The organism is Marinobacter sp. SS13-12 (genome assembly GCF_030227115.1).
GTDB lineage: Bacteria > Pseudomonadota > Gammaproteobacteria > Pseudomonadales > Oleiphilaceae > Marinobacter.
This window is the reverse complement of the sequence record NZ_JASSUA010000001.1, coordinates 632,677-1,094,049: the sequence shown is the minus strand read 5'-3', so window position 1 is coordinate 1,094,049 and position 461,373 is coordinate 632,677. Positions and strand designations below refer to the sequence as shown.

Genomic DNA, 461,373 nt, shown 5'->3' with positions numbered 1-461,373 from the left:
CCACCAAGATGGGCAATGTCATCGGTACTCATTACGACATGAACCACGTGGACGCCATTAACCATCTGTTTGGTGCCCGTTCCTGGTGGACCAATCCGGTATCTCTTTATCGCAGCCACGCCAATCGACTGAAGAATCGCGGGTTATAACCGGCCAGCGTTTCTCCTTGAGCTGAAACGTCACCGGACCGGCTTTGCCGGCTCCGGTGACCCCTGTATTAGCGTCGGCCGGATACCTGATATGCCCCGTCACAGATCATTCAACAAACGAACCTTTATTCCCGTCATCACGGTCATACCCGTGGTTGTGTTCAGCATCTGGATACTGACTGAGCAACCTGAGCGCAAAGCGGAATACACAAACGCCGCGGCCACCGAAACCGCTGCCGTCCCGGCGCCGGAAACAGATCCACCGGCCAGTAAAACTGACATTGCAGACGATAAAGTGCCTGATCGCTATCGCACTCCGTCCAGTCTCGGCGACAAACCCTTCGCCAGCTCTCTTGCCGGCACCCACATTGACGGCAGCCTCCAGGCCGACAGCAGCGGCAATCTGGTGGTAAACCTGGAAACCAGGGACTTTTTCGATTACTTCCTCAACACCGTTGGCGAAGTCTCCCCCGAGAGGTCTCTCGCTGAAATCGAGAGGCTGGCCCGGGAAAACCTTCCCCCTAAGGCGGCCGAGCAGGCGCTCGCCCTGCTTGATCAGTATCTGACCTACAAGGAAAGCGCCCTGGCCCTTGGAAGCCAGAACCTTGATCCCAGCCGACAGCACGACCCCCAGTATCAGCTACAAATGCTCAAAGGCGCGCTCACCGACCTGAAACAACTGCGGCGGAACTCCTTCGACGCCAACACCCGTGACGCCTTTTTCGGACTGGAGGAAGCCTACGGTGACTACACCCTGGCCAGCATGGACATCCAGCAACGAGACGATCTTTCCCCGCAAGCGAAAGCGACACTGCAGGAGTGGCATCGCCAGCAGCTTCCTGACGTCATTCGTCGTACAGAAACCCGCATGATGGCTGACGGGGAGCGCTACCGGCAGCGTCAGGAAGTTCTCGCCAACGCCAGCTCTCCGGAAGAGGCGGGCAAACAACTCAAGGCACTGGGTGTGGAACCGGCGCAGACTGAAGAGGTAGTGACCTACCTGGAAGAAAGGCAGCAGTTTGACCAGCGGTTTGAGCAGTATCGCCAGGAACTTGCCAGCCTGAACCAGTCCGGGGTTGCCGAAGAGGATCTGGCAACCATGGAAGCCCGCCTGCTTGAACAGCATTTCGAGGACGAACAGTCCCGGACATGGGCGAAGCTGCGCGCTCTTGAAACACAATCGCCGTAATGTGCTCTACTGCCATTCCTGATGACCCGGCGGCGTTAAACTGAAGAAAACCATAAAAACACCGCCGGACAGTTGGCCATGAACATTGATCAGTTGCGGGCGCAGCGATCCTCCGGATTCCGGAGATTGCGCTTCGAGCCCGATCTGGAGCGCTGCTACCGCAACATCCGGAACGAAGGCATTCGTGAACGAGCACGCCCCGTTTCTGCGGCTGCCCTGCTTCTGTTCCTGGTTTATGCCCTCCTCGACGCCCTGATACTGCCGCCCTCCATTGCCGGGGAAACCATGGCGGTCAGGTTGTTGATCACCTGCCCGGTGATTGCCGGCGTGTGGTGGCTCTCCTGGCGCAACATCAGTCCCGGCACCTTCGTCGCGCTCTATGGCGTTGCCTACCTGATTGGTGGCCTGAGCGTGGTCGCCATCATTGGTATTGCGCGGCTTGCTGACCACCCTCTGCCCTACGAGGGCATATTGTTGATGCTGATGTTCGGCTACTTCGTGATGGGTATCCCGTTCCGGACTGTATCGATTCTTTCCATGCTGGTGATCGCAGCCTATCTGGCGGTTGAAGCGGCAACCGGAATGAGCCTGCGCCAGATTCTGGTCAATGGTTTTTTCATGATCACTGCCAATATAATCGGCATGGTAGGTTCGTGGCTCAGTGAGCACCGGCAACGCGCCCACTTCCTCGATCGCCAGTTGCTGGAAACCTCCAGGCACCAGGCAGAACTGGAGAGCCAGCGCAAGACACACCTGATCACCGTTGCCAGCCATGACCTCCGCCAGCCACTGAACATCATCAGCCTGGTGCTGGAAAATCTCACGGCCAACGGCCTGCCAGAACATCAGGCAAGGCTGGTGTCGCGCCTCAAACACTCGGTCACCCACTTCAACAATCTGTTGGCTTCGGTGCTTGATGTATCGCGCCTTCAGGAGGGCATGATCATTCCTGAGCCCAAAGAACTGTCGCCCCTGGAAGTCATGCAACAAATCGCGGCAACCTGCTCTGAACAGGCTCAGCGCCAGGGTGTTGAACTCACTACTGAAACAACGGGACAGGCTGTCGGGGTTACCGCCGACCCCGAACTGCTGCACCGGGTACTACAGAATCTGGTGGTCAATGCGCTGGATCACAGCAATGCCACCAGGGTCTCGCTTGGTTCAACACGCGTTGGCGAGCAATTGGTCTTTGAAGTAAGCGACAACGGCAAGGGTATGGACGGGGCGACACTCGACCAGATCTTCGCCCCCTTTTATCGCAACAGCAGGCATAACGATCCGGGGCTTGGCCTGGGATTGGCCATTGTTCGCGAGCTGACCGGGCTGATGGGGGGCGCCTGTGAAGTGACATCCCGACCGGGGCACGGCACCTGCTTCCGGGTCAGCCTGCCAGCCGCCAAAGCGCCGGCAACAGCCACGATGCAACACGCTGGAAACACGGGCCACAGCAACCGGGATCATTGTCTGGTGGTGGTTGAAGATCACCATGAGGCAAGGCACTGGGTCTGCCAGACGCTCACAGCCTGGGGTTACCGGGTCCAGGGGTTCGCGACAGCCGAGCAGGCTGTTGATCAGTGGCCGGATCTGCCAGACACCCTTCTTGTCAGCGACATCCACTTGCCTGGCATGTCCGGACACGGGCTTTTTGATGTTTTACAGCATAGGCATTCCGTTGCCGGTGGCATACTGATGACCGCCAATACCGCCCACCCTCAGGGCTACGACCCCGCCCTGCGGCTCTGGATCCTGCACAAGCCGCTGATACCGATGCGCCTGCGGGCAGCCATTATGCACCTGACCCGCTCCGAAAACTGACAATGGCGCGTTTGTCAGATCAGCCCGAGTGCTCGCGCCTGGGCAACGCATTCCGTCCTGTTGTGGGCATCAAGATGGGCAAAGATGGCCTTGAGGTGAGTTTTCACCGTGTGCTCTGTCAGGTTCAGCACCTGACAGATTCGCTTGTTGGGCAGACCTTCCGCCAGCAGAACCAGTACCTCCAGCTGTCGCGGAGTCAGCGATTCGGGCATATGCGCAGGCATCTGCAACGACGGATAGAAAAGCTGTCCACTGCAGACCCGGCGCATCATCCGGACCAGCGAGTGGCGGTCGGCGGATTTGGGGAGAAACCCGACTGCTCCTGCCGACCTGGCGGCACGCACCGAGGTCTCGTCTTCACGGCTGGAAATCACCACCACCGGCACAGGAACCCCGAGCCCTCCCAACTCTGCAAAAAGTGACAGCCCTGCCTCCCCCTGAAGAGTCAGGTCCAGCAGGACAAGAGACGTTTGTGGGTGCTGGCGCAGGTCCTCGACCGCGTCAGCAACCGAGGCTACACAAACAACATCTTCAACCAGATTTTCCTGTTCGAGAATAGCGGTAAGCCCGAACAGAAAGAACGGGTGATCGTCCACAATAAGAACCCGGGACAACAGCGGATTGCTCCCGGATGAAGATGCTACGCAAGCGGCCTTTTCAGCCATTCGGGTATCCATTGGTATCTCCGCACGATTACTGTTTTTGTTACTGCGGCCAGCAACACTATACGAAGAAAACTGGCAACCGACCGTTTGCTGCTTAACAGTTTCTGACAGTATTATGGCTATTATCGAAAGCCGGATCGCTTTTTCAGCTCGTGCAGGGAGTGCGACGGGCCGCTATACTTGTTGCCTGAAACCCTTTGCACTGCCGCGGATTCAAACGCTGATGTTATTTCGTTTACCTGTCTTGCTGTTATCAGTGTTGCTGCCAGCGCTCACCCTTGCGGACACGCATATCCTGAGGGTTGTCACCTCCGAATACCCGCCCTACGAATACCTGGACGATGGTGTAGTCAGAGGCACCCACACCGATACCGTTCGCCAGGTGCTTTCTGCCATGGGCTATTTACCCGACATCCGTATACTGCCGTGGGCCCGCGCAGAAGCGAGCACCCGGGCTGGCACCTCGGACATGATCTATTCCCTGACGTACTCCCGGGACCGGAATCGCTACTACCACTTCACAGACCCCATCAGCCAGGCCCGCGATGTTTTTTTCGCACTGAAAGGTCGCGACCTTGAGTGGCAGGAACTGGACGACCTGGCCGGTCTGCGGATAGGACTGTCAGCCGCCTACAGCTACGCCCCCGAATTCATGAAGTGGCTGGCGGCGGGCAACGCCCGGGTGACTCAGATCAGCCAGGTGTCTCCTGAACTGACCGGGCTCAGAATGATTGCCTTTGGCCGTATCGACCTCTTTATCTGCGAGGAAACGGTTTGCCACCATCTTATTGAAGAGCACCTTTCGGAGTACCCGGAATTGTCCGACATTACCGCCCTGTCCGGAACGGTGGGAGCCAAACGGGGTTTCCGTGCCGCATTTTCCCGCCAACATCCCCGCGGAGCAGCCTTACGGGATGAATTCAACCAGGCGCTGAACAACCTCCGGTCCACCGATTCAGACTAGGGTTCCGTCGCTCCTGCGGCAATCACCTATCAGACAATGCACACAGATTCCCAGAGGTTTCCTATACTGCGGCTTATACCACCCAACCAGACAACAGACCGGAACCATGGATATCCAGACAGACCATCGCTACGCCATCAATCTCAACGTTCGGGGCATACAACCCTCCGCCACCCTGCGTATCAATGAACTCAGCAACCAGCTCCGCTCCGAGGGCCGTGATATCGTCAAGCTGGGGCTTGGCCAGTCGCCGTTTCCGGTACCGGAACGGGTAGTCGCCGCTCTGCGCGAACACGCCCACGAGAAAGACTACCTGCCTGTAAAGGGGTTGAAGTCCCTGCGGGAAGCGATTGCCGGTTACATTAATCGCCGTGAACGCATGCGCTGCAATTGGGAAGACGTACTGATCGGCCCCGGCTCCAAGGAACTGCTGTTCATGCTGCAGCTGGCCTATTACGGCGACCTGCTGATTCCGCGACCGAGCTGGGTTTCCTACGCCCCCCAGGCGCGGATCATCGGCCGCTCGGTTCACTGGTTGCCCACCCATGCGGAGAACAACTGGCAACTGACAGCGGAAGAGCTGGACATCGTTTGTCGTGACGACCCGTCCCGCCCGCGCATACTGATCCTGAACTACCCGTCCAACCCCACCGGCTGCACCTACACTGAAGATCAGTTGCTGGCCATTGCCAACGTGGCCAGAAAGTACAAGCTGATTTTGTTGTCGGACGAGATTTACGGCGAGGTGCACTTTGAGGGCAAGCATAAGTCGATTGCCCGCTACTATCCCGAAGGCACCATCATCAGTACCGGGCTGAGCAAATGGGCGGGTGCCGGTGGCTGGCGCCTGGGCACCTTTATCTTCCCACCGGAGCTGCGGCCGCTACAGAACGCCATGGCGATCATCGCCAGCGAAACCTACACCGCCACCAGCGCACCCATCCAGCACGCTGCCATTGCTGCCTTTACCGGTGGGGATGACCTGGACGAATACCTGAAGCAGTCACGCCGGATATTGAAAGTAGTCGGTGAGTACCTCCATCGCAGGCTCACCGCGATGGGGGCGGTGGTCCAGAAACCCGAGGGGGCGTTCTATCTGTTCCCGGATTTCTCCGGTTTCCGCGAGGCTCTGGCGCGGCGCGATATCAAGACCAGCCAGGCACTGTGCCAGTCCCTGCTGGAAGATACCGGTGTCGCCATTCTTCCAGCCAGTGATTTCGGCTTTGTTCCGGACCACCTGGCAGCACGCCTGGCGTTTGTCGATTTCGACGGTGCCGAGGCTCTGAAACTGGCAGGCGAGGATTACGCCGACCAGGAACTGGAGGACGACTTCGTCAACCAGGCCTGCCCGCGGCTGGTTAAAGCCATGGACAAGATGGAACAGTGGCTCACCAGCCTGTAACCGGATCATGTTAGACTGGCGCCCTCATTTGTTGATCGGAGGGCGCAACCTTGTCTGACCCGGAGACCATTGCCACCATTGCGAGTTTCGCCGAAGAGCTGGCCCTGAAGGCCGGCGAACTGGTCAAACGAGAGCGTGACGAAAACACCCTGCGCACGAACTACAAGCAACAGACGGAACTGGTCACCCACGCCGACGTGATGGCGGACGAGATGATCACCGGCGCCATTCGCGAGCGCTTCCCCGATCACCGCATTCTTTCCGAAGAAACCATGCCCGACCTGAGCCAGGCTGAGGAGCTGGACACTCCGTTGTGGATTATCGACCCCATCGACGGCACTGTGAATTACGCCTATGGTCATCCCCAGGTCGCGGTTTCTATTGCTTACGCCGAAAAAGGCCGGGTTCAGGTGGGCGTGGTGCATGCGCTGTTTGCCGGTGAAACCTTCCGCGCCGTTCGCGGCAGTGGCGCCACGCTGAATGGCAGCCCGATACAACACAGCGCAGCCACCGTGCCCAGGGATTCCCTGTTCGCTACCGGCTTCCCCTACACCAAGGACAGCCTGGAACCACTGCTACGCCGCCTGGACGCCATGATTCACCAGTGCCGCGACCTTCGCCGCATCGGTTCAGCCGCACTGGACATCTGCTGGGTGGCCTGTGGCCGGCTGGACATCTACTACGAAAACGTCAGCCCCTGGGATTTCGCCGCCGCACGGCTGATAGCCCTGGAAGCAGGTGCAACGGCGGGGCATTTCAGTGAAGTGCCGGATGGTTACCCGGCTGACCTGTGGGGACGGGATATCCTGATTTCGGCACCGGCGGTCTGGGAACCGGTGCGGGAGATTCTGCGTAAGGCCTCTGGCTACGAATAAGCTGCTCGGAATTGTAGAATGTAGGTCGGATTAGCGCAGCGTAATCCGACAAACCGAGTCAGAGCCGACACCTGATTGTCGGATTACGGCTTCGCCTAATCCGACCTACGTGTTACCGCGGGTCAGGGGTTGCCACCCCAGACAGCCTCGGCAACCAGCCCCCAGGCCTCCTCGAAATCATTGGAAGGCAACCGGGAAAACGAAGACCGGATAAACCGCTGCACCCTGCCCTCAACAAACACCAGCACAAAATCCGCACCGCGGGCCGAACTGGTCCTTGGCCGCAGGCCCTGGCGAATCTCACCCTCCTTCAGTGCCTGCCGCACCTGGGTTTCCAGCCGCTCGAAAAACTGAGAGGCGCGCTTGCGCAGGGCGTCATTCTCACCCATCAGGGCGTCCCCGGTCAGTACTGTGCACAATCCGGGATTACGCTCGGCAAACACCAGCACCAGGTGAACCAGTTGCTGAAGACGGACCCGTACCTCTTCCTGTTCCTGAAGGATCACCTGGCATCGGGAAAACACAGCTTCTTCAGCAAACTCGATAAGAGCCTCGAACATTTTCCGTTTACTGGGGAAATGGCGGTACAGGGCCGCCTCGGTCACCCCTACGGATTTGGCTAAGCCAGCGGTAGTAATACGAGCTCCGGGATCTTTTTCCAGGAGTTCAACTAGGGCATGGAGAATCGCTTCTCGACGACTTGGTTTTTGTTCTGTCATAACAGGACTGCAACGCTCTGGTTAACTCAGAAGTATGGATACAGGCGGGCGCGTCCATTCAGGACCGTAAAAAACAGGGACGTTTTTTACGAGCCTACAGGGACGTATTCACGGCGTGTCCTGAATGGACGCGCCCGCCTGTATTGGCACCTTAAGTCGAGATTGTGCCCCAGATCAGAAGAAGGTGCCATCGATGGGGGAGGACGCGCTGGCGTAGAGCTTCTTCGGCATCCGACCCGCCAGGTAAGCATCGCGGCCGGACTCTATCGCCAGACGCATGGCTTTGGCCATGCGGATCGGGTCCTGGGCCAGGGCAATGGCAGTGTTCATCAGTACGCCATCACAGCCCAGCTCCATGGCCAGTGTCGCATCCGAAGCCGTTCCAACGCCGGCATCCACCAACACCGGTACATTGGCGTTTTCGGCGATCAGGCGGATGTTGTAGCGGTTCTGGATACCCAGGCCGGAGCCGATGGGTGCGCCCAGGGGCATGATGGCGATACAGCCCATCTCTTCCAGGCGCTTGGCCAACAAGGGGTCGTCGGAGCAATACACCATCACCCTGAAACCGTCCCGGATCAGCTCTTCCGCCGCCACCAGGGTTTCTGTCATGTTCGGGTAGAGCGTCTTTTCTTCGCCCAGCACTTCCAGCTTGACCAGATCATGGCCGTCCAGCAGTTCACGGGCCAGCTTGCAGGTTCGTACGGCATCCCTGGCGGTGTAGCATCCGGCCGTGTTCGGCAGCATGGTGTACCGGTCGGGTGAGACCACATCCAGCAGATTGGGCTCATCCGGGTTCTGGCCAAGGTTGGTTCGACGTACGGCAAAGGTCACGATCTCGGCACCACTGGCTTCAATGGCGTGGCCGGTTTCCATCATGTCGCGGTACTTACCGGTGCCCACCAGCAGGCGGGACTGGTAGACCCGGCCGGCAATTTCCAGTGGCTTGTCTTCGGGAAGTGGTCTTTCGGAACTTTCACTCATGCTGAACACCTGAACCTGTCATTGAAATCGGGAATAAAAAAACAACCAGCCTCAGCCGCCGCCAATGGCGTGAACGACCTCAACCCTGTCGCCTTCGCTGAGCCTGAACTCGGTGTGCTGGCTGCGCGGAACAATGTCTTCGTTCACCTCCACCGCCAGGCGCTTGCCAGCCAGTACCAACCGCTCAATCAACACTGCCACCGTAGCTTCGTCGGGAAGCTCCATGGGATCACCATTTACCTGAACCTGCATAGCCCTTACCTGCATAACGTCTGTTTTTTAGCGCCTGAATCCCGAGATAACCACCAGTATCCAGCCCACCATAAAGCTGGCACCGCCAATCGGTGTCACCGGCCCGACCCAGCGAATGTCGGTGAGCACCAGAAGGTACAGGCTCCCGCTGAACAGCAGGATGCCGGCGAGAAAGAACCCGGCAGCAATACCGAGCAGGCGCCGTGACAACCCCGCCATCGGGAGTATCGAAACCAGAATCAGTGCCAGTGAGTGGTATACCTGATATGTGACGGCAGTCTGGAAAACTTCAAGGCCGCGATCGCCAAGTACACCCCGCAGACCATGGGCGCCGAACGCACCGGCCATTACCGCCAGCAGGGCAAACAGGGCACCGCAGACCAGCGCGATCCGCAGGGGTTCTACGTGTCTAGCAGTCACAATGGATCTTTTCCCCGGTATCCAGGTTCATCAACGTGAGAACACCACCCCAGACACAGCCGGTATCCAGCCCGATAAACCGGTTACTGTCGGTCTGACCTTCCAGGGCCGCCCAGTGGCCGAACACCACACGCACAGCATCCGGGCGCGGAAAGCGAAACCATGGGGCGAAGCCATCCGGTGCCGATGCCGCGGATTCCTTGGCTGCGAGCTCAAGCGTGCCGTCTTCGGCAATAAAGCGCATGCGGGTGAAATAATTGGTGATAATGCGCCAGCGATCCATGCCGGTGAGTTGCGGGTCCCAGCGTTCAGGCTGGTTGCCGTACATCTGCGCAAAATAGGTTTTTGCCTCCGGCCCGCGAATAACCTCTTCAACTTCCCGACTGTAACGGACCGCTTCGTCAACCGACCAGATATGGGGCAATCCGGCATGAACCATCACGAAGTTACGGTCGGCGTCGTGGATACACAGGTTCTGCTGCCGCAACCAGTCGAAAAGGTGTTCATGATCTGGCGCGTCAAGAATATCCGAGAGGGTGTCCTTGTTCTTGAGAGCATGGCCACCCAGCGCCACAGCCAGCAGGTGCAGGTCGTGGTTGCCGAGCACCACCACCGCGGAACTGCCCAGGCCTTCAATGTAACGCAGGGTTTCCAGGGACGACGGGCCACGGTTGATCAGGTCACCCGCGACCCAGAGCCGGTCCCGGGAGGGGGAAAAATCCACCTTGGCCAGGACATCCAGAAGGCGCTCGTAGCAGCCCTGGATGTCGCCAATGGCGTAGTCAGTCATGGCTTACCTCGTCGGCACTGTGGCTTTCGGGTTTAGTGTCCGCCAGCAGGTCGGCAATCGCAACATACTCCGCCAGGCCCAGGTTTTCCGGGCGCAGGCCATCGTCAATGCCAATGCTGTTGAGCTGCTCCACCGTCACCATGCCGGCCAGCGCCTTGCGCAGGGTCTTGCGGCGGGCGCTGAAGGCAGTACGCACGACCGCCTGCAACAGTTTGTAGTCCTTGGCAGGGTGCGGCAATGTCTTGTGGGGCACCAGGCGGACAATGGCGGAATCCACTTTCGGCGCCGGGCGGAAGGCCCCCGGACCCACCTCGAACAGAGGCTGCACGCGGCAGAAATACTGGGCCATGATACCCAGCCGGCCGTAATTGTTGTCCCCGGGAACGGCCGCCAGCCGCTGTACCACTTCTTTCTGCAGCATGAAGTGCATATCCTGCACCACGCCCGAATGGCCCAGCAGGTGGAAGATCAGTGGCGTGGAAATATTGTACGGCAGATTGCCGATGATTCTCAGAGGCTTGTCGGCCACAAGCTCACCAAAATCAAACTTGAGAGCATCCGCCTGGTGGATCCGTAAATTGGGGTAGTTGAAGAATTTGGTTCTGAGTACGGGGATCAGGTCACGATCCAGCTCGACCACCTGGAGGTCGGGATTCACCGCGAGCATTTCTTCAGTGAGGGCGCCAAGGCCGGGGCCGATCTCCACCAGGGCATCGTCCGGCTTGGGGTTGATGGCGCGGATGATGCGCTCGATCACGCCAGGATCGTGGAGGAAATTCTGGCCGAAGCGTTTTCTGGCCTGATGGCCGTGTTTGTTGCTCACTCGAAGGTTTCTCTTTTTGCGGATTTTGCCATTTTCTCACCCACTCTGATCGCGGTTTTCAGGCTACCTGCGTCCGCCTTGCCAGTGCCAGCCAGGTCGAGAGCGGTGCCGTGATCAACGGAGGTGCGAACGATGGGCAGGCCGAGGGTTATGTTAACGGCCCGGCCGAAGCCCTGGAACTTGAGTACCGGCAGGCCCTGGTCATGGTACATGGCCAGTACCGCATCGGCGTTGTCCAGCCAATGGGGCGTAAAAAGGGTATCGGCCGGCAACGGGCCGGTCAGGGTGATATCTTCCTGGCGGAGTTTTTCCAGGGTAGGTTCGATAACATCGATTTCTTCCCTGCCCAGGTGGCCGCCTTCGCCGGCGTGAGGGTTGAGGCCGGCAACCAGGATTACCGGGTGTTCGATGCCGAAGTATTTGCGCAGGTCAGCGTCAAGGATACGGGTGACCTGGGTCAGACGCTCGGGAGTGATAGCCGCGGAGACGTCTTTCAGGGGCAGGTGAGTGGTGACCAGTGCAACCCGAAGCTCGTCGGTGGCCAGCATCATCACCACCCGCTCAACGCCACAGAGTTCCTGCAGAAATTCGGTGTGGCCGCTGAATGCGATGCCGGCATCGTTGATAACGCCCTTGTGGACCGGCGCTGTCACCATGCCATCGAACACGCCGTCGAGACAGCCCCGGGCAGCGGTTCGCAGCGTTTCCACGACATAGGCACTATTGGCCGGGTCAAGCTTGCCGGCAGCGGTGGAGGCCAGGCCGTCGACATGCATGACAGAAAGCCGGCCCGGCTCGGTGGCTGCCCGGCTTCCGGGTTTCCAGTCTTCCAGCTCCACAGCCAGCCCGAGCAACTGTGCCCGGGCTTGCAGCAGGTGTTTACAGGCCACCACGACCATCCCCGGCTGACGTTCCTCCAGGGCCAGTTGCAGGCACAGTTCCGGGCCGATGCCCGCCGGCTCGCCTGCTGTCAGTGCAAGGGTGACCGGTTGCTTCATGACTCGCTGGTGTCTCCGGAATAGCCGTTCTTGAACTCAATAAAGGCTTCGTCGCGGATCTCCCGCAGCCAGTTCTGAAGCTCGGTATCAAACTTGCGGCGATAGATCGCCTGCCGCGCCTCGGATTCCCGGATATCACCACTGATGTCCTGCTGACGGCGCTCCTGCACTTCCAGAATATGCCAGCCGAACTGTGACCTGAAGGGCCCTTTCAGTTCGCCGACATCGGCCGCCATCATCGCCTGCTCAAACTCCGGCACCATCTGTCCCGGGCTGACCCAGCCAAGGTTGCCGCCGTCGGAGCCGGACACCGGGTCGTCGGAGTACTCCCGGGCAAGCGCACCGAAATCAGCGCCGTTCTCCAGTTGTTGATAGAGTTCCCGGATCGTGTCTTCCGCCTGGCTCTCGGACACCGTTTCCGAGGTGCGCACAAGAATATGGCGAACCCTGGACTGCTCGATCACCTGGGCCTGATCACCACCACGACGATCCATAACCATGACCAGGTGAAAACCACTGTTGTTCTTCAGAACCGGCGAAACCGTCCCCGGTTCCAGGTCTGGCACCACGTCAGCAATCAGTGACGGCAGCCGATTCTCCGCTCGCCAGCCCATATTGCCGCCGTCGAGGGCATTGTTGGCGTCGGATTCGGCAACGGCAACCTCGCGAAAGTCCCTGCCGGAAGATATGTCTTCACGCAGCGCTTCTACTTTCTCGCGGGCAGCGCTGACTTCTTCCTCGTCATTAAAATCGTCCACCTCGATGAGGATGTGCGCAAGCTCGTATTCCGCGTTACTGCGGCCCTGGCCCGCCATTGCGTCAAGATAATTCTGTACTTCCCGGTCCGTTACCCGCACACGATTGCCAACCTGACGCTGCTGGACCCGGCTGGTGATCATTTCATTGCGGATCTGCTCACGGGCTTCGCGGTAGGTGACCCCTTCCTGGCTCAGCTGTTGCTCAAATTGCGCCAGCGTCATGTCGTTGCGCCGGGCAATGGCCGCCATGGTCTCGTTGAGCTCGTTATCGCTGATGCGCATACCGGCCCTGTCGGCCATCTGCAGCTGGATCGACTCGGTAATCAGCTGTTCAAGCACCCGCTCTTCAAGAATGTCACGGGGTGGCAGGCCGGTGCCCTGGGCACTCAGTCGGCCCACAATGGTGTTGATCCGGGCTTCCAGCTCGGACTGCAGAATGACATCGTCATTGACCACCGCAACCACCTGATCAAGCAGCTTGCGTTCGGCCTGCACCGTTGCAGACAGGGCCACAACCATCAGTACCAGTAGTATTCGTGCACAATGGCGAAGGTTCGCCTTCATAGTCACCTCTGTATGGAAAAATACTGCCTCTCGCCGGACACACCGTACCCGGACTTATCAACACTCAGCGACCGCCGAACCGGCGACGTTCCCTTTCATCAAAGCCGTATATGGCTTCGGATATTTCGTCGGACGATCCGCCGCTGCCACCCAACCCCTTGAGCTGGATCTGGAACAGCATGCGGCTTTCAAGTTCCTGATCGTCCGTCAGATAGTTCTGATGCACCAGCTGGACACTCCAGCAACAATTGTTGTATTCCAGCCCGGCCAGTGAGCCGACCGTACGATCAAGCTGCGAATCGTAGACCCAGCGGCCGATCAGACTAACACGGTCTGTGACAGGAACAACGCCCCCGATATCCGACTGTTCGAATTCATTTCGCCGATAGCTGTGACCCACACTGGCCAGATAGCGATAGTCAGGTGAGTGAAATATCAGCTGGCTGCGGCCTTCCTCGGTTTTTTGGGTATCCGGCTCCCACAACCCGGCGGTCCGGATTTCCAGCCCATCGACCGGCCGCAGAATCATCTCACCGGCCAGTGGTGAATCGCTGGCGTCGGAACCACCCTGTCCGGCCAGGGTCACTTCCCGGTCATCATAATAGTGCACCTGCCCGATGCTGAACCGCGCCCGCTCGGCGCCTGTCAACAGATCATTGAAGCGGCTGGTCAGTGCCACGGTAAGCTGGTTGGTGTCACCAACACGGTCACCACCGCTGAAACGGTTGCGCTGGAACAGTTGATCAAAGCTGAATGAACGGATGGTGGTATCGAAATCCGGGATAAACGTCTGGTCCGCGTCTGCATCCGCCCAGGCGTAATAGAGGCGGGGCTCCAGGGTCTGGTTATAGGGAATATCAAACAGGCTGGACTGTCGGTCAAAGTACAGACCGGAGTCCCATTCCGCCACCGGTACGGTGCGGTCAAACCCCGGCTCCCTCAGGTTGTAATCTTCCAGTTCGTAACGGGTATAGTCCACGCTGATCGATGGCCGCGCGTAGCCCCAGAGCGCCCGCACCGGAAGCGCCACCTCCGGGATGGCCCTGACGCGTTGGCCGTTGGCACGATCCAGACCGGTCAGGTCGGCATTATCACGGTAAAAGTAGGTGTACTGGCTTTCCAGTGACAGTTCTGCAGGGCCGGCATCGAAGGCGGCACCGTATATAACTTCCGGCAATTGCGAATAGGGAATGTTTTCATCAGCAATGAAATCACTGATGGTCTGGTAACCGCTGAGATAGGTCTCGAAATACTGTGAAGAATCCCGGTAGCGCACACCACCACGTCGGAGCAGGTGGGTCGCGCGGTTGATCTCAAGAGTGCGGTTCAGGTCACTCAGATAGTCGTCATCACTGACCACGGAATAGTCACCGTAGCCATTCCAGCCGCCCCCAAAGGCGGCCCGGGTGCTGAAATCCAGGCCCCAGCGTTCACCATCTTCACCGGGGAATTCACGCTCAAACTCGGAATCGTTACCGGCATAGCCCACCTGCAGCACAGACTCCCCCAGGCTGCTCAGATAACGCCCTTCGGCCTCGGTAAACAGACCGCGCCCATGGATATACTGGGGTGTCAGGGTCGCATCGTAATGGGGCGCCAGATTCAGATAGTAAGGCACGGAGAGAAAGGCGCCGCTGCCAGTATTGGAGGTACCGAAAGAGGGATAAAGGAAGCCGGTCTTGCGGCGGTCATCGATAGGAAAACTGGCGTAAGGCCAGTAAAACACCGGAATATCGCTGATTTCCAGGCGCACATGCTTCGCTGTACCTACCCCCTCGGCCTGGTCCAGTTGAATGTCAGAGGCCACAATGGCCCAGTCATTGCTGTCAGGGGCGCACGTGGTCAGCGAGCCCTGGCGTATTTGCACCTGGTCTTCCGCTGTACGGGACAGCTGACCGGCAGAGCCTCGCATTTCCGGGCCGTGCAAAAGGAAGGTGGCCGTGTTGATGTCCACCCTGCCGCTGTTTACATCGTAGTTCGCGCGTTCACCGGTCAGCAGAAACCCTTCACCACGACTGGTCAGCGGCCCCTCAATAGCGACAGAGCCCGCAGCCTGGTTGTAACGCGCCTCTGACCCGGTGACCCTGAAGCCTGCCTGTTGCAGACGAACATCCCCACGAAGATAGAGCTCGTTGTCAATCTCGTACCTGGCGTTGAGGCCACTGGCCCGCAGAGGGGCCTGCCTGCTGTCAGCCACTGCCTCTGCGTTCGCACCCGTCGGCGCAATCGAAGGCACAACCGAAGGCAGGTAGCCTCCTTCACAGAAATCCGGCAGGGAGCGGCGAACCTCCTCAGGCAACTCCGATCTGGGCCGCCAGTCGATCTCTGCCGCAGACGGCGATGACTGAGCCACTACCGCTGGTGAAAGCGCCAACGCCAAACAGCCCGCCACAAAAACAGTCACACACCCTGACCAGTGCCACATTCGGTGCGTCTTTGTTCGCAGCTTCCTTGGTAGGGCTGGCACGATGAGAAGGTTCCTGTCGTGAATGGGTTTGCAGATGTCAGAGACAATTCAACAGCGGCCTAGTTTACACGCCACCCTTTGCCTTGTTAACGGAAACCGGCCGAAACCAGCCATTGCTGCAAAACCGTTTTACCGTCTCTATACTGATCTGCTAACTTTCCGCAATGAACCGGAAGGTTCATACGTCACTCATTTCTGAGCCAGGAAACCAGCCAACCCATGGATACCCGCCTGACAATGCTCACCCAGTGGGTCAGAAGCCTTCCCGGTTTTGACCAGGCAACACCCCAGCCGGTATCCGGGGATGCGAGCTTCCGGCGTTATTTCAGGGTCAGCGGCGACCCCCATGGCACCGGATCACAACATTACATTGTGATGGACGCCCCCCCTGAACATGAGGACTGCAAACCCTTTGTCGCCATTGCCCATCACTGGCGCAGCCTGGACATAGCGGTGCCGGACGTGGTTTATGAGGACCTGACCCGTGGTTTCCTGCTGCTGGAGGATTTCGGTGACCAACTGATGCTCAGCGCGCTGAATACCGACAATGCCGACCGGCTTTACGGGGCTGCGATGGAGGAGCTGGTTCGCATCCAGAGCGCCGGCGACACACCGGATTATCCGTTGCCAGCCTACGACACCGCTCTGCTGGAGCGCGAGATGAACCTGTTCCCGGACTGGCTGCTGACCCGACAGCTGGGGCTGACACTTGGCAACGGAGAGCGGGCCCTGTTAGAGACCACCTTTGCTTTCCTGCGTGAAAGCGCCCTGGCCCAGCCGGAAGTGGCCGTGCACAGGGACTATCATTCCCGCAACCTGCTGGTCCGTACGGGTACCGACAGACCCGGCGTGATCGACTTCCAGGATGCTGTGCGCGGCCCGGTCACCTATGACCTGGTATCACTGCTGAAAGACTGCTACATCCGCTGGCCGGAGGAGCGCATCCGCCAATGGACAGAACAGTTTCGACTGCTCAGTAAGGATGCCGGCCTGCACAAGGCCGATCAGGCGAGCTTCCGCCAATGGCTGGAGCTCATGGGAATGCAGCGCCATCTCAAAGCCGCCGGCATCTTCGCCAGGCTGGCAATCCGTGATGGCAAGACCGGATTCCTGAAGGACGTTCCCCGTACCGTAGGCTACCTGGTGGAGGCCAGCAGCAGGCAGGCCGCCCTGCGCCACTTCCATGAGTGGCTGACCGACACCGTGGTGCCCGCCATCGAACAACAGATCGGCCCAGTGGAGACATCCGGCCAGTGAAAGCCATGATCCTCGCGGCCGGCAAGGGCGAGCGCATGCGGCCGCTGACTCTGACAACACCCAAGCCGCTCCTTCCCGCCGGTGACAAGCCGCTGATCGTGCATCACCTGGAACGACTGAAAACGGCGGGCTTCCGGCAACTGGTGATCAACCACGCCTGGCTGGGCATGCAGATTGAGGACGAACTGGGCAATGGCGACGCGCTGGGCGTGTCCATCGAGTATTCAAGGGAACGCGAACCGCTGGAAACCGCCGGCGGCATCATCCAGGCCCTGCCCTTGCTGACCAGCGCCGGGGATGAATGGTTCGCGGTGATCAATGGCGACATCTGGTGCGACTTCGACCTCGCGCAGCTCACTCCGCCCGAAAATGCCGAGGCCCTGCTGGTGATGACCAACAACCCGGATCACAACCCGGCCGGGGATTTCTGCCTGCACCAGGACGGTACAGTTACCGAAAACGGGCCAGAGATGCTGACCTTTACCGGCATCAGTCTGCTTAATCGCCGACTGTTCGAAGGGCTTCTGCCCGGCGCCCGGAAGCTTGCTCCCCTATTGCGAAACGCCATGGCGCGAAAACAGGTCAGGGGCCTGCACCACACCGGACAGTGGATGGATATCGGCACGCCGGAACGGCTCCGCGAGCTGGACCGCAAACTCAAAGGAAGCGAGAGCTGAGCCATGACCTCCGACTCCAGGGATAGCAGCCTTCCGGCACGCATGGAAGCCGAGTTCAGCGAACTGCTCGGGGAGCTGGCAGCCTGCGGCCATCAGGCCAACGAGCTGCTGATCAGAACGCAATTGCCGCGCTGGTGTCGCCGCAGCCTGTTCTTTTTCCTCGGCTACATCGCCAAGTCGCAAGGCCGGGTGACAGAGAAAGACGTCGGCTTTGCCGAAGCGCTGATGAAAGCCCTGAAACTGTCCCCACGCCAGCGCCGAAAGGCGATTGGCCATTTTCGCAAAGGTAAGACAGCCGAACGCATCCCCGCCATGAAAGCCCTTGGCCTCAAGCTGACCCACTGGATCTGGCCGTCTCCCGCGCTGCGTGTCGCCATCTGCCTGTGCCATGCGGCACAACTGCAGGGGCGGCCTGAGAAATCCAGGCGCTATCGCTGCGAGGACGCCATCGACCAGATCGGATTGCCCATCCGGGTCAGTGACGACATCCTGGAGAGCTACGCCTGCAAGGTCTGGATCACCGAACCGGAAGCCCAGCCACGCCCTTCTACCTTTGAGCAGGCGTGCCAGCTTCTGGGGGTTACCCGCCGGGATTCGCGTGAGATCATCAAACGGGCCTACCGCAAAAAAGTATCGGAGTGCCATCCGGACAAGCTGGCGCAGCAGGATCTCAGCCCTGCGGAACTCGCCAAAGCCAAGGACCGGTTGTTGAGATACCAGCAGGCGTGGGAGCTGATCAGTAAGCGTCTGTCGGTTTGAGCTCTGGGTTTTGAATTCAAAGCCAGGCTTGCTAGACTTCCGCCGTTGAACGTATATCCAGAACGGGCCCACGGAACAGCGGCCTGAGTGACCCATCGAAAAGGAGCATTCCCATGGGCAAGAAACTCGTCCTCCTCGGAGACATCGGAACCGACCACAACGGCTTCCCTCCCACCCCGGTCATTACCGGCAGCGCCACTGTCCTGATTGACGGCAAGCCCGTCGCGCGTCTTGGTGACCAGCTCGCCATGCACTCCAAGCCCAAACACCCCCCGCACCCCCGTGCGATTGCGGCCGGCAGCCCGACGGTGATGATTGAAGGCAAACCTGCGGCTTTGACCGGTGATGGCATCAGTTGTGGCGGGGTGGTTATCGGGTCGTCCAGTGCCGTGGGTGGCTGACCACCTTTATCGGTCTGACGCCAGCCAGGCGGATATCCGGTTGGCCAGCGCGGGTGCATCCCGGGGCTCCGGGCGCTCCGCCATCGCAACCGGTTGCCGGGTATAGGTAGCAATTCCTTCCCGCCGGAATGCTGCCTCACGCTGCTTCGGCGACCTGAACCCCGCGCCCGCCATTGTCTTCGGTGCACGGGAATTGTGAAGCTCCAGCACCCTGATCTGCCCGCCACCCGAAAGCCATTCCGTCAGGGTAGCCGAATCGTTGTGGTCAAACACCGGCGCAATCCAGATCAGCTCGGACACATCACCACCCTCGGTGCCTGTCATCCGCGCAACATGGCCCGCTGCCAGGCCAATGCCGGCGACAGCCACCCGCTCATAGCCGCGGTCCTCAAGGTGTCCTACCGACATTGCCAGGGCTTTCTGGATCCGGGTTCGGTACTGATCTTCCAGCTCTTCCACGTCGACACTGTCCATCACGTCAATCATGACCGACCCGACGTCGTCGCCTTCCTGCGATTGCTCAGGGGCGGCTGCCGCTTGCTGCCTGTGCGCCTGCTGAAGCGCAAAAGGCGGTGGCTCCAGCCCCAGCGTCATTACCGCCCAGCCAGCTCGCGCCATGGGCTGGCGCAGGGCCCCCGCCAGCCCGGAGGCTGCCGACTGGCCCTCATCGGCAAGAATCACCAGGGCGCCCTGCGCGGGGGTGTCTGCTTCCGGCGCAAACAGTGCCAGCACCCGCTCTTCTTCCGGTAGCCCCAGCCAGACGGCAGCGTCCGGCCACTTTGCCGCGATTGTGTCTGAGTCCAGCCCCGATGAGATCATCGCCCTTTCGCGGTTGGCAGCAGAGGCTTCCGCCTCTTCGCCCTGCGGTTCCCCATCGTCCTGAGCCACCACTGCCGGTGCACCAGCGATAAAAATGCTGGCAAGGATTATCAAAGGAGGAATAACCACTCTTTCAAACCATTTGCTCACAGGCTGTCACTCATTCCGTGCGAAAAATCACCATCGAACTGATAGACTAGCACGCTCTGAAGCAGGGACCGCTGCACACGCCATCATCGATATTTTTATCAATAGTTCGAGAGAGCCGTCATGAACCCTTACCAGATTGCCCCGTCCATCCTGTCAGCCGATTTTGCCCGACTGGGCGAGGAAGTCGATAACGTACTGGCCGCCGGTGCCGATATTGTCCATTTCGATGTCATGGACAACCACTATGTGCCCAACCTGACCATCGGCCCCATGGTCTGTGAAGCCCTGCGCAAGCATGGCGTGACCGCACCCATCGATGTTCACCTGATGGTGTCCCCGGTGGACGACCTGATCCGCATGTTTATCGATGCTGGTGCCAGCTACATCACCTTCCATCCGGAAGCATCGAACCACATTGACCGCTCGCTGCAGCTGATTCGCGAGGGCGGCTGCAAGGCAGGCCTGGTGTTCAACCCGGCCACGCCGCTGCACTACACTGACCACGTCATGGACAAGCTGGACATGATCCTGCTGATGTCCGTGAACCCCGGCTTTGGTGGCCAGAAATTCATTCCCGGCACCCTCGACAAGCTGCGGGAAGCCCGCAAGCGCATTGACGCCAGTGGTCGCAATATCCGCCTGGAAATCGACGGTGGCGTGAAAACCGACAACATCCGCGAGATCGCCGAGGCGGGTGCCGATACTTTTGTCGCCGGCTCTGCCATCTTCAATACCGACGACTACAAAGCCACCATCGACAGAATGCGGGCGGAACTGGAACTGGCCAAACTGGGCTCGAACCAATGAGCCTCGCAGGACTGTTCAGCCAGCGCTGGCCAGGGGTTGCACTGTTCGATCTGGACGGCACGCTGGTGGACAGCGCCCCCGATCTGGCGGCCGCCATTGATTCCATGCTGGAACAGCTAGGTCGCCGCAAAGTCGGCATCGACAACGTTCGCCAGTGGGTCGGCAATGGCGCCGGTGTTCTGGTACGCCGCTCCCTTGCCGGACGGGCGGACTGGGAACCGGCCACTGAAAAGGACGATGCGCTGTTCAACGATGCACTGGCCATGTTCTACCACGCCTACGGAAACCTGAACGGCCAGCATTCCGTGCTCTACGACGGTGTGGAAGAATGCCTGACCAGGCTGGCTGACTACGGTTGCCGCATGGGCATTGTTACCAACAAGCCGGAACAGTTCGTGGCGCCGTTGCTTGAGCAGATGGGCATTGAGCACTGGTTCGACATCAGCATTGGCGGTGACACCCTGCCGGTGCGCAAGCCGGACCCACAGCCACTGATCCACGCCATGACCGAACTCGGCGGCACCCGGGGCACCACGGTTATGGTCGGGGACTCGGTCACCGACATCAGCGCCGCCCTGGCGGCGGGCATACCCTCTGTAGCGGTACGTTATGGTTACAATTACGGGGCACCGGTGGATTCACTGGGGGCGGACGCAGTTGTTGATTCCCTGGCGCAGCTTTTGTAATCTCACAGGATATTGATTTTGAAACCTTCAATTCGGGAGATTCCTGCCGTGCAGGGACTGAGTCTGATGACAGCGCGAGGCATACTGACAACCCGCGCAACACGATGGTGGCGATGGCGTACCGGCTGAATGCCGCCCGAAAAACCACCATACAGATCAGATTTCAGGAATCGTTACCATGACACCCGAGCATTTTGCCGAGCTCGCCGAGGCCGGCTTTAACCGTATCCCTGTATACCGCGAAGTCCTCGCTGACCTGGACACGCCCCTTAGCACCTATTTCAAACTGGCCAGCGGCCCGTACTCCTACCTGTTCGAGTCCGTGCAGGGTGGCGAGAAGTGGGGCCGCTACTCCATCATCGGCTTGCCCAGTCGCGAAATCCTCAAGGTCTTTGACCACGACATCACCATTACCCGCGACGGCAAGGTAGTGGAGGAGACGACGGCGGACGATCCACTCGCCTTCGTGGAAGACTACCAGGCCCGCTTCAACGCGCCGGACCTGGACGAGTTGCCGCGCTTCAATGGCGGTCTGGTGGGCTACTTCGGCTACGACACCGTGCGCTATATTGAAAAGCGACTGCGCAAGACCTGCCCTCCGGACAAGATCGGTACGCCCGATATCCTGCTGATGGTATCCGACGAGGTGGTCGTGTTCGACAACCTGCGCGGCAAGCTGCATCTGATCGTCCATGCCGACCCCAGCCAGGAAGGCGCCTATAAACAGGCCATGCAACGCATTGATGAACTGGAATCGCGACTGCACCGCCAGACTGCCAACGCACCTCGCACCCCGGAGCACCTGCGCGGCAAGACGGTGGACGAGAGCGACTTCATCTCCGGCTTCAACCAGGAGAAGTTCGAAGCGGCTGTCGGCAAGATCAAGGAATACGTGCTGGACGGCGATGTGATGCAGACCGTCATCTCCCAGCGCATGTCGATTCCGTTCGAGGCGCCACCGCTGAACCTTTATCGCTCACTGCGGGTGCTGAACCCTTCTCCCTACATGTATTTCCTGGACCTGGAGGACTTCCACATCGTCGGCTCCTCGCCGGAAATCCTGGCCCGGGTGGAAGACGAGGAAGTCACCGTGCGCCCCATCGCCGGCACCCGCAAGCGCGGCGCCACCGATGCCGAGGACAAGGCCCTGGAAGCCGAGTTGCTGGCCGACCCCAAGGAAATTGCCGAGCACCTGATGTTGATCGACCTGGGCCGCAACGACGCGGGCCGAGTATCGGAAACCGGCACCGTGAAACTGACCGACAAGATGATCGTGGAGCGTTACTCCCACGTGATGCACATTGTCTCCAACGTCACCGGCCGCTTGAAAGAGAACACCAGCTGCCTGGATGTCCTGCGGGCCACCCTGCCCGCCGGCACCCTGAGTGGCGCACCGAAAATCCGCGCCATGGAAATCATAGATGAATTGGAGCCGGTCAAGCGTGGCGTGTACGGCGGTGCCGTGGGCTACCTGTCGTTCAACGGCAACATGGATACCGCCATTGCCATCCGCACCGCCGTGATCAAGGATAACACCCTGCATATCCAGGCCGGCGCTGGCGTGGTGGCCGATTCGGTGCCCCGCCTCGAGTGGAAGGAAACCATGAACAAGGGCCGCGCGATCTTCCGCGCGGTGGCCATGACCTACAACGATTTCGACCACTGAGGCGGAGGAACAGATTATGTTGCTGATGATCGATAACTACGATTCCTTCACCTACAACGTGGTGCAATACCTGGCCGAGCTGGGTGCGGATGTTCAGGTGTACCGCAATGATGAAATCACGGTAGAGGAAATCGAAGCCCTGAAGCCGGAGCGCCTGGTGATCTCCCCGGGGCCCTGCACGCCCAACGAGGCGGGCATCTCCATGGCGGCCATCCGCCACTTTGCCGGCAAGCTGCCGATCCTGGGCGTGTGCCTGGGCCACCAGGCCATTGGCCAGGTTTACGGTGGCGATGTGATCCGCGCCGGGCGGGTGATGCACGGCAAGGTGTCACCGGTGTATCACAAGGACCAGGGCGTGTTCCGTGGCCTGAGCAACCCGCTGCAGGCGACCCGCTATCACAGCCTGGTGATCGACAAGGAAACCTTGCCAGATTGCCTGGAAGTGACAGCCTGGACCCGGAATGATGACGGCTCTGTTGAGGAAATCATGGGCATTCGGCACAAGACGTTGCCCATTGAGGGTGTGCAGTTTCACCCTGAGTCTATTATGACTGAGCAGGGGCATGAGTTGTTGCGGAATTTCCTTAGAAGCTAGTTTTGTTTTGGTGGCCTCTGGAGCGTGGTTCTGACTCCGGACGTTGATGGGGAGAGGGTTCCCCAAACACGCCTCAGGACGTCCCTGTTCGGCTCGGGCTCCGCCATCCATGGCTCCGCACGGTTTGGAGAACCCTCTCCCCATCAACGCCCTCTTGGCGGGTTGTTCGAGTGCGTTCGCCACTCATACTGGGACAACTGGAGTTTAAGGGAACTGAGCAGTGCATAAGCCCTCACCCAGGCTCAAAGGGGAAATGGCTGGGGTGGCCACTTCACAAAACGTGCGGAGCCATGGATGGCGGAGCTCGAGCCGCACAGGGATGTCTTGAGGCGCTTTTGGGAAGTGGCCACCCCGGCCATCGACCAAACTCCCAGCCAGAGAGTTAGCCCAACAACAGGTCCTACACCACAAAGGAAATTGCTAAGCTAGACCCAAACACAGAAGACAATAAGCAGATTGACCCAAGGGGCCCAAGAATGGACATGAAAGAAGCACTCAACCGCATTGCCTCGAACCTGGACCTGTCCACCGAGGAAATGAAGGACGTTATGCGCATCGTCATGAAAGGCGAAGCCTCCGATGCGCAGATCGGAGCTTTTCTGATGGGCCTGCGCCTGAAGAGTGAAACCATCGACGAAATTACCGGTGCCACCGAAGTCATGCGCGAGCTGGCAACCAGAGTGACCGTCAACGCCGAGCCACTGGTGGACATTGTCGGTACCGGTGGTGACGGAGCCAACCTGTTCAACGTTTCCACTGCCGCTTCTTTCGTGGTGGCTGCCGCTGGCGGGTTTGTGGCCAAGCATGGTAATCGTGCGGTCTCTTCCAAGAGCGGCAGCGCGGATCTGCTGGAGAATCTCGGCATCAACCTGCAGATGAAACCCGAAGAAGTCGCACGCTGTGTGGAAGAGATCGGCGTCGGCTTCATGTTCGCCCCGGCTCACCACGGCGCGATGAAACACGCCATCGGCCCGCGCAAGGAGCTGGGTTGCCGTACCATTTTCAATATCCTCGGCCCCATGACCAACCCGGCCAGCGTCAAGCGCCAGTTGATCGGTGTGTTCACCAAAGAGCTGTGCCGCCCCATGGCAGAGGTTCTGCAGCGCCTGGGTGCCGAACACATCATGGTTGTGCACTCGAAAGACGGCCTGGACGAAATCAGCCTGGCCAGTTCCACGCACGTGGCGGAGCTTAAAAACGGCGAGATCACCGAGTACGAAATCACCCCGGAAGATCTTGGTATCAAGAGCCAGGCTCTTGTCGGCCTGACCGTGGATACGGCCGAGGATTCACTGAAACTGATCCGGGCCGCCTTCGGCCGTGGTCACGATGAAATGGCCGAAAAGGCCCGCGACCTGATCGCCCTGAATGCTGGCGCGGCCATCTACGTTGCCGGGTTGGCCAGAACTCCCCGGGAAGGCGTGGAGATGGCCCTGGATGCCATGGGCTCCGGCCTGGCTGCCGGCAAGATGTCCGAGCTTGCTGACTTTTCCCAGTGTTTCTGAAACGGGCCTGATATGACTGACAGACATTTGGATAAGACTCCCACCATCCTGCGGAAAATCGTTGACCGGAAATGGGAGGAAATTGACGAGCGCAAGCGCACGGTTTCGATTGGCGACCTGAAAGCCATGGCCGGTGATCAACCGCCGGCAAGAGGCTTTGCTAACGCCCTTCGCGCCCGCATTGAACAGCGTACGCCCGCGGTCATTGCCGAAATCAAGAAAGCCTCACCCAGCAAAGGCATTCTCAGGGACCCGTTCGTTCCTGAAGCTATCGCCGAAAGCTACGAAAAGGGCGGCGCGGCCTGCCTGTCCGTGCTCACTGACAAAGACTTCTTTCAGGGCCACGAAGACTATCTGAAAGCCGCGCGCGCTGCCTGCAGCCTGCCGGTAATCCGCAAGGACTTCATGGTGGCGCCGTATCAGGTCTACGAAAGCCGGGCCATTGGTGCCGACTGTATCCTGCTGATCGCCGCCTGCCTGACCAGAGACCAGATGCAGGAACTTGAGGGAATTGCCCATGAAATCGGTCTGGACGTGTTGGTGGAGGTTCACGACGGTGAGGAACTGGACGATGCCCTGACCCTCTCCACGCCGTTGGTGGGTATCAATAACCGTAACCTGCACACCTTCGACGTATCGCTCGACACCACGTTTGACCTGCACGAGCGGATTTCCACAGATCGCCTGACCATCACCGAAAGCGGCATCATGACCCGTGACGATGTCACTGCCATGACTGATCGCGGTATCTACGGCTTCCTGGTGGGCGAGTCCTTCATGCGTGCCGAAGAGCCTGGTAACAAACTGCAAGAGCTGTTTTTTTAAGGAGGGCTTACCGCAAAGCTCAAACATGTCAGCGGGCATGGGTTGAGTACAGCTTAATCTTCAGCCAACGCCTCCTGCAGCAGTTCCAGCAAGTGAGCCGGCATCCCGCTGGCCAGCTTCAGCGCCGCCTCATGCCCTCGCGGGGACATCTTGGCCCAGGTCCGGCGGACAATACGGAGCCACTTTTCCCGGTCATAATCGGCTTTCTGTTCGTAGAAATCCGCAAAATAACGTTCGAGGAACACCATGCACGCCACGTCTTCCAGCAACTGGGTGTCTGCATCCCTACGCAACTCCCGTTTGGTGAGAATGGTTTCTACCCGCTCACACTCCGGTTTCGGGTATCCGCACTCCGCCATGATCTCCGCAGCCCGGCGGCCGTGCATCCGGCCACAGGCCTGGCGCCATTCATAGTAGGCCTTGCGCCCTTCCGGGAAGTCGCTGCGAGGCATGGTCCAGCGCTCGATATGCTGGGCACGGCAGGCGATCTGCATGCGTTCGGAGGGCTCCGGCTCAAGCTCATGCAACCATCGGGTCATATGCAGGCTGTAGGCGTACTCTTTCGGGAGCAGATCGTTACCAACCTGCTCCTGGTTAGGGTCTGCCTGGTTGGCCTGGTCGATTGCCTCCAGGGCGCACTGTAATGGCGAGAGCTGTGTCATGGGCCAGTAACCTGTTCCTTAAGCGTGAATTGCCGGGGTTGTTGAAAAGACGGGCTTCATTCTAGCGTGCCGGAGACACCCTCTCTACCACCGATGATCCTCCTCCGGTTTATTACCCTACTCAATGTAGGTACACCCTTTACGTCATTGCTTTATGCAACCACTTCCTTAAAGATCTCTGTAAAGAACAATCAAGAATCGAAAGAGTCGTTCCAATATGAAACTTTCAGGGCCAGCGATACCGGAGAAGTGGCAACCTGCCTACGAAGCTCACCTGCAGGCCCTGGAAAGTAAAGTTGCCGTGGTGGCCGCCTGGCTGCTCCTGATCACCGTGTTCATTTACCAGTTTTCCCATCCTCTGCGTAACATCCACAGCTCCGATTTACTGGGTTTCGAATTCCTTTTCCGGTCCCCCGTTATTCTGGCATCGATAGTAACCCTGCTCGGGCATTATTCTGGCAGTTTCCGGTGGCCAAGCCGGTATTTTTTGCGAGCAATGGGGCTGTCAGTTATGGCAATGATTCTGTCGATGCTGATGCTATACCTGACATCCAATTCCGCAGGGCTATATCAGATCAGCAATGGCCTGGTGATCAGTTTCTTTGGCGTTTCAGTACTGGCCGTGCGGGGACTCAGGGAGTGGATCCTGCTGTTCCTGCTTCCCCTGGGGCTGTTTGCCATTGCAGCCGTATCTCTGGGCATAGCCTTCACGGATGTCCTGCCATTGTTCTTCGATCCACTGGTGATGATGGTGATCGGCATTATCGTGATGGAAGCCCTGCGCAGAGTGCTTACCAGTGAATTCGAAGCCCGTCAGACGCTTGGCGAAATGGCAGCAACAGACCAGTTAACCGGGCTACTGAACCGGCGGGCGATATGGCCACTGCTGAACCACGAGCTGCAACATGCACAGCGGGCCGGCACACCGTTCAGCCTGATACTCGGTGACCTTGATCTGTTCAAAAAGGTGAATGATACCTATGGGCATGATGCCGGGGACCTGGTGCTCCAGGAGACCGCAAGAAGACTTGAAGGTGCGCTAAGACGGCAGGATGCACTCTGCCGCTGGGGCGGAGAGGAACTGCTGATATTGTTGCCGGATACCGATAGCACTGGCGCCCTGGAAGCTGCGGAAAAGCTCCGGGCGTCCATGGCGGATTCAGCCATTACAGCAGGCGACCACCGTATTCATCAGACCATCAGCCTGGGGGTCGCCAGTTTTCAGCATGGCGATGACATCGACGCCGTTGTCAGCCGGGCTGATGAAGCCCTTTACCGTGCCAAGCATAAAGGGCGAAACCGGGTCGAAGTCGCCGGATCGGGTAATGCAATGCCTCCTGTCAGTTATTAAACTTGGGCGGAAGGGCGCTGCTTGATGCGATCGTACCAGGCCTGGAGATTGGTCTGCTCAGGCTTGATGCGGATATCCACCACGCGGGCAAAAGCCACCGAGGTAAAGGCATTGATGTCGGCGGCGGTGAATCGGTCGCAACAGATGTATTCCCTGCCGTCCAGCTGCTTATCAAGGAAGTGCAGGAACTTTTCCACACTGGTTCGGCACTCCTCACCCCATTCCTTGATGGGGTTCATACGGTCCTTGAAATAACCGGTGGTGTGCTGGAAACACATACCCGTAGGCATGGAGAGGGAGAACTCGATCCAGCGCAGCCACTGTTCCACCAACGCTTTTTCCAATGGCGTATCACCCAGCAGGCTCGGCGTGTCCGGATAACTTTCCTCAAAGTAACGGCAGATGGCCATGGTTTCGGAGATACAGGTACCGTCATCCAGCTCCAATACCGGTACTTTCTTCATCGGGTTCCTGGCCGCGTACTCCGGTGTCAGGTTCTCGCCTTTCAGGAGATCGATCTCAACGAAGTCCGCCTTGTCCAGCAATCCCTTTTCAGACATGAACATACGTACCCTGCGCGGGTTCGGGGCGGTTTTGGTCTCAAGAATTTTCATTGTTCCGGGCTCCATACATCATCATGGGTAAACAGCGATAAATCGTATAGGAGAGTGACGCGGAAGAACAGTTGCGTCAAGCAACCGTAATTATCGCGGCAACCAGCTTTTCATCTGGCGAATGATCCATTCCGGGTCATCCAGGGGCAGGTCATGGCCGGCTGTGGGATGCACTTTCAGGGTCCACTGCCAGCGCTGCTCGAGCGCTTCACTGCATTTCCAGTGAACAACGCGATCACCCTTGCTGGCCAGCAACAAAGCGTCTGGCAGGGGCCGTTCCGGTTGCAGCCTGAACCGGGCGGCGGCTTTCAGTTGGGCCCAGGCAGTGCGGAAACTGACCGGGCGCTGGCGTTGTATGCTGTACCAGTGCTTCATGGTGTCCAGGCCGACTGGCCGGTTGCAGCTCAGCCGCAGGATATCCGCCTCGCGATCAAACAGTTCACGCCGGCACAGCAATCGCGCAATGCGGGGCCATGCCCCCGGCCTCATCCTGTGCCAGGGCCTGCTGAACCCGGAGCTGGTGTTGATCAATACCAGGTTCTGGATTTCTCCCGCCGATACATGCTGGGCCCAGTCCAGCGCGACCATTCCGCCCATGGAAAGTGCCAGCAAGCTGTAGGGGCCAGGAATATGTTCGACACTGTGTCGGATTTTCTCACGAATGGCCGCGATGCTCTCCGGACAGGGGTCATTGAAGTGCACGCCAGTACCGGGAAGGTCCACCAGATGAAACTGCTGTCCCGGAAAAGCATCTGCAAGTAGCCGTGGAAACGCTCCCCAGTGTGACTGCTCCCGGGTGAGTCCACGCAACAGAATCCAGTGCATTGTCAGTAATGGTCCCTGTACCAGTGTGCGATAGCGGCTTCCCTAAGCATGGACTCGGCTTCTCCCTGCGGCAACCAGTTTTCGTGATTGGCTGCGGCACTGAGGAGGAAATCGATAAAGGTCAGGTGACTTCTCAATACCTGGCGATGCCGGTGAGGAACCAGGGGATTGAAGAATCCGTCCAGGCGCAGTAACTGTCTCGGACGTTTCTTGATCCAGCGCCAGGAGCCCAACTCGAGAGTCAGGGGAATAAACGCCCCTTCGCCGCTGCGGTTTATCTTTTTATAGAAGTAATCCCATAGATCACCGTGGGTCAGGTAGTGACGGGACTGTGGCTCGAAGCGATAGTTGTGTTCCGGCCACGCCTGTTCCCAGATCAACTTCAGGGCCATCACCGATGCAAGCCGTCGCATGGGCCGCCGGCGATAGGCATAGGGAAACCAGATCTGATCCTGCCAGCCGAAGCCTGAGTGGCAGTCCAGTGCAACACTGAAGGGACGGCCAGGCAGGAGTTCCGAGATCACGGATTCCAGTGCCTGGTTTTCTGCTTCCATGCCCTGCTCGGGGTCCCCGATGAACCATGGCAGGCGCGGTGAAAACCGCTGTCCGCCCAACAGGAAGGCGCTGCGATCCTGGGCCGTGATGGGCGCGTTGCGCATCAGGTCGACCCCATTGGGATTGCTGCGCTGGTTCAGGTACATGCCACCCGGGTTCAGTATCGGTAGCAGAGTGACCCGGACTTTCTGCAGCAAAGCCTGAAGGTGGCTGTCCCAGGAAATCCGCGCGAGCAGGTTACGCAGCCAGGCCATCACCACTTCACTCCCGATACGCTCGAGGCCGTGCACGCCCCCAACCAGCAAGACCACCGGCGCGGCTGGCGAATCACTGCCGAGATCAACCCGGTAGATCGGCAGGTCGAGCTCTTTCAGGCCAACTCGCGCGAGCGTGCTCACTGAAACCCCACCCGGCGCCTCTGCCAGTATACGTTCCAGGCGAACCATCTCCGGCAGAAAGGTTCTCAGCAGGTGTCGCTGGCGGCTATTGCGGCGGGACTGTTCAGTGGGAACCGCAGAATGGGGGGTCAATTCGCGCAATTCAGTCATGGGGCTCTCCGATCTCGGACAACCTTTCAAGCTACTGCAGAATTGCTTCAGTTCGTTGACAGAGCGGCCGGAAAACCTGACGGCGTGTTCAACTTGAGGCGACATTTTACATGAATGCCTTGTAACTCACGCTCAGGGCGTTACTCTTACATATACGTAGTAACCGAGGTCATAGCACTTGTCTTGTCCTTTGAAAGCGCTGTATCAATCAGGCGTCTTCACTTCTCGAGAGGTCATCCGGACCACTCAAGCGGGAGTTTTTCCGCGTATTTTTAAAATCAACAAGGAGAACCAATCATGCGAAAGCTAACGCCAGTCGCGCTGCTTTGCGCGATGTCCGTTCCTGCACTTGCCCAGGCCGATTGCGGTGAAGTATCGATCACCGAGATGGGCTGGGCGTCGAACGCCGTTGTGACCGGTGTTGCCAAATTCATCATGGAGCAGGGTTACGGTTGCGATGTAACGGTGGTTCCTTCTGATACCGTTCCGGCCGTTACCTCAGTTGCGGAAAATGGAGAGCCGGACATTGTTACCGAACTATGGCTCAACTCCGCCGGTGAAGCCTATCTGGAACTGGAAGAACAGGGCAAAATCGAGCGCGTAGCCGAAGTACTGGACCCGGGTGGTGTTGAAGGCTGGTGGATTCCTGCCTATCTGGCCGAGAAGCACCCGGAACTGACCACCATAGAAGGGGTCATGGAAAATCCGGAGCTGGTGGGCAACCGCTTTAACAACTGCCCGACCGGCTGGGGCTGCCGCGTGGTCAGTGACAACCTGATCAGAGCACTCGATCTGGAAAGCTCCGGCATTGAGGTGTTCAACCACGGTTCCGGCGAGACCCTGGCTTCATCCATGGCATCGGCGGTTCAGTCGGAAGAGCCCTGGTTTGGCTATTACTGGGGGCCCACCGTACCTCTCGGCAAGTACGATATGACTCGGGTTGAGCTCGGTGAGTACAAGCCCGAGGTCCACACCCGCAATCAGACCCAGAACGCGGAGAATCCAGGCGTATCTGAGTTCCCTGCGGCAACGATCCTCACCTCCATCACCACCGACTTCAAGGAGCGAGAGCCGGAAGTGGCGGAAATGCTCAGCCACATGACCTTCAAGACGTCCACCATGAGCTCTCTGTTGGCCTGGATGGATTCCAACAATGCCTCTGCTGAAGAAGCAGCCGTCTATTACCTGAGTAACAACAGCGATGAGTGGTCATCCTGGCTGAACGATTCAGCGAGGGAACGCCTTGCTTCGGTGATGGGAGAGTAATCTCCTGCCTACCCTGACAGGGCCGGTCCTTCCGGCCCTGTCAACTCCGATACCGGGGAACTCGAAACGAGCCTTACCAATTGACTGTGACGGGGAACTGACCGCCAATGGCTACCTACGATTTTATATTTTCATCACTGGGACTGGAGGAGTGGTGTTCCGAAGGCCAGAGTGATGCCCCCATGTCGATGGCCGCGTTACTGCAGAAAACCAAGGGAACAACCGGCGAACCCGAGTCTCTCTGGGACACCCCCTTTCCGTCCATGGACGCGCTTAACGAATCCTGCGCGGCTTTTCCGCAGTCCCGTGATCTCACAAAGGGTCTTGAAGAGGGCTTTCTGTCCATAAAGGACAATCTGAGCGTTGTTCTGGATCCTTTAACCCAGCCCCTCAGCTGGGCTCTCGACGGCACACTCTACGGCATGCTGAACACACCCTGGTGGATCGTCATACCGTTGTTGCTCGCGGTGGTCTTCTTTGTTACCAAGTCCTGGAAACTGGTCGGCTTTGTAGCAGGGAGCCTGTTCCTGCTGGCCTTTATCGACTACTACCGATACGCCATGGAAACGCTGTCGATCATCTTTGTCTGCGCTCTTATCTGCGTGCTGTTCGGTGTGCCCATCGGGATAGCCATGTCCCGCAGCAACATGATGCAGCGCCTGACGGTACCGGTGCTGGACATGCTGCAGACATTGCCACCGTTTGTGTACCTGATCCCGCTGATCTTCCTGTTCAGCGTGACCGAATCCAAACTCTATGGCATCGCCATTATTCTCTACGCCATTGTGCCGGTCATCCGCCTTACCAATCTGGGCATACGGCTGGTGGACAAGGACGTGATCGAAGCCGCTGACGCCTTTGGCATGACCAGCCAGCAAAAACTGTTCAAGGTGCAGATTCCGCTGGCATTGCCAAACATCATGGCGGGCGTGAACCAGACCATCATGATGAGCCTGGCCATGGTTGTTATCGCTTCCCTGGTGTCGGCACCCGGCCTCGGGGTTCTCGTACTCCAGGGTATCCGCAACCTTGAGCTGGGCGTTGGCCTGGTTGCCGGCCTCGGCATCGTGATCCTGGCGGTCATCCTCGACCGGGTTACCAAGGCCTCGCTGGCGCGTATTAACGCCTCACAAAAACAGTAAGGGAGCGAATTGTGGACCGGAATATCAAGATTTCCATCCGGAACCTGTACAAGATCTTCGGCCCGGACTCTGTAGGTGCTCTGGAGCATGTACGCGGCGGCATGGGCAAAGCCGAACTGCTGGAAAAACACAACCATGTGCTTGGCCTCCAGGACATCAATGTGGACATGCATGAGGGCGAAATTACCGTCATTATGGGGCTCTCCGGTTCCGGAAAGTCCACCTTGATACGTCATCTCAACCGGCTCATCGAGCCCACCGCCGGTGAGGTCCAGGTGGATGGTGAGGACGTCCTGCGATTCAACGAGGATCAGCTGAGGAAACTCCGCCGCGAACGGATGTCGATGGTGTTCCAGAAGTTTGCGCTGCTGCCCCACAAAACGGTGCTGGAAAATGCCGGCATGGCGCTGTTGGTAAGGGGTTATTCCGTGGAGGAATTCGAAGCCGACGCGAAAAAGTGGCTGGCTCGTGTAGGCCTGGAAGGCAATGAGTACCAGTACCCACACCAGCTCTCCGGTGGTATGCAGCAAAGGGTGGGTATTGCCCGGGCACTGGCATCGAACTCACCCATTATGCTGATGGACGAGGCCTTCTCGGCTCTCGACCCGCTGATTCGTTCCGATATGCAGGACCTGTTGCTGGAGTTGCAGGACGAGTTGCAGAAAACCGTGGTATTCATCACCCACGATCTGGACGAGTCCCTGAAGCTGGCGGACCACCTGGTTATCCTCAAGGACGGACACGTTGTTCAGCAGGGAGAGCCCCAGGAAATCCTGATGTCGCCCAACGACCCTTACATCACCGACTTCATCAGTGACATCAACCGGGCCCGGGTGCTGCGGGTGCGCTCGATCATGAAGAAAACCACGGAAGCACCGGAAGACTGTGCCGGCGATATCTCCGACCGCGATAATCTGGAGTCGGTCATCGCCCGATCGGATGGCAATACCGATCTCACCTATCGTGTGGTGAAAAGAGGCAGACAGGTTGGCATTCTCGATATGAAGGAACTCGTCAAGGCACTGGTGCCCACCGAAGCCTCTGAAGGCGACGCCAGGAGCCGTTACTGACGCTGTGCGTGGCCCCGCACAGGCAGATGACAGGTTGATGATCCGGGCGCTATGATGGGGTATTGCCGCAGCTTCGCGGCGCCCTGGACAATGATCATGTCCCGACTTGTCGTCTTGGCGTTTTTGTTCATCCTTTTCATGGGCTGTTCGCCTCAGGATAACGACATTTCCGAAGCGGTTGCGAAAACCGGCACGGAAACCGCCGCCCGCAAAGCACCTGCTTCCGGCATTACCGAAAACCAGGGCCAGCCCGACACCATTGTCATTGCTGCAGACCCCTGGTGCCCCCACAATTGCGAGGCGGGAAGTGATCACGAAGGTTACATGGTCGACCTTGCCCGCGACATCCTTGGTGAGGCCGGTTACACCGTGGATTACGTCAACCTCAGTTGGGCAAGAGCGCTACAGATGACCCGGGAAGGCCAACTGGACGCGGTGGTCGGCGCCTTCATTACCGATGCCCCGGACTTTGTTTTCCCCGATACCCCCCAGGGCCATTCATCCATTGCACTGTTCACCCACCCGGACAACACCTGGCATTACGGCGGCATTGAATCCCTGCATGACCAGCAACTGCTGGTGATCAACGGTTACTCCTATACCGAAACGCTGGATCGCTACATCGAAGAGCATCAGGCCGACCAGGAAAAGGTCTGGGTGATCTCCGGCCCCTCCCCCCTGAACCGGGCCATCGGTCTGCTGGAGCAGAATCGTACGGACATTTTTGTTGAAGACGAGTACGTCATGGCCTGGTGGGCCAAGAGCACCGGAAAGGCCGCCAACCAGCCCCGTGATTCGGGGCTGGTTGGGGTGACCGACGCCTTTGTAGCATTCTCCCCGGTGAGGGAAGACGCAAAGGAGCTGGCACAACTGCTTTCGGAGGGCACCCGCCAGCGTATCGCTGATGGCCGCGCCCAGCAGATCCTCGACAAATACGGGCTCACTCTGTGGACGGAAGCGCCGTGATCACCCGGCCATCCGATGATATCAGCAACAGTTCGCCATGCCGGCCGATATCAAACCGGGTAATGTCCGACAGCAATGACAGGAAGCGGCTTTCCTGATTCATCAACGCGGGCGAGCAGGCCTTCCTGGTAGAGGCCATCCGATTAAGCCCGAGCCCTTCGCCGGTCAGTTTCCAGCCACCAGTGAAGTTGTTGCAGGAGGCGCTCCCCGACACCCGGTTCTCCGCCATGAAGTTTATCGTTACCCGTGAACTGTCGATGATGCCGGCACCGGCGATATCTTCGACCAGCCATTCGGTACTCTGCAGCAACCGATCCGGCTCTCCGCCACAACCACGAAATGCTTCACCGTTGATGTCCAGGCGAACCTGATTGGGATAGGGCATGCCGGTCATAGAGTCACGGCACAGCTGATGGGCGGCAACCAGAGTTATCCGGATACCTTCTCCTTCAGCACGAAAAGTACGGCTGGTGGCGCTGCTGTGGGTGGTTTCGTATCGCAGCTCGACCGGGCTTTCGCCCATCCGCTCGAGTACCAGCTGACCCGGCTCCACGATGGCGCGCCAGAAGGGCTCATTGCCCCTGGCGGTAAAGGGCAGCTCAACGGCTCCGGAAGCCGGGCCATTGACCTGGGAGGGATGACTGTTTTCGGGTGTGGACGAGCAACCTGCCACCAGGGCGAGCGTAGCCATTGCAGGCGCTATACAGCGAGTGAATCCATTCATTGTCGGTTTCCTGTTCCTTTGGGGGTGTTGCCATCACGGCAGCTTATGTCGAACACTGCCGATTTTAATGCACAGCGGTTACCATTTCCCGCCTCAAAGCATTACGCTTAAGCCATTTATAACGCTGGAGAACACTGCACCATGGCCATCAGACTTTACCAGTTTGCGATATCCCATTACTGCGAAAAGGTTCGCTGGGCGCTGGATTACAAGGGGCTTAGCTACGAGGCGATCAGCCTGCTACCCGGCCAGCACGTCAAAACCATCCGCAAACTCACCGGCAAGGATTCATCAGTGCCGGTACTGGACCATGATGGCCACCGGGTTCAGGGCTCAAAGGAAATCATCGACTACCTGGATGAGGCCTTCCCCGAGAACCCGTTAACACCAGCCGACCCGCAGGCCCGCGAGGAAGCACTGGCCTGGGAGCGGCGGCTGGATGAGGAAGCAGGTCCAGCAGTGCGCTGCTACTCCTACCACCACTTCCTGCAGCGCCCCAAAGTGGTGGTTCCCCTGTTGGCGGCGGGCACACCCTTTTACAATCGAATTCTGCTGAAGCTGGCTTTCAGCCGGGTCGATGAGATCATGCGCAAATGGATGAAAATCAATGAGAAAACGGCGGAGCAGTCAAGGGAAACCATGGAAGCCTACCTGACGGAACTGGCCGAGGCGTACCAGAAGAAACCTTATCTGGCCGGTGACAGCTTCTCCCGCGCCGACCTCGCCGCCGCCGCGCTGTTCGCGCCCATGTTCCAGCCCGAGCAATACCCGGTGCCCTGGCCCAAACCGGCAAAAATCCCCAAGGATATCAAGGTCTGGCTGGACCAGTGGCAACCGCAAATCCAGCCCCTGGAGAGGGTCTACGCGGCTAATCGCTGAGCTGGTGCGGGCGCGCCTTGCCCGGGGAATTGCCGGTCCAGCGGCGGTAGGCGCGGGTAAACGCACTCTGCTCGGAGAAGCCCAGCAAGAGAGCGATGTCCGTCAGAGTCAGCGACGGGTCCGCCAGATACTGCCGGGCCAGTTGCTCGCGGCTACGGTCCAGCCATTGTTGCCAACTCAGCTGGTGCCGGGCCAGCCGCCGCTGCAGGGTGCGCGGTGCCATGTGCATGGCACTCGCTGCTCGCGCAAGGGTGGGCTCGCCGTCGGAAAGCAGCTTGAGCAGCACCTGCTGTAACTGGCGGTCGGTGCTGGAGCTGCCCCCGGAGTCTTCCGGCAGTGCCCGCACCAACGCCCTCGCCTGCCGGTCCAGCAACTCCCGCAAGGTAGGGTCACGCCGGGGCATGGGCAAACTCAGGTAATGCAGCGGAAACCGCACCCGCACATGACTGTCATTCCAGGTCACCGGGCAATCAAAGAACGATTCGTAAGCCCTGGCCGTTTCGCCATCGACGCTCTCAAGGAAACTCACGGTGGAGGGTGGAGGTGGCTGGTCAATCTGGCGACGCATGAATGTCACCAACGCCGCAATGGCTGCGCCATCTGCCTGCTGGCCCAGTTCGTTCTCCGACGGTGGCCACCGCATCTCGGCCTGGTCACCGACCACCTCTATCTCTGCAAGGCTGGCGCCGTAGAACAGGGTTTCATAGCGCTGATAGGCCAGCATGGCTTCCCCCAGCGTATCCGAGGCCAGCACCAGGTAACCCAGAACGCCGACATGGCCGGGAAGCACGCAGGCGCCCACCCCCAGCTCCGGCGCAATGCGGCCAGGCACCAATGCCAGCCCCTGCGACAGCAGATCGCGCCACACCGGTACCGGCACATTGTCACGTGATGCCCACCGGGCCAGTGCCATCCGCAACGGGCCGGCATCCAGCCCCTCCTGGTCCAGCCAGTCAGAAAGCAGTCCGGTCCAGGCACCGGTTACCCGGATTACCCTGGCCACTGTTCATTCTCCATCATACCGACAGCCTCCACTGCATTGGCGTCGATGATCAATTTTGTGTCGTGGATTGTCAATTTTTACAAAAGCGATCGGCGCAGAATAAATTCATACCAACAAATAAAATACGGATAGAGCATGGCTTTGATGGACATGATGGTGTCAGTACTGGAAGGCAGCGGGCTGCTGCCACTCTGGAACACTCTCACCCCCTGGCTGGCACTGGATGAACGCCAACTGATCTTTGTGGTGGCCACACCGGTGTTTATAGCCGTCACCCTCTGGGAATACCTGCGCATTCGCCATGACCCTGCACGGATGGATGTGCCGGAAGCCCTCCGCAACTTTGCCCTGGGTGCCGGCTACCAGGTCACAGAACTGTTATTCGCCGGCCTGATCGCTTTTCCCGTTTACGCCTTTCTCTATCACCACCGGATTCTGGACCTGGAACTGAGCTGGACGACAGGGTTCCTGACCTTTGTGGGTGTGGACTTCTGCTTCTACTGGATGCATCGCTCCAGCCATCGCATACGCTGGTTCTGGGCCGCGCACGTGGTGCATCATTCCTCGGAGCGAATGAATTTCTCCACCGCCATGCGCCAGAATGCCACCAACATCTTCAACGGCATGTGGATCTTCTACCTGCCTCTGGCGCTTATCGGTTTCAATCCGGTGTGGATCGGCACTGCCTACGCCCTGTCACTGGTTTACCAGTTTTTCGTCCACACCACCCTGGTCGGCAAACTGCCACTCTGGGTGGAACTGGTGTTCAACACCCCCAGCCATCACCGGGTTCACCACGGTCGCAACCCGGGCTATATTGATCGTAACTACGGTGGCACGCTGATCCTCTGGGACCGGCTGTTCGGCACTTTTGTGGCCGAAGATGAGCAGGCACCGCCGGAATACGGCATTACCCGCCCGGTACACTCCAACAACCTGCTGGTGTTGTGGACCCATGAATATGTTGACCTGTTCCGGGCCATGGCCCGGCCCGGCGGCAGCCTGCTTTTGCGGCTGAAGCACCTGTGGAAACCTCCGGAATGGGAAAGGGACGTGGAATAAGAGCGCAAACCACGGATTTTAAGCACCTGTCTCAATTTCAGACGCGTTTTACCGCTAGACTCCGGTTTACGCCAACAACAAGCCCGGATTCAGCTGACATGGACCTGCAGGAAAGTTTTATCAACAGTCCGGATCACCACCGGATTCCGTTGCTGTCGTGGGTACCGGAGAACCCCACTGCAGTGATGGTCATTGCCCACGGCATGGCCGAACATGCCGCCCGTTACCAGCCACTGGCCCAATGGCTCAACCGGCAAGGGGTGGCTGTAATGGCTGTCCAGCACCGGGGCCATGGGCCACACTGCCCTGATACCGAACTTGGCCACTACGCCGACAACCGGGGCTGGCAGAAGGTGGTGGATGACCTGCAGCAGGTGGTGGTCCATGCCCGAAAGCAGTTTCCCGACCTTCCGCTGACCCTGTTCGGGCACAGCATGGGCTCGTTCATCGCCCAGGCGTTCACCCAGCAGTACGGTGACCAGATCGACAACCTGATCCTCTGCGCCACCAATCGCATCGACAAACCGAAACTCCTGATCTCCCTGGCACTGGTAAGACTGATCAGGGCGCTGCGGGGGAAACGGCATCACAGCCCACTGGTCGACAACATGACGTTCGGTGCCTTCAACAAGGCTTTTGCCCCCAATCGCACCAGCCATGACTGGCTCAGCCGCGACCCACAGCAGGTCGACCGCTACCTGAAAGACCCGTTATGCGGCTTTTCCTGTACCGTAGGCCTGTGGTCAGACTTTATTGGCGGCATGCTGGACATCAACCCGGCTGCCTGGCGCAAAGACCTTCCAGTGCATCTGATGGCGGGAGACCGCGACCCGGTGGGAGAAATGGGGAGGGGTTTCGGCCGGCACGTGGCCAACCTGAAGGCAGCGGGGCTGAACGTCGCGTCCGAGCGGCTGTTTGCGGGAGCCCGGCACGAGCTGGTCAACGAAACCAATGCCGACGAGCTCCGGGAGCATCTACTCGGCTGTATTCCCCGGCAGACTGATTCCGACAACTGAGGCATGACGCTACCCGCTCAGGGAAGGTATGATCACGACCAACTGTTGAATCACCGGAGTAGCCCCTTCATGACGGCCACCATCCGTTTATTGCTGACCCTGAGTCTGCTAATGGCAACCGGAGCTGCGCTGGCAGGAGAGGTCAGGCTGGCCGTTGCCACCAATTTTCACGAAGCTTCCGAGCGCCTTGCTGCGCAGTTTACAGAGGCAACAGGCCACAGCAGCCGAATCAGTTACGGCTCCACCGGTAAGCTTTACGCCCAGATTCGTCACGGTGCGCCGTTTGATGTATTTCTTGCCGCTGACCAGGAGCGACCACACCTGATGGAGCAGAACGGTTCCGCAGTACCCGGCACCCGTTTCACCTATGCAGTGGGTAAGCTGGTGCTCTGGAGCCCCGACCCGGAAGCGTTCACGGATCCAGTGGCGTTCCTGCGCGAGGGTAACTTTCGCCGCCTTGCTATCGCCAACCCCAAAACAGCACCCTACGGACTGGCTGCCCGGCAAACCCTGGAAAACCTCGGCCTCCGGGCAGCTCTGGAAGGCAAGCTGGTCAGGGGAGAATCCATTGCCCAGACCTTCCAGTTCGTGGCCACCGGCAATGCAAGCGCGGGATTTGTGGCACTGGCCCAGCTCCGTGACGCCCGGGGCGGCGGGGCCAGCTGGGAAGTGCCCGACACCTACCACGACCCCATCGCACAGCAGGCCATCCTGCTGGAGCGAGGCCGGGACAATGAGGCCGCCAGGGCATGGCTGGAGTTCCTCGCCAGCCGTGAAGCACAGGACATTATTCGCCAATACGGCTACGATATCCCGCAATCGGCCGAATAACCCATGGAGTATCAATGAGCCCGGAATGGCAGACCGTCTGGCTGACCCTGAAACTTGCCGGCATCACCACCGCCCTGTTGATGGTTATCGGAACCCCCATTGCCTGGTGGCTCGCCCGCAGTAACCATTGGCTCCGGCAACCCGTCGCCGCGATTGTGGCGCTGCCACTGGTACTCCCACCTACCGTACTGGGTTTTTACCTGCTGTTACTGATGGGCCCGGAGGGCATAGTAGGCACGCTGACGAAGACCCTCGGGCTTGGCACCCTGCCCTTCACCTTTGCCGGGCTGGTGATTGCCTCTGTGATCTATTCCCTGCCCTTCACGGTGCAGCCATTGCAGAATGTGTTTTCCACCGTCAACGAACGGATGCTGGAGGTTGCAGCCACACTGCGGGCATCGCCGCTGGATCGGTTCTTCTCAGTGGTGATTCCTCTGGCCCGCCCCGGGTTCCTCACCGCAGCGGTGCTGACTTTCGCCCACACCCTGGGTGAATTCGGCGTGGTATTGATGATCGGCGGCAATATTCCCGGCGAAACCCGGGTGCTGTCTGTGGCTATCTACGACCATGTGGAAACCCTTGAATACGCCAAAGCCCACCTGCTGGCCGGGGGCATGCTGGTGTTTTCATTCCTCGTGTTGCTGACTCTCTACCTGATCAACGGGCGCCTGAATAACGGGAACCTGAAATCATGAATGAGCCCGGAATCCTTGCCCGCGTCGCAATTGGTTTTGACCGTTTCCGGCTGGATGTCGACCTGCAACTGCCGGGCAACGGTGTGACTGCCCTGTTCGGCCATTCCGGCTGCGGCAAAACCACGCTGCTACGATGCATTGCCGGTCTGCAGGAATGCGCTGGCCACCTGTCCGTCAACGGAGATGTGTGGCAGGACGGCACCAGCTGCCTGCCAGTCCATCAACGCCCGCTGGCCTACGTATTTCAGGAAACCAGCCTGTTCCCCCATCTGTCGGTCAACGGCAATCTGAATTTTGGCTACCGCCGAACTCCGGCAGCACAGCGCCGGATTCATCCACAGCAGGTTATTGACTGGCTGGGGCTCTCGCATTTACTGGACCGACGGCCGGAACGGCTCTCCGGCGGCGAACGCCAGCGCGTGGCTATCGCCCGTGCCCTGCTGACCAGCCCCCGACTGTTGCTGATGGACGAACCCCTGTCGGCACTGGACCAGGCCAGCAAGCGGGACATCCTGCCCTACCTGGAAACCCTGCGGGACAGCCTGGACATCCCGATCATCTATGTATCCCACTCAGCCGCAGAGGTAGCCAGGCTTGCGGATAACATTGTGATGATGGATCAGGGCCGGGTGGTCGCCGAAGGTGGACTGCAAGAGACACTGGCCCGCCCTGACCAGCCATTTGCTCTTGAGCACGATGCCGCCGTGATCGTTCCTGCGATCATCCGGGAGCGGGACCTGCAGTGGCACCTCTGTCGCGCCGAATTCGAGGGGGGCAGCCTGTGGCTGCGGGATGACCGCCAGTCCGAAACCGGCACCCGGGTCAGACTGCAGATACTGGCGCGTGACGTGAGCATCGCCCTGGCCGCCAATCACGACCAGAGCATCCAGAACCTGCTTCCGGCCAGGGTGATGGATATGGCTGCGGAACATCGCCCCGGCATGACAACGGTGCGACTCCAGGCGGGCAAGACCTCGTTCCTGTCCCGGATCACCAGCCGCTCGGCGCATCAGCTGGGGCTCAGCCCCGGCATGGATGTCTGCCTGCAGATCAAGAGCGTGGCCATTGTTGAGTAATACAAGGCCCGCCTAGCGGGTTCCGTAAACCACCATGGTCTTGCCCTTGACGCGGACCAGGCCCTGGTCTTCCAGAGTTTTGAGTACTCGGCCAACCATCTCGCGGGAACAGCCCACAATACGGCCGATCTCCTGGCGGGTGATCTTGATCTGCATGCCATCCGGGTGGGTCATGGCATCCGGTTCCTTGCACAGGTCCAGCAGGGTACGGGCAACACGGCCGGTCACGTCCAGGAAGGCCAGGTCGCCCACCTTGCGCGTGGTCTGGCGCAGGCGCGAGGCCATCTGCTCACCAATGAAATACAGCACCCTGGGGTCCTGCTGGGCGATTTCGCGGAACTTGGTGTAACTGATTTCGGCAACTTCACACTCGGTCTTGGCCTTTACCCAGGCACTGCGGGAGTCCATGTTGTCGAACAGCCCCATCTCACCGAAGAAGTCCCCGGCGTTCAGGTAAGCCATGATCATCTCGCGGCCATCGTCATCCTCGATAATGACGGTAACGGACCCTTTGACGATATAGAACAGGGAATCGCTTTTATCCCCCGCATAGATGATGGTGCTCTTGGCAGGGTAACGCCGGCGATGGCATTGCGAAAGAAAATAGTCGAGGTGTTTGGTTTTCTGCTCAACCGGCTTGACGATAGTGGCCATAGTGCGAGTCATGCCTCCTGATTACTGGCGGGATCCCAATGTTTTTATTCACCCTGCTTTCCGTGCGGGTTTATTCATTATGAACGCAACTTATAACAAGAAGGCACCCTTTCGGCAACCTGAAACAGTATAGACCACATCAGTGGCACTGCCTTTTACGAGGCTGCCGGGCCAACCCGGATATGCTAGCATCCCTGCCAATTGTACGTTATATCCCATCCGGAGCACGAAAACAGATGAAAGCAACCATTGACTGGACCGGCGATGCCAGCTTCAGGGCAACCAGTGGCAGCGGCCACGCGATACAGATGGACGGGCCTCCTGACCATGGCGGTAAGGATCTGGGGCCAAGGCCGATGGAGATGATGCTGATGGGGCTGGGCGGTTGCTCCTCCTTTGACGTCATGAGCATCCTGCAGAAAAGCCGTCAGGATGTGACTGCCTGCCACGCCGAACTGGAAGCAGAACGCGCTGACGCGGTGCCAGCCGTGTTCACCCGCATTCATCTGCACTTTGTGGTCACCGGGCGCAAGCTGAAGGAAAACCTGGTGAAAAGAGCGGTCAGCCTTTCTGCGGAAAAGTACTGTTCCGCTTCCATCATGCTGGAAAAAGCCGGAGTGGAAATCACCCACAGCCACGAGATCCGCGAGGCGTCCTGAATCGGGACAAATTCGGGTGCTACAATATTGCCCCGAACTCTACCAAAATCGAGGGTCGGTGTGCATAATACGCACCCTCTCCGCCGGTCTGCGCAAAAGGTAAACAACCCGGTCAGTTATCGGTGGCGGACTTGGTGGCATTCTTGTAACAGGCAGGCATGACCACTGACACTCATCTCCAGTCACTTGGGGGGGCAGAACATGGAAACCAAACTACAGCTGCATGGTTTCAACAACCTGACCAAATCGTTGAGCTTCAACATCTACGACATCTGTTTTGCGCAGACCGAAGAGCAAACTGAAGCCTATATTGACTACATCGACGAGATGTACAATGCCGAGCGTCTGACCCAGATCCTCACGGATGTGGTCAAGATTATCGGGGCCAATGTGCTCAATATTGCACGCCAGGACTACGAGCCTCACGGCGCCTCGGTGACCATGCTGATTGCCGAGCACGAGCTCAGCAACGGCGAGCCGGATAACGAAGAGTCTCCAGGCCCGCTGCCGGATGCCATCGTGGCACACCTGGACAAGAGCCATGTGACGGTACATACCTATCCCGAGAGCCACCCCCACGACGGCGTGAGCACTTTCCGCGCCGACATCGACGTATCCACCTGCGGCCTGATTTCGCCGCTGAAGGTGCTGAACTACCTGATCCACAGCTTTGATTCCGACGTGGTCACCGTGGACTACCGTGTGCGGGGCTTTACCCGCGACGTGGACGGCACCAAGCACTATATTGATCACGACATCAACTCGATCCAGAACTACCTGACTGAAGACACCCAGAATGCCTACCAGATAATTGACGTCAACGTGTACCAGGAGAACATGTTCCACACCAAGATGATGCTCAAGAACTTCAAACTGGATAACTACGTGTTCGGAGTCAATGCCAGCGATCTGGACCCACAGGAAGCGCAGTCCATTGAAGACCGCCTGAGGCGGGAGATGCTGGAGATTTTCTACTCCCGCAACGTGGAATAGCCTCATCTGGTGCCGGTGATGGCCTGCCATCACCGGATCTTCAGTTTTTTTGATGTCTCCTTCCAGAATTCTCCGGTTTATTCCTCTGCCTTCGAGGGCGTCTAATAGACGCTATACCCCTTGAGGAGGAGCAAACCATGTCCCTGCGAGCTGTAAAACAAACCATCCCTGCCCTGGAAACCTCTGACGGTGCCGGTGTGCGCATCAAGCGCTCCATCGGACAACATCAGAACATCCGTCTTGACCCCTTCCTGATGCTGGATGAATTCGGTTCCGACCAGCCCCAGGACTACATTGCCGGCTTCCCGTCCCACCCTCACCGAGGGTTTGAGACGGTTACCTACATGATCGAGGGCCACATGCTCCACGAAGATCATCTGGGCAACCGTGGCAATCTCAAAAACGGAGGCGTGCAGTGGATGACCGCCGGGCGCGGCATTGTGCACTCGGAAATGCCCCAGCAGGAATCCGGACAGATGCGCGGCTTCCAGCTGTGGCTCAATTTGCCGGCTGCAGAAAAGATGAAACCAGCGGGTTACCGAGATATCCAGCCTGAGGACATACCGGCCATTACCGTTGACGGCGGCCTGGTAAAACTGATTGCCGGCACGGTAACCGTTGACGGGCAAGAGCATCAGGGAGCTGTCAGCGGAGGCAGTACCCGCCCCCTGTATGCGGATATTCACCTGGCCCCGGGGAAAGAAGCTCTGCTGCCGGTCAACCCGGAGCTGGATGGCATGCTGTATCTCTACGCCGGTGACGCGTCACTGGTATCGGACAAGGGCACGCAGGCTCTACAGGCCTCGGCCGCCAGCGTCCTGTCGGCGGGTGACAGCATCCGGATCGGCGCCGGTGAGAACGGCGCGCGTCTGCTGCTGATCGCCGGAAAACCGATTGGCGAACCCGTGGTTCAGTACGGCCCGTTCGTTATGAACAGCCGGGAAGAGATTGAGCAGACGCTGCGGGATTATCGTGACGGACGCCTGACCGCCTGATCACGCGAAGGGTTTGCGGGCCATCAACTCTGACACCAGCGGCCGCATGATCAGATCCATGGCCAGGGACAGCTTGGTCCCGGGAATGACCAGCGTGTCGTGACGGGACAGGCTGCTGCCGGCAATCATCTGCAGCAGATAGGGAAAGTCCACATCCGTCGGGTCACGGAAATGAATAACGATCAGGCTCTCATCTTCGGTGGGAACATCCCGGACAACAAAGGGGTTGGACGTATCCACCAGGGGGATGCGCTGGAAGTTCACATGGGTGTGGGTAAATTGTGGGACAATATCATGCACATAATCGTCCATGCGGTTGATGATGGTTTCCACCACCGCATCCTGTGAATACCCGCGCTTGTTGGTGTCGCGATGGATCTTCTGGATCCACTCCAGATTGACGATAGGCACCACGCCTACCAGCAGGTCCACATATTGGGCAATGTTATAGGCCTCGCTGACCACCCCGCCATGGAGTCCCTCGTAGAAGAGTAAATCCGTTTCCGGTGCAAGTGGCCCCCACGGTGTGAACGTACCCGCCTTGTGGCCCGCCTCGATCAGCTTCCTGTCTTCGTCGTGAACGTACTGACGGAACTGGCCGCTGCCGGTGTGGCCATAGTCGTAGAACAGAGCTTCCAGCTTGTCGATATGGTTTGCGGCCAGTGCAAAATGGTTGCGCTCACCAAACTGGCCCTTGGCGGCAAGACGAGCCATTTGCTCACGATTGTAGCGGTGAAAGCTGTCGCCACTGACCATGGCGGCCCGAAGCCCTTCGCTGGAAAACAGCCGGCTGAAGATCTCGCCCGTGGTGGTGGTTCCGGCACCTGAGGAGCCGGTAACCGCGATAATCGGATGGCGCTTTGACATAACAGGGGGTCCGGAAAGTCAGTCCAGGCTGGTGAGCAGCCGCGGCTTTTCGATGATGAAACCCTGAGCATAATCCACACCCAGACTGGCCAGCATATCGAGAACCCCGCGGGTTTCAACCTGTGAGGCAATGACTTCCCGTTTCATGTAGTGAGCCATGTCGACCATCGACTTCACCATGGCCTGATCCGTTTCACTGGTATCCAGTTGATTGGTGAAGGCTCTGTCCAGCTTGATAAAGTCCACAGGAAGGCTGCGCATGAACTGGAACGACGTTGGCCCGCTACCGAAATCGCCCAGACAGAACCGGCATCCAAGCTCCTTCATTTCCTCGATGAACTCGGAAATGCCCTGAAGATCGTTGATGGCCGAGGCTTCGGTAATCTCGAACCAGATTCTTTCAATGGGGGCGTCTTTCTGGCTCAGCTTGTCGTAGATGAACTCCATCAACAGCTGATCGTTCAGCGAATGCCCGGACAGGTTTATGCAAATTCCACCCATGTGCTCCGGATCGGGTGCCTTGTCCCGCAGCCAGTCCAGCATCTGGCCCACCACCCAGCGATCAACTGCCTGCATACGGTCATAGCGCTCCGCCATACGGACAAAATCCTTGCCGGTAATCAGGTTGCCGGTGTCGTCATACATGCTGATAAGAATCTCATACTGTGGCGACATCGTGGTGTGTGGGTGAAGTGGAATAATCTTCTGGCATCGCAGCAGCATGCGTTCTTCATTCAGATCCCCCAGGTTGGCCACCTTGGCGGCAATCTGCTCCTGGCGTGCGTGGTCGTGGGCGTCCAGGGAATATTCCATCACCTTGCCATGGCCCCGTTTCTTGGCCGCTTTCATGGCTTCTTCTGATGCCTTCAGCCAGCGTTCGGCATTGGCCAGTGCAGGCATTTCCTGCGCCAGCCCGGCACTGGCTGAAAGGTGATAACTGCCACTGTCAAAACGGAATTCCATGGCCTCGATGGCCGCCACGATCCCCCGGGAAGCCTCCAGGGCAGTTTCCGCCGGCAGCATCAGTGCAAATTCGTTACCGGACAGCCGTGCCAGTGGCATGCCATCCCCCACATGGCTGCGAAGCACATCGGCGACCATGCGCAAGGCTTCATCCCCGGCCTGATAGCCGGCGGTATCGTTGAGAAGGCGAAACTGGCGCAGATCAAGCCGGACCAGTGCGCGCTCATCCTCACGCCGGGCCAGCTGCTGCTCCAGCATACGCTCAAACTCACGGCGCCCCAGCAGGCCGGTCAGCTCATCGTGGGTGGACGCCCAGGACAGCTGGTCATAGACCTTGCGCACCATCCGGTCGATGCTTTCATCCACCAGTGGACGCTCGTACTGACTGTCGGGAACGATAATCCCTTTGCGCATATGCTGGGCCAGTGCCTCCAGCTCCAGCTCCACTACCCGCATACCCTGGTGGTTAACAAACACAAAGCGGCTGAACCCCCTGGCCACCCACACCAGGCGAATGTACTGGGGCTCGTCCGGCTTCTCCTGATCCTTGAGCCAGTCCCCGGTGCGCAATTGCTGGGCACGGTTGACCCAGCGCTGCAGGCTGCGCTGCTCGCGCTCGGAGAGGGCCTGTTTCTTGTCGTCTTCACTCTTCGCCGGCGGGATTTCCACCATGTCGGGCGGGCTGCCAGGACGGCGCACCAGGAACTGCTTGAGCTCGTCACGAATCTGGGAAGACGGCATATGGTTACTGGAGATTGAGGCCAGGCCGTCCTGGATTACCCGCAATAACTCCGGCAGGTTGATGGTATTCTCGGGGTCATCCGCAAAGGTCATCAGTGAATCAATGACCGAAAGATAGTCCTGCCACAGGGGGCTGTCCTGTCCCTGGCGAATCCAGGTCAGCGATAGCAGATCGCGCCAGCCACCGTCCAACAGGCTGACCACCGCCTTCGGTACTTTCCGGCCCGCCAGTTTCTGTTCCAGCACGGCCGCCACTGCCTTCTTGGATTCGGACACCTTCTGGGCGCCCTCGGCGGCGGCCGTTACGCGCTCCACGTTGCGTCGATACACCAGATTCTGGCGATCTATCAGGCCATCCAGTTCCTGTACCGCGCTCTCGAAGACTCCGGTGTCCTGCTCAAAATCAGTGGCAATACGCTGAATCAGTTCATCAATCCGCCGCTGCACTACCGGATTGATGCGGCCGCCCTTCACACCCAGTTGCGCCAGCCGGTTCATTACACCGCGTACCGGGCTGTCCTGATCGTCAAAAAACTCCGGATCCCGCATGACCACTTTCAGCACCGGCACTTCCAGCTGGCGCATCCGTGACTGGGCATATTCACTGAGTTTGGGGCTTTCCACCACACTGCTGAAGAATCGGTCTACCACGTCCAGGGTGCTTTGCTCCTCTTCCCCCAGTGCGTGCTCTCCACTCTCCCTGACCCGTTCCACAACACGTTCGCGAAGGGACGGCTGTTCAGGACTGGCGTTCGCTGCCTGCAACTGAAGCTCCTGCAGCTGCTTCTGCAATTCGCCGGCGGAAAGCTCTCTGGCCCCGGGGGAAAACTCCACCGGTGCCATATCGCCCCGGGCCAGGCGGCTGGCCGTCAGAGTACCAAGCAGATTCTTCACAGTTGCAAAGGCCGTCTGGGCGGCCGATGCATAACCACGGAATTCAGAGGACGCTTTCCGGCCCGGAAAGCGGGTCATTTTGCGCTCGGGGGTCGGCGTCTCGCTGGCGGTCGCGGTCGTCTCCTGCGCCGGCACCTCCGGTCTGGGCGGGACCGGCGACTTCTTTTTGCTATCCACGCTCTCCGCGGGTGCCTGTTCGCTCAGATACTTGCTCAGGTCCAGATCCGGTAACACGCCATGACGCACCAGAATATTATTCAACTCCCGGTAGAGGGGGCCAAGATGCATCAGTACAGACTTTTCAAACGCCTTGAGACAGACCTTCTCCACCTCCCGGCCGGCCTTGAGCAGGTTCAGGCCGGAATGGAAGGATTCGCAGATCAAAGACGGGCCCAGCGGGTTGTGGTGTCCGGTGGAATTGGCGATGCCAAGCTTGTCGAGGCGGAGCTTCAGCTGCAGCAGATCACCTCGATACTGGGTGTCCGCCTTGGTAACCATCACGCGGATCGTCAGCCAGTCTTCAAACTCGCCTTTGTCCACCACCGACAGTTCAGCCCCGGGAGCACCCCTGGGTGCCGGTTTGAGGGGCGATTCCAGGCTCCGCGCCATCTGGTGCCAGATAACCCGTTGGCGCGCCTGAAGCTGGCCGGAAGCATCCATGAATTCATTCGCCTGCTGATCATTGCCCGCCTTATGGGCCGCTTCACGCAGGGCGGCAACCATCTGCACAAAACACGCATCCATCAGCGGCTCGATGTACTGGATAACCGCCTTTGCTGATTGGTGCAGGACGAACTGGACCTTGTCACTGGGCGCCCGTAACGAGGCCCGGTCCTGATGACGATTGCCGCCACACTGTTCCAGCATGGCATTGACAGCCTCCGGATTCGAACGTGTAAACCCCACGCCCATGGCGCCTTCAATTCGGCGCATGACATTGACATACAATTCGTGACGTTTACGGCCGTCAGGGCTGCGAAAACGGACCACCAGTTCCGGTGCGCCCCGCGCAAGCACCTGATCCAGTTTTCTGGACGTCTCCCCGGAATACCGCACAAACAGGCCCTCAGCGCAGAAATCCGCGATCTGACAGGGCAGATTTTCACCACTGCCAACGTCCAGCTGTGCTGCGAGTTTGATCGGTTGGCGGGGACTAGAACGACGATCTTTCGGATCCATGAACTACCTGATATCTGGCGAAGCCTGGTGAACCGGTTATGCAAACTGTTCCGATCACCGGCCGGTATCCCTGAAAGGCAGCGACAGCCGCCTGCTACTTGGGGGAACATAGCTGTAATATAACCCCTGACCCACTCGCCAGCCAGCAACAAAATAACAGCCTGAACCATGACACAGCTTAGTCAGATATATCTTGTTATGCTACTGATAACGACACTTTCCGGGTGTACGACATTAGGCTATTACAGCCAGGCAGTCAGTGGCCACCTGTCACTGATGATGTCCACGCAACCGGTGTCGCAATTGCTCGACGCGCCATCAACGCCGACAGCTCTGCAGCAGAAACTCAGCGTGGCACACGAGGCTCGCAGATTTGCCGCAAACCGGCTTGCACTGCCGGTCGGCGATGCCTTTTCCAGCTATGCCGAACTTGGACGCCCGTGGGTTGTCGTCAACCTGGTGGCGGCGCCGGAATTTTCCCTCGAGGCCCATCGCTGGTGCTATCCGGTCGTTGGCTGCCAGGCCTACCGGGGGTATTACCAGTTGGAGAAGGCGAAAAAGGAGGAACAGTCATTCCTTGCCAGGGGCTACGATACCTTTATCGGTGGTGTCACTGCCTACTCTACCCTGGGCTGGTTTGATGACCCTCTGCATACCGGCTTCACCTCTCTACCCGACAACCGCATGGTCGCCCTCATGTTCCACGAACTGGCCCACCGCGTGGTTTACATCAACGACGATACGGCCTTCAATGAGAGCTTTGCAACTGCAGTGGAACTGGAAGGCCTGCGATTGTGGCTGGATCAGCAGGGTGACGACCAGGGCTTCCAGCGAGCCCTGGCGCGCCTGCGCCAACGCAACCAGACGCTCACCCTGGTTGAGACCGCTTCCGGGCAACTGGAGGCACTCTACAGGCAGCAGGACACACTGACCACCGCCAGGCTTCGACAGCAAAAGGCGCGGATATTCCAGACACTCGGGGACAACTATCGGGCATTGTCAGCCGACTGGGATCAACCCGGCCCCTTCGGAGAGGATCCGGCGGAGCTGAACAACGCCAACCTCGCCCTGTTCAGCCAGTACAACCAGCATGTGCCCGCCTTCCGGCAACTACTGCGGGAGCAGGATGGTGATTTCAGAGCCTTCTATGCGGCGGTGGAGCGCCTCTCCGAACAGCCACAGGACGAGCGCCTGAAAATCCTCGCCCAGCTACGCCAGCACTTTCACGAAAACCTTTGAATTACGCTGGGCATTGTATGACGCCAGCTTGAGCCCGGGCAGCTCACGCACGGTCGATGGCTGAAAACCGCGCTCCCGGAACCAGTGCTCGGTCTGGGTGGTGAGTGCGAACAGCCGCTGGATACCCTGCCCCTTCGCCAGCTTCTCGATCATCGCCAGAATCTCGTCTCCGCGACCTGCCCGGCGATAGGCCTGGTCCACCGCGAAACAGGACAGCTCACCGGCGCTTTCATCCGGGTAGTGATAAAGCGCCGCACACCCCACAATCGTGCCGTCCCGCTCGGCCACCACAAAGCTGCCAATTTCCGTCTCCAGCATTTCCCGTGAGCGACGAACCAGGATGCCCTGTTCCTCAAGCGGCTGGATCAGCTCCAGGATACCGCCGATATCCTCCACCCGGGCCTGGCGGATCTGCTCATAGTTGTCACTGCTGACCAGGGTGCCGGAGCCATCACGGGTGAACAGCTCTTCCAGCAATGCACCATCATCGGCATAGCTGATGATATGGGCCCTGCGCACGCCCCTCACACAGGCATCACAGGCCGCCCGCAACAGATCGCCGTCGTGTCCATGGACCATGCCGGCCGCCAGCCGGTCGGAGGCCTGCCGGGCAGACAGTTCCCGCATCAGCTGGCCGTCATCATCCAGCAACCCCTGATTCTCGGTATACATGATCAGCTTCTCGGCCTGCAATGCAGCGGCGACCTGGCCCCCGACATCTTCGTAGGACAGGTTGAACGCATCCCCCGTAGGCGAATAACCGAGCGGCGGCAACAGCACAATATGCCCGAGCTCCAGCAGCTTCTCGATGCCGGCCACATCCACCCGACGCACCCGGCCTGTATGACCAAAATCAATGCCATCCAGCACTCCCACAGGCCTGGCAGTAACGTAATTACCACTACTTACCCGTATCCGGGCATTATGCATGGGCGAATTCACCAGCCCCATGGAGAGCCGGCTTTCCAGAAACGCCCGCAAACCACCGATTGCCTCCAGCACCAGCGGTAATTGCTGCTCTGGCGTTACCCGCAACCCACGGTGAAAGTTGGATTCCTCACTGGCGTCATCCAATCGCGTTTGAATCTGTGGCCTGGCACCAAAAGCTACCACCAGCTTGATACCTAAGCTACTGAGCAATGCTATGTCATGAATGATATTGATCAGGTTGCCATGAGCAATCGCATCGCCCCCAATGGTCAACACCACTGTGCGACCACGGTGAGCGTTTATATAAGGCGATGAGTGGCGGAATCCATGCAACCATTCGTTCGATTTCAAACTCTTCTCCTGCGAGCGTTAAAGGCAGAATTCTTTGATGAGTCCCTTGAGGATTCTTACAGCCGGGTCCAGTTGTGACAGCTCCAGAAACTCGTCCGGTTGGTGGGCCTGGTCGATATAGCCGGGGCCCATGACCAGGGTTTCCAATCCCAGTTTCTGTAACCAGGGGGCTTCAGTGGCAAAAGCTACCGCCTCTGCCGTGTGGCCTGTGAGTTTTTCGCAGGCCCGGACCAGTTGGGCGTCGGCCGGGGTTTCGAAGGGTGGTACGCCGTCAAACAATGGCTCGAACTCCATCGAGAGCTCACGCTTTTTCGCCAGCGGCTGCAGCTTGTGGAGAATCTCCTGGCGCAATGCATTCATGTCCATGCCCGGCAACGGCCGCAGGTCAAAGTGCAACTCGCAACGGCCACAAATGCGGTTGGGGTTGTCGCCGCCGTGAATGCAGCCCAGGTTCATGGTGGGCACCTGCACCTTGAAATTGGGGTTGCTGTACTGTGCCTGCCAACCCGAACGCAGGGCCAGCAGTTCGCCGAGTGCCTCGTGCATGCCTTCCATGGCATTGCGGCCCAGGGAGGGGTCTGAGGAGTGGCCGGATTGGCCTTCGAATACCAGCCGCTCCATCATGATGCCCTTGTGCATGCGCACGGGTTTGAGGCCGGTAGGCTCGCCAATAACGGCATAGCGGGCCTTGGGGCGGCCGGCTTCGGCGAGCGCGCGGGCGCCGTTCATGGAGCTTTCTTCGTCGGCAGTGGCAAGGATGATCAGCGGCTGCTTCAGTTCCTCATCCACAAAGGCCCGCGCCGCTTCGATGGCCAGCGGGAAAAAACCTTTCATGTCACAGGTGCCCAGACCGTACCAGCGGTCGTCCCGCTCGGTCAGGGTAAACGGGTCACTCTGCCAGCGTTTGTCGTCATAGGGCACGGTATCCGTGTGACCGGAGAGCACCAGGCCACCGGGGCCGCTGCCGAGGGTGGCGATCATGTTGTATTTGCCGGGCATACCCGGAACTTCAAGCAGCTCGACGTTAAAGCCCATGGGCTCCAGCCATTCGGCCAGGGTGCGCACCACCGGCTCGTTGCTCTGGTCCCATTCTGCAGAGGCACTGCTGATTGAGGGCTGAGAGATCAGCTTCGTCAGCATCTCGCGAACGCCAGGCAAATGTTGTGTGGATCCGGACATAGATAAATCTCCGCCCCGTCTCCGGGCTAGCGGGTCTGGCCGCGACGCCAGACCTCAAAAGTTGCAATCAGTCGAATGGCAAGGGGATAGGCAACCTCGCCACCATCGGTCAGCCGCGCGATTTCCATCCGCGAGTCGCCGACACTCACCAGGCGGCCTTCTACAACGTTACCATTCTCCAGGGTGACTCTCACCGTCTGTCCGATCCAGGATTCAGCATCGTCTTTGTCCCTGACGTTCCAACCGGCGACAATGTCGGCGCTGCCATCCATACCCCCATCGGTGACTACCGGCTCCAGCATGGCGTCCGGCCGCTCCGGCAATTCCGGTTCCACGCTGGTCAGATAGACGTCCGGCACTTGCGAGCGGTTATAGCGGACATCCAGACTGGCGCCTTCCGCTTCCCCGCCGCCCCTCACGGGCACACCCCACACCGGGGCCGACGGATCCACATCCAGGGTCAGCTCACCACCTTCGGTCAGCCACTGTCGATACAGTGCCAGCAGCTGGTCACTGGCACTGAAACCACGGGCCCTGAGCGCTTCGCTGAAGGCATCCATAACAATGCTGGTCCATTCGCCGGTCTCTACTCCGGATTCCCGGGAACAATAGGCTGCCACCCGGCGCATCAGGCCGCCGTCACGCAGCGTCACCGTCATTGCCGAGGTGGTGGACTCCGCAATGCCGGGCAGGTCCAGCGGATTGAGCCTTGCCCCTGGCCAGTCCACGTCTACGCTGCCGGCATTGACAGTTGTCAGTTCACCGTAAACACCGTCCACACGCTGGATAACCAGCGCTTCACCAGACACCCCGGAGATCCCCAGCCGAAGCAGGTCACCGCTCCCCAGGTGCTGACGATGGTCGGGACCGCAAACCGGAGAAAACAGCGCCGGAGTCACCTCACTGCCGGCAGTCACCCAGTTGCGGAACATGTTGGTATCCAGTTTCAGGCGCAGATTTTCCGCTTGCAGGGACCAGTGTCCTGGAAGATCTGCCGGATCCAGCAACGCGCTTAGCAGCGCCAGTGGGGAGCCGGCGTCAAACATCAAACGGTCAAACTCAACGGGTTGGGTCAGGCGGAAGTGCTGATAACCGCCGTTACCCAGCACCAGCCGACCCTCAATACCGGAACGGATCTCACCCCGGTCAATCACACCGGCGTCTTCCACTGCCTTGCGGGCCTCGGCAAGCCGCTGATCCGCCAGCCACCAGACCGCACCTTTGAATGACAGGTAGCCGATCAGGGCCAGGACAACCAGAAAGGTGAACAGGCGCTTCATGAATCGTTCCTCTCGGGCGTCATCAGTTACGGGATATCAGCGTACCCACACCTTCATCCGTGAAGATCTCCAGCAACGTGGCATGGGCCACACGGCCATCAATGATATGGGAGGTACGAACGCCGTTCTCCACCGCACTCAGGGCGCAGCGAATCTTCGGCAGCATGCCACCGTGGATGGTGCCGTCTTCGATCAGTTCGTTGACCTGTTTCGCTGTCAATCCGGTCAGTACCTTGCCGTCCTTGCTCTTGAGGCCCGAGACGTTGGTCAGCAGGATCAGCTTTTCAGCCTTCATGGCTTCAGCCACCTTACCCGCCACCAGATCTGCGTTGATGTTGTAAGACGCGCCGTCGGGGCCAACACCAATAGGTGCAATCACCGGAATCACATTGCTGCGGGTGAGCATTTCAATAACGTCGACGTTGACGCTGTCCACTTCGCCCACATGGCCAATATCGATGATTTCCGGGCGCTCGAGTTCGGGAGAGCGGTTCATGACTTCCAGCTTGCGGGCGCGGATCAGATTCGCATCCTTGCCCGTCAGGCCCACGGCGGTGCCGCCGTGTGAATTGATCAGGGAAACAATCTGCTTGTTCACCTGGCCGCCCAGCACCATTTCCACCACGTCCATGGTCTGGCTGTCGGTGACCCGCATGCCGTTCACGAAGTTGGACTTGATGTTGAGGCGCTCCAGCAACTCGCCTATCTGTGGCCCGCCGCCGTGGACCACAATGGGATTGATCCCCACGAGCTTCATCAGCACTACATCCCGGGCGAAGCTGCTTTTCAGCTCCTCGTTTTCCATGGCGTTGCCGCCGTATTTGATCACGACTGTTTTGCCGGTAAACCGCTGAATATAGGGCAGGCCCTTACTCAGTACTGCCGACACCTGCATTGCTGTTTCACGATCCAGAGCCATTCACATTGCCTTGTTGGTCAGAAATCTCATCATGGGTTTTGCGATTATTCCAGAGCCGTCAGAAATCCGCGACAAGATCCGGCGCCACTTTCTGTAGCTGTTCCCGGAAAACGGCCTTGATGCGCTCCAGAGCTTGCTCCGTCTCTGCCTCAAAACGAAGGACCAGCGCCGGTGTGGTATTGGAAGCACGGCACAGGCCCCAGCCATCGGTATATTCCACACGAATACCGTCAATCGTGCTGATGTTCGCCTCACCAAAGTTGCCTTCCTTGCCCAGGCGCTCCATTAACGCGAACTTGGTGTCTTCCGATACAGCCACATTCAGCTCCGGCGTACTGATGTCCTCGGGAAAATCCTCAAAGACCTCATCACAATGACGGTCCTCGATACCCAGGATTTCCAGCAGCCTGGCAGCCGAGTACAGGCCATCGTCAAAGCCATACCAGCGCTCACCGAAGAAGATATGGCCACTCATCTCGCCGGCCAACAGGGCTCCCGTTTCCTTCATCTTCGCTTTCATCAGGGAGTGGCCGGATTTCCACATGATCGGCCGTCCACCCGCCTCGGAAATCACCCCGGCCAGACGGCGGCTGCATTTCACGTCGTAAAGCACGTCGGCACCCGGATTACGTGATACCACATCCCGGGCAAAGAGCATCAGCAGCCGGTCGGGCCAGATGATCTTGCCGGTGTTGGTCACCACACCCAGGCGGTCGCCATCGCCGTCGAAGGCAAGGCCGATGTCTGCGCCTTCGGCCTTCACACGCTCGATCAGATCTACCAGGTTTTCGGGCTTGCCCGGGTCGGGATGATGATTGGGGAAGTTGCCATCCACGTCGCAGTGAAGTGGAATTACCTCACAGCCCAGCTCTTCGATCAGCAGCGGCCCGAGTTCACCGGCAATGCCATTGCCGGCATCCAGCACCACCTTGAGGGGAGCGGCCACCGCAATATCACCAACGATGCGATCCAGGTACGCACGGCGCACATCTTCCGAAGACTGGCTGCCATGACCGCTGGCGAAATCACCGGTACGGATTCGCTGCAACAGTTTCTGGATGGCGTCACCGGACAGGGTTTCGCCCCCCAGCATGATTTTAAGGCCGTTGTAGTTGGCCGGGTTGTGGCTGCCGGTGACCATGACGCCGGAACCGGTACCCAGTTCATGGGTGGCAAAATAGAGCACGGGGGTTGGCACCGCGCCTACGTGAACGACATTGCATCCGGTCGCCATGACCCCCCTGGCCAGGGCGTCGGCCAGTTCGGGGCTGGAATGACGGCCATCGTAGCCGATACACAGGCTGTCCATGCCGCGCGCTATGGCCTCACTGCCTATGGCGCGCCCGATGACCGTTACGATATCGGGCGTCAGGGTTTCATCAACAATGCCGCGGATGTCGTAAGCCCGGAATATGGTGTCGGAAACCTCTGCTTCCGGTAATTGCACCTCTTCTACGTCCGGCGTGTCTTCCGCGCCACCGGAACCACCAAACCCCAGTACGTCGTCGTCACCGTCCAGCATATCGATATCGAGCATATCCTTGTCCTGGAACAGTGGCTCGTCGGCGGCGGGCTTTGTCGCCTGCCCGCCACTGCCCGGCTTCGGACGCGCCGATTCGCCGGCCTTGGCCACACGTTTTTCCACCACCTGGGAAAGCCGGTGAAGCACTTCAGCGGTCGACGCCACCATGTCCCACTTCAGCGTGGGTGGTTTTATCCTTTCGCCACCAAATACCTTGTGGGCCCACTGGATCAGCACGGTAACATCCTGCCGCAGCCCTCTCTGGGCACTACCCAGGAGCAGCCAGACCACAATCGCTGCAATCACCGCAGGAACCAGCGCAAGGATTATCGCCAGCGTGCTGTTGAACAGCGGAGCCGGGGCTGAGGCGGGCCGGTACTGGAGCTCCCAGTCCGGGTTGGTGAGCTCACGGGTCTGGACCGGACCATTGCCGCTACCCTGACTCACAATGGTGCGGTTCGAACCGTTAACGGACTGTATCAGCGAGAACTGCCCGCCCAGTTCCTGGTTGATGCCCGTCATCAGTGGTTGCAACTGCGCGGTACTGAAAACCACCAGCACACTGCCGACAACAGCACGGCTCTGGGGGTTGCGAACCGGGGCGGCCATCTGCAGGTACCATTGCCCGTCCCGCGGGAAGGCATCCGGATAGAGCCTCTGGCCGGTTTCCGCCCGCCGGGCAAGATCCAGGCCGGCAAAACCCAGGGTAGGTTCGCTGGCACTGCGGGGAATCTCCCCATAAGCAAACAGGTACACCGCCTCGATCGCCGGCAAGGTCCCGACAAGATCCGCAGCCGTCTCTTCAGTGGATGCCTCACCACGCAGTGCAGCCCGCACATGATCCTGGGCGGCTATGCCCTCCACCGCAGACTGAAGCAGCGAAAGCTGTTGGTTAATCCTGACCGCAGCCGTGTCGGCCTCCAGGGCGGCCTGCATGTCATAGCGACGGGCCTCGGAAGGAGCGGCAAACAGAAAATAAAGCAGGGCAGCCGATATCGCCCCCGCTAAGACAACAACCAGAGCCTGGCTGACAGAAACAGAACTTAGCCGTTTATGACGCGGGCCATTTGCCGATTTCTTGTCTTTGCTCTGTTTTTTTGCCGATTTCCTGTCTGGATTCTTGTCAGGTGCAGCCTCGTCAGAGTTCTTCTTTTTGCCAAGCTTCATAGTCCATCCTGAAGGTATTTTTTCGCCCGGATTCTTCATTTATCAGGGAAGTATAGACCCTGAACACGGTTCTGCGCCTGCAGCCTCAGCGCGTACCTGTTGAGCCGAACCCACCGTCACCGCGCAGGCTGGCATCAAACGAAGACACCACCTCAAAGTCTGCCTGTACCACGGGCACCAGAACCAGTTGGGCAATGCGCTCACCCACCTCAACGGTGAATTCGGTTTGCCCGCGATTCCAGCAGGACACCATCAGCTCGCCCTGGTAATCCGAGTCAATCAGGCCCACCAGGTTGCCCAGGACAATGCCATGCTTGTGCCCCAGTCCGCTGCGGGGAAGAATCATTGCCGCCAGCGACGGGTCGGCGATATGTATTGAGAGGCCGGTTTTGATCAGTTCAGTCTGGCCCGGCTTCAGGGTAAGAGGCGAATCAAGGCAGGCACGCAGATCCAGGCCGGCTGAGCCTTCGGTGGCGTAGTGGGGGAAAGGCACCGTATTGCCAATCCGGTCATCCAGAATGCGTACCTGAAAAGTTTTGCGGGTCATCGATATTCCTTGTCAGAAAGCGCCGGTCGGGCCAGCCTTTTCAGTGAGTTGGTCTGCAATCAGGGCAATCAGCCGCTGTGCAAGGACAGCCTTCGGGCCGGGGCCAATCGCCTCACGCCCCTGGGGCCAGAAGACGGTAACGGCATTGTTGTCACTATTGAATCCGATCCCCGGCGCCGAGACGTCGTTCGCCACGATCATATTGAGCTTTTTCCGTGTCAGTTTGTCGAGGGCGTAGTGCTCAACGTCGCGAGTTTCTGCCGCGAAGCCAACGGTAAACGGGGCATCGCCCCGGGCAGCTATGGTTGCGAGGGTATCAGGGTTGCGCACCAGTGACAGGCTCATATTTTCGTTCGATTTCTTGATCTTGTCACCGGCGCAGGTGTCCGGCCGATAGTCGGCTACCGCCGCGGTGGCAATAAACAGATCACAGCCTTCGTCGACTGCCCTGCCGGCCTCGTCCAGCATATCCTGTGCGGTCACCGCGCCGCGAACCTCCACACCGGCAGGTGCGACCAAGGACACCGGGCCACTGACCAGAATCACCTCTGCACCGGCTGCCCGGGCAGCGGCAGCGAGGGCATAACCCATTTTGCCGGAACTGTGATTGCTGATGTAACGCACCGGATCGATGGGCTCACGGGTGGGCCCCGCGGTAATGACCACACGCTTCCCGGTCAGCACGCCGAAGGCGGTGCCGGCAACCAGGTCATGCAGTGCCGAAGGTTCCAGCATTCTGCCCGGGCCTGTATCACCACAGGCCTGCGCGCCCTGATCCGGGCCCCAGAGGCTGACCTGCGGGTCCGATTCCAGCAAAGCAATATTGCGCTGGGTGCGGCCATTACTCCACATTGCCTGGTTCATTGCCGGGGCCACGGCAATCGGTGCTTCAGTGGCGCAACACAGGGTGGTCAGCAAATCATCCGCCATACCCTGGGCCAGGCGGGCGATGAAATCGGCAGAAGCAGGTGCAATCACAACCTGATCCGCCCATTTCGCCAGCTCTATGTGCCCCATGCCGGACTCCGCTTCCGGATCCAGCAGAGACGTCCGGACCGGCTCGCCGCTGAGCGCCTGGAAGGTCAGCGGTGTGACAAAGGCCTCGGCACCCCGGGTCATTACCACCCGTACCTCATGGCCGGATTTTTTCAACAGCCGGACCAGCTCCGCACTCTTATAGGCAGCAATACCACCGGTCACACCCAACAGGATTCGTTTAGCGGCCATAACGGCTCCGTATCCATCACAAAATGAAAGGCTTATAAGATACCATGCCAGAGCGCTGCCGGCAGCCTGTCCGGCGTGGTAGAATTCTCCTGCACGTGCAAGCGCAGGAAGCGCAAACAACCATGGAAAGGACTCAACTCATGCCCAATATCGACTGGCCATGCGACGAACGCCCACGGGAACGACTGATGGCCCACGGTGCCGGAAGCCTGTCCGATGCCGAACTGCTGGCGATTTTTCTACGCACCGGCACTCCCGGCATGCCGGTTATGGCACTGGCCCGTCATTTAACAGAGAATTTCGGCGGCCTGCGGGGTCTGATGACGGCCTCCAGGCGGCAATTCTGCGACGTGAAAGGGCTGGGTACGGCAAAATACGCCCAGGTACAGGCGGCCATGGAAATGGCCCGCCGGGTGATGGATGAGCCTCTGCGCCAGGGTGACCCGTTACGCTCGCCGGAGGACACCCGCCGCTTTCTGTGCAGCCGGCTTGGCACTTACCCCCATGAGGTATTCTCGGGGCTCTTCCTCGACAATCGTCACCGGGTGATTCAATACCGGGAACTGTTCCGGGGCACCATAGACGGCGCTGCGGTCTATCCCAGGGAGGTGGTCAGGCAGGCCCTGGAGTTCAATGCGGCGGCAGTCATATTCGCCCATAATCATCCCTCCGGCGTGGCAGAACCCAGCCAGGCCGATATTTCCCTGACCAGACGGCTGAAGGAAGCGTTGGGCCTGGTGGATATCAGGGTTCTTGACCATATGGTTGTCGGCCATGGTGAGGTAATATCTCTGGCTGAACGGGGGCTGATGTAAGGCGGCCCGGATTCCACCGGAAAACTGGCCAAATTCCCAACAATTTTTTGCGTTGGGGCAGCAGTTCTGGTATAAAAGCGTCCCTTTACTGGCGGCGTCTGGCGGGCAGCGTGCAATTTTGCGGCGCAGGTAGCGACCAGAGACGCAATTAAACGAATCAAATACGCATTTTCAGGACCAAAGCTCAGGTCGGAGGCAAGTATGTCCAGAGTCTGTCAGGTTACCGGTAAGCGGCCGGTCACCGGTAACAACGTTTCTCACGCGATGAACCACTCACGTCGTCGTTTTCTGCCCAACCTGCAGAACCATCGCTTCTGGGTTGAATCAGAGAAGCGCTTCGTAAAGCTGCGCGTATCCACCAAGGGTATGCGTGTTATCGACAAAAAAGGCATTGACGCTGTGCTGGCCGATCTTCGTGCCCGCGGCGAGAAATTTTAAGGAGCCGCATCATGCGCGAGAAAATCAAGCTGGTTTCATCAGCAGGTACTGGTCACTTCTACACGACCAACAAGAACAAGCGTAACACCCCGGAAAAAATCGAGATCAAAAAGTACGATCCGGTTGTCCGCAAGCACGTTGCGTATAAGGAAGCCAAGATCAAGTAAGATCATGGCGACCACAAAAAACCCGGCCACGGCCGGGTTTTTTTATGCCTGTCGCCAGGACAAAAAATGCTAGAAGGTTTCCAGGTAGCCCTTTGGCAGCCTGATGTCCATAGCGATCGGCAGGTGATCCGACACCGGGTAACTGACAACCTCAGCGCGCCGTATCTCCAGGCTCGGGCTCACCAGGATATGATCCAGCGCCCGCTCCGGGCGCCAGCTCGGGAAGCTGTGAGCAGTATTCGGCAGAGGGACCAGATTGGAGTGCTTCAACGGGGTATTGTTGAGCAGCTCTTCCGCGTGATTGTTGAGATCACCCATCAGAACCACGTGCTGGTACTCGGAAATCAACTCCTGAATGTAGGCCAGTTGACGCTGCTGGGCCGCCTTGCTCAGGGACAGATGCATCATCACCAGCACCAGCGGATCTTCCTTCACCCCGTAGCGGGCAACGATAGCCCCCCGCCCCGGAATCAGCCCCGGCAACCGGTGCTCGGTAACATCCAGAGGCCGAAAACGACTGAGCAGGCCATTACTGTGCTGAGCCAGCTGCCCCAGGTTGCGATTGAGCTGTTGATGCCAGTAGGGGATGCCCGACGCCTCGGCCAGGTACTGCACCTGATTGATATAACCACTGCGCAGGCTGCCGCCGTCGCATTCCTGCAGCGCGATCACATCGTAGTTGCTGAGCAGCGTGGCAATGCGATCCAGATTCTGGTTTCGCTTGCTATGGGGGAGAAAGTGCTGCCAGCTGCGGGTAAGGTAGTGACGGTAAGAGGAGGTATTGATGCCGACCTGGATATTAAACGTCAGCAGCCGGATATGGCGATGGGCCTCAAATTCAGGAACGTGCGCATCACCAGAACAGGTCCCGCGGGGACCATTCGTTGTCTTGAGAATACCATTCAGCTGCTTGCGAATACGGTTATACATTGTGATGGCAGCTCTGAATCAGGGCACGGCCCGGTTAAAAGTAATAACCGGGCCCGGGCATTTACTGGTCCTGGCCTTCGCGTTCCTTTTCAACCAGGTAATCAACAACCTCCAGTACCGCTTCATGGCCACCGGCCATTGAGGCGGTGATCCGATACTTACCATTAACTATCATAGTCGGTGTACCGGTCACTCGCGCACCGCGAATTTTGGCCTGAGCCTGCTGCATTTTGGCATTCACGCCAAAGCTGTTGTAATTCTTGAGGAATTCTTCGCCATCGACACCGTGATCAGCCACGAAGTCTGCCAGGGCTTCACCTGAGTTGAGCGGGCGACGCTCCCCCGCCAATGCCTCAAACAGGGCATCATGCACCTTGTCCAGCTCGCCCATCGTCTGCAAGGCGTAAAATGCCTTGGCATGGGGCTCCCAGGATTTACCCAGGGCAGCGGGTATGTTCACGTAATTGACGTATTCAGGGCTGTTCTCAACCCAGCTTTCAATCAGGGGCTTGAAGGTATAGCAATGAGGGCAGCCATACCAGAACACTTCAGCCACCTCGATACCACTGTCACTGGCCGTTCTGACCGGGTTATCCAGTTCCTGGTAATGCTTGCCCTCTTCCCAGGTGGCAGCGCTGGCCTGAACCACGAAGGACATGGCCAGAATGGACAATGCGGCGTTCCGGACTATTGTGATCATTCATTATCTCCGGTTATCAAGTTGAACGATTCAAGAGGATTATGACCCAGCAGACCTGAAAAGTTCCACCGGGCAGGGATTAAAGAGTGGCAACCAATAAAAAACCCCGCCAGAGCGGGGTTTCGGAATAACCGGAACCGATCAGTTAAGGCCGGAAACGTAACTGGCCACTGCTTCGATCTCGGCGTCGGTCAATTTGGCTGCAACGTCCATCATGATTGTGGCGTTACGGCCGCCATCGCGATCGCCGTCACGGTAGGCCTTGAGCTGCTTGCCAACATATTCGGCAGTCTGACCGCTGAGCCTGGGGTAGCCCGCCGGTTCGTTACCAATGCCCCGGGGGCTGTGGCATCCGGCGCAGGCCGGAACACCAGAGGCCATGTTGCCGCCGCGGTAGAGCGCCTGCCCTTCATCCACCAGATCAGGGTTGGCCTGGGCAATACCAATGTCCTGCTCATTGAAGTACGCGGCAAGGTCCTGCAAGTCCTGATCGGACATGCTATCCAGCAGACCCGTCATCTCCGGAATTTCGCGCTCCTTGTCCTTGATCAGCACCAGCTGCTGGTAAAGGTATTTTTCTCCAATGCCCGAAAGCTTCGGGTACACAGCCATCACCGGCTTTGCTCCGCCTTCGCCATGACACCCGGCACACACCGCTGCATTTGCTTCGCCTGCTTCAGGATCTCCTGCCCCGTGAGCCATCGCTGTGAGGCCAACACCGAGAACAACTCCTGCGATCAGTTTTTTCATGCTCGCTCCGCTTCTCTCATCCAAAAGTATTCTTCGTTATGCAGCCGGCAGGCACTGGCCAGAAAGGCACAAACCGGGGCTGATCAGCAGCAACGCGCAGCGTGCTGCCCGGATTTGGTGTAGCATTATACATTAATCCCTGACAACTGAAATCCAATAGGAATATCAACACCCGTGTCATCTGACCTGACTCAAAAAAGCATCTCTTTTAACAGCGCCCGCTTCCTGACCAGCGCCTCGCGCCTGGAGGAATGCCCTCCCGACCATGGCGCTGAAGTCGCCTTTGCCGGCCGCTCGAACGCGGGCAAGTCCAGCGCCATCAATTGCATTACCACCAATGGCAAACTGGCCCGAACCAGCAAAACCCCCGGGCGCACCCGCCTGATCAACTTCTTTTCCCTCAACCGGGAAAACTGCCGGCTGGTGGACTTGCCCGGTTATGGCTATGCCAAGGTCTCACGGGACATGAAAGACGACTGGCAGAAGCACCTCGGCCACTACCTGAACGACCGCCGCTGCCTGCGGGGGCTGATTCTGGTCATGGATATCCGGCACCCGCTGACCGATTTCGACCAAATGATGGTGGAATGGTGCGAACATAACAAGCTTCCATTGATGATTCTGGCCACCAAGGCCGACAAACTGAAATTCGGGCAGGCCAAGACGGCCATGATGGGCATCGCCAAAAAGCTGGAAGCGTTTCAATGCCTGGAACACCTGGTCATGTTCTCGGCAACGTCAAAGCGGGGAGTTGAGGAGTGTCGTGAGGCGCTGACGGCCTGGCTGGAAACCGACGGCTAATGGCTAAAGGGTGCCTCCACGCTCTATCCGGTAACCCAGGTCGATACGCTGCTGGCTGATGCCGGCACCACCCAGGCGAGCAAGCAACTCTTCGGCGGCTCGCTGCCCCACCGCTTCCCGTGGCGTGATCACGCTTGCCAGTGGCGGCACCATGACGCGGCCAACGTCATGACCATGAAAGCCGGCAATCGCGATCCGCTCCGGCACCGGGATACCCCGGCGCTGGCATTCGAAAAACGCACCGATGGCAACGTCGTCGTTGGTGCAGAAGATGCCGTCGGTGTCGGGGTTCTCCTCCAGTATTCTCGCCATCAGGGTGGCGCCGACACTGAAAGAGGAACGCTGTTCGCTGCGCAGGGTTACCGGTGTCAGCCCTTCCTCATCCATGGCCTGACTGTACCCTTCCTGGCGCTGCAGAGTACGGGCATCCAGCCGCACCGCAAGATAGACCACCCGCCTTCGCCCGAGCCGGATCATTTCCCGCACCATGTCCCGGGCGGCGCTGACGTTGTCAAACCCGACAGCCTGCTCGAACGGCGCCGAATGCGTGTCCATGATTTCCACCGTTGGCACCCCGGCGGTCTGCAGCATCCGCAGCGTACGCTCGGTGTGCTGGCTTTCGGAGAGAATCACACCGTCCACGTTGTACGACAACAGGGAAGACAGGCTGCGTTCCTCGATCTCGGGGCTGTACCCGTAGTGGGACAGCATCAGGTGATAACCGGCAGGCTCGGTGACCGATTCCACGCCCTTGATGACATCCGCAAACACCTGGTTGGTCAGGGACGGAAGCAGGACACCGATGGCATGGCTGGTGGACCTGGAAAGCAGGTCCGGCGCGCGGTTGGGGATGTACCCCAGCACTTCCGCCTCGGCAAAGATTCGCTCCCGCATGGGCTCGGAGACATTGTCGGCGCCACGCAGACAACGACTGACCGTCATCTTGGTGGCACCAACCCGGTCTGCAATATCCTGCAACGTGGGGCGTTTATTCTTTACCATCTACTGCTCCAAAATGGTCAAAGGTGTCTATCATACCCGAGCCGGGCCAGGCAGTGGCCGATCACCTGTTCCGGCGTGCCGGATACATCGACGACAACGGCATTTTCATCCGCCCCTGGCTCTTCCAATAGCTGAAACTGGCTCTCCAGCATCGCGCGGCCATTGAAGTAATGGTCCGTGCGCCTGGAATGCCGCGCCCAAATGGTTTCAAAATCCCCCTTGAGATAGACAAAGCAAGCTTGTGGGTTGCCATTCCGCAAGCGCTCGCGGTAGGCACGTTTAAGGGCCGAACAGGCCAGAACCAGCCCGCCCTCCTCCCTTCGCATCAGCTTCGCCAGGTCATCCAGCCAGCCGAGGCGGTCCGCATCGGTCAGCGGAATACCAGCCGCCATTTTTTCAACGTTGGCGCGACTGTGATAATCGTCCGCATCGTAGAACGGAACCCCCAACTCGCTCGCCAGCAGGGTTCCGGTGACGCTCTTGCCGCACCCGGACACACCCATTACAACGACTTTGGGCACCTTTGTTCCCCTCGTCTCACGCACATTGTTTACGTCACTCATGTCACTGCCACCATAGAGCCAACTGGGGGAAGGCGATCAGCAGACCCAGAGCCACCACCTGGAGCGCGATAAACGGCAACAGGGCATGGAAAATCTCGCCCAGGGAAATGTCTTTCGGCGTCACGGTCTTGAGATAGAAGGCGGCAGGGCCAAATGGAGGCGACAGGAAGGACACCTGCATGTTCATGCAGAACACCACCCCGAACCAGATCGGACTGTAGCCCAGCTCTGTCACAATCGGTACGAAGATGGGCATGGTCAGCAGCGCAACACCAACCCAGTCCAGGAACATGCCCAGGATCAGCAGTATCAACATCATGAACAGGATCGTGGTCAGTCCATGGCCACCACTGACAGCGAAGACCATGTCGCGGACGAAATCGATACCGCCCATAAGGTTGTAGACGCCGACCAGCGCCGTTGCACCGATACCGATCCAGATGATCATGCCGCACACCCGCAGTGTGCTGATGGTCGCCTTACGTACCATGGCAAGGGACAGCTCACCGCGAATCCAGGTACTGATGGCAATCCCCATCACACCCAGGGCGGAGGCTTCCGTTACCGACGCCACGCCACCATAGATACTGCCCAGTACCACAACCACCGACAACAGGGGAAACAGCAGCGCCTTGAAGAAGTTCGGCATCGGCGTTTCGGGCGCATCCTGATCCGAAGGGAGCGGTGCCATCTTCGGGTTCAGCCAGACCCGGATCAATACATACCCCATATAGAGCAGCGCCAGGATCAGCGCAGGCAGGAAGGCACCCTTGAACAGGTCACCAATGGATACGTTGGCGGTCAACCCGTAAATAATCAGCACGATACTGGGTGGCAGCATGGTGCCAAGTGCGCCGCCAGCACAGGTGGTGCCAATAGCCAGTTTACGGTCGTACCCCAGGCGCAGCATCTGCGGCAGTGCCAGGATGCCCAGCAACACCGTTTCGCCGCCAATGACACCGGACATGGAAGCCAGGATCACGGCTACAACCAGCGTCTGGACGGCTACGCCACCGCGAAGTTTGCGCCCCAGGCGAGCCATGGCATCGAACAGGTCTTTGGCAATACCGGAATGGTCCAGCAGCGACGCCATTAATACGAACATGGGCACGGCCAGGAACACATAGTTGCCGATAAAGCTGTAAAGGCGACTGCTGACAATAGGCAAGGCATCCGGGCCGAACCAGCCCAGTGCGAAAACAAGAGCAACCAGGCCGGTGGCAAATGCCAGCTGCATACCGGTCAGCAACAGGACAATCAGCATGACCAGCATCAACAGGCTGCCGTAACCAATACCCATGGAGGCAAGTTCAAACATTAGTTATCTCCCTTGCCACGAAGATCGCGGATAAGGTGCAACACAAACTGGAGCGTCATGGTGGCCACTGCAACGAGGATGATCACCTTGAGCAGCGCGGGGAACGGCGGATTCCAGGCCGAGCCGGAGGTTTCCAGGCGAATGTCACCCCAGGGGGCCAGAACCGCGCCCTTGGTCATCGACCAACTGGCAAACAGCAGCATGGCGGAAAAAGCGAGGCCCAGCAGATGATGTACCACCCGCAGCCAGCGCTGGACACGGGGCGAAACCGCATCGTAAATCAGCACGATGCGAACGTGCCGATCAGTCGCCAGCGCATAAAGCCCGCCAATCACGAACAGCGTGGCTCCCGCAAAGGTGACGGTTTCGTGCACCCAGAGTGTTGGAGCATCGAATACGTAGCGCCGGATGATCTCGTAGAAAGACACCAGCACGATCAACGCAAATACCAGGCTCAGTTTCTTGCCCAGCCAGACGATAGCCCGGTCCAGCCAGGTAAAGCCCACGTCTTCGTCCTTGTCAGGCAGGACAACCCCACCCTCGGGGCCAGCGCCCTGACCGGATGTATTTTCTTCAACAGACATAACGAACTCCTCGCTCCGGGTACCGGACAGGTACCCGAAGGCTGATATCGAGGGAAGCGGCTACTTGTTTAAAGGAGGCCCTGGGACTCGAGGTAGCCGGTCACCGACTGGTAAACCTTCCCGGCGTTGGGCGACTGTTCGGCGTAAGCTTTCCACTGGTCGCGGGCAATGGCACGGAACTTACGACGTTCCTCGGCGGACCAGTCGTGAATGGTGATGTCCGGATTGGCACGTGCTTCATTCACCGCTTCCCTGTCCGCCATTGCCAGTTGCGTGCTGATGTCCTGGGCGAAGTCCCTGGCAGAAACTGTCATGATGGACTGGATGTCCTCTGGCAGCTTCTCCCATTCCTTGAGGTCCATGGCAATTTCGATGAGTGGCAGGGAATGGAACCCCGGATAGACCGGGTGGGCGGCAATGTCGTTGAGACCTGCTTCGTGGTTGGTGGAGAAGACCGTGTAATCAGCCGCATCAATCACGCCCTTGCTCAGCGCGGTGTAAACCTCGGAACCCGGCAGGTTCACCGGTGAGGCGCCAGCAGCCGCAAATACCGACTGCACCAGCCCCTCCGGCGCACGCATTTTCAGCCCTTCAAGATCCTCCACGCCATCCAGCGGCTTCTTCGACACGAAGGATTCAAGTCCGGTGCCACCGCCGCCGACAAACTTAACGCCGTACGGCTGATACAGCTCATTCATCAGCTCATAGCCACCGCCGTAATTGATGTAATCAATAAGCTGATCAGGACTGGACCAGGCACCGACCGTGTTGCCGATCAGTCCGAATGCCGGGTCTTTGCCGGAAAAATACCCGGTCACCGAGATATGACCGTCCAGAACGCCCATTTTCATGGCACCGAGGGTTTCGGTATGACTGACCACACTGCCCACGGGCAACAGGTCAATTTCAACGCGGCCACCGGTCATCGCTTCCACGCGATCGGCCCAGGCCTGTTGGATCTCGAAGTTCTTGACACCGGAAGGGTCTGAAGACTGAAGCTTGAAGTTGAAATCAGCAGCAAAAGCATTGAAAGCCAGGGAGGCTGACAGCAAACCGGTTGCGAGCCTTGTCGGGAACATATTGGTATCTCCTGATTGTTTTTGTGCCGGCATATGTTACCGGTAACATATACAAGTCTAGGGGAATTAAAATGCGTTGACAAGGATGCCATGTAGAGCTTTTTTCGAGGGATAAAGGCAATAAAAAAACCGGCCTGCATGACAGGCCGGTGAAACGTCAGGGTTTGCGACGTGCTAAAACCTGAGAACTCACTCAGGCGACACCGTGAATGTCCGAATTCCCGATGTCGTAATTAGTGACACGCCAGTTGATCAAAAGTTCCGCAATCTCCGACGCTATCGAGAAGTGTCACCTCAAGCGTCGGCCGACTCTGGCAGACAGGGGCGATATTTTTCCCGCAACGCCATCACCTGGTCCCGATAATCCGCGGTCAGATAAGGGATTTCCAGCGTCAACACCTGATAGATACCCTGCTTCAACTCCGTCAGGGTCAGGCTGGTGGACTCCTCAAGGGCATGGGCAGTTTTCAGGAACGCCATCCAGTTGGTGATGACCAGCCATACGTTCAGTGACATCGCCGAACGCAGCTCTTCAGGCTGGGGCTGGATAATCCCGGCGTCTGCCAGCTTCTCGAAAATCCGGCTGATCGCTACCAGGCAACGATTGGTGAATTCGCGGTAGTCCTGCCGCAGGCGACGGTCACTGTCGAGCAGGTATTCCAGGTCGCGGTGAAAGAAGCGGTAGCTCCAGAGCCCGTCAAACACCGACTCAAGATAGAACGTCAGGTCTTCCAGGGTGATAGGCCGGTCTTCCGGGATATCCAGGTAGAAGTCCACCAACTTTTCATACTCGAGAAAAATCTCGTAGATGATGTCGGACTTGTTGCGAAAGTGGTAATAGAGGTTGCCTGGCGAGATCGCCAGGTGAGCGGCAATGTGATTGGTGGTGATATTGCGCTCTCCCCTTTCGTTAAAAAGCTCCAGGCTCGAAAGAAGAATCTTGTCTCGGGTTTTCATAGGCTCTGCAATGCGTTGTTGTATGTGGGATGGCCCGATTCGCCATCCGGTCGCCTTGACTCACTAGAGTATATACTCTAATAATAGCCCCAAGCGCAAACTGAATACTTTTTCGCCAATGCTATTTCCGGCCCGACCAACAGGGCCGTTGACAATGAACAAGACGGCCCGGCCACGAGCCCGGCGTCGCGAGGAGAGAGCGATATGGTTGCCACCGTTGTCCAGCTGACCGAAAGCAAGAAACAGATCCAGCATACCCACCGGGTGTTCGACGATCAGAAGAAGGCATTCCGCAACAACCCGATGCCGTCGTTGACCGAGCGCAAGGAGAATCTGAAACGGCTAAAGCGTGTGTTGATGACCAACCAGGACAAATTGCTGGACGCCATTGATCGGGATTTCAGCTGTCGCTCAAAGGATGAATCCCTGATTGCCGAGGTAATGCCATCGATTCAGGGCATCAACTACGCCCTGAAAAATCTTGAAGGCTGGATGAAGCCGTCCAAGCGGCATGTGTCGGTGTTGTTCCAACCGGCCAGCAATCGTGTGCACTACCAGCCCAAGGGCGTTGTGGGGGTGATCGTGCCCTGGAACTACCCGCTGTATCTGGCGGTCGGCCCGCTGGTGGCGTCATTGGCGGCAGGCAACCGCACCATGATCAAGATGTCCGAATACACCCCCCATACCTCTGCCCTGTTCCGGGAGATCATCGAGTCGGCGTTCCCGGAGGACCTGGTCAGTGTGATTAACGGTGAGGCCGACGTGGCGGCCGACTTCTCCAGCCGGCCCTTTGACCACCTGCTGTTTACCGGTTCCACGTCGGTGGGCAAGCTGGTGATGCGCGCGGCGGCGGAAAATCTGACACCGGTCACCCTGGAACTGGGCGGCAAGTCACCGGCCATCGTTTCCCCGGATGTGCCCATGGAGGATGCCGCCCAGCGCATTGCCTTCGGCAAGGCCTTGAATGCGGGCCAGACCTGTGTGGCACCGGACTATGTGCTGTGCCCGGCGGACCGTGTGCAGGCGTTTGTGGATGAGTACCGTAACCAGTTTGCCAAAATGTACCCGAGCCTGCGGGACAATGACGATTACACAGCGATTATCAATGAGCGCCAATACGCACGGCTGCAAGGGTATCTTGACGATGCACGGGAGAAGGGCGCAGAGCTGGTTGAGATCAATCCGGCCAGTGAGAACATGAAGGATGGCACTCGCAAGATGCCGATTACACTGGCACTGAATACCACGCCGGACATGAAGATCATGCAGGATGAGATTTTCGGGCCGATTCTGCCGGTGGTCAGTTATGGCAAGCTCGATGAGGCCATTCATTACATCAATGACCGTCCGCGCCCGCTGGCGTTGTATTTCTTCGGTTATGACAAGTCGATGCAGGAGCATGTGGTCGACAATACCCATTCCGGTGGCATGTGTATCAATGATGCGCTGATGCATGTTGCCCAGGACGATTTGCCATTTGGTGGCGTGGGCGATTCCGGTATGGGCCATTATCACGGCAAGGAGGGTTTCCTGACCTTCTCCCATCATCGGGCAATATTCAGCAAGCAGAAGTTCAATAGTGGCAAGTTTGTGTATGCGCCTCACGGTACGGCGGCGCACAAGATGGTATATAAACTGTTTATTCGGTAATTTCTCCCAACGCCTGATAGCTTGGGTGCTGGGAACCGGAGAGAACGACCGTCCGGGACACGTCGTGAATACGTCCATGTAGGCTCCTAAAAAACATCCTTGTTTTTTAGGGTCCCGGACGGTCGTTCCCTCCGGTTCCTGCTAGCTTCGAGCTGCCTGGCAAGAAAGAAAAGACAATAAAAACAAGAGAGTGGTTATGTCTGATGTGATTCCTCATTCCGTGCAAACGGAATCCCCCACTGCTGCCATGGACCGCCGGAGTTTTCTTCGGACGGGGCTTGGTGGTGCGATGTTTCTGGGCACGGTGAGTGTAACGGCCGGTTTGTCCGGGTGTGCGACCGCGCCGGCGGGGCGGGACTATCCGATGCCGGGGGCGATGGACCAGAGCTATGAGTTCCGGTTCCTGACCCGTGACGACATTGTGCTGTTCGAGGCCCTGTTGCCGGCCATGGTCGGGCCGGGGCTGCCCGAGGAGCCGGTTGTGCGGCGGCAGCAGATTCAGGCCACCATTGAGCGTATCGATGCCGGCATTCACCAGTTTGGTCCGGCCAATCAGAAGGAACTTCGCGGTCTGTTTGATCTGCTCAACTTCGGGCTGACGCGGGTAACGGTGGCGCGGGTCTGGTCCAGTTGGGAGAACGTCAGCAGGGAAAGCGCCCATGCCTTCCTCGAGCGCTGGCGTACCAGTGGCATTGGCCTGTTCAACAACGGCTATATTGCGCTGACCAAGGTCAGCAATGTGGCGTTTTATGGCCATCCGGACCATTGGCATCTTTCCGGGTATCCCGGGCCTCCCACATTTGCTGTGGACGCCCTGCCCCAGTTCAAGAACAACGCCTGAACGACCCACCTGCGTATCGGAGTATTGCAATGTCATTAACGGATCGTATCGCCCGTGGGCTCGAAGCTGGCTGGAAGGTCACCGACGGCGCCACTCTGTCACAGAACCAGACCCAGGAAGCGGATGTGGTGATCATCGGCACCGGTGCCGGTGGTGGCACCACGGCGGAGATACTGGCCAGGGCCGGGTTGTCGGTGATTCTTGTTGAGGAAGGCCGGCTTTATTACCAGAAAGATTTCAAGATGAATGAGCTGGACGCCTATGCCTCCCTTTATCAGGAAGGTATGAGCCGGGTTACCAGTGACGGTGCCATTGCCATTCTGCAGGGCCGCTGTGTGGGGGGCTCCACCACGGTGAACTGGACCTCGAGCTTCCGCACGCCGGAGCCGACCCTCAACCATTGGGCCAGCCGGTTCGGGCTGGATGATCTCAGCCCTGCGGCCATGAGACCCTGGTTCGATAGCCGCGAGCAGCGGCACAATATCGAACCCTGGGTAACCGACCCCAACGTCAATAACGACATCCTGCGCCAGGGCTGTGAGGCCCTGGGCTGGTCCTGGGAAGTGATTCCACGCAACGTCAAAGGCTGCTGGAACCTGGGCTATTGTGGCGTGGGCTGCCCCACCAACGCCAAGCAGGGGGCGCTGACCACCACTATCCCCGGTGCCCTGGACAATAACGCACACCTGTTCCATGGCCTGAGGGCTGACAAGCTGGTGATGAAACAGGACCGGATCGACCACTTGCAGGCCTCTGCCATGGCTGCGGACGGTGTAACGCCTTCCGGCATCACCGTGACACTGAAAGCGAAGCATTTCGTCGTCGCCGCCAGCGCCATCGGCTCCCCCGGCCTGCTGTTACGCTCCGATATCCCCGACCCCCACGACCGCATCGGCAAACGCACCTTTCTGCACCCGGTTAACGCCACAGTGGCAGAAATGCCGCACACCGTCGAGCCCTACTATGGTGCGCCCCAGTCGATCTACTCGGATGAATTCAATTTCTCCCAGGGGGTCGAAGGCCCCGCCGGGTTCAAGCTGGAAGTGCCACCCCTGCACCCGGCCATGTCCGCCGGCGTGGTCCCCGGCCATGGCAAACAGCAGGTCAATGATCTCTCGAAACTGCCCCGCATGAACTCCGTCATCGCCCTGCTGCGGGACGGCTTTCATCCCGACAGCCCCGGCGGCACTGTCAGTCTTCGCGACGATGGCAGCCCGACACTGGACTACCCCGTTACCGACTACCTCTGGCAGGGCCTGAAAGACGCCTTCTACAAAATGGCCGAAATCCAGTTCGCTGCCGGCGCCCGCAAAGTCCGCCTCATGCACCTGGACTCCCCCTGGTACAGCTCCTGGGCCGACGCCAAAGTCGGCATCGACAGGCTTCCCATGGAACCTCACCGCGTCCGCCTGTTCACCGCCCACCAGATGGGCGGCTGCGGCATGGGCAGCAACCCGGAAGAATCCGTGGTCAACGGCTTCGGTGAGCACCACCAGGTGCCCAACCTGAGCATCCACGACGCCTCGATCTTCCCCACCAGCATCGGGGCGAATCCGCAGTTGTCGGTGTATGCACTGGCGGCGAGGAACAGCACAAGGCTGGCCCACAGGTTGAGTTCATCATAGGCGGGAAGGCTGCTATCCTGTCCGCTTGTGGTGAAAAGGAGCTACGAATGCCAAAAGTCATCTACCCGGGTACATTTGACCCGATCACCAACGGCCACACCGACCTCATCGAACGTGCCGGCCGCCTCTTCGATGAAGTCGTCGTTGCCATCGCCTACAACCCCAAGAAGTCACCGCTGCTGACCCTCCAGGAGCGCTGCGACCTGGTCGCCCAGGCCACCGCCCACCTGCCCAATGTCAGCGTCACCGGCTTCAGCAACCTGCTGGCAGACTTCGTACGGGAACAGGGCGCCACCGTTATCCTTCGTGGCCTGAGAGCCGTCTCCGACTTCGAATACGAGTTCCAGCTTGCCGACATGAACCGCCGCCTGGCACCGGAAGTGGAGAGCGTGTTCCTGACACCGGCCAACCACCTGTCCTATATCTCCTCCACCCTTATCCGGGAAATCGCCTCCCTGGGCGGAGATGTATCGGAATTTGTCGATCCGGCTGTGGAAGCGGCACTGAAAGAGAAGTTTGGCAAAGACTGAAGAAGAGGCGGGGGAGACTGCTGCCTGCAGGCAGCAGTCCACAGCAAGATCAGAACAGCGGCGGCAACGGAATCAGATTTCCATTGATATCCAGGGCAAGGTCTTCCAGTTTGCCCTGAACCCGCACACGATCCCCCTCCTGCACCACCATTCCCTGCTTGATCAGCGGTGCTACCTGCATCCCCAGCTCGGGGTACTGCTCCACCAGCGCCAGTGGCATGCTCAGGTCCAGGTTGCCGGTCAACCGCTGCATCACCATCATCATCTGATCCTTCTCCTCATCCGACAGCGACGGGTGTTGCACCATGATCTCACCATCAATCGGGCCATATGGCGTGGCAAAGGAAAGCTCCGGAAAACCGAATGAGAACCCTTCACCCGCCAGACCCAACAGGGCCTGATTGATCCGGTTCATGGATTCCATCTGTTGCTGCATTACCGCACGGGAGTCGCCACCGGGGGCCGTCAGGGCAGCCGTCTGCATCTCCGTCAGTGCCTCAGTGAGGTTATTCCAGTTCTGCACATCCAGGCCGCTGAATACGAATTCCATGCGATGCGGCCCAAAGCTCTCGTCGTCTGCGGTCACTGTCTCCAGGGTCATGAGGGTCTCTGAGCCAAGGCTCTCGCCATCATCCTCAGTGAAGGTCTCGCTGCGGATCGCCAGATCGTCAAACCGGAGCGAGGGCTCGTCGCGGGCAGCCAACTCAAAGCCGCTCAACGACATATCGCCGTCACCCAGCCAGACACCCCCGGTGAGATGCTCCATGGTCTGCTCGAAACGAAAATCTTCGATACTGATGCGAAGATCTGGTGCCCGGATGACAGCCCCTGGCCAGAGCATGACAATATCGGCATGGGAGCCATTGTCACTGATTTCGGCGCGGCTGTAGCTTTCCGACATATCAAAGGATTCGCCGGTTTCCTCGTTGATCACGCTGATCGCCGGAACGGACAGCTCAACGATTGCCGTGCCCCAGAGGCGGGTTTCCAGAGTCAGTTTCGGCTTTTCATCCGGAAAGATTTTGTTAACGTCGGAGCCAAGCTCATCGGGTGGAGAAAAGTCCAGCAAGCTGCCAGTAACACCATGGCTCACCCGGGCCTGGTACTCGAACTCATGCTCTTCGCCGGTATCCGGGTTCTGAACCGAAAGGGTGCCGGTAAAATCAGCACCCAGGTAGCCCCGGTTGTAATCCCGCGTTTCCAGCTGGAACAGTGGCTGAGCCTGATTCACTTCCGTGGTCACGCTCTGCCACTGCTGCTCGGTTACGTAACCCACAGCCCAGGGCGCAACCACACCAACCGCCAGCACTGCCGCACCGGCAACCATCCATTGTTTTTTCAACTGCCTGTTCTCCATTACTGCGCCCGCCCCCTGCACAAAAGCTGCAGGCAGGCACGGGTTATCATTATTTACCGGTCAGGCGTTCCAGCAGAACCAGTTGCGATGCCAGACGGTCTTCGCCTTCTGCCGGCTGATTCTGGATGTAACTGCCGTCCGGCTGCAACACCCAGGACTGGCAATTGTCCGCCAGGTAGGTATCCAGGTCTTCACGCACCCGCGCGATCAGGGCCGGATCTTCCAGAGGAAAAGCGGTTTCCACGCGGCTCAGCAGGTTGCGTTCCATACCGTCGGCACTGGAGCCATAGACTTCCGGCCGGCCATTATTGCCGAAGTAGTAAACCCGGGTATGCTCCAGGAACCGCCCGATGATGGATCGCACCCGGATGTTGTCCGACAGCCCCGGCACTTCCGGGCGCAGGCAACAGATGCCGCGGATGATCAGGTCTATTTTCACCCCTGCGCGGGACGCCCGGTACAGCGCCTTGATCAGTTCACGCTCGGTCAGGGCATTGAATTTGAGGATGATGCGGCCTTTCTCACCCAGTTCCGCCTCCCGGTCTACCAGCCCCAGCAAACGGCTGTGCAGGGTAAACGGAGAATGGAAGAGCTTCTTGATCTTCAGTGCCTTGCCCATGCCGGTAAGCTGCTGGAACAGCTTGTTGACGTCGTCACCTATGGACTCGTCACAGGTCATGAAGCTGTAATCGGTGTACAGGCGAGCGTTCCCGGCGTGGTAGTTACCGGTGCCCAGATGAACATAGCGCCGCAGCTTTCCTTCCTCCCGCCGCACAATCAGGATCATCTTGGCGTGGGTCTTGTAACCCACTACACCATACACCACGATGACTCCGGCCTCCTGCAAGCGACTCGCCAGCTCCAGGTTTTCCGCTTCGCTGAAGCGGGCACGCAGTTCGATAATGGCAGTCACTTCCTTGCCACGACGGGCCGCGTCCATCAGTGCTTCCACAATTTCCGAATCGGCGCCGGTGCGGTACAGGGTCTGACGAATGGCCAGCACCTGGGGATCCTTGGCGGCCTGTCGCAACAGATCAACCACCGGGCTGAAGTTTTCAAACGGATGCAACAGCAACAGCGGACGCTTGCGGATGGCATCGAACATGGTCTCTTTGCTGCGGATCTGGCGTGGAATCGATGGCGAAAAGCCTGAGTAGGTCAGGTCCTGGCGGTCTACCAGTCCACCCACAGCCATCAGGCGGGTAAGGTTAACCGGCCCGTGTACCTGGTACAGGTCCCGATCCGTAAGACCAAACTCCCGCAGCAGGAAATGGACCAGTTCTTCCGGGCAATTGTCCGCCACTTCCAGCCGCACACCATCACCAAAGCGACGACTGAGCAGCTCGCCACGCAGGGCGGAAGCCAGGTCTTCAAGGTCATCCTCCAGCTCAAGGTCGGCGTTGCGGGTCAGGCGGAACTGGTAACAGCCTTTCACTTCCATCCCCGGGAACAGCTCATCGGCGTGGGCGTGAATCATTGACGACAGGAACACCAGGTTATCGCCGCCACTACAGACGTCGTCCGGCAGTCGCACCAGACGCGGTAGCGATCGCGGTGCCGGCACGATGGCCATACCGGTTTCCCGACCAAAGGCGTCCTTGCCGTCGAGCTCGACGATAAAGTTCAGGCTCTTGTTCACCAGGCGCGGAAACGGGTGTGACGGGTCGAGACCAATCGGGCTGACAACAGGCAGGATTTCCTCATCGAAATACCGGCGCACCCAGTCTGCCTGGGCCTCGGTCCACTCGCGGCGGCGAACAAAATGGATATTTTCCTGCTCCATCTCGGGAATCAGCACGTTATTGATGATGTCGTACTGTTCCCGGATGTATTCGTGTGCCACGCGGCTGATTTCGCCCAGTACCTGTTCCGGCATCATGCCATCGGAGCCCAGGGTTTCGCGGCCATACTTGATCTGCTGGCGCAGGCCGGCAACACGAATCTCGAAAAACTCGTCCATGTTGCTGCTGAAAATACAGCAGAACATCAGCCGGTTGATCAGCGGATGGGTCGTATCCAGGGCCTGCTTGAGCACACGGTAGTTGAACTGGAGCTGGCTCAGTTCACGGTTGAAGTAGTTTTCCTGGGCGGCCACGTCAACGTCGGTGCCCGGGGCCGGCACTTCCACCGGAGCCGGAACATTCGTGGCATCAACAGCCTTCAGGTTTTTTGCAGATTCGGTACTCATTGCTGACTGCTTCCATTGTCAGGGTGCCGGTACAGCACCCTGATTGTGACTGTGGCCTGTCAGGTACGGCTGCTGCGCATCAGCCGGGCCGCCCTGACGGCAAAATAGGTGAGGATGGCATCGGCACCCGCACGGCGCATGGCCATCAGGCTTTCCATCATCACGGCATCGCCATCGAGCCAGCCGTTTTCCGCGGCGGCCATATGCATGGCATATTCACCACTGACCTGGTAAACGAACGTTGGCACCTGCAGCTCGTGCTTGACCCGGTGGACGATATCCAGATACGGCATACCCGGCTTTATCATCACCATGTCCGCACCCTCGGCAATATCCATGGCCACTTCGTGCAGCGCTTCATCACTGTTGGCCGGGTCCATCTGATAGGTGGCCTTGTTGCCCTTGCCCAGATTGCCGGCCGAGCCGACGGCATCCCGGAAAGGCCCGTAGTAGCTGGAGGCATACTTTGCAGAATAGGCCAGAATCCTGGTGTTCACATAGCCGGCAGACTCCAGGGCCTCCCGGATGGCGGCAACCCGACCATCCATCATGTCAGACGGCGCCACAATATCGGCACCGGCATCCGCATGGGATAACGCCTGGTTCACCAGCGCCTCCACGGTCACATCATTCAGCACGTAACCATCGTTATCGATGATGCCGTCCTGGCCGTGTGTGGTGAACGGGTCCAGCGCTACGTCGGTAATGACACCCAGCTCTGGCCGGGCTTTTTTCAGTGCTCGCACGGCACGCTGGGCCAGGCCATCGGAATCCCAGGCACCGGAGCCGGATAGATTCTTGTGCTCGGCCGGCACAACCGGAAACAGCGCTACCGCCGGAATACCCAGGTCAACCAGTTCCGCCGCCTGCTCTACCAGCAAATCAATGCTCAGGCGCTCGACACCGGGCATGGAAGGCACGGCTTCACGCTGGCCCTCACCCTCCAGCACAAACACCGGAAAAATCAGGTTATCGGCACTGAGCTGATGCTCCCGCACCAGCCGGCGGGAAAAACTGTCAACCCGATTACGACGCAGACGGGTGGCAGGGAAAACACGGTTGACCGAAGAGCTCACGGAACACCTCCTGTGGAAAATGGCGCAAAACACTGCCCCATCATACACGCCCGCAAGCAGCGGTGGCAGGACCCGCCACGGATCCGCAGGTCAGACTACCAGCACCAGATGAATGGAATGTTACCGGATTGAGTCGAGGGCTTCCGCGCGCAACTTTTCAGCACCTTCAAAATACTCATCCCTGAGGGAATCGACAGCGGCTTCACGCTCAGGGCCGGCAAGCCCCAGGTCATCAAGCCCCCTGAGTGCCGCGCTATACGATTGCCACTTGTTGTCCCAGGCTCGCTGCTCTGCTTCCACCTTTTCCAGTTGCCGGGCGGCCTCGTCACCAAAACGCTCTTCCCTCCAGGCACGCAGCGCCTCCGGGTCGTCCGCAAATTGCGAACGGGCCTTCTGGTAATCGGTGAACTTCCGGGTTTCCCGGCGGGCTTCGCGTATAGGCGCCGGCAGTGCCTGTTCGGCCCGCTCCAGTGCCTGCTCACGCTCCTCGTCGGAAAGGGATTCGTCAGTCCGTATGCGCAATTGTTCTATCTGGAACTGATCCACGGCTTCGTCGCTCGCAAAAAAAGCCTCGGCGGTCTGCGCATCCATCCAGGTGCGCCGTAAGGCGCGGATTTCTGCCATACGCTGCTGCATTTCATTGGCATCCAGGGACGTGGCATTGCCATAGGTGACTTCGAGATCCCCTAACGCCAGCTTGTAGTCCAGGTAATTCCCCAGAGTGGCCATGGCCTCAGAACGGGCCGGCTCCTCCAGCCGTGCAAGCGCCTGCTCTATCCGTGCGACCAACTGGGGCAGGGTCTCCTCCCCCAGCGCGGCGAGGTAATACTCAAACAACTGCCGCAACTGGGGCGTGGGAACCAAAGAACCATTGCTATCGGTTTTGGCCCAGCCGCCAGGGAGGCTGGTTCCTTCCAGCGAGGCTGGCAACCCATCCGGTACCGGGACACGGGCATTTGCGACCAGCTTTGACGGCGCCTCGCTCCCCTGTCCGGGGCTTCCCGTCTGCTCCGCAGAGCTGCCGGCATCAACAGCAACTGCAGTATCGTCAGCGGTTGCCGGCTCATCACTGAGGAATATGACCGTGCCAGCAAAGAGTGCCACCATGACAAGGAGTGCCAAAGTCGCAAAACGAAGGAATTCTCTCATTAATGCGGCCTGTTCAGGGATTAAGAACTATTCTGCTGAAGGCAGCATAGAGGATCGAAGGGCACTGCGGTGAGACCAGCGTCAAAACAACCAAAAAACAACAGAACCGAACAGGCCGCAGCCCCGGAGGCTGCGGCCTGGAAATTCAGAGGGAGCGATTATTAAAACCGACATCCACCTTTCGGGGGGAATCCGAGCGGAACGCCGTATCCACTTCCTGAATTCTGCCACCCTGGTTCAGAAACGATTCAATATCCTGCTGGAGCTGGGCACGAATCCGTGCTCGGCCTGCTATGGAATGTGTATCATCACTGTCATGTGTCCAGCTACCGGATTGCTCCAGATTGCTTTCGTCGAATTCACTCATGATTTTCTCCATCAACGAAAACATCACAACGAGCGTACCAAGCCTGTTCCGGCGGGCCGCCCCGTCTCGACGGATACGCCTTGCGACCCGCCTTGGCGTCTTTATAATCCGCTTTCGGCTGCAACGCTATTTCTTCACAACGGCTTTTTTGTAATTTTTTGTAACCAATTTCAAGACACTGTTTTAGAACAATAATATGTATCAAACTGCGCAAGCTAATTGATTGACACAAAGAATGAATAATGATTCACTACTTATAAGGAACCCGCATGGCATACCGGGAAACGGAGAAAATGCGCAACCGCAAGGCCGAGGCCCGCAAGCGCATCATCGAATGTACCTACGAATGTGTCGCCGGTGGCGGCTTCCGCAGCGCTCAGATCACTCGTATTGCAGCCTGCGCCGGTGTCGCCACAGGAACCATCTACCGGCACTTCGAGTCCAAGGAAGACCTGTTTGCAGAGATATTCAGGATTGCAACACAGCGGGAAGTGGACAAGGTCGCCGAAGCGCTGGCTATAGAAGGCAACGCGATAGCCCGGCTGGAAGCGGCCCTGCGCCAGTTTGCAGAACGTGCCCTGAGAGGTCCGGTGATGGCGTGGTCACTGATCGCCGAACCGGTGGACCCGAAAGTAGAAGAAGAACGCCTGAAGTTTCGCAGGGCCTACGCCGAACTGTTTGAGCAGGCGATAAAAGAAGGTATCGGAGAAAACAGCCTTCCTGACCAGAACGCCAGACAAAGCAGTACCTGCCTTGTAGGCGCCATTGCCGAAAGCCTGGTGGGACCACTTTCACCGGCCCAGACAGGCGGCGCAGACCAGGCCGACAACAACGACCATGATCCGCTGGTCGACTCCATCATTTGCTTTTGCATGCAGGGGTTGACCGGCGCCAGGAGATAAACATGAACGCCCGCCAGCCCCTGCCACAGGACAACACAAGCCCCTCCGGTGACGACCGCTACCTGGCCGTAACCCACGAGGTCGTCAACCAGCCCCCGGCCCTGGAGAACTACAACCTGTTCGAGCAGGACAGGGCCCTGCAGGAAGCCGTGGCCCGGGAAGGCGCGGCGGCAGCCACCAGTGACCTGAAACAGTTCGGCGCCCTGGCCGGCGCGGCGGAAACCATCGAACTGGGATTCCAGGCCAACGAGAACAAACCGGTGTTCAACACCCACGACCGTTTCGGCCACCGGATTGACCAGGTGGACTTCCACCCCGCCTACCACCAGCTCATGACGACCGCCATGGAAAACGGCCTCCACAGCAGCCCCTGGACCAGCCCCGGAGCAGGCGCCCATGTTGCGAGGACAGCCAGGTACTACATGCATTCCCAGGTCGAAGCAGCCCATTGCTGTCCCATTACCATGACCTTTGCCGCCATCCCGTCGATTCGCAAGCAGCCGGAACTGGCCGCTATCTGGGAAAACAAGATCCTCGCCAACAGCTACGACCCCCGCAACCTGCCAGACAGCGAAAAACAGTCCGTCACCATCGGCATGGCGATGACCGAAAAACAGGGCGGCAGTGATGTCAGGGCCAACTCCACACGTGCCTACGCCGTCGGCGCCGAAGGCCCCGGCCAGGCCTATGAACTGGTCGGCCACAAATGGTTCGTGTCGGCCCCCATGTGCGACGCCTTCCTGGTATTGGCCCAGACCAAAAGCGGGCTGTCCTGCTTCCTGATGCCACGCTGGCGCCCCGATGGCAGCAAGAACCCCTGGCAGGTCCAGCAGCTGAAAAACAAGATGGGTAACATCGCCAATGCTTCCAGTGAAGCCGAGCTTCGCGGCGCCCTGGCCTGGATGGTCGGTGAAGAAGGCCGAGGCGTTCCTACCATTATCGAAATGGTCGCCATGACCCGCTTCGACTGCATGATCGGCAGCTCCGCCGGCATGCGCCAGGCCCTCGCCCAGGCCAGCCACCACTGCCATCACCGCAGCGCCTTCGGCAACCGCCTCAGCGACCAGCCCCTGATGCAGAATGTACTGGCCGACCTGGCCCTGGAAAGCGAAGCTGCGCTGGCCTACACCATGCGCATCGCCCGCTCACTGGACAACCAGCACCTGGAACACGAACGCCTGCTGGCCCGACTGGCCACGCCCGTTGGCAAATACTGGATCTGCAAACGCACCCCCAACCACGCCTACGAGGCCATGGAATGCATCGGCGGCAGCGGCGTCATGGAAGACTGCATCATGCCCCGCCTGCTACGCGAATCCCCGGTCAACGCCATCTGGGAAGGCAGTGGTAACGTCCAGTGCCTGGACACCCTCCGCGCCCTGCAGAAAGAACTGGACACCCTCGACGCCTTCTTCAGCGAAGCCGCCGAAGCCCGCGGCAGCGACGCCCGTTTCGACCGCTTCCTGGCGCAACTGCAGAACGACTTCGCCGACATCAGCGACTTCGAATACCGCGCCCGCAACCTGGTGGACCGCCTGGCCCTGCTGATGCAGGCGTCCCTGCTGATCAGAAACTCAGATCCGGCGGTAGCCGACGCCTTCTGCGCCTCACGACTGGAACACAACGGCGGCCAGAACTACGGCAACCTGCCCTCCGGCACCGACCCGGTGGCCATTATCAAACGGGCGACGCCTGTAGTAGGCTAATTTGGATCTCCACCAGTCTGTCATGATGGTAGACTTGGTGGACTCCACCTGAATAGCTCGAGAACCGGTGGGGGGAGGACTCTCCAAAACTGTGCGGAGCCATGGATGGCGAAGCTCAAGCGTCACATGGACGTGCCGAAGGAGCGTGTTTTGGAGAGTCCTCCCCCATCGGTTCCCGCACAAAAGCCGGAAGATCTATGTCCGAAGCCCTGAGAAAACTCCTTAACCAAGGCAACCCCCAGCAGCCGGTCATCACGCCCCATGTGGGCATCCTGACCCTGCACTTCCAGCTCTACGCCTGCGAAGACCTGAAAGCCAAACGCAAAGCCTTCACCGCCATGAAAGCGGTGTGGGGCAGAGAACCCGACCTGGCCGTTGCCGAAACCGCCGACCAGGACGCTCTCGACTGCGCCACCTGGACCATCGCCGCACTAGGTGGGTCCTCCCAGCAGATATCCCAGCGCCTGGACCAGATCGAAAAAGCCATACAGGATCGCATAGACGCTGCCATACTGGACGTACACCGGGAGATACTTTGACCCTCCTGGCGAGCAGGGGCCATGCTGTAGCGTATGGTTTCACGACACCGTATACTACGCCCCCTCAGGGAGAACGGAACGCCCGGGACAGGCTTTGCGAATGACCACTGAAAGTGTGTGGCACCTATGACCGGAAAGAAGAAATCCGCCCAGGCCTCGGTAGAGGCAATGTATCGTGTATTCACCGTGCCCGAGGCACCGGAATCCACCCTGAGCCGGATTGACCAGAACATATCCCGTAACCTTGCCGGATTCCTGCAGGAACACATCGTTGCGGTCGAACGGGATCTTTCCGACGTTGAGAAAGATTTCTCGGACTACGCCATTCCCGAAAAACCCATTTTCGTCTCGGAGCAGGCCCAGTTCCTGCTCGACAAGCTGGTGGCCAACTCCGTACACACCGCTTCCCCCAGCTTTATCGGCCATATGACATCGGCGCTGCCCTACTTCATGCTGCCGCTGTCCAAGATCATGATTGCCCTCAACCAGAACCTGGTCAAAACCGAAACCTCCAAGGCCTTCACCCCCATGGAGCGCCAGGTGCTGGGCATGATCCACCGGCTGGTCTACGAACAGGATGGCGCCTTCTACCGCAAGTGGATGCACGATCCCCGTTATGCCCTGGGTGCCATGTGCTCAGGCGGCACTGTCGCCAACCTCACGGCACTCTGGGTGGCACGCAACAACGCCTTCCCCGCCGAAGGCAGCTTCCGTGGCATTCACCAGGAAGGGCTGTTCCGCGCCCTGCGTTATTACGGCTGCGAAGGGGCAGCCATACTGGTCTCCCGCCGTGGCCACTATTCCCTGCGTAAAGCCGCCGATGTACTGGGCCTGGGCCGCGACTTCCTGGTGCCCGTCGACACCGATGACGACAACCGCATCAACACCGACGCCCTGCGGGAAAAATGCCTGGAACTGCACCGCCAGAAAATCCGGGTAATGGCCATTTGCGGTATTGCCGGCACCACCGAAACCGGCAACGTCGACCCCCTGGACGCCATGGCAGACATCGCCCGGGAATTTGGCGCCCACTTCCACGTCGACGCCGCCTGGGGCGGACCAACCCTGTTCTCCCGCACTCACCGGCACCTGATGAGGGGCATCGAAAAGGCGGATTCGGTCACCTTCGACGCCCATAAACAGCTCTACGTGCCCATGGGCGCAGGCCTGGTAGTATTCCGTGACCCGGGCCTGGCAAGCGCCGTTGAGCACCACGCCCAGTACATTATCCGCAAGGGCTCGAGGGATCTGGGCAGCACCACCCTGGAAGGCTCAAGGCCCGGCATGTCCATGCTGATCCAGTCAGGATTAAGAATTCTGGCGCGGGAAGGCTATGAAATCCTTATCGACCAGGGCATCGACAAGGCCAAAACCTTCGCGGAAATGATCAATGCAGAGTCGGATTTCGAACTGATCACCAGGCCGGAACTCAATATCCTGACTTACCGCTATTGCCCGGAGAAGGTACAACAAGCGCTCTCTGTGGCTGACCCCCTGCAGGTCGAACGGCTGAACACGTCCCTGAACCGCATTACCAAGTTCCTGCAGAAAACCCAGCGTGAACGGGGCAAGGCGTTTGTCTCCCGGACCCGCCTGGAACCGTCACGTTACTTCAACTTCCCGTGTATCGTTTTCCGGGTAGTGCTGGCCAATCCGTTAACCACGAAGGAAATCCTGGCAGACATTCTGAAGGAACAACGAGAATTGTCAGCAGATGAGGGAATTCAGGACGAAATAGAAATTCTGGATCAGATGGCGGACGCGGTACTTAAACTGCATGAGACTGGAGCCCAGCAGGCCTGATTTCACCTTGCCTAGTCAGAAACCGCGAGGGTCGGGGGCACTCTTCCAAAACACGCTGTGAATACGTCCCTGTACGCTCGGCTCCGCCATCCATGGCTCCGCACGGTTTTGGAAGAGTGCCCCCGACCCCCGCTCAGTGCAAGCCTAGGCTCAAGACCTAGTAAAGCGCCTCTTCATCATCAAGCACTTCGTCCAGAATCTCTAAAAACATATGGTCCGCGCTGCTCCAATTCTCCGGAATGCGGATGGTGGTGTTGGCGCTTATTTCCCGGGCGATGAGCTCGTTGGCATTGGGCTCATTGCGGTACTTACGCGCAATTTCCACCGATTTTACGGCGATCGTAGGATCACTGAGGACCTTCTTGATAAACACCCTGAGCTCGCCAATGACCTTTGACTGACGGCTTTCTTCTGCTGAACTCATGACTCAATCCCCGGACAGGTTGGCAATAATGGAGGGGGCAAACGCCCCCGTATAAAGAATAGTATGGGCCAAACCGGCAGCTGACAACCAGCGCGGGTGATCCTTACATCAGGAAACCGCGCAGGGTGAAGAACAGAATGGCTGCCAGGCATGCAGACACAGGAACGGTGATGATCCAGGCGGCGATGATCCGGGTCAGGTGAGAACGCTTGACCATCTCCTCGCGGTAGATCTTCTTCAGGCGCTTACGCTCTTTCTTGGACAGGGGGACCTGCTTCTTCTGCTTGGCCTGCTTGAGCAGGTTTTCCATTTCCTCAACCGAGGCATTGCGGAAGTCCTCAAGGAACGGACGCAGACGCTCGCGTTCCTCTTCCTCATGGCTGTCCATGATGTTGTGGAGCTGGGTTGCGTAGTTGGACTTCAGGTATTCCCGGAGGAAGCCCACGCCAAACACGCCACCTACGGCAATGTGGGTTGAACTGACGGGCAGCCCCAGCTGTGAGGCAATGATGACCGTCAGCGCCGCTGACAGGGCAATACAGAAGGCCCGGGTTTTATCCAGCTCGGTAATTTCGCTGCCAACGGTCTTGATCAGCCGCGGCCCGAACAGCATCAGGCCCACCGCCAGACCGACGGCACCCACCAGCATCACCCAGAGAGGAATGGCAGCAGAAGTGACCACTGCTTCGGAAGAAAGCGCATCGTTGATCGCAGCCAGTGGGCCGATGGCGTTGGCCACGTCATTGGCACCGTGGGCAAAGCTGAGCAGTGCCGCAGCAAAAATCATGGGCCAGACAAAAAGCTCGTTCACGCCGGCAGAGCTGTTTTCCATGGTGGCTGCGCGGCGCCCGACCAGAACCCTCATGGCGATGAAAACAACGATCGCCAGTCCAAGTCCCACCAGGGAGGCACCCAGGAAGTCGACGCTGACAATCTTCTTGACCCCTTTGACCATCAGGTAGGTACCGAACGCCCACGCCATGATGGCCACCAGCCAGGGTACGAAGGTTCGGGCGGCTGGTACGACGTCCTGCCGGTAAAGCACGGTCTTCTTGATGGCATACAGGAACAGAGCCGCCAGCACGCCGCCCATCACTGGAGAAATCACCCAGCTCGCGACAATCTTGCTCATCACGGCCCAGTCAGCAATGCCCCAGCCGCCAGCTGCGACACCAGCACCCAGAACGCCACCGACGATGGAATGGGTAGTGGAGACCGGTGCACCCATCCATGTGGCCAGGTTGAGCCAAAGGGCACCGGCCAGCAGTGCCGCTGTCATCAGCCAGACAAAGGTGCTCACATCCTCCAGCCGGTCAGCGGCAATAATGCCACCCTTGATGGTGGAAACCACGTCACCGCCAGCAATAATGGCACCGGCAGCCTCGAACACAGCGGCAATAACAACCGCGCCCCCCAGGGACAGTGCCCCCGAGCCTACAGCGGGCCCGACATTGTTAGCCACGTCGTTGGCGCCAATATTGATGGCCATATAACCGCCAATGACCGCTGCCGCCATCAACAGCATGCTGTTGGGCATACCACTGCTGATCTGGCCTACCGCAAGGAAGACAACGAACAGGAACAGGAAACTGATGCCAACGCGATAGCGCTCAGTGGAGGGGCTGGTCAGGAGATTATCAAGGTATCCGTTTTTGCTCGCCATAACACATCAGGTCTCGCAACAGGGAACACGGGGGCGCTGTGATTCAGCATTTGTACGGCGGCAACTATAAATTTTTTGCCATAAAAATGAAACTAAACCGTCATAATCTCGATTGCTTGACCCAAGTCGCTGTACAGATTGCCACTTTTGACTAATCTGACGCCTAATTGTGCAGATAGCGCACATCACCAAAAACAACAAGAGCGCCATGACCCGACTCCCGGATCCGAGCCAGACGATCGCCGACGAAAGTGAAGAAGAGCGGATTTCCCGCCTGCTGACTGGCCTTTCGGCCATGGCTATCCTGTTCCTGTTGGGGATTGGCGCCAAGGCCTGGTTCGCAACCCATACCACCCACGCCGGTGCTCTGGCTTTTTTTGCATCACTGGTGGCACTGAACATGCTGGTCTTCGCCCGCACCGGCCATCGCCAGCGGCAGAAAGGCGGCATGATATTCATCGTGGGGCTGCTGTTCGGATACCTGATTGTCACGGGTGGAGAGAGCAACACCGGACCGCTCTGGTTCTATGTCTTCCCGCCCTTGCTGTTCTACCTCACCGACCTGAAGACCGGGACTGCGGTGCTGCTGTTCTGCTGCCTGCTGGCGGTGGTGGTATTCCAGTTTCCGCAACTGCCATTGGTCACCGCGGAATACACCACCGACTTCAAGATTCGCTTCTTCGCCACGCTGACGTTCGAATCCATTTTCTGTTATGTGCTGGAAGCCAGCCGGCTGAAGGCCCGCAATGAACTGATGGACCTGGCCCGGGCCCACGCCTACGCTGCCCAAACCGACGAACTGACGGGCTTGTCCAACCGCAGGGAGATGCAACATCGTTTGAACGCGGAATACTCCCGGTATCAGCGCTCAGGCCACCACTTTTCGATCGTCCTTATAGACCTGGACCTGTTCAAACACGTTAACGACGATCACGGCCATGACGCTGGTGACGAGGTCCTTCGCAAATTCTCGGAACTTATGCAGGCTGTTATCCGACAGACTGACGTGGCGGCGCGCTGGGGTGGCGAGGAATTCCTGATCCTGCTGCCCGACACATCTCTACTCCAGGCTCTGACCCTCGCCGAGCGTTTACGTTTCGAAGTAGCCAACACCGAGTTCACTTTTGCCGGAAAGCGCCTTCCTATTACCATCAGTGCCGGTATCTGCTCCATTGCCAAGGCCGGCTCCGTGAACGAACTACTGAAACAGGCCGACATCCATCTATACAACGCCAAGGAAGACGGCCGCAACCGCATTGCCCCGCGGGTACGCACCACCTCCAACGGGCAGACTCCACCCGGCGCCCGTGCTTGAGGCACAGGCACGCACTCGCTATGATCGTGCCGCAATTCAACGAACAGGACGAGTTATGGCATCAATCCGGATTCTGGTTGGCAGCGTCTACGGTGGCGCATTACTGACCGCGCGCGCACTGAAAAAAGACCTGGAACAGCAAGGGCACCAGATTACTGTCCTGGAAGATCCGCAGCTGGAGGATATATCCGGAAACACCGATCCAGTGTTGATCTGTACATCCACCACGGGACAGGGCGAGGTTCCGCCAAACCTGCTGCCATTCTACCTGAGGCTCCGCGAGGAGCTGCCCCAGCAGCCGGGGCGTCCTTTCGGTCTCATCGTACTGGGTGACAGCTCGTACGGGGATACGTTCTGCGGTGCCGGCGAGCTGATGGAAGAAGCCTTTTACGAAACCTCGGCGCGAAAAGTCGGTGACACGCTGCGGATCGACGCCCTGGAAACCACGGAACCGGAAGTGGAAGCGGGGCCCTGGGCACGACAGTGGGTGGAAAACCTGGAAAGTACGTTGTGCGGGAACTGAAAAACCCGTTGTTTCTCCCTTGAGCACACCAGTGGTTGAAGCCATACTGACCTGGACAATCACAACACGATTGGAACTACGTGCGCCATATTGCTCAGATTTTCGCCCTTGTGGGCGCATTGATCATCATGGCTTTCGGAACCCAGGCGACCCCCCCGGAATCCGGGTTTGCAGAGCCGGATATGGACTACATCCGGGTGACTCCTTCAGAAGAGTTGGATCTCAGGGAAGCACTTGCTTCCGATAGCTGGCAGTCACTGGAAGGCGAAAGTCCGAACTTCGGCTACATCCGCGATACCGTGTGGCTCCGTATTCCTGTACCGGCAATGCCGACTCAACTTGGCAGCCGGCAGCTGCTTGAAATACGCTACCCGCAACTGGACCAGATTACCTTCTACCTCCTCGAAAACGGCGTTATCCGCCAGCGCATTCTGACCGGCGATCATTACCCGTTTGACCAGCGCCCGATAAAGCACCGCAACTTCCTGTTTGCATTCGACGTCGATCCGGACAGCGACTACCAGATACTTCTGAGGGTGCGAACCCAGGGGGCGATGCAGATACCTGTACGGCTATGGAATCCCGCCGCTTTTTTTGAGGCGGCTTCGGTCGAGGATCAGATGCACGCGATTTATTACGGCATCCTGATCATGGTGATCTTCTTCAACCTGTTCATCTTCCTGGCCCTCCGCGAGCGCATGTATTTGCTGTATGTGCTTTCCACCCTGGGGTATCTGTTGCTGGTCGGTAGCCTGAACGGCAGCACCTACCAGTTACTCTGGCCAGGGCTGCCCTGGCTTCACAACCAGGCGATGATGCTGACGGTACCGGTTGCCCTGATCTTCACCCTGCTGTTCTCCCGTGCGTTTCTTGACCTCAAGTCCACCAGCCCGAAAATGGACAAGCTGGTCTGGTATACCGTGATCATCAATCTGGCGGTTGCCGTGGTCACCTTCATTACCGACTACAGCATTGCCAGCCGACTCACCGTGGCCCTGGCCATTCCCAGCTGTCTTCTGTTGACCGTGATTGGCCCGCTGCAATGGATCCGGGGAAACCCCCAGGCCAGCTATTACACCATTGCATGGGTACTGCTGACGGTGGGCAGCGCAATGACCGCAGCCAATAAGTACGGGCTTATACCCACCAATTTTGTAACGGTTTACGGCATGGAAATCGGCTCGGCCCTGGAAGCCATCCTGTTGACCATTGCCCTCGCCGCCAGGCTTTACCAGGAGCGGGAAGACAAGGTACGGGCACGGGAAGCGGAAATTGCAGCCATGGCGGCAAGGCGGTCGGCAGAATTGCGGCTGATCGATCAGGCGTTGCACAACCCACTGACCGGATTGCCCAATCGCGCCTGCCTGGAAATGATAATCAATGAGCTGATAACCCGTGAAGCGGGCAAACGGTTTTCCATATCGGTGATCCATCTCACCAATCTTCCGTCCATCACCAAAACCCTGGGACACCGCAATACCGATCGCCTGATCGAGCTGGCCGCCCGACGTTTCAACAGCATCGTGGCAGAACTGCCCGGCATCTGCCCGGTGGAGACCACAGAACAACAGTCGTTCTATCTCGCCTCGCTGGAATCGTCCACCTTTGGTTTTGTGGTAGAGACCGACCTGTTGGCAGAGGTTCCACGGGCCGTGGCCCATGCCCTGCAGGAACTCCGCGAACCGCTGGATTACCTGGGCATGCAACTGCCCCTGGACCCGCGCACCGGCACAGCCATCTGCCCTGATCACGCCACAGATGCCAACACATTGATCCGTCGGGCCTTCATTGCCCAGGGTTCGGAAGATGCCAGAGACCGGGGCCTGGCCTTTTACCACCCAGCGAGGGATTCCTACAGTGCCGACCGCCTGACACTGGCTTCTGACCTGAGGCACGCCCTGAAGAACGACAGGCTTGCACTCTATCTGCAGCCAAAGCTGTTACTGAAAACCGGGGAGGTGGTCGGGCTTGAGGCACTGATTCGTTGGCCGGATCATAAAAATCCGGTTCCCGCAGATGAAATCATTGCCCTGGCGGAACAGACAGGACTGATCAAACCGCTGACGCGCTGGGTGCTGGAAGAATCGCTGGCGGTGAGAAGCCGGCTGCTTGAACAGGGCTACACGCTCGGCCTGTCGGTAAACATCTCGCCCAACAACCTGAGGGAAAAAGACTTTCCGCTGTTTGTGCAACGCTTGATGAGCAGTTACCACTCCCACCATGGCGCCATTACCCTGGAGGTTACGGAAACCTCCATGATGCAGGACCCGGTCAACTCCCTGGCGGCACTCAAATCATTGCACGCCACCGGCATTCCCCTGTCCATTGACGACTTCGGCTCCGGTTACTCGTCGCTGTCCTATATCAAGCAGTTGCCTGCCAGCGAAATCAAGATCGACCGGTCCCTGGTCACTGATCTGGCCACTGAAGCCGGTGACCGTGTCATTGTCAAAACCACCATCGAAATGTGTCACAGCCTTGGCTACAGCGTGGTTGCCGAAGGTGTGGAAAAGCAGGAAACACTGGAACTGCTGGAGCAAATCGGCTGCGATATGATTCAGGGTTACTTCCTGACTCCGCCGCTGCCATTCGACGACATGACCGCATGGCTGGATGAACGGGCCCGCCAGGGCAAAAGCCGCAAGATCGGCTAGCCCCGGTGGCGAATCAACGCTTCCTGTGTTGTTGACGCCACCAGCCTTCCCTGCTGGTCAAAGAAATTGCCACGATTGAAGCCGCGCCCGCCGGACGCACTGGGGCTGTCCTTGTCGTACAGCAGCCAATCGTCCATGCGGAACTCACGATGGAACCAGATGGAATGGTCCAGGCTGGCTATCTGCATCTTCTTGCTCATGAAAGTCACACCATGGGGATTCAGTGCGGTTCCCAGGAACGAGAAGTCCGAGGCGTAGGTCAGCAGGCACCGGTGCAGTACCGGGTCGTCTGGCAGATGCCCCTGGGTGCGGAACCAGCTTTGTTTATAGGGAGGGCGGGGCTCCGGCTTTAACGGGTTGACCGGATCCACCGGCCGGATTTCGATGGGGCGATCCCGGACCAGGGTATCTCGCAGGTGCTCCGGCACGTGGGGCGCAAGCATCTTGCCATAGTCCTGTTCTGACTTGAGGCTGTCAGGATCCGGGGCAGACGGCATGTCCAACTGATGCTCGAAACCCTCCTCGGCGACCTGAAACGACATGGAACCGGTCAGGATCTCCTTGCCATCCTGGCGCGCAATCACCCGGCGGACGGAAAAACTGCCGCCGTCACGAACCCGCTGGACTTCATAGTCGATGGGCATGCTGTGATTGCCCGGCCGCAGGAAGTAGGCATGCAGGGAATGGGGCAGACGCCCTTCCACAGTGCGGCTGGCGGCCATCAGTGCCTGGCCCAGGACCTGGCCACCAAACACATTGGGAAAGCCAAGATCTTCGCTGTCACCCTGGAAGTGGTCGTCACCCATCGGGGAAAGATCCAGCAGATCCACCAGTTTTCTGGTTACTTCCAGCATGCCCGCTCCTGTCAATTTAGTTAGCTCACGAATCACTTTCTACCGCAAGCCGGCGATTTTCGCAATCCCGATGCCATTGATCAATTGTGGATTGGTGGCACTTCTTTTGACAGGGCCTGTTTCTCCATGGCGTAACGGCCAGTGACGGCAAACCCGAGGACTTCGCCGGAATCACTCTTGAACAGGGCCCGGACATCCTGGCCGTCTGCATCCACATCCCAGTTGCCCGAGGCATCGGGTGGTGGCGGACAGACCGCTGTCGGGCAACAGGGTGTCTTGATCATCACCGGCATGGTGCCGTACTTCACTTCGGTTCTTTCACCCGCCAGGGTTTTCGCCAGCGCACGGGCACAGGCCATCAACGGCATCACATAGAGCAACACGTGGCCGTCCACCTCCGCGCAGTCACCCAGGGCATAGATATCCGCTGCGGATGTTTCCAGGGCACGGTTCACCATAATTCCCCGGTTGGTGTCCAGGCCGGCTGCAGCAGCAAGCTCTGTACGGGGCCTCAGCCCTACGGCGGAAATCACCAGATCCGCATCCAGCGTTTCGCCATTGGCCAGCGTCAGGTTCACGCCATTACCCCTGGCAGCAATATGTTCCACCACCGTTTCCAGGTGAAACCGGACACCGAGCTTTTCAAGACTGCTGCGCACCGCTTCTGCGGCGGGCAGTGGCAACAGCCCCGGCATTACGGTATCGGAGGGGGCGATCACGTCCACCTCGTAGTCACCATTGCGCAGGTCATTGGCGAACTCACAGCCGATCAGGCCGGCACCCATGATGGCTACCCGTTTTTTACCCTGCAGGGCATTGCGAAAGGCGCGGTAGTCCACCAGATCGTTAATCGAGTACACGTGTTCCTGGCCATCGCCAGCAATGGACAGACGAATCACATCAGCACCCCAGGCCAGCACCAGCTTGCTGTAAACCAGCCGTTCATCCCCCAGCACCAGTTCATGGGCGTGCGGATCAATACCGGTAACAGTCGTGTAGGTGCGTAGCTCCAGGTTCAGTTGCTCGACCATGGCGTCGGCGGATGCCTGGGCCAGCTCATCGGCCTCCTTGCCCTTGGTAAAGCCGGTAGAGAGCATGGGCTTGGAATAACTGAAGCCGTCATCCGCCGTGACCATGACGATGGGTGTACTTTCGTCCTGTTTACGGATCTCCTTTGCCAGGGTGTAACCCGACAGCCCGGTTCCCACAATCACGATGGGTGCATCTGTGCTCATTACCTGCTCTCCGACTCTGTTTTCCGTACCGGCATCATCAGCCGATTTCGATCATCTCAAAATCTTCCTTACCCACACCGCAGTCAGGGCATTCCCAGTCCTCGGGCACATCTTCCCAGGCGGTTCCGGGCGCGATACCGTCGTCCGGCCAGCCTTCCGCTTCATCGTAAATAAAACCGCACACAACGCATTGCCACTTCTTCATGCCATTCCTCCGAAACTCATCAGGGCGCGATAATAATTGTCAGACAATCATGCACGCAAGTCTTTCTTGTGCCTTTCTGACACTATTCAAACGGTCAACCATCATACCCACCGCTGCCGCATTGACCAATGCCGGTGCCGACGGGCGTTTAACCGCTTTTGTGCCAATAGCCACAAATACCGACCTGCCGCAACCCAAAGGCCCCCTCCCTTCGACGCCCCTCCTCCGGTATAATCCCCCGTTTTACGACAGGACCCGACCTTTATGACCGATACCGTCGCCGAACTTAACCAGGTAATGGCCGAAGCCGACTGCCTGGTAAGCGAGCAGCAGGTTCAGGCTGCCGTTCAGTCCCTCGCGGACACTATTACCGGGCGCCTGAAAGACACCAACCCGCTGCTGTTCTGCGTCATGAACGGCGGCCTGATTCTTACCGGCCAGCTGTTACCGCGGCTGAAGTTTCCGGTACAGGCGGAATACCTCCACGCCACCCGCTACCGTCAGGAAACCACCGGCGGCATACTGGAATGGAAACTGCGGCCCGATGCCGACATGAATGGCCGCACGGTACTGATTGTCGACGATATCCTCGACGAAGGTACGACCCTCTGTGCCATTGCAGATTACTGCCTCGCCCACGGTGCCAAAGAAGTTCTGACGGCGGTGCTGGTGGATAAACAGCACGACCGCAAGGCAAGGCCGGATCTGAAGGCCGATTTCACCGGGCTGGAGGTGGAAGACCGCTTCCTGTTTGGCTACGGAATGGATTATAAAGGCTACTGGCGCAACGCCCCGGGAATTTATGCCGTCAAGGGACTGTAACCCTGTTCGCATTCCCCCAACGGACTGGTACCGCTCGTTTTCGGCTGCCGGGTTGAGACACCCGGCGGTTCATGGTCCCCTTGGCCACTGGCTGAAGCTGGAAGGCTCACTGACCCGTGCACTGCAGCTCAAGTGCCGTGAAAGCTTCCGTGTCGACATTCTCCAGGAAGGCTTTGCCCGCCCTACCCTGGAAGAAGCCCGCACCTTGAGCATCCCGGTGCGCCAGAATGCCTGGGTGCGCGAGGTCTGCCTCAAGGGCGATGACACGCCCTGGGTGCTTGCCCGCACCATCATTCCCCTGGCCACTCTGGCAGGGCGTGGCCGGCGCCTGCGCAACCTGGGCCGCAGACCGCTGGGCGCTTACCTGTTCAGCAACCCGGAATGGCAAAGGGGGCCGTTCGAGACAGGTCTTTGCCACCGCAGCTGCAACGCCCAGCCTTTGGCAGCACGCCGGTCCCGGTTCTTCAGTGGCAGCCACTCACTGCTGGTCGGCGAATACTTCCTGCCCACACTGATCGCCGGTGACCCCGGCACCCCTTAACCCGGGCCCCTTTAATCCAGGCACCACGGCTGGCTATAATCCCCGCTCAGTTCCCCGAACTTCATCCGATACGGACCAAGCCCATGCTGCCCAATGCCGTGCCCGCACATGTTCAGGCCCGCCTGACAGATTACGCCCACCTGTTGCGACTCGATCGCCCGATTGGCAGCCTGCTTCTGCTATGGCCGACCTACTGGGCGCTATGGCTGGCGGCAGACGGCTTTCCCGGCATCGGCAACTTTATCGTGTTCACCCTGGGTGTTTTCCTGATGAGGGCTGCCGGCTGTGCCATCAACGATTTTGCCGACCGCAAGGTGGACCGCCACGTAAAACGCACCAAAGACCGCCCGCTGACCTCCGGCCGGATCCAAGCCTGGGAAGCTGTTGCGCTGTTTACCGGCATTTGCCTGGTGGCCTTCCTGATGGTGCTTCTTTTCACCAACACCTTGACGCTGTACCTCTCCTTCGGCGGCGTGATACTGGCGTTTATTTATCCGTTCATGAAGCGCTACACCCACCTGCCACAGCTGTTTCTCGGTGCCGCCTTCTCCTGGGCCATTCCCATGGCCTGGGCTGCTGAAGCCGGCGAGGTTACCCGCATAGCCTGGCTGCTGTTCACCGCCAACGTGCTCTGGACCGTCGCCTATGACACCCTTTACGCCATGGTCGACCGCGACGACGACAAAAAGATTGGCATCAAGTCCACGGCCATTCTTTTCGGCGAGGCAGACCGGGCGGTTATTGCCATTCTTCAGGCATTGGTGGTGCTGATCCTTATAATGGTAGGCCAGCAGGCCGAGCTGGGTGTTTTCTACTACCTGGGGCTCGTGGCTATGGCCTGCCTATTCGTGTTCCAGCAACACCTTGCCCGTTACCGGGAAAGGGCTGGCTGCTTCAAGGCATTCCTCAACAATAACTGGGCGGGCTTTGCGGTCTTCACTGGCTTACTGCTGGACTTGATCATTCATTAACCCGACAAATTCCGACACAGGCGGATCCTGTCATATACTTGTAACACTACCCGGTTGTAATAAGGCAGCAACAATACAAGGTCTGACACAGGTTAATGCTCATGACTGGAAAAACTGTCCTGATCGTCGATGACGAGGCACCGATCCGCGAGATGATTGCTGTTGCCCTCGAAATGGCCGACTACGACTACCTCGAGGCAGCGGATGCCCGCGAAGCACATGCCCTGATTGTCGATAAACAGCCCGACCTCATCCTGCTGGACTGGATGCTTCCCGGCACCAGCGGTGTTGAACTGGCCCGTCGCCTCAAGAAAGAAGAGGCCACGGCTGAAATCCCCATCATCATGCTCACCGCCAAGGTCGAGGAAGACAACAAGATCCAGGGCCTGGAAGTGGGCGCGGACGATTACATCACCAAGCCTTTCTCGCCCAGGGAGCTGGTAGCCCGGCTCAAGGCAGTGCTGCGCCGTGCTACGCCGCCCGGTGTGGAAACCCCCATTGAAGTGGATGGCCTGACTCTGGACCCGATCGGCCACCGGGTAACAACGGCAACCGCCGAACTGAACATCGGCCCGACTGAATATCGGCTGCTTCAGTTCTTCATGACACACCAGGAACGGGTTTATACTCGCTCCCAACTGTTGGACCAGGTGTGGGGTGGAAACGTCTACGTTGAGGAGCGAACGGTCGATGTGCACATACGCCGCCTGCGCAAAGCCCTAGGCGACCAGTACGATCACCTGATCCAGACAGTACGTGGCACCGGCTACCGGTTCTCTACCAGGGCGGCATAACCACAGCGGCGCCCTCAACCCCGCAAGGGCCCGGAACTGACTCAGGGGCAGCACCAATGCAACATAACTGGTCAAGGTACGTGCGATGGATCATCGCATTCCTGATCGCCTGCACCGCGGTCGGGCTGTTCTTTGGCGAGCCGCTATACGGGCTGACGGTGGGGCTGCTGGCCTACCTCTGGTGGACCCTCGCCCAGGCCAGGCGCCTTTACCACTGGCTCGGCAATCCCGGCGCCAGTGATGAAGCACCGCAGAGCGTTGGCCTCTGGGGCGATATCTTCGACGGCCTCCACAAGCTCCACCAGACTCACCTCCGAACCCAGGACAAACTTCGCGCCCAGATCAACCGGGTCCAGGAATCCACCAACGCCATGCGTGATGGCGTCATCATGACCGACTCGCGGGGCGCCATGGAGTGGTGGAACGGTTCGGCGGAACACCTGCTTGGTTTTCGCCGCAGCTCGGACCAGGGCCAGTTCATCCATAACCTTATCCGCAACCCGGCCTTCAAGGCCTATTTTGATTCCAGGGACTACCGTGAACCTCTGGACCTTAACTCGCCGGCACGGCCCCATATACATTTACAGATACAGATCAGCCTGTTTGGCGAAGACGACCGCCTGATTGTGGCCAAGGACGTTACCCGTCTCTATCAGCTTGAGCAGATGCGGCGTGACTTTGTCGGCAACGTCTCCCACGAAATGCGAACGCCACTGACGGTGATCAGCGGATACCTGGAAACCCTGGTGGACAACGCGGATGATCTGCCGCCCAAATGGCGCCGGGCCATCAATACCATGGCCCAGCAGTCCTCCCGCATGGAAGCACTGATTACCGACCTGATACTGTTGTCAAAGATTGAAACCGGCGAACAGACCATCAGCGATGCAGTGACAGATGTGAAGGGAATGATCAACCAGATCTGCCACGACGCCAGGGCCCTCAGTGGTGAAAAGGGCCACGAGTTCACCGTCAACATCTCGGAACGCCATCTTCTCCGGGGCGACGAAAGCCAGCTGCGAAGCGCCTTCTCCAACCTGATTTTCAATGCGGTAAAATACACCCCGGCGGGTGGACAGATTACCGTTACCTGGAATACGGATCGTGAAGGCGCGCACCTGTCAGTGAAAGATACCGGGATCGGTATTGATCCGGTCCACATCCCGCGGCTCACCGAGCGTTTCTACCGCGCCGACCCGAGCCGGCACAAGGAAACCGGCGGTACAGGCCTGGGACTGGCAATCGTAAAGCATGTTCTGCTGAACCATGACGGCAAGCTGGACATACGCAGCCGTATTGGCGATGGCAGCGAGTTCATCTGCCACTTTCCGCGGGAGCGACTGGCGGAACAGCTCCCTGAAACCGCCTCCTGAGGGCACTAGCCTCCGCTTCGAAAGCGGGCAATAAAACGGGAAAGGTCCTCCAGTTTCTGGGGATCTTCGTCAACGAAGCGAATCGTTACACTGACAAAATCCGTGTCCTGCCGCTTTTCAACGGCCTGCAACTGGTGAACGTAGCCGTTTAACCGTGCCACCTGGTCCTCCGCCACCTCGATATCCACCACTGCCTGATCAAGGATGCCCGGAAACTGCTGGTCCCGCCTGGCGATGACCCGGACTTCGGTGAGAGTAATATCCTTGACCACCGAACGCAGCGTGCTGTCTGCAAAGCGCACCGAAGCCACACTCATCGCTGGCCTGCCTGAAGCAGCTGGCCCGGCGGGTGGTTTGCCCGGAGCAGGCGACGCCGGTGCCGCCGGTTCCCGTTTCTGCGTCAACAGGGTGGCAGACTCCTTGAAGGCATCGGCGGGGCCGCCCATGGACTTGCCACTGCGGTCCATGGCGTCCTTGAGCCGCCGGCCCATAACCTTGATGATCTTGTTGCTCAGCCCTTCGGGGCTGAAGGGTTTGCCCAGGTACTCGGACACCCCGCCCTTGACGGCTTCCACCACATGATCCTTGTCGCCTCGACTGGTAATCATGATAAACGGTACTTTCTCGTACTGGGGCTGCTGGCGCATCCATTGCAACAGCTCCAGGCCCGACATCTCCGGCATCTCCCAGTCACACAGGATCAGGTCGAACACCGTTCTCGACATCAAGGACTGGGCCCTGCGACCGTTCTGGGCGTCGGTGGTTTCGATGACCGGGAAGCGCTGGCGTACTGTCCGCTTGACCAGATCCCTGACAAAACTGGCATCATCCACCACCAGCGCCTTCAGTGCTGCCATGATTCGGACCTTTTCATTCAGAAATTTGTTGGTTATCAGCCCAAACTATAGAACAAGCCGTAACCCGGGAATAGCCGGGCTACAAAAAGACGACACACGGATGGCCGCAGGAAACCCCAGGTTAAAGAATTGTCACCGAAAGCGGCCAACAACGGTATTTAAGGGTAGTGAAAACAGGCTACCATGAGCCTGAAACATCCACTCCAGACCGAGGTTCAGCGTGCCGATCATTTTCACAGGGACTTTTGCAGGCAAACGGACGATTCGCCATCTGTCACTGGCAGGGGCGTTGGCATTGGGAAGCTTGCCCGGCATCGCCTACAGCGATGCTGCAGAAGACTTCCCCCTGTGCATCGAAAGGCTGGAAGGCCAGGCGATTGAGGCTGGTGTGTCATCGCAGACCGCCAAAAACGTGCTGGCCAGTGCCGAGTACCTGGAGCGGGTTATCGAGCTGGACCGGCGCCAGCCGGAATTCACCACCACCTTTGCCGACTACCTGAACCGCCGGGTCAATGACCAGCGCGTCAGCAAGGGGCGGGAGCTGCTTCAGGAGCACCGGGAACTGCTCGACCGTGTCACCCGTGAAACCGGTGTACCTGCCCCCTACCTGGTGTCCTTCTGGGGCCTGGAAACCAACTTTGGTGCTTATTTTGGCAAGATGCCGGTACCCAGTTCCCTGGCCACGCTGGCCTGTGACCCGCGCCGCAGTAATTTCTTTACCGAGCAGTTGATCGCAGCACTGCGTATCATTGACGAGGGCGCGATACCCGCCGAACAGATGGAAGGCTCCTGGGCGGGAGCCATGGGCCACGTCCAGTTCATGCCCACCGTCTTCCTCCGTCACGCCGTGGATGGTGACGGGGATGGCAAGCGGGACCTCTGGAACAGTCTGCCGGATGCCATGATGTCCGCCGGTAACTTCCTGGAAGACCTTGGCTGGAACGGCGACTACCGTTGGGGGCGGGAGGTCTTGCTGCCAGAAAACTTCGATTATGAACTGGCAGATGGCCGCAAACTTGCACTCGAGGAATGGCGAAAACTGGGCGTCACCGACGCTTTCGGCAATGCCCTGGCCAATGAGCCCATCAAGGCCTCTGTGGTCGTTCCCTCCGGCCACCGCGGACCAGCCTTCCTGGCCTACCACAACTTTGGCGTGATCATGGGCTGGAATCGCTCTGAATTCTATGCCATTGCCGTGGGACACCTGGCAGACCGTATTGCCGGTGCCGGAGAACTGCAGAATCCGCCCCCGGAAGATCTGCCGGCCTTGTCCCGGGACAACATTCTGGCTATCCAGGAGGCACTGAATGAAAAGGGCTTCGACACCGGCGAACCGGACGGTATCATGGGCCCTGATACCCGCTCTGCCATTCGAACCTATCAGGCCAAAAATGGCCTTGTGGCCGATGGGTATCCTGGCGATGCGGTTCTGGAATCGCTTGGCGTAGTGCTCTGACAAGGCTTCAATACCGATGGACTCGATAACCCAGGCTGCACTGGGCGCCTCGCTCGCCGGCGCGGTTGCCGGCAAAACCCTTGGCCGCTCGGCACTGCTGATTGGCGCGGCCCTCGGCACCCTGCCGGACCTGGATGTGGTTATCGATTACGGCACCGCCGTGGCCAACTTTACCCAGCACCGGGGCTTCAGCCACTCCCTGTTTATCCTGTTTCCATTGTCGTTTCTTATTGCCTGGGCACTGCACCGCTGGCGCCCGGTTCTCAGTTACAGGCGCTGGCTCGCGGTCACAGCCCTGATATTGCTGACACACCCCTTGCTGGACGCTTTCACCACCTACGGCACCCAGTTGTTCTGGCCCTTCGGCCCGCCGATTGCGATCAGCAGTATCTTTATTATCGACCCCCTCTACACCTTGCCCTTGCTGGCGGGGATCTTGGCGTTCCTGTTCCGTGGGCCGGATACCAGGGCTGTCATGGCAGGGCTGGTGTTATCGACGCTGTATCTTGGCTGGAGCGTCACCGCCCAGCAGATCATTTCAGACCGCGTGCAGCCCGCCCTGGCACAGGAAGGTCTTCAGGATGCGCCGAGAATGGTTCAGCCCATGCCCTTCAACACCGTATTGTGGCGTGTGACCGTCATGGGTGAGGACCGGCGGGTGGAAATCGTCACCGGGTTTCTGGATGGCGACGGACCGGTCACCCTGGAAAGCTTCCCACGCGATCCGCAACTGGCGGAAGTTGCAGCGACGCTGGCCGAGGGCCGGCGCCTGGAGTGGTTTACGAACGGTTTTCTGCATTACGAAAGAGCCAATGGCAGGCTGACAGCCACGGATATACGCCTCGGCATTCCAGGTGCCCATCCGTTCACGTTCATTCTGGCAACGGACAATGGCGACGGCCTGAAGCCCCTGCCCAGTTCCCGTACGGAACGCCCGGCTGTCGCCGGTGAGCTGCTGGGGCTATTATGGAGCCGGATGACCGGCTCGGCCGAAGTTCTGTGCCTTGCCAGCCTGACCTTGCCACCGCCGGGAGAAGGCTGTACCTGAACATGCGTCTGGATTATTTCATAGCCAACGCCACGACCCTGTCGCGCCGGGATACAAAAAAGGCCATCAGCGCTGGCCTGGTGCAGGTGGACGATCAAACCTGCCGCAAAGCCGGCACCCTGGTAACTCCCGAGTCCAGAATCACCCTTGAGGGGCAAACCCTGGCTCTGCCGGGCGAGCGCTACCTCATGCTGCACAAACCCGAAGGAGTCATCAGTGCCACCACTGACAGCCAGCAACCAACCGCCCTTGACCTGCTGCCTGCTGATATAAGGCGGGGACTGCACATCGCCGGACGACTGGATGCGGATACCACCGGGCTGTTACTACTGACCACGGATGGCCAGTGGTCCCACAGGATAACCTCCCCTCGGGTGAGCTGCCCCAAGACCTACCGCGTAACCCTCAGTGAGCGCATCGATCCTACCGCGATCCTGCGGCTGGAACAGGGGGTGACCCTGCGCAACGAACCCACGCCTACCTCCCCCGCCGGGGTCCACAAACTGGATGAGCGGCTGATTGATCTGACCATTTCTGAAGGGCGTTACCACCAGGTCCGGCGAATGCTGGCTGCGGTAGGCAATCATGTGGTCGGGCTGCACCGATGGCGGATTGGAGACATCGTTCTGGACCCCGAACTGGCTCCAGGCCAATACCGCGAGCTTACCGTTGATGAAGTGGGCTGCCTGGCGTGATCAGGTTCGCTCGAAGCGCTGGGCCTTCAGGTTCTTGCGAACGGAGCCCGCTTCGAACACCTCTCCGTTCATGGCGATATAGACACCGTGGGGCAGCAGCTTCACCGCGGCCCAGGCAAAACCAATGTTGAACACAGCATCACTGCGGCGCATGCGGGCAGGCTGCATGGCACCGGTAAGCACGATGGTTTTGTCCCTGACTGACAATAGCGCTCTTGCCGTGTCCGGCATGGTGTCAGTGCCGTGGGTGATCAGAATCCGTTCTGCGGAACAACGGCTGACCGCGGCTCTGACCGCCTCGCGGTCCTCGTCTTTCATCTCCAGGCTATCCTTGCGCATCAGGCCCGTGACCGAGAATCCGTCGCGAATATTGGATTCCGCAAGCAGTTCTGCAACCGGACTGTCCCCGATTTCAAACTCGCTGTTGGCGTCGAAGTACACCTTGTCGATAGTGCCACCGGTGGTGAAGATCTCGATCATTGGCCAAGGATCCTGATAAATTCGACGTCAGTTCACACTGGCAGAGGTGCTGGCAGAGGACGCATAGGCAGCGTTCTTTTTCCGCTCATAGGCCCGTGCCGCTGCGGCTACACTGCCGCCCACTCCGGTGGTCAGCCAGCGCTTGATACGCCCGGCATCGCCCATTGGCGACCGGGTGCCCAGGGAGTCCAGCAGTACGGTAACCACTGGCCTGCCGTCCATCTCGGACAGCATAACCAGGCAGCGCCCTGCCTCGGAGAGATAACCGGTTTTGCTGATACCCACACCCCAGCTCTCACGGTGCACAAGGACATTGGTGTTTCCGTACGCAAGGCGGTAGCGGGGCTGCCGGAAGCGCCCTGTGAAGTAGCGGGTGGTGGAGTATTCCCGGATCTGTGGATACTTGCTGGCGGCCCTGACCAGGCGCACCAGATCTGCCGCAGTCGAACGGTTTTTTACCGACAGCCCGGTCGGGTCCACAAACGTGGTATTGACCATGCCCAGTTCGCTGGCACGGGTATTCATGGCTTTGACAAAGGCGTCATAGCCGCCCGGATGATGACGGGCAAGGGTATAGGCGGCAAAGTTCTCCGACGACATCAATGCAATCCTCAGCACATCAGCACGCCGCAGCTCAGAGCCTTCGCGAATACGGGTATAGGCATTTGCGGGCGCCGGAATATGGCGCTCCCTGAACTCCAGCCATTCCGTCAGTGGTTCCCCGGACTCCATCACTACCAGGGCTGTCATCAGTTTGGTAATGGAAGCAATGGGCACCGGGCGGTGGGCATTCTTGCCATAGACCAGCTCATCTGCATCCGCATAAGCGACCGCTGCGTTGACCGAAGCCAGCTGCAACTCTGCCCTTTCCGCTGCACTGGCAGGAGAAAACGTCACTACCAGCAGCACTGTCAGCGCCAGTAAACCGGCCGATCGGATCATCATTTCAACCCTTCTTGTATTTGCCTGCACACGCCTGCCTTATCTGACAAGGTTACAACTATACCAGCCAAAACGCCCGCTGACTCCGGCCCGGGGCGGTAAAAGCGTTACCAGTTTGTCAGTTCTACCGTTGTCCGCCTCATTAATCCGTCTCGGCCCGGCCCTACCAAAGCGTTTTAAACAGTAAATGCAAAATTTCTTTAAATCCCGTAAAATTACATATAAATCATAATGTTACTTAATGATTCATAAAGTAACCAGACTGTAACAGGCGTGCCGGCAAGCCGGCAGGACACGGACAGAATGGAATCTCCCACAACCTCGTCAGACAGAACTCCAATACGAAAAGATGCCAACCCAGGCGTGGCCGGTGTGTTCTGGCGATGGTTGCCCCTGATCCTGATACTGCTTGCCATCGCCTACGCCGTACTGCTCATTGGCTTATTGCCGCAAGTCCTTCAGGGCCAGGCCCTTGAAGCGAGCCACGAACTGATCCGCAAAGCGTTTATCGGCGGCGTCCTGATGTTCGCACTGCTGCTTCTGGCGGGGGGCAGTTATGTCCTCAGGGCCGTCAGCCGGCAGGAACGCCGTAAACGACTGAGCGCTGACAGGCTGGTTCGCCAGGAACAACAGGTTCGCTCACAGATCGAGCAGGATTATGACCGCCTGCTGAAATCCCACCGGGTCACCGGTAAGCCCAACCGGGCCATACTGGAAGAAACCCTCGACAACATCGACACCGGCCAGATCCCCTACACGCTGTGTATGATCCGGCTCAGCCGGTTCAACGAGATTGAACAGGCATTGGGATACCGTGCTGCCGAGGAGCTACTCAGGAGTTATCTGCGCCAGCTGAACAGTTATCTCAAACGCCTCGCCAGCGCCCGGCTGGTGATCATCAATGGTTATGGGCTGGCGACGATAGACACCATCAACCACGCCTTCGCACTGTACCGCGAGGACCATACTGATCAGGTTCAGGATCTGCTCTTCGAGATACGGGACTGGCTGGCCGACAACTTCCGCGAGGGCCGGTTCTCCTTCTCCTGGGGCCCTTCACTGGGCATCGCCCATGCACCGGAGCACGGGGCCGATGCAGCCGGAATCCTTTCTTCAGCCGGTCTGGCGTCACTGAATGCCGGGCAGCTACTTACCGTCTATGATCCGGCCATTGCCGAGTGGCAGTATCGCCAGCAGGTTCTGATGCTGGACGTGGAAGATGGATTGGCCAGCAACGCCATGTGGCTGGAATACCAGCCCAAGGTAAGCATTCGCGACTCGAAAGTTCGCTCTGTGGAGGCCCTGATCCGTTGGCGTCATCCGGAGTTCGGCATCGTTGCGCCTGACCAGTGGATACCGCTGGCCGAACAGGTAGGGGTGATCCATCCGGTAACACTCTGGGTCATCGAGCGGGCTTGCAGTGAATACCGTCATCTGGTCTCCCGCTATGGCCCAGGCCTGTCCGTGGCCGTCAATATTTCCGCCGTCGACCTGATTCACGCCGGTTTCGAAGACGAGATTGCCGACATCGTTACCCGCCACGGCATGAAGACCGGGGATCTGATCCTGGAAATTACCGAAACCGCTATGATGACCGACCCGGAAGATTCCGGAAAAATCATCCATGCCCTCAGCCGCAAAGGATTCAGGATCGCAATGGATGACTTCGGTACTGGCCATTCCTCACTGGGAACGCTGGCAAGTTTTGATCTGGACGAGCTCAAGATCGACCGCAGCTTCCTCAAGGATATCCTCGCCCATCCGACCCGCCAACGTATCTTTCGCGCCGCCCTGGAACTGGGCGAGGCACTGGACCTGGATGTGGTGGTCGAGGGCGTGGAGGACGAGGCCGTGGTCTGCTGGTTACAGCAATTCCCCGGCCTCTTCGGACAGGGCTATTTCTGGGGCCGGCCGGAACCGGCCTGCCCCTGAAACGGTCAGGGTTTGTCCGTCACCGCGCCTTCCGAGGCCGAACCTACCGTTCGCGCATACTTGGCCAGCACCCCGCGGGTAAACCTCGGGGCCGGCTCTGACCAGGCCTTACGGCGGCGCTCCATCTCCTCGTCGGAAATATCCAGCTCGATACGGTTGGCGACAGCGTCAATGGTGATGGTATCGCCGTTCTCGACCAGTGCAAGCGGCCCGCCCTCGGCGGCTTCCGGCGTGATATGGCCCACCACAAAGCCGTGGCTGCCACCGGAGAAGCGCCCATCGGTAATCAGCGCCACATCGCTGCCCAGGCCCTTACCCATGATGGCCGAGGTGGGTGTCAGCATCTCCCGCATGCCCGGGCCACCTTTCGGCCCCTCATAACGGATCACCAGAACATCCCCGGCTACCACGGTGCCATCCATGATCCGCTCCTGGGCTTCTTCCTCGGAGTGGAACACCCGGGCCTGGCCCGTGAAGTGGGTACCCTCCTTGCCGGTAATCTTGGCCACTGCTCCGGTAGGTGCGAGGTTGCCGTAGAGAATGCGCAGGTGACTGTCCGCCTTGATGGGATTGTCAAAGGCATGAATGATGTCCTGGCTTTCCGGATAGGGCGCCACATCCCTCAGGTTTTCGGCCAGAGTCTGCCCCGTTACGGTCATGCAGTCCCCGTGCAGCATGCCCTTGTCCAGCAGCATTTTCATCAGTGGCTGGATACCACCAATGGCCACCAGCTCCGACATCATGTAATGGCCGCTGGGACGCAGGTCCGCAAGCACAGGTACCCGCTTGCCGATGTCCACGAAATCATCCAGAGACAGTTCGACCCCGACGGTACTGGCCATGGCCAGCAAATGAAGTACCGCATTGGTGGAGCCACCCAGGGCAATGACCACTGTAATGGCGTTTTCAAAGGCTTCCCGGGTCATGATATCGGAAGGCTTGATGTCCCTGTCCAGCAGATTGAGCACAGCCGCACCTGCGGCCCGACAGTCCGCGGCCTTGGTATCGGAAATGGCATTCTGGGCCGAGCTGCCCGGCAGGCTCATGCCCATGGCCTCAATGGCCGAGGCCATGGTGTTGGCGGTGTACATGCCACCACAGGACCCGGGGCCGGGGATGGCGGTCTCCTCGATCTGCTTCACCTGGATCAGGTCGAGATCGCCACGGGCATGGGCTCCCACCGCCTCGAATACCGAGATAATATCGGTATGATTTTCACCAGGCATGATGGTGCCGCCGTAGACAAACACCGAGGGCCGGTTCAACCGCGCAAGGCCCATCATGCAGCCGGGCATGTTCTTGTCGCAGCCGCCAATGGCCACCAGGCCGTCAAACCCTTCGCAACCGGCCACGGTTTCAATGGAGTCGGCAATCACTTCCCGCGAGACCAGCGAGTACTTCATGCCCTCGGTACCATTGGCGATGCCATCGGACACGGTAATGGTATTGAACGTCAGGCTCTTGCCACCGGCTTCATCGGCTCCCGCAGCGGATTCTTCCGCAAGCTGGTTGATGTGCATGTTGCAGGGCGTCAGGTTGCTCCAGGTGGAGGCAATACCGATCTGGGGCTTGCGGAAATCCTCATCGGTAAAGCCCACGGCCCGCAACATGGCGCGGCTTGCCGATTTACCCAGACCATCCACAACCGGGGATGAGTAGCGGCGGCGCTTGTCTTCTGTCATCGCATTGTTCTCCTGTTAACCACCGGTATTTCCGGCCTTGTTCCTGTTTTGACCCCGAGATTGGCAGAAACACCCCCTGACAGCAACACACCCAGGCCCCCAGGGCACGCCGGGCCTGGCTCGGAACCCGGCGGAATGATACTGTACGCGCTCCTGTATCTGGTGAGGCCCTGCACCGGCCCACCCCTTTATTAACCGGAGCCTTACCCCGTCCATGAGACTTATCATCCGTTATTTTTTCCGCACCCTTCGCCTGATTCTGACACCATTTATGTTGATCAGCGAAAAGCTCAGCACCCCGAAGAGCGTCGAGCGGTCTCCCGAAGAGCAGGGCCGCGTGGATAACGCCTGCGAAAACCTGGCGCTTTACCAGTTCAGTGCCTGCCCGTTCTGCATCAAGGTCCGCAAGGAAATGGCTCGCCTGGGGCTGAACATCGAAACCCGGGATGCCCAGCATGACGACAGTCATCGTGCGGCCCTTGCTGCCGGTGGTGGGCGCGTGAAGGTACCCTGCCTGTTAATTCGGGAGGATGATGGCAACGAGCAATGGCTGTACGAGTCTGACGACATCAGGTCATGGCTGCAGCAACGGTTTGAACCGGCCGGCATCTGACCTCCCTTGAGCAGTCAGGTGAACAAACGGTAGAACAAGATGCAGGTCCGAATGATCTGCATCAACGGTTTTTCAGGTTCTGGCTTCTATAATCGCTCCATACCTTGAAGCCATGGAGGCCCGTCATGTCATCCCCTGAAAACCCGGAGTTCGTCGAGCGCGCCGTTTCTGATTACCAGCGCTGGCGGCGGGGCTATGGCGTCATCCAGCACTCCGAAACCACCTGCAACCAGGCCCGGCAAATGGCCAGCGATCTGGTTGCTGAAGGGCTTCAACCCGACACCGACTCCGTCTATCGCAAGCTGGCCAGCCTGGATCGTCTGGCCAGTGCCGGCCTCTGGCTGGTGGCGCACATGACCTACACCAGACGGGTAGACACCAGCGGCAAGCCCCTGCAGCCCAATGACTTCAAAACCAACCCCGAGGGCCATACGGGTGGGGCGTTGAACATGGTTCCTGCCTATGCCGGCTACCTGGCGCTGAACAACCTGACCGGCCAGACCAGAAGCTGGCTGATGGGCCAGGGGCATTGCGTCGCCGCGATTGACGCGCTGAACGTGCTGACGGGAAACCTGCACCCGGAACAGCAGGACCGCTACCAGGGCAAGGACGGGCTCTCCCGCCTGGTTTCCGATTTCTACAGCTACCGCCAAAGGCCGGACGGTGGCATGGAGGCCCCCCTGGGCAGTCACGTCAGCCCCCACACAGCCGGCGGTGTCATCGAAGGTGGCTATCTCGGTTTCGCAGAACTCCAGTACGCCCACATGCCACTACCGGATGAGTCACTGGTAGCCTTCCTGTCTGATGGCGCCGCAGAAGAACAGCGCGGCAGTGACTGGGTGCCACGCTGGTGGCGGGCAGAAGATTGCGGCTCGGTACTGCCCGTCATGATTGCCAATGGCCGACGGATAGAGCAACGCACGGAACTGGGAACCCGCGCGGGCCTGGAACGATTTGGCGAACACCTGGCGCATTGCGGTTTCGAGCCGCTGCGTTTTGATGGCCGTGATCCGGCCGCCTTCGTTTGCGCCCTGTTCAATATGGAGCGAAAACTGGATGACTATCGTCAGCAGGCGATGAACGGAGAACGGCCCTACCCGGTCCCGATTCCCTACGGTATCGCCGAAACCTCCAAGGGATACGGATTTTATGGCGCCGGCAGCAATTCCGCCCATAACCTGCCACTGCCCGGGAACCCCAAAATCGACACCAGGGCCAGGGAGCTGTTCCATCATCATGCCGGTTTGCTATGGGTTCCACCCGAACAACTGGCCAGTGCGGTCAGCGAACTCAACCAGCACTGGCAGCAGCAGCGTCCTCTGGAACGGGACCACGCGCTGGCGACACGCAATCCGCCAGATCCTGTCATACCGATACTGCCTCCCTCCCATGATTCGGGCTCACCGATGCTGGCAGTGGACGATTTTTTCAAGGCGCTGGTCGAGGCAAACCCGGAATTAAGGGCGCGCGTGGGCAACCCGGATGAACTGGCCAGTAATCGTCTGGAGGGTGTACTCAATGCCCTCAAGCACCGGGTAAATGACCCGGAAAGCGAACAGGAGTCTGTGCACGGGAAGATCATCACCGCGCTCAACGAGGAAGCCGTAGTGTCGGCCTGTCTGGCCAACAAGGCAGGGCTGAACCTGGTGGCCAGCTACGAGGCATTCTGCGTGAAAATGCTGGGGGCAATCCGCCAGGCGCTGATCTTTGCCCGCCAGCAGAAGGAAGTCGGCAGGCCCGCCCGCTGGCTCGGTTTCCCGGTCATTGCCACCTCCCACACCTGGGAAAATGGCAAGAACCAGCAGTCCCATCAGGACACCACCTTTTGCGAAAGCCTGTTAGGGGAAATGAGCGATGTCAGCCGTGTGCTCTTTCCTGCCGACTACAACAGCACTCTGGCGGCGCTGCCCGGTGTCTACCTGGGGCGGGGACAACTGACCTGCATGGTGATACCGAAGCGTGATCGACCGGTGGTGTTCAATCGGGATGAGGCACAGGCGCTGGCAAAAACCGGCGCCCTGGTGGTGGATGAGGACACCTCCCCCGGCGAACCTGTCATGCTGATCGCCAATGGCGCGTACCAGCTTTCCGAAATGATCCGTGCCAGCGAGCGGCTGCGGGAAACCGGCACCCCCTTCCGGCTGGTGTATGTGCAGGAGCCCGGCCGTTTCCGCGAACCCAGGGATACCCTGGAAGCGGCGCAGTGTATTCGTGATCTGGAACAGGAGCGCCTGTTCCCCAGGAGGATGATACGTCGAGTCGCCCTCACCCACATGCGCCCTGAAGTATTCCGCGGCCATCTTTCGCCGCTGTTCCCGGAGCCGTCGAAATCCCGGGTCCTGGGGTACATCAACCGCGGTGGCACTCTGAACGAGGCAGGCATGCTGTTTACAAACCGCAGCTCCTGGGCTCATGCCCTGGCCGCCTGCGCAGATATCCTGGAACGGCCGCCCGGGGAGTGGCTCTCCAGTGCGGAACTGGCTGCGGTCGAGGGACGAGGCGATGCCGCCATCGTCACCCGGAGCCAGAACTGAGGGCGCCCCCGGCGCCCTTGCCCCATCGACGCCTGAGCCAGGTTTCCAGCTCCAGCACCACCAGCACGATCACCCCGGCACTGGCCGCAAAGACCAGCGCCCCAAGGGTAAGCGGAGCACTGGCAAAGGTCTGGTGAAACAATGGTAAATAGGTGAATAGCAATTGCAGCAGAATTACCGCGCCCACCGCCATCAATACAATGGGGGTGCCCAGAACCCCCCTCAGGGTTATGGACGCGCTGTCCAGGTAGCGCACGGCGAACAGGTAAAAAACCTCCATCGCCACAAGGGTGTTCACCGCCAGCGTACGGGCAACCGATTCATCGTCAAACCGGTACATGGCCCAGTACCAGGCGGCGAAGATGCCGATCAGGAACAACAGCGACACAAAAGCGACCCGCCAGACCACAAACCCTGCCAGCAGTGACTCGTCTCTTGGCCGAGGAGGCCGCTTCATGACATCTGGTTCGGTGGGCTCGAACGCCAGGGTCATTGCCAGGATTACCGAGCTGACCAGGTTGACCCAGAGAATCTGCAGCGCCGAAATCGGCAGCGCCAGCCCCAGCAACAGCGCCGTGATCAGGCTGACGGACTCGCCACCATTAATTGGCAGCATAAAGGCAATGCCCTTCTTGAGATTGGTATAGACCGTGCGCCCCTCCCGCACGGCAGCGGCAATACTGGCAAAGTTATCATCCAACAGCACCACCGAAGCTGCCTCCCGGGCGGCCTCGGAGCCTTTTACTCCCATGGCGATGCCAACATCGGCACGCTTGAGGGCGGGTGCATCGTTCACGCCGTCACCGGTCATGGCCACTACGCCATGCAACGCCTGCAATGCCTCTACCAGTCGCAACTTGTGTTCAGGACTGGTACGGGCAAAGATATCCACTTCTCCAGCAACCTGCTTCAGCTCCTCCTCATTCAGTTGGTCAAGCTCCCTGCCAGTGATCACCGGGGCCGTATTCTGCAATCCCAGCCGTGCACCAATGGCACTGGCGGTCATGGCATGGTCGCCAGTGATCATCTTTACCCGGATACCGGCGTCATGGCAGTCCTGAATGGCCTGGATAGCCTCCTGCCGCGGCGGGTCCAGAAGACCCACGAGGCCCAGCAGTTCCAGCCCGTCCTCAACGTCCTCCACGGCCAGGGTATTTTGCGACGCCTCGGCCGGCCTGCGTGCCAGGGCCAGCACCCGCAGCCCTTCGGAGGCCAGTTCGGAAACCGCATTGCTCCATTCCTCCCGGTCCAGTGACGCGGTTTCGCCATTGTCGGTCACCATGCTGGCGCACATTTCCAGGATCCGTTCAGGGGCCCCCTTTACGTAGACCACGCCATGGCGATGATGATCATGGTTGAGTGTCGCCATGAAGCGGTATTCAGCGTCAAAGGGCACTTCATCCGTCCGTGGCCACTGTCGGCCATCTGTCTCCGGATGAAACCCCGCTTTCTGGGCGAAAACCTTCAGGGCTCCCTCCATGGGGTCACCGGCGATCCGGATTGTTCCCTCATGCCGCTCCAGGTGGGCGTCGTTGCACAGCGCGGCGGCTCTCGCCAATTCATCCAGCAGCGGACTGTCGGAGACCACATCACTGCCGTGACGAATATCCCCCTCCGGCTCGTAACCTTCGCCCTCGATTTCCAGACGCTTCCCGGCCACCACCGCGGCAGTCACCATCATTTCATTGCGGGTCAGGGTTCCGGTTTTGTCGGAGCAGATCACTGATACCGCACCCAGGGTTTCAATCACCGGCATTCTGCGCACAACCGCGTGACGGGTTGCCATCCGTCGAACACCAATGGCCAGGGTTATGGTGAGGATCGCCGGCAGCCCCTCGGGAATAGCCGCCACGGTCAGGCCCACAACCGCCATGAACAGCTCACGAACCGGTAGACCGCTCAGCGCGAGGCCACCACCGAATATCGCGATACCGGCAACAATAATGATCACTGACAGGTAACGGGCAAAGCGGTCAATCTGCTCAAGCAGGGGCGTTTTCAGGGTAGTGGTTTCCTGCAACAAGCCGGAAATCCGGCCGATTTCAGTGCTTTCTCCTGTCCTGACGACCACCCCACGGCCGGTACCTGTTGCCACCATGGTGCCCGAAAACGCCATATTGAGCTGATCACCGAGGACTGCATCTGCTGGCTGCACATCGGTTGTTTTGTCGACCGGTTCGGATTCTCCGGTCAGCACCGCCTCTTCGATTTTCAGGTTATGGCAACGTTCCAGCCGGAGATCGGCTGGCACCCGATCACCGGGTTCCAGGACTACCGTATCACCGGGCACCAGGTCGGCGGCGTCGATCTTCTGCTGCCCTCCTTCGCGAACCACAACGGCCTTGGGTGCCAGCATGTGCCGAATTGCCGAGAGTGCCTGTTCGGCCTTGCCTTCCTGTATAAACCCAACCAGGGTCTGGATAACCACCACTGCCATAATTACCGTGGTGTCCACCCAATGGCCCAGCAGGGCGGTAATTACCGCGGCGGTAATCAGAACGTAGATCAGGAAGTTTTTAAGCTGGTTGCCAAGGCGGGCAAGAGGGCCACGGCGACGTGCTTCCGGCAGCCGATTGTGACCATATTCAGTCAGTCTCTCGGCCACCTCCTGTGCCGACAATGGCCCGGTAACAGACAGCTCCGAACGGGCTTTATCGATTTCCATGGCCTGCCAGTGCACACCATGGAGACCTGCAGATTGACCCGCTTTCGATAGGGTGGATTCAGAAGATGACATTGCCGGACTCCCTGGCCATATACCTGCCGCTATTGAAACCGGAGGCAGGCTCCGAAGGGTTGCTTCAGGTCAAGAGTAGCCCGGAAAGGCCGGGATCGCCGGCCTTTGATTCGCCTTTTCAGCAACCATTCGCGCTCTAGCCTTGCACAAACACCGGGCCAAAACCGTAGTTCCAGAGGATAACGGAGCCTACACGGGTGGAGACCAGAATCACCAGCGCCACCGTCAGCAGTGCACCGACATACATAACCGCCTGATCTTTGGGGATGCCCATGACAATGGGCAGGCCTTCGTACATCAGCCAGGCGCCATAGCCGGCCGCTGCCAGAAAGACGAGAGCATTGAACCAGGGTACCGGATACAGCAGAGCGAACCCGGCCAGGAACAGCGGCGTGCAGGAGTACGCTGCCAGTGCAAGGGCGTTGGAAGGAACCGGCTCCTCATCGGCACCGTAAGTCCTGGCCATCCAGTTGATTGCATATCCCAGGGCAAACACACCCACCAGCATGGCCAGGTAGGTGAGCAGACTCATCTGGAACGCGCTTATTTCTGTCAGTTTGATCAGTCGGTCACTGCCGACGGTCCAGCCAAAGTGCGCCGTGGAGATGTACGCACAGATCGGCGCTATGGCTGCAAGAACCAGTACGTAGGCAACATAGAGTCTTCTGGGGGGCGCATGTTCCTTGCGGATTTCTGCCCACTCACTATCAGGACGGGTAAACAGACCAAACGCATGACTCAGAAGCATAGCTCGATCCCCTTGGGTTGAAATTGTTGTTGGCTCGGATAATTACGTTCTGGGGGTTTCAACAGATCAGACCCTGCCTGTTTCCGGCACGAGATCCTGCAAACGGTCAATCGTTGGCAAAGCATCAAATGCACCGTAGTGCATGGCCGTGTAGGCGCCGCAACGAGCGGCAAATGCCAGTGCCGCCTCGAGGTTTCCCGGCACTGCCAGCCAGTCACCGAAGGCTGCGCTTCCAATGGCTTGCGTACCAAGCCCATACAGCAGGCCGGCAACAAAGGAATCACCGGCGGCGGTGGTATCTTTCGCCTCCACCTGTGGCGGTTGCAGGGTCAGTGTCTGCCCCGGGCAACAGGCCTGCAACGGGTTTGCGCCGTCTGATATCAGCACGAGCTGCACCGCCTCGGCCAGCAAATCATCGGCCAGCCCGGCGCTTTTCCCGAACAGCGCCTCCAGCTCCTCGCGGCTGAACTTGACGATGTCCGCCATACCGGCCGCTTTCAGGATATGAGGTGCCGGCCCTTCATCGGCTGGCCAGAGCGGTTGCCGATAGTTCACGTCAAAGCTGACCAGGCAGTCATGCTCTCTGGCGCGCCGCATCATTGTAAAGGTAGTCTCCCGGATAGCCGGCGCCGTCAGGGTGTTGGAGCAGAAATGGACAATACGTGCCCGCTTCAGTGCTTCATCCGGGCACATTCGGGACTCGTAGAGCAGATCGGCGGTTCCGGTGCGGTAAAAGGCAAAACTGCGCTCACCATCCTGGTCGAGGGTGACGAATGCCAGCGCCGTCATGGCTTGGGAGGTCCGGCGGGTGAGCGAGACGTCCACACCGTATTCCACCAGCGCGCTTACTATGTCGCTGCCAAAAACATCCGCGCCGACCTGGCCGATGAATCCGGAGCGGCCGCCGAGCCTGGCGACCCCCACCGCCACGTTGGCAGGCGCGCCGCCAGGCTGCGGGATATAGACCTGCCGGCCTGATACCGCTTCACCGCGCATATCAATCAGGGCCTCGCCAAAACACAGTACATCGGTCATGGACAGCTCTCCCGCACCAGCAAACAAGTAGGCAACAATACGTTGCGATCCTCCTTCTCGCCGAGAAAGATCCGCGCGGCGGTGCGTCCTTTCTCCGCACTCTGCTGGTAAACCGTGGTCAGCGACGGGTGCAGGTTGGCCCCCTCCGGAATGCCGTCAAAGCCGACGATGCGAACGTCTTCCGGCACCCTCAGACCCATTTGCAACGCTGCCTGAATAGCCGCCAGGGCAATCCGGTCACTCATACACAGCATCAGATCCGGGCGCGGGTTGCTGGTGAGCGCCTCGCGGGCGGCCTGGTAGGCGTCCTGATGGGTGTTGGTGGGGGTGGACCAGATCCTGTCGGAGGAAACATGATGGCCGGCAGCCTCCAGCGCATCCAGGTAGCCCCGCAGCCGGCGCACGGAAATGGCCCGTGATTCGCTGAACAGCTCATGGTCACGGATGCGGCAGACCCGATCGGTATCCACCAGCCGCAAGCCCATGATGGCGACGTTGGTGGGCGGCGTTTTCAGGGCATGTTCGGCGCTGCACCGCGCCCCTTCATAGTTGTCGATGTTGACCCAGGTACAGCCCTCCAGATCAAAATCCACGGCAACCATCTGCTTGCCATGCTGCAACAGCCGGTCGTAAGTGCGGCCCTTCTTCAGCCAGCCATACACGATGAAGCCATCCACCATCGCTTCCTGCACCCGGCTTCGATGCTCGTCGTCTTCCTTGCTGGACAGCAACAGCATGTTCATCTGCTTCTGATCGAACACTTCCGCCAGGCCGTGGAGAAACTCGCTGGCCACCGGGTCGGTCAGACTGTAGGCCAGGTTGTCTGCCAGCATCACCCCGACATTCCCCGTTCTCCCGGTGCGAAGGCTGCGTGCAGCGGCATTGGGGCCCAGGTAACCATGGCGCTTGCATTCCTCCAGGATCCACCGGCGACGCGCCTCCGAGAGTTGATCCGGGCGGTTGAACGCATTCGAGATGGTCGCTGTGGAGACATTGAGCTTCTCTGCCATCAGCTTGACGGTCAATCGTTTTGGCCGGTTTTCCGGGGTTGATGTTTCCATGCGTACTGGCCCGTATGTCAGTTAGTTGCGGCTTGCTGAACCGAATCTTCCCTGGTGCGCGGGTCCACGCGTGGCAGACTGTGGCCGTCGGCGTCGAAAACATGGAGGCGCTCCGGCTCGGCGTCCAGGGCAACCCTCTGGCCTGGCCGAATCTGACAGGGAACAGATTCACGAACCACTACCAGATCGTCCATCCCGGGCATTTCCAGGTACACATAAGCCTCATTGCCCAGGTACTCCACGTTCACCACTTCCAGCCCGGAATCCGGCCCCGAAAGCGAAAGCCGGATGTGTTCGGGCCTCAGCCCGACGGTCATCGCGGCACCATCTGCCATGTGCGAAGCATCCCGCTCCACGGTCACCGTTCCCATGCCACACACGTCAACATCAACAGACCGCCCCGGGCTTGTAGCCTTGATGGCGGAAGGCATCAGGTTCATTTTCGGGGAGCCGATAAACCCCGCCACGAACAGGCTGGCGGGCGTTTCATAAAGCTCATAGGGCGTACCTACCTGCTCGATATGGCCACCGTTAAGCACCACGATCTTGTCCGCCAGGGTCATGGCCTCCACCTGATCATGGGTGACATAGATCATGGTGGACTGCAGCCGGTCGTGCAGCTTCGCAATTTCGGTACGCATTTGCACACGCAGGCTGGCGTCCAGGTTGGACAGGGGCTCATCGAACAGCATGATCTGCGGTTCCCGGGCCATGGAGCGACCAATGGCCACCCGCTGGCGCTGGCCGCCAGACAATTCACGGGGCTTGCGTTGTAGCAGGCTGGTGAGCTGGAGTATCTCTGCGGTTTTCTCCACCCACTCCCGGACCTTGCCCCTGTTGGCCTTGTCCAGTTTCAGCCCGAAGGCAATGTTCTCGTACACCGACATATGCGGGTATAGCGCGTAGGACTGAAACACCATGCCCACGCCACGCTCCTTCGGGGACAGGTCAGTGACCACCTCGCCGGCGATCTCGATATCTCCCGCCGTGGGCTCCTCCAGTCCGGCGATAAGACGTAGCAGCGTGGACTTGCCGCAGCCCGAGGGTCCGACGAATACCACGAACTCACCGTCTTCAACCCGCAGGTCCACACACTGAATAATTTCTATGTTGCCAAAGGTTTTGTTGATTTTTTTCAGTTCCACACAAGCCATGGTGGAGACTCCTCTGTTGGACCCGGCTCAAGGGCCGGGCCCGGATGTTTTACGTTTCTGCGAAAAATGCCTGGTATGGCGGCAGCACAAGTTCGTTACCGTCCAGATAGCCATGGAAGCCATGGCCCTCAAGCAGCCCGGATATCGTGCAGGGTAACGCCAACCGCAGTTCCTCACCGGTCAGGTTCAGTGCCACCAGCAAGGACTGCTCGCTGGCTTCGCGGATCCAGCACAAGGCATCACCGGTGTTATCAAGCACCCTCATATCACCCCGAACCAGCGCAGGCTGCTGCTGGCGCCAGTGGATCAGCTTGCGCACCGCATTAAGCGTGGAGCCCGGGTCAGCTTCCTGTTGGCTGACGGCGAACTCCAGGTGATCACGGTCCACCGGCAACCAGGGTTTTCCGGAGGTAAATCCGCCCTTTGGTACCGGCTCCCACACGATCGGCGTGCGGCACCCGTCACGACCCCGGAATTCCGGCCAGAAGCTGATTCCGTATGGGTCCTGTAGCTCCTCGTAGGGCACCGACGCTTCCGGAAGGCCAAGTTCCTCGCCCTGGTACATGGACACACTGCCCCGCAAAGAGAGTAGTAGCGCCATCAACACCCGCGGATACAGCCGCAGATCCTCACCGCCATCAGCCCAGCGCGACACCACGCGCACCACGTCATGGTTGCTCAGGGCCCAGCAGGGCCAGCCGTCCCCCAGCCCTTCCTGGTAGCGGCGCACCACATCACGCACATACTCCGGGCCATGCCGGTCAGACAACAAATCAAAAGAATAGGCCATATGCAGGCGGTCATTGCCGGCAGTATATTCGGCCATTCGCTCCAGAGGCTTGTCGTCACCAATCTCACCCACCAGGGTGGTTTCCGGGTACTCATCCATCAGCGCTCTCAGGTCGTTGAGGAACCCGATGTTTTCCGGCTGGCTCAGGTCGTTTACATGGCGCTGGTAGGTATAGGGGTTCATGCCCTGGGCCACAAAGGTCTTGTTCTCCCCTGCCGGCACCGCCGGGTTATCCGCCAGGCTCTGGTTGTGGAAATAGAAGTTGACCGTATCCAGCCGGAAACCGTCCGCTCCCAGATCCAGCCAGAAGCGCATGTTATCCAGCTGAGCCTGGCGCACCTCCGGATTATGGAAATTGAGATCCGGCTGACTCGCCAGGAAATTGTGCAGGTAATACTGCCCCCGCCGGGTATCCCAGGCCCAGGCGCTGCCGCCGAAGATGGACAACCAGTTGTTGGGTGGCGTGCCATCCGGCTTGGGATCAGCCCAGACAAACCAGTCCGCTTTGGGGTTGTCGCGGCTGCGGCGGCTTTCCTCGAACCAGGGATGGGCATCGGAGGTGTGGCTGATCACCTGGTCAATGATGACTTTCAGATTCAGCCGGTGAGCCTCGCTGACCAGAGCCCGGAAATCCGCCATGGTGCCAAAAAGAGGATCAACGCCCCGGTAATCGGACACATCGTAGCCAAAGTCCTTCATCGGCGAGGTAAAGAAGGGCGACAGCCAGATGGCGTCTACACCCAGTGATGCCACATAGGGCAGCTTTTCGGTTGCCCCCTTGAGGTCACCAATGCCGTCCCCGTTGCTGTCCATGAAACTGCGGGGATAGATCTGGTAGATAATGCCACCCTTCCACCAGGGCTGTGACTGGCTCATACACATAACTCCTCAGTTAACCTTTGACCGCGCCTGCCGTCAGGCCGGACACGATTCGACGTTGAAAAATCAGTACCAGGACTACCAGTGGCACGGTGACAACTACCGATGCCGCCATCAGGTGACCCCAGGGCAGTTCGTGCTGGGATCCGCCGGTAATCAGGGCGATGGCCACCGGAACCGTGCGCTGGTCGTCTGTCAGCGTGAAGGTCAGCGCAAACAGGAATTCGTTCCAGGCGGCAATAAACGCCAACAGCCCGGTGGTGGCCATGGCCGGCCCCATCAACGGTATAAACACCTTGAACAAGGTGACCAGTGGCGAAGCGCCATCCACAATGGCGGCTTCTTCCAGTTCTTTTGGTAGCTGCCGCATGAAGGTGGTCAACACCCAGACGGTGAATGGCAATGTGAAAATGGTGTAGGAGAACACCAGGGACAGCGGATCGTTATACAGATTGAACGCCCGGATTACCTCGAAAAGGCCCGACAGAACCGCCACCTGGGGAAACATGGAAACCCCCAGCACAATCATCAGCACCGTTCCCCGCCCACGGAAATGCACCCGCCCAAGGGCATAGGCAGCCGTCAGACCAAACACCATGGCAATGGCAACGGCGGAGGTGGCGACCAGAATCGAATTCCAGATGCTGGATACAAACGAACTCTGCCCCAGTACTGCCTGGTAATTCTCAAGATTAAAGCTGGTGATCCAGTAATTGATGTTGAACAGCTCGGAGCCACTCTTGAACGACGTCAGGATCGCGTAATAGAAGGGGAACACCGTGAACAGCATGATCGCCGCCAGAAGCAGACCAAACCCGGTTTTCGCCACTATTTTCCTGAGCAGTTTGCGGTTCATGCATCACCTCCGAACTGTTTGCGCCCCAGGTAGAGATAGGAAATGGTCAGCAGGGCAATGATCAGGAACAGCACGGTGGATGCTGCCGAGCCGTAACCCACATCCTGGAATTCCACCAGCTGCTGGCGGGCATAGACGGACATGGACATGGTGTCCTCGCTGTTGGAGGTGAGCACGTAGATCACGTCGAACACCCGCAACGCATCCAGCACGCGGAAGATGATCGCCACCATAAGCGCCGGATAGATCAAAGGCAGGGTGACGCGGAAAAACACCCGCACCGGGTGGATGCCATCCACCTTTGCGGCCTCGTAGCAGTCCGATGGCAGCATCTGCAGTGCCGCCAGTGTCAGCAGCGCCATAAAAGGCGTGGTTTTCCACACATCCACCATAATCACCGCCCACATGGACAGGTCCGAGTTGGCCGTCCAGTTCAAGGGTTCGGCAATGATGCCCAGGGTCATCAACAGGTCATTGATAATCCCGAACTGGTCATGGAGCATCCAGCCCCACATCTTTGCCGACACAATGGTGGGAATGGCCCAGGGGATCAGGGTCGCTGCCCGGATAAGTCCGCGGCCCCGGAACTGGGCATTCAGGGTCAGGGCGATGATCAGCCCCAACACCGTTTCAGCCCCCACGGAAACCACCGTGAAGAACAGCGTATTCCAGACCGCACGCCACCAGCTCGGGTCCGCCAGCACGCCATACCAGGCACCATTGTCGTACACCAGGTAATTTTCGAACCCGATCATGCTGTAGGTGCTGATATCCGAGAAACTGGCGTCGGTAAAGCTGAACCAGATGGTACGCATCAGGGGCCAGCCGGCTACCGCCGCCAGTACCACCAGCATCGGTATCAGGAACATCCAGGCCGCACGGAGGCGCTGACGATGCACTGTGTTGTGCCGGTGTTTAGGGGGAGCGGGCCGGGCGAGTGACTGCTCGCCCGCGTCCGCGTTTGCTGAGGTGACGGTCGGATCAGCCATGGTCATTACCAGCCGCGACGTCCGAGCCGCTTCAGTTGAGCATCAAGCTCGCTCAGTGCCTGTTCAGGCTCCGCCTTGCCCGCAAGCACCTCGTGGGCGGCATTGAAGAAGGCATTGCTGACACGGTTATACTGGTCGCCGGTCGCCGAGGACGGGCGTGGCACACCATTCTTGAAGGTTTCGAACAGCTCACCGAAGAACGGCACCGCCGAGAGCACTTCCTCATCACGGTACAGATCAGGGATGGTGGGGTTATAACTGCCTTCGATAGCGCGGCGCTTCTGTTCCTCATAACTGGTCAGAAACCTCACCAGATCGGCTGCCTCGTCCACGTTATCCGAGTATTTCGACACGGCCAGTTGCCAGCCACCCAGGGTGCCGGCGTGCCGACCATCGTCGCCACCCCGTGGCAGCGCCGAAACGCCAACCTTGTTCCTGACCGGACTGTCCTCATTCTGGGCCAGGCTCCAGGCGTAAGGCCAGTTGCGCATGAACAGGGCATTGCCGGACTGGAACACACCCCTGGCTTCTTCCTCGGTGTAATTCAATACGCTGCGGGGAGAGATGCCATCAATCCAGGTGCTGGCCAGTGACAGAGCCTCGGCCGCCTGTTCATTATTGATGGTCACGTCACCGTTTGCATCAACGATGGTGCCTCCGTTAAAGCTGGCAACCCATTCCAGGGCGTTACAGGTCAGGCCCTCGTATGCCCGGCCCTGCCAGACGTAACCCCAGAAACGGTCATTGCCGGCTTCCCGCTCTTCCGCCATCACGGTTGTGGCGGTATCGGTCAGCTGCTGCCAGGTTTCCGGTACCTCCATGTCGTACTTTTCCAGCAAGTCCTTGCGGTAGTACAGAACACCGGCGTCAGTAAACCAGGGCATGGCAACCAGGCTGCCATCCACGGTGTTGTTTTTTACCAGTGCTTCAAAGTGCGCGCTTTCCGCGCCGTCGGTGTACTCCGTCAGGTCCACCAGGTGACTGGCCAGCATGCCGGGCCAGACCACGTCGATCTGGAACACGTCCACATCGCCGGAACGGGCGGCGAACAGCTGCTGGTAGAGCGACAGGCGCTCGGTGGCCGAATTCGGCGTGGACACCACCTTGACCTCATGGCCGGATTTCTCCGACCACGCCCGGGTGCCCTCCTCACAAAGCTGCTTCTCTGCTCCGACGGCACCACAGGAGATGGTGATGGTCTTGGCCTGCAGGCCACCGGCCAGCATGCTGACGGCCAGGCCGCCTAGAATCCACTGAAATCCATTGGATCTGAACATGGTGCTTACCTCATCTTGTTGTTGTCAGTATCAGAACCAGATTTCCATCTGGGTACCGAAGGTCCACTGGCTGCCGCCAAAGTCTTCCTGGCCGAGGGCATCGCCGCCGTCATAACGGTTGAGCTCGTCGTCCCAGGTAGAATAGCTGGCAAAAACACGGATTTCGGGGCGGTTCCAGAATCCCCCCACCTGCGGTTTGAAGGTCGGTGCAATGGTAAAGCGGGCGTAGTCACCATCGACATCACTGCGCCCCTCGTAGCCTTCGGTTTGCAAATCCATCATCTGCCAGGAAGCCTCGTACTGCATTTCAAAGTTGGCGCCCAGCTCATTGGCCAGCCGCGTGTTGAAGGTCAGCCATTGATAGTCGTCTCCTTCCACATAACGGTCCGTGCTGGTTTCCGCCATGATCATCGGGGCAAGACGCCAGGTATCACTCAGACGGGTGGTGCCGTAAACAGCGACACGGGTACTGGCGGCATCTTCATGCAGGTTGCCATCGGCGCCGATGTTCTTGACCTCCGCCCCCAGGCCCTGGCCGTGTAGCAGTGCCACCTTGAAATTACCGTCGGACAGTCCGAAGAAGCTGTCGCCGTGGTAGGCCAGCATGGTGTTCACACCGGTGTCGGCCGCTTCGGTCAATCCACCAACCACTCGCTCATCGTTATCCGCGGCGGACATGCCATTGATCATCCACTGCACGTTGCCGAAGTAGTTGTTGGCGGTGAGGATCAGGTTGTCTGTGTCCGAGGTGCCATCAGTGGTGTCGGGGTCGGAGGGAAAATCCAGGAAGCTGCGGCCGTAGAGTGAGAAATTGGACGTCACCGAGTCGCTGAAGGTGACGTCGTAGAGACCGGCACCGGTGCCCGCAAGGAACACAAAGTCGCTGTCGAGCCAATGGATGTCGAAGTTGTCCCGGTCGAAGCGCTTACCGGCCCAGATGGACGCATCCTCGAAGATGCCGGTAAAACCAGCCAGATTGCTGAACTCCACATAGGCCTGGCGCACGTTCAGGGCGCCATCGTCCGACGTCCAGTCGTTACTGGAGGTGGTGGAATCGGCAAGCATCAGGCGGTAATGGGCCTTTGTGCCATTCTCAGCCACGCTCTTGTAGTTAAGGATGGCTTCCAGGTAGGTGTCCGGCTCGTTGCCCAACCGGCCAACGGCGCCGCCTACCGAACCGGCCGGTGTCAGGTAAGGGCCGCCAGGCGCACTCTTGCCATCACCGTTGAGAAGAAGGCCGGAACGGGCGTAGGTGTTGAAGGAAAAACCTTCGTCGCCCCGGGCATGGGGTTCGACGTCCGCCAGCTGTTGCTCCAGAGCCAAGAGGCGGTCTTCCACGCTCTCCTGGGCCTGTACGCCAACGGAAAGGCCTGCGAATACGGCCACGGTTGCTGCCGTTGCCACTGGGCGGTGGCACGATGAAATGCGAAAACTCATTGTTGGAACCTCATCTTGTTTTTGTAAGGTCTGATGTCCATACAGCTTTGAGCTGGAACTTAATGCATTAAGTTATGTGATAAAAAACTCCCGCGTTTGTAACGGCTACCACAATGTTAATGAATCAGAGGCTTCACATGCGCCCCAAGCTATCGTCGTTTCTCAATCATATTTGCCGGCTGCACTTTGAATGCACACGAACTTAAATGATTAAGTAATGACCAAGATAATTTTGGCAGATAGGTTCTGCAACCTTGAGGGGAACTTAATTTTAACTTAATTTTTCAGGCGGGAAAGCAGGCCAGGCGGGGCCCGGCCTGCGAAAGCGTTACGATTTTCTCGGGTCCGTGGCGCCAACCCATTCATCGTTGCGATGGTGATTCCGGAAGCTGATCAGGCTTTCAACACCGGTAAAATCCACCAGGTCCCGGAAATCCACCCAATCCACCAGGCTGTACAGGCAAATGGCCGGGTAGTTCCACTGGGTGAACTGGCCATCATCAACCATGGCTGCCAGGGTTCGCATCGTCGTCATGATGCGTTCACGCTGGAGGTTGAAAAACATCAGGTTCTCGCTGGTGTCGATGCCCGACCGGGACGCCAGCAGCAGGATAACGGCCGAATCGTTGGCGGCATCGATCAGCGTCAGCTGGTTCTCCTGATCCCAGGTCAACGGGGCAAGGCCCTGTTTTTCACTGATGTAGCGGGCAATCACTCTGGAATCGTAAACCTCCTGGTCACCGTCAATCAGCATGGGAATTTTCAACGCCGGGTTGTTGCGCCTGAGCTCGTCCCTGCCCTCGCCATAAATGTCGAGATTCACGAACTCATAGTCATTGTCAGCCAGCAGCAGCCGGATACGACGGACGTAGGGGGATGTGGTAGAGCCAATCAGTTTCATGAAATCTCCTCGTTGGATTGGAATGGAGTTACTGACCGAGCAGCGCTTCGGGGTCGGCAAACTCGTAGCCGGTGGCCTCCGCCACCTCGCGATAGGTCACCCTGCCCTGATAGACATTCAGGCCATTGCGCAAGTGGTGGTCGTCTTTTATCGCCTGCTCAGGGCCCTTGTTAGCCAGGGCGGCAATAAACGGCAAGGTTACATTATTCAACGCCAGTGTAGAGGTTCTGGCAACGGCGCCCGGCATATTGGCTACGCAATAATGCACCACACCATCCACCACATAGGTCGGGGCATCGTGTGTCGTGGGCCTGGAGGTTTCGGTACAACCGCCCTGATCAATGGCCACATCCACGATAACACTGCCCTCCGGCATGCGGCTGACCATATCACGACTGACCAGTTTGGGCGCAGACGCTCCCGGAATCAGCACACCGCCAATCACCAGGTCCGATTCGGTCACTGCCTCATCCAGGGTTGCGGCCGTGGAAAACAGGGTGCTGATGCGGTTGCCGTAAAGATGGTCGAGGTTTCTCAGTACGTCCATGTTCCGGTCCAGCACGGTCACCTGGGCCCCCAGCCCGATAGCCATGGCCACCGCATTCTGCCCGACCACGCCGCCGCCAATCACCGTCACCCGTGCCGGGCTGACTCCGGGCACACCACCCAGCAGCACACCGCGGCCCCCCATGGATTTCTCCAGGCAATGGGCACCGGCCTGAATCGACATTCGCCCCGCCACTTCCGACATGGGCGCCAGCAACGGCAGTCGCCCATGGCTGTCAGTCACCGTTTCATAGGCGATGCAGGTGGCACCGGACTTCACCAGGTCGTCCGTCTGGGCCTGGTCCGGCGCCAGGTGCAGATAGGTAAACAGGGTGTGGCCCGGCGTCAGCAACGCTCTTTCATTGGCCTGGGGCTCCTTGACCTTTACGATCATCTCTGCAGCGGCATACACGGCCGGACCATCGTCCAGTATCTCCGCACCCGCTTTCTGGTAATCCTCGTTGCTGAATCCGATCGCCGAACCTGCGCCAGCCTGAACATAAACGCTGTGGCCATGTTCGCATAGTTCATGCACGGCCGCAGGCGTCATTCCTACCCGGTATTCATGATTCTTGATTTCCTTCGGTACACCGATCTTCATCCGCTGCCCCTTGAATCCATGGAGTAAACAATGTGTCATCCGCTAAAGTGTAGTAAAAAGGTCTGACACCGGCAGTAGCAATTGATTGCATCGGTTCAATGGATTCCGGCGTAAAACACCGGACCAGCCAGACAATCGACCCAAATGGAGCAGGAACCTATGAATAAACACAAGCATGCCCCAGTGGCATCCTCCTTCTCGAAGCCCGCGGCGCTTTCCCTGGCCGTAGCACTCACCCTGAACAGTGGGCAGGTATCAGCAGAAATGCAGACAGAAACCGTGGAATATGAAGTCAATGGTGAGACCTTCACCGGCTACATGGCCTATGACGACGAAGCCGACGGCAAACGCCCCGGTGTTCTCGTGGTCCATGAATGGTGGGGACATAACGAATTTGCCAGGGAGCAGGCTGAGAAGCTTGCCGCGGCTGGCTACACCGCATTCGCCCTGGACATGTACGGTTCGGGAAAACTGGCGGAACATCCTGAGGATGCCCAGCAATTCATGAAGGAAGCCACCAAAGACATGGATCAGGTGAAGGCCCGGTTTATGGCCGCCAAGGAATTGCTGCAACAGCACGACAGCGTCGACGGCAGCAAGATTGCGGCCCAGGGGTACTGTTTCGGCGGCGCCGTCGTGCTGAATATGGCCCGCCTGGGCGTAGACCTCGACGCCGCAGTCAGCTACCACGGCGCCCTGGGCAGCCCGATAAAAGCCGAAGCCGGCAAGGTCCAGCCCCGGATTCACGTCTACACCGGTGGCGCGGACCAGATGGTGCCATCAGATCAGGTGGCTGGCCTGGTGAAGGAAATGCAGGACGCGGAAGCCGACCTGACCCTGGTCAGCTTCCCGGGCGTAATGCACTCCTTCACTAACCCCGGCGCGGACAAGGTCGCCGAGGAGTTCAATATGCCTATTGCCTATAATGAGGATGCTGCCAACCGTTCCTGGAGCGGCACCATGCGGCTCTACGACGAAGTTTTCAAAGACTGACGCGTCAGAGGGCACCAGCTATGGTGCCCTTTACTTCTTCCCGTACGTTTTCTACCTCACGCCCGGCAGTCGCGACCGGGGGGTGAATGATGATCTCTATAATTCCCGGCGAGAACGCCGCTGTACCTTTGGGTAAACGTTCGTGGGAACCCCGTATCGTCACCGGCAGAATAGGTAACTTCCCATCGCGGGCGATTACAAACCCGCCTTTCTTGAAAGGCAGCAACTTGCCGTCCCAGGACCGGGTGCCCTCGGGGAATATCAGAATACTGGTACCCTCCGGCAGTTGCGCCACGCCCCGCTTGATACTCTCCAGCGCATCGCTGCCTCTGGATCGGTCGATAAACAGGTTGCGCGAGGTTTCCAGTGCCAGGCCAAACAGCGGCACCTTTCTCAGTTCCTTCTTGATTACCCAGCGGAACTGCAGCCCGAGCGCCAGAACCAGGGCCGGTGGATCATAGTAGGAAGCATGATTGCTGAGGATAACGTAGCGCTCGGTCGGGTCGATGTTTTCGCGCCCGGAAATCCGCAGGCGAATGCCTGTCAGTTTGAGGATGCACCAGGCATAGACCTGAGTGCCGAAAAAAGCGGCATTGCCACTTCGGCCCGCCAGGGCAGCAATGACGATGGGCAGGAAAAGAATCAGTGTGAGCAGTGCGGCCCAGAACAGTATCCAGACAGCTTTCAGGATTTTCAACATGTGGGCCCCTGGGCAAGATAACGACGCGGCTATCGCAAACGGCAGGGTATAAAAGATGTCACATTCGGGCAGAAATCACAAAATCCGGGCACAAAAAAAGGCAGCCGAAGCTGCCTTTCTGGCGATAACGACTATCGGTTAGATAGCAGTTACGTTTTCCGCCTGAGGACCTTTCTGGCCCTGGGTAACGGTGAACTCGACCTGCTGGCCTTCTGCCAGAGTCTTGAAACCGCTGCCCTGAATTGCGCTGTAGTGAACGAATACGTCCGGGCCGCCTTCACGAGTGATAAAGCCAAAACCTTTAGCTTCGTTGAAGAACTTAACAGTACCGGTAGTAGTAGACATACTTAAACATTCCTGAAATCAATCATTTTATCTTGCCGCCAGGCCATCGTCATGATGCCCGATCAGCGTTTACGGAAATACAGAACTCGCGGAATCAAAAACAGGACGGTCACTACTAACTGCGGAGATACGTTCTATTCATGAAAGCTTTGCTGAATCTTTCCTACGAAAATAACTTTACTCTTTGTTACCAGAATTGCCAACCCTATTTTGAATTTATTGCATAAGTAGTGATACCCATCATCCGCGGACCAGGCCAAAGGTGTAAATTCCTAGTGCAGTCATAAGGATAGAGCCAACAACATGGGCCAATATGCCGGCCAGGGCCATGCTCCATTTGCCTTCCTGGATGGCGGAGAACATTTCCAGGGAGAAGGTAGAGAAGGTGGTAAGGGCGCCACAAAGGCCGGTAATGGCGAACAATCGCCATTCGGGTGCGAGGGAGCTGCCGTGTACGAAATAGCCCATCAGCAGGCCGACGAGCCAGCCGCCCGAGAGGTTTGCCACCAGGGTGCCGTAGGGGATAGCGTGATAACTGCTGTTGAGCCAGAGGCCCAGGGCCCATCTCAGGTTAGCGCCTATGACGGCTCCGGCGCTTACGGCCAGGATTGATAGCCACATTCTGCGGTTCCATACTTCTTGCTTGGGAGTCTGGCCGGACGTCGGAGGCCTTCCCCGGGATACGCTACGAGCACATCCATGTGCGCTTGAGTGAAGCCTTCCATGGCTTCACACAATCCCGGGGAAGGCCTCCGACGCCCAGCCGCGTTATGCTGAGTATGCCGTCAAACAGCCTACAAGTTAAGCAGTCGCTCCACCTTAAGCTGTTGTTCCACTTAGGCCCCAGACTCCTGCCAGAGCCTCCAGCGCCTCGGCTATCAGCGGTTCATCCCGCCGATCGCGATGCCAGATGAAACTCAGGGCACAGGGCAGCTGAACCCCTTCCACGACCACCAGGCCCCTTTCCTGGCGCTCGGCCATGGCCAGTGCGTCCCTGGCGAGGCTGAGGCCTACTCCGGCCCGGACCAGGTCCAGCATGCAGGCCTCCTGGTCAACCTGGGCGACACCGTGGGGCGTCAGGCCCAGCGGATCCAGGATGCCCTTGAGCAACCGGTGATGAACGGAGTTCTCGGGTGTGACGATCCAGGGCATGGCGGCCAGCTCGGGCCATTCGTTCGACACAATCCGTTGCCCCCAGCCTGCCGGAGCAATGACATAATAGTGAAAGCCGGTCAGCTCCCGATGGGCGACTTCAGGTGCCAGCATACCCGGGCCGGCTCCGGGCGGGGCCAGGAAAAACCCCACGTCCAGCCGGCCATCCCGGACCTGCTCCAGAACACTGCCACTCATCCCCTGCCGCAGTTCCGTTTCCAGTTGGGGCGCGCGCTCCACCAGCCGGTGCAGGAATGCGCCCAGGCGAATGAATTCGGGGTCGACAATGGTGCCGATCCTGAGTCGTCCTCGCAGGGTGCAGTGCAATGCCCGGGCGCTCTGTTCGAACGCCGACATGGTTGCCAGTGCTTTTTCTGCCGAAGGCAGCAGGGCTTGGCCGTCTGGTGTGAGAACCAGACCCTGGGGTTTGCGCAGGAACAACTTCAGGTCCAGCTCATCCTGCAGTTGCTTGAGTTTCAGGCTTACCGCCGGCTGTGTCAGGTGAAGGCGGGCCGCAGCGCGGGAGACACTTCCTTCCCGAGCAACCATAACGAAAGCCCGCAGGCTCTGGAGGGGATGCATAGAACGCCTCATTGGCACCAAGTTAATATAAGAATAACTTATATCACGCTTTTAGAAATCTCAATTGCTTTAGCCCCTGATCCACTCTAGCCTTATGGTTAAAATTCCACCAATATCGACAAGAATCCGGACAGAGCCCATTTTCTGGCACTTCCAAATGGTTTCACGCGAAAAATACAGAGGCAACCATGACCACGGCAACCATCCAACATTATATCAATGGCGAAATATCTGCAGGCACGTCCAGCCAGTCCCAGGACGTGTCCAATCCGGCCACTGGCCAGATCACCGGTCAGGTTGCCCTTGCCAATCGTGCGGATGTGGATGCCGCCGTCGCGGCGGCCGATGCGGCCTTCCCGGCGTGGGCCGATACCCCGCCGATCCGCCGCGCACGGGTGATGTTCAAATTCCTGGAACTGCTGAACCGGCACAAGGATGACCTGGCCCGGGCCATCACTGCCGAGCATGGCAAGGTCTTCACCGATGCCCAGGGCGAAGTAGCCCGCGGCATCGACATCGTGGAATTCGCCTGCGGCATTCCTCAGTTGCTGAAAGGGGATTACACCGAGCAGGTCAGCACCGGCATCGACAACTGGACCATGCGGCAGCCCTTGGGCGTGGTGGCCGGGGTCACGCCGTTCAACTTCCCGGTCATGGTGCCCATGTGGATGTTTCCGGTCGCCATCGCGGCGGGCAACACCTTTGTACTGAAGCCGAGCCCGCTGGACCCCAGCGCCTCACTGATGATTGCCGACCTGCTCCGCCAGGCGGGGCTGCCCGACGGCGTGTTTAACGTTGTCCAGGGCGACAAGGAAGCGGTAGAAGCACTGATCGAGCACCCCAATGTTCAGGCGCTGAGCTTTGTTGGCTCCACCCCGATAGCCAACCTTCTCTACGAGAAAGGCGCGAAACACGGCAAGCGTATCCAGGCCCTTGGTGGCGCCAAGAACCACATGGTGGTGATGCCCGACGCTGACCTGGACAAGGCAGTAGACGCCCTGATCGGCGCTGCCTACGGCAGTGCCGGTGAGCGCTGCATGGCCATCAGCGTGGCTGTGCTGGTTGGCGATGTGGCCGACAAGATCATGCCGCAGTTGGCTGAACGGGCCCGCACACTGAAAGTGAAAAACGGCGAGCAGCTCGACGCCGAGATGGGCCCCATCGTCACGGCCGCCGCACATCAGCGCATTACCGGCTACATTGACAAGGGTGTGGCCGAGGGTGCTGAACTGGTGGTTGATGGCCGTGAGTTTGACGCCTCAGGCACCGGCGAAGGCTGTGAAGACGGTTTCTGGATGGGCGGCTCGCTGTTCGATCACGTAACCCCGGAGATGACCATTTACCGGGAAGAGATTTTTGGCCCGGTACTGGCCTGTGTGCGGGTTCCGGATATCGCCACCGCCATCCGACTGATCAACGACCATGAATTCGGCAACGGCGTCAGCTGCTTCACCGAAAGCGGCACCGTGGCCCGGGAATTCGGCCGTCGCATCCAGGTGGGCATGGTGGGCATTAACGTTCCGATTCCGGTTCCCATGGCCTGGCACGGTTTCGGTGGCTGGAAGCGCTCGCTGTTCGGCGATACCCACGCCTATGGTGAAGAAGGCGTGAAGTTCTACACACGCCAGAAATCCATCATGCAACGCTGGTCCGACTCCATTGACGCCGGCGCAGAATTTGTCATGCCGACTGCCAAATAACGGCTTAACCAGCTTCGGGGAAAGCGCCATGTCCGACAACAACAAAGCACCGGGACATCTCGAGTTCGACTACATCGTGATAGGCGCTGGTACTGCCGGCTGCCTGCTGGCCAACCGGCTGAGTGCAGATCCGGCCAACCGGGTATTGCTGATCGAAGCCGGCGGCCGGGACAATTACCACTGGATTCACATTCCGGTGGGCTACCTGTACTGCATCAACAACCCCCGCACTGACTGGTGCTTCCGCACGGATCCGGACCCCGGACTTAACGGGCGCACGCTGATCTATCCCCGGGGTAAAACCCTGGGAGGCTGTTCCAGCATCAACGGCATGCTCTACATTCGCGGCCAGGCCCGGGATTACAACCAATGGGCGGAGATCACCGACGAAGAAAACTGGAACTGGGACAACTGCCTGCCCGACTTTATGCGCCATGAAGATCACTACCGCCTGGATGACGGTGGCGACGCCGACCCGGAACACGACAAGTATCACGGCCACGGCGGCGAATGGCGCGTGGAGCATCAGCGCCTGAAATGGAAAGTGCTGGAAGACTTTGCCACCGCCTGCGTCGAGGCCGGAATACCCCGGACCCGGGACTTCAACCGGGGCGACAACGAAGGTGTCGATTATTTCGAAGTGAACCAGCGCTCGGGTTGGCGCTGGAATACCGCCAAGGCCTTCCTCCGCGGAGCCCGGAAACGCGCCAATCTCACCCTCTGGCATTCCACCCACGTGCTCGGCCTGGAAACGGAAACCTCCGGGTCCGGGCCCCGTTGCACGGGCGTGCGGGTTGACCGGCCGGTTGACGGTGAGGTCATTGCCAGGGCAAAACGGGAGGTCATCCTCTCAGCCGGCGCCATTGGCTCACCGCAGCTGCTGCAGCTTTCCGGCATCGGCCCGGCTGACCTGTTGAAAGAGCATGGAATCGAAGTGGTGAAAGACCTGCCCGGGGTTGGCGAGAACTTGCAGGATCATCTTCAGATCCGCTCTGTGTACAAGGTAAAGGGGGTCACTACCCTGAACACCATGGTCAATTCACTGGTCGGCAAGGCCCGCATTGGGCTGGAATATCTGCTCACCCGCTCCGGCCCCATGAGCATGGCACCGTCTCAGTTGTGCCTGTTCACCCGCAGTTCCGCGGAGTACGACTACGCCAACATCGAGTATCACGTCCAGCCCCTGAGCCTGGATGCCTTCGGCCAGCCGCTGCATGACTTCCCGGCCATTACCGCCAGTGTCTGTAACCTGAATCCGACCAGCCGCGGCACGGTACGTATTCGCAGCAAAGATCCGAAACAGGCACCGGCCATCGCCCCCAATTACCTGAGCACACCGGAAGACCGGAAAGTGGCCGCGGATTCACTGCGGGTGACCCGACGCATTGCGGAACAGCCTGCTTTCATGCAGTACCAGCCTGAAGAGTACAAACCAGGCCTGCAGTACCAGACCGATGAGGAACTCACCAAACTGGCGGGAGATATCGGTACCACCATTTTCCATCCGGTAGGCACCACCCGAATGGGGCGCGCCGACGATGAGCTCGCCGTAGTAGACCCCCACCTGCGGGTGAGGGGTGTGGCAGGTCTGCGGGTGGTCGATGCCAGCGTGATGCCCACCATTACCAGTGGCAACACCAACTCGCCCACCCTGATGATTGCGGAAAAAGCCGCCCGCTGGATCCTGGGCGGCGATTAGTCCCTGATCAGGCCGGGTTGTGGTCGATCAGCGTGTCCTTGTTGCGGGCAAACTCGTCGAATGGGAAGTCGTCGACGGTCAACATTTCCAGGACTGTGGCTTCATACTGGCGCATGAAGTCAGCCTCTTCCCTGGTATAGATATCCGCTTCCAGGGCAGCCTCGAAACGCTCCTCAGGATGCAGGGCTTCCATTGGCAGCTGTCCTTTGGCATAAGCTTTGGTTGCCTTGCGATAGAGCTGTTCGGCCTTGTCGTAGTCTTTCAGCAAGCCATTGTATTGGGCGACCGGGTTTTCAACCGCGCCCTTGCCTTCCCCTGCGGTGGTCCAGGCGCCGGCCAGCAGTTTTTCACGTACCGGGCTGTCGGTCGAGATAGCCCGGGCCAGCTTGCGGGACAGGTCGTCGTGGGGTTTGTCCCAGCGACGGCCCAGGGGCATGGTGATGGCACGCAGAGCCAGGGCCACCGGACGGTTGGGCAGGTTCTGGAGGAATTCATCCATGGCGTTTTCCGCGCGGTACAGCAACAGCGCCATGCTGTATTCCATCAGGTCCCGTTCGCCGTCGACCGGCTGGGATTCGTGCCAGTTCTTGAGCACCATGGAGGCCAGGTAAAGGTTTGCCAACACATCGCCAAGGCGGGCCGAGATGAGTTCGCGCATTTTCAGCTCGGAGCCCAGCGTCGTCATGGCGGCATCCGCGCACAGGCCGAAGGCGGCGCTGAAGCGGGCCACGCCCTGGGCGTATTTGCGGGCATGATGATCGAACGGCACGTCGGCCTTGCCAATGCCCAGCGCCTGGGTGAAGGCACGGGCTGCGTTGCCGAAGATCAGGCCGGCATGGCTGAAGAAGGCATCGTCGAAGGCGTCGATGTCGTCGTTGTCTTTGGCCGCCAGCTCCTTGAGCACATAGGGATGACACCGAATCGCGCCCTGCCCGAAGATCATCAGGCTGCGGGTCATGATGTTGGCACCCTCAACGGTAATGGATACTGCCGCACCGCTGAAACCGATGCCCAGGTAGTTACGTGGGCCGAGGGTGACAGTCTTGCCGCCGTGGACGTCCATGGCGTCGGTAAGCACTGCACGCTGCATTTCGGTCAGGTGGTATTTCAGAATCGCCGAAGGTACGGCCGGCTTCTCGCCCTTATCAATCATGTTGGCGGTCTGGTTCACCGCTGACTGGGCGATGTAGGTTTGCGCGGCGATGCGGGCCAGAGGCTCCTGAACGCCTTCCATATCCGCCACCGGCGTATTGAACTGGCGGCGTATGCGGGTAAAGCCACCGGCGGTACCGACGGCATAGGCTGCAGCGCCCGCCGCACCGGATGGCAGTGTGATACAACGGCCAACAGAGAGGCACTCAACCAGCATGCGCCAGCCCTGACCTGCCATTTCCTGACCACCAATGATGTAGTCCAGCGGAATAAACACGTCGTTACCCTTGATGGGGCCGTTCATGAACGGTGTGCCAATGGGGCAGTGACGGCGACCGATTTCCATCCCCTTGGTGTTGCGGGGAATCAGCGCGCAGGTAATGCCATAGTCCTTGGTGTCACCCAGCAGTCCGTCCGGGTCGAACATGCGGAAGGCCAGGCCCACCACAGTGGCAATGGGCGCCAGGGTGATCCAGCGCTTCTCGAAGTTCAGTCGCAGGCCGAGCACTTCCTTGCCTTCGAATTCGCCCTTGCAGACGATACCGGTGTCCGGCAGCGAGGTGGCATCGGAACCGGCGCGGGGACCCGTGAGGCCGAAGCAGGGAATTTCGCGACCATCCGCCAGGCGAGGCAGATAATGGTTCTTCTGCTCTTCGGTGCCGTATTTGACCAGCAACTCACCGGGGCCGAGGGAGTTGGGCACGCCGACGGAAACCATCAGCATTTCGTTGCCTGCCAGTTTCTGCAACACGGCTGTCTGTGCCTTGGCGGAGAAGTGCAGGCCACCGTATTCTTCGGGGATGATCATCCCGAAGAAGCCTTCTTTCTTGAGAAAGTCCCACAGCTCTTCCGGCAGGTCGGCACGCTCAACCGCCACGTCCCAGGAGTTACACATGGAGATGGCCTGGTTGCACTGGTTATCGACAAAGGCCTGCTCCTTTTCAGACAGGCCGGTGTTGCGATTGATCAGCAGGTTGTGCCAGTCCGGACGACCGGTGAAAAGTTCACCGTCCCAACTGACGGTGCCCGCTTCCAGGGCCACTTTTTCGGTGTCGGAAACCTTGGGAGCCACCTTCTTGAACATGGCGAACACCCTTGGTGTCAGCCAGCTCTGGCGGAACCCGGGCAGGCCGGCGGCCGCTGTGACGGCAGCACCAATAAACAGGATCAACGCCAACAGGCCCGACGCGAAGAACAGCGAAAGCAGGCCTGTCACTACCAACACCCCGATAGCGGGCCTGGCACCGGATTCGTTGCGCATTACAACAAGGAGCCCGGCAACAGCAACAAGAAACAGTATGAAAGTCATCATGGATACTCTCTGTCGTCCGTGGTTTTGAATGTCAAAAACTACAATTTGTTACGTTCAACCTACCTGATCAGATGAATTCTGACCAGCAACTGGTTCACCATCAGGCAGTTACAATCACCCGAATACCTTCAAGTGACAGGCTGGCCTGGCCCAGCGCCGTCTCCGCTGCCGTCAGCTGTTCCCGGAAAAACCCGATTTCGTCATCACGAATGGCCGGATTCACCTTTTTCATTGCCTCCAGACGACGGATTTCCGGGCCAAACACTTCCCTGACCCGGGCCAGAGCAGACGTTCGCAGAGGCTCCAGGTGCGGCTCTGCCAGTGCTTCCGCATGATCAACCATGGTTTCCACCTGAGGGCGAATCTGGGGCACGATGGCCTGCGCAGTGCGCCGGCGAATGTTGGAACACATGTCGTTGAGCCGGTCGTGAGGCAGGGTTGCCGACAGATTCCGTCCGTTCACATCCACCAGCAGCCGTAACGGTGAGACCGGCAGATAGCGGGACAGTTGCAGTGATTCCGGGGCCGGGCAATGCACGGTGAAAAGAGCCTCCAGCAACAGCGTACCCGGAGGCAGGGCCTTGACCGTCATACTGGCCAGGGCCGCCTTGCCCAGCCCGGAACTGGTAACCGATTCCATCACCCCGGTGACCAGTGGATGTTCCCAGCTCATGAACGCCATGTCTTCGCGCTCAAGGGCCTGGTCGCGGCTCCAGGTAACAGTCATGCCGTCTTCCGGCAGTTCCGTCACGTGCCCGGCCTGGTATTGCTCCCCCGGGCGCAGCACATCGGCATATTCGGAGTGGTCCTCCACGTCCACGCCAAGGATGTCGCAGGCCTCGATCATGTAGTCCCGTACCCGGGCCGATTCTTCCTCGGTTTCGATCTGGCTGATCAGTGCATCTGCGACCTCGGGCCGGCAGGAATTGAGCTCAATCAGCGCATCCCGGCCGTTGCGCAGCAGGGTACGCAAGCGCTCCGCCTCTTTCTGTGAGGCCTCAAGCAGGGCCGGCAGCTCATCGACCTGGCCATCAATGGCGGCCTGCCACTGGTCCGCAACCTGTTCGTGCACCGCAACGCCCACCGAGCAGCTTTCGCCGAAGGCATTCAGGCCCTCCTCGAACCAGCGATACTGGCTTTCCTGGGCCGTCCCCTGCAGGTAGGGGATGTGTATGTCGATGGTGTCGGTCTGGCCGATTCGGTCCAGCCGACCGATCCGCTGCTCCAGCAAATCTGGGTTAGCGGGCAGATCAAACAGGATCAGGTGATGGGCGAACTGGAAATTGCGGCCCTCACTGCCGATTTCCGAACAGATCAACGCCTGGGCGCCCTGCTCGGTGTCGGAGAAGTAGGCGGCTGCCCGGTCCCGCTCGATCAGGCTCAGGTGTTCATGGAACGCGGCACTGCGGATACCTGCGCGAAGTTGCAGGTAGTGTTCCAGCGCCATGGCCGTCGAGGCATGGGCACAGATCACCACCACCTTGGCCGGTTTCAGACCGCTCAGGGTCTTTTCCAGCCAGGCAACGCGAGGGTCTTCCGCCAGCCACTGTTCTTCCTCCACCGCGGTTTCCGGGGTCAATCCGCCAATACCATGGACAATGTCGTTGTGCTGATAAATCCCGGGGCAGGGCAGTGCAGCCGGCAACGGATGGCGTTCCGGGAAACCCTTGATCGCCGCACGGGTATTGCGGAAAAGCACGCGTCCGGTGCCATGACGGTCCAGCAGCGCATCAATCACCGCCTGTTCCGGTTGCTGGGCGGACATTAGCGCGTCCAGTTCATCACCCAGCCAGTCCTTGAGGGAATTGCGATCATCGCTGGAAAGCGCCGTCACCCCCTGCTCACTGATCTGAGACACCACACGGTTGATGACTTCGTACTGCTTTTCTTCTTCCTTGAAGGCCTCCAGGTCGTGGAACCGCGCAGGGTCCAGCAGACGCAGGCGTGCGAAGTGGCTGGCCACCCCCACCTGCTCCGGTGTTGCCGTCAACAGCAACAAGCCCTTGCTGGTTGCCGAAAGCTGTTCAACCAGACGGTATTCCGGGCTGGCCGCTTGCGGGCTCCAAGCCAGGTGATGAGCCTCGTCCACCACCATCAGGTCCCACCCCGCGGCAACGGCATCCGCCTGGGCCTGCTCGCTGGACATCAGGAAGTCCAGACTGCACAGGGCCAGCTGTTCACTCTCGAACGGATTCTCATCGGCGTCGGCCAGGTCGTCCTCCTCTTCCGGCAGCTCGGCGAAGTCCTCCATGGCCTCGTAACGCCCCTGGTCAATGATCGAGAATCGCAGATTAAACCGCCGCAGCATTTCCACCAGCCACTGGTGAATCAGCGAATCCGGCACCACGATCAGCACCCGTCGAGCTCGGCTGGTGTGCAGCTGGTAATGCAGAATCAGGCCCGCCTCAATGGTTTTGCCCAGGCCCACTTCGTCCGCCAGCAGAACCCGGGGTGCATAGCGTTTGGCCACTTCGTGGGCAATATAGATCTGGTGCGGCAGGTGTTGGGTACGCGCACCAATCAGGCCCTGGGCAGACGATGCCCGCAGCCGGTCCTGGTGCTGTGCCGTTGCCATTCGCAAACGGAACGCGCCATTGCGGTCGAACTGCCCGGCAAACAGGCGCTGGTGGGGGGCTGAGAAATCCACCAGACTACTGAGCTTCACTTCGGAGATCTGGGTCAGGTTATCGCTACCATCGTCGGCGTGATACATCAGCACGCCGCCCAGATCGTCAACCGCCCGGACCACATAACGGTCGCCATCAAAGGTCTCTATTTCTTCGCCAATCTGATAGATGATTCGCGACAGAGGGGCATTGTCGATGGCGTAGGTACGCTCTTCGTCTGCGGCGGGAAAGCCCAGCGTCACCCGGCGACCGGAAATATCCGTGACGATGCCCAGACCCAGCGCAGTATCACTGTGGCTGACCCAACGCTGGCCGATTACAAATTCCGATGTATCCAAGAAACCTCCGACGGATTTAGCTGACTTTTGCGGTTTTATACGTCTTTGTTCGATGGCCCGTTCTCCCGCACCCAATAGGCGGTTGCCCCGCAAACCGCTGCAGGAACCACCACCAGGTTCAATACCGGCACCATCGCTGCCAGGGCCACCGGAAGCCCGAACCCCAGAGCCGACAGGCGGGTATCTCCCAACAGGCGTCGCAAGGCAGGAAAGCTGACCCGGTGGTTGTCCGCCGGGTAGTCCACATACTGCAGCGCCATCATCCAGCTATTGAACAGGAACCAGAGCACGGCCGCCACCAGGTTGACCACCGGGATAACACCGATAATAAACAGGCCAACCGCACGAGGCAGGTAATAGACAATTTTCTGAACTTCGCGCCAGAGCGCGCGCGGGATATCGCGGACGATCTGGCTCCAGCCCTCCTCGGTGCTGACTTCCTGACCGGTCAGGTGTTTTTCAGTCAATTCCGCCAGATAGCCATAGAACGGGGAGCCGATGAGGTTAGCCACAATAACGAAGCCGTAGGCGAGCATGAGCAGGATCACAGCGCCATAGAGCAGCCAGAACAACCAGTCCAGGCTTTGCAACCAGGCCCAGTCCGGCAGCCAGCCCATGGCGGTCGCGATCATGGCAGTGAAAAGTTCGGCCAGGAAATAGAACAGAAGACCGAATAACAGAATATTGATGACGAGGGGAATAACAACAAACAGCCTCAGCCCCGGCTGCCGTATCAGCCGGAATCCCTCTCCGAGATATCCCAGGCCACGGAAAAAGTTACCTTTCAACATACCTCGCAGCACCTCAGCTTCAATGACAGTGACGGGGCGCAAAGCATATCATGTTGCAAACTCCACCACAGCCCGACGGTGTACATGGCATTTCTGACACAGCGCATTCGTTTTCTGCTTGATTATCAGCCGTTCTGGCGGGCAATGCTGGTGATATCCGCGACAGCCATTCTCTATCTCGCAACCACAAGCGAGCCCTACCCGGTGCCTTCGTCCGATAACGACAAGCTGAATCATGTGCTGGCCTTCCTGCAATTGACGATTGTGACACGCCTGGCCTGGCCCGGGCTCAGCCGGCTCTGGATTGCCTCTGGCCTGATCGCCTTTGGTGCGTCGATTGAAATCGTGCAAGCCCAGTTGCCCTATCGCACCTTCGCCGTTGCCGACATTGTGGCCGATGCCGCGGGCATTGCCGTCGGGCTGCTGCCCTGCCCGGATTTCATCAGACGGCGAGCCAAACCATCGCGCAAGAAAACAGATGTGAGAGAAGAGCCTGGTCGCTTGTGAGATATATCCTACAAGAGCGTGAGATCTCGCTTCTCTGTTACGTACGCTTACCGAGCAGCTCTCGCGTAAGAAATGTCAAGTTATTGATTTTCAGTTACTTATTGAACAATTAAAGAGATCGTAACTTTAAAGGGGTGCATAATTCACGTGTTTGTAAGATTTCAATTGCTATAGTGATCACATCAAGGATGACAGGGAAAAGGACGACGCACTGGATGCACCCCGGCAACTGGATGCAGGGAGAGGCAAGGACACAGGGACGCCTCGCTTAAGGGACAACTAATCGGATCGCTGGCTCGGACGCTGGCACAAGGGAATGACAAGGGAAAACGGCAACGGGATGGTTGCCAACAGCGCAAGGATGCGACATCTGTTCCGAAAAAGGGTAGCCGAGAGGCTGCCCTTTTTTTTTGTTTATCTATCCGGCCCGCCCCTCTCCCGCCCGATAGATCCGTACCCGGTTGAACTCCTCGAACTCGTGCAGGTCTGGCCAGGTGCGGGCCTCAATGACCACTTGCTGCCGGTAACGATCATCTCCCAGATCCCTCATCCTTGAGTCCGCCAGCAACACCCGTGGTGCAGCCAGCCTGAACACCGACAACAAGGGCCGATTATCGGGGTCGTACAGCACATCCGCTGCCGTCACAACGCCCACATTATCTGGCCGTGTGCTCCAGTCATCACACAAAGACACCGTCACGCCGTTCAGCCTGGCATTGGCTCCGGCAGCATCCAGCGCGGCCGGGTCGATGTCACAGGCAATGGCCTCCCGCGCCCCGGCCATAGCAGCGGCAATGGCAACAATGCCCGACCCGGAACCAAAATCCAGTACCGTCTCGCCCTTCACCAGGTGAGGGTTGGCCAGGATATAAGCCGCAAGCACCTGCCCGCTGGCCCAGCAGAATGACCAATACGCTGGCTCCGCCACCACGGCCTGGGCTTCGGCATGGCTGATCGGTCCCTCCAGGACTGAAGGATCGAACAGATACAGGGAAATGTCAGGGCAGCCCGCCGGTGCAGTGGCCGCCACCCGCCCACGGCTGAGAGTTTTCGCGAGGTGCTGGTTCAGAATGTCGGGGGTCATGGCTACTCCGGAGTACGGGTCTGGCAAGGGATGCATTGTAACGGCAGCAAGGGTGACCGGCATCTGCCGGCGAGCAAAAAACCGTCACGTCCGTTATACTGCTGCCTCATTTTCAGCACGAACCAGTCCCCGTCATGCCGTCCAGACCCGATACCAGCGACTACCTTGCCCTGTTCCTCAACGACGCGCCGTTGATGGACGTGCGGGCCCCCGTCGAGTTCAGTAAAGGCAGTTTCCCCGGTGCCATCAATGCTCCCCTGATGAACGACGAAGAACGCCACCGGGTAGGTATCTGTTACAAGGAAAAGGGCCAGGATGAAGCGATCAGACTCGGCCATCAACTGGTTGCCGGCGACCTCAAGGCACAGCGCATTGAAGCCTGGCGGCGCTTCACCGCAGACCATCCGGACGGTTACCTGTTCTGTTTTCGCGGCGGCCTGCGTTCGCGGCTGAGCCAGGAGTGGATCCGTGAGGCCGGCCTCGACTACCCGCTGGTTACCGGTGGCTACAAGGCGATGCGACGCTTCCTCATCGACAGCCTGGAAGCACTGGTTGAATCCTCGGAGTTTGTCATTCTGAGCGGCCGCACCGGCACCGGCAAAACCCGTGTCCTGCAACAGCTGCCCAATCCGGTGGACCTGGAGGGCCTGGCCAATCACCGGGGCTCCAGCTTTGGCCGCCAGGTCACTCCCCAGCCGTCACAGATCGACTTTGAAAACCGCCTGGCAGTTGCCATGCTCAAGGCACACCACCATGTCGGCGGGCCGGTTTATCTGGAAGATGAAAGCAGGATGGTCGGCCGTTGCGCGTTGCCGGAAAGTCTGCGCGAACGAATGACGGAAGCATCTTTGATGGTGCTTGATCAGCCTATGGAGGAGCGAATACACATCATCCGTGAAGACTATGTCGACCAGATGGCTGCGGACTATGCTGAACGGGACGGCGAAGAGGCCGGCTGGCTCAATTTCCGCGATTATCTGCTCAGCGCTCTGGACCGGATCCGCAAGCGCCTCGGTGGTGAACGCCACAGCAGGCTGCGACAGCTGATGGAAGACGCCCTCGATATACAGCAGCGGACGGCGGATGTCGCCGCGCATCATCAGTGGATTCAGGCCCTGCTGGAAAACTATTACGATCCCATGTATGACTACCAGCTGGACCAGAAAAAAGGCAGGATTGTCATGCAGGGTGGGCCAGAAGCCATTATCGAGTGGGCCAGGCACAGGTAAGCATCGTATGCGACAGACAAGTAACCAAAACCGATCAAGGAGTCAGTGAATGGAAGATCTTCTGGGAACGAATATCAACGCCACAGAGCTGTGGGACGAGGCCCTGGCACTGGTTATGGCCTACGCCCCGAAATTCGTGCTGGCCATTGTTACACTGGTTATCGGTCTCTGGCTGATTAACCGCTTCATCGCGGTTCTCGACAAGAAGCTCGGCGCGAAAGACCCCACCCTGAACAAGTTCCTCTGTGGCCTGATCAGCGCCGTTTTCAAGGTCATGCTGCTGATCTCGGTCGCCTCCATGATCGGTATTGCAACCACCTCGTTCATTGCCGTCATTGGTGCCGCCGGCCTGGCCATCGGCCTGGCGCTGCAGGGTAGCCTTGCCAACTTTGCCGGTGGCGTGCTGATCCTGATCTTCAAGCCCTTCAAGGTGGGTGACACCATCGAAGCCGAGGGTTTCCTTGGCGCTGTCGCTGAAATTCAGATTCTTTATACGGTGGTGAACACCTTCGACAACCGCCGTATCGTCATCCCCAATGGCAACCTGTCCAACTCCACCCTGGTGAACGTCAGTATCTACGAAAAGCGCCGCTGCGATATGACTTTCGGCATCCATTACGACGACGACGTCGACAAGGCCAAGGCCATTCTCCAGCGCCTGTTCGATGAAGACGAGCGTTCCCTGAAGGACCCGGAGCCGCGGATCTGTGTCGGCAGCCTGGGCGATAATTCGGTCAATCTTATGTTTCGCGCCTGGGTGCCCACTGACGACCTCTGGCCGTACTACTGGGACATGCACGAGAAGGTAAAGAAGGCGTTTGATGCCGAGGGCATCACCATCCCCTTCCCACAGCGGGATGTGCACGTCTACAAAACCGAGTGATTGGTATCTCAACAATACACTTTGTAACTCGCTTTCTGAGCAGCCTCAACTAAGCTGACCAATAATGGCGGTGGCGCCGGTAACAACGGCACCACCGCCAGGCCACGTGAGCCGGGCCCACAAAAACCACCGGTTCCAGACTTGCTGGTAGGAGGTTGTCACTATGCCGGTACAGCAGTTGAAGGAATTCCTTGATCAGGCAGGCGTGGAGTACATGTGCCTGTCTCACCCCCCTGCCTTTACTGCCCAACAGCTGGCGCACCACGTCAAGATCGCTGGTGACCGGGTGGTAAAAACCGTGATTATTGAACTGGACGGCAAAATGGCCATGCTGGTCATGCCTGCCACCTGGCGTATTCGCTGGGACCGGTTAAGCCGGATTCTCGATACCGACTTTGTTGACCTGGCGGACGAACAGGAATTTCAGGACCGCTTCCCGGAATGCGAAGTGGGCGCCATGCCGCCGTTCGGCAACCTCTTTGATATGTCGGTGTACTGCGCTGAAGCCCTGACCCGGCAACCGGAACTGGCCTTTGCCGCTGGCAGCCATACCGAGTCCATCCATATGAAAACCGAGGACTTCCTGAACCTGGTTCACCCCATGGTTCTGGAGCAGGGTTTCGTCAAGCCGGGGGCGCAAAAACCCGCCTGGCTGAAAGGTCGCCCCCGCCGGGCAGAGTCGCTGACAGACAGCCACACTGCCAACCTGGCTGGCTACTGAAAGCACCCCTCGGTGCAGGCTTGCTCCGGGCCGCTTGTCTGAACGCGCCCATCGCGTAAACTGGGCGTATCAGACAGGAACCCGTTATGACCCAAGCCTTTGATGTTGTTATTGTTGGTGCCGGCATGGTCGGCGCTGCCCTCGCCACCGGTCTTGGCCGCAGCGGCTTTCGCGTTGGCCTTGTGGATCAGGGTGCCGCGCCCTCCTACGATGCCGCTCAGCCTCCCGACATCCGGGTATCAGCCCTGAGTGCCGGCAGTGAGCGCTATCTGACCGAACTGGGCGCCTGGCCAGATATCCTCGCCATGCGCGCCACCCGCTATACCCGCCTGGCGGTATGGGATGAAACCGACCATCCATTGAGCAATGTTTTGCCCCGCAAGATCGCCGAGGTGGTTTTTGACGCCCGTAATCTGTCCGCCCGCCATCTGGGCCATATTGTGGAGAACTGCATCACCCAGCAGGCACTCTGGAGCAGCGCTTCCGCACAGCCGTCCGTCACCCTGTTTTCGGGCCATGCCGTCACCAGCCTCAGCAATAGCGACGACAACGCAACCGTAATGCTGGACGATGGCACGGAACTGACTGGCGAACTGGTGGTCGGCGCAGACGGTGCCAACTCCGGCACCCGCAACCTGGCCGGCATCGGCGTCACCCGTGACCAGTACCAGCAACAGGCGATGGTAATCTCCGTGCGCTACCAGGGCCCGGTGCAGGACATCACCTGGCAGGGCTTCTACCCAAGCGGCCCACGGGCCTTCCTGCCACTGCATGCCGCCGGTAACGGCGAAAGCTGGGCCTCGCTGGTGTGGTACGACTCACCGGAAGAGCTGGCGCGCCTCAAATCACTGGATAACAGCGTATTGATGGCGGAAATACAGAACGCTTTCCCGCCGGAGCTGCCGCTGCTTACCCACATTGATGCCAGGGCCAGCTTCCCGATTGCGCGCCAGCATGCCAAAAACTATGTAAACAACCGCGTGGTACTGGTAGGCGACGCTGCCCATACCATCAATCCGCTGGCAGGCCAGGGCGTAAACCTGGGCTTCCAGGACGCCCGCTGCCTGCAGTCGGTCCTCCGCGAAGCCAGGCGCGCCGGCTGTGACCTGGCCAACCCTGCCCGACTTGATCAATACGAGCAGCAACGCCGCCCGGCCAACCGCCGCATGATGCTGGCCATGGATGTTTTCTACCACCTGTTCAGCAACCGCACGCCACCTCTGCACCTGCTGCGCAACCTGGGCCTGGGGGCGGCGAAAGCCATGCCATTTGCCAGAAACCGGGTGGCCAAATACGCTATGGGTATCGACGACGAACTACCCCCGGTCATCCGTCAACTGGCGGAGCGGTTACCCGGGTTCAAACAACTTTAACAAGGAACCACTATGTCGGAGACCATCTTTACCAAGATCATCAACCGCGAAATTCCGGCCGATATCGTTTATGAAGACGATGCCAGCCTGGCCTTCCGGGACATCAATCCACAGGCGCCGGTGCACCTGCTGATTATCCCGAAAAAGGAAATCGCAACCATCAACGATATCCAGGAAGGCGACCGCGAACTGGTAGGCCACCTGTACTGGGTTGCCGCCAAACTGGCAAAGGAAATGGGGTTTGCGGACGATGGCTATCGAACCGTGATGAACTGTGGAGAAAACTCGGGGCAGACGGTCTTCCATATCCACCTGCACGTACTGGCAGGCAAGCCCATGGGGTGGCCGCCGTATACCGACAAGATGAAGCAGGGCTGATTTTTCAGCCTCGGGGAAGCAAGCGGGCCGGTCATGCTGTTTGGGACACGCTCAAGGCATCCATGCGCGCTTAACTTTGGCCATCCATGGCCAAAGATAGATCCCAAACAGCATGACCGGCCCACTTGCTGGCAACCTGGTGCCTAGCCTTCAGCGGCCAACGACTTTTTCGGCTTCTTCCACAGGGGTATGCCGAACATCCTCGCCTTTGACCATGAAGATCACGTTCTCGGCGATGTTACAGGCATGGTCCCCCACCCGCTCCAGGGCACGGAGAATCCACATTACCGACATGCATCGGGAAATGTTGCGGGTGTCTTCCATCATGAAGGTCAACAACGTGCGCGTGGCCGCCTGGTACTCCTCGTCCACCCGCTTGTCTTCCTTCATGATTCGCAGCGCCTGCTCAGAATCCAGGCGTGCGAAGGCGTCCAGGGCGTCGTGCAACATAGCCAGGACATGATTGCCGATGTGACGCACTTCCACGTAGCCACGCGGCGCCTGGCCTTCCTCTGACAGCTTGATGGCGAACTTGGCGATTTTCTTGGCCTCGTCACCGACACGCTCCAGGTCTGAGACCATCTTGATCACTGCAACCACCAGTCGCAGGTCCCGCGCCGTGGGTTGGCGACGAGCCAGGATCAGAGTGGCCTCCTCGTCCATCTCGATTTCCATCTGGTCGACTTTCTTGTCGGTGGCACGGACTTCGTCAGCCAGGTGGCCGTCGTTCTCCACCAACGCTGTGATGGCCCGATCCACCTGGGATTCCACCAGACCGCCCATTTCGAGAAATTCGCTCTTCAGGGCCATCAGTTCGTCATTGAACTTGTGCGATATATGATCGCCGTAAACATCGTCCTTTTTATCTGGCATAACTCTGTTCTCCAGTGTTCAACCGTACCGGGCTTAACCAAAACGGCCAGTGATGTAGGATTCGGTAAGCTCGTGCTCCGGTGAGGTAAATACCTTGTTGGTCTCGTTTACTTCAACCAGATGCCCCAGATGGAAATACGCGGTGCGATTAGACACCCTCGCTGCCTGTTGCATGGAGTGAGTCACGATTACGATAGTATAGCTCTCAGACATGTCGGCGATCAGTTCCTCGACTCTTGCAGTCGCAATCGGGTCCAGCGCAGAACAGGGCTCGTCCATCAGGATCACTTCCGGGCTCACGGCGATGGCTCTTGCGATGCAAAGTCGCTGCTGCTGACCACCGGACATGCCGGTCGCGACTGCATCGAGACGATCCTTCGCCTCTTCCCACAACCCGGCTTTGCGAAGGCTGTTTTCGACGATGTCGTCCAGATCGGACTTTCGGTTTGCCAAACCGTGAATTCTCGCGCCGTAGGCCACGTTGTCGTAGATAGATTTTGGAAAGGGATTCGGCTTCTGGAACACCATGCCTACACGGGCCCTCAGTTCGACCACATCCCGTTTCGAGCTGTAGATGTCCTCGTTGTCCAGCATCAGCTGGCCCTTGACGCGACAGATATCAATGCTGTCATTCATGCGATTGAGGCAGCGCAGGAAAGTCGACTTGCCGCAACCAGAGGGGCCGATAAACGAGATCACCTCATTCCGACCAATATCGAGGCTGATATCCTTAATCGCGCGGTCACTACCGTATGAAACGCTCACGTTACGCAACTTGAACTTGGGGTCGTCAGAAAAGGGCTCCCCAACCGTCTTGCCTTCTTCGATTACCGTGTCTTCTGGCTTGTCCTGGGGCACCGGAATCTCTGCGTCCTGGTCTCGCATGTTGGCTTCCGTGGAAATGCTCGGATTCATCGTGTTCATTTCGTTCTCCTTACCAGCGACGCTCAAGCCGCTTGCGCAGCCAGATCGCCAGTGCGTTCATACTGATCATGAAGGTGAGCAGCACCATAATGGCGGCGGATGCCAGCTCGACAAAACCCTGCTCGGAGCTGCTTGCCCACAGGTATATCTGTACCGGCAGTACGGTGGCTGAATCAAAAAAGCCGCCCGGTACGTCCACGATAAAGGCCACCATGCCGATCAATAGCAACGGTGCCGTCTCCCCCAGGGCCTGGGCCATACCGATGATGGAACCGGTCAGCATGCCGGGCATCGCCAGGGGTATCACGTGATGGAGCACCACCTGCATCTTGGAGGCACCGACACCTTCGGCCGCCTCACGTATAGAGGGCGGCACGCTCTTGATGGCCGCGCGGCTGGAAATGATGATCGTTGGCAGCGTCATCAGTGCCAATACCATGCCGCCCACCACGGGCACTGACCGCGGCATGCCGAACAGACCAATGAAGACCGCAAGGCCCAGCAGACCGAAGATGATCGATGGCACTGCGGCCAGGTTGTTGATATTGACCTCGATGAAATCGGTGATCTTGTTCTGGGGCGCGAATTCTTCCAGATACACTGCGGCCGCAATGCCCACTGGAAACGAGATCGCCAGGGTCACCAGCATGGTCAGCAGGGAGCCGACTATCGCACCAAGAACGCCAGCATTGGCAGGCTCCCTGGAGTCGCCTCGACTGAACAGCACGTCGTTAAAGCTGGTATCGATAATCCCTTTCTCCAACAATTCATCCACCCAGCGTTGTTGCTGCTCGGACAGCTTAATGCTGTACCGGGGATTCCCCGCGTGTTTGACGTATACCGACACCCGGTCATGGGCCGGGAACTCGATTGTCTGGGTGGTATCAAGAAGGTCCGGATTCTTTATCAAAAGGTCGCGAATCTCACTGGATGCATAAGTCCCGAGGAAGCCGCCCAGGGCACGCTTATCCGCAGCGCCTTCTGCTTCCGGAATCTGCTCTTGCAATGCAGCAATAATAGGCGCAGTGAAATCTGCCATAGACCGCTGATCTTCGTCGGTCGGATCATCCAGGTACATCATTTCGGAATCGAGGGTTACATTCAGGGTTATAGTGGTTTTTATGAACCCTGTATGTCCCTTACCGATAATATCGGCAAACAGGATTACCAGGGACGCGAGGGCGATGAAAATTGCCAGAATTCCGTACAGGCGAAATCTACGTTCCTTGCGGTACCGGCGTTTCAGCGAGTTGCGGACTATCTCCGCCTGAGAACGTTGATCACTCATACTGTTCCCTATATTTGCGTACGATCTTGAGGGCAACCACGTTGAGCAGCAGCGTCACTATGAACAACAACATACCCAATGCAAAGGCAGACAGGGTCTTGGCGCTGTCAAACTCCTGATCACCCACCAGCAATGTTGCAATCTGAACGGTTACTGTCGTTACCGACTCCAACGGATTGGCCGTCAGGTTGGCTGCCAGTCCTGCCGCCATCACCACGATCATGGTTTCGCCAATGGCGCGGGATGCTGCCAACAGGATACCGCCGATGATTCCGGGCAGGGCCGCCGGAAAAATCACCTTCTTCATGGTTTCGGACTGTGTTGCACCGAGCGCCAGGGATCCATCTCTCATGGTCTGAGGTACCGCATTGATCACGTCATCCGACAACGAAGACACAAATGGCACGATCATGATTCCCATCACCAGGCCGGCGGCAAGTGCGCTCTGTGAAGAGGCTTCCAGCCCCACTATTTGAGCAAGATCACGGATAAACGGGGCTACCGTCAAAGCGGCAAAAAAACCGTAAACCACGGTGGGGATGCCCGCGAGCATCTCCAGTATCGGCTTCACCGTTGAGCGCATCCGTTTGCTGGCATACTCGGACAGGTAAATGGCAGAAAGCAGGCCGACAGGCACGGCAACCAGCAAAGCAATGGCGGAAATCAACAGGGTGCCGGTAAATAGCGGGATAACGCCAAAGGCACCGTCGGAACCTACCTGATCGGCACGCAAGGCGGTCTGAGGGCTCCAGGTGGTGCCAAACAGGAACTCGGTAATCGGCACTCGGCCGAAGAAACGTACGGTCTCCAGAATCACCGAGAATACGATGCCCGCTGTGGTCAACACTGCCAATGCGGCGCATACAAAGAAAATTCTGCGCAACGTTGTTTCTACGTTTTTCCGGGCGTTGATATGGGGCGCGACTCGGGTCCACGCAAACGTGCCCCCTAATACTGCGATCAGTATCACCAGCGCAGCCTTGAAGTTTTCGCTCTTGCTTTCCATCGCTTCCAGTAGCGACGCTGCCCCGGCAATATGCTCGGGCACAAATTCAGGATTGAGCTTACCTGCTGCAACGTTGCTGATTTGCGAGAGTATCAGGCTGGCCTGCCCTGCAGATTCGGGCCAGGTATCCTGAGGCAGCGATGCGATCACGATGCCCTGAATAACTTTGCCTTCGAAACCGGCCCAGGCTGCCAGCACAATCAATGCGGGAATCGCACACCAGAGTGCTGCTCGTGCCGCATAATAGAAAGGAAGTGCCTTGAGATTCCGGATGCCGCCCAGCGGCGCCGCCACAGCCCTGGACCGCATGTACGCGAGGCCATAGGCAACCACGGCGAGAACCAGAACCAGGGGCAGAAGATTAGCCGTCTGCATATCAGTCTCTGTTTTGATGGCTTTGAGTTAACTGGACGTCTATTTTGCCAGCTTGCCGCGCAAAAATATTCATACTAAAGCAATAAAGGAACGCGAGCCTTCAGCCCGCGTTCCTTATCAGTCATCCCTGACACTGACTGATGAAGCCTTACAGCTCGTTACCAGTCATCGGCTCCAGATCTTTTACTCTCTTAGCCGTTGCCATACGCTGGTTACGCGGGAGTGGGATCAGCCCTACATCAACCAGATAGCCATTGTCGCCCCAGGCGCCTTCGCTGGTAAACTCGGCAATGTATTCCTTTATTCCCGGGACCACACCCACGTGAGCGTTCTTGACGTAGAACCAAAGTGAACGGGCGACCGGGTATTTATCGCTGGAAATATTCTCCGGAGTCGGCTCAACACCGTTTACAGTCGCGGCCTGGATCTGGCCTGAGTTTTCCATCAGGAAGCTGTAACCGAAGATACCCAGTGTTTCCGGATCCTGTGCCAGGCGCTGCACAATCAGGTTGTCGTTTTCGCCAGCTTCAATGAACGGACCGTCTTCACGCATGCTGTGACACACGCTCTTGAACTTGTCTTCGTTCGCGTCTTCCATCTGTGCAATCATGTCGAACTGTTTGCAGCCGCTCTCCATGGCGAGCTCAACAAATGCGTCGCGAGTACCTGAAGTCGGAGGAGGACCCATTACGCTGATTTCATAATCCGGCAAGCTGGAGTCGATGTCACTCCAGTTCATGTAAGGGTTGGCGACCAGTTCGTCACCACCGTCCGGGTTCGGCACATCTTTGGCGAGGGCAAGGAAAACCTGCTCCAGGGTCAGATCAAGCTTTTCCGCATCCTTGGAGTTGGCCATGACAATACCATCAGCGCCGATACGTACCTCGGTGATTTCCTTGACGCCGTTGGCCTGGCAGTTGTCAAACTCACTCTTCTTCATGCGACGTGAAGCATTGGTGATGTCCGGGTGCTGGGTACCAACACCTTCACAGAACAGCTTCAGCCCGCCGCCGGAGCCTGTGGATTCCAGCTTCGGAGTCGGGAAGTCGGTGTTACGACCAAAACGCTCGGCTACTACAGTAGCAAACGGATAAACGGTAGAGGATCCGACAATGTTGATGGTGTCGCGAGCCATGGCCGGAGTTGACACGGCGGCGATGCTGCCTGCCAGTGCCAGAGTTGTAAGGGCTGTTTTAAGTTTGATCACGTTGAGTCTCCATTTGTCACTTTGACTTTTATGTCGGGTTTGCTTCACCGATGTGTGAACGATAAAGGCACTCTGTGACAACTTTGTTACAACACCTGCAATATAGAACAGGTCGTTCAATTTTTCTTGCAGACCCCGCAAAGGCCGCTACCATGCGTGGTACTAAAACAATTCCAGACCAGAAAGGTTAATTCATGACCGCGCTCGATGACGACAAACCCATGCCCCGGGGTGAACTGATAATCCAGATAATCCCCCTGCCCTCCGACACCAACCCCAACGGTGATGTGTTCGCCGGCTGGCTGGTCAAACAGATGGACATTGCCGCCGCCACCATGGCGGGGCGAATCTCCCAGGGCCGCAACGCCACGGTTGCCATGGATCGAATGGAGTTCCTGTCACCGCTGCGGGTTGGTTCCCAGGTTGGTTGTTACGGAGAGTTGGTCGAAGTGGGCCGCAGCTCAATGAAGATCAACATTGAAGTCTGGACCCTGGACCGCACGGCACAAGCGCCTCGCAAGGTAACGGAGGGGCTCTTTGTGTATGTGGCCATTGATGAACACGGCCGTATTCGCGAAGTACCGTCACAAAACGGCTGAGTCAGCGCCATAATGAAAGATTCGCTGGAGCGCCATCAGGTCTGGCTTTATCTGGCGGCAATCATCTTCGGCATGGTGACCGGCTGGTTTTGGCCAGCGGTCACAGTGACCTTTGAGACCCTGCTCTGGCCGGTGCTCGGGGTGCTCCTGTATACCACCTTTACCCAGGTGCCACTGACCCACCTGGCTGCCGCTTTCCGCGACAGGCGGTTCAATACCGCCCTGGTCTTGGGCAACTTTCTTATCATGCCCGCCATCGTGTGGCTGCTGCTGTTCATTGCGCCTGCAGACCCTGCCATCCGGCTTGGCATTCTGCTGGTCCTGCTGGTGCCCTGCACAGACTGGTTTATCAGCTTTACCCATCTGGGCGGCGGTGACGGCGCCCGGGCCATTGCCGCCAGTCCGATCCTGCTGGTTCTGCAGATCCTGACATTACCGATCTATCTCTGGCTGTTTCTCGGAGACGACATGGTCAGCACCAACCTGACCGGGCATTTTGTGCCGGTGTTTTTCGGGCTGATCCTGACCCCGTTGCTACTGGCCTGGCTGACAGAGAAAGCCGGTGAACAAAGGCCAGCCTTTACAGGTTATATCCGGGCCCTTGGCTGGCTGCCGGTGCCGGTCCTGGCTCTGGTGGTGTTCATGATTGCAGCATCACAGATCACCCTGGTCATGCAGACCGGGCGCATGCTGCCCCAGTTGCTGGTGATTTTTTCGCTCTATCTGGTGGCCGCTGCACTGGTCGGCAAAGTGCTGAGCAGGAGCTTCCATTTACCGGGCGCACAAGGGCGAACCCTGGCGTTCAGCTTCGGCACCCGCAACTCCTTCGTGGTGCTGCCTTTTGCCATCGCATTACCAGAGTCATGGGCGCCGGCGGTGGTGGTGATTGTATTCCAGTCGTTGGTGGAATTGTTCGGGATGACAGCCTACCTGAAATGGTTACCGCGCTTGATCAGCAAACCCGACCAATCGATTTCAGCTCACTGAGACGATTGCCAGCCATGCAACAGGCGGGCGTAATTCAATCGCTCCCAGGTCTGGGCATTGGGTGCATTCTCCAGTGACAGGGCGCCGCGCGCTTCGGTGAGGGTGGTATAGCCCATGGTCGACAGGCGCTGGTTCAGTTCGTCGGTGATTCTGGCCAGCGCCGTTGGCCCCTCGCCCAACAGCGCCGACACCACTTGCACCACCGTTGCGCCGGACAGGATGGCTTTGGCAGCATCATCGCCGCTGTGAACGCCGCCGGAGGCCGCCATTTCCAGCGTGGTACGGTTGAACAGCATCGCCAGTCCGTGCAGCCTCAGGGGCAGTTCGGCACTGGTGGACAGCACCACTTCCCGGCTCAGCTCCAGTTCCTCAAGATCCATATCCGGCTGATAGAAGCGGTTGAACAGCACCAGCCCCCGGGCCCCCGCAGCTTCCACGCCTGCCACAAAAGCAGGTAACGCGGAATAGAAGGGCGACAGTTTGACGCTGACCGGGATGGTGACCTGCTCCACCACCGAGCGCACCACCTCAAGCTGGCGCTGTTCCAGGGAAACGGCCGTGTCGGACGGGTCGGTGGTCAGATCGTAAAGATTGAGCTCGATGGCCGCCGCACCGGCCTCTTCCAGCTCCCGGGCATGCTGGGTCCAGCCACCAGGGGAAATGCCGTTGAGCGACGCAATCACCGGCACATCCAGCGCGGTTTGCAGAAGTCCCAGACGTTTGAGGTAGCTGCTGGAGCCCATTTCAAACACTTCGGATTCCGGGAAGAAGGAGCGCGCCTCCGCATCGGTATTGATTCGGGAATCAATAAACCGATGGGCGGCCATCTGCTCCGCGACCAGCTGTTCCTCGAACAGTGAATGCATCACGATGGCACCGGCGCCGGCCTCTACACAGGCTTTGAGTGCGTCCAGATCATCGGTCAGCGGGCTGGCGCCAACCACCAGGGGCGATCTCAGGTCCAGCCCGAGCCACCGGGTTGTCAGGTCAGTCATGATGGTCTGCTCCCTTGGCCGGATCGGCAGGTGATTCATGGGGCTCAAAGTGGATACCCGCCAGCTGCATATACAGCTCCCGCTGCTCCGTTGCCGCGTCACTGGCTGCGCTCGCCAGCTGCTCGTAGCGCTGTGGATCCCGCAACTCCAGCATGCGGAAGCGAGCTTCCTCCTGCATGTAGGTTTTCATGGGCACTTTCTGGCGCACGGAGTCCAGTTGCAGGGGCGGCAGGCCCTGGTGGATCCGGCGGGGGTCGAATCGATAGATCGGCCAGGCCCAGCTGTCCACTGCCCGCTTCTGTTGCGCCGGGGAATGCACCAGGTCATAGCCATGGGCAATGCAGGGGCTGTGGGCAATGATCAGCGCCGGACCGTCAAAGTTTTCGGCTTCCTGCAGGGCTTTGGTGGTCTGGTTGCTGTGGGACTGCATGGCAATCTGGGCGACGTAAACGTGGCCATAACTCATGGCCAGCAGGCCAAGGTCTTTCTTGCGGGTTTCCTTGCCGGCGGCAGCAAACTTGGCAATCGCTCCCATGGGCGTGGCCTTGGACTGCTGACCGCCGGTGTTGGAATACACTTCCGTATCCAGCACCAGCAGTTTTATGTTCTGGCCCGAGGCCAGGGCATGGTCCAGGCCGCCATAGCCGATGTCATAGGCCCAGCCGTCACCGCCAATCACCCACACGCTCTTGGGGCACAGCTCATCGGCCAGGCTGGCCAGCTCCCGCGCTTCGGGTCCTTGCTGGTCCGACAGCCAGTCACGCAGCCGTTCCACCGCCTGACGCCTTGTCATCATGGCCGTCTCATCCAGGGTCGCACAGGGGCTGGTCAGATCGAGGTATAGCTCCGGAGGAAGCTTATCTTTCATGTCCTCCAACAACTGCCGGGCCCGGCCCACCAGTTTGTTCAGCCCCATCCGCATGCCCAGACCCAGTTCAGCAGCGTCTTCAAACAGCGAGTTGTTCCAGGTCGGCCCTCGCCCATCTGCATTCACCGTGTAAGGCGTAGTGGGGAGGTTGCCGCCATAGATGGAGGAACAGCCGGTGGCATTGGCAATCAGCAGCCGGTCCCCCAGTAACTGGGTGAGCAGCCGAATGTAAGGCGTCTCGCCACAGCCGGCGCAGGCGCCGGAATACTCGAACAGGGGAATCAGCAGCGGCAGCGACTTGAAGTCCCGGGGAATGCGGTCCCGGGGCACATCCGGCAAGCTACGCAGGAACGCCAGATTCTCCGCCTCCACTTCCCGATGTTCCTCCAGTGGCCTCATGTTGATCGCCTTGCGCTTGGGCTGGCTGCGGTCCTTGGCGGGGCACACCTCCACACACAAACCGCAACCGGTGCAGTCTTCCGGCGCCACCTGAATCCGGTAATCCAGCCCTTCCAGTTCCCGGGTGTGGGTTTCGGGTACCGCCTCGAAGGTATCCGGGGCCCCCTTGGCCGCTTCCGGTTCGAAGACCTTGCTGGTAATCGCAGTATGTGGGCAGATCATTGCGCAGAAGTTGCACTGCACGCAAAGGTCAGATTCCCAGATCGGGATTTCCAGGGCGATACTTCGCTTTTCATACTGGCTGGTGCCGGTGGGCCAGGTACCGTCCGGCGGAAAGGCGCTGACTGGAAGCTTTTCACCCTGGCCGTCCATCAGCAGGCGGGTGACCTTCTGGACGAAGTCCGGCGCGTCCTCAGGGACTCTTGGCGGACGACTACGGGTCGCCGTTACCTCGCCCGGCACCGTCACTTCGTGCAGGTTCGCCAGGGCGGAATCCACCGCCTCCACATTGCGGCGAACTACCTCCGGCCCGCGACGGCCCCAGGTCTGGCGTATTGACTCCTTGATGTGGGCAATGGCCTCGTCACGGGGCAGGATGTCAGCCAGGGCGAAGAAACACACCTGCATGACGGTGTTGATACGTCGCTCCAGACCGGCCCTCTCTGCCACCTCGGCGGCATCAATCACAAACAGGTGGGCCTTGCGCTCGACCAATACCCGCTGGGCTTCCACGGATAACCGGTCCCATACCTGATCCGGTGGCCAGGGTACGTTGAGCAACACCGTGGCGCCCGGGGCCGCATGTTCCAGAACATCAAACCGTTCCAGGAACTGTGGCGCATGGACGGCTACAAACTGGGCCTGGCGAATCTGGTAACTGGAGCGGATCGGCAGTGGGCCGAAGCGCAAATGCGATACGGTGGTGGCGCCGGATTTTTTGGAATCGTAGACAAAATGGCCCTGGGCAAACAGGTCCGTGCCCTCGCCGAGGATCTTGATGCTGGATTTGTTGCTGCTGACCGTACCGTCGGCGCCGAGACCAAAGAACAGCGCCCTGCGGGTTTTCGGTGATTCGATATCCAGTTCGCTGTTGACGTCCAGTGACAGGTGCGTCACATCATCGCGAACCCCGACGGTAAAGCGGGTTTTCGGTGACGGCTCGTCTAACTGGTCAAAGACCGCACAGACCATGGCCGGGGTGAACTCCCGGGAGGACAAGCCGTAGCGCCCGCCGATCACCCGGGGCAACACTTGCCGGTCGCCCCTGCTATAAGCCTCCATCAGTGCGCCGCTGACTTCCAGCAATAGCGGCTCACCCTGGGCTCCGGGCTCCTTGGTCCGGTCCAGCACCGCCAGGTGTTTCACGGTATCCGGCAGCGCTTGCAGGAAGCGGTCACCTGCGAAGGGCCGGAACAGGCGCACCTTGAGGACGCCGACCTTTTGCCCCTGCTCCATCAGCCATTCCACGGTTTCATGGGCGCACTCAGCGCCCGAACCCATCAGAATAACCACTCGCTCGGCTTCCGGATGGCCGACGTAATCGAACAGCTGGTACTGGCGCCCGGTGATATCGCCAAACCGCGCCATGACGGCTTCCAATCGCTCCGGAAACGCCTGATAAAATGGATTGGTGGCTTCCCGGGACTGGAAGAAGGCATCCGGGTTCTGGGAAGTGCCCCTTATCACCGGCCGGTCAGGCGTCATCCTGCGGTTACGGTGTGCTTCCACCCCATCGTGGGACACCAGTGCCTGCAAGTCCTCGTCGCTCAGCGCCACAATCTTGTCGATTTCGTGGGAAGTGCGGAAGCCATCGAAGAAGTGCATGACCGGTATCCGGCTTTCCAGGGTCACCGCATGGCCTATGGCGGCGAGGTCCTGGGCTTCCTGCACCGAGCCCGAGGCCAGCAGGGCAAAGCCGGTACCCCGGGCGCTCATTACATCGGAGTGGTCACAGAAAATAGACAAGGCATGAGTGGCCACACTGCGGGCAGCAACGTGCATGCAGAACGGCGAGAGCTCGCCGGCGATCTTGAACAGGTTGGGCAGCATCAACAGCAGCCCCTGGGAGGCGGTAAACGTGGTCACCAGCGAACCCGACTGCAGTGCACCATGCATGGCCCCGGCCGCACCGGCTTCGGACTGCATTTCCACCACGCCCGGCACCTGGCCCCAGAGATTGGGCTTGCCCTGGGCAGCCCAGTCATCCGCGTGCTCACCCATCACCGACGCCGGGGTAATCGGGTAGATGGCAATGGTTTCACTCAATCGATAGGCCACTGAGGCCACGGCTTCATTGCCATCCAGGGTCTGGAACACCATTACCACCCCTCCATGTCAAAACCTGCCAGAGTCGTCAGGCTCCGTTCAGTCTAGGCGGGGCTTTTGGCAGCCGCAAGCGGATGTCAACGCACCGGTGCGCCTGCCAACCCGGCCCGAAAGTTCCTGACCGATCGCTGGCTCAAGACTTTACCAGCCGGTCCAGACGCAAGCGCTCACGATCATCAAACAGCCTGCGGCCACCCCAGGAGACCGCCATCACTGCACCAAAACCGGTGGCTGCCGTAATAATGAGCATCACCAGGATCTGGTATTTCACGGCCACCGCAGGCGGGCTGCCCGCCAGAATCTGGCCGGTCATCATGCCCGGCAGGCTGACAATACCGGCCGCCGCCATGGCATTGATCGAGGGCATCATACCGCTGCGCATGGCGTCCCTGCGGATATCTTCCAGCGCCTGCTGCCAGGTCTGCCCCAGCATCAGCCGGTTCTCGATCACGCCTCTTTGTCGCCAGACCGATTCATTGAGCCGGTCCAGAGCCAGGCTGACGCCTGTCATGGTGTTGCCAAGCATCATGCCCAGCAAGGGGATGGCATATTGGGGGGCATACCAGGGGTCGGGTCCAATCACCACGGTCAGGGCCAGAACCGTGACCGTGAACGACGACACCAACATGGCACCGGTGCCAATACCGAAAGCCCACCAGCCCTGCAAACGCCGACCCTGGCGTGCCACCACCTCACGGCCCGCGATCAGCAGCATCACCACCGCCATCAGGGCAATCCAGTAAAACGCAGAGGACGCAAACAGGGCTTCAAGTACCAACCCGATCAGCGCCAACTGGAGTACCGTGCGGATGGCGGCAATCAGCAGGCTGCGGGTAATCCCAAGCCGGGCAATGTATCCGGATACACCCAACGCCAGCACCAGCAGGGCCGCCAACCCCAGTTTCCACCAGGCAAGGTCAATCACTTCCATGGACAGGCTCCAGTCTGGTCCCGTGAATCCGGTAGTGGGCATCTGCCACACGATGAATCTGGCCGGGGTCATGGGCCACCCAAAGGGTAGCGATATGCCGCCGCCGAATCTCCTCAAGCAACCAGGTTTCCAGGGTTTCCGTGCTGCTGCCATCCAGATTGGCAGTCGGTTCATCCAGCAAAAGGGCCTCCGGCTGGAGAGAAAGCGCCCGCCAGAGGGCCAACCGCTGACGCTCGCCGGAGGACAGCCGACTGACCGACCAGCCCATCACCTCGGACGGAAAGCCCAGAGCCGACGGCAGTCGCGAACCGGCATCCTCTGGAAAGTGCCCTCCCACCTCATCAAACCACCACTGACTGTCTGCCGGCACCATCACCACCCGGCTCCGCCACTGGTGGGCAGGCGTGTCCTGCTGACGGGTCGCCCCCAGAGAAATGCCGCCACCATGAGGCTCCAGATCGGCCACTGCCCTCAGCAGGCGACTTTTACCACTGCCGGAGGGGCCGGACAGGCAAACGACCTGCCCGGCAGGCACCACCAGTGATACCTCACTCAGGGTGCCAACACTGACGTTTTCCAGTAGAAGTTCTGTCAAAATAGGTTCACCAGGGCCTGCGGAATCCATAATGGTGACACCATTGCACAGGATTTTGCCAGCAACCAGCCACACAGAGCAGGTATGTATGCACTTCCGAACCCTCACAGCGGTCCTGTTTGCCCTTACCCTGCCAGCGTCGCCGGCGGTGGCAGAGGTTGGTTTGTCGCCGTTTGCAGGCTTTCGTATGAGCAGTTCGGTGGATATCGAGACGGCCGCTGCCAGCGCCGACGATCAGATCCATTTCCGGGATTCCCCGAGCCAGGGGCTGGCACTCAATTTTGACCTGGCCGAACCTGGCAAGCAGGGGGAAGTTTACTTCAGCCGGCAAAGCACCTCTGCCAGGCTTGACAACGTCCTGTTCACCCCGGGCATCAGGTCCATTGATCTTACGATTTACCAACTCCAGTTCGGAGGGCTCTATTTTCCGGGTGGAAACAGCTACGGAGGGTTTGTCTCCGGCGTGCTGGGCGTTACCCGCCTGGAGCCGGAGGACTCGAGATACGATAACCACCACCGGGCAGCACTGTCGCTCGGTGGCGGCTATCAGTTTTTCCTGACCGAACAACTGCGCCTGAGGCTGGATCTTCGCGGCATTTACACCGCCCTGAACTCGGGAGGCTCGGTGTTCTGCTCCGGCGGATGCGAGTTCAGGTTGCGCAGCAACGGCTACTTGCAGGTGGAAGCCGGCGCAGGATTGGTCATGCGGTTCTGACGCCGGCTCACGCCACTGCGTGCCGCCTCTCGGGCAATAACAAAGACAGTAGCGATGCCATGGCCACCAATGCCGATGATATCCACAGACAGGCTTCCAGCCCGTAGGCCTGGTAGACCCAGCCGGAGAGAATGGTGCCAAGAAGCCGGCCGGCAGCATTGGACATGTAGTAGAAGCCCACATCCAGGGAAACGCCATCACCCCGGGCATAGCTGACGATCAGATAGCTGTGGAGAGAGGAGTTGATCGCAAACAGCACACCAAACAGCAGTAATCCACCCACAACCACCATCTGTGGCGGCCCGCCTGCCATCAGGCCACCGGCAATGGCCGCAGGAACCACCGCCAGCGCTGCCGCCCAGAGCACAGCGGGTTGCTTGCCTTCCATATTGCCGGTAATACGCGGCGCAATGGTCTGAATAAAACCGTAGCCAATGATCCAGGTGGCCATGAAGCCGCCCACTTTCCAGAAATCCCAGCCAAACACCGTGTGCAGATACACCGGCAGCGCCACCACAAACCACACATCCCGGGCGCCGAAAAGGAACATTCGTGCCGCTGAGAGCACATTGATGGCCCGGCTCTTCGACAGGATCTCACTGAACTTCGGTTTGGCCTTGCTCTTGCCCAGTTCCTGCTTGAGCAGGAACAGGCTCGCCAGCCAGACCACGGCGAGGGCAACAGCCATAATAATGACCGCGCCCGTGAAGCCGGCGGCCATCAGCAGGACGCCGCCAAGGAAGAAACCTACGCCCTTGAGGGTGTTCTTGGAGCCGGTCAGGATTGCCACCCACTTATAGAGTGTGCCCTGCTGCTCATCAGGCACCAGCAACTTGATGCCGCTCTTGGCGGACATCTTGTTCAGGTCCTTGGCAATGCCGGACATCGCCTGGGCCGCCATCACCCAGGGCACGGTGAGCATCGCCGCGGGCACCGCCAGCATGGCCAGCGCCACGATCTGCAGGAACAGCCCGATATTCATGGTGCGGTTCAGGCCCATGCGGGCACCCAGGTAGCCGCCCACCAGGTTGGTCACCACTCCGAAGAACTCGTAAAAGATGAACAACAGGGCAATTTCCAGCGGTGAGTAACCCAGCTGGTGGAAATGCAGCACTACCAGCATCCGCAGGGCCCCATCCGTGAGGGTGAAGGCCCAATAGTTGCCGGTAATGACCAGGTACTGTCGGATGGCGGCGGTCATATCAGGCAGAGCCTACCCTTCGCGCCAGCTCAACGGTGCGGTTGGCATAGCCCCATTCGTTATCGTACCAGGCGTAGATTTTCACCTGGGTGCCGTTGACCACGATTGTGGACAGGGCATCGACGACGGACGAACGCGGGTCTGTCTTGTAATCGATGGACACCAGCGGGCGCTCTTCGTAGCCCATAATGTCTTTCAGCTCGCCCTCGGCGGCTTCTTTCAACAGCTGATTTACGGTATCCCGATCCGTGGGTGTTTCCACTTCAAACACGCAATCGGTCAGAGAAGCGTTGGTCAACGGCACTCGCACCGCGTGGCCATCCAGCCGCCCTTTCAGTTCCGGGAAGATCTCGATGATTGCCGTCGCAGAACCGGTGCTGGTCGGAATCAGTGAACTGCCACAGGCCCGTGCCCGGCGTAGATCCTTGTGGGGTGCATCGATGATGACCTGGGAGTTGGTCAGGCTGTGAATTGTAGTAATCGAGCCATGCTTGATGCCCAGTTTTTCGTGGATGACCTTCACCACCGGTGCCAGGCAGTTGGTGGTGCAGGAAGCGGCAGTAACGATGCGGTCGTTGGCCGGATCAAAAATGTCGTCGTTCACGCCGATGACGATGTTCTTCGCACCTGCTTCTTTGACCGGGGCGGTGACAACCACCCGCTTCACGCCCTGGTCCAGATAATCCTGCAGAACCGCCACTTTCTTGTTCACACCGCTGGCTTCGATCACCAGGTCACAGCCCGACCAGTCGGTCTCTCCGATGGCCTTGTTGTGGGTTACGTGAATGCGCTGACCCCCGATAACAATATCGTCGCCATCGGGACTGGCCTCATGGTCCCAGTGGCCATGTACGCTGTCGAAATTCAAAAGGTGCGCCAGGGTACGGGCATCTGCACCCGGATCGTTGATGGCTACGAATTCCATTTCCGGCCATCCCCACGCAGCCCTAAGGGCCAGGCGGCCGATGCGACCAAAACCGTTTATTCCTACCTTGATCTTGCTCATCTCTGTTGCTCCTGAATAAGGTCTTCACGCTTTCCAGTCAAACTGCCTTCACAGTAAACGTACAACAGGTCGGTCGGTCATGGCACGCAGCCGTTTCATCTCCTGTTCTACCAGTGTGTTGTTACTTTCCGAAGTCTCATCCAGCACTCTGATTAACCATTGCGGCATCTGGGTGTGGAGAAAATAATAGATCCATTGGCCCTGGCGCTCCGTTTCCAGGAGTCCCGCTTCTTTCAGGTTCGCCAGGTGCCGGCTCACTTTGGGCTGGGAGGAATCAAGTGCTGTGGTCAGTTCATACACACAGAGTTTTTTCTGGTCGCGAATCAGCATCAGGATCGCCAGCCGCAACTCATCCCCAAGGGAACGAAAAACAGAGACCGGGTTGTATTCCAGTGGCTTCAGGCCGGTTTCCTTCTGATGCACCAGGGTGAACAGGCCAATACGCTCCTTGAGCTCTTTGAGCGTCAGTGCAAAGGTGGCGTGTCGCTCAGTCAACACGGGATCGGGAAAATCCCAGGCAATCTGCTGGGCCGGCTGACAGACGGCGCCACACTCATCGGCGGCTTTCTCGCACAGGGTAATCACGTAATCCCAACGTTCATCCTGCATATCCGCCAGCTGCTTACTGTGCAACCCTTCAACGGCAATACCTGACTCCTGTAAAACCTGCAGTGCCATGGGGTGTGGCCTGGTCGGCTCGGTGCCGGCACTCGCCACGTCAAAGCGATCCCCCGCCATATGCTTGAGCAGGGCTTCTGCCATGAGGGACCGGGCGCTGTTAGCCGTACAGACGAATAAAACGCGACGCTTCATATTCGTTTATCCATATATATTTATTTGTGGATATATGATTATCTGGATATTAAAATGGTGTAGCGACAAAGTAAACCCTTCACAAAATCGCCGGCATCTTTTCGGCAGGTTATTCGTCGACCAGACAGCTATGCTTCACAACTCGATCCATTTCCATGAATTCTGCGGGGTGAAATAAAGAGTGCTATGAGTTACCCAGACCTTCCAAACGTTGACCGGGCGCTGTTTTCCGCATCTGACGGACCGCTATTCCGAGCGGGTGGAAAGCGCCGAGGAAGTATCAAAACGTGTCAATCAGCGATCCATGTGAGAGGCAGGCCATGACCAGCAATGCAGAAAGCACTTCAAATGAAGACACCAGCGGCGGCATGGATCTTTTCGGCAAGTACCTGTCGGTCTGGGTGGCCCTGGCCATCGTTGCCGGCGTGGCCGTGGGACAGTTTGCGCCCGTGGTGCCGGAGACCCTGTCGCGCTTTGAGTATGCCCAGGTGTCCATTCCCATTGCGATTCTGATCTGGGCCATGATCTTCCCGATGATGGCCCAGATTGATTTCAGTGCCGTCCTGGGCGTGAGAAAAGAACCGAAAGGCCTGGCCATCACCACCATCGTGAACTGGCTGATCAAGCCGTTCACCATGTTCGCCATTGCCTGGTTTTTCCTGATGGTAGTGTTCGAACCGTTGATCGCCCCACAATTGGCAAGCGAATACCTCGCTGGCGCTATCCTGCTTGGTGCTGCACCCTGTACCGCCATGGTCTTTGTCTGGAGCTATCTGACCAAAGGCGATGCGGCCTACACACTGGTGCAGGTGTCGCTGAATGACATCATCATGCTGTTTGCCTTCGCACCGATTGTCGTCTTCCTGCTGGGCATTTCCGACATCCAGGTGCCCTGGGATACCGTGCTTCTGTCCGTAGTCCTTTACATCGTCATCCCGCTAACTGCCGGCTACCTGACGCGCCGCACCCTGATCTCGCGCCACGGTCAGCAATGGTATGACGACGTCTTCATGAAGCGACTCAGCCCGGTTACCCCGGCGGCGCTGATCGTCACTCTCGTGCTGCTGTTCGCCTTCCAGGGTGAAGTGATTCTGAACAATCCCCTGCACATCCTGCTGATCGCCGTGCCGTTGATCGTTCAGACCTTCCTGATCTTCTTCCTGGCCTACGGCTGGGCGAGACTGTGGAAAGTACGCCATTGCATTGCGGCACCCGGCGCCATGATCGGTGCCAGCAACTTCTTCGAACTGGCCGTCGCCGCCGCCATCGCTCTGTTCGGCCTACAATCCGGCGCAGCTCTGGCAACGGTGGTTGGCGTGCTGGTGGAAGTTCCCCTGATGCTGGTATTGGTGCGCATCGCCAACAAGACCCGGGACCGGTTCCCGGCCTGAGGGCCACGGGGGCAACGGAGCCCGCTCCCCCGCAAGCTCCTGATGAGCTAGGCTCCTTAATGAGGCCACTCAGACTGTTTGGAGCACACGCATGCTTAGGTTCTTCAGGATCGTGGATGGTTTGATCAAGGAAATGGGCAGTTCCGCAGAGGACCCGGCAACCCGGGTAAAACAGGCGGACTGGATCGACGCCTGCGAACCCGACGAAAAGGAACGACAGATACTCCAGGAATTGCTGAAAACCGATATCCCGGAGTTCGATGACGTGGAGGAGATCGAGGCGTCAGCGCGCTGCTTTGTCGATCAGGCCGGCGTGCACGTGCACTCCCTTTTTCTCAACCTGGCGGAAGGACGTCACAATACGGTATCTGTCGCGTTCATACTGCAGCGGAACCGCCTGATTACCATCCGCGAAAGCGAGCTTGCGGACTTCCGGTTACTCAGAATGCGTGCGCGCCGTGAACAGGTCGAGGCCCGGGATGTGGCCGAAATGCTGGTCACACTGCTGGAACAGAAGGTTGAGAACCACGCCGACGGGCTTGAGGATCTGCACCGGCAGCTAGAGGAAGTCAGCTACCTGGTGCTTGAGGATGAAGAGGCCGAGCTGGACGAGGCCATCAATCGCCTCGCCAGGCTCGAAGACAGCAACGGCAAGACCCGTCTGTGCCTGATGGATACCCAGCGCAATATCTCGTTTCTGTTACGTCACTTGCGCAAGGACAGCGAGCAACGGGAGACGCTCCGGGAAATCAATCGCGATATCGAAACCCTGATGTCCCACACCACGTTCCTGTTTGACAAGATCAACTTCCTGATGGACTCTACCCAGGGTTTCATCAACATCGAGCAGAACCAGATCATCAAGACCTTTTCGATTGCCGCGGTGGTTTTCCTGCCACCGACACTGATAGCCAGCATTTACGGCATGAACTTCGAGCACATGCCGGAACTGGAGTGGCTATTGGGTTATCCGGGGGCAATTGCCCTGATGGTATCCGCCGGGTTTGCGCCTTACTGGTACTTCAAGCGCAAGGGTTGGCTCTGAGTCTGAAATAACCGTAGGCTGCACCTGTGCCTGCACCAAAAATCAGCAGGCCTCCAAAGGCGCATAGGCCAGCACCAGCCACTTCGCACCCTCATCAAAATTCACCTGCACCCGGGTGTGGTGGCCACTGCCCTCGCTGTTCATCACGATACCCTCGCCGAACTTGGGGTGGCGCACCCGCTGCCCCAGGCTGAAACCCGCCTCCTCCATGGGGGCGGAATCGAACAGGCCTTCGTTGGGCCGGGATACCATGGCCGGGCGAGTGACGGTGTTGCGCAGTCGCACTTCCTGGATGCAGTCGCCGGGGATCTCGCGGACGAAGCGGGACAGGGCGTGGAATTTTTCCTGGCCGTACAAGCGGCGGGATTCGGCGTAAGTAAGCACCAGCTTTTTCATGGCCCGTGTAATACCCACGTAGGCTAGGCGGCGCTCCTCTTCCATTCGCCCCGGTTCTTCCAGTGACATGCTGTGGGGGAAAAGACCCTCCTCTACGCCCGCCAGGAACACCAGCGGGAATTCCAGGCCCTTGGCGGAGTGCAGGGTCATCAACTGTACACAGTCTTCGTTGACCTCTGCTTGTGCCTCGCCGGCGTCCAGCGCTGCCTGGGCGATAAATTCGGACAACGGATCAACGCCCTCCTCCGCTTCGAAGTCCGACAGGGCGCTCACCAGTTCGTCCAGGTTCTCTGCCCGCGCCTGACCTTTCTCGCCCTTTTCGTTGGCGTGGTAATCTCTGAGCCCGCTCAGCTCCAGGGTTTTCTTCATCAGCCCGTGCAGGGAGGCGTCGTCCACCATCTCCGTCAGGGTTTCGATAATGCCCATAAAGGTTTGCAGGCCCGTCTTGGCGCGACCTTTGACCTGGCCCGCTTCCAGCAGCCGTTCGGCAGACTCCCACAGGGAGATACTGCGTTCGGTGGCATAGGCACGCATATCAGCAAGACTTTTCGCACCGATACCCCGGGCCGGGATGTTCACCACCCGCTCGAATGCCGCGTCATCCCGGCGATAATGCACCAGGCGCAGGTAGGCGATCGCGTTGCGGATTTCCTGGCGGTCGTAGAATCGCAGGCCACCGTAGACCCGGTAGGGAATGCCCTGACGGATCAGGGATTCCTCCAGCACCCGGGACTGGGCGTTGGAACGGTACAGAATAGCGGACTCGCTGCGCAGGTTGCCCTCGCTGACCCAGGTGCTGATGGTGTCGGCGATGTAGTTGGCCTCATCCTGCTCATTGAAGGCGGCGTAAAGGTTGATAGGTTCTCCGTCCGGGCCATCGGTCCAGAGTTCCTTGCCCAGCCGGCCCTGGTTATTGGCAATCACGGCGTTGGCCGCTTTCAGGATCAGTTGCGTGGACCGGTAGTTCTGCTCCAGCCGCACCAGCCGGGCATTGGGGAAGTCCCGCTGGTACTCCTGGATGTTTTCGACCTTGGCACCGCGCCAGCCATAGATTGACTGGTCGTCGTCCCCCACCACCGTCATCGGTACCCGGTTACCGGCCAGTAGCCTTAGCCAGGCGTATTGAATGGTGTTGGTGTCCTGAAACTCGTCCACCAGGATCTGCTGGAAACGACTCTGGTAATGGCTCAACAGTTCCGGGCGGTGGAGCCACAGCTCGTGGGAGCGCAACAACAGCTCGCCGAAGTCCACCAGCCCACCCAGGTTGCAGAGCTTCTCGTACTGGCGGTAAACCGTGAGCATGGTGGACGTGAATTGATCGCCAGCGTTTTCCTGGATGTGCTCCGCACGCAGCCCCTCGTCTTTCTGGCCGTTGATGAACCACTGAGCCTGTTTTGGCGGCCAGCGACTCTCGTCGATCTGCATCTCACGCATTACCCGCTTGATCAGGCGCAGCTGGTCATCGCTGTCCAGCACCTGGAAATTCTCCGGCAGGCCGGCGTCCCGGTAATGGGCCCGCAGCAACCGATGGGCAATGCCGTGAAAGGTGCCAAACCACAGTCCGCGGGCAGGGATGTTCATCATCTGCTCGATGCGATAACGCATCTCCTTCGCCGCCTTGTTGGTGAAGGTCACCGCCAGGATGCCTGTGGGCGGCACCTTGTCCACCTGCATCAGCCAGGCAATCCGGTGAACCAGTACCCGGGTCTTGCCGCTGCCCGCACCCGCCAGCACCAGCAAATGGTCATTCTGGGCCGTAACAGCCTCGCGCTGGGCGTCGTTGAGGGCGTCGATTATGTGGGAGACATCCATAGAGATCCGGTCGCTACTGGTTAAATGAACAGGAGTTGGATTATAACAGGAGAAAACAGGGATTTCTGTCGGGCCCGGGTCAGCCCTGTTTCTGGGGGGAAACGCACGAGGGTGGGCCCCTGTTCAGGACACGCTACGAGCACATCCATGTGCGCTTGAGTGTGGCCATCCCTGGCCACACACAGTCCTGAACAGGGGCCCACCCCCGAGCTTATCGCGCTGCAGAGAAAGCTTATCTGTTAAAAGCCCCTGGGCACTGTTTGTGCTTCTACAAATTCAAACAACCCTTCCAGGCCGCCTTCGCGGCCGATGCCGGAGGCCTTCATGCCACCGAACGGCGCTTCCGGTGTGGGGCCGGTGCCGGTATTCCAGCCGCAATGGCCAAAACGTAGCCCGGCAGCCACCCGCTGGGCGCGTTCCGCGTCTGCGGTGAACACATAGGATGCCAGACCGAATTCAGTGTCGTTACCGGCTTCTATGACTTCCTCTTCGGTACGGAACAGGGCCATGGGCACCAGTGGACCAAAGGTCTCTTCGCGATAACACTCCATATCCCGATTAACACCGGTGATCACCGTTGGCGGAAAGAAAAGACCATCGCCCAGTTCCTTCGGCTGTTTACCGGCAACGAGACCAGCGCCTTTCTCGAGCGCATCTTCAAGGTGGCGTCTGACTTTGTCGAAGCCGGCCTTGTTGATCAGCGGGCCGAGATCCACATCGCCGTTGATGCCGTCACCCACCGTCATCTTGTTCACTCGCTCGGCGAGTTTCTCACCAAAGGCATCGGCCACTTTCTCGTGGACGAAAATCCGGTTGGCGCAGACACAGGTCTGGCCACCGCCACGGAACTTGTTGGCTATCAGGTTATCGGCAGCGGCATCCAGGTCGGCATCGTCAAAGACGATATAGGGCGCGTTACCGCCAAGCTCCAGCGCCAGCTTCTTCACCTGGTCTGCCGTGTCCAGAATCAGCTTGCGACCCACTTCCGTGGAACCGGTAAAGCTGAGCATGGGGACGTCGGGGCTCTCGCAGAGCACCTTGCCGATCACGCTGGCCTTGCCCATCACCAGGTTCACCATGCCATCGGGCAGGTCCACATGCTTGTCCATCAGGCTGAACAGGGCAATCATCGTCAGCGGTGTTTCGCTGGCCGGCTTGATCACCGAGGGGCAACCCGCCGCCAGCGCAGCGGACAGCTTCTTGGCAATCATCCCGATAGGGAAGTTCCAGGGCGTAATCAGACCGGTAACGCCAATGGGGCGATAATGCACGGTCCAGGTACAATCCTTAGGCTTCTCTGTCAGGGTGTGGGCATCCAGCGCCTGGATATGTTTGGAGCAGTAGTCAAAGAAACCGGCGGCATAGTCCACTTCGCCCTGTGCTTCCTTGAGGGGTTTGCCGTGTTCCATGCACAGGATGCGGCCCACTTCTTCTTTGTTGGCCTTGAGAGCGTCGCGGATATCTTCCAGCCACTTGCGCCGGGTTTCGATGCTGTACGGGCTGGTCAGGCGAAGTGCCGATTTGCCGGCTTCAACGGCATCCTTCACCTCGCTTTCCGACATCGACGCCACACTGGCAATCACCTTGCCCGTGGCCGGGTTGTAGACATCGAAGGTGTTACCGTCCGGGGATTCAGTCCAGCGACCGCCGACATAGCCAGTCAGCTTGGGAAGCAATGGTGACTCGATCATCTCGGCTCCTTTTCAAAATGTATACATTCGGGTTTGCGTCAGTGTGATATGTCTCTCATAGTGGATGCAGAAACCGCTACTGTAAAGTCAGACAAAGGTGTTTTGACCCACACCCGCAGGCGCCTATACTCGAACAATGTCATTATCAGGAGGCCGGAATATGAAGGCGTTTTTTCATCCCTCACAGGATCAGCATCTTCCCAAGACGTACTTTACCCGAGGCCAGATGCGCCAGCCCCAGGAAGTACCCGATCGTACCGGACAAATGCTGGAGGGGCTGAAAGCCATGGGTATCCCGGTGCTGCAGCCGGCGGATCAGGGCGCAGGAGCGATTTCGAAGGTTCACGACCTGAGCTATCTGCGCTTTCTGGAGTCTGCACACCGGCGCTGGTCAGAAATGGAGGACTGGGGTGACGAGGTCATGTCCAACATCTTTGTACGCTCCCCGAACGCCCTGAAAGGCATCCTTGCTGAAGCTGCTCGCTACCAGGCGGATGGCAGCTGCCCGATCGGCGCGAATACCTGGGCTGCCGCCTACTGGTCCGCCCAGACGGCTCTCGGTGCCGCCGATGCCCTGATTGCCGGTGAACGCACTGCCTATGCAGTCTGCCGCCCACCGGGGCATCATGCCCGCAAGGACGCAGCCGGCGGCTTCTGCTACCTCAATAACGCAGCCATTGCTGCAGAACACATGAAAACCCGCTTCCCCCGGATCGCAATACTGGATACCGACATGCACCACGGCCAGGGCATCCAGGAAATCTTCTACGACCGCAGCGATGTCCTTTACGTCTCCATTCACGGCGACCCCACCAATTTCTACCCGGTGGTCAGCGGTTACGAGGATGAACGTGGCGAAGGCGAAGGCTTCGGTTACAACATTAACCTGCCCATGCCCCACGGCTCGTCAGAGGATGACTTCTTCGTAAAACTGGAGGAGGCACTGGCCGCCATTCGCCTGTTCCAGCCAGACGCGCTGATACTTCCTCTGGGGTTCGACATCTATCACAACGATCCCCAGGCCAAAGTGTCAGTCTCCTCGGAAGGGTTCTGCCGTCTGGCTACCCATATCCGTCAGACCGGCCTGCCTACACTGGTTGTGCAGGAAGGCGGCTATGATCTGGAAACCCTGAGCGAGAACGTGCAGCAGTTCTTCAAGGGGCTGGAAGGCTAAGCGGTCAATGCGCGGGGGCGTACACCTTGATGTTGGTGTGGCCCTCGGCTTTCAGGTTACAGGCGTGCATCCGGCTCATGGTACCGCGGTCGCAATACAGCAGGTACTGCCTGTCGGCCGGAAGCGACGGGATGCGCTCGCTCAGCTCGTAGAAGGGAATTTCCACCACCTGGTTGCTGGTGAGGTGCAACGGTGACTGCTCGCCTTCCGAGGGATGGCGAACATCAATAATGATGTCGTTCACATCCGGCGTATGCACCAGTTCCACCTCTTCCGGGGTCTGCGTGGTTTCCAGCAGACGGTTGACCGGCGTATCCTGGCGGCTTGCAATGGCCTGCTCCAGCACCTGTGCATCCATGGCGGCTTCATCCTCCTCAACACGATGAAGCTTTGCCCGGGTTGCCGGTTTGCGGGAGATCACACCACAGTATTCCGGCATGGTGCGGGCGAAGGGCTCGGTGCCGATTTCCCGTGCGATGTTGATAATGGCTTCCTTGTCCATGGAAATCAGCGGGCGCAACACCACCTCACTACTGGCCCTATCCACTACATTGAGGTTTGACAGGGTCTGGCTGGAAACCTGTGCCACTGCATCGCCGGTCACCAGGCCAGAGGCGTTGTTAATGGCCGCAATTTCCGAGGCTGCCTTCAGCATCTGGCGCTTGAGCACCACACCCCAGTGGCGCTGATTGACCGACCGCATGATCTCTTCCACCACCCCTTCAAAGGGCACGGAAATGAACTTGGCACCATGCGAGGCACCATAGCGGTCCCAGATATAGTGGACCACCTGACGCACACCAACTTCGTGAGCCGGGCCACCCAGCCTGAAAAACAGGAAATGGGACCTGAGCCCACGGCGCATCATCAGGTAGGCCGCCACGGAAGAGTCGTATCCACCGGAAACCAGTGTCATCACGGTTTCTACGGCCCCTAAAGGATAGCCGCCGGCACCACGGTGTTTGCGGTGAGCGATGTGATAGTTGTCATCCTGGATTTCAATACGCACCTCAACCTCGGGCTTGCCCAGGTCAACCCCTTTAGGCGCTGAGGCCGCGAAAAGCGCTGCGCCAACAAATCGCTCGAGATCGATGGACCGGAACGAATGGTTTCCATGGCGGCGAACCCGGACCGCAAAGGTCTTGCCCTGGATGCGTTCGGAAAAGGCTGCAACGGCCTTTTCCGCCACGTCTTCCATGCTCACCCATGGAAAGATACCGATCTCCTGGATGGTGGAAATGCCGGGGATGCGCTGGAGTTCTTCGATAACCGGGCCCGCCAGGCCACGCCCATCGGGAATATCCACATCCACCCTGTCCCAGGCTCCCTCCACATGGATGTCATTATCAAGGCGCGTGAGCAGCTTGCGAATATTCTGGCGCAGGTGCCGCATCTGCTGTCTGCGAACGGGTTTGCTCTTGATGGCCACTTCAGGGGCGGGACGAATAAGAAGTTTCATAAATCGGACGTCTGTCGGGTAGCGTAATTACGTTAAAGTGCTTAGTGTAACGGTTTCACTGCATGCCTCAAAATCAGGCATTCCCGAAGCTGGTTATAATCAGACAAAAAGGCATCAGCATGATTCCAGGGTGCCAGCGAAATATTCAGGAGTTTCACCGTTCATGACCGAATCCACCATCAATGCCCTGGTGTCCCCAGAGGGCAGTCTGGAAATCCTGTCCACTTTCGAGGTCAACCGACTCAAGGACAAAAGTGAAGGCGGCCTCTACCGCTTGTTCCGGCAATGCGCACTGGCCGTTCTCAACACCGGCGTAGAAACCGATGACTGTAAAACCCTGATGGAAGCCCATGCCGATTTCGACGTGCGCCTGGTGCCCCAGCCAAGGGGCCTTAAACTGGAGCTGGTCAATGCGCCCGCCCACGCGTTTGTGGATGGGCAAATGCTGCGCGCTATCCGCGAACACCTGTTCTCGGTATTACGGGATATCATCTATTCCTATTCCATCCCCCAGTCCGCATCGGGACTGCGCCGGGACGATCCGGAAGGCATTACTAACCTGATTTTCCACATACTGCGCAACGCCCGTGTCCTGCAGGCTGGCCGCCATCCGGACCTGGTGGTGTGCTGGGGCGGGCATTCGATCAATGAACGGGAATACCAGTACAGCAAGGAAGTAGGCCATCAGCTGGGGCTGAGGGGGCTGAGCATCTGCACCGGGTGTGGCCCTGGCGCCATGAAGGGCCCGATGAAGGGCGCCACCATCGGCCATGCCAAGCAGCGGGTCAAGAACGGCCGTTACATCGGGCTTACGGAGCCGGGCATCATCGGCGCCGAGGCACCGAACCCCATCGTTAACGAACTGGTTATCATGCCAGACATCGAGAAGCGCCTTGAGGCCTTTGTCCGCACCGGCCATGGCGTAATAGTATTCCCTGGTGGCGTGGGCACCGCCGAGGAAATCCTCTACCTGCTGGGCATCCTGCTTCATCCGGACAACGCGGACCTGCCCTTCCCGGTGGTCTTCACCGGTCAGCCGGAAAACGCTGAATACTTCGAGATGATTGACCAGTTTATCCGCAACTCGCTGGGGGACGAGGCTACCAAAAAATACGAGATCATTATTGACGATCCAGCAAGGGTGGCACGCACCATGAAGCAGGGCATGAAAGACGTGGAGACCTTCCGCCGTGCCATGCAGGACGCCTACTATTTCAACTGGATGCTGAAAATCGACCCGGTGTTTCAGATGCCATTCGAGCCCACCCACGAAAGCATGCGGGCCCTGGAGTTGCATCGCGACCAGCCGGCTCACCTGATAGCGGCTAACCTGCGCAAAGCATTCAGCGGCATTGTCGCCGGTAACGTCAAGGAAAGTGGTATTCGGCAAGTCCAGGAACACGGCCCCTTCGAAATTGCCGGCGATCCGGCACTGCTGACACCGTTGGGAGCCATGCTCAAGGAATTCGTCGCGCAGAACCGGATGAAGCTGCCGGGTTCGAGTGCTTACGAGCCCAGTTACCGGATTGTCAGCGGAGCGGCACAGGCCACTCCCCTGAAATAAAGAGGCTGACGATGGCGGGGATTATTTCCCGCCGTCTGCCGGCAGGCTTGCGTAGTAGGCTGCAAGATTGGCAATGTCTTCATCACTGAGGCCCATTGCCTGACCCTGCATTACCGCAGACTGCCCACCGCTGCGCTGTTTGTTCTTATAGGCCTTGAGCGCAGACACAAGGTATTGCTCGTTCTGCCCCGCCAGGTTCGGGTAACCGGGAATGGCTGCGATGCCATCCTTGCCATGACAGGCAGCGCACACAGCCGCTTTGGCCTTGCCTGCCTCGGCATCGGCAGCCGTTGCAACAGCAGGAACTGCCGCGCCCAGAGTAAACAGAACAGCAATGGTGTGGTATTTCAGATTCATTGGTTTTACCCTCTCATCGTTATAGAACCCGACAGTTATCTGAAGGGTGAAATCTTTGGTCAAACTTATAGCACAGACAATACAAAGCTCAAATGCGATAAATCAATGCACCTTACTCAGATACGTAGCATCACGCCATACACGCCAACGTATTTTTCAGCGGAGAAGTGACCATGCCCATCCAGGTCCAGGAACTTGAATGCCGGGAAGGCACCATTGGCCAGATTACTCTGGACGCTCCCGGCAGCCTGAATGCGCTTTCGGGCTCAATGATTCGTGAGATCCAGGCTACGCTGGACCAGTGGGCCGAGGCCAGCCATATCTGCATGGTCATCTTCCGGGGTGCAGGCGACCGCGCGTTTTGCGCCGGTGGGGATATACGCGAACTCTTTGGAGAGCTGTCCGGCACGAAAGACAACAACGTGGCGGCAGGCTATTTCGCCCGGGAGTATCGAATGGACTACACCATTCACCGCTATCCCAAGCCTGTCATCACCCTTGCCCACGGCGCCGTTATGGGTGGAGGCATGGGTATTCTTTCCGCCTCCCGCTACCGGGTCATTACTCCTGATATCAAAATGGCGATGCCCGAAATCTCCATTGGCCTGTTTCCCGACGTCGCCGCCAGCTGGTTTCTCAACCGCTTGCCCGGCCGGCTCGGACTTTTTATGGGTCTGACCGGCGCCCGGCTGAATGCCACGGATGCCCTGAGAGTGGGGCTTGCGGACATGGCCATTCTCCCCGAGCAGATCGATTCGCTGATTGCCCGCCTGCAGGATGAGCGCTGGACCGGTGAGTCCGCCGCTGACGACAACCGCCTGTTCCGTCTGATCAAACAGCTGGAGCATCCGGACTACCGCGCCTTGCCAGCCAGCGAACTGGCCCGCCATGAACAGAGCATCGCCAGACTCAGCGCCGGCGACGAGTTACCGGCGATCGTTGAGAATCTGTTGGCTGCGGATGTCGACAGTGACTGGTGGAAAGCCTGCATGGACAATCTCCGTGGTGGCTGCCCGGTCACAGCCTGGCTGGTGTGGACCCAGCTCAAAAAGGCGCAACAGATGTCCCTGAAAGACATTTTCAGAATGGAGCTGACCATGGCTAGCCGGTGCACCCTGCGGCCGGACTTGCGGGAAGGTATCAGGGCCAGGCTGATCGAAAAGGACAATTCGCCCCAATGGTCGTTCAAGACGGTGGCCGACGTGCCTGAAAGTGTTGTCGAGGAACACTTCCTGCCAGAGCTGGACGACAGCAACGACCCCATGAATCTGGACTGAAAGAACCAGCCGTCAGATTTCAGCGCCGGCCTGGATCAGCAGCATTTCCAGATCCCGGTTGTTGCTGGCCCGGGCGAGATCCAGCGCGGTTGTTCCGTTCGTGCCCCGGTAATTCACATCGGCACCGGCGGCCAGCAGCATCTCGGCGGTCAGCAAGTCCCCGCCTTCCACAATATGCATCAGCAATGAACGCCCACCCTGGCTGACATTAACGTTGGCTCCGGCCGCCAGCAATACCTTGACCACTGACAAATGTCCGTTGCGCGCTGCCCGGATTACCGGCGTTGTGCCTTCGCTGTCCCTGGCATTCACCCTGGCGCCGGCAGACAACAGCAGGCGGACCAGACGGCGGTGCCCCTCTTCCGCCGCAACCATCAGCGGCGTCACACCATCTGCCGATGCGCGATCCGGGTCAGCCCCTTCGCTGAGCAGGAACAGGGCAATGCGGTCTTCGCCCGCTTTCACCGCAGCGGCCAGAGGCGTGCCTTGTTCAGTCAGCGTATTCAGCGATGCGCCCGATGAGGCCAGGGACTCCACTTTATCGAGATCACCGCTGCTGACAGCGGCCATTAGCGGCGTATCGGCCACTGAGGACTGTCGCTGTTCAAGATTGGAAGGGTCGCCACCCGAAGCGCAGGCAGTAACAAGCAGACTGGCGAGCAGCAAAAGCAGGAGTTTCGGAAGGATGAAGCCGGTTCCCTGGGCCATGATGATTGGGTCTCTGTTGATGCATTTTTGCAGGTATTCTGGTCAGTAACCGGGCGGAATTAAATCGAGCTGTTCACAAGTCGGGCCGGTTTTGCAGAATATTATGAACCACCTTACGCAAGGCGGTTTCTCCCTGCTCCCGGCCCAGACAGTCTTTCGTCACCTGTAAACCTTGCCATGACCAGCCCTGAAGCACTGCTCTCGCCCACAGGGACTGTGACCCTGAAGCCAGAACCAGTCCGATGACCTCCGGCTGCATTGACAGCTTTGCCAGCACTGGCACTGCAAGATCAAAGCCCCGGTAGCCCTCGGCAAAACTGCGCAGATCTCTGCGGTCGTCCTCGTTGAGGGGACCAACCGGCGGCAGACCGCCAGTCAATTGCAGAGCCAGGCCCGGCTCCAGGTCAGACCAGTTCCGAGGCAACAGGATGAGCCAGTGTTCCGCCAACCTGATGCGCAAATGACGGGCCAGCGCCGTGCCATCGGAAGACACCCCGCTGAGCATCTGCATCGGATACTCGCCACTGCTGGCCTCCCGTTTCAGGCCCAGGCGCACAGGCTCCAGCCCACACTGCTGCCAGAAGGAGACCAGCCCGGCGTTGCCACCAAAACTGGTACCAATAGCATCCAGCCCCCCACTTCGGGCGTGGTCCCGCGCCGCCGCCACCAGCTTCTGCCCCAGCCCCCGGTGGCGTACATCCGCACTCACGGCAACCCGGACTACCCGCAGCAGACGCTGGCTCGCTGCTTCAGCAAACCCGCTGTGAGTCGCCAGCGACTGGGGCAACAGATGCCCCCGCAAGCGACGCTTGCCCATCATCACCTGCTCGGCCAGCTCCGACTCCAGGCCACCTTCTGCCGTTGCCCACAGCACACCGACCAAGACCCCGTTGCAAGTCAGGCGCCAGCTCACCGCCGCCGGATCATCCATCCATTGGCGCAGATCACCGGGCGACGTGCGGTAATGGGCGTCCACCAGCAAACCAAAAGCTTCCTTCAGCTCCTGATCCCCGGCTATGGCGGGGTTCCAGCGTTCTACCACCACACCGGAACTATCACCCTCCGCAGCTGGTGCCTCTGCATCCAGCAGAAACATCTGCCGGGTCAATGGCTCCAGGGGGTCAGACGTCGACCACCGGATCGGTGCCGTGAGCGAGGCTCCGCGCCAATGCGGCGTTTCGGTATCCAGCACCGAACGAAAGCGAATGGCAAAGCCCCGGCCTGAACCTTCGTAACCATGCACGGTGGTGGAAAAGATCACCCTTGGCCAACCCAGCAATACCTGCTTCAACAGGTCTGCCGGAATTCCGGCGGCTTCATCCACCATCACCACTTCGGCATCCGGCTGCTCGGCAAGCAGCCGCTCCAGGGACCAATACTGCAGCCGGCCCTGATCGCCGACCGCTACATCCTCCGTGCCCATCTCCGGTCCTGACGCCTGCCCGGCAGCAATGCGGGCATGATGGAAAAGCGTCTTCACGGCACCCTGTTCCGGGGCCGTCACCACCACCCGCTGCCGCCCCTCCTGCAACAGACGAACCGCCGCCATCCCCAGTGCCGCCGACTTGCCCCGCCCCCGGTCGGCCGTCACCACCAGCGGCCGCCGACGCCGGCCCAGCCCCGTCCGGACAAGATCTTCCACAAGTGCACACTGGTCTGCCGTGGCACCCACCTGAAAGGCCTCACCCGCAACAGGAATCTCCGGTAAACGCGGCTGCGGATTTACCGACGGATTAACACGAATAACATCAGAATCCCCGGCCACAATACGGGCAAGACGGGCAGCAAACGGATGCCCGGCAGCTCCATCCAGCCCGGTACGCCGATAATCCGGATCTTCAAAACTGCCCCACTCCGCGAGCGGCGGCATCAGCCAGAAAAACAACCCGCCAGCGGACAATGTTCCTGACAACGCCGCAAAACTGTCCGGTGGATTGCCCTGCCAGCCATCCCAGACCACACAGGCCAACTCCTGCCCCAGCCAGCGGCGTCCGTCGACCGGTTTTATGGATGTCAGCGAGGGTTCGGGCTGATCCTCAACCGGCCCGGTCCAGACCCCTGGCGTAACCGTCAAGACAGGAAGGAGCGAACCCAACCACGCAAGAGAGGCATCACGATCACCCTCGACAACCACCAGCCGCCGATGCCCGGCTGCACGAAGCTCGGCTTGCAGCTTTTGCCACTGGAGCAGGTCAGGCTTGTTCATGCAGGCTCTCTGCGCCATCCATTCAGCTCAAATCCACAGAATGACGCTTGAGATCTTCCAGTTTGGAATACTTGAGCGCCGAACGGTGGGTCGCTCTCAATTTAACCCGTGGCGCACAATCGGCCTCAAACGCCTCCTGCCAACGGGACGCACACAGGCACCAGGAATCGCCTTCTTTCAACCCGGGAAAACCAAACTCCGGCCGTGGGGTACTGAGATCATTGCCCTTCGCACTGGAAAACTCGAGAAAGTCATCGGTAACAACAGTGCAAACCACATGAGCGCCCAAGTCATCCGGTCCGGTGTTACAACATCCATCGCGATAAAATCCGGTTTCCGGATCCGTACCACACACCTCAAGGGCTTCGCCCAATACATTCACTGCTTCAGCAGTTGTAGCCATAACATCATTCTCCTAATTCAGAGTGAGGGTTTGGATGGTCTCTTCCAAAACTGTGCGGAGCCATGGATGGCGGAGCTCAAGCGCCACAGGGACGTGCTTGAGCGTGTTTTGGAAGAGACCATCCAAACCCTCCTGCACCCGATAAGCGATATCTCCCGGATACAAAGCATAAAACCAGAGGGATTATGCGGCACCCATATCAGCACTACCAGCCGCCGGGTACAATACCGCCCATGCCGACCCCACACCAAACGCAGACCATGACCGAGCTACCGGATTACCTCACCGACGAGCAACGGGCCATTATCACCGCAGGTTTCGAGCATGTGGTGATAACCGCCGTTGCAGGCAGCGGGAAAACGTCAACGCTGGCCTGGCGCATCCGTTACCTGCTGGAACAGGGGCACGACCCGAACCGGATGCTGGTACTGATGTTTAACCGCAGCGCAAGGGTGGATTTCGAACGCAAGCTGCGGGACGTCAGCCGCGACACCGGCCTAGCCCTGCCGGAAATTCGCACCTACCACGCCATGGGACTGCGACTCTACAAACGCTTTGTGCGGGAAGGTTTCCTGCCCGGGTTCTCCGACAAGATCCTCACCGACCAGGAAATCAGCTATCAGGCCTGGCAACTCACCCGCCGGCTGGCGCCGGAAGACCTGGCGGACGAAATTCGCCGCAACAAGAAAGACTTTGTCGAAACCGCAATCAACTTCATCGATCTGGTCAAAACCACTCTGTCCCCAGTGGAAATCGTATTCGAAGAGCTGGGCTATTCCGACAAGCACCGTTACCTGATCGACCTGTTCCACAGCTTCGAACAGTGGCGCAAGTCCCAGAGCCGGATCAGCTACGCCGACATGCTCTACGAGCCGGTGATGGCCATCCACCAGAACCCGCCGCTGCAGCGGTTAGTGGGTAACAAGATGGACCTGATCCTGGTGGATGAGTACCAGGACACCAACGAGATCCAGCACCTGCTGCTGCGATACGTAGCGGGCGACCGGGCCCGGGTAACCGTGGTGGGCGACCCGGACCAGACTATCTACGAGTTCCGCGGCGCCAAACCCGACTTTATCCTCAGGCGCTTCAGCGAAGAATTCGAAAGCCCGCTGGAACAGACCCTGAGTTACACCTTTCGCTATGGCCACCAGGTAGCGTTGCTGGCCAACCACCTGATCTGCCACAACACCGGGCGCAAGGATGTGCTGTGTCATTCCCACCCGTCCACGCCACCGACCGGGATCACCCTGCACCAGCAGGAAAACGACAGCGACGTTGTTCTCGAGCTGCTCCAGCCCATGGACGAAACAGCCCTCGGCAACACCGCCATCCTGTTCCGGGTGTGGAGCCAGAGCGTGCCTATTGAACTGAAACTGCTGGCGCGGCAGGTGCCCTATCGCATCGACGCCGGCAAGGGCGCACTGTTCAGCCGCGAGGTCCAGTCCATCACCAGCCTGCTGATGGTGGTGTCCGGGCGTATTCGCAACCTGCCGGACGATGACCGGCTCGATATTGCCCGGCAGCTGCTTCGATTCCCCCATGTGGGTCTGAAGGAGCCAGAACTGGAGCAACTGGCGCGTTTTCTGGCAGGATTTGGCGACGGCTGGCATGAGCGGCTGCTGGCCATGGACTTCGACGCCCTGGCTCCCATGGCCGCCAAAAAACTCCGCAAACTGGGCGAGACACTGGCACAACTGGGCAACATCAAAGGCTCAGTGGCGGATGTGATTACCCGTTATGCGGATGAAACCGAGCTCTACGAGGGTATCCGTAGCCTCGCACTCACCCATGAAACCGCCGACGAGCGTATCGAGACCGTTCGTGGCTTCCGGCTGTACCTGGCAGGGCTGGATGTCAGCATCGAGGGGGCGCTTGAGCACCTGAAAGATCTGAAGAAGCAGGCGGGGGAGAATAGTCGCGGCGGCGCCCTGCTATCCACCATTCACCGTACCAAAGGGCTGGAGTGGTCGACCGTTATCCTGCCCGGGTTGCAGGAGAAGTACCTGCCCTACTCCCCCCGGGCCCAGGACGATCCCAAAGCCTTTCTGGAAAGTGAGCGCCGGCTGCTCTATGTCGCCATGACCCGCACCCGGGAACAGCTTCACCTGATCACCCGCCCCTTCGGCGAGAAACGGCACCTGGACGGCGACCAGGGCCCCAGCCGGTTCGTGGACGAGCTCTGCTTTCCCCTGTCGCAGGAATTCGGACTGTGGCTGGATAACCGAAATGCCGACGCAGAGAATACCATGACAACGACCGCACCCGTGACAGCCACCGGTAGTCGCTATGCTTCCCGTGAAGCCGTGACCCTGAACGGTAGCCGCGAAACCCCGGACGATCAGACAGCGCCGTTGTGGGCTAAACCCCGCCTCAACCACGCCATTTTCGGCGCCGGCTCGGTTGTTGGCGAAGACGACCGTTCATTCGAAGTCCGCTTTGATAACGGCGACACCCTGAATTTCAGCAAAAAAAGCGCCCACCTGTATTTCACCACCTTGTCATCAGGGGCCTGAGTACAATTGCCGACCCCTCATTGGCACTCTTTCTTTGTTATTCCTGATCCTGTCACGTAACTTTCGCGTAATTAGGCATTTACAGTGCTTTACGAGAGAATCGCACCCGAATTTACGCCATAACGATAATCGAACAGGAGGTTCTGCATGAACATCATGCGTCCATTGACCATTGCGGTCCTGACCGCATCCCTTGCCACCCCGGCCCTTGCCGATCGCGAAGAGACCATCTACCTGAACCCCTTCGTAGGATTTCAACTGTTTGATGACAAACGGGATCTCAGCGAAACCGCCACTTTCGGCATAGGCGCGGAATACCGCTTCCACCCTAACTGGGCCGTTGAGGCGGTTTACTCCAATGCCGACGCTGATCGCAAGTATGTGGACGGCAACAGCGACTTCAACGAATACCGGCTCGACGGCATCTACTACTTCGCCGGGCAGGATCAGGCCTGGAATCCCTATGTATCGGCCGGTGCCGGCCACGCTGACTTCGGCGACGACGTGCTGATGGACCAGACCGCCGGATCCGACCACCAGGAGACCCGCGTAAACGTGGGTGCCGGTTTCCGCTACAACGTCAGTGACAACGTATCGATCCGTGCCGAACTGCGTGAATTCCACGGTATCGACGAGAGCACCTTTGATACTCAGGCATCCCTCGGCCTGAGCTTTGCTTTCAATCGCACCGTATCGGAATCCAGCCCCCAGCCCGCAGATGCCGACAACGACGGCGTTCCGGACAGCCGCGACCAGTGCCAGGGTACCCCGGCCGGCGCCAACGTAGATAATAACGGCTGCGAGCGTGACAACGACGGTGACGGGGTTGCCAACAGCAAGGACCAATGCCCCGAGACACCGGCCGGTGCCAGCGTGAACAATCGCGGCTGTGAACTGGACAGCGATAACGATGGCGTCGTCGATAGCCAGGATCAGTGCCCGAACACCACTGCCGGCGCTGATGTGGATGATACCGGTTGCGAAGGCGTTTCCGAGACGATCGAAACCATCGAGCTGAACGTGCAGTTCCCCACCAACAGCTCTGTCATCGGCAATGCCTATGACAATGAAATCCGTCGTGTTGCCGATTTCATGCGCGAATACCCGGAAACTACCGTGGAGATCGCCGGTCACAGTGACAGCATGGGCGAAGCGGACTACAACCGCTTCCTGTCCCAGCGCCGCGCCGAAGCCGTTGCCACCCGTCTGACCGATGCCCTGGGCATCAGTGCTGATCGCGTGGAAGCCGTTGGCTATGGTGAAGCCGAGCCGATTGCCAGCAACGACACTGCAGCGGGCCGCGCCGAGAACCGCCGGGTGGAAGCCCGCATCCAGGTTCGCCGCTAAGCGTCGGAGTTGAGTCCGTTCGAATCAACCAACTGAGAAGGCGCCTTCGGGCGCCTTTTTTCATTGCCGGCGCATGAGGCGTGGTTTTCAGACCAGGGGAGAGTGATATGAAGCAAACCCTGCTAATCGGTATTCTCATGCTGGCAGTCCCCGCTACGACCTGGCCCCAGGTTTATCGTTGCGACACCGGCGGCGAGACCCGCTTTTCTGACCAGCCCTGCGGGGAAGACTCGGAGAGAATCACCATTCGGGACAACCGGATCGGCGGCAGTTTTGGCCAGAACCTGCCACCGGAGCCAAAGCCGGAGAAAACCGAAACGGAACAGGACAAGCGCGAGCAGCAACAGGCCGAAGGCACTTGCCGCTTTATTAACTCTACCGACCTGAGACGATACCTGGTGCGGGAACAAGTGGTAAAAGGCATGACCAGGGAACACGTTCGCAAAGCCTTTGGCCGGCCTCCTGAAACCTACCCCACTCCCCAGGAAACCTGGGTCTACCAGACCAAATACTACGGCAACCTCTACGAGCTGACCTACGTGTATTTCCGCGATGGCTGCGTGGAGGACGTGGTCTACCGCAAACCCTGAGCGCCCTGGTTGCGCCCGGTGTTCACAGCATCAATCAGCAGATTGCGGGGCGTCAGCTGTCGCTCACAGAAAGTGCCCAGCCGGACGTCGTAACCCTGCTCTTCCAGAAATAACACGTAGTCCAGCACCAGCCAGAGCTCCAGGGGCCTCCGGAACAGATGACGGACCAGCTCATGGCGGCGCACCTCCTGAAAGCGCCGTTCACCATGACGTTGCCAATAGCCGAAATCCGTTTGCTTTGGCAAATCCAGGCCCTTTTTCATCGCCGCCCAGCGACAGAAACCGGCAAAATCACCACTCATCAACCCGGCCGAATGGGACGGCACTGGCAAATAGGCATCCACACCTCGCAGAAACCGTTGCAGACCGTCAAAACCCAACCGCAAGCGGCGTAGCTGACGGGATTGCTCCCGCACCCTTTGCGGGGCGGTAACGGTTTCCCGCACCGCCAGTCGCAAATCATCCCGGCTAACCTGAAGGGTGTTTCCCCAACGCCCGGCCCGTCGGGACATTGGCTGGTAGTCCGGCTTTGCAGTCAGATGGTAACAACAGGGTGAGAAGCTCAGCCGTGGTTGCCCGGTGTCTGCCACCCGGCGCATCAGATTGCGATGCAGATCACCACAGGCATGCAGGGCAACGCCATGGAGGGCCTTCGGCATCACCAGCTCTTCCGCCATGACATCCTGGCAGAGCAAAGTGACCGCATCACCGAACTTCCCTGCCAGACGGTTACCGTCATCGACCAGGGCCTGGTCCCACTCGAATCCTGTCACCGTGCCATCGCAAAAAGGCGCCAGGGTTCTGGCCAGATGTCCCTTGCCGCAACACCAGTCCAGCACATCGTACGCCAACGGCTGAACAGCAGCAGCGAAAGCCCCGGATTGCAGCCGCTTGCGCCCGGGCATATCAGTGGCCCTTACTTCCGGCAGAGTACTCTGATCTGATGATTCAGACGACATGGGCGGGACAGAGGTCAACTCGTCAAAACCCTGCAGTGACGGCAGCTCCTGCTCCAGCAACCCGGCAAGTTTGCCGGGAGCATCGTCCAGTTGCTGGCAGTCCTCCTCAGACAGCATTGCCACCCGCTCCGCCAATGCTGGCCATTGTCGGATCCAGGCGGGTTTCGGGTCGGTAAACGGCGCCGGTTGCCACAGGGCACGATGCTGCACCAGCCAGTCATTCAGCTGTTGCCATCGTTGGTGAAAAGAGTCAGCGCCGTGAGATAAACTCACCGCCGGAGGTAACGTCATGCAACTGGCCTTTGTACTTGTTGAACCGAAGGTTCCCGAAAACGTGGGGGCAGCCGCCCGCGCACTTTGCACTTTGGGCTTCAGCGAGCTGTGGCTGGTCAACTCGGACCTGCACACCCGCCTGGAAGCCCACTGGCTGGCCCATGGCAGTACGGTGCACACGGCTTGTTGACATGCTACTGGGTCTGCGAATGTATGTGTACTTCACGGGATATTCTAGCAAGTTATGAAACAGGGAAATCATCCGTACCGTTTTCGTGACCCTTACGCAGTATCCGAAGAGAAATAGGACGGCATGATCCGAAACTTCCCCATTCTGTTCAGAGGGAATGGAGAGCCTTGGGACATTGGCAATAAACAAAAGCGAACATTCGAGTCAGGGCTTTTCTCCAGAGACCCAAGCTATCACAGCCATTTCATCCAGTATGACTGGCAGAGAAAATTGCAAACGCTGAATTGTTACATGGCAGAGCTGTCCGTGCTCGGCTAAGCTATTGTTTTATGGATTCATGTGCAGCGTGGTTGATGGTTCAAAGTCAGTCATAATGGCGCAGTAAAATTTCTGCAATGACAAAGCGCGCTGCATAATCGCTGTAAAGGATCAGTCAGACTAGGGTGTCGGAGTGAAGCCAGCAGAAAAAATCAAAACCCAAAAGATTATTGATAAGATTGAGGCTGGCGATTTTAATGAAAACGATATTGATAATATCTTCATGAAGTTGCGCGCTTATGCCTCCGGTCACAAGGTCTTCAGAGAGATAGCCGACTTTGTAGCTCATAACGATAATCGGAATAAGGGATTGGCAAATCAAGCTCTTGAAACCATGTACCTCAGGATGAGGTTCTTTCTAGAATACAATTCACCTAAAAAGACACTTGATTTGTCGCAGCCGTTTCCGATTTGGATTAAACGACTGATGATATTTCAGGTTGAGAAGTGCGAAGAAGAAGTTCTAAAGGAAAGATTTAACGTAACTGCCTCTCGGTTAAAAAGCAGGATAGAGAATGGATTTAAAAGCGATAAAAAGGAAAATATCGCTCAGTATAAAGACGGGAAGCTATCGGAAAAGACTTTCGAAGCAATTCAGCATGTCATGAGCTTCATTAGTGGCAATGCCGCTTTTACTCAAGATCAGCTGATTCAAGAGTTCGTAGGCGTCCTAGGCTCTAATCACTTAAGATTCGAGCCCGACGTTATCTTTTCTCTATCGGACAAGATAACGCTGTGCACGCTTCTGCTCTTCCATCAGTCAGAGTTTGATATCCGGAGCCATAAAAAAGCACATTGTGAAATCGCTGCTGAAAAAAGTTTTATATCACACAATGTGCAGTTCGTAGATGTGCAAGGAAACCCTGTTGAGCATCATGAGACATTCGGCACACTATCCGTTCTGGGTACGGTCACGGTCAAAAACGATGAAAAGGACCTCGGAATCTCGCACTGTGTAATGTCTACAAATCTTGATGTGGAATCTTGGTGTTCCGAAACCCTTTTTCGTATAGAGCCTTTAAGCGATGAAGTACCAAATCACATGTGTAAACGCATTAAGCTAGACACCAACCTAGCAATTGATGAGGATTTCAAACTGGCGTCTGCAAATGCTTAACAAACGGCTGCAAAGCGATTGATTATTCGCCGCTTCGCGGCTCCAAACCGGCGCGCGAGCCGGGCGATAGGCATTTTATGGAGAACTTGATGGATTGGATTCCTGCGGTATCAACGACAGTGCTTCTGGCAGGCTGCCTGTGGTTAGCTCGTAATTTAATTATGGCAAGGCTAACTAACGCTGTACGCTATGAATACGACAAAAAGCTCGCCAATTTAAAGGCCGAATTGACTGCGAAGCAAGATCTTTTAAAAGCTGATTTGCGTGCAAAAGAGCGGCAACTAGAGTCACTAAAAGCAACAGCCCTGAGCGGGATTTCTCAGCGTCGATCTGCGCTATTCGAAAAACAAGTTCAGGCCATTGAAACACTCTGGGCTCAAGTTGTTGATCTACGTTTTGTAAAAAATGCTGCTCAAAGCTTATCCATAATAGAATTCGATAGTGCTGTTAAAATGGCGGCAAAGGATATCCGGGCAAGGGAAGTATTCGAGATGATAGGGCCTGATGTGGGTCCTGGCTCTGTGGATACCAGAGATACATATAAATGCCGTCCATTTATATCTAGGGTAGCTTGGGCTTATTTTTCTGCATATACAGCTATACTCGGTCATGCTGCGCTAAAACTTCATATGCTTAAAAAGGGTTTGGACTACCCTGACATAATCGATAGCAAGAACTTGAAAAAAGTCATTGTTTCAGCATTGCCTCACCAGAAAGAATACTTAGAAAAAGTAGATTCTGAGGCCTACTACCATTTGCTTGATGAACTTGAGTCATTCATGCTTTTGGCATTCGAAAATACACTTAGAGGTGAGCAAGACGACAAAGCTGCTCTGTCGCAGGCCGCAGAAATTATCAGGGCATCAGAAGAATTAACCAAAACTGATAAGGTTGAGCATGAAAAAACTGCCTAACTAACCGCATCAGTATGCGTTCGATGGCCGCTGGACGCCACTTTCGTGGCCCCGCAGTGCTCTGCGTTAGATTTCTCAGGAGGAGTTAAATGAACGTCTATTTTTCGGACTATTTCGCAGTTTCTAAGGACGACCTCGAAGAATATGGTGCGTTCAATGTTTCCTTGATTAATGACCTGCCCGTATTTATAGACCCGTTTTTACTATTCAATAGTGAGAACGAGGAATATCAAAAATTACACGACGAGATCATAGAATATATTAGGTTCCTTCGTGACATGTCAGAGGCAGGCGAGATCTCTAGAGGTCTAGTGAGGCATTGGTTTTTATTTCCAGAAGTAAAGCAGAACTGGCTAGGCTTCAGTAAGGTAGGAAATGGTGGTTCTGGCCTAGGGCCAGACTTTGCAAATGCGCTAAATGAGAATTTGAGTAATATATTCAGTGATTTTGGCTCAGAGAAGATCACGAAAAGCAGTCACTTAGAAAAATTGTGCCTTATTAAAGATGGAGTTGGAAAAGACAGTATAAGTGATTTCACAACGAATCTTATAAAGTCATATTTGTGCGAATACACACAAGATTTTGCAAATAGATATATGGAGGCTCCTAGAACCAAGTCGGTTATGGTTCCTCACGCAGAGTTCAATTATAAGACTCGGCGCTGGGTTTCAAAAAAGTATACGCTACCTTATATAGATGGAGATTTTGTCCTATTGACGCCAAAGGACATCCTTACCAAAGATGAAGCTTGGATTAACAAACATGACATCATTGGAGATTTCGATGACATCATCGCAGCAATCCCCAACGTTGAATTGAGAGCCCAGGTGAATGAATATTTTCTTCGCAGGGTTCCAGAAGACGCGAGGCAGCGAGAAATCAACGAAGCCATAGCTAAGACACTACGTAATTTCCCAGAGCTTATTGACCGTTATATTCGGCTGAAGGAAGACACCGGAGATCAAGCCGTCGCTTTAAGTGAGCAAAAGGTTAAAGAAACAGAGAATATTTTTATACGACAAGTAGCTAGCTTAATTGAGGAGCTAAAGGACGAAAGTAGATTTTACGAAACGCCTGATGACACACATGATGAAGCCTACAATCGAGTTGTTTACTTGAAACAAGTTATTGAAAACAATGACGGCTATCGGATTTTTTATTCTTATGGCCAGCCGATAAAACGTGAGTCGGATCTTCAACTTATGTTTCGGCTTACATGGTACGCTTCGCAAGATGATGTTAATGCTGAAGTAAATAATGGGCGGGGGCCAGTAGACTATAAAATTTCAAGAGGGTCAAAAGATAGCACCCTTGTAGAATTCAAGCTGGCTGGCAACTCCAAGTTGAAGCAGAATTTGGCAAAGCAGGTGGAAGTATATAAGGGTGCAAACCAAACCAAGAAAGCTATTAAAGTGATTTTATACTTCAGCGATAGCGAACTATCGAGGGTTCAAAAAATAATGAAGGAATTGGATCTAAAAGAAGGTAAGGAATTGGTTTTGATAGATGCCCAGGCGACCAACAAGCCATCTGGGTCCAACGCCAAGTGAAATATAACAAGTGCAGGCGCGGCAGCGCCCACTACATTGCGCCTTTGGCTCCATTCAGTGGGCGCGTACGCTGCAAGCGCTATAAATAATTGCTATGCCTTACGTTTATTTGGATCAAAACGTGTTATCTGATATGAGAGAGCGAGTTCTTTCCGAATCTCATGATGAAGATCTGCGTGCTCTCAAAACTCTTTGCACTCCCAGAGACGTTAAGGTGCTGTACACAGCGACTCACTTGCGTGAAGTCCAACAGATTCCTCATGAAAAGTTTCGATTGGAACATCTAAGGCTTCTACACGGACTTGGAGCCGCTTACTTAACTCCAGTGACAAACATGCTCGTGTGGAATCATCCGGAAAAAGTCTGGGATGACTTTATTGAGAATGAATCTCAAAACATTGCAGCTGGAATAAATTCTTCCATGGAGGCCCAAGACCTTATAAATCGAAAATTGTGCGGGCTCCCAGTAGACCAAACGTTTCATGATTTAAACTCAAGGCTTCGAGCAAGTTTGCGTTCGATCTTGGAGGATAGCTTGGCTCAGATGGAGAGCGTATCGACAACTGAAATCCACAAGGATCAGATTGAATCATTAAAAATTCAAATTAGCGATCAATTGTCGAATTTGAAGAATCTCCCAGGACTCGACGTACCAGATGACCAGGAGTTAGGCCCTAGGCCGTTTCGGCAGCTAGAAAAGATCAAGGGAATTGAAGAGTGCCCAGCAGCCCATGTCATCGGCCTGATAGAAGAGCTTTTTCGTGAGTCGAACCCGGATTTCCATTGGCGTAACTATATTGACGATACTCCCGAGAACAAGATTGCTGTTTGTTATTCTCTTCTAAACTGGGCTGGCTACTGTGCGGATGATTTTACAAGCACGAAAAAGGGAAAGGACAGGTTTAATGCTTCAAACAACGATTTAGCGCATGTTCAAAGCGGGGCACGTTGTTCACTCCTCATCTCGCAAGACGTAGCCTTCCTCAAAAAAGCTGAGGCGATTTACAAACATCTCAACATTGGAACTTTGCCCCTGGCACCCGGTGAGGCTATCAAGCACTTATAACCATGCGCTCCAGCCGAGCCCTTCGGCCTTTGGTCTGAATGTCCGCTTTGCGACCTTGGCGAGGCTTTAGCGCCAGCCGAAAATTCTAATCAGAGGTGCAGTTAAAACAAGGATATTCACAAGGGAATTGATGTGACAGCAAGCACTACTGAACACTCGCCAACCTCAACGTCATTTTGCCAGCTGAGATTTCTTCGCACCCCATCGTGTTCTGCCCCGCCCAAAGTGGCGAAAAGTCTCCTTTGCCGAGTTTTTCCGCCTCCGATCTTAAAGGTGCCAACGCGGCTGCCGCATTGGGAAAGTCAGGTACGCTCGAACTGATGGCGCCCTGGTCTCTCATTAGCCGATTGACGATGCCTCGCGCTGGGCGGCCGGAAAATACGTTAGTGATCTCGGTGTGGGAAGCTCGCTCGGACTGGAGGGCGTCTCGGTGGATGGCGCTGGTTTTGGCTTCGGTACATAGCAGGTAAGCGGTGCCGACCTGGGCGGCGACGGCTCCGAGTTGTATGGCTGCTTTGACGCCTTCGGCGGAGGCAATACCGCCTGCTGCAATCACGGGGAGCTTCACTTTGGATACAATTTGGGGAAGTAACGCAAAGGTGCCCATTTGCAGGCCAAGGCCGTCAGACAGAAAGTGCCCGCGGTGCCCCCCAGCTTCCAGGCCCTGGGCGATGATGGCGTCTGCACCTCGCTGCTCCAGCCACAAGGCTTCGGCCAATGTAGTGGCACTGGCCAGCACCTTCACACCGTTGGATTTGATGTAGGCCAGCAAGTCGGGGGCTGGTAAGCCGAAATGAAAGCTGACGACCTCGGGCTTCAATTCAGCCACCAACTCGGCCGTCTGCTCATCAAAGGGTCGACGACTTGCGCCGCCGTCGTCTTTGTTTACCTCCAGCCCCAGCTCTTCGTAGTAAGGTTGCAGGCTTTGCCGCCAGGCGGCTTCCTTACCCGGGTCTTCCGGTGGCTGGATGTGGCAGAAGAAATTCAGATTGAAGGTCCGGTCTGTAGCGGCCCGGATACTGGCGACTTCTTCGCGTATTTTTTCGCCTGTGAGCATGCCACAGGGGAGCGAACCCAACCCACCCGCTTTGGAAACCGCGATGGTCAATGCGCTGTCCTGCACGCCGGCCATCGGTGCCTGAATCACTGGGTAGTCCACGTTCAGTAATTCCCTGAGGGTGGTCATGATAAGTGTTGCTCCCCTGATGGTTGGTTATCGCTTTCGCAGATTGGTGACGGTTTCCCCTTTCACACCCCAATTGTCGGTCGACACTTCGTCAATGACTACGTGGGTGGCGTCAGGGTTCTTGTTCAGAACATCAACCAGTAGCTGCGTTGTTCCCTGAATCAACCGGCGCTTCTGCTCGACGGATACGTTGTCGTCGGTGACTTTAATGTTGACATAAGGCATTCGAAATTCCTCTTGTTCATTGGTTGGATGGCCTGCCTTGCAGCAGGCACTTCATGTTGGAGATATTCACTTAGGTGGTGACTGGCGCATACATCTTGTTGACGATCTTCCAAACTCCGTCTTCCTTCAGGAAGCCCAGATAGTCGATAAAGTTGCCGTGGGGAAGCGGGCACGCCACTTTCACCATGGCCTGGCTGCCTGCCAGTTCCAGCCGGAGGATGCGGTAATTCTCCGGGTGGCCGATGTGCGCGGGTATTGGTCGCGTTGCGACATCGGCTAGCCATTCATCCAGTGTGCGCCGCAGGTCAGGTGCCTTGAGCACACAGTCCCGGTGAAACAACGGTGCCAGTCGGTTGGTATCGCCCGTGTGCAGGCCCTGAAAATATTCGTTCACCATGGCTTCCAGTTGGGGCTTTTCGGTGTCCATTTATGCCACGGCCCCCGAGTTGTAATCCTGTTCCCGCTGAATCGCCCGCTGCATGCTGTCGCGCTGCAATACGGCATCCACCATCTGGCGGCTGTGGGGGCCGAGCACGATATCCACGGGGAAGAAGTCTCCCCAGCGGGAGTACACGGCCAGCAGAATGTCGGCAGGGGAGATATCGTGCCCCCCAAGATAGGGCGCGTGTTCCAGTTTCGCTTCCACCACCTGCCACAGCTTGTTGATGGCCACAGCCGCGAAACCGAAGATCTGCTGCCTCCCCGCAGGGTCCGTCACGTTCGCCTGGGCAAAGAACAGTCGTCCATAGGCGGGGTGCATGGTGGCGTTGGCAAACATCATGTTTTCGATGGCTCGGTGCCGTGCGTCCCCGCTTTCGGAGATCAGGTTGTTCTCATGCTTGTTGAGCAGATGCAGAATGATCGCCACGCCTTCGTTCAGCACCTTATCGCCGTCCACCAGCACGGGCACGGTGCCGGCGGGATTGAGCGTTTCAAAGTGGTCGGCGTTCAGTTTATGAACCAGCGTGCTCTCCTGGTCGAGTTCGTTAAGAATCGCCTGCGTCGCCAGTGAGCAAGCGCCTGGAAGGAAATAGAGGGTGTACATCATAAAGTCTCGCTTGTTGGTTGATTGCTTGAGTGCAGGGAAAGTGTGGGGCTTTCTTCATGGGTCTTAAATGGCAATAATGTTCTTACACCTTCAACAAATTGGAAACTGATAGACTGATCGTTATGGATAAATTGCGGGCAATGCGAATGTTCGTTCGTGTGGTAGATGCCGGTAGCTTCACCAGCGTGGCCAACGAGCTGAACGTGACCACGTCGATGATCAGCAAGGAGATCGGACGACTGGAAGAGGACTTGGGGGTGAGGCTGCTGCACCGCTCGACCCGGGGCCAACAGCTGACGTCAATCGGCGAGGGCTACCTGAAACGCTGCCGGGAATTGCTGGTTCAGGTAGACGACGCAGACGCCTACGTGCAGCACATGCAGGAAAACCCGCGCGGTAAATTGCGCATCAACGCGCCCATGGCGTTGGGCATTACCGACCTGTCCCAACTGTTCTCTGCGTACATGAAACAATACCCGGACGTGGAGCTGGACATACAGCTGGGAGACGAAAGTCTGGATCTGATCGAGCATGGCTTCGATCTGGGATTCCGGGCGTCCAGCCAGATGCTTGATTCGAATTATGTGGGCAAACCACTGGTCAGTTTTACCTACAAGGTGTGCGCGTCAGCCAGCTATCTTGAAAGCCACCCGCCCATCCGGGAGGTGGAGGACCTGGCCGCCCATAACTGCTTTGTGTACAGCTATTTCAAGTCGGGAAATTTCTGGCCGCTTAATCAGGGTATCACCGTCGCAGGCTCCCTAAAGGTGAACAGCACATTGTTCATGAAACAGGTGATTGAGGATGGGCTGGGCATCGGCTTTCTCCCCAGCTTTGTGGCCAGGGAGGGCATCGAACAGGGCAAGCTGGTGGAAGTGCTGCCAGAGGTAGGCCGCCCGGACCTTACGCTGTATGCGCTCTATCCAAACCGGCAGTTTACGCCGCCGAAATTACTCAGTTGCATTGAGTTTCTACAGTCCTGGTTTCTGTTCAGGAATCTGGACGAGGGGGGCTTCAATGACTCGCTGCAGCACCCCGACTGAGGGCGTAAAACTGATGAAGTCGAGGTGCGCGGCTATTGGATTTGCCCCGATACGCATGGCGTACGACGGCCTCAAACGGGGATTTGCGAGTCGGTTCTGAACGTCCGCTTTGCGACCTGTGCAGCTGAGCACCTTATGAATTGCATGTGCCAAATTGGCACACCAAGTTGATCAGGGCAATTAAGTATGCCAACATGGCACACGTAGATTGGGTCCGTCGAATCACTTTTTATCAAGGAAGAGGGTTTTCTTGGGTTCCAGTCGAGCCTATCCCACCATCGGTGAAGAATATGATGAACACACAAGGTAAAGACACTCGCTTGGTCGCCCGTGTTGATGAAGAAACGCAGAGACTTATTGCTCATGCAGCAGAGTTAACAGGCCGCAGCTTGAGTCAGTTCCTGATCTACGCTGCAAAGAAAGAAGCACAAGAGGCCGAGCGTCAGGCGCTACAAATTCAGGTTTCCCGGCAAAGTGCTGATCTTATGCTGGAGCTGCTGGATAACCCTGAGCCGATTAACCCAAAGCTTCGGGAAGCTGCATTCAACCACAGGAAGTTGGCTGGTGACTTTAAGAACCGAAGAAATCAGTAAAAAACACAATCGGCGAAAGTTTGACTGCGGTAAACCTGCACTCAACGAGTTCTTAAAGAAAATTGCCCGGCAAAGCAGCCAGAAGATGGCGACACGGACTTATGTACTGATTGAAGATGAGGTCGACCCGACGGAGATCCTAGGTTATTACACTCTTCTTCCCAGCACCGTTGTCTTCCCCCAGGGGCATCCGCTGCAAAAGCGGTTTCCGTCGGATCCGCCGGTTTACCGGCTGGCACGGCTTGCGGTTGATAACTCTGTGAAAGGATATGGATTAGGAGCATACCTGCTGATCGAGTGCCTGAGGCGGGTTGTTGATGCGTCGATTTCAGTTGGAGGTATAGGCTGTGCGGTAGATGCCAAAGACGGCGACTCAAAAAGATTCTACGAAAAGTTTGGATTCGTTGCTATTGATGCCGTTGAGGGTGACTCCTTAGCTCTTTGGCTACCTTTTGAACAATGTCTCGAAGCCGTTGAACTCTCACAGACAAGTGGACGGTAGTCGGGTTCTGCCCCGTTACTGCGGATCTTTCTAAAAAGAGACGGAATTTCTCCCGGGGGAAGTGTTGGTTTATCCGCCTGAACGTTCGCTTTGCGATCGTTGGCCAACAGAAAACAATTTTCTGAACCATACTTAAAGGCCCTTACCCTCCAAAGAGGGCCACGCCATGACATTTCCAATCACCAAAGCTCCCTGGAACAAGGGAAAGCTCGTTGGCCAGAAGTTACCGCTCAAACTCGAACAAATATAGGCTATCCGCATTCGGTTGGAGATTGCTAAGAACATCCGAGAGCTGGCGATGTTCAACATGGCGATTGATTGCAAACTCCGATCCTGCGATATGGTAAAGCTCTTGGTTCGAGATATTTCCAGAAACGGTGAGGTTTTGGATCGGGCGCAAGTCATCCAGCAGAAAACCAGTCAGCCTGTTCAGTTTGAGATAACCAAAAAGACTCGCGAATCGGTCGAGGCGTGGATCGAATTTCGCGGACTATCAGGTATGGATTATTTATGGCCGAGCCGGATGAGAAAGTTTGACCACATCACTACTCATCAATATGCCCGTATCGTCAAAAAGTGGATTGCCAGCATTGGGCTTGATTCTTCCGTCTACGCCACTCACTCAATGAGACGAAGCAAGGCAACATTGATCTACAAGAAGACCAAAAATCTTCGAGCAGTCCAGTTGCTATTGGGGCACACAAATATGTCCAGTACCGTGAGATACCTTGGTGTCGAGGTAGAGGATGCTCTGGAGATCGCTGAGAGCATTGAGATCTAAATGCGTAATTTGTTTCCTTGGTACCTGGATGCCGCAGACTCTGCCAGCTCCAGTCGATGATTACCTTCGGGTTTCGATCAGGCTCCTCCAGTCCTAGACAACTGTGAACTCCGGGAGCCGTTCCGGGGGCCTCTCCCAAGATCGTCGAAAACATGGATGTTTTCGTCGAGCGTACAGGGACGTATTCACAGCGTATCTTGGGAGAGGCCCCCGGAACGGCTCTTCCTCCAAGGTCAAAGAACAAAAATCACTCGGCAAACCTCCCGGGCCGAAAAGCATCCAGACACACAGCAGGCTCCTCGCCATCGATCAGTTGGGCAACCACATCCGCACTGCCCGCCGACAGGGTCCAGCCAAAGGTACCGTGACCGGTATTAAGAAACAGGTTCTCCCGCGGCCCGCGGCCGATAATCGGGGGCCCATCCGGCGTCATGGGGCGAAAGCCGGTCCAGGTTTCGGCAGCCATAAGGTCGGCGCAGCCCGGAAAGCGGGATTCCACGGATTTGCGGATGGTGGCCAGCCGGGCCTTGGGAATATCACGGTTGAAGTCAGCCAGTTCCACAAAGCCCGAGGCGCGCAGGCGATCGCCCAGGCGGGTAGAGACCACCTTGTAATTGTCGTCATGGACGGTGGAAACCGGCGCCTTTTCAGGGTCTGCCAGAGGCACCGTGAAGCTGTAGCCTTTGACCGGGTAAATAGGCAGCTTCAGTCCCAGCTGGCGGGTCAGTTGGCCTGACCAGCAGCCGGCACAGATCACCACGGCGTCCGCCTCCAGGGTTTCTGCTTTCCCGTCCTTGTTGCGGGCGACAACGCCCGTTACCCGGTTTTCATCGGAGAGCAGATGTTCGGTCTCGGTGTTGTAGCGCAGGCTTACCCCCCTGGACTCGCAGGCTTCGGCCAGGTCGCGGGAAAAGAGATGGCAGTCGCCGGTACCGTCGGTATCGTAGCTCAGGGCGCCATAGAGAGGGCCATTACCGGTCATTCCGGGTTCGGCTTCGCGAACCTGCTCGGGTGTCAGTATCCGGGACGCAATGCCGAGTTCGTTAAGCAGCTGGTGAGTCTGACGGTAACTTTCGAGAGCTTCCGGTGTACTGGCCAGATGGAGGAGCCCCTTGTGATCACCATCGAAGTTCAGATCCAGTTCCTGTTCAAGTGCCAGAAAGCGTTGGCGACTGTGGATGCCCAGGCGGAGCATTGCGCGCTTGTTGAGGCCGAACAGGCCGGGCGACCTGGCATAGCGCAGGCTGGCAATGACGAACTTGAAGGTTTCCACGGAGGGCGGCACCCGTAGCTTCAGGGGGCCATCCCGCTTGAAGATCCAGGGCAGAGCCTTGAGAACCATGGCCGGGTCAGCCCAGGGATAGACCACACCGTAGGAGCGCTGGGCGGCATTGCCCTTGCTGGTCTCGTTTCCGGCAATCCCGTGGCGCTCCAGCACCGTGACCTGGTGGCCCCTGCGATTCAGCTCATACGCCGTGGTCATACCCACTACGCCGCCACCAATTACAATAATGTGCATTTGCCTCTCCATTTGCTTTACTTCACGCCATTTTTGGCTAACAGGCGCCGATACTCCTTCAGCACGCCCTTGTCCTCATTCGGGTACTCGGGAGCCAGCCGTTCCAGCTGCTCCGCCAGCACAGCTGCAACAATGGCCCGGGCCTGGGGTTTCCGGTCACCGGGCACAATGAACCAGGGTGCCTCTTCCGTGTGGGTCGCTGCCAGGGCCTCTTCGGCGAATTCCTGGTACTGATCGCGTTTTTCCCAGCCATCGATATCGGATTGATCGAACTTCCAGCGCTTGCGGGGCTTGTCGAGACGTTTGAGAAGGCGCTCACGATGCTCGTCCTCGGACAGGTTGAGCCAGATCTTGATCACCGTCGTGCCCTCTTCCACCAGGTGGCTCTCGAAGTTCCGGATGGACTGGTAACGGTTCTTCCAGTTATAGCTCTCAGGCTCGTGAACCGGCCATACCCGCTCGGCAATCACCGCCTCATGATGGCTGCGGTTGAACGCCACCATTTCGCCAAAGCCCGGCAAAAACGGCGTTACCCGCCAGAGAAAGTCATGGCGGGTTTCGGCACCCTGGGGCCGGCTGAAGGACCAGGCATGGAAGCCGGCCGGATCAGCGTAGGTTGCCAATGTGCGGATCAGGCTGTCCTTGCCACTGGTATCCGGTCCGTGGACGACCAGCAGCACGGCTCTGGCCCGGTTTGCCCACAACCGGCGCTGGTATTCACCAATCTGTTCCAGACTGGCTTCCAGCCCTGGCAGTTTCTGGTCATCGTGCAGCAGGGTCGGGTAATCCCGGAACCCGGGTTTCTTCGGGTCGAAAAGAAACGAACTGGCAAACGCCGACAATTTCATCAGTGGCTCCGTGCAACTTCCTATGGCGGTAATACAGGCCAACAATCGGACTAACTGATAGACTCGTAAAACCAAATGTTCAGAATAGCAGCCATTACTGCGGTTGCGTTGGAGTGTAGTAGCAGGAAATGAGTAAAAAACGTCGCGAGATTCCCGTATTTGACCATCCGATCATCGAAACCCACTGCCACCTGGATTACCTCAGGGATCGCCCCCTGGAAGAAACCCTGGCCGAGGCGCAGCGGGTCAATATCGAGCGGGTGATCACCATCGCCGTATCACCGGAAAACCTGGCTACAGTGCGTGAACTGAGCCAGGCAGCGCCATGGGTGTATGGCACGCAAGGGGTTCATCCCCACGATGCCGAAAAATATTCCGATGCCGCGGAAGCGGAGATCCGCGCCCACGCCTGCGACCACAAGATCGTGGCAGTGGGCGAGATCGGCCTGGATTACTTTTACGACAATGCGGACCGCGATGTTCAACGTGAGGTTTTCCGCCGCCAGCTCCAGATCGCCTGCGACACTGATCGCCCCGTTGTTATCCACAGCCGTGACGCCGACGACGATACCATCGCTATCCTGAAAGAGTTCGAGAGCACCCTCAAGCGTCGGGGCGTGATCCACAGCTTCACATCCGGCCCCGGGCTGGCACAGTATGCGCTGGATCAAGGCTGGTGCCTTGGTTTTAACGGCATCACCACCTTCAACAAGGCAGAAAACGTGCGGGACATCGTACGTATGGCACCGATCGAACAGATCCTGCTGGAAACCGACTCTCCGTTCCTGACCCCGGTTCCCTACCGTGGCAAGGAAAATGCGCCTTTCTATATTCCTTTTGTTGCCGAGAAAATCGCCGAAGTGAAAGAACTTCCGCTGGAGGACGTATTGGCTAAAACCTACGACAACAGCCTGAGAACATTCTTTCCCCGCCAATGATCAAACGCATCCCCGTTTCGGCCCTCAGGGTTGGCATGTACATCACCGACCTGAACAACGACTGGATTCCTCACAATACCCAGCGGCGCCGGGGTGTGATCAAAAAAGAAGAAACCATCGAGACAATACGCCGGCTTGGTGTGGACTACGTTTATATCGACGTTTCCAGGGGCCTGGATGCCCAGGATTCGGAACCGGCCCATGAAGTGGACCGCCGCAATGAAATGGCCCTGCAGAAGGCGGGAGAACTGAGCCCTGGCGTCTACAAGCGGGTCTCCGTAAGCGAGGAAATGGTGTTTGCCCAGCAGGTGCACAGTCACGCCCAGGGCCTGGTAGGCAACCTGATGAACAATGTGAAGATTGGCGGAGCCATCGACATAGCCCCCATTCATCAGCTGGCCGACGAACTCCAGAGCTCCATTTTCCGCAATGCCAATGCCCTCAGTTGCCTGGGTCGCATCCGTGCAAAGGACAACTATCTGCTGGAGCACTCTGTCAATCTGAGTGTGCTGATGTCCCTGTTCGGCAACTACCGCAAACTTTCGGCAGATGCGTTGCACCAGACCATTGTCGGCGCCCTGCTACACGATATTGGCAAGATACTCACCCCGGACGAAATTCTTCACAAACCGGGCCGGCTGACCCCGGAAGAATTCGAGGTTATGAAAGCCCACGCCCGACACTCCCGGGATATCCTGACAGCTACCGAAGGCATCGGCGAACTGGCCATCATGACGGCAGCAGAGCACCACGAGCGGCTCGATGGAAGCGGCTACCCGGAAGGACTCAAAGGGGAGGAAATCTCAGAATACGGGCGCATGGTGGCCATCACCGATGTCTACGACGCCATCACCTCGGACCGGGTCTACCACAAAGGCATGACGCCAACCCAGGGCCTCAAGAAGCTGCTGGAGTGGAGCAACGGGCACCTGGACCCGGCCCTGGTGAAAGAATTCATCCGCTGTGTGGGCCTCTACCCCATTGGCTCCCTGGTACTTCTGGAAAGCGGGCGCCTCGGGGTTGTTGTGGAAACCAATGATGACGACCAACGGCTGCCTGTGGTCCGGGTGATGTACAACACGCGCTTCCGCTTGCCGATTACCGTTGAGAGCATTGATCTGGCAAAGCCCGGCACTCAGGACCGAATTGTGCGATCCGTCGATCCAGAAGAGTACAGGATCGATGTGCGGAAGTTTCTTGCCTGACGAACCCTTGCCTGCACCGGGTCTCTGCTAAGCTCACAGTAACTCCACTTCGAGACTCATAAACCAGTAAATGATAGCGACCCTTTTCCAGATTCTGGGCGGCCTGGCCCTCTTCCTGCTGGCCATGGAAATGATGACCAACGGTCTCAAAAGCGCTGCCGGGCATCATCTTCGCCACATGCTGGGGCATTGGACCAAAACCCCGCTGCGCGGCCTCGCAGCCGGCTTTCTGATCACCGGTCTGGTCCAGTCATCGGGTGCGGTAACCGTGGCCACGATTGGTTTTGTGAACGCAGGTCTGCTGAACCTCAGCCAGTCCCTGGGGGTCATTTTTGGTTCCAATATCGGGACTACCATGACCGCCTGGCTTGTCAGTCTGGTAGGATTCGGCTTCAACATTGAAGCCATTGCTCTTCCGATTCTCGCCGCAGGCGTGGGACTCAAGCTGGTCTCAAGCAATCCACGCAGTCAGTCCCTCGGCGAAGCACTGGCCGGATTCGCCCTGTTTTTCCTTGGCCTGTCTATCCTCAAGTCCTCCCTGGAATCCTTCACCGGGGGGCTGGACAACAGCATCCTGCTGCAAAACGATTACGGTTTGCCCGCGTTCATGTTGATCGGCTTTCTGGCGACAGTCGTGACCCAGTCCTCGAGTGCTGCTCTGGCCATCGTCCTGACGGCCGCAGCCGGCGGCCTGATACCCCTGAACAATGCCGCGGCAGCCGTTATCGGTGCAAACCTTGGTTCCACCTCAACGGCCGCCCTGTCAGCTCTGAAAGCCACAGCCAATGCCCGCCGCCTCGCCGTCGGGCATATCCTGTTTAATGCGGTGACCGGTCTTATTGCGCTCCTCATTCTGCCGCTGATGCTCTGGACCGTGGCATTACTGGCAGACTGGTTGTCGCTTGATGCCAATGTTGCGGTTTCCCTGGCGCTGTTCCACACCCTGTTCAATGTACTAGGGGCCTTTATCATGCTGCCGTTTACCCCTGGCTTTGCCCGCTTTCTGGGGCGGCTGTTTCGCAGCAAGGAAGAAGATGTCGCTGAGCCGCGGTTTCTGGATAACACACTGATTACCACGCCAGAGCTTGCGGTGGGTGCTGTTGATCAGGAGATGAAACGACTTATCGACCTCAACCGCGGGCTCCTGCGCGTATGCCTTGATCGCGAGGATCTGAAGCCGGCGCAAATACGCCCGAAATCCGATAGTTGCCTGAACCTCAACCAGTCAATTACCGACTACATCTCCAGGCTCCGTGCGGAGAAAATGCATCCGGCCACGGTCGAGGCCCTGACCCGGTCGATTCTTACCTGTCGCTATCTGGCCGAAGCCACGGGTCTGGCGCCCGCCCTGTTGCAGTTGAGAGAAGCCCGGAAATTGCCCCAACTGGCCTGCCTTTCCGGGCAGCTTGAAGAGTATGTGGAATTGCTGAGAGCACTGGTGTCGGCAAAAAAAGCCGCACCGGTAACCTATAACGATACCGAGAAGACCTATCACATGCTCAAATCACGCATGCTCGCCATGATCGTCAAAGGAGAGCTCTCGCCAATTGCCGGAGAGCGAACCCTGGACACCCTGAGCTCGGTGCGGCGGCTCTGCGACCAGTGGTCTAAATCCCTTGCCTGGCAGCCAGCCACGGAGCTGCTCAACGGCTCTCAGGCAGAGGGAGTGGAAAACCCGACGTAGCGGTTACGGCCCTGATGCTTGGCCTGGTACATGGCCTGATCCGCCTGGCGCAGCAGCTGGTCACCATCCAGATCGTCGGCTTGCGGGAACAGGGTGTAGCCAATGCTGGCCGAGACTTCCACGCTGTGATTGGCAACCCAGACCGGTTCTGCTACCCGGGCCAGCAGGCGTACCAGTAGGCCCTCCAGTGCATCCTCTTGCTGGACGTTGATTACGATAGCCGCAAACTCGTCACCCCCCAGCCTGGCCAGAGTGTCTTCTTCCCGGAGTACGGCCCGCATCCGTGAGGCAATTTCAATCAGCAACTGATCGCCCGCCTCGTGACCGAACGCATCATTCACCGGCTTGAACTCGTCCAGATCAATGTACACCACAGCCAACTTGCCACCCTGGCGGCGGCTCAAGGCCATGGCCTGTTGCAGCCGATCAGAGAACAGGACCCGGTTCGGCAGCCCCGTCAGAGCATCATAATGAGCCATGACCCGCAGCTTCTGCTCCTGTTCCTTGAGCCGGCTGATGTCGCTGAAAACACCCACAAAGTGGGAAACCTCACCATGATCCCCGCACACACTGCTGATGGTCATTGCCAGAACCAGGGGGTCGCCATTGTGGTGCTTACAGGAGAACTCCCCCGTCCAGAAGCCCTGGGTTCGGGCGCTGGAAAAGACACCGCTGCCCTCTTCCAGCGGCAGCGGTGGCAAACGACCAATGGCCCGGCTCTGGGGCCTGCCGGTGATCTGCTGGTACGCGTCGTTCGCATCGATCAAGATGCCGTGGCTATCGGTAATGAAAATCGCCTCCCGGGCATGATCGAAAACACTCGCCGCCAGGCGTTGGCGCTGTTCAGCCCGTTTCCGCTTTGTGATGTCGTACAGGGAACAGAGAATAACGGGCTCGATTTCATCGTCCCCCTGAACCGGTGCCAGGGTCATATCAACCCACACCTCGGATCGATCGGAGCGTTGCAATACCCACTCACACTGCTCTACAAAACCACCTCTCACCCGAACCAGAATCTGCTCCAGCTTCTGCCGGGAAATCTTTCCGTCGGGTTGCACTTCCGGTGAAAAGGCTTCAAGACTCTTGCCATAGAGTGACGCATTTGAGGCGTATCTGAGCAGGTCGACTGCGGCGCGATTGGTATTTACAAAGACGCCATCCCGGATCAGCAGCGCCGGTTGTGGCCAGTCACCAATCAGCCGCCTGAGCCGTTTCTGCTGAGTCGCCAACTGGCGCATACTCCTGCCAAGCCAAAGGGAACTGCCAAACAGCAACATAACCAGAACGACAATGGTAAAGACCCAGACCCGATACTGGTGCAGGACATCCACCCAGGTCACCTGTGGCACCTGGTCGTAAGGCGGCACACGCAGTGTTCGGGCCAGGTACTCGACCGACTGGTAATCGGCAGCTGGTGAGAACCCGGTAATACCCGCCGCTATGGCCGCTTCATCTTCCGGCTCAATGGCAAACAGCGCCGATGCAACCCGGCGGACGTCTCGCTCATTAACATGGGGCAAAGCCACCAGTGGCCACTCGGGATAAAGCCGGCTGGACACGACATAGGGAAAGCCGGCCAGCGCCTGTCGGTTCACTACCTTTACCTGGGTAAGGATGGCAGGATCGGCCTGAGCCATCTCTTCCAGAATACTGGTGCGGATGAAGCCGACGTCCGAATCCCCCGACAGTACCGAGCGGACAACCCGGTCATGGGTGTCCACAAAGCGGACCCGATTCATCCGGCGGATATCGATGCCTGCGTCCAGCAGCTCCAGAGCCTGTGCCTGGAAACCACCGAGAAAATGCACCCCTGGCGAGGCAATACTCTTACCCCGAAGGTCTTCCAGGCCGCGAATGTCCTCCCGCCCCTTCACGGTAAAAATGACGCCACCCAGACTGGCGGTGGAGGTGTCTCCAGAGCGCCTGACCAGAGTCGCGAGCACACCGGTCAGGCTCCGCTCGCTACGTATCAATAGAAAATGGCTGGGGTTGGTGAGAAAGAAATCGAGCCTGTTCGCGGCAATCGCGCGGCTCATATTCTCCTGACTGAGCACTTCAAGTTTCACTTCCGCACCGAGTTCATCGGCGAGGTAGCGCACCAGGGGCTCATACCGTTCGCGCATGATGTTCTCGGGCCGATAGGCGAACACGCCGAACGTCAATGTTTCGCGGGCAGGGGCAGCGGTGGCTGTCAGACAGCTGGTGGCAAAAAGAATGACCAGTAAATAGGCATGCCCGCGCGTGCTCAAGTATTCCTCCGGGGCAGGAAGGCCGGATCGCACAGGTGCTGAAAATCGGGGGTGCTGGAAATCAGGCCCTCATTGACCATCAGGCGGGAAAGCGATCGCGCCATGGACTCCACCCGTCCCGATGCTGCCAGGTAGCGTTGGTTGGCGGCCAGGTCCGGTAGCATCACCGTGCCCAGAGCACTCTTCACGTTCTCTGGCAGAACCCCCTGACGGTTCGCAACCCGGTAAATGGCATCGTGCATGCTCCGGACAAGATGCCGAAGGCCGGCAAAATGAGCCGCAACGAGGTCACGAACCGCACCCGGATTTCTGTCCGCTGTGTCACGGGTCACCACGAGAACATCGAAAATGGTCTCCGGCATCTCGCTGCTGTCAAAGAGCCGGAATCCGCCCTCTCTCTCAATCGCCGATACCGTGGGCTCGTAGCCGACAGAGGCATCGATCTCACCGCGTGACCAGGCTGCTGAATGCTGGTTGACCGGCAGGTCCACGGTGACAATATCGTCCCGTGCAAGGCCCGCAACTTCGAGAATTTTCAGCAACAGGATGCCGGAGACCCCACTCAGCTCAACGGCTATCCGCTGGCCCCTCAGATCCGCCAGCTCTTCAATATGCGGACGGACAACCAGAACATCCGCGCCGGCAGATACATCGGCAACCGCCACAACCACCAGCTCTGCGCCCTGCGACCAGACCCTGATGGTTTCATCGAGAGTTAACGCTGCGCCGCCCAGCTCACCGGACAGCAAACCGTCCATCGAGTCTCTGGATGAGCTACCGGACCTGAGCACAACCGACTTCGGCATCCAGCCAAACTCCTCGGCCAGATAGAGCGGTTCATAACCAATCCAGGGGTGAATCCCGAAAGCCAGGGGCCCGGATTTGCTGCAGCCGGCCAATCCGGCCATAGAGAGACCAGCGGCTATCGAAAAACCAAGAAAATCACGGCGCTGCATCGGGTGTCCGGGCAAATTGGTGTTAATTAACTTTTGTCAATAAAGCCAGCTTACTGTGAGACAGTTTACCGGCACAACTGCAACGTGCATTGCACCGTGTCAATTTATCCCAACGACAGAAACACCGCCATCAACACCGGTGACAGGAAGGACAACAGAAATCCGGACGCAATGGCGACCGGTACACAGGCCAGGCCGCCGCTGCTGCGGATCACAGGCAGGGTGAAATCCATGGCGGTAGCGCCGCCGTAGCCTATGGCCATGGCCGGCCGGCTGGCGATCAGCAGCGGAATGATGGCCAGCGCTATGATTTCCCGCAAGACATCGTTCAGAAAGGCAACACCACCCCAGGCTGGACCCAGAGCATCGCCGATCACAATACCCGAGAGGGAATACCAACCAAAGCCGGATGCCAGGGCGAGCACATCGTGCCAGGGCAAGGCCAGCCAGGGAATCAACGCAACCCCCGCCACCAGGGAGCTGAGTGTGAGGGAGAGGGCAATGCCCAGACCCTGGCGATTCATCAGCAGCTTGCGCAGCGACAGGCCCGCATTGCGTAGCTGGATTCCGATCAGAAAAAGCAGCAACATCAATGCCCAGGTGGCCACCTGTTCGGCCATTGGCATATCCGGCAACAGATAAAAACCGGCAAACAGGCCGGCCATAACCGCCAGTAACGGCTTCAGACCGGCGAGAAACAGCCGTCGATAGCCGGGGCTGACAGTGCCATCCGGGCGTTCGACCGTCATCGGCTGCCAGCGGTGAAACAGCCATAAGCCCACCATGTTGGCGACCAGCAAGGCAACCACCAGGATCAGCACCTGAACGGCCATGCCGCCAAGCTGGGCACCCAGCCCTTCCATCTGGCCAAGGCCAAGGCCCAGCAGGGCCAGGATAAAATAGACCAGCCCCTCCACGCTGTAGTGAATCACCGTCATCAGGTGACGATTCTGCAGTAACAGGGCAAATCCCAGAAAAAGCGGTGCCAGAATCAGCAATGCGCCGGTGAGCATGGAATCCTCGGGTTGTTTGGGTGGGCGGGACAGCTCAGCCAATGGGCTCGTACTGGTCCGGATCAAAATGGAACTTGCCGGCACTGGCGTCACGGTCGGTGCGTATGGTGCGCGCGAGCCGCTGCGCCATCACCGACCAGACCACGTAGTCCTGGGGCTGGGGCTGGTAGTTCTGCCCCATCAAGGCACCCGCAACACTGCGCAGCACCGCTTCTGCCTGGGCAATTGAGCGGTAGGGGCCCTGGCAGCGGTGTTTCTCGGGCTGGCCGTCTACCGCGCCACTGAGTGCTACCAGCGCCCATATGTCATCGCCAACCGGCTTGATGAATAGCTCTACCCGCCGCTGGTCCCGGATCATTACCAGTGCCCGTAGCGGGCCACGACCGTGGAAATAATGCAGTTTCACGACACAGCTCCGACCGGTTCAGTGCAGCACATGGCCGGACCTGTCCTGCACCAGAACCCAGGGCGCGATAACCACCGCCCAGAGTTCGGTATTTTCATCGTACCAGTACCGTGCAAGGTCCGGAGCAACGTCACCTACCTGTCCACCGTTCATCCATTGCTGGAAACGGGCGGTGTTGTCAGCCGCCAGCTCGGCTGCCACATCCAGCAGGTCCAGTTCCGGGGAGACCTTCACCACGTGCCCACGGGCATAGTAAACCTGCAGATCGTGCCAGTTGATCCTGGAGGTTTCCAGGTTCAGTTTTGCCTTGATGTCATCGGGGGATCTGGGGGAAGAGGACATGGTCAGCTCGCGGCAACTCCTGTTTTCATTCGGCTTTGAAACACGCTTTTGTAATGCTTCAGCTTACCTCAAAACCAGAGACCGAGCACCTGTTGCAGGGGTTCCGGCCCACCGGGGCCGGAACCATTCCTGACCTGATCAGGCTGATTTCTCAGGCGGCCGTCTCAAGCTGACTTCAGCATTTCCCGCACCACATAGTGCAGGATGCCACCGTGGCGGTAATACACCGCTTCGTTGGCGGTGTCGATCCGTGACAGCAGTTCGCAGGTTTCCGTGTTGCCATCCGGATAGGACACCGTCATCTCCAGCTTCTGACCCGGCTTGATGTCACCGGACAGGCCCTTGATGCTGATGGTCTCCTCACCCGTCAGCTTCAGGCTCTTGCGGTCCACGCCATCCTGGAACTGCAGCGGCATGACACCCATGCCGATCAGGTTGGAGCGGTGGATACGCTCGTAGGACTCGGCAACCACCGCCTTCACACCCAGCAAACGGGTGCCTTTGGCGGCCCAGTCCCGGCTGGAGCCTGTGCCGTATTCCTTGCCGGCGATAACCACCAGCGGTGTGCCCTCTTCCTGGTACTTCATCGCCGCATCATAGATGGGCATCTGCTCGCCACTGGGTATGTGCCTGGTGAACCCGCCTTCGACGCCGTCCAGCATCTCGTTCCTGATTCGGACGTTGGCGAAGGTCCCGCGCATCATCACCTCATGGTTACCGCGCCGGGAGCCATAGGAGTTGAAGTCTTTCGGCTCCACGCCGTGCTCCTGCAGGTATTTACCGGCAGGGCTGTCAGCCTTGAACGACCCGGCGGGGGAGATGTGGTCCGTGGTGACGGAATCCCCGAGCATGGCCAGGATGTTGGCATCCTTGATATCTTCAATGGCATCCGGCTCTTCCTTCAGGCCCTGGAAGAAGGGCGGATGCTGGATGTAGGTGGACTTGTCGGACCATTCGTACACCTTGCTTTCCGGCACTTTGAGGGCCTTCCAGGTGGCGTCGCCGTCGAACACCTCGGCGTATTCCTTGTGGAACATGTCGGTTTTCACTTTCTCTACCGCTTCAGCAATTTCCTGCTGGCTTGGCCATAGATCTTTCAGGTAAACCGGGTTGCCATCCTTATCTTCACCCAGAGGATCCTTGAACAGATCCAGGCGTACGTTTCCGGCCAGTGCATAGGCCACTACCAGGGGTGGTGACGCCAGCCAGTTGGTTTTCACCAGCGGATGCACGCGGCCTTCGAAGTTGCGGTTTCCGGACAACACCGAGGCCACCGTCATATCACCATCGGTGATCGCCTGCTCCACCTCTTCGGGCAGCGGCCCTGAATTACCGATACAGGTGGTACAACCATAACCCACGAGGTTAAAGCCAAGTTTATCCAGGTCGTCCTGAAAGCCACCTACCCGAAGGTAGTCGGTGACCACCTTGGAACCCGGCGCCAGTGAGGTCTTCACCCAGGGCTTGGTGCTCAGACCTTTCTCAACGGCCTTCTGAGCGATAAGGCCTGCGGCCATCATGACGCTTGGATTGGACGTATTGGTACAGGAGGTAATAGCGGCAATCACCACTGCGCCGGGATCAAGCCGGGACTTTTCCCCGTTCATGTGAAGTGGCTGGCTGGAGGGATGTTCAAAGTACGCGTCCTGAGCTCCAACGGCTGTTCCACCGCCCTCGGATTCGAGGTTGCTCTTACGGGATTCGTCCGCCGAGCCTTCCGCGGTTTCCATCAGCAGCTCGAACGAGGCCTTCATGTTTTTCAGCGCGACCCGGTCCTGGGGGCGTTTGGGGCCGGCCAGGCTGGCCTCTACTTCGCCCATGTCCAGTTCCAGGTTGTCGGTGTACACCGGCTCCTGGCCAGGCTGACGCCACAGCCCCTGGGCCTTGGCATAGGCCTCGACCAGTTCGAGCTGGTCATCTTCACGGCCGGTCAGCTTCATGTATTTGATGGTCTGCTCGTCCACCGGGAAGAAGCCGCAAGTGGCACCGTATTCGGGCGCCATATTGGCAATAGTCGCCCGGTCGGCAACGGGCATGTCTTTAAGGCCATCGCCGTAGAATTCCACGAATTTGCCCACCACGCCTTTCTTGCGCAGCATTTCCGTAACGGTAAGCACCAGATCCGTGGCGGTAATGCCTTCCCGCAGCTTGCCGGTCACCTTGAAACCCACCACTTCCGGTATCAGCATGGACACCGGTTGGCCGAGCATCGCCGCTTCCGCTTCAATACCACCTACACCCCAGCCGAGAATGCCAAGGCCGTTGATCATGGTGGTGTGTGAGTCTGTCCCTACCAGGGTGTCCGGGTAGGCGATGGTCTTGCCATCCTGATCCTTGCTCCAGACCGTCCGGCCCAGATACTCCAGGTTCACCTGGTGACAGATACCCGTGCCTGGCGGCACCACCCGGAAGTTGTCAAAGGCCTGCTGGCCCCAGCGCAGGAACTCGTAACGCTCCTGGTTACGTTCCATCTCGATGGTGACGTTGTCTTTGAACGCCGACGCATCACCAAAATTGTCCACCATGACAGAATGGTCGATCACCAGATCCACCGGTGACAGCGGATTGATCATTGCCGGGTCCTTGCCGGCAGCCTTGACCGCCTCACGCATGGCCGCCAGATCCACCACACCCGGAACGCCGGTAAAGTCCTGCATCAGCACACGGGCGGGACGAAACTGGATTTCGGTGTCGGACTTGCGGTCTTTCATCCACTGGACCATGGCGTCTATGTGGCCGCGGTCCACGGTAATGTCATCCTCGTTGCGCAGCAGGTTCTCCAGCAGCACCTTGAGGGAAAATGGCAGCTTGTCTATATTGCCCAGGGTGTCAGCGGCTTTCGGCAGGCTGTAGTAATGGTAGGTTTTACCGCCAGCTTCAAGGCTGGAAAGGGTATTGAGACTGTCTTTGCTAAGACTTTGTTTCGACATGAGGTGCCTCCTTTTTCATTATCCGAAAATTCCGGAAGGCTGTGCGGGAGCCTTTGCATCAATGCACTCCCCGATTGGTGAATACACTGACTCAAAGACTCCAGCGATGGAAGTCATCTATAACTATTGCACTGATTAGCGAGACTTCAACCGCGGTTCCGTGAATGTTCGGTATAGCGGTTGTGAATATCCTGCCTCGCCTCAGGCCTGCCGGTCCCCGTATAGCTGCGAATAGAGGCCCTGCCGGGCAATCAGCTCATCGTGGTGCCCTTCCTCGGTGATGTAGCCATCCTCAAAGACATACACCCGGTTTGCCTGTTTCACTGCACTGAGCCGGTGGGCAATGATCAGGGTGGTGCGTTGGCGCAGAAAATCCTCCAGATCCTGGTGTAACTGGAACTCGGTTTCCGCATCCAGCGCAGAGGTAGCTTCGTCAAGGATGACCACCGAGGGATCTGACAACACCATCCGGGCAATGGCCAGCCGCTGGCGCTGACCACCGGACAGGCGCACGCCCTGGCGGCCGATCATGGTGTCCAGCTGGCGGGGCATATCCGCCACGGTTTTATCCAGTTGGGCGATTTCCAGCGCCTGCCACATCTCGGCGTCGGTCCTGTCCCGGCCGAGGGTCAGGTTCTGGCGCACGGTATCGTTGAACAGGGCGGGGTGCTGCAGCACTGTGGCCACATGCTCTCGAACGCAGGGAAGCCCGATGCGCTGAACCGGAACTCCCCCCAGAAGCACTTCCCCCTGTTGCGGGGTATACATGCCCAGTATCACCTGCACCAGAGTGGATTTACCGCCACCGCTGGCCCCCACAACCGCGACTTTTTCACCCGGCTCCAGATGCAGGTTGATGCCCTTGAGAACAGCTTCCTCACCATAGCTGAAGTGGATGTTCTTCAGGGTAAGGCCGACGGTGTGCCGGCCTTTGAAAGGATTCTCCAGGGCGGGGTAACGGGGTTCCTCTTCCAGTTCCAGCAACCGGTTAATGCGTCCGAGAGCAGCATTGGCTGCAAACCAGGCGTACTGCATGTTGAGCATTTCCTGTACCGGCGTCAGCATGAACCACAGGTAGCCGAAGATCGCGAACATCATGCCGATACTCAGGTCGCTGAACAGTACCGTCACCATGGCGGCTGCGCGAAAGGTGTCCACACCAAACTGGAACAGTGCAAAGCTGGCCCGGGTGGCGGCATCACTGCGCCACTCGAACTGGATGGCGTGATCGCGGACCGTGCGGGCACGGCTGATCAGCTGACGCAGGTAATGCTGTTCGCGGTTGGCCGCCCGGAGCTGATGAATGGCGTCCAGGGTTTCGGTCAGGTCACCCTGGAAGTCCTCATAGGCGCTGTTTTCCTGACGCTTGAGTTCCTTGACCCGTTTGCCGATAAGCATGGTGGCGAAGATCACCAGCGGATTGAACAACAGGATCAACAGCCCCAGTTGCCAATGCACCCACATCAGCACGATGGCGGTTCCGGTGACCGTCAGGCTCGCCACGATAAAACGGCTGATGCTGGTACCGAGAAACTGGTCGATGGTGTCCAGGTCGGTAATGAAGTGACTGGTGATCCCCCCGGATCCCCGGGTTTCATACTCCGACATGGCCACCCGCTGCAGCCGGCCCAGCAGCCGCGAGCGGACCCGGAACACCACATCCTTGGAAATCTTGGAGAATTCCCGGGACTGGAGCACGTTAAAGGCGAGCGACAGCAGCCTCAGCAGAAACGCGGTCACCACCATCAGGCCGATATACACCACCGGCATGTGCCAGGCCTGGGGCAGCATGGCCTGCATGACAGGCAATACGGGGCCGGCCTCATCCAGCAGGACTTCGTCCACCAGCACCGGCAACAACAGCGGGATAGGCACACTGACCACCGTAGCCAGGATGGCCAGCACGTTGGCCCGCACCAGTCTCGGTTTGTGCTTGAGTGCGAGAGACAGAATGCCCTTCCAGGTATACCGGTGATCATTCCGGCCTGTCGTATCCTCACCCGGTGTGCTCAGGTCTGATGCCTGTTCCAAAAGTCCCCCGTTAACCCTGTGTGTCTCCGTACTGATACGCAACCTCTGCGGTTACAGTCTACCGAAGCTCACTCCCTTGTTGGACACAAGGGAGCAACATCCCAATAAATACCGGCATTTGCGACACAGCCAACTGGTGAGATGGCCGGCCTTCTGCCATCATTGCCCTTTGATCCTCTGAGCCACCAGAACCGGGCCGACTGTGAAACACGACTGCCATTACCACCCCGGCGAACCCGCAAAATGGCACTGCGGGGACTGCCAGATCCATTATTGCACCCGCTGCATGCCCGATGCGGACACCCGCAAGCAACACGCACTGTGCCCCCATTGCAGCCGCGCCATGCGGTATCTGGGTGCGGCCACCGAGGCTGTGCCTTTCTGGAACCGGATTGGCGCATTTTTTCGCTATCCGTTCCACACTGACCCGCTGTTGGTGATTGCCATCTGTACCCTGGTGCCGTTGCTGCTCAGCGGTAATCTCATCGGGCTGATTATCACCCTGGTGCTGGCACTGGCGCTGCTGAAATATACCTATGCGGTGATCCGTCATACAGCCGAGGGCCACATGAAACCACCGCCCGTGGCAGTGGCCTTCAGCGGCAGTGGCTTCGATATTGTCATCCTGCAACTGCTGGTGTTTGCACTGATGGGCGGCATGGTGGCCGCCGCCGCCATGGTGGGCGGGCCCCTGCTGATGTTTCTGGCGCTGGCGTTTGTGATACTGGCGCTGCCCGCCAGCATCATGGTGCTGGCGATGGAGCATTCAGTCATGGCTGCCGTCAATCCGATGAATCTTGCGGTATTGATCTCGCGGATTGGCGCACCGTATTTCCTGCTCTACGGTTATCTGATCCTGCTCACGCTGGCTTCCGGCGCTGCCCAGGAGTTCGCACTCACCCATTTTACACCGGGCATCGCCCGCACCCTGGCGGGTTTCCTCAACAGTACGTTTACCCTCATGCTGTTTCACATGCTTGGCTATCTGCTGTTCCAGTATCAGGAGGAGCTCGGGTTTGCCAGTGACCTGCAGGACGATGAACAGACCGGGGAGGTACAGAACCGCGACCGTACCCGGCGGTTTGATGCCGACATCGATATGAACCTGAAGGACGGCAACTACGACCGGGTTCAGTCCATGCTGAAAGAGGCCCTGAAGCGGGACTCACAGAACACGCTACGGCTGGGCCAGTTACACCAGTTGCTGACCGCTCGTAACGATATCCCGGAGCTGTACCGGTACCATCCCCGCTTGCTGAACATGCTGGCTGACCGGAATGACGGTGACGGTATCGCGGAACTTGTGGCAGCCATTGAAACTATTGAGCCGGGATTCCGGCTGGAGGAGCCCGAGCTGTCAGTGCGTTGTGCCCGCTGTCTCTATCAGCGTGGGCATTACAAGCCGGCACTGAAGCTTCTGCAGGACTTCCACAAGCGTTTCCCGGACAGCAATGAGCTGGCGCCAGCTTACCTGCTGGTGGCTCAAGCCCTGGCGAACGGCCTGGGGCAGTGGGAAAAAGCCTCGGCGTTCCTGAATTTCATCAAGAAACGATGCCTGAACCATCCGCTGCATGAACAGATCGACGTCTTCCTGCAGCAGGTTGAAAACCGGGAGCCGGTGAAGGGCCCCAAAGCGTCGTTTTCGGTTCAGGAGTAGGCCTTGTTATAGCAACTGCCGGTAGTGGCGAGCCTTTGGCGTCATCTGGAGCTTTTCGAACTCTTCTACCAGCAATCGACAGGCCTCCGCCGTCAGAAGCTCATCACCGGTGCTCTTGAGTCTCTCGAAGGCCTTTTCTGCAGCTTTGAGATCGTGTTGTTTCAGGCTGGTGAACAAAACCCGGTTGTGGTCTTCGGCACTCAGCGGCTGATGACCCTCGCCTTTACCCAGGTATTCCTGCCATATTTCAATCATCTGTTCCGGCTGACGACGGCTGAGGGACTCATTCATCAATTCCCGTGCCCGCTCCCGGTATTCCGGCAGATCCGGGCGCAGTTTCGCCAGCTGGTACAGATGCTCCAGCAGAACGGTGCGATCAGGGTAATGTTCCCGCAGCGCCTCAAACTGGCGCCGGGCCAGGTCAAACTCCAGTCGCCCCAGGCTGGCCATGGCCTGGCTGTAGCCGGTGGTAAAGCGCTCGTCCTGCTCATCCTCTTCCGGCTCGAAGAACTCTTCCTTTACCTGCAGCCAGCTCTTGCCCAACAACCACACCATGCCAGCGCCTGCCACCAGTCCGCCGGCGTGGGCCATGTAAGCAATGCCGGTGGCACCGGCGAACCAGTAATCGTAGATTTCCTTACCCAGCCACACCGGCAGGATCGCAAGTGCCGGCGCCCGGAAATAATTGAAATACACGCCCACGAAATAGAAGAAGCGGATTTTCTGCAGCCCGTAAATGGCCACGTACATACCCATCAGCCCTGATATCGAGCCGGATGCGCCCACCAGGGGAATATGGCTACCCATGGAGAATGCGGTAAACACCACGCCGGAAATTGCCCCGCAAAGCAGGTAAGCCAACAGGAATCGACCGGGCCCCAGGGCCTTCTCAACGGTAAAACCCAGCAGGAACAGGAACACCAGGTTGCCAATGATGTGTCCCCAACCACCGTGGAGAAACTGGTAGGTAATCAGGGTGTAGAGCGAAAACTCCGCTGGCACCAGGCCCAGTTGGTTGGCGCTGAGGCTGTCCATCAGCCGGGTCTGGATCTCGCCCCGCTGCTCCACCCAGCGCCGACGTTCCGCGGGCGCCAGCAGCACATCCCGGTTTTCCAGCATGTACTGGTAGAATTCACGATCCGACAGCAGGCTGTAGGCCACCCACAGATCACCACCCTCCTGGCGCAGCTGCTGGAAATTCTGGAGCTCGTAAACCCGCTCCTCATCCCCCTCGAAGCGAATCTGGCGCTGCAGATAGTCTTCGTACAACGGTGCCTCGAGCGCCTGCAGATCCGACTCCAGATACTCCTTGATCGCCTGCTCGGTCAAACGGCTGTCGCCGCCCTGGTAAAACGTGAATACCAACACACAGGCCAGCATCAAACCCAGGGTCACCCAGGGCGGGCGCTTCCAGTTAACGGAGTTTTCTGCGGGGATAATCAGCATGGGCGATCACAATTCATCATAATTTGTCCCGGGAGATGTGCTTTTTACCACAGCATGGCCAGTTTTTCGCGCTGTAATGAACCCTGAAGCGATTTGCGGTACCTCGGGCAAAACAAACTGTGCGTGGCGCCTCAATACAGGCTACTCTGCGGTTGTCACACGAAGGTCATACAAATGACATTCAATCAGGGCAGCCGCAAATGGGGCGAATCGCAGAATGCTCAAAAGGAGCATTTCTCAGGGGTTTCGACCAATCGCCAATTGCCGTTGTCCCGGCCACAGCCAATAGTTACCGGGACAACAAAAAAAACGGACGTGCAAACAAGGAAACTGCCATGACTGTACTCATACTGGACAACCCGGAACTGCTTGCCAGAGCGGCCATCGAATCCGGCCTGGCGATGCCTGCACTGGCTCCGGACGGCGCCCCGCGGAAGCCACATCGCATGCGTTTTCATTACGGATTCAACAAGCATCGCCTGGATGAGCAGGACCTCGCCATTCTGCGCCAGCACGCCGACTACCTGAGGCACAACCCGGGGGTGACCGTACGCATCCATGGCCATGCCGACAATTTCGGTGTTGGTGAATACAACGAATTCCTGTCCCGCCTGCGGGCCAGCAGTGCCGCCAAAATGCTGATCCGGGAAGGGGTCAGGGAAAGCCAGATTTTGGTAAGTGGCTGGGGTAGTGAGCGCCCGCTGGCGCGCCCGGAAGACCATGCCGCCAACCGCCGTCTGGAACTGGAATACCTCACCATGGACATGGCCCAGGCGCTGTAAGGATCTCAGCCGTATACCTGGAACACGTTCCAGAGCAGCAGTAGGGCGATGGCAAGGATGCCGGCCCAGGTCAGAAGAATGCCCGTCATTCTGGCAATGTGAGGGCCACCCCGGCCATTGATCATGCCAAAAGCATGGAGCACCCGCCCCACAACGAAAGCCATCCCCGTCCAGTACACCATGCCACTGGGAACCCCGTTCAATTCGGCAATGGCCAGCATCACCAGGCCCAGGGGCGCGTACTCCACCAGGTTGGCCTGGGCGCGGACGGCTGCCTCGAAGTCCCGGTCGTCAGTCACCCCCAGGCTTTTCTGGTACTTCAGGCGAAAGCGGGACACCATTCCCGACAACACCAGCAACAACAGGCCGAGAACGGCGGCGAAAACTGCGGAAACAGGTACGATCATCGTTAGGCCTTCTTGATGGCGCTGACCACCGCCAGTAACAACACGGCGCCCACGGTGGCGGTGACCAGCTCACCCACAGCACCCTGAGCGGCGAGTCCCAGCAGCCGGAAAACAAAGCCGCCCAGAACAGAGCCGACGATACCGATACCGATGTTCGCCAGCACGCCAAAGCCACGGCCCTTCATGATCAGGCCCGCAAGCCAGCCGGCCACACCACCAATAATCAGAAAAAGAATCAGATTCATTGCATGCATCTCCCCGCAGCGGAACAGTCCCCGAAAGACTGCCCTGTTTTGCCAGCCGCTTCAAGCACTTCCGTTAACCCGGAGCAAGGGACGCAATGGCAGTTTCCATTTGCTGATGACATTGAGCCATCAACTGCGGAATATCCTCGACGGTGAGCCCCGCCGTTTCCACCGGCGGGAGAATCCGGATCGCAACCGGCTCCCGGCGACCGGACCAGCCCAGGGTGCGATCATGGTACTGGCTGGCACAGACCATGGTAATCGGCGCACCCGCAGCAACAGCTGCATGAAAGGCGCCTTTCTTGAAGCTCTGCAGGCCGCGGCCACGGCTGCGGGTACCCTCGGGAAACACCCAGAGGCTCTTGCGGTCACGACGGATGGCTTCGCTGGTGGCCTGCATTACCGCAATGGCTTTATGGGACCGGCCACGGTTCAGAATGACATTGCCGCCCAGCCAGAACACCTGACCAAAAAACGGAACCCAGATCAGTGAGGCCTTGCCAACCGTGACCGTGCGGGGTGGCAACAGGTCGCCCATCACGAACAGGTCGTCGTTATGCTGGTGGTTGGCGATAACCACGACAGGCCGGTCCTGCGGCATGTGATCAGCGCCTTCCAGCGGGCGCTCCATGCCAAGAAAGAAGCGGCCAACCCGGGCGACGGCCCATCCCAGCAACCGGTTATTGTCCGGATTAAAGGGCCTGGCTACATACACCACCAGCGCAAGCAAACAAATGACCGGCACCGTCAGCCAGGCCAGAAATTTTCTGATCAATCCCATCGAATACAAAACCCTGACGCAGTTTTTTGGCGCACAAGTGTACGCCAAAATCAGGTTCCGGCAACAGCCTCCACGGAAAGCACATTATTGGCCTCATCTGCGGTCATCAGGGACTCGGCCGTTGCCTCCACCACATAGCGTAGCGGACCATTGTTCTCCAGGCCATTGAAGGGGTAACAGGTCACCAGCAACAGCGAATCCCGTGGCAACTGTGCGGTATTGATCTGCTCATGGCGGCTATCAACAACCCGGATGCGATCGACCCGGAAGGTGCGCCAGTCTCCATCCCGACTCTGCAACTGAACCCGGCTACCGGTTTCCAGATGCTGCAGCCCGCGGAAATGGGTGTCCCTGTGACCGGCAATCACCACCGGCCCCGCCCGGTCATCATTGCCCAGCACCTGCCCCGGCCCGAAGGCCAGGCTTTCGCCGTGAGCGCCGTCCAGCACGATCAGTGACTGGCCGGTTTCCGGCAACGTCAGGCGGGCCACCGGCCAGGTATCCGCCCAGGGCCAGGGGCGGGTTTCCTGCTGCCGGGCCTGGCTTTCGGCCCAGGCCAGTTCCAGCAGTTCCTGGGCGGCAAGGGCCTTGAAGGGAATCCACAACCCCACCGCAAGGACGGTTGCAAACGTTGTTGCCAGCAAAAGAATCAGACGGTTCATGCGAACACCCTCCGCTGCAGCAGGGTTATGGCGGCCGAGAACATCAGCCCCACCAGGCCGATGGCAATCAGAAGCGGGGACAGGGTGGCGGTCTGGGGATACCGCAACATGGTGCCCTGGGCTCCGGCAGGCAGCAGTGTGGGTACACTGTCAGTGGTCAGGGTCTCCTCCGCCGGCCTGGACGGCGTTTTTTCCTGCGCAAGGAAACTGGTGTATTTGGTCATCAGCTGGTGCTTCAGCCCCAGATCGGTCACTTCCCCACGCGCATCGTCATCGATCTGGCCCGTAAGCCCGCTGTCCATCAGGCCATTAATCTTCTGTGTTGCCCAGTGGCGATGCAGGCCCTTACCCGGAGCAGCCTGATCCAGACGCAGTGACTGCTGCCACTGGCTGCCATCCGGCAGCCGCCCGGAGACGTCAAGCTCGCCTTCATCCGGCAGCCCGCGCACCACCTGCACCATCGGTTCGCCACGGAACAGGTCGCCAATGCGGTCCGGGAAGGCCTCGGTTGTGGATGTCTGACCGGGCCAGTTGACCGTGATGTCTGTCAGCACCGGCGATTCCATCTTGCCGAACAGTTCATCCAGCGGCCGCTCCACGTCAGAGAGATCGCTGATGGCGGTATAGGTGCCACGGCCGTAGCGCGCCGCTTCCCGCATAAAATGCATGTTCGGGGCCGATCCTATGCCTACGGTAAACAAGCGACTGCGACCCAACTGGCTGCGGATTCTTCCGAACAGGGCAGCTTCATTACCGACGGATCCGTCGGTAATGAACACAACCTGCCGAACCCTTGCGGGTGACTCCTCATCGCCGCTGTGCCTGTCGTCCAGGGCTGCATCCAGCGCAGAAGCCATTTCGGTGCCACCATTCGCGTTAAGGTCCTGCACATAGCGACGGGCCCGGGCGATGTTGTTGGCACTGGCCGGCACCGATTCCATAAACAGGGCGTGGGTCTGGCTGTTGAACTGGATGACGTTGAAACGGTCTTCCGGGCCAACAGTCTCCAGCCCACGCAACAAGGCCTGACGGGCCTGGCGGATGGATTCGCCGGCCATGGAACCGGACGTGTCGATGACGAACACCAGCTCCCGTGGCAGTTGTTGGTCACGGTTCAGCCCCGGCACCACCAGCGCCAGCAGATAATCCTCACCCTGCCACTGCTCATGGAAGACAGCCGCGGCGGGTTCCATGCCACGGGCCGGGGCCCATCGCACCACCAGATCGCGGTCCATCAGCACGGCATCGGATTCCGGGGCCACCTCAACGGCATTGCCATTCCAGGTGCTCGTAATACGGTGGCTCGGGCTGGATACCCGGCTGACCGGCAAGCCTGCGTTGATAGTCAGAGTAATGGTTGCCCGGTGGCTGTCAGGCCCCACATCCCCCGGCAGCACCGTGAACGGGCTGATCTGGTCTGCATCCGAGACTTCGGTGGTGGGCATCGCCCAGCCTCCGGTCCACCGGGCCGGCCGGTTGTCCACCGCCTGACCAGGCATATAGCGCGGTGTCAGGGTGGTAGGCAGGCGCAGCTCGAACTCACCGGACTGGTAGCGCACCGCCTGCTGGTAGCTAATCTCAACGACGATAGTTTCACCGGGCGGGATATTCGCCATGCGGGTGGTAAACAGATTGGGCCGTTGCTGATCCACTCGGGCCACCTTGCGACCTTCCTTCTTCGCCTTGGTGTACTGGCGCTTTGTTTCCTCCTTCTCATGGACTTCGCCCACAATCACCCGCTCACCGGCGGTCAGGGTCATGCCATAAACACTGGCGTTCTCCGGCAGCGGAAACACAAACACGCCTTCGCGCCACTGCTGGCTGGTGTTGCGAAAACTCTGGCGCAGCCGGGTATCGGCAATCAGGCCGCTGACAGTGACCCTGTAATCGGTATCAAGCAGCGTCGCAGACGCCTGGTGTTGCCCGGCATTATCGATAAAATGGAACTCTCCGGTGCCCTCAGGGCGGGTTTCGGAAGCCTCGGCGTACAACGGTTGCACAAACAGGAACAGCAACACGGCCAGCCAAAGGGAAATCCCTTCCAGCCATCGCCGTAGGCGTGGGGATACCCTGCTTGCTGTAAACCCCGGGGTCCGACGCCCGGGCTTCATGATTGCGGGTGAAGATGGCAGTACATGGGTGAGCAGCATTGTTCCGCTTCCTTGTCTCAAATAGGGTAAACACACGCCTGTTGGCAACTGGTGTCTATTTGAGCCCCTGGAAACGGCGATCCGGTGTCACAATCTGGCGATCCGGCATTGAAAAAATGATGAATTATGGCAAACCGACCGCTTTACCTTGTTCTGGCCTCAGGCCATGGTTAAATAGGACCCCGTATTAACAGGTAGATGGCTGCAGTTTATGAAGCGACACATCGTGCTGATCGAAGATGAGCCCGCTATCCGGGAAAACTACCGTGATGCTTTTGAGCGCCGGGGTTACCGGGTGTCCGCCTATGGTGACCGCACCAGCGCCTTCCAGGTGCTTCGCACCGCCCTGCCGGACCTGGCCATCATCGATGTCGGCCTGGGCGACGAGCCCGAGGGCGGTTTTACCCTATGCCAGGATCTGCGAAGCCTGTCGAAAACCCTGCCGATCATTTTCCTCACCGCCCGAGACAGCGACATCGATTCAGTACACGGCCTGCGGTTGGGCGCAGACGACTACGTCACCAAGGACATGAGCATGGACCACCTGCTGGCCCGCGTCACCGCCCTGCTGCGGCGGGCAGACGCCTGGGCCGAGGCCCTGAAGCAGCCGGACGAAGTGGTGCACCGGGGCCGGCTGGCACTGAATGTGGACCGAATGACGGCGGAATGGAACGCCCAGCCCATCGACCTGACGGTAACCGAGTTCTGGATGCTGCATTCGCTGGTTCAGCACCCGGGCCATGTGCGCAGCCGTGACCAGCTGATGGAAGCCGCCAGTACGGTCCTCGACGACAACACGGTGACCTCTCACATCAAGCGGATACGCCGCAAGTTCCTGCAGATTGATGAGGCTTTCGACGGCATTCATACTGCCTATGGCATGGGGTACCGCTGGAATGCCCATGAGGCCTGAGCTTTGACCCTCAAGCGCCAACTTTTCATTGCCAGCCTGCTGATGTTGCTGATCCCCTGGGCCGGCCTGCAGTTCGTACTGGAACTGGATCAGGCACTGCGGGACCAAGCCGCCAGGCAGCTTCAGGGCCAGGCTGAGCGCGTTGCCGGCTTGGCGGCGGAGCAACTGGAGGAGAGCCCGGCCATTGAAGCCGGAGCACCGGTAATATATGCCGATCTCCTCGCCCGCGCACCCAACCTGGACGGTTACGGCGATGACTGGCCGGGCTACGATGAGGAAGAATCCCGCCAGCAATGGCAAAGCACCCGGCAAGTCAGTGACAGCAATGACGCGGAAGTATCCTGGCAGGCGGCCGTCAATCGCAATCACCTTTATCTTCTTATCCAGATCAGTGGCCGGACAGCAGCCTTTTTCAATCCCGGCAATCCGGACCAGCCCCATGACCGGATCCAGCTTCATTTCATTGACGGCAACCAGACCAGCCAGCGCCTAATTCGCACCCAGGCACCCGGCGCCATCAACGCCACTGATCCCGCTCGCGAAGACTCGACAGACTACCGCATCAGCGGATACTGGCAGGCCGTCAGCAACGGTTACCAGGCTGAACTGAGAATCCCACTGCCGGCGCCAGAGGACCGTTTTGGCTTTCAGGTGACATGGCCGGGAGAACAGGACGTTGCCGGCCCCGCCTCAGCAAAGCTCGTTACCCGGCTGCCACAACTGGAAAACCGACTGGGGGCCATGATCGCTCCGGGCCAGGATGCCTGGGTTCTGGAGCCCGATGGCTGGGTGATTGCACGCCAGACCAGGAAATCGGAAGCCGACGAGCCGGAATTTGACAGCCTGAGCCCGCTGCAGATTCTCGAGCGCATCAGCCTGAACGGCCTGCGCGCGCTGGTGCGTTTCTACCAGCCCGAACCAGTACCACTGGACGACCAGACCCATCGCCTGAAGGCCGGGGACTTGCCCGCCCGAGGCCTGGTGCGTCATCGCGACGGCGACACCCACATGCTGGTGAAGCAGCCCCTTCCCGATGGCCGCGTGCTGGTGCTTGAAGAATCCCTGGACCAGTTGCTGGCTCTGTCTGGCAGTACCCTTGGCTCGGTGATTGCCCGTAGCGTGCTACTGATCATCGGGCTGATGCTGGTGTTACTGGGCTACGCCAGTTGGCTGTCCTGGCGCATCACCCGTCTGCAACGGGCCGTGAGTGCCAGCATTGATGACGATGGCCGTATTCTGGGCGCCCTGCCTCCTGCCAGGGCAAAGGACGAACTGGGTGACCTGTCACGACAGTTCAGCCATATGGTGGATCGCCTTCAGGGCTACACGGACTACCTGGAAAGCTTTTCCCGGCGGCTGTCCCACGAATTGAAAACGCCAGTGGCGGTGGTGCGCTCCTCCCTGGAGAACCTGAGCCACACCACAGACCCGGCCGACCAGGCCAGCTACATTGACCGTGCCCGCTCAGCTACCGACCGCCTGAGCCAGATACTGCATGGCATGAGCGAGGCTGCGCGACTGGAGCAAAGCCTCGATCACGCGGAGAAGGAAAGCTTTGACCTTGCCGACGTAGCCGCCCAGACCACCCTCGCCTACCAAGAACTGGACGCCGACCACCGCATCTACTATTCCGGCCCCGCCAGCGGGTATTCTTGCCATGGTTCACCGGAATTGCTGGTGCAGCTTCTGGACAAGCTGGTGGACAATGCCCGGGATTTCACGCCGGCACAGGGCCGGATTGAAGTACGTCTTCGTCGCAGTCAGGGGCAACTGGAACTGAGCGTGTTCAATGAAGGCTCATCATTACCGGAGAACCTCACCAGTGATATTTTCAGCCCCTTTGTTTCCGTGAGAACCGGTAAACAGGAAGGTCACCTGGGCCAGGGCCTGCTGATCGTGCGTTTGATCGCCGAGCATCACAATGGCCAGGTACAGGCTGTCAACGAAGAGGGTGGTGTGCGTTTTACAGTAGTATTGCCATCGGCCCCTTGAGCTCCGACGAGAGTCGTAAGCCACAAGTCGCCTTTCGGGATACCCCACAACCCTTTACCCTGACAGTACAGCAATCGTCGGCCCTATCGCCGTCAGAGGAATGAACCTTGAACCTCCCGCTTGACCAGCTTGATCTGCATCCCCTGAGAGCAGAGCTCTACAACGAACTCCACTCCCGGCCGTTCCACGTTCTGCCCTGCCCGGCGCAGGTCACCCATATTGCCCTGCTTACCACGCCAGCACAGCGGGCAGCCCAGTTCCGGCACTGGCAGGACCTTCATATCATGCTGGGGGTGCCCGAGCCGGTGGAAGATGTGAGCTGCTACGAGGCTACCTTTGGCTCCCTGCGTATCCGGCGTGAAATGCATATGGAGTTCGCGTCCTACACCTTTATCAACCTGGGTGCCGGTAACGATCACCAGCCCTTCCATGACACCGGCATCTCGCCATTGCCCAAAGGCTGGCTTGAAAAACTCACCGGCACCGTGGTGGCGGCCTTTCATATCGACTTGCAGCAAGCGGGCGAAGGCACGGAAACCGATCTGGCACAAATCCGCCACTGGTTCGAGGGTGAGCGGCTGGTGGGCAGCAGCCCCTGGGAGGGCAAGGCCCGGGTATGGGGAACCTTCAGGCTCCACAGCGATGGCTTCGGCCGCTTCATGGTGCTCAACCGTGACATGTCAGACAGCCAGCTGGGCCGTCTGACCCAGCGCCTGATGGAAATAGAGACCTATCGTCTGATGTCCTTGCTGGCACTGCCGCTGGCCCGGGAAACCACACCCTCACTGAACGACATGGACCAGCAACTGGCGGTTATTACCCAGTCCCTGGCTGATAACCGGGACATTGACGAGCGCGAGGTACTGGCGGACCTGACCAATATCGCAGCGCGGATCGAGGCCTTCCGCGCCCACTTCACCTTTCGCTTTTCCGCCACCCGCGCCTATCACCAACTGGTGCTGACACGACTGGAAGAATTGCGGGAAGACGAACTGTCCGGGCACCTCACCATCACCGAGTTCATGACCCGTCGGCTGACGCCCGCCGTGGAAACCTGCGAATCGGTCAGGGACCGACTGGAAGACCTGTCCCGCCGGGTGGACCGGGCATCGGATATGGTACGTACACGGGTTGAACTCGCTATCCAGAGCCAGAACCAACAGCTGTTAAGTTCCATGGACCGGCGCTCCAAAATCCAGCTGATGATGCAGCATACCGTGGAGGGGCTGTCCGTGGTGGCCATCAGCTATTACCTGATCGGGCTACTGAAACTGGCACTGGACTCCGCCCACGATGCGGGTCTGGATTTCAATAAATCGCTGGTGCTTGGCATTGCCATACCGGTAGTGATGGCCCTGGTGTTCTTCGGCATCCGGCTGTTGCATCACCGCTTTATAAAGCTCGCCCGACGACAGTAGCAGACAGACCGCTAACGACCGAAGCCGTCGGTGTCCCCTGCAAACTGCCGGTAGAATTGTTGCGCGGTGCGGCCATTGCGGGCACCCCGGCTGGTGGCGAAACGGATGGCCTCCCGGTGCAGGGATTCCCTGTCGCCCACCTGGGGAAACAGCGCATCAATCGCCTGCAGGTACACGTCCTGGGGGAACCCGTAGAACGACAGTTGCAGGCCAAACCGGTCCGCCAGGGACACCTGCTCTTCAATGGCTTCGGCCGGGTGCAGTTCGCCGCCACGCATCTCACTCTTGACGTTATCGTCCATGAATTCAGGCATCAGGTGGCGGCGGTTGGAAGTGGCATACACCCGCACGTTCTCTGGCGGTAATTCCAGCGAGCCTTCCAGCACACTTTTCAGGGCCTTGTAGCCGGACTCACCCACCTCGAAGGACAGATCGTCGCAGAAAATCACGAATCGCCACGACAACTCGGCAATGTCGTCGACAATTTCCGGCAGGTTCACCAGGTCGTCCTTGTCCACCTCGATCATGCGCAGCCCCTGGCCCTGGTAGCGGTTCAGCAGCGCCTTGATCAGCGATGACTTGCCGGTACCCCGGGCGCCCCAGAGCAGGGCGTTGTTGGAGGGCTCGCCCGCGAGGAAGCGTTCGGTATTACGGGCCAGTGCTTCCTGTTGTCGGCCGATGCCGGTCAGCTCGCTCCAACCCACCGGATCCAGCCGCCGGATGGCCCGCAACCCCTGGCGATGGCGGCGCCAAACGGCGGCGGGCGTCTCTGCCCAGTCAATGGATTGATCTGTCGCCATAACACTTATTTCCTGTTCCGCGTCTATCGTGAATATGAAACACTGGAGTCCGATACCGGACACTACCCCCAACAGGAGACCTTACCGCAAATGGCCGTCAAATCCGTCGCCCTCGTCGCCCACGACAACAAGAAGAGAGAACTGGTGGACTGGGTATCCGAAAACCGCACTCGCTTCGCCGCCCTTCGTCTTTATGCCTCCGGCACCACAGGCCGGCTGCTGAAAGAGGACCTGGGGAGGGACGATATTGTGTGCCTGCTCAGCGGCCCGCTGGGAGGCGACCAGCAGATAGGCGCCAAGATCGCGGAAGGGGAAATCGACCTGCTGGTGTTCTTCTGGGACCCGCTGGAACCCCAGCCCCATGACCCGGATATCAAGGCCCTGCTGCGCATCGCGGCGCTGTGGAATATTCCCGTGGCCTGCAATCGTGCCACCGCCGAGTTCATATTGACGTCCGCCTATATGACCGATGACCAGCACCAGCCGAAAAAGCCGGATTTCTCAAGCTACACCGGTCGCCCGGTTAACTGATCGGCTTTCTGGCCAGGAACACGGTGTTGGACGACTCCCGGTTCTGGAACGGGTTGTAGAAAGACACCACCTTCGCGTCCACATCGGTAAACAGCGTACTCAGGACCTTCATGAAGGCCTCATCGGGCGGCTCGTTGGACCACATGGCAAAGACGCCGCCGGGCCGCAGGTGCGTCGCCATCCGGCCCAGGCCTTCTGCGCTGTAGAAACTGGCGTTGGAATCGTTCAGCAGAGCCCTGGGGGAATGGTCGATGTCCAGCAGAATGGCGTCGAAGACCTTGCCTGGCGCCTCGGGGTCAAAACCGGCGCCGGACACTGCCAGGTCAAAGAAACTGCCCAGCACATAGCGACAACGCGGGTCCTCATTCAACACCTTGCCCAAAGGCACTTTCTCCTGCTGGTGCCAGTGGATCACCGTATCCAGGGCATCCACAACGAGCAGTTCGCTCACCCGCTCATACTTCAGAGCCGCTTCCGCGGTGTACCCCAGTCCGAGGCCGCCAACCACTACCCGGAGCGCGTCGCCCTCCACTGCGTTCAGGCCCAGGTCCGCCAGTGCCACTTCCGCATCCACAAACATGCTGGACATGAGGAATTCATCACCCAGTTTCACCTCGTAGATATCGCGGTTACCCAGCGCGGGAATACGGCGCCGACGGAGGGTGATGTCCCCCAGTGCTGATGGCTGACTGTCGATCTGTTCAAACAAAAGGCCCATGATATTCCCTGCACACTACTGACGAGGCCTTATCCTATCACCGCGGGTCGCGGATCGCAGGCAGGAAACCAACTTTTCGTTGGGAAAAACAGCCACGGACAACTACACTCTGGACTCAGCCAACACAGACGTGTGAACCACTCAATGAGCGCTGGAATCGCCTGGCAAAGGCCGTCTCTGAACACTTTGTTCTATGCCGTTTATGCTTTACTGGTGCTCACTTTCCTGTCGTTTCCCGCCTGGTCAGCCGCCAGTCAGAACGTATTCGTAGGCATCGTTTCCGACAACAAGCCCTACTCCAATATGGAGGGGCGCAGCCCCTCCGGTTTCTCCATCGACGTTCTCCGGGAGGTGGCCCACAACGCCGGCCTGACCCTGGAATTTCGCGCTGGCACCTGGCCGGAAATCTACGGGGCCTTCCTGCGCGGTGACATTGATATAATCGAAGGCATCTCCTACCGCGAAGAGCGGGCCAAAACGGTTCAGTTCACCGAGCCCTACCACATTCGCCAGACCTACGTGATGCATGATCCGGCGAACCCGCTGACGGATGTCAGTTCCCTGAAAGCACTCGCCACTGCCCGCATCGGGGTTGTCGGGGACATCTATTACCGTGACGCTCTCACCGAAGCCGGCATTGAGCTCTACACCTACGATTCCATTCCCAGACTGGTACGGGCCCTCGCCTTCGGCTGGGTGGACGGTATCATCGGGCCGGAACTGACGCTGGAATACTACGCCAACCAGGCCGGCTTCAGGTTCCTGGACATCGCCGGTCCCGCACCCCTGGGGGAGCTGGCCCGGGAAGACTTACGTCTTGGCGTTCTGAAAGGGAACGATGAGCTGTTTGAGGTAATCAGGGACGGACTGAACGCCGTTCCCGAAGCCCGCATTACCGAACTGTTTGAGCGCTGGCAGGAATACGGCGGCGCCGGCATTGCCGAGTCACAGGGATTCCGTCTCAGCGATGCACGCCAGCGCTATATCAGTGAAATTGGCCCGGTCAGGGTTGGCTTCATGCCGGACTACGCTCCTTTCAGTTTTCAGGATGCAGGAACCCTGCAGGGTCTGAGCATTGATACGGTGAACCGGATATCCGATCTCACCGGCCTGCATGTTGTGCCTGTGGTCGGGCAATGGTCCGAGCTGTACCCGATGTTCCTGGCGGGTGAAATCGACGTCATGGCCAATATGTCGAGAACCGCTGAACGACTGAAGAGCACACGGTTTACCCGTCCGTACCATATCATCCCTAACGTTGCCTTTACCCTGGATGAAAGCCTCACGTTCAATACCCCCGCCGACCTGGAAGGGCTCAAGGTGGCCATCGGCGCGGGTATCTACTACGAAAGCGTCTTCCGCGAGCAGCTGGGCGACAACGTCTTTTCGTTCACCTCCCAGCGCGCCATGTTCCGGGCACTGGCCGAGAAATCCGTGGATGTCGCCCTGGCAGCCTTGCCCAACGGCAACTATTGGGTCAGGGAATTACGGATTGCCGGCGTGACCATCGCCGGGGAAATCGAGCTTGATGGCACCTCCGGCGAAGATCTCCGTTTTGGTGTTCGGCCTGCGCTTGAGCCGCTCGCTTCCATTATGGATGCAGCACTGGCCGCCATCAGCCCGACAGAAATGCGAACCATTGAAAACCGCTGGCTCGGTGCTTCTGATAATCGCCGCTTACCGCCTGCCGAAGGGCCCCTGACCTTCAGCGATGCCGAAAATGCCTGGCTGGCAGCGCGCGACCGGCAATTGACGCTTTGCGTTGATCCTGACTGGCTGCCACTGGAAGCGCTCAATGACGACAACCAACACATCGGGACGTCAGCCGACATCTTCGCCCTGTTCTCTGAGCGCTCAGGCATTGAGTTCACTGCCCTTCCCGCGGACACCTGGGCTGACGCCATCGAGGCAGCTAAGAAGCGTGAATGCGACCTTTTCTCCATGGCCATGGAGACACCGGAACGGCTCGAGTACATGAGCTTCACGGAACCCTATATCCAGGTTCCAAGTGTGCTGTTGGGCCGGGTGGAGGCGCCGTTTATCAATACACTGAACGATATGGGAGACCGGCCGATCGGTATCGTGGAGGATTACGCCTTCATGGAACTGCTGAAAACAACACACCCGAATCTCAACCTGGTTCAAGTCCGCAACGAAAAAGAAGGGCTGCGCATGGTTCAGGAGCGGGAGCTGGCGGGCTATGTCGGCACCCTGTCCACCGCCAGCCATAACATGCAGGAACTGGGTCTGGCCGACCTGAAAGTTCTCGGGAGAGTCCCCGCGGACTGGTCCCTTGCCGTGGCCACCCGAAATGACGAACCTGAACTGCTCAGCATCATGCAAAAGCTGGTCGCCAGCCTGACAGCGGAGGAGCGCAAAGCCATCGAGCAGCAATGGGCCGGCATCAGGCTGGAGCAAACGGTGGATTACACCCTGGTTTTCCAGTTAGTCATCGCTGCCATAGTGATCCTGGGCCTGCTGTTTTACTGGAATCGCAAACTCAACCGGCTGAACAGGGAACTCGCTGCTGCCAATGAGCGCCTTGCTTACCTCAGTGTCACCGACGACCTGACCCAGATTGGCAACCGCAGCTATTTTGACCAGGAATTCAGCAAAAGCTTTCACTGGTGCCAGCGACACCAGGCGGGGTTTGCGGTTGCCATGGTGGACGCTGATCATTTCAAGACCATTAACGATACCTATGGCCACGCCGCCGGTGACAAGTGCCTTGTGGCACTGGCCGATACCATGCGCGATCATTTCCGCCGCGACACCGACCGCCTCACCCGGTTCGGCGGTGAGGAATTCGTGATTTTTACCAGCTTCAGCGACCGCGACGAGCTGATTTCGCGCCTGGAGAGTTTCCGCGAAGCCCTGGCCGAACAGACGTCCACCTGCAACGACCAACAGATCTGTTTTACCGTCAGCATTGGCCTGGCCACTGGTACTCCCCGCAAGGATACCTCGCCGGCGGAATTCCTTCGCCTGGCCGACAAAGCGCTCTATATTGCCAAACAGAACGGCCGCAACCGGCTGGAAGCCCTGACTATCGAGGACAGCGATTAACTGGCATCCAGGTCGGGCCACGTGATGCTATCCTTTGCGATACTCACGACGCAAAAAGGAGACCACCATGGCCAAGATTTACCAGGATAACTCTCTGTCGATCGGCAACACACCGCTGGTGGCGCTTAACCGGGTTAACGAAGGCGCTACCATCTGGGCCAAGATTGAAGGTCGCAACCCGGCCTACTCGGTAAAATGCCGGATTGGCGCCGCCATGATCTGGGATGCTGAAAAACGCGGTGTCCTCAAGCCCGGCATGACCATCGTTGAACCCACCAGTGGCAATACCGGCATCGCCCTGGCCTTTGTCGCAGCGGCGCGAGGCTATAAGCTGCTGCTGACCATGCCTTCCTCAATGAGCCTGGAGCGGCGGAAGGTACTGAAGGCTTTGGGGGCAGAGCTGGTGCTGACGGAACCACCCAAGGGCATGAAGGGTGCAATCGCCAAAGCCGAGGAAATTGTTGCCGAAGACCCGGACCAGCACTTTATGCCGCAGCAATTCGAGAATCCGGCAAACCCCCGGATTCACGAGGACACCACCGGCCCGGAAATCTGGAACGACACCGATGGCGCCGTTGATATCTTTGTATCCGGTGTTGGTACCGGCGGCACCCTGACCGGCGTTGTCCGCTACATCCGCAACACCCGGGGTAAAGCCATAACCACCGTTGCTGTGGAACCGGAAGACTCACCCATCATCACCCAGTCCCTTGGCGGTCAGGACCTGACGCCTGCACCCCACAAGATTCAAGGCATTGGCGCAGGCTTCATTCCGGGCAACCTGGACATGGATCTGGTGGACCGGGTGGAAACCGTCAGTAATCAGGAGGCGATGGACATGGCGCACCGGCTGATGCAGGAAGAAGGTATTCTGTGCGGAATTTCCTGCGGTGCAGCGGTTGTCGCGGCGGTAAGGATTGGCAAGCTGCCGGAATTCAAGGGCAAGAATATCGTGGTGGTCCTGCCGGACTCCGCAGAGCGTTACCTGTCATCCGCCTTGTTTACAGACCGATTCGGCGAGCTGGAAAACGTGCAGTAATGAGCGGGCTCCGGGGCGTATTGCCCCGGGCCATTACGCTCGCACATCAGAACTGGAAACGCATACCAACGCGGCCGGTATCAAAGTCCGGCCCATCGTTAGTGACCTGACCATTGAAATCGTCCTCGTCAATATCAACGTTGTAGCGGTTATATTCTGCGAATGCCGTCAGTTTCTCGGTGACCCGGAAATCAACACCGGCGCCCACGAACGGATTGACCTCATCGTAGGTCTCACTTTCATCGAACGCATCGACATCAAACGACGATGCAAACGCACCCGCCTTGGCGTAGACACCAAAGGTATCCGTCAGCGGCAACCGTCCACGCAAGCCGAGCGATGTTCCCTTCAACTTGCCATCGACGTCGTCATCGCCGAAGTTGCCAAAATCAATGTATTCCGCCTCCACGGCGAAGAACTCGTTGAACTGGTAACCCAGCCCCACGCCAAACAGGTCATTCTCATCATCGAACTCGCCGCCATGTGACTTGTAGCCACCGTAACTACCACTGACATAGACACCGGAACTGTCCCTGTCGGTATTGTCCTGTGCCCAGACAACCGGCGCCACCAGCATGGCCGAGGTCAGAACGGTTACACATGCAAAACCGGATTTGTAACTCATAGCATCCATCCTTCTGAGTTCAGTCATTGATAAGTTCCCAATGGTTTAACCGGTAAAGCTTCGTACCGATTACCTGATCTCAGGCTACCTACAAACAGGCAGGATGTGCATTAAATGCGCAATACGGTCTGTTCACATATGTTTCATGCTATTTAATGTCAGATTCACAACTTTTCGTGACATTTGCCCGCCTGGCCAATCCGCCCAGGCCACTGGCGGCTAGCGATACACTGCGGTACGACAGACGGGAAATGCCGTGATGGATCGTGCGAATGCCATCACTCCAGGGCCTGGTCACCGGCACCTGCCGCAGAAGGTTGAACGTTTCGTCCGCAATGCCCAGATGCACCCGTTCGAGCTTGCGTGCACCATGATCGATACCACTGGCGGCCACATCGGCAACCCCGGCCCACCAGTTGAGATCCTGCTTGTTCATAACAACCACCTCCTCAGTTGGTCAGCGACATCGGGATGATGAGCCAGGCGGATATGGTCTACACCTGGAAAGCTGGCTTCACCAGTGAGTGTCCAGCCTTTGCGCTCGCGGCCGCGGGCACTGGATTCCTGTACCAGCGCATCACCGAACAGCGCATTCACCGGATGTGCACGGGTACGCGCCAGCAAACCACAGACAACGTAATGTCGGGCACCTGGCAGCAAAGGCGGCTCGCCATCTTCGCTGCTCAACACTTCGCCGCGGGACAGGTTGCGAATACCCTCGCTGCGCAGATCTATCACTTCGCCCAGCACCCGCAAATAGTCCCTCGGCGCCTTATTCATCCGGTCAGCCGTCGCCATCGCACCCCTTGCCAGCCAGGAGCCATCGTGGGGGGAGCCGACGTAGACGCAGTCCCTGAGCTGTTCCACCCAGTGATGACCATGGCGTTGACCAAAGTGGCTGGCACTGCGAATCAGCAACCCGCCCATGCTGTGCCCGATCAGGATTATCCGCTCAACGGGCACGGGCCAGTGGCTGACCAGGGTATCAAGCATGTCGGCGAGCGTTTCTCCGTTGTGGCAGATAGACCGACCGCTATTGTACCGGAGGGTAAGCGGTGTAATGTCGCTGTTCTCAGCCGCTAGCAGCGAGCCGTAATGAGCCCCATCCCGGCCCGGGATAGCCCATACCGACTCCAGTTCCATCAGGCCGTGAATCGACAGGCACAACGTGGAGCCAGGGTTCTCCAGATCAGGAGAGCCCGGATTAACCGGCTCATGCCCATGGAAAAACGTCATGGGCATCGCCAGGGGGTTATTGCGCGCCTCAAGCCAGTCCCCGAAAAACCCGCTGAGAATGGCTGAGGCATGTCTTTGCCATGCCGGGCTGGTATCTGTATCCATGCACAACCGTTACCGTCTGATGATGTAACCACCAGTCTACTCTGAAAAGCGCTTTAACGATTGGCTGAATTTCCACCAGATTCCGGCTGCGAGGCAACCGCTGTCTAATGGCCCCGACCTGCGAATCCCATGCAGTTGGCATAGTAGGTGGTGGTCGCCGGCCAGTCGGAGAAGATGCCGATGACCCCGACCTCCCGCGCCAGCACGTCAATGACCTTGAACACGTCACCGTCGTTATTGATGGCATCGGTTATGGTCTGGTGATACCAGCCACCGCCATCAGCCAGCGGGCCGCTGCGTTCAACCGTCCAGGCAATCAGGTCCAGCCCAGCGGCCCTGGCATTTTCCGCATACTCCGACGGCACGATTTGCTGATGGCCATCCAGGGTCAGCATCTTCCACAGCGCCGGTGCCAGGACATTCACCCCTTGTGCGGACAGGCTCTCCATCCACGCCAGGGACGAGTTTTCCGCCGTCATCGGCTGCTGGTCCAGGAACACGGCCTGCTTTCCAAACCGGGGCATATCACTGATCCAGAACAGCACATCGTCCAGCAGGAACGATTGCGGCCAGACATCCCTCGGGTTTACACCAGCATCGATGTAGTCCTGGATCATCTGGCGGGCATAATCCTGCTGGCTGTAATCTCCTTCGAACGGCATCTCTACCACCGGTGTTTTCAGCTCCGGAGTGAACTTCACACCCAGCGCCTTGAACAGCTCGATACTTTCCTGATGGGTCAACAGGGTGCCGCGACTGCTGTACAGGTCAGTACGCCAGTCCGCCGTTCCCCCCAGGTATTCTTCGGGCGTCGTCGCCATGGGGTTGAACGCGTCCATCTTGCCCTCCAGGGACTTGAACTCCTCCAGCGTAATATCGCTGGTGCGGCATTCTGCCTGAGCCTCGGTGCCGCTTTGCGGATCCGCCGGCACAAATGGCTGTGTGCACTTGGCGTTCAGTTCCGGAATGGTCACGATATTGGTGGTGGTGTGAAGATCGTTCTGGGCATGGCGGCAGACCAGTTCCCGGTCCCTGGTGAAGGCGACATCGCACTCCAGGATACCGGCTCCCATCTGAGCGGCCGCCACGTAGGATTCCAGTGTGTGTTCCGGAAACTGCAAGGGCGCACCCCGGTGCCCTATCGAGAAATCCGTAGGTCTGGGTTTTCTGGCATGGCAGGACTGCAAAGCGTCTTTGAGTGGCCCCTCATCCATGTCCTGCACCAGCCAGAACGGCCTGGGCCCGAGATGCACCTCGCCCTTGCCTTGCCCACCCGGGCTGGCATTGGCGACGGAGACCAATGACATCAGCAATGCCATAACCAGCAACGTGCGTAACTTCATAACAAGCTCCCTGTGCGATGAATGAAACTGCACAGCCATTATCAATGGGGCGGGTTACGTTGTGGTGACGATCAGGTGACTGGCGCGCCCGTGTTGCTGGCAGGTGCGTCCGATGTTTCCTGCCCTCGGGCCTGTTCAGCTTCCGCTTCTTTCATCAGCACCATGCCGCCCTGCAACAGCAGCGACTTCAGGCGCGGGTCGCTCTGCTCCACCACGCCAAGAGTGAACGCCGCAGCAACGGCTTCCAGGGGATTATTGCGGACAAGCTCCCTGATCGTGTCAATCGGTGACGCAGACTGTTCTTTGCCTCCATGAGCAGACTTCTTCGAGGCAACCGGACGGGTCATCCGATAGAAAAACAGAGCCAGTAACAACAGACAGGACAAACCCGTCACCGCCAAAGCACCGGCCTCACCCAGCGTGGGGGACAACGCCAGTGTGGCGGCATTAACGAGCAGGTAAAAACCGGTAATCAACAGGGCGACCAGCAGCACCAGAGCCAACATGAATCCGATAATGGCTGCGACTGCCTTGCGCAGGACGCCCTGTAGCCAGGCTGAATCAGGCATTATCAGCGGTCCAGCAACCGACCGACAAGTAGCCCGGCGAGGAACATGATAATAATGCTGAGGAATGGCCGCTCCTCAATTTTGTGCTCGACATCATCGACGGCCTTGCTGCCGGCATCACGGGCACGATGGATGGCCTCATCCCCCCGCTGCTTCACCTGGTCAAAGGCCTCGCGGCTTTCCCGGCGAATTTCGTCACGGAGACTGCTGATATTGCTCTTTTGCCCTTCGGCCACGTTTTTGGTGAGTTGGGAGAGATCCTCGCGGAGCTTCTGAAGATCCGCTTTGACCTGTTCATAATCGTTCTGGTTGGATTTCGCTTCCATTTGTTGCCTCCTTGTCAGTAAAACATACTGCTATTTCGGCTTTTGGTAACGATAAGAACTATTGACTGAATTCCTGAAAAATAAAGCCTGATTATTTCCCGACCGCATTCAGGAACCATGGAATGGTAAAAAATGACCATGGTTATTATTAATGTAGCACACGGAACCGGACCTGGTGGGCTAACGTGACGTTCACTCGATTGAACGTGGCGGTTCAGTGCCTGCCCGGCTCATTATTCCAGTCCCGCTATCAGCCACCACATTCGCTCTGAACCCTGGCCCGAAACTCACGACGAAGGCGCTCGTTTTCTTCATCGTCGACGAAAACGCGCTCACCTTCGCTGTTGAGCCGGTAAATCCCCGAGACACTCTTGAGAAATTTCAATCGCGCCCGGAGGGCCTGGCAACGGGCGGCATGCTTAGTGGCCTTTGCCTGCTGTTCGGCCTCAGCCTTGTTACGCTCAGCACGCTCCTGCTCAGTCTGTTCCAGAAACTCGTTCATCCGCTGTTTGCGTTGACGAACGGCCTCGTCCGGGGACGGGGTAGTGGCCTTCAGGGTCACTTCGTCTGCGGCAGTGTTCGCCGGTGGCCGGTCACCGAAATGGGTCTGGCCATTCTCATCGACCCAGCGGTAAGTGCCGGCCTGGGCGATGGGGGTGATCAGCAAACAAACGAGTATCAGCAGTCCATTCATTGGTTATCCTTCCCTATCAATACCCGCTAGCCTAATACAGACTACGTGGAATCCGGTACCCCGCCAGTAACTTCTGCGTGAACGGGTTGGTATTACTGCCCGCATGCAGGCGATAACGCATCTCGCCTTCATCCAGCGCAAACCGTACGTCCACGGCACTGTTGCTCACGCCGGTGATATCTGCCTCATCCAGCAGGCGAAACAGGGCCCATGGGCCGTTTTCCGAGATACTTCGGGGGGAGCGGTTCACCTCCGTGGGCACCAGAGTGACCCGGCTTTCGACCGAATCCCGCAAGGTATTGGGCCACACTAGTGGAATGCTCTGGCTCGGACCGTGACTGAACTCCACCAGTTGCCCGTCCACGTTCATGACGCTGCGACGCTTGTTGGAAGACAGGTGCAACGGCTCCATCGCAAACTCGACATCCAGCGAGCCGCTTCGTGTGAAGAAGGCGCGGCGGATATTTTCAGCCTTCTCCAGCGACGCCAACACGTCGCGACGAACCAGACTGGCGCGTTTGGAACCGGCAATGTGCTCCGGATGATCTTCCAGGAACAGTTTCAGGTTCTCGTTATAGAACTGATCCAGTACGCCGTCCGGCGCAAAAAAGCGCTCGAAATCCTGCAGTGCCGCGTCACGGCCGGCCCCCGGACTGAACGGGTAATGCCTGGCCAGACTCTGCTGGAATGGCTGATACACTTCCCGATACCACTGACGCTCAAGTTGCGCCACGGCCTGGTCGAGCACCACACGCCAGCTTTCGGAAGCCAGTTTTTCCAGCATGCGATCCAGGGGCGCTGGCTGGTTGGAAGCCACCCGCTGCAGAGTAAAAATCGGGTCTGCCCCTCTCAGGCCCATACGGGCGCGGGCGGCTGAAAGGGCGGCCTTACCGCGATCCGGCGCTTCCTGAATACCGCGCAGGTAGGTATGAAGGCTATGAACCACCTCCATTACCTGCTCCATATCACTCGGGTCATCACCCTGCTTGTCCATCAGTTCGTTCAGGTCAGTAAACTGACGCTCAATTTCCTGCACCATCTGGAAATGGGCAGACTGCTCCATTACCTTGCGGGCCGCCTCGGCCTCTTCGCTGCCACCCGGAATCAGACGGGTATTGGCGGTTACGTGGGCCAGCAACTGGTTCAGCGGTTCGTGGCCACTGGTCAGGCTTTCCAGGACACGCACACCGTGATTGAGGTCGCTGAAGCTCTGGATGTCCAGCCGGCTCAAAGCCCGGCGCCAGTTGGCGACATAGTTTTCCGCATACAGGGACTGCAGTTGCGCCTGCAACCGGGCTTCATCGGCCTCACTGAAGTCCACATCATCCCGGCGGCCGAGCACCCAGGCATCCACCAGGGCCAGCTCCGTGACGGAGCCGGACTTGCGCAGGAACCAGGAATCCAGGCCCTGCCGGGTCAGCAGCGACGGAATCACGGCCGGGTCATCCTGTTCCGTATTCTCATCATCCAGCGGCTCACCGAATTCATCCAGGCGCACAAACACGGTGCTGAAGGCCGGGCCGGATTCCCGCGCCAGGTCCAGGGGCGATTGGAAATTCTGCTCGGCTTCCTTTTCCAGGTCACGATAGACCCGTTCCGGGGTCGCGATACGCCCGAGCTCATGCTGGGCCCACTGGACGCTGCTGCGGAACGGCGCCAGCGCCATATCGGCGGTTTTGTCACCCTCCGCTACACGCTGGTTCAGGTCCGTGTGCAGCAGGGCATAGTCCAGATGGCTGAGCAGCCGCTGCTGCAGATTCCGTTGCGCCGGGTAGGCACGCTGCCAATACTCACTCATATAACGGTGGACAATATCCCTGCGGCGGCCGCTGGCATCGTAGAGCATGCGCAATACGCGCAGGTGATCGAGGCGCTCGGAACTGAGGTCCGGAGCATCGCTCATCTCTCCCATTACGCCCAGCATCAAGGCCGGCATGAATTGATAGGCCAACATGTCCAGATAGGACTCTTCGACTTCCGGGCCAATCTTGTGGCCCTTATAAAGGCCCATATCCGCCACGACTGCCGGCTCCGCACGGTAATCTCCGAACGCCAGCGTGGCTTCCTGTAGCTGGTCCAGGGGTTCCAGCAAATTGCGGCCGGTGGTATCCGGCTCGTAGCCAATCGGGCGCCAGTTATCGATGAAACTGCGCACCCGTTCCTCAACGGCCATGGCGGCTTCGGCGTTCTGAATAAAGTAATGCTGCCATCCGGCCGTCATGCCCAGGCCGGCAACGACGGCCACTATCGCCGCCACCGCAACCTGACGCCGCCGGCGACCAACCACCTTCTGGTTATCACCGGCCAGGCCGGCTTCGCGATAGATGATATTGGGAAACAACTTTTCGGTGAACAGGCTGGATGACTGCCCGCCACGTTGTGCCGGCTGTATCGGGCCGGCAAGACCATAGCTGGCGGCAGCGGCAGATACAAAAGCATCTTCCGGCACACCTTCCTGGACCACGGAAGTAAAGTAGGTGCCACGGACCAGGGCCGGCGTTGAAAACGCATCCGCAGAAAGCAGGTCCGCGAGGAACTGTTCCAGCACCGGCTTCAGCCCCGCCAGTTGGCGGGTAAAGGAATAGGCTGCCGCACGTTCTTCGGCATCCCGGGTGGCGGACAATACGTCCGGAAGCCGCTCACCCAGTTGTTCTGCGAGCTTGCTGAAACTCTGGTCAAACTCACCCAGCCAGTCGTCCGGATCTTGCTGGCCGTCCAGTTGAAACGTAAAGCCGAGGGGTTGCTCACGTTCAGCTTTAGACAGAGTTCGTGCAAAGGGCGCAAAACCGTAGAGCAGATCCATCTTGGTAAAACTGATGTACACCGGTAACCGGGACCCCAGTTGCTCCATCAGTTCCCGCAGACGGGTTCGAAGCAGGATTGCCTGGGCCTGACGTTGCTGCTCGTTGGCCGTGCTCAGACGCGCAAGATCCACAGCCAGCACCACACCGTTCAGCGGGCGCTGGGGTCGGTTTTTTTCCAGCCAGTTGATGAAATGGGTCCACAGCCGTTGCTGAATCTCGCTGCCGGCACCCTGACCGTCGTTCTGGCTGAGCAGTTCGCCGTCCGGATCTATCAGTACACCGTTATCGCCCACCCACCATTCGAAACCGAAAGGATTACGCTCCGTGCGGGGGTTGCGGGTCACGTTGGTTAGCGTATAGGTCTGCCCGGAGCGCTGGATCAGGCTGGTCTTGCCGGCATCCTCCAGGCCCATAACCAGGTACCAGGGCAAACGGTAGACGCCCTTGCGCCCCGGCAGGTTGCTCTTGAGTTCTGCCAGGCGGCGATCAAGCAGGCGTTGCTGGCGGCGTTCCAGCGGCAGGATCGGGTCTTCCTCTTCCTTCTGCTCCTGTGCCTTGGCAACGTTTACCTTGCGCAACTTGCGGGCCAGTACCATGCCCCAGGCCATCGCCACCAGCAGCACAACCACCAGCGTGACCAGGGCGCGCATCTGCCAGGCTGCCAGTGGATATTCACCGTTGATTTCCAGGCGCGGCCCCAGCCACCAGGTTGCGGCCAGCAGTACCACCACACCCAGTGCCAGGGTAATCGGCGCCGCACTGCGCACATAGGGCAGTATCCGTCGTCCAATGAGTAGGGCTTGTCTCCACATGGTGTCCATTCCTGTTAATTAGTCCGTCTGTGTTTACGCAAGTCTGTCCAGCCGGGCCACCAGGCCAGGCTCCCAGTCTTCAAGGCTCATTCCACGGGTCTGCTCACGCAGATCCTGCACCTGCTGTTTTGCCAGGCTTTTCATGCCGCTGTCTTTCATCAGCTGGCTGCTCATCAGCCGCCAGTAGAACCGGTCCCTGGGTTCGCGGGCCGCTTCCAGGCCTTCTTCCAGCAGTTGCATGGCCGCCGCCAGGCCCTTCTGATCCATGACGCCGCGGGCGTCGTCGTAGGCTTGCTCCCAGGAGCTCGCACCACCAGCGGAACCACCTTTTGCCGGGCCACTGAGCATCCAGTCCGCAACCGCCTTGGGCAGGAAGGGCGTGCCGTCGTTAAACGTCATGTCCGTCAGTTCCGGCAACCGCTCAACGAAGGCTTTAACCGCCGTGCGGATAGCTTCGGCACAGGCCTCGTGCCCCAGCGCGGAGGCCACCTGCGCACTCAGCCAGTGGCCTTCCAGCCAGAACGGACTGACCGACAGGCTCTGTTCGATTCGTTGCCACAGGGCCAGGTCCGGCGATTTCGACAGGCTTTCCCGATAGTCAGCCACACGGTCGGTACTGACAGCCGCCAGGTCACTCTTGATGCCGTCCCGGGCCGGGGGAACCGAAGTGATGGTCTGCCAGATGGCGTAACGACGAAGCTGGTAACCAAGCGCATCAGCAGGTGTGGTTTCAGTCAGCATGTCGGCGACTTTCAGCAGGCTCTGGCGGGTGGCCCGCTCGTTCGCCGGGTCCAGGGTCAGGTCACCGAGGGAAGCGGAAGACGCGCTGCTGCCATGGGATGACGACGTACCGGAAGCAGACGGTGTTGCGGTTTCGGTTTTGTTGGCGGCTTCGGACGGCCCCGGCGCGTCCGATGGGGAAGGCAGCTTCTCCACCGCCCGGCGCAAATCGAGCAGCCCGTCATCGGGTAGTTCGCGGGCGCCAGCCTGCTCCAGCAGTTTACCCAGGGTGGTGAGGCAGAATTCGCGGCCATCGCCGACGCCGCCGTCAAAACTCAGCGCCGACACCTCCTTGAGGGAGCGTTGCAGAATCTGGGTCATCAGCATCTTGCGGGCGCGCTTGCCCTTTTCCCCCGGATAGGGCCAGGCGTCGTCCCACCAGCTGTCCAGTACCCGGTGCAACAGGTACAGCGACAGGGCAAAACGTTCGCCGTTGCCGCCGCGCTGCAGGCACAGCATCAAAAACCCCAATACCTTGAGGTCCTTGCTGGTGTCCGACAGCAGGCGGAGCGATTCGCTTTCCACCTTGCCCCATTCAACACCCGTGTGAGCCAGCGAGCCCACCTTCATGATTTCGTTCTCGAGGTATTCCATGGTGACGTCGTCCATCAGGTTTTCACCCGTGGCGCTCTCACCAGGAAAGGCACTCAACACCTGTTCAACGTATGGATGCTGCTCTACTGCCTGCATGTCCAATCCCTGTCTTTACAAATCGCGTGTCAAACTCTCAACGTCTACCAGCCACAGGCTTCCCGCAGCGGCTTCAGTGTTTCCCGGAATCCCTGCAGATCAAACATCAGCCCGTCGATAGCGCCACTGGACGAGGCAACGGTGACACCCGAACCTGCAGACATTTCCCGCACCGTGCGAATGGCTGGCAGGCCCCGGCCGCCACTGATGACAAAGCCCTCGTCCCGCACCCGCCAGATCTGCCGGCCCTGGCCAAAATCAACCGTCACCCGTTCCTCTTTTACTGCTTCGGGCAACATCAGCGTGAGCTCGGTGATGTTGTTGTGGCACTGCACCGCGAGTAACGGCCGGGGAGGGTGTACTCCCAGCGCGCTGAGCGTTACCAGGTGTCCCGCCTGCTCCGAGGTGTCACCATAAAGCGGGCCATCTCCCGGCTGGCGACGCTGCTCCTGGGCAAAGGCCTGACGCCAGCGTTCCGGCTGGTTGCCGCTGATGACATCTTCGATCGCTACTTCGACGGGCGTGCCGAACACTTCATCGAAACAGGCAAGGCGTTCCAGGCGCTGGCTTTCAGTGGTGCAGTCCCGGGCGGCCGACAGTTGCTGGCGGGTGTCGCCACTGGCAGTCAGAGAAAATGTCAGGCCGAGGGCACAGAATGCGGCAGCAAGAGGGTAGTTACTTCGATAAAACAGTTTCACGCTTCAGTCACCTGATACTTCAGACATTTGTGGGCCAGGGTTCGCTTGGGCAGGCCCAGGCTCTCTGCCGCCTGGGCACGGTTGCCGCCATACTGGCGTAAGCGCTCACGTATAATGGCAGCTTCGAACGCCTGGGCCGCAGCCCTGAGGTCGTCCACGTCCTCCGCCTGGGGAACGCCCGGAACCATCTGCGCCTGGAAATCGCTGGCTATACAGGTTTCCTGGTCCGGAAACAGGTCATCCAGGCGCAACACTTCCGGCTGGATATCGTCGCCTACCGGTGTCTGCAGGCACGCAAACTCAACAATATTCCGCAATTCGCGGGCATTCCCAGGGAAGCGGTAGCCGGTCAACATGCTCAGGGCATGGCTGCTGATGCCCATTGGGCCTGCGCCCTCCCGGGCGGTGTATTCACGAATGAAATGCCGGCACAGGGGTTCCAGGTCTTGCGGTCGCTCCCTCAGTGGCAGAACCCGCAACGGGAACTGGCTGAGGCGGTAGAAGAGGTCACGCCGGAAGCGGCCTTCTTCAATGCAACTGCTCAGTGGTTGATGGGTGGCCGCCACCAGGCGGAAGTCTGAATGCTGTTCCTGCTGAGCGCCGAGTGGGCGGAAACGACGGCTTTCCAGCACACGCAGCAATTTCGACTGCAGGGCCATGGGCATGTCGCCGATTTCGTCCAGAAACAGGGTGCCGCCGTCCGCCTGGGCCAGCAGACCTTCCTTGGCCCGATCGGCACCGGAAAAGGCCCCCTTGGTGTGGCCGAAGAGTTCGCTTTCCAGCAGTGAGTCCGGAATGGCGGCGCAGTTGACCACGACCAGGGGCCCTGCGGCCCGGTCGGAGAAGCGGTGTATGCCCTGGGCCACCAGGTCCTTGCCGCATCCGGTTTCGCCCTGTACCAGTACCGAAAGCTGGCTGCCGGCGGCCCGTACGATCTGGGCGCGCAGGTCGGTCATGGCTGCGGAGCTGCCAACCAGAGTATTCGCCAGTTGTTCACAGCGCTGACGCACGGCTTCGGCATCGTGGAGGTGGTCCAGCGAGCGTTTGAGCATGCGCCGCTGCCATACCTGGTCGCTGGTTCTGAGCTGGCTGACCCATTGGTGGGACAGCAGGGTCAGCAGGCCCCGGTACAGTGGCTGGGCGGTGATGCCTTCCCACTCAGGTTCTTCGTTGCAAAGCACGAGGATGCCGAGTGTGCGGCCGTCTTCGCCTTTGATGGGTTCGAGCCAGAATGACCGGGGCCGGTTGCTGGCTTCGACCATGGCCTGGAAGCCTTCGTGGTCGAGGCGGTAGCTGGCGGCCCGTGACAGTTCCCTGGGTTTGCCCTGTTGCAGCAGGTGGGCAAAGGGGTGGCTGAAGTCGCCGCAATCGAATTCGCCCTGGTCGCCCAGTGCCGCACAGTGGAGTGTGCGGCCGCTGAGGTCGAGTTCCAGTGTCCAGCAACAGTTGATACCGAAGGTGTTTTCCAGTTGCCGTGAGGCGACTTTTAGCAGGGTTGGCAGGTTATCCTGCCGGAGCAGTTCAACCGCCAGGTCTATGCCGGTGTGCAACTCCATCTGCATCCGTCCCATTCTTTTTCTTCCCTGAGTTGGTTGTTCGCCGACCGCGTACCCTGTGGTTCGGCTTTCCAAAACACGCTGTGAATACATCCTTGTACGCTCCGCTCCGCCATCCATGGCTCCGCAGGGTATTTGGAAAGCCGAACCACAGGGCCCGCTACCTCCCGATTGCCTTAGGCAACCACCCCGGTGAATTGATGGTCTTTGACGCCGAGGGTCACTTTGGTGACTGGCTCCCGAGCAGCCAGCTTCTCTAGCAACGCCAGCGATACCGGCGGCAGCAGTTCACCCTCGATGATCGACTCCAGCATCCGTGCGCCGTTTTCGCTTCGGGTGGCACGGCTGCGGATGGCTTCCACCAGGCCATCTTCCAGTTCCACTGTGGTGTGGTAACGGTCGCTGATCTGGGTGGCCAGGCGGTCGAGTTTGTCGGCGACGATGCGGTTGAGGGTTTCCTCGCCCAACGGCAGGTAGGGCACAACTTCCATGCGTGCCAGCAATGCCGGTTTGAAGAAGTCGGCCAGTTCCGGATACAGGGCTTCTTCGATCTTCTCCGGCTCGTCTGCGTGTCTGACGATGGTCTGGTAGCCCAGGTTCGAGGTGAGGAAGAACACCACGTTCTTGCAGTCGATCAGGCGGCCTTCGCCGTCGGCCAGTTCGCCCTTGTCGAAGGCCTGGTAGAACAGGTTGAGGACTTCCGGGTGGGCTTTTTCGACTTCGTCGAGCAGCACGACCGAATAGGGCTTCTGGCGGATGGCTTCGGTGAGGATGCCGCCTTCGCCGAATCCGACGTAGCCCGGTGGTGAACCGATGAGGCGGGAGACGGTGTGCTTCTCCTGGTATTCGGACATGTTGATGGTGGTGAGGAACTGGCGGCCGCCGTAGAGCAGTTCGGCCAGTTGCACCACGGTTTCGGTCTTACCCACACCGCTGGGACCGGCCAGCAGGAAAGCACCCATGGGGCGGCCCGGACGGCGCAGGTCGGCACGGGCGGTGAGCAGGTGTTGGTGCAGTGCGCCGATGGCGGTGTCCTGACCCTTGATGTGGGACTGCAGGTACTCCGGCAGGTGGGTGATTTTTTCCAGTTCGTCGGCGGTCATGCGGTTGACCGGGATACCGGTCCAGTCGGCGATGACTTCGGCCACCTGGCGGGCGTCGACACGGGCATGTACCAGTGGCTCGTCGGCCTGCAGTTCCGCCAGTTCCTGTTCGATGGCGGCGGCTTCGCTTTTCAGGTCCGGGCGCTCTTCGTCGGTTTCAGGGGTGGTTGCTTCCGCCGATGCTTCGACGTCGGTAGCCTCTTCGCTCAGCAGTTGCTCGCGGATGTCCACCAGGCGCGCCACCAGTTCACGCTGGTCGTTCCAGCGCTGTTCCAGTTCTTCCGCTTCCGCACGCAGGGTTTCCAGACGCTGAGTCAGCTCGTCCTCGCGCACGTGGTCGACGGCCTGCCCCAGGGTCTGTTCCCGGGTCATCAGTTCCTGCTCCATGCTCAGTTGGTGCAGTTCGCTGCGCACGTGGCTGAGACGGCGCGGGGGTGTGCTCAGGTTGAGGCTGACCCGGGCGCAGGCAGTGTCCAGTACGTCGATGGCCTTGTCCGGGAGCTGGCGGCCGGCCAGGTAACGGGCGGACATGTCGGCGGCCGCTTTCAGGGCACTGTCGGCGATCAGTACCTGATGCGCCTTTTCATAGACGGTGCGCAAACCACGAAGGATATGAACTGCCTGGGCCGGGGTGGGCTCGTCCAGCGCGACCGGCTGGAAACGGCGGCTCAGGGCCGGGTCTTTCTCGAAGTATTTCTTGTACTCGCGCCAGGTGGTGGCCGCGATCGTCCGCAATTCACCGCGGGCCAGGGCCGGCTTGAGCAGGTTGGCGGCGTCGGAGCCGCCTTCGCTGTTGCCGGCACCGATCAGGGTGTGGGCTTCGTCGATAAACAGGATGATCGGGGTCGCGGAGCTTTTCACCGCTTCGATCACGCCCTTCAGGCGCTTTTCGAACTCGCCTTTTACCGAGGCGCCGGCCTGCAGTGCACCCATGTCCAGGGTCCACAGTTCCACGCCGGTCAGGCGTTCGGGCACATCCCCGTTGACGATGCGCAGGGCCAGGCCTTCAACAACGGCGCTTTTGCCCACACCGGCGTCACCGACAACAATGGGGTTGTTCTTGCGGCGACGACAGAGGATGTCGATCATCTGGTCGATTTCGGTGTCGCGGCAGACCACCGGGTCCAGCTTTTTATCACGGGCCAGCCTGGTGAAGTCCGTGGCATAGCGCTTGAGCGGGTCCATGTCCACCTGCAACTGGTTGGCCGCACCAGGTTTGTCTTCGGCACGGGGCTGTTCCACAGAACCCCGGGTCATGGAATCGAACTGCCGGCGCAGCTGTTCCCGATTGATGTCTTTCAGGCGCTGACTGACCTGGGGCATCAGGTAGCGGTCTGCGTTCATCAACAGCGCCAGCATGATGGCACCGGAACGCAGGTCGGTGTGGCCCAGTTCGGTGGAGGCGATGAGCCAGGCGTCCTGCAATAACTCAATCAAAAGCGGCGAGAACGACGGGTACGGTTCGGCGGACCGGGGCTCGCCGTTGAGGCTGTCCCCCACAACCGGTTGCAGGATGTGGTGATCAATACCGGTGCTTTCCAGGATCTGGCGCACATCGGTAAACGGTGTTTCCAGTAGCTTGAAAAGCAGGTGGGCGGGAGTGATCTCCGCGCCCTGGCGGCTGATACACAACGCCGCCGAGCTTTCCAGGCCCTGGCGACAGATCTCGTTGAGGCGCCCTATCAGCGCCGGCAGTTCTACCCGAATCACAGTGATCTCCTTATTTCGGGAGTTGTTCCAGTACGCTGAGCACATCCCTGATGCGTTCGTTCAGCGCTATGTTGTAAAGCGTGTAAACCCCGGCCATGGCCGCCACAAACAGCCCGCCGATACCCCACAGGGGCAGGCCGGTGCGAAGCCGGTTGCGGGCGGGGGTAACATTGTCCAGTGCGCTGGTCAGCGGCGGTGGTTCCTCGTCCCGTCGCAACCCGCGGATCTGTTCGTACAGCCCGCGGATAATCTGTTCGTATTCGTCCCGGCCGTTGGTCATCACCTTGTAGCGGCCCTCGAATCCCAGGCACAGGCACAGATAGATGAACTCCAGCATGTCGCGGTATCGTGCTGGTTCCTGCTCCATGCGGGCAGTGATGGCAAATACCTTTTCGCCACCCCAGGTTTCGTTGTGGAAGCGGGACAGCAGGGAATGCTGGGACCATACGCTGTGGGCGCCCCAGTCGGTGCCCAGTACGGCCTCGTCAATAAAGGCACATAACACATAGCGATAGGCCACCACGGTGGGGCGTTCGTAACCCTGCTCCACCAGTTCCCGGTCGATGGTGGCCACCTCATCCACTACCTGCTGGTACAGGTTTTCCACGCCGTGAAAATCCGCCAGCCGGCGCACCCGGATAACCAGCCCCAGCAGAGGTGTAGCGGCATCGATCAGCCGGTTATCCTCCAGTCCCCGCAGCTGGAATTGCTCATTGCCGAAGCCCTGATCGCCGACGCGACCCTCGGGGTTACTGTCCCCGAACATCAGGTCATCAAACGCACTGCCACCTGCTTCCGTGTTGCCATTGGGTGAATCCATCACCGGTGCATCTGCCATGATCTAGCTCCTGATTGCCCAGAACTGCATTTCCATTCCCGGGAAACTGCCAGCCACGTGGAACGCAAAGCCGCTGGCGTTGTCGAGCATCTGCCAGGCCTGGCTCTGGTCGTCCAGGCGGAAGTACACGAACCCGGCGTGATACGGCAACTGACGGGGAGCCACCGGCAGGGCCGACAGCGGAATCCCCGGCAATTGCAGACTGATGAGATCGCGGATTTTCTCCACCGACGCCACCTTGCACTGCTGGGTGAACTGCTTGCGCAGGTCATCCAGCGGCATATCCGCCTTCACTGCCAGAATGAACTCTGCCTGGCCGATCAGCTGTGCATCCTGGATCGGCGCCACTGTGAGGCCGTACTGGCGCTGCTGCAGCTGGATGGCTAGCGCCCGCGGCTCCAGCACCGTGCTGAGGGACTGCCTCAGTACCTGCATCAGCGGTGTAAAGGAATCCTCCGGCAAGTCGTGATCGTAGGCGGTGTATTCCTGGGGCAAGCGGTTCTCATCGGTGAAGGTCACCAGCTCGCCGCACAATTCCAGTAACGCCTCGTAGAGACGCTCCGGGTGTAACTGCCGCAGCCGTGCCAGGTGCAGGAAACGCGGATGGGCCCGATTGAGCATCTGCAGCAGCATGAAATCCGCCACATCCGCCACGCCACCCTGCCCGGGGGCACCCACGCGCTCGGCTATATTCTTGGCCCGCTCCCGCATCAGCCCGGCCATTTCCCCCACGAAACGCTGCAGCCGGGGCGCTGAACGCACACTGAGCATGGTGGGAATGAAGTTCGGATCCATCACCAGGCTGCCATCCGGGCGTTTCTCCAGGATCCGGCCGATGGCCAGAGCCGCGTAGGCACTGCGATCGTCCCGTTCCAGCATCAGTTTCGGGGCCACCCGGGCCACGTCGATGGTGTGGGAATCGCCATCAATGGAATGCAGGTCCCGGATTTCCTCGCTCTGGGCGCGGAAACGGCCGGCGATGGCAGCATCGGGCCACTCCACTTCTGCCAGGCTCTCACTGCCCAGGGGCAGGGCCAGGTACACCACCTGATTGGCCACGGAGGCATCGGTGATTTCCAGGGGCTCTGGCATCACGTCGTCCTGGGGCAGGCAGAAACGGGTACCGTCCGGAAACAGCCCACTCGCCCTGACCAGGCCCACGCGGCCAAAACTCAGGTATTCCGCGTTGAGCTCCAGGTCGCTGAAACCATAAAGGTAATCGGAAACCGCCAGGGCCCGTTCGTTGATCTGGTGTTCCAGGTATCTCTGTTGCTGCTGGAAGTGCTGGGGTTTGATAAACAGCCCATCACTCCAGACGACTCGATTGGTTGCAGACATCAGGACTCATCCGACCTTCTGAGTTTGACTTCACGCTCACGCAGGTTGACCAGCAGGTGGTACCGACCACCGATGGGATCGACCTTTACCACCTTCTTCCACTGGGACAGGTTGGGGTAAGCATAGAAGGCGATCACCCCAATAAAACGGGTGTCTTCGGCGATCTCGAACGGTTCAATAAATTTGAACTGTCCCGGCACCAGGGTGTAATCGCTGTGGTCCACGTAGTTGCGGCCCAGGGATGGCTCCAGCTCACCCAGCAACTGATCGAAATCCGCTGCCATCAGCCGCGAGCTGTCCCGCATCTGGATGATCTGGAAGGCAATCGGCGTGGGCGCCAGGGATTCGTTGGGGTTCACATCCGGCTCCGCCAGCATGGTCAGGTCCACGCGGCTTGGCAGGTCTTCCGGATAGCCCACGGGGATGTCCGGGTCCCATATCACCTTGGCGGTTTTGGTAACGGCGTTATAGGGGGTGCTACACCCCACCAAAACGAGAATGGCGACCAGCAAACTCCATTTGCAGTACTTCACGACAGGTTCTCCCTCTGTAATTGGCGCAGTTGTTGATCGTAAGCCTGGTCAAACACCTCCTGAAAAAGGCGCTCGAATCCCTGCTGACGGCTGGAACTCAGTTCCCGGTAATAGTGTTGGTACATCTCCCATGCCCAGTTGCTTTCGTCTTCGTCGGTTTTCAGTCCGCGGCGATAGCCGTGGAACCGGCGCAGTAACGCTTCGGGGGAAAAGGCGTGGAGAATGGCGTCCAGTCCTTCGCGGATGGCAGTCTGGGTGGCGACCTGATGATGATGCAGGCTTTGCAGGCTTTCGCTGACTGCCGCCGGCGCCGACAGGTGTACCGGGCTGCGCTGACTGGCGAACAGGGTCTGCACGGTATCCTTGTAGTCCTCGCCCAGGCGCAGCGGATTGTCCTCGATAGGCTGCAGGCGGGTACGCAGGGCCTGATGGCGGCTGTCCTCGCCCTGATGCAGGGTCAGCAAACCTTCCACGGTGGCTTTCAGGGTCTGGCCGGCCTCTTCCAGGAACAGGCGCATTTCATCGCTGTCGGCAAAACCCAGGTCAATCTCCATACCACGCAACAGCGGCGCACCGCTGATGTGCTGTCGGCTCTGGTCGTTGCTTTCCCGGCGGCGTGCCGGTTTGGTGGTCTCAGACATCCTGTCACGCTCTCCTTGTTGCACGGGTAACCCCATGGCCACATCCCGGTTTTCGCGGTACTCGTCGGTGACGGCGCCGTCGCGGGCATACCACTCCGGCTTGTCTGCCAGCAGGGAATCCTGTTCACGGCTGAAATCGTCTTCAGTGCTCCGGCTTTGCTCGCGGGTGTCGGTCCATGCCTGTAGAGGATCGTCGCTGAAAACTTCTCCCGGGGCTGGCCGCAAGCCGTGCAGCGGTTCATCACCAACGGTTTCCGGCTCCCGCTCTTCGGCTCGCATCAGCTCGCCTTCGTCCACATTCACCAGGGTGTCGTCCTCCGCTTCTTCCGGCAGGATGCCAGGCTGGCGCTGGCCATTGAGCACCTCCGCCCTGAGCTGATAACGACCTATGGTGATGGTGTCGCCACTCTTCAGGCGGGCCCGGCGTCCACGCCCCACCGGCTGGGTGCCGCTGTTGATGTAGGTGCGGCCACTACGGTCGATCAGGCAGAACACACCGTCCATAAAACGCACTTCGGCGTGGCCCGCCATGGCGCCGGTACGGTGAGAGGACAATTGCCAGGTGTCGCTGCCGGCACTGCCAATGGACCCACCCCTGACCCCGAATACATGCTCCCGGGCGAGACCACTGGCAACCTGGGTGGGGTTGCTCACCACCAGTTTCAGGCTGCGGCTTTGTTGATGTTCCATATCCGGTTTCCTTTTACTGAATCCATTCACTCAGTTCGTTGAGATCAGCGGCGTATCTGCAGTCGCACCGCGGGCAGCTTCCTGGCCTTTTCCGGTGTCACAAACGAATTCCAACCCAGACGCACATCGGCGCCCATTTGCATCGGTTTCACGTCCCTGGGGCGCATCTGCAACTCCAGGTCGTAGGCGAGTTGTTCCCGGGTGACAAACTCCACCAGCTTCACCAATCGGTCGTGGTCTGAGCCATTGGGCAGGAAGTCCGCGAACCGCTGCCGGTCCAGGTTACGGATACGCAAGATGAACTTGCCACTGCGGTCGCGAATGCCGGAGCCAACCAATGTGTCCTCACCCAGGGAGGCATTGGCCTGCCCCAGGCGGGTTTGCTGGTCCTGGGGAATCTCCACCCTCCTCAGTACCCACTGCTCAATGCCCACGTCGTCGAGATCAAAACAGTGACCGATGATGCCGCTGACCACCTCCGGCGAGCGGCTGCGGCCTGCCATCATCCCGGCGTAGGCCAGCATCTTGGACCAGTTGACCGGTGTGGCCGCCCGGACCTGCGGGTCTCCCAGGCCCACCAGGGAAAAGATATGCTCGGAAAAGCCATCCGAGGCTTCCGGCTGAAAGCGCACGTAATAGCGATACTTGCGCCACGCCCGGTGAAACAGGGTCACCAGCCGGTGATTGAAGAAATCCAGGAAGTGGCGCCGGATGCCAAGGTTCTGGCCGGCTTCCCAGGCCAGGTCCTCCAGGTAGTAACCGGGCAGGGGCGACTGGGAACCGTGCAGGCCCAGGAAACTGACTTCCAGCTGGTAGGGCGCATGTTCGTGCTCCGGCGACGCCGCCGACACCACATCACTGCCCGGAAACCCCAACCCGGCCGATGCCGAGAAGCGGATACGCTCCCGTTGGGGCTGTTCGTCCTGGGACCGCTCCAGATCATCACCGTGGTGACGATGGATCAGATCCACCAGCTGAAAAAAACTGTAACGCCGTGCATTGCCCAGAACGGGCTGCAGCTCGGCTACATCAGAGGCTGCTGCCCTTGCTGTAACGTCCATGTGTACCGTTCCTGGTTGTCTGTGTTCACCACTTCCAGTTGGTGAAATGCGTTAATACTGGCATAGAGCGCAAAGAACTGGCTGAGTACGGTGCCGAACAGATAAAGATCGCCTTCCGAGGCAAACGACTGCTGGTCCAGGCGCATCACCGAACGGATACCCCGCACTGGCAACCCTCGCACCATACGGTCCACCGGCGTAGTTTCGATATCCAGGATGCCGGCCAGCCGCTTCTGGGACACCCGCTCCGCCTGGCGGTCCACCAGCGCGCGAAAATCATAGACCCTTAGCACCGTTCGCAGGGCGTCCACGTCCAGCAGCGACAGATAGTTCAGCGACAGGTTGGAGATCAGCGTCCATAACAGGCTGCCATCCAGCGTCGGCCGCAGGGTATGGGTGGGCCGGGTAATATTGCTGAACGACGCAAACGCCGGCGTGGTCTCTGTCGCCATGCAGATTTCCCCCACCGCCAGTTGATGGGGCAACTGCCGGTTGGTACAGGTGAGCGTCAGCGATACCGCTTCCTGGCGGTTCATGCACTCGGACTCATCCCCGCGCACGAAGGAAATGTAGTGATCAAACCCATCCCCACGCACACTCTCCCGGGCCTTTACCCGGTAATACAGGGCGGTGCGACCACGATCGCGCTCCACTTCATGCTGAAAACTCTCAAAAGCCGTGTACAACCGCGGCTCCCCCCGCCCCGACCGGCCTTCCAGCCAGCCTTCCACCTGCTCGATGCTGAACACTTCGTAGTGCTCTGGCGAGCGGCTGGACGGCGCAATCCGGTACTCCGTCTGGCGACCGTTCAGGTCCACCGGATCGGCCTCGTGGCTGAACAGATTGATGGCCGGCGTGCAGTAAAGCTGAAAGTTCTCCGCCCGGATCTTCGCATCCGGCGGCAGAATGCGGCTGAAGTGGAAACGCAGGCTGACCTCATCCGCCTGAACCGCCGGCAACCGCGCTTTCAGGCCCTGGATATCCACAAACCGGAAGGCTTCGGGAAAACTCAGGTATTCCTGCAGAATCCGGTAGCCGGGATAGGCGTTCTTGGGATACGGCAACAGGGCTTCATCACTGGCAAATCCCACCGGCTTCAGATGGCTGGCCGGAATGGAAAACACCGAATCCCCCACCACCAGTTCCATGCGCTTCAGGTAGTGATTCAGCCACAGGTACAGCGTCTCGGAAATATGACTCTCGCCACCCAGGTAAAACCGCAGGTTATCCAGGCCGAGGGAAGACAGCGGCTGGTCGGTATGCAGAGCCAGGTCCACAGTCACCGAAGACACTTCCCGGGAATGCTCCGCATGGGCATCCGCCACACTCACCGGAAACACATCCACCGCCCGGCAGGTGCGGAACCGGCACTGGGTCTGCCGCGTCGCATCGCCGAGCGGCCGGCTCTTGATCTCGGTATGCCGCTCAACCCGCTGGCGCTCACTGATGGCATGCAACTGCGGATCAAACCGCATGATGGTGCAACTGGGCACCGGCCGCAGATAGTTCGGCCACAACATGTTCAACAACGAATGCGTCAACTCCGGAAACTCGTCTTCGACCTTCTCCCGAAGCTTCCCGGTCAGAAACGCAAAGCCCTCGAGCAACCGTTCGACATCCGGGTCTGTGCTCTGCTCAGACAGGAAGCGAGTCAGTTGCGGATGCGCATCCGCGAACTCCCGTCCCTGCAAGCGCAAAAAGCTCAACTCATCCCTGTAAAATCGATTTAGCTTCATAAAACTACTGCACCAAAGTTCGGCCGAGGGGATGGGGATGCCTTTTCCGCCGGGAAAAAGGTGTCTGAGCGAAGCGAGTTCTTTTTCCCAGAGGAAAAGGTATCGCCGTCCCCGCTGACTCCGAGCGGGGGTGCAGGCAGGCTTTCCAAAAGACGCTCAAGCCCATCCATGGGGCGCTTGAGCTCCGCCATCCATGGCTCCGCACACTTTTGAAAAGCCTGCCTGCACCCCCACTCTCATCCGTGTCTGCCAGCTATTTACACAACTCTGTAATAGCGCTTGTCATCCAATAACAAATCGATGGTCGTCTTATCGTCTTCCGAACCCACCTTCAGGTAGACCGTCACCTGGAACCGCAGCTGCAATGGGTCCGGCCCCTGGGGCATTGCCATCACATCCACCCGGTTCACCCTGGGTTCGAACTTCTCAATACACTGCCGTATCGCGCTGCGAATACGAATGCTCAGGTCATGGGTACCGAGGGTGGCGTCGTTGAAATCCACCAGCCCCAGGTCCGGCACGCTCTCACTGTTGCCCGGATGGGCATTCAGCAGGCGAACCAGATGGCGCTTGATGGAATCCACCACATGGGTCACTTCCCCCATGCCCTGCCCCTCGGGTTCGGCAGCCTGTTCCAGGCGCTCGAACAGGCTGCCGCCCGAAGCCTGAACACCGTCAGCGCCGGTGTTGCTGAACACGGATCAATCCTTGTCCAGACGGCCGACGAGTGACAGCTCGAAGTTCGCACCCATGTACTTGAAGTGCGGACGAACCGCCAGGGACACCGAGTACCAGCCAGGATCGCCTTCCACATCGGAAACAATCACCTTGGCAGCACGCAGCGGACGACGGCTGCGAACATCCGCCGGCGGGTTTTCCTGGTCGGCCACGTACTGGCGAATCCAGGTGTTCAGCTCCCGCTCAAGATCCTGACGTTCTTTCCAGGAACCGATCTGCTCCCGCTGCAGCACCTTGATGTAGTGTGCCAGGCGGTTGACGATCATCATGTAAGGCAGTTGTGTACCCAGCTTGTAATTGGTTTCCGCTTCCTTGCCTTCCTTGGTGTTGGGGAACTGCTTGGGCTTCTGCACGGAGTTGGCGGAGAAGAAGGCCGCGTTGTCGCTGCCCTTGCGCATGGTCAGGGCGATGAAACCTTCGTCGGCCATTTCGTATTCGCGACGGTCGGTGATCAGCACCTCGGTCGGAATCTTGGCTTCCAACTGGCCGAAGGATTCAAAGGTGTGAACCGGCAGGTCTTCCACCGAGCCACCGCTTTGCGGACCGATGATGTTCGGGCACCAGCGGTACTTGGCGAAGCTTTCGGTCAGGCGCGTGGCCAGCAGGTAGGCGGTATTGCCCCACAGGTAATGCTCATGGTCACCGGACACCTCTTCCTTGTAGTTGAAGCTGCGCACCGGGTTTTCGGTGGGGTCGTAAGGCACCCGCAGCAGGAAGCGTGGTGATGTCAGGCCCAGGTAACGGGCGTCTTCAGACTCCCGAAGAGAGCGCCACTTGGCGTATTTCGGGCCTTCGAAAACGGCTTTCAGTTCCTTGATGGCGGGCAGTTCCTGATAGCTGTCGACACCAAAGAAGGAGGGTGCAACGGAGGACAGGAACGGCGCATGGGCCATGGCGCCCACGGAAGACACGTACTGCAGCAGCTTCATGTCCGGAGTGGAAGGCGTGAACGCGTAGTTGCCAACCACGGCGCCCACGGGCTCGCCGCCAAACTGGCCGTATTCGGTGGAGTAGATGTGCTTGTAGAAACCAGTCTGGGTCACGTCGGGCGCAAACTCGAAGTCTTCCAGCAGTTCGGTCTTGGTGGCGTGGAGGATATCCACCTTGATGTTCTCGCGGAAATCCGTGCGATCAACCATCAGTTTCAGGCCACGCCAGGAGGACTCCAGTTCCTGCAATTTCGGTGCGTGCAGGATTTCATCCATCTGGGCGCTGATCTTGCGGTCCAGCTCGACCACCATCTGGTCCACCAGAGCCTTGTTGACCGGCTGGCCTTTCTCGTCGCTTTTCAGCAGGTTGGAGATAAACGTCGCCACACCGCGGCGCGCCACATCGTAGCCTTCATCGGCGGGTGCCATGCGACTGTTGGCCATTACCTGGTCCAACAAAGAGCCTTCAGCTCCTGATTGACGGTCATCCGCAACGGATTCGGAGGCAGCAGATTGCTGCTCAGCAGTATCAGACATACCACATCCCTTCAGTACGTTTTAATAGAAAAGTGAAATCTGCCAGCAATGGCAGAGTCCGGATTATTCGCCGCTTTCGTCCGTGGCCAGCTCAAGCTCCTGGAGGAGTTTGTCGCGGGCATCATCGTTGTCCAGCAGTTCCTGCAGCTTGGACCGGAACGATGGCACGTTACCCAGCGGGCCCTTGAGGGCAACCAGTGCTTCACGAAGCTCGATCAGCTTCTTCAGCTCCGGTACCTGGCGGGAGATACTGTCCGGGGAAAAGTCATCGAGGGTCTGGAATTCGAGGTTAACCGGCAGTTCTTCAGCCTCTTCATCCAGCTTGTTGGTGACCGTCGTAGAAAGGGTGAGACCGGCTTCCGACATCACAGAACGGAAGTTGTTCTTGTCGACGGAAATCGCCTTACGGTCTTCGATCGGGGTTTCTTCTGCCTGCCCCTTGAAATCACCAACGACAAACATTTTCAGCGGAAGCTCTGTTTCAGCCTGCTGATCACCGGTGGCGGGGACATACTTGATATTGATGCGCTCTTTAGGCGCGACGGAACCGTCTTTTGAAGACATGCGCTTGCTCCCTGTGGTCCATGTGCAAACTCAGTTGCTGTATTACAGTCCTTTGTGCGCGCCTTCCTGGCACGCTACGGGCAAAACTTTACACAGAATTAATCAGTCACTCAAGCAAAAACTGGCCAGCTTCTGGCAAAAACCCGTTCCCGGGCAAGGAATTGCCAAGCCGTCGAGGTTTTCGCCAGAAGGCACTGCGAGTGACGATTACGCAGGACGGTTTGGAACGATCTGCCAATGACGGCACCATTGCGTCTGGATATACTCTCAACCACCGTGAGTAACGGATTCAACACCAGAAAAAAGGAACCCCACATGAGCGACCTGAAATCCCGTTTCGACGAAGCCGTAAACTATATCCAGAACGCCGAGGGCGACTTCAAGCCGTCCAACGAACTGAAACTGGAGTTCTATGCCCTCTACAAGCAAGCCACTGAAGGTGATGTCAGCGGCAAGCGCCCGGGCATGATGGATTTCGTTGGCCGCGCCAAGTACGACGCCTGGGAGAAGGTCAAGGGCACGTCTGCCGAGGACGCCATGCAACAGTACATCGACAAGCTGGAGGCCCTGAAGTAAACGGGCAGCCTGCCATTCACCGGAGCAGCAGTCCTGGCGGTTGTTGCTCTTGGTCAATTCTTCCAGTGAAAGTTTTTGCGGCGGTCAAACGATTGTCATAAGATGCGCGCAATATAAGAACAACGATTCACAGGGAAGACACATTATGGATACTACCGAGGCGCTCGAACAGTCGCAGCCCGGCCTCGTCAGTCGAGTGACTGGCGCCATCCGCAAACACCAGCTTAACCATCGGGCAGAGCAGACCTACCTCCACTGGATCTCCCGGTTTGTGCTTTTCCATAACCTGAAAAATCCTGAGACGCTGCAGCCCGATGACCGGCAGCTGTTCCTGTCCTATCTGACTGAACGCCTGCAAGTCTCACGGGCACGCCTGAATCAGGCAAAACAGGCACTGGCATTCTTTTACGAGGATGTACTGGGCAGAACCGAGCCGGAAGGGACCGTAGCCGCCTGAACCCGGGGATCAGCGCTCAGTGGTTGTGGTATTGAACGCACCGTAGTTCCGATTGGTCGGTGGCCGGATAATATAGTTGTCTCCGTGGGTCTGCCCCGGAATGGACTTGGGATTGCTGAAACGGAATTCCACCGGGATTTCGCTGCGTCCGAGGTCTGTGCGCGGATCACGGGGTTGTAGGGCGAGCGGGTCAAGGTAGAAATCCTCGTCTGTTCGCGGCTGCACCGGCACACCGGCCGCGGGAGCTTCCAGCCCGCCTTCAATCACCGTATTGGCCAGGGACTCCTCCTCCATGGAACTGAAGGGGATGGTCTCGAGGGTTGAGCGCTCTTCGTAGTTGAATGCGCCACCCTCGACAGGCTCTTCGCCGGTTTGCGCCCACACCAGCGGTGACAGCGCCGCCACCAGCGCTACAAACCCCATTGTTGTCCTGACTGAATCGAATCCGCCCATAACCCTTGCCTTTTTTGTTCCCTGTCGTGCAACGACTGACAATTTTTGATCAGTCTATCGCCAAACACGACAAAAAACCCGTGCGTTCGCCAGTTTTGTGACACTCCTCACTAGTCAGGAGTCAGCGGCTCGTATCGGATATCGGTGATAACCACATGGCTCCAGCCGTCAGGAGTGCGCACACCAACTTCGTCATCAACACGCTTGCCCAGCAGTGCCCGGGCCATGGGAGAATCGATGCTCAGATAACCGCGGGACAGGTCGAACTCATCCGGCCCAACCAGACGATAGATGCTTTCGGTGCCCTCCTCGTTCTCGATGGTTACCCAGGCACCGAAGAACACCTTGTTCCGGTCATCCGGCAGCCGGTCCACCACCGTCAGTTCGTCCAGTCTCTTGCTCAGGAAACGGACGCGGCGGTCGATTTCCCTCAATTGTTTCTTGCCGTAGATGTACTCGGCATTCTCTGAGCGGTCACCCTGGGCAGCCGCTTCCCGCACGGACTGGGTGACCTCCGGGCGCTTCTCCTTCCACAGGTGGTGCAACTCATCGCGCAGGGCCCTTTCGCCCCGGGCTGTTATGTAGCGGGTTCTGGCCATATGAAAATCATCGTTAGAAATAAAAAAACCCCGTAAAAACGGGGTAAGGCTAGCGCTGTGCTGGAGGGAGAAGCAAGCGGAGTTTCCGCCGGCTTCCATAACTACATCCTCCATTGTGCATAGTCGAGGTTACACAGCAGTGGCCGCTCGATTACGTTTTTTTCAGAGCAGGGATTAGGTTGTTCACTCTAGAGAGCGGCGTTAGTGTCTTACTCAAATAACCGTATTACTAACTTGAAGCTTTCATCGACCGACACTTTTCGAGCAAACGGGGCACCAACATGAACACGCAAAAACTCATCAACACGGCGCTGAACGGTCTGGACAGCATCGGCTACCGGCTGGACCAATACGGCATTACCGGCAAACTGAACCGCCACAACCTGGCCGCTTTCATCATGCTGGAACAGAAACATCTGGAAGGTGAATGGGACAGCATTCAGGCGAAGTTTGATCGCCGCCGTTCACAGTTCGATGGCCTGCTGACCGCCATCGAAACCCGTACCGATCCGCTGATCAAGCCTCTGATCAGCCGTGTAAACCAATTCCGTGGTGTTGCCGGCCACTGATCAGGCACCTTTGAGCTCGCTCGGAGACGCTTGCTCTCCGGTTTCCGGGGCCGTAAGCGTCTGGGTGTCCTTGAGGCGTTTCCGGTTCGGGGAGTACGCCGGCATACGAACGGTCACCATCAGCCCCGGGTACTCGTCCCCGGGATGGTGATCGCTCAGGGAAATGGTTCCCTGGTGTATCTCGGCCACGGCACTGACAAGACTGAGCCCAAGACCATTACCCGGCAATGACCGGCTCTTGCCAACCCGGTAGAAACGTTGGAACACCTGGTCTTTCTCTTCGTCGGGGATGCCGATACCGCTATCCCCCACCTCGAAAATCGCATCGTTCCCTTCCTTGCGAACATTGACACGGATCTTGCCTTGTTCGGGGGTGTACTTGATGGCGTTGTCGATCAGGTTGCTGACCATCTGGAACAACAGATCCCGATCCCCCTCGACCACCACCTGGTCTTCCAGCGACTGCTCGAAATCCTGCTCCTTGTCTTCCGCCAGCGCCTCGTACAGTTCGCAGGCATCGCTGACCAGCTCCCCCAGAGAGACCTGCTTCATATCCGCAGCATTGCCACGGGTTTCCAGGCGCGCGATCCGTAGCAGGGCATTGAAGGTAGCCAGCAACTGATCCGCCTCCGCCACGGCTTTGCCCGCCTGGTCTCGAGCTTCGTCGTTGTCCACGGACATCAGGGTATTCTCCAGCTGGTTGCGCAGCCGGGTCAGCGGGGTTCTCAGGTCATGGGCAATACTGTCGGAAACATGCCGGATACCTTCCATCAGGTACACAATCCGGTCCAGCATCTGGTTGAGATTTTCCGCCAGCTGGTCGAAATCGTCATCGGTACCCCGGGTGGGTATGCGAAGGGAAAGATGCCCGTTCATGATTCGTCGGGAGGTATTATTGATCACCTCGATACGCCGGGTGGTACTCCGGCTCATCAGAAAACCGCCAAGCAGGGCCAGGGCGAGCGTAATCCCCATGCCCCAGTTGATGGCGGTTTCTATCACCCGCTTGAGATTGGTAAGCTCCTCCACATCTCGACCGACCAGCAAGCGTAGGCCACCCTGCACCTCGAATATCCGGGCACGGGCGAGGCGCTCTGGCCCCGTCCAGCCTACGGATTCGTCCAGCGTGAAATTGATCCAGCCACTTTCCGAGCGTGAACCCTTGGGCCAGGTTTCGATATTGCCGGCAAGCTTGAGGAAATCGTCGGTAGTAAGCAGGTAAATGGACTTGGCGTTAGGGTCGCGAGCGACACGCTCGCGGATAATGGATATCAGGCCATTGATACCGCTGCCGCGGTATTGCTCAGCGAGGCCGGCAATCTCGGCCTCGATGGTTTCATCAGTCTGGGCAGTCATGAACCCTGCTGTGCGCCAGTAGATAAACGCCAACAACAAAAAAACCGAGGTGGCGAACACCACCATATACAGCAGTGCTAACTGGAACGATGAGGTTCTGAGCTGGCTAAGCAGTTTCACGCAACATGTACCCTGCACCCCGGATGGTCTGCAGCAGTGGGGTATCGAATTCCTTGTCGATTTTTGCCCTCAGGCGGCTGATATGCACATCAATGACGTTGGTCTGGGGATCAAAATGATAATCCCAGACCTTTTCAAGCAGCATGGTTCGGGTGACCACCTGCCCTGCATTGCGCATCAGGTATTCCAGCAGACGGAATTCCCGGGGCTGAACGTCGATATTGTGCCCTGCCCGCTTGACCGTTCTGGCCAGCAGGTCCATTTCCAGATCCGCCACCTTCAATACCGTCTCGGTTTCAGCGGACTGGCGATTGCGGCGAACCAGGGATTCAATCCGGGCCAGCAACTCGGTAAAGGAGAAGGGCTTGGTCAGGTAGTCGTCGCCGCCACCACGCAGGCCTTCCACCCGATCATCCACGTCGCCCAGGGCGCTGAGAATCAGCACAGGCACCTGGTTTCCGGTGGCTCGCACCGTTTTGATAATCGACAGGCCGTCCATACCCGGAAGCATGCGGTCAACAATCATGATGTCGTAATCTTCGCTGGCGGCCATCATCATTCCGTCCTTGCCATCCGCCGCATGATCCACGACAAAATCAGACTCTTTCAGCCCTTTAACAAGGTAGTTTGCCACGTCCTGATCGTCTTCAATTACCAGTGCTTTCACCGGTTATCCTCCTGAATAGCGGATTACATTAACAGCTAGGGTACGAAGAACATCGGTTGCCGGCCAGTTACGATCTTGTAAGAGGGTGTCGCTATTGGCGACGGTCACGCTCCCAGCCGAAACCAGCCCAGACTATCCACCGTGGCGCCACTGGGGCGATATTCCGCACTCACCCAGCCACCATACCCCAAGCGATCAAGGGCTGCGAAAACATTCCAAAAGTTAATCTCCCCGGTACCGGGCTCGTGGCGGCCGGGATTATCGGCAAACTGGACGTGGCCAATCCAGGGCAAGAGACACTCCACGGTGCGGATCAGATCCCCCTCCATGATCTGCATGTGGTAAATGTCGTACTGCAGCTTCACATTGCCAGCATCAACCGCCTCGATTACCTGCATCACCCGGGCGGAGGTATCCAGGAAAAAGCCCGGTATATCCACCCGCGAGTTGATGGCTTCCAGGCACAGGGTGATACCTTCATCTTCAAGCCTCCCGGCAGCATAGTTCACGTTGTCCACAAGCGTTTGCCAGGCCAGCGACTCCTCCAGCGTATCCGGCCGGATACCGGCCAGGCAATTGATCTGCCTGCAGTTCAGCGCCCGGGCGTAGCGAATGGCCTGATCCACCCCCGCCCTGAACTCCTGCACCCGGTCCGGCAGGCAGGCAATACCGCGTTCACCGGCGCTCCAGTTGCCGGGAGGCAGGTTGAACAGCACCTGAGTCAGCCCGTTTTCCTCAAGCGCCCGCTTCAGATTCTCTTCCGGCCAGTCGTAGGGAAACAGATACTCGACACCGCAAAACCCCGCCTCCCGCGCCAGCCGGAAACGATCCATAAAATCCGCTTCGGTATACAGCATGGAGAGGTTCGCAGCGAATACAGGCATGGTTTATCCCTTACGTTTGATGGCGGGCGAGGAACCCAACAGGGCGCCATTGAGATGCTCCAGCTCCAGCAACAGGCCACTGTGGTCCACGTCACTATGCCCATTGGCGACCAGGCTCTGATATTCATTATGCACCTGCTGCGCCAGCGGCAGCGTCAACCCCTCGGAACGGGCTTCATCGAGAATCATGCGCAGATCCTTGAGCTGAATCCGCGCCGGGGCACCGGGAGAAAAATCCCGGTCAATCATGCGTTGACCGTGCAGTTCCAGAATCCGGCTGCCCGCAAAACCACCCATCAGCGCCTCCCGCACAGCGGCCGGGTCCGCACCGCCCTTCGCAGCCAGTAATAACGCCTCCGAAACCGCACCGATGGTAATCCCTACAATCGCCTGATTAGCCAGCTTCGCCAGTTGCCCGGCCCCCACCGGACCAATAGGCGTGCACTTCCCCAGCGCTTCAAAAACCGGCCGCACCCGCTCGATATCCGCCTCAGAGCCCCCGGCCATAATACTTAGCCTCGCCTGCTCAGCACCGACGGTTCCACCCGATACGGGCGCATCCACATACCCGGCGCCCTGTTCCCGGGCCAGTTCCGCATGGCGTCGGGCCAATGACGGCTGCACCGAACTCATATCAATATACACCGCCCCGGCCTTGAGCGCCGCGATACCGCGTTGGGCCACCATCACGTCATCCACCACATCGCCATTCTCCAGCATGGTGATCACGATGTCGGCGTCTCGAACAGCGTCTTCTGGTGAATCGGCAATGGTGGCCTCAGTGGCAAAAGGCTCGCATTTGCTCGCGGTCCGGTTCCACAACGTCATTGGATAACCCGCGCTCAGAAGATTCCGAACCATGGGCGTGCCCATTAAGCCAATACCCAAAAAGGCGATATGCAACTGTCTCGTAGTCATGACTATTCAGTCCCTAATTCATATGCCGGAAGAAGTGAGTGGGCAGGCCCTTCCAAAACCGTGCGGAGCCATGGATGGCGGAGCTCGAGCCGCACAGGGACGTCTTGAGGCGCGTTTTGGAAGTGCCTGCCCACTTACTTCCGCCTGAAAGGTTGAGTTAACTCACAAAGTCCGATTATACAAACAAAAACGCCACCAACCCGGCAAAGGGTGGTGGCGTTCTGACCAAGCCCGGTATTCTTTCGGGCTTAAGCGGCGACTTCTTCCGTCGTCATCTGGGTACGGATCTTCTTCATGGCATTCTTCTCCAACTGACGAATACGCTCAGCGGAAACACCATACCGATCAGCCAGCTCATGCAACGTGGACTTGCTGTCAGACAACCAACGTTCACGCAGGATATCCTGGCTGCGTTCGTCCAACAGCTCCAGCGCCGCCATCAGGCGACCGTTGGAGTCATCCGTCCAGTCCGACTGCTCAAGCTGAGTAGCCGGATTGCTGCGATGATCTTCCAGGTAATATTGCGGTGCCTGATAGGCATTGTCGTCGTCATCGTCCTGGGGCCCGTCGAATGCCGTATCGTGGGAAGCCAGGCGGCCCTCCATTTCGCGGACCACTTTGGGCTCAACACCCAGATCACTGGCCACCGCATTGACCTCATCGTGACTCAACCACGCCAGACGCTTCTTCTGGCTGCGCAGATTAAAGAACAGCTTGCGCTGGGCCTTGGTGGTTGCCACTTTGACGATGCGCCAGTTACGCAGAATAAATTCGTGAATCTCGGCCTTGATCCAGTGCACCGCAAAGGACACCAGGCGCACGCCATATTCCGGATTGAAGCGTTTGACGGCTTTCATCAGGCCCACGTTGCCTTCCTGGATCAGGTCGGACTGGGACAGGCCATAACCGGCATAACTGCGCGCAATATGGATGACGAAGCGCAGATGCGAAAGAACCAGCTCACGGGCAGCCTCAACATCACCTTCGTAATGCAGCCGCTCTGAGAGCTTGCGCTCTTCCTCGACAGAAAGTACCGGAATACGGCTGGCCGCCTGGATATAGGCTTCCAGATTAGCGCCGGGAACCAGTCTGTCGATCACCTGTAAATTCGTACCCATATCGTATCCTCCGAACCAAGCGGTCAATAAATATACCAACTGAAGCTTTGACCGCCAAGTACTCTGAAAGTTCCTTTAATTCCCACTAAAACGTTTTAAATCAACAAGCTGGGAATCTGCCAAATTCTGTTGTATGTATTCAAGCTACTCCGGAAACAGCTGAGTTTTCAATACGGTATTTCCGAGACCGAAGATCACCCGCCCGCAATTTCACCGGGTTCGATATCATCAAGATGACGTTTGACGGCCACCCAGGCACCCAACCAGCCTAACAGCATGGCGGCAATTATCAACGCCAGCGCGCCGTCGAAGGTCAGGCCATTAAGGGAAAATTCGCTGCGGTACAGCCCCGCCAGGCGCTCAATCGGCCCGCTCAGCCACCAGAGCGATAGCTGCAACAGTACCCAAGCCACTATACCACCGCCAAGGCCAAACCAGGCACCGGTGTAGAGAAACGGCCGGCGCACGAAGGCATCGGTGCCCCCTACCAGCTTTGCCACCAGAATCTCATCACGACGGTTTTCAATGGAGAGGCGCACCGTATTGCCAATGACAAGCACTACAGCGGCCGCCAGCAACAGGGCCAGCGCCCACACCGCCCGGCCCAGAAGATCGGTCATGGCGTTCAGGCGCTGCAACCAGCCAAGATCCACCTGCACACGCTCCACACCATCAATCCCTTCAATAACGGTCAGCAGCATTTCCACACCGTCGGCGGTACGGGAACTTTCACTGGGCGTAACCAGCAGGGTATGGGGCAGCGGGTTCTCGTCCAGGTAGTCCAGGGCATCCTCAAGGCCGGAAGAGGCGCGGAATTCACTCAGCGCCGTGTCCCGGTCGATCAGCTCCACTTCAGCCACGCGGCTGTCATCCGCCACTTCAGCTTTCAGGGCCCGGGCCTCTTCGATAGAAACCGAATCGTTCAGGTAGGCGGTCACCCGTGCCGAGCTTTCCCAGCCGGCACTGACACCTTCGAGGCTGGCAAGCAACAGCATCAGCGCCACCGGCAACGCCAGGGCCACACCCATCACCGTCCAGGTCATCATGCTGGCAATCGGCGAATGCCACAGCCTTTGGGCGCTGTCCCGGGCGACTTTGCGATGATGGTTGAGATAGCTCTCCGCCTGCTCGCGCCAGGGAGAACGGGCACTTTTCGCGCCCCGGCTCTGTTGCCTGCGGGGATCGTTAGCCATGCCGACCTCCCCCTGCCCCAACGCCGGACACCAGCCTGCCCTGCTCCAGCGTGAGCGTGCGGCGTCCGAGATCATTGATCAGAGCAATATCGTGGGTGGCAATCAGTACCGTGACCCCTACCTGGCTGAACTCCGCAAACAGCCGCATGATGTCGGCAGACAGTTCCGGGTCCAGGTTACCCGTGGGCTCATCCGCCAGCAGCACCGGCGGCTTGTTCACCACTGCCCGGGCAATGCCTACCCGCTGCTGCTCACCGCCGGAAAGCTGCAACGGGTTCATCTTTTCCTTGCTCAGCAGACCGACCTTGTCCAGCGCAGCCCGAACGCGCCTGCCAATATCACGGGCCGGCGTGCCCATCACTTCCAGGGGCATGGCGACGTTATCGAACACGGTGCGGTCAAACAGTAGCTGGTGATTCTGGAAGACCACCCCGATGTGGCGGCGGATATAGGGCACCTGGCGGCGCGGCAGCGTATTGAGCACCTGGCCACCCACAATCACTTCACCGGCACTGGGGCGTTCCATCACCATGATCAGCTTGAGCAGGGTACTTTTACCGGCACCGGAGTGACCGGTGAGAAACGCCAGCTCCCCACGCTGCAAACCGAAATTGACCTGACGCAGCGCAGTATGGTCGCTGTCGTAGCGCTTGGTGACCTGGCGGAACTCGATCATCGAGGGTTACTTCTCTGGGGTGTAATTAAGCGTTCTCATCAAACAGCGCATCCACAAAGGTGCGGGCATCGAAGCTGCGCAGGTCGTCCACCTGCTCACCCACACCAATGTAGCGGATGGGCAACTGCAACTGCCGGGCGATGGCGAACACAATACCACCCTTGGCAGTGCCGTCCAGTTTGGTCAGGGTAATACCGCTGACACCCACCGCCTGCTGGAAAACCTGGGCCTGGCTAAGGGCGTTCTGGCCGGTACCGGCGTCCAGCACCAGCATGACTTCGTGGGGTGCGGTGTCGTCCAGCTTCTTGATCACCCGCACGACCTTTTCCAGCTCGCTCATCAGATTGTCTTTGTTCTGCAGCCGGCCAGCGGTATCGGCAATCACCACATCCACACCGCGGGACTGGGCCGACTGGACCGCATCGAAGATGACGGAAGCGCTGTCGGCACCGGTATGCTGTGCCACCACCGGTACATTGTTGCGGTCGCCCCATACCTGCAACTGCTCAACCGCAGCCGCCCGGAACGTATCCCCCGCCGCCAGCATTACCGACTTGCCATCGCGCTGGAACAGTTTGGTGAGCTTGCCGATGGTGGTGGTTTTGCCCACACCATTCACACCCACCATCAGGATCACGTAGGGCTTTTTGGCCGTGTCGATTTCCAGGGGTCTGGTGACATCCGCCAGCAGACCGTAGAGCTCATCGCGCAGAGCCTTGCGCAGTGCCTCACCATCCTTGAGCTGGTTACGCTCAAGCTTGTCGGTCAGCGACTCGATGATTTCCGAGGTAGCGGTAACGCCCACATCTGCCATCAGCAGCGTGGTTTCAATTTCCTCCAGCAGGTCCTCATCCACCTTCTTGCCGACCGAGAACAGGTCGGCAAGGCCGCCGGTCAGGTTGGCCCGGGTTTTACCCAGCCCCTGGCGGATGCGCTCAAAAACGCTGACCTGCGGGGCTTCGGGTTCCGGTTCAGGCGCTGCCGGAATCTCCACAGGTGGTTCTTCAACAACAGCAGCCTCTTCGGGTGCTTCGGCAGCCGGTACACTATCAGCCTCTGCTTTTTCCTCCGCCCCTGCCTTGGGGGTGGCACCTTCCGGGGCTTCCGGTTTTTTCTGGGGCACCGGCTTCGGCCGGGGCACGCGCCGACGGTTGGCGGCCACATCCAGAACAAACACAAGGACAAGAAGGGCCAGAAGGCCGATATCAATCCACTCTGCCGTCATAGTCATACCATTGGTTGTCGATTCGCGGGATAGAAGAACGCCGGTATTCTAGCAGACTGCTTGCCCTAAGTGATGGCCGCAGGTGACTCGCCCGATAAACCTTCGTAACATGGCGCCACCTGCACTTAAAGGCGCACCACATCAGCGATCAAAAGGCCTTGTCGAGAATGGCACGCAACCAGAAATCCCGACCAACCAGCGGCGGCGAACTCCGCATCATCGGCGGCGACTGGCGCAGCCGCAAACTACGCTTCCCCGAAGCCGGCGGCGTGCGCCCAACACCCGCACGCACCCGCGAAACCCTGTTCAACTGGCTGTCGTTTCATCTTGCCGGCAGCCGCTGCCTGGACCTCTTCTCCGGCTCCGGCGCCCTCGGCCTGGAAGCCCTCTCCCGAGGCGCCGGCACAACCGTCTTCGTCGACCACACCCCGGAACTGGCCCAGGCCCTGCGCAGCAACCTGCGACTATTGAAATCGGAAAAGGGCGAAGTGACCTGCCAGAACGTCGACACCTACCTGGCCCAGCCACCGCCCGAACCCTTCGACATCCTGTTCATGGACCCGCCTTTCAGACAGGGCTGGCTGGAAAAACTGTTCCCGATGATCGCGGACAATGACTGGGTAAAACCGGGAGGCTGGATCTACGCAGAGCACGAAAGCGAGATGCCGACACCCACAGCACCCGCCAACTGGACCCTGCACCGACAAAAAACAGCAGGCCAGGTGACCTATTGTTTGTTCAGAGTGGAAGGATCAGAAACTACCTGACTAACCGCAGCGGATATCCCACTACGGTCAAATCGGTCTGTGGGTGGGGGAGCCTTTTCTGCCGGGAAAAGGTGTCTGAGCAAAGCGAGTTCTTTTCCCAGAAGAAAAGGCTCCCCCACCCAGAGACCAGCCCCCGGAACAGAAAGGCTACGGAGAGGGCCGCAAAGAATAAGCCCGCAAATGCGCCGCAAAGTCCTCAAGGTAGCGAATACCGCTGGCCTCCGCCTCCCGGCACCACTGCATCAAAGCCTGAAGCTTCTCCTGCGGCTTCAGCCCACGGCGACGCCACAACTCCTGCAATTCATTGCTCTTCTCATAGATCTGACGCAGCGTCGCATTGCGCTCCAGCACAGTGTCCAGGTGCTCCTTCTCCTTCGGCTTAATCAACGTCACCTCACGGGACAGCAAGCGCTTCAGACTGCGGTAACGGGGACGAATTTCCTCATCCATCAGCGCCTTCTGCTGGCGCAACACCGGCTCCATCACCCGCTTACGGTACTGGCGCATAATGTCAAACCGGCTGTTGGTAATCGCCTGCACGGTTTCCACATCCACTTCCTGCTTACCGGGAACATAATGTGCAATCGGCCTGAAGCCCTTGGGTTTTGCCAGCCCGAAGAACTGGAACAGGCGAATGTAGCCCCAACCAATATCCACTTCATACCAGCGACGCGACAGCTTGGACGAATTGGGATAGGTATGGTGATTGTTGTGCAGCTCTTCGCCACCAATCAGGATGCCCCACGGCGAAATATTGCGGGCGTTGTCCGCACATTCAAAATTGCGATACCCCATGAAGTGGCCGATGCCGTTGACCACACCTGCGGCCCACACCGGAATCCACATCATCTGCACCGCCCAGATCCAGATACCGTGAACACCAAACAGCAACAGGTCGATAACGGCCATCAACTGGATGCCCAGCATGCGGTAGCGGCTGTACACCCTGTTCTCCACCCAGTCTTCCGGAGTGCGCTGGCCGTATCGTTCGAGAGTTTCCGGAGTGCCGGCCTCGTCGTACAACTCAGCCCCTTCAAACAGCACCTTGCGAATACCCAGAACCACAGGGCTGTGAGGATCTTCCTCGGTTTCGCACTTGGCGTGGTGCTTTCGGTGGATCGCAGTCCACTGTTTGGTGTTCTGCGCTGTGGTCAGCCATAACCAGAAACGGAAGAAATGCGCCAGCACCGGATGCAGATCCAGTGAGTTATGGGCAGAATGGCGATGCAGGTAAAGCGTCACGCTGATAATGGTGATGTGGGTAAGCCCCAGCGTAACCAGAATCAGCTGCATCACCGAAAGGTCCAGGAGACCGTTGTACCACATAGGAGTTTCCTCGTTCGAAATCATGAGGTTGCAAAGTGCATGACAGGGATAGACAAAAAGCCTGCAGCCTGGCGGATCCGGCACCGCCCAACAACCGTATTCAGCCACTCTAGCGTACAGTTGTTAGCCGAAACAACCGTATTTGGCTTTCAATTTGTTACTGATCACTCATGTCCGTTCCCGCTTATACGATTGGAGTAAATAGCCTTGCCAGAACTACCGGAAGTGGAAACCACCCGCCGAGGCATCGCGCCGCATTGTGAAGACCGGACCATCACTCGCGTCACCGTGCGTGATGGACGCCTGCGCTGGCCGGTACCGGGCAATCTGGCGGAATTGCTGGAAGGCGCCGTGATCCACACCGTGGACCGCCGGGCAAAATACCTGCTTATTCGTGTAAGCTCGGCCACCGTAGCGGGCACGCTCATTGTGCACCTGGGCATGTCTGGCAGCCTGCGGGTGATCACCGACCAGAGCGAGCCTCTGCTACATGACCATATTGAACTGGAGCTGGACAACGGCATTCGCCTGCGTTTTAACGATCCACGCCGGTTCGGCTGCTGGCTGTGGTCGGAAACCCCGGACCAGCACCCGCTGATTGCCAGCCTGGGACCGGAACCCCTGGCGCCGGAATTCAATGGCCGCCTGCTCTATCACCTGTCACGTGGCAAGAAAACACCGGTCAAGTCCTTCATTATGGATAACCACGTGGTGGTGGGTGTTGGCAACATCTACGCCAACGAAGCCCTGTTCAAGGCCGGCATCCACCCCCGCCGAGCCGCCGGCCGTATCAGCCTGGACCGTTACAACCGACTGGTGGAAGCCATCCGCGAGACCCTCAGCGCCGCCATCCTGATGGGCGGAACCACCCTGAGGGACTTCGTGAACAGCGACGGAAAGCCCGGCTATTTCGCCCAGTCGCTTCTGGTATACGGCCGCACCGGCGAGCCCTGCAAGGAATGCGGGCACACGCTGAAGGAAATCCGGATGAGCCAGCGCTCGACGGTTTATTGCAGCATATGCCAGCGATAGACCGCTGTCAGACAACTATTGAAACAGAAAAATCGTTTGAAAATACGCAAATATGATTCATAGTTAACAGAGTATCCATAATTGTCAGCTACAATAAGCTGTAGATTTATCGCCAGGAGTAACAAGAAATGACCGGTAAGATCTCCCACATCGTTATTACAGCCGTAGCGGTTTGCCTGCTGGCGTTTTCCTCTGTCGGCCATGCCCAGGCTATTGATGAAGAGCCCTCCGCACTGGCAATGACCGGCGATGCCCTGTTTGTTCGTCCGGCCCTGTTTGCCACCACCATTATCGGAAGCGCCGTTTACCTGGTGTCCCTGCCTTTCTCCGCACTCGGCGGCAATGCCGCTGAAGCCGGTGAAGTGCTGGTTGTCGGCCCGGCCAAGGCTACCTTTGTTCGCTGCCTCGGCTGCACCCGGACCGGCAAAAAGCCCGAGACCGTTGAGCAGGGCGCCAACTGATCCGTAGAATCCCGCCTTGCCAATTTAGGCATTATTCGGCAGCCTGAAGACTAATCAACTTCAGGCTGTTTTTGTTTATGGTGAACTGGCACTCCCTCGATACCGTGTTCCTGGATATGGACGGAACGCTGCTCGACCTGCATTTCGACAACCACTTCTGGCTCGAACACCTGCCCAGGCGTTATGCCGAGTACAACAACCTCAGCCCTGAAGAAGCCCGCGATACCGTCATCCCCATGATCATGGCCGAACGTGGCTCCCTGAACTGGTACTGCACCGACTACTGGAGTGAACGCCTGAACCTGGATATCACCGGACTCAAGGCCGAGGTGGGCGAGCGCATCGGCTATCGGCCCCATGTCACGGATTTTCTTGATGCGGTGAAAAGCACCGGCCTGCGTTCGGTGATCGTTACCAACTGCCATCCGGACCCACTCAGCCTGAAACTGCAGCGCACTGGTCTGGACAGTCGGGTGGACAACATCATTTCCAGCCACCAACTGGGAAAACCCAAGGAAGACCCAGCCTTCTGGCATGACCTTGCCCGACTTGAACCCTACCGGCTCACCACCACCCTGATGGTCGACGACAGCTTCCCGGTACTGGAAAGCGCCCGAACTGCCGGCATCGCCCAGTGTCTGGCCATCCTGGCACCGGACAGCAAACAGGCCGCCCGGGACAAACACCCGGACATCCCCTCGATCCATCACTTTGATGAAATCCTGCCGGCCCTGCGTCAGCGCCAACCCCTGCCATCAGGCCAGTGAGCCAGCTATACTATGGCTATACGCTCATCAGGTGAGGAGACATGACGGCAACCACCACTGACGACACCCGCGTAAGACTCGACAAATGGCTGTGGGCGGCACGCTTCTACAAAACCCGCAACCTCGCCAAGCAGGCCATCGAGGGGGGCAAGGTTCACTACAACAGCCAGCGAACCAAACCCGGCAAACTGGTGGAACCCGGCGCCAAGGTCACCCTGCGGCAGGGATGGCAGGAGCGCATCATTGTCGTGGACGACATCAGTGAACGTCGCCGGGGGGCTCCGGAGGCACAACAGCTCTACCACGAAACGGAAGACAGCGTGAAACGCAGGGAAGAGCTCTCGTGGCAGCGCAAAACCATGCAGGCGGCGCAGTTGCCACCGGCTCGACGGCCCTCCAAAAAAGACCGCCGGGACATCCAGCGCTTCCGGGAACAGAACGGGCTCTAGTTTCCCACCTCACAGATTACCGATTCCGACTTTAACGCTCAGGAGAAAAAACCATGGCATCCCGGGACCAGTTCCAGCGATTTATTTTTGAAGACAGCCAGGTCCGGGGAGCCTGGGTGAATCTCAGCGACAGCTACAGCGAAATCGGCAACCAGGCGCCCTACCCTGCGTCTGTACGGCGCATTCTCGGGGAATCCCTGGCCGCCAGCGTACTGATGAGCAGCACCCTCAAGTTTGAAGGCACCCTCTCCTTGCAGGCCCAGGGCAAAGGGCCGCTGCGTACCCTGATGGCTGAATGCAGCCACGACCACTTTATTCGCGGGCTGGCCCGTTACGACGAACACGCCGTCACCGAGGAATCCCTGGACGCACTGCTCGGCGAAGGAAGTATGGCCATCACCATCTCGCCAGACAAAGGGCAGCGTTACCAGGGTGTGGTGCCGCGGGAAGAAGAAAACCTGGCCGGCTGCCTGGAAGAATACTTCGAGCGCTCGGAACAGATTCCCACCAGCTTCTTCCTGTTTGCCGACGAAACCTGCAGCGCCGGCCTGATGTTGCAGAAAATGCCCGGCGACACCGCACAGGATTCCGACCTGTGGGACCGCCTGAACCACCTGGCCAGCACCGTGGAAGCCGAAGAACTGTTGGGACTGGACAGCGAAACCTTACTCCACCGACTGTTCCACGAAGAAACTGTGCGCCTGTTCGATGCTGAACCTGTCGCCTTTCGCTGCAGTTGTTCACGGGAACGCACCCTGGGCGCACTGGAGGCCATCGGCCAGGAAGAGTGCTACAGTATTCTGGAGGAACAGGGCTCCATCGAGATGGATTGCCAATTCTGTCACGCTCACTATCGCTTCGATAGAAATGATATTGATCACCTTTTCACCGATCATACGTTACACTGAACACCCGGCTGATCGGCCCGAAAGCCAGTCACAGTGCGGCTTCCGGGGCAGTCGTTTTTTACCGGCGTCTCTGGCATAATAGCGCGCCTGAATTGACCCGATTGCTCAGATTTCCGTCAATTTTCAGGGGGGACGGCCTGAGCAATTACGATCACATCCCGAGGGCGAGGTCGAAGTGAGTAACACTTATAATGATCTGTGTGCAGCACGACTGGTCGAGCTGGCACTGGAAAGACGTGAAGGCCAGCTGGCCGCAAACGGTTCACTGGTGGTAAAAACCGGCGAACGCACCGGCCGGTCCCCGATGGACCGGTACATCGTGGAGGAGCCAAGCACCTCTGACGACATCCACTGGGGCCCCATCAACCGCCCGTTCGACGCGGAAAAATTTGATGCCCTCTGGGATCGCGTTGAAGCCAACATTGCCGAGAAAGACAGCTTTGTAAGCCACGTACACGTCGGCTCTGACCCGGAACACTACCTGCCGGTGCGCATGACCACCGAAACTGCCTGGCAGAACCTGTTTGGCCAGAACCTGTTCATCCGTCCTGACAATTTCAACCCGGCGGACAAGCAGGAATGGCAGATACTCAACGTTGCCAACTTCGAATGTGTGCCCGAGCGTGACGGCACCAATAGCAACGGCTGCGTCATCATTAACTTTGCCAAGCGCAAGGTACTGCTGGCGGGCATGCACTACGCTGGCGAGATGAAAAAGGCCATGTTCTCGGTGCAGAACTTCCTGCTGCCGGAAAAAGACGTGCTGCCCATGCACTGCTCCGCCAACGTGGGCGAAGACGGCGAAACCTGCCTGTTCTTCGGCCTCTCCGGCACCGGAAAAACCACCCTCTCCGCCGACCCCGAGCGCTTCCTGATCGGTGACGACGAGCACGGCTGGGGCCCAGGCACCGTCTTCAACATCGAAGGTGGCTGCTACGCCAAGTGTATCGACCTGAGCCGGAAGAACGAACCCATTATCTGGGACGCTATCCGCTTTGGTGCCCTGGTTGAAAACGTCACCATCGACCCGGAGACCCGCGAGCCGGACTACACCGACGTCTCCCTCACCGAGAACTCCCGCTGCGCTTACCCGCTGGAGCACGTTGAGAAGCGCGTGGTTGAAAATCGCGCCGGCGAGCCGTCACACATTGTTTTCCTGACCTGCGACATGACCGGCGTACTGCCGCCCGTGTCCGTCCTCAGCAAAGAAGCTGCGGCCTACCACTTCCTCAGTGGCTACACCGCATTGGTGGGCTCTACGGAAATGGGCTCCTCTTCCAAACTGAAAGCCACCTTCTCCACCTGCTTCGGCGCACCGTTCTTCCCGCGCCCCGCCGGCGTATACGCCGAGCTGCTGATGAAGCGCATGGACGAGTTTGGCAGCAAGGTCTTCCTGGTCAACACCGGCTGGACCGGCGGCCCCCACGGCGTGGGTGAGCGCTTCAGCATCCCCACCACCCGTGGCATCATCGCCGCCATCCAGAATGGCGACCTGGACGATGCCGAAACCGAGCACCTGCCGACCCTGAACCTGGAGGTACCGGTAGACGTACCTGGCGTAGACAACAACCTGCTGAACCCCCGCAACACCTGGGCCAGCAAAGAAGACTACGACGCCAAGGCCGCCGAACTGATTGGCCAGTTTGTTGAAAACTTCAAGAAGTTTGATGTTTCCGACGCCATTGTGGAGGCCGGGCCGAAATCATAAGCCCGCCTTTACTGAGAAAAGCGCCCTGCTCTTTGAGTACGGCGCTTTTTTTGTGCCTTTTCGCATGGATAAACTCGATAAACAGTGGATAAATGGTCGTCGACTCATATACAAATATTATATGTTTAGGCATTCAGAGGGTGGGAAATGAAAGGAAGTTGCCTTTGTGGTGGTCTCGGGTATGAGGTGGATCGGCTAGATACGCCCATTCAGCACTGCTCTTGCAGAACATGCCGGAAAGCGCATTCGGCGGCCTTCAATACCGGAGCAGGGGTACTCCGTGAACACTTTCGCTGGACCAGGGGCGAGGATATGCTCAAGAGCTATGAGTCTTCACCTGGCAAGCTGCGTTACTTCTGCTCGAACTGTGGCTCCCAACTTGTTGCAATGAAACAGGGGAATCCTCGCGTGGTTTTGCGGGTGGCGACTTTAGACGAAGACCCCATCAGCAGGCCCGAGCGCCAGATCTGGAGTTCACACGAAGTTCCGTGGCTGGAATATGGCTCTCACATCGTGGCATATTCCGAATGGGAGCCGGGACACTGAGCAATCAGGTAATCAGGCGCATCAGTTCGCACCCTCCGGGCGCCGGAGCTGGAACGAACCCGCTCGTGGACGCCCTACCGGTGTGATCGAAAGCGATAGCCCACTCCAGTAACGGTTTCTATGCGCCGGGCATAGTGGCCCAATTTTCGGCGCAGGCTACGCACTACTGTGTCCACCACATTGCTGCCGCCATAGTAGCGGGTGTCCCAGACATGGCGGAGCAGATCGGTGCGGGAGACTGCCTCGCTTTCATGGTCACTCAGGTACTTGATTACCCCGAACTCCAGAGGCGTCAGGGAAAGCCGCTCGCCGTCCACCACCAGCTCCCGGGCCTGGGTGTCCAGCAGTGATTCGCCTTCTATACCCAGTTCCCCTGCTGCCAGTTCCGCCAGCCAGCCATCCACCGAACCCGGCCCAAAATCCAGCACCGCGCTATGGTAGCTGTCGCCGTCCAGCTTTTGCTCTCGATCTTCCAACACCTCGAATCCCAGACGCGTGGCCACGGGGGCATAGGCCGCCAGGTCCTGAACGGTGAGATAGACCCGCCGAAGCTGCGGGCGCAGTTCCATATAGGTGCGTTTCAGGTCCAGCCAAAGAGCCGCCTGCACCGAGGAGGGAGCCTCGCCCTTTTCGACGCTCAGCCAGCGCCGACAGAACAGTGCCCGTTGATTCTCCGGTAGCGGGTGGGCTTCCAGGTGCTGGCACCACTGGTCGGTAACGGAATCGTCCCGAAGCCAGCCAGGCTCCACACGGTCGCTGACGAATTTGCAGCACAGACCCAGAACCTGCCCCTCCCGGCCGCGCGCAACGGCAAAGGTATCCGGCCGCCGTCGCCACCAACGCTGTAGGTATGCCGCCGCCTCGGGGCCCTCCCAGCGTTGGATAATGTCTACAATGGCCTCACCGTCGTCGCTGGTTGCCGGTTCCACTGCCAGGCTCTGGGTACCGCTGGGGAAAAAGGCCTCACGCACCACCGGGTTTTCAATCAGGTAGAGCCGGTCAGCAGTATAGCGCCACAGTTCGCCCCGGCCGGTGCCTCGGGTTTCCTCCACCAGTTGTTGCCAGGCGGCTTTTTGGTATCCGAGAAACGCGCAGGGGTCCCTAGCCCGCAGGGAGCGCGCCATGGCCTCGCGCACCGCGTCGTGAATCAGCAGCCCATCGTCGGCCGGTTCCACGAAGGGCAGCGCCCGCAGGCGGTCATAGGCATCGCGCGGGGCCAGATCCGGCAACAGTGCCCGGAGCAGGGACACGGTTACCCGCCGCACCACAGAGCAGGCCTCCAGGGCGCGGCGGGTGGCGGGGTCGCGCACATCGGCCAGAAACATCTCGGTGAGCGCCTCCAGGGCCTGCTGCAAACTCAGCTCTTCAAACGCCAGATCGGGTCGCTCGGCATAGGCCGAGGCCGCGAGCTGCAGAGCCAGCGGGTGGCCATGGGTGGCATGGACAACGCGGGCGGCGGACTTGGCGGGCACGCCGGCCCGGGTTAAAAGCCGGGCAGCTTCAGCGTCTTCCAGGGCCCCCAGTGACAGGGCGCGAACAGGACGGCCGGGGGCCGTTCGCCAGGCCGCCAGGGGGCTCTCCCGCCCCAGGCACAGTAGACGAACATTGTCGGGCAACGCAGGTACCAGCGTCTGGCGCAACCAGGTATCCATCAACCGATACACCTCGTAGGTATCGAGCACCAGAATTACCCGGGCGCCCAGTTCGCCAAGGCGCAGGCAGGCTTGTTCAACATCGCCAATCCTGCGACCCACGGCCTCCCCCAGCTCCCGGAGGAAGCCCTCGGTGGTGGGTTCCATGGTGCGGCAATCGAGCCGTACGATGGTGGCGCCCTCCGCCCTCGCCCGATTGGCAAACACGGCCAGCAGGCGGCTCTTGCCAATACCGGCAATGCCGTAGACATGAGTGACCCCGGGTCCATCGGGCTCGAGCAGCGTGCCCAGGGCCTTGAGTTCTTCGCCCCGCCCGACAAAATCCTGCTCCACGGGATGCAACCGATCGGTTTGTCGCTGCATAAACCACCCCCTGTGAATAATCCCATGTTACCGCGCTGGCGGCAGGATTCCACGCAGAGAGCAAATCCTCATCATATTCTCACGCCCCTATCACTCCCGGTGCCTCCGACCGACCTATAGTGAATCATGCCATGGGGCAATTGAGCCCCGAACCAACGAGGTGTTTCAAGTAACCCCAATAACCGAGGAGCAAAACCATGAATACAAACAACTGGAAACTGAATGGCCATTACCTCGAAAGCTGTACCTGCAAGGAAGTCTGCCCCTGTCTGCATCTGGGCAACCCTACCGAAGGCGACTGCACCGGCCTGGTGGCCTGGCACATCGATAAGGGCGTGTATGAGGATACGTCTCTGGACGGCCTTAATGTTGTGGTGGCTCTGCAAACGCCCGGCGCCATGGCGGACGGCAACTGGAAGGTGGTGCTTTACCTGGATGAAGCGGGTAGCGAGCCCCAGCGGGAAGCCCTGGCAAAAATATTCGGTGGTGAGGCCGGGGGCCATCCGGCCGTGTTGACCTCGTTTATTTCTGAGGTGCTGGGTGTGGAGCATGTCCCGATTCACTATGAAACCACCGAGGGCGAAGTGCGTTTGAGCGTGGGGAAGACCGCCAGTGCGGTGGTTCATGCCAATGAGGGCCAGGAAGGCAAACCGGTGACGCTGCACAACCATCCGTTTGCGGTTGCGCCCGGGTTTCCCGCGACCCTGGCGACTTCTGAGTCACTGCGGCATCAGGCATACGGCCTTGAGCTGGACACCGCCCGGCGCAGTGCGGCCTATTCGGAATTCAGCTACACAGGCCCGTGAGGATATGGCCATGATTCAGACAAGCGCCCAGGCGTACCGGCGGGATCGTCGCGTAGTGGTTGCGGGCATTATCCTGATCAGTCTGTTGAGCTGGATCTATTTGGTTGCCCTCGCCACTCCCGACCAGGCCGCCCACTCGCCAGAGCATACGGTGATGCAACCAGCTATGACCGCCTGGGACGGCGGTCTGCTGGTGCTCAACATGGTCATGTGGGGCGTAATGATGATCGCCATGATGTCGCCCACCGCTACGCCCATGGTCCTGAGCTTCACCCGTCTTCAACACCAGCGCGAGGCCAGGCCAAAAGCCGTTCGGTTGACAACCTGGTTTATCACGGGATATCTGGTGGCCTGGTTCGCCTTCGGCCTGACGGCGGCCCTCGCCCAATGGGTCCTTTACAGTAGGGAATTGATGACTTCAGCCATGGGCAGCACCACGCCGCTGTTAGCAGGCGGACTCCTGGTGGCGGCGGGCCTGTTTCAGTGGAGCGGTCTGAAGAACGCGTGCCTGACCAAATGTCGGTCGCCGCTCAACTTCCTGCTCAACGAATGGCGCCCGGGCAGCCGGGGCGCCCTGATCATGGGCTTGCGCCACGGACTGTACTGTGTGGGCTGTTGTTGGGTCTTGATGTTGCTGATGTTTGTGGGCGGGGTGATGAACCTGACCTGGATGGCAGCTATCGCAATCTACGTGCTGTTGGAAAAGGTCCTTCCGCCCATTCGTGTCTTGGGTTCATTCATCGGTATCTTGTTGGTGTTGGCCGGCGCTGTGACTCTGGGCGTGACCCTGGCCCGGTAGGTGGTTGCCCCCGTTGGCAAACGTTCTGGCGCCTGTTTACCGGTTGGTTTTCAGGCACCGCCATAAGGTGTTGAGGGCACACTCTGGGAGAAGTGCCCGTCAACCCGGCAGGGAACGGCCTCGGCTTCACTTTATAGGCGCGCAAGGCGCGATCAGCGGCGCCTGTGACGGGCGACAAGGCCCGCAAGCCCGAGCATGAATAAAGAAAGCGTCGCGGGTTCGGGCACAGCTACCGGCTGATTGTCGTGACGGATGACTGAAAAGCTGTCGACTGAAAAAGTCATGAAAAAGGACTCATCGGCGTCACTCGAGGAGGTCGAAATTTCTCCCCTGATATCGCTGAAAGCGGAGAGATTGTCGGCACTTCCCGCAAGCGAAATGTCATCCAGGAGGGTGCCAGAGTGGTCATTAAAGAACATCTGAAAGTTTCGTGGCGCGACACTGGTACCGCTGAAGTTGGTGTTAACATCCCGGCTCCAGAAACCAAAGCGATCCATTCCATCCGGATCAATACCAAGCGTATGGTCGTTGAGCACCTGGTAATAGATTTGAGTGTCAGAAGGGTCTGAACCGAAGGTCACATCGTTATTGATGGTAGCGGAGTAGCTGCCAATTGATGCGTCGTGCAGGTAGTGCCCGATGGTGTCACCATCTCCGGAGTAATTGGCGCCAAAAGACATCGACGGAACGAATGCAGCGTTTGTGTCGAAGGAAAACTGACCGGAAATAGTATCCCCGTTAGCAATTCTCGATGCGATGGAGGCAGGTTCATAATCTGGATTGCCGCCGAGCGTGCCTGTCCACTGAACGGTTATCGGGGCGGCTGAAACGCCGGTGGCTGCGCTTACCAGCAGGACAGTCGAGAACAACTGACGAAACGACATACAAAGTCCTTTTTATGGAGACAAGAGGATATTATTTGTCATTCATCATAAACATCTGGATTGTAATTAAATGTAACCGGTTCACAGTTGAGTAGATCTGGAGTGCCAGGTCAGCAATTGCGCGATAAAAAGCTGAGGGTCGCCGTATTCGGCCGGGTATACCGGGACTATCAGTCCCGGGTTCATCGGTAGATCCGGGTTGGTTGTCTTCCGCCACAGGGCAAACCTCCGTTATGCCTCAGGCAGCGCAGAGCGTGGCCCGAAGTGATCCAGTGAGTCGGCCTGCTCTGACACACTGGAATTCCCCAGCGTAGAAAGTTCTGCCGTTTTCATCGCCTTCCGCAACAACATCCGGCTGTTGCGGCCTGAATTCGGGAAAACGCTATGGCCGGTCCGCCAGGTCAACGCCACGCCACCGTCTTCCGTTTGAGTCGGCAGGTTGCGAAGGCGCTGGTACATACCTTTATGCTTTCGGTGCCCCGGATCGTTCACAATCACCACAAATGAACTGGATGAATAGCGGGCAAGATAGACGCCCTGGTCGATTGCAGCCGTAATTGCGCTGGCAAGTGTCGCCATGGCATCTTCAGCCTGCTTTGCAGGTATCTCCCGGTGGTTGGCAACGTCCAGGTAAAGCACGGCAAATGTATTGTCATCGGATTCACTTCCGGCCAACTCTCCGACCAGATGGTTCGCCAGACTGGCTCGGTTTGGCAGCCCGGTGGCCGCATCATAAAGTGCCTTGCGCTCGACACGCTCCGATTCCGCCTGAGCCAGCAATTCTGCGTTCCGACGATGCTTTACATCGTTGCCCGAAATAACCAGAGCCACAAAGATGAGCGCACCGCTAACCAGGGCAAGTGGTGCACCCAACCAATCACCCGACAAAAGATTGTCTGCGGCGGGCATGGCGTTGTCGGGATAGATCATCGCGGCCATGCCGGTGTAGTGCATGCCACAAATCGCCACACCCATGATCAGGGCAGCACCGAACTGGAAGGCCATTCCTTTCAGCCCATCAACCGACTGCAAACACCGACAGATAAGCAGCGCGACGGCAGAGGCCACAAGCGCGATGGCCAATGAGGCGGTGAAAAGCACGGGATCGTAGCTCATGCCGGGCTCCATTTGCAGCGCAGCCATGCCGACATAGTGCATAGAGACAATTCCGCCTGCCATGAAGAGGCTGCCGATCGCGAACTGCACATTTCCAATACGTTCCTTGCCAATGATGTACAAGGCAAGCCCTGATGCACCCACTGCGGCGAGCCAGGAGACGACGGTTATGGTGAGGTCGTAGCTTGTTTCCACAGGCATTACGTAAGCCTGCATACCAACGAAATGCATGACCCAGACCCCTGTGCCCATGGACAGGGCACCGAGTGTCAGCCAGAGCCTGGCCTTACCCCCTTCGAGATTCGCCAGTTGAGCACCAAAATACAATGCGCTATAGGATGCGAGGACCGCCACCACAAAGGATGCAACGACCAGCGTGTAATCATAATATCCTGTCATTTTGAGACCCGTTTACTTGAATAAGACCTGTCCGCAAGGCGTTTTCGCCAGGCAAAGTCAAAGCGGACCGAGAAATTTCAAGTACGGGCAAACGAGCCATGTTGGCTTGGGAAAAATGTGTTATTTTGTAACACGCACATTGAGGCTACACATGTTATCTGGAAGAACATGACAGCTGGAGAGGAAATTACGGGCGGGTTGAAGGGGTCACCACTGCTCTCTGTCCTCCGCGCTTTCCTCAGCTTCGATTTCTGCTTTCCGCGCCTGTATTTTCTTCATTTTTTCCTTTGAAATCGGCATCTTGCCGCTGTCACGCAGCATGAACAGTCCGCCAAGCACCAAGGCAATGGCACCCAGAAGAAAGACCCATCCTATAGTTGGCATTCGCATGACTCCCTGACCGGATTGGTTTCCTTTATAGTGGACCACACACCTTCAAACCTACAACCAGATTTCGGATATTACTCCATGTCCTTTGCCAGAATTTACAGCCAGGCAGCCGCCCGCAAGGGAGGAGACGCCGAATTGCGGGCACTGCTACCCTGGGTCGCCGGGCCTGACGAGCTGGAAGCCCGGAGCGACGACCGCTACCTGTCGGAGGTTACCCGCTGTGTGTTCAAGGCCGGATTCGTGTGGCGGGTCATCGAGAATAAATGGCCGGGTTTCGAGGCTGCGTTCAAGGGCTTCGTACCGCTCTACTGGCAGCAGGTACCTCCAGAAGTGCTGGAGGACCTGGCGCAGGACGAGCGCATTGTGCGCAACATGCAGAAAATCCGAACCGTACCGGATAACGCCAGGATGATTGTGGATGGCGGCCGTGAGCACGGCAGCTTCGGGGCTTTCCTCAGCCACTGGCCCTCGGATGATCAGGTTGGCCTGCTGATGTGGCTCAAACGCAACGGCGCCCGGCTGGGTGGCAATACCGCCCAGTATTTCCTGCGCCGGGTTGGCTGGGATGGCTTTATTTTGTCCTCGGATGTGGTCGCCGGGCTGCACCGTGAAGAACGGCTGGACGCGACGCCGGGCAGCAAAAAAGCCCTGGTGCAGGCCCAACAGGCGTTCAATGACTGGCACTGGGAAACTGGCCTGCCCTACAGTCATTTATCGCGGATTCTGTCCTGTTCGGTGGGGGACTGACTTTATTCGCCGAGCAGGAGCTCCTTCGCCTCGTTGATGCGGGCGGCAAAATAGTTACTGCCGCCACGGTCCGGGTGCATCTTCTGCATCATGCGGCGGTGCGCCTGGATGATGTCGTTGCGAGAGGCATCAGGCTCCACCCCCAGGATATCCCGGGCTTCACTTTCAGACAGTGAGCCGCCACGGTACCTTTCTTCGCTTTCCCCGCGTTCGCTGTCATCACCATTGTGGGGGTCATCTGCACGCCAGGAGTCACCAAAGCGGCGGTCCAGGTAAGTTTCCAGCAGCCGGGCGGAATCGTCATCATGCTGCCTGCAGTACTGCAGTAGTTCGATAAACTCGCCTTCGCCCAGATCCGCCAGCGCCCGACCTGCCATGGGGCCTTTCAGTATCTCGCCGGTCATGTCTCCGGAGTCGTGATCCAGTGTCATGTTGAGGATGTCACTGGCAACGTTAGACTGGTTGCCCGTTTGGGCTTCGGCACCCTCCGTGCCACCGGCTCCGCCTCCGAAGCCCCCGGGTCTGCTGCCGCCCAGCAAACCTGGCAGGAAACGGCGCAGCAGCGGAAACAGGAAGCCCAGCAGGGCAAACAGGAAGTGCAAGCGGCCCGTCAGCGCCATAACAACCACCATCAGGATGCCGGAAAACAACACCAGTTTGATAATGGCAGGTTTACGCTGGCTGGCCGGTTGGCTGCGCAGCCAGAACCATGCAACAACCGCCAGAATAATAACCAGAAACGTTAATGGCACAATGAGCGCTACCTGAGCTGTTGAGTCAACCGCTTCACTTCCGGGGAGCTACGGCTGGAATAATCCTGCAATGCCTTGGCGCCCCCGGATGCATAGACCGCAACGGCCGCCATAAGATCCCTCAGTACCTGGGGGCTGTTGCGATCAAACGGTGCATAGGCGCCGCCCGAGAGTTTGCTTACCTGCTGGAAAACCGCTCTGGCATGGGCATCACTGCCCTCATGGAACATGAAAACCGGGGTTCTGAGCATGCCCAACTCGCCGGCGGTATGGCAGAGCTCGTCGACTGGCTCTTCGCAACAATCGCCGATAAACACCACAGCCTTGACCGGTTGTGTCCGGGTTTCCTTGACGGCATGTGCCAGAACCCGGCTGATCTGGGTTCGCCCGCCCAGGCAGGACACACCGTTCATCAGCTTCAGCAATTGACTGGTCTGGGTGACAAATGCCGTGGATCTGAATTCGCGAAAGCCCCGATAGTAGCAAAGCTGTATTGCCAAACCGCCGAGATCACGGGTTGCCAGGAACAACTCGCTTTGCAGGTCACAGGCCTGATCCCAGGTCGCTTCGCGGCTGGCGGTAGCGTCCAGGGCAAAAATCAGCCGGCCCTGCCCGCCTGCTTGTTGCGGTGTCTTGCGAACCTGGTGAATAAACTGGTCTATCGACTGTTTATCCGAGCGGGTACTGACAGGTTTGTCATTCTTTGGCATAGGTTATGAAACCCTGAAATACGGTACCTTTAATAGTGGACCGGCGGCTTCGCTCCTACAACCACTCACACGGAGATTCACGCGCTCTTCGTATGTCAGAATAATTTACATATAACCTATCGCCTTAGATGCCATATTTCTTCAACTATCTGATTTTAATTTTTATTTCCAACCATGGCCCGCAATCTGCACCTTTTTGACACAAAGCCAAATCTAAAGATGTAAGGAACAACAATATGATGACCATCAATCGCCTCGCCGCTCTGGGTATTCTTGGCGCCAGCCTTGCAGTTGTCACCCCCGCAAGCGCGAATCTGATCGAAAACGGAAGTTTCGAAGACCCTAACGTTTCCACTGGCACCTGGGAATTCTTCAACGCAGATGATGTGGATGGCTGGAACGGCAGCAACATTGAAATCTGGGAGAGCGGTTTCAATGGTGTAAATGCCTACGAAGGCAGCCAGTTTGCCGAACTGAACGCCCACCCGGACATGGACGGCCCATTTGGCATTTACCAGGAAATTAACACCGTTGTCGGGCAGAACTACAACCTGAGTTTTGCCTACCGCGCCCGCCAGAGCAATTCCGAAAGTTTTATGCTGTCGCTGATTTCCGACAGCATCAGCACCGACTGGACGCTGACGGATCACGTGACGGGAGAGTGGAGCTTGTTCAACGGCATGTTTGAGGCCACCTCTACAACAACGACCGTCAAGTTCACCTCTGTAAGCCCTGACGGTACCATCGGCAACTTCCTCGACGACGTTAAAGTGACCGCCAAGGTCCCTGAACCTGGCACACTGGCCCTGATGGGGCTTGGACTGCTGGGCCTGAGCTTCCGTCGCCGCCAGTAATCACTCCCTGGAACCTGTACAGGTTTGAAGGAGCCTCGCGATGCATTTCGCGAGGCTTTTTTGCTAAAAGCGCGGGTCAATGGCAGGATAATCGCTTCCTCAGAATGTACCGGAAGGCGCGATGAACCCGACCATTGAACTGCTCAAATCACACCGCTCGATCCGCAAATTCCAGGATCGGAAGATTCCCCGCGAGCTGTTCGAAGAGCTGATCCGTGCCGGCCAGAGCGCTGCCACGTCCAGTCATGTGCAGGCCTATTCCATCATCCACGTAGTCAACCCACAAAATCGGGAGACCCTGGCGGAGTTGAGTGGAGGCCAGCGCTATGTAGCGGAATGCTCGGATTTCCTGGTGTTCTGCGCGGACATGAAGCGCGCCACAGATGCCGCCGAGCGGGCTGGTGCCGAGGTGGTTCGTGGGATGACCGAACAGTTGCTGGTGGCCAGTATCGATGCCGCTCTGGTCGCCCAGAACGTCGCTACGGCGGCAGAGTCCGCAGGGCTGGGCCTTTGTTACATCGGTGGCATCCGCAACAATCCCGCCAAAGTGAGCGAATTGCTGCGTCTGCCGGACCATGTCTACCCGGTGTTCGGCATGTGCCTGGGGTATCCGGACCAGAACCCGGAAGTCAAACCGCGCCTGCCGCTGGCCTCGATCCTCAAGGAGGACTATTACCAGGACGAGCAAGACGCGGAACTGGTGGCGGAGTTCGACGCCACCATGCATACCTATTACCAGGCCCGTAGCGGAGGCAACAAGGACACCAACTGGTCGGAGCAGCTCAAGCCGCTATTCACCTCCAAACTGCGTCCCCACATGCGGGACTTCCTGCGTGGCAAGGGTTTCGAGATGAAATAGCAGGGATATTTACCCAGGCATTCCTGCCAATGACCGGTATACGTCCACCATCGCCAGAGTCACGGCCGTACGGCTACGGACGGCCGTGTCCCGGATGGCGGTGAACTCCTGTTCCGCCGTCAGTACCTCGAAGTAGCCAATAAACCCCTCTTGATAGCGGGCGCGAGCCAGCTCAACGGCTTTCCGGGCATTGTTCATGGCCCGTTCAAGCCGCTGTTCCCGCTGTTGCGCGCGCTGGTAACGCACCAGCCGCGTCTCCGTTTCTTCCAGGGCTTCCAGTACCGTCTGCTGGTAGCTGGCCAGCGCCGCACGGCTGTCAGCACCTGCCGCTTCAATCCGGGCCTTGACCCTGTCCTGGTCCAGGAAGGTCCAGTCGATGCCCAGGGCAACGCGGCGGGTTTCCGCCGGGCCGGTGAACAGGTCACTGGTGTCGGCGGCAGCGGAACCTATCAGCCCGCTCAGGGTAAAGCGGGGAAACAGGTCCGCGGTCGCGACACCAATGCGAGCGGTGGCGGCAGCCAGGCGGCGCTCTGCAGCGGCGATGTCCGGGCGGCGGCGAAGTACATCTCCCGGGCTGTCCACGGGAATCACCGGCAGGGTTTCTGGCAATGCGCCCTGGGGTGACAGAGTTTCCACCAGCGCCATTGGTGGCTGCCCCGTCAGCACAGCCATACGGTGCATGGCAGCCCGGATATCCGCCTGCAGAGTGGGCAGTTCAGCACGGGTTCGTTCCAGCTGGGCGCGGGCGCGCACCTGGTCAAACTCGGTGCCCCGGCCTGCCTCAACCCGGGCTTCTACAATGTCCAGGGATTGCTGTTGTAACGCCACACTCTGCTGCGCCACCTGGTACTGCTGTTGCAGCCCCCGCAGCTCAAAGTAGCTGCTGGCCAGCTGCCCCGCCAGCGCTACCTGCACAGTACCAAGATCCGCACCGGCAGCTTCCAGCTCTGCCCTTTGGGCTTCTGTCGCGCGCCGCAGGCGTCCGAACAGGTCCAGCTCCCAGGTGGCAGCAATACCAGCCTGGTAACGTTGCACCCGGTCCGGTCCTGTACCGGGGGGAGACTGCTCAATGTCGGCCAGGTACTGCTCGGCAGCAGTAGCACTGGCAGTCACGCTGGGCCATTGGTCCCTTTCGGCACCGTAGAGCAGTGCAGCTGCGCGCTCGTAACGGGCCACCGCCCCTTCCAGGGTGTGGTTGGCTGTCAGGGTCTGGTCAATCAACTGTTCCAGCAAGGGGTCGTCAAACCCCTGCCAGAAACGCTGCTGGTCGCTATCGCCCGCCACCATCGTCCGCCCTTCCGAGAAGGCTTCCGGTTTCGGTATGGCCGGGGCCTGGTAATCCGGCCCCACGGCGCAACCGGCCAGCAAAAACAGTGCCCCGGCCATGGTAATTGCTTTAAGCATGGCTTCCTCCCGGAAGTGCATCTTCATTCTGGTCGTCCTCGCAGGTCAGCGTGGATGTGTGGTGGCTCTTCAGGCGATGGCTGCCAGACAGCTTGCGCAACGCCACATAGAACACCGGGGTGAGGAACAGCCCAAACAGGGTTACGCCGATCATCCCGGCAAACACGGCGGTGCCCAGGGCCTGGCGGACCTCGGCGCCGGCACCCGTTGCCAGCACCAGCGGTACCACGGCCGCGGTAAAGGTGATAGAGGTCATGATGATGGGCCGTAGCCGCAACCGGCAGGCTTCCAGTGCGGCCTCCACAACGCCCCGGCCCTGCAGTTCCAGCTCACGGGCGAATTCCACAATCAGGATGGCGTTCTTGCAGGCCAGGCCAATCAACACCACCAGCCCCACCTGGACGAAGATGTTGTTGTCCCCACCGCCAAACCACACACCGATCAGCGCCGAGAGCATGCACATGGGCACGATGAGGATCACCGCCAGCGGCAGTGTCCAGCTTTCATACAATGCCGCCAGCACCAGGAACACAAGCAGGATGGCAAGCGGGAACACCACCAGCGCCGCATCGCCCTGGGTGGCCTGCTGGAAGCTCAGGTCGGTCCACTCGAAGTCCATGCCGGCGGGCAGTGTCTCATCGGCCAGCGCCGTCAGCGCATCCATGGCCTGGGCCGATGACAGCATGCGCGGGTCTGCCTCACCGGCGATGTCCGCGGCAGGATAGCCGTTGTAGCGCAATACAGGATCCGGCCCGAAGCTCTGGCGGATATCCACCATGGAGCCGATGGGCACCATTTCACCCTGCTCATTGCGGGTACGCAGGCGGGCAATGTCCTCCACGCTGTCGCGGTAGGGGGCATCGGCCTGGGCGATTACCTGCCAGGTACGGCCAAACCGGTTGAAGTCATTGACATAGGTAGACCCAAGGTAAGTCTGCAGAGTGTCGAACAACTCCGTCAGCGGAACGCCCTGGGCCTTGGCCTTGAGCCTGTCCACTTCCGCATCCAGTTGCGGCACGTTGGCCTGGTAGCTGCTGATGGGGTAGCCCATGCCGGGCGTCTGGCTGATGGCGCCCTGGAACTGGTTCACCGCGTTCTGCAGGGCCCCGTAGCCCAGGTTGGCTCGGTCTTCGATGAACAGCTGATAGCCCGAGCCATTGCCCAGCCCCAGGATTGGCGGCGGCATGAAGGAAAACGCGAAACCGTCCTTCAGCCCGGCAATTTGCTGGCTGATGCGGGCGTTGATCTCCGCCGCGCTCAGGCTGCGTTCATCAAACGGCTTGAGTGGAAAGAACACCACGCCGGTGTTGGAGGTATTGGTGAACTGCAACGCGTTCAGGCCGGGAAAGGCCACTGCGTTGGCCACACCTTCGGTCTCCATGGCGATATCGGTTACCTGTTGCAGCAGCTGGTCGGTACGCTCCAGGGACGCACCTTCCGGCAGTTTCACCCCGGCGATCAGGTACAGCTTGTCCTGGGTCGGGATGAACCCCGGTGGGACCACCTTGAACATCAGCCCGGTGCCGGTCAGCAACAGCGCATACACCACAAACACCGCGCCACGCCGTCGCAGGGAGCGGGAAACCCCACCCTGGTATTTCTCCGCGCTGGCATTGAAGAAGCGGTTGAATGGCCGGAAAACCCAGCCAAACAGGGCGTCGATGACCCGTTGTACCCGGTCCTTGGGTGCGTCGTGGGGCTTGAGCAGCATGGCTGCCAGCGCCGGCGACAGGGTCAGCGAGTTGATGGTGGAGATCACCGTGGAAATGGCGATCGTCACCGCAAACTGGCGGTAGAACTGGCCGGTTACACCGGAGAGAAAAGCCATGGGGATAAACACCGCGCACAGCACCAGGCCGATGGCGATGATGGGGCCAGACACCTCCTTCATGGCCTGGTGAGCCGCTGCCAATGGGGTCCGGCCTTCCTCGATGTTGCGTTCGACGTTTTCCACCACCACGATGGCGTCGTCCACCACGATGCCGATGGCCAATACCAGCCCGAACAGGGTCAGGGTGTTGATGGAATAGCCCAGCAGGTAGAGTGCGCCGAACGTACCGATGACCGACACCGGTACCGCCAGCAACGGGATGATGGAGGCCCGCCAGGTCTGCAGGAACAGAGTGACCACCAGTACCACCAGCAAGACGGCTTCCAGCAGGGTGGCCACCACGGCCTTGATGGAGTCGCTGACAAAGATGGTGGTGTCGTACACCGCTTCGTACTTCACGTCCTCAGGAAAGCGGGTAGCCAGCTCATCCATGGTGTCAATGACCTCGTCACGGATGTTCAGGGCGTTGGCCTCCGGTGCCTGGAACACACCAATGGCCACGGCGTCCTTGCCATCGAGTTGGGAGCGCAGGGTGTAGTCGCCGGCTCCCATCTCCAGCCGGGCCACGTCTTGTAGCCGCAGGATTTCGCCGTTGTCGCCACGTTTGAGCACGATGTCGCCGAACGCTTCCACGGTTTCCAGCCGGCCCCGGGCATTGATCAGAGTGAGGAAGTCGCTGTCCGGCACCGGTTCGGCGCCGATCTGACCAGCGGACACCTGCACGTTCTGCTCACGCATGGCACGGACCACATCGCTGGCGGTCAGGCCACGGGCGGCAATCCGCTCCGGGTCCAGCCAGGCGCGCATGGCGTAATCACCACCACCGAATATCTGCGCGTCCCCCACTCCCTGGATACGGGCCAGCCGGTCCCGCACGTGCAACCGGGCATAATTGCGCAAATAGAGCGTGTTGTAGGTACCATTCGGTGATGTCAGGTGGACCACCATCAGGAAAGTGGGTGACTGCTTCTGGGTGGTCACCCCCTGGCGCCGAACTTCCTCCGGCAGCCGGGCCAGCGCCTGGCTGACCCGGTTTTGCACCCGCACCGTGGCGTCCTCGGCGTCGGTGCCGGGCCGGAAAGTGACCGTCATCTGCAGAACACCATCCGAGCCCGCCACCGACTTGAAGTACATCATGTCCTCGACACCGCTGATGGCTTCTTCCAGGGGCGTTGCCACCGTTTCTGCGATTTCCTTGGGGTTGGCACCGGGATAGACGGTACGCACCACCACCGATGGCGGCACCACTTCCGGGTACTCGCTGACCGGGAGGTTGGGGATGGAAATCAAACCGATAGCAAAAATGATGATGGATAGCACCGCCGCGAATATCGGCCGGTCGACAAAGAAACGGGAGACGTTCATTGCGACATCTCCCGGGCAACGGCAACTGCGCCCTGGTCCTGGTCAGACTCTTTCATGGCAACCAGTTGCGGCTTGACCTCCATGCCAGCACCAAACACCTTCTGTACGCCGTTGATGATCACCAGGTCACCGCTTTTGAGGCCGTCGCGAATCACCAGTAAATCGTCCACCTGGCGACCGGTGGTCACATGCCTGGGCGCGACCAGGTTGTTTTCATCCACCACGTAGACATAACGACGGTCCTGATCAGTCAGCACCGCCTTGCGGTTCACCAACAGTGCCCGGTCCACCCTGGCCACGGGCATTTCTACACGGGCAAACTGGCCGGGTTTAATCAGGCCGTCCGGGTTGTTGAGCACCGCACGGTACTGCAGTGTGCCGGTTCCCGGGTTCAGGTGATTGTCGACGAAATCCAGTTTGCCCTGATACTGCTGATCGTCGTCATCCCCCAGTGCGATACGTACGCTCCGGGGTTGGCCAGTGGCAGGCAACTGCTGGCTACTGAATGCGGCTTTCTCATCGGCTTCGAAATAGACGTGTACCGGGTCCACCGATACCACGGTGGTCAGCAGGCTCTGGTCCGCGTTGGCGAGGTTGCCACGGGTGACCAGTGCCCGACCGGCACGGCCACTGACCGGTGCGGTTACGCGGGTGTACTGCAGATCCAGCTCGGCGGCATCCAGCGCCGCCTGGGCGGCCTGTACCCGGGCGCGGGCACTCATCAACGCGGCATTGCGCTGGTCGTACTCCTCGCGGGAAATAGCCCGGCTTTCCAGCAGTGTCTTCGCGCGGCCCGCTTCACTCCGGGCCAGTGCCAACTGACTGTTGGCCAGCGCCAGTTCAGCACGGGCCGCCTGTTCACGGGCCCTGTAAGGGCGAGGGTCGATCTGGAACAACAGGTCACCGGCTTGCACCAGTTCGCCTTCCTCAAACGCCACCTCGTCGATATAGCCGCTGACCCGGGGCCGCAGATCCACCGTTTCCGGTGACGCCACCCGGCCGGTAAACGACTCCCAAAGGGTGACCGGTTCCACGATCACTTCTGCAACATCCACCTCCGGCGGGGGAGGCATTGCCATTGCCTCGTCGCTCTGTGCCTCGCAGCCGGTCAACAATGCCGTCAGTGCAATGGCCAGGCCCAGTATCCGGCCGGATCCGCTGAAATTCTTTGTTGTCAGACTTTCCATGGTTTCTCGCTCCACTGTCGGGACCGCCTTGTGAGCATTCCCGTTTGCCAAGTAATCGGTTGGATTGCTTGTTAAGTCGGTTGGGGTCAGACGAATTCGACACTCGGCCTGTTTCCTCAAGTTAATCTGAGGAGAGTCAGCCGGAGTCGCGATATGGGCTAAGATAAGGAATGCAGGGATGAAGACGGTAGCGGGTTACTGCGGGAAGCTTGCCTGATTCTGTCGGCGCTCAATAGCCGGAGATACACGGTTGCCGATTTCTGCGCGGTCATTGCCTGATCCTGCAGAACCTACATGAACACCCATACGATTCAGGGTGCGAAGTACTATACTGCCCCGAAAGGGAGACCCACCGATGACTGCCACCATTCCTGAGATTTCCGGAAATCTCACCCTCAACCTGCAGCAACAGCTCGCCCGGGTAGTCGGTCAATGGACGACTCAACAGGGCATTCAGGGTTCAGCCATTAATGGTGTGGAACTGATTCGTTGCGACCAGCCCTCCAGCTGTGGTTCCAGTGTCTATGAGCCTTCGCTGTGTTTCGTGATTCAGGGCACCAAAACCATCCAGCTGGGCGACCGCGAAATCACCTACAAACCACTTTCCTATTTGGCCAGCTCGGTTCACCTGCCGGTGCTGGGTCGAATTACCCATGCTTCCGAGGAGCAACCCTACCTGGCGGCAAAACTCAAAGTGGAACCACAGGAAGTGGCGGACCTGGTGCTGGAACTGGGCGACAAGGCGCCTCCGCTGGACCCATACGGAGCCTGCCCGGAGGTCCAGTGCGGTCTGTGCATTTCATCCATGGACGAACTGATGCAAGGGGCGCTTTACCGGCTGCTCAGCCTGCTGGACACTCCTGAGGATATTGCCATTCTGGCGCCCCTGGCACGGCGGGAAATCATCTACCGGACTCTGATCGGTGACATGGGATCGCGCATGCGGAAGTTTGCCTCTGCCGAGTCCCAGTCTCACCGGATTTCTACCGTAATCTCGGCACTGAAAGATCACTACGCGGAACCGCTGCGAATCCGCGAACTGGCGGAAGCGGCCAACATGAGCGAGTCCACCCTGTACCACAGTTTCAAACAGGTAACCCGGATGTCGCCGCTGCAGTTCCAGAAAAAACTACGGCTGCATGAAGCCCGGAGGCTGATGCTGACCGAGGGGCTTGAGGCCGCTACCGCCAGCTACCGCGTGGGTTACGAAAGCCCATCACACTTCAGCCGCGAATACAGCCGGCTGTTTGGTGCGCCGCCCAAGGCGGATGTGACCCTTCTGCGTGGTGAACGGAGAACGCCTGAGCCGGTTTGACTTTCCCGGCTCAGGCGTAGAAAAGCAACGGCACGAATGCCACCAGCACCAGCGATAAGCCCATGGCAATCAGTGGCATGATGATACGTTCGTGGCGCTGGTAGAAGGTACCGTCTTCCTGTTGAGCCGCCAGCACTTCCGCTTCGCCGACCACTTGCCTGGTCAACAGGTGGTTCAGTGCCACCGGCGGGCTGAGGTAGCCCAGCTCGAAGGCCACCAGGGTCACCATCCAGAAGTGAATTGGATGAACTCCACTGCTGTAGGCAATGGTCGCTACGGTGGCGGTCACCAGAATAACGGCGCCGAAAGCGTCCATGATCATGCCCAGAATGACCAGGATCACCACCATCAGCAGCATGGCGGACCAGGCGCTGTCGAAGGCCTGGGGGAAGGCCCCCATGATGTGGGAACGCTCGATCACGCCGCCGATGCTTACCGACAACCCCAGTAGCAACAGCAGTGCGCCAATTTCAGCGGTGGTGTCATTGGTGGCGGAGCGCAGGCTGCGCTCCAGGCCCTGGTGATTGATCTCGCCACTGGCCCGGCCCTTGCGGTTCTTCAGGCTGATGTGCTCATACAGCAGAATGGCCAGCATGATCACCGGCAGCAGCCGGGGTGCCGAGAACTCATCCATTTTCACATCCAGGGCATAGCGGTACAGCAGTACCACGGCTGTGATCACCAGGACGTAGGGAATCAGTTGCTTCAATGCCGACATCATCGGTGCAAAGGCGACCGATGCCGGCGCCAGGTCGAACTTGCTCTGGCGGTTAACCGTCAGTGCCACGGCAGTAAACATGGCCGCAGTCAGTACGAACACCCAGATACCCCAGCCAAACAGCTCGTCGGTGGTAACTTCCCGGTTGAGGTAAGCGATGACCACCACCAGCAGGCAGGGCCGCAACACCACACCGAGTGAGCCGGACATGGCGGTAGCGGCCAGCGCCAGATGGCGGCGGGCTCCGGCGGCGCGTAATTCGCTGTAGATGACGGCACCGGCAGCAATGACGAAGATACCGGAAGCACCGGTGTAGGCGGTAGGTACGGCTGCGACCAGCACCGCCACAACCGCAAGAAGCTCCGGCGGCATCCGCCAGGGCCGGAACACATTGAACACCAGGGTGGCGAGGCGGGTCTGCTTGAGCATCATGCCTACCCACACATACAGGCCAACGTTGAGGAACATGTCCGACAGTTCCATCATCTTGCCCAGGTAGATACCGATACCGGAGGCATGACCGATCAGGGCAAAGTAGGTACCTGATATCAGGCACATAACGGTATAAAGAGGGACAGCCAGGAAGGCCTTGTTCAGCTCACCACCCTCTTGCAGGTCGTCCGGCACCCGTATCAGTCGATAGAGGCTGGCCAGGGTCAACGCAGCGAACCCGATAACCCACAGGTTGTGGAGCAACAGCTCCGCGGAGGACATGGTGTTGTCTGAGCCGAAACTGGACTGCCTGAAGATTACGCTGGACCCCAGCAACATGGCATTGGCCACTGTCTGCAGGGTATGGGAAACGGTGTAGTCGAGGCGTGTTTCCATGGCCCGCATGGCGATGTGGTGGCGGGTCAGGGTGGCGGTTACCGCACACAGCATGACGAGGATAACCAGGATATAGCGCTGGGATTCCAGGCCGAAAGCAATCAGGTCTGCCACGAACAGCTCAACCGTCCGGTAGGCTTTCACACCCGGGGTGAGCTTGTCCTTGAGGTTTTCGTAGCTCCGGTAACTCTGGCGGCAGTTTTCCACCGAGCGTTCAATGGCCAGGCGAACCTCGTCAGGATCTTTCTCGGCCTCGCCCAACAACGCGGCCATTGGATTGTCGCTGCCCTCTTTCGCCAGCTCTTCCTGCACCGCGGCTTCGATATCCACGTTGGGATCACAGGATGGCTGTACCGGGTCTGCCCTCAGTTTGTAATAGCCACTCCACAGCTGCTCGCCACCGCGCAGCATCTGGTTGTGAATATCACTGCTGGTGGAAAACAGCACCACCGCCAGCAGAAGCAGACAGGCCGGCAGGGAAGAGAACCATTCCCTGCCACTACGGTGAAAACCACCCTGGAACATAACAACTCACTCTGGGAATGTTGATTTACAGCAGATCATCCAGATCCATGGTTTCGACGGTTTCCTTCTCGTCATCCCAGAAGGTTCCCAGCTTGCCGGTCGGCGTACGATGCCCGGTATTTTCCATCCACATGCGGTCGGATATAGCGACAATCATCTGGGTGGCCATGGCGTCCACGAACTTCCATTCTTCATTCGCCGGTGTTTCGGCGATGGCGTCGGCATGGCTGCGAATAACAGAACGCAGGCGCTCGTGGTCACCCTTGTTCTGGGCGGCAATAGCGTGGAAAACATGGCTGATTCTTACGCCGGCCTCTTCACCCTGCTCATCCGCAATGTCCAGGCGCTGGAAGGGATCCTCACCATCAGGCAGCGCACCGGGGATCATCGACCAGACCGTGGCACGCAAAGCCATGGGCGCACCCCACCACTTGTCGTTCTCAAGGCAGCTGGTGGCCCGGGCAACCGTGGAACCAATATTCTTGGGGACCCCGATGGACGAGGTCGACTGAATCTCTGAATTCAGTGCCTGCAGGCCCGAAAGCAGGCCCGCCAGATAGATAAACTCGCCCAGGTCATCATCAAATCCGGGACATTCGCCCGCATCCGGCTTGCCGTAGAAAGCGTTGTGGTGTTTCCAGCCCCGGTGATAACGCTTGGCGGCCAGTGACAGCGCACGCTTCTGGCGGATCATGGCATCTTCGGCCTGTTCCGCGTTCCTGGCACGCAATGCACCCAGGCTGGCCAGCTCGTGCTCTCGGGCCTGTTCTTCGGCGCAGCCACCGGCGGACAGGTAGAGCATCACTGCCAGCTGGTCCGGTTCACTGGTTACGCGTCCGAAGGACATCAGCAAAGGTGCAGTGGCCTCACTCATGGCGCAGCCCATGGCCAGATCTTCGCTTTCCAGAAGATAGGGCACAGTGTGATTGCGGGAGAAGCCCTGCATCACGTCGCCGGTGGTTTTGTAGATCATGTTGTTGACGACACCACAACCACTGAGAATCACACCGGCAAACACAGCCGATACGGCACCGCGAAACCGGACAAGCCCGTGAGGGAGCCGGCTGGCAGGTTTCAGAATATGTGTCATAACTTCGTACCTTTTTCTTATAGGGCGACCGGAACATGGTCCGGCCGGGGCCGCGCACCTGTTCAGTTACAGTTTGTAACCGAAACGGCATTATCGCCGACAACTCCCTGTTTTTATGCGACTCCGCCCGCAAATGACGGCGGAGATTCAAATGTATCTGGACTACCGGTTTGCACAATGGGTCGCAAACCGCTATAGATTTGGTCAGCCGGCGGTTACGCAGCTGCCGGCCAACAACCAAAAACGACAACAAGGAGTACTCAATGCGCAAACCTGAACTTGCCGCTGCTGTTGCAGACCAGACCGGATTGACCCGTGACAAAGCCAGCGAAGTGATCACCGCATTCACCGACCAGATCTCCGCAGCCGCTGCCCGGGGCGAAGATACTACCCTGATCGGTTTCGGTACCTTCAACATCCGCAGCCGTGACGCTCGCGATGGCCGTAACCCTCAAACCGGGGCAACCATCCGGATCCCCGCCAGCAAGACTGTCGGCTTCAAGGCAGGCAAGGCGCTGAAGGACTCGATCCGCTAAAGCAGCAACCAGGGGCCGCCGGGCCCCTGGGTATTACCGGCTCAGGACGCACATTCGGAACGGGAACCATCCACCCGGCAACGGATCGCCTTCATCAGGCTGATGGCTCGTTCGTCATAAACGCCGTCCTCCAGTAACGACAACCGCACCTTGCGGAGCATCTTGTCGTATTCAGCCACGTCCTCCTGTGGCGGATGCATCCACACATCCTCTGGTATCCCGGCTTCCGCTTCAGCAATAATGCCGTAGGCCTCATCAATGCGCTTGATGGCCTGGTCGCGCACCATCTGGCCAGCACTATCCGGGAAGCGGTCGCGATGGATAATCACCTGGAAGTTCATGTAGGCCAGTGCGTACTTGAAAACACCCCCGTTCGGGGTAACGCCTTTGTAGAGTTCCAGGGGGGAATAGGCGACTGCCGGCGCGTAGGCCAGGTCGACACTGCCATTGTTGAACTTGCCGGCAAAATTGGCGGAGTTGGAGCCCACCACGGAAGCACCCACATGGCGCACCATGCGTACGGAGGCGGTGTCGAAATCCAGGGTGGCAATGCGTTTGCCCTGCAGCTTTTCCACGGAATCGATCGCCCGGTCACGGGTATGGAGGTACACCGCACCACCGGGGAAAACGCCGGCCACTTCGTAGTCGCCGTCGATCAGGAACGGCCGCGCCTTTTCCTGGCTGAGGGTGTTGTACAGCAGCCGCATTTCCTCCTCACCGGGCACAGCACCCATAGCCTCCAGGGTACCGGTGAATTTGTTGAACTCGCGGGCTCGGGTGCCGGTTAGCAGCACTGCGTCACACTGACCGGCCTTGAAGTCTTCGGCCGCGACTTTCTCGTCGGTATAGGCACGCAGGTTCAGCTTTATACCTTCCTTGAGGGCAATGGGCTGGAAGGTTTTGGTGATGGCGAACAGCGGACCGTTGGCTCCGACCGGATCAAACACACAGAAGCTTCGCTCCATGAGGTCCGATTCCGCCTGAGCGAACGGCGACAACGCAAGACTGGCACACAGGGCGGCAACCGCTGTGGCCTTTCGCGGTAGGTTGATTAGTTTCACGGGGATGACTCCTGAATTATTATTGTCTGGCCGAGATTAGGTCGGCCACGACAAGAATACGTTGGCACAGGTGCCTGTCATCAAGGGCTCTGAAGCAAAAAGGTAAGGATCTGTGACGGGCTCGACAGAGGTTTCGCAACCTCTGCCACATTTTGTCGACATGAAAGCTCGAGCTACAGGTTATTGTGGGGCCAGGCCTGTCGTCCATTGCACAGGGTGAGCCGAACCACACCTGGCAGATCTTTACCGGGCAAAGGAACGTGGCGCCCCACGGAACAGAGGTTGGTGTCGCCCTGCCTCCAGCTGGCAGCGGGGTCAAACACGCACAGGTCTGCCACCGCGCCTTCCCGCAGTTCAGCAGAACGACCAATGACCGAAGCCGGGCCAGTGGTTAGCGCCCGGACCAGGCTTGCCCTGTCCAGCTCCCCTCGCTCCACCAGCAGCAGGCCCATCGACAGAGTGCTCTCGATGGTAGAGAGTCCTGGCTCAGTGGCCGCCATGGGTGCCTGTTTGGCAGCGGAGTCGTGGGGCTGGTGCTGGCTGGTGATGGCATCGATCACGCCGTCACGTACGCCGGCAAGCAGAGCCTGCCGGTCTTGCTCCGAGCGCAGCGGTGGCCGCACATGGTAGCGGCTGTCGAAACCGGCCAATGCCTCTTCGGTAAACAGCAACTGGTGCATGGCGACATCAGCGGTCACTGCAATACCGCGCTTGCGGGCATCGGCCAGCATTTCCACGCTACGGGCACAGGACAACTGGCTCAGGTGCAGCCGCACGCCGGTTTCTTCTGCCAGCAGCAGCATTTCCATGACCGCAGCGGTTTCCGCCACTTCCGGAATACCCAGCAGCCCCAGCCTGGAGGCCACCAGGCCATCGTGGGCGTAACCGTCAGCCGCCAGGGCCTGGTTCTCGGGGCTGAACATCACGGTGAGTCCGAAGGTCTGGGCATAGGCCATGCAGCGGCGCAGCACCCGCGCATTCTTCACCGGACGGGCACCGTTGCCCAGGGCAATACAGCCAGCGCTGGCCAGGCCCGCCATATCGCTGAGCAGGTCGCCTTCCAGGCCGCGGGTGATAGCGCCCACGGGCAGTATCCGCACCGCCGAACGCTTGGCAGCGACGTCGAGTATCAGATTGGTGACTGCCCCGGAATCGTTCACGGGCGACGTGTCCGGAGACGCACACAGGGTTGTGAATCCGCCGTGAGCGGCGGCCAGGCTTTCCGAGGCAATATTACCTTTCTGGCCATTGCCCGGTTCACGCAGGTTGCAGCACAGATCCACAAAGCCGGGCGCCAGAATACAGCCGGCAGCATCAAAGTCGCGATCGGCAGACTCTCTTTCAGCAGCCTCGCCTAGCGCGGCAATATGGCCATCGCGAATCAGGACTGTGGTTTCAGCATCGGTATTCGCCAGGCGGCCACTGGTAATCTTCAGGCTGCTCATCCCTCGGCCCTCCCTGCCAGCTTGCGATTGCGCTCTGCCATCTGGCCGCCCATGGCCATGGACATCACCGCCATGCGGATGGCGATGCCGTTGGTAACCTGGTTAAGGATCACCGATTGCGGCCCATCGGCCACCGCCGATTCTATCTCCACACCCCGGTTGATGGGGCCCGGGTGCATTACGATGCAGCCGGGGTCGGCCAGGGCCAGTTTCTCCCGATTGAGGCCATAGAGCCGGTAGAACTCCCGTTCGCTGGGCAGCAACGCCCCTTCCATACGTTCCTTCTGCAGCCGCAACATGATCACCACATCCAGATCCTTCATGCCCCGGGCCATGTCGTATTCCACAGTGCAGCCCAGGCTTTCCACGTCTCTTGGCAGCAGGGTGGCCGGTGCAATCACCCGCACTTCGGCGGCGCCCAGTTCGTTCAGGGCGCGGATCTGGGAACGGGCCACCCGCGAGTGCAGCACGTCGCCCACGATCGCAACTTTCAGGCCCTCGAAACGCCCCTTGTGCTGACGGATGGTGAGCATATCCAGCATGGCCTGGGTAGGGTGGGCGTGGCGGCCGTCACCGGCGTTGATAATGGCCACGCCCGGGGTCACGCTTTCGGCAATAAAGTGAGGAGCACCGCTCTGGGAATGGCGTACCACGAACATGTCACTGGCCATGGCCTCAAGGTTCAGGAGGGTGTCGGACAGGGACTCACCCTTGGAGGTGGCGGAGGTGTTGATGTCCAGGTTGAGCACGTCCGCCGACAGGCGCTTGGCCGCCAGCTCGAAGGTGCTGCGGGTGCGGGTGCTGGATTCGAAGAACAGGTTCACAACGGTACGGCCCCGCAGTAACGGCACTTTCTTGATGCTGCGCTCACCCACTTCAATAAAGGAATCTGCAGTATCGAGAATTTCAGTCAATAGCGTCCGGTTCAGGCCATCAAGAGTCAGGAAATGCCGAAGCTGGCCGTCGGCGGTAAGTTGAAGGGATGTCGAGGAAGGGTCGTTTGCCGTCATGTGTCGCCTGTTGATGTTATGCGTTCGCTGATTACTTGCCCGTTTCCTGTAATTCTATGTGCAGAGGGTCCGGGCCACGCAATTTCACCCGCTGGTGAGACTGCAGGGCCAGCACCCGGCCGGTTACGTCCGGCTGCACCGGCAGCTCCCGTGCGCCCAGATCCACCAGTGTGGCGAGGATAATACTCGCCGGCCGGCCATAATCGAAAATTTCATTCATCGCCGCGCGGATGGTGCGGCCACTCATGATGACGTCGTCAATCAGGATAATGTCCCGGTCTTCGGTGCTGAAAGGCAAGCTGGACGGTTTCACTTTCGGGTTCAGGCCGATGCGGCTGAAGTCATCCCGGTAAAAAGAGATATCCAGCTCGCCCCAGGGTTCTTTCAGGCCCAGGCGCTTGCTCATGACATCCGCAAGCCAGACACCGCCCGTGCGAATGCCGATCAATGCCGGAGCTGTCACTCCCCGCTCTTCCAGCTTCCTGCGCAGGCCCGCTTCCAGGTCGTCCAGCAGTCGGTCCATATCAAGCAATGCAGTCATTTGAGTCCTCTCATACAACAGCCTGAGCCTGCTCAGGCAGAACGGGATTCCTGCTGATGAAACCAGGTTTCCAGAATCAGTACGGCGGCGCGATCATCCACCCCGTCACGGCCAAAATCACGGCTGCCACCGGCGGCCATGACATCGCCTTTGGCCTCGAAACTGGTCAAGCGCTCGTCCACCATTTCCACTTCGACATGAAAGCGGCCGTGCAAACGTTTACCGAATTTACGGGCCCGGGCACACATGTCGTTCTCGGTATCGTCCATGTTCAGGGGCAGGCCTACCAGCACGCAATCCGGCTTCCATTCTTCCAACAGGCGGCCAATCTGATCCCAGTCCGGGACGCCATCCCGGGCCGTCAGCATGATCAGGGGTTTGCCAGTACCGAGCAACTCCTGGCCACTGGCAACACCAATTCGCCGGGTGCCGAAATCAAAGGCCATTACCCGGCGGTTTCCGGCCTCAGGCATGGCCAACAAACTCGCTGAGCTGGTTGAGGTCAATACCGATCAGTTTCAGTACAGCCTGGTAGCGGTCTTCCCAGGGGGTGCGGAACAGGATGTCGGGGGTGGCGGGGCAGGTCAGCCAGGCGTTACTGGCCAGCTCGTCTTCCAGCTGCCCTTCACTCCAGCCTGCGTAGCCCAGACACACCAGATAGTTTTCGGGCCCGTTGCCGGCGCCAATGTCGGAGAGCACATCCCGGGAAGTGGTCAGCAGGACATCGTCAGACACCCGCGCTGTATTCTGCCAGCCGACATCGGGGGAATGCAGCACGAAGCCGCGTTCCGGCTGCACCGGGCCACCACCGTATACGGGCACGTCCAGTTCGCCACCTTCCATGTCCAATTGTTCGAGGATTTCACCGAGATGAATGTCCAGGGGGTGGTTCACCGTCAGTCCCAGGGCGCCTTCATCGGAGTGCTCGCACAGGTAGATCAACGCACCGTGGAAACGGGGGTCCTGCAAATAGGGAGACGCCACCAGAAACTGGTGTCGCAGACTGTGTGGAGAGTGTTTCGATGCTGTCATCCTGATGTCAGCCCCCGCCGTTCGAATACCCAGGTGCGGATAATTTCCAGTTCGTCGACATTCTCGCGCATATCTTCCGGGAAAGGCGCGAAGGGTGCTGCCATTCGAACGATGCGTATTGCCGCATCGTCAAGCACGGTACTCCCGGATGATTCGAGTATAGCCAGTTCCTTGATTGTGCCATCCTTCTTCAGGGAAACCAGCATACGCAAGTTGCCATAGATGCCGGCCTGCCTAGCCTGTTTAGGATAGTTGATGTTCCCGACCCGCGTCACCTTGCTGACCCAGTTCTGCACGTACCAGGCGTTGGTCGATTTCAGGGTAGAGGCCGCCGTAACACGCATGACTCTGGGCTTCTTGGCATAGGCCTGCCGCTGCTGGTCAAACCTGGCCTCCAGGCTGGCGATTTCCAGGCTGCGCTCCATCAGGCTTTTCTTTTCCTTCACCGGCAACGGCTCTTCCGATGCCGGTTCCGAGGTATCCGGCTTCGACACCTGGCGTTCACTACTTGCCTCGGTCTGCACCACAGGTTGTTCCTGCTGGCTCACCGGTTCAACCTTCGAGGGCGGTTCCGGCTGAACCTCGGCAATCTTCTGCTGGCTGATGTCCGTGGGCTGCGGCGAGGTCATCTCCACCGCCTCTTCCTCGGTACCGCTGCCTTTCTGGCTGGTCTGGGCGAGGAAATCGGCTTCCTCGGGATCGGTCTCGTCATCAAACTGCGACAGGGTGATTTCCATGGTCTGGGCCGAGGAACGAGGCGATTCCGGCGCAAAGGTAATGCCCAGCACCACAATGGCATGGAGCGCCAGCGCCATGAAAAGCGTAAAAGAAAACCGATCGAAGTCGCTGACCTGTACTGCCATTACTACTGTATACCTTCGGTTAGACCCGGCTGGGGACCATTATTTCAGACGCCGCTCTATGGCATCCATCAACTGGCTGGAGATATCGATTCCGAATGCGGCGTCAAGTTCCCGGATGCAGGTGGGACTGGTGACGTTGATCTCGGTCAGGTAGTCACCGATCACGTCGATACCGACAAAAATGAGCCCTTTTTCCTTGATCACCGGCGCCACACGATCACAGATTTCCCGGTCCCGGGCAGTCAGTTCGCGGCCTTCGCCCCGGCCACCCGCCGCCAGGTTACCGCGATTTTCCCCGTGGGAGGGGATACGCGCAAGTGCGTAGGGAACCGGCTCGCCATCAATCAGCAGAATGCGCTTGTCGCCCTGTTTGATCTCGGGAATGTATTTCTGTGCCATGGCCTGGTGGGCACCATGGTTGGTCAGGGTTTCGATGATCACCCCGAGGTTGTCGTCGTTTTCCTTGACGCGGAAGATCGAACGCCCGCCCATGCCATCCACCGGCTTCATGATGACATCACCATGCTCGGCGTAGAAATCCTTCAGCCGCTTGGCAGAGCGGGTCACGATCAGCGGTGGGGTGCAGTCTTCAAACTGGGCTGCGAACAACTTTTCGTTACAGTCACGAAGCGTCGATGCGGGATTGACCACCAGGGCGCCCTGTTGCTCGGCAATCTCCAGTATGAAGGTCGCCATCAGGAACTCGCGGTCCACCGGCGGGTCCTGGCGCATCAGGATAACGTCCAGATCACCCAGCGCCCTCTCCTGGGAGCCACCGAAGCTGAACCAGTCGTCCGGGTTCATGTGCACCGTCAGGTCACGGGTTCGTGCTCTGGCCTGCCCACCCTTCAGGTAAAGGTCCGGCAGCTCCATGTACTCAATTTGCCAGCCCCGCTTCTGGGCGGCCAGCAGCATCGCCAGTGAGCTGTCTTTCTTGAAATGGATCTTCTCGATGGGGTCCATCACAATTCCGAGTCGGACTGTCATAATGCCTCGTCAGGTAAAAGGTTGAAAACACGAACCGGTCTGCAGAGCGCTGTCAGCAATAAGTGCTATGCTGTGAACACAGATGGTATTGTACCCGAGCCGCGAATGCATCCGGAGAAATCCCGTATCAAATACGTGACTTTCCGGGCAGAAGTACATTTGGTCACAAAGTTATACTTTTTATCCGGCCCCCAATACTCTATAAATGAGCGGGATTTATAGAACAACGTTAACGTTTGTGTTAAAACCCCCGGTTGAAAAATAACGACAGTCGCAGAGCGCAAGGCAGTTGGACAATGGATGACAACTTCGAGAATCTGAAGATTATGGTGATCGACGACAGCAAGACCATTCGTCGCACCGCTGAGACCCTTCTGAAGAAGGTCGGTTGCGAAGTCATTACGGCAACAGACGGCTTTGACGCTCTGGCGAAAATTGCCGATTCCCAGCCCAACATCATTTTTGTAGATATCATGATGCCCCGGCTGGACGGCTATCAGACCTGCGCACTCATCAAGAACAATTCCTCTTTCAAAAAGACGCCGGTTATCATGCTCTCCAGCAAAGACGGACTGTTCGACAAGGCCAAAGGCCGAATTGTCGGATCAGACCAGTATCTGACCAAACCGTTCAGCAAGGACGAGCTTCTTAACACTATTCGCCAGTACGTTCCCCAAGCGGAACAGTAAACCTGCTGAAGCAAAGAACTATTGAGGACACCATGGCCCGCATTCTGATTGTTGATGATTCCCCGACCGAGGTTAAGAAAATCTCGACCATTCTGGAAAAGCACAAGCACGAAGTGCTGACGGCCGACAATGGCGCCGACGGCGTTGCCAAGGCCCGCGCAGAAACTCCGGACCTGGTTCTGATGGACGTGGTAATGCCCGGCCTGAACGGCTTCCAGGCCACCCGCCAGCTGACCCGCGCCCCGGAAACCGCGTCCATCCCGGTGGTTATCGTGACCACCAAGGATCAGGAAACGGACCGGGTATGGGGTACTCGTCAGGGTGCCAAGGGCTACCTTGTAAAACCCGTCAACGAAGACGACCTGATCAAAACAATCAACAGCCTGATTGCCTGATCCCCAACCGTGGAGTAAGCATGTCCGCACAGGCCGCCCCCTTTGCCGTTCTGACGGATATCGCCCGACGCAGTCGCACCATGGCTGCCGGTCTGCCGGAACAACAGCAAGCCGTCGAGCTCTGGAACGGGATCGGCTTTGTTCTGGCGGGCGAGCGCTACGTTGCGCCCATGGGTGAAGTCACTGAAATCCTCCATGTCCCCCGCTATACCCATATACCGGGGGTTCATCAGTTTATGTTGGGTGCCGCCAACGTGCGGGGCCGCCTCCTGCCACTGGTCGACCTTGCCGGCTTTTTTGAAATCCCCCGCTCTTCCCGCAGCCAGCGTGAGCGCCGGGTGCTGGTTGTGGAGCAGGGCGACGTATTCAGTGGCCTGGTAGTCGACAGTGTCTCGGGCATGCAGTATTTCGCAGTGGACAGCTTCGTGGCATCGCCACAGGATGTGCCTGCAAACGTTCAGCCGTTTGTAAATGGCGGTTACGAGCGTAACGAGGAAGTCTGGAAAGTGTTTTCCGCCGCCGAGCTGCTCGGGGACGAACGCTTCCTGGATGTAGCGCAATGGTAAGGGCGGTGACAACGGCAGGAACTCCTTCCCGCCTGCCCAACGCCCGCAGAATCAAACTTGCCAATATTACGAAGAAGAGGCCGGGAGCCAGAAAATGAAAAATAGAGCCGGAAGACTCAGTATGGGACAGGGAGGCAACAAGCTTGTTGCCGGCCTGATCGCCGCACTGATCGCATTGACCGTCCTGCTCGTTGCAGTGCTGTTCATTATCAACAAGGACAGCCAAAACGACCAGGCCTACATCGCCCACGCTTCGGAGCTGCGGGTACTGTCACAGGAAATCGCAAAGAACGCGACGGAAGCAGCGGGCGGTACCGCCTCAGCCTTCGACGCTCTGCGACGTTCCCGTGACGAATTCGAGCGCCTGTGGGGTTATGTGGTTGATGGCAACCCGGAAACCGGCCTGCCCCCGAGCCAGCTTGCCCAGGAAAGCGGCGTGCAGGAAACCTGGCAGGAAGTACGGAACAACGCTGACAGCATCCTGTCCACCCGGGACGCGGTACTCGGCCTTCACGAAGTGGCCCGGACCCTGAACGAAACCATCCCGCAGCTCCAGGTGGAGTACGACGACATCGTTCAGATCCTGCTGGATAACAACGCCCCTGCCGAACAGATCGCCCTGGCCCAGCGCCAGTCGCTGCTGGCAGAGCGGATTGTTCGCTCAGTCAACAACGTTCTGTCCGGTGATGAAGACGCGGTTATCGCCGCCGACCGTTTCGGTCGTGACGCCAGCCTGTTCGGCCGCGTTCTTGACGGTCAGGTAAACGGCAACCCGGCCATGGGCATCTCCCAGGTTAACGACGAAGATGCCATCTACGGCCTCGAAGCCGTCGGTGAGCTGTTTGAATTCGTATCCCAGAACGTAGACGCCATCCTTGAAGCCTCTCCCGACCTCTTCAAGGTGCGTACTGCGGCCAGCGACATCTTCCAGAACTCTCAGGTTCTGCTGGACGAGCTGTCGGTTCTTGCCACGAAGTTTACCGGCCAGGCCGGCTCCCGCTTCATCAGCCCGACTCTCGCCTTTATCATTCTGGCTGCCATGGTTGGTATCGTGGTGATGATCGGTGTGGTTCTCTACCGCGAAGCTCAGGAGCGTCTGGCGACGACCCAGGAGCAGAACGAGCAGAACCAGAACGCGATCCTGCGACTGCTGGACGAACTGGCTGACCTGGCCGATGGTGACCTGACAACCGAGGCCACGGTAACCGAGGACTTCACCGGTGCCATCGCCGACTCCATCAACTACGCGATCGACCAGATGCGCGGCCTGGTACAGGCCATTCGTGGTACGGCGGTACGGGTAGCGTCAGCCGCCCAGGAAACCCAGGCCACAGCCATGCACCTGGCGGATGCGTCCGAACACCAGGCCCAGGAAATTGCCGGCGCCTCTGCAGCGGTCAACGAGATGGCGGTGTCCATCGACCAGGTATCTTCGAACGCTGCAGAATCCTCCGCGGTTGCGGAGCGGTCGGTTGCGATCGCGAAGAAAGGCGCGGAAGTGGTACAGAACACCATCCGCGGCATGGACAACATCCGTGAGCAGATCCAGGAAACCTCCAAACGGATCAAGCGCCTGGGTGAGTCTTCCCAGGAAATCGGTGACATCGTATCGCTGATCAACGACATCGCCGACCAGACCAACATCCTGTCCCTGAACGCAGCCATCCAGGCCTCCATGGCCGGTGACGCGGGCCGGGGCTTCGCGGTGGTTGCGGACGAGGTTCAGCGCCTTGCGGAACGTTCCTCTGCGGCGACCAAGCAGATTGAAGCGCTGGTCAAGACGATCCAGTCGGACACCAACGAAGCGGTTATCTCCATGGAGCACACCACCGCCGAGGTGGTCCGTGGTGCCCGTCTGGCCCAGGATGCGGGTATCGCCCTCGAGGAAATCGAGAACGTATCCATGAGTCTGGCGGAACTGATCCAGAACATCTCCAACGCAGCGCGTCAGCAGTCTTCTTCTGCGGCTCACATTTCCAACACCATGAACGTCATCCAGGAAATCACCTCGCAGACCTCCTCCGGTACCAACGCGACTGCGAAGTCCATCGGTAACCTGGCAGAAATGGCGTCTGAGCTGCGGTCCTCGGTTGCGGGCTTCACACTGCCCGAAGAGGAGTCAGTCGACCAGGAAGAAGAGGAAGACAGCGACGTTCCGGTGGTGAGCTGATTATCGCTCCGAGGCTGCTGACAGTTTATGGCTGAAACACGCAACCATCTGTCACCTGCCGACGGCATCTGGTCACTGCGCCGACTCCCCGATATGGATGAGGCGCAGTTCAGCCAGTGGCAGACACTGCTTGAGCACCGTACCGGCATTACCCTGTCATCTGGCCGCAAGTCGTTTCTCGAAACCAACCTCGGGATCCGCATGCGGGAGATCGGATGCAGCAGCTACCAGGCCTACTACGAACAGATCGTATCCGGCCCGGATGCCATTATGGAGTGGTCCACCCTGGTGGACCGGCTGACGGTACAGGAAACCCGGTTTTTCCGGGATCCGGATGCTTTCAGGCTGGTGTCTGACTATGTGCTTACCCGGCCCCGTGAAGCGCTGAAAAAGCGCCCCCTGGAGGCCTGGAGTGTGGGTTGCTCCACTGGCGAAGAGCCCTACACGCTGGCGATGCTGCTGAACGAGTGTATGGAAGGCTTGTCGCTACAGCCACTGTTCGGAGTTACCGGCTCCGACATCAGCAAGCCCGCCATCGACAAGGCCCAGTCCGGCCTGTTCAGTGCGCGCAAGCTGATGGGCATGGACGAAGCCATGAAGGCCAGGTACTTCCGGCCGGCAGAGCGGAACAACGTCGAAATTGTAAAAAGCATCCGGGAGCGGGTGTGTTTCACAAGGCTGAATGTGCTGGACCTGAAACACGCTCCCATGCACGGAATGAACATTATCTTCTGCCAGAATCTGCTGATTTATTTCCGGCGCTGGCGCCGGCGGGAAATCGTAAAACGGCTTGCAGAGCGGCTGGCGCCCGGGGGGTTGCTGGTCCTGGGCCAGGGAGAACTGACCGACTGGCAGCCCCCTGGCTTACAGAGGGTACCCTCGGAACATGTGCTGGCGTGGATCAAACGCCAGACTGACGAAGAATAACCGGAGTGGTTATGGGCAATCACCATGACAGCATCGCCCTGGACTGGGTTCGTGGCGAAATACAGGACACGCTGACCCAGGGTCAGCAAGCACTGGAAGCGTATGTCGAGAATCGAGACGACACCGCGCGCCTGCGCTTCTGCCTGAACTATCTCCACCAGGTTCACGGTACTCTGCAGATGGTTGAGCTTTACGGCGCAGCCCTGTTGACCGAGGAAATGGAGAAGCTCACCCAGGCGGTCCTGAACGAAACCGTCGCCAGTGTGGACGACGCGGTGGAAGTGTTGATGCAGGCTATCCTGCAGCTTCCCCAGTACCTGGAACACCTTGCCAGCAGCAAGGATGATTTTCCGATGGTGCTGCTGCCACTGCTGAACGATCTCCGGGCTGCGCGGGGCGAATCCCTGCTGTCAGACACATCGCTGTTCAAGCCAGACCTGGCCCCCTCGAAGGTTGCCGCGGCTGCCAATGTCTCCCAGCGCCTGCAGGATCCGAAAGTTCTCGGCCATATCCGCAAACTTCGCCAGATGTACCAGTTCGCACTCGCCGGTGTGGTTCGCGAAGCCGATCTGGACGCCCACTTCGATTACATGCAGAAGGTCATCCAGCGGCTGATCCGGTTGTGCCAGAAAACCCCCCGGGGTCAACTCTGGAAAGCGGCCGGCGCGTTTGTGGAAACCCTTCAGGAACACGTCAATCCGGTCAATACCGCCGTCAAGGCACTGTTGCGGGAACTGGACGCAGAAATCCGTCGCCTGACAGACGAGCATGTGGATATTCTGCAACAGCAAGCCCCCGAAGCCCTGCTCAAGCACCTGCTGTATTACGTTGCCCGCGCCCGGGAACTGGATACTCCACTGGTGCAGGAACTGCGCAACGATTACCGGCTGGAACAGGCGCTACCGTCCGACGATGATGTCGACGCCGCCAAAAGCCGGGTATCCGGCCCCGGCCGCGATGCCATTCACTCGGTGGTCAGTGCACTGAACGAAGAGCTTGCCAAGCTCAAGGACCAGCTGGATCTGTTCGTACGGTCCGAGCTGCGCCAGAACGACGAACTGGAAGAGCTGCAACCGGGCTTGCGCCAGGTGGCCAATACCCTGGCGGTTCTGGGACTGGGAATACCCCGCAAGGTCATTACTGAACAGCTGGAACTGGTGGAGAAGCTCTCCGCCCAGCCGGAAACAGTGGATGATGGCACCCTGATGGATATCGCCGGTGCCCTGCTGTATGTGGAAGCCAGTCTTGCAGGCCTCGACAGCGACCGGCAATCCGAGAGCAGCCGTACTGAGGACGATCAGCAGTCCGTTAACATGGGCTCGCGGGAACTGGGTGACGCCAGCAGCGCCCTGCTGAGGGAATCACGCAATACCCTCGAGCAGGTCAAGACCGCCATTGTCAATTTTATTGCCTCCCAGTGGGAAACCGGTGAAATCGAGCATGTTCCCGGGTTGCTCCACAGCATTCGCGGTGGCCTGAGCCTGATCCCGCTGGACCGTGTTGCCGATATGCTGGCGTCAGCCGAGCGTTACATCACCGATGTGCTGCTTGGCGGCAGGCAGGTTCCGGACTGGAAACAACTGGACACCCTGGCCGATGCCATCACCAGCATCGAGTATTACCTGGAGCGACTGGCCGAAGGCATCGAGGATAACGACAGTGTTCTCAGTGTTGCCGAAGCCAGCCTGACCTCTCTTGGCTTCCCGGTTGGCGCCGAACCCACCTGGCGGCATCCGTCGGAAGAAGAGGTACCGCTGGTCGATGCGGAAGTGCCCACAGCATCAGAAGCGACCGACTCCAAAGGCTCGGACGAAGAGCTGCTGGATGACGAAATACTCGGCATCTTTGTTGAGGAAGCCGAAGAAGTCCTGGAAACCATCAACGAGTTCTATCCCCGCCTGCGCCAGAACCATGACGACCGCGAAGCACTGACCGAAGTTCGTCGTGCGTTCCATACCCTCAAGGGCAGCGGTCGACTGGTAGGCGCTACCAGTATTGGTGAGGTAGCCTGGTCGGTGGAGAATCTGCTGAACCGGGTGATCGACCAGACGCTTCGCCCCAACGACGACATGTTCAGCCTGATCGACGACGTCAACGCTCGAATTCCGGCGCTGATCAATGATTTCCGTAGTGGCCGGTCTGATGGCGACGTCGCAGAGCTCATCGAGCGCGCCGAAGCCATGTCCACTACCCGAAAAACTGACAGTGACAGCGCTACTGCTGGGCCTGAAGCGGAATCCGACAGCGACGAGTCCGGTGCAGAAGCACCATCAGAAGACCTGACAGAAACTCCGGCTGCCCAGGAGCTGACCACTGTCGAAGACAGCTCTGATGACGATCTCATCGACGACGAAATTCTCGAAATCTTTATCGAGGAAGCCGGTGAGGTTCTGGATACCATCCGCGAATTCCTGCCCATGCTGCTGCGGCAGCACGACGACCGCACCGCGCTGTCTGAAGTCCGACGGGCGTTCCACACCCTGAAGGGCAGTGGCCGTATGGTTGGCGCGCTGGTTGTTGGCGAGCTGGCGTGGTCCGTCGAAAACATGCTCAACCGCGTGATCGACGGCAGCATCTTCATGAATGATGACATCGCCGGTTTGCTGGACGAAGTCACGGCTGTCCTTCCTGAGCTGGTCGAAGACTTCGAGAAGCGGCGCGCTCCGTCCCGTGATATCTCGACGCTCGAAGCCCGTGCCAAGGCCCTGGCGAACGGTGAGATCCCTGATGCCAGCACCATGCCGCCTTCAGAGCCACAGGCCTCTGCTGAAGAACAACCCACGGCGGAAGCGCTGCTGACCGATGACGACGAAGACGCTGCAGTCGACCCGGTACTGCTGGATATCTTCGAGAGCGAGACCGAGACCCACCTGCAAACCCTGCAGGACTTTATTCACGCCGCTGGCGACAAGGCCAGCGTTGCCTATACCGACGACCTTTCCCGCGCCCTTCACACCCTGAAAGGCAGCGCGCATACCGCCGGTATCGGCCCGATCGCCGCTGTCATTACTCCGCTGGAACGGTTTGTAAAAGAATCCCGCGCCCAGAACAAGCGGGCAGACCAGGAGGTTATCGGCCTGATTGGCGATGCCTGTCACTTCCTGACCCAGGGCCTGAGCCAGATCCGCGAGAATCCGCAGGGAGACCTTCCCGGCACGGACAGCTTCCTGGATCGGCTGGAACAGATCAGCAATGCCACATTGCGCAGCGCCCGTTCCCGTGATGATGAATCCGACGAGGATAACCGGCCGCAGCTGGTTCAGCTATTCCTCAACGAAGGCCTGGACATCCTGCTGGATGCCGACCGGATTCTTGACGAGTGGGCAGAGCACCCTGAACAGACCTCTGCACTGGATACCCTGCGCACGGAATTGCGCCAGTTGACGGAGGGCGCACAACAGGCTGGCCTGGCCGACGTCGCCGAACTCTCGGGGGCGCTTACAGACGTCTACGAGCGCGCTGCGAAACCGGGATTCCAGCCAGACCCGTCCTTCTTCGAGACCATCCGCGCTGGCCATGAACACCTGATCAACATGATGGACCAGGTCGCTGCCGGGCTTGCCACTGAGAGCGGTGACGAGCTGATTGCCGGCCTGGATGCGCTGGCCGTGGATATTTCCGAAGAAGCACCGGATGAGACACCGGATGCCTTTGAACAGGAATTCACCGGTGACCTGGAGGAAATCGACCGCAGCTTTGAGCTTGAGGCCGAGGAGACCCCGGAAGAAGAAAGTGACGAACTGCCACCGCTGGCGGAAACCGATGAAGATATGGATCAGGAGCTTGCGGAGATTTTCCTGGAGGAAGCCCGCGACCTGATCGACAGCACCGCAGACGCCCTGCAGAACTGGAGCGACAATACCGGCAATCTGGATCTGCTGCGCCTGCTACAAAGGGACCTGCACACACTCAAGGGTGGTGCGCGTCTTGCCGATATCCCGTCCATCGGTGACCTGTCCCACGAACTGGAAAACCTGTTCGAAGGCCTGACCGAACAGCGGCTTGCCGTTACCGGTGAACTGTCCGATTTGCTGTTCCGCTGCCACGACCGTTTGGCGGGCATGGTGGATGCCCTGGAACAGAATGAGCAACCCCGGCCGGCACCGGACCTCATCAGTGAAATCCACGCCTACATGGACAGTGCCACTGGCTCTCGCCCGGTGACGGACGTGAACCACGATGACCTCGAAACCGAAGCGGATGAAGACATTCCTCTGGCCGACCTGGACGAGGACGATAGCCCGGAACCGGAAACCCCGGCGGACGCTCCCGAAGACGCTCCTGAAGAGGAACACGACACCGATCTCTCCCACCTCGACCCGGAGCTGACCGGCATCTTCCTCGAAGAAGCCTACGACCTGATCAACTCCACCGGCAGCGCCCTGCATACCTGGAGCGAAGACACCTCCAACCGCGACGTTGCGGCAGAGCTGCAGCGTGACGTGCACACCCTCAAGGGCGGCGCCCGCATGGCCGGTGTCGACGCCATTGGCGACCTGACCCATGTGCTGGAAGACCTGTTCGAGAAAGTGGCGGAAGGCCAGCTCAGCGCCAGTGACGAGATGAACGATCTGCTGTTCGCCTGTCACGACAGGCTGGCACAGATGGTTGAGCAGGTTGCCACGCAAAAACCGTGTCCGCCGGCAACAGCACTGGTTGCACAGGTGCAAGCCATTCTCTCCGGCAAGCCGATGCCGTCGGCAGAGCCTGAAGAACCTGCGGAAGAGCCGGAAGCAGCAACCGAAACGTCCGACGAAACAGAAGCAACCGACGAACAGCCGACGTCCGTCGCAGACGCCATAGCACAGGCCTCCGATGATGATCTGGTAGGCATCTTCCTTGATGAAGGTCTGGAGATTCACGAAGCCATTGGCGAATGTCTTGCCCAGTGGCGCGATGAACCGGAAGAACTCGTCGGTGTAACCCAGCTTCAACAGGAACTGCACACCCTCAAGGGTGGCGCGCGCCTGTCCGACGTTGACCCCATTGCCGATCTGGCCGAAGCCTGGTCAGACGCCCTGGATCCACTGATTGCTGGTGCCAGCAACCAGTCGACTCTGCTGGAGCTCAGCGAGAAAGCCCATGGCTCCTTGCGGAACATGCTCGCCAACCTGGAAGACAGCAGCAAGCCGGCTGCCGACAAGACGCTCATCGAGGCATTGAAAGATGCCCACAAAGTGTCTGGCGATGAGCTCTCCGAGGGTGCTGCGGCTGCCGAAGCCTCCAGCGAAGAAGATGCTGTTGACGCCGAAGTCCTGGAGATCTTCCTGGAAGAGGCCGGCGAGATCCTTGACCAGTTGGAACAGTTACTGGACGACTGGCGCAAAGACCCGGCCAACCACCATTTCAACCAGGAAGCCCAGCGTGCACTGCACACCCTCAAGGGTGGGGCAAGGCTGTCGCAGCTTGGCGAGCTGGGAGACAAGGCCCATGGCCTGGAGACACGGCTGATCGACCTGGGTGGCAACACCCCGGGCGACGATGCCTGGCAGGCCATTACCAAAGACCACGATGGCATCGTGGCGCTGGTTGCCGATATCCGTAACCGGTTCGAGAATACTGGCGCGGTTCCCGAACCCGCCAAACCGGAAGCGAAAGCACCGGAAACACCAAAAGCGCCCGAGCCGGCGGCCGAAAAGCCTGCCGAGCCGGAAAAACCGGTGGCGCCAGCGCCCAAGCCCAACAAAGTGCCCTCCAAGCCACCGGCAAAAGGGGCTGCCGCCCAGCGCGCGCCACAGGAAACCATTCGGGTATCCGCACCGCTGCTGGACGAACTGGTCAACCTGGCCGGTGAAACCAGTATTACCCGTGGCCGCCTGGAACAGCAGACCAGTGACTTCAGCCACAACCTCGACGAAATGGCCGCCACCATCGAGCGTCTGCGTGAACAGCTGCGCCGGATGGAAATCGAGACAGAGACCCAGATCCTTTTCCGCGCAGAGAAAGAGCACGGCCCGGACTATGGTGATGACTTCGACCCGCTGGAAATGGACCGCTATTCCGCCATTCAGCAGCTGTCGCGTGCACTGACGGAATCCTCCTCTGACCTTGCGGACCTGCGGGAAACTCTGTCCGATCGGGTACGGGACACCGAGACCCTGCTGGTACAGCAGTCGCGGATCAACACGGAACTCCAGGAAGGTCTGATGAAGACCCGAATGATTCCATTTTCCTCCATGGTGCCCAGGCTGCGCCGTATCGTTCGCCAGATCAGTGGTGAACTCAGCAAGAGGGTCGAGTTTGATGTCCGTAACCCGGAAGGGGAAATGGACCGCAATATCCTTGAACGCATGATTGCGCCGCTGGAACACATGCTGCGTAACGCGCTGGACCACGGTATCGAGACTCCGGCAGACCGCAAGAAAGCCGGCAAGCCGGAAACCGGTGAGGTTACCCTGTCGCTGACCCGTGAAGGTGGCGATGTGGTGCTGCGGATGATCGACGACGGCGCCGGCATACCGGCCCAGGTCATTCGTGACAAGGCCATTCGCCAGGGCATGATGTCGGCGGATGAAGACCTGAGCGAGCGCGAAGTCCTGCAGTTCATCCTGCAGCCGGGCTTCTCAACCGCCCAGCAGGTCACCCAGATTTCCGGCCGTGGTGTCGGCATGGACGTGGTGGCCAGCGAGATCAAACAGCTTGGCGGCAGCCTGGATATCGACTCAACGGTCGGCAAGGGCACCGTATTCACCGTTCGCCTGCCATTCACGGTATCCGTCAACCGGGCATTGATGGTCTCTACCGGCGAGGATTTCTACGCCATCCCGCTGAACACCATTGAAGGTATCGTACGGGTCAGCACCTATGAGCTTGAGGAATATTACAAGCCGGAAGCGCCCCTTTACGAATACGCCGGCCAGCAGTACCGCCTGCAGTACCTGGGCAGCCTGCTGAACAGTGATCACCATCCCAAGCTTCAGGGCCAGGCGCTGCCACTGCCGGTCATCCTGGTGCGTGGTGCCGAGCAGCCCATGGCTCTGCAGGTAGACAGCCTGATGGGCAGTCGCGAAATCGTGGTCAAGTCTCTTGGCCCGCAGTTCAGTACCGTACGGGGTGTGTCCGGTGCCACCATCCTTGGTGATGGTAATGTGGTGGTGATCCTCGACCTGCCGGCAATGATTCGTTCCGACATCCTTTCCGAGCGCCAGCGAATTGCCAACCTCGAGAAGGCCAGGGAAGCCTCACGCCGCGTGGAACAGTCCACCGTGGTTATGGTGGTGGACGACTCGGTCACCGTGCGCAAGGTTACCTCCCGCCTGCTGGAGCGTAATGGCATGGAAGTGATCACGGCCAAAGACGGCCTGGATGCGGTGGCACAGCTGCAGGATCACAAGCCGGACATCATCCTGCTGGACATCGAGATGCCCCGCATGGACGGTTTCGAAGTGGCCAGTTTTGTGCGCCATGATGAAAACCTCAAGGATACGCCGATCTGCATGATCACTTCCCGTACCGGGGAGAAGCACCGTGAGCGGGCGTTGGCCATCGGTGTCAACGAATACCTCGGCAAGCCTTTCCAGGAGACCGAACTGCTTGACACCATCACGCGGCTGACCGGGAATCAGTGATGGCCGGCCAGCCAGGACGGCCAGCGGTCGGTATCGTCTCGGACATCGTCCTGCAGCGCCACCGGCTGCAGGAAGCCACGTCCAGGTTCGGCCTGGACGTTTGCTTTTCTGGCGACCCGGATCGTCTCCAGGGTTACCCGGAATTTCCGGACGCCAGCCTGTGGCTGATCACCCTGGAAGACGAGGCGGACCATCCGGTCCTGTTTGATCATCTGCTGGAGAATACCGAGGCACCGGTTCTTTTTGGCCTGGACCCGGCCCCGAAGCCCGGCAGCACCGACTATTTTCGCTGGGAACGCCGGTTGCTGGACAAGCTGGAGCAGTCCCTCGGACACATAGAGAAGCTGGATTCCGCAGCGGCTATCGAGGAGCTGGCCAACGAGCAGCCACAAACGGCGACCTCACCCACACTGCCCCACTGGATTCCGCCCGCATCGGCAGATCTGCCGGCCGAAGAAATCTGGATTCTGGGCGCATCACTCGGTGGCCCTGCCGCGGTTAAAACCTTTCTCGACAACCTCCCACCCGGCTTACCGGTGGGTTTTGTCTATGCCCAGCACATCGATAACAATTTTACCGAGGTGCTCACCCGGGTTCTGGGGCGCCACGCTCACTACCAGCTGAAACCGGCAGAGAACGGCTATCGGATCCACAACGGTGACGTTATCCTGATGCCTGTGGAGCATGAATGGTCGCTGGACGACAGCGGTGCACTCCTGCAGCGGGATACACCCTGGCCGGGACCCTACGGCCCGTCCATCGACCAAGTGCTGCTGAATATCGGCGACCATTACGGTGCCCGTTGCCACGCCATCGTGTTTTCCGGCATGGGCAATGACGGCGCCATTGCCGCGCCGTTGCTGAAGGCTTATGGTAGCCGCATCTGGGTGCAGGAAAGCTCCAGTTGTGGCAACAGTTCGATGCCCGATTCTGTGGCAGCCACCGGCTGCTCTGTGTTCTGTGGCACGCCGGAACAGCTGGCCCGAGAACTCGTCAAAACGATTGAAGAATCCTGCCTGCTCAAGGGCCGGCAAAAACGGGATTCCGCCTGAGGAAATGAGTAATGAACGACAACAGCCAAACCCTGCCCTGTGTAATGATCCCCATGAGCGGAAAACAACTGCTGTTACCGAACGTTTCGATAGCGGAAGTCGTGGATTTTGTCAGTTCCGATCCGGCAGCCAATACGCCGGAATGGCTGGTAGGTGAGCTGGAATGGCGCGGTCTGAACCTGCCGGTTATATCCTACGATGCAGCCAATGGCGGCAAGCTCACGGTTCCCGGGGGCAATCGGGGGCGCATTGTGGTGCTGAACACCATTGGCGATCACCATAATTCGGTGCCCTTCATGGCCCTGGTCACCCAGGGTATTCCCAGCCAGAACCGCCTGACTGAGGATCAGATCAAACAGATTGACGGCGAGGCCGGCCCCGCCGACCTGATGGTGGTTGAAGTTGAGGGGGAAACCGCCATCATTCCGGATCTTGGCTACCTTGAGTCCCTCGCGCTGGAAGCATCCCGCTAGCCGAACCACCACTGTGACAGTCAACGCAGACGTGGCACTGTGATTTGCTAATGTTATAATGTTGCAAATTTCGCAGGACAGTGCCCATGTCATCCAGCGCTCTTCCCTATCGCCCCCACAATCACGAAGCCTGTGTTACCCAGGCACTGGCTGACGCCAGAACCATCTGTCAGCAGCATAATGCCCGCCTGACGCCAACCCGCGAGCGGGTACTGGAGTTGATCTGGCAGTCCCACAAGCCTCTCGGTGCCTATGACGTTCTCGCAGTGCTGGCAGAAGATGGCCACAATGCCGCGCCACCCACCGTTTATCGTGCCCTGGACTTCCTCCAGCAATACGGGCTGGTGCACCGCATTGCCTCGCTGAATGCCTTTACAGGCTGTACCCACGCTGGCAAGAGCCACAATGGCATGTTCCTGATCTGCCGTTCCTGCGGGAACGTGCTGGAACTGACAGCGCCCGCCGTTTCCAGTGCCGTCCATACGGCCGCCGCGGAAGAAGCCTTCCGGCCGGAGGATGTCACCATTGAGGTTTCCGGCTACTGCCCCCGTTGCGCATCGGATAATGCCCATGACTGAAGCACTGGTAGAACTCCGACGGGTTACCATCAACTTTGACAACCGGCCAGTGGTGGATCATGTGGATCTGCGGGTTCAGCGCGGAGATATCATTACCATTATCGGCCCCAACGGCGCCGGCAAGACCACGCTGATCAAGGCGGTGCTCGGCATACAACCCATCTCCGACGGCGCCCTGACCATGGCCCCGGGGCTCACCATCGGTTATGTGCCCCAGCACCTGACGCTGGAGTCCACCTTACCGCTCAGCGTAAAACGATTCATGCTGCTCAGTGGCCGCTCCCACCAGGAATGTCGGGAGGCACTGGCCAAGACGGGCGTGGATCACCTGCTTGATGCCTCTGTCCACCACCTGTCAGGCGGCGAAAAGCAGCGGTTGTTGCTGGCCCGGGCGCTGGCCCGCAGGCCGGACCTGCTGGTACTGGACGAACCCGCACAAGGCGTTGATATAAATGGGCAGGCAGCCCTTTACGACCTGATCAGAAGCCTCAGGGATGATCTGAACTGTGGCGTAATCATGATCTCCCATGACCTGCACCTGGTCATGGCGGCTACTGACAAGGTTATCTGCCTCAACCAGCACGTGTGCTGCAGCGGATACCCTGCGGATATCTCCCACGACCCGGCTTTCATTGAAACCTTCGGGCGTCCGGTAGCGGAAAGCCTGGCCGTTTACCATCACCGCCACAACCACAGCCACGACCTGCACGGCGATGTGGTCTCCGGCGACCACGATGATGCCCATGGAGAGTGCTCCCATGCCCATCATTGATGCCGTCCTCGGGGATTTTTTCTGGCGTGCACTGATCGGCGGCCTTGGCGTGGCCCTGGTGGCAGGACCGCTCGGCTGTTTCGTGGTCTGGCGGCGTATGGCCTACTTCGGCGATACCCTGGCCCATTCCGCACTGCTGGGCATTGCCCTGAGTTTTCTGATCAGCGTTCCCATCAACCTGGGGGTAATCATCACCTGCGTGGTACTGGCAGTGGCCCTGGTTCTGTTTTCCCGCAGCAAGACTCTGGCCACCGATACCCTGCTGGGAATTCTGGCCCACAGTGCGCTGGCTATCGGCCTGGTGACACTGAGCTTTATGCCCGACATACGCGTGGACCTGACCGGCCTGCTGTTTGGCGACCTGCTGGCCATGAGCCGCCATGACCTGCTGTGGATCTACGGTGGTGCCCTGTTGATTCTGGGGTTGCTGACCGTGCTGTGGCGGGGGCTGCTGATGAGTACGATTCACGAAGAACTGGCCAGGGTTGAAGGTGTGCCGGTAGAACGCCTGCGACTGGCACTGATGCTGATGTTTTCCATAGTCATCGCCGTAGCCATGAAAATCGTCGGGGTACTGTTGATCACTGCCTTGCTGATTATTCCTGCTGCTACCGCCCGCCGCCTGGCAACCAATCCGGAGCACATGGTGGGACTGGCGATCGTCTTCGGTTTTGTGGCCGTTACCGGGGGGCTGACACTGTCCTGGCACCTTGACACCCCGGCCGGCCCTTCCGTGGTGGTCACCGCCTTTTCCGTTTTCCTACTGGTTTATGGCTCGGCGCGACAGACCCAGGCCTGACGCCGGGTACTACAGGCCGGGCTTCCGGGCGCTGTGGCCATGATCCAAAGTGTAGACTAAGGTATAGGGCACGCAGTCACCCCAAAATCTCGCCAACGGTTACGGATCAACCTATGGAAAACCCCGAACTGACAGGGAAAGGACACCTTCTGGCGCTGCCACACCTGTGGGCACCACTGCTGGTCCTCGCCGCCGGCCTGGCAATTACCGGCTTCACGGCCCAGGCTCTGGAAACGCAGGCCCGCGCCCTGGCCGAAGAGGTCTATCACCGGCAGCACAACACCCTTGTTGCCCGACTGAGCGGCTACAAGGAGCTCCCGCCCTTGGCTACCGATGTGCCTGTACCGGAGCAGCCAGTGAACGACTTGGCATCCGTCGGTCTCTGGCTCGCAGCCGTGTTCAAAAACTCTGTGCCAGGCATGCTGAACCTGCGGATTGATACTCTTGAACGGCATAGCAAGACGCCGCTGTTTCAGACCATTCATACCGCAAACCCGGACCGATCCCGATCACTGCGTTCGGAAATTGCCATCGGGGAACATCGGTGGCTGCTGACGACGCTACCTGATACCCGGTTTCTGGAACACCCGGCGCAACAGTCTTTTCGATTCGTGTGGCTGGCGGGCCTGGTAATAACCCTTCTGGCAACGGTAGTTCTGGTCCTGCTATGCCTGCGATTACGGCGATGGCAGACCCGCTACCACACTGCCGACAGGGCGCGCGAGGAATACCAGGAGCAGATCAACAACATGCAAATTGAAAAATCGATTCTGCGGCAGGCGTTGAATGATAGCGAACAGCGCAGTCGCGACCTGGTAGGGCTCTCCGGAGCGACAATCTGCGAGCTGGATGAGGAGGCCACCACCGGATACATCTCCCCCCAGGTGGCTGACCTGTTACAAAAGGCCCCGGCTGATCTCGCCGGGCGGCCCTTCGAACAACTGGTGGCCCCGGATTGTCTGGACAATTTCCGCAGGACACTCCAGGCCTCGCGGCAGGAGCAGCAGATACAGCGTATTGACCTGAAACTGCTGGATGCCGATGACCAGCGGGTTCCGGTAACCCTGCGGGTTCTGGCATTGCGGGATACGTTGCACGGTTTCAGCGGCTACCGTCTCAGTCTTCAGCCCTGTACTCAGGCGGTATAGTTAACGTATAGCCTGTTGCCTGCGCTCCCAGCCTGCTTTGCCGGTTGCATGCTGGGACCCAGCCAAAGGCAACTCAAACGTTAGCGCTTACCGTCCAGAGGCCGCATAACGTCTTTAAGGCGGCCGGATTCCACCAGTTCCAGGAACTCGTCGCCCAGGCGGTCGCTCTCGGCGATGGCCTTGCGCCAGGCGCGCTCGCGGCCGGCGTCGTCGCCGAGGTAACGCTCGAAATCCTTGCGGTCCGGCAGTTTTTTGTCCGACAGCGACTCCAGGTATTCCGGTGACGGCGACACCAGCAGAACATCCTGCAACCGGGTGGCGTCGCCGCGGCGCCAGGGCAGGGTTTTGTCGAACCAGCCCGGAACCACCTTGTCGGTGAAATGGGAATAGAGGATAACGCCAGGCTGTTCGTAGGGCAGATCCAGGTGGTAATCCAGCAGGCCGCCGTCGCGGTAGAGACCATCCGGAGCGCCGGGGATGTTACGCACCCCTGACATCACCATGGGAATAGAGGCGGACGCCAGCAGGGCCGGCATCAGGTTGTCGCGGCTCAGGGCTACTTCGTGGCTGGGGAAATCCACCAGTTTGGCCAGCGGTGCTTTAACCCGGGCGTCGTGGATGATACCGCGCTCCATAAAGCGGCCCAGGTGGCGGCGGCTGACCATGTTGGCACTGATGGCATTCATCAGGCCCAGGCTGAGGCGCCCCCTGGTATCGTGCTCCAGCATGCCGCGGCTGCGAACAACGACAATGTTCAGGCGGTACCAGGGATGGTTGAGGATATGGTCTTCACAGCCGGCCAGCAGCTCCTCCAGGAACAACACGCTCTTGCGGCTGACTTCCGCCATGCTGACGCCCTTGGCGAAGCGCTGGGAGGTGTACAGGTCGGCCAGGCGGGCCAGTTGTTCCTTGGGGTCGTCCGTTGACGCTACCGCGGCAAACCGCCAGCTACCGATGGAGGAACCGATCAGCGAGCGCACCTGGGGTACAGCGGGTAGAAAATCTCCGAATATGGCCTTGTCCAGGCCGGAAATACCCAGCGCTTTGGGGCCTCCTGCCGCTCCGGGAACCACATGCACATCGCCTGCGGTAAACGGCTTTTCCTGCAACCGTTCAAAGGCACGGCTGCCAGCGCGGATGGTCAACACTGGCGGGCGGGTGTGGACAGCGGTCATAACGGCTCCTTGCTCAGAGCCCGCAAGTTTATCGAACTGCAGGCCGGGCAGCCATAGCGGTGGCGGCATTCATACCGGCACTGAAAACCGACTTTCTTCCCGGGAAGGTCATGCTAGACTTCGGAAAAGCCTGATTCAGGCAGTTTGGCCCTACCACAGACAGCCGGAGTATGCTGTGAATCCACTTGCCGCCACCAACAAACTGGCTACAAATCCCACCCTTGCGGTACTTGGCTTCAAACGTCGGATCGTTTACCACCTTTATTTCTGGGCTTTTATAGCCGTTGCTCCTCTGGTGATGGTGCAGTGGCAACAGGGCAATGTGGTGTTGGCGTTACTGCTGATCCTGTTCTGCCTGAATGCGGTTGCTGTCATAGCGTTTCTGCGGTTCCGCGGTACCTATTTTCTGCAGGGGCGACTGTTCCCCATCCTCGCGGTAATCTCCGCTGCTTATTCCACCATGATCAATGGGCATGCCGGGCTTTACTGGGCGTACCCCGCCGCTGCGGCGCTGTTTTTCCTGCTTCCTCTGAAGGAGGCCACCGTCAGCAATATTGTGTTTGTGATCAGCATGTCGGTCGTGTCTTTTATCACCTTTCCGGAGGCTGACTTCTGGCGCATCACCTTTTCCCTGGGCCTGACTTGCCTTTTCGTGATGATCTTTGCCTGGCTGGTAGGGCGACTGCAGGCAGAGCTGACCCGGCTGGCCACCACTGACCCTCTTACAGGTTGTCTTAACCGGTCACAGCTGGCAGACATCCTCAATAGCCAGATTCAGATGCGCGAACGCTATGAGCGGGTATCCAGCCTGATTTTGCTGGACATGGACTATTTCAAGACGATCAACGACCGGTGGGGGCACCTGGCCGGCGACAGGGTTCTGCAGGAGCTGTCAGCCAGGCTGCGCAAGCGGCTGAGGGAGAACGACCAGTTGTTCCGCATTGGCGGCGAGGAGTTCATGCTGGTGCTGCCGGAAACACGCCAGAAAGACGCTGACAAGGTCGCCAGGGAGCTGCTTACAAACATCAGCGCCCGCCCCTTCGTTGAAGGTATCCAGATTACCGCCAGCGCCAGCGTGGCGGAAGTGGACAAGGGCGAAACCTGGTCCGTGTGGCTGAACCGGGCGGACCAGGCACTCTATGAAGCCAAGGCCAGGGGGCGGAATCAGGTAGCCAACGCCGTCAGACGTCAGGAAGTCACCCCACCCGAAGACGCAGACCCACAGTTAGCCGATGCCTAGTGTCCCGTCTGGCTATTTCGTTTGCCGGCAAAAGTCCCGCCAGGCCCGGTAGACCTCGGCGGCACTCTCGAAGTGCGGGTAGTGGCCGACATTGCGCAGGCTGACAACATCAGCATGCGGTATGAGCTCGCGATAACGCCTTGCCATTGCCGCGCCTGATACCGGATCCGCCACGCCCGAGATCAGCCTCATCGGTTGCTTTGCATTCTGTAGCGCGCCTACCCAGCGATGGCGGTGGCAACGGCGCTCTTCCATGAAATGAATCAGTTTGTGCAGGATGCCCCGGCCATTGTTGTAGGTCAGAAGATACCAGAAATCATCCATGTCTTTCGAAACAGGCGCGTTAACCTCGCCAAACAGACGCCGGAAATTCCGCTCAAAGGTACGACGGGACAGTCCCCGGCTGATCAATCCACCCAGAGGACTGCGAAGCAGTTTCTGTATCAGTAAGGGGTTGTGTACCTCCGGGAACAGCGCCCCGTTGAGAAAACCGACGCGGGTGATGGCAAATGGCAACAAACCTTCCTGGTCACGAGCCAGTATTTCCTGAGCCACACTACAGCCATAATCGTGGGCCAGGATGCTGACCTCTTTTAACCCGAGGCCAGCAATCCATCCCTCAATCATGTCTGCCTGGTCTTCAATACTGTAATCGTACAGCGCCGGCTTGTCAGAGAAGCCGAAGCCCAGCATATCCAGCGCGAATACCGCATGATGTTGTGCCAGCATCGGCCACAGCCGGTGCCAGTCCCAGCTCGCAGTGGGAAAGCCATGAAGCAGTATCAGGGCATCGCCCTGCCCTGCCATGCGGCTGAATATGGCATGCCCGCCGTAAGAGAACCATTTCCCCTCTTGCTGCCACCCTTCCAGAGTCCCTTCCCCTGCGCCCTTGGGTGGCTGGCCATGAGCTCCTGGTATCACCTGTTCCATTCCGGTTTCCTGAAACCTGCCTGAGTATGAAACTCTAAATCAATCCACCCAACCCTGCCATATCTGGTCTGGCATTTTGCGAACCGGGTCGGTCAGGGTGGTCTTTTTCAACTCGGTAGCCGTAAATCTGGAGGACATTGGCAAATTCCCTTAAGCTTTCGCCTTTGAACCGACTTTTAACTCCGGAAGCCTCTATGACCAACAAGCTTGACGACCTGGCCAGCCATTTCCAGCAGATTATCGCCGGCCTGGGTGAAGATCCCGGCCGCGAGGGCCTGCAAAACACACCGCTGAGGGCAGCAAAGGCGATGCAGTTTCTCACCCAGGGATACAGGCAAAGCCTTGCGGACCTGGTCAACGATGCCGTTTTCGAGTCCGCCATGGATGAAATGGTGGTGGTTCAGGACATCGAGCTTTACAGCATGTGTGAGCACCACATGCTGCCGTTTATCGGGAAGTGCCACATTGCCTACCTGCCTCAGGGCAAGGTGCTGGGGCTGTCCAAATTCGCGCGCATTGTTGACATGTATGCCCGGCGGCTTCAGATCCAGGAGAATCTGACCCGTGAAATTGCCGAGGCCGTGGAAATGGTCACCGGTGCCAAGGGCGTCGCTGTGGTTATCGAGGCCCAGCACATGTGCATGATGATGCGTGGTGTGGAAAAGCAGAACTCCCGCATGAAGACGTCGATGATGCTGGGCCAGTTCCGGAAGTCACAGGCCACACGGACTGAATTCCTCACGCTGATTCGGGATCGCTGAACATTCCATGGCTAATCGGGAGACCAGATGACTGCAGTAACCGGAGATCACCAGGCAACCGTGCGTATAAAGGACCTGCTGCTACGCGCCTATATCGGTATCAAGGACGAGGAAATCAACAATCGGCAGGATGTACTGATCAATGTCCGGCTGACCTACAATGCCGCGGACGCCATCAACCAGAACGATATCCGTGCAGCACTGAACTACCGCACCATTACCAAGCAGATCATCAGCCATGTAGACGGCAACCGCTTTGCCCTTCTGGAGCGACTGACCCATGAAGTGCTCAGTATTGTTATGGAGCATGAGGCAGTCCGCTGGGCGGCAGTGGAAATCGACAAGCCCCATGCGTTACGCTACGCGGAATCGGTGTCCGTCTGTCTCGAGGCACACCGGGCCACCTGACGAACCGGTACCTCCATGTCCCGTAATAATCCCGAACAGCTACGCAGAATACTCGAAACCGTCCGCACCATTGCGCTGGTCGGCGCCAGCGACAAGTCCAACCGCCCCAGCCATGAAGTGATGGCCTATCTCCAGGGTCGGGGGTACCGGGTGATACCGGTCAATCCCAGGCTCGCTGGTAAAACGGTGCTCGGCGAAACCGTCTATCCCGATCTTGCTTCCGTCAACAAGCCCGTGGACATGGTAGATCTTTTCCTTGCGCCTGATCGCACCGACCCGGTCATAGACGCCGCCATCAAACAGCAGATTCCGGTAATATGGATGCAGCTCGGCGTTATCAATGAAGAGGGCGCGGTGCGAGCGGAAGAGGCGGGTGTCACCGTGGTTATGGACAAATGCCCCAAGCAGGAAATACCACGCCTTGGCATACCTCCTGTGACACAACCGGCGACATAACCCAGGTTGCCGCCGGGCGCCGTTAACCGCGCACCTGTTCCAGGCACGGGATTTCTGACATACTCGGGTCAGACAATCAGAAGACTGGCAGAGCCATGTGGTTCCGACGTAAAACCAGCACAACGCCATCGCGAAAGCCAATAGCCCGCGCCCGGCCGGGGTCGTTGGCGCCCGATACCATGTCCAACATTCAGCGGGTCCGGCTGCCGGTCGACCTGCTCACCGCCGGAATGCGTGTGGTCAAACTGGACCGCCCCTGGACAGAAGTTCCCGTGTTGTTCCAGGGCTTTACCATCGAAAACACCGATCAGGCCCGTATCCTTCGCCAGTACTGTGAATGGGTGCTGGTCGAAGGCGAGGAAAAGGTATTGTCCGAGGCATTGGACAAGGTCATGTTGCACAAGCAGCGTACCTCCATCCCGATGCCTGAAACCCGGACGTTGGCGGAGGAAATGCCGCGCGCCCGCGAGGCATGGAGCAAAACACAAACGTTTGTGGAACGGGTGACCCGTGACATCGAGCAGGGCAATGACCTGAACCTGCAGGATGCCCGCCCCGTCATCCGTGATTGCGTTGAAAGCATCAAGGCCAATGCCAGCGCGATGTTCTGGATGAACCGCATCAAGTCCCGGGACGCATACACAGCCGAGCACTGCCTGCGCGTTGCCATTTTTACCGTGGCATTTGCCCGTTTTCTGGGCATGCCGGACGAAGACCTGGAAATTGCCGGCATGTGTGGCCTGCTTCACGATCTCGGCAAACTGAAAGTCCCACCAGAGATACTCAACAAGCCGGGTGCGCTTAGCCGCGAAGAGTTCGCGATCATGCAGAAACACACCACCTTCGGCTATGAGCTGTTACGCGCAGACACCACGCTCGACCCGATCATTCGCGATGTCACCCGCCATCATCACGAACGCGTCGACGGCTCTGGCTACCCGCAACAACTGCAGGAGTGGCAGATCAGCCGCTTCGCTCGCCTGGTGTCGATTGTCGACGCCTTTGATGCAATGACCAGCGACCGTTGCTACCGGGACGGCATTCCCGCTTCTGACGCCATCCGCATTTTGTACCGGAACCGTGGCAGGCAGTTTGATGCCGACATGGTGGAAGCGTTTATCCGCATGATTGGTATATACCCGCCGGGAACCCTGGTAGAGCTCACCACCGGAGAAGTAGCCTTGATTGTTGCCGTACATCCTGGCAAGAAGCTCAAACCCAGGGTTGAAGTACTTCTGGATACCGAGAAAAAAGCAGTTACGCCGAGAACGATTGACCTGGCGAATCCGACGCCGGGGGAACGTCCTGAAATCATCCGCCCACTACCGGATGGCGCTTTCGGGATATCATTACAGGCGCGGATCCAACAATTAGTAACAGATCATCGCGTTTATCCCTCATAATCGGGTGGATTCGGCCGATACGCTGTTCAGTGAATGAAGTAACCGGAGCACTTTGTGGACAAACCTGCATCAGCGCTAACCCTGCTTGTCAGGGGATTGCTGAACCCGGCGTTTCCAGCGCTGATTTTTCTGATTTTCCTGGGTATTGCCCTGATTCTTCAGTATGGCATTGAACAGCAGGATCGCACGCAGATTCAGGCCAACCTGAACAACGAAGCCAGCTCCATGGCCAACCGCCTTGAGCGGGAATTCCTGGTTCACGCAGAAGCCATAAACCGCATGGCCAAGCGCTTTGAGGCTACACCGAATGTATCCCGGGAAGTCTGGGAGCAGGACGCCCGCAACTACCTGTCTGATTTCGGTGTCTACCAGGCAATTGAGTGGATTGACCGGAATTACACGGTCCGCTGGCTGGAGCCATACGAGGGCAACGAAGAGGCCATTGGCTACAACGTGGCCTTCTCCCCTGACCGACTGGCATCCCTGCAAGAAGCCCAGGCCACCGGAAATCTCGATATTTCCGGCGTCATAGACCTGAAGCAGGGCGGCAAGGGCATGGTTATCTACGCTCCGATTTTCAGCAGCGAGGCCAACAACGGCTTCATCGCCGGTGTATTCCGCATGGAAACCCTGGCCAGGCACCTTGTTACCAGCCGCACCCTGGACTCTTTCCGGATCGACATCAGGGACGGCGGCAAACCGGCTTATGAGCTCAACGGTTCAACCAACACCGATCCCGGCTTTTCCCGTACTCTGGACATCGACCTGCCAACCATCGACTGGACACTGACCGTCACCCCCTCTGTGTCCTGGGTTGAGGACCAGCGCAGCAACTGGCCGTTCGTGACGTTTATCATCATGCTGTGTATGGGGGTGTTGACCAGTCTCACCACCTTGCTGGTACAGCAGATTCTCAAACGCAATCAGGCATTGCTGAAAACCCGTCGGGAGCTGGATGCAGAAATCAGTCAGCGCCAGGCGGTACAGCAGGACCTGGCGCGGCTTGAGACCACTGACACACTGACTGGCCTGGCCAACCGCCGCTTTTTCATGGAAGACCTGACCCACACCCTGAGCATCGCTGATCGGCAGATGCGCCAGGTGGCCCTGGTGATGATCGACCTCGACCGCTTCCAGATGCTCAACGACTCCCTCGGTCACCAGTTCGGAGACGAATTGCTGATCAAGGTGTCCGAACGCCTCAACGCCCTCAGCGACGAAAGGATCATGGTTGCCTACTCTGGCGGCGACGAGTTCATGATCTGCCAGCAGCACTTGGAAGACATCGACGACGTTATCAACCTGCTGGGTCAGATCAAGCAATGCTTTGAAGCGCCCTTTGATGTTCAGGGCGAAAGGCATGGCATCACCGCTACCATGGGGGTGGCAGTATATCCCCAGAGCGGGCTGGACGCCGACACCCTGATGCGCAATGCGGACGTGGCGCTGTACCGGGCCAAGGAGCAGGGCCGCAACACCTATCAGTTCTATACCGAGGGCATGCAGGACCGGGAGGTCATGCGCCTGGAGCTGGACAAGGACCTGGACCACGCCCTGGCCAACGACGAATTCGTGCTTTACTTCCAGCCCCAGCTGGATCTTAACGACTCTTCCATCAACAGCGTGGAAGCCCTGATTCGGTGGCAGCATCCCCGCCGCGGCCTGTTACCGCCGATCGACTTCATACCACTGGCCGAGGAAAGCGGGCGCATTACCGATATCGGCCGCTGGGTGGTCAGGGCGGCCTGCCGGCAGCTGGCGAAATGGCAGAATGGCCCTTACGCCAACCTGCGCATCGCGGTTAATCTGTCAGGCCGGGAACTGGATGATGAGAGTATTGTTGACCATATTCAGGAGACGCTGGAATCCCATGGTGTTCCCGCGGATCGACTGGAAGTGGAGCTGACTGAAGAGATCTTTATCCAGAACATCGAGCACAATCTCAACCAGCTCTCCAAGCTCCACAAACTGGGTGTGCACCTGGCCATCGATGACTTTGGCGTTGGCTATTCCTCGCTGGGTTACCTGCGGGATTTCCCGGTTGACCTGCTGAAAATCGACCGCTCCTTTATTACCGATGTCACCGAGCGCCACGACGACGCGGTGATTACCCGGGCAGTGATCAACCTGGCCCACAACCTGGGCATCCAGGTGGTGGCCGAGGGGGTGGAAACCCGGGAACAGCTCAATTTCCTGAAGAATCACCGCTGCGATCTGATCCAGGGCTACCTGATCAGCCGTCCGATTCCCGCCGCCGAACTGGAAAAGGCATTGAGCTCTGGCGTGCTGAATGTGGATACGCCGGTCGGTACCTGATTGAAATGAGCGCTTTGAATCACCACTATTCCGGTATCAGCTTTCAAGGTACCGACTTATGAGTGCAAACTATCTGACCAGGGAACAGGACGGCCGATTGCGGCGGTGGGAAACCTGGAACAAGCGTTATTTCATTTTTGCGTTCTTTTCGCTGATCGTGATTCTGGTCTTCAGCAGCCAGCTTGGTCTGTCCAGTGGCGACAGCTGGGGGCCGCTGGGTGTTCTCATTGCTGTGTTAATCACCCCCATCATCATCCTGCAATTGCGACTGGAATGCCCCGCCTGTGGGCAGAAAATCGGCTGGCAAGCCAAGTTGATGGCCCCGGACCAATGCAAGGCCTGTGGCACCTTCCTTCGTTCAAAAGATTCCACTTCCTGAAAAAAACCTTTGACCTGTGAGTTGCTCACAGGTTTTAGGCTATCCTTAACCTGATACCACGTGGCGTTCAAGTTGGGTGCCGTTCGCGGTTGGGTGAACCTTCTTCCGAAACACGCTCCTTCGGCACATCCATGTGACGCTTGGGCTCCGCCATCCATGGCTCCGCACAGTTTCGGAAGAAGGTTCACCCAACCACTCGATCAACATTGGGGATGGCGGTCTACGCTATGAAAGTTAAAGAGATTGCTATAGGTGCGGGGGTCAACCCCGATACCGTCCGGTTTTATACCCGGGAAGGGTTGCTGAAGCCCACCCGGAATCCGGACAACAACTATCAGCTGTACGACGCAGAAGACCTGCGGCGATTACGTTTTGCCCGCAAAGCACGGCAACTCGGTTTTTCACTGCCGGAAATCCGGCAGATTCTGGATCAGGCGGAGGATCATCATTCGCCCTGCCCCATGGTCCGGGACGTGTTTCAGCAGCGGCTGGCGGAGGTGGAGCGTGAGATTGCGGAACTGCAGCAATTGCGTGGACGAATGACGGCTGCTTTATCCGCCTGGCAGAACATGCCGGATGGCACGCCGGACGGCCATACGATTTGCCAGCTGATTGAACACTGGGACGAACCGGTCCCGGAAACAGGTAACAAGGAGTGATGCTCCATGAATGAGAAAGTCGCACTACACCCGGCGCTGTCTATTTCCGGCGCGTCCTGCCAGGGCTGTGTTCGCAAGATTCGTGAGGCGCTGGAGCCGTTGACCGGCAGTGCCGACCGGGTTGAGGTGAACCTGGAGGAGCAGACGGTTGCCCTGCCCGATGGCATTGATACTGCCGAGGCAGCCGGCATTGTCACGGAAGCCGGTTATCCCGCCTCACCTCTGGAGGCCTCCTCTGCCGCTGAACCGGCGTCGGAGGATGACCATTGCCATGTCGACAGTAAACAGGCTCAAACCGAAACCCGGCAGCAGTCCGATCAGGACACGGGTAAAGGGGAGAGCGCCGGGAATGACGATCAGATTCATCTGGCGGTTACGGGTGCTACCTGTGCTTCCTGTGTGAACACCATTGAAAAGGCCCTGAAATCGGTCGATGGCATTACCGGTGCCCATATGAACCTGGCGGACAATACCGCCACGGCCACCGGACATGCTGACCCCCAGGTACTGATTAAAGCAGTGGAAAGCTCCGGCTACGGGGCCAGCGTGATCGAAGACCCGGATGCGGCAGATGACCGCAAGCAGCAAGAGGATCGCAGGCAGTACAAGACACTGCTGGTGAAGATGGCTATCAGTCTGAGTCTCGGCCTGGGCCTGATGATCTGGGGCATGGGCTTTGGTTCCATGATGGTCACCGCCGACAACCAGATGACCTGGCTTGTCCTGGGTGTCCTTACCCTCGGTGTGATGATCGGTACCGGCGGCCACTTTTTCACCGGGGCCTGGAAAGCGTTCCGCCATCATAATGCCAACATGGATACCCTGATTGCCCTGGGTACCGGCACGGCCTGGGCCTATTCCATTGTGGTAGCCAGTATCCCCGAAGCGCTGCCGGAAATGGCGCGGCATGTGTATTTTGAAGCCTCGGCGATGATTATCGGCCTGATCAATCTGGGCCAGGCGCTGGAGCTGCGAGCCAAAGGCAAGACCTCGGAAGCCGTGCGACGGCTGCTGGATCTGCGGGCAAAAACCGCCCGGGTTATCCGTGACGGCGAGGAGCAGGATCTGCCGGTAGAGCAGGTCAGGGCCGGCGATCATATCCGTGTGCGCCCCGGTGAAAGCCTGCCGGTGGACGGGGAGATCATCGAGGGCAGTACCCGCATCGATGAGAGCATGCTCACCGGTGAACCCATGCCCGTCAGCAAGCGCGAAGGTGACGAGGTGTCTGCCGGCACCCTGAATACCCATGGTTCGATTATCTACAAGGCCACCCACGTGGGCAGCGAAACCGCCCTCGCCCAGATCATTCGCCTGGTGAAGAAAGCCCAGGGCTCCAAGCCCGCCATCGGGCGCCTGGCAGACAAGATTTCCTCGGTGTTTGTGCCCAGCGTGATGCTGATTGCCGTGGTGTCCGCCCTGGTCTGGTACAACGTCGGGCCGGAACCGGCGGTGGTTCACATGATGGTAGCGGCTACCACGGTGCTGATTATTGCCTGTCCCTGTGCTCTGGGCCTTGCTACTCCCATGTCGGTCATGGTGGGTGTCGGCAAGGCCGCAGAATACGGCGCCTTGATCCGTCAGGGCGATGCTCTGCAAACCGCAGGCAAGCTGGATCTGGTGATACTGGACAAGACCGGCACCATTACCGAAGGCCATCCGGCCGTTACCCGTTTTCATGCAACGGACGACAATACGGGCAGATTGCTGGCCCTGGCCGCTGGCCTGGAACAGCACTCGGAACACCCGCTGGCGGAAGCCATTATGGCGAAAGCCAAGGATGAAAATGCCAGCCCGGAGAACATCACTGGCTTCGAGGCCCTCAACGGCAAAGGCGTGAAGGGCGAGCTGGACGGCCAGCCTGTGCGCCTGGGCAATCGCCGCTGGCTGGAAGGCGAGGGTGTGAATCTGGCAGATCTTCAGCAGGAAGCGGATGCCATTACCTCCGAGGCCGGAACTCCGCTGTTCCTGGCCCTGGGTAACGAAGCGGTGGGTGTCATCGGTGTTGCCGATGCGGTCAAACAGGACTCCCGGGATGCCATCCGCCGCCTGCACGATGCCGGCATACGGGTCATGATGGTCACCGGCGACGTGGACGCCACCGCCAAAGCCATCGCGCAAAAAACCGGGATTGATGAATACCGCGCCGAGGTGCTGCCGGAAGACAAGGCCACCATCGTCAGCGAGATGCGTGGCAAGGGCTATACCGTGGCCATGGTCGGCGACGGTATTAACGACGCCCCTGCCCTGGCCGCAGCGGACGTCGGCTTTGCCATTGGCACCGGAACCGATGTGGCCATCGAAAGCGCCGGCATCACGCTGATGCGCGGCTCGCTTCACGGCGTAGCCGATGCCATTGAGATATCACGGGCGACTGTTCGTAATATCCACCAGAACCTGTTTGGTGCTTTTATATACAACTCCATGGGTATACCGGTGGCAGCCGGGCTGTTATACCCTCTGTGGGGCATGTTGATGAGCCCGATACTGGCCGGCGCTGCCATGTCGCTGTCCTCGGTTACGGTGGTCACCAACGCCAACCGGCTGCGTCTGTTCAAAACCAGTAATAAAGCCGGCAAGGAGGGGAACGAATGAGCACACTTGTGGTCAATGCGGGAGGACTGGCCCTGATGGCCGCCATCGTCTGGTGGTTCTGGCTGTCGCCCTCTGAAGGTAGCAAAACGGACAACGATCATAGCCATCACCATTGAGGTAACATCATGAAAAAACACATGCTGGCCCTGGGCCTCATCGCCACCGTCGGTTTGAACGGCCAATTGCAAGCCGAAGAGGGGCTCAAAGACATTCATGTCTACAAGTCACCGACCTGCGGCTGTTGCACCGACTGGGTAGATCACCTGAAGGACAACGGTTTCAAGGTGGAAGTGACTGAAACCAACGATATGAACCCCATCAAGATCGACGCCGGCCTGACACCAGCACTGGCCAGTTGCCACACGGCATTTATCGGTGACTACGTGATCGAAGGCCATGTTCCGGCCAACGACATTCATCGACTGATTGCCGAGGCACCGAAGGCAAAAGGCGTGTCGGTACCGGGAATGCCGGCGGGATCACCGGGTATGGAAATGGGTGACCGCAAGGATCATTACCAGGTGCTGATGTTCAACGAAAGCGGCCAGACCCGGGTTTTCGCAGAACACAACTAGTCTGTGCCTTGAAGTCTGCACGTTGCCCCGCGACTATCCCGGCCGATGAATCGAGCCGGGATATTAACCACGCGTAACAGGTCTGACTCATACCGTCATAACCGGTATACTCCGCAACAACATTCAAATTTTATCCAGTCAGGTTCTGTTCATGCTCAACGCCGACGCCCTCAGCCAGTTGCGCCAGCTGAAGTCCGATATTGAAGAAAACAAGGTGGTGTTTCCCGGCACTGTCAAAGCCACCAACGGGCGTTTCGGCTTTGTAGCACTGGATGAAGGCCGGGATGTCTTCCTGCCGCCGGAAGAGATGCAGAAAGTTCTGCCGGGCGACCGGGTTACCGTTGCCGAGCAGGAAGGCGACAAGGGCAAGACCCAGGGCGTGGTGGACGAACTGCTGGAAACCAACCTGGACACCTTCGTGGGCCGCTACCTGGTGAGAGGCAAGGGGCACTTCGTGGTGCCGGAAACACCGGGCATCAACCGCTGGATTTTCATCCCGCCGAAAGAGCGCCAGAACGCCGAGCCCGATGACTACATCTACTGCCGCATCCACAAACACCCGATCAAGGACGGCAAGGGCCAGGCCAAGATCCTGAAAGTAATCGGCAAGGCCGGCGAGGCCGGCATCGAGCGCTCCTTCACGGTTGCCACCTTCAACCTGCCGGATGCCTGGCCGGAAGCTGTCAGCAAACAGGCCGAGGCGCTGGACGAATCGGTCATCGAAGCCAGGGGTGAGGGCCGTGAAGACCGCACCGATCAGCCCTATGTTACCATCGACAGCCCCGGCACCCAGGACATGGACGACGCCCTGCTGGCCGAACCCAACGCTACCGGCTGGAGACTGTCTATTGCCATCGCCGACCCCACCGCGGTCGTTGAGCCAGGCAGCCCGGCGGAGCAGGAAGCCTTCCGCCGCGCCACCGCGATCTACTTCCCTGGTGAGCCGCTGCCGATGCTGCCGGACACCCTCAGCACCCGCCTGTGCTCGTTGATGCCGGATGTAAAGCGCCTTGCCCTGGTCTGTGATCTTCAGGTCAACAACGATGGCAGCCTGGGCGAGTACAGCTTTCACCAGGCGGTGATCCGCTCCCACGGCAAGCTCAGTTACGAACTGGTGTCCAACCTGATCGAAGGCCGTGAAGCCGATGACGTCAAGGCGTTACCGGACACCGTTTCCAACAGCCTTGATCAGCTCCATCAGGTTGCCATGTCCCTGCGCAAATGGCGCAGTGAACACGCGCTGGTGAACGGCGACCGCCCGGAGTTCCGTCTGCGCCTGGATGAAAACCGCCGGGTACGCCTGATTGAGCCTTCCGTGCAGAACGAGGCCCATCGGCTGGTGGAGGAGTGCATGATTGCAGCCAATCGCTGCGCGGCGGACTTCCTGGGCCAGCAGGACAAGGGCCTGTTCATCCAGCATCCCGGCTTACGTGACGACCGCGCCGATAACATTCGGGCGCTGCTGGAAGGCTATGCGCCTGATCTCGCCGGGGTGGACGCCACCAGCGCCGAAGGTTTCCGCGACCTGATGAAACAGACCGAAGGGCTGGACGCGGAAGTGCCGGTCAAGGCCATCATTTCCCGCCAGCTCGCCCGTGCCGAGCTGTCGTTTACCCCCGCGCCCCACCAGGGCATGGGGCTGGCCGCCTACACCACCTTTACCTCACCGCTGCGCAAGTTCAGCGACTTTCACGTGCACCGGCTGATCAAGTCGATCCTGTGGCAGGAGCCACTGAGCGATCTGAGTGACGAACAACTGGCCGAACTGCAACTGACCCAGTTCCGGGCGCGGCAGGCCGCCAACAGTCTTGAGAGCTGGCTGAAGAGTGATTTTGCCCGGACCCTGGGCGAGGACGCGATGACAGGAGTCATCAGCCGCACAACCCCCTCGGGCTTTTTCGTCAGGCTCGACGCCAACGGGCTGGAAGGATTCGTCAGCTGCAAGACCCTGGAAGGCAAGTTCAGCTTCGACCCGGTCACCCTGCGGCTGGTTCACAACAAGAATGGCCGAACCTTCCAGCTTGAGCAGCCCGCGACCGTCACCTTTGCCGGCGTGGATGACGAGCGCAAACAGATCCTGTTCAAACTGGTGGAACCGTCAGCCGACGCTTCCGCTTCAGGCAGCGGGCCTGACAGCAAAGACGACGCTTGAAAATCCGGCGCCGGAGCACCATCGTAGTAATAGTTAGACGGGCACTTACTCGTTACGGAGGTGAATCCGGATGCCTATCAGCCCAACGGAATTCCTGAAGAAGTACGGCTTCGAAGAGGAAGACGAGGAGCGGGACCACAGCCTGCGCCACAATGCCATAGAACACGCGAAGCATCTGAAGCGGCCCCATGCCGGTACGCCACACGACTGGGAAGAGTGGGAGCGCTACAAGAAAGAGCACCCCGATGAGGTTGAGGACGACGACAACAGCTAGCTCTGCTCAAGCAGCCTCGACAGGCGTTCGTCTTTGGCCCGCCACTGTTCCGCCAGCCAGTTTTTCACGTTCTTGCGATGCTCGGCATCGGTCGCGTAATCCCGCCCCTTGAGGTGGTCGGGAATAGCGACGGTGTCAATCTCCATTTTCACTTCGCGGACCCTCCCGCACATGAAATCCCAGAAACTGGGAGCACCGCCCGGGTAGGCAATCGTTACATCCACCAGGGTTTCAATGGTGTCGCCCATGGCATCCAGCACAAAGGCTGCACCGCCGGCTTTGGGCGTCAGCAAATGGGTGTATTTTGATTTCTGCTGGTCATGCTTGGCCTGGGTAAAGCGGGTGCCTTCCACGAAATTCATGATGCTGACCGGGGTATAGCGGAACTTCTCGCAAGCCTGGCGGGTGGCTTTCAGGTCTTCACCGCGCTTTTCGGGATGCTTGATCAGGTATTCACGGGTGTAGCGTTTCATGAACGGGAAATCCAGCCCCCACCACGCCAGGCCAATCACCGGCACCCAGATCAGCTGTTGCTTGAGAAAGAACTTGAGAAACGGCGCCCGGCGGTTGAATACCCGTTGCATGGCGAAGATGTCGACCCAGCTCTGGTGGTTGCTGAGAACCAGGTACCAGCTTTCCCGTTTGAGTTTCTCATCACCGTGCACCGTCCACCTGGTACTCTGGGTGAGCTTCATCCAGCCAGTGTTGCAGGCCACCCAGGATTCGGAAATCCAGATGATCGCCTTGGTGCAGAGCACGCGGAAGCCTTTGTGGGGGATGATGAGCTTGAAGATGGCCGGGATGTAGAGGAGCAGACACCAGAACAGGGTGTTGAGACCAAGAAGAATGGAGCTGAGTACGCCGATGACCGGGGCTGGCAGGAAGCTGAGCATGGTTGTCCTGTTGTTGGTTTTTTTGCAATGGGCGAATGATACCAATGGTTGGCGCGTTTGGGCAGTGGCCTTAAGTGACCGGTTTGCCATTGGGGGTGGACGTTCTTGCCATAGTTATGGCCCGGGCGAATAGTCTAGTCTTATCCGACACTGGTGGCTGCGCAGGTATGAAAGCCCTTGCCCGGACACGCCGTGAACCCATCCATGGGGGCTCGGCATTGCCATCCATGGCAATGCACGGTCCGGGAAAGGGCTTTCATACCTGCACGATCAGACTTGCGTGCCAACCGCCCATCTTTATTCAGAACACGTTAGCGAATGATTTTTTATGGAAACCTCTATGCCCGACCCGTTGAAATACGCCATCAACAAAGCCTCGGGGCTGACCCGACAGACGGCGCTTTACGCCGGTAACGCCTTTGACCGAGTGTTCCGCGCCGCCAGTCTGGTCCAGGCGGGGCAGACGCCCTTCGAGACACTGCACACCGATGGCCTGGTGAGCCTTCGTTATTATCCGCCACTGGCCGAGGATTTTATTGAGCTGGATGGCGAGATGATCGATGTGGAGCGCACGCCCCACAGAACACCGATCGTGATCGTGCCGCCACTGGCGGTCAACATGCTGATCTACGACCTGTTTCCCCAGCGCAGCCTGGTGCGATTCCTGCGGGCAAAGGGGTTTGAGGTATACCTGATCGACTGGGGCGTGCCCACACGGCAGCACAGTCACTACAACCTTCACACCTACGTGGCGGAGTTGCTACCGGCGTATCTGAACCGGGTGCGGGAGCACAGCGGGGAGCAGGAGCTCTCGCTGCACGGCTGGAGCCTGGGCGGAATGTTTACCCTGTTTTACTCCGCCCTCAGCCGCGACCAGCACATCCGCAACGCCATTGTGCTGGGCTCCCCCATCGACAGCCACGCCTCCGGCCTGATGGGGCTGATGTACCAACGGGTATCCGACGTTGCCGAGTTCATCCGCAAACGCACCGGCTTCCGCCTGCACGACGTCAAACCCTACTGGTTCCACACCCCCGGCTGGGCCAACACTATCGGCTTCAAACTCACCAACCCCATCGGCAGCGTCATGGGCTACTGGGAACTCATCGTCCGCCTGGGCGACCGCGAATTCGTCTCCAGCCACGCCACCACCTCCGCCTTCCTCGACCGCATGGTCGCCTACCCCGGCGGCATCGTTCAGGACGCGGTGGTGCGCCTGTGGATCGACAACGACCTCTCCCGCGGCCAGATCCAGATCGGCGAAGACGTTGCCCGCCTGGAAAACGTAAACGCCAACTTACTCGCCATCGCCGGCGACAGCGACACCCTGGCAACACCGGGCGCGGTCAGGCGCATTGAAGACCACGTCAGCTCAAAGGACGTCACCTTCCGGGTCACCCCCGGCGGCCACATGGGTATTCTTGCCGGTAGCAAGGCGCCAAAGGAAAGCTGGCTGGAAATGGCGGAGTGGCTGGCTGAAAGATCGGACTGAATCACCTGACCGCCAAACATCGGACGGCCATCACAAGAGTTGAACGCGCGGCTCGGGAAGGGTTATCCAAAACTGTGCGGAGCCATGGATGGCGGAGCCCAAGCGCCACATGGATGTGCCGAAGGAGCGTGTTTTGGATAACCCTTCCCGAGCCGTGCAGCCACCAGAAAATCAGAGGCTGGCCAAGGTCTCAGGCAACTCCGAAAGACTGCGAACCACCGCATTAGGCTGAATCCCCCAGTCCTCAAACACCTTACCAGGATCCCGCTGCACCCAGATCGCCATCAACCCCGCCGCCCGGGCCCCGATCACATCCCAGGCATTGCTCGACACCAGACACAACGGCTGATCCATCGCCCCCGTCGCCCGCCGGGCATAGGCATACACCGCCGGGTCCGGCTTGAAGCTCTTGATATCATCCACCGACACCAGCCCATCAAACATCGCCAGCAAATCATTGTGCCCCAGCACCTTCTCCAGCGCCGGATAGGTGCCGTTTGAGAACGCATACATCAGATAATCCCCCTCCAGTGACTTCAGCGCCGGCAACGAATCGTCAAAAGCGGGCAGGGAAAGATAGGCCCCCATCAGCTCATCCTCCCGCTCCCGACTCAGCGCTAGCCCATGGCTGGCCATCGCGTAGCGCAGAGCCTGGCGGGTACAGGCTCCGAAATCCTCGTACATCCGCATCAGGCCCTTGCGAAAGGAAAACTCCAGCTGTTTTTCCCGCCACTGAGAGCTCACCGATTCCGCCGCCTCGCCCGCGTCCGGCGCCAGCAGTTCAGCCATCCCCATCGGGTCCACCAGGGTTCCGTAAACATCAAACGCCAGTATTGGTTTCATCGGGCTCTCCTTTGTTATGCCGTCCGCTTAGTCACAGCCTAGACCATGCCTAAAGGAAACCTGAATGTACATTCAATAATAACGACTCTGCGATAGCCCTATTGGGAACCCCCGGTTCTGAAGTACACTCCCATTCATGAACCCCATTGATACATTCAACCTGGACATCCGCTCCCTCAGCACCTTCATTGCCGTGCTGGACGAAGGCAGTGTGTCCAGGGCAGCCGTACGCCTCGGAGTGAGCCAGTCGGCGGTCAGCCATACCCTGGACCGCTTGCGCCAGGCCCTGGGCGATGCCCTGTTCGTGAAATCCGGCCGCGGCATTGTGCCTACCCGCTACGCCGTCCAAGCTGGCCCTCACATACGCCAGATACTGGACGACCTCCACTCCCTGTCCTCCGGCCCGCCCTTCACCCCGGCCAGCGCCGAATTCACCTTCACCATTGCCGCCAACGACTACCAGCGTGACCTGTTGCTGCCCGGCTTGCTGTCGGTCCTCCGGCGTGAAGCGCAGGGCATCCGCCTGCAGGTAATCCCGTCCGGCATACCCACTGCCGACATGCTGCGCAAGGACCTGTGCGACCTGATTATTTCGCCCCATGCACCGGAAGCAACAGACATCATGCAACGAGGGCTGATGGCGGATCACATGGTGGTCTTCTACGACCCGGTTCACAGGCAAGCACCTGAATCCCTGGCAGATTACCTGAAGGCTGATCACATCGGCATCCTGTTCGGCACCGGTGAGAAAACAGCGTTTGAAGACTCCCTTTCCGCCCGCGGCCTTACCCGGCGTACGGCAGTCACCGTGTCCAACTTCTCCGGCCTGCCCGGATTCCTGCGCGGAACCGACATGCTCGCCACTGCACCGAAACGCATGAGTGAACACTTACTGCAAGATTTTGCCTCCGTACCCCTGCCCTTTGACTACAAGCCTTTTACGCTGCTGATGCTCTGGCATAAGCGCAACCAGAATGACCCTGCCCACCGCTGGATCCGCAATCACGTTAATGGCGTAGCCGCGACAATGAACGACCTCAACACCTGACCCATCTGTTTTGTTCATACATTGTATGAAAACAGCAGCCGTTATCCTCCTTCAGTTAACGCGTAGACTTGCACCATAGATTCAGGGAGCAGCGGGTGGGCCGCCCCTCTGAAACCGTGCGGAGCCAGGGATGGCGGAGCCGAGCGTACAGGGATGTATTCACAGCGTGTTTCAGAGGGGCGGCCCACCCGCTGCGTTTCGAGAGTTAAGCAGGAACGGAAATGCTCGCACTCACCAGTGTATGGACAACGATATTATTGGCAGCCGCCGTGGCCCTCGGGCCTCTGGCAATCGATATGTATCTGCCTGCACTGCCCAGTATGGGCGAATCCCTCTCAGCCGGTACCGGGCAGGTTCAACTCACGTTGAGCATCTACATGGCAGGTTTCGCCTTTGCCCAGTTGATCTGTGGCCCACTGGCGGACCGCTTTGGCCGCAAGCCCATCATGATTGGCGGTTTTCTGCTGTTTGCAGTGGCCAGTGTTATCTGTGCCCTCGCCACCAACATTGAAACGCTGATTCTGTCCCGCTTCCTGCAGGCCCTTGGTGGCTCTGCCGGGCCTGTGCTGGGCCGTGCGGCTGTGCGGGATATCTATTCGCCGCGAGAGGCCGCAAAAATCATGGCGATCCTCGCCAGCATCATGGCCCTGGCGCCGGCCATCGCCCCGACCATTGGCGGGTTTATGGTGGTCGGGCTGGGATGGCCGTCGATTTTCCTGGCACTGGGTGGCTATGCGCTGTTGATGGCGGTGGTGGTTGCCGTTGGTATTCCCGAGCCTATGCATCCGGAACACCGGCAGTCCCTGCGCATTGGCAGCCTGTTGAGGAATTACCGGGCGATTGCCTCCGATATCAGCTTCCTGGGCTACACACTGACCAATTCCCTCGCGTTCGCCGGCCTGTTTGCGTTTCTGTCAGGATCGTCGTTTGTGCTGATCGATTTTCTGGGTGTTGAGCCCCAGCACTTTGGCCTGTTCTTCGCCTGTATCGTCGCCGGTTACATCGTCGGCAACCTGGTCGCCATTCGCCTGGGCCGCCAGCTTGTACCAGACCAGATTCTGGTCAGGGGCCTGATTGTTTCCGTTGCCGGTGGCGGGTTGATGGCTGCGCTGGCGGTCGCACAGGTCTACAGTGTCTGGACTGTGATCCTGCCCCAGACCCTGTTCATGATCGGCGTTGGCATGGTCCTGCCCCAGACCATGGCCGGCGCCCTGGCCAATTTCCCCCACATGGCCGGCGCTGCCTCGGCGCTTTTCGGCTTTACCCAGATGGCAGTGGCAGCCGCTATCGGCATGCTGGTTGGGCACTACCACGACGGCACCTCTCTGGTGATGGCGGCCACCATATCTGTCTGTGCCGTCGCAGCGCTGGCCAGTTACCTGCTGCTGGTACAACGGCACCCGGCTCCTGGATTCGAGCCCGCATGACACCCATTTAACCAGGCTGATGGATGAAAAAGCATCCAAAATGAACTACACAGAGTAAGTTGTTAAACACAAATCCATCAGGCCAGCAAAGGGAGTTTCAAATGAGCAACGTAACACTGGGCGGCGACCCGATTACCGTCAGCGGCACCTTCCCGCAACCGGGCGACACCGTCCCCGACTTCACCCTCACCACTCAGGGTCTGGAAGACGTCACCCTCGACAAGTGGGCTGGCAAGCGCAAGATCCTCAACATCATCCCCAGCATCGACACCCCGACCTGCGCCACTTCCACCCGCAAATTCAACGAGAAAGCCAGTAACCTGGACAACACCGTCGTGCTGGTTGTCTCGGCTGACCTGCCCCCTGCAGCCAGCCGGTTCTGTGGTGCAGAAGGCCTGAAAAACGTTATCACCCTGTCCAGCTTCCGCAACTACAGCTTTCAGCAGGATTACGGCGTTGCCATTCAGGATGGGCCACTTGCCGGCCTTTGTGCCCGCGCGGTGGTGGTTCTGGATGAGGACAACAAGGTTCTTCACAGTGAGTTGGTGGATGACATCAAGCATGAGCCGGATTATGAGAAGGCGCTTTCGGTGCTTTGATTTTTTGGTCCGTTAACTATTGTTGTCGGATTACGGCTTCGCCTAATCCGACCTACGGGAGATAACGGTGTTGTCGGATCGGGCCAGGGGTGGGGTGTCTTTTCTGGCGGGAAAAGGTGTCTGAGCAAAGCGAGTTCTTTTCCCATAAGAAAAGACACCCCACCCCTGGCCCAGCCACCATACCCCGCAGACTATGCGTCGGATTACGCTTCGCTAATCCGACCTACGGATAATGCTAGAATCGCCCCCCAACAAAAGACCAGGAACCGAAGCCCTCAACGTGACCAACGCCGAACCCCAAGCCAACCTGCCGCGCCAGTTGTTTACCATGACCTGGCCCATGCTTTTCGGCGTGCTTTCACTGATGACCTTCCAACTGGTGGACAGTGCCTTTATTGGCCAGTTAGGGCGTGACCCACTGGCAGCGCTGGGCTTTACCCTGCCTATGCAGCAGCTGATCATCGGGCTGCAGGTGGGCCTCGGCATCGCTACCACCGCCATCATCTCCCGCACCCTGGGGGCTGGCGACCAGCTCCGGGCAGAGCGACTGGGCGGCCTGGTGGTTACCGTGGGCGCCACCCTGGTGATTATCCTGTGCATCGGCCTGTGGCTATTGCAGACCCGAATCATGTCGGCGCTTGGCGCGGAACCGAGCCTGTTACCACTGATCCGCAGTTACTGGATCCCCTGGCTGATGTCCGCCTGGACCGGCGCCATGCTGTATTTTGGCTACAGCGTGTGCCGCTCCCATGGCGATACCAGACTGCCCGGCTACATGATGGTAGCCACCAGCCTGCTCAACATCGCCCTGGACCCGCTTTACATCTTCGTCTTCGGCTGGGGCTTGCCTGGTGCCGCTCTGGCCACGATTACCGCCTTCGGCATCGGCTGCCTGTTTATCTACCCGAAACTGCTCCGCTGCGGCTGGTTGCGCTTTGACCTGAAGCAACTGGCTCTGGGGAAAGCACTCAAGCAGTTGAATAACATCATGGCCCCCGCCATGGTCAGCCAATTGATGCCACCCGTCTCGGCCATGGTGGCTACGGCACTGGTGGCCGGTTTCGGCTCGGCCGCTGTGGCCGCCTGGGGCCTGGGAACGCGCCTGGAATTTTTCTCCATCGTGGTGGTACTGGCACTGACCATGTCCATGCCCCCAATGGTGGGCCGCATGCTGGGCGCCGGCGAACTCGGCCAGATCCGCAAACTGGTCCGGCTGGCGGTCCGGTTTGTGGTGGTGTGGCAACTGGCCATTGGCCTGATCTGGCTGGTGGCCTCCGGGCTGGTGTCTGAGTTGTTCACCAGTGACCGGGAAGTCAGCGATGTCCTTGGCAGCTATCTGGTCCGGGTGCCACTCAGCTACAGCGGCCTGGGCATCTGCATGCTGATGGTGTCTGTCTGCAACGCCCTTGGGCTGGCATTACGGGCACTGCTGGTGTCCACCCTTCGCCTGTTCCTCTGTTTTCTGCCCTTTCTCTGGATTGGCGCCCAGATTGGCGGCATCAACGGGCTGATGAGTGGTGCCTTAGCTGGTAACCTGTTGGCGGGTGTCATGGCTTATGCATTCTACCGCCAGGGCATCCGGAAACTGGCGGACAGGCCCGCCGGTTCTTGACTTATAAGAATGAAAAAGTCTCAAACATTGGCTATACATGAAGAATGCTAATAAGCTGAGTGCTTTGCAGAACTCACTCCTGACCGGCTGAATTCCGTTATGGACATTGGGCTTCTCGTCTTTTTGCCCGTACTGGGAGCCATTGCTTCGCTCCTCTCAAGGTTGAAGCGGCCCGGCCCGGATCATGTGCAGACCCACGCGCTGGTCGCACTGATTGCCCCGGCCATTTGCCTGCTGCTTTTGCTCAGTTATCTTCCCCGGATCCAGTCCGGCGAAGCCCTTGTCTATTCCCTTTCCTGGGTGCCCGAAATTGGCCTTGGCCTGGCGTTCCGGCTGGATGGCCTCAGCTGGCTATTTGCCACCCTGATTACCGGCATTGGCTGCCTCATCATTCTCTACGCCCGGTATTATTTTGCCGGTAAAGACACCGCAGGGCGCTTTTTCGTTCTGATTCAGCTGTTCATGACCGCCATGCTGGGCATTGTGCTGTCCGAGAACCTGCTGTTCATGCTGGTGTTCTGGGAGCTCACCAGCCTGGTGTCCTTCCTGCTGATCGGTTTTACCTGGTCCAGTCGCAATGCCCGCCGGGGGGCGCGCATGTCGCTGGTGATTACCGGCGGGGGTGGCCTCGCCCTGCTGGGTGGCATTCTGCTTTTAGGGCAAATTGTTGGCAGCTACCAGATCAGCGATGTGCTGGCCGCCACCGACACCATCATCAGCGATGACCGCTATCCTCTGACCCTGTCGCTGATTCTGCTCGGTGCCTTTACCAAGTCGGCCCAGGCGCCGTTCCATCTCTGGCTACCCCATGCCATGGCGGCGCCAACGCCGGTGTCCGCCTATCTGCATTCGGCCACCATGGTGAAAGCCGGTCTGTTCCTGATGGCCCGACTGCATCCGGCCATGGGCGACACCGAGCTCTGGTTCAGCCTGATTACCATTACCGGCATGGTCACCCTGATGGTCGGTGCCTTTGTGGCCATGTTCATGCACGACATCAAGGGCCTGCTGGCCTATTCCACCATTTCCCACCTGGGCCTGATCACTCTGCTGATTGGCATGGGCAGCGAGATGGCCATGGCGGCGGCCCTGTTTCATCTGACGATCCACGCCCTGTTCAAGGCGCCCCTGTTCATGATGGCAGGCATTGTCGATCAGGCTACGGGCAGCCGGGACATGCGCAATATCAATGGCCTGTGGAAAACCATGCCGGTGCTGATGCTCATTACCGCCATACCGGCGGCCGCCATGGCCGGCCTGCCACTGATGAGCGGCTACCTGAGCAAGAAGATGCTGTTCTCGGAAAGCCTGCTGGTGACCGCACCCCACTGGGCCAATACCCTGATTCCGGTATGGGTTACCGTTGCCGGCCTGTTTTCCGTGGCTTATTCCGTACGAATCTTCCACAACGTGTTTTTCAACGGTCAGCCGGTGGACCTGCCCCACTGGCCGCCCCGCAAAAAACCGGCCGGCATGCTGGTACCACTGTTCATTCTTGCCGCTGCCTCACTGCTGGTGGGGCTGGCTCCGCAGGCCACCTACGACAGCGTGATTCACCTGGCAGTCATGGCTACCTCCATGACCCAGCTGCCGCTATACGACTTCTCGGAACTGTCCAACGCCCAGGCGCCGGCCATGATGAGCATGATTGCAATGCTTGGTGGCGTCGTTTTCTATCTCGCCCGCGGCCCGCTGTTTGCCATCCATCGCCAGTTACCGGACGTGGATGCCAAGAACATCTTTGAGCAAATCATGCAGCAGAGTATCCGCTTCGCCCAGTCGCTGGTGTATCGCCTGGAGAATGGTTCGCTGCAGCGTTACCTCGCCTTTATTCTGGTGGCCGCCATCGCACCGGCGCTGTGGATGCTCGGTGGCTACACCGGGTGGCGGGGCCCGTCGGAATTGACAGAGGTTAACCCGATGGTGGTTTTCGGTGCCGTCATCCTGTGCCTGTCAGCCATTGGCGTCGCGCTGTTTCACCATCAGCGCCTGCCGGCGCTGCTTCTTCTTTCGGTCACCGGCCTGTTCGTCACCCTCGCGTTCGCCCAGTTCTCGGCCCCTGACCTGGCACTTACCCAGCTCTCCGTAGAAGTCATGGCGGTGGTCATCATGATGCTGGCGCTGTCGTTCCTGCCCCAGACCTCACCCAGGGAATCCGGAGCCGGCAGGATTGTCCGTGACCTGAGCCTGGCCGGGCTGGCAGGGACCGGCATTGCGCTCTTCGCGTACGCAGTGCTGACCCGGCCGGCTGAGACCATTTCCGGATATTTCCTCGCCAACAGCGTTCCCGGTGGCGGCGGCACCAACGTCGTCAACGTCATTCTGGTGGATTTCCGGGGCTTCGACACCCTGGGGGAAATCACCGTGCTGGGTATCGCGGCCGTTGCGGTATTCGCATTTACCCGTGACCTGCACCTGAAGGAACGGGTAGCCAGTGCCGGCACTGCTAAAGGATATGCCGAGCCACATCCGGTGATCCTGCAGATGGTCTCCCGCATGGCCCTGCCCATTGCCCTGCTGGTGTCCGCCTATATTTTCCTGCGGGGGCACAACATGCCGGGAGGGGGGTTCATTGCCGGACTGGTGACCGCGGTTGCTCTCACACTGCAGTACATGGCCGGTGGTCTGGTATGGGCGCAGGAACGGATGCTTACGCATTTCCGCCCGCTGATTGGCGCCGGCTTGCTGATTGCCACGGCCACCGGATTGGGCAGCTGGTTTGTCGGCTACCCGTTCCTGACCTCGGCTTTCAGCCACATGGACTGGCCGCTGATCGGCGAGTTCGAGCTGGCGACGGCGTTGCTGTTTGATCTGGGGGTTTACACCACGGTAGTGGGGGCAACCCTGCTGATCCTGGCAAACCTGGGCAAACTGATGACCGTGGCCGGGCCCGGCCAGGAGGTGGGCTGATGGAGCTGGTGGTTGCCATTACCCTGGGCGTGCTGACCAGCACCGGTGTGTACCTGATGCTACGGGCCCGCACCTTCTCCGTGGTGCTGGGTCTGACGCTCCTATCACATGGCGTAAACCTGTTCCTGTTCAGCATGGGCCGGCTGACCACTGCTTCTCCGGCCGTGATCGGGCTGGTGGAGAACTATACCGATCCACTCCCCCAGGCCCTTGTACTCACCGCCATTGTGATCAGTTTTTCGATGACGGCGTTTGTCGTGGTACTGGCCCTGAAAGCGGCGGTGGAACTGCGCAGTGATCATGTGGATGGCGAAGATCCGAATGAGGACCGCCAATGAACCACCTGATGATCATGCCCATCGTGATACCCCTGCTGACGGGCGCCTTCCTGCTGGTGATGTACCGCTACAACATTGGCCGCCAACGGTCACTGAGTATCGGGTCCACCCTTTTGCTGGTGGTGTTCGCGGTGTGGGCTGTTCTCCAGGCGGGTGTCACGGATTACACCCTGTACCGTCTTGGCAACTGGCAGCCACCCTTCGGGATTGTGCTGGTGCTGGACCGGCTCACCGCCATCATGCTGCTACTGACCGCTCTGCTGAGCCTGTTCTGCGTTCTCTATGCCAGCCGTGGCTCGGACCGCGAGGGCTCCCACTTCCATGCCCTGCTGCAGTTTCAGCTCATGGGTATCAACGGTGCGTTCCTCACCGGGGACCTGTTCAATCTGTTCGTGTTCTTCGAGGTGCTGCTCATCGCCTCCTACGCACTGCTGCTTCATGGTGGTGGGCGCGCGCGCAGCCGGGCCGGCCTGCACTACGTCATCATCAACCTGGCTGGTTCGGCGCTTTTCCTGCTGGCGCTTGGCATCCTCTATGGCATTGCCGGCACACTGAACATGGCTGACCTGGCCCATGTGATTGCCAATGCCCCGGAGGCGGACCTGCCCTTGCTGAAAGCTGCTTCGCTCCTGCTGATGGTGGTATTCGGTATCAAGGCCGCCCTGCTACCGCTGCTGTTCTGGCTACCGCGGGCCTATTCAGCGGCCAGTGCACCCGTCGCGGCGCTGTTCGCCATCATGACCAAAGTAGGTTTTTACGCCATGGTGCGGGTGTTTCTGCTGGTATTTGGCCTGGATCAAGCCGCACCTGCCAACGATACGGTATTGGCGTGGCTGTGGCCCATGGCCCTGGTAACGCTGGCACTGGGAGCCATTGGCGTACTGGGCGCCGCCAGCCTGCGAACTCTGACCGCCTACATGGTCATAGTCTCCGTGGGGATACTGCTGGCAACTTTGTCCCGCAACGACGAACAGCTTCTGGCCGCCAGCCTGTTCTACCTGCTGCACAGCACCTGTATGACGGCGGTGTTTTTCCTGCTGGCAGACCTGATCGGGCGTTACCGTGACAACGGTTACGACCGTTTCTCCATCATCTCGCCGCTGTCCCACCGCTGGATTCTGGGCAGTGTGTTTCTGGTTGCCGCCGTCAGTATGGCCAGTCTGCCGCCCTTCAGCGGGTTCGTCAGCAAAGCATGGATTCTGCAATCCTCCTCCCACCTGCCAGACTATCTCTGGCTGTGGGGGGCCATTCTCATTTCCGGACTGTTAATCATCGCAGCCCTGAGCAGGGCCGGGTCCGGTTGGTTCTGGCGGCCGGAGGAACACACTGGTAAAACCGTCCCGGCACTGGACAGCGCCCGCACTGCCACCGTGTGTGTGATGGTTACCATCAGCTTCCTTCTTGCGCTTTTTGCCCAACCGGTGATGGATTACCTGGCGGCAGCCGCCCAGCTTGTTTACCAGCCATCCGGCTACGTCGATGCGGTGTTGGGTGATTACGTCCGCCAGGGTGGGGAGGTGACCGAATGAACCGTCGCGAATTCTGGCTGCCAAGACCGCTGTTCTCTCTGTTCCTGGCGCTGCTCTGGTTGTTGATGGTCAACAGTTTTTCGGTCGCTCACATGCTGCTGGGGCTGGTCCTGGGTGTTTTCATTCCTTTCGTAACCCGGTCATTCTGGCCGGAACAGGCCAAGGTGCGCTATCTGCTGCCGCTTCTGCGGTACTTCCTGGTATTGATGGTAGACATCGTGCGCTCAAACCTGATCGTGGCAAGGCGTATCCTCTGGTACCCCAACCAGTTAACGCCGGGCTTTGTCATCTTTCCCCTGGAACTGGATGACGACTTCGCCATCACCATTCTGGCCAGTACCATTTCCCTGACACCGGGCACTGTAACTGCCCACTACGACAGCGATGCCGGCACCCTGCTGATTCACGCCCTGCATGTTACTGATGAAGATGCGCTGGTGCGGCAGATCAAGGACCAGTATGAGCGGCCGTTGAAGGAGATTTTCCAGTGATTGCTACCGTGATTCCATTTGTCATCGGAGTGTTCTGCATCGCTGTGCTGCTCAACCTTTACCGGCTGGCGATCGGGCCCGACATTGTCGACCGGATTCTTGCCCTGGACACTCTGATGATCAACAGCATTGCCCTGATTGTGCTGGCGGACATCCAGATGTCGCTGGGCATTCTGTTCGAGGCGGCCCTGCTGATTGCGCTGATGGGGTTCGTCGGTACCGTGGCCATGACCAAGTACCTGCTGAGGGGGGATGTAATCGAATGAACGGTTCAGAGATGCCCCTGCTTCTGGAGCTGGTTATTACCTTCTTCCTGGTGGCGGGCGCCATTGTAGCGCTGATCGGCTCCATTGGTCTGGCGCGACTGAAGGACGTCTACATGCGACTGCATGGGCCCACCAAGGCCAGCACCCTCGGCGTGGGCTGTATCCTGGTGGCGTCCTTGCTGTATTTCAGTTTTCTGAAAGGCGGGTTGTCGGTCCAGGAGGCGCTGGTGACCCTGTTCCTGTTTGTGACGGCGCCGGTCAGCGCCCATATGATGGCGAAGGCGGCGCTGCACCGGAAGCTGAAGTGCTCCCCCCAGACCCGCAGTGGGCCGCCGGATCAGTGATCGGAAAACCGTGCCCGGAAGCTTTCGGGCATCGGCACGACGGACTTGCGCTGATAGTTGAAGAACACAAAGCCGTATTTGGCCAGGGCCACTGGTTGCCCGCTTTCAGCCTTCGTGACCCGAAAGACGAAATCGCCCCCGTATTTGTTGAAGTCCATCAGCCCCACTTCAAACCTGAGCATTTCCGGAAAGAAGGATTCGGACTGGTACATGGTCGCCAGGTCGGTGACGATGATGCCCACGCCGTCTTTGTCGGCCTCCTGAACGCCATAGTTCACCAGAAACTGGGCCCTGGCTTCCGACAACATGGATATGAGCGCATCGTTGCCCAGGTGGTTGGCACCATTGATATCGGTGATGCGTACCGGCATCCTGGTTTCAAAATAGAAGGCATCATCCGGGAAAGAGAGCTTGATACGGGCCAAGGTTGAGTTCCTGTAGGGGAAGATTTTCGGAGGAAGCCAATGATACTTGGTTGTCGGCCTGCCTTCATCCCGGGACAACAGGTCCAACATTGGTTATCTTGGTAGCCAGGCCTCGGCGCATTCGGGTTTTGGGGGCGGCGGAGATTGGGAGAGCGCTTTCAAAACACGCTCAAGCACATCCCTGTGACGCTTGAGCTCCGCCATCCATGGCTCCGCACAGTTTTGAAGGCGCTCTCCCAATCTCCGCTTCAAACTTTGACGCGCATCTACATAAAAAAAGACAACGGACATTTTATGGAAATTCGCCCTGCTGCAACGCTGGTTCTGACAAAAGATACGGCCGAGGGTCTACAAGTATTGCTGCTCCAGCGCACTTGGGAAGCGGTCTTTATGCCGGGCTTTTTTGTCTTCCCCGGTGGATCCGTAGACGACCAGGATATCGGCGGGCGACAGCATGCCGTGGGGCGAGGTGATAGTGACATCAGCCAGACCATGAGTCTGGATGAAGGTGGTGCTGACTTTATGCTGGCTGCGGTTCGGGAATGTTTTGAAGAAGCCGGTGTTTTGTTGGCGCTGGATGAGAATGGGAAGGAGGTAACTCCGAAGCACCCGGTTCATGAGGACCGCGATGCTCTCTTCCAGGGTGAATTGACCGTCGCGGAGCTGTGCCAGCGGCACAAACTAACGATTCCGCTGGACCGGCTGGCCTACCTGGGGCACTGGATTACGCCACCCGGACCGCCCCGCCGGTTTGATACCCGGTTTTTCGTGGCAGTGGCGCCGGAGGACCAGCTTGCGAGCCATGACGGGGTGGAGACGATTGATCATGTCTGGCTGAGCCCTGCGCAGGCACTGGAGGATCACCGCTGTGGCCTTCGGTTGCTGGGCCTGCCCACCATCCGCACGCTGCGGATACTGAGCGATTTCGATACCACGGGCGAGGTGATGCGTTACGCTCATGCCAATCCGCCCGAGCCCTATCCCAGCAAGTCATGGCCGGCGGTGAAGAAGGGGAAGTCGGTGATGCTGGAGCCTGGGGCGCCGGCGTATGACGAAGCCGCCAAGCTGGATCCAGAGGGGGAAGGCTCGACCCGCGCGGAGATAGTGCCCGGTGAACCGGTGGAAGTCGCAGCCGGTGTGGTGCGGCTGACGGCCCCGAATCCGGGGATGATGACCGGGCCCGGCACCAATACCTATATACTGGGGCACAAACGATTCACGGTACTGGACCCGGGGCCGGACAATGCCACCCATATTGAACGGATTCTGGAAATCACCGGCGGGGCGATCGATCAGGTGGTGGTGACCCACACCCACCAGGACCATTCGCCCGGCACCGTCGCGCTGAAAGCCAGGACCGGGTGCCGTGTTTATGGTCAGCCGGCGCCGGAAGGGGCCGCCCAGGACCCGACCTTTGCTCCCGATGAGGAACCGGTCCACGGAGATGCGATTTTAACCGACGCGGGCACGCTGAGAGTGCTTCACACGCCGGGCCATGCCTCCAACCACCTGTGTTACCTGCTGATGGAGCAGGAACTTCTGTTTTCCGGTGATCACGTTATGCAGGGCTCGACGGTGGTGATCAATCCCCCGGATGGCGATATGGGAGCCTACCTGGAGTCCCTGTACGATCTGCTGGACGAGCCGGTACGCTACATTGCCCCGGCGCACGGTTTTCTGATGGGGCACCCGGAAGCGGTTATCGATTACCTGATTACCCACCGGTTGGCCCGGGAGCACAAGGTGGCTCGGGTGCTGAAAGACCTGAAAACAGCAAGCCTGAAGGCGTTGACGGCGGACGCTTACGACGACGTCCCGGCTGCCATCCATGGTGTTGCAGCCCGTTCGGCGCTAGCCCATCTGTTGAAGCTGGAGAGGGATGGCAGGGCAGCAAAGGAAGGCGAGATCTGGCATGCCACTTCCCACACCTGAGCCACGGCCTTGCCTCCTTCGTCATGGCCCCGCCCCGGGGTCATGTTATTTCTTTGCGATAATCCACACCGCGTGGACGATACCCGGAATATAGCCAAGAAGGGTCAACACAATGTTGATCCAGAAGTGCTTTCCGATTCCCACTTGTAAAAATACCCCCAACGGCGGTAACAAAATCGCAATAAGAATTCGCAAAAGATCCATAGAGTGAGCTCCCTTTCAGACGTATAACGGATACAGAACCGTAATAGGCATCCTGTAGTCTCATGAATAGGCCATTTTGCGGAAATACACAAAGAGTTCATGAAAGGGGCATTAAACCTTTGTCACAGCCGTATTCATGGAACTTTGGGGCCTCTATCCTTGTCCCGTCCCACAAATTCCGGACGCCAGGCCCCCACTGGCTGACAACCCGAGAGGAACTATGCCGTACCGCTGGCTGACACATCTGTTTCGCGCTGGCCTGATTTCCACATTCTGCGGCAGCCTGGTAGCCCTGCCGGCTGCCCACGCGGAGCAAACCGCTGAATCCGATACACAGGAAGTCCTTGTCGCAGAGCTTGCCGAAGACGAGAGTGTTGAGGATGTGGAGCACTCCGAACCCCTGCGGCCGTCGGAGCCTAAGGACAATGAACCTGCTCCAGCTCCGGCTGAAACTTCCGCTGAAGAAAAGAGCGCCAAAGAAGCACCGGAACAGGCTGACGCAGCAGAACCGCAAGAGCCGGTAGCGGAAGATCAGAGCGAACAAACGAAACAACCTGAACAACAGGAAGAAGCTTCCAGCCTTGAGATGCTCGGGGCAAATGTCCCTCCCGGAACAGCCACGCGGCTGTCCTGGTCACCCGCTATCCAGGGTGCCGGGTTGTCTCAGCCAACCCCCGTACTGGTGGTTAACGGCGCCAAGCCCGGCCCCACCCTGTGCCTGACCGGTGCGGTGCACGGTGATGAACTCAACGGTATAGAAATCATTCGTCGTACCATGTACGACCTGGAGCCGAACAAGCTGTCGGGCAGCGTTGTCGGGGTCCCCATCGTCAATCTGCCCGGTTTTCAGCAAGGCAGCCGCTACCTGCCGGATCGCCGTGACCTTAACCGGCATTTTCCCGGCAGTACCCATGGCAGCCTGGCAGACCGCATTGCCCATTCGCTGTTCGAAAGCGTGATTCGCCACTGCGACATGCTGGTGGATATCCACACCGGATCGCTCAAGCGCACCAATCTGCCCCAGTTGAGGGCTGATATGAACAACCCTGACGTGGCCGAACTGACCCGCGGGTTTGACCGCATGGCCGTGGTCCACAGCACCGGCAGTCCCGGCATGCTTCGCTATGCCGCGATTGAAGCCGGTATCCGCGCTGTCACCATGGAGGCGGGCGAATCCCTGCGGATACAGGAGCACCAGATCAAAGCCGGCGTCAACAGCCTGACCAGTCTGATGGACAAGGAAGGTATGATTTCGAGGATGTTCGTCTGGGGTGACCCGGAGCCGGTGTACTACGACTCGGAATGGGTACGCGCTGAGCACGGCGGTATACTGTTCAGTGAGATCAAGCTCGGTGCCAAAGTTGGTGAAGGTGAGATCCTTGGTTACGTTTCAGACCCTATTACCAATGAACAACACCCCATCCGCGCCAGAATCGATGGCCGGATTATCGGAATGGCCGTGGATCAGGTTGTCATGGCAGGCTTTGCCGCCTACCACGTTGGTACGGAGGCAGAAGTGCCCGGAGAGTAGTATCCTGTCGGGTCCCTGAGTTTCATCAGGGCCAGAAATCCTGACAGGAGCCGGAGTGTCTTCAGATACCCCCAAATCGTTGTGGCTGGCCTATGTCGGCCTGGTTCTGACCCCATTGTTCTGGGCCGGCAACGCCGTTGTCGCCAAAGGCGTGGTGGGAGAGATTCCGCCGCTGTCCATGTCGTTCTGGCGCTGGGTGATCGCTCTGGTGATTCTGTTACCCTTTGGATTGCCGGGGGTATGGCGTCAGCGCCAGCTGATTCGGCAGTACTGGCTGTCGATACTGGCCCTGTCTACCTTCAGCGTCGCGGCCTTCAATTCACTGCTCTACTTTGCCGCGGTGACCACCAGCGCCACCAATATCGCACTGATTAATGCCACCATCCCCATCATGGTGGCATTGCTGGCCTGGGTGTTGCTGGGAGACCGCACCCGCCCGGTGCAGGCGCTGGGTATCGGGCTGGCTGTACTGGGCATTCTGGCGGTTGTTGCCAGGGGAGACCTTTCGGTGCTTACCGGCCTGCAGGCACAGCCCGGCGACCTGATCATGGTGCTGGCGGTGTTCAGTTGGGGCCTGTTCTCGGTGCTGCTTCGCCGCCAGGCCGTACCGCTGCCACCGCTGACATTCCTGACCGTGCAGATCGCCTGCGGCACCCTGGTGATACTGCCGTTTTTCCTGGTGGACCTGGTGTTTTTCTCGGGCGGGTTTGAACTGAACCAGTCGACCGCTCTGCCGATGATGTATTTTGCCATCTTCCCCGGTATTCTGGCCTACGGGTTCTGGAACCACGGGGTACACCGGATTGGCCCGGCCAGGGCGGCCATCTTCATGTACCTGACCCCGGTGTTCGCTTCGGTAATGGCGGGAATATTCCTCGGTGAACGGCTTGGCCTGTTCCACATTGTCGGTGGCCTGCTGATCCTCGCTGGGCTTTTCCTGGCGACCCGCACCAACGAGCTTCGCCGCAAATACCGCTGAACATGCAAAACCGGAAACGCTGAACAGGCAGGGATTCATGGATAATCGCTTGGCAAGAGTCTTGAAATGGAAGGCCGCAATGGTGTTCGCGGCAATCAGCACGGTGGTTTCTGCCGCCCCCTGTGACCCGGAAGAAAACACCTGGGTCCCGAGCCGCTATTACCCTCCTGGCTCAGCCGTGTTTCATAAGGGCCAATGGTACGAATCCCGCCAACACCACGAAGGCAAAACGCCAGGGGCGGATTTCGAGTGGAAAAAGCTGGAATCCGCACCGGACTGCCACCAAAGGGAAGACAGCCCCCATGCCGACAGCATGAGGAAGGATGATCCTCAACAACCGCGGGCACGGGGCCGGGATCCGCAGGAACCCGCGGTGGATACCCGCAATAAAACCAGGCAGGCCTGTGATGAAACCGGGCCCTGGAGCTTTGGCGCCAGCTACACCGTCGGTCAGGTGGCCATCCATGAAGGCCAGGCCTATCGCGCCATACGTCCCAGCAATGGCCAGATGCCGGGCATGAGTCAGCCTCCCCACTGGCAGCCGGTTGACCATCCCTGCAGGAGCGAACCGGCTAGCGGGGATTAACCGGACACGGACGCCATCGCCTGCCGGATTTGTTCCAGAGCCGTCTGCAATACCTGCCGAGGGCAACCAATGTTCATCCGCATGAATCCACGCCCCGCTTCCCCGAAGGTAATGCCCGGGTTCATGCCGATGCCGGCCTGATGCACGAAGAATCGCTTCAGCTCTGAATCATCCATCTCCAGAGCACGGCAATCCAGCCATAACAGGTAGGTGCCCTCCGGTTCGGTCACCTGAATGGCGGGCAAGTGCTGCTCAACGTAGTCCATCACGAAGTCACGATTGCCTTGCAGGTAGACCATGAGTTCATCGAGCCACTGGCCTCCGTGGCGGTAACCGGCTTCAAATCCGGCGATGCTGAACGGGTTGCACTGGTTCATGTGCATGGCATCGAAACCCTCTTTCAATGCCTTGCGATGCTCGGCATTGGCCACCACCAGTGCCGACAGCCCCAGACCGGGCATGTTGAAGGTTTTGCTGGGCGCTACAGCGGTAACCAGGGCGTCCTCCTCCCCGGCCAGGCGAGCCAGTACCTGGTGAGCAGGCTTGTCGGGATAGGTCAGGTCACAGTGAATCTCATCCGACAGCACTATCAGGTTATGCCGCCGGGCAATCGCCAGGACCGCCGTTAGCTCACTTTCGGTCCATACACGGCCCACCGGATTATGGGGTGAACACAGCAATAGCACCCTGGCATCTTCCCGTGCCGCGCAGGCCTCCAGGTGTCCAAGATTCATTTGATATAGTCCATCCACCTGCTCCAGCGGATTCTCGATCACTACCCGGCCGGTTTTTCGAATGGCGCTGAAAAAGGGCGGATAGACCGGCGGCTGGATAATCACGCCCTCGCCTTCCTTTGCAAACGCCAGTGCCGCAGCATGGAGGGAAGGAACCACTCCCGGAGCCATCACTAACCAGTCCCGCTCGATGGTCCAGCCATGGCGGCTCCGGAACCAGTCAATAATGGAGGTGTAGAGGCTTTCCGGGAACAGTGTATAACCGTACACCGGGTGCCTCGCCCGCTCCTCCAGAGCTTGCGTGACCGCCGCCGGTGCCGCAAAATCCATGTCCGCCACCCAGAGCGGAATAACATCCTCGCGGCCGAACACTGCCTTGCGGGCATCGAATTTTACCGAGCAGGTATTCTCCCGCTGAAGGTGTCGGTCGAAAGAGTCAGGCACGAAAGCCCTCCGTTGTTAGGGTGTTGAGGTCAGAGTAGTCGATATCGACGTCATTCTGGGGCAGGAGTGATAACAGCCGCAACCGCCGGGTCCGTCTTTGGTCGCAAAGACACAGGTTTTGCTTGCCTGGCACCGCCAATACTTGCGAACCTAACGGATTAACTGCTCATCCCGATTTGTATTCGGAGCCTTTGAATGCTTGCCCAGATCCTGTCCACGATGTTGCCGGTATTCCTGATTGCCGGCTGTGGTGCGGTTTACGGTCGCTACCGCACCCCCGATATCCAGGGCCTGAACACCCTTAACATGGAGCTGTTTGTGCCCATGCTGGTGTTTGCGGTGTTGGCAGACCAGCAGGCACCGCTGCAGGAATACACCAGCCTGGCGCTGGCGGCTACGGTTGTGGTTCTGGGCTCAGGCATTGTCCTCTACCCTGTGGCCAGGGTCCTGAACCTGAATCTGAAAACTTTCCTGCCGCCGATGATGTTCAACAACTCCGGCAACATGGGTATCCCGATACTGGTGTTGGCGTTCGGCGAGGCAGCCCTGCCGGCGGCCGTTGTGCTGTTTGTTGTGGAGATGCTGCTGCACTTTACCGTGGGCATCTATATGCTCGATCCGCACACCTCCATCATCAGAAGGCTTCGCCTGCCCGTTATTATGGCGAGTATCGCCGGCCTTGCCGTCAATTTCGGCGGCGTACCCATGCCCCAGTGGTTGCTGGAAACCCTGAACATGCTTGGCGGTGTCTGTATCCCCCTGATGCTGTTTACCCTCGGGGTGCGCATGCTGGATGTGGATTTCGGCGACTGGAAACTGGGCATCCTCGGCGCCATTGCCTGCCCCGCCTCCGGGCTGATCCTGGCCTGGCCGATGATTGCGATACTCGATCTCCCCGGCCTGCAGGTGGCCGCCCTCTGGGTCTTTGCCGCCATGCCATCCGCCGTGCTGAACTACATGTTGGCGGAACAATACCAGCAGGAGCCAGAAAAAGTTGCGTCACTGGTTCTGATCAGCAACCTCGGCAGCATTGTGGTGATGCCCATCGTGCTGGGCCTGGTGTTTGCGGCAGGCTATGTCTGAGGCCATTGCGGTCGTTCGTGCCTCCCGCCCCAACTTCCTGGTGCTCGCGCCCCTGTGCGCGGGGCTTGGCGTAGCGGTGGCCTGGCAGCAGAGCACACCGCCAGCAATACCGGATACCCTTCTGGTGCTGATAGGTGCCGTGCTGGCCCATGCTGCAGTGAATCTGCTCAACGAATATGAAGACTTTGTCTCCGGCCTCGACCTGATCACCCGGCGGACCCCTTTCTCCGGTGGCAGCGGAGCTCTGCCAGAGAGACCTTCCGCTGCCAAGCGGGTGCTACTTGCCGCTGGCGGTACCCTCGCACTGGTGATTGGCATCGGGTTGTACTTTCTCTGGCTTCGTGGGCTACCAATGCTGGTGCTCGGTGTTGCCGGTGTTGTGCTGGTAGTGACTTACACCCGCTGGATTACCCGTTCGCCGCTCCTCTGCCTGTTGGCGCCGGGGCTGGGCTTTGGCCCGGTGATGGTTCTGGGCAGCCTGATTGCCCTCGGTGCCACTCTGGACGCAACGGCTCTCACCGTTTCGCTGATCAGCTTGCTGCTGGTCAGCGAGCTTCTGCTGATCAATCAGATTCCCGATGCCGACGCAGATCGCAAAGTCGGCCGCCGCCATCTGGTCATCACACATGGAAAACCGGCGGCAGCCCGACTGGCTGGAGTCATGTTGCTGGCGAGTTACGGCGTGCTGGCAGCGGGACTACTGGCAGGCTGGCTGCCGACCTGGAGCGCTCTTGCCCTGGCCCCGGCACCAGCGGCCCTTTGGTTAAGCCTCCGGCTGCCGGGAGCTCTTGCCGATTCCCGAAGGCTCAATAACCTGCTTGGCATCAATATAGTCATACTGCTGGCCACGCTGACGCTACTGATCTGCGGCCTCAGTCTTTAAGCCGGAACACACTGACCCTTCCGCTCAACTGTTCCGCCAGCGTGGCAAGATCGCGGCTGGCGCCCGCCACCTGTTCGGAACCAGCGGAGGTTTCCACGGTGGAGTCATGAATACGGCTGATGTTGCGGTTCACTTCCTCCGCTACGCTGCTCTGCTCTTCTGCAGCGCTGGCAATCTGGGCGTTCATGTCATTGATTTCACCCACTTCCTGACGGATTTGCGCCAGGGCCTGCTCCGCAGAGCGGGTTTTTTCCACCGTGGTTTTGGCGAGATCGCGGCTGGTTTCCATTACCGCCGCCGCTTCCGAGGCGCCAGTCTGGAGTTTTCCGATCATCTCCTGGATTTCACGGGTGGAATCCTGGGTGCGGGTCGCCAGTGAGCGCACTTCATCGGCCACTACCGCAAAGCCACGGCCGTGGGTACCAGCGCGGGCCGCTTCAATGGCCGCATTCAAGGCCAGCAGATTGGTCTGTTCGGCGATGGCGTTGATCACTTCGATGATTTTTTCGATATTGGCGCTGTCGTCGGAAACCCGGTGCACGGTTACGGCCGCTTTCTCGAGGGTGTCTGCCAGTTCACCAATGGAAACAGCCGTTTCCTGAACCACCCGATTACCGGTCTCCACTTCCAGATCCGCTTTGCCAGTGGCTGTGGCCGCACTGGACGCAAATCCCGCCACTTCATTAACTGTTGCCGCCATCTGGTTGATGGCCGTTGCCATCTGCTCCGCTTCCTCGGACTGGATGCGGATCTGGCGATTGTTGCTATCCGAGGTAGACAGCAACTCCGAGGAACTCCTGGAAAGCTCCTTGGCTGACTGACGAACTTCGCGAATAATCCCGGCGAGTTGCTCCACGGTGTCCCTGAGAGCACCCATCACACTGTCCGGATACTTCGTCTGAATGTCCTGGTCAAGTATGCCGTCCGAGAGCCGACGAATGGCGTCGGCTACTTCATCCGGCTCTGCGCCCAGCGTTGAACGAAGTCTGCGGATGATAAGCACCGCCACCACAATACTCAGCAACACCGCAATTCCGGTGACCAGGAATATGACTTTGTTGAAGTTGCCGGCCGCTTCCCTCACCGCGTCCACATTGGTGGTAATGAAGCCTTCCTGGTGGTCGATGAACGCATTGATGCGGTTCAGCCAAGTGGTATAGGCGGGGGACACGTCCTCCAGCAAAAATTCCCGGGCTTCATCGATGCGGCCGTCCTGGCGTATTTCCAGTAACTCCCCGGTCAGCGCCAGGGTGCTGCGCTCAATCTCCTTGATATCCGCCAGCAGTTGCTGCTCCCGATCTGTGGCTCCGGCTGACCGGAACAGCTGGTCCATGGGCCTGGCTGAGTCTACGTAGAAAGCCTTCAATCGTTCAATATCCTGGAGATGCGTTCTCAGCGCCCGGTCTTCCCGCACCAGCACAGCATCGCGGATGGCAATTGCACGGTCATGAACGCTGCCGCGAAAGTTGATGGCATAGCGCTGCTTGACGGCCGCGTCATCGCCTACTTCGGTGAGGGTCCGGTCAATGAAACCAACCCGATGATTGCTGATAAGACTGACGAGAATCATCAGGGAAAGAATAAGGCCAAAACCCAGGGTGAGTCGTTTAGCGACAGTGAATTTGTTGAACATGATCTGCTCCGGCTGCTCATAACCATAAATCGAATCTATCTATTCACCGGTTTCGCAAAATCAGATCAATGGAGATGCCAGAGAAGGCGGATCTTTTACAATTATTTGCATTGCTACGTATTGTTACACTCCGTGGCAATTAGCCGCCATAACCGCCGGATGCGCTTGCAACCACCCAGGCTTTGACCGAAGGTAAGACTATTCAGGTTGAATTTCATTTTGATACGGAGATCCGCCCATGAGTGTTCTGCTTCTCCTCCTCAGTGCACTGGTACTGATATACCTCGGCATTGGTGGCACCACTGCTGCCGCTGTTCTGGTGATCGCAACGATTGTTGGTCTGTTTCAGGATGGCTGGCACATCCTCAGTATTTTATTCGGCGGCGGCCTGCTTGCCCTGGGCCTGGTTCTGTTGTTTCCGGGCGAGCTGCGTCGAGAAAAATTCAGCGCCCCTTTACTGGGCTGGGTACGGGGCCGCTTACCCAAACTCTCGGATACCGAGGAGGAAGCACTGCGCTCGGGCACGGTGGACTGGGACGGTGAGCTGTTTTCCGGCCAGCCCGAGTGGTCAAAATTACTGGATGCCAAACCCGCCCATCTCTCCAGTGAAGAGCAGGCGTTCCTGGACGGGCCGGTGGAAAAGCTCTGTGGCATGCTGGATGACTGGAAAATCACCCACGAAGAGTTCGACCTTCCCAACAAGGTCTGGAAATTCATTCGCGAGAATGGGTTCTTCGGGCTGATGATCCCCAAGGAACAGGGCGGTAAAGGCTTCTCCCATACCGCCCACTCCGAAATCGTGATGAAAATCTCCACTCGCAGCGTTTCCGCCGCCGTCACCGTAATGGTGCCCAACTCCCTGGGCCCGGGCGAGTTGCTGATGGAGTACGGCACCGATAGCCAGAAAGAATACTACCTGCCCCGGCTCGCCGGCGGCGAGGAAATTCCCTGCTTTGCCCTGACCTCCCCGGTAGCCGGTTCCGACGCAGGCGCAATCCCGGACAAGGGCATCGTCTGTAAGGGCCAATGGGATGGCAAGGAAGTGCTCGGTCTGAAAGTGACCTGGAACAAGCGCTACATCACCCTGGCCCCGGTCGCCACACTGATTGGTCTGGCCATCAAGGTGTACGACCCTGACAGGCTGCTCGGTGACTCCGATGACATCGGCGTGACCTGCGTGATGATTCCGCAGGACCTTGAAGGTGTTCACTCCGGCGCCCGTCACCTGCCGATGAACACCGTGTTCATGAACGGCCCGACCTGGGGTAATGACGTTTTCATTCCCATGGACCAGGTCATCGGTGGCCAGGACATGCTGGGCAAGGGCTGGAAGATGTTGCTGGAATGCCTGTCCATTGGGCGTTCCATCTCCCTGCCCGCGTTGGGCACCGGTGCCGGCAAGGTCGCCAGCCTGGCAACCGGCTCCTATGCCCTGACCCGGGAACAGTTCGGCCGTTCCATCAGCCAGTTTGAAGGGGTCCAGGAAGCCCTCGAACCGATCGCCGGCTACACCTACATGATGGACGCCGCGCGATTGCTGACCTCCGGTATGCTGGACCGCGGGGTACGACCATCCGTGCCTTCGGCGGTGCTGAAGTACCGCAATACCGATCTGATGCGCATTGTGATCAACCATGCCATGGACGTGGTGGCCGGCCGGGGTGTCATCACCGGCCCTCGCAACTTCCTGGCCCGGGCCTATCAGGCGGTGCCCATCGGCATTACGGTTGAGGGCGCCAATATCCTCACCCGCAGCCTGATGGTGTTCGGCCAGGGGGCGATCCGCTGTCATCCGTTCATTGTGGAGGAAATTGAAGCGGCTGGTATGGAAGACAAGAAAGCGGCCGTCGAAAAATTCGATGGCATCTTCTACCGCCATATCGCCCACACCACCCGCAATGCGCTGCGATCCTTTGTGCTCGCCCTGACCGGCGGTTTGCTGGAGCCCGTACCGCGCCAGGGTAATATCCAGTCCAGCTATCGTCAGCTGGCCCGGTTCTCGGCGGCCTTCGCATTGATGACCGACGTGACCCTGCTCACGGTCGGCGGCGGCCTCAAGGCCCGCCAGCGCCTGTCCGGCCGCATGGCGGACTGCCTGGTGCACCTGTATTACGCCACCGCGGTGATCAAGCAGTGGCATGAGGAAGGCTACCCGGATGACCAGCGCCCACTGGTGGACTGGTGTCTGCAAACCAGCCTGCGGGACCTCAAGACGTCCATGCGCAAGCTGATCATCAACTTTCCGGTCCCCTTGCTGCGTTGGCCGATGCGGGTACTGGTGTTCCCGTTGGGTGCCACCGGCCTGAACGGACCGGACGATACATTGGGTACCGAGGTTGCCGCCAGCATCGTCAGGGACACCCCGTTGCGCCAGCGCATCAGCCGTGGCAGTTACGTCAATACCGATCCGGATGATCCACTGGGCCGGGTACTCAACGCCTACCGGCTGGCCAATGAAACCCGTGAAATGCGCGAGCGCCTTCATGAAGCTCTGCGCAACCGTGATGAGGATGAACTCGGGGGCATTGACCTGCTGATGGGCCACGAACGCAAGGAGCTGGTGGACTGGGCCTGTGACCAGGGCGTCGTGAAGGGCGAAGAGTGTGACAAGCTGCTGGAGGCGCTGGAAGCACTCTACGACGTTATCCGGGTTGATGCCTTCGAACCCGACGGCCTGAAAGCCCTGGCGCGCTGCGCCAAGGGCAAACGGAAAGTGGTAGAACGTGCCCCCAAAGAAGAAGAATGATTTCCTTCAGCCGCACTCGATGGACCGGGTGCGGCTGCAGTCCCGCTAGATTCCGACCTCCACTCGCACGCCACTATTGCCTCAGCCTTTCCCTGTGATTGACACATCCTATGAAAGTAGATTCAAAAAGCACTTTTTATGATGAACTTTTAGTTATAAAATATTGAATAGATATTTCATTTGAGAATATATAGATATTCCGGCAGGCTATATGGAACTCCAATTCAGCCAGGTAACCAAATCTTTTGGCGACCTGAACGTTATCAAGCAATTCGACACCACCATCAGGAACGGCGAAATCGTTGCCCTGGTTGGCCCGTCCGGTTGCGGCAAATCCACGCTGTTACACATGCTGGCCGGACTTCAACAGCCCTCTACCGGTACCTTGACGGCGGGCGGCGCCTCGGTTGCCAAACCGTCCCCTGAGCGCACCCTGGTATTCCAGGAGCACGCCCTCTACCCCTGGATGACCTTGCTGGACAACGTGGCCCTGGCACTGGAGTTTCAGGATCAGCCCCGCAAAGCCTCCCTGGAAGAGGCCCGTAAATGGCTGTCCAGGGTCAGGCTTGTCGGTTTTGAAGATTATTACCCCCATCAGGTTTCCGGGGGCATGCGGCAGCGTTGCGCCCTGGCCAGGGCCTTTATTGCCCGCCCCAAGGTACTGCTGCTGGACGAGCCTTTCGGCGCCCTGGATGCGCTGACCCGGATGACCCTGCAAAGTGTCCTCAAAGACCTGATTGAAGAAGAGCGCCCCACCGTGGTTCTGGTCACCCATGACGTGGATGAAGCCCTCTACCTGGCAGACCGTGTCATGGTTTTCAGCCAGCGGCCGGCAACGGTGTTGCGGGAAGTCGAACTGGGACACATCCCCAAGACTCATGACCTGTCTGCTTTCGCCGATGTCCGCCGGGAAGTCCTGAACCTGCTGGGCATTGACACTGACGAACACGAACCCACACATTCCGAAGGAGAAACGGCATGAACCGCTCTTTACTGGCTCCCCTCTTTGCCTTCCTGCTGGCCCTGGCTATCGCCAGCCCGGCAATGGCAGCAGAAGAATTCCGTGTCGGTTATGTCCGCGTTATGGACGATGCCCAGGCCATGTTGGCCTATGAGGCAGGACTCTATGAGAAGTATGGCCTCGACGCAGAACTGATCGAATTCACTTCCGGCACCGACCTGATCAAGGGCATCGTTGGCGGCCAGCTGGATATCGGCGTACTGGGCTTCTCCAATGCCTTTACCTGGGCGTCCAAGGGTGCAGACCTGAAAATTGTCGGCGGTGCGCAGCGCGGCTATCACTCACTGTTGGTGCGTGAAGACTCCGGCATTGAGTCGGTGGAAGACCTGAAGGGCAAGAACCTCGCCTCCCAGAAACAGGGCAGCACCGCAGACATCGTGCTCAAGGGTGTGATGCTCGACAATGCCGGGCTGACCCCGTCAGACCTGAACATCATGGGCGTAGCCCCTTCCGTGGCCGTACAGTCGCTGGTTGGTGGTCGTGTGGATGCCGCCTTCCTGTTCGAGCCGTACGACCGCATCGCGCAGCTGGTGGCTCCGGTCAAGCAGATCTATGAAATTGGCGAGGTGTGGCCATTCCCCTGCATGGTCGTGATTACCTCCGGTGAAACCCTGAAAAACCGCAAGGATGTACTCTGGGCGGCACTGGATGCCCAACGCGACGCCATTGATATGCTTGAGAGCAATCCGGCAGAAGCAGCACCCTATATCACCGACTACTTTATCCGCGAACCGGTGGTGAAATCCCGCAACCAGGGCGATGTGCCCAGCGAGCAGGTGATCACCGAGGCCATCAAGACCAACGACTTCAGTGCCAAACTGACCGAAGACGATATCAACCGCATGAAGGAACTGGCAGCCATCATGCAGGAACAGGATATTCTTCAGGTGGAAGGCGAGTTTGATGTCGATGCCTTGCTGGACCTGTCCTGGCAGCAGGCGCGCGAGCTGTAAGCATGAGCAATACTCAGTCAACCGGCGTTGCCAGCAAACGGGCCTATGTGGCCGCTATCGCCATTATCCTGTTTTTCTGGCAGGTGGCGGCCTGGTTCCTGCCGGACTTCCTGATGCCGGATGTACCGGTGGCACTGCAACGATTGTGGGAGGAGCTTAACAGCGGCGACTTCTACGAAGGGCTCGGCAACAGCATGAGTCGCCTTGGCATCGGATACGGGGCTGCCCTGTTCTTCGGCATCATTCTTGGCCTGGTGGGTGGCACCCTGGACCTGGTGCGCAGCACCCTGAAAGCGGCCATCATCATCCTGCAGTCCATCCCGTCCATTGCCTGGGTGCCGCTGTTCCTGATCCTGATGGGCTTCGGCAATATGCCGATCATTGTCGTAGTGGCCATCGGTGCGTTCTTCCCCACCGCCCTGAGCGTAATGAACGCCACCGAGAGCGTCGAGAAAGTGCATATTTCTGCGGCCCGGGTAATGGGGGCATCCAGGTTGCAGATGCTCAAACGGGTCTACTTCCCTGCGGTTACCCCGGAACTGATCACCGGCGCCCAGCTGGCCTTCGGCAACGCCTGGCGCGCCCTGATCTCTGCCGAGATGATCGTTGGCTTCAGCGCCGGCCTGGGCAAGTCCCTGGCCTATTCCGGCGAGATTGCGGACATGACCGGCGTCATGACCAACATCCTGGTGATTGCCATCCTGGCTGCGGTGATCGATCAGGTGATCCTGGAACGCATCAAACACCGGTTGCTGCGCTACCAGTATCTGTAAAACCTGTTACCGCTTTCCGGGAGGCGATCTGCCTCCCCTCTTTTCTTGACAGACTCCACACCCTCCGACTATTACTGAACTCAGTTCAATTGGCAGTATCTACTACCTTTTCAAAAAAAAAAGACTGAATAACAAATAATAACGAACTGTGGCGCACCGGTCGCCGACTCGAAACGAAGGGGTGTATTTCCGTGAACGACCAGGCTGCGGGCGAACAACCAACATCGTCCCCGATCATCCTCGAAACCCGTAATCTGCAGAAAGATTTCAAGGGCTTTACCGCTATCAATAACGTCAATTTGAAAGTGGAGACGGGTAGCATCCATGCCCTGATTGGTCCCAATGGGGCCGGCAAAACCACTTTTTTCAATCTGCTGACCAGGTTTCTCAAAGCCAGCGCCGGCGAGATTATCTATGACGGTAAAGACATCACCCACGCCCGGCCGGCTGCCATCGCCCAGCAAGGCCTGATTCGGTCATTCCAGATCTCGGCGGTGTTTCCGCATCTGTCCGCCCGTGAAAATGTGCGCATTGCCCTGCAGCGCACACTGGGGGTGTCCTACCAGTTCTGGCGTTCCAAGCGGGTGCTGGACCAATTGAATGAAGAAGCCCAGGCTACGCTGGAACTCGTGGAGCTTGGTCCCTTTGCCGACACGAAGGCGGTCGAGCTGCCCTACGGTCAAAAACGGGCCCTGGAAATTGCCACCACTATCGCCCTCAAGCCCAGGCTTATGCTACTGGACGAGCCCACCCAGGGCATGAGTTCCGAGGACGTCGGCACGGTCACCGATCTGATCAGACGGGTAGTCGAAGGCCGGACCATCGTGATGGTGGAACACAACCTCAACGTAGTTTCCACCCTGGCCGACACCATCACCGTACTTAACCGGGGTGAGGTCCTTGCCGAGGGCGATTACGAGACCGTATCCACCAACCCTGCCGTGATGGAAGCCTACATGGGAACCACCGATGTCGCCTGATCAACGTCCGGAGTTGCTCCGAATCGAAAACCTGCACGCCTGGTACGGCGAGTCCCACATTCTCCACGGCATGAACCTGACCCTGCACGAAGGCGAGGTGATTACACTGCTGGGCCGCAACGGATCCGGGCGCACCACTACCCTGAAGGCCATTCTTGGCCTGGTGGGTCGGCGCACCGGCTCGATCAAGATTCGCGGCACTGAAATCATCAATATGCCCACGCACCGGATTGCCCATGTCGGCAAGCTCGGTTATTGCCCGGAAGAGCGTGGCATTTTTGCTTCCCTCAATGTCGACGAAAACCTGGAGCTGCCCCCAGTGGTCGCAGAGGGCGGTCTGACGGTGGACGACATCTACACCATGTTCCCGAACCTCAAGGAACGGCGGAAAAGCCAGGGCTCCAAGCTCTCTGGCGGCGAACAGCAAATGCTCGCCATTGCCCGCATTCTGCGCACAGGCGCCAACCTGCTGCTGCTGGACGAAATTACCGAAGGGTTAGCGCCGGTGATCCTGAAATCCCTGGATCAGGTGATTCGCAAACTGCGGGAGAAGGGGTTCACCATCATCCTCGTAGAGCAGAACTTCCGGTTTGCCGCGCCTCTGGCGGACCGCCATTACGTCATTGAGCACGGCCAGGTGGTGGAACAGATTGACGCCGCTGACCTGGAGGCCAAAAAAGAGCAGTTGAACAGGCACCTGAGTGTCTGAGCCTGTGGGCCAGGTTCGCCGCAAGCGCACCGACCCTGAATCTGATAAGACCGTGAATCTAACAAGAAAAGGAATCCCACTATGTTCAAGCTCTGGAAACAAGGTCTGGCAAGCGCCATTGCAATAACCACATTGGCAATGCCGCTCACTGCAACCGCCGAACTGACAGACGGTAAGCTCAAGATTGGTGTACTCAGCGATATGTCCGGGGTTTACAAGGCCCTGGAAGGTCCCGGCGCGGTGATTGCTGCCGAAATGGCCGTCGAAGACTTTGGAGGTTCCGTCCTCGACCAGCCGGTGGAAATCATCTCCGCCGATCACCAGAACAAGCCGGACATCGGCGCCAGCACCGCCCGGGAGTGGATCGACGCCAAGGAAGTCGACATGATCACCGCCCTGGACAACTCCTCGGTGGCCCTGTCAGTGCAGGGACTGGCCAACGACAAGAAGATCATCACCATGAACACCGGGGCCGGCACCACGGCCCTTACCGAGGAACAGTGCACGCCCTATGGCATCCACTATGTCTACGACACTCACGCATTACCTGTGGGCACAGCCACAGCCATGGTCAAGAATGGCGGCGAGAGCTGGTTCTTTATCACCGCAGACTATGCCTTTGGCCACTCCCTGCGAGACAACACCGGCGCGGTAGTGGAAAGCCTGGGTGGTGAGGTGGTTGGCAACGTCAACGCGCCGCTGTCCACCAACGATTTCTCTTCCTATCTGCTGCAGGCACAGTCCTCCGGCGCCGACGTCATTGGCCTGGCCAACGCCGGGCAAGACACGGTGAACGCGATCAAACAGGCCAACCAGTTCCGGATCGTGCAAAGCGGGCAGAAACTGGCGGGTATGCTGGTGTTCATCACCGACGTGCATAGCATGGGCCTCGACATTGCCCAGGGGCTGCAGTTCACTACTGCCTTTGTGTGGAACCAGAACGACGAAGCCCGAGCCTGGTCAGAGCGCTTCTTTGAGCGCCACGGTGCCATGCCCACCATGGTACACGCCGGCGTTTACTCCGCCGTTACAAACTACCTGAAAGCGGTTGAAGAAACCGGTACCGACGACAGCGACACCGTTCGTGCCAAGCTCGGCGAGATGACCCTGAACGACATGTTCGTGAAGAACGGCTCTATCATGGCGAACGGCTCCATGCTGCACGATATGTACCTGGTGGAAGTGAAGAAGCCCGAGGAGTCCGAAAGCGAATGGGACCTGCTGAGAGTGGTATCGAAGATTCCGGCGGAACAGGCGTATATTCCGCTGTCCGAATCCAAGTGTTCATTAGTTAACTAACGGTAGAACTGACCACTGCTTCCGGGGAGATAGCCAACGTGTCAATGCAGGTCATAATGGCCCAGGCGCTGCTTGGGCTGAACGTGGGTGTGTTTTATGCCATGTTGAGCCTGGGGCTTGCGGTGATATTCGGCTTGCTGAATATCATCAACTTTGCCCATGGCGCCATGTACATGCTGGGGGCGTTCATTGCCCTCATCGGCTACTCTCTCCTGGAACAATGGTTCGGCATCAGCCTTCAGATCGGTTTCTGGGCGTCACTGCTGGTGGCACCGGTTATCGTCGGCATTCTCGGAGTGCTGATTGAACGTCTGATGCTCAAACGGCTGTACGAGCTCGACCATATTTACGGCCTGCTGCTCACCTTTGGCATCACGCTCATCCTTCAGGGTCTGTTCGCCAACTATTTCAATGTTTCCGGCACGCCCTACCCGGGCCAGCCAGAAGCGCTCAGTGGCGTGGTAAACCTCGGGTTCATGTACTTCCCGACCTACCGTCTGTTTGCCATCGTGTTTTCCCTGGTGGTCTGTTTCGCCACCTGGTGGGCCATCGAACACACCAAACTCGGCTCCAGGCTGCGAGCCGGCGTGGAGAACCCCGACCTGACCCAGGCCTTCGGCCTGAATGTCCCCCTCATGGTCACCCTGACCTTCGCCTTCGGCGCCGGGCTGGCCGGCCTGGCCGGGGTGCTGGCGGCTCCCATCTACTCCGTCAGCCCGCTGATGGGGGCGGACCTGATCATCGTGGTGTTTGCCGTGGTGGTCATCGGCGGCATGGGCTCGATCATGGGCGCCATCCTCTCAGGACTAGCCCTGGGACTGGTTGAGGGGCTGACCAAGGTGTTCTACCCGCCCGCCGCCAGTACCGTTATTTTCTTCCTTATGGTGCTGGTCCTGTTGTTCCGTCCCGCCGGCCTGTTTGGTAAGGAGAAGTAAGCGCCATGACCAATCGCATACTCTTTATCCTCATGCTGGTGGCAGGTCTGACCGCGCCCCTGTTTGCCTACCCTGTGTTCGTCATGGACCTGCTGTGCTTCGCACTGTTCGCCTGTGCCTTCAACTTGTTGCTGGGGTACGCCGGCCTGTTATCTTTCGGTCACGCCGCGTTCTTCGGCGGCGCCGCTTACGTTACCGGCTACGTCACCAAGGAATGGGGCTTTAGCCCGCTGCTTGGCATACTCGCCGGCGCGGGGTTTGCCATGGTGCTCGGGGCGGCCTTCGGTTTCCTGGCCATACGCCGCCAGGGCATTTACTTCGCCATGGTGACCCTGGCACTGGCCCAGATCATTTACTTCCTGGCACTGCAGATGCCATTCACCGGCGGCGAAAATGGTCTGCAGGGTATTCCGCGGGGACACCTGTTCGGCCTGATTGACCTGAACAACTCCCTCGCCATGTACTACTTCGTCTTTGCCATTTTCCTACTCGGCTTCGGCATTATCTATCGAACCATCAACTCGCCGTTTGGTGAAGTGCTGCAAGCGATCCGTGAAAATGAATCCCGGGCCCTGTCCCTGGGCTACGACGTGGATCACTTCAAACTGCTGGCCTTCGTCATATCTGCCACCCTGGCCGGGCTGGCCGGTGCCACCAAAGCAATCATTTTTCAGTTTGCCGCGCTCACCAGCGCTCACTGGCAAACTTCCGGTGAGGTCATTCTGATGACACTGGTCGGCGGACTGGGCACCATCTTCGGCCCGGTCGTTGGCGCCATCACCGTGGGTGCCCTCAGCCACGAATTGTCCGCCTACGGCTCCTGGGTACAGGTGATACTCGGTACCATATTCGTGGTCTGCGTCATGGTATTCCGTCGCGGCATCATTGGTGAACTCCAGCGACTGATCAGTCGTAAGGGGGGTTGAGGTCTATGCGCGTTATCTCTGCAAAGGAAGTGGCCGGCGCACTGGCGTGGCCGGCACTGATCGAGCGTCTAGCAACTACCTTTCGCGACGGCGTGGAAGCCCCACCACGGCATCATCACGCCATGCACCGCCCGGATGGGGAGGCCACCATGCTTCTGATGCCCGCCTGGGAACAGGCAGGTTACATCGGCATGAAGATGGTCAACGTTTTTCCCCAGAACGCCAACGCCGGCCTGCCCGCCATCTCGGGTCTGTACATTCTTTGCGAAGGACAACATGGCACTCCGCTCGCCTGTATCGACGGCAGCGCCCTGACCAGCCGGCGGACCGCAGCAGCTTCAGCCCTGGCTGCCCGCGAGCTGGCACGGCAGGATGCTGCATCGTTGCTGGTGGTTGGCACCGGCAAGCTGGCGCCAATGCTGATCGAGGCTCACGCGGCTGTTCGCCCCATCCGCACGGTGCGGGTCTGGGGCCGCAATCCGGACAAGGCAGACGCCCTCGCCGACAGATTCCGGGACCGGTTCGACTGCCAGGCGGTAACGGATCTGGAAACCGCAGTGCCGGAGGCAGATATCATCAGCTGCGCAACCCTGTCGACCGAACCGCTGATCCGGGGTGAATGGCTGCAACCTGGCAGCCACCTGGATCTTGTGGGGGCATTCCGGCCGTCCATGCGTGAAACCGACAGCCACTGCCTGGCTCGCAGCGAGGTCTTTGTGGACACCTACGCCGGCGCCCTGGGTGAGGCCGGCGATATTCTTCAGGCCATCGACGCAGGGGTTTTCAGCAAGGCCAACCTGCGGGCCGAACTGGCGGAATTACTGAGGGGCGACAAACCCGGGCGCACAGACGATGAGGCCATCACCCTCTTCAAATCCGTAGGAGCCTCGCTGGAAGACCTCGCCGCCGCCATCGAAGTCTGGGAAACCCTGGAAGGTGTCCGGGAAACTTAGTCTGCCTCACTGCGGAGCCCGCCCTCAATGGCCTGACTCACCAGCCATCGCCGGAGTAGTTGAATGCCCTTTTCACGCCTGCGGCTGGTTTTCCAGGCGAAGTAGAATTTGTCCCCGGTCATCACCGAGTGACAGGGCAACCGCACAAAGTCCCCTGAGTCCTTCCGGGTACTGAGCATGTAATCGTTGGTCAGGGCGATACCCTGATGGTAGCGCGCCGCCTCCAGCGCCAGCAGCATGTGACTGAAATGCTGGATCCGGGCCGTAGCGGGAACCTTCAGATCCACCCCCCGATACCAGGCTTCCCAGTCACCGGCAGCCTTGTCGAAAATGCTGTGTGTTGAAAGCAGCGGAAACCGGGACACTTCGTCCGGAGATAACTCCGGCTCATCCCGCCCCTCAACCTCCGCATCCCGCCCCAGCTCACGGCGGATACGCTGCCAGTAATCCTGACTGCACACCGGAAACAACCGCTCGGTATACAACAACTCATAACTGAACGCCGCCGACGCTGGCTTGATGGTAATAAAACAATCCGCCACCCGGTCTGACAACACCGGATTCTCACTGCTCATCTCCAGCGACAGCTCCAGCTGCGGATACTCCCGCTGCAAATCCGGCAACCGCGGCACCAGCCAGCGCACCGCAAACGAACTGAACACCGACAGCCGCAACCGCGACTCTTCATGCCCCAGCAATTGCTCACTTACCCGCTCGATCTGCAACAGTGCCGACCCGACTCCATCCAGATACTGCCGCCCCTCGTCCGTCAGCGCGAGCGTTCGCCCACTACGCCAGAACAGCTTCTCACCCAGATAGGTCTCCAGCTGCTTGATCTGATGACTGACCGCACTCTGGCTCACAGCCAGTTCTTCCGCCGCCAGCGAAAAACTGTTCAACCGGGCAACGGCTTCGAATACGGGCAGAGATTTCAGGGGTGGAAGCTTCATTATCTACTTTTCTAATACCGATGGAGTAAAGATCATTTTATCGGATATTAGCACAGGCATAGAATGCCATCACAAAGTTGAGGGAGCCGGGCGGGTAGGCCTCTCCGAAACCGTGCGGAGCCATGGATGGCGGAGCCCGAGCCGAACAGGGACGTCTTGAGGCGTGTTTCGGAGAGGCCTACCCGCCCGGCGAATGCTCCGAAGCTGGATATCTAAGAGTTCGAGGGGAATCCTATGTCAGGCAAAACCGTAAACAGCGCAATCCTTCTGCTGGTGATCGGCAACGCCATGGCATTGATCAGCGACGTGTTCATCAAACTGATGGAGCCCGGTGCGCCGATTTTCCAGTTTGCCTTCCTGCGCTGCGTCATCACCCTGCTGCTTCTATTACCCCTGGCAGGACAGCTCAACAGGAAGCACCTGTTCTCCGGCTTCAAGATCCACGCCGTTCGCGCCCATATACACCTGGCAGGCATTCTCTGCATGGTCGTTGCCCTGGCAAACCTGCCGCTGGCCACCGCCAACGCCGTGTTCTACGCCGCCCCCATCCTGGTCATGGTGCTGTCCGTCTTCCTGTTCCGGGAAAAACTCACCCCGCTGAGCGTATTTGCCGTGTTCAGCGGGTTCGGCGGCATCATCGTTATCCTGCGGCCGGTGGAATTCAACTGGGCGGCCATCGCCGCCCTGGCCTCCGCCTTTGCCCTGGCCATCAACGCCGTCATGGTCCGCAAGCTACCGAAAGAACAGACCACCGTGCACAAGCTGCTACTGAATTACGTGCTGATCATACCGGCCGCCGGCGCTCTGGCACTCTGGGAAGGTGCCGCCTGGGACAGCTCGATACTGGTCAGCGCCCTGGGTTCCGCCCTGTTTATCCTGGGCTACAACATCACCGTATTGCTGGCCTACCGGCAGGTGGATGCCAACCAGGTGACTGCCGCCGAATACACCGGGCTGATCTGGGCTGTGGGAATTGGCTGGATCTGGTTCTCCGAAGTGCCGGACCTGTGGTTCCTGGCTGGCAGCACCATGATCGTGGTGCCACTGATACTGATAGGCCTGCAGCAACACCGGCGCCGCACAAGGGCGCCGGCCAGAGGCTTTAATCCGGATACTCAGCGGGTAACATCAATGAGCAGCTGAGCTCCCTGTAAAACCTGATGCTCTACCGGATAAGAGCCACTGTTATAGCGGAATCGGTAACGGGTGCCGTGATCATAGTGGCGGTCGTACCGGCTCTTGTTCCAGTGGCGTTTGTGGCCATGGTAGCCGTGTTTACGCTGCTGGAACTGCTTGTGCTTCCAGCCGTGATGACGCTTGCTGTGCTTTTTGTGTTTCCAGCCGTGCTTGCGGTCCCGGTAGCCGTGGTCGGCGTACCTGTCACGGTGCTGGGACGTCAAAAACTTCTTGTGGTGGGGGGCGCCCTTGCCGTGGTCCACCCTCTGATGGTATCCCGCCTTGTGATCTTCGCGTTTGTAAGAGTCCGCCATGGCAGGAGCGGTGGCCATCATCAGGCCGATAAGACAACTTCCGATCAGAAACTTTTTCATCGTTCATCTCCCGATCTTTTCAGATCCCGGATACCAGCACTCACCGACACGATGTGTGTGCTCCCTGAGTTCAGGTTACGGAATTACCGGTTAATGTCAGGCGATCAGGAGCCGCTTTGCACTTCTTTTACGTTGGCGCTGACAGTCTTTACAGTTGCTGCCGCCGGTTGACGCGCAACTGGATCAGATCAGGTGGGATTCCAGTTCAAATACGTGTGGGTCGTGATCTCCGAGGGCTCTGAGGGCCTCAGCCAGTTTCAACAGATATTCACTGTTGGGGCCGCTGGGGCCGGACGAACGAGCAATCTGGCGGGCGATGTCCAGGACAGGGGCTGGCCCCAGGAAAGCGGCATTGTCTTCGGTGGCGATGTACACAAGGCCTTCTGCGCTGCTGCCATCGTCAAACGCCATGGGGGTGCTGAAACGCAGGTAGCCATTTTTCTCGCGTACGTCCAGATGTTCGAACACCTCCGGTGACACCCGATAGGCCATGCCCTTGCACACCGCGCCAGACTGCTCGATCAGCGTGACTACCCGGCCCGGTGCTTCTGGTGTACCGCGGTGATCGTGGGAGCCCTGCCAGAACCGCCTGGCCCAACCCTCAATGGTTGCGGGGCGCTGCTCAAGGAACGGGAAATCCACCTTGTAGATCAGAGAGCCATAGCCAAATAGCCATACGGAAGACACCCCGTCGAACTGCTGGCGGCTGCGGTTATGCTCTACGGTATCAAATGACATTGTGGTACTGCCCCTCTCTCACGAACGCTGGTTGAGACCATCAGGTGGCCGCCGTCGACGCGATAAATCCGGCGATGCCCGTCAGTACAATTTCTGCCGCCATGGCAGACAGGATCAGCCCGCTGATCTTGGAGAGTATGTTCAGCCCGGTTTTGCCCAGAACCTTTTCAAGATAACCGGACAGGTGCAGCAATACTCCCAATATGACCAACCCTGACACCAGCCCCAGCAGACCGCCTGCCACTTCCGGAACGCTACTCAGCTCGGCGCCGTAGACCAGGATGGCACCGATGGTGGCCGGGCCGATCATCACCGGAATGGCCAGGGGAACCACGGCGATGTCGTCACGGTCCTCATCCGGCAGACCGGTGGCGTGGTTGCGGGTGCCACTGGTGACCAGGCTGATAGCGGTGAGAAACAGCAGACTGCCGGCGCCAATCCGGAACGAGTTCAGGGTAATACCGATGGCGCTGAACAGCAGCGGGCCGGCAAAAAACAGTATCAGCCCCAGGATCAGCGCCGACACGGTCGAGCGGCGGATAATCGAGCTCTTTTCCGCCGCCGGCAAGCCCCGGGTAAGCGCCAGGAACATGGTTACCACAAAGAACGGGGCCAGCAGGAACAGAAATCGAATCGTGCTGCTGATGTAGGTACTGACAAACGCTTCAAACATTCAGAATATCCGGCCAGAAGTGAAAACGGTATAGCATAACGGCAGTGGTGCCTGAGTGCCGTACGGAAGTGAACCTACTCTACCGTTTAACGCTGGATTTCCGGGGTTTACGTGGCTTCACCGGTTTTGCGGGTTTTCCCGGCCGCGGGGGTTTACCGCGTTTTCCGGCCGGTTTCCCAGGCGATTTTCCAGGCAACCCGCCTTTTGCATTCTTACCGCGAGCGCCCTGGGGCGGTTTGCCGGCCTTTTTGCCCGGTTTTTTCGCCGCCGGCTTCTTCGTTTCGCTGCGGGTATCCGGACTGGCCTCCGACGACGAATCCCGGATCATGTCAAACAGGCCCTTCAACTCCTTTTCACCCAGGTCACGCCACTCGCCAACCGGCAATCCCTTCAGGCTGATGTTCATGATGCGTACCCGCTCGAGCCTGGTGACATCGTAATCAAAGAACTCGCACATGCGGCGGATTTGTCGGTTCAGGCCCTGCACCAGGACGATTCGGAACACGAACCGGGAGACCTTCTCTACCTTGCAGCGCTTGGTGACCGTGCCCAGGATCGGCACGCCGGCACTCATGCCCTGCACAAACTCCGCAGTCACCGGCTTGTTGACGGTGACCAGGTACTCTTTCTCGTGGTTGTTACCGGCCCGCAGGATCTTGTTGACCAGGTCGCCGTTGCTGGTAAGAAAGATCAGCCCCTGGGAGTCCTTGTCGAGGCGGCCGATGGGAAATATCCGCTCGCCATGGCCCACATGATTGACGATGTTCCTGGGCTCCGCCGGGTCGGTGGTGCTGACCACGCCTACGGGTTTGTTCAGGGCGATAAAGATCAGGTCTTCTTCATCCCGTGGCTCGATCAGCTGTCCGTTAACCGTGACTTTATCCCCGGGCAGGACCTGGTCCCCAACCTGGGCGGCCTTGCCATTGATGGCGACGTTGCCGTTCTCGATGTAGCGGTCTGCCTCCCGCCGGGAACACATGCCACTCTCACTGATGTATTTGTTGAGGCGGGTCGAGTGTTTACCGGGCATGGAGTTCCTATAAAGAGTCTGGTCAGGGTCGTTTACGGTCTACGCTGCATGTGGGGATACATAGCTGAAACGCTTGCGATAGTGCTCCATGGTACAACCTACCGTGCGTTTGAACAGCCTTCGGAACGAACTGGCGTCTTCGTAACCCACGCTCCAGATAATGCGAGCCGTCTGTTCCCGGCTGGATTCCAGCAAATGTTTCGCTGCCTCAATGCGCAGATGCTGCAGGTAGCCGAGGGGGGTTTCCCCGGTGGCTTCCTTGAAACGTCGCTTGAAGGTTCGGGTGCCAAGGCCGGCTACAGCAGCCACCTCATCGATGGTCAGCGCGTCTGCGTAATGCTGTTCAAGCCATCCTTGGGCCTTCCGGATAGCGTCATCCTGATGGGCTTTCTGGCTGTAGAACGCCATGTAGGGTGTCTGCTCCGTGCGGCGGCCATCCAGTACCAGCATCTTGCTGCAGGCCAGGGCAACAGCGGGTGACGCGAAACGCTCCACCAGATAAATGCACATGTCCATAAACGCGGTGGCACCGCCGGCACAGATGACCTGGCCGTTATCCACCAGCAGTTGATCCTCTTCCAGACGCAGATGCGGGTAGCGGCTGCGGAAAAGCGGGGCGGCCCGCCAGTGGGTGGTGGCCACCTGGTCATCCAGCAGCCCCGCTTCCGCCAGCACAAAACTGCCGGTACAGACACTGGCAAGCACCGCGCCCCGCTCCAAGGCTCCCTGCAGCCAGCCAAACAGGGGTTTTGACGGGGCCAGGGTTTGCTCAAGGCGTTCCACACCAACGGCGGCTTCAACAGCAGAGCCGACCACGATCAGATCCGCCTGGAAGCGCCCCCGTTCAATGGTCGGTGTGACCAAGGCGCCGCTGTAGCCACGCACAGGTTCGTCGTCCACCGTTACCACCTGGCAGTTGAACAACGGCTCGCTGTGGCCAGCTGGGGCGCGGCCACAGTAATTGGCAACGGTAAAGAAATCCATCACACCGTGCACGCCGGAGGCATGGCAGTTGGGCAAGGCAACGATGGCAATGTTGAACATGAATTGGCCCTTTTCGCACTTTATATGTCAAATATGACACTCCTGCTGACAAGCTGCAAGCCCTAACCTGAACCTGTCATTCACCAACGCAGGAAGAAGGACTTTCACCATGACCTCACAATTGAACACCCAATCAGAGATCTTTCAACGCCCGGCGATCCAGAAGGCTCCACGCGATGCCGGGTTCTCCGCCACCCGGCTGGCCCTGCAGCTGTATGGCAAGGTTTCACCGCAGAAAGCCGGCCGACTGGTCAACCGCATGGCCTTCAGGCCCTCCCGCCTGCCTGTGCCAATCCGCTATGAATACCTGCTGGACAGCGCCGACAGCTATACCCAGCTCCAGCATGGCGCCCGCACCATCCCGGTTTACTCCTGGGGCCAGGGGCCGGCCATTCTCGGCGTCCATGGCTGGGCCGGAGCCGGCATCCAATTCGGCGCCTGGGTAAATCCCCTGGTGGAGGCGGGCTATCGTGTGGTGCTGTTCGATGCCCCGGCCCACGGACGCGCCCAGGGCGAAAGCACGGATTTGTTTGAAATCGCCGAAGTCGCCGCAAAAGTGGCGGCCAGTGTCGGCAGGGTGCACAGTGTGCTGGCCCACTCCATTGGCTGCATTGCTGTTGCCCGGGCCATCGCGGACGGCCTTCAGACCAACTACCTGGTGATGCTGGCGCCGCCGGTCAGTCTCGCGGCTGTGATGGAAAATCTGGGCCGGCAACTCGGGCTGAGCCCAGAGGTTCTGGCGGTTCACCTGCAACTGATGGAAGAGCGTTTCGGAGCAACGGTGTGGGAGCAGCTGAATCTGGAAACCCTGTCACAGTCACTCACCCAGCGGGGCCTGCTTGTGGTTGATGACGACGACACCTCCATCTCACCCGAGGAAAGTGAGCGGGTTTACAACAACTGGGCAAACGCCAACGTGTTGCGCACCCGGGGGTTGGGACACCATCGATTGCTGTGGAGCCCCATGGTTGTGGAAACCGTACTTCGGGATCTGGGTCGTCCGGTGGACACCGTCTGATTGCGACCTCGCGTTGAGCGGTTTATGGTTTTGCAGCAGAACCGCTAACAGACACGGAGTCCCGCAATGCAACTGTCCGATCCAAAACAGCAACAAACGTCCCGGGGCCGGTTCGCCTGGCGGGAAGGCGGCGATCCCGAGGACCAGCCGCTGGTGATGATCCACGGCTGGCCGGAGAGCTCCTACTGTTGGGAGCACGTGGCCGCACACCTGAAACCGGGGTTTCGTATCATTGCCCCGGATGGTGATCATGAACATTGCCATCATCAACAATCTGAAAGGCAACCAGGAAGTGATCGAGAAAGTTCGCGCCGGTAGCGGGGCTGCCTACTGGTACCAGCATTTCATGCAGACACCGGGGCTGCCCGAGGCAATGATTCCCGGTGCGGAAGAAACCTGGTTGGGGCATTTCCTGCAGGAAGAGCAGCCGGCTGCGGTGGCGGGCTACCTCAACGATTTCCTGGATAACGATTGAACGGCTAACGGGAGGGGCTGACGAACACCCAGTTGGTACCCACGTTATCGCACACAACGATGTCGCGGTTGATCACCGTGCACAGGGAGAGGTCCTGCGGCAACTCATCGTGATAACGGGCTTTTACCGCCAGGGTTTTCTTGTCCTGTTTGAGCAGCGCGAATGTCTGCTCCATGCGCCGGGCAAAGTCGACCCCGCCTTCCTCCATGGTATGGAAGGCATTGTGGAACGCGGTAAAACTCATGGTATTGGCGCCCAGGCCGATGTCCACCATTTTGGGGATGTATCGGTCATAGGCGTCTGACAGGTAACGCCGGACCTCCTCCTCGTCATTCCGGTTGTCCTTGAACGCGCTCAGCCCCAGGCGATTGTGCGGCTCAAGCACACCCTCCGCCAGCTTGCTGTTCGGTTGGTTTGCAACAAGCTCGAAACGGCGTTGTGGGCAGGTAATGCGCTTGCCTTCCAGGCGGCACTCAGTCAACCGGCCTGTTGGATCAGGATCGTCTTCCGTTTCGGCAGGTGCGGGTTCTGGTTTTGCGTGTGGCGGCTGCGACTTCGCCGAGGTACCACTGACCTGCGGTACCTCCAGACCCAGGCGACCGGCAGGGCGGCGTAAAAGCAACGCCTGAACACCCGGATCGTTGCGTTTGAAATCCGTTGGCGACGGTAAGCCGGCGCCCTGTCCTTCGCTGACGATGGTGCAGTACAGCTCTTCCAGTTCGGTTTTCGCGCCTTCCATACAGGCATCATCGGCAGGGGCGGCCTGGGCAGAGCCAACGCAGGCGCCAAGCACGACCAGGGCCAGCCATCTAGTTGTCATCACGCTGCCCCAATGCCAGGCGTGCCATCAGGTCTTCAACCCGGCGGATGGTCTCGGCATCGCCCTTTTTCCCCGTAAGCACCACCTGGGAGCCGATAGTAGCCACATACATCAGCAGTGACAGATCCCGGATGCGCTGGGGGTCACTGCTCAGGCGTTCGTAGAGTTCGCAGTTCTGGTTGATGCGGGCTTCGTCCACTTCGGTCACCAGGTCTGCCGCATAATCGTTCCGACGAGCGAAATCCCGCACCGCCAGCTCCACCTGCAGGCGGCGGATGTTGCGGGACGCATCGGTGAGCAGCAACTCAAGGATCTGCCGCAGCTCGGTCTCCACATCGCCGCCTTTGGGTTTCCAGTACTGAAGTTCATGGAGCCGCCGGTCCCGCCAGCGATCAAGAAAGCTGACCACCAGGTCCTCGTGGTCCTTGAAGTGCCAGTAGAAACTGCCCCGGGTAACACCGAGTTTCTTCGCCAACGTCAGCACCCGCAAGTGGCCGAAACCGCCAGCCGCCACTTCCCCGGCGGCGGCATCCAGCCAGTCGTCGCGGGTCAGTTGTGCTTTTTCCGGGGTTTTGCGTCTGGTCTGTCGGGTGTCAGTCATTCGGTGGTCAGATCCTGCTGCTGGCGGTTTGGAAAACCTGCGGGTGCATTCTACATGAACAGGGCGAACGAATTTGAAACCGTTGACCCTGCCCAGAACATACATTAGTGTATGGACCAACAATACACCAGTGTATGGAGATTTCAATGCGAGTCTTCATGCCGACGATCAACCCGATTCCAGTATCAGGGGAGCTGCCCAATGAGTACCGCCCATTACGATTTAACCGGCGCTATTGCCGTTATCCGACTCGACAATCCGCCGGTTAACGGTCTCGGTCTGGCCGTGCGCCAGGGCATTGTGAATGGCATCCTCCAGGCGGAAGCTGATGATGCAGTCAAGGCCGTTGTCCTGATTGGCTCCGACCGCGCTTTCTCCGGTGGTGCCGACATCAGTGAGTTCGGTACCGGAAAAGCCACCGCCGAACCCAACCTGAACACCGTGATTAACTACGTGGAAAGCAGTCGCAAGCCGGTCATTGCCGCCATCAGCGGTGCCTGCATGGGCGGCGGTCTGGAACTGGCCCTGGGGTGCAACTACCGTATCGCCAAACCCGACGCCCAGATCGCCCTGCCGGAAGTAAAGCTGGGCCTGCTGCCCGGTGCCGGCGGCACCCAGCGCCTGCCCCGGGTGATTGGGGCTGAGCACGCCCTCAACATGATCGTGTCCGGCAGTGCCGTACCCGCAAAACAGTTCAAGGGCAGTGCGCTGTTCGATGAAATCGTGGACGGCGACCTACTGGACGCCGCCATCGCCTACGCCACCAAGGTTGCCAATGAAAACCTGCCACTGAAAAAAGTGCGTGACCTGAAGGCCAAACACCCCAACCCGGAAGGCTTCTTCATGTTCACCCGCAACACCGTGGGTGCCATGACGAAGAACTACCCGGCCCCGCTGAAGTGCGTGGACGCGGTAAAAGCCGCTGTGACCATGCCTTTTGACAAGGGCATGCAGGTCGAGCGCGAAGCCTTTGTGAACCTGATGCAGACCCCGGAATCCCGCGCCCTGCGCCATGCGTTCTTCTCCGAACGGCTGACCAGCAAAGTTGCCGATGTGCCTTCTGACACCCCGGTTCGCGACATCAAATCCGTGGGCGTCATCGGCGGCGGCACTATGGGCACCGGCATCAGCATCAACTTCCTCAACGCCGGCATCCCGGTGACTATCGTGGAAATGAAGCAGGAAGGCCTGGACCGCGGCGTCGCCGCCATCCAGAAAGTCTATGAAGGTCGGGTCAAGAAAGGCCGCATGAGCGAAGACGACGCCAAGGCCAAGATGGCCCTGCTGTCGCCGTCTCTGTCCTATGACGACCTGGGCAACGCCGACCTGGTGATCGAAGCCGTCTTCGAGGAGATGGGCGTGAAACAGTCCGTGTTCGAGAAGCTGGATGAAGTGTGCAAGCAAGGCGCCATCCTGGCCTCCAACACCTCCACCCTGGATCTCAACAAGATCGCCAGCTTCACCAAACGCCCGGAAGACGTCATCGGCCTGCACTTCTTCAGCCCGGCCAACATCATGAAGCTGCTGGAAGTGGTCCGTGGTGACAAGACCGCCAAGGACGTACTGGCCACCGCCATGAAACTGGCCAAGACCATCAAGAAGACCGCCGTGGTTTCCGGCGTCTGCGACGGCTTTATCGGCAACCGCATGATCAACCAGTACCAGCGCGAAGCCCTGCTGATGCTGGAAGAAGGCGCCAGCGTGCAACAGATCGACAAGGCCATCGAGAAATTCGGCTTTGCCATGGGCCCACTGCGCATGGCCGACCTGGCCGGCGGCGACATCGGCTGGGCCATCCGCAAGCGCCAGTACGAAGAAAACCCGGACATGGTGAAGATGGTTGTAGCGGACCGCCTGTGCGAGATGGGCCGCTACGGCCAGAAGACAGGCGCCGGTTTCTACCGCTACGAGCCGGGCAACCGCAACGCCCTGCACGACCCGGAAGTGGACAAGGTGGTGGACGAAGTCCGCGCCGAGCTGGGCATCACCCCCCGCAAGATCAGCAACCAGGAAATCGTCGAGCGTTGTGTCTATGCCCTGGTCAACGAAGGCGCGCAGATTCTGGACGAGGGCATCGCCCAGCGCGCCTCCGACATCGACATGGTGTACCTGACCGGCTACGGCTTCCCGGTATTCCGCGGTGGCCCCATGCATTACGCCGAGGAAGTCGGGCTGCCCAACGTGGTTCGCGCCATGCAGGCCTTTACCGAAGACCGCCACACCCAGCCGGGCTTCTGGGAGCCCGCAGCGCTGCTCGCCAGGCGCGCAGAGGAAGGCAAGGGTTTCGACGCCAAATAACCGGTCTACGAATTTATCTGGAGAATTGTTATGTCCAATGATGTTGTCATCGTATCCACTGCCCGCACGCCCCTGGCCAAATCCTGGCGCGGCGGCCTGAACATGACCCACGGTGCTACTTTGGCGGGCCACGCCATCCAGCACGCGGTCGAGCGCTCGAAAGTCGACCCCAACGAAATTGAAGATGTGCTGATGGGCTGCGCCCTGCCCGAAGGCTCCACCGGTAACGACGTCGCCCGCATGGGCGCCATCCGTGCCGGCCTGCCGGTCTCCGTGGCCGGCGCCACCATCAACCGTTTCTGCTCGTCGGGCCTGCAGGCCATCGCCATGGCGGCCCACCACATTGCCGTGGACCGGGTACCGGTGATGGTCGCCGGCGGCGTGGAATCCATCTCCACCGTCCAGGCCAACGTCAACCAGAACTACTTCATGGAACCCTGGCTGGCGAAGAACAAGCCGGAGCTGTACTGGTCCATGCTGGACACCGCCGAAACCGTAGCCAAGCGCTACGGCATCAAGAAAGAAGACATGGACGAATACGGCGTCCGCAGTCAGACCCTGGCCGCCAAGGCCCGCGAAGACGGTAAGTTCGACGATGAAATCGTGCCCATCACCACCACCATGGGCGTCGCCGACAAGGCCACCGGCCAGCTCAGCAGCCAGGAAGTCACCGTCAGCCAGGATGAAGGGATCCGCCCGGACACCAACCTGGAAGGCGTCAGCAAAATCCGCTCCGCGAAGGAAGGCGGCGTAGTCACCGCCGGCAACGCCAGCCAGTTCTCCGACGGTGCTTCGGCCTGTGTCCTGATGGACAGCAAGGTGGCCGAACAGCGCGGTGCCACCCCGCTGGGTATCTTCCGTGGTTTCGCCGTTGCCGGTTGTGAGCCCGACGAAATGGGCATTGGTCCGGTATTCGCCGTTCCCAAGCTGCTCAAGCGGGCCGGCCTGACGGTTGACGACATCGGCCTGTGGGAACTCAACGAAGCCTTCGCCGTTCAGGTGCTCTACTGCCAGCGCAAACTGGGCATCCCGATGGACCGCCTGAACGTCAACGGCGGCGCCATTGCCGTCGGCCACCCCTACGGCACCACCGGCTCCCGCCTGGTCGGCCACGCCCTGATCGAAGGCAAGCGCCGTGGCGTTAAATACGTCGTCGTTACCATGTGCGTCGGTACGGGTATGGGTGCTGCCGGGTTGTTTGAGGTTGCCTAAAGCCTGGGGAGAAGCGGCTGGCCGGTAGGGGTGTCCAAAACACGCTCCTTCGGCACGTCCATGTGACGCTCGAGCTCCGCCATCCATGGCTCCGCACGTTTTTGGACACCCCTACCGGCCAGCCGCCCCGAGCTTTGTGCAAGGTCAAACCTGCGCAGACTCTGAACGCAAGTCATGCATTGCCCAGGGCCAAGTGCAAAAGCAGGCACGAACAGACTCGAAGCGTCGGATGGGTATCCCCTTTCAAAACTGTACGGAGCCATGGATGGCGGAGTCCAAGCGCCCCAAGGATGGGCCGAAGGAGCGTGTTTTGAAAGGGGATACCCATTCGGCGCCACCCCAGAGTTTATAGGCCCGGCATTAAAAACCAACAGGCAACTCAGAAGTCAAAACCGTCAACCTCAGCCACCAGACAAGAGGTGCAAAATGGACCTGAATTACACCCCCGAACAAGAGGCGTTCCGCGCTGAAGTTCGCCAGTTTCTTGAAGACAACCTGCCAGACGACATTCGCGAACGGGTCCAGAAGCGACTGCGCCCGGACAAAGCGATGACCGAACGCTGGCAGAAGATTCTGTTTGATAAGGGCTGGGGTGCATCCACATGGCCAAAAGAATTTGGCGGGACCGGATGGGATCCGATTCAGCAGATAATCTTTGAGGAAGAATGTGCCCTTTCCGGTGCGCCCCGCCAGCTGGATTTCGGGCTGCGCATGGTTGCACCCGTGATCATGACGTTTGGTAGCGATGAACAGAAACAGCGCTTCCTGCCGGGCATCCTCAGTGGCGAAGACTGGTGGTGCCAGGGCTATTCTGAACCCGGCGCCGGTTCGGATCTGGCCTCTCTGCGCACCAGTGCGAAACTCGAAGGCGATCACTACGTGGTCAACGGCCAGAAAACCTGGACCACGCTCGGTCAGCACGCCGACTGGATCTTCTGTCTGGTGCGGACCAGCACCGAGGGAAAACCACAGCAGGGCATTTCGTTCCTGCTGATTGATATGAACACCCCGGGCATCGAAGTACGCCCTATCATCATGCTGGACGGTGAGCATGAGATTAACGAGGTCTACTTCGACAATGTGAAAGTGCCTGCCGGGAACCTGATTGGTGAGGAGAATCAGGGCTGGACCTACGCCAAGTTCCTGCTGGGCCATGAGCGCACCGGCCTCGCCAACGTGGGGCAGTGGAAAGCCTTGATGAAGCGCCTGAAAGAGGTGGCGTACCAGGAACAGGACGGCCAGCGGCCACTGATTGAGAACACCCGTTTCCGTGACCGGCTGGCGCAGCTGGACGCCGAGCTGCGTGCTCTTGAGCTGACCGTTTTGCGGGTGCTCACCGACAAGCGTGGTCCCGGCCCCCAGGCGTCGATCCTGAAAATCCGCGGCACCGAAATCGGTCAGCAGCTGTTCGAGATGTTGATGGAAGCGGGCGGCCAGGATGCCATTGCGCACATTCCGGAAGCGCTGGAGCTGGATTACAACGGGCCACGTGCGGGTTCTATCGATGCCACGCCGTCTGCCGGCGATTACTTCAACATGCGCAAGCTGTCGATCTTCGGCGGGTCCAACGAGATCCAGCGCAATATCATTGCCCAACTCGTGCTTGGTCTGTAAAGAGCCATCAGCTTTGGAAGTTTGGAGAGACGTCTATGAATTTTGATCTGACCGAAGAACAGCAAATGCTGAACGATTCCCTGCGCCGCTTCGTAACCAACGAGTACGGCTTTGAAAAGCGCGGGGAGATTATCAGTTCCGGAGCAGGCATCGACAAGGCGACCTGGTCGAATTTCGCCGATATGGGCCTGCTTGGTTTCAGCTTTCCGGAAGACTACGACGGGCTGGGCGGCAACGCCGTCGACACCATGGTGGTGATGGAAAACTTTGGCCGTGGCCTGGTGGTGGAACCCTATCTGGCCACAGTGGTTCTCGCCGGCGGGCTGATCCGGGATGCCGGGAACGATGCCCAGAAAGCGGACATCCTTCCCGGCATTGCCAGCGGCGAAAGGCTTCTGGCCCTCGCTCACTTCGAGCCGGGCGCCCGCTACAACCTGAGCCAGGTGCAGACGACCGCCCGCAAGGATGGCGATCATTTCCAGATCAGCGGCCAGAAAACCGCTGTGCTCCATGGCGGCCAGGCCAACCAGTTGATTGTATCCGCGCGCACCAGTGGCAACGTGAACGATGAATCCGGCCTGTCCCTGTTCCTGATGGACAGCAGCGCCAAAGGCGTCAAAGTGGAGGACTTCGCCACCCACGATGGCCACCGTACCGCCGAAATCAGCTTCAGCAACGTCATCGTCAGCGCCGACAACCTGATTGGCACCATTGATGAGGCTTTCCCGGCCATCGAAAAAGCCGTGGATCTGGGCATTGCCGCCCTTTGCGCGGAAGCGGTTGGTGCCATGGAAGCCATGAACGCTGCTACCCTTGAGTACATCAAGACCCGCAAGCAGTTCGGGGTACCCATCGGCAAATTCCAGGTATTGCAGCACCGCATGGCAGACATGTTCATCCAGACCGAACAAGCCAGAACCATGGCCATCCTGGCTGCCAGCGAAGCGGACTCCGATGACCGCGCCAGCCGCCGGGACGCCATCTCCATGGCCAAGACCCTGGTCGGGCAGGCCGCGCGTTATGTGGGACAGCAAGGGGTGCAGCTACACGGCGGTATGGGCGTGACCGACGAAATGTTCGCCGCTCACCTGTTCAAGCGCCTGACCCTGATCAACCTGCTGTTCGGCGATGCCGATCATCACCTGGCACAGGTCAGCGACGGCCTGCTGGCCAGGACCGCCTGAACCAACAAGGAGAGAGCCATGAGTGTAAAACAATTACTGGACCTGACCGGCAAGGTCGCTTTCATCACCGGCGGCTCCCGCGGCCTCGGGCTGCAGATGGCCGAGGCTCTGGGCGAGCTGGGCGCCCGAATTGCGATCAGCGCCCGCAAGCAGCATGAACTGGACGATGCCAAAACACACCTCGAAGCCCAGGACGTTGAGGTGGTGACCATTGCTGCGGACCTGTCCGATCTGGAGGGCATTCCCGCGGTGGTGGATCAGGTGGTCAGCCAGCTTGGCGATATCGACATCCTGGTCAACAACGCCGGTGCCACCTGGGGTGCGCCAGCGGAAGACTACCCGGCGGAAGGCTGGATGAAGGTGATGAACCTGAACGTGAACGCCGCCTTCTTCCTCACCCAGACCGTGGGCAAGCGCTGCATGATTCCCCGCAACACCGGCAAGGTGATCAACATCGCCTCCATCGCAGGCCTGTCCGGCAACCCGGAAGGCATGAAAACCATCGCCTACAACACCAGCAAGGGCGCCATGGTGAATTTCACCCGCGCGCTGGCGTCCGAGTGGGGGCATCACAACATCAATGTGAACGCCCTCTGCCCGGGCTTCTTCCCGTCGAAAATGTCCCAGGGGCTGCTGGATGCCCAGGGTGACAAAATGCTGGAGCGTATTCCGCTGAATCGCTTTGGTGGCGAGGAAGATTTCAAGGGCGCCGCCGTACTGCTGGCCTCCGAGGCCGGGCGGCATATTACCGGGCAATGCCTGGCCGTGGATGGCGGCACGCTGGTCAGTTAAGCGTGTTCCAATAATTGGTCACAGGCACTGACTGACCTGTTCCGGATCCAGGTTGCCGCCGGTAATGATCAGAACCGTGGTCTTCTCTGGTTCAGGCGCAGCCTGGTTTTCCAGTAACGCTGCCAGGCCTACGCTGGCGCCGGGCTCGACATAGAGCCTGGCCTCGGTCAGCAGCCGCCGCGTGGCCTCCCGGATACCTGCCTCGGTAACCGTCACAATCCGGTCCACCACCTGGCGGGACGCAGCATAGGTGCAGTCCCCCACCACCGCCGGGGCCAGGCTGGCAGCCCAGGTATCCACCGAATCCAGACTGGCGCCCGCATCCTGCTTTTGCCAGGCATGGAACATGGTGGCCGCACCTTCCGGCTCTACGCCAATCAGCTCCACCTCCGGCCGCTGCGCCTTGATGGCCAGCCCGAGCCCGGAAATCAGCCCACCCCCGCCAATGGGGCACAGTACCCGATCCACATCCGGGCGCTGGCGCAGCAGTTCCAGCCCAACGGTGCCCTGCCCGGCCATGATGCGGACATCGTTATAGGGGTGAACCAGGGTCAGCCCTTTCTCATCCCGCAATTCATGGCACAGGGCCACCGCCTGCTGGATTGTGCCGCGCACAATCACCTCGGCACCCAGCGCCCGGGTACGACGAATCTTCAACGGGCTGGAGCCCTCGGGCATCACCACCGTGAGCGGCACATCCTGCATGGCCGCCGCCCAGGCCAGGGCGATGGCGTGATTCCCGGCAGAGACCGTCACCAGGCCGGCCCTGAGCTCATCAGCACTGGCAGTCAGCAGCCAGTTCAGGGCGCCACGGGCCTTGAAGCTGCCGGTGCGCTGAAAACTCTCGCACTTCAGCCCAAGCGACTGGCCCATGGCAGCATCCAGGTCAGGCACATTCAGAAGTGGCGTTTCGCCCAGGTGTGGCCGAATGCGCTGCTCCGCTTCCAGAATCCCGGATATGTCAGGAAGGGTTGGTTTGGCCATGGCACTGTCTCCTTTTATTCCCTTAACCAAACCATGGCTCCATCCAGGCAGACGATCAAGTGGCCGGCGCGGCTTCGCCCACTTCTACAGCCTCTGGCTCACACACATACTGCCCCGCATCAAACCGCCGCGTCTGCTGCCGGAACTGCCAGGTGAAGCCCGGCCAAAGTGTGGTGTTCTTGCCATTTTCATTCACATACCAGCTCTTGCAGCCGGTCTGCCACACAGAGTCGCCGAGTTTGGCGTGAATTGAGGCGTTATATTTGCTCAGAGCGTCTTCCTTCACTTCCACACTCTTCCAGCCGTGCTTCTGCATTTTCATCAGGGCATCCAGCACGTACTGGATCTGGCTTTCGATCATGTAGACCATGGAGCTGTGGCCCAGACCGGTGTTGGGGCCCATCAGCATGAAGAAGTTGGGGAAGCCGGCAATGGTGCTGCCCTTGTAGGCTTCTGCGCCGCCTTTCCAGGCATCCAGCAGGTCCTGGCCGTTACGGCCGCGCACCATGCCGGCGGGGATCGGGTCCTGGGCCTTGAAGCCGGTGCCGTAGATGATGCAGTCCACTTCCCGCTTATTGCCGTTGTTATCCACGATCACATTACCGCGCACCTCGCGGATGCCGTCGGTCAGCACGTCGACGTTGTCCTGGGCCAGCGCTGGATAGTAGTTGTTGGAGATCAGCACCCGCTTGCAACCGAAGTGGAAATCGGGGGTGACCTTCCTGCGCAGTTCTTTGTCCTTGATCTGGTTGCGGATGTGGCGGCGTGCCTGCAACTCACCGATCTTGAGGATGCGTGGATTGCCTACAAAGCCCAGCACCCGGGCCTCGAGCATCCAGTAGATGCTCTGGCGGAAAGCATTCAGGGTCTGTGGGAACTTGCGGAACATCATCCTTTCCAGCGGGCGAATCTCGCGGTCTGGCTTCGGCACAATCCATGGTGGAGTGCGCTGGTATAGATCCAGGTGGGCAGCGTCTTTGGCCACTTCCGGGACGAACTGGATGGCTGAGGCGCCGGTGCCGATCACCGCAACGCGCTTGCCTATGAAATCGTAACTATGGTCCCAATCCTGGGAGTGGAAGCTTTTACCGGTGAAGGTCTCAATGCCCTTGATATTGGGGTAGGCCGGAGTGCTGAGCCCCCCCATACCGGAAACGACGACATCCGCCTTGAAGGAGCTGAACTCGGGCAGATCCTTGTCCTTACGGTCCAGTTTGTCGCCGGGGTTCAGGCCTTTCTTCTGCATGTAGGCCCAGAGTTTGGGGCTGTCACAGGTTTCTACAGTCCAGCTTCGGGTCTTTTCATCGAATCGGGCGCCGGCCACGTGGGTTTTCAGGCGCACATGTTTCATCAGGTCGTATTTTTCAGCGCAGCCCCGCAGGTAGGCCTGGATTTCTTTCTGCTGGGCGAACATGCGGGTCCAGTTGGGGTTCTGTTCGAACGAGAAGGAGTAAAGTGCAGACTGGACGTCACAGGCGCAGCCGGGGTAATGGTTTTCGTGCCAGGTACCGCCGACGTCGTCGCTCTGTTCGAGGATGACGAAGTTGTCGTACCCGGCTTCTTTGAGTTTGATGCCCATGCCCAGGCCGGAGAAACCGGTGCCGATTATGGCGATCTGTGCGTTCTGACTCATACTTCCACCTCGCTGTTCGCTGGCCATATGGCCTTGCCTGTTGTTGTGTGTTTCGCCATGATGTCTGGCGGTATACACATGTATACATAACGAGGTAGACAGCTGTATACTTTGATTCGTTCTGAAATGGGTTATTGGCCTGGCTTGGTAAGTGACCGTCCTCTTTGACCTACTGCTTGGGAGTTTGGGGAAATTGGGGAGACCCTTCCGAAACACGCCTCAAGACGTCCCTGTGCGGCTTGAGCTCCGCCATCCTTGGCTCCGCACAGTTTCGGAAGGGTCTCCCCAATTACCCCTTTCTAACCTAGGTGATACTTCATGACTGTTTTGACGGGTGGAAAACTCAAGTTGATTCAGGCAGCGCTACGGTTAATCAACCAGAGCCGCAGTCTGACGTCGTTAGGATTACGGGAACTTGCCCGTGAGGCCGGGTTGAACCCGAATACCTTTTACCGTCACTTCAAGAACCTCGACGAGTTCGGGCTGCAGGTGCTGGGATACATCGCCGAAGACATGAAATCAGGGGTACGCGAGTTGCGGCGGATGGCGGAATCGTCCGAGCAGGCGTCCCACGATACTGTCACCTTTGTTTACCACTACTTCCTGGCCAATCCGGCGGCGACTACTGTGGCGGTGAGGGAACTTCATGGGCCGTCGCCGTTGTTACGAAGAGCGCTTGAGTCCCAGCTGGATGCCAGTGCGAAGGAGATGGCGGAGGATATTATTGAGCGGCAGCTGGTCAGTGCTGTGGCGCCGGAGACGATTCACGAGATTTCACGGATGACCATCCGCTACATCCTGTTCCGGGCCATGGATTACATCGAGAAACCGGGTCAGCGGGAAGCCATACAGCAGGAAACCGAGCGCTTTATCAATCGCCAATTCAGAGGTGCGATGCTCGACCATCTGCCCCAGACGGAAGTCGAGAGCCTTGCCCAGAAGTACGCCTGAAACCGCTCCACCCCTCCTCTTCGGGCTAAACCGAGCAAATCTGGGAACTTGCACTAGTATGTAGGTATCCAGACAACTGGTTCATCGGGCAATCCGGAGGACGCACCAACCATGAAAATCGGTATCCCCAGGGAAATTTTCAAGGATGAACGGCGGGTAGCAGCCACGCCACCCTCCGTTCACAAACTCATTGGTCTTGGTTACGAGGTGGTCGTTGAAGGCGGCGCTGGCGAAGCCGCGAACTACTCGGATGAGGCCTATGAAAAAGTGGGCGCAGCCATAGCAGCTGATACCACTTCACTATGGCGGGAAGCGGACTTTATTCTGAAGGTCCGGGCGCCCATGGAAAATCCCGCCCTCGGCAAACACGAAGTGGATCTGATGAAGGAAGGGGCGTTTCTGGTCAGCTATATCTGGCCGGCGCAGAATCCGGAGTTGCTGGAGAAGCTGGCAGCCAGAAAGATTACCGCTTTCGCCATCGACAGCCTGCCACGCATCAGCCGTGCCCAGAAGATGGATGCTCTCAGCGCCATGGCCAATATTGCCGGCTATCGCGCGGTGATTGAGGCAGCCAATAATTTCGGGCGTTTCTTTACCGGGCAGGTGACGGCGGCTGGCAAGGTGCCGCCAGCGAAGATTATGGTGATCGGTGCCGGCGTGGCTGGTCTGGCTGCGATCGGCGCTGCCAACAGCATGGGCGCCATCGTGAGGGCTTTCGATACCCGGCTGGAGGTGAAGGAACAGGTCGAAAGCATGGGCGCCGAGTTCCTGGAGCTGGATTTCGGTGACGAGGAAGGCAGCGGTGGTGGCGGCTACGCCAAGCAGATGAGCGACGAGTTCATCAAGGCAGAGATGGCACTGTTTGCCGAGCAGGCCGAGGAAGTGGATATCATCATTACCACTGCGCTGATTCCCGGCAAGCCGGCTCCGAAGCTGATCACCGCCGACATGGTGAAATCCATGAAACCCGGCAGCGTGATTGTCGACCTGGCGTCCGAGCGCGGCGGTAACTGCGAGCTGACCGAACCCGGCAAGGTGGCCCACCACCATGGCGTGACGCTGATTGGCTACACCGATCTGCCAAGCCGCATGGCCAAGGTCGCCAGTGATCTTTACGCCACCAACCTGATGCACCTGCTCACAGAGCTGACTCCGGAGAAGGACGGCACGCCACAGGTCAATATGGAAGACGATGTTATCCGTGGCCTGACGGTGGTGCACGAGGCCGAGGTTACCTGGCCGCCACCCCAGCCGGAGGCCCCGGTCAGCCCGAAACCGGCGCCGGGTACCGAGGAACCCTCTGCTGCAGACAAAGCTGCGGCGAAGAAAGACGCCGACCGCCGCAGCCTGATTGGCAAAGGCGCCCTGCTGGTGGTGACGGCATTGGCGCTTTACGGGGTCGGTGCCCACGCACCGGAAAGCTTCCTGCAACACTTTACGGTGTTTGTGCTGGCCTGCTTTATCGGCTGGCAGGTGATCTGGAACGTGACCCCCTCCCTGCACACCCCCCTGATGAGCGTGACCAATGCCATCAGCGGCATCATCGTGATCGGTGCCATTCTGCATCTGGCCCAGGCGGAGAACCTTGCCGTCGGCATCATGGCCTTTGTCGCGGTGCTGATTGCCAGCATCAACGTGGGGGGCGGCTTCCGGGTCACCCATCGTATGCTCAAAATGTTCCGCAGGTAGGAGACGCCCGATATGAGTACAGGACTGGTGAGCGTGGCCTACGTGGTCGCAAGTATCTGCTTTATTCTCAGCCTGGGTGGCCTCAGCCACCAGGAGTCGGCGCGGCGCGGCAACCTCTATGGCGTAGCCGGCATCATCATCGCGGTGGGGGCGACCCTTGCCAGCGTGGACGGCGGCGTCACTGCTATTGTGATTGCGGTGCTTCTCGGCGCCGGCATCGGCATTCCCATCGCCAACAAGGTGGAAATGACCCAGATGCCGCAACTGGTCGCCCTGCTCCACAGCTTTGTGGGCCTGGCGGCGGTGTTGGTTGGCTTCTCCGGCTACATCGAACCACTGATTGCAACTGCCGGAGCGGAACACACCATCAAACTGGTGGAAGTATTTGTAGGCATCTTTATCGGTGCGGTGACCTTTACCGGGTCGCTGGTGGCCTGCGGCAAGCTGGATGGCCGAATCGACAGCAAGGCCCTGACCCTGCCCGGCCGGCACCTGATGAACCTGGTGGCGATCATTGCCTGCGTATTCCTGGGCGCCTGGTTCCTGGGCACTGACAGCATGGCGCTGGGCATCATTGCCCTGGTGCTGATGACAATCATTGCGTCGGTGCTCGGCATTCACCTGATCATGGCGATCGGCGGCGCCGATATGCCGGTAGTGGTGTCGATGCTCAACAGCTATTCAGGGTGGGCTGCTGCCTCCATCGGCTTCATGCTGGGCAATGACCTGTTGATTGTCGTTGGTGCCCTGGTGGGCAGCAGCGGTGCCATCCTCAGTTACATCATGTGCAAGGCCATGAACCGGTCCTTCATCAGCGTCATTCTTGGCGGCTTTGGTCAGACAACCAGCAGCGCCAGTGCCACTGATTCCGACCAGACGGTGTACGAATCCAGCGTCGACGATGTGTGTGAAGAATTGCGCAATGCCGACTCGGTGATCATTGTCCCCGGTTACGGCATGGCAGTGGCCCAGGCCCAGAATGGCGTCAGTGATATGACGAAGATACTGCGGGAGCGGGGCGTGAACGTACGTTTCGGCATCCATCCGGTGGCCGGTCGCCTGCCCGGGCACATGAACGTACTGCTGGCGGAAGCCCACGTACCCTACGACATCGTGCTGGAAATGGACGAGATCAACGCCGATTTCCCGGAAACCGATGTGGTCCTGGTGATCGGTGCCAACGACACGGTGAACCCGGCTGCTGCCGAAGACCCCGGCAGCCCCATCGCCGGTATGCCGGTACTGGAGGTATGGAAGGCCAGGCAAGTGGTTGTCCTCAAGCGGGGCATGGCTACCGGTTATTCCGGTGTCGAAAACCCGCTGTTCTTCAAGGACAACACCCGCATGCTGTTTGGTGATGCCAAGGAGAGCATCGACAAGGTGGTGAGCGGGTTAAGGGATTGATGCTAGCGGGGCCTGATAGCTCAGGCCTCTTTTGCGAAGAACCGCTCGATCTGCCGGGCATGGCTCTGGCCATCCCGGTAGCCCAGTTCGATCAGATCACGAGAGAAACGCTTGTCGAACAGCAGGAAACTGGCCAGGTTGGCGCTGGAAACCGGCGCCGAATCCGACGCGCCGGTAAGCCGGCGAAGCACCAGCGGCATGGCATCGATGTACTTCATCGCAAGGTCGTTGATGGGTTCTGACGGTGAAATTTCCAGGATATCCACCGGACTCAGGTCAAGCCCGGATTCCTTCAGCCGTTCCTCTGGTATCAGCTCCAGTAACTGGTTAATCACCCGCGAGCGGTCGATGTCGTAATCCAGCGTATCCAGGAACATGCCGTTGAACACCTGAGCCAGCACCTGGGTCAGCGTTGGCATGCCGGGCTTTTCCGGGCGTTTTGACGGGCACATGGCGTTGGCACTGACGCCAATGACCAGTACCTTGCGGGCCCCCAGACGCAATACCGGGCTGATGTGAGCCATCTGCCGGGTAACGCCGTCGCCAAAAAACTCACGGTTGATTTTTACCGGCCTGAACAGCGTGGGAATCGCAGAGGACGCCAAAATATGGTCTATCGTCAGCTCTGTGCGGGCACCGCCACGCTGGCCCACTGACCAACCCTCAAGCCCATCAGCACCCTCGAAGAAACAGATATTCTGGCCAGAGGCATAACCGCAGGCATTGAGGCCCACAGCGTCGATATGGCCTTCGCGGATGGTGTTGCGAATGCTTTGAAAGTCAATTTCCTGCTCCAGCATCTTTCGCAACGGCGCGCTATCGAGGAATGATACCGGCCCACCCCCGACCGGTTGGCTGATCATCTTGCGGGCAACGTTGCTGAAGCTGCGCATCAGGCTGATGGTATCCGCCCGGAACACGCGATCCATGGTCAGTTCCGACCACATCTTTTCCAGGTGATCGATATTGTGGCGGAAAAGCCCGCGATTACCCGCCACTGCCATGGCATTAATGGCACCGGCGGACGTACCGATAATGACACTGAACGGGTGACTCCAGTCCGGATACATATCGGCGATCGCCCGCAGCACACCGACCTGATAGGCCGCCCGCGCGCCACCCCCAGTGAGCACCACACCGGTTTTGCTCATGATGTTGCCCCGTCCATAGGCCTGCTATCAGTCACGCCTGCCTGATCCGCCGGCGCTTTCTGGCAAACGGATTGTTGAAGCTGGAGTCATGCCCCTGCAATCTGGCTTCGGGGTGGTTCTTCGTCATCAGCTCCTTGACCTTGGGAATATGCTCCTTCGGCGCATCCACCATGATCAGGTACTTACCTGCCTCTATGTCCTGGTGAAATGGCTCGATACGGTAGTTTTCACCCTGTATACCGCCAAAACCACCAACCCAGCCACCGGCGACCACAACAAAGATGAACAGGGCAATCCAGGCAGCTGCCGGCATTTGCAGCACATCCAGCAGTGCCATCGGAACCAGAAATGCGAGCGCCAGTACAAAACCGGCTATGGCACCGCGTTCCACATACCTGGGCAGATCCGTGCGGTCCAGGATGGACGCTGTGTGTAGCTGGTGGGTATACAGGCCGGCCTCGTCCTTGCTGACAACGTGGAAACGCCAGTCGGTGACGCCATGCTCATGAAGGTCGTCGGAAATTTCCTTTGCACTGTCAATCGAAGATACCAGATAGAATAAACGTATCATGGTCTTGCTCCTTCTCCGCCAATCAATAAGGCGTTCTTCTTATGACAATCTAGTTCAAAATCTCCGGTTTTACGTAATCTGGATCAGCATGACCGGGCCCGCAAGTGCAATCCCCCAGGCAAACAGGGCAATAAACCCATCCTTCGAAATCATCGCGAGACCAAAAGTCATCAGTGCCAGGCCGGCAATACTGGCACTGAACGGAACAATCTCGGTTGCCGGCAAAGCCACCGAAATGAACATGCAGGCCAGCGCCATCACATACAGCCCGAGCCCCCTGACCAACGGGGTCAAGCGCGGGCGAATCAAGCGGTCAATGCGCCGGGCAGGCGGGCGCAACAGTTCCAGCCCCTGCACAAGTTTCTTGCGGGGAATTTCCCGCTGCGCCAGCCAGCCGGGCAGCCAGAAGTGCTTTCGCCCCATCAGAACCTGGCTCAGGGTCAACAGGGTAAGCAGCCCCATCAGCGTCGGCATCCCCGGCATTCCGCTCAGGGGGGTTACCAGAATCAGCCCCACCAGGAGCACCACCGGGCCAAAACTTCTGCGACCCACCGAGTCCATCATTTCTCCGATGGAAACGTGAGACCGGTTGGCCGCTCCGGCTTCTATCCGGTCCAGTAGGTCCTCGATATCAGCAGGATCGCCGTGAGAGTCCATGGCCACTGTCTCCGGATAGTCCAGCATTTACTCGGTGGTGTTGTACACGTAGGACGACACGGTTCCATCCTGATTGAAGCGTACCACCAGGTCCGTGGTTTCAGCATCACCAAAGGCGGACCAGCGGTATTTGCCATAAGTCCAGGTGCGCTTGCCGTCTTCAACACCCGTGCGCCAGGGTTCGCCGAACATCTCCTGAATCTCCGAACGGGTGGTTTCCCCGATTTCAATCTGGTCCACATTGTGGGTGGCGAAGTCCTGGCCCACTGTGGCGCAGCCGACAAGGGTTAACGACAAGGCTAGCAGGACAATGGCAGAAAAAGATGTAACAGACTTCATGGTGTATCCCTTCTGTTGTTAATCAGTACATCAATCATACGGGTTTTGAAGGACGGTTAAATTACAGCACGGACAGACAAAAAAAGCCCCGGCGGTTGGCCGGGGCTCATCGTCAACGCATGGTGTATTCAGTAAAGCTTCGCCAGCGACTTCTTCGCAAAGGGCGCCACTTCACCGATGCGGCCTTCCTTTACTTTCACCAGCCATTCCGGGTCCTGCAGCAGGGCGCGGCCTACTGCGATGAGCTCGAATTCGTTGTTGTTCATACGCTCAACCAGTTCGTCGATGCCGGACTGCTCCACCGCTTCCTTCTTGCTGGCAAAGGTGCCGCTGATGAAGTCTTCGGTCAGTCCCACGCTGCCCACTGACATGGTCGGCTTACCGGACAGCTTCTGGGTCCAGCCCGCCAGGTTCAGGTTGGAACCTTCAAATTCCGGCTCCCAGAAGCGACGCGTGGAGGCGTGGAAGATATCGACACCGGCTTCAACCAATGGCTTCAGAAACTGCTCGAGCTCTTCCGGGCTATTCACCAGCTTCGCTTCATAGTCCTGCTGCTTCCACTGGGAAAAACGCAGCATGATCGGGAAATCCGGGCCCACGCGGTAGCGTACGGCTTCGATGATTTCCACCACAAAGCGCAGACGGTTTTCCATGCTGCCACCGTACTCGTCGTCACGCTGGTTAGTGCCTTCCCACAGAAACTGGTCCAGCAGGTAGCCGTGGGCGCCGTGAATCTCCACGCCATCGAATCCCAACGCCTTGGCATCCTGAGCCGCGTCGGCGAAGGCATTGATAACATCGTCAATATCTTCCTTGCTCATGGCCTTGCCATTGGGCTTACCCGGCGCGAAAAGACCGGAAGGGCTGTAGCCGGGCACTGCCGGGTCCGGCTCCGTTCCTTCCTTTCGTACCGCGCCTACATGCCACAGCTGGGGGAAGATAGCGCCACCGGCGTCATGCACCGCGTCCACAACATCCTTCCAGCCGGCAAGGGCTGTGTCACCGTGGAAAAACGGCACGTTGGGATAACCATTGGCGCCGGGGTGGTTCACCGTGGTGCCCTCGGTGATCAGCAGCCCGACGCCACCTTCGGCGCGGCGGCGGTAGTAGTCCACCACCTCGTGGTTCGGCGCATTGCCCGGCGAGAAGTTGCGGGTCATCGGAGCCATGGCAACGCGGTTGCGCAGGGTCAGGTTATGGATTTCGAAAGGCTCAAACAGGGGACCAAGGTTCATGCTCATAATAGATCGCAACCTCACTAATCTGGTTTCTTTAAGCAACCTTATTCAATCTGGTTTTAAAATGCAACCCTATTAGGTACACTGCCAGACATGGCCAGAAAACGTTTTGATGATTCCAGTTGCTCCGTCGCCCGTGCCCTGAATGAAGTAGGGGACTGGTGGTCACTGCTCGTGGTGCTGCACGCCATGTATGGCACGCGCCGCTTTGTGGACTTCCAGCAGGAACTGGGTATCGCCCGCAATATTCTTTGCGACCGGCTGGCACGGCTGGTGGACAACGAAGTGCTCAAAAAGGTGGAAGTGGGCGAGCATGGCTCCCGCTTTGAATACCGCCTGACCGAAAAAGGCCGCGACCTCTTCCCCATCGTGATTGCCCTGCGCCAGTGGGGCGACAAGTGGAACCCGGCGCCGGACCAGGCAGAGCTGGACTTGCGGGATCGTGACACCGGGCGAACAATTCGCCAGGTGGAAGTTCAGGATGCCGACGGTCACCCGCTTACGGTTCGTGATGTGTTTGTGCCGGAAAGCAGAAAGAAAGTCGGCTGACAAGCCGTGGAACTACCCCCTTCTTTCAATTTCTTGAGTTGAATCAATCTCCCGGTGAACTCGGCCTGCCGGGCCCATCGCACTTGCGCTAAATCAAGTTTCGAGTCTCCACAGTCATTAACCTGTAGTCATCGATTATTCAGGTTCAAGGAGATGACAATGTCCCGTACTTTCACCCTCAGCGTTCTGGCTGCCGGTATCCTGGCTGCTGCCCCCTTTGCGCAGGCGTATGAAGCCGGTGATTTCATGTTGCGGGTCGGGCCCGCACACGTCGCCCCGGATGATTCCAGTAGCGACCTGGCCTTCTCGGGCAGAGGCCCGCTCGCCGGTCAGAATCTGGCGCTGCCCGGCACCGGTGTGGCTGTCGATTCCAACACCCAGTTCGGGATCACCGCTACCTATATGATCACGTCCAACATTGGCGTTGGTCTTCTGGCGGCTACTCCGTTCAAACATGATATCAACGGTGCTGACGGCCTGAGTGGCTTTGGCAAGTTCGCCGAAACCAAACACCTGCCGCCAACGCTGACTCTCCAGTACTACCCCATGGAAAGTGCCTCCCGCTTCCAGCCCTATGCCGGCCTGGGCGTCAACTACACGACCTTCTTTGAGGAAAAGACCACCGGCAGGCTGAATACGGTGCTTGATTCCGTCGCACAGGCAAATTTCGGCACCCCTGCGGGCACTGTTGACGGCTCGAAACTGGATCTGGATGACAGTGTTGGCGTGGCCCTGGAGTTGGGCGCGGACTACATGTTGAGCGAGAATTTTGGCCTGAATGCGGCTGTCTGGTGGGTTGATCTTGATACTGACGCCACCATTACGGCGCTGTCCGGAAATACCGAAGTGGGAGAAATCACCACGGATGTGGAAATCGACCCGCTGGTTTACATGGTGGGCTTTACCCTGAAATTCTGAGCCCCGTGCCCGCCGGAAACCTCACGGTCTGTGGGTTTCCGGAAGGTACGTCCTCCAGTGCGGGGCCTGCGGGCCCCGCTTTTTTATGGAGAAAACCGAATCAGGCAGTTTCGCGCTGGGGTGAGCGCCTTGCCTGGCCACCGCTGCCATTCTGGCTACGGCCACCACTGCGACCGCCCGGCTTGCCGCCAAAGCTGCGACCATTACCAGCCGGTTTACCATTGCCACCACCGTTACCGGTGCGACCACGGGCGCGGCTGGGATCCGGCTTACCCTTGGGTTTCAGCGGCAGGTTGTTGGTCGGCTCAAAGCCTTCTACCGATTTACGCGGCAGCTGCTTCTTCAGCAGCCTTTCAATGCCCGCCAGCATCGAACCCTCATCAGCACTGACCAGCGACAATGCGTGGCCGCTCTCACCAGCACGGCCGGTACGGCCAATGCGGTGAACATAATCTTCCGGCACGTTGGGCAGCTCGAAGTTCACTACCTGGGGCAACTGTTTGATGTCCAGGCCACGGGCCGCAATATCGGTTGCTACCAGAACGCGCACTTCGCCCTGCTTGAAGTCGGCCAGGGCACGGGTACGGGCACCCTGCGACTTGTTGCCGTGGATCGCAGCCGCGGTAATACCGTCGCGCTCCAGCTTCTGGGTCAGGCGATTGGCGCCATGCTTGGTGCGGGTAAATACCAGCACCTGCTCCCAGGCGTTATCACGCACCAGTTTGCTCAACAGGGCGGTTTTCTGGCTCTGGTCTACCGGGTAGACAGACTGAACGATGCTCTCGGCAGCCGTATTACGGGCCGCTACTTCCACCTGAACCGGGTTATCCAGCAAGCCCTCTGCCAGCGTACGGATTTCTTTGGAGAAGGTGGCTGAGAACAGCAGGTTCTGACGCTTGGCCGGCAACAGCGCAAGAATCTTGCGTATGTCGCGAATAAAGCCCATGTCCAGCATTCTGTCGGCTTCGTCCAGAACCAGGATTTCCACTTCGTTAAAGCGAACTGCGTTCTGCTGGTACAGGTCCATCAGACGACCGGGTGTCGCCACCAGCACGTCCAGGCCCTTGCGCAGCTTCATCATCTGCGGATTGATTTTTACGCCACCGAAAACCACGGCGGATTTGGTGGGCATGTACTTGCTGTACAGGGCCACACTGTCGTGTACCTGGGCCGCCAGCTCGCGGGTGGGAGCCAGAATCAGTACACGCGGGCCCTTGCCGGTGCGGGGATTTTCCGCCAGGCGCTGCAACAACGGCAGGGTAAACCCTGCGGTTTTACCGGTGCCCGTCTGGGCGGCTGCCATTACGTCCCTGCCAGAAAGTACGGCGGGAATGGCCTTGGCCTGAATAGGAGACGGGGTTTCATAACCCTGGTCGGTAGTGGCACGGACCAGTTGCTCGGACAGACCGAGTGAAGAAAAACTCATATTGGATAACTCTTGATTAGTCTGCCTCCACGAACACCACTCTGGGCGAATGCGGGCAGATGCCATGAAGATTCATGGAATAAAAAACGACTACGGTCACACTCCGTTAACGGGGCGACGTCCTCTGACAGGTCGTATGGATGGTTCGCACGGGGCTTAATGCCTTGAACTGCGGAAATCCCTAGAGGCAGGATGGTGAGCACACTAACAGAGTGTTTCGGGAATAGCTATAGGGTACGACCACACCCCGCCCCGAAGGGCAGGGTTGGTGGATTGATAATCAGCGCACGCTCTATCTTCCTCTTTATCGCACACCATCCCGGCGCAGGGCGGCCGGCGTGTACTCTCTGGAGCGACGCTCGGTGCCGTATGTATAAGGCTCACTCTCTTCGTTGGTCAGCCCCATGACCAGATATCGGCCGGACAGCAGGTCATACAGTGTCTCGAAAGCGTAGGCAGGGATATTGGCATCGTAGATCTGCATATTGTGCGCCTCAGCGACCCGCCAGAGGTTTCCACGGCCATCGTAATGATCCACCACTGCGATCTGCCAGGTATCCTCATCAATATAGAAATCCCGCTTGCCATACACGTGGCGCTCACCATCCTTGAGGGTGGCCGTTACGTGCCAGACCCGATGAAGTTCATAACGGGCGAGGTTCTGGTCAATATGCCCCGGCTTGATGATGTCCCCGTAACTCAGCTCTTCGCTTGCCAGACGGTAGGAGTTATAGGGAATGTAGAGTTCCTTCTTCCCTTTGAGCTCCCAGTTGTAGCGGTCAGGGGCGCCATTGTACAGGTCGAGGTTATCGGACGTGCGCTGGCCGTCTGCTGCGGTGCCTGGTCCGTCATAGGCCACATTCGGCGCCCTGCGCACCCGGCGCTGACCGGAATTGTACAGCCATGCCCGGCGTGGCTCTTCAACCTGGTTGATGGTTTCATGAACCAGCAACACATTACCCGCGAGCCGGGACGGTGCGGTAATGGCCTGCTTGAAGTAGAACATCACGTTGTCATCCTGCCCCGGCTCGTAGTCTTCCAGTGCCACCCGTTCGGTGAACGACTCGGTAAACCGCACAGGGCTGAAATCCCCGTTGGGCTGAGGTGTCACCTGAGCCACATTGCGGGTAAAGGAGCCACCGCGATAACGGGTAATATGGTTGAAGATAACCTCAAGGCCATTCTGCGGAATCGGGAACGCTGTTGCAGTCTTATAGTTCTCAAGGCCATTTCCACTTTCAATCAGCTCGACCGTAGTCGCATTCTCAATGGTCTTTTGCTGAACATCTTCAGGATAAGTACCCGTGCGGCGGGTCTGGTAGACCGGAATAAAGTAATCATCATAGTTCTTGATGGTGGCTATCTGCCCAGGTGACAGATTATCCGAGTACTCGTCGACATTGCTCTGGTCGATCCGAAAAAGCTCTTTATCCTGCGGGAACGGGTCTGTATAGCGCCCATCACCCTTGTAGCTGGCGGGCGCCTCGGTCAGCCCTCCCGTCCACTCGGGAATCTTATCCCCGTTGCCGGCTTTTTCGGCACCGATGGGAGTCAGAGTCTCGCCAAGTCTGGCGGCTTCTTCCTGCGACACCGCAGCCATCGAATGGCTTGAGAGCAATAGGCTCCAGGCAATTGCCCCGTATAACACGTTTCTGGAAGAGTTCATCATCAGATTCTCCTTGGTGGTTGTAATGGGCTCAGAATGAGTAAGAAACAGAGGCCGCGATGAAATCGCGATCGTTGATAACGTTGTATTCGCCTCCGAAATAAGTGGTGTAGCTCAGGGTTGCCTTGTAGGCGTTCTGGTAATTGGCATCGATGCCAAGACCCACCGACTTGTTACCCTCGTTGAAATTGCCACCGGGATCGGGGGCATAACCTTTCACGTCATGGGAGAGGAAGACTTTCGGCAGAAGATTCACGCCGGCAAAGGCACTGGGGTAATCCCAGGCAAACAGGGCGCGGTAACCCCACGAAAATGAGGTGGTGAAGCCATCACTGCCACAATTACTGGCGTTGATGTTCAGGCGGGGGTCATCATCGGTACCCTCACTGCAGAAATCACCGGTGAAGCTATCACCGTCCAGCGGTACCGGCCCCACACCATAGATGCCAGAACGTCCGTAACGGGCTTCCGATGTGCCGGGCAGGTCGTGAACGTAGGTGGCGCCGACTTCCGCCACAATGATGAATCGCGCTGCACCCATAACCCGGTCGATGAAGTGGATCGCCGTGGCCTGGGCCTGGGAAACGTTGTAACGGTCGTAACCGTCCACCGCCTTGCCGGCATAGTTGAAGTCAGGATCCTGGTCCCTTTGTTGCTGTTCCAGTTTGCTGATGACCTGGCCATCAGGGCCCCGCTGCTGCAACCCGCCATAGATCAGCTCAAAGGTATTCCACTGAATCGGCATGTTGGGGCGGAAGCTGTATTCGGCACCCAGCGACGTGCCGGTTGGCAAGGTGGTGTTGAAGCTGACGCCGTAGAGATCGATGTCGCCGGGGTATTCAATGAAGTAGCTCGGGAATCTCGAATGTGGCAGGTTCGGGTCGCTTTTCTGGTTGCCCTGCGGATCCGAAGGATTATTCACCACGCCACTGATGTAGGGCAGCCGGCTGTGATAACGGGTGTAGTAGAAACCGAGCTCGGCGCCCAAGTCTGTAAGATACCAGCGCACAGCGGCACCAAACTGATCCTTGTCACCGGGCTCCCTGTCACCCAGGCGCGGCGACACAAACCCTTCCTCGAGGGCCTGGGAATCCGGTACCTGACCTGCAAGCAGTACCGGGCCACATCCATCCGCGGCAACATCCGCCGAAGAGAAGAACGTGCCGCAGTCATCAATCCGGAAGCTTTCCCAGTCAGTCTGAACAAAGCCTTCCACCGTCACTTCCGGCGTAATCCCGACGGATGTGTAGAGCAATTCCACCGGCAACAGAACGTCCTTCAGTTCAGCACCAGGCGCCCGGAAGGCCGGCACATCAATGGGGTTGACCGCATTGATACCCCCAAGAATAAAGGTGCTTTCGCCCCAGTTAACCACCTGGCGGCCATAGCGAACCGAAACCGGCGTATTGCCGAAATACCAGTCGGTAAAAACATAGGCGTCCAGCAGGTCGGCACCGGCTGCGTTATCCCTCGCTTCATCATTGAGGGTTCTGCGCTGGCCCACCGGGTCCTCGGCGCGGGGGTTATCACGCAGTTCATAATCGTAGTAGTAGGTGCCCCGTAACAGCGCCCCGATCCTTGTCAGATAGTCGCTGTCCGGCGCGTAGTCGAGGAACAGCTCGCTGCGGCCCTGAACCCGCTGGGAGTAGGGCTCGTATTGCTCGAAATTGAGGTTGCCATCGTCGAAATTGTTGGACGAGGCACCGGTATTGCTGAACGCGAATTCCGGCCCCAGGTTGCCTTGTGAGATCAGGTCCTTGTCCTGATCCTGCAGCCGGTAGCCGATCCCCGCCGTCAGCGTGGTGGAAAAAGACGCATCGATTTCATAGAAGTCGAAATCAAAGGCCGTAGCCGGGGCAGCGGCGAAAAATGCGCTGACAGCCAGTGCCAGGCGCGTGCGATGCAGGTTTGTTGTTGTCATTGGTTCGTGACTCCACATTTTCTGAAGGCGTAGCCATCCCCGTGGATGGAATTTTTCGCCATCGATAATCGAGGTTTGATCGGGAATGCGCCGCCGGGAAACGGCGACGCTGTCTTCAGGGTCCGGGTGCTCTAGAGAAGGCCACCATCCAGCAGACCGTCACCGCCGTCTCCGCTGCCGTCGTCTGTACCGCTGCCTGGCTCATCACCGGCATCGGTATTGCCATCAGCGGAACAATCGGTCCCAGAGGTGTCGGCGTCCTGGACGACACAGGGGTTGGTCACCGAAACCGTGCCGTTACTGAACAGCTCCAGCATCTGGGCAATCATCTCGTCGAATACCGCCCGTGATGAGAAGCCATCGGCGCTTTTCTGACCCGCAGAGACGGGGTTGCCGTGGGAGCCTTCCAGGTAACGGGTGATAGCTGGAAGTCCATTCGCCAGGGGGGTTGATACCGCGCCCATGCCTGCTGCCAATGGGTCAGTGCCGGCGAGAGGGGCATTTTCACTGCTGATCACGAATCCGGTTTCAGCAACCGTGGTTTCAAGTGCTCCCATTGAATACAGCAGCTCGTCGGCCGAGTTGGGAACGGTATCGTCAGTCGGGCGCTCCGGGTCACCATCCACCCCAACGATTTCGGTTAACAGGGTGTTGGTATCCCGGTAGAAACCGGCGTAGGCGACCGGGTCTGCAGAATCCAGCAGGCCCTGGAACACATTGAAGTAGATGTTGAGTTCCGTGCGCCCCTGGGCCAACAGGCCATCGGAGGCTGCATCCAGCCCTGGCAGAAGCTGTGGCGCCAGTGACTGCGAGTTTTCCAGCAGACGGGTGAACTGGCCACCGGTGTTCAGCAGGTTTGAAGCCTGAACTTCACCCAGGTTGCTGTTGCCGGCCTGGGCGGCGGCGTTGTTGACTGGAGGAAACGCTGCGCCGCCCATGCCACTGAGCGAGTGGCTGAGGAAATAAACACGGCTGGGGTCGATATTCAGAGTCTGCGCACAGTTGCCCGCCGCCTGACAGGCGTCGATGGCATCCTCTATGGCCTGCAGTGAGGCGTTGACATTGAGCAGGTCCAGCGCGCCCTGGCGCATGTTGTCCCGGGTGTTGGCGTAATTGGTAAAGTTCAGGAACAAACCACCCGATTCCGGTTCCTGCAGTTCCGCAGCGGGGACGGCATTCATCGCATCGTTGGCGGCAAACCCGAAATGGCGCTCGGTCGCCTCCGCCGAGGCCCCGGTCTGGGTTGTGATGGGGTTCAGACCAACAACACCTTCACCGAAGATCCCGTGCAGGGGCTGGTCGATACCGATGGTCACGAAACAATCGAAGCTGTTGTTCGGGTCAGCACAGGACAGACCGGCGGCGGTTGCCAGCGGCAGAATCGCGGAGCGGTCTGTGGTAATGGCATGCTGGTAGATGATGACCGGATAGCCATTCACCGGGGCCTGGCCAGCAATCACCAGCTGGTTTGTGTCAGGTGCTGCCACGACTACCGGGACCGTGGTCTCTCCGGTTTTCTCGACAAACGGAAAGCGGTAGCTGATGCGGTCTGAAGGTGCAGCTTCCAGGGAGTCGTTCTCGCTGAAGTCTGTCGGCGTCCAGCTGGCAGACTGTATGGCCGAGCCATCGGCTTCTTCCGGAATACCCTGGTAATACGGCAGTGAGATCTCGCCCTCATACACATGGATATTCAGCGGTGTGCCGGCGACTTCCTGCGCCAGCGCCGGATTGACGTCGCCGCCATCCCGCTGACTGAAGATGCGTACAGCCCGCGGTTTCGGGGTGTCAAGAACATCCTCTGCGGCGGTAGCAAGGGCCTGGGCTTCACTCTCCTGATCCGTCACGTTGTCCACCGCCATTGCTGCCGCCGTCTGCAGGGCAAAGGCTACGCGCCGGTCAACCTGGCTGTCGCCGACAATATCCCCGTAGCCGATCGCCATACCCTGGTCCCGCGCATCACTCAGCAAATTCGCCAGCTCCGCATCGTAAAAACGGAAACCGGTGTCGGTCAGAATCGTAAAGATCCGGTCATTGATGCTCTGCTGCTCTGCTGTCGCCGAGTCATCCAGGGGTTGCTGGCTCAGATTGTAGAAACCTGCTGTCAGTTGCTCCAGCCCTTGCTGGCGGGCCTGGATACGGAGGCTGGAGCGGAAAAACGTTACCGGAGCGGCATTGGCCAGCAGCACGTCATCGATTGCCGTGGTGGTGATGGTGGTGGAGAACACCACATCGTCAAAGGTGGCCGGAAACCCGGAGGCCGCATCAGCTTCCCGCTTGAAATCGAAGTAGTCGGAAACCAGCCGGCGGGCGGGCAACAGCGCTTCGCGGAATGGCTCGAAGGCGGCGTTGGAAAGTATCGCTTCCGGATCAGCCACCGACTGGTAGGTGGGTGCTCCCACCAGCGGCTCTCCCTCCGAGTCGACAATATCGTTGGTGATAGCCAGTGCGTAACGGGTCTTGGGCGCCAGGGGCTGAAGCGGCAGTACGCGAATCATGTTGTTCTGGCCACCATCGATATCCAGCAGCTCTACCCTGAGCTTTTCCTCGACCAGGGATTCGAAGATGGCGTCCGCTTCGGCGTTATTACCGCTCTTCTCCAGTGCTAACGCCCTCCGGTAGCGGCTCTCTGGAACGATTCCCGCCACTTCTCCGGTGGCTTGCCGCAGACTGTCACCACTGGCGTACTCCAGGGGAACCAGGAATACGTTCTGGTCAGGATTGGGAACAACCTCGCCATCCACCGAAATAAAATCCCGTGCGTCCAGTGCCTGCTGGCTGTCGATACTGGCGCTGATCTTGATGTCTATGGGGGCGAGAACAGAATTACCGTCAAGGAAACCAATGCCAGTGGTTACCGGGTTTGCCGGGTCACTGCCGTTGAGCATGGTGCCGTCATCAACTTCGCTCAGATAGAAGAGCGCGTCACTGGGAATGGGGAATTCGGTTTCCAGCGGATCGAAAAGCGGGTGGGTGCCACGCTCTAACCCCGGGTTGGTAATGGTGTAAGTCGGGTCCGCGTTTTTCGTGGTTTCGCTACTGCTTTCAAAACAACCTGTCAGGCCGATTGACGCGATAGCCAGCGTCAGTAGCGATGCTTGGCGAGTGAACATACTTGCATACCTCTGTTCGTTTTTTGTATTTCGGAGCACGTCCTGTGTCTTTCGGCCTTACACGGAAGTCTAATTGCAGTGGTTCCAAAAATTTTTTCGCTGCGTCGGGAGCCGGCACGAAAACGGGGGCTAACTGGTTCTTGCAACGCGAAATTTGTCTCGAACAGAGGCAGAGAAGGATGGTATGTTCATCATTTGGCAACCCGTCCCGACTACGGACCGAGGAAACAGATTGGCATTGCTCCCGTTTCGATCATCGCAGTCAAAGCGTTTTGACCGGCTTGTTCTGCCCTACATGCGAGGCATGTATAACTTCGCCTACCGACTGACCGGCCAGCAACAGGATGCAGAAGATCTGGTTCAGGACGTGATCGTCAAACTGTATCCCCGGCTGGACGAACTGGAGAAGGTGCAACAGCCACAGCCCTGGCTCAATCGTGTTCTTTACCGCCACTTTGTTGACCTCACCCGCAAGCAGTCCAGCCAGAGAGAAATCAGTGCAAGTACACTGGTTGCTGCTGAGAACCAGACCGCCTTTATGGAATCCCTTGGCGAAGCAAGTCCGGATGCGTCCAGTGGCATTGACCAGACACGCATTGACGACACTGTAAAACGCCTGCTCAACACCCTACCCCCGGACCAGAGAACCCTGCTTCTGCTTCACGATGCCGATGGCTGGCGACAGGAAGACATAGCACTGGTTCTGGACGTCCCGGTGGGTACGATAAAATCACGGTTGCACCGGTGCAGGGCCTTCATGCGCGAGCGGCTGAAAAAACAACTGGAACCTTTCGAAAGGCAACAACGTGAGGGATGAAGAGGTGAATGCCATGACGTGTCGTCAGTTCCATCAAGAGGTCGACAGCCTGGTTCGCGGTGAACTCCCGCCGCAGGAACAGGAAGCCCTCCAAGCCCATGCATCCGTATGCCCCGACTGCTCAGAACTCTGGGAGGATGAACGACGCTTGCAGAAAGGCATCATGGCCCAGACCATTCCCGAGCCGAATGCCGATTTCGAAGCACGGGTTCGTGCAAAAGCACTGTCTGGCAGCGCCCGCCACCGCTCGGACTTACCAAAAGCCCCGCTCTGGGCTTCTGCGGTTGCCGCCGTGCTTGCCCTCGGCATTTTCATTGGCATGCAGATTGGCCCTGTGGACGTGGGGCCATCCGGCAACGATCTGGCTGAGACATCAGAGCGGAACACGGCGGAGCCGGCCACTCAGATCCAAAGCAGCCCTGAAGTGAGAACCGTCAGGCTGGCATTCAATTCCCGGCGGGCCATGGAAAACGTTAGGTTGACACTGGAACTGCCACCCAATGCCGAACTGGCGCCGTTCCCGGGCCGCCAAACCATCAGCTGGAAGGTTAATCTCAAGGAAGGCGACAACGTACTGGCTTTGCCGATAAACGTACTGTTTCCGGGCTCCGGAGAGCTGGTTGCTCACCTGGATGATGGAACCCGGCGCAAGACATTCAGTACCGCCATACCAGGAAACACGGAGCCCTCATCATGAACAGCAACATCCTTACACACTGGCTCGCTCCGGCCACCTTCTGTGCTCTGCTTGCAGCGCCGGGCCTCTCCCAGGCTCAGGATGACCTTGATGTGACCATGAGAATGGTCACAGACGATCAGGAGCTGGACGACTCCTTCGTTCAGCAGCTCGAGCTTCCGGAGTCTGTGGATTCGCCTGCCGGGGCAGAAGACTTTGGTGACATGCAGATGGATTCGGACGATTTCGCGGCTGAAACCCGCGAAGACATGCTGGATATTGAAGACACCCTTGCCGAGGAGTCACGGGAATCGCGTGATGCACTTGGCATCGAGCTCCCCGGCGAGATCATCGAGGAAGAACCCGAACTGGATTTGCCCGGCCTGGATGAGCCAGAGCTGGAACTCCCGGGTACTGGTGATACCGACCTGAACCTTGATACAGACCTGAACCTGCTGAACGACGACCCACTGAACGTGGAGGGCACCGAACAGCAGTAGATACAGGCGTCACAGTTACTAACCTCCGGACTGGCGCTGGCCTGGCCAATCGCTGTTATACTCTGAGTTCCAGTTCAGATTATCCGGAGAGAGTATTTGCGCAGGTTTCTGCCAGTCGTTCTCGCTGTGTGTGTAGCCCTTTCGACAGCCAGTGCTCAGGGAAAGACACCAGAGGCAAAAGCCCACTTCCGTGCCGGCGTTCAGGCTTTCAATGAAGGCGAACTGGACAAGGCGCGCCGCTATCTCGAGTCCGCAGCCGAGCAGGGATTGAGCTCCCGCTCGCTCAGTTACAACCTTGGTGTTGTCTATTACAAGCTCGGACTGTACGAAAAAGCCGAAAAAACCTTCCGACAGCTCATCCCGACCCGGCAAAAAGCACTGGCCTATTACAACATCGGACTTACGGCACTGGCACGGGAGAACCAGCCTGAAGCAGCAGCAGCGTTCCGGGAAGTACTTGCCTCAGACCCGGACGATAACCTGATATCACTTGCCACCCGACAGCTCGAACGACTCGACCTGAAAGCAGCCCGGCCAGTGGCCGGAAAACGTTGGGCGGGCCTGATATCCGTGGGTGGGGGTTATGAGGACAATGTCGCACTGTTTCCGGATACCGCTCCGGAGCAACTGGACAGTGGTTTTATCGAAGCGCTTGCCGCCGCCTCCTACTACCTTTACGGCGATGCCATGGCCGGGCTTCGCTCGGATCTCAAGTTGTTTTCGCGCCAGTACCCTTCCGAACATGACTTTGATCTGCAGGTGATTCAGGCCGAAACAAGATGGCTACAGCAAACTGCACCGGGGCAGATCAGTGTCGGTCTTGGCGGCGACTATATCTGGCGTGACCGGCGAACAAGGGAGCTCCGCGCGCGGCTGACGGCCGGCATCACCACCCGCAGCTGCCCGGGACCGGGCTCTCGGTGCGTGATTAAAGCTGAAGCTGCCGAAATATTCCCCGAGCCCGGATTCGAAGCCTATCAAGGGCAGATGTATCGGCTTGACGCCCAATACCGGATCCGGCCCGGAAACTGGTCCGGAAAACTGAGGTATCGCGCCGAGTACAATGATCGTGACAATCTGGACACCGAAAATGAGTTCTTCAGTGTGTCACCGGAACGACATGGCCTTGATGCGAGCGTCGGGTACGGTCTCACCAATAAACTGACCGTTGAAGCTGGGGCCGGCTTTCGCTTCAGTTACTACCGCACGCCTCACCAGCTGCGGATTCCCGAAGGCACGCTGACCATACGCCGCGAAGACAAGCGTTACACCCTCTCTGTTGGCACCACCTACCGCTTCTCAGCCCGCACCTCCCTGAGTGTGGATCTTGACCGCACAGACAATGACAGCAACATCGATCGCTACCGTTATGACCGCCATACTGCCACCGCCAGCGTTGCCGTCAGATTCTGAACCCGGCGCAGAAAGATGGAACTCCGATCCCTATTACGGGTCACTAGGCGCCGTACCCTAAACAAAACCCCCGATGACCGGAGAAGTCATGCTCAGTGTAGGCGTTGGTCCCTTCAGCCTTTCCATAGGACATCTGTTGCTGGTGCTGGCTTTTATCATTGCCCTGATTGTAGGGGCATTGGCCGGCCGCAAGGAAAACCTTCCGATATCCGGCGCCCTGGCTGATATTTTCCTCGCAGCCATGTTGGGCGCACGGATCGGCTTTGTAGTCCGGTACTTTGAGCACTACCAGGACGACTGGCTGGGCATCATCGACATTCGCGATGGCGGCTTCGACGTGGTGTCTGGCCTGGTAGTGGCACTGGTGTTCACCGGCTACCTGCTCTGGCGGCGCACCAACATCCGACGTCCACTGGGGTTTGCCGTGGCCGCTGGCCTGATGACCTGGGGCTTCACCACCGGCGTGATTGCCATGATCGACAATCAGACCCAGGGCCTGCCCGACGTCGCCCTGACCGACCTGAACGAGCAACCGGTCAATCTGGACGCCCTTACCCGGGGGCAGCCCACGGTGGTCAACCTCTGGGCCACCTGGTGCCCGCCCTGCATTCGCGAAATGCCGGTGCTGGAGCAAGCCCAGGACCACTACCCCGGGGTCAACTTTGTCTTTGCCAACCAGGGCGAGCACCCCGAAACCATCAGCCAGTTTCTCAGCAAGCAAAACCTGACGCTCGACCATGTGCTCAGCGATCGGCAGGGTGGCTTCGGCCGCGCCATCGGCAGTCAGGGCCTGCCAACCACCCTGTTCTATAACGCCCACGGCAAGCTGGTGGACAGCCACATGGGCGAACTCTCCAAAGCCAGCCTGGCGCGGGGCCTTGAACGCTTCGACGCCAGCCATCTCGAACCATCACCGTCGAAGGAGACCGCATCACGATGACCCCACTGCAACGTTTAATGCACGGCGCCCTGCTATCAACAGCTGTTATTGCAACCAGTGTCCAGGCCGAGGAGAACCCACCGGCGATCCAGCAACTGGAGCAACAGGGTGTCGAGGTTCTAGAGAGTTTTGACGCCCCCGGTGGAATGACCGGCTATGTCGGAGAAATGCGGGGCCGTTCCCTGGCCTTCTATCTGACCCCCGACGGCGATCACGTGATCGTGGGCACAATGCTGGACAAAGAAGGCAACAACCTGAGCGAGGCCAGCATCCAGAAACTTGTCGTGGGCCCGAAGTTCGAAAATGCCTGGCCGGAACTGGAAGACAGCCACTGGGTACGGGATGGTGACAAAGACGCAAACACCGTCATTTACACCTTCACCGATCCCAATTGCCCTTACTGCTATCGCTTCCGCCAGCAGGCCGAGCCCTGGATCGACGCCGGCAAGGTCCAGTTGCGCCACATCATGGTGGGCATTCTCAAAGAAGACAGCCTGACCAAAGCCGCCACCATTCTCGGCAGCGAAAACCCCGAAGCGGCGATGCATGAGCATCAGACGTCCTTCGAGCAGGGTGGTATAGAGGTGGACCGCAAGCGCGTGAGCGCGGCTCATCTGGAGGTAAAAGCCAACAACAGCCTGATGCAGGAAATGGGCTTACAGGCCACGCCCAGCACCCTCTACAAAGGAGAGGATGGAAAAATCACCATGGTACAGGGCCTTCCCAATCCACAGGCACTCAAACGCATGATGGGCCCTCGCCCCTGATTCCACCGGATGATGTCCCGCCAGCCAGTACGGCGGGACTCACTCCGTGGCAGCTTTGGCAAAGCCGGCAAGCGCTCCCTTCACTTTCTCGATAACCCCATCACAACCCTCAATGCTGTGGCGTTGCTTGAGGTACTCAGGGTCGTTATAGCCAAGCCAGACAACGCCCTCACTGTCTTCCCATATCAGCGCTTTCTGTGGCAAATCAATGGCCACACTCTGGGCGCACTGCATCAGCGGCGTGCCTACCTTCGGATTGCCGAAGATCACCACTTCCGTGGGTCGCAATTCCAGGCCCGCCTTGTCGGCTCCGGTAGTGTGGTTGATACGGTTCATCACCGTCATACCCTTTTCTTCAAGCACGGCCTCCAGCTTGTCGGCGGTGGCGTCGGCGCTGTGGTTGCTTTTAACGGTCACCATACCCTCTGCTGCCAACACAGACAGGGGAAGAGCCAGCATGACAATGCCTGCCAGGCGCCTGAATATGGAAAGCATCGGTGTCTCCTCTTGTTTGAAACCGTGCCTACAGCATAGGCCAGTCTGCAATGCACTGCCCGCATCAGTAATGGACTATAGTGATACATACTGGTTAAAGGCCCGTAATGAAGAAGTGAATCCAGATTTAAGAGGTCCTTGATGACTCCGAAGCTTATTGGTGCGCTGTTTCCTTTTTTGTTCGTTATCGCTGGTTGCAGCCAGGGTGACGCAAAATCCATGAACAACGACGAAGCAGCAGAAGCACTCGCACCGCCGGAAGAAACCGGAGTGCTGGAAGTCGCCACCCGCAACGGCTCCACCACTTACTATCTGGACCGTCATGAAAATCCTTCCGGCCCTGAACACAGCCTGATTACACGATTTGCACAGAGCAAGGGCTGGGAGGTCAACTGGACAATGCACGAGTCCACCTCGGCTGTGCTCGACGCATTGGAGTCAGGAAACACCCACATTGCCGCAGCCGGGCTGACCCACCTGCCCTCCAGAACCGAGCACTTCGTTCGCGGCCCGGCTCATACTGAAATAATCGAGCAACTGGTCTGCCACCGGGACATGCGGCCCATGCCACGCACCCCCGATGCCATGGCCGGTGTCGGCATTACTGTCACCGCAGAGGCCAGTTACGTGGAAACACTGGAGCGGCTAGCCAGTGAGCATGAGGGGATTGAGTTCAGTGAGGACAAAAACCGGACGACAGAAATCCTGCTGGCTGCAGTAGCCGAACAGTCCATTGACTGTACGGTGGCCGACTCGAACATTGTCCAGGTAATGCGCCGCCACTTCCCACACCTGGAAGTGGCGATGAACCTGAACACCGGAAACAATCTCGGGTGGTATCTTCCGGCTGGTTCTGAAAGTCTGGCCGGCACTGCCCGCGAGTGGATGAACAGCACCGCCGGCGATGAGGCCATCGGCTACATGGAAAGCCGGTACTACGCTTACATCGGTGAATTTGACTTCGTCGACCTGAGAGCACTGAACCGCCGCATTGATGACCGGTTGCCGAACTTCATCAAGCGATTTTCTGACGCCGAAGCCAACACCGGCATGCCCGCTGATCTCCTGGCGGCGCTCTCTTACCAGGAATCCCACTGGGACCCGGCAGCTGTGTCCCCCACCGGCGTACGCGGCATCATGATGCTCACCCGGAACACGGCAGAATCCCTGGGCGTCACCAATCGCCTGGACCCGGCGGCCGCCATTGATGGCGGAGCACGCTACCTGGCCGATCGCCATCGCCGGTTACCAGACACCATTCCCGAGCCGGATCGCACCTTCCTGGCACTGGCCAGCTACAACATCGGCCGCGGCCACCTGCTGGACGCCCGCCAACTGGCGCGGGAGCTGGGCAAGAACCCTGATTCCTGGGACGACATGAAAGAGGTTCTGCCGCTGAAAGCCGACAAGCGCTACTACCCGAGCACCCGTTACGGTTATGCCCGCGGCTATGAGCCGGTGCACTATGTGCAACGCATCCGTAACTACCGGGATGTGATCAGCGCATCTTTCGAGTAGCCGCTGCCTCAGTATACTTTTTCAGCGCCCTCGGGACGGGTCTTGAAGCGTTTGTGCAACCACAGGTACTGGTCTGGCTGTTCGCGGATGGTGTCTTCAATGTAGCGGCTCCAGGCCTGGGTGTCGCTCTGCGCATCCGCGCCGAAACTCTCCTGGATTGGTGAAAAGATGACGCGATAGCGCCCATCCGGCATCCGAAGGTGGCTCACACAGATAACCGACGCACCGGAAACCCTGGCAATATAGCTGGGCGAGGTAATACACCCGGCCTCAGTGCCGAAGAACGGCACGAAAAGCTCGGTCTTCTTGCCGAAATCCTGGTCGCAGGCAAACCAGACTTCGCCGCCTTTTTTCAGGAACGACACCAGTGGCCGCAACTCGCGCTTGGTGAAAGGCCGGATACCGAAATGGCGCCGACGGCCATTTTCGATCATGCGGTCAATCACCGGGTTGTTGTTTGGGCGGTACATGTAACCCGGTTTTCTCAGGTGGCAGGCAATCAACGGTAGCGCAAAATCGAAAATGCTGTAGTGCCCGCCAATCAGCAGTACGCCTTTGCCCCTGGCCTGAGCTTCCTTCAGGTGCTCCAGGCCGTGGACTTCAGCCGCCTCGCAATACCCCGACATATCCCGCCACCAGGCGTGGATGCTCTCCAGAAAACCGCGGGTACAGGCCACGAAATTATCGCGCACCAGCTGTTTACGGGCCGCTTCGTCGAGTTCGGGAAAACAGGTAGCAAGGTTGGTATGGGCCACGCGGGACCTGGACTTCAGTTTGCGCTCCAGCACATAGCCCAGCCGACGGCCAAGGCGTTGCTTGGCCGTCATCGGCAACAGGGAAAGCAAATACAGCGTGAATACCAGAAGCCACGAGGGCCAGAATGCGGGGTGCCACAAGGGCCTGCTGTTCTTGTTCTTACTGCCGGACATACATCTTTGCCTGTTCGAAGACGAGCAACGAGCCTGCCACAGAATCCGGGCAAAGTGTACTTCCAAATGTGTCCGGAAAGCTGGCGGCCGGGCCTCAGGAACCGAACAGGGCCGACTTCAGCGGCCGCAGAAAACCGCTCCGGGGCGCTGTGTTTTCCACTGGCCGAATACCATCGAATTCCAGATAACCGTCTTCAATCGGACCAAACCTCAGGGTTTTTACGTCTGCCACGTAGTCCTGGGTAACCTTCCAGGGCCCATGGGAACCCTGGCGTGGCAGGCGATCATCCGCGCGGCGAATGTATCCGGAGTCCAGCCCGCCCATCACGGTGCCCTCACCGCGGCTGTCGCCGGTATCCCTGGGCACACAGACGCGATTGCCGTGGGCATCCATATGGTTCAACAGCCGACACAGGTATTCTGCAGCAATGTCTACCTTCAAGGTCCAGGAAATATTGGTGTAACCGAAGATCATGCCGGCGTTGGGCACACCCTCGACCATCACATTCTTGTAGATAATCTTGTCCCGCAAAACCACAGGCTGACCATCAACCACCAGATCCATGCCCCCCAGCATCTGGATATCCAGCCCCGTGGCCGGAATGATGATATCGGCCGCCAGTTCCTCGCCGGATTTCAGGCGAATACCCTGCTCCGTGAAGCTCTCGATATGATCCGTCACAACCGACGCCTTGCCAGAGCGGATAGCCCCGAACAGATCACCATCCTTGACCACGCACAGCCGCTGGTCCCAGGGATTGTAGCTGGGCGAAAAGTGGCTCATATCAGCCTTGCCATCCAGTTGCCGACGCACCAGGCCCAGCATCAGCCGCCGCATGATTCCCGGGTTCTTGCGGGAGCGGTTATACAGAAAACGGGCAACCGCCACATTCCGCGCCCGTGTCAGGCGATAGGCGGATTTCGCCGGCAGCATTCGCTGGAAGAACATCGCCAACTTGTCGTTTGACGGCAGCGGCATCAGATAGGAGGGCGAGCGCTGCAGCATGGTGACGTGTTCGGCTTCTTGCGCCATGGTGGGCACCAGGGTTATGGCCGTGGCGCCGCTGCCAATAACCACCACGCGCTTACCGGCGTAATCCAGGTGCTCCGGCCAGTGCTGGGGGTGCACAATCTGGCCCTTGAAGCTGTCCTCACCGGGAAAGTCGGGCTTGTAGCCGGCGTCATAATTGTAATAACCCGTGCAGCCGATCAGGAAGCTGGCGGTGAAGGTGAGTATTTCACCGGTCGCCTCTTTCACCGCCGTCAGCGTCCAGCACTTGTCAGTGGCGGACCATTCCGCGTGTGTCACCGCCACCCCGTAGCGGATATGTTTTTCGATGTCGTTTTCCGCAGCGGTGTCACTCACGTACCGCTTGATGGATGGGCCATCCGCGAGAACCTTGCCACTGGTCCAGGGGCGGAAGTTATAGCCAAAGGTGTACATGTCTGAATCGGAACGGATGCCAGGGTAACGGAAAAGGTCCCAGGTACCGCCCAGGGATTTCCGGCGCTCAAGAATGGTGAAAGACTTGCCCGGACATTCCCGCTTGAGGTGACAGGCCATACCAATGCCGGATACACCGGCCCCGATAATCAGTAGGTCTACATGCTGCTTGCTCATACCCATCCTTGCCGCGACTGTTGTTGTTTTTATCAATATTTCAACGTGGTGGCCCACGCCGACAGTTTGAGAATACCCCAGGAAAGGACACCTGGAAATTGGCCCGAAGCGGGGGCCTGGGTGCCGTTTCGGTCAGTCTTTGCAGCATCCACTTATAGGTACTAACCTGAAAGATTGTCCAACATGCCTGTTCAGGTGCTGCCTGAAAGGAGGGACTCATGACACCGACCAAAGCGATAGCACTCATAGTAGTGCTTATCCTCACCGCACCGCTCAATACACTTGCCCAAAGCGACGCCAGTCGCGCGCCACTCTTTGAAGGGCTGGGCGATCACCACCACCCCATCACCACCGACTCCGAATTAGCGCAACGTTATTTTGACCAGGGCCTGGTTCTGGCCTTTGGTTTTAACCATCCCGAGGCTCACCGGTCCTTCCTGCAGGCCGCCGAGCTGGACCCGGATGCCGCCATGGCCTGGTGGGGCGCCGCCTGGGTGCTGGGCCCCAACATTAACACTGCCATGAACCCGGAGAACGCGACGAAAGCCTGGGAATTACTGCAAAAAGCCCAAGCCGCGGCGAGCAAAGCCAGTGCCCGGGAGCAGGCCTATATCAAGGCTCTGACAAAGCGCTATGGGCCCGAGGCAGTGGAGGACCGATCCTCACGGGATGAAGCCTTTGCCAGGGCAATGGGGCAGGTTGCCGCAGACCACCCCGATGATCTCGACGCCCAGGTCATTCACGCCGAATCGCTGATGAACCTGACGCCGTGGGACTACTGGCGGGAGAATGGTGCGCCGAAAGCGAGAACGGAAACCCTTCTGAAAACCTTGAAGAGTGTCTTGCAGCGTAAGCCCGACCATCCTCACGCGAACCATCTACTTATCCACACGGTGGAGGCGGGTGACCCGAGCCAGGGGCTGGACGCAGCCAGGCGGCTTGAGGATCTGGTGCCCGCTGCCGGCCACCTGGTACACATGCCAGCTCACATATACATTCGGGTGGGCCGTTACCACAATGCCACGCAAGCCAACCTGGATGCCATCGAGGCCGACCAGAATTACCTGGAACAGGTGGACCCACAGAGTGTGTACCGGCTGGGTTACGTGCCCCACAACTACCACTTTGGCTGGTCCACTGCCACGCTTGAAGGACGCAGTGAGCTGGCAATCCGTCTGGCACAGGAAATGGCGGGCATGGTCGACACCGAAACCATGCGCCTGCGCCCGCTGACCACGCTCCAGCACTACTGGATAACACCGGTTTACGCCTATGTCCGGTTTGGTAAATGGGACCGGATACTGAACCTGGAGGAACCCGCCGAAGACCTGGTCTACCCGCGGGCGGTGTACCACTATGCCAGGGGCATGGCCTATGCACGCCAGGGCAATTACAAAGCCGCCCGGGCCGAACTGGCACGACTCGATCAGCTACGGGCCGATCCCCGCCTCAAATGGGTCACTGTCTGGGACATCAACAAGAGCCGTCACATTCTGGAAATCGCCTCCCACTCGCTTGCAGGAGAAATCGCCGCCACCGAGGGGGAGTTTGACGTCGCCATCGACAGGCTTGAGCAAGCAGTAGAACGCGAAGATGCGCTGAACTACGACGAACCTCCAAGCTGGCACTATCCGACACGCCAGGCCCTTGGCGCTGTATTACTGAAAGCCAGCCAGCCCGGTCGTGCGGAGCAGGTGTACCGGCAAGACCTGCAGGAGTTTCCAGACAATGGCTGGTCGCTGTTCGGGCTGATGAAGGCGCTTCGACAGCAGGGGAATGGCTATGAGGCCGAAGAGGTACAGCGCCGCTTTCTGGACGCCTGGCAACACGCTGATGTGGTTCTTACCGATTCACGGTTCTGACATGTCCGGTTATACGAACTTCAAAGCTCTACGCCATAGTGGCGCAGAGCAACCACCATTAACCAGTAGCAGATCGCGGTGATTCCGATGGACACGGCAAGACTGAGGTAAAAGTTGACCCCATGTGTCAGCAGGACCGGCAGCGCAACAAACAGTGCCAGGGATGGCAGAACCAGCCAGAACACGCTGCCTGCAAGCTCGCTGACTTTGCCAATGTCTCCCGTGTCTATGTAGAGCCAGAGCATCGCCAGAACTGAGGTCAGCGGCACTGACGCCAGCACCGCCCCGATAAAGGAGCTGCGTTTGGAGATTTCAGAAATCAGGACAACCAGGACAGCGGTAACGGCGACTTTCGTAATGTAATAAGTCAATTGTCTCTACCTCTTGCCGTGGTAGTTCCTCAAAGATCCGAGCTCACATGAACTCTGCTCGTTCATCAAGACATTCATCGGAACCCATTTCAAATTCCCGACAGATCCAGGGGCGATTCTCATAAATTGTACACATGAAGGTATCCCGATCGATCGCCGAGCACCAGCCATCCGCCAACCGCAACATGGTTTCACCGCCCCATTCGTCGACAGCAATATGTCGCTCTGGAACGCCGGTGTCAGAAATTATCATGACTTCCAGACGGCAGCAGCAAGCCTGGCAATTTGAGCAAGAGATCTCTGGGTCAGTAATATTTTTAACGGGAATAGTCATGGATCTTTACTGCCAGCTGAAGGCAGGTTGCCTCCCAGCATGTTTTCAACCACTGCCGCATTATAGAAGGCTTCAACTTTCTGTATCTTGTCGTTCTGGACACGAAACCAGACGGCAAGCCGTACATCTCCGATCGGTTCATAGTTGGTCAGGTAATCCAGAATTGCGAACACGTGCTCACCTTCGGCGCTGAGCTGCCGGAGGACCAGGTCTTTCTGAATGGCAACCATTCCGAACTGGTAAGACAGCATGTCATCCCGACTAAGGAAGCGCATATTCGGCCCTACATATTCAAACCCCTCAGCAACCAGCAAGGACTTTGCCTCATCAAAACGCTGGGCACTAATATCGGCGATGAACTGCGCCACGATGTCTTTTGGCTGCATTGATAAACTCCACTTCTACGATGGGAACGATTTGGATGCCCGGTTTCGCGTACATGCCATAAAAAAGTGGTGTACCGACCCCACTGATATACCAAATAGCTGGCTATGACAAATGAGTTTGTGGGAAATCCAGAATGGACTTGATCGCAATGGTATTGGCCAGGTCAATAACACCTATGCTCACCGGTAAATTGGGAGCGCAGCGAGTAATTTTCCGAGTGCAGCAGCTGGTTAGGCACACTAGGCCCAACCCCTCAGCCGCGCGGCAATGTACGGTGCAAGGGCCGTTGCCGCGAGAACAACAGGCCAGATGTTGCCGTTCTTGAATGTATACGCCTCAAGCAACTCGGGCCACGACTTGCCCTGCCAGAGCCCCAATGAAAACTCAAAAACGAGTGTGAGTGCTAGCCAGCCCAACCCAACGGCCCAGAGCTGAACGGGGCGGCTAATTTGCAGCCAGGGAAGCGATAAGTACGCCACGCCAATGATCAAGGTTGAAAGTAGCAACCCGCTCACCACGAGTGCGGCCGGAGTTCCGACCCCCGGTATAAGTACGGACTCGCGAAGTGCTCCATTGGCAACAGCCAGAACAAGAATGCTGGCCCAGATCACCAATGCCTTTAAAGCGACTACCGTAGGCATCGATTGCTCCTATAGCGCCTGGCGCGGCTTTGCGGCGTGCCGGAGCGCAGCGTAATCATGCTGATCCTTGGCTTCATTCAGAATCCTCCTTTGAGGTATAACGCCAGCAGGCACCACGGAATCAATCGATGGGCGTCCCGGGGATGTTTTCCAGAAGCTCGGAATTTGTAGGGTACTTCTCGAGCAGATCAACCAGCTTTTTTGTGCCCTCTAGCGGTTTGAGACCGCTAAGCGCCCGGCGCAACGCTCTTATTTTGTCCAAATTTTTCGGATCCAACAGCAGCTCTTCACGGCGTGTACTGCTTTTCGAAATGTCCAGCGCGGGGAAGATTCGCTGATTCGCAACCTCTCTTGATAAAACCAGCTCCATGTTCCCCGTGCCCTTGAATTCCTCAAATATAACCTGGTCCATACGGCTGCCGGTATCAACCAAAACGGTTGCCAAAATGGTAAGCGAGCCGCCATTTTCAATGTTTCGTGCAGCGCCAAACAACCTGCGCGGGATCTCCATCGCTCGAGCATCAACCCCGCCAGACATAGTACGACCGCTACTCTTTCGCTCCGCATTGTGCACACGCGCAAGCCTCGTGAGAGAATCAATCACAATCATGACGTTGTGACCCTCGCCAGCTTGTTGGCGAGCGATATCAAGAAGCTCATCGGCAACGCGAGCGTGATGAGCATAGCTTTCATCCGAAGAAGAAGCGTGTACCTCAGCCGGGACGCTACGCTTGAAATCAGTCACCTCTTCGGGTCGCTCATCGATCAATAACGCGTAAAGTTTAATGTCGGGATACGCCTTTCCCACCGCCTGGCAAATATCTTTTAAAATCGTCGACTTTCCAGACCCCGGCGGTGCAACTATCAAACCCCGCTGCCCCATTCCAATCGGCGTGATCAAATCCATCGCGCGCACCGTGAGTTTTTCGGAACCTGACTCCAGGCGAATCCCCGGCGTTGGATTGATAGCCACACCGTTTAAAAAACGTTTTTGTGGATCAGCCTCACCGTCAACCTCAACCATAGCTTCGGCTTCCTTAGCCACTGGTTTAGCGTCTTTATTTGGTTTCCGGGTTAAGCCTAATGTCTTTCTCGTCATAGCTGTTTGATGGCTCTTGTTTGATAGATATTTTTCGAAATGGGCTGATAACGCCAAAAAACAGAAGCCCTAACAGATTGCTGAAGACCATTATCGACAAAGCCAGCCCAAGGCAAAAAACCAGTGTGCATAAAATAAGTCCCGGTTTTTCGTACGGCTTTTCGTAATCATAGGTATCTCGGATCCAACTCATACCGCCAGCAATCACGCGCTTATCGCGTGGATTGCATTGTTAAAGCCTTTGGATTTGGAAAAGCCCTTCCACTTATTGCCTACAAGGAGAAGCTCTCATTGTGGCGGCACCAATACAAAGTTTCCAAAATGCGTCTTCTTGAGAAATTCCTGTTGCGCAATCGCTATGTCTTTCAGCTCAAACGTTTTTGCGACCAGAGGTCGTATCTCACCCTTTTCAATGTAGTCGATAAGATTTGAAAAGACCGGTTCGTCCCAGGCTGTGCAACCGATCAGCGTCAGGTCCTTGAGATAAAAATCGCGCATATCGATGGTGGTGATCGGACCGGCAATCGCGCCAGACGACGCATATCGGCCACCACGAGCCATCAACTTCAACAGCTTCCCGACCTGATCACCGGCGACATTGTCGATCACAACATCCACTGAAGAGTCCTGAACCTCGGTCGACAAGTCCAGGCCCCGGGCTATCACCTGGTCGGCCCCCAGACCCCTGACAGATTCCAGCTTACTCTCGCCGGCTACCGCGATCACATAGGCACCCCGGCGCTTGGCCAACTGGACAACCGCTGATCCGACCCCGCCCGAGGCCCCGGTAACCAGCACGCGGTCTGCGCTGTTAACGCCTGCTCGATGCAACATATTTTCCGCCGTTCCATAGGCACAGGGGATAGTGGCAAGCTCAACGTCACTCCAGTCGCTCTGGATTTCAAATACCTCGCTGGCCGGTACGGTGACGTATTGAGCAAAAGCGCCGTCAAAATCCGATGCCATCCAGAGATTATCCAGGGAATCGAACCCGTTCAGACGCATACAGGCCCTGACAAGAACCCGCTTCCCAATATCCGGCCCTTTTGTACCTTCACCCCAGGCGACCACTTCGCCACAACAGTCTGTTCCCTGAATGAAGGGAAACGGTGTTGAGGCATTCCACCCACCGTCCTCAATTGTTGGCGCATCGTTCGTTTCCGATAATTGCTCGGTGCCGCCTTGAACCGACGAGGAATACCAACCAAGCCGTGTATTGATTTCTGTGTTGTTGACCCCGGCCGCCAAGACCCTCAGCAAAACTTCCCCCGGCCCCGGCACCGGGATGGGGACATCGCGGTAGTCGAGCCGGTCGTACCCGCCGGTGCCAGTGATCACCACCGCTTTCATCACCGGTTGGTGGCCGCGAATGTTGAAACGGGCGGGATCGAATGGTCGTAGGTAGGTCAGATCGGGCATGGGTGTTCCAAATAAGGTGGGAATTTCGTGACCGCAGCAGCGTAGGTCGTAACCAGTATGAGAGTTTCAGCTAACGTTATGAACTTTTTATCGCGCTAAACGGGACCCTAGCGTTTTGGGAAGTGCAGAACAAACTTAAGCGGCTTGTTCGGCATTAATTCGCTGCGCTTGCGCGCTTCACGACTGCTGGCCCTGCGCGAAACGTAGGACTGTGGGCGTCAGCAGCTACCATGTGCGCCGATTCATCGTGTGCATCAAGAGCAGCTTGCGATTCCCATTTTTCGACAAGGATGAATTTGTTCTCATCGGTATCATCACTGAGTAATTCATACCGAAGGCAACCCTGCTCCGCCAAGACGGTAGGCTTAAGTTTTCTATAGGCTTCGATCTGCTCATTACGTTTGCCTGGCTTCACTTCAATGAACACCAGCAAATTGACTTCTTCCATGTCCTTCTCTCCCTTTGTACAACAGATATCGATGTGTTTCGGTGCCTAACGCTAGCGCTCAGCCGCCGCTTTAGCGGTCGGCTGCAGCGCCTGGTTAAATGGGGTTGAGTGGACATCTTTGCACGCCAGCATATCCCAAACCTTGATCTCACGTTCTTTGGTGAAACCACAATCCTTGCATGGGTGCTTTGGATTTTCATACGTACCGAACAACATATCCCACCACACAATGTCGCTGTAGTTGGAATCATGTTTGCCAAACTCATGGTGTCGACGATGCATCTGAGGTGTTTGGACGATATATCCGATCCAGCGTGGCACCGTAATGTTGGCGTGGAGGAGATAGCTCATGCAACTCAGGTACAAGCTATACCAGGCTATTCCCTCCACTCCGAGTCCGAGCAGAGTGCTGCAAATAAAGGAACCAAGAATCAGACCGCTCGCGGTATCGAGAGGATGCAGATAATTAGCGGCAAGGACCTCTATGCGACGGGGGCTATGGTGAAGCTGATGAAAAACCCGCCATAAAATATTGCTGTTGTGCTTGAGCCGATGCCACCAGTAAAAGAGAAAGGTAAAAATGAAATAGGCCAAGAATCCAGAGACATAAGGAGGCAGTCCTTCATCTAGTGAAATAAGCGAAAAGCTTTCGAACCATGCATTCCATGTAAGAGAGCCTGCTACCAGAACTACAAGCTGTAAAAGATTGATCAAAATGGCTCGCACATACCACCCAGCGTTACTGTCCACTTCACTGCCAGGCTTTACTCTCTCAAAAGCAAATAGTACCGCAGCCAACACCAAAGAATATTCAATCACCTATCTGAGCCTCCATTGCCCATTTAACGCTAGCGGTAACCGGCGCCGGAGCGCAGCGGAGGGAACCAAAAGCGGTACGCTTTTGGCGTCCGGTTGACCGCCTGGTTAAGGGCCGGTTACCCATTGTTTTGTATTGGCACTCAATCCCGAATGCCCTCTCCCGATACCTTGCAGCAACTCGACCCATGGCGCCAGGAACCAGAGCACCGAATGGGCAGATTTTGCAAGCGAATGCGCTGGATTGCCCCGCGACCTGAACACCCAATTACAGGCCAAAACTGTTGCCAAACTGAGGACTGTTTTCTGCCTGCCGGCAACAGCCAAAGTTGCGGCTAAACACCCAGCCAAAGAACACCAGAGTAAGGCCTTTAACGCCGAGCGAAGCGGTGGCTGAAAGCCGTCCGACTTACGCGGTTGGTTATACGATTTTACGTGGTCGCAGCGCGGATTTGATCGGATTAAAGTTGCCGTCTGCGTATGCCATTAGCTCACGCTCAATCTCATCAAAGCTCAGATTCCTCACCCACTCAGAGCAACACCCATGTGCCAGTTTCATCGCTTTCCCGAACTGTTGCCTAGAAAAAACAAAGGAGCCAATAAACGTTTTCTGCTCCCGAATCATGCGAGTGAAATCAATCGTCAGTGATTGTTCGGAAAAACCCAGGAAAACGCTTCTTCCATTTTTCTTTGTCTGGTTTATGCACTGAGTGCGGGTTTCCTCTGTGCCTACAGTGTCGAACACAATGTCGAATTCTCGGTTGAAGATCCTAGCCGCCTCACGAGCACCAAGTGACAAAGCGGCCTGCAAACGTTTGGCCGATAAGTCTGAAACGAAGATTGATTTGCAGCCCTGATCCCGGGCCATGGCTGTTACACCTAAACCCAGTGAGCCTGCCCCTATTACCAACACAGAGTCGGTTGACTTTGGTTGAGCTCGCTCCCAAGCATTCACAGCGTTTGCAAAAGGCTCAATAAACGTTGCTTGCTCCCAACTTAGTGTTGCAGGTAGAGGGACGAGAGCACCCTCGGGGACTGATACCTGTTCGGCAAAGCCCCCAGGCTTTTGAACGCCGATCAGATTCCATTCGTTGCAAAGCTGATGCTGACCGGCGTTGCAGTAGTGGCATGCCACACAGCCTGATAATGGAAAAATTGCCACCCGCTGGCCAGTGCTCGTTAGGCCGCACAAGCCGTGCCCCATTATGTTTGGCAAAGGCCGGAGTCCAGGGCTCTGAAGTGCCGCTATTTCGCTTCCGCCCAGTCCTGTGATCTCAACGTCGACGAGCATCTCACCCCGACGTGGCTCCGGCGGAGGAATATTTTCGAGATCTAATTTCTGGGGTCCCTTAAGCTGGAGAGCTCTCATTTAGGTTACACCTCCCTGTATAACTGCGTATTATACGAACGCGTTCGTATATCACCCGTTCGTATAACTCCAATTTCAGCGGCTCCTCTGATTCCAGAAAATCTCTTTAAAACCAAAAACTAATCGGAGATCACTACCGCTAACGTCGGAGTTATACGCCCTCCCTGGCCTGCCGAATTCCCTTCCATAAGGGCGTATAACTCCACAACGCTCGAATTCACCTTCAACAGTATCAGATACTTACAAGGGTTTCCCGCCCTTTCCCTGGAGTTTTGCGAACCGGTTCGTATAACTCCGGGTACAAGTACACCCAGGGGCGTAGCCACGGGGAGGAGCCGGGTCGATGGAATAGTGGGTAGGATTATCTGATCTTTCCGTTAAGGTTCCGGACTCATGAACAAACCCATACTGATCATCGGTGGTGTCTCCGTGGACACCGTGATCCAGCTTGATGCGCTGCCACAGCCTGTACCGCAGACGATCTGGCCCAACGACAGTTATAGAGCCCTCGGCAGTACCGGCGCCGGCAAGGCACTTAACCTGTCAGCTCTGGGGCGTCCCGTCATACTGCACTCCCTCCTGGGGCGGGACCAGGAGGCGGGCTTTGCCGGCAGTGCCCTGGGCCTGCCGGGAATCGAGTTGTTGGTTGAAACAACCGATACCCCCACCGAGCAGCACGTGAACCTGATGGACCCGCACGGAGGGCGGGTGTCCATTTTTGTTCAGCCACCTGGAGAGCCGGCAACGGTTGATTGGGCCCCCGTGAGGTCTGCCATGGAGAACGGTGAGCTGGTAGTGGTCAATATCCTGGGCTATGCAAAGCCGGCCCTGGCATTAGCCCAGAACGCGGGCAAACCCGTGTGGACCGACCTGCACGATTACGATGGCCAGAACCCCCATCATCAACCGTTTATTGATGCCGCCAGCGTTATTTTCCTGTCCAGTGACAACCTGGCGGACTATCGCGGGTTTATGGAGGAGATGATCGATGAGGGCAAGGAGCTGGTGGTGTGCACCCATGGCGCTGACGGCGCAACCCTGCTCGACCGGAACGGGGGTTGGCTGGAGCAGCCGGCGTTTCCGGTCGATGAGGTGCGGGACACCAATGGGGCCGGCGATGCCTTCTTCAGTGGTTTTCTGGTCGGTTACCTGGAAGGCCAAAGCCTGCAGACCTGCCTTCAACTTGCTGCCGCGTGCGGCGCACTCTGTGTTACTTCGCGCTCACTGGCGGCCGAAAACCTGAGCCTCCAGAAGCTTTACGACCATTTGCGGGCTGGTGGCTCATAGTTCTTCAGGGCAGAGATCAGCGCTTCCGGCTGTTGCTCCACAATCACCATATCCGCGTATTCGGGCTTGAGGAATCCGGCGCCGGACATCTTGCGGATGAAGGCCAGCAGCTCGTCGTAATAGCCATCCACGTTATAGAAGGCACAGGGCTTGTTGTGATAGCCCAGCTGGCCCCAGGTCCAGGCTTCGAAAATTTCGTCCATGGTGCCCGGGCCACCGGGCAGGGCCACGAAGGCGTCGGCCATGTCCGCCATCAGCGCCTTGCGCTCGTGCATCGAGGCCACCACGTCCAGCCTGGTCAGGCCCTGGTGGGCCAGTTCGCGGTCGCGCAGCGATTCGGGGATAACACCATACACTTCGCGGCCGCCGGCCAGCACGGCGTCGGCAACCACGCCCATCAGGCCTACATTGCCGCCCCCGAAAACCAGGTCAATGCCCTGGCTTGCCATGTAGCCGGCAAACTCAGCGGCGGCTTCGGCAAAACGTTCATCGTTGCCCCGGCTGGAGCCACAAAAGACAGCGATTTTCATAACGGATACCTGCAACCTGATTCGTTGTTTGGCGTGTTGGGCAATATACTGTCAGCAGCCCAAAGTGCCTGACTCACTGACATCAACACGGGTTATCTTCCCATGAAAACCGTTTTTTCGCCGTTGCACAACCGCCGCACGGCCACAACAGAGCTCGACGGCGGCATTCTGATCGCGCCCCATGAGAAGCCGTCGCGCGCCGAGACCATACTGAGCCGGGTGATACAGGAACAGCTGGGAGAGGTTCTGCAAACCCAGGAGTTCGGCCTGGCCCCGGTACTCCGCGTGCATACCCAAGACTACGTGGACTTCCTCAGGACGAGCTGGGCAGACTGGACGGCCGAGGGCAAGCCCGGTGAAGCCATTCCAGCGGTCTGGCCCGGCCGCGGCATGCGGCACCGGGTACCGAAAGACATCGATGGCCGCCTGGGTTACTACAGCTTCGCCGCCGAAACCTCCATTACCGAAGGCACCTGGGATGCCGCCTGTGCTTCTGCCAATGTCGCGCTGACCGCACAGGCGCTGGTGGCCAACGGCGAACCCGCCGCCTTCGCACTGTGCCGGCCCCCCGGGCACCATGCCCACGCGGATCTGTTCGGCGGCTACTGCTTCTTCAACAACGCCGCCATAACCGCCCAGGCCTTTCGGGATCAGGGTGCCCGCCGGGTGGCGGTGCTGGATGTGGACTTCCACCACGGCAATGGCACCCAAAGCATTTTCTACCAGCGTGACGACGTGATGACCATCAGCCTGCACGGCGACCCGGATCTGGTGTTTCCTCATTTTCTGGGGTTTGAAGATGAAACCGGCGAAGGTCCTGGCGAGGGCTTCAACCTCAACCTTGTCTATCCGCCCGGCACGCCCTTCAGTGTCTGGCGCGAGGGGCTGGAGACCGCCTGTGCCAGGATCGCAGCCTGGCAGCCAGATGCCCTGGTGATTGCCCTGGGCGTGGACACCTTCGAGGACGACCCGATTTCTTTCTTCAAACTGACATCCGCAGACTACCTGTTGATGGGGGAGCGGCTGGGCAAACTGAACCTGCCAACGCTGTTCACCATGGAAGGCGGTTACGATGTGGATGCCATTGGTGTGAATGTGGTGAACGTGCTGAAAGGGTTCGAACGAGCCCGGCTATGAACCGGGCTCCTTCAGATTTTCAAACGCTTCCGGGTACCGGCGTTTCATCCGGGCAAGCCGGCAGATGGTGATGAAATTGGTGACCACCACCATGCCCTCCGCCAGGGTGCCACCCACAGAGCCGATGACGATATTATTCAGCATCCAGGCAATGGCGGCGGCCATCAGCATCAAGCGCATGGGGATGCCCCGGAGCATGAACATGCCCACGGTACCGAAGATGGCAGCGGCAATGGCGAAGTAATCCACCGGGCTGCGCCAGGTCAGCGCAGCCGCCACCAGGTTCACCGCCAGCACCGCCAGCATCACTTTCCAGCTGCCCAGATACTTCCGGGCCAGCATGATACGGCCGATCACCAGCAAACTCAGCACCGCCGCCGTCCAGCTGCCGAACAGCGCGAACTGCAGCGCAAAGGCCACGTTCGCGGAGATCAGCAGCACCATCAGGCGGTCGTCCCGCTTGCTGGCGAAGCCAACAATGCAGAACCCCAGTGCAATCAGGCTGACGACCTGGCCCGCCAGGTCGGTATAGCTTATCCCCTCAAGCATGGGGGTCCATCAGCAACAACAGGGAGTGGCTTTGCCGGGCCCGGATCACTTTCTGCGATAATCCGGGTCCGTCCAGCAAAGCGGCAGGGATTCCCCGGACGGGAAATTCAGGCTTGCCTTCTCAAAAGCCTCCGGATCCTGGGCCTCCTCACCGAAGTGCAGGCTGCCCTTCACCGTCGATTCATGGGGATCAAACAGCGCCTGGGTGTCCAGCACTTCTATCATGTGACCGGTCGATTTTTCGGCGAGAAACATAAATCCCTCCCGGATTTTCCTGATGGTGTGTGAAACGATCTAGCTCGCTAACTCAATCTTCCTGAAGTCGAGTGTATTCTCTTTGGGCGAGGCTTCAATGCCCATCACCTCGGAGCGCCGCTTCATTACAATGTAGACGAAGCAGCTGAAGTACAACGCAATCACCAGGGCACCTACCCATTGGATACGCAGGAAATCAAGCTGGAACAGCAGTGTCAGGCCGCACATGGCAACCAGGTTGCCCAGATAGTACTTGCCCTGGCCCAGCCGCTTTGCCGTCAGGTTCAGGTTGTCGGTATAAAGCCGGATCAACGAATCCAGTGAGTTGACTACCATCAGGATACCGACCGTGATCATCGCGATGTTGATAAACGCGGCAATGTTCAGCCCCTCGGCGTGATAGTGGTACAACACCGAGAACCAGGTACCGATGGCAATGGAGGGGAACACCAGCATGGCAATCATCAGCTGCCAGGTACGCAGGCCGCTGACGAAGCGGGCGGTGAACTGGCCGATCATGATGCTCCAGGAGAACCACCAGAACAGGTAAAACTCGTGGTAGTCGTTCAGCGGTAGCATGAAGTGGTGCAGGTTGGTGAAGTACTCACCAATCAGGCCCGCGGTGCCGAAAAAGTCCCCCACGCTGCCGTTGCCGGTAAGGAATGCGCGGCCCCACATTACTGCAATCAGGGCAATGAACAGCCAGCTCGAACCCAGGCTGAGTATGCGCACGTATTTGATTTTACTGCTGGAATGCACCGCCGCTGCAATCGCTGCAAAGACAATCAGATAAAAAGTGGGCACCACGGTTTCACCGTCACCGATCTCCGGCAGGTACCAGGGCAGGTTAACCAGCAGCAGGAAGGCGGTAAAGGCACAGGTGCCGATGATCACCACATTGTTGACCACTCTCACCAGCGGGATATCAAAGAATTTCACTCGCGGCTCGATGACGCAGAAATAAAAGCACGTAAGGAAGTAAAAGCCCCATATCAGGAAAGCCCAGAAGCCAAACTCAATGGCCAGCGGGTTGGCAAAGCCGTATTCCGGGCTCTCCGCCAGGTTGCCGTAGCCGGCGAACTCGGTCAGCGGGAACATGATCAGGCCCACATCCAGGCCGGAGGTAAACAGGATGGCAATGAACGTGAACGTGCGCACCGGCGTCACACCGATGACTTGCAGGTCCCACCATTTGAACAGGATCAACGCGATGGCCGCGAAGGTGAAAATCAGGCCTGTGGATAACCAGAGTGTCATACACACCTCCGGGTACAGGAAATCGCTATTTTATCGGACAACATGGGTGTTCCTCCTCTACTTTGAAGCAAATGTTCATTCGAATCGGACACAAACCCCCGCGTTGACGGGTCAACACTTAACTATCGCGCACTCACAACGGTGTGGTTACCGCAGTGGCGATAGGTAAATCCTGATGGCTTGCGTAAAAAAACCGGCGGTGTTGAGCCGCCGGGAAATGCTCAGGCGATCTCGCGTCTGGCCCCTCCGGGGCGCTGGCGATCCCGCCATTGCTCGTCTATCGCCACGGGGGCATCGGACGGCTTCAGTGGCACCACGCCACGAATAAGGTCAGCGGCACGCTCCGCCACCATGATGGTGGGGGCATTGAGATTGCCGTTGGGAATGGTGGGAAAGACGGACGAGTCCACCACCCGCAATCCGCTCAGTCCGTGCACCCGGGTATCCGGGCCCACCACGGCCTGGTCGTCCACACCCATCTTGCAGGTACAGGAGGGGTGATAGGCGCTTTCCACCGCCTGACGGACAAAGGCATCGATTTCCTCGTCGCTCTGCACATCGATGCCCGGCTGAATTTCCGGGCCCCGGTAGGCGTCCATTGCCGGCTGGCTGACGATTTCGCGGGTCAGGCGCACGCAGTCACGGAAGCCCGCGCGGTCATCATCGTGCTGGAGGTAATTGAAGAGGATACGCGGTGCCTGCCTGGGGTCAGCCGACTGCACGCACACCGAACCACGGCTCTTGGGCTTGTTGTGGCCGACATGCAGCTGGAAGCCGTCGCCATTGAAAGCTTCCTTCCCGTCGTAACGCATGGCCGCCGGCAGGAAGTGGTATTGCAGGTCCGGCCACTCGACACCCGCCTTCGATCGGATAAAACCGCAGGATTCAAAGTGGTTGGTGGCACCCAGGCCATCCTTCTTCAGCAGCCAGCGCACACCGATCTTGAGCTTGTTCCACCAGTCGAGCTTGCCATTAAGGGACACGGGCTCTTTGCAGCGGAACTGGAAGTAGAATTCCAGGTGATCCTGCAGATTGCGACCCACACCGGGCAGCTCGTGATTGACGGGGATGTCCGCTTGCTCCAGCACCTCACGGTTACCAATACCCGAGAGCTGCAACAGATGGGGTGACCCAATCGAACCCGCAGAGAGGATCACTTCCTCAGAAGCGGTCACATCCACCAGTTTGCCATCTTTCTCATAGCGCACGCCGGTGGCCCGCTTGCCATCGAGCAATACCCTGTGGACCAGCGCATGGGTAACCACGGTCAGGTTGTCCCGCGCCATGGCCGGGCGCAGATAGGCGTTGGCGGTGGACCAGCGGCGACCGTTTTTAACGGTCATATGCATGGCCCCGAAACCTTCCTGACGCTCGCCGTTGTAGTCCGCGGTGGCAAAGTAGCCCGCATCCACGCCCGCGTCCACAAAGGCCTTGTAGAGCGGGTTCTGCATATTGTTGCCGTTGTTCACGCCCAGCGGGCCCTGATCGCCCCGGTAGTCATCCCCGCCGAACGCCCAGGTTTCCGCCTTCTTGAAATAGGGCAGGCAGTGGCGATAGTCCCAGCCATCGGCCCCCTGTTCCTGCCATTCGTCAAAGTCACGGGCATGGCCACGCACGTAGACCATACCGTTGATGGAGGACGAACCGCCCAGCACCTTGCCCCGGGGGCAGTGCATGCGGCGGTTATCCAGATAGGGTTCCGGCTCGGTCTCGAACTGCCAGGCGTATTTTTTGGTGTTCATGGGGATGGACAGCGCGGTGGGCATCTGGATGAAGATGCTCTTGTCGCTGCCACCGGTCTCCAGCAGCAGCACCCGGTGGCGGCCATCCTCGGTAAGCCGGTTGGCCAGCACACAACCGGCAGACCCGGCCCCGACAATGATGTAATCGTAGATTGCTTCTTTCATACGCAGCTCCCGGCAGCCCAATCAGAAAGGGCTGTCTATGTCCTCCATTCCCACGTACACCGCTTTCAGCTGGGTGTAGTGGTCGAGCGTGACACGGCCGTTTTCGCGGCCAACGCCGGAGAGTTTGTAACCTCCCACGGGCATTTCGGCAGGCGAGGCACCGTAGCTGTTGACCCAGCAGATGCCGGCTTCGATGCGGTGGATAACTCTGTGGGCGCGACGGATATCGTTGGTGAACACGCCGGCTGCCAGGCCGGTGTCGGTACTGTTGGCCCGGTCGATCACTTCTTCCTCATCGGAGAAAGTCAGCACCGACATCACCGGCCCGAAGATTTCCTCGCGGCAGATGGTCATGTCGTCGGTGCAGTCGGTGAAGATGGTGGGCTCCACGAAATAACCACCGGGGGCAGACGCCGGTTTTGCGGCCTTGCCACCGTGGCTGAGGGTGGCGCCTTCGGCGATGCCTTTGTCGATGTAGTCGAGGACCAGCTGTTGGTGCTTGCTGGAGATCAGTGCGCCGAAATTGGTCTCCGGATCGGTGGGGTCGCCCATGCGGATGTTGTTCAGCGTGCGCTCCAGCAACCGGTCCATGAATTGCGAATAAATTGCCTCGTGGACGAATACCCGGGTGCCGTTGGTGCAGACTTCGCCCTGGGTATAGAAGTTACCCAGCATCGCCGCCGAAACGGCGTTTTCAACATCTGCGTCTTCAAAAATAATCAACGGTGATTTGCCACCCAGCTCCATGGTCACATCTTTCAGGGTAGAAGCCGCGGCTGTCATCACCTTCTTGCCGGTGCCCACTTCCCCGGTAAACGACACCTTGGCGATGCCCGGGTGGTGGGTCAGCCAGGCGCCTACGTTACCCGCGCCCTGAACCACGTTGAACACGCCGGCCGGAACGCCGGCTTCTGCAAATATCTCCGCCAGCTTCAGGGCCCCCATGGGAGTTTCCTCTGACGGCTTGAAGATCATGCTGTTACCGGTGGCCAGGGCCGGGGCGGACTTCCAGCAGGCAATCTGCAGCGGGTAGTTCCAGGCACCGATACCGGCACACACACCCAGGGGTTCGCGGCGGGTGTAGTAGAAGTCGCCACCCAGATCCTGCTGGTTGCCCTCAACGGACGCGGCCAGGCCGGCGAAGTATTCCAGGGTGTCGGCGCCGGTCACCACATCCACCACCTGGGCTTCCTGCCAGGGTTTGCCGGTGTCCTGTACTTCCAGTGCTGCCAGTTCATCGTTGCGTTCCCGCAGCAGGGCCACGGCACGCTGCAGGATTCGACCGCGCTCGGCGCCGGTCATGGCGGACCAGACCTTGAAGCCCGCCTGGGCACTTTCGATAGCCGCCTTCCGGATGCTGTCATCGGCAATTTCCATTTCATAAACCACCTCGCCGGTGGCCGGGTTCACCACGGGGAAGGTCTCGCCGGAAGCGTTGGCCATGGGCCGGCCATTGATGAAGTTCTGATAACGGGGCAATGCAGTCATGGGATTCAAACCTGAGCTGATGAATTCGTTGTCGGATTGAGCGCGTTCAATGCAAATCGCTTGCACAGCGTTTCCGCTGCGGCAAAGCCTTCCTGGGGGTCCGTGCCAAGAGCACTGCGCAGCCAGAAGCCGTCGATCATTGCGGCCATCTGGCGGGCCGCTTCGGTGGCGGCCTGTTTTGGCAAACGCTGGGCAAAGGAATACCGCAGATTGCTGTACAGCCTGGCATTGTTGATCTGCTGCAGGCGCTGCAGGCCGGGCTCGTGCATGGAACGGGCCCAGAAGCTGAGCCAGGTCTTTGCCGCCAGGTCAGTGCGCTGGAACTCGGAAAAGTTGGCTTCCACGATGCACTGTAGGCGCTGCTCCGGCGAACCATCCGTGCGGGCCATGCGTTCCCGCAGTTCCTTGCCAAGCTGGTCCAGCAGATAGCGCAGTGCCGCCTCGATCAGCCCCTGCTTACCACCGAAATAGTGGCTGATAATCCCGGACGACATACCGGCACGACGGCTGATGGAGATGATGGTGGTGTTCTGCAGGCCCAGCTCGGCAATGGATGCCATGGTGGCATCAATCAGCTGCTGCTTTCGGGTGTCTTTAACTCCGACAATCGGCATCGCGTTCCTGACCTGATCGTTTGTTAATTGAACGTTCAATTAAAATAAAGTGTACAGAATGTAATCGGACTGTTCAAGCCGGGGACACACACCCATAAAAAAGCCCCGCTATCCGGAAGCCGGACAACGGGGCTGAAAACACGAACGGTTCAGGGGTCAGCCGTGTGTAAACCTGTTTTCAGGCGGTGATTCAGGCCGCCTCTTCTTCACTCTCATCAGCGGAGTTGCGGATCAGGAAGTCAAAGGCGCTCAGGGCAGCCTTGGAACCTTCCCCCATGGAAATTACGATCTGCTTGTAAGGCACTGTGGTGGCATCGCCGGCGGCAAAGACACCCGGAATTGACGTCTCGCCACGGGCGTCGACAATGATCTCGCCGTGCTGGCTCAGTTCGATATCTCCCTTCAGCCATTCGGTGTTCGGGATCAGACCGATCTGGATGAATACGCCTTCCAGCGATACGTGATGGCTCTCTCCGGTAGCGCGGTCGGTGTATTGCAGTCCGTTTACCTTGCCGCCTTCACCGGTGACTTCAGTGGTCTGGGCCGAGGTCAGGATTTCCACGTTCTTCAGGCTGCGCAGCTTCTTCTGCAGTACATCGTCCGCCTTCATTTCAGAGGCGAATTCCAGCAGGGTGACGTGGCCGACGATACCGGCCAGGTCAATGGCCGCTTCCACGCCGGAGTTGCCTCCGCCGATCACCGCTACACGCTTGCCCTTGAACAGCGGGCCGTCACAGTGCGGGCAGTAGGCGACGCCCTTGTTACGGTATTCCTCTTCGCCGGGTACACCCAGCTGGCGCCAGCGGGCACCGGTGGACAGCACCAGAGTACGGGACTTCAGTGACGCGCCATTGGCCAGGCGTACCTCATGAAGGCCGCCCTTGCTGGCCGCCGGAATCAACTTTTCGGCATGCTGCAGGTTCATGATATCGACGTCGTATTCTTTGACGTGCTGCTCCATGGCCGCCACCAGTTTGGGGCCTTCGGTATAGGGCACGGAAATCAGGTTTTCGATGCCCATGGTGTCAGCTACCTGGCCACCAAAACGCTCGGCTACAATGCCTGTGGAAATGCCCTTACGCGCTGCATAGATAGCGGCGGAGGAACCGGCAGGGCCGCCACCGACCACCAATACTTCGAACGGGTCCTTGTGCTTCAGCTTCTCGGCTTCGCGGGCTTCGGCACCGGTATCCACCTTGGCGATGATCTGCTCCAGAGTCATGCGGCCCTGGCCGAACGGCTTGCCGTTGAGGTAGACGCTGGGCACGGCCATGACTTCGCGCTGCTCCACTTCGTCCTGGAACAGGGCACCGTCGATGGCGGTGTGCTTGATCCTGGGGTTCAGCACACTCATCAGGTTCAGGGCCTGAACCACGTCCGGACAGTTCTGGCACGACAGCGAGAAGTAGGTTTCGAACTCGAATTCGCCGTCCAGCTCTTTTACCTGCTCGATAACCTCATCACTGGCCTTGGGCGGGTGGCCCCCGACCTGCAACAGCGCCAGCACCAGTGAGGTGAACTCATGGCCCATGGGAATACCGGCGAAGCGAACGCCAATGTCACTGCCAATCCGGTTGATGGCAAAGGAGGGACGACGCACATCGTCGGATTCTTCTGTGCGCTGGCTGATCTTGTCTGACATCGGCTCGATTTCATCCAGCAGCTGCTTCAGCTCCTGGGATTTCGGGCTGTCATCGTAAGCGGCAACCAGCTCGATCGGCTGCTGCAGCTTTTCCATGTAGGCTTTCAACTGCTCCTTGATACTGGCATCCAACATGCTCTCTGTTCCCCTTCGGATATCGTAAAACTGAATGTGCGAACTCAGGTTGAGTCGTGAATCGAATATGCGAGTACGATACGGTCCAGCCAGGCAGAGCTCAAATTAATTGATCTAAAGTATTTGATAGGCCTTTGCTATTCGACTCTGAAAATCAACCAGATAGAAACAAAGAAGGCCCGCAAAGCGGGCCCTCTTACAGGTTTCAGTGTTGCTGAAACCTTAGATTTTGCCAACCAGGTCCAGTGACGGAGACAGAGTCGCTTCGCCTTCTTTCCACTTGGCCGGGCAAACTTCGCCGGGATGGTTGCGAACGTACTGGGCCGCTTTAACCTTGCGCAGCAGGTCGTCTGCGTCACGGCCGATACCTTCGGCAGTGATTTCCATCGCCTGGATAACGCCATCCGGGTCGATCAGGAAGGTAGCGCGATCTGCCAGGCCCTGGCCTTCACGCATGACACCGAAGTTGTTGGTGATGGTGCCGGTCTGGTCTCCTACCATGAAGTAGTTGATCTTGCCGATGGTCTCGGAGCTGTCGTGCCACGCTTTGTGGGTGAAGTGGGTGTCGGTAGACACGGAGAATACTTCCACGCCCAGCTTCTGCAGCTCTTCATACTTGTCTGCAACGTCACCCAGCTCGGTCGGGCATACGAACGTGAAGTCGGCCGGGTAGAAGAAAAATACCGACCACTTGCCTTTTACATCGGCTTCGGAAATTTCAACGAACTCGCCCTGTTTGAAGGCAGTTGCGTTGAACGGTTGAATTTCGCTGTTAATCATACCCATAAGAATTATCTCCATTTGGTTCATTGAGGCATTGGCTAACTTGAGCGGCACAATATATTGGTCCGATCAAAAACATTCAAATTGATTGTTTTTAGTTGTTCGATAGGTAACTACTATTTTATTCTTGGGCGGGCAATAGCGAAGGACTAATCCGTGTTACCGGGTTGAAAGGCACCCTTGTGAAATTCGGTGGCGGCCTCTACTTCCTCTACGCCGCAGTCCTTGGGCTCTATCACCACGCCACCGGCCAGCGCCTTGAGCACCGCGTGTACGCCGTAAGACAATGATTCGGTATTGTAACCGCCCTCAAGGATCATGGCCAACCGGCCCTTACAGTGCTTGTCTGCAATTTGCTGGACAATTCCGGTCATCGCGGCGAAACCCTCGTAGGACACGTTGAGTGCCAGGTCGAACCAGTGGGCATCGAAGCCGGCGGATACCAGCACCAGGTCCGGTTTGAAGAAGTCCGCAGCCGGCACCAGGATATCGCGCATGGCCTTCAGGTAGGCAACATCCCCCGCGCCACCGGGCATGGGTACGTTTACGGTGGTGCCTTCACCCCGGCCTGCCCCGACATCCGTCAGCGAGCCGGTGCCCGGATAGAATGGCGCGGCGCGGTGCATATCGAAAAACATGACGTCCGGGTCGGCCCAGAAGATATCCTGGGTACCATTGCCATGGTGCGCATCCCAGTCGACAATCAACACCCGCTTGCAGCCCAGAGCGGCATGGGCATGGGCTGCGGCAACAGCCACATTGTTGAACAGACAGAAGCCCCTCGCGCGCGCCGGGTCGGCATGGTGGCCGGGCGGCCGTACTACCGCAAACGCACTGCCGGTGCGGCCTTCAACAACCGCTTCCACGGCCGCAATTGCCGTGCCGGCGGCCACTTCGGCGGCCTGGACACTGCCCGGTGAAACAGCCGTGGTATCCACATCCAGCCAGGCGCTTTCATTTCGCAGGGAAAATATGTCATCCAGGAAGGACCGGGTGTGAACCCGGCTCAACTCATCCTTGGTCGCCGCCTTGCCAGGCTCTATCCGCACACCGGGGATAGGTTCCCTGGCCAGAAGGTCCATGATTGCCGTCATGCGGCCGGGGTGCTCCGGGTACTTCCATTGCACCTCCAGGTCCGAAAGAATGGTGCGAATCCGCTTATCCAGGCGGCCGGGCAAAAAATCCACATTGGTGTCCGGGGCATGCGCCAGTACCCGCTCATCGTAAAATACGGTGACATCCCTTTGCTGTACCAAAGCTGTGCCCTCCCTGTTAGAGCTGTCCGACCATCATAGCCCTATCGGGGTAAATCACAATAATTCCAGGAAGTAACTGTATAACCCTATACCAATCAACACGTTGAATGGGAACGTCACACCGAGTGAGGCCAGCATGGCCAGCCCGATATCCGCCTCGGGAATCGCGTGTCGTACCGCCACCGGCGCTGCAATATAAGAGGCACTGGCGGTAAGGGCGCCAAGGATGACAATAGTGCCGGGTTCGAGCCCCAGCCACAGGCCGGTTACCAACCCCGGCAGGGACAGGATTGGTGGCATGCACAGGGCAAAGACAATCAGCCGCCAGTGGCGCAGCTGGATCTTGCGCAGGGTTTCGGCAGCCACCAGACCCATCTCCAGCAAAAACAGTGACAGTACCAGGGAGAAAGCCCCTGTCAGCGGCGCGGTAACACCATCACCCTGGTCCGGCCCGTAGAGGATGCCGATAACCACACCGCCAACCAGCAATACCACGCTCCGGTTGGTCAGGGTTTCCTGCCAAAGGGGTGTGCCGCTGGTGTTTGTCTGGGCCGTGCCCCGGGTATAGCGTCGATACAGCCACAAGCCGGTAAGAATGGCCGGCAACTCCAATAGCACCAGGTACAGGGTAACCTGCCCACCCGTGGCCATTCCCCGGGACTCCACCCAGGCCAGGGCAACGGCGAAGGTACCCGCACTGACCGATCCGTAGTGAGCACAAAAGCTGGCGGCATCCGCCACGTTCAATTTAACCAGGTGACGGAGCATCGGAAACAGCACCAGGGGAATGACAAAGCCCAGTGCCATGATCGCCAGCACTTGCGTGACCAGTCCCCAGTGAAGATTGCCATGCAGGGCCATACCGCCCTTGAGGCCGATAGTCAGCATCAGCAGCAGGCTGAGAATGTCGTAAGCAGCTTTGGGAATCGTCAGGTCCGAGCGAAGGGTTCCCGCGATAACTCCAAGCAGGAAGAACATCACGATGATGTCTGGCATTTATAAACTCCGGTAAAACAAAAGGGCCCCGCAGGGCCCCTGAAACTGCAATGAAAGCTAGGCCGTCCCCACCTGTCGCATGGCCGGCCGGAACAGCATCGGGCTTGCCTGCTGGTGTGGAGCAGCCACTTTACCCGCCGGTGTCACTGCCACCTCAAAGATATGGTAGGCCTCTGGGCCGAACGGGTCGAGGGCGGTATCCAGGTATTGATAACTGGTTGGGACCGGGTCACCCGAATACACCACCACAAATTGCCGTTCCACCACCGGAATGGCAACATTCAATGGCTGCTCGACCCACAGGTAGACGCCCTTCTGGGGTACAACGTATTCGCAGCGAACCACGCGGTAACCTTCCCGCAACTTCAGCGTGTTGGGCTCTTTGCCGCATTCGAGACGGAACTTGTGAATGGTTTTCATGGCCGGTTCTCCTTCTGAGGGACACAATGCCATCATCCACAAACCATAAATCGAAAGGAACATGGTTTTTTCTGGTTTACTGTTCGATTTTTTCGATCTTGTCATCCAGCTCCGGGCGCTCCCGCAGTAACTCCGTCACCGCTGCATTATGGCTTCCCCGGGCCCGTGTCACCGCATACAGGGTGTCCCTGACCTCATGGATGCTGGCCACATGCACCACCTGATACTGGCGACACACCTCATCACGGATTGCGGTGGGTGCCGCGAAATAACCCAGGCCTTCCCGACCGAATACCTTGATCAGGGCACTGTCATCCACCTCGGCAACCACTTTCACCCGGATATCCTGGCTGGAAAACCAGTTCATCAGGGCGCTGATATAAGGAGCATCAAGGGATGTCGCCAGAAACGGTTGCCGGTCGAGACTGGCGGGAAAATCCGCAGACAGCGTTTCCGCCAGTTCCGGGGCCGCAAACAGCGACATGGAAGAGCTCGCCAGCTGATGGCTGCGGTAATGGCCAGCCTCGCCCGAAGCCGGCTGGCGGTCGGTCAGAACGATGTCCAGCTCCCGCTGGCCAAGACGCTTCAACAGCTCCGTGGTATCACCGGTACGGCAGTTCAGCCGCACCTCTCGGGAGAGGGACAGGGCAGGTTCCGTCAGATGGTAGGCAATCAGCTTGTGAATCGACGCGGCAATGCCGACAGACAGGCTCAGGGGCCGGTTTTCCGGCGGTTGACGCAGCACATCCGTCAGTGCCTGGGCAGTCTGGAACATGTCGTCTGCGTAACCGAATACCGTCTGCCCGAAATCCGTCAGTTGCAGAGCCCGGTTGGCTCGGCGAAACAGAGCGTTACCCAGAGCGGATTCAAAAGTCGCCAGTTGGCCGCTCAGGGTCTGGGGGGTCAGCTCAAGGCTTTCCGCCGCCCGGACAATGGCCCCCTCACGGGCAATGACCCAGAAATAATAGAGGTGGCGAAGGTTCAGGTTATCCATTTCTGATATTACTCACTGTTTGATCGGACGCAAAACCTGTTCGCAGGCGGGGGTGCTGGCCTTGTTCGATGGTATCTCAGATTAACCAACACCAGGGCATTCGGGAAGAGCCAGAGCATGGCGTCTACCGGTCACCCCACCGGTGCTGTAGCAAGGCACGCTCCGCATCGGGCCCGATTGGAGAACCATCCATCATCTGGTCCAGAGTCTCGTCTAGCACGCTCCCCCCGCTGGCCGTCTGATAGCTCTCAGGTTCCGGTGACGGCCGGGCTTCCACCCGGGCAGCCTGTTCCCAGGCGCCCCCTTCACTGCGGCAGGCAATCTGTTCCGACGCGACATCATCTGTCTCCAGCCGGAACTGACGGCACCATTCGCCGGCCTGGCTCCGGAACGTCAACCTCGGCGTGAGGGAGGCGTGATTATCAAGCTGATACACTTCACCACTGGGTTGGCTATCCAGTACGCTCACCACCGCTGGCCACGCCGTTTCTCCATTTGAAGGCAGGGTCAGCCACTGCGTCAGCGCCACCCCCGCAATCACTGCCGCAGCGACGGCCTTTCCGGTGTGCCCACGCATCCTGCGCCACCATGGAAAGGTGACCACATTATCCTGCGCAGGGTCGGCATCGTCCGAAGTTTCAGCCGCAAGCATTCGGGTCACCGATTCTGGCATGGGGCGGTCGTCGATCGAGCCGTAGTGCGACTGCAGCTCAGCGTCCACCGCGGCCAGCCCCGCCAGACGGTCCGCCAGAGAAGGGTCTGCCTCCAGCTGGTCCCGAACCGCTTCCATCTCCGCTTCGGCCAGTTCGTTATCGAGGAATGCCGACAGAGTTTCGTCAGTTATGTTCATGAATCGGTCCTCATGGTTACAGGCGCCAGCGCCTCACTCAGTGCCACCCTGGCACGTGCCAGCCGGCTCATTACCGTGCCTCTGGGCACATCCAGGATTTCTGACACGATCTTGTAGGGCATGCCCTGGATCGCCACCAGGGAAATGATCTGGCGCTGATCCTCCGGCAACCGGGCCATGGCGGCATCCACCCGGTGCCATTCAATCTCTTTGGTGGTCCGGTGTTCGCCATTCACCACCTGGCCATCGGTCAGTTCCGGATGTTCGGCCGCCTCGCGCCGAACCTTTCGGGCCCGACATTCGTCTATCCAGACATTGCGGCAAACCCTGAATGCCCACCTGGTGAGGTCGGCATCGTCCGGCATGTCCCGGGTCAGCAACCGCTCTACCGTGTTCTGTAGCAGATCGTCAGCGTCGGCCATGGAGCCGGTCAGTGAGTAGGCAAACCGACGGAGCCTGGGTAAAAGTTCGGTAATTTCCTGTTGCATAGCCTTCTTTTTCAAGACGTGTTACCAGTCAAACGGGCTGGCAACCGGTTTATTCCATGAACAGAGGAATTTTTTCCCAACCCGGCCGTTATATCGTATGAAACACACCTGAATCCGGACTGGCACGATGAAACCTTTTTTCAAGACACGCTTGTTCCCTGTTCTCGCCCTGTGCTCACTCTCGTCACCGGTAATGGCGCTGGGCGGCGGCCTCGCAGACCACCCGGCAGCCCCCATCACCCGCCAGGTGGAGCAGAAAGCCGGGCGGATGATAGAGCGGGCCATGGACCGGCACCTTGAGAAACAGGTCGAGGCACGGGCCGACACCACCAGGCAACAACTTGCAGAACTGCCCGCGGCACTCCCAGTACACACGACCGTTGGGCACAAAGCGTTCAATGATGTCGTCCTGGACGATGGCTTTCGCGCTGTGGAGCGCCAGTGGCTGGTCACAGGAACCCGTTCGGAACTCGCAAGTCTCGGCCGGCGGGGAATCACGATTCTGGAACGTCGCGAGCTGTCCGGATTGGGGATGACCGTCGTCCGCTTTCAGGTCACAACCGAGCTGGATTCCCGTACCGCCCTGGAAACCGCATTACCGCAACTGGCAGACCGGCTGGACCGGAACCATGTTTTCGCGCCTCAGGCTGAAAACGGGGCAATCGCTTCAAAGACGGGAATTCCGCAGTGGCGCAGTCTCTGTACCACTCCGGTTCGCGTTGGCATGGTGGACACCGCGATTGCCACAGACCATCCGGTGTTCAGCAATGCGCGGATAATACAGCAGCGCTTTCTGGAACTGGCGGAGTCGGACGGGCAACTCAACGAGCCGAATGCTCATGGCACCGCCGTCGCCAGCCTGATGGTGGGTAGCCGTAAGGATCAATGGCCCGCCAGGCTGCCAGGGGCAACGGTCTACAACGCCTCGGTATTCTATGATCGCAACCGTAGCCTCTCCGGTGCCACCCTCGGGCATCTGCTGGAAGGTCTGAACTGGCTGGCCGGTCAGGATCTATCGGTCATCAACATCAGCCTCACAGGCCCGGAAAACCGGCTTCTTGCGACGGCAGTCAACAGCCTGCGGAATCAGGGCATCCTGCTGGTGGCGGCCGTGGGCAATCAGGGGCCTGCCACCCCGCCGTTATATCCGGCTGCTTATGGGGGTGTGGTCGGCGTGACGGCGGTGGACGCGTCAGGTGAACTGTACCGATGGGCCAACAGGGGAAAACAGGTGATGTTTGCCGGCCCCGGGGTTTCCGTTCCGGTTGCGCATCCTGAACGCGGCATGGCGGCCGACAGTGGCACCTCGCTGGCGGCACCGGTCATTGCGGCTGCGCTTGCCTGCCGGCGTGTCGATTACCCGGACGACCAGGCTATAGAAGCCCTGATCGACGAAGCCCGGGATCTTGGCGAACGGGGCCATGACTCCCGTTTTGGTCATGGCTTTATCGACTTGTAAGGTTGTGGTCAGAATCCCGCCCTGAGCGTAACCCCGGCCACGGCCTTGTCGTAGTCTGCGGAGTCCACATTGGAGGTGTACTTGCCCCACGAGATGCTGGGCTCAACGCTGAACACGTCATTGAGGCCGATCCGCCAGCTCGCCTCCAGAATACGCGCCTTGTCCGCCCGTTGGCTGGTCGAACGCTCTGTCAGGTCACCGGTCAGGGGGTCGTTAAACAGCGGGTCCGAGCTGGTTACCGTCAGCTCGTCGTACTCGCGGTCTTCGTAGCGCCCGCCGAACCGTAGCCGGTTATCCTCGCCAGCCAGGGTGAATGTGTGCACCAGTGCAACCCGGACACGCATCAGGTCATTGTTGTAGGCATCTGCCTCTGCATCTTCGCGGTCTGCATCGAGCCCGACCACCAGGTGGCTTTGGGCCTGGTTGAAGAAGAAAAACGAATCCAGGCTGACACCACGAATGTCGGCGTCCCGCGCATCGCTGTCATCAAAGTCCTTGCGCTTGTCCTGCAGGCTGGCCAGCAGATAAACGTCCTCCCCGATCAGACTGCCCAGGTAGACGCTGGCGCGGCTGAAATCCAGGAACGGGTCTGACCCAAGTGTGGCGTGGGAATAGTGATAACTGGTGCCAATGGTGACCGGGTCAAAGTCATAACTGATGTCTGCCGATAGCAGATGAATATCCTGGTCGAACTGGTCGAGGCTCTGGTATCGCCTGCCCGACAGGGAATAACCCAGGGTGATGTTCAGGGGCTCCGTGGGTTTCAGCACTCCTTCCAGGCCGGCATCAAAAACCCGGGCCTCATCGCTTTTATCAGTAGAAGTGTTGAGTTCATCCACGGTCACATTGCTGTCGTGTTCGAAACCGCCTTCAAGGTGGCCGTTCACCCGGGCATCTTCTGCCGCCTGTGCCACCAGGGATGGCATGGCCAGACCCAGTGCCAGCGGTAACGTCAAAATGCGTGGAATCGAATGCATGTCTGCTCCTTGTTGGCTGCAAAAGAAGGCCGGGCGCTGTGGCCCGGCCGGTCTGGCGTGAATTGTTACAGCGCACCACCACTGGAACCCCGTACGGTTCCCCTGACGGTGTTCTGCACTTCACTCCTGACGCTGTCAGAAACAGACGTGCCGATTTGCTGATTGGTTTCAGCCCGAACCTCGGCATTTCGGGCCTTGTTCATGCGCTCCTGCGCCTGCTGGCGCTTTTCACCAGCCCTGTCAGCGGCCGCTTCAGCGGAGGCAGTAGCGGTACCACGCACCTTCTGGCCGGTTTCAACACCGGCGCTCACCGCCTTGTCAGCATTCTGGCGGGCCTCGGCACTCACTGCCTCGCCCTGGTCAGTGGCCTCGTCACGGGCCGCCTCACCGTTGGCGCTGCCTCGAGCGTTCGCCGACGCACCGCCATTGGCCGAAACACCATTGCGGGTGCTGGCCTCGGCGCTCATGTTGGCTTCGGCCTCCGCATTTGCATTGGCGGAGCCTTCAGCGGCCAGGGCGCCAGTGGAAAGAATGGAGCAGATTGCGAGAGTCAGTAGCTGCTTTTTCATGGTTACGTCCTCCTGTTGTTACCCGTTTCGGGTGGCTTTCATCAGGAGGACGGTTGGGGACGGGATTTATTCCTTGCTGATCCCTGGATTTATTCTCCGGTCTTCGGAGGCGACCACAGCGGAACGTCCTCCTTACTTGGTGGCTGCCAGTCCTGTTGCATGACGTGACCCAGGGTATCTTCCAGTTTCATGAACAATTCGCTGTAACGGGGACTGAAACGGATTCCCTCTTCAATGTCCTTCCAGGCATCGAACAAATCATCCTCGTGGGCCTTTTCATTATTGATAAAGGCCCAGGTCATCTGCCGTGCCCGCAACGGGTGCACGCCGAACGCGGTCAGGGCATGGCCGCCCAGCTCCAGGGCGGAATGATAGGTTTCGCTGACCACATCATCGGCGCCGGCCTGGCGCAACTGATAGCCATGGCCTCTGTCAAAGGCCCGGGCCAGCACCCAGACACCGGGGTAGTGTTGCTTGACGTGGTGAACAAGAGCCACTGCCCGGTCCCGGTCGTCTATGGCCACTACCAGCAGGCGCGCATTGGCGATGCCCGCGGTCTCAAGCAGCCCCACTCGGCTGGCATCACCGAAGTAACTCTTGATATTGATGCGGCGCAGGTTTTCAATCTGGTCAAGGGCCAGGTCCAGGGCCACGATAGGTACCTTACTGGCACGCAACAACCGGCATACGATCTGCCCAAAACGCCCGACACCAGCGATGATTACCGGGGCCTGTTCCTCGATGGTATCCGCTTCCCGCTGCTCATTCCGGGCGTCACGGTATCGTGGCAAAACCAGCCGGTCATAGGCGATGAACAATAGCGGCGTGAGGAACATGGACAGCGCCACCACCAGGGCCAGTACCTGGGCGATATCCGCCGGGATAACCCGGTTCTGCATACTGTAGGTCAGCAACACAAAACCGAATTCGCCGGCCTGGGCAAGGCCCAGGGTAAACAGCCAGCCATCCCGGCCGCGTAGCCCGAACAGCAGCGCCAGAATCAACAGCACGGCGGCCTTCACCACGATCACCACCAGCCCGAGGGTCAGAACCGTGCCCCACTGCGCCGCCAGCACCTCGAAATTGATACCGGCACCCACGGTGATAAAGAACAACCCCAGCAACAGTCCCTTGAAGGGTTCGATGTTGGCCTCCAGCTCGTGACGGAATTCGCTGTTCGCCAGCACCACACCTGCCAGGAAAGCGCCGAGGGCTGGCGACAGGTTGACCACACTCATTAACGCAGCGATGCCAATCACCAGCATCAGGGCTGTGGCCGTAAACACCTCACGCATACCGGACTGCACCACGTAACGGAACAGCGGTCGACTCAGGTAGTGACCACCGACGATTACCGTGGCCACTGCGCTGATCACCACCAACGCATGGGCCCAGCCCGGCAGGTCCGCCACCAGGCTGAAAGCGCTGTGGGAATCCGCTTCGGATGCGCCAACTGCCGCCAGGCCGGTCACCGCCAGCAGGGGAATGACGGCGAGCATGGGAATAACGGCGATATCCTGGAACAACAGCACCGAGAAGGCGCCACGGCCTCCCTCTGTCTTGCTGAGACCCTTCTCGTTCAGGGTTTGCAGGACAATGGCGGTGGAAGACAGGGAAAAGATCAGGCCCACTGCAATGGTGGTTTGCCAGGGCAACCCCAACCACCAGGCGATGGCCATACCGGCGCCAGAAGTCAGCACCACTTGCAGGCCACCAAGCCCGAGCAAACGGACACGCATGGCCCAGAGGGATTTCGGGTCCAGCTCCATACCCACCAGAAACAGCATCATCACCACGCCAAACTCGGCGAAGTGCTGAATGGTGGCGGTTTCCTGCCCCACCAGCCCGGTCACAGGCCCAATCACCACACCAGCGACCAGATAGCCAAGCACAGACCCGAGCCCCAGACGTTTTGCCATCGGCACGGCAATAACCGCAGCGGTCAGATAGATAAACGCCTGGATAAAGTATTCAGTCATTCCGCTTCGTCCTTACGTATGATCAATGTGCGTCCCGCCAGGAGTTCATCGCTTCCAGCCTGCTGCGCATACGCCGCACGTGACTTCCTTCCCAGTAAAGCTGACGGCAGGTGGCACATGCCCAAACCACCTCGTTGCTTACCCCGCGCACCCCCGGGTGAAAGAGCTGTCTCTCCAGCTCGCTGGCGGTGTGCAGCGGGGTATTGCAAGTTTTACAGCGGCTGAACGGAGCCAAACACCAATCCAGATTCAGCCGCAGAGTCAGCTCCTTCAGCCGGGCCTGGTCATCCGGACCCGACAGATACAGCACATAGAAAGGCGCGCAGACAAACTCCAGCAGGTCCGCATCCGCGGTTACCAGCCATCGCTGCTCAGCGCGGGAGCGATCCACCAAATGCCTGTCTGGCGAGCCCGGGGCTGGCAAGGAGGTGTCGTACCCGGCTACCCGCAGCCACTGCGCCACGTTGATCAACATCTCGTCACACAGAAAGCGCAATGGCGCCAGCGAACACAAGCTGCCTTCAATCAACTTCATACCATTCTGGCCGGACCCTTACCGGCTACCACTCCAGTTGCGCCCCGGTCTGGTACTCGATCACCCGGGTTTCAAAGAAGTTCTTCTCCTTACGCATGGTAGCCTGCTCATCCAGCCAGGGCGACACGTTCTTTGCCCCCGGGAACGGCTCCTCCAGGCCCACCGTTCTGGCACGGCGGTTGGCCACGAAGCGGAACTGTTCGCTGTGGTACTCGGCGGAGTAGCCGAGGATGGGGTCGCGCAGAATGTAGTTGGCGTAGGCGGTTTCGGCGGCATCGGACTCGTCCCACATGTCTCTGACGGCTTTCGGATCGAGTGTGATGTTTTCCTCTTCGAGGATCTGGTTGACCACTTTCAGACCGAAGGAAAAGTGCATGGCCTCGTCCCGCAGGATGTACTGCAGCTGCTCGCCAGTGCCCCGCATCAGGCCCCGGCGCTGCAGGGCGAAGATGGGGCTGAAGCCGTTGTAGAACCAGGCGCCTTCGAAGACCGCTGCGAAGAACAGGTAAGACATGATGAATTCCTGCAGGTCGTCCCGGTTGCGCAGGTTCAGGTCGGAGCGCATGGCGGCGTCCAGGCGGCGGTTGGCCATCTGGATCTTGCCGTTGATGGCGGGCACCACGCGGTAGCGATTGTAGATTTCGCTCTGGTCGAGGTTGAGAGTTTCGATGCAGTGCTGGTAGGCCCAGGTGTGCATGGCTTCCTCATACACCTGCCGCGCCTGGTAGATCTGCAGCTCCGGCGCGCTCATTTTCTCCATCACCGCCAGGCCGATGTTGCGCATGGCGAGGATGTCGGAGGTGGTGAGGTAGGCCAGCACGTTTTCATACACGTGCTTCTCCGGCGCGGACAGGCGGTGGTGATAGTCGTGGACGTCCTGGGCCATGTTGACGTCCAGCGGCGTCCAGTGGTTCTTGTTGGCGTTCATGAAGTACTCCCAGGCCCAGGGGTACTTGAACGGCGCCAGTTGGTTGATGTCGGTTTCGCCGTTGACCACTCGTTTGTCGTCGGCATTGACGGGGGCCGGGCCTTGGGGGGTGGTTTGGGTGGTTGGTTCGTCGTCCCAGTTGAGCATGTGATTACCTCTGAATTTGGTTTTCGTAGGTCAGATTAGCAAAGCGTAATCCGACACTGGAATATGCGCTGGCTCTGTTGTCGGATTACGCTTCGCTAATCCGACCTACGGGTGCGCCCTGTGGGTTACTGGCAGGCTTCGCAATCCGGCTCGTCAATACTGCACACCTGCGGCTGCGGCGCCGCTACCGGGGCGGTCTTTTCTGCGCCGGTGGCGCCCAACGAGCGCAGGTAATAGGTGGTCTTCAGGCCCCTTTCCCAGGCCAGCTGATACAGCGCATCCAGCTTCCTGCCACTGGGTTCGGCCATGTAGAGATTCAGGCTCTGGGCCTGGTCGAGCCATTTCTGGCGTCTTGCGGCGGCTTCCACCAGCCATCGGGGGTCGATTTCGAACGCGGTGGCGTAGCGGGCTTTCAGTTCATCGGGAATGCGGTCGATCTGCTGCACGCTGCCGTCGAAGTATTTGAGGTCGTTGACCATCACGTTGTCCCACAGGTCTCCGGCCTTGAGGTCACGCACCAGGGAAGGGTTCACCACGGTGAACTCGCCGGAGAGGTTCGATTTCACGAACAGGTTCTGGTACGCCGGTTCGATCGACTGGGACACCCCCACGATGTTGGAGATGGTCGCCGTCGGTGCAATGGCCATGACATTGCTGTTGCGCATGCCGTTCCTGGCAATCAGCTCCCGCACCGGGGCCCAGTCCAGGCGGCTGTCGGTGTTAAGACTCAGATCCCCGTCACGGCGGTTTTGTTTCAGCAGGTTGATGGAATCGATGGGCAGGATGCCTTGTTGCCAGAGCGAGCCTTCGTAGGTCTCATAGGCACCACGTTCGCCCGCCAGGGTTGCGGAGGCGCGAATGGCGAAGTAACTGATCTGTTCCATGGCCACGTCGGCAAATTCCACCGCTTCCGGGCTGGTGTAGGGCAGGTTGAGCTGATAAAGCGCGTCCTGGAAGCCCATCAGCCCCAGGCCCACCGGGCGGTGCTTGAGGTTGGAGTTCCTGGCCTGGGGTACGGCGTAGTAGTTGATGTCGACAACGTTGTCGAGCATGCGCACCGCGGTGTTCACCGTGCGTTCCAGGCGCTGCACGTCCAGCTCGCCATCACGGATATGGGCGGCGAGGTTGATGGAGCCCAGGTTGCACACGGCGATTTCGTCAGCGCTGGTGTTCAGGGTGATTTCGGTACACAGGTTCGAGCTGTGTACCACACCCTGATGCTGCTGGGGCGAGCGCAGGTTGCAGGGGTCTTTGAAGGTGATCCAGGGGTGGCCGGTCTCGAACAGCACGGTCAGCATCTTGCGCCAGAGCTGTTTGGCGGGAATGGTCTTGAACAGTTTGATTCTGCCCTGCTCCGCCAGCGCTTCGTAGTGCTCGTAGCGCTCGCGGAAGGCGTTGCCATACAGATCGTGAAGATCCGGCACGTCGCTGGGGGAGAACAGGGTCCAGTCTTTGTCTTCGCGCATGCGCTCGATGAGCAGGTCTGGCACCCAGTTGGCGGTGTTCATGTCGTGGGTACGGCGGCGTTCGTCGCCGGTGTTCTTGCGCAGCTCCAGGAACTCCTCGATATCCAGGTGCCAGCTTTCCAGATAGGCGCACACCGCGCCCTTGCGTTTGCCGCCCTGGTTCACCGCCACGGCAGTGTCGTTGACCACTTTCAGGAATGGCACCACGCCCTGGCTGCTGCCGTTGGTGCCTTTGATGTGGGAGCCCATGGCGCGAACCGGAGTCCAGTCATTGCCAAGGCCGCCGGCCCATTTCGACAGCATGGCGTTGTCGCGGATGGCGCCGTAGATATCTTCCAGGTCGTCCTGCACGGTGGTGAGATAACAGGAGGAAAGCTGGGAATGCTGTGTGCCGCTGTTGAACAGGGTTGGCGTGGAAGCCATGTAATCAAAGGAAGACAACAGGTCATAGAAGTCGATGGCGCGGGCATTCGGATCGTCCTCCTTCAGGGCCAGGCCCATGGCAACGCGCATGAAGAACACCTGGGGCAGTTCCAGCCGGGCGTCGTTCCGTTTCACGAAGTAGCGGTCGTAGAGGGTCTGCAGACCAAGGAAACCGAACTGGTCGTCCCGCTCCGGCTGGAGGGCAGCGCCCAGTCGTTTCAGATCAAACGTCGCCATGGCCTCGTCCAGCAGCTCATAGCGGATGCCCTGGTCGATAAACGCGCTCAGGGCCTGTGGATAAATCTCTGCCAGCGGCAGACTGGCAGGCAGGTCCAGGACGGTGGCAGTTTCCAGCCGCAGTTGTTCCAGCAGCAGGCGAGCGGTCACCGTGCTGTAGTCCGGCTCCTGCTCAATGCGGCCGCGGGCGGTCATGATCAGGGCGGAGATGACTTCTTTCTCGGCAATGCCGTCGTACAGGTTCCGCAGCGCTCCTTCCACCAGGGATTCGCCGTTAATACCCTCCAATCCCCGGCTGGCGTGTTTCACCTGGGCTTTCATCAGCCCCAGGTCCAGCGCTGCCACTTCCCCGTTGGCTTTTTTTACCGTCAACGTGGGGTGGGCTTCCACCGGTGCCAGGCTGGCACGCTCCTGGGCATGGGCTTCGCGGTAGAGTACGTAGGCGCGGGCAACTTTCTGTTCCTCCGCCCGCATCAATGCCAGTTCTACCTGGTCCTGGATGTCTTCGATGTGCACCTTGCCGCCCGCTTTCAGGCGGCGGCTGATGGCCTGGATAACCTGCCGGGTGACACGCTCCACGGCATCGTGGATACGGGCTGAGCCGGCGGCTTCGTCACCTTCCACGGCAAGGAAAGCCTTGGTGACGGCCACGCTGATTTTGGCAGGATCAAATCCAACCAGGGTTCCGTTGCGTTTAATAACCTGCAGGGAGGCGGTGCTGGATGTGGCTGATTGGCCGGGCTCGGCCAGGGAGGTGGACATGTCGGTTCTCCTGAATACGCGTTGTTTCCATGTCCTTCGCGCAGGCAGAGAGAATCGGAGGGTCCGGCCGTAAACCCATGACAACGTAGGTCGGATTAGGCGAAGCCGTAATCCGACAACCTGGTAAACGCTTGTTTCATTGTCGGATTACGCTTCGCTAATCCGACCTACAGGGGCGACCTACGGTTTTACGATTCTGCTCACCCTATACGCGAAGGTGCAGTTGTATCCCTGGCAGGTCTTCGGACTCAGGGGCGTGAACCGTGTGGTTCGGCCTTGCGTGGCGACTTCCCGGTGTTAACCAGTGTCTTTGTGCCACGCTTGTTCCCCAATACCGCTGCGCGTCAGTTCCGGATTCTCACCGGATTCCCGGTACCATATCTGGTACTTAACCAAGGACAAAAACACTATATACAGTAATATCAATGACGACAAGGCACTTTTTTACCGGTTGCCGGTCAGTAATCGGAACCTCGGGAGGGCACCATGAACCACGCATGCAGATACTTACTGGCATCCCTGATCCTGTCCATGTCGCTGGCGCAGGTGCACGCGGACAACGCGGACAACTCGCTGATAACACCATTTTCTGAGATGACGTCTCTGGAGGATGGCTGGGAGCCGCTGGAATTTCCCAATATCGACCGCCACAGCCGCTACCAGCTGGTTGACGACAACGGCAAACAGGTTGTCGAAGCGACCACCGATAACAGCGCCTCCGGGCTCATTGCTCGCGTATCGGTGGAACCCGGGGACTCGCTGATCCTGCGCTGGCGCTGGAAGGTGTCGAATGTGTTTGAGCAGGGCGACGCCCGCAGAAAGGACGGTGATGACTACCCCGCCCGCATCTACGTGGCGTTTGAATTCGAGCCCGAAGAAGCCGGCTTTTTTGAGCGCGCCAGGCGCAAGGCGGTGGAGGTGGTGTTCGGTGAGGAACTACCGGGCAACGCCCTGAACTATATCTGGGCCAATCGGTTGCCGGTGGGAGAGATCGTCGCCAACCCCTTCACCGATACCACGATGATGGTGGCGGTGAGTTCCGGGGCGGACACTACCGGCAGTTGGGTCACCGTGGAGCGGGATATTGTGGCGGATTATAAAGCTGCCTTTGGCCGCAAACCACCCAAGCTGGTGGGGGTCGCCATCATGTCGGATTCCGACAACACCGGGGGATCCGCTACTGCCAGGTACGGCGACGTTCAGTTAGTCAGGCCCTAAAGCAGATCGGCCAGTCCCGGAAGCAGAAACCCTTCGCTCAAAACCCTGGGTTGCGGTACCTCACCGCGTTCTGCAAGGCGCAGGTAAGCATCGTCAAACTCGTTCCGCAACTGAGCGCTTCTCGGATTAGCCAGCGAGAACACCCAGGCAGCATTCCGGGTGCGCACAGGATACTCGCGAATACCACGGATCGGGAACTCCTCCAGCACGACGTTTACCGGGTCCTGATAATCCAGCAGATAGTCGCCCCGCCCGCGGTTCAGCATTGCCACGGCAGCCTGGTGGTTGGGGGCCTCGGTGATCGATATTCCAGGAGTGCGTGCCAGACGGTCAGCAAGGCCACCATAGGTGTAGCCGGAAATAAGAATCAGGGTCTTGTCCTTCAGATCATTGAAGTGCGAAACCGGCGGCATACTTCCTATTCCCCAGGCGCTGAGCTGGAACGGCAGCGGGCTTACAAAACTCTCCAGAACTTCGCCTTCAAGGGCAGGAACGTCGGTAACGCCGGGCCAGATGTCGATGCCGCCCGTGCGCAGGTAATAATAGGCGCGACTCACCGGAAGGTACCGGAAATTCACATCGTATCCTGCTTCGTCGGCCACACGGCGAGTCAGATCGATAAACACGCCTTCGGCACGGCCATCGATACCCTCATAAGCCAGGGGAGGCACATCCACGTAACCCACTATCAGGGTGTCGCGGGTCGGCTGGGCCTGAGCAGGGCCGGCAAGAACAGCGAGGCAAAGGGAAACCAATAATGCAAAGGCCAATGGGCGGACAATCGAATCCTCCCCGCAATACAGGAAATCGCAGGAAAGCCTGGTCCGAATTCTGGCTGTTATTGTCATCGTTGCCGCTGGCCATTGTCTTGTTACCACTCTAAAAAGAGTAACAGACCTGCACAGGAATGCACTGTCCGCAAGGCAACAATTTCCGCCAGCACGAGCGTCGGCTGACTCTAAACCAGGTTGACAACGCTGAACAGGCCTACAGCACCCATCACTATCGTGTAGGGAAATGCCATGATCACCATCCGCCCGTAGGATAAACGCACCAGAGGCGCAATGGCAGACGTCAGCAGGAACAGGAACGCCGCCTGTCCGTTAGGCGTGGCGACACTGGGCAGATTGGTACCCGTGTTAATAGCAATGGCCAGTTCCTGGAAGTGCTCGTAGTCGATACTGCCGGCATCCAGTGCCTGTTTGATTTCACTGATGTACACCGTAGCCACGAACACGTTGTCGCTGATCATCGACAGCAATCCGTTGGCAATAAAGAACATGCCCGGCTGCTGATCCTTTGGCAGGCTGAGTACAAAATCGATGATCGGCTTGAACAGGTGCTGTTCGTGAATGACGGCGACGATGGCAAAAAACACCACCAGCAGCGAGGTAAAGGGCAGGGATTCCTGGAATGCCTTGCCGATCTGATGCTCGTCGGTAACACCGGTGAACGAGGTGATAAGGATGATCACCAGAAGACCAATCAGCCCCACCTCCGCCAGGTGGAAGGCCAGGCCGATAACCAGAATCAGTGCAGCCATTGCCTGCACCCACAATGCAGCCTGGTCGGCCTTGGTCCGCTTGGTACGTTCGTTGTCGGCAAATTCCTCCAGCACCTGGCGCACCGGTTTCGGCAGGCGGGCGCCATAGCCAAACCAGCGCAGTTTTTCCAGCGCCCAGCAAGTAGTCAGACCTGCAGCCAGCACCGGCAGGCTGACCGGCGCCATATGCAAAAAGAAGCTGGCAAAGTCCCAGCCCACTACCTTGGCGATCAACAGGTTCTGGGGCTCGCCCACCATGGTGGCCACCCCGCCCAGCGCGGTGCCGATGGCACCGTGCATCAGCAGACTGCGCAGGAATGCCCGGAACCTGTCCAGGTCTTCGCGATGCAGCTCAATCACCTGTTCATCGCTGTTGGCGTTATGGTCCTTGTGTTGGTAGCCCTTGCCCGATGCTACCTTGTGGTACACCGAATAGAAGCCGACGGCGACGCTGATGATCACGGCGGTAACGGTCAGCGCGTCCAGGAATGCCGAAAGCAGGGCGGCAGCGGCACAGAACAGCAATGAAAGCGCAGATTTCGAGCGCACGCCCACCAATATCTGGGTAAAGGTCACCAGCAGCAGCTCTTTCATGAAGTAGATACCCGCCACCATGAACATCAGCAGCAGGATAACCGGGAAGTTCACCAGTACTTCGTGGTACACCGCGTCCGCCGTGGTCATACCGATCAGCAGGGCTTCGGTCGCCAGCAGGCCACCCGGTAACAGGGGATAGCACTTCAGCGCCATGGCCAGGGTAAATATGAATTCGCCCACCAGAAGCCAGCCAGCTACGGCTGGTCCAAGAGTCCATAGAATCAGGGGATTGGCAATCAGGAAAAGGATGATGACCTGTTTGTACCAGGCGGGTGCATTACCCAGGAAGTTGTGGGTAAAACCAGAGAAAACGGTAGTGGGCATTGCAGGAATCTTCTGAGTCAACGGGCGAGTGACAGTATGTGGTAACCGGCCCCTATCTTCCTTGATATTTACGTACCCGGTAATCCATCTAAGGTACCGGGTAGGTGACTATTTGGTCTTACACGCGACAAGGAAGAGCAGCCGAACGACCACCCCAAAAAGTTTCGTAATATTACTAAAAGACAGAGCCTTGAGCGACTTTATTTTCCAGCAACGGCTTCGGCCAGCATCTCGGCTGTAATCGCCGAGAGGGTCCAACCCAGGTGGCCGTGTCCGGTGTTATAGAATACCGTAGGCAACCGGCCTGGCCCGACCCGTGGCATCATGTTGGGAAGCATGGGGCGCAACCCCGCCCAGGGCACCACGCGCCGGGTACAGACGCCGGGGAAACACTGCTCTACCCAGCGGGTGAGCGGCCGAATCCGGTCATCCCGGATATCGCGATTATAACCACTGAATTCTGCTGTACCCGCGACACGAAAACGGTCATCACCCAGCCGGCTGGTGACGATCTTGGTGGCGTCATCCAGCAGACTGACGCTCGGTGCCGCAGCCTGAGAGGCCTCGTCGTCCAGCTCAACGGTAATGGAATAGCCTTTGACCGGGTAAATATTGACGCGATCACCCAGCTTCGCCGCCAGCGCCCGACTGCCCACACCGGCACAGATCACCACGCCATCGTAGGTGTCACGGGTTTGCTGTTCGCCGTCATGGGAGGTTACCCAGGCACTGGATTGATCGGCACTGAGTTCGGTCACGGAGTGCCCATAGAAGGTCTTGACCCCGAGGCGCTGGATCGCATCTGCCAGCCCGTTGGTAAACTTGTGGATATCACCGGTTGAATCGCTCTCGGTAAAAAAACCACCGTAATAGCGGCCCGCCAGCGTCGGTTCGATCGAGCTCATCTCATCAGGAGTGACCGCCCGGCGTTCAAGGCCGCCGGCGGCCAGCAGTTTCGAGACATTGGCAGCGTGGTCGAAGCCGGCCTTGTCCCGATAGATATGCAGGATTCCCTGCTTTTTCAGGTCAAAGTCGATACCTTCCTCTTGCGCCCATGCAAACAGGTAATCACGGGCGGCGATCGCCATGCGAGCCGTTTCGGTGGTGTTCTTCTCGTACTGGGGAATCGCGGCAATAAACTCGGCAAACCAGCTCAGTTTGTGCCAGGAAGGTTTGGGGTTCACCAATAACGGCGCATCACGGCGGAACATCCACTTCATACCCTTGATCAGGGTCTGCCAGTTGTTCCAGACCTCGGCATTGGAGGCCGACAGCTGGCCACCGTTAGCGAAGGAGGTTTCCATCGCTGCATAACGGTGTTTTTCGTAAACGGTGACATCCAGGCCACGCTTGGCCAGAGTGTAAGCGGTTGTGATACCGGTGATACCACCGCCAATAACAGCAATTCGCTTCATAGCGATCTCCAGGGGCGCCCAGGGTTTCCTTTCTACACAGAATGATAGAAAGCACCCCTTCCGTCTCTGGACCTGAGAGATTCACGCGCCGTTTCAGCGAAATCGGCCGCTTGCTCCTTCGGTGTGCCAACGGACGCAGTCGTCGACAGCTCTTCGGAAAGTCTTCATGTTAGCGGTCCTTTTGCCTGAGAGTTTCCGGGGCAGTTGCTCCTTCGGCGCCGAGCACACTGTGATGTGGCTCGGTCTCTCCCGCTAACACCTCTGTTTTGCAATCAATGCGAGTCTGCTACAGAAAATAGCAAAACTCCGGCGGTTTGAACACTCTTACCCCGGCCAGCTACTCGACTGTGACACTTTTCGCCAGGTTGCGGGGCTGGTCCACGTCGGTGCCTTTCAATACCGCCACGTGATACGACAGCAGCTGCAGCGGCACCGTATAGACAATTGGGGAGGTGATAGGGTGCACCGACGGCAGCGACATCACGTGGATGCCGTCCTGGGCTTTGACGTCCGCCCCCTGGTCGGCAAATACAAACAACTCGCCACCCCTGGCACGGACCTCCTCGAGATTGGACTTCAGCTTTTCCAGCAATTCGTTGTTGGGAGCCACCGTAACGACCGGCATATCCCCGTCCACCAGGGCGAGCGGGCCATGCTTGAGCTCACCGGCCGGATAGGCTTCCGCATGAATGTAGGAGATTTCCTTGAGCTTCAGGGCGCCCTCGAGGGCAACGGGGAACATGGCACCACGGCCCAGGAACAGGCTGTGGAACTTGTCCATGAACGATTTCGACAGCTCGACGATCTCGGCATCCAGGGCCAGCACCTGTTCCACCTGCCCGGGAATCAGACGGATGGCTTCAACAATTTCGGCCTCCCGCGCTTCTTCAAGGCCGTTATGACGTGCCAGTGCCAGCGTAAAGATCAGCAGCGCGGTCAACTGGGTGGTAAACGCCTTGGTGGAAGCCACACCGATTTCAGGGCCGGCCTGGGTCATGATCACCAGATCGGATTCCCGCACCAGGGAACTGCCGGGCACGTTGCAGATGGCCATGGCAGCACGGAAACCGGCCTTCTTGGCCTGCCGCAGCGCTGCCAGGGTATCAGCCGTTTCGCCGGACTGGGAGATGCACAGGAACAGGGTATCGGGCTGGATAACGTGCTTCCGGTAACGGAATTCGGAGGCCACTTCCACGGAGCAGGGCACGCCTGCCAGATCTTCTATCCAGTAGCGCGCCACCATGCCGGCATGATAACTGGTACCACAAGCGATGATCTGGACATGCCGTACATTTTCCAGCAGGTTGCCGGCCTGGGTACCAAGAGCCTGCTCCAGCACGCGGGTGTTGGTTACCCGGCCTTCGGTGGTGGCACGGATGACCCGTGGCTGCTCGTGGATCTCCTTGAGCATGAAGTGACGGTACTCGCCTTTTTCGGCGGCGTCCGAGCTGTGCTCGAAACGGGTGATCGCCCGCTCCACCCGTTGCTTGTCGCGGTCGTGAATCTCGATGCGGTCACGACTGATATCCGCAATGTCGCCTTCTTCCAGGAACATGAAGCGATCGGTCACCGGCAGCAGTGCCAACTGATCAGAGGCAATGAAGTTTTCGCCAATGCCCACACCGACTACCAGCGGGCTGCCCTCACGGCAAACCACCATGTGATCCGGCTCGTCAGCATGGATCACCGCCAGGGCGAAGGCGCCGCGTAAATGTTCGATGGCGGAGCTCACTGCCTGGTAAAGACTATTGCTCAGGCGGTACTGTTTTTCGATCAGGTGGGCGACCACTTCGGTATCGGTCTGGGACGTGAACTCAAAGCCCTCGGCTTTGAGCTCTTCTCGCAGCTCCTGGTAGTTCTCGATAATACCGTTGTGGACGATGGCCAACCGCTCGCCAGACATGTGCGGATGGGCATTGACCTGTGAAGGCTCACCATGGGTGGCCCAACGGGTATGGGCAATGCCGGCAACACCTTCCAGGCCCTCGCCGCTAATGACGTCGGCCAGTGCGGCAACCTTGCCCACTTCCCGCGCCCGGTTAATGGCGTGATTGCTGTCAATAACGGCCATCCCCGCTGAATCATAACCCCGGTACTCCAGGCGGCGCAGTCCTTCCAGCAAAATACCCTGAACGTCCCTTTCCGATACTGCACCTACAATTCCACACATATACCTGTCACCTGTTCCGAATGTACTGAAGCCTGTTGCGGCTTTTGAATCAGTCTTTTTTGACCGGGCGTTCCCAGTTATCGATATTCCGCTGACGTCCGCGGGCGACGGCGAGCTCGCCTTCCTCCACGTTGCGGGTAATGGTGGAGCCGGCACCAATGGTGACATTGTCCGCCAATGACACGGGTGCTACCAGGGAGGTATTGGAGCCCACGAAAACACCATCGCCCAACACCGTTTTGTACTTGTTCACCCCATCATAATTGCACGTAATGGTTCCTGCACCCACATTCACATTACGTCCCAGTATGGCATCGCCCACATAGCTGAGGTGATTGATCTTGCTGCCCTCGCCAACGTCGGCCTTCTTGGTTTCCACAAAGTTGCCTACCTTGGTGCTGTCCGCCAGCTTTGTTCCAGGCCTTAACCGCGCAAATGGGCCAACCTGGGCGCCGCGGCCTATATCCGCGCCATCAATAACCGAATTGGCCTCGATCCGTGTCCCCTCGCCAATCGTGGCATCGCGAATCACACAGTTGGGACCAATGCTGACATCGTTTGCGAGGGAAACATTGCCTTCAAACACCGCGTTGATATCGATCAGCACATCCTGGCCTATCGACAGACTGCCCCGTACGTCGATCCTGGAAGGATCTGCCAGGGTGGCACCCTCGGTCATCAGTCGATTCGCCTCCTGAAGCTGGTACCACCGCTCCAGTTCCGCCAGTTGCAGGCGGTTATTCACACCCTGTACTTCGTATTCGTTGGCAGGCTGCGCCACTGAAATACGCACGCCCCTATCAGCCGCCATGGCAATGATATCTGTCAGGTAGTATTCACCCTGGGCATTGCTGTTGGACAACTGTGGCAACCAGTCTTTGAGGTGGCGTGCGGATACTGCAAGGATTCCGGTATTCACTTCGGTGACTGCTTTCTGGGCATCGGTGGCGTCTTTCTGCTCTACAATGGCTGTCACATCCCCGGCATCATTGCGGAGGATGCGGCCGTATCCAGCCGGGTTATCCAGAGTCACCGTTAACAGGCCGAGTGAATCCTCACTTACCTGTGAAACCAGCGCTTCAAGGGTTTCCGGCCGCGTGAGCGGAACATCGCCATAGAGAATCAGCACCCGTGCATCGTCCGGCAATGCCGGCAGTGCCTGGGCCACGGCGTGGCCGGTGCCCAGTTGCTGTTCCTGCAACGCCCATTGCACATCTTCAGCCGGGGTGATGGCTTTTACCTGCTCCGCACCGTGTCCGATAACGCCATGGATACCAGCGGCACCCAGTTTTCGGGCGGTGTCCATGACATGGTGAAGCATGGGTTTGCCGGCAATGCTGTGGAGAACCTTCGGCAGGGCGGATTTCATGCGCGAGCCCTGGCCTGCGGCCAGAATTACAACGTGCAGGGATGTCATAGATGTACCACACTCCGGGCTGATGGCGAGTTTGGGTGTATTGAACAAAAAAAGCCGCCTCCCTGGCAAATGACGTTCCGGAAAGATTCCGGTGAGTCATCCGTTTCAGGACGCGGCTTTTGTCAGGCGAACGGCTGCCGATACGCTGTTTCCGGAAAATCCGGCCTCAGCGAACGTTCTTGCGCAGCTTCTGAATCGTGCGCAACTGGGCGGCGGCTTCTGCCAGCTCGGCTGCGGCACGGGAGTATTCAAACTCGCCTGTCTTGTTTGCCAGTGCCTTTTCAGCTTCTTTCTGGGCTTCCAGTGCCGCTGCTTCGTCCACATCCTTGGCGCGGATAGCCGTATCAGCCATCAGGGTCACGAGGTTGGGCTGAACTTCCAGGTAACCACCTGAAACGTAAAGAATTTCCTCTTTCCCGTCCTGCTTGATGATCCGCACTGAACCGGGCTTGAGCTCGGTCAGCAGCGGAGCATGGCCCAGCTGGATACCCATCTCACCCTCGGTACCGGTAGCGATAAGCATCTCTACCAGTCCGGAGTAGATTTTTTCCTCGGCACTTACGACGTCACAATGTACTGTCATAGCCATTTCTGATGCCTCTTGGGTCTGAAAGTGAAGGAAGCCTTATTTCTTGCTTTCCTTCTCTTTCATTGCCTTCGCCTTCTCGATAACTTCCTCAATGCCACCGCACATGTAGAAAGCCTGCTCAGGCATATCGTCGTACTCACCGTTCAGGATACCTTCAAAGCTGGCGATGGTCTCTTTCAGAGACACATATTTACCGGGGGAACCGGTAAATACCTCGGCAACGTGGAACGGCTGTGACAGGAAACGCTCGATTTTACGGGCGCGGGATACTGTCAGCTTGTCTTCTTCTGACAGTTCGTCCATGCCCAGAATGGCGATGATGTCTTTCAGCTCTTTGTAGCGCTGCAGAACGTTCTGTACGCCACGGGCCACATTATAGTGCTGCTCACCGATCACCAGCGGATCCAGCTGACGTGAAGTGGAGTCAAGCGGGTCGATCGCCGGGTAGATACCCTTGGAAGCGATGTCACGGCTCAGTACCACGGTTGCGTCAAGGTGCGAGAAGGTGGTGGCCGGTGACGGGTCAGTCAGGTCGTCCGCCGGTACGTAGACCGCCTGGATAGACGTGATGGAACCGGTCTTGGTGGAGGTAATACGCTCCTGCAGCTCACCCATTTCCTGGGCCAGAGTAGGCTGATAACCTACCGCTGACGGCATACGGCCCAATAGTGCAGATACCTCGGTACCGGCCAGGGTGTAACGGTAGATGTTGTCAACGAACAACAGTACGTCACGGCCTTCGTCCCGGAACTTCTCGGCCATGGTGAGGCCGGTCAGAGCAACACGCAGACGGTTTCCGGGAGGCTCGTTCATCTGCCCGTAAACCATGGCAACCTTGTCCAGTACGTTGGAGTCCTTCATCTCGTAGTAGAAGTCGTTACCCTCACGGGTACGCTCGCCTACACCGGCGAATACGGACAGACCGGAGTGCTCTTTGGCGATGTTGTTGATAAGTTCCATCATGTTAACGGTCTTACCAACGCCGGCGCCGCCGAACAGGCCAACCTTACCACCCTTGGCGAACGGGCAGATCAGGTCGATGACCTTGATGCCGGTTTCCAGCAGGTCGGCAGAAGCTGCCTGGTCCGCGTAGCTGGGGGCCTTACGGTGAATCGCCCATTGCTCTTCTTCGCCAATCTCGCCCTGTTCGTCGATGGGGCGGCCCAGTACGTCCATGATACGACCCAGAGTCTGGGTACCCACGGGTACTGAAATCGGCTTACCGGTATTGTCTGCTTTCAGGCCACGCTTGAGGCCTTCGGTGCTGCCCATTGCGATGGTACGTACAATGCCGTCGCCCAGCTGCTGCTGGACTTCCAGAGTTGTCTCACCACCTTCAAGCAGCAGTGCGTCGTAAACGCCCGGAACGGAGTCACGTGGAAATTCCACGTCGATAACCGCGCCTATGATCTGAACGATGTGTCCGCTACTCATGCTCGGTTCCTCGTTATCTTGATAGTCAATAAAACCAGTAGGATTGTGCGCCGGATCAGACCGAAGCCGCGCCGCTCACAATCTCCGAAATTTCTTGCGTAATGGCTGCCTGACGGGCCTTGTTGTACGCCAGCTGCAACTCGTTGATGATTTCGCCAGCGTTATCTGTCGCACTCTTCATGGCAATCATCCGCGCAGCCTGTTCGCAGGCCAGATTCTCTACCACTCCCTGATATACCTGGGATTCGATATAACGTGGTAGCAACCCGTCCAGAATGGGGCGTGAATCCGGCTCGTAGATGTAATCCCACTGGTGACCGATGTCCTCATCAGTGCCTTCCGGCAAAGGCAGAAG

General features: G+C 58.7%; 421 protein-coding genes, 2 pseudogenes and 2 riboswitches (2 of these 425 cut by a window edge). Of the genes and pseudogenes, 193 read left to right on the top strand and 230 right to left on the bottom strand.

Going from position 1 to position 461,373, the window contains the following annotated elements; all coding sequences use genetic code 11:
• The 3 genes from QPL94_RS04995 to QPL94_RS04985 form a co-directional block, all read left to right on the top strand.
• Positions 1-149, top strand: the final stretch of a protein-coding gene (locus QPL94_RS04995) for an esterase/lipase family protein (protein WP_285355923.1). 778 nt of this gene lie to the left of the window's left edge; 149 of the gene's 927 nt are visible here — the last part of the coding sequence; the start codon falls outside the window, past its left edge; the stop codon is at positions 147-149.
• Between the two features lie 91 nt (positions 150-240).
• Entirely contained in the window at positions 241-1,338 is a 1,098-nt protein-coding gene (locus QPL94_RS04990) for a lipase secretion chaperone (protein WP_285355921.1), read from the top strand.
• 78 nt (positions 1,339-1,416) lie between these two features.
• A complete protein-coding gene (locus QPL94_RS04985; protein ID WP_285355920.1) occupies positions 1,417-3,153 on the top strand; it encodes a hybrid sensor histidine kinase/response regulator in 1,737 nt (578 codons plus the stop codon).
• Positions 3,154-3,167: 14 nt separating this feature from the next.
• Here QPL94_RS04985 and QPL94_RS04980 read toward each other — a convergent pair whose 3' ends face one another.
• Positions 3,168-3,830: a response regulator transcription factor gene (locus QPL94_RS04980; RefSeq protein ID WP_285355919.1), complete on the bottom strand. Its 663-nt coding sequence runs from the start codon at positions 3,828-3,830 to the stop codon at positions 3,168-3,170.
• Positions 3,831-4,041: 211 nt separating this feature from the next.
• On the opposite strand from QPL94_RS04980, the gene QPL94_RS04975 reads away from it, so the two are divergent.
• The 3 genes from QPL94_RS04975 (at position 4,042) to QPL94_RS04965 (ending at position 7,059) form a co-directional block, all read left to right on the top strand.
• Positions 4,042-4,782 carry a substrate-binding periplasmic protein gene (locus QPL94_RS04975; RefSeq protein WP_285355917.1) on the top strand — a complete coding sequence of 247 codons (741 nt, stop codon included), beginning with the start codon at positions 4,042-4,044 and terminating at the stop codon, positions 4,780-4,782.
• Positions 4,783-4,888: 106 nt separating this feature from the next.
• The gene (locus tag QPL94_RS04970; protein WP_285355916.1) at positions 4,889-6,184 is read left to right on the top strand and encodes a pyridoxal phosphate-dependent aminotransferase; all 1,296 of its coding nucleotides are present in this window, start codon (positions 4,889-4,891) and stop codon (positions 6,182-6,184) included.
• A gap of 50 nt (positions 6,185-6,234) precedes the next feature.
• A complete protein-coding gene (locus QPL94_RS04965; RefSeq protein ID WP_285355915.1) occupies positions 6,235-7,059 on the top strand; it encodes an inositol monophosphatase family protein in 825 nt (274 codons plus the stop codon).
• Between the two features lie 122 nt (positions 7,060-7,181).
• On the opposite strand, the gene slmA is transcribed toward QPL94_RS04965, so the two are convergent.
• The 9 genes from slmA to QPL94_RS04920 form a co-directional block, all read right to left on the bottom strand.
• Positions 7,182-7,778, bottom strand: a complete 597-nt coding sequence (gene slmA / locus QPL94_RS04960) for a nucleoid occlusion factor SlmA (protein ID WP_285355914.1) — start codon at positions 7,776-7,778, stop codon at positions 7,182-7,184.
• A gap of 174 nt (positions 7,779-7,952) precedes the next feature.
• Positions 7,953-8,762: a thiazole synthase gene (locus tag QPL94_RS04955; RefSeq protein ID WP_285355912.1), complete on the bottom strand. Its 810-nt coding sequence runs from the start codon at positions 8,760-8,762 to the stop codon at positions 7,953-7,955.
• A gap of 51 nt (positions 8,763-8,813) precedes the next feature.
• Entirely contained in the window at positions 8,814-9,029 is a 216-nt protein-coding gene (gene thiS / locus QPL94_RS04950; RefSeq protein ID WP_285355910.1) for a sulfur carrier protein ThiS, read from the bottom strand.
• Between the two features lie 12 nt (positions 9,030-9,041).
• Positions 9,042-9,434, bottom strand: a complete 393-nt coding sequence (locus QPL94_RS04945) for a DUF423 domain-containing protein (protein ID WP_285355908.1) — start codon at positions 9,432-9,434, stop codon at positions 9,042-9,044.
• Positions 9,424-10,224: a symmetrical bis(5'-nucleosyl)-tetraphosphatase gene (locus QPL94_RS04940; RefSeq protein WP_285355906.1), complete on the bottom strand. Its 801-nt coding sequence runs from the start codon at positions 10,222-10,224 to the stop codon at positions 9,424-9,426. Before QPL94_RS04940 ends, QPL94_RS04945 begins: the two co-directional genes overlap by 11 nt.
• Positions 10,217-11,047 (bottom strand): 16S rRNA (adenine(1518)-N(6)/adenine(1519)-N(6))-dimethyltransferase RsmA, encoded by an 831-nt coding sequence (rsmA, locus tag QPL94_RS04935; RefSeq protein WP_285355904.1) that lies wholly within the window; start codon positions 11,045-11,047, stop codon positions 10,217-10,219. Before rsmA ends, QPL94_RS04940 begins: the two co-directional genes overlap by 8 nt.
• On the bottom strand, positions 11,044-12,045 hold the full coding sequence (gene pdxA, locus QPL94_RS04930; RefSeq protein WP_285355902.1) for a 4-hydroxythreonine-4-phosphate dehydrogenase PdxA: 1,002 nt from the start codon (positions 12,043-12,045) through the stop codon (positions 11,044-11,046). The genes rsmA and pdxA overlap by 4 nt, the downstream gene beginning before the upstream one ends.
• Positions 12,042-13,367 carry a peptidylprolyl isomerase gene (locus tag QPL94_RS04925; RefSeq protein ID WP_285355901.1) on the bottom strand — a complete coding sequence of 442 codons (1,326 nt, stop codon included), beginning with the start codon at positions 13,365-13,367 and terminating at the stop codon, positions 12,042-12,044. The genes pdxA and QPL94_RS04925 overlap by 4 nt, the downstream gene beginning before the upstream one ends.
• A gap of 64 nt (positions 13,368-13,431) precedes the next feature.
• A complete protein-coding gene (locus QPL94_RS04920) occupies positions 13,432-15,792 on the bottom strand; it encodes an LPS-assembly protein LptD (RefSeq protein WP_285355900.1) in 2,361 nt (786 codons plus the stop codon).
• Positions 15,793-16,053: 261 nt separating this feature from the next.
• Here QPL94_RS04920 and QPL94_RS04915 point away from each other — a divergent pair, with 261 nt between their 5' ends.
• The 4 genes from QPL94_RS04915 (at position 16,054) to QPL94_RS04900 (ending at position 18,928) form a co-directional block, all read left to right on the top strand.
• The gene (locus tag QPL94_RS04915) at positions 16,054-17,091 is read left to right on the top strand and encodes an aminoglycoside phosphotransferase family protein (protein ID WP_285355897.1); all 1,038 of its coding nucleotides are present in this window, start codon (positions 16,054-16,056) and stop codon (positions 17,089-17,091) included.
• Positions 17,088-17,768, top strand: a complete 681-nt coding sequence (gene murU, locus QPL94_RS04910; RefSeq protein ID WP_285355896.1) for an N-acetylmuramate alpha-1-phosphate uridylyltransferase MurU — start codon at positions 17,088-17,090, stop codon at positions 17,766-17,768. Before QPL94_RS04915 ends, murU begins: the two co-directional genes overlap by 4 nt.
• Positions 17,769-17,771: 3 nt before the next feature.
• Positions 17,772-18,527, top strand: a complete 756-nt coding sequence (locus tag QPL94_RS04905; RefSeq protein WP_285355894.1) for a DnaJ domain-containing protein — start codon at positions 17,772-17,774, stop codon at positions 18,525-18,527.
• A gap of 113 nt (positions 18,528-18,640) precedes the next feature.
• On the top strand, positions 18,641-18,928 hold the full coding sequence (locus tag QPL94_RS04900) for a type VI secretion system PAAR protein (protein ID WP_285355893.1): 288 nt from the start codon (positions 18,641-18,643) through the stop codon (positions 18,926-18,928).
• Between the two features lie 6 nt (positions 18,929-18,934).
• On the opposite strand, the gene QPL94_RS04895 is transcribed toward QPL94_RS04900, so the two are convergent.
• The gene (locus tag QPL94_RS04895) at positions 18,935-19,897 is read right to left on the bottom strand and encodes a DUF3530 family protein (protein ID WP_285355892.1); all 963 of its coding nucleotides are present in this window, start codon (positions 19,895-19,897) and stop codon (positions 18,935-18,937) included.
• A gap of 120 nt (positions 19,898-20,017) precedes the next feature.
• On the opposite strand from QPL94_RS04895, the gene rpe reads away from it, so the two are divergent.
• The 6 genes from rpe (at position 20,018) to trpC (ending at position 25,981) form a co-directional block, all read left to right on the top strand.
• Positions 20,018-20,704 carry a ribulose-phosphate 3-epimerase gene (gene rpe / locus QPL94_RS04890; protein ID WP_285355891.1) on the top strand — a complete coding sequence of 229 codons (687 nt, stop codon included), beginning with the start codon at positions 20,018-20,020 and terminating at the stop codon, positions 20,702-20,704.
• On the top strand, positions 20,701-21,390 hold the full coding sequence (locus QPL94_RS04885; protein ID WP_285355890.1) for a phosphoglycolate phosphatase: 690 nt from the start codon (positions 20,701-20,703) through the stop codon (positions 21,388-21,390). Before rpe ends, QPL94_RS04885 begins: the two co-directional genes overlap by 4 nt.
• 178 nt (positions 21,391-21,568) lie before the next feature.
• Complete coding sequence (trpE, locus tag QPL94_RS04880) at positions 21,569-23,056, top strand: anthranilate synthase component I (protein WP_285355888.1); 1,488 nt, start codon at positions 21,569-21,571, stop codon at positions 23,054-23,056.
• A 16-nt stretch (positions 23,057-23,072) separates the two neighbouring features.
• The gene (locus tag QPL94_RS04875) at positions 23,073-23,651 is read left to right on the top strand and encodes an aminodeoxychorismate/anthranilate synthase component II (RefSeq protein ID WP_285355886.1); all 579 of its coding nucleotides are present in this window, start codon (positions 23,073-23,075) and stop codon (positions 23,649-23,651) included.
• A 476-nt stretch (positions 23,652-24,127) separates the two neighbouring features.
• The gene (gene trpD / locus QPL94_RS04870) at positions 24,128-25,156 is read left to right on the top strand and encodes an anthranilate phosphoribosyltransferase (RefSeq protein ID WP_285355884.1); all 1,029 of its coding nucleotides are present in this window, start codon (positions 24,128-24,130) and stop codon (positions 25,154-25,156) included.
• A gap of 12 nt (positions 25,157-25,168) precedes the next feature.
• The gene (gene trpC, locus QPL94_RS04865; protein WP_285355883.1) at positions 25,169-25,981 is read left to right on the top strand and encodes an indole-3-glycerol phosphate synthase TrpC; all 813 of its coding nucleotides are present in this window, start codon (positions 25,169-25,171) and stop codon (positions 25,979-25,981) included.
• Between the two features lie 53 nt (positions 25,982-26,034).
• On the opposite strand, the gene QPL94_RS04860 is transcribed toward trpC, so the two are convergent.
• Positions 26,035-26,643 carry a DUF4202 domain-containing protein gene (locus QPL94_RS04860; protein ID WP_285355882.1) on the bottom strand — a complete coding sequence of 203 codons (609 nt, stop codon included), beginning with the start codon at positions 26,641-26,643 and terminating at the stop codon, positions 26,035-26,037.
• 217 nt (positions 26,644-26,860) lie between these two features.
• Here QPL94_RS04860 and QPL94_RS04855 point away from each other — a divergent pair, with 217 nt between their 5' ends.
• Positions 26,861-27,994: a GGDEF domain-containing protein gene (locus tag QPL94_RS04855; protein WP_285355881.1), complete on the top strand. Its 1,134-nt coding sequence runs from the start codon at positions 26,861-26,863 to the stop codon at positions 27,992-27,994.
• Here the strand turns inward: QPL94_RS04855 and QPL94_RS04850 are convergent.
• From QPL94_RS04850 to QPL94_RS04840, 3 genes are all read right to left on the bottom strand, one after another.
• Positions 27,991-28,608: a glutathione S-transferase family protein gene (locus QPL94_RS04850; protein ID WP_285355880.1), complete on the bottom strand. Its 618-nt coding sequence runs from the start codon at positions 28,606-28,608 to the stop codon at positions 27,991-27,993. The genes QPL94_RS04855 and QPL94_RS04850 overlap by 4 nt on opposite strands.
• Positions 28,609-28,698: 90 nt before the next feature.
• Positions 28,699-29,433: an alpha/beta fold hydrolase gene (locus QPL94_RS04845; protein WP_285355879.1), complete on the bottom strand. Its 735-nt coding sequence runs from the start codon at positions 29,431-29,433 to the stop codon at positions 28,699-28,701.
• 2 nt (positions 29,434-29,435) lie between these two features.
• Positions 29,436-30,536 carry a M14 family zinc carboxypeptidase gene (locus tag QPL94_RS04840; protein WP_285355878.1) on the bottom strand — a complete coding sequence of 367 codons (1,101 nt, stop codon included), beginning with the start codon at positions 30,534-30,536 and terminating at the stop codon, positions 29,436-29,438.
• Positions 30,537-30,833: 297 nt separating this feature from the next.
• Between QPL94_RS04840 and QPL94_RS04835 the strand changes: the two genes are divergently transcribed.
• The 4 genes from QPL94_RS04835 (at position 30,834) to QPL94_RS04820 (ending at position 34,980) form a co-directional block, all read left to right on the top strand.
• The gene (locus tag QPL94_RS04835) at positions 30,834-31,802 is read left to right on the top strand and encodes an ABC transporter substrate-binding protein (RefSeq protein WP_285355877.1); all 969 of its coding nucleotides are present in this window, start codon (positions 30,834-30,836) and stop codon (positions 31,800-31,802) included.
• A gap of 107 nt (positions 31,803-31,909) precedes the next feature.
• Positions 31,910-32,944 (top strand): ABC transporter permease, encoded by a 1,035-nt coding sequence (locus QPL94_RS04830; protein ID WP_285355876.1) that lies wholly within the window; start codon positions 31,910-31,912, stop codon positions 32,942-32,944.
• An 11-nt stretch (positions 32,945-32,955) separates the two neighbouring features.
• Complete coding sequence (locus QPL94_RS04825) at positions 32,956-34,014, top strand: betaine/proline/choline family ABC transporter ATP-binding protein (RefSeq protein ID WP_285355875.1); 1,059 nt, start codon at positions 32,956-32,958, stop codon at positions 34,012-34,014.
• Between the two features lie 96 nt (positions 34,015-34,110).
• The gene (locus tag QPL94_RS04820; RefSeq protein ID WP_285355874.1) at positions 34,111-34,980 is read left to right on the top strand and encodes a substrate-binding periplasmic protein; all 870 of its coding nucleotides are present in this window, start codon (positions 34,111-34,113) and stop codon (positions 34,978-34,980) included.
• On the opposite strand, the gene QPL94_RS04815 is transcribed toward QPL94_RS04820, so the two are convergent.
• Positions 34,955-35,704: an META domain-containing protein gene (locus QPL94_RS04815; RefSeq protein ID WP_285355872.1), complete on the bottom strand. Its 750-nt coding sequence runs from the start codon at positions 35,702-35,704 to the stop codon at positions 34,955-34,957. The two genes, QPL94_RS04820 and QPL94_RS04815, sit on opposite strands and share 26 nt — an antisense overlap.
• Positions 35,705-35,845: 141 nt before the next feature.
• On the opposite strand from QPL94_RS04815, the gene QPL94_RS04810 reads away from it, so the two are divergent.
• Positions 35,846-36,583: a glutathione S-transferase family protein gene (locus tag QPL94_RS04810; RefSeq protein WP_285355871.1), complete on the top strand. Its 738-nt coding sequence runs from the start codon at positions 35,846-35,848 to the stop codon at positions 36,581-36,583.
• On the opposite strand, the gene QPL94_RS04805 is transcribed toward QPL94_RS04810, so the two are convergent.
• Positions 36,573-37,586 (bottom strand): helix-turn-helix transcriptional regulator, encoded by a 1,014-nt coding sequence (locus QPL94_RS04805; protein ID WP_285355870.1) that lies wholly within the window; start codon positions 37,584-37,586, stop codon positions 36,573-36,575. The genes QPL94_RS04810 and QPL94_RS04805 overlap by 11 nt on opposite strands.
• Before the next feature lie 135 nt (positions 37,587-37,721).
• Here QPL94_RS04805 and QPL94_RS04800 point away from each other — a divergent pair, with 135 nt between their 5' ends.
• The 5 genes from QPL94_RS04800 to modC all read left to right on the top strand — a co-directional run bounded on the left by QPL94_RS04800 (position 37,722) and on the right by modC (position 42,266).
• Complete coding sequence (locus QPL94_RS04800; protein ID WP_285355869.1) at positions 37,722-38,648, top strand: sterol desaturase family protein; 927 nt, start codon at positions 37,722-37,724, stop codon at positions 38,646-38,648.
• A gap of 98 nt (positions 38,649-38,746) precedes the next feature.
• Entirely contained in the window at positions 38,747-39,664 is a 918-nt protein-coding gene (locus QPL94_RS04795) for an alpha/beta fold hydrolase (RefSeq protein WP_285355867.1), read from the top strand.
• A gap of 69 nt (positions 39,665-39,733) precedes the next feature.
• Positions 39,734-40,495 carry a molybdate ABC transporter substrate-binding protein gene (gene modA, locus QPL94_RS04790; protein WP_285355866.1) on the top strand — a complete coding sequence of 254 codons (762 nt, stop codon included), beginning with the start codon at positions 39,734-39,736 and terminating at the stop codon, positions 40,493-40,495.
• A gap of 14 nt (positions 40,496-40,509) precedes the next feature.
• On the top strand, positions 40,510-41,190 hold the full coding sequence (gene modB, locus QPL94_RS04785; RefSeq protein ID WP_137436161.1) for a molybdate ABC transporter permease subunit: 681 nt from the start codon (positions 40,510-40,512) through the stop codon (positions 41,188-41,190).
• Positions 41,187-42,266, top strand: a complete 1,080-nt coding sequence (modC, locus tag QPL94_RS04780) for a molybdenum ABC transporter ATP-binding protein (protein ID WP_285355865.1) — start codon at positions 41,187-41,189, stop codon at positions 42,264-42,266. Before modB ends, modC begins: the two co-directional genes overlap by 4 nt.
• A 12-nt stretch (positions 42,267-42,278) precedes the next feature.
• Here the strand turns inward: modC and crp are convergent, their stop codons facing one another.
• Positions 42,279-42,920 (bottom strand): cAMP-activated global transcriptional regulator CRP, encoded by a 642-nt coding sequence (gene crp / locus QPL94_RS04775; protein ID WP_007153756.1) that lies wholly within the window; start codon positions 42,918-42,920, stop codon positions 42,279-42,281.
• 236 nt (positions 42,921-43,156) lie between these two features.
• Here crp and QPL94_RS04770 point away from each other — a divergent pair, with 236 nt between their 5' ends.
• From QPL94_RS04770 to QPL94_RS04760, 3 genes are all read left to right on the top strand, one after another.
• Complete coding sequence (locus QPL94_RS04770) at positions 43,157-43,579, top strand: OsmC family protein (protein WP_285355864.1); 423 nt, start codon at positions 43,157-43,159, stop codon at positions 43,577-43,579.
• Positions 43,580-43,780: 201 nt separating this feature from the next.
• Complete coding sequence (gene speD, locus QPL94_RS04765; protein ID WP_285355863.1) at positions 43,781-44,572, top strand: adenosylmethionine decarboxylase; 792 nt, start codon at positions 43,781-43,783, stop codon at positions 44,570-44,572.
• A 137-nt stretch (positions 44,573-44,709) separates the two neighbouring features.
• Positions 44,710-45,567 carry a pirin family protein gene (locus tag QPL94_RS04760; RefSeq protein ID WP_137436165.1) on the top strand — a complete coding sequence of 286 codons (858 nt, stop codon included), beginning with the start codon at positions 44,710-44,712 and terminating at the stop codon, positions 45,565-45,567.
• On the opposite strand, the gene QPL94_RS04755 is transcribed toward QPL94_RS04760, so the two are convergent.
• Positions 45,568-46,434: a phosphoribulokinase gene (locus QPL94_RS04755; protein ID WP_137436166.1), complete on the bottom strand. Its 867-nt coding sequence runs from the start codon at positions 46,432-46,434 to the stop codon at positions 45,568-45,570.
• Between the two features lie 18 nt (positions 46,435-46,452).
• On the bottom strand, positions 46,453-50,211 hold the full coding sequence (locus QPL94_RS04750) for a DUF1631 family protein (protein ID WP_285355861.1): 3,759 nt from the start codon (positions 50,209-50,211) through the stop codon (positions 46,453-46,455).
• Positions 50,212-50,409: 198 nt separating this feature from the next.
• Between QPL94_RS04750 and QPL94_RS04745 the strand changes: the two genes are divergently transcribed.
• Complete coding sequence (locus QPL94_RS04745) at positions 50,410-51,450, top strand: aminopeptidase (RefSeq protein ID WP_285355860.1); 1,041 nt, start codon at positions 50,410-50,412, stop codon at positions 51,448-51,450.
• Here QPL94_RS04745 and argA read toward each other — a convergent pair.
• From argA to coaBC, 7 genes are all read right to left on the bottom strand, one after another.
• A complete protein-coding gene (gene argA / locus QPL94_RS04740; protein WP_285355859.1) occupies positions 51,421-52,731 on the bottom strand; it encodes an amino-acid N-acetyltransferase in 1,311 nt (436 codons plus the stop codon). The genes QPL94_RS04745 and argA overlap by 30 nt on opposite strands.
• Before the next feature lie 18 nt (positions 52,732-52,749).
• Positions 52,750-53,910 (bottom strand): acetylornithine deacetylase, encoded by a 1,161-nt coding sequence (gene argE, locus QPL94_RS04735; protein ID WP_285355857.1) that lies wholly within the window; start codon positions 53,908-53,910, stop codon positions 52,750-52,752.
• Between the two features lie 26 nt (positions 53,911-53,936).
• Positions 53,937-55,190 carry an LSm family protein gene (locus QPL94_RS04730; RefSeq protein ID WP_285355856.1) on the bottom strand — a complete coding sequence of 418 codons (1,254 nt, stop codon included), beginning with the start codon at positions 55,188-55,190 and terminating at the stop codon, positions 53,937-53,939.
• Between the two features lie 22 nt (positions 55,191-55,212).
• Positions 55,213-56,109 carry an acetylglutamate kinase gene (gene argB, locus QPL94_RS04725; protein ID WP_137436172.1) on the bottom strand — a complete coding sequence of 299 codons (897 nt, stop codon included), beginning with the start codon at positions 56,107-56,109 and terminating at the stop codon, positions 55,213-55,215.
• A 58-nt stretch (positions 56,110-56,167) separates the two neighbouring features.
• The gene (locus QPL94_RS04720) at positions 56,168-58,798 is read right to left on the bottom strand and encodes a phosphomannomutase/phosphoglucomutase (protein WP_285355855.1); all 2,631 of its coding nucleotides are present in this window, start codon (positions 58,796-58,798) and stop codon (positions 56,168-56,170) included.
• Positions 58,799-58,883: 85 nt separating this feature from the next.
• Positions 58,884-59,345, bottom strand: a complete 462-nt coding sequence (gene dut / locus QPL94_RS04715; protein WP_285355853.1) for a dUTP diphosphatase — start codon at positions 59,343-59,345, stop codon at positions 58,884-58,886.
• A 12-nt stretch (positions 59,346-59,357) separates the two neighbouring features.
• Positions 59,358-60,572, bottom strand: coding sequence for a bifunctional phosphopantothenoylcysteine decarboxylase/phosphopantothenate--cysteine ligase CoaBC (gene coaBC / locus QPL94_RS04710; protein ID WP_285355852.1), 1,215 nt, complete (start codon positions 60,570-60,572; stop codon positions 59,358-59,360).
• A gap of 140 nt (positions 60,573-60,712) precedes the next feature.
• Between coaBC and radC the strand changes: the two genes are divergently transcribed.
• From radC to rpmG, 3 genes are all read left to right on the top strand, one after another.
• Positions 60,713-61,387: a RadC family protein gene (gene radC, locus QPL94_RS04705; protein ID WP_285355851.1), complete on the top strand. Its 675-nt coding sequence runs from the start codon at positions 60,713-60,715 to the stop codon at positions 61,385-61,387.
• 201 nt (positions 61,388-61,588) lie between these two features.
• On the top strand, positions 61,589-61,825 hold the full coding sequence (gene rpmB / locus QPL94_RS04700; RefSeq protein WP_027829915.1) for a 50S ribosomal protein L28: 237 nt from the start codon (positions 61,589-61,591) through the stop codon (positions 61,823-61,825).
• A gap of 11 nt (positions 61,826-61,836) precedes the next feature.
• Positions 61,837-61,992 carry a 50S ribosomal protein L33 gene (rpmG, locus tag QPL94_RS04695; protein WP_007153739.1) on the top strand — a complete coding sequence of 52 codons (156 nt, stop codon included), beginning with the start codon at positions 61,837-61,839 and terminating at the stop codon, positions 61,990-61,992.
• A gap of 69 nt (positions 61,993-62,061) precedes the next feature.
• Here the strand turns inward: rpmG and QPL94_RS04690 are convergent, their stop codons facing one another.
• The 3 genes from QPL94_RS04690 to QPL94_RS04680 form a co-directional block, all read right to left on the bottom strand.
• Positions 62,062-62,922: an endonuclease/exonuclease/phosphatase family protein gene (locus QPL94_RS04690; protein ID WP_285355848.1), complete on the bottom strand. Its 861-nt coding sequence runs from the start codon at positions 62,920-62,922 to the stop codon at positions 62,062-62,064.
• A gap of 61 nt (positions 62,923-62,983) precedes the next feature.
• Positions 62,984-63,622, bottom strand: coding sequence for a thiol:disulfide interchange protein DsbA/DsbL (locus QPL94_RS04685; protein WP_285355847.1), 639 nt, complete (start codon positions 63,620-63,622; stop codon positions 62,984-62,986).
• Between the two features lie 141 nt (positions 63,623-63,763).
• Complete coding sequence (locus tag QPL94_RS04680; RefSeq protein ID WP_285355845.1) at positions 63,764-64,372, bottom strand: c-type cytochrome; 609 nt, start codon at positions 64,370-64,372, stop codon at positions 63,764-63,766.
• A 174-nt stretch (positions 64,373-64,546) separates the two neighbouring features.
• Here QPL94_RS04680 and yihA point away from each other — a divergent pair, with 174 nt between their 5' ends.
• Positions 64,547-65,173: a ribosome biogenesis GTP-binding protein YihA/YsxC gene (yihA, locus tag QPL94_RS04675; protein WP_285355844.1), complete on the top strand. Its 627-nt coding sequence runs from the start codon at positions 64,547-64,549 to the stop codon at positions 65,171-65,173.
• Between the two features lie 3 nt (positions 65,174-65,176).
• Here yihA and gntR read toward each other — a convergent pair whose 3' ends face one another.
• The 6 genes from gntR to QPL94_RS04645 all read right to left on the bottom strand — a co-directional run bounded on the left by gntR (position 65,177) and on the right by QPL94_RS04645 (position 70,676).
• Complete coding sequence (gntR, locus tag QPL94_RS04670; RefSeq protein WP_285355843.1) at positions 65,177-66,175, bottom strand: gluconate operon transcriptional repressor GntR; 999 nt, start codon at positions 66,173-66,175, stop codon at positions 65,177-65,179.
• Between the two features lie 17 nt (positions 66,176-66,192).
• On the bottom strand, positions 66,193-66,738 hold the full coding sequence (locus QPL94_RS04665) for a gluconokinase (RefSeq protein ID WP_285355841.1): 546 nt from the start codon (positions 66,736-66,738) through the stop codon (positions 66,193-66,195).
• A gap of 1 nt (position 66,739) precedes the next feature.
• Entirely contained in the window at positions 66,740-68,056 is a 1,317-nt protein-coding gene (locus QPL94_RS04660; RefSeq protein ID WP_285355839.1) for a TRAP transporter large permease, read from the bottom strand.
• On the bottom strand, positions 68,056-68,640 hold the full coding sequence (locus QPL94_RS04655) for a TRAP transporter small permease subunit (protein ID WP_285355838.1): 585 nt from the start codon (positions 68,638-68,640) through the stop codon (positions 68,056-68,058). The genes QPL94_RS04660 and QPL94_RS04655 overlap by 1 nt, the downstream gene beginning before the upstream one ends.
• Positions 68,641-68,708: 68 nt before the next feature.
• Positions 68,709-69,719 (bottom strand): TRAP transporter substrate-binding protein, encoded by a 1,011-nt coding sequence (locus QPL94_RS04650; protein ID WP_285355837.1) that lies wholly within the window; start codon positions 69,717-69,719, stop codon positions 68,709-68,711.
• 294 nt (positions 69,720-70,013) lie between these two features.
• On the bottom strand, positions 70,014-70,676 hold the full coding sequence (locus QPL94_RS04645) for a TetR/AcrR family transcriptional regulator (protein WP_285355835.1): 663 nt from the start codon (positions 70,674-70,676) through the stop codon (positions 70,014-70,016).
• 204 nt (positions 70,677-70,880) lie between these two features.
• Here QPL94_RS04645 and QPL94_RS04640 point away from each other — a divergent pair, with 204 nt between their 5' ends.
• From QPL94_RS04640 to coaD, 4 genes are all read left to right on the top strand, one after another.
• Positions 70,881-72,326, top strand: a complete 1,446-nt coding sequence (locus QPL94_RS04640) for a coniferyl aldehyde dehydrogenase (RefSeq protein WP_285355834.1) — start codon at positions 70,881-70,883, stop codon at positions 72,324-72,326.
• A 196-nt stretch (positions 72,327-72,522) separates the two neighbouring features.
• Positions 72,523-73,167: a hypothetical protein gene (locus tag QPL94_RS04635; RefSeq protein ID WP_285355833.1), complete on the top strand. Its 645-nt coding sequence runs from the start codon at positions 72,523-72,525 to the stop codon at positions 73,165-73,167.
• A gap of 29 nt (positions 73,168-73,196) precedes the next feature.
• A complete protein-coding gene (locus tag QPL94_RS04630) occupies positions 73,197-74,792 on the top strand; it encodes a GMC family oxidoreductase (protein ID WP_285355831.1) in 1,596 nt (531 codons plus the stop codon).
• Between the two features lie 47 nt (positions 74,793-74,839).
• Positions 74,840-75,322: a pantetheine-phosphate adenylyltransferase gene (gene coaD, locus QPL94_RS04625; protein ID WP_137436187.1), complete on the top strand. Its 483-nt coding sequence runs from the start codon at positions 74,840-74,842 to the stop codon at positions 75,320-75,322.
• A 49-nt stretch (positions 75,323-75,371) separates the two neighbouring features.
• Here the strand turns inward: coaD and QPL94_RS04620 are convergent, their stop codons facing one another.
• The 5 genes from QPL94_RS04620 to QPL94_RS04600 all read right to left on the bottom strand — a co-directional run bounded on the left by QPL94_RS04620 (position 75,372) and on the right by QPL94_RS04600 (position 81,459).
• A complete protein-coding gene (locus tag QPL94_RS04620) occupies positions 75,372-76,664 on the bottom strand; it encodes a DUF945 family protein (protein WP_285355829.1) in 1,293 nt (430 codons plus the stop codon).
• A 64-nt stretch (positions 76,665-76,728) separates the two neighbouring features.
• Positions 76,729-78,867 (bottom strand): polyphosphate kinase 1, encoded by a 2,139-nt coding sequence (gene ppk1, locus QPL94_RS04615; RefSeq protein WP_285355828.1) that lies wholly within the window; start codon positions 78,865-78,867, stop codon positions 76,729-76,731.
• A 59-nt stretch (positions 78,868-78,926) separates the two neighbouring features.
• A complete protein-coding gene (gene hemB / locus QPL94_RS04610; RefSeq protein ID WP_137436189.1) occupies positions 78,927-79,943 on the bottom strand; it encodes a porphobilinogen synthase in 1,017 nt (338 codons plus the stop codon).
• 120 nt (positions 79,944-80,063) lie between these two features.
• Positions 80,064-81,092 (bottom strand): lipase secretion chaperone, encoded by a 1,029-nt coding sequence (locus tag QPL94_RS04605; protein ID WP_285355827.1) that lies wholly within the window; start codon positions 81,090-81,092, stop codon positions 80,064-80,066.
• A 145-nt stretch (positions 81,093-81,237) separates the two neighbouring features.
• A complete protein-coding gene (locus tag QPL94_RS04600; protein WP_137436190.1) occupies positions 81,238-81,459 on the bottom strand; it encodes a hypothetical protein in 222 nt (73 codons plus the stop codon).
• Positions 81,460-81,728: 269 nt separating this feature from the next.
• Between QPL94_RS04600 and QPL94_RS04595 the strand changes: the two genes are divergently transcribed.
• The 4 genes from QPL94_RS04595 to panP all read left to right on the top strand — a co-directional run bounded on the left by QPL94_RS04595 (position 81,729) and on the right by panP (position 86,409).
• Positions 81,729-82,361, top strand: coding sequence for a TetR/AcrR family transcriptional regulator (locus QPL94_RS04595; protein WP_285355825.1), 633 nt, complete (start codon positions 81,729-81,731; stop codon positions 82,359-82,361).
• 2 nt (positions 82,362-82,363) lie between these two features.
• Positions 82,364-84,067 carry an isovaleryl-CoA dehydrogenase gene (locus QPL94_RS04590; protein WP_285355824.1) on the top strand — a complete coding sequence of 568 codons (1,704 nt, stop codon included), beginning with the start codon at positions 82,364-82,366 and terminating at the stop codon, positions 84,065-84,067.
• Between the two features lie 197 nt (positions 84,068-84,264).
• On the top strand, positions 84,265-84,606 hold the full coding sequence (locus QPL94_RS04585) for a DUF503 domain-containing protein (RefSeq protein WP_285355823.1): 342 nt from the start codon (positions 84,265-84,267) through the stop codon (positions 84,604-84,606).
• Between the two features lie 126 nt (positions 84,607-84,732).
• Positions 84,733-86,409, top strand: a complete 1,677-nt coding sequence (gene panP, locus QPL94_RS04580) for a pyridoxal-dependent aspartate 1-decarboxylase PanP (RefSeq protein ID WP_285355822.1) — start codon at positions 84,733-84,735, stop codon at positions 86,407-86,409.
• A gap of 157 nt (positions 86,410-86,566) precedes the next feature.
• Here the strand turns inward: panP and QPL94_RS04575 are convergent, their stop codons facing one another.
• Positions 86,567-86,833 carry a hypothetical protein gene (locus QPL94_RS04575; protein WP_137436195.1) on the bottom strand — a complete coding sequence of 89 codons (267 nt, stop codon included), beginning with the start codon at positions 86,831-86,833 and terminating at the stop codon, positions 86,567-86,569.
• Positions 86,834-86,936: 103 nt separating this feature from the next.
• On the bottom strand, positions 86,937-88,496 hold the full coding sequence (locus QPL94_RS04570; protein WP_285355821.1) for an inorganic phosphate transporter: 1,560 nt from the start codon (positions 88,494-88,496) through the stop codon (positions 86,937-86,939).
• 208 nt (positions 88,497-88,704) lie between these two features.
• On the opposite strand from QPL94_RS04570, the gene QPL94_RS04565 reads away from it, so the two are divergent.
• The 3 genes from QPL94_RS04565 to QPL94_RS04555 all read left to right on the top strand — a co-directional run bounded on the left by QPL94_RS04565 (position 88,705) and on the right by QPL94_RS04555 (position 92,988).
• Positions 88,705-89,811: a GGDEF domain-containing protein gene (locus QPL94_RS04565; protein WP_285355820.1), complete on the top strand. Its 1,107-nt coding sequence runs from the start codon at positions 88,705-88,707 to the stop codon at positions 89,809-89,811.
• A 55-nt stretch (positions 89,812-89,866) separates the two neighbouring features.
• On the top strand, positions 89,867-90,334 hold the full coding sequence (locus tag QPL94_RS04560) for a flavodoxin (protein WP_285355819.1): 468 nt from the start codon (positions 89,867-89,869) through the stop codon (positions 90,332-90,334).
• 80 nt (positions 90,335-90,414) lie between these two features.
• The gene (locus QPL94_RS04555; RefSeq protein WP_350310605.1) at positions 90,415-92,988 is read left to right on the top strand and encodes an EAL domain-containing protein; all 2,574 of its coding nucleotides are present in this window, start codon (positions 90,415-90,417) and stop codon (positions 92,986-92,988) included.
• On the opposite strand, the gene tesB is transcribed toward QPL94_RS04555, so the two are convergent.
• The 3 genes from tesB to QPL94_RS04540 all read right to left on the bottom strand — a co-directional run bounded on the left by tesB (position 92,985) and on the right by QPL94_RS04540 (position 95,282).
• The gene (tesB, locus tag QPL94_RS04550) at positions 92,985-93,842 is read right to left on the bottom strand and encodes an acyl-CoA thioesterase II (RefSeq protein WP_285355817.1); all 858 of its coding nucleotides are present in this window, start codon (positions 93,840-93,842) and stop codon (positions 92,985-92,987) included. The two genes, QPL94_RS04555 and tesB, sit on opposite strands and share 4 nt — an antisense overlap.
• A gap of 80 nt (positions 93,843-93,922) precedes the next feature.
• Complete coding sequence (locus tag QPL94_RS04545; RefSeq protein WP_285355816.1) at positions 93,923-95,077, bottom strand: NAD(P)/FAD-dependent oxidoreductase; 1,155 nt, start codon at positions 95,075-95,077, stop codon at positions 93,923-93,925.
• Positions 95,078-95,114: 37 nt separating this feature from the next.
• The gene (locus QPL94_RS04540) at positions 95,115-95,282 is read right to left on the bottom strand and encodes a rubredoxin (RefSeq protein ID WP_135803992.1); all 168 of its coding nucleotides are present in this window, start codon (positions 95,280-95,282) and stop codon (positions 95,115-95,117) included.
• A 264-nt stretch (positions 95,283-95,546) separates the two neighbouring features.
• Between QPL94_RS04540 and QPL94_RS04535 the strand changes: the two genes are divergently transcribed.
• The 5 genes from QPL94_RS04535 (at position 95,547) to phoR (ending at position 99,783) form a co-directional block, all read left to right on the top strand.
• Positions 95,547-96,104 carry a hypoxanthine-guanine phosphoribosyltransferase gene (locus QPL94_RS04535; RefSeq protein WP_137436202.1) on the top strand — a complete coding sequence of 186 codons (558 nt, stop codon included), beginning with the start codon at positions 95,547-95,549 and terminating at the stop codon, positions 96,102-96,104.
• A complete protein-coding gene (locus QPL94_RS04530; RefSeq protein ID WP_285355814.1) occupies positions 96,085-96,645 on the top strand; it encodes a chorismate--pyruvate lyase family protein in 561 nt (186 codons plus the stop codon). The genes QPL94_RS04535 and QPL94_RS04530 overlap by 20 nt, the downstream gene beginning before the upstream one ends.
• Positions 96,646-96,728: 83 nt before the next feature.
• Positions 96,729-97,616 carry a 4-hydroxybenzoate octaprenyltransferase gene (gene ubiA / locus QPL94_RS04525; protein WP_285355812.1) on the top strand — a complete coding sequence of 296 codons (888 nt, stop codon included), beginning with the start codon at positions 96,729-96,731 and terminating at the stop codon, positions 97,614-97,616.
• 101 nt (positions 97,617-97,717) lie between these two features.
• The gene (gene phoB, locus QPL94_RS04520; RefSeq protein ID WP_137436205.1) at positions 97,718-98,410 is read left to right on the top strand and encodes a phosphate regulon transcriptional regulator PhoB; all 693 of its coding nucleotides are present in this window, start codon (positions 97,718-97,720) and stop codon (positions 98,408-98,410) included.
• A gap of 56 nt (positions 98,411-98,466) precedes the next feature.
• Positions 98,467-99,783 (top strand): phosphate regulon sensor histidine kinase PhoR, encoded by a 1,317-nt coding sequence (gene phoR / locus QPL94_RS04515; protein WP_285355810.1) that lies wholly within the window; start codon positions 98,467-98,469, stop codon positions 99,781-99,783.
• Positions 99,784-99,788: 5 nt separating this feature from the next.
• Here the strand turns inward: phoR and QPL94_RS04510 are convergent, their stop codons facing one another.
• Entirely contained in the window at positions 99,789-100,640 is an 852-nt protein-coding gene (locus QPL94_RS04510; protein ID WP_285355808.1) for a response regulator, read from the bottom strand.
• A gap of 304 nt (positions 100,641-100,944) precedes the next feature.
• Between QPL94_RS04510 and QPL94_RS04505 the strand changes: the two genes are divergently transcribed.
• Genes QPL94_RS04505 through QPL94_RS04495 form a run of 3 tightly spaced genes read left to right on the top strand, consistent with a single transcriptional unit; the run spans position 100,945 to position 103,839 of the window.
• The gene (locus QPL94_RS04505; protein WP_502881535.1) at positions 100,945-102,096 is read left to right on the top strand and encodes a lytic murein transglycosylase; all 1,152 of its coding nucleotides are present in this window, start codon (positions 100,945-100,947) and stop codon (positions 102,094-102,096) included.
• A gap of 16 nt (positions 102,097-102,112) precedes the next feature.
• Positions 102,113-103,144 (top strand): metal-dependent hydrolase, encoded by a 1,032-nt coding sequence (locus QPL94_RS04500; RefSeq protein WP_285355806.1) that lies wholly within the window; start codon positions 102,113-102,115, stop codon positions 103,142-103,144.
• Positions 103,145-103,146: 2 nt separating this feature from the next.
• Positions 103,147-103,839, top strand: coding sequence for a pseudouridine synthase (locus QPL94_RS04495; RefSeq protein WP_285355804.1), 693 nt, complete (start codon positions 103,147-103,149; stop codon positions 103,837-103,839).
• Here the strand turns inward: QPL94_RS04495 and QPL94_RS04490 are convergent, their stop codons facing one another.
• Both QPL94_RS04490 and pbpG read right to left on the bottom strand, forming a co-directional pair.
• Positions 103,840-104,319 (bottom strand): asparaginase domain-containing protein, encoded by a 480-nt coding sequence (locus QPL94_RS04490; RefSeq protein WP_285355802.1) that lies wholly within the window; start codon positions 104,317-104,319, stop codon positions 103,840-103,842.
• 27 nt (positions 104,320-104,346) lie between these two features.
• Entirely contained in the window at positions 104,347-105,264 is a 918-nt protein-coding gene (gene pbpG, locus QPL94_RS04485; protein WP_285355800.1) for a D-alanyl-D-alanine endopeptidase, read from the bottom strand.
• 300 nt (positions 105,265-105,564) lie between these two features.
• Here pbpG and QPL94_RS04480 point away from each other — a divergent pair, with 300 nt between their 5' ends.
• Entirely contained in the window at positions 105,565-107,193 is a 1,629-nt protein-coding gene (locus tag QPL94_RS04480) for a putative bifunctional diguanylate cyclase/phosphodiesterase (protein ID WP_285355799.1), read from the top strand.
• Between the two features lie 5 nt (positions 107,194-107,198).
• Here QPL94_RS04480 and ilvD read toward each other — a convergent pair whose 3' ends face one another.
• Entirely contained in the window at positions 107,199-108,875 is a 1,677-nt protein-coding gene (gene ilvD / locus QPL94_RS04475) for a dihydroxy-acid dehydratase (protein WP_285355797.1), read from the bottom strand.
• Between the two features lie 214 nt (positions 108,876-109,089).
• Between ilvD and QPL94_RS04470 the strand changes: the two genes are divergently transcribed.
• Both QPL94_RS04470 and QPL94_RS04465 read left to right on the top strand, forming a co-directional pair.
• Positions 109,090-109,488 (top strand): glutaredoxin family protein, encoded by a 399-nt coding sequence (locus QPL94_RS04470; protein WP_285355795.1) that lies wholly within the window; start codon positions 109,090-109,092, stop codon positions 109,486-109,488.
• Between the two features lie 125 nt (positions 109,489-109,613).
• Complete coding sequence (locus tag QPL94_RS04465; RefSeq protein WP_285355794.1) at positions 109,614-112,022, top strand: phosphoketolase family protein; 2,409 nt, start codon at positions 109,614-109,616, stop codon at positions 112,020-112,022.
• Here QPL94_RS04465 and QPL94_RS04460 read toward each other — a convergent pair.
• From QPL94_RS04460 to ald, 12 genes are all read right to left on the bottom strand, one after another.
• Positions 112,003-114,759, bottom strand: coding sequence for a cation-translocating P-type ATPase (locus tag QPL94_RS04460; RefSeq protein WP_502881508.1), 2,757 nt, complete (start codon positions 114,757-114,759; stop codon positions 112,003-112,005). The genes QPL94_RS04465 and QPL94_RS04460 overlap by 20 nt on opposite strands.
• 136 nt (positions 114,760-114,895) lie before the next feature.
• The gene (locus QPL94_RS04455) at positions 114,896-115,507 is read right to left on the bottom strand and encodes a Yip1 family protein (RefSeq protein WP_285355793.1); all 612 of its coding nucleotides are present in this window, start codon (positions 115,505-115,507) and stop codon (positions 114,896-114,898) included.
• Between the two features lie 66 nt (positions 115,508-115,573).
• Positions 115,574-116,542, bottom strand: a complete 969-nt coding sequence (locus QPL94_RS04450) for a carbohydrate kinase family protein (protein ID WP_285355791.1) — start codon at positions 116,540-116,542, stop codon at positions 115,574-115,576.
• Complete coding sequence (locus tag QPL94_RS04445; RefSeq protein ID WP_285355790.1) at positions 116,539-117,603, bottom strand: LacI family DNA-binding transcriptional regulator; 1,065 nt, start codon at positions 117,601-117,603, stop codon at positions 116,539-116,541. The genes QPL94_RS04450 and QPL94_RS04445 overlap by 4 nt, the downstream gene beginning before the upstream one ends.
• A 17-nt stretch (positions 117,604-117,620) precedes the next feature.
• Complete coding sequence (locus QPL94_RS04440; RefSeq protein WP_285355789.1) at positions 117,621-118,757, bottom strand: ABC transporter ATP-binding protein; 1,137 nt, start codon at positions 118,755-118,757, stop codon at positions 117,621-117,623.
• Between the two features lie 49 nt (positions 118,758-118,806).
• Positions 118,807-120,423, bottom strand: coding sequence for an alpha-amylase family glycosyl hydrolase (locus QPL94_RS04435; RefSeq protein ID WP_285355787.1), 1,617 nt, complete (start codon positions 120,421-120,423; stop codon positions 118,807-118,809).
• A gap of 16 nt (positions 120,424-120,439) precedes the next feature.
• The gene (locus QPL94_RS04430; RefSeq protein ID WP_502881534.1) at positions 120,440-121,216 is read right to left on the bottom strand and encodes a carbohydrate ABC transporter permease; all 777 of its coding nucleotides are present in this window, start codon (positions 121,214-121,216) and stop codon (positions 120,440-120,442) included.
• 62 nt (positions 121,217-121,278) lie between these two features.
• Entirely contained in the window at positions 121,279-122,151 is an 873-nt protein-coding gene (locus tag QPL94_RS04425; RefSeq protein WP_502881533.1) for a carbohydrate ABC transporter permease, read from the bottom strand.
• A gap of 125 nt (positions 122,152-122,276) precedes the next feature.
• Positions 122,277-123,548: an ABC transporter substrate-binding protein gene (locus tag QPL94_RS04420; protein WP_285355783.1), complete on the bottom strand. Its 1,272-nt coding sequence runs from the start codon at positions 123,546-123,548 to the stop codon at positions 122,277-122,279.
• Between the two features lie 30 nt (positions 123,549-123,578).
• Positions 123,579-124,985 carry a carbohydrate porin gene (locus tag QPL94_RS04415; RefSeq protein WP_285355782.1) on the bottom strand — a complete coding sequence of 469 codons (1,407 nt, stop codon included), beginning with the start codon at positions 124,983-124,985 and terminating at the stop codon, positions 123,579-123,581.
• A gap of 328 nt (positions 124,986-125,313) precedes the next feature.
• A complete protein-coding gene (locus tag QPL94_RS04410) occupies positions 125,314-125,886 on the bottom strand; it encodes a glutathione S-transferase family protein (protein WP_285355781.1) in 573 nt (190 codons plus the stop codon).
• 28 nt (positions 125,887-125,914) lie between these two features.
• The gene (gene ald, locus QPL94_RS04405) at positions 125,915-127,033 is read right to left on the bottom strand and encodes an alanine dehydrogenase (RefSeq protein WP_285355779.1); all 1,119 of its coding nucleotides are present in this window, start codon (positions 127,031-127,033) and stop codon (positions 125,915-125,917) included.
• Positions 127,034-127,297: 264 nt separating this feature from the next.
• Here ald and QPL94_RS04400 point away from each other — a divergent pair, with 264 nt between their 5' ends.
• Positions 127,298-128,026, top strand: a complete 729-nt coding sequence (locus QPL94_RS04400; RefSeq protein WP_285357833.1) for a dienelactone hydrolase family protein — start codon at positions 127,298-127,300, stop codon at positions 128,024-128,026.
• A gap of 4 nt (positions 128,027-128,030) precedes the next feature.
• Here QPL94_RS04400 and QPL94_RS04395 read toward each other — a convergent pair whose 3' ends face one another.
• From QPL94_RS04395 to QPL94_RS04380, 4 genes are all read right to left on the bottom strand, one after another.
• On the bottom strand, positions 128,031-128,726 hold the full coding sequence (locus QPL94_RS04395; RefSeq protein WP_285355777.1) for a lysophospholipid acyltransferase family protein: 696 nt from the start codon (positions 128,724-128,726) through the stop codon (positions 128,031-128,033).
• A gap of 138 nt (positions 128,727-128,864) precedes the next feature.
• A complete protein-coding gene (locus QPL94_RS04390) occupies positions 128,865-129,071 on the bottom strand; it encodes a cold-shock protein (protein ID WP_007154967.1) in 207 nt (68 codons plus the stop codon).
• A 240-nt stretch (positions 129,072-129,311) separates the two neighbouring features.
• A complete protein-coding gene (gene crcB, locus QPL94_RS04385) occupies positions 129,312-129,692 on the bottom strand; it encodes a fluoride efflux transporter CrcB (RefSeq protein ID WP_285355773.1) in 381 nt (126 codons plus the stop codon).
• Between the two features lie 198 nt (positions 129,693-129,890).
• Positions 129,891-130,805: a LysR family transcriptional regulator gene (locus QPL94_RS04380; RefSeq protein WP_285355771.1), complete on the bottom strand. Its 915-nt coding sequence runs from the start codon at positions 130,803-130,805 to the stop codon at positions 129,891-129,893.
• Positions 130,806-130,993: 188 nt separating this feature from the next.
• Here QPL94_RS04380 and QPL94_RS04375 point away from each other — a divergent pair, with 188 nt between their 5' ends.
• Together QPL94_RS04375 and QPL94_RS04370 are read left to right on the top strand one after the other, a co-directional pair.
• Positions 130,994-132,505 (top strand): CoA-acylating methylmalonate-semialdehyde dehydrogenase, encoded by a 1,512-nt coding sequence (locus QPL94_RS04375; RefSeq protein ID WP_285355769.1) that lies wholly within the window; start codon positions 130,994-130,996, stop codon positions 132,503-132,505.
• A gap of 28 nt (positions 132,506-132,533) precedes the next feature.
• Positions 132,534-134,204: a GMC family oxidoreductase gene (locus QPL94_RS04370; protein ID WP_285355767.1), complete on the top strand. Its 1,671-nt coding sequence runs from the start codon at positions 132,534-132,536 to the stop codon at positions 134,202-134,204.
• A gap of 7 nt (positions 134,205-134,211) precedes the next feature.
• Here QPL94_RS04370 and QPL94_RS04365 read toward each other — a convergent pair whose 3' ends face one another.
• The 3 genes from QPL94_RS04365 to cysZ all read right to left on the bottom strand — a co-directional run bounded on the left by QPL94_RS04365 (position 134,212) and on the right by cysZ (position 140,424).
• On the bottom strand, positions 134,212-136,665 hold the full coding sequence (locus QPL94_RS04365; RefSeq protein ID WP_285357832.1) for an acyl-CoA dehydrogenase: 2,454 nt from the start codon (positions 136,663-136,665) through the stop codon (positions 134,212-134,214).
• Between the two features lie 103 nt (positions 136,666-136,768).
• Positions 136,769-139,633 (bottom strand): RNA polymerase-associated protein RapA, encoded by a 2,865-nt coding sequence (gene rapA, locus QPL94_RS04360; protein ID WP_285355765.1) that lies wholly within the window; start codon positions 139,631-139,633, stop codon positions 136,769-136,771.
• Between the two features lie 35 nt (positions 139,634-139,668).
• On the bottom strand, positions 139,669-140,424 hold the full coding sequence (gene cysZ, locus QPL94_RS04355; RefSeq protein ID WP_285355764.1) for a sulfate transporter CysZ: 756 nt from the start codon (positions 140,422-140,424) through the stop codon (positions 139,669-139,671).
• 84 nt (positions 140,425-140,508) lie between these two features.
• Here cysZ and QPL94_RS04350 point away from each other — a divergent pair, with 84 nt between their 5' ends.
• Positions 140,509-140,931 (top strand): VanZ family protein, encoded by a 423-nt coding sequence (locus tag QPL94_RS04350; RefSeq protein WP_285355763.1) that lies wholly within the window; start codon positions 140,509-140,511, stop codon positions 140,929-140,931.
• A gap of 418 nt (positions 140,932-141,349) precedes the next feature.
• Here the strand turns inward: QPL94_RS04350 and QPL94_RS04345 are convergent, their stop codons facing one another.
• Positions 141,350-142,015 (bottom strand): class I SAM-dependent methyltransferase, encoded by a 666-nt coding sequence (locus QPL94_RS04345; protein WP_285355762.1) that lies wholly within the window; start codon positions 142,013-142,015, stop codon positions 141,350-141,352.
• Between the two features lie 134 nt (positions 142,016-142,149).
• Between QPL94_RS04345 and mnmH the strand changes: the two genes are divergently transcribed.
• The 5 genes from mnmH to QPL94_RS04320 all read left to right on the top strand — a co-directional run bounded on the left by mnmH (position 142,150) and on the right by QPL94_RS04320 (position 146,599).
• Positions 142,150-143,244 (top strand): tRNA 2-selenouridine(34) synthase MnmH, encoded by a 1,095-nt coding sequence (mnmH, locus tag QPL94_RS04340; RefSeq protein WP_285355760.1) that lies wholly within the window; start codon positions 142,150-142,152, stop codon positions 143,242-143,244.
• A 49-nt stretch (positions 143,245-143,293) separates the two neighbouring features.
• Positions 143,294-144,127, top strand: coding sequence for a mechanosensitive ion channel family protein (locus QPL94_RS04335; RefSeq protein WP_285355758.1), 834 nt, complete (start codon positions 143,294-143,296; stop codon positions 144,125-144,127).
• A gap of 163 nt (positions 144,128-144,290) precedes the next feature.
• Positions 144,291-144,848: an aminoacyl-tRNA deacylase gene (locus tag QPL94_RS04330; protein WP_137436234.1), complete on the top strand. Its 558-nt coding sequence runs from the start codon at positions 144,291-144,293 to the stop codon at positions 144,846-144,848.
• Positions 144,849-144,934: 86 nt separating this feature from the next.
• On the top strand, positions 144,935-146,221 hold the full coding sequence (locus QPL94_RS04325; protein WP_285355757.1) for an FAD-dependent monooxygenase: 1,287 nt from the start codon (positions 144,935-144,937) through the stop codon (positions 146,219-146,221).
• Positions 146,222-146,233: 12 nt separating this feature from the next.
• On the top strand, positions 146,234-146,599 hold the full coding sequence (locus QPL94_RS04320) for a histidine triad nucleotide-binding protein (protein ID WP_285355755.1): 366 nt from the start codon (positions 146,234-146,236) through the stop codon (positions 146,597-146,599).
• 150 nt (positions 146,600-146,749) lie between these two features.
• Here QPL94_RS04320 and phoU read toward each other — a convergent pair whose 3' ends face one another.
• The 5 genes from phoU to QPL94_RS04295 form a co-directional block, all read right to left on the bottom strand.
• A complete protein-coding gene (gene phoU / locus QPL94_RS04315) occupies positions 146,750-147,472 on the bottom strand; it encodes a phosphate signaling complex protein PhoU (protein ID WP_285355754.1) in 723 nt (240 codons plus the stop codon).
• Positions 147,473-147,505: 33 nt separating this feature from the next.
• Positions 147,506-148,396 carry a phosphate ABC transporter ATP-binding protein PstB gene (gene pstB, locus QPL94_RS04310; RefSeq protein ID WP_285355753.1) on the bottom strand — a complete coding sequence of 297 codons (891 nt, stop codon included), beginning with the start codon at positions 148,394-148,396 and terminating at the stop codon, positions 147,506-147,508.
• Positions 148,397-148,406: 10 nt separating this feature from the next.
• A complete protein-coding gene (pstA, locus tag QPL94_RS04305) occupies positions 148,407-149,684 on the bottom strand; it encodes a phosphate ABC transporter permease PstA (protein WP_285355752.1) in 1,278 nt (425 codons plus the stop codon).
• On the bottom strand, positions 149,677-151,065 hold the full coding sequence (pstC, locus tag QPL94_RS04300) for a phosphate ABC transporter permease subunit PstC (protein WP_285355751.1): 1,389 nt from the start codon (positions 151,063-151,065) through the stop codon (positions 149,677-149,679). The genes pstA and pstC overlap by 8 nt, the downstream gene beginning before the upstream one ends.
• A gap of 148 nt (positions 151,066-151,213) precedes the next feature.
• On the bottom strand, positions 151,214-152,272 hold the full coding sequence (locus QPL94_RS04295) for a substrate-binding domain-containing protein (RefSeq protein ID WP_285355749.1): 1,059 nt from the start codon (positions 152,270-152,272) through the stop codon (positions 151,214-151,216).
• Between the two features lie 194 nt (positions 152,273-152,466).
• Here QPL94_RS04295 and QPL94_RS04290 point away from each other — a divergent pair, with 194 nt between their 5' ends.
• Positions 152,467-152,871 carry an acyl-CoA thioesterase gene (locus QPL94_RS04290; RefSeq protein ID WP_285355747.1) on the top strand — a complete coding sequence of 135 codons (405 nt, stop codon included), beginning with the start codon at positions 152,467-152,469 and terminating at the stop codon, positions 152,869-152,871.
• A 12-nt stretch (positions 152,872-152,883) separates the two neighbouring features.
• Complete coding sequence (locus QPL94_RS04285) at positions 152,884-153,858, top strand: arsenic resistance protein (protein ID WP_285355745.1); 975 nt, start codon at positions 152,884-152,886, stop codon at positions 153,856-153,858.
• On the opposite strand, the gene QPL94_RS04280 is transcribed toward QPL94_RS04285, so the two are convergent.
• From QPL94_RS04280 to QPL94_RS04265, 4 genes are all read right to left on the bottom strand, one after another.
• Entirely contained in the window at positions 153,852-154,853 is a 1,002-nt protein-coding gene (locus QPL94_RS04280) for a dihydroorotate dehydrogenase-like protein (protein WP_285355744.1), read from the bottom strand. The genes QPL94_RS04285 and QPL94_RS04280 overlap by 7 nt on opposite strands.
• On the bottom strand, positions 154,846-158,439 hold the full coding sequence (nifJ, locus tag QPL94_RS04275; RefSeq protein ID WP_285355742.1) for a pyruvate:ferredoxin (flavodoxin) oxidoreductase: 3,594 nt from the start codon (positions 158,437-158,439) through the stop codon (positions 154,846-154,848). Before nifJ ends, QPL94_RS04280 begins: the two co-directional genes overlap by 8 nt.
• A gap of 139 nt (positions 158,440-158,578) precedes the next feature.
• Entirely contained in the window at positions 158,579-159,376 is a 798-nt protein-coding gene (locus tag QPL94_RS04270) for an ABC transporter permease (RefSeq protein ID WP_285355740.1), read from the bottom strand.
• Positions 159,363-159,971, bottom strand: a complete 609-nt coding sequence (locus tag QPL94_RS04265; protein WP_285355738.1) for an ABC transporter ATP-binding protein — start codon at positions 159,969-159,971, stop codon at positions 159,363-159,365. Before QPL94_RS04265 ends, QPL94_RS04270 begins: the two co-directional genes overlap by 14 nt.
• An 88-nt stretch (positions 159,972-160,059) precedes the next feature.
• Here QPL94_RS04265 and QPL94_RS04260 point away from each other — a divergent pair, with 88 nt between their 5' ends.
• Positions 160,060-160,686: a porin family protein gene (locus tag QPL94_RS04260; RefSeq protein WP_285355736.1), complete on the top strand. Its 627-nt coding sequence runs from the start codon at positions 160,060-160,062 to the stop codon at positions 160,684-160,686.
• Between the two features lie 7 nt (positions 160,687-160,693).
• On the opposite strand, the gene arsJ is transcribed toward QPL94_RS04260, so the two are convergent.
• From arsJ to QPL94_RS04245, 3 genes are read right to left on the bottom strand one after another with little or no spacing between them, the layout of a single operon-like run.
• Positions 160,694-161,887 carry an organoarsenical effux MFS transporter ArsJ gene (gene arsJ, locus QPL94_RS04255; protein ID WP_285355734.1) on the bottom strand — a complete coding sequence of 398 codons (1,194 nt, stop codon included), beginning with the start codon at positions 161,885-161,887 and terminating at the stop codon, positions 160,694-160,696.
• 1 nt (position 161,888) lies between these two features.
• Entirely contained in the window at positions 161,889-162,893 is a 1,005-nt protein-coding gene (locus QPL94_RS04250; protein ID WP_285355732.1) for an ArsJ-associated glyceraldehyde-3-phosphate dehydrogenase, read from the bottom strand.
• A 48-nt stretch (positions 162,894-162,941) separates the two neighbouring features.
• Positions 162,942-163,706, bottom strand: a complete 765-nt coding sequence (locus QPL94_RS04245; RefSeq protein WP_285355730.1) for a metalloregulator ArsR/SmtB family transcription factor — start codon at positions 163,704-163,706, stop codon at positions 162,942-162,944.
• A gap of 232 nt (positions 163,707-163,938) precedes the next feature.
• On the opposite strand from QPL94_RS04245, the pseudogene QPL94_RS04240 reads away from it, so the two are divergent.
• From QPL94_RS04240 to corA, 3 genes and pseudogenes are all read left to right on the top strand, one after another.
• Positions 163,939-164,016, top strand: a pseudogene (locus QPL94_RS04240) (arsenical resistance protein ArsH); the annotation flags it as partial.
• A 10-nt stretch (positions 164,017-164,026) separates the two neighbouring features.
• On the top strand, positions 164,027-165,097 hold the full coding sequence (gene arsB / locus QPL94_RS04235) for an ACR3 family arsenite efflux transporter (RefSeq protein WP_285355729.1): 1,071 nt from the start codon (positions 164,027-164,029) through the stop codon (positions 165,095-165,097).
• Between the two features lie 91 nt (positions 165,098-165,188).
• Positions 165,189-166,142, top strand: a complete 954-nt coding sequence (corA, locus tag QPL94_RS04230) for a magnesium/cobalt transporter CorA (RefSeq protein ID WP_285355728.1) — start codon at positions 165,189-165,191, stop codon at positions 166,140-166,142.
• A gap of 42 nt (positions 166,143-166,184) precedes the next feature.
• Here corA and uvrD read toward each other — a convergent pair whose 3' ends face one another.
• Positions 166,185-168,350, bottom strand: coding sequence for a DNA helicase II (uvrD, locus tag QPL94_RS04225; RefSeq protein WP_285355727.1), 2,166 nt, complete (start codon positions 168,348-168,350; stop codon positions 166,185-166,187).
• Positions 168,351-168,589: 239 nt separating this feature from the next.
• A complete protein-coding gene (locus tag QPL94_RS04220) occupies positions 168,590-170,041 on the bottom strand; it encodes an NAD-dependent succinate-semialdehyde dehydrogenase (RefSeq protein WP_285355726.1) in 1,452 nt (483 codons plus the stop codon).
• 160 nt (positions 170,042-170,201) lie between these two features.
• Between QPL94_RS04220 and QPL94_RS04215 the strand changes: the two genes are divergently transcribed.
• On the top strand, positions 170,202-171,215 hold the full coding sequence (locus tag QPL94_RS04215) for a histone deacetylase family protein (protein ID WP_285355725.1): 1,014 nt from the start codon (positions 170,202-170,204) through the stop codon (positions 171,213-171,215).
• Between the two features lie 4 nt (positions 171,216-171,219).
• On the opposite strand, the gene thiI is transcribed toward QPL94_RS04215, so the two are convergent.
• Complete coding sequence (thiI, locus tag QPL94_RS04210) at positions 171,220-172,674, bottom strand: tRNA uracil 4-sulfurtransferase ThiI (protein ID WP_285355724.1); 1,455 nt, start codon at positions 172,672-172,674, stop codon at positions 171,220-171,222.
• A 163-nt stretch (positions 172,675-172,837) separates the two neighbouring features.
• Here thiI and ppnN point away from each other — a divergent pair, with 163 nt between their 5' ends.
• On the top strand, positions 172,838-174,238 hold the full coding sequence (gene ppnN, locus QPL94_RS04205) for a nucleotide 5'-monophosphate nucleosidase PpnN (RefSeq protein ID WP_285355723.1): 1,401 nt from the start codon (positions 172,838-172,840) through the stop codon (positions 174,236-174,238).
• Positions 174,239-174,259: 21 nt separating this feature from the next.
• Here the strand turns inward: ppnN and QPL94_RS04200 are convergent, their stop codons facing one another.
• The gene (locus QPL94_RS04200) at positions 174,260-174,595 is read right to left on the bottom strand and encodes a c-type cytochrome (protein WP_285355722.1); all 336 of its coding nucleotides are present in this window, start codon (positions 174,593-174,595) and stop codon (positions 174,260-174,262) included.
• Positions 174,596-174,768: 173 nt separating this feature from the next.
• Between QPL94_RS04200 and QPL94_RS04195 the strand changes: the two genes are divergently transcribed.
• Positions 174,769-175,872 (top strand): enoyl-CoA hydratase/isomerase family protein, encoded by a 1,104-nt coding sequence (locus tag QPL94_RS04195; protein ID WP_285355721.1) that lies wholly within the window; start codon positions 174,769-174,771, stop codon positions 175,870-175,872.
• A gap of 12 nt (positions 175,873-175,884) precedes the next feature.
• On the opposite strand, the gene QPL94_RS04190 is transcribed toward QPL94_RS04195, so the two are convergent.
• The 3 genes from QPL94_RS04190 to QPL94_RS04180 form a co-directional block, all read right to left on the bottom strand.
• Positions 175,885-176,580: an ankyrin repeat domain-containing protein gene (locus QPL94_RS04190; protein WP_285355720.1), complete on the bottom strand. Its 696-nt coding sequence runs from the start codon at positions 176,578-176,580 to the stop codon at positions 175,885-175,887.
• Between the two features lie 73 nt (positions 176,581-176,653).
• Entirely contained in the window at positions 176,654-178,786 is a 2,133-nt protein-coding gene (locus QPL94_RS04185) for a tRNA(Met) cytidine acetyltransferase TmcA (RefSeq protein WP_285355719.1), read from the bottom strand.
• Positions 178,787-178,808: 22 nt separating this feature from the next.
• Complete coding sequence (locus QPL94_RS04180) at positions 178,809-179,189, bottom strand: DUF2237 family protein (protein WP_285355718.1); 381 nt, start codon at positions 179,187-179,189, stop codon at positions 178,809-178,811.
• Between the two features lie 185 nt (positions 179,190-179,374).
• Between QPL94_RS04180 and QPL94_RS04175 the strand changes: the two genes are divergently transcribed.
• From QPL94_RS04175 to QPL94_RS04165, 3 genes are all read left to right on the top strand, one after another.
• A complete protein-coding gene (locus QPL94_RS04175; RefSeq protein ID WP_502881507.1) occupies positions 179,375-181,705 on the top strand; it encodes an ATP-dependent helicase in 2,331 nt (776 codons plus the stop codon).
• 147 nt (positions 181,706-181,852) lie between these two features.
• Complete coding sequence (locus QPL94_RS04170; protein WP_285355716.1) at positions 181,853-183,052, top strand: OmpA family protein; 1,200 nt, start codon at positions 181,853-181,855, stop codon at positions 183,050-183,052.
• 107 nt (positions 183,053-183,159) lie between these two features.
• A complete protein-coding gene (locus QPL94_RS04165; RefSeq protein ID WP_285355715.1) occupies positions 183,160-183,642 on the top strand; it encodes a hypothetical protein in 483 nt (160 codons plus the stop codon).
• Here QPL94_RS04165 and QPL94_RS04160 read toward each other — a convergent pair.
• Positions 183,627-184,892 carry a methyltransferase gene (locus tag QPL94_RS04160; RefSeq protein WP_285355714.1) on the bottom strand — a complete coding sequence of 422 codons (1,266 nt, stop codon included), beginning with the start codon at positions 184,890-184,892 and terminating at the stop codon, positions 183,627-183,629. The genes QPL94_RS04165 and QPL94_RS04160 overlap by 16 nt on opposite strands.
• On the opposite strand from QPL94_RS04160, the gene QPL94_RS04155 reads away from it, so the two are divergent.
• From QPL94_RS04155 to QPL94_RS04135, 5 genes are all read left to right on the top strand, one after another.
• Positions 184,891-185,064 (top strand): RNA methyltransferase, encoded by a 174-nt coding sequence (locus tag QPL94_RS04155; protein WP_285355713.1) that lies wholly within the window; start codon positions 184,891-184,893, stop codon positions 185,062-185,064. The two genes, QPL94_RS04160 and QPL94_RS04155, sit on opposite strands and share 2 nt — an antisense overlap.
• 451 nt (positions 185,065-185,515) lie before the next feature.
• The gene (locus QPL94_RS04150) at positions 185,516-186,499 is read left to right on the top strand and encodes a hypothetical protein (protein ID WP_285355711.1); all 984 of its coding nucleotides are present in this window, start codon (positions 185,516-185,518) and stop codon (positions 186,497-186,499) included.
• 89 nt (positions 186,500-186,588) lie between these two features.
• Entirely contained in the window at positions 186,589-187,413 is an 825-nt protein-coding gene (locus QPL94_RS04145; protein ID WP_285355710.1) for a hypothetical protein, read from the top strand.
• Positions 187,414-187,502: 89 nt separating this feature from the next.
• Positions 187,503-188,963, top strand: coding sequence for a DUF8370 family protein (locus tag QPL94_RS04140; protein ID WP_285355708.1), 1,461 nt, complete (start codon positions 187,503-187,505; stop codon positions 188,961-188,963).
• Positions 188,964-189,084: 121 nt separating this feature from the next.
• Positions 189,085-190,029, top strand: coding sequence for a hypothetical protein (locus QPL94_RS04135; protein ID WP_285355707.1), 945 nt, complete (start codon positions 189,085-189,087; stop codon positions 190,027-190,029).
• Positions 190,030-190,174: 145 nt separating this feature from the next.
• Here QPL94_RS04135 and QPL94_RS04130 read toward each other — a convergent pair whose 3' ends face one another.
• The 4 genes from QPL94_RS04130 to QPL94_RS04115 all read right to left on the bottom strand — a co-directional run bounded on the left by QPL94_RS04130 (position 190,175) and on the right by QPL94_RS04115 (position 192,488).
• Positions 190,175-191,215, bottom strand: a complete 1,041-nt coding sequence (locus QPL94_RS04130) for an NAD(P)H-dependent flavin oxidoreductase (RefSeq protein WP_285355706.1) — start codon at positions 191,213-191,215, stop codon at positions 190,175-190,177.
• Positions 191,216-191,242: 27 nt separating this feature from the next.
• On the bottom strand, positions 191,243-191,440 hold the full coding sequence (locus QPL94_RS04125; protein WP_285355705.1) for a tautomerase family protein: 198 nt from the start codon (positions 191,438-191,440) through the stop codon (positions 191,243-191,245).
• Between the two features lie 70 nt (positions 191,441-191,510).
• A complete protein-coding gene (locus tag QPL94_RS04120; RefSeq protein ID WP_285355703.1) occupies positions 191,511-191,867 on the bottom strand; it encodes a nuclear transport factor 2 family protein in 357 nt (118 codons plus the stop codon).
• Positions 191,868-192,488, bottom strand: coding sequence for a glutathione S-transferase family protein (locus QPL94_RS04115; RefSeq protein WP_285355702.1), 621 nt, complete (start codon positions 192,486-192,488; stop codon positions 191,868-191,870). It lies immediately after the preceding gene.
• Positions 192,489-192,610: 122 nt separating this feature from the next.
• Between QPL94_RS04115 and QPL94_RS04110 the strand changes: the two genes are divergently transcribed.
• The 4 genes and pseudogenes from QPL94_RS04110 (at position 192,611) to QPL94_RS04095 (ending at position 195,407) form a co-directional block, all read left to right on the top strand.
• Complete coding sequence (locus tag QPL94_RS04110; RefSeq protein WP_285355701.1) at positions 192,611-193,531, top strand: LysR family transcriptional regulator; 921 nt, start codon at positions 192,611-192,613, stop codon at positions 193,529-193,531.
• Positions 193,532-193,821: 290 nt separating this feature from the next.
• Positions 193,822-194,124, top strand: a complete 303-nt coding sequence (locus QPL94_RS04105) for a type II toxin-antitoxin system TacA family antitoxin (RefSeq protein WP_285355699.1) — start codon at positions 193,822-193,824, stop codon at positions 194,122-194,124.
• On the top strand, positions 194,096-194,626 hold the full coding sequence (locus QPL94_RS04100) for a GNAT family N-acetyltransferase (protein WP_285355698.1): 531 nt from the start codon (positions 194,096-194,098) through the stop codon (positions 194,624-194,626). The genes QPL94_RS04105 and QPL94_RS04100 overlap by 29 nt, the downstream gene beginning before the upstream one ends.
• Positions 194,627-194,792: 166 nt before the next feature.
• Positions 194,793-195,407, top strand: a pseudogene (locus tag QPL94_RS04095) (tyrosine-type recombinase/integrase).
• A 247-nt stretch (positions 195,408-195,654) separates the two neighbouring features.
• On the opposite strand, the gene QPL94_RS04090 reads toward QPL94_RS04095, so the two are convergent.
• Both QPL94_RS04090 and QPL94_RS04085 read right to left on the bottom strand, forming a co-directional pair.
• Positions 195,655-196,926: a D-amino acid dehydrogenase gene (locus QPL94_RS04090; RefSeq protein WP_285355697.1), complete on the bottom strand. Its 1,272-nt coding sequence runs from the start codon at positions 196,924-196,926 to the stop codon at positions 195,655-195,657.
• A gap of 17 nt (positions 196,927-196,943) precedes the next feature.
• Positions 196,944-197,774, bottom strand: a complete 831-nt coding sequence (locus tag QPL94_RS04085; RefSeq protein ID WP_285355696.1) for a polyphosphate kinase 2 family protein — start codon at positions 197,772-197,774, stop codon at positions 196,944-196,946.
• Between the two features lie 128 nt (positions 197,775-197,902).
• Here QPL94_RS04085 and QPL94_RS04080 point away from each other — a divergent pair, with 128 nt between their 5' ends.
• From QPL94_RS04080 to QPL94_RS04070, 3 genes are all read left to right on the top strand, one after another.
• Complete coding sequence (locus QPL94_RS04080) at positions 197,903-198,712, top strand: TatD family hydrolase (RefSeq protein ID WP_285355694.1); 810 nt, start codon at positions 197,903-197,905, stop codon at positions 198,710-198,712.
• Complete coding sequence (locus QPL94_RS04075; RefSeq protein ID WP_285355692.1) at positions 198,709-199,917, top strand: HD-GYP domain-containing protein; 1,209 nt, start codon at positions 198,709-198,711, stop codon at positions 199,915-199,917. The genes QPL94_RS04080 and QPL94_RS04075 overlap by 4 nt, the downstream gene beginning before the upstream one ends.
• 70 nt (positions 199,918-199,987) lie before the next feature.
• Positions 199,988-201,601 carry a Na/Pi cotransporter family protein gene (locus QPL94_RS04070; protein ID WP_285355690.1) on the top strand — a complete coding sequence of 538 codons (1,614 nt, stop codon included), beginning with the start codon at positions 199,988-199,990 and terminating at the stop codon, positions 201,599-201,601.
• On the opposite strand, the gene QPL94_RS04065 is transcribed toward QPL94_RS04070, so the two are convergent.
• From QPL94_RS04065 to QPL94_RS04035, 7 genes are all read right to left on the bottom strand, one after another.
• The gene (locus QPL94_RS04065) at positions 201,571-203,850 is read right to left on the bottom strand and encodes a diguanylate cyclase domain-containing protein (RefSeq protein ID WP_285355689.1); all 2,280 of its coding nucleotides are present in this window, start codon (positions 203,848-203,850) and stop codon (positions 201,571-201,573) included. The genes QPL94_RS04070 and QPL94_RS04065 overlap by 31 nt on opposite strands.
• Positions 203,847-204,806: an ABC transporter substrate-binding protein gene (locus QPL94_RS04060; protein ID WP_285355688.1), complete on the bottom strand. Its 960-nt coding sequence runs from the start codon at positions 204,804-204,806 to the stop codon at positions 203,847-203,849. Before QPL94_RS04060 ends, QPL94_RS04065 begins: the two co-directional genes overlap by 4 nt.
• Positions 204,807-204,910: 104 nt before the next feature.
• Entirely contained in the window at positions 204,911-205,819 is a 909-nt protein-coding gene (locus QPL94_RS04055) for a LysO family transporter (protein ID WP_285357829.1), read from the bottom strand.
• A 34-nt stretch (positions 205,820-205,853) separates the two neighbouring features.
• Positions 205,854-206,225: a PA4575 family protein gene (locus QPL94_RS04050; protein ID WP_285355687.1), complete on the bottom strand. Its 372-nt coding sequence runs from the start codon at positions 206,223-206,225 to the stop codon at positions 205,854-205,856.
• An 18-nt stretch (positions 206,226-206,243) separates the two neighbouring features.
• Complete coding sequence (locus QPL94_RS04045) at positions 206,244-206,567, bottom strand: DUF2288 domain-containing protein (protein ID WP_285355685.1); 324 nt, start codon at positions 206,565-206,567, stop codon at positions 206,244-206,246.
• 164 nt (positions 206,568-206,731) lie between these two features.
• A complete protein-coding gene (gene acnA, locus QPL94_RS04040) occupies positions 206,732-209,497 on the bottom strand; it encodes an aconitate hydratase AcnA (protein ID WP_285355684.1) in 2,766 nt (921 codons plus the stop codon).
• A 201-nt stretch (positions 209,498-209,698) separates the two neighbouring features.
• Positions 209,699-211,528: an ABC transporter ATP-binding protein gene (locus QPL94_RS04035; RefSeq protein WP_285355683.1), complete on the bottom strand. Its 1,830-nt coding sequence runs from the start codon at positions 211,526-211,528 to the stop codon at positions 209,699-209,701.
• A gap of 202 nt (positions 211,529-211,730) precedes the next feature.
• On the opposite strand from QPL94_RS04035, the gene QPL94_RS04030 reads away from it, so the two are divergent.
• Entirely contained in the window at positions 211,731-213,185 is a 1,455-nt protein-coding gene (locus tag QPL94_RS04030) for a hypothetical protein (protein ID WP_285355682.1), read from the top strand.
• 6 nt (positions 213,186-213,191) lie between these two features.
• Here QPL94_RS04030 and QPL94_RS04025 read toward each other — a convergent pair whose 3' ends face one another.
• Complete coding sequence (locus QPL94_RS04025) at positions 213,192-214,631, bottom strand: rhomboid family intramembrane serine protease (protein ID WP_285355681.1); 1,440 nt, start codon at positions 214,629-214,631, stop codon at positions 213,192-213,194.
• A gap of 335 nt (positions 214,632-214,966) precedes the next feature.
• Here QPL94_RS04025 and QPL94_RS04020 point away from each other — a divergent pair, with 335 nt between their 5' ends.
• The gene (locus tag QPL94_RS04020; RefSeq protein ID WP_285355680.1) at positions 214,967-215,413 is read left to right on the top strand and encodes an OmpA family protein; all 447 of its coding nucleotides are present in this window, start codon (positions 214,967-214,969) and stop codon (positions 215,411-215,413) included.
• A gap of 5 nt (positions 215,414-215,418) precedes the next feature.
• Here QPL94_RS04020 and QPL94_RS04015 read toward each other — a convergent pair whose 3' ends face one another.
• From QPL94_RS04015 to QPL94_RS03995, 5 genes are all read right to left on the bottom strand, one after another.
• On the bottom strand, positions 215,419-215,820 hold the full coding sequence (locus QPL94_RS04015; RefSeq protein WP_285355679.1) for an MAPEG family protein: 402 nt from the start codon (positions 215,818-215,820) through the stop codon (positions 215,419-215,421).
• A 2-nt stretch (positions 215,821-215,822) separates the two neighbouring features.
• Entirely contained in the window at positions 215,823-216,065 is a 243-nt protein-coding gene (locus QPL94_RS04010) for a GlsB/YeaQ/YmgE family stress response membrane protein (RefSeq protein ID WP_135804062.1), read from the bottom strand.
• Between the two features lie 73 nt (positions 216,066-216,138).
• Complete coding sequence (locus QPL94_RS04005) at positions 216,139-216,846, bottom strand: lysophospholipid acyltransferase family protein (RefSeq protein ID WP_285355676.1); 708 nt, start codon at positions 216,844-216,846, stop codon at positions 216,139-216,141.
• A 50-nt stretch (positions 216,847-216,896) separates the two neighbouring features.
• Complete coding sequence (locus QPL94_RS04000) at positions 216,897-217,508, bottom strand: class GN sortase (RefSeq protein ID WP_285355675.1); 612 nt, start codon at positions 217,506-217,508, stop codon at positions 216,897-216,899.
• Positions 217,505-219,658, bottom strand: a complete 2,154-nt coding sequence (locus QPL94_RS03995) for a marine proteobacterial sortase target protein (RefSeq protein ID WP_285355674.1) — start codon at positions 219,656-219,658, stop codon at positions 217,505-217,507. Before QPL94_RS03995 ends, QPL94_RS04000 begins: the two co-directional genes overlap by 4 nt.
• A 211-nt stretch (positions 219,659-219,869) precedes the next feature.
• Here QPL94_RS03995 and pdsR point away from each other — a divergent pair, with 211 nt between their 5' ends.
• The 3 genes from pdsR to QPL94_RS03980 all read left to right on the top strand — a co-directional run bounded on the left by pdsR (position 219,870) and on the right by QPL94_RS03980 (position 223,981).
• On the top strand, positions 219,870-220,571 hold the full coding sequence (gene pdsR / locus QPL94_RS03990; protein ID WP_137436286.1) for a proteobacterial dedicated sortase system response regulator: 702 nt from the start codon (positions 219,870-219,872) through the stop codon (positions 220,569-220,571).
• 3 nt (positions 220,572-220,574) lie between these two features.
• Complete coding sequence (locus QPL94_RS03985; protein ID WP_285355673.1) at positions 220,575-222,563, top strand: ATP-binding protein; 1,989 nt, start codon at positions 220,575-220,577, stop codon at positions 222,561-222,563.
• A gap of 107 nt (positions 222,564-222,670) precedes the next feature.
• Positions 222,671-223,981, top strand: a complete 1,311-nt coding sequence (locus tag QPL94_RS03980; protein WP_285355672.1) for a DUF3422 family protein — start codon at positions 222,671-222,673, stop codon at positions 223,979-223,981.
• Between the two features lie 11 nt (positions 223,982-223,992).
• Here the strand turns inward: QPL94_RS03980 and QPL94_RS03975 are convergent, their stop codons facing one another.
• Positions 223,993-224,781: an ATP-binding protein gene (locus tag QPL94_RS03975; RefSeq protein ID WP_285355671.1), complete on the bottom strand. Its 789-nt coding sequence runs from the start codon at positions 224,779-224,781 to the stop codon at positions 223,993-223,995.
• A 90-nt stretch (positions 224,782-224,871) separates the two neighbouring features.
• On the opposite strand from QPL94_RS03975, the gene QPL94_RS03970 reads away from it, so the two are divergent.
• Complete coding sequence (locus tag QPL94_RS03970) at positions 224,872-225,312, top strand: methylglyoxal synthase (RefSeq protein ID WP_285355670.1); 441 nt, start codon at positions 224,872-224,874, stop codon at positions 225,310-225,312.
• Here QPL94_RS03970 and QPL94_RS03965 read toward each other — a convergent pair.
• A complete protein-coding gene (locus QPL94_RS03965; RefSeq protein ID WP_285355669.1) occupies positions 225,305-226,030 on the bottom strand; it encodes a polyamine aminopropyltransferase in 726 nt (241 codons plus the stop codon). The genes QPL94_RS03970 and QPL94_RS03965 overlap by 8 nt on opposite strands.
• A 144-nt stretch (positions 226,031-226,174) precedes the next feature.
• On the opposite strand from QPL94_RS03965, the gene QPL94_RS03960 reads away from it, so the two are divergent.
• Positions 226,175-229,096 (top strand): transporter substrate-binding domain-containing diguanylate cyclase, encoded by a 2,922-nt coding sequence (locus QPL94_RS03960; protein WP_285355667.1) that lies wholly within the window; start codon positions 226,175-226,177, stop codon positions 229,094-229,096.
• 67 nt (positions 229,097-229,163) lie between these two features.
• The gene (gene cysK / locus QPL94_RS03955) at positions 229,164-230,135 is read left to right on the top strand and encodes a cysteine synthase A (protein WP_285355666.1); all 972 of its coding nucleotides are present in this window, start codon (positions 229,164-229,166) and stop codon (positions 230,133-230,135) included.
• Positions 230,136-230,181: 46 nt separating this feature from the next.
• Here cysK and QPL94_RS03950 read toward each other — a convergent pair whose 3' ends face one another.
• The 21 genes from QPL94_RS03950 to tssB form a co-directional block, all read right to left on the bottom strand.
• The gene (locus QPL94_RS03950) at positions 230,182-230,760 is read right to left on the bottom strand and encodes an outer membrane protein (protein ID WP_285355665.1); all 579 of its coding nucleotides are present in this window, start codon (positions 230,758-230,760) and stop codon (positions 230,182-230,184) included.
• A gap of 148 nt (positions 230,761-230,908) precedes the next feature.
• Positions 230,909-231,196, bottom strand: coding sequence for a hypothetical protein (locus QPL94_RS03945; RefSeq protein ID WP_285355664.1), 288 nt, complete (start codon positions 231,194-231,196; stop codon positions 230,909-230,911).
• On the bottom strand, positions 231,193-232,101 hold the full coding sequence (locus QPL94_RS03940) for an esterase/lipase family protein (protein ID WP_285355662.1): 909 nt from the start codon (positions 232,099-232,101) through the stop codon (positions 231,193-231,195). Before QPL94_RS03940 ends, QPL94_RS03945 begins: the two co-directional genes overlap by 4 nt.
• A gap of 104 nt (positions 232,102-232,205) precedes the next feature.
• The gene (locus QPL94_RS03935) at positions 232,206-233,444 is read right to left on the bottom strand and encodes a glycerophosphodiester phosphodiesterase family protein (protein WP_285355661.1); all 1,239 of its coding nucleotides are present in this window, start codon (positions 233,442-233,444) and stop codon (positions 232,206-232,208) included.
• A gap of 71 nt (positions 233,445-233,515) precedes the next feature.
• Positions 233,516-234,013, bottom strand: coding sequence for a hypothetical protein (locus tag QPL94_RS03930; RefSeq protein WP_285355659.1), 498 nt, complete (start codon positions 234,011-234,013; stop codon positions 233,516-233,518).
• 2 nt (positions 234,014-234,015) lie between these two features.
• On the bottom strand, positions 234,016-234,339 hold the full coding sequence (locus QPL94_RS03925) for an ElaB/YgaM/YqjD family protein (protein WP_285355657.1): 324 nt from the start codon (positions 234,337-234,339) through the stop codon (positions 234,016-234,018).
• 250 nt (positions 234,340-234,589) lie between these two features.
• Positions 234,590-235,033: a DUF4124 domain-containing protein gene (locus tag QPL94_RS03920; RefSeq protein ID WP_285355656.1), complete on the bottom strand. Its 444-nt coding sequence runs from the start codon at positions 235,031-235,033 to the stop codon at positions 234,590-234,592.
• A gap of 31 nt (positions 235,034-235,064) precedes the next feature.
• Positions 235,065-238,649, bottom strand: coding sequence for a type VI secretion system membrane subunit TssM (tssM, locus tag QPL94_RS03915; RefSeq protein ID WP_285355655.1), 3,585 nt, complete (start codon positions 238,647-238,649; stop codon positions 235,065-235,067).
• 33 nt (positions 238,650-238,682) lie between these two features.
• Positions 238,683-240,119 carry a type VI secretion system protein TssA gene (gene tssA, locus QPL94_RS03910; protein WP_285355654.1) on the bottom strand — a complete coding sequence of 479 codons (1,437 nt, stop codon included), beginning with the start codon at positions 240,117-240,119 and terminating at the stop codon, positions 238,683-238,685.
• Between the two features lie 44 nt (positions 240,120-240,163).
• Positions 240,164-240,817: a type VI secretion system-associated protein VasI gene (gene vasI / locus QPL94_RS03905; RefSeq protein WP_350310604.1), complete on the bottom strand. Its 654-nt coding sequence runs from the start codon at positions 240,815-240,817 to the stop codon at positions 240,164-240,166.
• Positions 240,814-242,379: a sigma-54 interaction domain-containing protein gene (locus QPL94_RS03900; protein WP_285357824.1), complete on the bottom strand. Its 1,566-nt coding sequence runs from the start codon at positions 242,377-242,379 to the stop codon at positions 240,814-240,816. The genes vasI and QPL94_RS03900 overlap by 4 nt, the downstream gene beginning before the upstream one ends.
• 170 nt (positions 242,380-242,549) lie before the next feature.
• Positions 242,550-245,186 carry a type VI secretion system ATPase TssH gene (tssH, locus tag QPL94_RS03895; protein ID WP_285355652.1) on the bottom strand — a complete coding sequence of 879 codons (2,637 nt, stop codon included), beginning with the start codon at positions 245,184-245,186 and terminating at the stop codon, positions 242,550-242,552.
• A 10-nt stretch (positions 245,187-245,196) separates the two neighbouring features.
• Positions 245,197-246,024 carry a type IVB secretion system protein IcmH/DotU gene (gene icmH, locus QPL94_RS03890; protein ID WP_285355650.1) on the bottom strand — a complete coding sequence of 276 codons (828 nt, stop codon included), beginning with the start codon at positions 246,022-246,024 and terminating at the stop codon, positions 245,197-245,199.
• A gap of 3 nt (positions 246,025-246,027) precedes the next feature.
• Entirely contained in the window at positions 246,028-247,362 is a 1,335-nt protein-coding gene (gene tssK, locus QPL94_RS03885; RefSeq protein ID WP_285355648.1) for a type VI secretion system baseplate subunit TssK, read from the bottom strand.
• Positions 247,362-247,895, bottom strand: a complete 534-nt coding sequence (gene tssJ / locus QPL94_RS03880; RefSeq protein ID WP_285355646.1) for a type VI secretion system lipoprotein TssJ — start codon at positions 247,893-247,895, stop codon at positions 247,362-247,364. Before tssJ ends, tssK begins: the two co-directional genes overlap by 1 nt.
• Complete coding sequence (tagH, locus tag QPL94_RS03875; RefSeq protein WP_285355644.1) at positions 247,892-249,226, bottom strand: type VI secretion system-associated FHA domain protein TagH; 1,335 nt, start codon at positions 249,224-249,226, stop codon at positions 247,892-247,894. The genes tssJ and tagH overlap by 4 nt, the downstream gene beginning before the upstream one ends.
• Before the next feature lie 44 nt (positions 249,227-249,270).
• Complete coding sequence (tssG, locus tag QPL94_RS03870; RefSeq protein WP_285355642.1) at positions 249,271-250,287, bottom strand: type VI secretion system baseplate subunit TssG; 1,017 nt, start codon at positions 250,285-250,287, stop codon at positions 249,271-249,273.
• Entirely contained in the window at positions 250,251-252,023 is a 1,773-nt protein-coding gene (tssF, locus tag QPL94_RS03865; RefSeq protein ID WP_285355641.1) for a type VI secretion system baseplate subunit TssF, read from the bottom strand. The genes tssG and tssF overlap by 37 nt, the downstream gene beginning before the upstream one ends.
• Positions 252,024-252,280: 257 nt before the next feature.
• Positions 252,281-252,721 (bottom strand): type VI secretion system baseplate subunit TssE, encoded by a 441-nt coding sequence (tssE, locus tag QPL94_RS03860; protein WP_285355640.1) that lies wholly within the window; start codon positions 252,719-252,721, stop codon positions 252,281-252,283.
• A gap of 3 nt (positions 252,722-252,724) precedes the next feature.
• Positions 252,725-254,227, bottom strand: coding sequence for a type VI secretion system contractile sheath large subunit (gene tssC, locus QPL94_RS03855; protein WP_285355638.1), 1,503 nt, complete (start codon positions 254,225-254,227; stop codon positions 252,725-252,727).
• Between the two features lie 63 nt (positions 254,228-254,290).
• A complete protein-coding gene (tssB, locus tag QPL94_RS03850; protein WP_036211254.1) occupies positions 254,291-254,791 on the bottom strand; it encodes a type VI secretion system contractile sheath small subunit in 501 nt (166 codons plus the stop codon).
• A 315-nt stretch (positions 254,792-255,106) separates the two neighbouring features.
• Between tssB and QPL94_RS03845 the strand changes: the two genes are divergently transcribed.
• Both QPL94_RS03845 and QPL94_RS03840 read left to right on the top strand, forming a co-directional pair.
• Complete coding sequence (locus QPL94_RS03845; RefSeq protein ID WP_285355634.1) at positions 255,107-255,367, top strand: acyl-CoA-binding protein; 261 nt, start codon at positions 255,107-255,109, stop codon at positions 255,365-255,367.
• Positions 255,368-255,512: 145 nt separating this feature from the next.
• Positions 255,513-255,824, top strand: coding sequence for a site-specific integrase (locus QPL94_RS03840; RefSeq protein ID WP_285355632.1), 312 nt, complete (start codon positions 255,513-255,515; stop codon positions 255,822-255,824).
• 9 nt (positions 255,825-255,833) lie between these two features.
• Here the strand turns inward: QPL94_RS03840 and QPL94_RS03835 are convergent, their stop codons facing one another.
• Positions 255,834-256,247 (bottom strand): hypothetical protein, encoded by a 414-nt coding sequence (locus tag QPL94_RS03835; RefSeq protein ID WP_285355630.1) that lies wholly within the window; start codon positions 256,245-256,247, stop codon positions 255,834-255,836.
• Between the two features lie 140 nt (positions 256,248-256,387).
• A complete protein-coding gene (greB, locus tag QPL94_RS03830) occupies positions 256,388-256,876 on the bottom strand; it encodes a transcription elongation factor GreB (protein WP_285355629.1) in 489 nt (162 codons plus the stop codon).
• Between the two features lie 281 nt (positions 256,877-257,157).
• Here greB and QPL94_RS03825 point away from each other — a divergent pair, with 281 nt between their 5' ends.
• Positions 257,158-257,445 (top strand): hypothetical protein, encoded by a 288-nt coding sequence (locus tag QPL94_RS03825; RefSeq protein WP_285355628.1) that lies wholly within the window; start codon positions 257,158-257,160, stop codon positions 257,443-257,445.
• Here QPL94_RS03825 and QPL94_RS03820 read toward each other — a convergent pair whose 3' ends face one another.
• The 8 genes from QPL94_RS03820 to ftsY all read right to left on the bottom strand — a co-directional run bounded on the left by QPL94_RS03820 (position 257,446) and on the right by ftsY (position 265,602).
• Entirely contained in the window at positions 257,446-258,921 is a 1,476-nt protein-coding gene (locus tag QPL94_RS03820) for a sensor histidine kinase (protein WP_285355626.1), read from the bottom strand.
• On the bottom strand, positions 258,908-259,588 hold the full coding sequence (locus tag QPL94_RS03815; RefSeq protein WP_137436320.1) for a winged helix-turn-helix domain-containing protein: 681 nt from the start codon (positions 259,586-259,588) through the stop codon (positions 258,908-258,910). The genes QPL94_RS03820 and QPL94_RS03815 overlap by 14 nt, the downstream gene beginning before the upstream one ends.
• A gap of 104 nt (positions 259,589-259,692) precedes the next feature.
• Positions 259,693-260,472 carry a hydroxypyruvate isomerase gene (gene hyi, locus QPL94_RS03810; protein WP_285355623.1) on the bottom strand — a complete coding sequence of 260 codons (780 nt, stop codon included), beginning with the start codon at positions 260,470-260,472 and terminating at the stop codon, positions 259,693-259,695.
• A 3-nt stretch (positions 260,473-260,475) separates the two neighbouring features.
• Positions 260,476-261,390: an NAD(P)-dependent oxidoreductase gene (locus tag QPL94_RS03805; RefSeq protein WP_285355621.1), complete on the bottom strand. Its 915-nt coding sequence runs from the start codon at positions 261,388-261,390 to the stop codon at positions 260,476-260,478.
• Between the two features lie 248 nt (positions 261,391-261,638).
• The gene (gene rpoH, locus QPL94_RS03800) at positions 261,639-262,508 is read right to left on the bottom strand and encodes an RNA polymerase sigma factor RpoH (RefSeq protein ID WP_285355620.1); all 870 of its coding nucleotides are present in this window, start codon (positions 262,506-262,508) and stop codon (positions 261,639-261,641) included.
• Between the two features lie 194 nt (positions 262,509-262,702).
• Positions 262,703-263,701 carry a permease-like cell division protein FtsX gene (ftsX, locus tag QPL94_RS03795; RefSeq protein WP_285355618.1) on the bottom strand — a complete coding sequence of 333 codons (999 nt, stop codon included), beginning with the start codon at positions 263,699-263,701 and terminating at the stop codon, positions 262,703-262,705.
• The gene (ftsE, locus tag QPL94_RS03790; RefSeq protein ID WP_285355617.1) at positions 263,694-264,377 is read right to left on the bottom strand and encodes a cell division ATP-binding protein FtsE; all 684 of its coding nucleotides are present in this window, start codon (positions 264,375-264,377) and stop codon (positions 263,694-263,696) included. Before ftsE ends, ftsX begins: the two co-directional genes overlap by 8 nt.
• A 25-nt stretch (positions 264,378-264,402) precedes the next feature.
• Positions 264,403-265,602, bottom strand: a complete 1,200-nt coding sequence (gene ftsY, locus QPL94_RS03785) for a signal recognition particle-docking protein FtsY (RefSeq protein ID WP_285355615.1) — start codon at positions 265,600-265,602, stop codon at positions 264,403-264,405.
• A 167-nt stretch (positions 265,603-265,769) separates the two neighbouring features.
• Between ftsY and rsmD the strand changes: the two genes are divergently transcribed.
• Positions 265,770-266,369: a 16S rRNA (guanine(966)-N(2))-methyltransferase RsmD gene (gene rsmD, locus QPL94_RS03780; protein ID WP_285355613.1), complete on the top strand. Its 600-nt coding sequence runs from the start codon at positions 265,770-265,772 to the stop codon at positions 266,367-266,369.
• A 147-nt stretch (positions 266,370-266,516) separates the two neighbouring features.
• Here the strand turns inward: rsmD and QPL94_RS03775 are convergent, their stop codons facing one another.
• On the bottom strand, positions 266,517-267,695 hold the full coding sequence (locus tag QPL94_RS03775) for a DesA family fatty acid desaturase (protein WP_285355611.1): 1,179 nt from the start codon (positions 267,693-267,695) through the stop codon (positions 266,517-266,519).
• A gap of 207 nt (positions 267,696-267,902) precedes the next feature.
• Between QPL94_RS03775 and mutM the strand changes: the two genes are divergently transcribed.
• The 7 genes from mutM (at position 267,903) to QPL94_RS03740 (ending at position 273,566) form a co-directional block, all read left to right on the top strand.
• Entirely contained in the window at positions 267,903-268,727 is an 825-nt protein-coding gene (mutM, locus tag QPL94_RS03770; RefSeq protein WP_285355610.1) for a bifunctional DNA-formamidopyrimidine glycosylase/DNA-(apurinic or apyrimidinic site) lyase, read from the top strand.
• A 128-nt stretch (positions 268,728-268,855) separates the two neighbouring features.
• Positions 268,856-269,188: a hypothetical protein gene (locus tag QPL94_RS03765; RefSeq protein ID WP_285355609.1), complete on the top strand. Its 333-nt coding sequence runs from the start codon at positions 268,856-268,858 to the stop codon at positions 269,186-269,188.
• 77 nt (positions 269,189-269,265) lie between these two features.
• Positions 269,266-269,955, top strand: coding sequence for a GMP/IMP nucleotidase (gene yrfG / locus QPL94_RS03760; RefSeq protein WP_285355608.1), 690 nt, complete (start codon positions 269,266-269,268; stop codon positions 269,953-269,955).
• 41 nt (positions 269,956-269,996) lie between these two features.
• Positions 269,997-270,404, top strand: coding sequence for a ribosome-associated heat shock protein Hsp15 (hslR, locus tag QPL94_RS03755; protein WP_285355607.1), 408 nt, complete (start codon positions 269,997-269,999; stop codon positions 270,402-270,404).
• A 53-nt stretch (positions 270,405-270,457) separates the two neighbouring features.
• Positions 270,458-271,312 (top strand): Hsp33 family molecular chaperone HslO, encoded by an 855-nt coding sequence (hslO, locus tag QPL94_RS03750; protein ID WP_285355605.1) that lies wholly within the window; start codon positions 270,458-270,460, stop codon positions 271,310-271,312.
• 175 nt (positions 271,313-271,487) lie between these two features.
• Entirely contained in the window at positions 271,488-273,020 is a 1,533-nt protein-coding gene (locus tag QPL94_RS03745; RefSeq protein ID WP_285355603.1) for a phosphoenolpyruvate carboxykinase, read from the top strand.
• Between the two features lie 147 nt (positions 273,021-273,167).
• Positions 273,168-273,566 (top strand): GFA family protein, encoded by a 399-nt coding sequence (locus tag QPL94_RS03740; protein ID WP_285355602.1) that lies wholly within the window; start codon positions 273,168-273,170, stop codon positions 273,564-273,566.
• Positions 273,567-273,640: 74 nt separating this feature from the next.
• Here QPL94_RS03740 and QPL94_RS03735 read toward each other — a convergent pair whose 3' ends face one another.
• Positions 273,641-275,581 carry a winged helix-turn-helix domain-containing protein gene (locus QPL94_RS03735; RefSeq protein WP_285355601.1) on the bottom strand — a complete coding sequence of 647 codons (1,941 nt, stop codon included), beginning with the start codon at positions 275,579-275,581 and terminating at the stop codon, positions 273,641-273,643.
• 197 nt (positions 275,582-275,778) lie between these two features.
• Between QPL94_RS03735 and QPL94_RS03730 the strand changes: the two genes are divergently transcribed.
• Positions 275,779-276,387, top strand: a complete 609-nt coding sequence (locus tag QPL94_RS03730) for a DUF1326 domain-containing protein (protein WP_285355600.1) — start codon at positions 275,779-275,781, stop codon at positions 276,385-276,387.
• A gap of 10 nt (positions 276,388-276,397) precedes the next feature.
• A complete protein-coding gene (locus QPL94_RS03725; RefSeq protein WP_285355599.1) occupies positions 276,398-277,186 on the top strand; it encodes a DUF2182 domain-containing protein in 789 nt (262 codons plus the stop codon).
• 152 nt (positions 277,187-277,338) lie between these two features.
• Here QPL94_RS03725 and QPL94_RS03720 read toward each other — a convergent pair whose 3' ends face one another.
• The 3 genes from QPL94_RS03720 to QPL94_RS03710 form a co-directional block, all read right to left on the bottom strand.
• The gene (locus QPL94_RS03720; protein WP_285355598.1) at positions 277,339-278,070 is read right to left on the bottom strand and encodes a PEP-CTERM sorting domain-containing protein; all 732 of its coding nucleotides are present in this window, start codon (positions 278,068-278,070) and stop codon (positions 277,339-277,341) included.
• A 231-nt stretch (positions 278,071-278,301) separates the two neighbouring features.
• Positions 278,302-279,585 carry an MHYT domain-containing protein gene (locus QPL94_RS03715; protein ID WP_285355597.1) on the bottom strand — a complete coding sequence of 428 codons (1,284 nt, stop codon included), beginning with the start codon at positions 279,583-279,585 and terminating at the stop codon, positions 278,302-278,304.
• A 207-nt stretch (positions 279,586-279,792) separates the two neighbouring features.
• Positions 279,793-279,969: a DUF2897 family protein gene (locus QPL94_RS03710; RefSeq protein ID WP_285355596.1), complete on the bottom strand. Its 177-nt coding sequence runs from the start codon at positions 279,967-279,969 to the stop codon at positions 279,793-279,795.
• Between the two features lie 84 nt (positions 279,970-280,053).
• Here QPL94_RS03710 and QPL94_RS03705 point away from each other — a divergent pair, with 84 nt between their 5' ends.
• Complete coding sequence (locus QPL94_RS03705) at positions 280,054-280,722, top strand: DNA-3-methyladenine glycosylase I (RefSeq protein ID WP_285355595.1); 669 nt, start codon at positions 280,054-280,056, stop codon at positions 280,720-280,722.
• Between the two features lie 2 nt (positions 280,723-280,724).
• On the opposite strand, the gene QPL94_RS03700 is transcribed toward QPL94_RS03705, so the two are convergent.
• Positions 280,725-281,474, bottom strand: coding sequence for a DnaJ domain-containing protein (locus tag QPL94_RS03700; RefSeq protein ID WP_285355594.1), 750 nt, complete (start codon positions 281,472-281,474; stop codon positions 280,725-280,727).
• 8 nt (positions 281,475-281,482) lie between these two features.
• A complete protein-coding gene (locus QPL94_RS03695; protein WP_285355593.1) occupies positions 281,483-282,184 on the bottom strand; it encodes a VWA domain-containing protein in 702 nt (233 codons plus the stop codon).
• Between the two features lie 236 nt (positions 282,185-282,420).
• Between QPL94_RS03695 and QPL94_RS03690 the strand changes: the two genes are divergently transcribed.
• Complete coding sequence (locus QPL94_RS03690) at positions 282,421-283,038, top strand: PEP-CTERM sorting domain-containing protein (RefSeq protein ID WP_285355592.1); 618 nt, start codon at positions 282,421-282,423, stop codon at positions 283,036-283,038.
• A 121-nt stretch (positions 283,039-283,159) separates the two neighbouring features.
• Entirely contained in the window at positions 283,160-283,897 is a 738-nt protein-coding gene (gene nfsA, locus QPL94_RS03685; RefSeq protein WP_285355591.1) for an oxygen-insensitive NADPH nitroreductase, read from the top strand.
• 9 nt (positions 283,898-283,906) lie between these two features.
• Here the strand turns inward: nfsA and QPL94_RS03680 are convergent, their stop codons facing one another.
• The 3 genes from QPL94_RS03680 to QPL94_RS03670 are packed head-to-tail and all read right to left on the bottom strand — an operon-like array spanning position 283,907 to position 289,684.
• Positions 283,907-285,301, bottom strand: a complete 1,395-nt coding sequence (locus QPL94_RS03680; RefSeq protein ID WP_285355590.1) for an efflux transporter outer membrane subunit — start codon at positions 285,299-285,301, stop codon at positions 283,907-283,909.
• Positions 285,294-288,497: an efflux RND transporter permease subunit gene (locus tag QPL94_RS03675; RefSeq protein ID WP_285355589.1), complete on the bottom strand. Its 3,204-nt coding sequence runs from the start codon at positions 288,495-288,497 to the stop codon at positions 285,294-285,296. Before QPL94_RS03675 ends, QPL94_RS03680 begins: the two co-directional genes overlap by 8 nt.
• Positions 288,494-289,684, bottom strand: a complete 1,191-nt coding sequence (locus tag QPL94_RS03670) for an efflux RND transporter periplasmic adaptor subunit (protein WP_285355588.1) — start codon at positions 289,682-289,684, stop codon at positions 288,494-288,496. Before QPL94_RS03670 ends, QPL94_RS03675 begins: the two co-directional genes overlap by 4 nt.
• Positions 289,685-290,039: 355 nt before the next feature.
• Here QPL94_RS03670 and QPL94_RS03665 point away from each other — a divergent pair, with 355 nt between their 5' ends.
• Positions 290,040-290,999 (top strand): AraC family transcriptional regulator, encoded by a 960-nt coding sequence (locus tag QPL94_RS03665; RefSeq protein WP_285355587.1) that lies wholly within the window; start codon positions 290,040-290,042, stop codon positions 290,997-290,999.
• Positions 291,000-291,009: 10 nt separating this feature from the next.
• Here QPL94_RS03665 and QPL94_RS03660 read toward each other — a convergent pair whose 3' ends face one another.
• Together QPL94_RS03660 and QPL94_RS03655 are read right to left on the bottom strand one after the other, a co-directional pair.
• Positions 291,010-293,070, bottom strand: coding sequence for a TRAP transporter large permease subunit (locus QPL94_RS03660; RefSeq protein WP_285355586.1), 2,061 nt, complete (start codon positions 293,068-293,070; stop codon positions 291,010-291,012).
• A gap of 25 nt (positions 293,071-293,095) precedes the next feature.
• Positions 293,096-294,160, bottom strand: coding sequence for a hypothetical protein (locus tag QPL94_RS03655; RefSeq protein WP_285355585.1), 1,065 nt, complete (start codon positions 294,158-294,160; stop codon positions 293,096-293,098).
• Between the two features lie 263 nt (positions 294,161-294,423).
• On the opposite strand from QPL94_RS03655, the gene QPL94_RS03650 reads away from it, so the two are divergent.
• A complete protein-coding gene (locus tag QPL94_RS03650; RefSeq protein ID WP_137436346.1) occupies positions 294,424-294,696 on the top strand; it encodes an HU family DNA-binding protein in 273 nt (90 codons plus the stop codon).
• A 41-nt stretch (positions 294,697-294,737) separates the two neighbouring features.
• On the opposite strand, the gene QPL94_RS03645 is transcribed toward QPL94_RS03650, so the two are convergent.
• From QPL94_RS03645 to gshB, 8 genes are all read right to left on the bottom strand, one after another.
• Entirely contained in the window at positions 294,738-295,661 is a 924-nt protein-coding gene (locus QPL94_RS03645) for a putative solute-binding protein (protein ID WP_228263362.1), read from the bottom strand.
• A gap of 269 nt (positions 295,662-295,930) precedes the next feature.
• Positions 295,931-297,202: a dihydroorotase gene (locus tag QPL94_RS03640; RefSeq protein ID WP_285355584.1), complete on the bottom strand. Its 1,272-nt coding sequence runs from the start codon at positions 297,200-297,202 to the stop codon at positions 295,931-295,933.
• The gene (locus tag QPL94_RS03635) at positions 297,199-298,212 is read right to left on the bottom strand and encodes an aspartate carbamoyltransferase catalytic subunit (RefSeq protein WP_285355583.1); all 1,014 of its coding nucleotides are present in this window, start codon (positions 298,210-298,212) and stop codon (positions 297,199-297,201) included. Before QPL94_RS03635 ends, QPL94_RS03640 begins: the two co-directional genes overlap by 4 nt.
• 31 nt (positions 298,213-298,243) lie before the next feature.
• Positions 298,244-298,753, bottom strand: a complete 510-nt coding sequence (gene pyrR / locus QPL94_RS03630) for a bifunctional pyr operon transcriptional regulator/uracil phosphoribosyltransferase PyrR (RefSeq protein ID WP_137436350.1) — start codon at positions 298,751-298,753, stop codon at positions 298,244-298,246.
• A 32-nt stretch (positions 298,754-298,785) separates the two neighbouring features.
• On the bottom strand, positions 298,786-299,226 hold the full coding sequence (ruvX, locus tag QPL94_RS03625) for a Holliday junction resolvase RuvX (RefSeq protein ID WP_285355582.1): 441 nt from the start codon (positions 299,224-299,226) through the stop codon (positions 298,786-298,788).
• Positions 299,219-299,785 (bottom strand): YqgE/AlgH family protein, encoded by a 567-nt coding sequence (locus QPL94_RS03620; RefSeq protein WP_285355581.1) that lies wholly within the window; start codon positions 299,783-299,785, stop codon positions 299,219-299,221. Before QPL94_RS03620 ends, ruvX begins: the two co-directional genes overlap by 8 nt.
• Positions 299,782-300,648 carry an energy transducer TonB gene (locus tag QPL94_RS03615; RefSeq protein WP_285355580.1) on the bottom strand — a complete coding sequence of 289 codons (867 nt, stop codon included), beginning with the start codon at positions 300,646-300,648 and terminating at the stop codon, positions 299,782-299,784. Before QPL94_RS03615 ends, QPL94_RS03620 begins: the two co-directional genes overlap by 4 nt.
• Positions 300,649-300,687: 39 nt before the next feature.
• Positions 300,688-301,635 carry a glutathione synthase gene (gshB, locus tag QPL94_RS03610; RefSeq protein WP_137436353.1) on the bottom strand — a complete coding sequence of 316 codons (948 nt, stop codon included), beginning with the start codon at positions 301,633-301,635 and terminating at the stop codon, positions 300,688-300,690.
• A gap of 296 nt (positions 301,636-301,931) precedes the next feature.
• Here gshB and pilG point away from each other — a divergent pair, with 296 nt between their 5' ends.
• The 12 genes from pilG (at position 301,932) to QPL94_RS03550 (ending at position 318,772) form a co-directional block, all read left to right on the top strand.
• A complete protein-coding gene (pilG, locus tag QPL94_RS03605) occupies positions 301,932-302,324 on the top strand; it encodes a twitching motility response regulator PilG (protein ID WP_007154228.1) in 393 nt (130 codons plus the stop codon).
• A 32-nt stretch (positions 302,325-302,356) separates the two neighbouring features.
• Positions 302,357-302,719, top strand: a complete 363-nt coding sequence (pilH, locus tag QPL94_RS03600) for a twitching motility response regulator PilH (protein WP_011787171.1) — start codon at positions 302,357-302,359, stop codon at positions 302,717-302,719.
• Between the two features lie 20 nt (positions 302,720-302,739).
• Entirely contained in the window at positions 302,740-303,285 is a 546-nt protein-coding gene (locus tag QPL94_RS03595) for a chemotaxis protein CheW (protein ID WP_137436354.1), read from the top strand.
• Between the two features lie 94 nt (positions 303,286-303,379).
• Entirely contained in the window at positions 303,380-305,455 is a 2,076-nt protein-coding gene (locus QPL94_RS03590) for a methyl-accepting chemotaxis protein (protein WP_170979024.1), read from the top strand.
• Positions 305,456-305,482: 27 nt separating this feature from the next.
• Positions 305,483-306,382, top strand: coding sequence for a CheR family methyltransferase (locus QPL94_RS03585; RefSeq protein WP_285355574.1), 900 nt, complete (start codon positions 305,483-305,485; stop codon positions 306,380-306,382).
• A gap of 11 nt (positions 306,383-306,393) precedes the next feature.
• Positions 306,394-313,950 (top strand): Hpt domain-containing protein, encoded by a 7,557-nt coding sequence (locus tag QPL94_RS03580; protein WP_285355572.1) that lies wholly within the window; start codon positions 306,394-306,396, stop codon positions 313,948-313,950.
• Entirely contained in the window at positions 313,950-315,002 is a 1,053-nt protein-coding gene (locus tag QPL94_RS03575) for a chemotaxis protein CheB (RefSeq protein ID WP_285355570.1), read from the top strand. The genes QPL94_RS03580 and QPL94_RS03575 overlap by 1 nt, the downstream gene beginning before the upstream one ends.
• An 11-nt stretch (positions 315,003-315,013) precedes the next feature.
• Complete coding sequence (locus tag QPL94_RS03570) at positions 315,014-315,475, top strand: chemotaxis protein CheW (RefSeq protein WP_285355569.1); 462 nt, start codon at positions 315,014-315,016, stop codon at positions 315,473-315,475.
• An 86-nt stretch (positions 315,476-315,561) separates the two neighbouring features.
• The gene (locus tag QPL94_RS03565; RefSeq protein ID WP_285355568.1) at positions 315,562-316,053 is read left to right on the top strand and encodes a Fur family transcriptional regulator; all 492 of its coding nucleotides are present in this window, start codon (positions 315,562-315,564) and stop codon (positions 316,051-316,053) included.
• Positions 316,046-316,825: a zinc ABC transporter ATP-binding protein ZnuC gene (znuC, locus tag QPL94_RS03560; protein ID WP_285355566.1), complete on the top strand. Its 780-nt coding sequence runs from the start codon at positions 316,046-316,048 to the stop codon at positions 316,823-316,825. Before QPL94_RS03565 ends, znuC begins: the two co-directional genes overlap by 8 nt.
• Complete coding sequence (gene znuB / locus QPL94_RS03555; RefSeq protein ID WP_285355565.1) at positions 316,812-317,624, top strand: zinc ABC transporter permease subunit ZnuB; 813 nt, start codon at positions 316,812-316,814, stop codon at positions 317,622-317,624. The genes znuC and znuB overlap by 14 nt, the downstream gene beginning before the upstream one ends.
• 113 nt (positions 317,625-317,737) lie before the next feature.
• Complete coding sequence (locus QPL94_RS03550; protein WP_285355563.1) at positions 317,738-318,772, top strand: PAS domain-containing protein; 1,035 nt, start codon at positions 317,738-317,740, stop codon at positions 318,770-318,772.
• Between the two features lie 80 nt (positions 318,773-318,852).
• On the opposite strand, the gene QPL94_RS03545 is transcribed toward QPL94_RS03550, so the two are convergent.
• Entirely contained in the window at positions 318,853-319,947 is a 1,095-nt protein-coding gene (locus QPL94_RS03545) for a patatin-like phospholipase family protein (RefSeq protein ID WP_285355562.1), read from the bottom strand.
• Between the two features lie 175 nt (positions 319,948-320,122).
• On the opposite strand from QPL94_RS03545, the gene QPL94_RS03540 reads away from it, so the two are divergent.
• Positions 320,123-321,187, top strand: coding sequence for a GGDEF domain-containing protein (locus QPL94_RS03540; protein WP_285355561.1), 1,065 nt, complete (start codon positions 320,123-320,125; stop codon positions 321,185-321,187).
• A gap of 12 nt (positions 321,188-321,199) precedes the next feature.
• Here the strand turns inward: QPL94_RS03540 and QPL94_RS03535 are convergent, their stop codons facing one another.
• Complete coding sequence (locus QPL94_RS03535; RefSeq protein ID WP_285355560.1) at positions 321,200-322,117, bottom strand: alpha/beta fold hydrolase; 918 nt, start codon at positions 322,115-322,117, stop codon at positions 321,200-321,202.
• Positions 322,118-322,311: 194 nt separating this feature from the next.
• On the opposite strand from QPL94_RS03535, the gene folE reads away from it, so the two are divergent.
• The 11 genes from folE to QPL94_RS03480 all read left to right on the top strand — a co-directional run bounded on the left by folE (position 322,312) and on the right by QPL94_RS03480 (position 334,092).
• Positions 322,312-322,878, top strand: a complete 567-nt coding sequence (gene folE, locus QPL94_RS03530) for a GTP cyclohydrolase I FolE (protein ID WP_137436366.1) — start codon at positions 322,312-322,314, stop codon at positions 322,876-322,878.
• A 27-nt stretch (positions 322,879-322,905) separates the two neighbouring features.
• Positions 322,906-323,286, top strand: a complete 381-nt coding sequence (folX, locus tag QPL94_RS03525) for a dihydroneopterin triphosphate 2'-epimerase (protein ID WP_285355557.1) — start codon at positions 322,906-322,908, stop codon at positions 323,284-323,286.
• A 15-nt stretch (positions 323,287-323,301) separates the two neighbouring features.
• A complete protein-coding gene (locus QPL94_RS03520) occupies positions 323,302-323,742 on the top strand; it encodes a CoA-binding protein (RefSeq protein WP_285355555.1) in 441 nt (146 codons plus the stop codon).
• 179 nt (positions 323,743-323,921) lie between these two features.
• Complete coding sequence (locus QPL94_RS03515) at positions 323,922-325,145, top strand: cyclic di-GMP phosphodiesterase (RefSeq protein WP_285355552.1); 1,224 nt, start codon at positions 323,922-323,924, stop codon at positions 325,143-325,145.
• A 54-nt stretch (positions 325,146-325,199) separates the two neighbouring features.
• Positions 325,200-327,461: a bifunctional diguanylate cyclase/phosphodiesterase gene (locus tag QPL94_RS03510; protein ID WP_285355551.1), complete on the top strand. Its 2,262-nt coding sequence runs from the start codon at positions 325,200-325,202 to the stop codon at positions 327,459-327,461.
• A 58-nt stretch (positions 327,462-327,519) separates the two neighbouring features.
• A complete protein-coding gene (locus QPL94_RS03505) occupies positions 327,520-327,840 on the top strand; it encodes a hypothetical protein (protein ID WP_285355549.1) in 321 nt (106 codons plus the stop codon).
• A gap of 227 nt (positions 327,841-328,067) precedes the next feature.
• Positions 328,068-328,499, top strand: coding sequence for a MerR family transcriptional regulator (locus QPL94_RS03500; protein WP_285355548.1), 432 nt, complete (start codon positions 328,068-328,070; stop codon positions 328,497-328,499).
• 6 nt (positions 328,500-328,505) lie between these two features.
• Positions 328,506-331,091: a heavy metal translocating P-type ATPase gene (locus QPL94_RS03495; protein ID WP_285355547.1), complete on the top strand. Its 2,586-nt coding sequence runs from the start codon at positions 328,506-328,508 to the stop codon at positions 331,089-331,091.
• 125 nt (positions 331,092-331,216) lie between these two features.
• Positions 331,217-331,666: a DUF411 domain-containing protein gene (locus QPL94_RS03490; RefSeq protein WP_285355546.1), complete on the top strand. Its 450-nt coding sequence runs from the start codon at positions 331,217-331,219 to the stop codon at positions 331,664-331,666.
• 151 nt (positions 331,667-331,817) lie between these two features.
• Positions 331,818-333,818 (top strand): ribonuclease R family protein, encoded by a 2,001-nt coding sequence (locus QPL94_RS03485; protein WP_285355545.1) that lies wholly within the window; start codon positions 331,818-331,820, stop codon positions 333,816-333,818.
• A 70-nt stretch (positions 333,819-333,888) separates the two neighbouring features.
• Complete coding sequence (locus QPL94_RS03480; protein ID WP_285355544.1) at positions 333,889-334,092, top strand: hypothetical protein; 204 nt, start codon at positions 333,889-333,891, stop codon at positions 334,090-334,092.
• Here QPL94_RS03480 and yihG read toward each other — a convergent pair.
• Positions 334,089-334,985 carry a 1-acylglycerol-3-phosphate O-acyltransferase, YihG family gene (gene yihG / locus QPL94_RS03475; protein WP_285355543.1) on the bottom strand — a complete coding sequence of 299 codons (897 nt, stop codon included), beginning with the start codon at positions 334,983-334,985 and terminating at the stop codon, positions 334,089-334,091. The two genes, QPL94_RS03480 and yihG, sit on opposite strands and share 4 nt — an antisense overlap.
• Before the next feature lie 340 nt (positions 334,986-335,325).
• On the opposite strand from yihG, the gene QPL94_RS03470 reads away from it, so the two are divergent.
• Positions 335,326-336,477: an alpha/beta fold hydrolase gene (locus QPL94_RS03470; RefSeq protein WP_285355541.1), complete on the top strand. Its 1,152-nt coding sequence runs from the start codon at positions 335,326-335,328 to the stop codon at positions 336,475-336,477.
• Between the two features lie 171 nt (positions 336,478-336,648).
• Here the strand turns inward: QPL94_RS03470 and QPL94_RS03465 are convergent, their stop codons facing one another.
• Positions 336,649-337,320: a haloacid dehalogenase type II gene (locus tag QPL94_RS03465; protein ID WP_285355539.1), complete on the bottom strand. Its 672-nt coding sequence runs from the start codon at positions 337,318-337,320 to the stop codon at positions 336,649-336,651.
• Positions 337,321-337,456: 136 nt separating this feature from the next.
• Here QPL94_RS03465 and QPL94_RS03460 point away from each other — a divergent pair, with 136 nt between their 5' ends.
• From QPL94_RS03460 to QPL94_RS03415, 10 genes are all read left to right on the top strand, one after another.
• Entirely contained in the window at positions 337,457-338,368 is a 912-nt protein-coding gene (locus QPL94_RS03460) for a LysR family transcriptional regulator (RefSeq protein ID WP_285355538.1), read from the top strand.
• 221 nt (positions 338,369-338,589) lie between these two features.
• The gene (locus tag QPL94_RS03455) at positions 338,590-339,795 is read left to right on the top strand and encodes a Bcr/CflA family multidrug efflux MFS transporter (protein ID WP_285355537.1); all 1,206 of its coding nucleotides are present in this window, start codon (positions 338,590-338,592) and stop codon (positions 339,793-339,795) included.
• 101 nt (positions 339,796-339,896) lie between these two features.
• Positions 339,897-340,394 (top strand): thiol peroxidase, encoded by a 498-nt coding sequence (gene tpx, locus QPL94_RS03450; protein WP_137436382.1) that lies wholly within the window; start codon positions 339,897-339,899, stop codon positions 340,392-340,394.
• Between the two features lie 328 nt (positions 340,395-340,722).
• Positions 340,723-342,006, top strand: a complete 1,284-nt coding sequence (locus QPL94_RS03445) for an MATE family efflux transporter (protein ID WP_285357821.1) — start codon at positions 340,723-340,725, stop codon at positions 342,004-342,006.
• Between the two features lie 99 nt (positions 342,007-342,105).
• Positions 342,106-344,916, top strand: a complete 2,811-nt coding sequence (locus QPL94_RS03440; RefSeq protein WP_285355535.1) for a monovalent cation/H+ antiporter subunit A — start codon at positions 342,106-342,108, stop codon at positions 344,914-344,916.
• The gene (locus QPL94_RS03435) at positions 344,916-345,254 is read left to right on the top strand and encodes a Na+/H+ antiporter subunit C (RefSeq protein ID WP_137436384.1); all 339 of its coding nucleotides are present in this window, start codon (positions 344,916-344,918) and stop codon (positions 345,252-345,254) included. Before QPL94_RS03440 ends, QPL94_RS03435 begins: the two co-directional genes overlap by 1 nt.
• Complete coding sequence (locus QPL94_RS03430; protein ID WP_285355533.1) at positions 345,251-346,783, top strand: monovalent cation/H+ antiporter subunit D; 1,533 nt, start codon at positions 345,251-345,253, stop codon at positions 346,781-346,783. The genes QPL94_RS03435 and QPL94_RS03430 overlap by 4 nt, the downstream gene beginning before the upstream one ends.
• Positions 346,780-347,274, top strand: coding sequence for a Na+/H+ antiporter subunit E (locus QPL94_RS03425; RefSeq protein ID WP_285355531.1), 495 nt, complete (start codon positions 346,780-346,782; stop codon positions 347,272-347,274). The genes QPL94_RS03430 and QPL94_RS03425 overlap by 4 nt, the downstream gene beginning before the upstream one ends.
• Positions 347,271-347,540: a K+/H+ antiporter subunit F gene (locus QPL94_RS03420; protein WP_135954008.1), complete on the top strand. Its 270-nt coding sequence runs from the start codon at positions 347,271-347,273 to the stop codon at positions 347,538-347,540. The genes QPL94_RS03425 and QPL94_RS03420 overlap by 4 nt, the downstream gene beginning before the upstream one ends.
• Positions 347,537-347,884 carry a Na+/H+ antiporter subunit G gene (locus tag QPL94_RS03415; RefSeq protein ID WP_285355530.1) on the top strand — a complete coding sequence of 116 codons (348 nt, stop codon included), beginning with the start codon at positions 347,537-347,539 and terminating at the stop codon, positions 347,882-347,884. Before QPL94_RS03420 ends, QPL94_RS03415 begins: the two co-directional genes overlap by 4 nt.
• Here the strand turns inward: QPL94_RS03415 and QPL94_RS03410 are convergent.
• On the bottom strand, positions 347,878-348,309 hold the full coding sequence (locus QPL94_RS03410) for a thioesterase family protein (protein ID WP_285355529.1): 432 nt from the start codon (positions 348,307-348,309) through the stop codon (positions 347,878-347,880). The genes QPL94_RS03415 and QPL94_RS03410 overlap by 7 nt on opposite strands.
• 294 nt (positions 348,310-348,603) lie before the next feature.
• Here QPL94_RS03410 and QPL94_RS03405 point away from each other — a divergent pair, with 294 nt between their 5' ends.
• Entirely contained in the window at positions 348,604-350,241 is a 1,638-nt protein-coding gene (locus QPL94_RS03405; protein ID WP_285355528.1) for an MBL fold metallo-hydrolase, read from the top strand.
• Between the two features lie 45 nt (positions 350,242-350,286).
• Here the strand turns inward: QPL94_RS03405 and QPL94_RS03400 are convergent, their stop codons facing one another.
• On the bottom strand, positions 350,287-350,445 hold the full coding sequence (locus QPL94_RS03400; protein WP_285355527.1) for a YqaE/Pmp3 family membrane protein: 159 nt from the start codon (positions 350,443-350,445) through the stop codon (positions 350,287-350,289).
• A 220-nt stretch (positions 350,446-350,665) separates the two neighbouring features.
• Between QPL94_RS03400 and QPL94_RS03395 the strand changes: the two genes are divergently transcribed.
• Genes QPL94_RS03395 through QPL94_RS03385 form a run of 3 tightly spaced genes read left to right on the top strand, consistent with a single transcriptional unit; the run spans position 350,666 to position 353,541 of the window.
• Positions 350,666-351,976 (top strand): succinylglutamate desuccinylase/aspartoacylase domain-containing protein, encoded by a 1,311-nt coding sequence (locus QPL94_RS03395; protein ID WP_285355526.1) that lies wholly within the window; start codon positions 350,666-350,668, stop codon positions 351,974-351,976.
• A 55-nt stretch (positions 351,977-352,031) separates the two neighbouring features.
• Complete coding sequence (locus tag QPL94_RS03390; protein WP_285355525.1) at positions 352,032-352,955, top strand: DMT family transporter; 924 nt, start codon at positions 352,032-352,034, stop codon at positions 352,953-352,955.
• A 37-nt stretch (positions 352,956-352,992) separates the two neighbouring features.
• A complete protein-coding gene (locus QPL94_RS03385) occupies positions 352,993-353,541 on the top strand; it encodes a carbohydrate-binding protein (RefSeq protein WP_285355524.1) in 549 nt (182 codons plus the stop codon).
• On the opposite strand, the gene QPL94_RS03380 is transcribed toward QPL94_RS03385, so the two are convergent.
• Positions 353,538-354,719, bottom strand: coding sequence for a MalY/PatB family protein (locus QPL94_RS03380; protein WP_285355522.1), 1,182 nt, complete (start codon positions 354,717-354,719; stop codon positions 353,538-353,540). The genes QPL94_RS03385 and QPL94_RS03380 overlap by 4 nt on opposite strands.
• A 195-nt stretch (positions 354,720-354,914) precedes the next feature.
• Here QPL94_RS03380 and QPL94_RS03375 point away from each other — a divergent pair, with 195 nt between their 5' ends.
• A complete protein-coding gene (locus QPL94_RS03375; RefSeq protein WP_285355521.1) occupies positions 354,915-355,802 on the top strand; it encodes an AEC family transporter in 888 nt (295 codons plus the stop codon).
• Positions 355,795-356,685, top strand: a complete 891-nt coding sequence (locus tag QPL94_RS03370; protein WP_285355520.1) for a prenyltransferase — start codon at positions 355,795-355,797, stop codon at positions 356,683-356,685. Before QPL94_RS03375 ends, QPL94_RS03370 begins: the two co-directional genes overlap by 8 nt.
• Here QPL94_RS03370 and QPL94_RS03365 read toward each other — a convergent pair.
• Positions 356,675-358,318, bottom strand: coding sequence for a methyl-accepting chemotaxis protein (locus QPL94_RS03365; RefSeq protein WP_285355519.1), 1,644 nt, complete (start codon positions 358,316-358,318; stop codon positions 356,675-356,677). The two genes, QPL94_RS03370 and QPL94_RS03365, sit on opposite strands and share 11 nt — an antisense overlap.
• Positions 358,319-358,556: 238 nt before the next feature.
• On the opposite strand from QPL94_RS03365, the gene QPL94_RS03360 reads away from it, so the two are divergent.
• The 10 genes from QPL94_RS03360 (at position 358,557) to lhpI (ending at position 369,613) form a co-directional block, all read left to right on the top strand.
• Positions 358,557-361,064, top strand: coding sequence for an acyl-CoA dehydrogenase (locus tag QPL94_RS03360; protein WP_285355518.1), 2,508 nt, complete (start codon positions 358,557-358,559; stop codon positions 361,062-361,064).
• 211 nt (positions 361,065-361,275) lie between these two features.
• The gene (locus QPL94_RS03355) at positions 361,276-362,046 is read left to right on the top strand and encodes an ABC transporter ATP-binding protein (RefSeq protein WP_285355517.1); all 771 of its coding nucleotides are present in this window, start codon (positions 361,276-361,278) and stop codon (positions 362,044-362,046) included.
• Positions 362,043-363,038, top strand: coding sequence for an ABC transporter substrate-binding protein (locus QPL94_RS03350; protein ID WP_285355516.1), 996 nt, complete (start codon positions 362,043-362,045; stop codon positions 363,036-363,038). Before QPL94_RS03355 ends, QPL94_RS03350 begins: the two co-directional genes overlap by 4 nt.
• A 2-nt stretch (positions 363,039-363,040) precedes the next feature.
• Positions 363,041-363,811, top strand: a complete 771-nt coding sequence (locus tag QPL94_RS03345; RefSeq protein WP_285355515.1) for an ABC transporter permease — start codon at positions 363,041-363,043, stop codon at positions 363,809-363,811.
• A gap of 191 nt (positions 363,812-364,002) precedes the next feature.
• The gene (locus QPL94_RS03340; RefSeq protein ID WP_170979026.1) at positions 364,003-364,791 is read left to right on the top strand and encodes an ABC transporter ATP-binding protein; all 789 of its coding nucleotides are present in this window, start codon (positions 364,003-364,005) and stop codon (positions 364,789-364,791) included.
• Positions 364,781-365,500 (top strand): ABC transporter ATP-binding protein, encoded by a 720-nt coding sequence (locus tag QPL94_RS03335; protein ID WP_137436401.1) that lies wholly within the window; start codon positions 364,781-364,783, stop codon positions 365,498-365,500. Before QPL94_RS03340 ends, QPL94_RS03335 begins: the two co-directional genes overlap by 11 nt.
• An 81-nt stretch (positions 365,501-365,581) precedes the next feature.
• Positions 365,582-366,799, top strand: a complete 1,218-nt coding sequence (locus QPL94_RS03330; protein WP_285355514.1) for an ABC transporter substrate-binding protein — start codon at positions 365,582-365,584, stop codon at positions 366,797-366,799.
• Between the two features lie 44 nt (positions 366,800-366,843).
• Positions 366,844-367,734: a branched-chain amino acid ABC transporter permease gene (locus QPL94_RS03325; RefSeq protein ID WP_170979073.1), complete on the top strand. Its 891-nt coding sequence runs from the start codon at positions 366,844-366,846 to the stop codon at positions 367,732-367,734.
• Between the two features lie 5 nt (positions 367,735-367,739).
• Positions 367,740-368,660 carry a branched-chain amino acid ABC transporter permease gene (locus QPL94_RS03320; RefSeq protein ID WP_285355513.1) on the top strand — a complete coding sequence of 307 codons (921 nt, stop codon included), beginning with the start codon at positions 367,740-367,742 and terminating at the stop codon, positions 368,658-368,660.
• A gap of 5 nt (positions 368,661-368,665) precedes the next feature.
• Positions 368,666-369,613: a bifunctional Delta(1)-pyrroline-2-carboxylate/Delta(1)-piperideine-2-carboxylate reductase gene (lhpI, locus tag QPL94_RS03315; protein WP_285355512.1), complete on the top strand. Its 948-nt coding sequence runs from the start codon at positions 368,666-368,668 to the stop codon at positions 369,611-369,613.
• On the opposite strand, the gene QPL94_RS03310 is transcribed toward lhpI, so the two are convergent.
• Complete coding sequence (locus QPL94_RS03310) at positions 369,610-370,563, bottom strand: LysR substrate-binding domain-containing protein (RefSeq protein WP_285355511.1); 954 nt, start codon at positions 370,561-370,563, stop codon at positions 369,610-369,612. The two genes, lhpI and QPL94_RS03310, sit on opposite strands and share 4 nt — an antisense overlap.
• Before the next feature lie 234 nt (positions 370,564-370,797).
• Between QPL94_RS03310 and QPL94_RS03305 the strand changes: the two genes are divergently transcribed.
• Positions 370,798-371,706, top strand: coding sequence for a DMT family transporter (locus QPL94_RS03305; protein WP_285355510.1), 909 nt, complete (start codon positions 370,798-370,800; stop codon positions 371,704-371,706).
• On the opposite strand, the gene QPL94_RS03300 is transcribed toward QPL94_RS03305, so the two are convergent.
• The 5 genes from QPL94_RS03300 to QPL94_RS03280 all read right to left on the bottom strand — a co-directional run bounded on the left by QPL94_RS03300 (position 371,679) and on the right by QPL94_RS03280 (position 375,598).
• The gene (locus QPL94_RS03300) at positions 371,679-372,113 is read right to left on the bottom strand and encodes a hypothetical protein (protein ID WP_285355509.1); all 435 of its coding nucleotides are present in this window, start codon (positions 372,111-372,113) and stop codon (positions 371,679-371,681) included. The genes QPL94_RS03305 and QPL94_RS03300 overlap by 28 nt on opposite strands.
• Before the next feature lie 183 nt (positions 372,114-372,296).
• A complete protein-coding gene (locus QPL94_RS03295; RefSeq protein WP_285355508.1) occupies positions 372,297-372,851 on the bottom strand; it encodes a gamma-glutamylcyclotransferase in 555 nt (184 codons plus the stop codon).
• Positions 372,852-372,891: 40 nt separating this feature from the next.
• Positions 372,892-373,524 carry a MarC family protein gene (locus tag QPL94_RS03290; RefSeq protein WP_285355507.1) on the bottom strand — a complete coding sequence of 211 codons (633 nt, stop codon included), beginning with the start codon at positions 373,522-373,524 and terminating at the stop codon, positions 372,892-372,894.
• Between the two features lie 79 nt (positions 373,525-373,603).
• Positions 373,604-374,554, bottom strand: a complete 951-nt coding sequence (gene rluF / locus QPL94_RS03285; RefSeq protein WP_285355505.1) for a 23S rRNA pseudouridine(2604) synthase RluF — start codon at positions 374,552-374,554, stop codon at positions 373,604-373,606.
• A 39-nt stretch (positions 374,555-374,593) separates the two neighbouring features.
• Positions 374,594-375,598 carry a GlxA family transcriptional regulator gene (locus QPL94_RS03280; protein WP_285355503.1) on the bottom strand — a complete coding sequence of 335 codons (1,005 nt, stop codon included), beginning with the start codon at positions 375,596-375,598 and terminating at the stop codon, positions 374,594-374,596.
• Between the two features lie 109 nt (positions 375,599-375,707).
• Here QPL94_RS03280 and QPL94_RS03275 point away from each other — a divergent pair, with 109 nt between their 5' ends.
• The 3 genes from QPL94_RS03275 to QPL94_RS03270 all read left to right on the top strand — a co-directional run bounded on the left by QPL94_RS03275 (position 375,708) and on the right by QPL94_RS03270 (position 377,091).
• Positions 375,708-376,616 (top strand): alpha/beta hydrolase, encoded by a 909-nt coding sequence (locus tag QPL94_RS03275; RefSeq protein WP_285355502.1) that lies wholly within the window; start codon positions 375,708-375,710, stop codon positions 376,614-376,616.
• A 66-nt stretch (positions 376,617-376,682) separates the two neighbouring features.
• Positions 376,683-376,934, top strand: coding sequence for an alpha/beta fold hydrolase (locus tag QPL94_RS21360; protein ID WP_350310602.1), 252 nt, complete (start codon positions 376,683-376,685; stop codon positions 376,932-376,934).
• Positions 376,867-377,091 (top strand): hypothetical protein, encoded by a 225-nt coding sequence (locus tag QPL94_RS03270; protein WP_285355501.1) that lies wholly within the window; start codon positions 376,867-376,869, stop codon positions 377,089-377,091. The genes QPL94_RS21360 and QPL94_RS03270 overlap by 68 nt, the downstream gene beginning before the upstream one ends.
• Positions 377,092-377,095: 4 nt before the next feature.
• Here QPL94_RS03270 and QPL94_RS03265 read toward each other — a convergent pair whose 3' ends face one another.
• Together QPL94_RS03265 and QPL94_RS03260 are read right to left on the bottom strand one after the other, a co-directional pair.
• A complete protein-coding gene (locus tag QPL94_RS03265) occupies positions 377,096-377,911 on the bottom strand; it encodes a hypothetical protein (protein ID WP_285355500.1) in 816 nt (271 codons plus the stop codon).
• On the bottom strand, positions 377,901-378,512 hold the full coding sequence (locus tag QPL94_RS03260; RefSeq protein ID WP_285355499.1) for a TetR/AcrR family transcriptional regulator: 612 nt from the start codon (positions 378,510-378,512) through the stop codon (positions 377,901-377,903). Before QPL94_RS03260 ends, QPL94_RS03265 begins: the two co-directional genes overlap by 11 nt.
• A gap of 201 nt (positions 378,513-378,713) precedes the next feature.
• On the opposite strand from QPL94_RS03260, the gene QPL94_RS03255 reads away from it, so the two are divergent.
• The 5 genes from QPL94_RS03255 (at position 378,714) to QPL94_RS03235 (ending at position 385,612) form a co-directional block, all read left to right on the top strand.
• A complete protein-coding gene (locus tag QPL94_RS03255; RefSeq protein WP_285355498.1) occupies positions 378,714-380,810 on the top strand; it encodes a 3-hydroxyacyl-CoA dehydrogenase NAD-binding domain-containing protein in 2,097 nt (698 codons plus the stop codon).
• 30 nt (positions 380,811-380,840) lie between these two features.
• The gene (locus tag QPL94_RS03250; protein WP_285355497.1) at positions 380,841-382,022 is read left to right on the top strand and encodes an acetyl-CoA C-acyltransferase; all 1,182 of its coding nucleotides are present in this window, start codon (positions 380,841-380,843) and stop codon (positions 382,020-382,022) included.
• Positions 382,023-382,448: 426 nt separating this feature from the next.
• Positions 382,449-383,636, top strand: coding sequence for an acyl-CoA dehydrogenase family protein (locus tag QPL94_RS03245; protein ID WP_285355496.1), 1,188 nt, complete (start codon positions 382,449-382,451; stop codon positions 383,634-383,636).
• Positions 383,637-383,671: 35 nt separating this feature from the next.
• Positions 383,672-384,820 (top strand): acyl-CoA dehydrogenase family protein, encoded by a 1,149-nt coding sequence (locus tag QPL94_RS03240; RefSeq protein ID WP_285355495.1) that lies wholly within the window; start codon positions 383,672-383,674, stop codon positions 384,818-384,820.
• Between the two features lie 18 nt (positions 384,821-384,838).
• Positions 384,839-385,612, top strand: coding sequence for an SDR family oxidoreductase (locus tag QPL94_RS03235; protein WP_285355494.1), 774 nt, complete (start codon positions 384,839-384,841; stop codon positions 385,610-385,612).
• A gap of 18 nt (positions 385,613-385,630) precedes the next feature.
• Here the strand turns inward: QPL94_RS03235 and QPL94_RS03230 are convergent, their stop codons facing one another.
• On the bottom strand, positions 385,631-386,596 hold the full coding sequence (locus QPL94_RS03230; RefSeq protein WP_285355493.1) for a threonine ammonia-lyase: 966 nt from the start codon (positions 386,594-386,596) through the stop codon (positions 385,631-385,633).
• Between the two features lie 55 nt (positions 386,597-386,651).
• Positions 386,652-388,229, bottom strand: coding sequence for a flavin-containing monooxygenase (locus QPL94_RS03225; RefSeq protein ID WP_285355492.1), 1,578 nt, complete (start codon positions 388,227-388,229; stop codon positions 386,652-386,654).
• Between the two features lie 318 nt (positions 388,230-388,547).
• On the opposite strand from QPL94_RS03225, the gene QPL94_RS03220 reads away from it, so the two are divergent.
• From QPL94_RS03220 to pntB, 3 genes are all read left to right on the top strand, one after another.
• Positions 388,548-389,180: a TetR family transcriptional regulator gene (locus QPL94_RS03220; RefSeq protein ID WP_285355491.1), complete on the top strand. Its 633-nt coding sequence runs from the start codon at positions 388,548-388,550 to the stop codon at positions 389,178-389,180.
• Between the two features lie 111 nt (positions 389,181-389,291).
• A complete protein-coding gene (locus QPL94_RS03215) occupies positions 389,292-390,869 on the top strand; it encodes a Re/Si-specific NAD(P)(+) transhydrogenase subunit alpha (protein ID WP_285355490.1) in 1,578 nt (525 codons plus the stop codon).
• 12 nt (positions 390,870-390,881) lie between these two features.
• Positions 390,882-392,273 (top strand): Re/Si-specific NAD(P)(+) transhydrogenase subunit beta, encoded by a 1,392-nt coding sequence (gene pntB, locus QPL94_RS03210; RefSeq protein WP_285355489.1) that lies wholly within the window; start codon positions 390,882-390,884, stop codon positions 392,271-392,273.
• A gap of 20 nt (positions 392,274-392,293) precedes the next feature.
• Here the strand turns inward: pntB and QPL94_RS03205 are convergent, their stop codons facing one another.
• The 5 genes from QPL94_RS03205 to QPL94_RS03185 form a co-directional block, all read right to left on the bottom strand.
• Entirely contained in the window at positions 392,294-393,424 is a 1,131-nt protein-coding gene (locus QPL94_RS03205; protein WP_285355488.1) for a patatin-like phospholipase family protein, read from the bottom strand.
• A 31-nt stretch (positions 393,425-393,455) separates the two neighbouring features.
• Positions 393,456-393,995 carry a hypothetical protein gene (locus QPL94_RS03200; protein ID WP_285355486.1) on the bottom strand — a complete coding sequence of 180 codons (540 nt, stop codon included), beginning with the start codon at positions 393,993-393,995 and terminating at the stop codon, positions 393,456-393,458.
• Positions 393,996-394,064: 69 nt separating this feature from the next.
• On the bottom strand, positions 394,065-394,652 hold the full coding sequence (locus QPL94_RS03195) for an exopolysaccharide biosynthesis protein (RefSeq protein WP_285355484.1): 588 nt from the start codon (positions 394,650-394,652) through the stop codon (positions 394,065-394,067).
• Positions 394,653-394,679: 27 nt separating this feature from the next.
• Positions 394,680-394,991, bottom strand: a complete 312-nt coding sequence (gene bamE, locus QPL94_RS03190) for an outer membrane protein assembly factor BamE domain-containing protein (protein WP_285355482.1) — start codon at positions 394,989-394,991, stop codon at positions 394,680-394,682.
• Positions 394,992-395,119: 128 nt separating this feature from the next.
• Complete coding sequence (locus QPL94_RS03185; protein WP_285355481.1) at positions 395,120-396,232, bottom strand: NADH:flavin oxidoreductase; 1,113 nt, start codon at positions 396,230-396,232, stop codon at positions 395,120-395,122.
• Between the two features lie 90 nt (positions 396,233-396,322).
• On the opposite strand from QPL94_RS03185, the gene QPL94_RS03180 reads away from it, so the two are divergent.
• Positions 396,323-396,778 (top strand): winged helix-turn-helix transcriptional regulator, encoded by a 456-nt coding sequence (locus QPL94_RS03180; RefSeq protein ID WP_285355479.1) that lies wholly within the window; start codon positions 396,323-396,325, stop codon positions 396,776-396,778.
• 159 nt (positions 396,779-396,937) lie between these two features.
• Positions 396,938-397,696, top strand: coding sequence for an OmpW/AlkL family protein (locus QPL94_RS03175; RefSeq protein ID WP_285355477.1), 759 nt, complete (start codon positions 396,938-396,940; stop codon positions 397,694-397,696).
• Positions 397,697-397,796: 100 nt separating this feature from the next.
• On the opposite strand, the gene QPL94_RS03170 is transcribed toward QPL94_RS03175, so the two are convergent.
• The 4 genes from QPL94_RS03170 to QPL94_RS03155 all read right to left on the bottom strand — a co-directional run bounded on the left by QPL94_RS03170 (position 397,797) and on the right by QPL94_RS03155 (position 405,819).
• On the bottom strand, positions 397,797-399,122 hold the full coding sequence (locus QPL94_RS03170; protein WP_285355473.1) for a DEAD/DEAH box helicase: 1,326 nt from the start codon (positions 399,120-399,122) through the stop codon (positions 397,797-397,799).
• 304 nt (positions 399,123-399,426) lie between these two features.
• On the bottom strand, positions 399,427-400,788 hold the full coding sequence (locus QPL94_RS03165; protein WP_285357819.1) for a DUF1329 domain-containing protein: 1,362 nt from the start codon (positions 400,786-400,788) through the stop codon (positions 399,427-399,429).
• A 31-nt stretch (positions 400,789-400,819) separates the two neighbouring features.
• Positions 400,820-402,709 (bottom strand): DUF1302 domain-containing protein, encoded by a 1,890-nt coding sequence (locus QPL94_RS03160; protein WP_285355471.1) that lies wholly within the window; start codon positions 402,707-402,709, stop codon positions 400,820-400,822.
• A 131-nt stretch (positions 402,710-402,840) separates the two neighbouring features.
• Entirely contained in the window at positions 402,841-405,819 is a 2,979-nt protein-coding gene (locus QPL94_RS03155; protein WP_285355469.1) for a hypothetical protein, read from the bottom strand.
• 232 nt (positions 405,820-406,051) lie between these two features.
• Here QPL94_RS03155 and QPL94_RS03150 point away from each other — a divergent pair, with 232 nt between their 5' ends.
• The 6 genes from QPL94_RS03150 to dsbG all read left to right on the top strand — a co-directional run bounded on the left by QPL94_RS03150 (position 406,052) and on the right by dsbG (position 410,932).
• The gene (locus tag QPL94_RS03150) at positions 406,052-406,636 is read left to right on the top strand and encodes an RNA polymerase sigma factor (RefSeq protein WP_350310601.1); all 585 of its coding nucleotides are present in this window, start codon (positions 406,052-406,054) and stop codon (positions 406,634-406,636) included.
• 13 nt (positions 406,637-406,649) lie between these two features.
• Positions 406,650-407,333, top strand: coding sequence for an anti-sigma factor family protein (locus tag QPL94_RS03145; RefSeq protein WP_285355467.1), 684 nt, complete (start codon positions 406,650-406,652; stop codon positions 407,331-407,333).
• On the top strand, positions 407,330-407,812 hold the full coding sequence (locus QPL94_RS03140; RefSeq protein ID WP_285355465.1) for a hypothetical protein: 483 nt from the start codon (positions 407,330-407,332) through the stop codon (positions 407,810-407,812). Before QPL94_RS03145 ends, QPL94_RS03140 begins: the two co-directional genes overlap by 4 nt.
• A 96-nt stretch (positions 407,813-407,908) precedes the next feature.
• On the top strand, positions 407,909-409,225 hold the full coding sequence (locus tag QPL94_RS03135; RefSeq protein ID WP_285355463.1) for a tetratricopeptide repeat protein: 1,317 nt from the start codon (positions 407,909-407,911) through the stop codon (positions 409,223-409,225).
• A gap of 88 nt (positions 409,226-409,313) precedes the next feature.
• A complete protein-coding gene (locus tag QPL94_RS03130; RefSeq protein WP_285355462.1) occupies positions 409,314-410,165 on the top strand; it encodes a TlpA disulfide reductase family protein in 852 nt (283 codons plus the stop codon).
• On the top strand, positions 410,162-410,932 hold the full coding sequence (gene dsbG / locus QPL94_RS03125; protein WP_285355460.1) for a thiol:disulfide interchange protein DsbG: 771 nt from the start codon (positions 410,162-410,164) through the stop codon (positions 410,930-410,932). The genes QPL94_RS03130 and dsbG overlap by 4 nt, the downstream gene beginning before the upstream one ends.
• Positions 410,933-410,971: 39 nt before the next feature.
• Here dsbG and QPL94_RS03120 read toward each other — a convergent pair whose 3' ends face one another.
• Positions 410,972-411,427: a DUF302 domain-containing protein gene (locus QPL94_RS03120; RefSeq protein ID WP_285355458.1), complete on the bottom strand. Its 456-nt coding sequence runs from the start codon at positions 411,425-411,427 to the stop codon at positions 410,972-410,974.
• A 141-nt stretch (positions 411,428-411,568) separates the two neighbouring features.
• Here QPL94_RS03120 and mltF point away from each other — a divergent pair, with 141 nt between their 5' ends.
• Positions 411,569-412,945, top strand: coding sequence for a membrane-bound lytic murein transglycosylase MltF (gene mltF, locus QPL94_RS03115; RefSeq protein ID WP_285355456.1), 1,377 nt, complete (start codon positions 411,569-411,571; stop codon positions 412,943-412,945).
• A gap of 8 nt (positions 412,946-412,953) precedes the next feature.
• Here the strand turns inward: mltF and QPL94_RS03110 are convergent, their stop codons facing one another.
• On the bottom strand, positions 412,954-413,874 hold the full coding sequence (locus tag QPL94_RS03110) for a lysophospholipid acyltransferase family protein (RefSeq protein WP_285355454.1): 921 nt from the start codon (positions 413,872-413,874) through the stop codon (positions 412,954-412,956).
• A gap of 94 nt (positions 413,875-413,968) precedes the next feature.
• Positions 413,969-415,495, bottom strand: a complete 1,527-nt coding sequence (locus tag QPL94_RS03105; protein ID WP_285355453.1) for a flavin-containing monooxygenase — start codon at positions 415,493-415,495, stop codon at positions 413,969-413,971.
• A gap of 218 nt (positions 415,496-415,713) precedes the next feature.
• On the opposite strand from QPL94_RS03105, the gene QPL94_RS03100 reads away from it, so the two are divergent.
• The gene (locus tag QPL94_RS03100) at positions 415,714-417,357 is read left to right on the top strand and encodes a tetratricopeptide repeat protein (protein WP_285355451.1); all 1,644 of its coding nucleotides are present in this window, start codon (positions 415,714-415,716) and stop codon (positions 417,355-417,357) included.
• 20 nt (positions 417,358-417,377) lie between these two features.
• On the opposite strand, the gene QPL94_RS03095 is transcribed toward QPL94_RS03100, so the two are convergent.
• The 9 genes from QPL94_RS03095 to QPL94_RS03055 form a co-directional block, all read right to left on the bottom strand.
• Positions 417,378-417,728, bottom strand: a complete 351-nt coding sequence (locus QPL94_RS03095; RefSeq protein WP_285355450.1) for a DUF3147 family protein — start codon at positions 417,726-417,728, stop codon at positions 417,378-417,380.
• Between the two features lie 43 nt (positions 417,729-417,771).
• The gene (locus QPL94_RS03090; RefSeq protein ID WP_137436446.1) at positions 417,772-418,062 is read right to left on the bottom strand and encodes a YkgJ family cysteine cluster protein; all 291 of its coding nucleotides are present in this window, start codon (positions 418,060-418,062) and stop codon (positions 417,772-417,774) included.
• Positions 418,059-418,448, bottom strand: coding sequence for a nuclear transport factor 2-like protein (locus QPL94_RS03085; protein WP_285355449.1), 390 nt, complete (start codon positions 418,446-418,448; stop codon positions 418,059-418,061). Before QPL94_RS03085 ends, QPL94_RS03090 begins: the two co-directional genes overlap by 4 nt.
• A 240-nt stretch (positions 418,449-418,688) precedes the next feature.
• Positions 418,689-419,090: a hypothetical protein gene (locus tag QPL94_RS03080; protein ID WP_285355448.1), complete on the bottom strand. Its 402-nt coding sequence runs from the start codon at positions 419,088-419,090 to the stop codon at positions 418,689-418,691.
• Between the two features lie 121 nt (positions 419,091-419,211).
• Entirely contained in the window at positions 419,212-420,246 is a 1,035-nt protein-coding gene (rho, locus tag QPL94_RS03075; protein WP_285355446.1) for a transcription termination factor Rho, read from the bottom strand.
• Positions 420,247-420,477: 231 nt separating this feature from the next.
• The gene (locus tag QPL94_RS03070) at positions 420,478-421,608 is read right to left on the bottom strand and encodes an alcohol dehydrogenase family protein (protein WP_285355445.1); all 1,131 of its coding nucleotides are present in this window, start codon (positions 421,606-421,608) and stop codon (positions 420,478-420,480) included.
• 154 nt (positions 421,609-421,762) lie between these two features.
• Positions 421,763-422,056 (bottom strand): putative quinol monooxygenase, encoded by a 294-nt coding sequence (locus QPL94_RS03065; protein WP_285355444.1) that lies wholly within the window; start codon positions 422,054-422,056, stop codon positions 421,763-421,765.
• Between the two features lie 51 nt (positions 422,057-422,107).
• On the bottom strand, positions 422,108-422,875 hold the full coding sequence (locus tag QPL94_RS03060; protein WP_285355443.1) for a sterol desaturase family protein: 768 nt from the start codon (positions 422,873-422,875) through the stop codon (positions 422,108-422,110).
• A gap of 418 nt (positions 422,876-423,293) precedes the next feature.
• Positions 423,294-424,241, bottom strand: a complete 948-nt coding sequence (locus QPL94_RS03055) for a zinc-dependent alcohol dehydrogenase (protein ID WP_285355442.1) — start codon at positions 424,239-424,241, stop codon at positions 423,294-423,296.
• A gap of 393 nt (positions 424,242-424,634) precedes the next feature.
• On the opposite strand from QPL94_RS03055, the gene QPL94_RS03050 reads away from it, so the two are divergent.
• Positions 424,635-425,528, top strand: a complete 894-nt coding sequence (locus QPL94_RS03050) for a carbohydrate kinase family protein (protein WP_285355440.1) — start codon at positions 424,635-424,637, stop codon at positions 425,526-425,528.
• Here QPL94_RS03050 and QPL94_RS03045 read toward each other — a convergent pair.
• Positions 425,498-426,058: an LOG family protein gene (locus QPL94_RS03045; protein ID WP_285355438.1), complete on the bottom strand. Its 561-nt coding sequence runs from the start codon at positions 426,056-426,058 to the stop codon at positions 425,498-425,500. The genes QPL94_RS03050 and QPL94_RS03045 overlap by 31 nt on opposite strands.
• 102 nt (positions 426,059-426,160) lie before the next feature.
• Between QPL94_RS03045 and QPL94_RS03040 the strand changes: the two genes are divergently transcribed.
• The gene (locus tag QPL94_RS03040; protein WP_285355436.1) at positions 426,161-427,195 is read left to right on the top strand and encodes a histone deacetylase family protein; all 1,035 of its coding nucleotides are present in this window, start codon (positions 426,161-426,163) and stop codon (positions 427,193-427,195) included.
• Here QPL94_RS03040 and QPL94_RS03035 read toward each other — a convergent pair.
• The 14 genes from QPL94_RS03035 to QPL94_RS02970 all read right to left on the bottom strand — a co-directional run bounded on the left by QPL94_RS03035 (position 427,190) and on the right by QPL94_RS02970 (position 440,844).
• Positions 427,190-427,744: a YgjV family protein gene (locus QPL94_RS03035; protein WP_285355434.1), complete on the bottom strand. Its 555-nt coding sequence runs from the start codon at positions 427,742-427,744 to the stop codon at positions 427,190-427,192. The two genes, QPL94_RS03040 and QPL94_RS03035, sit on opposite strands and share 6 nt — an antisense overlap.
• Before the next feature lie 45 nt (positions 427,745-427,789).
• On the bottom strand, positions 427,790-427,999 hold the full coding sequence (locus tag QPL94_RS03030; protein ID WP_285355432.1) for an acetyltransferase: 210 nt from the start codon (positions 427,997-427,999) through the stop codon (positions 427,790-427,792).
• A 39-nt stretch (positions 428,000-428,038) separates the two neighbouring features.
• Positions 428,039-429,256, bottom strand: coding sequence for a BCCT family transporter (locus QPL94_RS03025; RefSeq protein ID WP_285355430.1), 1,218 nt, complete (start codon positions 429,254-429,256; stop codon positions 428,039-428,041).
• 221 nt (positions 429,257-429,477) lie between these two features.
• Positions 429,478-431,163, bottom strand: a complete 1,686-nt coding sequence (betA, locus tag QPL94_RS03020; protein ID WP_285355428.1) for a choline dehydrogenase — start codon at positions 431,161-431,163, stop codon at positions 429,478-429,480.
• A gap of 21 nt (positions 431,164-431,184) precedes the next feature.
• Complete coding sequence (gene betB / locus QPL94_RS03015; protein WP_285355426.1) at positions 431,185-432,651, bottom strand: betaine-aldehyde dehydrogenase; 1,467 nt, start codon at positions 432,649-432,651, stop codon at positions 431,185-431,187.
• Between the two features lie 5 nt (positions 432,652-432,656).
• Complete coding sequence (gene betI, locus QPL94_RS03010) at positions 432,657-433,265, bottom strand: transcriptional regulator BetI (RefSeq protein WP_285355424.1); 609 nt, start codon at positions 433,263-433,265, stop codon at positions 432,657-432,659.
• 190 nt (positions 433,266-433,455) lie between these two features.
• Complete coding sequence (gene ahpF / locus QPL94_RS03005) at positions 433,456-435,042, bottom strand: alkyl hydroperoxide reductase subunit F (protein WP_285355422.1); 1,587 nt, start codon at positions 435,040-435,042, stop codon at positions 433,456-433,458.
• 222 nt (positions 435,043-435,264) lie between these two features.
• Entirely contained in the window at positions 435,265-435,828 is a 564-nt protein-coding gene (gene ahpC, locus QPL94_RS03000) for an alkyl hydroperoxide reductase subunit C (protein WP_170979027.1), read from the bottom strand.
• Between the two features lie 146 nt (positions 435,829-435,974).
• Entirely contained in the window at positions 435,975-437,081 is a 1,107-nt protein-coding gene (locus tag QPL94_RS02995) for a histone deacetylase family protein (protein WP_285355417.1), read from the bottom strand.
• Positions 437,082-437,135: 54 nt separating this feature from the next.
• Complete coding sequence (locus QPL94_RS02990) at positions 437,136-438,077, bottom strand: sodium-dependent bicarbonate transport family permease (protein ID WP_285355415.1); 942 nt, start codon at positions 438,075-438,077, stop codon at positions 437,136-437,138.
• 57 nt (positions 438,078-438,134) lie between these two features.
• Positions 438,135-438,497 (bottom strand): DUF7352 domain-containing protein, encoded by a 363-nt coding sequence (locus QPL94_RS02985; protein ID WP_285355413.1) that lies wholly within the window; start codon positions 438,495-438,497, stop codon positions 438,135-438,137.
• Positions 438,498-438,573: 76 nt separating this feature from the next.
• Positions 438,574-439,491: a LysR family transcriptional regulator gene (locus tag QPL94_RS02980; protein WP_285355410.1), complete on the bottom strand. Its 918-nt coding sequence runs from the start codon at positions 439,489-439,491 to the stop codon at positions 438,574-438,576.
• A gap of 124 nt (positions 439,492-439,615) precedes the next feature.
• Positions 439,616-440,341, bottom strand: coding sequence for an anti-sigma factor family protein (locus QPL94_RS02975; RefSeq protein ID WP_285355408.1), 726 nt, complete (start codon positions 440,339-440,341; stop codon positions 439,616-439,618).
• On the bottom strand, positions 440,338-440,844 hold the full coding sequence (locus QPL94_RS02970; protein ID WP_285355406.1) for an RNA polymerase sigma factor: 507 nt from the start codon (positions 440,842-440,844) through the stop codon (positions 440,338-440,340). The genes QPL94_RS02975 and QPL94_RS02970 overlap by 4 nt, the downstream gene beginning before the upstream one ends.
• 112 nt (positions 440,845-440,956) lie before the next feature.
• On the opposite strand from QPL94_RS02970, the gene QPL94_RS02965 reads away from it, so the two are divergent.
• Complete coding sequence (locus tag QPL94_RS02965; RefSeq protein WP_285355404.1) at positions 440,957-442,288, top strand: S8 family serine peptidase; 1,332 nt, start codon at positions 440,957-440,959, stop codon at positions 442,286-442,288.
• Between the two features lie 8 nt (positions 442,289-442,296).
• Here the strand turns inward: QPL94_RS02965 and QPL94_RS02960 are convergent, their stop codons facing one another.
• From QPL94_RS02960 to QPL94_RS02935, 6 genes are all read right to left on the bottom strand, one after another.
• Positions 442,297-443,265: a surface lipoprotein assembly modifier gene (locus QPL94_RS02960; RefSeq protein WP_285355402.1), complete on the bottom strand. Its 969-nt coding sequence runs from the start codon at positions 443,263-443,265 to the stop codon at positions 442,297-442,299.
• A 65-nt stretch (positions 443,266-443,330) separates the two neighbouring features.
• Positions 443,331-443,834 (bottom strand): hypothetical protein, encoded by a 504-nt coding sequence (locus QPL94_RS02955; protein WP_285355400.1) that lies wholly within the window; start codon positions 443,832-443,834, stop codon positions 443,331-443,333.
• 89 nt (positions 443,835-443,923) lie between these two features.
• A complete protein-coding gene (locus tag QPL94_RS02950; RefSeq protein ID WP_285355399.1) occupies positions 443,924-445,813 on the bottom strand; it encodes a monovalent cation:proton antiporter-2 (CPA2) family protein in 1,890 nt (629 codons plus the stop codon).
• A 22-nt stretch (positions 445,814-445,835) separates the two neighbouring features.
• A complete protein-coding gene (locus QPL94_RS02945) occupies positions 445,836-446,348 on the bottom strand; it encodes a Mut7-C RNAse domain-containing protein (RefSeq protein ID WP_285355398.1) in 513 nt (170 codons plus the stop codon).
• 25 nt (positions 446,349-446,373) lie between these two features.
• Positions 446,374-447,423 carry a ribonucleotide-diphosphate reductase subunit beta gene (locus QPL94_RS02940; RefSeq protein ID WP_285355397.1) on the bottom strand — a complete coding sequence of 350 codons (1,050 nt, stop codon included), beginning with the start codon at positions 447,421-447,423 and terminating at the stop codon, positions 446,374-446,376.
• 125 nt (positions 447,424-447,548) lie between these two features.
• Positions 447,549-450,311: a ribonucleoside-diphosphate reductase subunit alpha gene (locus QPL94_RS02935; protein WP_285355395.1), complete on the bottom strand. Its 2,763-nt coding sequence runs from the start codon at positions 450,309-450,311 to the stop codon at positions 447,549-447,551.
• Between the two features lie 216 nt (positions 450,312-450,527).
• A riboswitch (cobalamin riboswitch) is annotated at positions 450,528-450,723 on the bottom strand.
• Between the two features lie 74 nt (positions 450,724-450,797).
• On the opposite strand from QPL94_RS02935, the gene QPL94_RS02930 reads away from it, so the two are divergent.
• The gene (locus QPL94_RS02930) at positions 450,798-451,529 is read left to right on the top strand and encodes a DUF3047 domain-containing protein (RefSeq protein ID WP_502881506.1); all 732 of its coding nucleotides are present in this window, start codon (positions 450,798-450,800) and stop codon (positions 451,527-451,529) included.
• On the opposite strand, the gene QPL94_RS02925 is transcribed toward QPL94_RS02930, so the two are convergent.
• The 8 genes from QPL94_RS02925 to atpG all read right to left on the bottom strand — a co-directional run.
• On the bottom strand, positions 451,526-452,377 hold the full coding sequence (locus tag QPL94_RS02925) for a substrate-binding periplasmic protein (RefSeq protein WP_285355393.1): 852 nt from the start codon (positions 452,375-452,377) through the stop codon (positions 451,526-451,528). The two genes, QPL94_RS02930 and QPL94_RS02925, sit on opposite strands and share 4 nt — an antisense overlap.
• 110 nt (positions 452,378-452,487) lie before the next feature.
• Positions 452,488-453,993 (bottom strand): sodium/proton antiporter NhaB, encoded by a 1,506-nt coding sequence (gene nhaB, locus QPL94_RS02920; protein WP_285355391.1) that lies wholly within the window; start codon positions 453,991-453,993, stop codon positions 452,488-452,490.
• A 200-nt stretch (positions 453,994-454,193) separates the two neighbouring features.
• The gene (locus QPL94_RS02915) at positions 454,194-455,408 is read right to left on the bottom strand and encodes a D-amino acid dehydrogenase (protein WP_285355389.1); all 1,215 of its coding nucleotides are present in this window, start codon (positions 455,406-455,408) and stop codon (positions 454,194-454,196) included.
• A gap of 163 nt (positions 455,409-455,571) precedes the next feature.
• A riboswitch (glycine riboswitch) is annotated at positions 455,572-455,670 on the bottom strand.
• Positions 455,671-455,745: 75 nt separating this feature from the next.
• Positions 455,746-457,578, bottom strand: coding sequence for a glutamine--fructose-6-phosphate transaminase (isomerizing) (gene glmS, locus QPL94_RS02910; RefSeq protein ID WP_285355387.1), 1,833 nt, complete (start codon positions 457,576-457,578; stop codon positions 455,746-455,748).
• Positions 457,579-457,627: 49 nt separating this feature from the next.
• On the bottom strand, positions 457,628-458,995 hold the full coding sequence (glmU, locus tag QPL94_RS02905) for a bifunctional UDP-N-acetylglucosamine diphosphorylase/glucosamine-1-phosphate N-acetyltransferase GlmU (protein WP_285355385.1): 1,368 nt from the start codon (positions 458,993-458,995) through the stop codon (positions 457,628-457,630).
• Positions 458,996-459,161: 166 nt separating this feature from the next.
• Positions 459,162-459,584 carry a F0F1 ATP synthase subunit epsilon gene (locus tag QPL94_RS02900; RefSeq protein WP_137436477.1) on the bottom strand — a complete coding sequence of 141 codons (423 nt, stop codon included), beginning with the start codon at positions 459,582-459,584 and terminating at the stop codon, positions 459,162-459,164.
• A gap of 36 nt (positions 459,585-459,620) precedes the next feature.
• On the bottom strand, positions 459,621-461,018 hold the full coding sequence (gene atpD, locus QPL94_RS02895; protein ID WP_285355383.1) for a F0F1 ATP synthase subunit beta: 1,398 nt from the start codon (positions 461,016-461,018) through the stop codon (positions 459,621-459,623).
• 55 nt (positions 461,019-461,073) lie between these two features.
• Positions 461,074-461,373: the 3' portion of a F0F1 ATP synthase subunit gamma gene (gene atpG, locus QPL94_RS02890; protein WP_285355381.1), read on the bottom strand. Its footprint extends 561 nt past the window's final position; the window shows 300 of its 861 coding nt (coding positions 562-861); its start codon lies off the right edge, out of view — the gene reads right to left on this strand; the stop codon is at positions 461,074-461,076.

Bases quoted from the DNA above. Each gene is read 5' to 3' on its own strand.
- QPL94_RS04795 (WP_285355867.1), top strand. From the start codon at position 38,747: ATGGACCTGCAGGAAAGTTTTATCAACAGTCCGGATCACCACCGGATT.
- QPL94_RS03730 (WP_285355600.1), top strand. From the start codon at position 275,779: ATGAATACAAACAACTGGAAACTGAATGGCCATTACCTCGAAAGCTGT.
- cysK (WP_285355666.1), top strand. From the start codon at position 229,164: ATGGCCAAGATTTACCAGGATAACTCTCTGTCGATCGGCAACACACCG.
- QPL94_RS03620 (WP_285355581.1), bottom strand. From the start codon at position 299,785: ATGACAGCATCGAAACACTCTCCACACAGTCTGCGACACCAGTTTCTG.
- QPL94_RS04440 (WP_285355789.1), bottom strand. From the start codon at position 118,757: ATGGCTTGTGTGGAACTGAAAAAAATCAACAAAACCTTTGGCAACATA.
- QPL94_RS02965 (WP_285355404.1), top strand. From the start codon at position 440,957: ATGAAACCTTTTTTCAAGACACGCTTGTTCCCTGTTCTCGCCCTGTGC.
- speD (WP_285355863.1), top strand. From the start codon at position 43,781: ATGGAAACCAAACTACAGCTGCATGGTTTCAACAACCTGACCAAATCG.
- QPL94_RS03900 (WP_285357824.1), bottom strand. From the start codon at position 242,379: ATGCAGATGGAGTTGCACACCGGCATAGACCTGGCGGTTGAACTGCTC.
- QPL94_RS04800 (WP_285355869.1), top strand. From the start codon at position 37,722: ATGGCTTTGATGGACATGATGGTGTCAGTACTGGAAGGCAGCGGGCTG.
- ftsE (WP_285355617.1), bottom strand. From the start codon at position 264,377: ATGATCGAGTTCCGCCAGGTCACCAAGCGCTACGACAGCGACCATACT.
- crp (WP_007153756.1), bottom strand. From the start codon at position 42,920: ATGGCCACTATCGTCAAGCCGGTTGAGCAGAAAACCAAACACCTCGAC.
- QPL94_RS02985 (WP_285355413.1), bottom strand. From the start codon at position 438,497: ATGAAAACCATTCACAAGTTCCGTCTCGAATGCGGCAAAGAGCCCAAC.
- QPL94_RS04760 (WP_137436165.1), top strand. From the start codon at position 44,710: ATGTCCCTGCGAGCTGTAAAACAAACCATCCCTGCCCTGGAAACCTCT.
- yihG (WP_285355543.1), bottom strand. From the start codon at position 334,985: ATGCTCAGCTTCCTGCCAGCCCCGGTCATCGGCGTACTCAGCTCCATT.
- QPL94_RS03635 (WP_285355583.1), bottom strand. From the start codon at position 298,212: ATGACGGCAAACGACCCTTCCTCGACATCCCTTCAACTTACCGCCGAC.
- QPL94_RS04260 (WP_285355736.1), top strand. From the start codon at position 160,060: ATGCACTTCCGAACCCTCACAGCGGTCCTGTTTGCCCTTACCCTGCCA.
- QPL94_RS03970 (WP_285355670.1), top strand. From the start codon at position 224,872: ATGGCCGTCAAATCCGTCGCCCTCGTCGCCCACGACAACAAGAAGAGA.
- QPL94_RS03575 (WP_285355570.1), top strand. From the start codon at position 313,950: ATGGCCGGCCAGCCAGGACGGCCAGCGGTCGGTATCGTCTCGGACATC.
- QPL94_RS03335 (WP_137436401.1), top strand. From the start codon at position 364,781: ATGTCGCCTGATCAACGTCCGGAGTTGCTCCGAATCGAAAACCTGCAC.
- QPL94_RS03645 (WP_228263362.1), bottom strand. From the start codon at position 295,661: ATGGAGCGAAGCTTCTGTGTGTTTGATCCGGTCGGAGCCAACGGTCCG.
- QPL94_RS03460 (WP_285355538.1), top strand. From the start codon at position 337,457: ATGAACCCCATTGATACATTCAACCTGGACATCCGCTCCCTCAGCACC.
- QPL94_RS04565 (WP_285355820.1), top strand. From the start codon at position 88,705: ATGACCCGACTCCCGGATCCGAGCCAGACGATCGCCGACGAAAGTGAA.
- nhaB (WP_285355391.1), bottom strand. From the start codon at position 453,993: ATGCCCACTACCGTTTTCTCTGGTTTTACCCACAACTTCCTGGGTAAT.
- pstC (WP_285355751.1), bottom strand. From the start codon at position 151,065: ATGCAGACGGCTAATCTTCTGCCCCTGGTTCTGGTTCTCGCCGTGGTT.
- QPL94_RS04370 (WP_285355767.1), top strand. From the start codon at position 132,534: ATGTCCGACAACAACAAAGCACCGGGACATCTCGAGTTCGACTACATC.
- folE (WP_137436366.1), top strand. From the start codon at position 322,312: ATGACCAACAAGCTTGACGACCTGGCCAGCCATTTCCAGCAGATTATC.
- panP (WP_285355822.1), top strand. From the start codon at position 84,733: ATGACCGGAAAGAAGAAATCCGCCCAGGCCTCGGTAGAGGCAATGTAT.
- modB (WP_137436161.1), top strand. From the start codon at position 40,510: ATGAGCCCGGAATGGCAGACCGTCTGGCTGACCCTGAAACTTGCCGGC.
- QPL94_RS03690 (WP_285355592.1), top strand. From the start codon at position 282,421: ATGATGACCATCAATCGCCTCGCCGCTCTGGGTATTCTTGGCGCCAGC.
- QPL94_RS04175 (WP_502881507.1), top strand. From the start codon at position 179,375: ATGCGGCACCCATATCAGCACTACCAGCCGCCGGGTACAATACCGCCC.
- gntR (WP_285355843.1), bottom strand. From the start codon at position 66,175: ATGGTAAAGAATAAACGCCCCACGTTGCAGGATATTGCAGACCGGGTT.
- QPL94_RS03130 (WP_285355462.1), top strand. From the start codon at position 409,314: ATGCTCAGTGTAGGCGTTGGTCCCTTCAGCCTTTCCATAGGACATCTG.
- thiI (WP_285355724.1), bottom strand. From the start codon at position 172,674: ATGAAACTTCTTATTCGTCCCGCCCCTGAAGTGGCCATCAAGAGCAAA.
- QPL94_RS04390 (WP_007154967.1), bottom strand. From the start codon at position 129,071: ATGTCTACTACTACCGGTACTGTTAAGTTCTTCAACGAAGCTAAAGGT.
- QPL94_RS04940 (WP_285355906.1), bottom strand. From the start codon at position 10,224: ATGACTGACTACGCCATTGGCGACATCCAGGGCTGCTACGAGCGCCTT.
- QPL94_RS04905 (WP_285355894.1), top strand. From the start codon at position 17,772: ATGACCTCCGACTCCAGGGATAGCAGCCTTCCGGCACGCATGGAAGCC.
- QPL94_RS03440 (WP_285355535.1), top strand. From the start codon at position 342,106: ATGGACATTGGGCTTCTCGTCTTTTTGCCCGTACTGGGAGCCATTGCT.
- pilG (WP_007154228.1), top strand. From the start codon at position 301,932: ATGGATGACAACTTCGAGAATCTGAAGATTATGGTGATCGACGACAGC.
- corA (WP_285355728.1), top strand. From the start codon at position 165,189: ATGCTTAGGTTCTTCAGGATCGTGGATGGTTTGATCAAGGAAATGGGC.
- QPL94_RS04915 (WP_285355897.1), top strand. From the start codon at position 16,054: ATGGATACCCGCCTGACAATGCTCACCCAGTGGGTCAGAAGCCTTCCC.
- QPL94_RS03835 (WP_285355630.1), bottom strand. From the start codon at position 256,247: ATGGGGTTTGTAGCGCTGGTGGCGGCGCTGTCACCGCTGGTGTGGGCG.
- QPL94_RS04090 (WP_285355697.1), bottom strand. From the start codon at position 196,926: ATGCACATTATTGTAATTGGTGGCGGCGTAGTGGGTATGACCACGGCG.
- pyrR (WP_137436350.1), bottom strand. From the start codon at position 298,753: ATGACTGCATTGCTTGATATGGACCGACTGCTGGACGACCTGGAAGCG.
- QPL94_RS04750 (WP_285355861.1), bottom strand. From the start codon at position 50,211: ATGGATCCGAAAGATCGTCGTTCTAGTCCCCGCCAACCGATCAAACTC.
- QPL94_RS02915 (WP_285355389.1), bottom strand. From the start codon at position 455,408: ATGAAGCGAATTGCTGTTATTGGCGGTGGTATCACCGGTATCACAACC.
- QPL94_RS04495 (WP_285355804.1), top strand. From the start codon at position 103,147: ATGCGTCTGGATTATTTCATAGCCAACGCCACGACCCTGTCGCGCCGG.
- QPL94_RS04220 (WP_285355726.1), bottom strand. From the start codon at position 170,041: ATGATCGAGTCACCATTGCTTCCCAAGCTGACTGGCTATGTCGGCGGT.
- QPL94_RS04855 (WP_285355881.1), top strand. From the start codon at position 26,861: ATGAAACTTTCAGGGCCAGCGATACCGGAGAAGTGGCAACCTGCCTAC.
- QPL94_RS03145 (WP_285355467.1), top strand. From the start codon at position 406,650: ATGACGTGTCGTCAGTTCCATCAAGAGGTCGACAGCCTGGTTCGCGGT.
- yrfG (WP_285355608.1), top strand. From the start codon at position 269,266: ATGGTGAACTGGCACTCCCTCGATACCGTGTTCCTGGATATGGACGGA.
- QPL94_RS03485 (WP_285355545.1), top strand. From the start codon at position 331,818: ATGCTCAACGCCGACGCCCTCAGCCAGTTGCGCCAGCTGAAGTCCGAT.
- tssF (WP_285355641.1), bottom strand. From the start codon at position 252,023: ATGAAGCTAAATCGATTTTACAGGGATGAGTTGAGCTTTTTGCGCTTG.
- QPL94_RS02935 (WP_285355395.1), bottom strand. From the start codon at position 450,311: ATGTCCACCTCCCTGGCCGAGCCCGGCCAATCAGCCACATCCAGCACC.
- QPL94_RS03550 (WP_285355563.1), top strand. From the start codon at position 317,738: ATGGAAAACCCCGAACTGACAGGGAAAGGACACCTTCTGGCGCTGCCA.
- QPL94_RS04160 (WP_285355714.1), bottom strand. From the start codon at position 184,892: ATGACGTTACCTCCGGCGGTGAGTTTATCTCACGGCGCTGACTCTTTT.
- QPL94_RS03255 (WP_285355498.1), top strand. From the start codon at position 378,714: ATGAGTACCGCCCATTACGATTTAACCGGCGCTATTGCCGTTATCCGA.
- QPL94_RS03585 (WP_285355574.1), top strand. From the start codon at position 305,483: ATGGCTGAAACACGCAACCATCTGTCACCTGCCGACGGCATCTGGTCA.
- QPL94_RS04885 (WP_285355890.1), top strand. From the start codon at position 20,701: ATGAGCCTCGCAGGACTGTTCAGCCAGCGCTGGCCAGGGGTTGCACTG.
- betI (WP_285355424.1), bottom strand. From the start codon at position 433,265: ATGCCGATTGTCGGAGTTAAAGACACCCGAAAGCAGCAGCTGATTGAT.
- QPL94_RS04400 (WP_285357833.1), top strand. From the start codon at position 127,298: ATGCAGACAGAAACCGTGGAATATGAAGTCAATGGTGAGACCTTCACC.
- QPL94_RS03935 (WP_285355661.1), bottom strand. From the start codon at position 233,444: ATGAAGTTACGCACGTTGCTGGTTATGGCATTGCTGATGTCATTGGTC.
- QPL94_RS04285 (WP_285355745.1), top strand. From the start codon at position 152,884: ATGAAAGATTCGCTGGAGCGCCATCAGGTCTGGCTTTATCTGGCGGCA.
- QPL94_RS03090 (WP_137436446.1), bottom strand. From the start codon at position 418,062: ATGACTATTCCCGTTAAAAATATTACTGACCCAGAGATCTCTTGCTCA.
- ilvD (WP_285355797.1), bottom strand. From the start codon at position 108,875: ATGACAGAAGACAAGCGCCGCCGCTACTCATCCCCGGTTGTGGATGGT.
- QPL94_RS02960 (WP_285355402.1), bottom strand. From the start codon at position 443,265: ATGCATTCGATTCCACGCATTTTGACGTTACCGCTGGCACTGGGTCTG.
- ftsX (WP_285355618.1), bottom strand. From the start codon at position 263,701: ATGGCTAACGATCCCCGCAGGCAACAGAGCCGGGGCGCGAAAAGTGCC.
- QPL94_RS04900 (WP_285355893.1), top strand. From the start codon at position 18,641: ATGGGCAAGAAACTCGTCCTCCTCGGAGACATCGGAACCGACCACAAC.
- QPL94_RS03660 (WP_285355586.1), bottom strand. From the start codon at position 293,070: ATGTTCCAGGGTGGTTTTCACCGTAGTGGCAGGGAATGGTTCTCTTCC.
- argE (WP_285355857.1), bottom strand. From the start codon at position 53,910: ATGTCCGGATCCACACAACATTTGCCTGGCGTTCGCGAGATGCTGACG.
- QPL94_RS03470 (WP_285355541.1), top strand. From the start codon at position 335,326: ATGCCCGACCCGTTGAAATACGCCATCAACAAAGCCTCGGGGCTGACC.
- QPL94_RS02955 (WP_285355400.1), bottom strand. From the start codon at position 443,834: ATGAAAAAGCAGCTACTGACTCTCGCAATCTGCTCCATTCTTTCCACT.
- QPL94_RS03245 (WP_285355496.1), top strand. From the start codon at position 382,449: ATGGACCTGAATTACACCCCCGAACAAGAGGCGTTCCGCGCTGAAGTT.
- ppnN (WP_285355723.1), top strand. From the start codon at position 172,838: ATGACCGAATCCACCATCAATGCCCTGGTGTCCCCAGAGGGCAGTCTG.
- QPL94_RS03030 (WP_285355432.1), bottom strand. From the start codon at position 427,999: ATGTTTCTCGCCGAAAAATCGACCGGTCACATGATAGAAGTGCTGGAC.
- QPL94_RS04270 (WP_285355740.1), bottom strand. From the start codon at position 159,376: ATGGAAGTGATTGACCTTGCCTGGTGGAAACTGGGGTTGGCGGCCCTG.
- QPL94_RS04335 (WP_285355758.1), top strand. From the start codon at position 143,294: ATGGAAGATCTTCTGGGAACGAATATCAACGCCACAGAGCTGTGGGAC.
- QPL94_RS04815 (WP_285355872.1), bottom strand. From the start codon at position 35,704: ATGAATGGATTCACTCGCTGTATAGCGCCTGCAATGGCTACGCTCGCC.
- nifJ (WP_285355742.1), bottom strand. From the start codon at position 158,439: ATGGTGTTCCAGACCCTGGATGGCAATGAAGCCGTGGCCTCAGTGGCC.
- QPL94_RS04000 (WP_285355675.1), bottom strand. From the start codon at position 217,508: ATGAACCGTCTGATTCTTTTGCTGGCAACAACGTTTGCAACCGTCCTT.
- QPL94_RS04180 (WP_285355718.1), bottom strand. From the start codon at position 179,189: ATGGCTACAACTGCTGAAGCAGTGAATGTATTGGGCGAAGCCCTTGAG.
- QPL94_RS04165 (WP_285355715.1), top strand. From the start codon at position 183,160: ATGAAGCAAACCCTGCTAATCGGTATTCTCATGCTGGCAGTCCCCGCT.
- QPL94_RS03925 (WP_285355657.1), bottom strand. From the start codon at position 234,339: ATGGAAGCGAAATCCAACCAGAACGATTATGAACAGGTCAAAGCGGAT.
- QPL94_RS03500 (WP_285355548.1), top strand. From the start codon at position 328,068: ATGAAAGTTAAAGAGATTGCTATAGGTGCGGGGGTCAACCCCGATACC.
- QPL94_RS02925 (WP_285355393.1), bottom strand. From the start codon at position 452,377: ATGACAATAACAGCCAGAATTCGGACCAGGCTTTCCTGCGATTTCCTG.
- QPL94_RS04730 (WP_285355856.1), bottom strand. From the start codon at position 55,190: ATGAAGCGCCTGTTCACCTTTCTGGTTGTCCTGGCCCTGATCGGCTAC.
- QPL94_RS21360 (WP_350310602.1), top strand. From the start codon at position 376,683: ATGCAACTGTCCGATCCAAAACAGCAACAAACGTCCCGGGGCCGGTTC.
- QPL94_RS03240 (WP_285355495.1), top strand. From the start codon at position 383,672: ATGAATTTTGATCTGACCGAAGAACAGCAAATGCTGAACGATTCCCTG.
- QPL94_RS04990 (WP_285355921.1), top strand. From the start codon at position 241: ATGCCCCGTCACAGATCATTCAACAAACGAACCTTTATTCCCGTCATC.
- pdsR (WP_137436286.1), top strand. From the start codon at position 219,870: ATGAAGCGACACATCGTGCTGATCGAAGATGAGCCCGCTATCCGGGAA.
- QPL94_RS04330 (WP_137436234.1), top strand. From the start codon at position 144,291: ATGCCGGTACAGCAGTTGAAGGAATTCCTTGATCAGGCAGGCGTGGAG.
- QPL94_RS03425 (WP_285355531.1), top strand. From the start codon at position 346,780: ATGAACCGTCGCGAATTCTGGCTGCCAAGACCGCTGTTCTCTCTGTTC.
- QPL94_RS04145 (WP_285355710.1), top strand. From the start codon at position 186,589: ATGGATTGGATTCCTGCGGTATCAACGACAGTGCTTCTGGCAGGCTGC.
- folX (WP_285355557.1), top strand. From the start codon at position 322,906: ATGACTGCAGTAACCGGAGATCACCAGGCAACCGTGCGTATAAAGGAC.
- QPL94_RS03085 (WP_285355449.1), bottom strand. From the start codon at position 418,448: ATGCAGCCAAAAGACATCGTGGCGCAGTTCATCGCCGATATTAGTGCC.
- QPL94_RS04465 (WP_285355794.1), top strand. From the start codon at position 109,614: ATGTCATCCCCTGAAAACCCGGAGTTCGTCGAGCGCGCCGTTTCTGAT.
- QPL94_RS03375 (WP_285355521.1), top strand. From the start codon at position 354,915: ATGCTTGCCCAGATCCTGTCCACGATGTTGCCGGTATTCCTGATTGCC.
- QPL94_RS03720 (WP_285355598.1), bottom strand. From the start codon at position 278,070: ATGTCGTTTCGTCAGTTGTTCTCGACTGTCCTGCTGGTAAGCGCAGCC.
- QPL94_RS03965 (WP_285355669.1), bottom strand. From the start codon at position 226,030: ATGGGCCTTTTGTTTGAACAGATCGACAGTCAGCCATCAGCACTGGGG.
- QPL94_RS04110 (WP_285355701.1), top strand. From the start codon at position 192,611: ATGGATAAATTGCGGGCAATGCGAATGTTCGTTCGTGTGGTAGATGCC.
- QPL94_RS04460 (WP_502881508.1), bottom strand. From the start codon at position 114,759: ATGTCATCTTCTGAATCCACCCTATCGAAAGCGGGTCAATCTGCAGGT.
- QPL94_RS03320 (WP_285355513.1), top strand. From the start codon at position 367,740: ATGACCAATCGCATACTCTTTATCCTCATGCTGGTGGCAGGTCTGACC.
- QPL94_RS04320 (WP_285355755.1), top strand. From the start codon at position 146,234: ATGTCGGAGACCATCTTTACCAAGATCATCAACCGCGAAATTCCGGCC.
- arsJ (WP_285355734.1), bottom strand. From the start codon at position 161,887: ATGACCGCCGCCATCCGACAGTACCTGGTCATTACCGGCAACTATTGG.
- bamE (WP_285355482.1), bottom strand. From the start codon at position 394,991: ATGAAGTCTGTTACATCTTTTTCTGCCATTGTCCTGCTAGCCTTGTCG.
- QPL94_RS04345 (WP_285355762.1), bottom strand. From the start codon at position 142,015: ATGACCCCCGACATTCTGAACCAGCACCTCGCGAAAACTCTCAGCCGT.
- QPL94_RS04540 (WP_135803992.1), bottom strand. From the start codon at position 95,282: ATGAAGAAGTGGCAATGCGTTGTGTGCGGTTTTATTTACGATGAAGCG.
- pilH (WP_011787171.1), top strand. From the start codon at position 302,357: ATGGCCCGCATTCTGATTGTTGATGATTCCCCGACCGAGGTTAAGAAA.
- gshB (WP_137436353.1), bottom strand. From the start codon at position 301,635: ATGACAGTCCGACTCGGAATTGTGATGGACCCCATCGAGAAGATCCAT.
- greB (WP_285355629.1), bottom strand. From the start codon at position 256,876: ATGGCCAGAACCCGCTACATAACAGCCCGGGGCGAAAGGGCCCTGCGC.
- QPL94_RS04085 (WP_285355696.1), bottom strand. From the start codon at position 197,774: ATGAAATTGTCGGCGTTTGCCAGTTCGTTTCTTTTCGACCCGAAGAAA.
- QPL94_RS03950 (WP_285355665.1), bottom strand. From the start codon at position 230,760: ATGAGTTACAAATCCGGTTTTGCATGTGTAACCGTTCTGACCTCGGCC.
- QPL94_RS04920 (WP_285355900.1), bottom strand. From the start codon at position 15,792: ATGTGGCACTGGTCAGGGTGTGTGACTGTTTTTGTGGCGGGCTGTTTG.
- QPL94_RS03995 (WP_285355674.1), bottom strand. From the start codon at position 219,658: ATGCTGCTCACCCATGTACTGCCATCTTCACCCGCAATCATGAAGCCC.
- QPL94_RS03330 (WP_285355514.1), top strand. From the start codon at position 365,582: ATGTTCAAGCTCTGGAAACAAGGTCTGGCAAGCGCCATTGCAATAACC.
- QPL94_RS04600 (WP_137436190.1), bottom strand. From the start codon at position 81,459: ATGAGTGAATTCGACGAAAGCAATCTGGAGCAATCCGGTAGCTGGACA.
- QPL94_RS04445 (WP_285355790.1), bottom strand. From the start codon at position 117,603: ATGGAAACATCAACCCCGGAAAACCGGCCAAAACGATTGACCGTCAAG.
- QPL94_RS03675 (WP_285355589.1), bottom strand. From the start codon at position 288,497: ATGAACGTCTCCCGTTTCTTTGTCGACCGGCCGATATTCGCGGCGGTG.
- QPL94_RS03590 (WP_170979024.1), top strand. From the start codon at position 303,380: ATGAAAAATAGAGCCGGAAGACTCAGTATGGGACAGGGAGGCAACAAG.
- QPL94_RS04830 (WP_285355876.1), top strand. From the start codon at position 31,910: ATGGCTACCTACGATTTTATATTTTCATCACTGGGACTGGAGGAGTGG.
- QPL94_RS04415 (WP_285355782.1), bottom strand. From the start codon at position 124,985: ATGAGTTTTCGCATTTCATCGTGCCACCGCCCAGTGGCAACGGCAGCA.
- QPL94_RS04200 (WP_285355722.1), bottom strand. From the start codon at position 174,595: ATGAATCTGAAATACCACACCATTGCTGTTCTGTTTACTCTGGGCGCG.
- QPL94_RS03225 (WP_285355492.1), bottom strand. From the start codon at position 388,229: ATGAGTCAGAACGCACAGATCGCCATAATCGGCACCGGTTTCTCCGGC.
- QPL94_RS04015 (WP_285355679.1), bottom strand. From the start codon at position 215,820: ATGATCGTACCTGTTTCCGCAGTTTTCGCCGCCGTTCTCGGCCTGTTG.
- QPL94_RS03710 (WP_285355596.1), bottom strand. From the start codon at position 279,969: ATGCCAACTATAGGATGGGTCTTTCTTCTGGGTGCCATTGCCTTGGTG.
- QPL94_RS03265 (WP_285355500.1), bottom strand. From the start codon at position 377,911: ATGACAACTAGATGGCTGGCCCTGGTCGTGCTTGGCGCCTGCGTTGGC.
- QPL94_RS04560 (WP_285355819.1), top strand. From the start codon at position 89,867: ATGGCATCAATCCGGATTCTGGTTGGCAGCGTCTACGGTGGCGCATTA.
- QPL94_RS02990 (WP_285355415.1), bottom strand. From the start codon at position 438,077: ATGCCAGACATCATCGTGATGTTCTTCCTGCTTGGAGTTATCGCGGGA.
- argB (WP_137436172.1), bottom strand. From the start codon at position 56,109: ATGGCTCTGGATCGTGAAACAGCAATGCAGGTGTCGGCAGTACTGAGT.
- QPL94_RS03765 (WP_285355609.1), top strand. From the start codon at position 268,856: ATGACCGGTAAGATCTCCCACATCGTTATTACAGCCGTAGCGGTTTGC.
- QPL94_RS03230 (WP_285355493.1), bottom strand. From the start codon at position 386,596: ATGGCCAAACCAACCCTTCCTGACATATCCGGGATTCTGGAAGCGGAG.
- QPL94_RS03195 (WP_285355484.1), bottom strand. From the start codon at position 394,652: ATGGACTCTCACGGCGATCCTGCTGATATCGAGGACCTACTGGACCGG.
- QPL94_RS04420 (WP_285355783.1), bottom strand. From the start codon at position 123,548: ATGTTCAGATCCAATGGATTTCAGTGGATTCTAGGCGGCCTGGCCGTC.
- QPL94_RS03280 (WP_285355503.1), bottom strand. From the start codon at position 375,598: ATGTTCAACATTGCCATCGTTGCCTTGCCCAACTGCCATGCCTCCGGC.
- QPL94_RS03455 (WP_285355537.1), top strand. From the start codon at position 338,590: ATGCTCGCACTCACCAGTGTATGGACAACGATATTATTGGCAGCCGCC.
- QPL94_RS04290 (WP_285355747.1), top strand. From the start codon at position 152,467: ATGACCGCGCTCGATGACGACAAACCCATGCCCCGGGGTGAACTGATA.
- phoU (WP_285355754.1), bottom strand. From the start codon at position 147,472: ATGCCAGATAAAAAGGACGATGTTTACGGCGATCATATATCGCACAAG.
- QPL94_RS04925 (WP_285355901.1), bottom strand. From the start codon at position 13,367: ATGAAGGCGAACCTTCGCCATTGTGCACGAATACTACTGGTACTGATG.
- QPL94_RS04245 (WP_285355730.1), bottom strand. From the start codon at position 163,706: ATGAAGCGTCGCGTTTTATTCGTCTGTACGGCTAACAGCGCCCGGTCC.
- pdxA (WP_285355902.1), bottom strand. From the start codon at position 12,045: ATGAAGCAACCGGTCACCCTTGCACTGACAGCAGGCGAGCCGGCGGGC.
- znuC (WP_285355566.1), top strand. From the start codon at position 316,046: ATGACTGAAGCACTGGTAGAACTCCGACGGGTTACCATCAACTTTGAC.
- QPL94_RS04570 (WP_285355821.1), bottom strand. From the start codon at position 88,496: ATGGCGAGCAAAAACGGATACCTTGATAATCTCCTGACCAGCCCCTCC.
- QPL94_RS04985 (WP_285355920.1), top strand. From the start codon at position 1,417: ATGAACATTGATCAGTTGCGGGCGCAGCGATCCTCCGGATTCCGGAGA.
- QPL94_RS03300 (WP_285355509.1), bottom strand. From the start codon at position 372,113: ATGAAAAAGTTTCTGATCGGAAGTTGTCTTATCGGCCTGATGATGGCC.
- QPL94_RS03180 (WP_285355479.1), top strand. From the start codon at position 396,323: ATGGCCAGAAAACGTTTTGATGATTCCAGTTGCTCCGTCGCCCGTGCC.
- QPL94_RS04170 (WP_285355716.1), top strand. From the start codon at position 181,853: ATGAACATCATGCGTCCATTGACCATTGCGGTCCTGACCGCATCCCTT.
- QPL94_RS04130 (WP_285355706.1), bottom strand. From the start codon at position 191,215: ATGACCACCCTCAGGGAATTACTGAACGTGGACTACCCAGTGATTCAG.
- QPL94_RS04375 (WP_285355769.1), top strand. From the start codon at position 130,994: ATGACCACGGCAACCATCCAACATTATATCAATGGCGAAATATCTGCA.
- QPL94_RS04530 (WP_285355814.1), top strand. From the start codon at position 96,085: ATGCCGTCAAGGGACTGTAACCCTGTTCGCATTCCCCCAACGGACTGG.
- radC (WP_285355851.1), top strand. From the start codon at position 60,713: ATGCCCAATATCGACTGGCCATGCGACGAACGCCCACGGGAACGACTG.
- QPL94_RS03080 (WP_285355448.1), bottom strand. From the start codon at position 419,090: ATGCCTACGGTAGTCGCTTTAAAGGCATTGGTGATCTGGGCCAGCATT.
- QPL94_RS04605 (WP_285355827.1), bottom strand. From the start codon at position 81,092: ATGAGAGAATTCCTTCGTTTTGCGACTTTGGCACTCCTTGTCATGGTG.
- QPL94_RS03120 (WP_285355458.1), bottom strand. From the start codon at position 411,427: ATGCTTTCCATATTCAGGCGCCTGGCAGGCATTGTCATGCTGGCTCTT.
- QPL94_RS04055 (WP_285357829.1), bottom strand. From the start codon at position 205,819: ATGCTCACCGGCGCATTGCTGATTCTGGCACCGCTTTTTCTGGGATTT.
- QPL94_RS04185 (WP_285355719.1), bottom strand. From the start codon at position 178,786: ATGAACAAGCCTGACCTGCTCCAGTGGCAAAAGCTGCAAGCCGAGCTT.
- QPL94_RS04690 (WP_285355848.1), bottom strand. From the start codon at position 62,922: ATGTATAACCGTATTCGCAAGCAGCTGAATGGTATTCTCAAGACAACG.
- arsB (WP_285355729.1), top strand. From the start codon at position 164,027: ATGACCAGCAATGCAGAAAGCACTTCAAATGAAGACACCAGCGGCGGC.
- QPL94_RS03200 (WP_285355486.1), bottom strand. From the start codon at position 393,995: ATGATACGTTTATTCTATCTGGTATCTTCGATTGACAGTGCAAAGGAA.
- icmH (WP_285355650.1), bottom strand. From the start codon at position 246,024: ATGGCAGATGCACCGGTGATGGATTCACCCAATGGCAACACGGAAGCA.
- QPL94_RS03110 (WP_285355454.1), bottom strand. From the start codon at position 413,874: ATGTCCGGCAGTAAGAACAAGAACAGCAGGCCCTTGTGGCACCCCGCA.
- QPL94_RS04120 (WP_285355703.1), bottom strand. From the start codon at position 191,867: ATGGACACCGAAAAGCCCCAACTGGAAGCCATGGTGAACGAATATTTT.
- mltF (WP_285355456.1), top strand. From the start codon at position 411,569: ATGACTCCGAAGCTTATTGGTGCGCTGTTTCCTTTTTTGTTCGTTATC.
- pstA (WP_285355752.1), bottom strand. From the start codon at position 149,684: ATGAGTGATCAACGTTCTCAGGCGGAGATAGTCCGCAACTCGCTGAAA.
- QPL94_RS03665 (WP_285355587.1), top strand. From the start codon at position 290,040: ATGACTGCCACCATTCCTGAGATTTCCGGAAATCTCACCCTCAACCTG.
- pstB (WP_285355753.1), bottom strand. From the start codon at position 148,396: ATGAACACGATGAATCCGAGCATTTCCACGGAAGCCAACATGCGAGAC.
- QPL94_RS04685 (WP_285355847.1), bottom strand. From the start codon at position 63,622: ATGATCACAATAGTCCGGAACGCCGCATTGTCCATTCTGGCCATGTCC.
- QPL94_RS03215 (WP_285355490.1), top strand. From the start codon at position 389,292: ATGAAAATCGGTATCCCCAGGGAAATTTTCAAGGATGAACGGCGGGTA.
- QPL94_RS03235 (WP_285355494.1), top strand. From the start codon at position 384,839: ATGAGTGTAAAACAATTACTGGACCTGACCGGCAAGGTCGCTTTCATC.
- tssA (WP_285355654.1), bottom strand. From the start codon at position 240,119: ATGCAGGCAGTAGAGCAGCATCCATACGTTGAACAGGTGTTGAGTGCC.
- cysZ (WP_285355764.1), bottom strand. From the start codon at position 140,424: ATGTTGAAAGGTAACTTTTTCCGTGGCCTGGGATATCTCGGAGAGGGA.
- QPL94_RS03825 (WP_285355628.1), top strand. From the start codon at position 257,158: ATGAACACGCAAAAACTCATCAACACGGCGCTGAACGGTCTGGACAGC.
- QPL94_RS04975 (WP_285355917.1), top strand. From the start codon at position 4,042: ATGTTATTTCGTTTACCTGTCTTGCTGTTATCAGTGTTGCTGCCAGCG.
- QPL94_RS03290 (WP_285355507.1), bottom strand. From the start codon at position 373,524: ATGTTTGAAGCGTTTGTCAGTACCTACATCAGCAGCACGATTCGATTT.
- QPL94_RS04745 (WP_285355860.1), top strand. From the start codon at position 50,410: ATGCTACTGATAACGACACTTTCCGGGTGTACGACATTAGGCTATTAC.
- thiS (WP_285355910.1), bottom strand. From the start codon at position 9,029: ATGCAGGTAAGGGCTATGCAGGTTCAGGTAAATGGTGATCCCATGGAG.
- QPL94_RS04410 (WP_285355781.1), bottom strand. From the start codon at position 125,886: ATGAAACTGATTGGCTCTACCACATCCCCCTACGTCCGTCGTATCCGG.
- QPL94_RS04010 (WP_135804062.1), bottom strand. From the start codon at position 216,065: ATGAATCTGATTCTTTTTCTGATTATTGGTGGTGTGGCCGGCTGGCTT.
- QPL94_RS04585 (WP_285355823.1), top strand. From the start codon at position 84,265: ATGTCCGAAGCCCTGAGAAAACTCCTTAACCAAGGCAACCCCCAGCAG.
- QPL94_RS04875 (WP_285355886.1), top strand. From the start codon at position 23,073: ATGTTGCTGATGATCGATAACTACGATTCCTTCACCTACAACGTGGTG.
- QPL94_RS03385 (WP_285355524.1), top strand. From the start codon at position 352,993: ATGGATAATCGCTTGGCAAGAGTCTTGAAATGGAAGGCCGCAATGGTG.
- nfsA (WP_285355591.1), top strand. From the start codon at position 283,160: ATGAACCCGACCATTGAACTGCTCAAATCACACCGCTCGATCCGCAAA.
- QPL94_RS04655 (WP_285355838.1), bottom strand. From the start codon at position 68,640: ATGTCTGTTGAAGAAAATACATCCGGTCAGGGCGCTGGCCCCGAGGGT.
- QPL94_RS03035 (WP_285355434.1), bottom strand. From the start codon at position 427,744: ATGCTTGAGGGGATAAGCTATACCGACCTGGCGGGCCAGGTCGTCAGC.
- lhpI (WP_285355512.1), top strand. From the start codon at position 368,666: ATGCGCGTTATCTCTGCAAAGGAAGTGGCCGGCGCACTGGCGTGGCCG.
- QPL94_RS03445 (WP_285357821.1), top strand. From the start codon at position 340,723: ATGACCTGGCCCATGCTTTTCGGCGTGCTTTCACTGATGACCTTCCAA.
- QPL94_RS04860 (WP_285355882.1), bottom strand. From the start codon at position 26,643: ATGACACAGCTCTCGCCATTACAGTGCGCCCTGGAGGCAATCGACCAG.
- QPL94_RS04645 (WP_285355835.1), bottom strand. From the start codon at position 70,676: ATGAAAACCCGAGACAAGATTCTTCTTTCGAGCCTGGAGCTTTTTAAC.
- QPL94_RS03220 (WP_285355491.1), top strand. From the start codon at position 388,548: ATGACTGTTTTGACGGGTGGAAAACTCAAGTTGATTCAGGCAGCGCTA.
- QPL94_RS04500 (WP_285355806.1), top strand. From the start codon at position 102,113: ATGGACTCGATAACCCAGGCTGCACTGGGCGCCTCGCTCGCCGGCGCG.
- tpx (WP_137436382.1), top strand. From the start codon at position 339,897: ATGAGCAACGTAACACTGGGCGGCGACCCGATTACCGTCAGCGGCACC.
- tssK (WP_285355648.1), bottom strand. From the start codon at position 247,362: ATGTCTGCAACCAATCGAGTCGTCTGGAGTGATGGGCTGTTTATCAAA.
- glmU (WP_285355385.1), bottom strand. From the start codon at position 458,995: ATGACATCCCTGCACGTTGTAATTCTGGCCGCAGGCCAGGGCTCGCGC.
- QPL94_RS04070 (WP_285355690.1), top strand. From the start codon at position 199,988: ATGATAGCGACCCTTTTCCAGATTCTGGGCGGCCTGGCCCTCTTCCTG.
- QPL94_RS03735 (WP_285355601.1), bottom strand. From the start codon at position 275,581: ATGCAGCGACAAACCGATCGGTTGCATCCCGTGGAGCAGGATTTTGTC.
- QPL94_RS03975 (WP_285355671.1), bottom strand. From the start codon at position 224,781: ATGGCGACAGATCAATCCATTGACTGGGCAGAGACGCCCGCCGCCGTT.
- QPL94_RS03370 (WP_285355520.1), top strand. From the start codon at position 355,795: ATGTCTGAGGCCATTGCGGTCGTTCGTGCCTCCCGCCCCAACTTCCTG.
- QPL94_RS04450 (WP_285355791.1), bottom strand. From the start codon at position 116,542: ATGACCGATGTACTGTGTTTTGGCGAGGCCCTGATTGATATGCGCGGT.
- QPL94_RS04640 (WP_285355834.1), top strand. From the start codon at position 70,881: ATGGTTGCCACCGTTGTCCAGCTGACCGAAAGCAAGAAACAGATCCAG.
- dsbG (WP_285355460.1), top strand. From the start codon at position 410,162: ATGACCCCACTGCAACGTTTAATGCACGGCGCCCTGCTATCAACAGCT.
- glmS (WP_285355387.1), bottom strand. From the start codon at position 457,578: ATGTGTGGAATTGTAGGTGCAGTATCGGAAAGGGACGTTCAGGGTATT.
- QPL94_RS04840 (WP_285355878.1), bottom strand. From the start codon at position 30,536: ATGACTGAATTGCGCGAATTGACCCCCCATTCTGCGGTTCCCACTGAA.
- QPL94_RS04005 (WP_285355676.1), bottom strand. From the start codon at position 216,846: ATGGGATTGATCAGAAAATTTCTGGCCTGGCTGACGGTGCCGGTCATT.
- uvrD (WP_285355727.1), bottom strand. From the start codon at position 168,350: ATGGATGTCTCCCACATAATCGACGCCCTCAACGACGCCCAGCGCGAG.
- QPL94_RS04535 (WP_137436202.1), top strand. From the start codon at position 95,547: ATGACCGATACCGTCGCCGAACTTAACCAGGTAATGGCCGAAGCCGAC.
- modC (WP_285355865.1), top strand. From the start codon at position 41,187: ATGAATGAGCCCGGAATCCTTGCCCGCGTCGCAATTGGTTTTGACCGT.
- coaD (WP_137436187.1), top strand. From the start codon at position 74,840: ATGCCAAAAGTCATCTACCCGGGTACATTTGACCCGATCACCAACGGC.
- ahpC (WP_170979027.1), bottom strand. From the start codon at position 435,828: ATGGGTATGATTAACAGCGAAATTCAACCGTTCAACGCAACTGCCTTC.
- ruvX (WP_285355582.1), bottom strand. From the start codon at position 299,226: ATGCCTGAGGCCGGAAACCGCCGGGTAATGGCCTTTGATTTCGGCACC.
- tssB (WP_036211254.1), bottom strand. From the start codon at position 254,791: ATGTCTTCAAAAGACGGTTCCGTCGCGCCTAAAGAGCGCATCAATATC.
- QPL94_RS04480 (WP_285355799.1), top strand. From the start codon at position 105,565: ATGGAATCTCCCACAACCTCGTCAGACAGAACTCCAATACGAAAAGAT.
- QPL94_RS03345 (WP_285355515.1), top strand. From the start codon at position 363,041: ATGAGCAATACTCAGTCAACCGGCGTTGCCAGCAAACGGGCCTATGTG.
- QPL94_RS04630 (WP_285355831.1), top strand. From the start codon at position 73,197: ATGTCATTAACGGATCGTATCGCCCGTGGGCTCGAAGCTGGCTGGAAG.
- QPL94_RS03165 (WP_285357819.1), bottom strand. From the start codon at position 400,788: ATGAACTCTTCCAGAAACGTGTTATACGGGGCAATTGCCTGGAGCCTA.
- QPL94_RS03515 (WP_285355552.1), top strand. From the start codon at position 323,922: ATGTCCAACATTCAGCGGGTCCGGCTGCCGGTCGACCTGCTCACCGCC.
- QPL94_RS04425 (WP_502881533.1), bottom strand. From the start codon at position 122,151: ATGTTCCTGATACCGATGCTGGTGGTACTGGCGGCGGTAGCCGGCTGG.
- crcB (WP_285355773.1), bottom strand. From the start codon at position 129,692: ATGTGGCTATCAATCCTGGCCGTAAGCGCCGGAGCCGTCATAGGCGCT.
- ubiA (WP_285355812.1), top strand. From the start codon at position 96,729: ATGCTGCCCAATGCCGTGCCCGCACATGTTCAGGCCCGCCTGACAGAT.
- QPL94_RS03655 (WP_285355585.1), bottom strand. From the start codon at position 294,160: ATGACACATATTCTGAAACCTGCCAGCCGGCTCCCTCACGGGCTTGTC.
- QPL94_RS02945 (WP_285355398.1), bottom strand. From the start codon at position 446,348: ATGAAGTTGATTGAAGGCAGCTTGTGTTCGCTGGCGCCATTGCGCTTT.
- QPL94_RS03100 (WP_285355451.1), top strand. From the start codon at position 415,714: ATGACACCGACCAAAGCGATAGCACTCATAGTAGTGCTTATCCTCACC.
- QPL94_RS04835 (WP_285355877.1), top strand. From the start codon at position 30,834: ATGCGAAAGCTAACGCCAGTCGCGCTGCTTTGCGCGATGTCCGTTCCT.
- QPL94_RS03920 (WP_285355656.1), bottom strand. From the start codon at position 235,033: ATGAATGGACTGCTGATACTCGTTTGTTTGCTGATCACCCCCATCGCC.
- QPL94_RS04490 (WP_285355802.1), bottom strand. From the start codon at position 104,319: ATGATCGAGATCTTCACCACCGGTGGCACTATCGACAAGGTGTACTTC.
- QPL94_RS04105 (WP_285355699.1), top strand. From the start codon at position 193,822: ATGATGAACACACAAGGTAAAGACACTCGCTTGGTCGCCCGTGTTGAT.
- QPL94_RS03595 (WP_137436354.1), top strand. From the start codon at position 302,740: ATGTCCGCACAGGCCGCCCCCTTTGCCGTTCTGACGGATATCGCCCGA.
- QPL94_RS04455 (WP_285355793.1), bottom strand. From the start codon at position 115,507: ATGCTTCTGAGTCATGCGTTTGGTCTGTTTACCCGTCCTGATAGTGAG.
- QPL94_RS03930 (WP_285355659.1), bottom strand. From the start codon at position 234,013: ATGCCTGATTCAGCCTGGCTACAGGGCGTCCTGCGCAAGGCAGTCGCA.
- QPL94_RS04595 (WP_285355825.1), top strand. From the start codon at position 81,729: ATGGCATACCGGGAAACGGAGAAAATGCGCAACCGCAAGGCCGAGGCC.
- QPL94_RS04435 (WP_285355787.1), bottom strand. From the start codon at position 120,423: ATGAGCCAGTCACAGCCCTGGTGGAAGGGTGGCATTATCTACCAGATC.
- QPL94_RS03400 (WP_285355527.1), bottom strand. From the start codon at position 350,445: ATGGATCTTTTGCGAATTCTTATTGCGATTTTGTTACCGCCGTTGGGG.
- QPL94_RS04660 (WP_285355839.1), bottom strand. From the start codon at position 68,056: ATGTTTGAACTTGCCTCCATGGGTATTGGTTACGGCAGCCTGTTGATG.
- QPL94_RS03295 (WP_285355508.1), bottom strand. From the start codon at position 372,851: ATGTCATTTGATACCGTAGAGCATAACCGCAGCCGCCAGCAGTTCGAC.
- rsmD (WP_285355613.1), top strand. From the start codon at position 265,770: ATGGCACGCAACCAGAAATCCCGACCAACCAGCGGCGGCGAACTCCGC.
- ftsY (WP_285355615.1), bottom strand. From the start codon at position 265,602: ATGACGGCAGAGTGGATTGATATCGGCCTTCTGGCCCTTCTTGTCCTT.
- QPL94_RS03640 (WP_285355584.1), bottom strand. From the start codon at position 297,202: ATGAGCAGCCTGAAGATTACCAGTGGCCGCCTGGCGAATACCGATGCT.
- QPL94_RS04665 (WP_285355841.1), bottom strand. From the start codon at position 66,738: ATGAGTGACGTAAACAATGTGCGTGAGACGAGGGGAACAAAGGTGCCC.
- QPL94_RS04635 (WP_285355833.1), top strand. From the start codon at position 72,523: ATGTCTGATGTGATTCCTCATTCCGTGCAAACGGAATCCCCCACTGCT.
- QPL94_RS03805 (WP_285355621.1), bottom strand. From the start codon at position 261,390: ATGACTACGAGACAGTTGCATATCGCCTTTTTGGGTATTGGCTTAATG.
- QPL94_RS03520 (WP_285355555.1), top strand. From the start codon at position 323,302: ATGTCCCGTAATAATCCCGAACAGCTACGCAGAATACTCGAAACCGTC.
- hslO (WP_285355605.1), top strand. From the start codon at position 270,458: ATGGCATCCCGGGACCAGTTCCAGCGATTTATTTTTGAAGACAGCCAG.
- QPL94_RS03435 (WP_137436384.1), top strand. From the start codon at position 344,916: ATGGAGCTGGTGGTTGCCATTACCCTGGGCGTGCTGACCAGCACCGGT.
- QPL94_RS04590 (WP_285355824.1), top strand. From the start codon at position 82,364: ATGAACGCCCGCCAGCCCCTGCCACAGGACAACACAAGCCCCTCCGGT.
- QPL94_RS04045 (WP_285355685.1), bottom strand. From the start codon at position 206,567: ATGTCCTCTTCCCCCAGATCCCCCGATGACATCAAGGCAAAACTGAAC.
- hslR (WP_285355607.1), top strand. From the start codon at position 269,997: ATGACGGCAACCACCACTGACGACACCCGCGTAAGACTCGACAAATGG.
- QPL94_RS02980 (WP_285355410.1), bottom strand. From the start codon at position 439,491: ATGGATAACCTGAACCTTCGCCACCTCTATTATTTCTGGGTCATTGCC.
- QPL94_RS03430 (WP_285355533.1), top strand. From the start codon at position 345,251: ATGAACCACCTGATGATCATGCCCATCGTGATACCCCTGCTGACGGGC.
- QPL94_RS04470 (WP_285355795.1), top strand. From the start codon at position 109,090: ATGAGACTTATCATCCGTTATTTTTTCCGCACCCTTCGCCTGATTCTG.
- QPL94_RS03140 (WP_285355465.1), top strand. From the start codon at position 407,330: ATGAACAGCAACATCCTTACACACTGGCTCGCTCCGGCCACCTTCTGT.
- QPL94_RS04080 (WP_285355694.1), top strand. From the start codon at position 197,903: ATGAGTAAAAAACGTCGCGAGATTCCCGTATTTGACCATCCGATCATC.
- QPL94_RS02975 (WP_285355408.1), bottom strand. From the start codon at position 440,341: ATGAACATAACTGACGAAACTCTGTCGGCATTCCTCGATAACGAACTG.
- QPL94_RS04970 (WP_285355916.1), top strand. From the start codon at position 4,889: ATGGATATCCAGACAGACCATCGCTACGCCATCAATCTCAACGTTCGG.
- acnA (WP_285355684.1), bottom strand. From the start codon at position 209,497: ATGTCGAAACAAAGTCTTAGCAAAGACAGTCTCAATACCCTTTCCAGC.
- QPL94_RS03310 (WP_285355511.1), bottom strand. From the start codon at position 370,563: ATGAAGCTTCCACCCCTGAAATCTCTGCCCGTATTCGAAGCCGTTGCC.
- trpE (WP_285355888.1), top strand. From the start codon at position 21,569: ATGACACCCGAGCATTTTGCCGAGCTCGCCGAGGCCGGCTTTAACCGT.
- ald (WP_285355779.1), bottom strand. From the start codon at position 127,033: ATGAAGATCGGTGTACCGAAGGAAATCAAGAATCATGAATACCGGGTA.
- QPL94_RS04510 (WP_285355808.1), bottom strand. From the start codon at position 100,640: ATGGCAGCACTGAAGGCGCTGGTGGTGGATGATGCCAGTTTTGTCAGG.
- znuB (WP_285355565.1), top strand. From the start codon at position 316,812: ATGCCCATCATTGATGCCGTCCTCGGGGATTTTTTCTGGCGTGCACTG.
- QPL94_RS03845 (WP_285355634.1), top strand. From the start codon at position 255,107: ATGAGCGACCTGAAATCCCGTTTCGACGAAGCCGTAAACTATATCCAG.
- QPL94_RS04115 (WP_285355702.1), bottom strand. From the start codon at position 192,488: ATGATGTACACCCTCTATTTCCTTCCAGGCGCTTGCTCACTGGCGACG.
- QPL94_RS03170 (WP_285355473.1), bottom strand. From the start codon at position 399,122: ATGAGTTTTTCTTCACTCGGTCTGTCCGAGCAACTGGTCCGTGCCACT.
- QPL94_RS03545 (WP_285355562.1), bottom strand. From the start codon at position 319,947: ATGACCGCTGTCCACACCCGCCCGCCAGTGTTGACCATCCGCGCTGGC.
- QPL94_RS03480 (WP_285355544.1), top strand. From the start codon at position 333,889: ATGCCTATCAGCCCAACGGAATTCCTGAAGAAGTACGGCTTCGAAGAG.
- pntB (WP_285355489.1), top strand. From the start codon at position 390,882: ATGAGTACAGGACTGGTGAGCGTGGCCTACGTGGTCGCAAGTATCTGC.
- QPL94_RS03945 (WP_285355664.1), bottom strand. From the start codon at position 231,196: ATGAACAAGCAGGATCTCAACTGGTGGGCCGGGGTTGCCGATGTGGCC.
- QPL94_RS02950 (WP_285355399.1), bottom strand. From the start codon at position 445,813: ATGACTGAATACTTTATCCAGGCGTTTATCTATCTGACCGCTGCGGTT.
- pbpG (WP_285355800.1), bottom strand. From the start codon at position 105,264: ATGATGATCCGATCGGCCGGTTTACTGGCGCTGACAGTGCTGCTGGTA.
- QPL94_RS02930 (WP_502881506.1), top strand. From the start codon at position 450,798: ATGAACCACGCATGCAGATACTTACTGGCATCCCTGATCCTGTCCATG.
- tagH (WP_285355644.1), bottom strand. From the start codon at position 249,226: ATGGAACATCAACAAAGCCGCAGCCTGAAACTGGTGGTGAGCAACCCC.
- QPL94_RS03040 (WP_285355436.1), top strand. From the start codon at position 426,161: ATGAAAACCGTTTTTTCGCCGTTGCACAACCGCCGCACGGCCACAACA.
- ahpF (WP_285355422.1), bottom strand. From the start codon at position 435,042: ATGTTGGATGCCAGTATCAAGGAGCAGTTGAAAGCCTACATGGAAAAG.
- hyi (WP_285355623.1), bottom strand. From the start codon at position 260,472: ATGCCTGTATTCGCTGCGAACCTCTCCATGCTGTATACCGAAGCGGAT.
- coaBC (WP_285355852.1), bottom strand. From the start codon at position 60,572: ATGGCCGCTAAACGAATCCTGTTGGGTGTGACCGGTGGTATTGCTGCC.
- tssC (WP_285355638.1), bottom strand. From the start codon at position 254,227: ATGTCTGATACTGCTGAGCAGCAATCTGCTGCCTCCGAATCCGTTGCG.
- QPL94_RS04125 (WP_285355705.1), bottom strand. From the start codon at position 191,440: ATGCCTTATGTCAACATTAAAGTCACCGACGACAACGTATCCGTCGAG.
- QPL94_RS03275 (WP_285355502.1), top strand. From the start codon at position 375,708: ATGACCTCACAATTGAACACCCAATCAGAGATCTTTCAACGCCCGGCG.
- QPL94_RS03070 (WP_285355445.1), bottom strand. From the start codon at position 421,608: ATGCCCGATCTGACCTACCTACGACCATTCGATCCCGCCCGTTTCAAC.
- QPL94_RS03705 (WP_285355595.1), top strand. From the start codon at position 280,054: ATGTCCTTTGCCAGAATTTACAGCCAGGCAGCCGCCCGCAAGGGAGGA.
- QPL94_RS03495 (WP_285355547.1), top strand. From the start codon at position 328,506: ATGAATGAGAAAGTCGCACTACACCCGGCGCTGTCTATTTCCGGCGCG.
- QPL94_RS03395 (WP_285355526.1), top strand. From the start codon at position 350,666: ATGCCGTACCGCTGGCTGACACATCTGTTTCGCGCTGGCCTGATTTCC.
- QPL94_RS03840 (WP_285355632.1), top strand. From the start codon at position 255,513: ATGGATACTACCGAGGCGCTCGAACAGTCGCAGCCCGGCCTCGTCAGT.
- QPL94_RS03580 (WP_285355572.1), top strand. From the start codon at position 306,394: ATGGGCAATCACCATGACAGCATCGCCCTGGACTGGGTTCGTGGCGAA.
- QPL94_RS03360 (WP_285355518.1), top strand. From the start codon at position 358,557: ATGAGTGTTCTGCTTCTCCTCCTCAGTGCACTGGTACTGATATACCTC.
- QPL94_RS03960 (WP_285355667.1), top strand. From the start codon at position 226,175: ATGAGCGCTGGAATCGCCTGGCAAAGGCCGTCTCTGAACACTTTGTTC.
- QPL94_RS03045 (WP_285355438.1), bottom strand. From the start codon at position 426,058: ATGAAAATCGCTGTCTTTTGTGGCTCCAGCCGGGGCAACGATGAACGT.
- QPL94_RS03775 (WP_285355611.1), bottom strand. From the start codon at position 267,695: ATGTGGTACAACGGTCTCCTGGACCTTTCGGTGATGCAGCTGATTCTG.
- QPL94_RS03305 (WP_285355510.1), top strand. From the start codon at position 370,798: ATGTCAGGCAAAACCGTAAACAGCGCAATCCTTCTGCTGGTGATCGGC.
- tssG (WP_285355642.1), bottom strand. From the start codon at position 250,287: ATGGACGTTACAGCAAGGGCAGCAGCCTCTGATGTAGCCGAGCTGCAG.
- QPL94_RS03570 (WP_285355569.1), top strand. From the start codon at position 315,014: ATGAACGACAACAGCCAAACCCTGCCCTGTGTAATGATCCCCATGAGC.
- QPL94_RS03615 (WP_285355580.1), bottom strand. From the start codon at position 300,648: ATGGCAGTACAGGTCAGCGACTTCGATCGGTTTTCTTTTACGCTTTTC.
- trpD (WP_285355884.1), top strand. From the start codon at position 24,128: ATGGACATGAAAGAAGCACTCAACCGCATTGCCTCGAACCTGGACCTG.
- QPL94_RS04770 (WP_285355864.1), top strand. From the start codon at position 43,157: ATGAAAGCAACCATTGACTGGACCGGCGATGCCAGCTTCAGGGCAACC.
- atpD (WP_285355383.1), bottom strand. From the start codon at position 461,018: ATGAGTAGCGGACACATCGTTCAGATCATAGGCGCGGTTATCGACGTG.
- QPL94_RS03490 (WP_285355546.1), top strand. From the start codon at position 331,217: ATGAAAAAACACATGCTGGCCCTGGGCCTCATCGCCACCGTCGGTTTG.
- betA (WP_285355428.1), bottom strand. From the start codon at position 431,163: ATGAAAGAAGCAATCTACGATTACATCATTGTCGGGGCCGGGTCTGCC.
- QPL94_RS04980 (WP_285355919.1), bottom strand. From the start codon at position 3,830: ATGGATACCCGAATGGCTGAAAAGGCCGCTTGCGTAGCATCTTCATCC.
- dut (WP_285355853.1), bottom strand. From the start codon at position 59,345: ATGACCCGCAAAACTTTTCAGGTACGCATTCTGGATGACCGGATTGGC.
- QPL94_RS03025 (WP_285355430.1), bottom strand. From the start codon at position 429,256: ATGACACTCTGGTTATCCACAGGCCTGATTTTCACCTTCGCGGCCATC.
- QPL94_RS04155 (WP_285355713.1), top strand. From the start codon at position 184,891: ATGCAACTGGCCTTTGTACTTGTTGAACCGAAGGTTCCCGAAAACGTG.
- QPL94_RS03175 (WP_285355477.1), top strand. From the start codon at position 396,938: ATGTCCCGTACTTTCACCCTCAGCGTTCTGGCTGCCGGTATCCTGGCT.
- QPL94_RS03650 (WP_137436346.1), top strand. From the start codon at position 294,424: ATGCGCAAACCTGAACTTGCCGCTGCTGTTGCAGACCAGACCGGATTG.
- QPL94_RS04365 (WP_285357832.1), bottom strand. From the start codon at position 136,665: ATGACTTTCATACTGTTTCTTGTTGCTGTTGCCGGGCTCCTTGTTGTA.
- rpoH (WP_285355620.1), bottom strand. From the start codon at position 262,508: ATGGGTACGAATTTACAGGTGATCGACAGACTGGTTCCCGGCGCTAAT.
- QPL94_RS04215 (WP_285355725.1), top strand. From the start codon at position 170,202: ATGAAGGCGTTTTTTCATCCCTCACAGGATCAGCATCTTCCCAAGACG.
- QPL94_RS04845 (WP_285355879.1), bottom strand. From the start codon at position 29,433: ATGCACTGGATTCTGTTGCGTGGACTCACCCGGGAGCAGTCACACTGG.
- QPL94_RS03565 (WP_285355568.1), top strand. From the start codon at position 315,562: ATGTCATCCAGCGCTCTTCCCTATCGCCCCCACAATCACGAAGCCTGT.
- QPL94_RS03465 (WP_285355539.1), bottom strand. From the start codon at position 337,320: ATGAAACCAATACTGGCGTTTGATGTTTACGGAACCCTGGTGGACCCG.
- QPL94_RS04325 (WP_285355757.1), top strand. From the start codon at position 144,935: ATGACCCAAGCCTTTGATGTTGTTATTGTTGGTGCCGGCATGGTCGGC.
- QPL94_RS03185 (WP_285355481.1), bottom strand. From the start codon at position 396,232: ATGAGCATGAACCTTGGTCCCCTGTTTGAGCCTTTCGAAATCCATAAC.
- QPL94_RS04395 (WP_285355777.1), bottom strand. From the start codon at position 128,726: ATGTTGAAAATCCTGAAAGCTGTCTGGATACTGTTCTGGGCCGCACTG.
- QPL94_RS03715 (WP_285355597.1), bottom strand. From the start codon at position 279,585: ATGACAGGATATTATGATTACACGCTGGTCGTTGCATCCTTTGTGGTG.
- QPL94_RS03415 (WP_285355530.1), top strand. From the start codon at position 347,537: ATGAACGGTTCAGAGATGCCCCTGCTTCTGGAGCTGGTTATTACCTTC.
- QPL94_RS03365 (WP_285355519.1), bottom strand. From the start codon at position 358,318: ATGTTCAACAAATTCACTGTCGCTAAACGACTCACCCTGGGTTTTGGC.
- QPL94_RS03725 (WP_285355599.1), top strand. From the start codon at position 276,398: ATGATTCAGACAAGCGCCCAGGCGTACCGGCGGGATCGTCGCGTAGTG.
- QPL94_RS04430 (WP_502881534.1), bottom strand. From the start codon at position 121,216: ATGCTGTTCACGGTGTTCCCCTTCTATTACGCGATCCTGACGTCGTTC.
- phoB (WP_137436205.1), top strand. From the start codon at position 97,718: ATGACTGGAAAAACTGTCCTGATCGTCGATGACGAGGCACCGATCCGC.
- QPL94_RS03670 (WP_285355588.1), bottom strand. From the start codon at position 289,684: ATGGAAAGTCTGACAACAAAGAATTTCAGCGGATCCGGCCGGATACTG.
- QPL94_RS03940 (WP_285355662.1), bottom strand. From the start codon at position 232,101: ATGGATACAGATACCAGCCCGGCATGGCAAAGACATGCCTCAGCCATT.
- QPL94_RS04195 (WP_285355721.1), top strand. From the start codon at position 174,769: ATGCCCATCCAGGTCCAGGAACTTGAATGCCGGGAAGGCACCATTGGC.
- QPL94_RS03680 (WP_285355590.1), bottom strand. From the start codon at position 285,301: ATGCTTAAAGCAATTACCATGGCCGGGGCACTGTTTTTGCTGGCCGGT.
- QPL94_RS03695 (WP_285355593.1), bottom strand. From the start codon at position 282,184: ATGCCAAAGAATGACAAACCTGTCAGTACCCGCTCGGATAAACAGTCG.
- QPL94_RS03105 (WP_285355453.1), bottom strand. From the start codon at position 415,495: ATGAGCAAGCAGCATGTAGACCTACTGATTATCGGGGCCGGTGTATCC.
- QPL94_RS04720 (WP_285355855.1), bottom strand. From the start codon at position 58,798: ATGAAGCTTGGCAAAAAGAAGAACTCTGACGAGGCTGCACCTGACAAG.
- QPL94_RS03155 (WP_285355469.1), bottom strand. From the start codon at position 405,819: ATGTTCACTCGCCAAGCATCGCTACTGACGCTGGCTATCGCGTCAATC.
- QPL94_RS03065 (WP_285355444.1), bottom strand. From the start codon at position 422,056: ATGGAAGAAGTCAATTTGCTGGTGTTCATTGAAGTGAAGCCAGGCAAA.
- QPL94_RS03535 (WP_285355560.1), bottom strand. From the start codon at position 322,117: ATGGAACAGGTGATACCAGGAGCTCATGGCCAGCCACCCAAGGGCGCA.
- QPL94_RS03160 (WP_285355471.1), bottom strand. From the start codon at position 402,709: ATGACAACAACAAACCTGCATCGCACGCGCCTGGCACTGGCTGTCAGC.
- QPL94_RS04280 (WP_285355744.1), bottom strand. From the start codon at position 154,853: ATGACTGACCTGACAACCCGGTGGCTCGGGCTGGACCTGAGATCGCCC.
- QPL94_RS04955 (WP_285355912.1), bottom strand. From the start codon at position 8,762: ATGAGTGAAAGTTCCGAAAGACCACTTCCCGAAGACAAGCCACTGGAA.
- QPL94_RS03355 (WP_285355517.1), top strand. From the start codon at position 361,276: ATGGAACTCCAATTCAGCCAGGTAACCAAATCTTTTGGCGACCTGAAC.
- mnmH (WP_285355760.1), top strand. From the start codon at position 142,150: ATGCCGTCCAGACCCGATACCAGCGACTACCTTGCCCTGTTCCTCAAC.
- QPL94_RS03250 (WP_285355497.1), top strand. From the start codon at position 380,841: ATGTCCAATGATGTTGTCATCGTATCCACTGCCCGCACGCCCCTGGCC.
- QPL94_RS04810 (WP_285355871.1), top strand. From the start codon at position 35,846: ATGGCCATCAGACTTTACCAGTTTGCGATATCCCATTACTGCGAAAAG.
- tssM (WP_285355655.1), bottom strand. From the start codon at position 238,649: ATGTGGAGACAAGCCCTACTCATTGGACGACGGATACTGCCCTATGTG.
- QPL94_RS04060 (WP_285355688.1), bottom strand. From the start codon at position 204,806: ATGCAGCGCCGTGATTTTCTTGGTTTTTCGATAGCCGCTGGTCTCTCT.
- QPL94_RS04545 (WP_285355816.1), bottom strand. From the start codon at position 95,077: ATGAGCACAGATGCACCCATCGTGATTGTGGGAACCGGGCTGTCGGGT.
- QPL94_RS04575 (WP_137436195.1), bottom strand. From the start codon at position 86,833: ATGAGTTCAGCAGAAGAAAGCCGTCAGTCAAAGGTCATTGGCGAGCTC.
- QPL94_RS03270 (WP_285355501.1), top strand. From the start codon at position 376,867: ATGAACATTGCCATCATCAACAATCTGAAAGGCAACCAGGAAGTGATC.
- QPL94_RS03505 (WP_285355549.1), top strand. From the start codon at position 327,520: ATGAGTGCAAACTATCTGACCAGGGAACAGGACGGCCGATTGCGGCGG.
- QPL94_RS03325 (WP_170979073.1), top strand. From the start codon at position 366,844: ATGCAGGTCATAATGGCCCAGGCGCTGCTTGGGCTGAACGTGGGTGTG.
- rpmG (WP_007153739.1), top strand. From the start codon at position 61,837: ATGCGCGAGAAAATCAAGCTGGTTTCATCAGCAGGTACTGGTCACTTC.
- rpmB (WP_027829915.1), top strand. From the start codon at position 61,589: ATGTCCAGAGTCTGTCAGGTTACCGGTAAGCGGCCGGTCACCGGTAAC.
- QPL94_RS04025 (WP_285355681.1), bottom strand. From the start codon at position 214,631: ATGCTGATTATCCCCGCAGAAAACTCCGTTAACTGGAAGCGCCCGCCC.
- QPL94_RS04350 (WP_285355763.1), top strand. From the start codon at position 140,509: ATGGCATTTCTGACACAGCGCATTCGTTTTCTGCTTGATTATCAGCCG.
- ppk1 (WP_285355828.1), bottom strand. From the start codon at position 78,867: ATGAGTACCGAATCTGCAAAAAACCTGAAGGCTGTTGATGCCACGAAT.
- QPL94_RS03350 (WP_285355516.1), top strand. From the start codon at position 362,043: ATGAACCGCTCTTTACTGGCTCCCCTCTTTGCCTTCCTGCTGGCCCTG.
- QPL94_RS02940 (WP_285355397.1), bottom strand. From the start codon at position 447,423: ATGCTCAACTGGGACGACGAACCAACCACCCAAACCACCCCCCAAGGC.
- QPL94_RS04680 (WP_285355845.1), bottom strand. From the start codon at position 64,372: ATGAAAAAACTGATCGCAGGAGTTGTTCTCGGTGTTGGCCTCACAGCG.
- trpC (WP_285355883.1), top strand. From the start codon at position 25,169: ATGACTGACAGACATTTGGATAAGACTCCCACCATCCTGCGGAAAATC.
- QPL94_RS03055 (WP_285355442.1), bottom strand. From the start codon at position 424,241: ATGAGAGCTCTCCAGCTTAAGGGACCCCAGAAATTAGATCTCGAAAAT.
- QPL94_RS04820 (WP_285355874.1), top strand. From the start codon at position 34,111: ATGTCCCGACTTGTCGTCTTGGCGTTTTTGTTCATCCTTTTCATGGGC.
- tesB (WP_285355817.1), bottom strand. From the start codon at position 93,842: ATGCTGGAAGTAACCAGAAAACTGGTGGATCTGCTGGATCTTTCCCCG.
- QPL94_RS03405 (WP_285355528.1), top strand. From the start codon at position 348,604: ATGGAAATTCGCCCTGCTGCAACGCTGGTTCTGACAAAAGATACGGCC.
- QPL94_RS04380 (WP_285355771.1), bottom strand. From the start codon at position 130,805: ATGCATCCCCTCCAGAGCCTGCGGGCTTTCGTTATGGTTGCTCGGGAA.
- QPL94_RS04650 (WP_285355837.1), bottom strand. From the start codon at position 69,719: ATGTTCCCGACAAGGCTCGCAACCGGTTTGCTGTCAGCCTCCCTGGCT.
- QPL94_RS04755 (WP_137436166.1), bottom strand. From the start codon at position 46,434: ATGTCAAAGCGCCATCCGATTATCGCGGTTACCGGCTCCTCAGGTGCC.
- QPL94_RS04075 (WP_285355692.1), top strand. From the start codon at position 198,709: ATGATCAAACGCATCCCCGTTTCGGCCCTCAGGGTTGGCATGTACATC.
- QPL94_RS03740 (WP_285355602.1), top strand. From the start codon at position 273,168: ATGAAAGGAAGTTGCCTTTGTGGTGGTCTCGGGTATGAGGTGGATCGG.
- betB (WP_285355426.1), bottom strand. From the start codon at position 432,651: ATGACTGCATTGCCCCGTTATCAGAACTTCATCAATGGCCGGCCCATG.
- QPL94_RS04250 (WP_285355732.1), bottom strand. From the start codon at position 162,893: ATGAGCAAGATCAAGGTAGGAATAAACGGTTTTGGTCGCATCGGCCGC.
- phoR (WP_285355810.1), top strand. From the start codon at position 98,467: ATGCAACATAACTGGTCAAGGTACGTGCGATGGATCATCGCATTCCTG.
- rpe (WP_285355891.1), top strand. From the start codon at position 20,018: ATGAACCCTTACCAGATTGCCCCGTCCATCCTGTCAGCCGATTTTGCC.
- QPL94_RS03205 (WP_285355488.1), bottom strand. From the start codon at position 393,424: ATGAGCAAAACCGGTGTGGTGCTCACTGGGGGTGGCGCGCGGGCGGCC.
- QPL94_RS03050 (WP_285355440.1), top strand. From the start codon at position 424,635: ATGAACAAACCCATACTGATCATCGGTGGTGTCTCCGTGGACACCGTG.
- rluF (WP_285355505.1), bottom strand. From the start codon at position 374,554: ATGCCCGGTAAACACTCGACCCGCCTCAACAAATACATCAGTGAGAGT.
- slmA (WP_285355914.1), bottom strand. From the start codon at position 7,778: ATGACAGAACAAAAACCAAGTCGTCGAGAAGCGATTCTCCATGCCCTA.
- QPL94_RS04020 (WP_285355680.1), top strand. From the start codon at position 214,967: ATGACTGTACTCATACTGGACAACCCGGAACTGCTTGCCAGAGCGGCC.
- QPL94_RS02900 (WP_137436477.1), bottom strand. From the start codon at position 459,584: ATGGCTATGACAGTACATTGTGACGTCGTAAGTGCCGAGGAAAAAATC.
- modA (WP_285355866.1), top strand. From the start codon at position 39,734: ATGACGGCCACCATCCGTTTATTGCTGACCCTGAGTCTGCTAATGGCA.
- QPL94_RS04140 (WP_285355708.1), top strand. From the start codon at position 187,503: ATGAACGTCTATTTTTCGGACTATTTCGCAGTTTCTAAGGACGACCTC.
- QPL94_RS04190 (WP_285355720.1), bottom strand. From the start codon at position 176,580: ATGGCCCAGGGAACCGGCTTCATCCTTCCGAAACTCCTGCTTTTGCTG.
- QPL94_RS03260 (WP_285355499.1), bottom strand. From the start codon at position 378,512: ATGACTGACACCCGACAGACCAGACGCAAAACCCCGGAAAAAGCACAA.
- QPL94_RS04850 (WP_285355880.1), bottom strand. From the start codon at position 28,608: ATGAAAATTCTTGAGACCAAAACCGCCCCGAACCCGCGCAGGGTACGT.